Genomic DNA, 461,373 nt, shown 5'->3' on the forward strand with positions numbered 1-461,373 from the left:
TCAATGAATATTCGTCAAAATTCGATATTTTACACGGAAATGTGAAGAAAAACTAACGTTTTTAAGAAAAAAACGAATATTTTTTATAAATTAACAAGGATATTGCAGTTTTTCGCAGAAATAGTTAAAGTATAAAAAATTCTGTCATCTAAGTGAGGTGAGCATATTGAGTGTAATAAATTGTGAAGAAGTGAAACGAGATGAGTTTCATACAGAAAAGTACTATGAAAGTTATAACATCTTTGGCGCACATGTTGTGACGGAAGATGAGATTCAAGGGGTACGATTTACAGTGTGGGCTCCTCATGCGAAAGCAATGAGTGTTGTTGGAGATTTTAATGAGTGGGATTATGAGCAACATAAAATGCTACAAGTGACAGAAGAAGGCATTTGGTCCTTGTTTATACCGCATATTGAAGAAGGAGAAATATATAAATATGCGATTGAAACGTTGGCTGGTGACGTCATTTTAAAGGCAGATCCGTATGCTGTATATGCAGAAGTAAGACCGAATACGGCATCTGTAGTTTTTGATATAAAGGGATATGAATGGAATGATAAAAACTGGACTCGTAAGAAAAAGAAAAAATCGATTTATAAAGAAGCGATGACAGTTTATGAATTGCATTTTGGTTCTTGGAAAAAGAAAGAAGATGGAACACTGTATTCTTACAGGGAAATGGTAGAAGAACTCATTCCATATGTGGTGGAACATCAATTTACACATATTGAAATTATGCCGCTTGTTGAGCATCCATATGATCGTTCTTGGGGATATCAAGGAACGGGATATTATGCAGCGACGAGTAGATTTGGTACACCGCATGATTTAATGTATTTTGTCGACGAATGTCATAAATATGGAATCGGTGTCATTTTAGATTGGGTGCCGGGGCATTTTTGTAAAGATGCTCACGGTTTATATTTGTTTGATGGCACACCGACCTATGAATATAAAGATAAAGATGTACAAGAAAATCCAGTATGGGGAACTGTCAATTTTGATTTAGGAAAGAGAGAGGTACGTAATTTCTTAATTTCAAATGCGTTATTTTGGATGAGATATTTCCATATTGATGGTTTCAGAGTAGATGCAGTTGCGAACATGTTGTACTGGAATAAAGAAGGACAAGAGCAAAGTAATGAGCATGCTGTTTCATTTTTAAGAGAGTTGAATGAAGCAGTGTTTGCAGAGGATGAAGATTTTCTTATGACGGCAGAAGATTCAACAGCTTGGCCACTTGTAACAACTCCAACGTATGAAGGTGGGCTTGGATTCAATTACAAATGGAACATGGGCTGGATGAATGACGTGCTGAAATATATGGAGTGTGCGCCTGAATATAGGAAACACATTCATGAGAAAATGACGTTTTCTTTGCTATATGCGTACTCTGAAAACTTCATATTACCGCTTTCTCATGATGAAGTCGTTCATGGGAAAAAGTCGTTATTAAATAAAATGCCAGGTGATTACTGGGATAAGTTTGCTCAGCTTCGTTTATTATATGGATATTTCTTTACTCACCCAGGAAAGAAATTACTTTTCATGGGAGGGGAATTCGGACAGTTTGATGAGTGGAAAGACCTTGAAGATTTAGATTGGAATTTACATGATTTTGAAATGCATCGTTATATGCATGATTACTTTAAAGAGCTCATAGCATTGTATAAGCGCTCAAAACCACTTTGGCAGCTTGATCATTCGCCTGAAGGTTTTCAGTGGATTGATGCTAATAATAACGAGCAAAGTATTTTCTCGTTTATCCGCCAAGGGGATAAACAAGAGGATGCGTTAGTTATCGTATGTAATTTTACGAAAGCTACATATGAAAACTATAAAGTAGGTGTACCAGATTTCGAGTATTATAACGAGATTTTAAACAGTGATGCACAGCAATATGGCGGTTCGGGGCAAGTGAATAAGAAACGTCTTAAGACGATTCTAGAACCGTACCATAATCAAGCAGCACATGTAGAGATTACAATTCCACCATTTGGCGTATCCATATTACGACCAGTGAAGACGAGAAAGGGGAGCAAAAAACAAGATGGCTCAAAAACAAAAGTGCGTAGCAATGTTACTAGCAGGGGGAAAAGGTAGTCGATTAAGTGCATTAACAAAAAATTTAGCCAAGCCAGCTGTTCCATTTGGTGGTAAATATCGCATTATTGATTTTACGCTAAGTAACTGCGCAAATTCTGGTATTGAAACGGTTGGGATTTTAACGCAATATCAACCACTAGAACTTCATAATTATATCGGAATCGGCAATGCATGGGATTTAGACCGAGTAAGCGGTGGAGTCACAGTATTACCTCCTTATGCGGAGTCTTCAGGTGTGAAGTGGTACACAGGTACGGCAAGTGCCATTTATCAAAACTTAAACTATTTAAGTCAATATGAACCAGAGTATGTTCTTATTTTATCAGGCGACCATATTTATAAAATGGATTACAGTAAGATGCTAGATTACCATATTGAGAAAGAATCGGACGTATCCATTTCTGTTATTGAAGTACCTTGGGATGAAGCGAGTCGCTTTGGCATTATGAATACAAATGAAGAAATGGAGATTGTTGAGTTTGAAGAGAAACCACAATTTCCAAGAAGTAATCTTGCATCAATGGGAATCTATATTTTTAATTGGTCAATTTTGAAAGAGTATTTAGAGATGGATGCAAGAAACCCTGAATCTAGTAACGATTTCGGAAAAGACGTACTTCCGCTTTTATTGGATGAAGGGAAGAAGTTAATGGCGTATCCGTTTGAAGGATATTGGAAAGATGTTGGAACGGTGAAGAGCTTATGGGAAGCGAATATGGATTTGCTTCGCGATGAAACATCACTGAATTTAAACGATCGTAATTGGCGTATTTACTCTGTCAATCCAAACGAACCGCCTCAATATATTGCTGAAAAGGCGAAAGTAGAAGAATCGCTTATTAACGAAGGATGCGTCATTGAAGGGGACGTGAAGCATTCTGTGTTATTCCAAGGAGTGACGGTGGAAGAAGGAAGTATGGTGATTGATTCTGTCGTTATGCCAGGGGCTAAGATTGGTAAAAATGTTGTGATTGAAAGAGCGATTGTTGGATCAGAAATGGTTATCGAAGATGGAACAATCATTCGTCCAGAAAAGAATGTTGACGATGTAGTATTAATTGCTGAAGGGAAATAGAAAAGGGGGATGAAATGAATGGGAGAAAAAATGTTAGGAATTATTAATGCAACGGGAAGTTTTCCTTCCTTAAAGAAAGTAACAGGGCATCGTTCACTAGCGGCGTTACCGTTTGGGGGCCGTTATCGACTCATTGATTTCATGCTTTCAAATATGGTGAATTCTAGTATTCATAGTGTGGCAGTTTTTACAAGCCATAAAAATCGTTCGTTAATGGACCATGTTGGTTCAGGAAAACAGTGGGATTTAGATAGAAAACGAGACGGACTATTTTTATTCCCGCCAAACTGCCAATGTGACCAAGATGAATTTGGGTCTTTTGCACACTTTAGAAGACATATTGATTATTTTCTAAGAAGCAGAGAAGAGTACGTTGTTATTACGAATAGCCATCTCGTAACAGCATTAAATTTTCAAGCGGTGTTAGAGCGACATATACATACGGCAGCTGATATTACAGAAGTTTGCCATGAAGGGGTTTCGCTTCAAACATACGTGTTAAAGAAACAATTATTGTTAGACTTATTTGAGTCATATAAAGGTGTGGAACAATACAGTTTATTTGATGTAGTGAGAGAAAAGCGCGGGAAATCATTACACATTGCTACATATGAACATACTGGATATGTAGCAATTATTGACTCGATTGAAAGTTACTATAAACATAGCTTAGAAATTTTGCAACCTGCTATTTGGAAGCAATTATTTAAGAAAGAAGCACCGATCTTTACGAAAGTAAAAGATGAGCCACCAACTCGTTATTTAAAGGGTGCAGTCGTGAAAAATACAATGATTGCAAATGGCAGTATTGTTGAAGGGGAAGTCGAAAACAGTGTTGTTTCCCGTTCGGTTAAAATTGGAAAAGGTTCAATTATTCGTAACAGTATTATTATGCAAAAGAGCCAAATTGGAGATAACTGTATAATAGACGGTGTTATTATTGATAAAGACGTGAAAATTGGCGACGGTGTCGTATTAAAAGGAAGCGCCGATGAGCCGTATGTTGTAGAAAAAGGAAGCGTACAAAACAGTACGATTAATAGTTATTCCTAAAGAATCAGTGGGGGCTTTTTCCTCCACTGATTAAAGTTTTAATTTAAATGAAAACTCGAAGGGAGGAAGCTGCAAGAGGAGTAATAAAAACTTTTCGCGCAGTGGGACAACAAGTGAATATTTTATTTGCAGTATCAGAATGTGTACCGTTTGTGAAATCGGGAGGATTAGCTGATGTAGCGGGTGCGCTCCCAAAAGAGCTAAAAAAATTAGGAGTGGACGTTCGTATTATACTTCCGAATTATAGTCTCATTCCGCAAAAGTTAAGAGATGGATGTACGTTACATAAAGTAATTAACGTCCCTCTTGGGTGGAGAAATCAATATTGTGGAATTTTAAAAGGTGAGCAAGACGGAATTACGTATTACTTAATAGATAATGAATATTATTTTAAGAGAGATTCTCTGTATGGTCATTACGATGACGGAGAGCGTTTTTCTTATTTCTCAAAAGCAGTGTTAGAGTGTATTCCGCACCTTGATTTTGAAGTGGATGTTCTTCATAGCCATGATTGGCATACGGCTATGGTTAATTTCTTACTTCGTGAAAAGTATCAAGATAACCCGTTATATGAGCGTATTAAAACGGTATATACGATTCATAACTTGCAGTTCCAAGGTGTATTTCCTCCTGAAGTGATGTACGACTTGTTAGAGCTTGGTGATGAATATTTTCATAGTGAGCAGCTAGAGTTTTATGGAAACGTAAACTTTATGAAAGGCGGTATTATTGCTTCAGATCAAATTACAGCGGTGAGCCCGACGTATAAAGAAGAAATTCAATATGAATTTTTCGGTGAGAAGTTAGATGGATTACTGCGAAAATATAATGATAAGCTTAGCGGCATTGTAAATGGTATTGATACGAGCGTATATAATCCAGAAACGGATTCGTATATTAAGGCCCAGTATGATGCAGAGTCATTATATGAAAAGAGTGAAAATAAACGCGCCTTGCAGCGTTATTTTGGTTTGCCAGAAAAAGAGGATACACCAATTATTTCAATGGTAACGAGATTAACGAAGCAAAAAGGTCTTGATTTAGTACGTACTGTATTCCGCGAAATAATGGAAGAAGATGTACAATGTATTATTTTAGGTTCAGGTGATTCGGAATATGAGCAATTCTTTGAGTGGATGGCATATGAGTATCCGGAGAAGGTAAAAGTTTATATCGGATTTAATGAAGAATTAGCTCACCAAGTGTATGCGGGAAGCGATTTGTTTTTAATGCCATCGCTGTTTGAACCGTGTGGACTTGGACAACTTATCGCATTAGCATACGGTACGATTCCAATTGTAAGAGAAACAGGTGGGTTAAACGATACGGTACATTCTTATGATGAAGAAACTGGAGAAGGAAATGGTTTCAGTTTCACGAATTTTAATGCACATGACATGCTGCATACGATTCATCGTGCAATTGAATTCTATCATGATAAACCAGTGTGGGAGCAGCTTGTAAAACAAGCGATGACTGAAGATTATAGCTGGGAGCAATCGGCTCTTGCTTATAAGGAATTGTATAAAAGTCTCATGGAATAACATGTAGGTGGTGAAAAAATGTTTACTCATGTTGAAAGTTTTAAATCAACTTTTCTAGAAAAGTTAGAGACGATGTATGGTAAAAGTTTTAAAGATTCTACAACTCGTGATCAATATAATACACTCGGCCATATGGTACGTGAGTATATGAATAGTCAATGGATTGCAACGAACGAGAGTTATCGATCCGGAGAGCAAAAGCAAATGTATTACTTGTCTATTGAGTTTTTGCTTGGACGTTTGCTTGGAAGTAACATCTTGAATTTAGGTATTCGAGATGTATGCGAGCAGGGGTTATCTGAACTAGGGATTTCGTTACAAGAGTTAGAAGAAGTGGAAGCAGATGCAGGCCTTGGTAATGGTGGGCTTGGACGCTTAGCAGCCTGTTTTCTCGATTCACTCGCATCTTTAAACTTACCAGGACACGGCTGTGGAATTCGTTATAAACATGGTTTGTTTGATCAGAAAATTGTTGATGGTTATCAAGTTGAATTTCCAGAACAGTGGCTTCTTCATGAAAACGTATGGGAAGTAAGAAGGTATGATCAAGCTGTAGAAGTAAGTTATTTCGGCAGTGTTGAACCGCTAGAAATTGACGGGCGTTTAGAGTTTAGGCATACAAATGCAGAAGTCATTATGGCCGTGCCATATGATGTGCCGGTAGTTGGCTATGAGACGAGTACTGTAAATACACTTAGACTTTGGAATGCTGAACCAGTTCCTTTCCCGCAAAACTGCAAAGATATTTTGAAATATAAGCGTGAAACAGAGGCTGTATCGGAGTTTTTATATCCAGATGATACGCATGATGAGGGAAAAATACTTCGTTTAAAACAACAGTATTTCCTCGTATCAGCAAGTTTGCAAAATATCGTTCGAATGCATAGAGAAAGATATGGTGACCTTCGTCAACTACATGAAAAAATTGCGATCCACATTAACGATACACATCCGGTTTTAGCAATTCCGGAACTGATGCGTATTTTACTAGACGAAGAAAAGTTAGCATGGGAAGAAGCTTGGCACATAACGACGCAGACGATTTCTTATACGAATCATACGACGTTATCAGAAGCGCTCGAAAAGTGGCCAATTCACATTTTTAAACCGTTATTACCGAGAATTTATATGATTATTGAAGAGATTAATGAACGTTTCTGTCATGAACTGTGGGAACAGTATCCGTATGAGTGGGATCGTATTGAAGCAATGGCGATTATTGCACATGACCTTGTGAAAATGGCTCATTTAGCGATTGTCGGTAGCCATAGCGTAAACGGTGTAGCAAAAATTCATACGGAAATATTAAAGCAGCGGGAAATGCGATTGTTTTATGAATTTTATCCAGATAAGTTTAATAATAAGACGAATGGAATTGCTCATAGGCGCTGGCTTATGAAAGCAAATCCACAGTTAACAAATCTCATTTCAGAGGCGATTGGAACGGAGTGGAAGAAAGAACCGATTAAGCTTCAAGAGCTACAATTAGTTCAATATGATGCGAGTTTCCAAGAGAAATTTGCAGAGGTAAAACAAGAGCGTAAAGAGATTTTAGCGGAGCGTATTCATAATACAATGGGGATTACCATTGATCCAAATTCTATTTTTGATGTGCAAGTGAAAAGATTACATGCTTATAAACGACAATTATTAAATGTTCTTCATATTTTATATTTGTATAACCGTTTGAAAGAGGATGCTAGTTTTACATTTTATCCGCGTACTTTTATTTTTGGAGCGAAAGCATCACCTGGCTATTATTACGCGAAAAAAATTATTAAATTAATAAATGAACTCGCAAGAAAAGTAAATAATGACCCGTATGTCAGTCAATATATGAAAGTTATCTTTCTAGAAAACTATCGAGTTTCTTTAGCTGAAGATATATTCCCAGCAGCGGATGTAAGTGAACAAATTTCAACGGCGAGTAAAGAAGCATCGGGAACAGGTAATATGAAATTTATGATGAATGGTGCGATTACACTCGGAACGCTAGACGGTGCTAACGTTGAAATAAAAGACCGGGTCGGTGAGGATAACTGTTTTATTTTCGGTTTAACGGCCGAAGAGGTTCTTCATTACTATCAAAATGGTGGGTATCGTGCAAGTGATTATTATCACCACAATAGGCACATTAAAAAAATAGTTGATCAATTAACAAATGGTTTCTTTGCACAATCGGGAGCTGAATTTGAAGCAATTTACGATTCTCTCGTTATTCAAAACGATGAATATTTCGTTCTGCGAGATTTTGGTCCGTATGCTGAAAGACAAGAAGCTGTTGGTAGAGCTTATGAGAACCGAACGAAGTGGCTAGAAATGTCTATTTTAAATATTGCACAGTCTGGTCATTTTGCGAGCGATCGAACGATTTTGCAGTACAGTAATGAAATTTGGGGTATCGGTAATGCAGTTAAACAGTTTTAAAGAGGTTGCTATATTGGGAGATATATTATCGATTTACCAACAAAATGGATATTAATAAATAAAACGAGCTTAATAAAATTAAGCTCGTTTTATTTATTTTGCTTAAGAAAGAAATGGAACAGTGGTATATATGATACCTGCCCCATCATACTCTCCTGTCGCAAAGTATGAAAATGTAAAGAAACCTGTAACCGTAAAAATTACAATAAGAAAAAGTGCGAAGATAAATTTTAACATGTAAGGTCCCCTCATCCAAAAATAACTTCATACATTATTATAGTATACGAATATTTTATTTCCAATTGTTTACTGGTTAAAAATGAGAAGTCAGACATGTTTTGTATGTTGTAATGGAATGATTATTTGTAATGGATTTTGTGTTTTTTGTAAATGTCATGTTGTGATGGACGTGTGCATACTCCCAATCATGATCATTAAAATTTATGTTTCGGGGAGGGAGAAGTGGGACGACATCGAACAAGTTGACGAAACGAAAGCTACTAGCTACTTGTAGTTTATAATAATTTCGAAAAGCGATATCTCCTACTTTTGGAGAAGCGAATGTATAAAGTCCATACTGTGCGAAGGCAGTATTTATACGTGCATCTAATATGTGTAATGTGGCAAGCGCGCCACCTAGACTATGCCCAGTAGCTAGCAGTTTTTTATGTGCTGGCAATGATACGAGCATATCCATAATAGAATCACGACAAGACTCATAAATAGAGAGAAAACCGTTATGGACATTTCCGCCATTTAAAGCATAAGGATAAGGTTTTTGATTGACGAGAGAATCAATAATCCAATCTGGATCTGTTTGAGTGCCTCTGAAGGCAACAATAATTGTATCCTCAGATTCTAATATAAATCCGAACCATTCTGTTGTTTGAATGGCCTTTCCTTGAAACCCTTGTACATATTGAAAACCATCTGGTATTTCGAAAATGCCATTTTGTTTATATTGTTCATACGTTAACTCACAACAAGAAGCTAACAGTATGGCAGTGTCTTTATCAAAGGATAAAGGAGTACGCATTAAGGAAGCCCTCCTTAAGAAAAAGTATAGTTTAATATATGCAGTGAGGAACTTGATTCATTCTTTTGGAGGTGGGGAATAGCTTGTATCGCTTATCTAAATCAGTGGAGGAAATTATAAGGTCAAAATAAAACAGTGCCTGATAAGGGCACTGTTTACTCTTTTTCATCTCAAGGAATCGGCTTTTTTAGTTATTCTTAATGAACTGACGCATGCGTTAGTTGCATAAGTAAGAGGTTTGAAAAAATAGCCTGTATATATTTGAACGATGAATAACTTACCTATTTTCTTGTGTTTGTTTACACTATATACAGAAAAATTTGAAAAACAAAACGTATTATTTATCTGTTTGTTTTTGCTTCTTTTTCAAATACTCCGTACGCAATTTTTCAAGTTGTTGCTTTTTATCAAATTTGGCAGGTTTCTGTTTTTCATGGAACTTTGCCACAGCTACCTGACTTTTGGAATCCAATTGATATTTTCCCACTTTGTTCACCTACTTTTCTTGTCTCTAAAGAGAATCTATTCAACAAATATAATATACCTTATTTTCCTGAAGTAAACCTTATTACTTTATTTTAACTGCTTTTTCTCGTTTGTAGACGTAAATTAAAACACCCTTTCACTGCATTACTGCAAGCAAGGGTGTTTTAATTTTATTATTTTATTAGTTGATGGCCATGCCTACATAAGGGCACAGTTTACTCTTTCCCATCTAATAAACGACCAAGTCCACCTAATACACTACCTTCGCCAGTACTTTGCGCTGCTGGGCTTGTAAGACGTGCTGCTAAGCGGCTAAGTGTTAAGGACTGAATCCAAACTGTTCCAGGACCTTCTAATGTTGCGAAGAATAAACCCTCGCCGCCAAATAGAGCTGTTTTTACTTTACCAACGAACTCGACATCATAGTTAATGTCTTTTGTCATAGCAACGAGACAACCTGTATCAATGCGAAGTTTCTCACCAGGTTTTAATTCACGTTTATATACAGTTCCACCTGCGTGCATGAAAGCAAGGCCATCACCTTCAAGTTTCTGCATGATGAAACCTTCACCACCGAAGAAACCAGTTCCTATTTTTTTCGTAAATTCAATTCCGATGGAAACACCTTTTGCGGCACAAAGAAAGGCATCTTTTTGACAAACTACTTTTCCTTGATACTCTGTTAAATCTACAGGAATAATTTTACCAGGATAAGGAGCAGCAAATGAGACGTGGCGCTTGCCGTGACCTGTATTTGTAAATACAGTCATAAACATACTTTCGCCTGTAACGAGACGTTTACCAGCGCCCATTAATTTTCCGAATAAACCTCCAGATGGGCCAGAACCATCACCGAAGATTGTTTCCATTTCTATGTAATCTTCCATCATCATCATTGCGCCAGCTTCTGCAATCACGCTCTCTTCTGGATCTAACTCAATTTCAACAAACTGCATATCATCGCCATATAACTTATACTCGATTTCGTGTGCTCTCATTTTTTTCACCTCGTATGTAATAGATACTTATATTGTACAGAATTTAATAGGATTAGAATACTTTAGTTTTGTTAATTTTCAAATAAAGTGGAACCAGCCAAAACTGATTATCAGCTCCCGCCAATCAAGCTGTCCACAAATGGCGGGATAATATATGAATATGGAAATTCAACATTATATTAAAATTATAAAAAAATGGTGGAATGAAAGTGTTCTCATTTGACGTTTTGGATATAGCGTGATATAGTGAAATCACTATTGAGCTACATAATGTGGTACGGAAATAAAGCACGTTGAATTAAAGGCTGTAAGCTTGTTATACATTCATGTCCTTTATATCCACCTTTTCATGTGGATTCATAGTTTCATTTTTATTTAGGAGGTACATGACATGCAAACAGGTAAAGTTAAATGGTTCAACAGCGAAAAAGGTTTCGGTTTCATCGAAGTTGAAGGTGGAGACGATGTATTCGTTCACTTCTCAGCTATCCAAGGTGACGGATTCAAAACTTTAGAAGAAGGTCAAGAAGTTTCTTTCGAAATCGTTGAAGGTAACCGTGGACCACAAGCTGCTAACGTTACAAAAAACTAATTAGCTAGCGATAAAAAGCATTCCGATTTTCGGAATGCTTTTTTTTATTCTTTGGAACTAGATTCATTTGAAGATAATTCACCTTTGAAGGTACGTTCTTCAAAATCATCAAGCATTTGTTCATATTCTTCATGCTCTTCTGTAGCGAAAACTTGTGGGTTTTTCCCGTACATATCCGTACCGATAAAGTTTTCAAAATCCTCCACGTAGCCTACGTTTTCTTCACTATTTACATACATGCCATTATAGTTTTTTGAATCTTGTCTTTCTAAATCAGACGGCGTTTCAGATGTTCCATAATTTGCGACATCTTGCCACGCATCTTCCGCATCGTACTCAACAGAATTGTCCTCATCATGCTTGTGGAAAGAAGGAGACAACACTTCTTCTTCAACTGGTCGTGTATTCATATTTAACTTATTTGTCGCGTGCTGGATGCATGTTGTAGCAGTCGGCATTGCTTCCAATCTTTCAAATGGAATCTCTTCGCCAGACACTTCGCAAATGCCGTACGTACCCGCTTCTATTTTTTGCAAGGCATGTTTCGTGTCCTCAAGCTGTTTATGCCAAAGTTCAATAAGCCCGAAGTCTTTTTCCCGTTCATATAGCTCTGTAGCCATATCACCTGGATGGTTGTCATAGCTAGACAGTTCTCCTACTGAGTCACGTTCAGAAGCACGATCTGTATTTTCATGAGTTTGTATCGTTTGCTCTAGTTCTTGTTTTTGTTTTTCTAAAATGGATTTAAATTGACCTACTTGTTGTGGAGTTAACATAGTCGTCCACCTTCCTACAATTCAGTTTCTTTACATAGTATGAGCGTTGAGAGTAGGAATTATGAGATGAATTTTAGATATGAAAAAGGAGCCGCATAAGCAGCTCCTTTTATAGAAAGTATCCAAGTAATAATCCGATTCCCATTAGGAAACCGAAGATTGTATTTGTTTTTGCTGTTGCAATCATCGCAGGTACCATTTCCATCGGAATGCTTTTGCCGATAAAGCCTTTCGTCGCTTTAAATGCTTTCGGCGCACTTAAAAATACGATAAGCATCCATGGTGATACGATGCCCACGATAATTAAAGCAATTGTCCAAATGTAGGAAACGATGAACATCGAAGCAAGTACACCAACCGCTCGCTCGCGTCCAACGAGAATTGCTAACGTTTTACGACCGTTTTCTTTATCGCCATCCAAGTCACGAATATTATTGGCTAGTAAAATGGCACCAATTAAAATGGAGCTTGGAATAGATAGTAAAATGACTTCTGATGTTACAGTTCCAGTTTGAATAAAGAATGAAATCCCAATAATAATGACACCCATAAATAATCCGGCTGTCAACTCTCCAAATGGTGTATATGCAATTGGAAGTGGGCCACCTGTATAAAGGTAAGCAACGGCCATACAAACAAGACCGATTGCAGCAAGCCACCAGCTAGAATTTATACAAATATAAACACCTAATAGTATTGCGATGCCGAAAAATCCAAATGCTAAGTTAAGCACTGTTTTTGGCTGAATGCCATCGCGAACGATAGCGCCGCCGATACCAACTGAACCTTCGTGATCGAGTCCTCTTTTATAATCAAAGTATTCATTAAACATGTTTGTTGCTGCTTGAATGAGAAGACAAGCAAGAAGCATCATAAGGAAAAGAGGAAGATGTATTTGATTTATACCTCCGACCTGCATCGAATATGCTGTTCCGATGAAAACAGGTACGAAAGCGGCTGTTAATGTATGGGGACGTAGTAAACTCCACCAGATGCGCCAGCCTGTTTGCTTACTTGGCTTTGGCGCCGTAGGAGAGGAATTCGTTTTGACGTTCATTTCCATGTTGAATCCTCCTTTGGTCACATATTGTACACAACTAAGTGTAGAAAAAGCATCATTTAGTGTCAACGTTTATTTTCTAGGAAGAGAAGGTGAATTTCTCAGAAATGCTAAACGTTGACAGGCCTTTCGTTTGAGGTGTATCTTAAAATCAAGCGTAATTATGACTATTTTTCGCCCATAGGGGGGAGACAATTGTGATTCAAACGAAACAAAAAGGCTTGCAAGAAGTTCTTATTGCAGCTATCAAGCGTGCAACTAACGAAAAAACATTGGTTAGTTTTGTAAAACAAATAGACTGGGTGGATCCGCTTCTGTTCTATGCAGCAGGAAAAAGGATTTCATTCGAAAATAGATGTTATTTTGCAGACCCGGCTCAGCATGTAATATTTGCAGGAATTGGCTCTGTTTTCACTATAGCAAATTCTTCTCATAAGCGCTTTCAAACCGCTCGCGACGAGTGGGAGAAAGTAAAAGAGAATGCATTTGTCCAAAGAGATGAATATGAATTTGGAACGGGTCCGCTTTTATTTGGTGGTTTTTCATTTGATCCAGAAAAAGAGAAAACGGACCTATGGAAAGAATTTAAAGATACGACATTTTCACTACCAGCATTTTTATTAACTGTAAAAAATGAAAAAGCATGGTTAACGATGAATACATTTGTTTCAGCAACAGATTGTGCAGAAACTCTTTCTAACGAAATGATTTCTTTAGAAGAGAAGATTTTGGGAGAGAGTAAATGTGCGCTAAACGGATCGAAATTGACTGTTATTTCTAAAGTAGAAGTGGATCCGAAAGGCTGGATGAAAGCAATTGAAAAAGTACAAGATGAGATGAAGCAGGGTAACGTGCAGAAGGTTGTATTGGCGAGGGAACTAAAAGTAGAGATGAATCATTCGATTGATTCTGCTCTTGTTTTAGAAGCACTTCGCATTGGTCAACCGGATTGTTACGTATTTTCTTTTGATTATAAAGGAGCATGCTTCTTAGGAGCGACGCCTGAGAGATTAATTCGCAAAGAAGATGAGAAATTTACATCGATGTGTCTTGCGGGTTCAATCGGTCATGGTCATTCTATAGAAGAAAGTAAGCGAAATAGTAATGCGCTTCTTCATGATGAAAAGAATTTAGCTGAACATGGGTATGTTGTTAACATGATCCGCTCGGTACTAAATGAACATTGCGAATACGTTAATATTCCGGAAAGCCCAGGTTTATTAACAACGAAAAACTTAATTCACTTATATACGCCTGTAGAAGCAAAAGGCGATGCGAGTCTTTTAACAATGGTAGAAGAATTACATCCAACACCAGCTCTTGGCGGGACACCTCGTTTGGAAGCGATGAAACTGATCCGTGATGTTGAATTGTTAGACAGAGGGTTGTATGGTGCACCGATTGGCTGGATAGATGATGAAGGAAATGGTGAATTTGCGGTTGCGCTGCGCTGCGGATTATTAAACGGCGAGAAAGCATCCTTATTTGCCGGTTGTGGTATTGTAATTGATTCAATCCCGCAGCTTGAATATGAAGAAACAAGTTTGAAGTTTAGACCGATGCTTGGTGCTTTGGAGGAATTAATGAAATGAACAATCATATAGAAGCATTATCATATTATTTAGGCGCGTTCGTGGATGAACTGACGCGTCTAGATGTATGTGATGTTGTCATTAGTCCAGGCTCACGGTCAACGCCGATTGCTTTACTAATGGAACAACACGAAGGAATGAACACATATTTACATGTGGATGAAAGATCAGCAGGATTTTTCGCGCTCGGTATTGCGAAAGCAAAAAAACGCCCAGTAGCATTATTATGTACGTCAGGAACAGCAGCAGCGAACTATTATCCAGCTGTATGTGAAGCTTTTCATTCAAGGATCCCACTTATCGTCTTAACAGCGGATAGACCGCATGAATTAAGAGATGTGGGTGCACCACAAGCAATGAATCAATTTAATTTATACGGTACTTTTGTGAAACAATTTACAGAGATGGCACTGCCAGAAGCAAGTGAAGCGATGTATCATTACGCTCGTATGACGACGCAGCGTATAGTAGCAAATGCTTGTTTAGCACCGCAGGGTCCTGTTCATCTTAATTTTCCAGTTCGCGAGCCACTTATCCCTGATTTCTCACTAGAAAGCTTATGGGATAAAGGACGTAGTGAATATACAGGAGTAGTTCAGCAAGGAAACGCGGTGATGCCGAGTGAATATGTAGATTCTCTTGTAGGGCGCCTTTCACATATGGAAAAGGGGCTTATTATTTGTGGAGATGATAGTCATGCAGAAATTGCAATGTTTGCAACGCAACTAGCTGAAAAAACTGGCTATCCTATATTAGCAGACCCACTTTCTAATATTCGTAGCGGACACCACGATAAAACGATGGTAATTGACTGTTATGATACATTTTTACGAAATGAAAAGTTAAAAGAAACATGGAAACCGGACGTTTTAATTCGCTTTGGTGGTATGCCTGTTTCTAAATCATTAACGCAGTTCATAAAAAAACAAACAAAAGCAGTTCATATCGTTGTCGATGAATCAGGACAATGGAGAGATCCAGCTCTTGTTGCGACAGAAGTTGTACAAGCAAGTGACATTGAATTCTGCAAGGCATTAATAGAAAAAATGCCAGTTATGAAAAAGAATGATTGGTCCCTAATGTGGCAACATATAAACGAAAAAACGAAGGAAACGCTTCGTGAAATGGAAACATATGAAACTGCATTTGAAGGAAAGGTTATTACAGATATTGTGCGCGTATTACCAGAAGACGCAACGTTATTTGCGAGCAATAGTATGCCAATTCGTGATACAGACTCATTCTTCTTCACATCGGATAAAAACATCCATGTGATGGCAAACCGTGGTGTAAATGGTATTGATGGAATCATTTCGACAGCTCTAGGAGCAAGCGTTATTTGCGATCCACTTGTATTAGTAATTGGTGATTTATCATTTTATCACGATTTAAACGGGCTGTTAGCAGCGAAATTACATGAATTAAACATAACAATTGTCGTTGTAAATAATGATGGTGGGGGTATTTTCTCATTCTTACCACAGTATGAGAAAAAGGAACATTTTGAATCATTATTTGGAACACCAATTGGACTTGATTATGAGCATGTTGTCAAAATGTACGGCGGTTCATTTAGCCGTGTAAATGGTTGGGAGCAATTCCGAGAAGAAGTTCGAAAAGGAACGACGACAGAAGGTTTACACGTTGTGGAAATTTGTACGAATCGTGATGAAAACTTAACATTGCACCGTACGTTATGGGCAAAAACACAGGACGTAATTACTACATCGTTGCAAGGTGAATCAAAATGAACGTAACGCTGCAAGGTGTATCGTATGAATATGAAGTAGTCGGAAGCGGGGAACCACTTCTACTTCTTCATGGTTTTACGGGAAGCATGGAAACGTGGCGTTCTTTTATCTCTTCATGGAGTGAGCAGTTTCAAGTTATTGTAGTTGATCTTGTTGGGCACGGAAAGACGGAGAGTCCTGAAGATGTTGCGCATTATGATATCCGAAATGTGGCATTGCAAATGAAAGAACTACTAGATTACCTTCATATTGAAAAAGTACATATACTTGGCTACTCAATGGGAGGAAGACTGGCGATTACGATGGCATGTCTATATCCAGATTATGTACACTCTCTTTTATTAGAAAATTGTACAGCTGGGCTCGAAGACGAAGCGGATAGAAAAGAACGTCGTGAAAAAGATGATCGACTTGCCGATAAAATTGAGCGAGAAGGCATAGAAATTTTTGTATCGATGTGGGAAAATATTCCGCTTTTTGAAACGCAAAAACGTTTAGCAAAAAACGTACAAGAAGCGGTGCGAAAAGAACGACTTGCTAACAACCCAAAAGGGCTCGCAAATAGCTTGCGCGGCATGGGAACTGGGGCTCAGCCTTCATGGTGGGATGAGCTGAAAAACTTAAAAATACCTGTTCTTTTAATGAACGGAGAATATGATGAAAAGTTCTTCCGCATATTAAAAAACATCGAAAACTGCGTGTCTGACGCGAAATTTGTCAAAATTGATGGTGCTGGCCATGCAATTCATGTGGAACAACCGGAAAAGTTTGATACAATAGTAAAGGGATTTCTAAAAACTATGCAGTGATACTTTTTTCAGCAAGAAGGAAGCCACGCTTATAGGTGAAATCAGAAATATACAAGGAGGTAGTTGTAATGGCTATTGAATGGGTAAAAGAAGGCAATTACGAAGATATTATTTATTCAACATACAATGGTATCGCAAAGATTTCGATTAACCGTCCTGAAGTACATAACGCATTCCGCCCAAAAACGGTAATGGAGTTAATCGACGCTTTTGCACAAGCTCGTGATGATGCAAATGTTGGCGTTATCATTTTAACAGGTGAAGGTGGACGTGCATTCTGTTCTGGCGGCGACCAAAAAGTTCGCGGTCATGGCGGATATGTAGGTGATGACCAAATCCCACGTCTAAACGTATTAGACTTACAACGTCTAATTCGCGCAATTCCTAAACCAGTTATCGCAATGGTAGCAGGTTATGCAATCGGTGGAGGACACGTACTTCATATCGTATGTGACTTAACAATCGCTGCAGACAACGCTGTATTCGGACAAACAGGTCCTAAAGTAGGAAGCTTTGACGGTGGATACGGAGCTGGTTACTTAGCTCGTATGGTAGGCCACAAGAAAGCTCGCGAAATTTGGTACCTATGCCGTCAATACAACGCTCAAGAAGCACTTGATATGGGCTTAGTAAACACTGTAGTACCATTAGAAGAGCTTGAAGCAGAAACAGTACAATGGGCACAAGAAATTTTAGCAAACAGCCCAATGGCACTTCGTTTCCTAAAAGCTGCATTCAACGCAGACACAGACGGTCTAGCTGGTATTCAACAACTAGCTGGAGATGCAACGTTACTGTACTACACAACTGACGAAGCAAAAGAAGGTCGCGACGCATTCAAAGAAAAACGCAGTCCGGACTTCGGTCAATTCCCTCGTTTCCCTTGATCAAACCAAAAGCGGAAGCGGCTTGCTTAGAACAAGAGGGCGTTGGAACTCCTGACGTAGAGGCGCTTTTTGCCTCGTAGGAAGGCGTGAAACGACCGACTGTTCTAGCCGCTGTAGCTGGATGAGACCAAAAGCGAAAGCAGCTCGTTCAGAATGTGAGGGGGATGGAGCTTCTGACGTAGAGGCGCTTTTTGCCTCGTAGGAAGAAGTGAAGCCACCGAGCATTCTAGCTGTTGTAGCTGGATGTTTTAAAAGCGGAGCCGACTGTTTAGCCTCGTAGGCTAAGGTTCTTTCGCACAGAAAGTGTTTTTTACTTTCTCGTGCGGAAGGTTCTTAGACGGAAGGGGCTAGGAGGCGCAGCTGGATAAGACCAAACCGGAAACAAAACAACTAAGAGACTTGATATCATATCAAGTCTCTTTCTTTCATGAAAGGAGAATGAATGATGAAGACGATGCCAAATTGGTTAATGCAACGTGCATTTTTAACACCAGATCGCACTGCAATTGAAATAGAGGAAGAGAAAGTTACTTTTATTGAGCTGCATGAAAAAGTAGTATCTGTTTGTGAACACCTCACGCATGTTGGAGTGGAGCGAGGGCAAAAGGTGGCTGTTCTGATGAAAAATGGTATGGAGATGATTACAGTTATTCACGCCCTATCTTATGTAGGTGCAGTAGCTGTGCTTTTAAATACGCGTCTTTCAAGAGAAGAGCTACTTTGGCAAATGGATGATGCTGAAGTTGTTTGTTTAGTAACGGATCAAGATTTTGATGCTAAAGATGTTCCTGTTTATTCATTAGCCGAAGTGAGGAATGGACCAAAAGAGGAAGCCTCTATACAAGAAGAGTTTTCTTTAGAAGAAGCGATGACAATTATTTATACGTCTGGGACGACAGGCAAACCGAAAGGCGTTATTTTAACGTACGGCAATCATTGGGCAAGCGCAGTCGGTTCGTCGTTTAATTTAGGACTTCGTGATGATGATTGTTGGTTAGCCTGCATGCCGATGTTCCATGTTGGCGGGCTATCTCTTTTAATGAAAAACATTATGTACGGCATGCGTATTTTACTTGTTCCGAAATATGATGCTGATTTTATTCATAAAGCACTTCAAACGAGAGGAGTAACAATTATTTCTGTCGTTTCTAAAATGTTAACTGATTTATTAGAGCGACTTGGGGCAGAGACATATCCATCTTCTTTACGATGCATGTTACTTGGCGGAGGACCAGCGCCAAAACCACTATTAGAAGCATGTGTAGAAAAAGGAATTCCTGTATATCAAACGTACGGTATGACAGAAACATCTTCGCAAATTTGTACGTTATCCGCAGATTACATGTTAACGAAAGTAGGATCAGCTGGAAAACCACTATTTCAGTGCCAACTTCGTATTGAAAAAGATGGCGTAGTAGTGCCACCATTTGCGGAAGGTGAGATTGTAGTAAAAGGACCGAACGTAACAGGCGGTTACTTTAACCGTGAAGATGCGACGCGAGAGACTATTCAAAACGGATGGCTTCATACTGGCGACCTCGGTTATTTAGACGAAGAAGGGTTTTTATACGTATTAGATCGCCGCAGTGATTTAATTATTTCTGGCGGAGAGAATATATACCCAGCTCAAATTGAAGAAGTGTTACTCTCCCATCCGGCAGTAGCGGAAGCTGGCGTTGTCGGTATGTCTGACGACAAATGGGGACAAGTACCAGCTGCTTTTGTTGTGAAAAGCGGGGCGGTAACAGAAGAAGAAATTCTTCATTTTTGCGAGGAGAAATTAGCGAAATATAAAGTGCCGAAGAAAGCATGTTTCTTAGAGGAATTACCACGTAACGCTTCGAAAAAATTGTTAAGACGAGAGTTAAGACAATTAGTGGAGGAGATGTAGGTGGAAATAAAAAAAGCGACACTGTATATAACGGAAATGCCACTCGTAATCCCGTTTGCTGCAAGCTACGGGACTTACGAAAAGCGTGAGAGTATCGTTATTGAATTAGAGGATACGGACGGGTACATTGGATTTGGGGAAGTCGTTGCATTCTCTGAACCGTGGTATACGGAAGAAACGGTGAAGACAGCGCTGCATGTACTGCAAGACTTTTTAATACCTGATTTATTAAAGGCTGAAATTTCTCATCCGAATGAGGTACCGGGTCTATTTCAACATATAAAAAGAAACCGAATGGCAAAAGCCGGAATAGAGGGGGCTGTTTGGGATTTATATGCGAAGCGTCAAAAGAAATCGTTAGCGACATTGCTTGGCGGAACGAAGTCTGAAATTGAAGTCGGCGTTGTAATTGGCCTTAATACGATTCCAGTTATGTTAAAACAAATCGAGAAGTACGCGGAAGAAGGATACGAGCGTTTTAAAGTGAAAATAAAGCCAGAGCATGATTACGAATTATTGAAAGAGATTCGTAAAGAGTTCCCAGGTATCCCGTTAATGGCTGATGCAAACTCAGCATATACATTAGGGGATACGGAGAGGCTGAAACGACTAGATGAATTCCAATTAATGATGATTGAACAACCGTTAGCGGATTACGATTTTCTTGATCACGCGGAATTGCAAAAGAAAATTGAAACGCCGATTTGTTTAGATGAAAGTATTCATAGTTTAGAAGATGCACGCGTTGCGATTACGCTTGGCAGCTGCCAAATTGTGAACATTAAACCAGGGCGAGTGGGCGGATTAACAGAATCAATCCAAATCCATAATTATTGTATGGAACATAACGTACCCGTTTGGTGCGGTGGTATGGTAGAGATGGGGATTTCACGAGCGCAAAATGTTGCTCTTGCGTCATTGCCTAACTTTACGATTCCAGGAGATATATCTGCTTCTAGTAGACATTGGGAGCAGGATATTATTTGGCCGGAAGTGATGCTTGAGGGCGGGAAAGTGATGGTGCCGCAAAGCGTTGATGCTGAGTATGAAGTAGATCGCGGAAGATTGGAAGAAATTACGAAGCAGCGGATTGTGTTTGAGCGGTAAATGGAAGTTTCATTAGGATGCCCGCAAATAGCGAGAGGATTTTGTCGTTCATTGTCGGTAAGTCGATATATTTCAATAATTGCTGATATAATTTGAGTTACGGTCGATATAATTGGAAAATCGCTGATATAATTTTATTTACCAAGGTTACTCTAACGAGTAGCCTTTTTGTATTGTACAAATTGGATAGACTAGTTTACAATCGAGCGTATAAAAATGGAATGAAAAAGGGGGAGTAAAATGAAGCGCATTTCAATTTTAATAGCGGATGATGAGGCAGAAATTGCTGATTTAATTGAGATACATTTAGAAAAAGAAGGGTACCACGTCGTGAAAGCAGCTGATGGAGAAGAGGCAATTCATATTATTGAAACGCAGCCAATCGACTTGGTAATTTTAGATATTATGATGCCGAAAATGGATGGGTATGAGGTGACGCGTCAAATTCGCACGAAACATCATATGCCGATTATTTTTTTAAGCGCGAAAACTTCGGACTTTGATAAGGTGACAGGTCTTGTACTAGGCGCGGATGATTATATGACGAAGCCTTTCACACCGATTGAATTAGTTGCACGTGTAAATGCACAACTGCGTAGGTTTTTTACGTTAAATCAACCGAAAGTAGCGGAGAGTAAATCTGCTTTAGAACTAGGCGGAGTCGTAATTAATCCCGAGCGTAGGACGGTTGATGTATATGGTGAGCAAATTGAATTAACGCCGAAAGAGTTTGATATTTTATATTTATTAGCGAGTCATCCGAAGAAAGTGTACAATGTAGAAAATATTTTTCAGCACGTATGGGCAGACGATTATTATGAAGGTGGAAATACAGTAATGGTACATATTCGTACGTTGCGGAAGAAACTTGGAGAAGATAAAAGAAAGGATAAATTAATAAAAACAGTGTGGGGAGTAGGTTATACTTTTAATGGCTAATATGATGAAAAGTTTTCGGTTTAAAATGATTGCCTTATTTGCGTTAAGTATGGTACTTGCAGCAACTGTAACTTATATAATTTATAAAGGATTGCAGCTGTATTATAAAACGATGGTTCGCTACGAAGAGCCTTTAGCACAATTTAGGTCAATGGTAAGGGAATTTGGAGACATTAATTTCTTTTTAATTTTCTTTATTCCGTTATCTATTATCTTTTTCTTCTTTTTGACAAAACCGTATTTAAAATACTTTGATGAAATTTCTAATGGGATTCATCATCTTGCGAACGGTAACTTTACGAATAAAGTTCAAGTTTCATCAAATGATGAGTTTGGAAATATCGCGCGTGAAATAAATGTTGCAAGTGAAAAGTTAAAAGAAGCTGTTGAAAGAGGAGACTTTGCTGAAAGTAGTAAAGATCAGCTTGTTGTGAATTTAGCTCATGATTTAAGAACACCATTAACATCCGTGTTAGGATATTTAGATTTAATTCTTAAAGATGAAAATTTAACAAAAGAACAAATTAAACATTTCTCCACAATTGCATATACAAAATCGCAAAGACTGGAAAGTTTAATTGATGAGCTATTTGAAATTACACGTATGAATTATGGCATGCTAAATCTGGATAAAAAGCCGATTGATATAAGTGAGTTGCTTATACAGTTAGAGGAGGAATTGTATCCGTTATTAGAAAAACATCATTTAGAAGCTAGATTGAATGTGGCTCCTCATTTACCGATGCACGGTGATGGAAAATTGTTAGCTAGAGTATTTGAAAACTTGTTAACAAATGCCGTTCGTTACGGCTATGATGGACAATTTGTTGATATGAATGGGTATGTTGATAATGGAGAAGTTGTCGTACAAATCATGAATTACGGAGATAGCATCCCGGAAGAAGATTTACCGTATCTTTTTGATATGTTCTATACAGGTGATAAAGCAAGAACTGAGAACCGTGGCGGGACAGGCCTTGGACTATTTATTGCGAAAAATATTGTCGAGCAACATAACGGTACGATTTCTGCTGAGAGCAATGTAGTTAGAACGATATTTGAAGTACGATTGCCAAAAGACGAGAATGTAACAATTTAATAAAAATTTAAACTTTACCCCACTTTTTATTTTAATAGTTTTTTCTATTCTATACGTAAGTTACGTTAAGGAGGAACTAGAAATGAAAAAGTGGGTATTTATTTCTTTTTTTATAGTATGCACAGTATGTGTAGGCGTTTATATATCACCGTTATTTCAAAAGGAAATCGACGTTAAAATTGTCGGGAAAGATGAGCTAGTAAAGGCGGCAAACACCGATGGGAAAGAGATTACGAAGGAACAAATTTATAAGGGCGATTTATTATTAGTTAACAGGGATTACCCAGTAAAAAAAGATAGTATTAGGTCTGATATTATAAATGTAAATCATAATAGTGAATTAGTGAGAGGCTATGTAATATTTGATAGAAATCTTCGTTTATCAAAGGATGTTGTGAAAAAGTTTTTGAACGTTGTCGATGCGGCTGGAAAAGAAAGTGTTAACCATTTTTTGATTAGTAGTGGCTATAGAGATTTCCAAGAGCAAAAACAGCTATATGAAAAAATGGGATCTGATTATGCACTTCCAGCAGGATACAGTGAACATAATTTAGGATTATCACTGGACATTGGGTCTACTCAAAAGAAAATGGAGAAAGCGCCTGAAGGAAAATGGATTGAAGAGAACGTATGGAAGCATGGCTTTGTATTACGTTATCCGAAAAATAAAAGTAACATTACTGGAATTCAATATGAGCCATGGCATATCCGTTATGTCGGCCTACCTCATAGCGCAATTATGCAAAAAAAGAATTTTACACTAGAGGAATATTTAGAGTTTCTAAAAGAGGAAAAAGAGGTTTCAACTGAAGTAGAAGGTAAGAAATATACTGTTTCTTATTATAAAGTTTCTGAGAATACGAAAGTGAACGTTCCAGCAAACAAGCAGTATGAAATTTCCGGGAACAATATGGATGGGGTTATTGTGACGGTTCAGGAATAGAGAAAGAGGTTGTTCCGTTTGGAGCAACCTCTTCGTATATATAAGAAAGGGATTGATGTTTTTTGTCGGTAAATCGATATTCTTTGTCGAATCGTTGATATATTGTGAGTTACGGTAGATATAATTGAAAAATCGTTGATATATTGTGAGTTACGGTAGATATAATTGAAAAATCGTTGATATATTGTAAGTTATGATAGATATATTCAAAAAATCGTTGATATAATTTCCTATACTATTAGCATTTTGGAGGAGCATCTTTTTATTCGCTTTTAAACATTATAACGTTATATTTACTTCTCCCTTTTTTTGTGTTACGCTAAACGTGTGAAAGAGATATAAAAATGAAACTTTAATGTAAGCGTATTCTTATGGCTTCTTATAGAAAAGGGTGGAAGTACAATGACAGAACGATTCGTACTACGTAATGTGAAACGTGTGAACGGGGAAGAGATTGACATTGTAATTGAAAATAATAAAATCGCACAGGTGACGAAAGCTGGTGCTGGTGAGGGTGGAAAGGTTCTTGATTGCTCTGGTACTTACGTATCGAGTGGCTGGATTGATTTACACGTTCATGCTTTTCCAGAGTTTGATCCGTATGGCGATGAAGTGGATGAAATTGGCGTTAAGCAAGGGGTAACGACAATTGTTGATGCGGGTAGCTGCGGAGCTGATCGCATTGCAGATTTAGTAAAAAGTAGAGAACAGGCAAAAACGAATTTATTTGCCTTTTTAAATATTTCTCGCATCGGTTTGAAACGAATTGATGAATTATCCAATATGGAATGGATAGATAAAGAGAAAGTGATAGAAGCAGTAGAAAAGTATAAAGATGTAATCGTTGGGTTAAAGGCGAGAATGAGTAAAAGCGTCGTTTGTGATAGTGGAATTGAACCGCTGCATGTAGCGCGCTCTTTATCCCGTGAAACATCATTACCGATTATGGTACATATCGGTTCAGCGCCTCCTCGCATTGAGGAAGTTGTACCTCTTTTAGAAAAAGATGATGTTATTACACATTACTTAAACGGGAAAGAAAATAATTTATTTGATGAAGAAGGCAAACCGCTACCTGTGTTACTAGATGCAGTGAATCGCGGCGTACATTTAGATGTTGGTCACGGTAATGCTAGTTTTTCTTTTAAAGTAGCAGAAGCAGCGAAGCGTCACGGTATTGCCTTTCATACAATTAGTACAGATATTTACCGAAAGAACCGTATACACGGTCCAGTGTATAGTATGGCTCATGTTCTTTCGAAATTCCTTTACTTAGGTTATCCGCTAGAAGAAGTGATTGATGCGGTTACGAAAAATGCGGCAGAGTGGCTTAAGAAACCAGAGCTTGGCCGTATTCAAGAAGGAGATATTGCAAACTTAACTTTATTTACGGTTAAAGATGAGAAGGTTACGTTAATTGATTCAGAAGGGGATCAGCGCATTGCTGAAAGAAGGATTGATACGAAAGGGGTTGTAATTAATGGGTCATTCATTGAATGCTAAGTACGGATTAAAAAGAGTAATTAATGCGAGCGGTAGAATGAGTATTTTAGGTGTATCTGCTCCTACAGATACGGTAATGGATGCGATGAAACATGGTGGACAAAATTATGTGGAAATTGCTGATTTAGTAGATAAAGCAGGAGACCATATTGCGAGAATTCTAGATTCAGAGGCAGCGGTCGTTGTGAATTCAGCATCGAGCGGAATTGCGCTTTCTATCGCTGGTATCGTTACAGAAGGAAATCGCCGTAAAAGTGAAAGACTTCATCAAGAAGTAATCGCGAAAAACGAAGTGATTATGTTAAAAGGTCATAACGTTCAATACGGTGCTCCTGTTGAAACGATGATTTACTTAGGCGGCGGTAAACTTGTAGAAGTTGGCTATGCAAATGAAGGGAAAGCAGAGCATATTGAAGATGCAATTGGTGAAAATACAGCAGCGATTCTGTATGTGAAATCACATCATGCAGTGCAAAAAAATATGATTTCTGTTGAAGAAGCATGGGAAGTTGCGCAGCGAAATAAAGTACCGCTTATCGTGGATGCAGCAGCTGAAGAAGACATTCAAAAATATGTGAAGTATTCAGATCTTGCTATTTATAGCGGTTCAAAGGCAATTGAAGGACCTACTTCTGGTATTGTGGGCGGTAAAAGAAAGTATATTGAATGGCTGAAAGTGCAATTACATTGTATCGGAAGAAGCATGAAAGTTGGGAAAGAAACAACTTTTGGTTTACTTCAAGCACTTGATGAGTACGGAGTAAAAGAAGATAAGAGCGAGCAAGAAAAAGAATTGCTACAAGTACTTATGCCGCTAAAAGAATTAAATGGTGTAAATGTAACGATCGTTCAAGATGAAGCTGGAAGAGCAATCTTTAGAGCACGTATTCATATTAACGAAAAAGAGTTAAATAAATCGGCAAAAGACGTTGTGGCTGCATTACGCGACGGGAAAATTGCAATTTACACACGTGATTACGGAGTAAGACAAGGGTTCTTTGATATCGATCCACGTCCACTTCAAGGTGATGACATACATGTAATTGAAGAAAAAATGAGAGAAATTGTAGGGGGAAACTAAAATGACAAACATTCAAAAACGTTTTTATAAAGGCCGCGTAGCATTAAATGTATTGGCAAACAATATAGAAAATGCGAAAGATATTTTTGAAGCAGCAGAAGGTTATGTAGTAGTGGGAGTGTTATCAAAAGACTATCCAACAGTAGAAGAAGCTGTTACAGCTATGAAAGCATATGGAAAAGAAATTGATGACGCTGTATCAATCGGACTAGGCGCAGGAGATAATCGCCAAGCGGCAGTTGTGGCTGAAATTGCGAAGCATTATCCTGGCAGTCATATTAACCAAGTGTTCCCTTCAGTTGGAGCGACACGTGCAAATCTTGGCGAAAAAGATAGCTGGATTAATAGTTTAGTATCGCCAACAGGAAAAGTAGGTTACGTAAATATTTCTACTGGCCCAATTAGTGCGGCTGGAGAAGAAAAAGCAATCGTTCCAATTAAAACAGCGATTGCACTTGTACGTGATATGGGCGGAAATTCATTGAAGTACTTCCCGATGAAAGGGCTAGCCCATGAAGAAGAATATCGCGCAGTTGCGAAAGCTTGTGCGGAAGAAGGATTCGCATTAGAGCCAACAGGCGGAATTGATAAAGAAAACTTCGAAACAATTGTACGTATTGCGCTTGAGGCAAATGTAGAGCAAGTTATCCCGCACGTGTACTCTTCTATTATTGATAAAGAAACTGGTAACACGAAAGTAGAAGATGTGCGTGAATTATTAGCAGTCGTGAAGAAGCTAGTTGATCAATATGCGTAAGAAAATTGCAGCGTTCGGCGAAGTAATGATGCGCCTGCAAGTACCTGGATATGAATTGTTGTCGCAAGCTAACACGTTAAATTACTCATTTTCAGGTACAGGTGTGAACGTTGTAGCGGCACTTTCTCACTTAGGGCATGAAGGGCTTCTTATTTCAACTTTACCGGAAAATTCGGTTGGAGATGCAGCTGTATCTTACATTCAAAAGTTAGGAATTCAAACTTCTCTTGTTTCAAGAGGTGGTAAATATGTAGGTATGTATTTTTTAGAAAATGGATTCGGTGCACGTGCAAGCCGCGTTACGTATTCGAATCGACTAGAAAGTAGCTTCAATACGGCGTCTGAAGAGATATACCAATTTGAAGAAATTGCTAAGGAAATTGATATCGTTCATTTTTGCGGTATTACACTTGCGATGAATGATACGGTGCGCCATCATATGAAGTCTTTAGCGAGAGCAGTTAAAGAAAACGGAGGAACCGTCGTTTTTGATTGTAATTATCGTCCATCACTTTGGGGAGAAGACGGATATGAACAGGCAAAACCGCATTATGAAGAAATGCTGGGACTTGCTGATATCGTTATGATGAACGAAAAAGATGCAATGTTTGTTTTAGGAATAAAAACCGAAGAAACGGAGCGAGAGGCGCAACTTGTTGATCTTATTCCAAAGGTAGCTGAAACGTATCATATCGCTACAATCGCTGGTACTCATCGCTCTATTAACAGTGATAATACACATTCGCTTCGCGGGTTTATATGTAAAGATGGAACGTTCACTTTTGCAAAAACACTTACGTTTTCTGTATATGATAGAATAGGTGCTGGAGATGCTTATACGAGCGGAATTATTCATGGCGAGATAAAGGAGTTCGCACCAGAGAAAGCTGTTTCATTTGCGTCAGCAGCTGGAATGCTAGCACATACAATCGTCGGTGATACGCCAATGTCATCAGAGAAGGATATACTTCGGGCAATGACGGCATCAGTAGGTGATGTAGAAAGGTAGTGGGTGTAACGGTGAACGTAACGAGAAAAAAAGGACCATTATATTTGCAAATAAAAAATATTATTCGTGATCGAATATTGCATGGTGTATATGCGATTCATACGAATATCCCTTCCGAACCGCAGTTAGAAGAAGAGTTCAAAGTGAGTAAAATTACAGTGCGAAATGCGATTAAAGAACTCGCTCAAGAAGGATATTTGGAAAAGAAAAGCGGTAAAGGAACGAAAGTCATCCGCAATACTTCTGCGACAAAACTGTCAAAGGGTAAGAAATTTACTGAAGTGTTAGTGGAAGAAGGATATAAAGTACAGAAGAAATTGCTAAAAGCAGAAATTGTGCAGAATGAAGAAGGAACAGTGCCATTTCGATTATTCGGTAAGGAGAGTTTTCGTATTGAACGTTTATATACGTTAAATGATGCACCGTACATTCATTATACGCACTATTTCTCAGCAGGAATGGCAAGTTCAGATTTATCGGATTTTGACTTGCAATCGCTTTATGATTTAGTTGAAGACCGAGGTATTCATTTAGAAAACTTCAGAGATGAATTCGCTGTTGGACTCGCGCCTAGTTTCGTTGCAGAAGCGCTAGGTGAAAAAGAGGGGACAGCGCTATTAAAACGCATGCGTTATTCTTACGATGAAGTTGGCGAAGTAATTGAATATAGCGAAGGCTACTACAATACAGAAATGCAGCATTATGTAGTGAATTATGACGTATAAAAAAGAGGGGATTTTCCCTCTTTTTTTATAAAGTAAGGAGAATGGGAGATGGATATATACTTATTAATCGTCACGTTACTTGCAATTGCGATTGTTATTTTAGGGGTATCATGGTGGAAATGGCATGCATTTATTAGTTTAACAGTTGCGAGTTTGTTTTTAGCTATCATGTCTGGACTGAACTTAACGAAAATAGTGACTGCCTATGAAACTGGTGTTGGTAGTGTACTAGGGCATTTAGTTGGTATTTTAGCTCTCGGAACAATTTTAGGGAAAATGATGTCCGATTCAGGGGCCGGCATGCAAGTGGCAGATTTCTTTATTCGATTTTTCGGTGTAAAGAAACTACCTTGGGCTATGTTATTTGCAGGATTTGTTATAGGGATTCCAGTGTTTTTTGAAGTGGGGATCGTCATTTTATTACCACTTGTTATTTCCATTCGAAAAACGACGAAGCAAAATATATTATTAATTGCGTTACCTGTCATTGCAGGATTATCTATTGTTCACGGGCTCGTGCCTCCGCATCCAGGGGCGATGACAGCAATCGGTATTTATAACGCGAACTTAGGAAAGGTACTTTTATATTCATTAATTATCGCGTTACCAACAGCCATTATCGCAGGACCGATATTTGCAAAGTGGGTACATAAAAGGGTTATACCTGAAAATGAACCAGAGCTTATTCGAGTTACGACTGTCTCAACTGATTTGCCAAGTCGTAAAGTTTCATTCTTTATTATTTTACTACCAGTTGTATTGATGATTTTATCAGTAGTTGCACCATATATTTCATTACCGAAAAAATTAACTGAATTTTTCGTGTTTATAGGAAGTCCAGTAATCGCCTTACTTATTTCATGTTTCGCAGCATTTTATTTACTTGGTATCAAACAAGGTATTAATAAAAAGATGATTAAAAAATTAACAGATGAAAGTTTATTGCCTGTCGGTTCTATTATTTTAATAATTGGTGCAGGCGGTGGATTTAAACAAATATTAATTGAAAGCGGCGTTGGAACAGCTATTGCACAAATGGCAGAACATATTTCGTTATCACCAATCGTATTAGCTTTCATGGTAGCTGGTTTAATTCGAATTGCAACAGGTTCAGCTACAGTAGCATTAACGACAGCAGCAGGGATTGTTTCACCAGTTATTCAGCACATGTCTGGTGTGAATTTAGAGCTTCTCGTTATTGCAACCGGTGCAGGTTCATTAATGTTTTCTCACGTAAATGATGCAGGGTTCTGGCTTGTAAAAGAGTATTTAGGTTTGACGGTGAAGGAAACGTTTAAAACGTGGACGGTACTCGAGACATTGTTATCATTTATTGCATTTGGTTTTGCTCTTTTGTTGAATATGTTTCTTTAGGAGAGGAGATCAGATTTAAACGAATAAAACCTACAGAGGAAATGTAATTTCTCTGTAGGTTTTATTCGTTTTTTGTGCTTTCTATTACTTAATGGAACGGACATACTGATCTTCTCCATCGTCTTTGACAAAGACTCCTAGCTCATTCAAATCTTTGCGTAAATGCTTCTTTTTTTTAGAGTTTCCTTCTCGAAGGGCATTGCGTCTTTCATACAAAATAGTATTTATGCTTTTATTAAATCGCTCATCCTCTAATTTCCATAAGCTATACTCATGTTTATAAGGATCTTGTTCCACCCAGGGGAAGCCGTGCATTAAGAAAGTATCTTTAATTTTGCTTGGGGTAATGTCAGATGTTTCACGTAACCATTCTCGGTCTTCTTGATCAATGATAACCACTTGACGCTTATCTACAAAAACGGCTTTTACATTTAATCTGGTGATTTGTTTCTTTTGATCGTCCTTATTCACGTGAATGCTTTCCGAAGTAATGTTCATTTTTAAAGCTTCACTATAAATAATTAAAGAAAATAAAATTCCTGCAATAACACCAATTAGCATGAGGATAATAGGAAGCCAGAAGGGATTAATAAAATTTAAAAGTTCTATAATTTTTGAATCAGAAAAGAGAGGAATCTTTTTTATAATCTCTATTAATTTAGGTGAAAAATATCCAATAATTCCTAAAAGGATTGGGCTTACTATAGCAAGTAATTTTTCTAAAAAACCTAATCCAATGACAGATGCCTTTTTCATGTGTAGTTCATCCTTTCATATATATTTTTTTAATCAAGGCATGTTTTAAACAGTGAGTTTCTTCACCATTTTTATGAGCTCATCTGAGTAATTTTCTATGGATATAGATGAATTTGCCTTCAGCATTCTTTCTTCGATTGCTCCTAAAATAAATGAAGCTAATGTGTCGGTTTGGAAAGAATCGGAAAACACGCCATTTTGTTGACCAGTCTTCAAAATATCTAATAACATCGTTCTAAGAGCATCCTCCTCTTCGTCGTCTTCGATTCTGTAATAAGGAACGTTCTCTTCATTTCTTGCATTAAAGACAATCTCAATTAAGGCAATATTATTTTTGTAATGAGTTTCTTGATAAGCCAAATGCGCTTCAATAAAAGCCTCTAGTTTATTTATTTCAGATTGAGCTAATAGCACTCGATTACTAATAAATTCATGTTGCTTGGCAACTAAAAATTGTAATGTGCGATTCATAAGGTAAAGCTTATCATTAAAATGATAAGAAATAAGTCCGGTACTAATCTTAGCCTTTTTTGCTACCTTCGTTAAGCTTAAGTTGTTATATCCAACCTCTTCTAATGTATCAATACATGCAAGAATAATTTGTTCACGCCTAGCCTCTGCAATAAAAGAATCAGTCACGCTATTCAACTCCTAATTTATATGATTTGAATGTATAATCAAAAAATTGATTGGTCATTCAATTAAATATTAGTAAGAAATTAAGAGTATGTCAAATGTTTTATGCTTACATCTGGATAAGGCTCATTCGCTTTTTAATAAAGCCCAATTCCTAAAACAAGCCCGTTTTTAGGTAAGCCAAGCTTCTTATTCGCCCTGAAAACATAATATAAATGGAATCCCCTCATTTAGAGCAAGGTGAACTTGTTATGAATGATACTAAAGGAGGAATAGGGTAATGAGCGAAAAGTGTGAACACAGACATGATGATTGTAACCGCAGACATGGTTGCGGAGGCGGTTTTGCGCTTCTAATCGTATTGTTTATTTTATTAATTATCATCGGTGCTAGCTGCTTCGGCGGAGGCGGCGGTTGTGGTTATGGTGGTTACGGCGGTTATGCTGGCGGCTACGGCGGATATTGCTGCTAATTATTAAAAACTATTGAAAATAGCCTTGTGCATATTGCACAAGGCTATTTTATTCATATTTTTATATGCTGTGATAATTTATTAATGTAAAGAGAACGGATTAAGAAGAAGAAAATGATCTCGATAATCCCGAAAAAGGTGAGTACGATACATGTCTCTTTTAATAAGGAGAAAGAAAACATGCTTTGTAAAAACTTAACTGCAAATAATGTGTGAACACCAGCAACGACATAAGGAACGAAAAATAAAATTCCTAATTGAATCGTTGCAGAGCGAAACATTTCTGATTCAGTTAAGCCAAGCTTTGTAATCGTAATATACTTTTGTCTTTCAGTTGTTAAGTCATTATACATACGGAAATATAAAACACTAGCTGCTCCGATAAAGAAAATAAAGCCGAGAAATGCCCAAATAAAGAATTGAGCGACTGCATTTCCTTTACTATGAACGAGTTCATCCGTAGCTGTATAAATATAAAATGGTTTAATGAAATCTTCTTCATTTTTATGTGCTTCATACAAGGTTTCTGCATCATGATTTAAGCTTTTTAATATATTTTTTGTTGGGACAATTGCATTTTCCCAATTTTCCACGAAGTAGTTATAGACTGTAATTGTTTCAATATGAGGAATCATATTTTCAATTACTTCATCTTGCATCACAATTAAGTGAGGTAATGCAAAGGGAGGCTCAATTCCTCTATTAATAAAACCTTTAATTTGAAATTCCTTTTTATTAGAGCCAAGTGTAATCGTGTTCTGCTTCGCAAATGGGTTAGACACGAGATTTAATAACACTGGTGAATAGCGAGAAATATTATAAACTTGTGAAGAATCGAGAGTGATTTTTGGTCTGTTTAATTGCTGTGCTATTGCGTTATAATCACTCATTTTCATAATGGCAATTGATTCTTTTGAAGCTGTATCTTTTAAAACGGTAAATTTATATTTGTCATATTGAAAATTAGCATTTGTAAGTTCAGTTTCAATCGTAGTAATATGCTTTTGTTCAAATGCATTAACACCTTCTGATGTATAGGTGAATGGTATTGGATATCGTTCTAGTATGGGTGCTTTCGTATTATTGTTTGCAGCAAATAACCCGATAATAATTGTAAATGCAAGTGCAGATAGCATAGAAACAATAAAGAGTACATTAATATTACTGCGTGTACGAGAAACTAAATCTGAAATCCATAACATATTTATTTGTTTTAAATAAAACTTTCTTCGTTTCTTTAAAATATAGATAAAGAGAAGAAATGTTTGTGAAAAAAATAAATACGTCCCAACTACTACAAGCGGTAAAATAGATAGCATAATTAAGAATACAGATCCATTTTGTGCATTTTTTTCCGTTATGTAGCCTTGCGGATAACCAGCAATATAATAGCATAGTCCTAAACAAGTTAAAGCAAATAGTGAAATCAGTATAGATGGTTTTTTTTCGCTCTTCTCTTTGTTAACGCCCTTAATAAGCTTCGTTGTTTTTCGAGTACGAATAAACATTGGTGTAAATGTAGAAACGATTAAAAATAAGATGATAAACGTTACGGTTGTAACGATAATCGCTTCTGTTGGCCAATATAAATAGAGACCTTTCGCGTTTGTTAATTTCGAAGTGACTAATAAGAAAAAGTTAGAAAATACAAGTCCACCTTGAATGCCGATAAAGATAGACAATATCCCGATTATCATATTTTCAGTAAATAACAGTCTCTTTAATTGTCTCTGTGAGATACCGAGAATGGTGAGTATCCCGAATTGCTGCTTCCGTACATTTAAAAATGTTCCAATTGAATATAAGAGAAAGAAGAACGAGAACATAACAATCACAAGCTGTGCTGTACTAGCTAAGTTCATTAGAGGATCACGTTCTTGGAAACTTTGTACACTTTGTAACCGCGGGTGATACGCGTATACAGTAAATGAAAAGAAAACCATGATAGAAAACGCACTACTTACAAAGTAGGCGAAATATGCTTTCGAATTACGTGAGACATTTTTAAATGCGAATTGCCAAAATGTCATCCACGTCTTCCTCCTAATAATGCTAAAACATCTAATATTTCTTGATAAAATTTCTCACGGTACAATCCGCGGTGTAGTTCATTGTAAAGCTCTCCATCTTTAATGAAAATAACACGGTTACAATAACTTGCTGCAAACGGATCATGGGTAACCATTAAAATCGTTGCATCTTCTTCTTTATTTAATTTCGTAAATAGCTCCATTACGTCAATTGCCGCTTTTGAATCTAAGTTTCCTGTCGGTTCATCGGCAAGTAGAAGTGAAGGATGATGAATGACAGCACGTGCTACTGCGGTACGCTGTGCTTGTCCCCCGGAAACTTCAAAAATACGCTTGTCCAAAATATGATCAATTCCAAGCTTTTTTGAAATGTTATCAAGCTTTTCATCCATTTCTTTTAATGGAACATTATCTAATGTTAAAGGTAGTACGATATTTTCACCGATTGTTAGTGTATCTAGTAGGTTAAAGTTTTGGAAAACAAATCCTAACTCTTGGCGGCGGAAAATAGCTAACTTCTCTCTACGAAATGTGTGCGGTTTTTTTCCGTTAATCACGACATCACCAGAAGTCGGAGAATCGATTGTAGAGATAACGTTTAAAAATGTAGATTTCCCGCTACCAGATGGTCCCATAATGGCAACGAATTCACCTTTATCCACGTGTAAATTTATATTTTTTAAAGCAGTATGAGGGACTTTTCCCTCATATACTTTTGAGACGTTTTTTATGTGTAATACTTCTTCCATAGTAATCACCTTTCTACTTTTTAAAACTTAATGTGTTGTGATAATTTTTGCATATAAAAGGAACGAATTAAAAGGAAAAATAAAATTTCAACTGTTCCAAAAATCATAAGTACGACTGTAATTTCAGCGAAGAACGAGAGATGTAATATTTCTTGTAGCATCTTTGTCGCAAACATCGTATGGATTGATGCCATAATGTAAGGCACGAAGAAAAGAATCGCAAGCTGAATTGTCGCTGAACGTTTCATTTCAGTCTCAGTTAAGCCAATTTTCGTAATCGTTATATATTTTTCTTGCTCATTTGTTAAATCTGTATACATTCGGAAGTAAAGAACACTACCAGCACCGATAAAGAAAATAACACCTAAGAAAGTACCAATTAAGAAGAATGAGGCAACATTTAGTTTTTTCTTATATAGAGAATCGCTCGCTTCACTTGCATGGAAAGGTGGGTGCTCTGCTTGAATAGCTGCATTATCGTTATGGATTTTTGTTATAAACGATGAACCGATATTATGTGCTTTTTCCCAATCTGTAACTTTGAAGTTATATACACTCATTTGTTTGGAAACTGTGGATAAGGCTTCTACATTTTCATCAGATAGTATGAGTAATTGGTATATTAAGCTGTTTGGGAATGGGCTATAACTTTTATATTCTTTCACTTGTAGTTGTAAATTGTTTTGAGTAAGTGTAAGAGTATTTTTCTTTTCTTCATTGTGAAGTGTTCCAATAACTTGATCATCTAAGTCTTTCATAAGAATATAAGATTCATTCTTATTTACCGTGAGTTTTTCCAAATTTAATGCTTTAGCAAGTACATTATAGTCACTTTGTTTAATTGCGTAATAGAGCTGCGTGTTATCTTCAGCTGAAGATACCTCATATATATCCGTTTTAAATTTTGTATAAGTAAAGTGCCCTTCATTAAATTTCTGCTCTAACCAGTTTAAATGTTCATCAGCTAATGTATTTTCAGTATGCGATAAATACGTAAACGGGAAAGGGTTTTGTCTAATTGCATCAAACTTTGTAAATTTCCCAAAACCGTATAAGAATGTAATCATTGTAAAAGCGAGTGTTGATAGCATCGCTACAATAAAGAGCATGTTAATGTTTGTCCGAATGCGCGCTGCTAAATCCGAAATCCAAAGCATATTAATTCGTTTCATATAAAACGTTCTTCGCGTTTTTAAAATACGAATAAGTAAAAAACTAATTTGTGAAAAGAAAAAGTATGTTCCAGCTGCAATAAGCGATGGGATGACAAATATACTAGAGACGGCGTATAAAAGCCCAATGATGTCACCTAGCGACATAAAATACAACGGATTTGCGGCTAACGCATATCCACATATTAAACACGTCGCACCAAATAGAGAGATGAGCACGGATGCTTTTCTTTCTTTTTGTTGTGTTCCTTCTTTTAAAAGACGTACGGCTTTTCTCGTACGAATGAGCATCGGTGTAAAAGATGATACGAGAATGAAGAGCCCAAGAAAGATGATGATAGTTAAAACGATAGCACTTGTAGGCGGATATAAATATAAACCAGGTACGTGTGTAATTTTGGCGGTAACTAATAAAAAGAACTGTGAAAAGACAACTCCAAGTTGAATGCCAAAAAATATAGAAAGAGCACCAATTAACATATTTTCTATAAATATGAGTCGCTTTAATTGTTTTTGAGATATGCCAAGTACTGTTAAAATCCCGAACTGTTTTTTTCGTACTTTTAAAAAGGTCCCGATTGAATACAGTAAAAAGAAAAATGAAAAGAACACAATGACAACTTCTGAAATTGTCATTAATATGTTCAGAGAATAATTCACGTCTGTCATATGCAATTTAGGATGAAATAAATAAACTGCAAATGAGAAAAAGATTGCGATGGAGAACGCACTGCTTACAAAATAGGCGAAATAAGCTCTGGCGTTCCGCGTCACGTTTTTAAATGCAAACTGCCAAAATGTCATTTGCCTAGCCTCCTAGTAGGATGAAGAGGAAAAGGATATAAGAAATACCCTTTCCCCCTACTAAATACATGCATAAAATTTAACCATTTGTATACTCTGATAACTTTTGCATGTAAAAGGAACGAATGAATAAGAAAAAGACGATTTCAACTACGCCAAAAATAATAAGAACAGCTGAAATTTCTTTGAATAGTGATAAGGCAATTACGTCTTGAAGCATTTTTGTTGCGAACATTGTATGAATGGACGCCATAACGTACGGAACGAAAAATAAAATGCTAAGTTGAATGGTTGCAGATCTTTTCATCTCTGCACCTGTTACCCCAATTTTTGAAATTGCTACATACTTTTCTTGTTCGTTCGTTAAATCTGTATACATTCGGAAGTAAAGAACGCTCCCTGCTCCAATAAAGAAAATGACACCTAAGAATGTCCCGATTAGGAAGTACGCGGCACTACCAGATGTGATTCTGTATAATGAACCTGCTGATTCATAGGAGCGAATAAGAGGGCCTTCGTATTGGAATTTCTGTCGATCTCTTTGTATTTTTTTCATAAAATCATCAGCAATTTCATAAGTCTTTTCCCAATTTTGTACGTTATAATTGTACGCTGTTACGTGTTTTGTTGTATTTGGTAAGTTGTTTACAACAGCGTCAGGTAAAATTAAAGTTTGGTATGAAAAGTTAGATGGAATGGCCCCTACTTGTTCATAGCCCTTTACTTGTAATTGCGTATTTGTACTAGAAAGTGTAATAGACTTTCTATTGTAGCTTGGCTCAAATTCGCTGAATAAGGTTACATAAGCGCTACCTGTTAAGACATATGCTTCATTATCTTTCATGAATAGTTGTTTCATTTGCAGGGAAGCTGCGAGTTTATTATAGTCACTTTGTTTTATTGCGTATATGTCATTATAAGCTGTTATGCCTTCATCTTCTTTCAGTGGTGTTTCATATAAATCAGCTTTTATTTTTTTATAAGAGAAATTCTCTTTTCGTAATTGTTGTTCAAGCCAATTTAAATGATCATTCACAAAAGGATTTGCGTCATAAGAAAAATAAGAGAATGGAAAAGGTGAACTTCGCGTAACCTCTAGCTTTGTAAAGTTTCCGACTCCATATAGAAACGTAATCATTGTGAAAGCAATTGTAGATAGCATCGCTACAATAAACAGCATATTAATATTCGTTCGGATGCGGCTTGCTAAATCCGAAATCCACAGCATATTAATCCGTTTCATATAAAACTTTCTTCTTTTCTTTAAAATATAAATAAGTAAGAAACTAATTTGAGAAAAGAAAAAATATGTTCCGATTGTAACGAGCGTTGGAATGACGAAAATACTTGAAACCATATATATAACGCCTACTTGCGAGTTTATTGAGAAGAAATATTTAGGGTTTCCAGCTAAAATATAACCACCTAATAAACAGATAGCACCAAATAGAGAGATAAATATGGATGGTTTTCTTTCCTTTTGTTTCCTACCATTAGTTTTTAAAAGGTTTACTGTCTTTTTCGTACGAATTAGCATGGGTGTAAATGAAGATACAACGATAAAGAGACCAAGAAACACAATCATTGTTAAAATGAAAGCATTCGTAGGGATATATAAATATATCCCTGGTAGATGTGTAATTTTCGCTGTTACTAATAAGAAAAACTGCGAGAAGACAAGTCCAAACTGCATGCCGAAAAAGATAGATAAAATACCAATTAACATATTTTCAGTGAAAATGAGCCGATGTAATTGCTTTTTTGATATACCTAAAACGGTTAACACACCAAATTGCTTTTTCCGAACTTTTAAAAACGATCCGATTGAATAAAGTAGAAAGAAGAACGAGAACAAGACAATGATAACTTCTGAAAATATCATTAATCCTGAAATTTCAGAGGTCATGTCAAAGTTTTGTAATTTCGGATGGAATAAGTAAACAGCAAACGAAAAGAACACAGCAATGGAAAAGGAGCTACTTACAAAGTAAGCAAAATAAGCTCTTGAGTTGCGCGTGACGTTTTTAAATGCAAATTGCCAAAATGTCATAGATTATACCTCCGGCTAGAAGATATAGAAGTAGTTGTATTGCAAAAAATGTATGAGAGTGAGTTCTCATACATTTTGCTTGCATATGTTACGATCATGCTTCGGTCACCTTCTCCGTATGTTCTGCTTGATTATTTGCAGCGTTGTGGAAGATGATTTTAATCGTCGTTCCTTTACCAACTTCAGAATCTAGTTTGACAGAGTGACCTAAATAATCACAAATTTTACTTACAATATAAAGGCCCATACCAGTAGATTCTCCGAATGCGCGACCGTTTTTCCCAGTGTAAAATGGTTCAAATACTCTTCGAATATCTTCTTGTGGAATACCAACACCTTCATCGCGAACTTCTAAAATAATATCTTTTCCGTTTCGGTAAGCAGATAAGAATACTTTCTTTCCGCGTTCCCCAGAGTAACGAACAGCATTTGTCATTAACTGATAGATGATAAATTTTAGCCATTTCGCATCAGAAGCAACTTTTAAATCAGAATGGACTTCTAAAACAGGGAAGACACCATTACGAATGAATAGTTCTTTTAATCCGTTAATATTTTTTGTTACCGTATCTTTTAATGAAATCGTCTCGACATGGAAATCTTCATGGAAGTTATTTAACCTAGCCATGTATAAAGCCATATCAAGTCCTTGGTTTAGACGCTCTAATTCTTTTTTAAACTTTGGAATTAAATGCTCGTCTTCCATTTCTAGCACCATAAGCTGCATAACAGAAACAGGTGTCTTCATTTGATGTACCCAATGGTTAATGAATAATTGATGTTCTTGTTGTTTTACTTCATACGATTGTAGTTCTTTTTGGAATAGACGGTACTGCGTACGTACGAGTTCATTGACACCGTGAGGCATCGGAGCAGTTGCTCTTTCAATAAACGCATCTTCCATTTTTTCTGGTTGCTCACTTAATCTATGGTACATTCTACGATTGCGAACGTAACGATAAGCGAGGAAACAAATAAATAAGTATAAACTTAAAACGACGAAGTAAAATTTATTATTTTGAAATCCGTCTACTGCATCATAAAGAACGAAAATGATACCGAAGTTTAATACGTACAGTAGAAAAAATGCAAAATGATCACGTAAAAATAGCTTCATGCTTATTCACTCCAAGTTGCGTTAAAGCGATATCCAAGTCCACGTACTGTTTCAATAGAGTTCTCAATGCCAAGCTCATTAAACTTTTTACGAAGACGTGTAATGTTTACGTTTAATGTATTTTCCTCAACGAAACTTTCGTCATCCCAAAGCGCAGCTAATAAATCTTCACGGCTCGCTGTACGAGGGAATTTAGATAATAACATTTCTGCTAAAATTGCCTCTTTCTTCGTTAAAAGAACTTGTTCAGATCCAAAATGAATTTCTGGACGTTCAGGGAATAGTTTTAAACCTTCAACTTCAACGATACGTTCAGAAATATTTGGTGCATAATCACCGTAAATACGGCGTAATTGTCCTTTAATTTTTGCCATTACAACGTCGTAGTGGAATGGTTTTGTAATGTAATCATCCGCACCGCTTTCAATTGCCATAATTTGTTCCATCTCACCAGCACGCGCTGAAATGAAAATAATTGGACAAGTAGATTCATGACGAATTTGACGGCACCAGTAGAAACCATCGAATTTCGGTAAGTTTACATCAAGTAAAACAAGATGTGGTTTCACTGCGTTAAACGATTCCATAATATCATCGAAATTCTCCGCTACCACAGCCTCATAACCGTACTTCTGAATGTGAGATTGCAGTAATGATGAAATATTTGGATCGTCTTCAACGATTAAAATTTTATACATATGTATATTCCTCCTCAAAAAAACAATTGTAGCTATAGTGTATCATGTGTTTCAAGTCTTTTCATTATGTTGAAAGATAAGCTAGTAAACAGTATAGGTTAAAAGTGAGAAAAGTAAAAAGGGCGCTGGATGAAATTGACAAATAACGGTAATTGGTTTAATATTTAGATAAATATCTAAATGTCTAATTATCGAAAGGAAGAAAGACATTGAATCAAGCATTCAAAGCATTAGCAGATCCAACAAGGCGAAAAATTTTAGACTTATTAAAAGAAGGCGATCTAACCGCTGGTGAGATTGCTGAACATTTCAATATGACAAAACCAAGTATTTCACACCACTTAAATGCACTTAAAAATGCTGAACTTATTCAAGATGAAAAGAAAGGGCAATTCGTTATGTACTCTTTAAACACAACGGTCTTTCAAGATTTATTGACTTGGGTGTTTACATTTACGAATAAGGGGGAAGAGGGGAAATGAAAAAGCATATATTTCCGTTATTGTTAATTGCTTTAACGATTATTGCATGGTGCACTGCATGGCCGTATTTACCAGGGGAAGTTCCGAGTCATTGGAACATTGATGGCGAAGTAAATGGGCATATGTCAAAAATAGGAATGATGATTTTTGATGTAGCAATTATGTTTTTTATATATGCATTAGTAACTGTATTGCCTAAGATAGATCCAAGGTACGAGAACTATAAAAAATTTCCTAAAGCACTTGGAAGGATTAATGGAGCAATTTTATTTTTCTTATTTACTATTAATATGATGACACTAGCAAATGCTTTAGGGTATAACGTTCCAATTGGAATTGCTGTGAACATAATGGTAGGTATCCTTTTTGTAGTACTCGGCAATTATATGCAGCAATGTAAACCGAACTTCTTCATGGGAATTAAAACACCGTGGACGTTAAGTAGTGAGGAAGTGTGGAGAAAAACACATCGGTTAGGATCAAAGATTATGATGATTGGCGGTATTGTAATTATGATTTCGGCATTTCTACCGGGAATGTGGAAAATTATTAGTTTGTTAAGTGTTGTTGCTGTATTGGTTGTTGGTACGATGGTATATTCATATGTTGCTTATAAAAAAGAACTAAAAATGTAAACAAAGCTGCTTTTCCTTTCATGGAAAAGCAGCTTTATTTTTTATTTCTTCAAAACCGGTATCCAAATTTCACTTTTAAAGTTTGGAGAAGATATATCTTTCTGTTCATTCCACAATATTTCCGGTCCTTCCGCTAGTTCATAGTTCGAAGAAGGGAACCATTCAGAATAAATACGCCCCCACACATTTTGTAATGCATCAGGAAATAGACCGACAGCTTCAAATATAGCCCATGTTGAAGCTGCGACTTCAAGTTGCGCGAATTGCTCTGGACAATCCTTTGTTGTGGCTACTCCAATATAGTGATCAAGTTCTCCTTTTTCCTCCATTCTTCCTTCAGAAAAATTAGTAGAAGCACTAATAATTCCAGTAGGTTCAATGTTCGAAAGGGATTTTAATGTTTGAATAGACTCTGGGTTTAAACTTTTCCACATAGAAGCAATTTCTTCATTTACACCGTTAAAAACGATTGGTACTCGTTTTGTAATACCTATAATTCGAAATGGCTCTTTTTCTTCAATTCGATAATTCATTTCATTTCCTCCTTGAATGGATAATTGGAAGGTCATTGGTGAATAAGCCTTCAAAGAATGGCTACTATTTCGGGCTTCTGAAGGTGTTATACCGTGCAAGTTTTGAAATGCACGAGCGAATGAATCTGGTGAGTTGTATCCATATTTTATAGCGATATCAATGACTTTTACATTGCTGTTTTTTAGTTCAAAGGCAGCGAGAGTAAGACGTCTACAGCGAATATAATCAGATAGTGATATACCTGCTAAAAACGAAAACATTCTTTTAAAGTGATACTCAGAACAAAGAGCTAGCCTCGCAACTTCTTTAAAATCAATTTCATTCGTAAGGTTATCTTCAATATAGCGCATTGCAGCATTCATATTTTTAAGTGAATCCATATTATGACCTCCTCTGTACATAGAATAGCAGGAACGAAATAGCTCCATCCGACATTTCGTGCACAACTTTGTAGGTGCATTTTTTACCTTACAAAATTGTAATGTTCCTGTAAGGAGAATGAATGGATGGTATGATATCCCAATGTTATAGTAACAAAGTACTTTAATTCATTACGTTAACTTTTTGATTTCTTTACTTATGTGCCTTACATAACTGTCATGTTTGTGTAAGAAACATCGATAGTGGCAAGAGTAGAGAGTGTATATAGTTGAAAATAGAGAATAGAAGAAATGAGGGATGTCGAGATGAAAACAGTATTAGAAGCAAAAAATATTGAAAAAGTATATGACACGGGTGGTAATAAATTTGCAGCGTTAAAAGGTATTAACTTACAAGTAAAAGAAGGTGAGTTCGTTGGAATTATGGGACCTTCTGGTTCTGGTAAGACGACTTTACTAAATGTTCTTTCTACAATTGATAATGCGACGAACGGTGAAATTTTAATTGATGGAAAAGATATTGTGAAAATGAATGATGATAAGTTAGCGTTATTCCGCCGCGATCATTTAGGCTTCATTTTCCAAGATTATAACTTATTAGATACGTTAACAGTGAAAGAGAATATTGCTTTACCACTTGCGTTATCAAAGGTGAAAGCGAGTGAGATTGATCGCCGCGTTCTTGAAATCTCAAAGAAATTTGGCATTGATCATATTTTAAGTCAGTTCCCATATCAAGTATCTGGTGGACAGAAGCAGCGCTGCGCAGCATCACGTGCAATCGTTACGAATCCAAGTATGATTTTCGGGGATGAGCCAACTGGAGCGCTTGATTCTAAATCTGCAACAGATTTACTTGAAAGTATGAAGTCATTAAATGAATATGATAACTCAACAATTTTAATGGTAACGCATGATGCATTTGCAGCAAGTTATTGTAAACGAGTTATTTTCATTAAAGATGGTGAACTATATAAAGAATTGCACCGTGGTGAATCAACGCGTAAACAGTTCTTCCAAAAAATTGTTGACGTAATGTCTTCTATTTCTGGAGGTATGGCTGATGACCTTATCTAGCATTGCCCTCCGCAACATACAGCGGAACTTTAAAGACTACTTTGTATATTTCGCATCTATGATTTTTAGTATCGTTATTTATTTTACATTTAAAGCACTGCAATATAATTCACAAATGGAAAAAGCAGCAGAAGCTTCTAAAAAGATTAGCGGAGCGTTCCAAGTTTCCAGTGTGATGCTTATCATTTTCGTAGCAGTGTTCATTATATATTCGAACGGATTCTTTACACGTAAACGTAAAAAAGAAGTTGGCTTGTATTCGTTATTAGGTATTCGTAAAAGACAAATTGGTAAAATGCTCTTTTATGAAAATATGTTAATGGGATTAATGTCATTAGTAATCGGGATTGCGATTGGTAGTGTCCTTTCGAAATTATTCCTTGAGTTATTAGTAAATATGATGGGATTAAATTTAAATGTTCATTTTGAAGTACCGATGGCTGCTATTATTGATACAGCAATTATTTTCTTTGTGATTATTTTATATACATCACTTCAAGGATATCGTTTAATTTATCGCTTTAAGTTAATTGAACTTTTCCGTGCAGAACGTGAAGGAGAAGCAATGCCAAAAGGATCTGTCATCATGGCATTAATTTCAGTTTTCTTGATCGGTTCAGGTTATTTTTTAGCGCTAATGTACATGAAAGCAGTTATGTATGCAGACTTTATGGTCGTTGCATTATATATTTTATTAGCGACAGTAGCAGGGACTTATTTACTGTTCATGTTCTTCACAGTATTTGTATTGAAACGTGCAAGAAATAATAAGTCAGCATTTTATAATGGTATGAATATGGTAACGACATCGCAGTTACTATATCGTATTAAAGGAAATGCGAAATCATTGGCGACAATCGCTATTTTAAGTGCAGTTACATTAACAGCGGTTGGTACGTCAGTTACGATGTATTACAATACATTTACGCAATCAAAAGTTGCTGCGCCGTATAGTTATTCCTATGAGAAAAAAGATGCAGCATTAGATAAAAAAGTAAATGAAATACTTGCTGGAGAGAAGAATAATCACCCAGTCACATATGAATCAGAAGTTGAAATGATTCCTGTGAAAGGAACATTTAAAGGTGAAAGAGCTGATCAAGTTCTGAACACACACTATAATGTTACGAATCAGTACCAGCTTATTTCTCAATCAAGCTTTAATAAACATGTGAAACATTTAGATGTAGAACCTGTAAATTTGAGTGCGAATGAAGCTTTCGTATATGATAGCTTATATATTGAGAAACTTGATTTTGGTCCTCTTTATACAGGAAATACAGCTGTATTCCCTGTTGGAAATGAGTCAAAAGAATTAAAAATTAAAGGTGTAAATAATAGAAGCCTTACAAATTTAAATGAACTATTTGTAATCGTTCCTGATAAAACATATGAGCAAGTGAAACAAGTAAACGAAACGCGTACTGTAAAAAATATTGATGTAAAAGGTGAGCGAAATAGTAAAGAGTTAACAGCAAAATTAGCAAGCATTATGCCAGCTGGAGAATCAGAAGTTTTAAAACCATTTAACGATTTCTATACAGGATTCCAAATGGGGCTTGAAACGACAGGCTTAATGATGTTTATTGGGTTATTCTTAGGATTAGTATTCCTATTAGCAACAGGCTCAATCATTTACTTTAAACAATTAACAGAAGCAAGTGCTGACCGTGATCGTTACATTGTCCTTCATAAAGTTGGTGTAACGAAGCAAGAAATGAAGAAAGCTATCGCAAAACAAGTAAGCTTTATCTTCGCTATTCCGTTAGTAATCGGTATTTTACACAGTTTATTTGCACTAAAAGGTTTATCAAATATATTACCATTTGAAATTATGATTCCTCTTCTCATTAGTATTGGAGTATACGGTGTCATCTATATTGGATATTACTTCTTAACGGTTCGTTCTTATTATAAGATCGTGAGTGCGAAGTAATAAGGGGCAGCTATCGCTACACGCGATAGCTGTTTTTTTTATTCTTCATAAAATCTTAAGAAACTTCCTCAATTTTTATTAAGAAACGATAGTTATACTTAGACACAAGTTAAAAACTATCGAACGAATGAGGAGAGGTTTACATGCAGCTCATTACATTTTTACATGAATTTATAAAGCATCCAAAACATACTGGTGCAATTGCGCCAAGTTCAAAAATATTAGCAAAGAAAATGGTCGATGTAATTGATTTTAATAAAGCGAAATGTATTGTAGAGTTAGGGCCTGGCACAGGGGTTTTTACGAAAGAGATTATGAAGAGAAAAAAGAAGGAAACGATATTTCTTCTTATTGAAATTAATGAAGTATTTTTCAAAGAATTAAAAAGAAAGTTTAAAGATGAGCAGAATGTCATTGTTGTACACGGTTCAGCTGAAAATATAAAGAAGTATATGGAGGAGCTCAATATAGAATGCATTGATTACGTTTTATCAGGGTTGCCTTTCACTTCTTTACCAGAAGAAGTTTCAAAGCGCATTTTAAATAATGCGATGGAAGCGATACATGAGAATGGTGAGTTCATTACATTTCAATATTCACTTGTGAAAAAAGGGTTTATACAGCATTTCTTCCCTGAAATTACACTAGAAAAAGTATGGCTCAATTTCCCGCCAGCCTACGTCTTTAGTTGCAAAAAAGAACTAAGGAGAGCATATGCATAATGGAATTACATGAATTATTATCTTATATTGAACAATACGGTTATTGGGCTTTATTTTTCTGTTTATGGTTAGGGATTATCGGTATGCCAATTCCAGATGAAATGATTGTTATGAGTGGTGGTTTCGTATCTTCAGTAGGTATATTAAGTGTTGTTCCTTCATTCGTATTAACATATTTAGGTGTTGTATCAGGGCTTTCTTTAGGATATATATTAGGGAAGGTTTTTGGAACGAAGGTACTCCATAAATTAATGAAAAAGAAAAAAGCGAAGTATTTGATGAAATCACAAGAAATGGTTGATAAATACGGACAGTACGCGTTAGTTACAAGCTATTTCATACCAGTTGTAAGACATATCGTACCGTATTTAGTTGGGATGAATAACATGTCATTTCGGATATATGCTTTGTATTCCTATACGACAGGATTTGTTTGGACACTCGTTTATTTTGTGCTCGGTTCTTTATTTGGACAACATATTGAAAGGATTGTAGCAGCTGCGATAGAGTATGGTTTGTATTTTGGCGGGAGTATTGCATTGATTGTGAGTGTGTTTTATTTTTACAGACAAAAAAGAAATACAGTGATGAGTAAATAAAGGAGGCGGCAGCCTCCTTTTATTATTAATATGGCTTTATTTATCGAAGTGCTGATGCAAAGCCCTGTGACATTAAGAAAAAGTTAAGAAACCGCACGAGTTTTTATTAAGAAATGCTCTCTATACTTAGAAAGGTCTTATAGAAAAACATAATGAAAGGCGGAATATAGATGAAAAGATTTATTTTAGGATCATTACTTGTCATCATAGCAGGAGCGGCATATTTGTTAAATGGGAGTGCTACAGTAGATTCCATGAATCCGTTTCTTAAATTAGAATATCGTTATGCGGTAATTGATAACGATGGAAAAGATTTAGGTGGAAATAAAGGCCGTGCATACACAGTGAACACATATGATAAGGATGGAAACGAAAAAGAGATAACAATTGATGGAGTGGATACATTGCAAAAAGGTTCCTACTGGCATGTAATTACGAGAGGAAAGTCTGTGCACGATAAGGTACAAATAGAAGAAGAAATAATTCCTGATGGCGCGAAGGTGAAGTTAGGATTGTAAGTATAAACCCGGTTCTAGATGAGAGAATCGGGTTTGTTATTTTATGGTAAAATGATAAAGGGGGAGGGCGAGAGGTATGCTACTCATTGTTAGCCTTATATTAATTGGGATTATGTGCAGTATGAGAATAGTATCCTTACATATGATAGAGCGACAAATGATAGAAGAGCGATATGTATATTGCCCAAAATGTGATGCGAAAATTAGAAAAGGGAATTCGGCTCCTTTTTGTTCGAAATGTAATTTAATATTTTAACTATATTAAATCCAAAATCAATTCTTATGATTTTGGATTTTTCTTTTTAAGAAAATATTAAGAAACCCCATTACTATTTGTTAAGAAAATGTATCTATACTGAATTCTGTTGCTTAAAGAGAACATCACGAATTATAACAGGAGGTACAAATAGATGAAAACAATGTTAGAAGCGAAAGGGATTTCGAAAATATATGATACGGGCGGGAATACGTTTGAAGCGTTGAAAGATATTCAACTGCAAGTGAAAGAAGGAGAGTTTGTCGGTATTATGGGACCGTCTGGTTCTGGTAAGACGACACTTTTGAATGTTCTTTCTACTATTGATACGGCTTCAAAAGGTGAGATTTTAATTGATGGAAAAGATATTGTGAAGATGAATGATGATGAATTGGCACTTTTTCGCCGTAATCATTTAGGATTTATTTTTCAAGATTATAACTTATTAGATACGTTAACAGTGCGAGAAAATATTGCATTGCCACTTGCTTTATCAAAGGTGAAGGCGAGAGAAGTAGAATCTCGCGTTGAGGAGATTGCAAAGAAGTTTGGGATAGATCATATTTTAAATCAGTATCCGTATGAAGCTTCAGGCGGACAAAAACAACGCTGCGCGGCATCAAGAGCGATTGTAACAAATCCAAGTATGATTTTTGGAGATGAGCCAACTGGTGCGCTTGATTCAAAGTCAGCGACGGATTTATTAGAAAGTATGAAGACATTAAATGAAAAAGATCTTGTAACGATTTTAATGGTAACGCATGATGCGTTTGCGGCAAGTTATTGTAAACGAGTTGTATTTATTAAAGATGGAAAGTTATATAAAGAATTACATCGCAAAGAGATGACAAGAAAACAGTTCTTCCAACAAATTATTGATATGATGTCTTCAATCTCTGGGGGTGCGACAAATGAGCTTATCTAGCATCGCCCTTCGTAATATAAAACGAAATTTTAAAGATTATTTTATATACTTTGCTTCCATGATTTTTAGCATCGTCATTTATTTTACGTTTAAGGCGCTTCAATACAATTCACAAATAAGTGAAGCTGGAGATAACATCGGCCGAGGATTCCAGCTTGCGAGTGTAATGCTTATTATTTTCGTTGCAATATTTATTATATATTCGAATGATTTCTTTACACGAAAGCGTAAGAAAGAAATAGGTGTTTATTCTTTACTTGGTATTCGAAAAAAAGAAATAGGTAAAATGCTTTTTTATGAAAACATGTTAATGGGTTTATTATCATTAGTAATCGGAATTGTAATTGGTAGTTTACTTTCAAAAGGATTCCTAAAGCTACTTTTAAATATGTTAGAGCTACATGTAAATGTTCATTTTGAAGTACCAGTTGGAGCGGTTATAGATACAACAGTTATTTTTTGTCTCATCATTTTATACACATCGTTTAAAGGATACCGCGTTATTTATCAATTTAAGTTAATCGAGCTATTCCGTGCAGATAACGAAGGCGAAGTCATGCCAAAAGGTTCGAAAATAATGGCTTTCATTTCTTTATTATTAATTGGATCAGGTTATTTCTTGTCAGTAACGGCTATAAAAAATGTGAGCGGTGATAACTTTATGCCCCTTGCACTTTACATTTTATTAGCGACAGTACTTGGAACGTATTTATTATTTATGTTCTTTACCGTTTTTGTATTAAAAAGAGTGCGAAATAAAAAATCCGCATTTTATAACGGAATGAAAATGGTTACGACGTCTCAGTTACTATACCGCATTAAAGGAAATGCAAAATCGTTAGCAACAATTGCCGTATTAAGCGCAGTAACGTTAACGGCGGTTGGAACTTCTGTAACGATGTATTACAACACATATATGCAGGCGAAGAAATATCATCCAGTTAGTTATTCTTATGAAAAGAAAGATATGGAATTAGATCGTAAAGTAAATGAGATTTTAAAAGAAGGACAGAATGAAGTCATTCATCAATATGAATTAGAGACGGTAAAAGTAGTAGGAGAATACGGTGATGGCACTTCATTACAATCAAGAACAACAGAACTTATCGCACAATCATCATTTAATACAATCGCAAAATATTTAAATGAAGAAACTTTAGATTTAAAGAAGAACGAATTGTATGCATTTGATGGCATGTACAGTGAAGGTAAGAGAGATAGTGGCGTATATAAAAATCGAAAAGCTACATTCCCAATTGAAGAAGTAGCACCAGTACAAGTGAAAGATGTACAAGCAAAAAACATTACAAACTTATATGAACTTCTAGTTGTCGTTCCGGATGAAGTGTATGAGCAAGCAAAGAAGACAATTGGCTCTCATACTGTGAAAAATATTGATGTGAAAGACGAAAGAAATAGTAAAGTGTTAACGGAGAAATTAAAGAAAGTAATATCGGAAGAAGATGCAGAAGGAAGAGAGCAATTCAGTGACTTCTATACAATATTCCGCAGCGGTATTGAAACGTCAGGGTTAATGATGTTTAGTGGTATATTCTTAGGACTTGTATTTTTACTTGCAACAGGCTCTATTATTTATTTCAAACAATTAACAGAAGCACATGCAGATCGTGAACGTTACATCGTTCTTCGAAAACTCGGTGTCACGAAAACAGAAATGAAAAAAGCCATTGCGAAGCAAATGAGATTTATCTTCTTTATTCCTTTAGTAGTTGGTATATTACACACTTTATTTGCGCTCAAAGGATTAGCGACAGTTATTCCGTATGAAATTGCAGTTCCGTTACTAATTAGCATCGGGGTGTATAGTGTTATTTATATTGGTTATTATTGCTTAACAGTTCGTTCTTATTTCAGGATTGTTAGTAAATGAAAATAAGGTATACAGTTTTTGAAAAAGCGAAAGAGAGCATAGTGAAAATTATGTTCTCTTTCGCTTTTTTTAGTTAAAATGAGGTGTGCATGAAAATGGTATTTAAATGGAGTGTTACATTTGGAAATTCTTATCATAGCAGGATGTTTATTAATTGGTATCACTTTAATCAGTTTCAGTATTTATCGATTTGTAAAAGAATTAAAAGAAAAAAATTCAAAGAGAGAGAAATGGAAAGTAGTAGCTGGAAATTTGATAGAGTTATTTAGTGATCCATTGCACGGAGCGCCATTCTATTTTTTAACTGGGGGTCTCTTTTTGGTAATCGGACTGTTATTTCTTTCTATGGGAATGGGCTGGCTTGAAATTGATTAAGGCGTATTAACAAAGATATTTCATAGTTGTATTGCGAAGAGGAGAGAGCAAATGCCGGTTATAAGAGATATACAATTGAGTTTTCTAAAAGTAAAAGAGCATACCAGAAACATAGAGGCATTACAGTTAACATCTACAAGCAACTACGATGAAGACATCTCTTTTGGTAAAGAGACGAGCAGTATTACTTCTTTATATTGTCGACATATGCCAAAGTTAAGAATGGATTATGAGAAAGGGATTTTGATTCATTGTGTGGATGATATTTCATTACTCGATGAGTGGGAGAAGAAATATAGAATTTTCCCTGAATATATGAATGTTTTTGTGGAGTATGAGAGTGTGAAGGGTTTTCCATATTTATCAGATAGAGAGAAAAAAGAATTAGCCCTTCAAATCGTTCATGTTGAAATGAAGCGTTTAGCTGTGAAATATGATTGGGATATAGAAGAGTTAGAAAAAGTGAAGAATAAGATACTAGAATTGAATTATAGAAACGAGTTCGTATATATAAAAAAGAGTAGTCCGAATAAAAAATACGTATGTAGTATAACATGTCAGCATGAAGTGGCTTATGCTGACGTGTACTTAGAAATAAGAGAGTATAGAACGAGGCGGTTAATCAAAAAGGAAAAGCTTATTAGAGAAGAAGATATGTATAAGATGTTTCATCATGTTAGTGAAGTGGCTTGGAAGTTAAATCATAAAGTGCTACTGATGAATGATAAAGGAAAAACTGTATGGATGTTAACCTTTTTAGAGAAAGATATCCCAGCTAATTTAGTTTGGAAGATTGAAAGAATAGATTGAAAATAGATGAGAATTGGAGTGCATATGATGGAGACACAAATCGTTATTGGAGTACCTGGTTTATGGAAAGATAGAACAGAATTAATACAAGAAGTTGTGAGTAAAAGTAACTATATATTAGCGGGAAATGTTATGCACCATAAGGAGAAAGAGATTGGCTTTGAAATTGATATATATGAACAAGACCCTTCTTTGAGAGAGGCTTTCTTCTATGCAGGTGGTGAGCGTTTTGATGAAGAATTGCTTCAGGAGTTGGAGAAGCATACTTATATAGTGTATGTTATTGCCAAAGTTGACGATAAAGAGAGATTACAAGAAGTAATTGATGTAGGAATGGAACTTTTAAATGCAGGGGGACTTGCTTTAAAAGTTGAAACAGCAGGTGTGGCTTATTCGAAAGAAGAATGGCAAGAGCTTGCAGAGAATAAGGAAATATTCCCGATGTATTCGCACCTTGTAACTTTAGTTGGAGATGAAGAGGACGGTTACTATTCATGTGGAATGCAAGCATTTAATCTACCAGACGTTGTTTTAGACGGAGGGATAGATCCGGAAGTAGCTGTAGATTTATTAAATGATTTTAACCTACATAATATATTGGAAAAACCTAATTTGAAAGATGGAGATACAATTAGTTTCACAGAAGATGCTCCAGTGTATCTTTTATCTCATTATATAGATAAGCGTTATGAACAAGAGGATCCATTTTATAATCCGTGTGGGGTATGGAAGTTAGAGAGTGCTTCGGCAAAGAAATCTATCTTTCAAAAATTGGGGAGTGTGCTAAAAGGATGGAAAAATACATAAAAGAACAGAGGAGTATATGTGATAAATATAAAGCGGAGTATGTAGAATCTCCGAATGACTTGAAATTAGGAATAGCGCAAAATGTGAAAGATGGTATCGCTCCGATTAATGGGTTACGAATGCCTATAGAAAACGGAACGACAGGTTGGTACATTTGGGCTGGTGAAGAAATGGGGACAGAAGAAGATTTCTTTCTTCCTTTACACGTTCAACATATTGATGAATGGGCACCTGAAATAAAGAAGTATTTAGGGTTACCACCTGGTTGGAGATTTTTAATTGCTGGAGATTACGAGGACGTGTGGTATGATCCGAATTTGTTTGATGAAGATTTAGAAGAGGATGCAGATGAATGGGAAGAAAATATGCTACAAGAGTATGGATGGTACATGCATAGCATATTAGCAGAAGATATTGATGGCATCCATGCTAATTATCATACACATGGTCTAAGAGATAACTTTAATCATCAAGATTTACAAATAGCATTAAATATGGATCCTGAAGTCGCGCATAGTGTTTTTTGTACCATAATAGAAGAAATAAAGAGCGGAAAAAAGTTTGAACAAGGGATTGAGTATACGAATATTATTGAAGGATATCCCATTATTATGAAGTCTTTCGTAGAGATGGATCGAGAAGTTTTGAGGGTTTTATTACCTGATGAAAGAGGGATTCTTCCTACGAGGCCAGAGTGTGATGAATGTTATAAGACTCAATTGGATGATATTGAGGAGAGTTGATAAAAAAGAGCTTGAAACTATTCAAGCTCTTTTTTTATGACTATTTATGTCCTAAAATATGTTCAATCTCATGCAAACTTAATTTACTTGCCTTAGCAATCGTTTCAAGTGGTATACCAAGATCATACATATTTTTAATCATTTGAATTTTCCCCTGTTGAATGCCTTTTTCAATACCTTTTTCAATGCCTTTTTTAATTCCTTGTTCCATTCCTCTTTTAATTCCTTCTGTCTCTGCATGGGCGAATTTAGCTGCTTCATCCATTAAAACTTTCTCCCTTGCGTCATAGGCTTGTCGGAAAGAAGAATCCTGACTCATACGTTCCCATTTATTTATTGCTTTTTGTAAAATAGGGTCTTGGTTCATAGCAATATCCTCCAATAGTTTAGTTAAGTGCTCATCCTCATTTGCTGAAAGCAATAAAAGCCAACGAACAAATGGATCTTTCCACGGATTTACTTTTTCTTCATGCCATTGTTCAGTTAACTTTGGAATTTCTATAATGTGGATTTCTATGTCTTCACTCAGGATTTTTTTTTGTTGTGTATTCCATAATACGCTCGTTGTATGGAAGGCTGGGTGTTCCGAAAACATTGCGAAGTTTAGTAAGTTTATGGTGATGGTTTTGTGAAGTGCACTGTAGGGCATCCCTTTTTGTAGTTGAGATGTGTATAGCCTTCCCCAATAATATAAACTGCGTTTAACCATATCGTGATTATTATTGAGTTGTATTTCTACATTAACTTTTGTTCCTGTGTCTAATGTCGCTGAAATGTCTAAAGTAGATAACTTATCCTCTTCATATTCCCTGTGTAAATGTGGATCTTCTAGTTGTAGAGAAGCAATGGGCGACTCTAAAGACTCTTGTAACATAGCATTTAAAAATGCAATTAGAATATCTTCGCTACCATTCGTACCAAACAATTGTTTAAATGCAAAATCAATGCGTAAATTAACTAACTGTTGGTTGAACAAAGTTTGTCCTCTCCCTTATATGAAGGTACTTCTTTCCTTCATTGTACATAAAAAGAACTAGAGTATGCAAACAAGCCATTCTTCTATTTTTTAGTAGTTTTATTAGAATGTCACAGGTAAGTATGGTTATGTTATACTCTAGTGAAATTAAAAAAATATTTTTGTTTATATCGGGGTGAAGATGATACATATGCAAAAGATATTTTAAAACTATTAGATAAAAAGCAAAGTAACTATGAATTTCCTGCCTTTGATAATGAATATATGGATATTTCGCAAGTGAAATTCTCTCTTTTCTTTAAAGATACTAAGGATTGGTTAATGGTGTTTCAACTTGTTGGTGTAGGTTCATTAGGTGTATGTAATGATATTCAAGTATATGGAGATAGAATTACTCATTCAATGGGTGATGATTGCATTTTACAATTAAATGATGGCAATTATGAGTTATTTAATGATGAAGGTGAATTTATGCCGAATATTTATAACGGCAGTTTAAAAATTCGTGAGCAGCATTTTGAATATGAATTTACAGAAGAGGATTATATAAATAATGGAATAGAAGTACAAACGACAGAGCATTATCCAACATACTTTATGCGTATGCTTGCTACTAATGAAGAAGTTAGAACATTATTATGGTGGAGTAAAGAAGAGATTTTAGAAGAGTTCGGTTTAGAAGGTAATTGGGAACTAGCGTATGAAACGGAAGAATGGAAACATGTTGAAGACGAAAAAGTAAGTGAAAATGAATTCTTCCAATCAGTAGCCGCTGCAATAGAGAAGAAAGATCCACGTATTATTGTGAAGAAGGATTCTAACACGCATTGGAGAAATTGGGTAGCGTTTGATTGTGACTGAAAAGGATAGGAGAAAGAATAATAAATGAAAAGAAGAAGAAAATCCGGAGAAAAAGTACAAATGCATCGTTTTGCACTACCTCTATGCTACGGAAGTGAAGCACCATATTATTATTACGAGGTAGCGCCCCATGAAAGAGAGGAACGCTTCCATTTAACATCAGAACTTTGCGTAATGGACGATGAGCATTACTTTATTAGAGGTTGTTTAGAGATTCCTATCATTGACTACCACGAAAACTTCATATGGACTGTTTGGGTATCACTTAGTAAAGAAAGTTATGATGAAGTATTAGAAAAGTGGGATGAGAGAGGCCGAGAAAATAGTGATCCTTATTTTGGGTGGTTATCTGTAGAAATGCCAGTTTATCCAGAAACATTAAATTTAAAAACAAATGTACATATAAGAGAAGTTGGAACGGCACCGTATGTTGAATTAGAGCCAACCGAGCATCCTTTAGCAATCGAACAAAGAAATGGAATTACTTTAGAGAGAGTTAAAGAAATACAAGAAATGATTCAAAGACATAGCTAGATTAGAAGAGAAAAAACGAGTGCTAGCACTCGTTTTTTTCTTTACACAACCGCAGGATTATAAATCATCGTAAAGTGTCCTGGTAATAATTCAATGTGACAAGGTGTATGAAGCGAACTTTCTCCATCTGTATCTACTTCTTTTTCTTCTTTCGTTTCAATATGAATGGATTTTGCTTTTACGTGGAAGATGTCATTTTCATTTGAATCCTCGAATAGTTTCTTTCCGATGTAATCTTTAAATGCTTGAATACCTGTTGATTTGACTACGAAAATATCAAGTGTTCCGTCATCACATTTTACGTTCGGAATAAAGGATGGAATACCACCAAGATATTCACCATTTCCAACCATGACAAGGACAGCTTCGTCTTCATATACTTGTCCGTCATAAGTAATTTTTACTGGGAATGTTTCAGCATTTTTTACAGTTCGAATTGTGCTTAAATAGTAACCGATTTTACCAAGCTTTGCTTTTTCATCTGCATCGATATTGTTTGATACTTCAGATACGAGACCAATCCCCCAGAAGTTTAAGAAATGTTGTCCATTTGCTTTTGCAACGTCAACTGGTTTTATATGTTCTTCTGTAATAAGTTTTGCCGCTTCTGCAATGTTTTGCGGAACGCCAAGTGTGCGAGAGAAGTCGTTGCAAGTTCCGCCTGGAATGATTGCAAGTGTAGGTCTAGTTTCAAGAGGTGCTAAGCCATTTGTGCATTCAAATACAGTGCCGTCACCACCAAAGACGATAATTAAATCTACTTTACTAGCAAACTCTTGGCAATATTTTGTTGCATCACCTTGCTTTTTCGTATGAAGGATATGTAAGTCAGGAAAAGCTGCGGCAAGAGGTGGTACGATTTTCGTTAAATTTGTATGTAAGTCACCTTGTCCAGCTTTCGGATTTACGATGAGGAGTACTTTTTCAAATTTTGTCTTTGTCATTTTTTTCTCTCCCTTTGTCTTTTACGAATTGTGATAGAAAATAAACTTCCACCAGTAATTGATGAAAGTTTATTTTATTATATTATTCCGTTACAACTGAAGCGATAAATGGTAAGTTACGATATTTTTCCGCACAGTCGATACCGTATCCAACGATAAATTCGTCTGGAATTTGGAAGCCAACATACTCAGCTGTTAAGTCTACTTTACGACGTTCTGGCTTATCAAGTAATGTACAGAACTTGAGTGCCTTTGGTTTATGCATAAAGAAGTGGTCTTTTAGAAAATGAAGTGTTAAACCAGAATCGATAATATCTTCTACAACAATTACGTTTTTCCCAGTAATGTTTACGTCGATATCTTTTAGTAGTTTCACTTTTCCTGTTGTTTCTGTTTGATTTCCGTAGCTAGATGCAGAAATAAAGTCAATTGTTACATCATTTTTGATGTGACGAATTAAATCAGCAGCAAATACGAATGAACCTTTTAATACTGCGATAACTACGATTTCTTCTCCTTCAAAGTCACGTTCGATTTGAAGTGCTAATTCTTTAACTTTTGCTTGTAATTGTTCTTCAGAAATTAAAGTGTCTTTTATTTCAATATTCATTGTAATCCTCCTACAGTGTAAAACTTGCGAACATTTCGACTGTAAAGGATAGAATAGAAAAAGTCAAAGGAGATAGTAATTTTTTACAAAGATAACGACAAAATCATCTGATGATATGATATACTAATTATATTAAGAAAACGCTTCCATAAAGGGTGAATATGATGAAGAAGAAACAGTACACAAGTGTAACATTTATAAAAGCATTACTTTTAACAATTGTTCTTGGCCTGTTGGCTTACGTAATTGATGTACCTGCGATTCGTATTTCATTAATTGGAATGACTTTAGTGTTAGGAGCAATTTCGCACGGTATGATGTCGCAGCTAAAAGAAGCTGGACTTGATGATATGAGAGATCATATAGATAAAAAGTAAGAAACCTTCATTATATAGAGTGAAGGTTTTTTTGTTTCTTACAAAAATGTAAGGTAGTTGTAAGGCAAATCGATAGTTGCATAATAGCATTTTGGATAAACTATGGGTGTAAGGTAAAAGGCAAGCATATTTTAGGTAAATTAAGTTTTAGGCACTCTATATGTGAAAAAGGAGTAGGAGGGCATGGAGAAACGCTGGACGACCTTTTCTTTTTTAGCGACTAGTAACACCGTAATGCTAGATGGAAAAATGGATTTTTTGCACTTGTTTGATCGTGAAGATGATCATTCTTCTTCTAAATTTACAATGAAATGGAATAAATGGAGCGAGAGTTGTAGGTTTGAAGAAGAGGCCCCTAACGAAGAGCAAAAGATTATTTTAACAAACCCTATTAAAGCGTGGGTTGTTCAACGTCGTAAGTGTAACGTCAAAAATCACTTCAAGAAAACTGAGCCGAGACAATTAGTTATCGCTCCAACCCGTTCTACTTCCAAATCACGCGAAAGTAACATGTAAATAATTGAGACACACACCCGAAAAAAACATCGTACATATTGCGATGTTTTTTTCTTTTTCTATAATGAAATCTTTAAATGAAATATATTTCATCTGCATCTTATATTTATATCTCTTGTTTATTCTAGTGATACATCCGATGCGAAGTGATGTAAAACGTATAAAAGGAGAGAAATAAAATGAAAAAGAAACTATTACCAATTTGTGCAATGGCACTTTTAACAGTAGGATATTCTTCAGTAGCGAGTGCAGATACTGGAACAGTAACAAAGGAAGAAGCACAAGTGCAACAAGATAAAGCTAAAAAAGAAGAAGCAATTAAGGAACAGCAAAAGAGTGATGAGGAGAAAAAGCAAGCAGCGCAAGTACAAGAAAAAAGTGATATGGCTAAAAAAGAGGAAGCAATAAAAGTTGAGAAAAAAAGTGAAGAAGAGAAAAAGAGAATAGCGCAAGAACAGTTAAAAAACGATATGGCAAAAAAAGAAGCAGCGATAAAAGCCGAGCAAAAGAATGAAGTAGCTAAAAAAGAAGTAGCAAAGCCAGTTGTACAAGGTGAAAAATTACCAAATACAGCATCAAATAATGTAGCAATGATGGGATTAAGTGCATGTCTTGTAGCGGTAGGTACATTATTTGGTTTGAATCGTCGCAATAAGATTAAAGCGTAAATAAAATATTTTCCTATAAAGAATGGGATAATTTCATATATTAAAAATGGTAGGTTACTCCTACCATTTTTGGCATGGAGGAATGAAGAATGAAGTTACTCAATTATATCGGTATCATATTGATGGCTATAGGGCTATTCATGGGATCCTATTATGCTGTGGAATGGTATAAAGGAAGAAGCTCTGCCGGGCAATTAACTGCAGAAGAAATAAAGAGTCTTAAAAATATACAAGATACTCAACTTTCTCGTGAAACACCTGTAACTTCTCAAGTGCCTTCTTCTCAAACAGAACATAAAGAAGGAGAAAAGGTAGCGATGTTAAACATACCAAAAATAAAGAAGAAGTTTTCTATATATTGGGGAGCGGATGATACGACTTTGAAAAAAGGAGTGGGTATGTTCGTTAGTGATTTAACGACAACTCCATCTGGAGGGGGACATACTGTACTAAGTGGACATCGAGATACTGTATTTACAGATTTAGGAGAGTTGAAAGAAAAGGATACCCTTGTTTTAGAGTATGATAATAAAACGTACACATATGAAATTCAAAAGACATGGATTACTCATGCGGATGATCGTACTGTTATTATAAAAAAAGAAGAACCGATATTAACACTGACAACTTGTTACCCATTTAATTATATAGGGAATGCACCAGATAGATATATTATCGAGGCGAAGTTAACTGGCAGTTATTCAAAGTGAAATTATAGTTTCTGAAAGCGGGAGGGGGATATATAAATTATGTCAAAAAATATTTTAATTGTTGAAGATGAAGACATATTACGTGAAATATTAAAAGATTATTTTTTAAGTGAGCAATATGTAGTGTTTGAAGCGAGGGACGGGAAAGAGGCTTTAGTTGTATTTGAAGAAGAAGAGGTTGATTTAGTTATTTTAGATATTATGTTGCCAGAACTCGATGGATGGTCTGTTTGCCGAAGAATTCGAAAGACGTCCGAGGTGCCTATTATTATGCTGACGGCGCGCGTAGATGAAGACGATACGTTACTTGGTTTTGAACTTGGGGCAGATGACTATGTGACGAAGCCGTATAGTCCGCCAATTTTATTAGCAAGAGCGAAAAGGTTATTAGAAAGCAGAAAAGTGACAAAGCAACTTTTAGAGAATGAAGATGATACATTATCAATCCACGGTATTCACGTTCATTTTCCGTCTCGCACTGTTACGGTAGATAGAACCGATATTAATTTAACGCATACAGAATTTGAAATATTAGCGTATTTCATGAAAAATCAAGGAATTGTTTTAACGCGAGAGCAACTCATTTCAAGAATTTGGGGATATGAATTTGCTGGCGATGATCGAACGGTGAATAGCCATATTCGTAATTTAAGAAATAAATTAGGAGAGAAAGAAAAGTATATTACAACTGTAGTACGAACTGGTTATAAATTTGAGGGGAATATATGAGAAAAGGGATTGTTCTAAAATTATTTACTCTTACAACAGCATTATGCATGTTAATTTTAGCGACGATATTTATTGGACAAACGATATTTTTTAAACAATATTATGCGAATCGAAAAGTGGAAGATATTAAAGTGAATTTAAATTCCTTTGAGAAGAACTATTTAAATCATGCAGGAAATGCAGAAGAAATTCAGAAACTAGAGCAAGACTTTTTAAGAGAAAATAATACGTGGATTACGACATTAGATAAGAACGGGAATTTAAAACATGCAGATGATTTTTATTTTGAGGTAACGATAGATCGTAGGCAACAAAAGAGCTTTGGACAACAAATATTTAAAATTCCTTTAGGCAATCTCGTCAATATAGAGGAGATTGATAATAAATTATCGGAGCATTTTTTAGGGCAAGAAATTTATTTTTCTGGAGTGAGAAAAGAAGATAGTTTTATTCCATTCTCTTTTTCTTTATCTAAGCAGAATTTAAGCGGATCTAATAAACCGTTAGAAAAAGCATTTAATGAGAAAATGAGTAAATTAAATGAGGAGAAAAAGAAAGCAGCTGTGGAACAACTTGGTAAGGAAAAGAAGCCGGCTGTTCGGGAGCAAGCTGCTCAAGAACCAGATGTTTACATAGGAGGGCGTGTTACGAAAGTACAGTTTCCAGATGTAAAAGGCCCCGTAAATCCAATTTATAAAAACACTTTATTTTTGGATAGTATAAAAGAATTTCAAACGGATGTGTTACTAAAAGAGAGTAATCAAATAGAGTATTCAACAAAGACAATGGACTACGAAAAGAATGATATAAAATATAAATTATTAATGAAACCAATAAAAGAAAAAGACGGATCGGTAACATATATTTATGCGATGGCTTCTTTACAGCCGGTAGATGAAGCTGTACAAATGGTGCAAGATTATTATATCTATATCATTGCATTTGTAGTCGTTCTTATTTTTTTAGCTTCGTTCTATTACTCAAAACAAATTGCAAAGCCATTATTGAAAATAAATGATACAACAAAGAAAATAGCGCATTTAGACTTCACAGAAAAAATACCGATTACTTCGAAAGATGAAATTGGAGATTTATCGAAAAATATTAATGTGCTATCAAATAAACTCCATTCGCATATTGGACAGTTAGAAGAAGATATTGAAAAGGAAAGAAAGTTAGAAAAGACGCGAAAAGAATTCATTTCTGGTGTTTCACATGAATTAAAAACACCGCTAAGTATTATGAAAAGCTGTATTTCTATTTTAAAAGATGGGGTAGCTGAACATAAAAAAGAGTATTATTTTCAGGCAATGGAGAGAGAAGTAGACAAAATGGATACGTTAATTTTGGATATGCTTGAGTTAGCTAAATTTGAATCTGGTACATATAAAATGAAAAAAGATTCGTTTTATATTGATACAGTAATTGAAGGTATATGTGAACATCTATCTGTGGAAATAGAGAAAAAAGAACTTCATATTCATAAAAATATAAGTTCATTTGAAGTGATTGCAAATCAAGGCCGGATTGAACAAGTCATCGTGAACTTCATTACGAATGCTATACGATATACACCAAATAAAGAGGATATTATTATTTCTACAATAGATGAGAAGAATCGTATAAAAGTGTGCATTGAAAATAAAGGTACTCATATTGAAGAAGAGCAATTAGATAAAATTTGGGATCGTTTTTATCGCGTGGATACAGCTCGTCAGCGTTCACAAGGTGGGACGGGGCTTGGGCTTGCTATTTCAAAGAATATTTTAGAACTACATGATGCTGAATATGGGGCAGAAAATACAGAAGATGGTGTATTATTTTATTTCTATTTACCGAAAAAAGCGTAGACAATATGATCTATGCTTTTTTAATTTATTTTCATATTATCTTTACCTAATCTTTATTTTTAATCAGTATAATTTGTTTAGAATATGAGGTTATGTAAGGAGTCGATGAACCGTGCATAGCAATTGGCTAAGTATAATGGTATTTATTTTCTTTTGCGCATTTATTGTATTTTTAATTGATATTACGATATGAAAAAAGAGCGCTCATTAAGCGCCCTTTTTTTGTGTATTCATTTGATAAGCACTGATGCTTTTGAATAATCGTGGTGAAGTGATAAATAAAAATATAAGTAAAACGGTACATAAAATAAAAGAACCAAGCATTGTACTTCCATTTACGATTAATGAATATAACACAGCTGATTGACCTTTCGGCGCATATTGTCCCCAGAAAATAATGCCGGCAATAAAGTGGCAGAAATAGCGAGCAAAGCTACCGATAAATGTAGCAAGGATAATATAAGCAAGGACTTTCTTACCCTGATTTTGTTTTGATGAATGTTTGTCTTTACGGTTACCTAAATTTGATTGTTCTAAGCTATTTTCATTGGATGTTAAAAGTGCTTTTTGAATTGGACGATAGAATAAGCCAGCAAATCCGATAAAAGCAAAGGCAATGAAGTACTCAATGAATGCTTGAACAGGTGTTAAAATATAAGCATCTCCCACGACAATTTGTAATAGTCCCCAAACTAAACCGCCTAAGAAAGCTGATTTAAAGCCCCAGCGGTAAGCAATAATAAAAATAGGAATCATAGCGAATGAGATAGAACCGCCTGTTGGAAGTTTAAGTGATAATGGTAAAATATCGATAATCATGGCGAAGGCTGCAAGAATAGCAGATTCGATCATCGCTTGTAAATTGGTGTTACGCATGTTGTCTCCCCCTAAATCCAAGTTGTACAAAAAAGAATAGATATCATAGGAGGATACGAAATACGTAAATAAAAATGAGGTATGTATTTCGGACGTTTGCACAATCCCTGCGTTAGCATTAACTAACAGGTTCGAAGGGTCGGAACGAAGTGTTCCCTCTCAGCGGCATGGCTCCCCCAGTGATAACGAAATTCTTTATTTGTTATTGTTTATTGTAAGCGAAATGGATGAGAATGGCAAACGAATACAGTATGACAATAATTGAAATAGAATTGTAGCGAAATGTTAATAAATATGAAGCAAAAGGGTATAGTACAAGAGAAATTGGGTGTGGTATAATTTTTTTGAAAATAATTATCATTCTCTTCTGAGGGGGAAGGTTATGAGCTTAGTAGATATTAAAATTGGAGAGAAAGTGTTAGTAAAAAGTATTCAGTCTTTAGATCAGCTATTAAAGCGTAGACTAGCTGCTTTCGGTCTTGCTGAAGGAAGCGAACTTCGCCTGAAACAGAAAGCGATGTTCAAAGGTCCTTGTACATTGGAGTGTCGTGGACAGTTAATTAGTATTCGTCATTGTGACGCGAAAATGATAAAGGTGGAATTAGCGTGAATAAGGTAGCTTTGCTAGGGAATCCGAATACAGGGAAGACATCATTATTTAATGCACTTACTGGTTCTTATGAATACGTAGGAAACTGGAGCGGTGTAACAGTAGAAAAAAAGGTTGGTAAATTAAAAGATAGACAAGGAACATTAATTGATTTACCAGGTGTTTATGATTTAAATCCAGTTTCACGTGATGAAGGTGTTGTAACAAACTTTCTATTAACAGAAGAATTTAATCATATGTTAAATATCGTAGATTCCTCGCAGTTTGAAAGAAATATGCATTTAACGTTGCAGTTACTTGAATTTGGTAAGCCAGTCTCAATTGGTTTAAACATGGTTGATGTGGCGAAGCAAAGAGGAATTGTCATTGATGTAAAACGATTATCAGAGCTATTAGGTGTAACAGTCGTTCCTGTTGTTGCAAGAAGTGGAAAAGGCTGTGAAGAACTGCTTACGACTCTTAAAGAAAATGACAAAAAAGAGAAAAAGCCATTCCTTATTTCATATGGTGTACAAATGGATGAAGGAATTGGAGAAGTAATTGCTCTTTTAGAGACAGCGAATTACGAGCATCCGAGATGGTTAGCACTTCAATTTTTAAGCAATAACGAAGTAGTAGAAAAAGAAATGAAAGCATTACCAATTTATAAGGAACTCATAGCCATTCGATCTCGCTTAGAAGGAAGACTTGATTGTACGTTAGAAGAGCACATTTACAAAACTCGTGAAGCGTATATTGAAAAGTTAAAAACAAATGTTATGAAGCATGAGAAAGAAGGAAAAATTCCTTTTTCAGAAAAAATTGATAGATTAATTACACATAAAATTTTAGGACTTCCAATCTTTTTAGCAGTTATGTTTTTTATTTTTCAGGTTACGTTTACGTGGATTGGTACACCTTTATCGGATATGTTAGATGAGTTTTTTGGTGGCCAGCTTACGGATTGGGTGACGGCTGGACTTACAAGTATTGGAGCTTCTGATTTTATTCAAGCACTAGTTACAGAAGGTATTATTGCCGGTGTTGGTGCTGTATTAGTATTCGTACCACAAATCTTTGCACTATTCTTTTTTATTTCATTATTAGAAGACTCAGGGTATATGGCGCGAATTGCAGTTGTTATGGATAGAATTATGGAGTTTTTCGGCTTAAACGGAAAAGCTTTTATTCCGATGATTATCGGTTTTGGATGTAACGTTCCAGGTATCATGGCTGCGAGAACGATTGAACAGGAAAAAGAACGTTTACTTACCATTTTAGTAACACCATTTATGTCTTGTTCAGCACGATTACCTGTATATGCATTATTTGCGGGCGTATTTTTCCCGCATAGTCAGGCGACTGTTGTATTTTCTTTATATGTTGCAGGGATTGTTCTTGCGTTATTAGTTACAAAAATTATGTCTCTTACAATTTTGAAAGCGGAAAAGTCTATTTTCGTAATTGAATTACCGCCTTACCGTGTGCCACAAGCAAAAACATTATGGCTAAGCACGTGGGAGAAAGGAAAAGGATTTGTTCGTAAAGCTGGTACATTCATCTTTGGTGGTTCGGTTGTCATTTGGTTATTAAACTATGCAGGTCCATCAGGATTTGGCGTTGATATGGGAGACAGTTACTTAGCGATGATTGGTGGATTTATCGCACCACTATTTGCACCGCTCGGCTTCGGAACGTGGCAAGCTGCAGCATCCCTTTTAACAGGATTTTTAGCGAAGGAAGTTGTCGTTTCTACAATGGCAATTATTTATGCAGTTAAAGAAGATGTGCTTGGAAATGTAATGGGAGCACATTATACAGCATTATCAGCTTATGCATTTATGTTCTTTATTTTATTATATGTTCCGTGTTTAGCGACGGTAGCTGTTATTAAACGTGAAACAGGATCAGCGAAGTGGACGATTTTCTCAGTCGTTTATCCACTCGTAGTTGCTTATGTATTAACGCTCATTATATACCAAGTTGGATCCTTACTCGGATTCTAGAAGGAGATGTATTGTGATGATGGTCAATATTATAATTGGAGCTATCATTTTTGGTTATGCAGCATATACGTTAGTTAATTTTGTAAAGAGAAGTAAAAAAGGAAAATGCGCGGCATGTTCTTTAAATAAGTCATGTCAGTCGCAAACTTGTAGCCCGGATATGGAGCAAATTGCTCATAATAAATAGAAAAAAGCTTTGCGAATTTCGCAAAGCTTTTTTGTTTTACTTTTTAATTTTTACAAGTTGAGAAGCTTCTACGCCTTTGTAACCAGGGAATTCTTTACTTGGGTCTTTATCAAATTTTAATACACCTACAGATTTTTCATCACCTTTTACATTGCTGTAAGTTGCGTCATCGACAATCGCATACATATCTGTATATGCACGACCACTTCCGATAATTGTGTTGCCTTCATATTTTAATTTTGCCCCATCAAGTGCAGCATTTTCTACTTTTTCTTTTGCAAATAATACACCTTGTTCTGTTGTTACAGCTGGTAATTTATCAAGTGGTTTCGTGTTGTCTTTTTCATCAACTTTGCTAAGTAACTCTTTTTTCACTAGTTCTTCACCAGTTTTCTTATCCATTACAAGAACTTTTTTACCATCTAATGTTGTCATTTTCATTTTATAGAAGTCTTTTTCTTTCACTTCTTTTTTGTTTTTATCTGTAATTTGCTGAACTTGTTCTTCTGATCCGTACAGTACAAAGCCGTTCGCTTTCTCTCCTAATAAAGAACAACCTGATAATGCTCCAAGTGAAATTGCTGCTGCTAATCCGATTCCTACTAATTTTTTCATGATGATTTCTCCTTTTATATGTTTTATAGTAAATACAATTTTTGTATTAGTGCTTACATGTGAAGAAGCTTGTTTGTTGCTTCTGGTATTAGTGTATAAGAAATATCGGAATGCAACTATCGAGTTAGCTTACAGTAACATTACACTTATGTAATTTAGTGAAATTGCACAAAAGTAAGTTAATTTCAAAGAGGGATAATGAGAATATATTAGAAATACAATATTGTATATAGAATGTCATATTATAATGGATGTATTTTGGAAATAACATGTAAGGACATATTAGTTTTGTTATAATAAACACATAGGCTGTAAAATGAATATTCTTTACTGTAAAGGGAGATTTTTCAGTTTTCCAAGTAGTGAATTTGAAATATGAGGTATATCATAGGAGGAATTTAGATGTCTGTATTTAAACGATTAAGAGATTTAACAATGTCAAATGTGTATTCGTTAATTGAAAAAGCGGAAGATCCAGTTAAGATGACTGATCAATATTTACGCGATATGCAAGCCGATGTACAAGAGGCTGAGAAAAGTGTAGCAGCTCAAATCGCACTTGAGAAGAAATTCAAAATATTATTTGAAGAGCAAGAAGCACTTGTGAAAAAACGTGAAGAGCAGGCTCATACGGCTGTTCAAGCTAATAACTTAGATCTTGCGCGTCGTGCATTAGAAGAAAAACAAAATGCAGAGCAAAAAATGAATGAGTATAAAGCAAGCTACGAGCAAAATAAAGCTGCTGCTGATAACCTGCGCCTAAAGCTAGAAGAAATGCGTAAGCAATTAAATGAGCTGAAAAATAAACGTGAAACACTTGTAGCACGTGTAAATGCTGCGAAAGCACAGAAAAATATTAATCAGGCGATGTCTGGATTTGATTCAAATTCAGCAAAAGCTGGTTTAAGCCGTATGGAAGAGAAAGCCCTTCAATTAGAGGCTGAAGCGGAAGCAAGCGGTGAAGTTTATAAGAAAGAAAAATCATTAGATGATGAATTCGCAAGCTTAAACAAAAATTCTGCTGTTGACGATGAATTAGCTCGTATTATGAAGCAGTATGAGAAATAATATAGAATAAAGACAAATGAACCGACATGTCTAAATATATTCATGTCGGTTTTCTATTATATTTTAGAGGAGGTTTTGCAATGACATGGATGAATGTAGTTGCCATGCTTGTATGGACTGGAGCGAGTGCAGTACTTTTATTTGCAATTATGTGGGTTGATTCAATTTTTACAAAATACAATGATTTAAAAGAAATCAAAAATGGAAATACAGCTGTAACAACTCGTTTTATTATGAAATTATTTGCACAAGGGTACATTTTATCTCAATCGATAACGAAAGCAAATGATTTATGGCAAGCACTTCTTGCATCAGCAGTTTCTTTCGTTATTTTATTAGTGGTAGAAATGTTTATCGAATTCGTATTAAAGAAAATGTCTGGTCTTGATTTAGAAGAAGGTACGAAAGAAGGTAGCGTTGCACATGCGATGTTAGCCGGATCATTACATATTGTTGGTGCACTAATTTTAGGTGCTTGTTTATAAAGAGAAAAGGAGGGGTAGATCATGAGTTTATTTAAACGAATTAAAAATATAATGAAAAGCCCAGAGCCACCGAAGCCGGAAAAGAGTCTTTTAACGTTAGCTCCTGGCGATATGATTGAAGTTTCATTAGTTATGTATGAATTAATTGGGAAAACGAGTATGCATTCGCGTAAGGAAATTGTTTTGACATTGCAAGATGGAAAAGATATTCGTTATTTAAAAATTGAAGACCGAGAAAATACGTATTACAAATTATATACTCCAATTGATGGTCGCTTAGATTCAATTGATGAAATTCCGACGACAATTGAAATGGATGATACCGAGTATCATATGGAAGAACAATATAACGGACGTGTTGTTGTGATGGGAAAAACTCCATTCTCAGCTTCAGAAGAACAGTATATATGGGAATTCCAATCAGATAATCGAAAATTATTGCGTATTGAATGGCAAAATGGTCGCACAATGATGTATGAGGGAGAAGCAATCATTCCTGCTGATGTACAAATTATAAGAGCAACGTAAGGGGGCGTAATCATGTCAAACCGATTGTTTACCATGATTAAATCGTTTGTGATCCCTATACTTGCTATCGTTATATTACTTGTTGTTGCTGGTTATGCCTTATCAGGTTGTCAAGGCGGGCAGACAAAGTCGATTCAAGACCGTTATCCACTTGAATCTGTTGCCAAGGAAGGTAAACAAGAATCTTACGTGTATAGGGCCGCCAATCGGTCAGTTCCTGAAGTCGCAAAGGAACTCATTAATGAAAGAGAACCGCAGCAAGCGTCTAAAGAAGACGAAAATCAAATGTTCCTCGTTTATTCTGATAAGATTTATAACCTGCAAAAGGATAAAGAGAAACCATCTGATACGTTAATTGAAATAAGTAATAAAGAATTTGTCCGTCAAAATTACCAACCGTCCTTCTTGCAAGGATATATTATGGGTAGCATATTAAACGATATATTCGGCTCACGAAAATCATCATACGGTGATTATCGAGGATATAACGATAGACAAAATCATAAACCAGTTATTCCAGAGAGACCACCTACAAAAGAAGAAAAGAAAACCCCACCTCCAATTACGAAGGAAGGGAAAGGGTCTATCATTAAGCGAGGCGATAATGTAGATTCGAAACCATCAGTAGGTGATAAGGGAAGTATTACTGAAAAAGGAAGTAATACGACGCCCCCACCTTCTACTGGAAGCAAGGGTAAAATTACAAAAACACCAGGCGGTTCAAGCGGATCAGATGTGAAGCCAAAATCATCTATTAAAACGCCGCCAAGGAATACATCTCCTCCGAAAACGAGGGTCGGTGGTTCAGGAAAAATTACGAAGAGAAGATAGTGTAGAGACCGAAAAGTGGAATTTGCTTTTTGGTCTTTTTTTGTTATGGGAATTAATTCCTCTCATGTGGTACGATTTAGGCATAAGGGAGGAAGTAAAAATATATCAGCGATTATTGAAATATATCGACTTACCGACAAAAACTGACAACGATAGCAACTTAATAATAAAAAGAGGGTGTGCCAAAATTTTGGCACACCCTCTTTTTCATAACGATTAATGAATATCACGTTTCTTAAAGTTACCGCCTTTTACTTCTGCTACGTCATAAACTGTAATAAAGGCGTGTGGATCGATTTCATTAATAAGTTCTTTCATTTTACTTTCTTCTAAACGGTTAATTACACATGAAATTTCTTTAAACTTCTCTCTTGAATAACCACCGTATACTTCGTTATATGTTGCACTTCGGCCTAAACGATCGCGAATTGTTTCTACCATTAATTCAGGCTCTTTTGTAATAATTTTAAATGCTTTTGAACCACTTAAACCAACTTCAACGATATGAATCACTTTCGAAGCGATAAAGTAAGCAATTGCCGAAAGGATAGCTCCTTGCAGGCCGAATACCGTTGATACGAAAATAAATACGAACATGTTTAAGAATAAAATAAGGTCACTCGTTCCAAATGGTAACTTACGAGAAAGCAATACAGCAAGCATATCGATTCCATCTAATGCCCCACCGTTACGTAATGCTAGTCCCATACCAAAACCGATGATAATACCACCAACAACTGTAACTAATAATGTATCGCCTTCAATAATAGCTGGTATTCCGTGCATGACAACGGTACCTACTGCTAATGAAGCAATTCCGATAATAGAATAAATCGCAAAGCTTTTACCGATTTGCTTATACCCTAACCAAACGAAAGGAATGTTAATAACTGCGATTAGAGCTCCTAATGGCAATCCAAATAATCTTGAACTAACGATACTTAAACCAGTTACACCACCGTCTGATACGTTATTTGGAATTAATACTGCTTCTAATCCGTACGCTGTGATAAATGCCCCAATAATAATCATCAAAGCTTTTGAAGCAATTCTTAGCTTATTGGGCTTGTTTTTGATAATTTTCTCCATGTAATTTCCTCGTTTCAAACTAGTTTCTTATTTGTTACGTAATTCACACCTAAATTTTATTTTAACATTTAATTTGAAAAAATTCTCCTTTAATGGATGTATGCAGGGAATATTATCACCATATTATCTTTAAAATATTTTTGAAATCAGTATAAGAAATCCCATCCTTTCAAAGGATGGGATGCTATTAAGAAAATATAAAACTAAGTACTGATACGAATAAAGCGAAACCTAAAATAGTTCCACATATTTTCATATGGCGCTTGCGTCCCATTACGACAATCGCAACATATTCACGAATCATTGCATTAGGCCAATAATAAAAGGCTGTCTTTGATCCAATTCCTTGGCTATTAAGACCAGCTTGTCTTGCATATATACCAGCGCGGAAAAGGTGGAAATTATTCGTTGTAAAAATACTTTTATACTTACCGTCTGGTTTTAAAGAATCCATAATTTCTTTAGAGAACAACATATTTTGATATGTGTTTACAGAGCGATTTTCTTGCACTGTATGTTCAAGCGGAATTCCTTTTTCAACAGCGTACTTTTGCATCGCTTCTGCTTCAGGAAGGCCTTCATCTGGACCTTGTCCACCAGAGAAAATAATTGTTGGTGGCGTATTCACAGCGGCTTGTTTCCAGTAAAAGTCGATTGCTTTACTAATACGACTTGCCAGTAAAGGTGGTACTTTATCATTAATTAAGCCGCTACCGAGAACGATGATGAAATCTTGATTACGCCTTGGTCTGTTGAATTGATATAGAAAATAAGCGCTTAAGAAGTTAGATAAGTGTATAAAGAAATATACGCTTATAAGAGAAATACCAGCAAAAATAGGCTGGAAATGTGATGAGACCAAACTTGCTGGATTTATGATAGGGAGTAACATACAGAATAACATCCCTAAAGCAGCAATTAAAGTTAAAGAGTTTGTGAAGCGTCTTCCTTCTCGCTTCATTAAAATTCTAGCATTCAGAAATAGTCCAAACATTAAAGCGATAGTACCGAAAGTAAGCATAAAGAGGAGTGCTAAAAAAGGTAAAAATATAATGTAGCGCAGGACAACACTATCTGAGTTCCAAGATACAATCACGCAAAAAATAAGGAAAAAACAGATAAAAGTATTAAATAAAAACCCATTTATTATTTTTCGTGGATCTTTTAAATAGGAGATAAGAAAAATAATAAACAATATAAGAGGAATAATTCCGAAATACATCATAAATATAGTACACCTCAACTTGTATAAGAATTTGACATACCTTTTATATTACATGATTTTATAAGTGAAAATGAAAGAAAAGGATTTTGAATTTTCTCAATAAAATATATAGATACGTATGTTACAATATATTCAAAGCGATATATTAAAAGTAAAATGGTTGAAAAGGCACTCAGTAGAGTGCTTTTTCTTTGTATGCAATTGTGCATATTATATTTTTTTCAAATGAAGAGGATTACAATATAAGTTGTAGACAGACTTTATAAAGCAGAATTTCATACAAACATTTCCCTCTACTTTTTGTATCTAACAATCGTATAACAATAAATAATTCTGTTTTATAGTGTCTGTTTTTGAAAGGTGTCTTTTTGAAGGCACCTTTTTTTATTAGTATAGATAGTTTACACTGTTAGCATAGTGTAAACTATCTATACTAAACATTAGCAATCTTCCGTATAAATATTATCAATTTACTATATATTCCAGTGGTGTTAACCTACATATGAAAGGCTTTCTTTTTCAAAATATTACCCCTAATAAAATTTTGAAGAAGTCAACTGTCTCCAAACTTGTCTTTATGCTTAAAGAAAAAGCACTCAAATTGAGTGCTTTTTCTTATTGAAACATGCTATTTTTCTAGGCGATTTTCATAAAATAAAAGTAAAGAAATGAAAGTGGGTGACAAAATGCCGGCAGTTGTGGAAGGTGTTATTATTGAAAACTGCAATGGAACAATTAATGTAGGTGACAAATATAACGTACAGCCGATTGAAAAGACGAAGGCTTATAATGGATCGGGATCATCAAATACAGGAATGAAAGTACAAACGTTTAGCGGGATTAGTACAGCTGATGTATGGGATAATGATGCGAATGATCAGGGGATACAGTTTACTTTATAGTACAGTATGTAAAATTGCATAAAATGATGAAGTTGCCCTATGATACAATCTAGCTGTGAGCTGTTAATGATTCTTCTGTAGTATAGTTGTTAGATTAGAAATATAACATCTTATCGAAAATCATACGTATAAAAAAGACACTTCAAATGAAGTGTCTTTTTTTACCTTAGTGATACCCTTTAGCAGAGTCTTTATGAATTTTATTTTTAAATATACTGTAGCTCCAAAGCTGATATCCAATAACGATTGGTACCATGACCATTGCAACGAAGAACATAATTTTTAAGTTTAATTGACTACCAGCTGCGTTGTATAACGTTGTACTGTATGCATCGTTAATACGAGATGGTAACATTCTTGGGAACATACCTGCAAAGCCAGTTGTCATAAACATTGCGATTGTTAGGCAAACGAATGTGAATGCAAGGCCAATTTTATGTTTGTACACCATAATTAGTGCGAGTACACTCATTAGCATTGCAAGTACTGGAAGAATGAATAGTACCGGATATTCCGTAAAGTTTTGGAATAAGTTTGTTCGATTAGCAGTCGCTACATAGAAAATAGCTAAAATGATAGCAGCTGCCATTGAAAACGGTCTTGCGATTTTATAAGCACGGTCGGATACTTCACCAGTCGTTTTAATCATGACCCAAAGGGCACCGGATACGACAAATATAGCAGTGAAGAAAAGACCACCTAATATACCGTAATGGTTTAGTAAGCTAAGTAAATTTCCTTCATAGCCATTTTTTCCGATTTGTAGTCCGTAATACAAGTTAGCAAATGTAACACCGAATAAAAAGGCGATTAAGAAACTGCCAATTGCAAATGCCCATTTACAAGTTTTTTGCCAAATTGGTGAATCATCTTTATGCATGAATTCCAGTCCAGCGGCACGAGCAAATAGTGCAAGTAATACTAAGAATAACGGTGTATATAAATAACTAAACATATTAGCATATGTGACTGGGAAGGCAGCAAATGTTGCGCCACCAGCTGTAATTAACCATACTTCATTACCGCCCCAGAACGGGCCAATTGCTTCTTGTAATTGATTTCGTTCTTGTCGATCTTTCGTAACGAAAGGAAAAATCATTCCGTTACCAAGTGCATACCCGTCAAGAATGAAGTAAACTGTCCAAATCACGCCCCATAAACCGAACCAGATGATTGCAAGCATATCATGAGACATGAGCCACACCTCCCTCAGTAGCAGGTTCTTCTAATGCGGCAGGTCCTTTTTTCGCGAACTTCAGCATTAAGTATACATCTGCGATTAAAAGTAAAGTGTAGAATAAAATTAAACTAATTAATGAGAACCAAATTTGCGGGACAGATATAGGCGATACAGATTCTGCTGTACGCATTAGTTTATATACTGTCCATGGTTGGCGACCTACTTCAGCGACAATCCATCCTGCGTTAATCGCAATATAAGGAAGTAAGACAGACCATATTGTAATTTTTAAATAACGTTTTGAGTTTTCTAGTTTTCCTTTTCGGTTTAAATAGAAGCCATACCAAGTTAATGCCATAAAGAACATACCGAGTGCAACCATTAAGCGGAAGCTATAATACACGAGGTTAACATTTGGACGTTCATCTTTCGGAATATCCTTTAAACCAACAATTTCGCCATCAAATGAGTTTGTATAGAAGAAGCTTCCGAGTTTTGGAATCGTAAGGAATTCAAAATTCTTCTCGTTTTTCACATCAGGAATTTGAACTATTGAGAAGCCTTGTCCTTTTCCGGTTTCCCAAACTGCTTCCATCGCAGCTCCTTTTGCGGGTTGATATTTAGCCGCTGATACACCAGATTGATGTCCCATAAACGGTGTAATTGTTGCGGCGAATAAGCCTAACATTAAGCCGAACTTAAATGATTTTTTGAAGAATTCAACTTCATTTTTACGTAATAAGTGATAGGCACTAATTGCCATAACGAAGAAAGCACCAACAATATAACAACCAACTACAGTATGGAAGAACATATTCCAAGCGTATGGATTCGTAACGAGTGCCCAGAAATCATTTAATTCAGCGCGGCCGTTACGTACTACGTAGCCAACAGGGTTTTGCATAAAGCCGTTTGCTGTAATAATCCAAAGGGCGGAAATATTTGTTCCAAGTGCAACCATCCACATGCAGAAGGCACGGAACTTTGGTGAAATTTTGTCTTTACCGAATAACCATATTCCCATGAAAGTAGATTCTAAGAAGAAGGCAACAAGTGCTTCGATTGCGAGAGGTGATCCGAAAATGTCTCCCATATATTTGGAGTACTCAGACCAGTTTGTTCCAAATTGGAATTCCATTGTAATCCCGGTTATAATCCCCATTACGAAGTTAATTGTAAATAATTTACCCCAGAAATTTGCCATTTTGCGGTATGTTGGATTCAATGTGCGGGCGTATTGAGTTTCCATACATGCCACCAAAATAACAAGTCCGATTGTCAAAGGTACAAATAAAAAGTGATAAAAAATAGTAATTGCAAATTGAAAACGACTCAGTAACAGAACGTCGGACATAATAAATATTCACTCCTTTTTTACATTATCTACAATCAGTTTATAGTGAAAATACGTTTAAAGTATGTGAAACTTGTTACAAAGCTGTGTGTATATTTTGAAAGAATTATGTCGATTATCTGAAAATATCTTATTTTTACTATAAAGCGATATCCTTTTTGAGTTTTTCATATTTTGGTACACTATTTATGTAGTGTAAATGAGAGAAAAGAGGGTTCCTTACTATGAAGTCATTAGAAGAGATTTTGCAGTACAATGAGAAATTTGTTGAAGAGAAAAAATACGAAGAGTATGAAACAGGAAAATTCCCGAATAAAAAAATGGTAATTATCTCTTGTATGGATACTCGTCTTGTTGAATTATTACCAAAAGCAATGAATATGCGTAACGGTGATGTGAAAATTATTAAGGTAGCAGGAGCTGTTATCTCACATCCATTCGGAAGTATTATGCGTAGTATTTTAGTTGCTGTATATGAACTTGGTGCTGATGAAGTTTGTGTAGTTGGTCACCACGATTGCGGTATGGCAAAAATTCAGGCAAGCAGTACAATTGAGAAGATGAAAGAGCGCGGTATAACAAATGAGAAATTAGATACACTCCGTTATTCTGGAATCGATTTAGAAAGATTCCTACAAGGGTTCTCTAGTGTAGAAGAAAGTGTAGAACATAGCGTATCGATACTTCGCAACCATCCGTTACTTCCAGAAGAAGTACCTGTTCACGGTCTTGTTATAGATCCTGATACAGGAAAATTAGATTTAGTTGTGAATGGTTACGACAATTAAGAATTTACTTTGTCATCCTTTTTATCTGGGACAGGATCAAATCCTCCCGGGTGGAAAGGGTGACATTTTAATATACGCTTACAAGTAAGCCAAAAACCTTTGAGTGCACCATGTTTTTGAAACGCCTCTAATCCGTAATGAGAACAAGTCGGATAAAAACGGCATGTTGGTGGTGTCATCGGAGAAATGAATTTTTGATAAAAGCGTATAATCCCAATAAAAATCTGTTTCATAACGGTCTCCTTTTCAGCATATTCTTAAAGTATTATAGCACGACTGTACATAATACTTTACTAATGTGCATTTCCGTTATATCATATTGGATATAACGGAATTAAATTAAAAGCGGGAGAGATGTTGTATGCCATCAGTAGAAAGCTTTGAATTAGATCATACGATTGTAAAGGCACCTTATGTAAGACATTGCGGAGTTCACAATGTAGGTAGTGACGGTATTGTAAATAAATTTGATATTCGTTTCTGCCAACCGAATAAACAAGCAATGAAACCAGATGTTATTCATACGTTAGAGCATTTATTAGCATTTAATTTACGTAAATATATTGATCGTTATCCGCATTTTGATATTATCGATATTTCACCGATGGGCTGCCAAACAGGATATTATCTTGTAGTAAGCGGAACACCGACAGTACGAGAAATCATTGATTTATTAGAACTAACATTAAAAGATGCGGTTCAAATTACAGAAATTCCAGCTGCAAATGAAACACAATGTGGTCAAGCGAAGCTTCACGACTTAGAAGGAGCACAACGCTTAATGAACTTCTGGTTAAGCCAAGATAAAGATGAACTTGAGAAAGTGTTTGGATAAAAAGGAAAACTGCCTGTGAAAGGGCAGTTTTTTTATTGTACTAAGAGCGAACATACTCTTCTTTTTTATGAAAATATATTACATACTCCAACATATAAAACAAAGGCAGAACCGAGAAAATAAACGAATGCTTTTGCTTTTTCCCGTTTCTTCATTTCATCAATTCCAAAAAGGATAAACATAATACTTAAAAGGATAAACACGTAAGGTAAAAGAATAGTGAAGTTTGCAAAGAAGCTAAATAGGGCGAGAGAAAGAGCGATAGTGGCGATTATGATTTGAATGTTTTTTAACATGGAATCCCCCTTAAGTAGAAAAAAATAGTTACTGAGAGAAAATAATTATAAATGCTAAATTGATCGAAATTTTATTCTACATGTAGCGAAAGAGTTTGATATTAAAAAGAAGAATATGAGACTAGAAACGAAAAAATACGGGATACTCATTAATTCCTAGAAGAATAAAGGAACAACTGAGAATAAATTGTACGTATGGGAGAAGTGAAAAATTATCGGTAAAATGGACATAAGTGCTTAGAGTGAGTAAGAGAAGCATGAAAAATGCTAAAAAAATCCGTAATATAGTTAGAGTTAGCATCGTATAGCCCCCTTTAGACCATTTACTAGAATATTTCTGTGAAACCAATAAATAAAGCAGCGGCTCCTGCTAGTAGAGCGAGCACACTACCTCCTGTTTGCTGTTTTAATATTTCCTCTAAACTTATGGTGAGGGCCATACCTCCTAAAAAGATGAACATATAAGGGATTATTTCTCTATTACCAGTAAAAAATCCATAGATTGCTATAGATAAGGCAATAAGTGATAAAGTAATCCGTCCCCATTTTAGCATAAAAGACCTCCTCTATTTTATGTAGGTAATAATGAGAACAATCCAAATGAAAGCACCGGCAATAATACAAATAAGTCCAGTTGCTGATTCCCTTTTCTTTATTTGTTCAAATGCGATGAGAAACATTAAAGCCCCTAATAGAAATTGTGAAAGAGGTAAAGAATTATTTTGACCTGTATATAATCCAATTGCCGACATAACGATCACAGTGAGTGCTACTATGATGCGAAGTATACGAAGCATATTAGGAATTCTCCTTATTCTTTTTTGTATAAGGATTGTCTTCTAGTTTATCGACGGAATGTTTATAAGCATAGCCTTTATTAATTGTCATGACGGAGAGTACGAGGATGATTAGGACGATGATAATACCGATAATTAATATTTTGAACATAAAATCCCTCCTTTTCTTTATTTTACATAATTTTGTAATTGATGAAAACAATAGAAAATAAAAGGATGAAAGAAGGGTGTTACATGGAGACGAAAAAAACATATTATATATCAATAGGAAACGGTCAAATTTCACAAGTGAAGACGGCGGATACGTATAATTTTGAGATTTCCGCAAATGATGAGGAAATTACGGAATTAAGAGAGCACTTTGATCAAGCGTATGTAGAAGATTTAGGGTCATTTGTACGCTCCCACGTTCCATTTGTTGAGTATCATCACGATTCAAATAATGACCGATATGATGAACAACTACAAAAAGCATATAAAATGATTTACGATTTAGGAAATCATGAGACGAAAGAATTAGTCGCGCAAATGGGAATAATCAATGGATTGTAATTGGATAATATTATGCAGAAAAGCGAGAATATGCTACAATTTGTGGTAGGAAAAACTTGTAACCATCAATAGGGGAGTAATGGCATGTACAAATTTAAAGATTATTACCACAACACTGTACAATTATCGTTTGAACGTTATCCATTTTCTCCTGAGCCAAAGCATGTTTGGGTTGTATGCCGGTACGGGGATCAATGGTTATTAACGCATCATTTACGTCGCGGTCTTGAATTTCCAGGTGGTAAAGTAGAACTAGGGGAAACACCGGAAGAAGCGGCAGTTCGAGAGGTTCATGAAGAAACCGGCGGCATAGTTTCTGATTTAACTTACTTAGGACAATACAAAGTATCTGGAAAAGACAAAATAATCATTAAAAACATTTATTTTGCAACAATTAGTGCGGTAGAAGAACATACGCATTACGAAGAAACGAAAGGGTCTGTTTTATTAAAAGACATTCCTGACAACATTAAAACGAATAGAAAATTTAGCTTTATAATGCGCGATGACGTATTAGCGCGTACGATGAAACATATAGAAGAAATCGGCTGTTTTACGAAGTAAAGTAGCCGGTTTCTTTTTTTGTATGTAAGAATAAATGTAAACATATCTTTACATTATTTTGGGGATATTATACAATTTTGTAAAGATATATTTACATTTTAGGAGGGGGAAGATGGATAAAAGAAAAGAAACGACTGTTACTGTTTCGATGGTTAAATTAAACTTTTCTTTATTTTTTATAATAATTGCTTTGTCGTTTGGAATTGGTTATTTGCATATATTTCTTTCAGGTGGGGTTCAAGTTGAAGTTACATTATTAACGATGTTTCTTTTTATTATCGCAATGATGGTTCTCGTTTGTATTCATGAAGCGATACATTTAATTGGCTTTCGCTATATCGGAGGTGTTCCGTGGAGTGAACTAAAATGGGGCGTTAATTGGAAATTAGGTGTTGCATATGCTCATTCTAAACAGGCGGTTACAGTAAAGCAAATGAAGAAAGTGTTAATGCTTCCGTTTTTACCAACTGGAATTTTGCCAATTGTATTGGGATTAGCTATGAATCTGGAGCCACTCTCATTTTTAGGAATTCTACTAACAGCAGGGTGTATCGGCGACATTGTCTTATATCAAAAAGTTTCAAAGTTTCCAGATGATGCGCTAGTAAAAGACCATCCGAGTAAACCGCAGTTTACAGTATATGAATAATAAGAGGAGGCATTTTTGAACAACTGCCTCCTCTTATTATTTTTTGTCGGTAAATCAATATATTGTGAAAATTGTTGATATAATTTAATTACTATTATTGTATTTTTATCTCCACCTCCACCTCTAAAAGCGAAAGCACCTCCAACAAATCATCTACGATACGTGAATGCTTAAAATCACCCCAAAACGAATCTTTTTTCCAAACACCAAGAATCCCTACTTGTTCAGAACCAAGCACATCGTTTTCTGGATGATCTCCAATATAAAGACATTCTTCTGCCTTCACATCTAGTCTTTGCAAAGCACGTTCGAAAATTTCAGGATGAGGTTTTTTAATTCCTTCAGCTTCCGAAACGAGAATGGTGTTTGTATACGTATGTATATGTAGTGCTCGAAGGTTGCTCATCTGAAATTCAGTAAAACCGTTTGTGATAATACCAATTTTAATGTTTCGCTGTTTTAACTGTTGAAGTAGTTCATGCGTGTTTTTGAAAGGAATACAATGATGTTGGAAGTTTGTAATATAGTCGTGTAGTAGTTGCTCTTGCGTTAAAGTAGTAATGTTGTATTCGGAAAGGAGAGTAGCATATACTTTATCCTTCCACGTATAGCCATTATTATCGAGTTCAAGAAATCGAGAACAATACTTTGATTTCTCTATACTCATCAAATGTGAGGAGAAGCGATTATATTGCTCACAAATAAATTGTTCTAAAGATTGGCGTCGATCTAATAGTGTTCCATCTAAGTCGAATAAGATTGCACGAATCATGAGAAGCCTCCTTGCAGTTTTTATAATTAATTATCGCATATTCGCAAAAAAATGATTATGATATTTTGTAGAATGGAATAATGGGGGATTGTATGAAGAAATTGTATGGCAAGTTAGTGTGTTGTATTATAGCAAGCGGTTTAGTTGCAGGATGCGATAGTGCTATCGAGGTTACAAAAGAAAAAGAAATTTGTAAAACAGAAGAAGAGTGCACGCAAATAGGAGATAAAACATTACAAAAAGTATATAAAAAGATAGAGGAACTTTCAGAACTTGAAAAAGTAGAGGATTATGACATAGAAGAGTATGAAAGTATGAATATGAAAGAGGCGGAACAGAAAAAAGAAGAGGATGACAATTACTTCTTTTTAGCTTCTTATTATATCGATGATGATGAAATTGTAGATCCTTATTTTGAGAGATTGGATCGTAAGAGATTGAATAAAGTTTTTGCAGATGACGAAGTAGCAAAAGATGATTTGTTAAGTCAGCGACAAGATAGAGAGTATCATGAAACTTTATGGGACATGTATCGCACTCTCGTCCCAGTGAAATATCGTGAGAATATAACAGGATTTGGTCTAATAACGGATGGTTATGATGGCGTTGTTGCCCATGTCATGCCAAGTATAGATGACCCGAGAGATTGGGTGCTTAGTTTAGACGTGCTTGATTCTGGGGTGAATATAGATGAAGTGATGAAAACATTAATTCATGAAACGGCTCACGTATTAACGATTGGACATAAACAAGTACCAGTGGATAGAAAGTATTTAGAGGCGTTTGATGAAGAGAAAGACATTTCATCATATCGAAATAAATGTAAAACGGTGTTCGTGAAAAATGGATGTGTGAGAAAAAGTTCGTATATTAACCAATTTTATAATGAATTTTGGAAACCAATTGAGCAAGAGTGGACAGAAAAGAAAGTAGAAGAAAGTGAAGAGGCACAAATTGAATTTTATAAAGAAAAGCATGATGATTTTGTATCGCTATATGGAACAACAAATGTAACGGAAGATATCGCAGATACATTTACAGCGTTCATTTTACAAGATTCAAAAAAAGTGAAAGAAGGAACAGAGTTAAAATATAAGAAAATTGCTTTCTTCTATCAGTTCCCTGAGCTTGTAAAAATGAGAGCGGAAGTGCTGTCAGGATTATATGATGTTTCGAAAACGATAGAACAACAAAGTGGAGACTAATGTGAGTTATGCTTTCGATATAGTTTCATTAAAGAAAAGCGTGAAGAATTTTTAATTCTTTGCGTTTTTTCTTATGTTGATAAAGTTGAAAATTCTGTATTTTTATCAAAAAGAAGAAGGAACTGGAGGCACAAAAGAGAATTAGTATAAAAATGTCACAATTTAGACACAATTATAATGCGCGTGTTGTAGGGACTATAAGTTTACTCTCGAGGAGGTAATGAAACGTATGAAAACGATTCTTGCTGTTGCTGGTCTCATTTGGGTAATGTCTCACGGTTTTCCGATTTTTGAAGGGGAGCAAATTCGTAGTGCTTTGAATGAAAAGTTTAATGATTATCATGTGATAGATCGAAAAGATAATGTCGTTACAGTACGTGTGAAAGACTGTTTCCATACAGTTACGGTTGCGGATGGAAACATTACAAATGAAACGAAAATGTGTGATAAAAGGTAAAAGAAAGAAGCTGACTATAGCGCACTGTTTTGAGTCAGCTTCTTTTTCTTTTTCCAATTAGAATTTTTTCAAATGCCTCAACAAATACATACATAAGAGTTGCAAGAACACATGTGAGTAGTACGCTAAGTAAGACGAGTGTGAAGTTAAAGACTTGGAATCCGTAGCTAATTAAGTAGCCAAGTCCTTGTTTGGAAACGAGAAGTTCTCCGAAAATAACACCAACCCAGGATAAACCAACATTTACTTTTAACGTTGAGATAATTGCTGGAAAGGATGCAGGGAGAACGACTTGCTTATAACATTGCCATTTATTTGCGCCAAATGTGTCCATCACTTTTATATAGTTAGAATCGACTTCTTGAAATGCACTGTAAATAACGAGAATGGTAATGATGATGGAAATGATTACTCCCATTGCGATAGAAGATGAAATGTTTGGACCGAAAATAACGATGATGATTGGACCGAGTGCAACTTTTGGCATTGCATTTAGGACGACGAGGTAAGGATCAAGTACGCGGGCTAGAAGTGGCATCCACCAAAGAAACGTGGCAATAATAGCACCGAGTACCGTTCCGAGAATGAAGCCTACTCCTGTTTCCAGCAATGTCGTCCATATGTGGACCCAAAGTGAACCGTCGATCCATTTCGTTAAGAAGAGATCCCAAATACTCGAAGGAGAGCTAAAGAGTAAAGGATCAATCCATTCTTTTTTGCTAGCTATTTCCCATAGTGCAAAGAAAAGAATAAGTAGTAAAAGCTGTAGTGAGCGAGCAATCCAAGCACGCCTGCGTTCTTTCTTTCGAAATTGTTCATGTAGTTGTTTTATATTATCCAAGTCGTTCCAGCTCCTTCCATATATCTTGAAAGAGGGCTGGGAAATCGTAGTGATGGCGTGCTTCTAACGGTGATAAAGAACGGATACTTTCCGGGACGATAAAGGTTTTCGCGATTTTTCCAGGATTCGCTTGAAGTAAATAAATACGATCACTCATCGCAATCGCCTCTTCAATATCGTGAGTAACAAGTAGTGATGTTTTCTTATATTTATTTAGTAAGTTGAAAACGAGTTCTTCTAGTTTTAATTTCGTTTGATAATCGAGTGCGGAGAATGGTTCATCTAGTAATAAAATTTTCGGATCAGTTGCTAACGTTCGAACGAGAGCGGCACGTTGACGCATACCACCGGATAGTTCACGAGGATATTGTCTTTCTACCCCATGTAGACCGACTTGCTTTAAAAGGTTTAAAGTATGTTCTTTCATTTGTTCATCATAAATCCTTCGAATATGAAGTCCAAGCATAATATTTTCTTCAATCGTTTTCCACGGGAATAAGTAATCTTGCTGCAACATATATCCCATAGATGATGTTTTCGTTGTAATTGGTTCACCATCTAAAAAGACAATACCATCAATTGGATCAAGTAATCCAGCAATGATTGAGAGGAGCGTTGTTTTACCGCAACCACTTGGGCCGAGTATAGAAATAAATTCGCCTTCTTCCACTTGTAAGCTCATATCTTCAAGAATAAGTTTGGCATTCTCTTTTGCAAAAAAGCAGTGAGAAACGTTACGTATTTGTAAAAAACTCATACACTTCGCCTCTATTTCTTAATAACGCTTTCGGCAATTTTTGTATTGACGAGCGCTTCATGTGGGACTTCTTTTTGTAATTCACCAGCGTCTTTCATAATCGTTTGGAGCTGTTTCCATTCTTCCGCATCTAGTAGTGGATTTGTCGCATAAGAATGTTGCTTTTTATACCGTTCAATTACTTTTACTGTAATGTCTTTTGAAGTGTCTTTAAATAGCGGGGAAACAGCATCAGCAATCTCTTCTGGACTATGTGTATCAACCCATTGCTGTGCTTTATAGAGCGCACGTGTGAACTTTTCAGCAGCAGCTTTATCTTTCTTTAAGAAACTTTCTTTTGCCATGAATGTTGTATAAGGAACAGTACCAGATTCATTTCCGAATGAAGCGACGATATAACCTTTACCTTCTTTTTCGAATATGCTTGCAGTCGGTTCAAAGAGCTGGACAAACTCTCCTGTACCAGATGCAAAGGCATTTGCAATATTAGCAAATTCGATATTTTGAATTAAGTTCGTATCTTTACGAGGATCAATGCCATTTTTCTTTAAAACGTATTCCCCAACCATTTGCGGCATGCCGCCTTTACGCTGTCCTAAAAATGTAACACCTTTTACGTCATTCCAATTAAAAGAGTCTAGTTTTTTACGTGAAACTAAAAATGTCCCATCTGTTTGTGTAAGCTGTGCAAAGTTAATGACAGGGTCTTTCGCTCCTTGTTGATGAACGTAAATAGACGTTTCAGAACCGACGAGAGCAATATCAATTCCGCCAGATAATAGGGCGGTCATCGTTTTATCGCCACCAGCTGTTGTTTGTAGGTCAATATTTAGTCCTTCATCTTTAAAAAATCCTTTTTCAATCCCAACATATAATGGGGCATAGAAGAGAGAATGGGTAACTTCGCCGACGCGAATGTTTTGAGTTTGTTCTTTCGTACCTTCTTTTTTACTACTACAAGCAGCAAAAGTAAAAACAGCTAGTAACATGATGCAAAAAATCGCGATTAATTTTTTCACTATATAACACCTCCTAGAAGTCACTCTACAAGCATGATATGTAGGTAATCGCCCATATGTGAGTGTAGATAGCAGGAATTTTTTTGGTGGTAAAGAAGTACAAATATAAGGGGTGATAAAATGGAGTACGAATACGATGATAGCGTACATTTACATCTTGATTATTTCGGGACAGAATGTGATATGGAATCGATTGCTTATAAGAGAAAGAATGAAGACGTATGGGATGTGTATTTTAATTTTGGAGTATACGGTATTCAGAAAGACGATGTAGAGTTAGGGAGATTTATGGACGAATATGCTGGTCATTACGTTTTTTCTGTACATGCTCGCGATCTTAGCTGGGAATTTGGAAGTGCCCAGTTTGAAGAGTGGGTTTTGAAAAATCGGATAGTAGAAAAAACGCTACAAAAATAGGAGGAATTTTGTGATTGGATTTCTCATCTTATTATTTATTTTTGTGGCCGGATTTTTTATCATGCAAATGCTTATTTACCGATTTGCAAAGAAAAACATCCATAAATATACAAAAATAAAATGGTTTCATATGTGGCTACATATGAATATGAAAAAAGGCCCGAGATTAGATTTTTTTGATTTTGTAGTTACAGTACTCGTATGTATCGTATGGAAAATATGGCTGCTTCCTTTTATATAATACACATGCTAATCATCTTCTCTTTCATCATAAAATAACGAAAAGAACCTGTCTTGTGGCGGGTTCTTTTCGTTATAGTAATAGTTGTTAAAAACGTACAACGCTTGTTTATTAATTCTTTCGTATTTTCATGTGGAATCTTTAATAGCATTAAGGATTTCTAAAAAATAGTTATTATATCATAAAGTGGAGTGCTAAAATTAAGCTTTTCAAGAATGAGTAATTTGTATGCCACAATTTAACTATTGATTAAGGAAGTATTAAGGAAATATATTTATAGTAGAAGCAAGTTTGCAGACGAAATATAGGATATATGTTATTTTAATACAAATAGTTTTTCGATGCGAGGTGAAATTAATACATAGAAAAGAGGGAATGAATTGAAGTATGGTTCTACACTTTTTCATCTTCCAAAAGAAATATATTAATTTCTAGCATTATAAGTAGTATGGTGACTTTATTAGTAATAACTATACTGTTTATGATTTTAAAGGTTTTCAATTTAGACATGATGAAAGATCATTTAAATCAAAAGCTTGTTTTAAGTGTTATGATGATTTTCGTATGGGGCATAACGTTTTATATTACGCATTTCAATAAAAAGAGATGTCTATACTTAGAGCATCCCTACGAGTGCATTTTATATTATTTTTGCTAGCTCATACAGTAGCGTTATTTTATATTGTCATGCAAGTTAATATGAGTTTCATAGAGGCAATGAATTGGATTTACTTTTATAATATGCAGTTTATATTAAGTTTTGTAGTAATTTATGCAATATATATTCTTGTATACAATTTAATAGGTAAGGTTTTTCTAAGTATGGTTTTAACGAGCTGTACGTTAGTCATTTTATGTATTGTGAATTATTTGAAGCTTATTTTCAGAGGTGATCCGTTATATCCTTCTGATTTTACACAAATTACGCATATGCAATCTGTTATACCGATGGTGATGGACTATTTTAGTTGGAGTTATATTTTTGTCATTATCTTAAGTATCGTAGCTTGTATTGTAGCAGGGATATATATGAGAAGGTATATTCAAAATGTAAAGATTCATCTAGGAATAAGAGCCTTATTAGTAGTAGGGTCTATTTTTGTTCTATATGCGTATGGTAATTTTGCGAATACATTTATGAATAAAGTATTTCAAAAATCAGGTGTAGATTTTGTTTTGTGGAATCAAAATGAGAACTATGCTTCAAATGGTTTTGTACTTGGGTTTATTAGCAATTTAGATACAACAGTTATGGAAAAACCAAAAAATTATTCTAAAGAAAATATGCTTCAAATAGCAAACGATATAAAAAAACAATATAGTGGAAATATAGGGAGCCAAAAGAAAAAAGAGAAACCGAATATTATTTTTGTAATGAGTGAATCGTTTTGGGATCCGACGAAAGTAACTAACCTTTCTTTTAGTGAAGATCCTGTACCAAATTTACATCATTATATAGAAAACTTTCCTGGTGGACAAACTATTTCTCCTACATTTGGGGGAAATACGGCGAACGTTGAATTTGAGGCATTAACAAGTTATTCAATGAGTTTGTTAAAGCCAGGTTCTATACCATATCAGCAGGTTATTACAAATAAGAAAGAAATTCCATCAATCCCTACGGCGTTGAAAAAAGAAGGTTATTATACAAGTGCAATTCATTCATTTGGTCGCACATTCTTTAAACGTGACGATGTATATAAGGTGTTAGGATTTGATAAGTTTAATGCAGAGGACACGATGGAAAATGTGGATATTGATGGAGATTATATTAGTGATTTAGCGATGAGTAAAGAGATAATTGCTGAGTTAGAGGAACAAAAACAACCTACATTTATTCATGCAGTTACGATGCAAAATCATTTTCCATTTACAGAGGGCCGATTTGGTGAAAACCTAATCGAAATTAGCGGTCTAGAAAATGAAGAATCAAAGGGAGAATTAGAGACGTATACAGAAGGATTAAGACGTTCAGATGAGGCTCTTCAATATTTAATAGAGCAACTAGATAATTTTGATAGACCTACATTATTAGTATTCTTTGGAGATCATCTTCCATCATTAGGAACAAATAAATCTTTTTATAAAGAAAATGAGTATATAACGAATGAAAAAACATCGAATGAACGTTTAGCGATGGCGCAAACGCCGCTATTAATGTATGCAAACTTTGATATGCCAAATGATAATTTAGGTTTAGTAAGCCCAATTCATTTTTCTAATCTTATTTTTGATTATGCAGGATTAAATAAATCCTTATTTTATCAATTTTTATCGGAACTTTACAAGGAAATACCAGTACTTAGAGATGAATTAAAAGTTGATAAAAATGGAGAAGTAATCAATGATTTAACAAAGAAACAAAAGAAATGTTAGAGCAATATAAAATGCTCCAATATGATTTACTCGTCGGAAATCAATATAGTAAAGATATCCTCTTTAAATAAAGAAACAAAAAGAACTTGTATAACGATACAAGTTCTTTTTTCATAGTATTTAACGGGGTAACCAGACAAGCTGGGTTTAGGGAGTATTACCTGTACATTTAGTATATATGAAAATGTAATCGTTTTATTTGTGTATTTGTGAGAAATATGTGAATTTTATGTTTTGTGAAAAATCGATTATATTAACTTTCGTTCTTGTATTGCAGTTGTTATGCATGTAAAAATTTTATCAGTTCTTTATTTAATTCATCCGCTTGATCGATTGGTGAACCATGACCACTATTTGTAAGAGCATGTAACTGAGAATTTTTAATTCGTTGTTGCGTAAGCTCAGCACTTTTGTAAGGAATTAGTTGGTCGTGAACGCCGTGGAAGATTTTTGTTGGGACGTTAATTTTATTTAAATCTTTCGTTACATCTTCATTTGCAGCTGCTTGTAAAATTTTTATAAGGGCATAAGAAGCGGACTGCATACCGAGATAAGAAAACCATTCAAGGGTTGCAGCCCCTAAGTTTCTATTAAAAAAGGATAAAGATACATCATTTAAAAATTTTGGTAAATTAGCATACATTTGATTAATGAGAGCATCTGCTTGTTCTTTCGGTACACCGTAAGGGGACTCTTGATTTTTAACGAAAGAGGGGGAGACAGCGTCAATTAATGCGAGCTTAGAAATGCGGCGCCCATTATAGCGAGACATATAGCGAATAGAAAGAGCACCACCAACTGAGAAACCGACTAATGTAGCGTTCTCTACTTGAAGTGCTTCCAGAACAATTGCGATATCATCGGCTAATCGATCATACGTGTAACCAGTCCATGGCTTATCAGATTGTCCATTCCCTCGTATATCCATGGCGATACAGCGAAAGCCATGCTCAGGTAAAACATTGAGTTGATATTGGTACATTTGATGATTTAAAGGCCATCCGTGAACGAAGAAAACAGTCTTACTACCTGGACCAGGATTAACGTCTTGCACAAAAATATGCACATCTTTCTCGACAGTAACAAACATAAATGTCCCCCTATTTTATGAATATACTCGATCCCAAAAGCGTTGTTTTGTCATAGCTTTAATAAATTTATTTGCTAGTCGCGTAGAGTCTTGTTCTATTAAAACACCAGGCTTTCCTTCGATATTTAAAGATTGAATAATAGAAGAGCCGTTTTGGAAGGAGCCAATCGGCTTAAAGTGATTATATGATTCTACGACAAATGAACTTGCGTTGTTAAGAAAATGATCATCCATCTTTCCGCCGATAAGAAGTAATCCATCATAAAAGAGTGGTGAGCCTGTTAAGAAAGTATCATTTACTTCCCACTGTCCATTTGGCGTTCCCTGCACTATGCCTAATCGTTCGGAAACGATCACTGGCAGTTAAAGAGTTTTCATCGTTTGAAATTTTAATACCTGTATTTGTTGTCATCTCCTTTCCTTCATTTTCACGCATGAAAGATTGGAGTTGTTCGGTCTTTTTATTTTTTTTGCCATCCATAAAAAACACCTCCCATAATATACGTATTATTGTTTATGTTTTTTATGCTTGTATATAGCATGAAGATATTGCATAGTTGGCATGATTTTCCTCAAATGTTCGATTTATCTTTGTTTGTCTATGAAAATCATTTATTATAATAAATGGTATTCTTCGAGATATTATTTTGAAGGGTGTTGAAGTGAAAGAAAGTTTTCTATCATATAAAGAAGAAGAAAGAAATGCAAAAATCCTTTTATGGGTGTTATATGTCATTGTTATTGTATATCAAATTTTCTATGCAATCGTATTAGAAGATAAATCAATAATGGATAAGGGATACAGCATAATATGGCAAGTTATTTGCGGAGTAGCAATACTGTGCGTGAATATATATTTAATGAAAAAAGAGAAGGCAAACCTTGTTAAATATGCATGGATATTTGCATACATAGGGATAGAACTCGCTAATATATTTTCGTATGTTTTTTATAATAAGGCGGCGTTTAATGCGACAAATATAATAGAAATTATTCTCATTTTCTTTGTACCTATATTTTTAAATAAAAATTCTATGTGTTTTTACTTTCCTCTATTGTAGGAAAATATTTAATTTATTTATTTGTATTAGAGGAAGTAAAAGCATTTATGTTCCTTATTATGTATACACTTATGTTAATAGCTGCATATATCATTTTAAACCGATTTTTACAATATCTTTCAGCTGTAAAGGAAAGTATTGCGATTGCTAGTGAATCACAGAAATTAGCAGTAATCGGAAAAATGGCAGCGACGGTTGGACATGAAATTAAAAATCCACTTGCTTCATTAAAAGGATTTACGCAATTACAACGAGAGAAGCATGAAGAGGATCCTATTTATAAACGTATGATTTTTGAAATAGAAAATATGAATAATATGATAAGTGAGTTAATGGAAGTTGCTACATGCAAACCTTCTATTTATAAGAAACATGATGTAGGAAAAATTGTATTACAAGTAATAACAAGTCTTCGTGAAAAAATAGATGAATTAAACATTCAGTTTATTTCTAATGTGGAAGAAAAAACAATAGAAGTTGAATGTGATGAACGAAAAATAAGAGGAGTCTTTTTATATACGATAAAAAATGCTTTAGAGGCAATGGGACAAGGTGGTATATTACATTTACAATTAGAAAATAAAGGGAAAGAATATGTAATGATCAGTGTGATCGATAATGGTCATGGTATTAAGCAAGAAAACTTACCCCGTGTTACAGAGGCCTTTTATACAACGAAACAAGATAAAATTGGTCTGGGACTGACGGTAGCGAATCGAATTGTCGCCGAGCACCTTGGTGAGTTGCATATTTCAAGTGAAAAAGATACTGGAACGAGAATAGACATCATTCTCCCAAGGAAGTGTGGAAATACTGAAATCCAAGTGGAAGAAAAGCTAGGAGTTACCATATGAATAAAGGCTATATATTTAAAAATGAAGAAATAAAGGCGCTGAAAGCATTTTTAAGTTTATTTTTTATTATATTTTTCGTATATGATCTTGCCTATGAATTTATCGTACCGTTAATCGGTGGAGAGCAAGAAGGTGTAGGAGAGTTTGAAGATGGTTTAGGTTTATGGCTTTACTTTTTGATGGTGGTATTGTTTTGCATTGGAATATACTTTATGAAATGGAAGAATGCTTTTGCGGTAAAGTATATTATTCTAATTGGCTATAATGTATTAGATTGTATCCATAACATTATGATTTATTATGGTAGCGATGCAGAATTTGACGGTGGAAATATAGTAGAAGGATTTTTTATTTTGTTTGCACCAATCTTTGTGAATAAAAGATATTTCTGGTTAGTTCCAGCGATACTTATCGGAAAGTATGCTCTTACAGGAATCATTATTCAATCTTCTCTCGTTTTAATCCCAATGGCATTATATAGCGTATTTACTATCATATGTTGGATTATATTTTTAAGGGTTCAGTCTTACGTTCGTACGCTTGAGATGATGGACAAAGAAATAAAACAGACAGAAAAACTAGCAGCTGTTGGAAAGATGGCAACGGTTATTGGTTATAAGATTAGAAGACCTTTAGCAAACTTAAAAAAACTTGTGAATAAACAAGCAGACAAGCATCCAGAGGATAAAATTTATAGTGATATTATGAAACAAGAAGTAGATCGGATTCATATAATTGCTACAGAACTTAGTGGATTTGAGAAATCTAAATCACTAGAATCAGAAACTCATAACATACAAGAAATTATTTCTTATGTTATTCGAGTTATGGAAAAGCCAGCTTTAAAACAAGGAGTTTACATACAAGGTATTTACAGTAAAGACTTACCATCAATTACATGTGATGAAAAACGATTAAAACAGGTCTTTTTTAATTTAATCAAAAATGCAATTGAAGCAATGTCAGTTGGCGGAACAATTACGATTAAAGTTACTGTAAAAGATGGAATCATCGTTCAAGTGAAAGATGAGGGATGCGGCATTCCGAAAGATAAAATTCCAAAATTAAATGAAGCCTTTTATACAACGAAAGAAACAGGAACTGGTCTAGGTTTAGTAGTTACAGAAAAAATTATTAAAGACCACAACGGTAAAATAAGTTTTGAAAGTGAAGTTGGGGTTGGAACGACGGTTGAAGTTATGTTACCACTGCATTAACTACAAAAAACATCACTTATTTGGAAGTGATGTTTTTTTATTTTATCTCGCTATTTGTGTATAGTAAAAATCTCATTTTATCGATAAAGAATGTATGATGTGTTTCTAGCATCAAAATGTTTTTTGAAAGTTTTCAATATGGATTTCCTAGAAAAAATTCAGATTATAAAAATTAATAGTTTTTTTCTAAAAAAACTATTTTCTTTTTTGGGTTTTAATGGTATATTCAAAACACGATAAATAAATACCTATATTTGGCACACTATTCGAAAGGATAGGTCGCAAAGCTAAGAGTCTAAAGTAATGAAAATTACTATGATAGTCTGGTTGCAGTTTGGATTTTCACACATAGTTGTATGTATGAAAATCGAAGAGGCAACCGGATTTTTTTATTGTCTCAAAAAGAAAAAATAAATGGGCACACTATTCGAAAGGATAGGTCGCAAAGCTAAGAGTCTAAGGTAATGAAAATTACTATGATAGTCTGGTTGCAGTTTGGATTTTCACACATGTTGTGATGTATGAAAATCGAAAAGGCAACCAGGCTTTTTATTTTCTAGGAATATACACTATGATTGTAAATTTAGCTAGAAAATAAATTTAATGTTTGAAATATTCGGTATATAGGAAGCGAGGGAGGGAAGTACATTGCAAAAACAAATAGGGAAATTTGGGCGTATACTTCTCGCTGGAGGAATATTATTTACACAAGTTGGTGTGCTAGACTACTCTGCAACGAAAGTTTATGCGGTTACAAACGACGAGCAAGGACGTTTTATCGTTCATATGGATAAACAAGAAATAAAAGTTGATGAAAATGTAGTATTAAAGATTACAAATACAAATAAACAAGATGCTAATATCGAGCTGAAATTATCTAATGAGCAGCTGTTTAATGAAGCAGAAACGAAAAAAATGAATGAAAACAATAAAGCGATTCAAAACATTTCAGTAACAGAAGATCACATTGTAAAAATTGAAAAGAATGAACAAAGTAATTCTATCGGTGACGTATATGTAGTCATTCAAATGAAAAAAGCTGGAGAGTACAAATTTGAACCGATAGTGAAGTTTGAAGGGAATGAAAAGAAAATTGAATCTCCTTCTCTGCATGTTGGAGAGAAAAAAGAGGCTTTACATGTAGCTATTTCTGATGAAAATCGAAAGGTTTCAGAGGAAGTTGTGAAAAAAGAAATCAGTGAAACAGTGAAAGTATCGGAAGAAAATAAAAAACAAAAAATAAATGCTACTAATGCTGAAATTCCAAAAGAAACGAAGACTTTAGCGAAAGAAAAGGTTAATGAAGAACTCGTATCAAAGGAAAATGAATTAAAAGAGAGCAATAAGGTCAACGAAAATAATCAGGAATTACCTGCTATTCAAGCTGAGAAGGTATTAAAGAGCCAATCTCTACTAGCTGCTAGTCCTGTTACAAGTATTCTTAAATATCCAAATGTAAAGGTAATAAATAATAGAACAGGTGAAGGGCCTTCTATCTCGGGTAAATATGCTTTTAGATTTGTTTGGAGCCCACAAGTAACATATGAGGTAAAGGGTAGTAGCGATGACAGAACTGGTCAAAGTCAATATACATTTAGAAATTCAAATAGAGAACAGTACGTATTAGTAAAAAAAGCTGGTGAATATCAAGGGAAATGGATTGATGTCCGTATTAATATTCACTCTATGACAGCTTCATCTGTAGATGTTAAAACACCAATAACTAAAGGTGATGCAAAAAACTTTTTACAATTATATGGGAACGGAAGGTCAGGACAAACTTATAATGCTTCCTTTGAATTTTATGAGCACGGAACAAGTAAAAAAGTACCATTAACGGCAATGTGGAATTTTAAAAGGATAAATAGTTATAAAAATGTTACGTTGCGTAATGATGGTAGTCATTTAACGAATTTATACGTGTATGATACGAGTTCAATTAGGTATCAAGATAAAGGGAATAATAAAATAGAGTTTTCTGGAACAGCAGGCCCAGTAGCTACTCCAGAAGCAGATATGACAATTACATTTGATAATTTAACAGAATTACCGCTAGAAGTTAGATTAAATGCTTCAGGTGTTAATGTAGCATACGACCAATTAGCGATCGCACAAATTGAAATTCCAGCTCCAAGTGTAATAGGAGATATTGTGGAAGATAATTCCCGTCAACTTTCTTATAAGGTATATCAAAATATGCCTGCTCAATCGAAAGATATTCACTATGCGAAATCTTTTGTATTAGAAAGTGAAGTGAATAAGGATTTTACTGTGAATGATGTTTCCATTCAAGATGTGGAGAGTGGAGATGATGTAAGTAGCTTCTTTGATATTAATAGGAAAAACAATAAAGTCACTGCAGTTGCGAAAGAAAATGCGCTAAAAACAGAAGAATTCAACGGGAAAATTTACGAGATGACAATTACAGGTTCTCCTGTAAAAGGTGCCGATGTAATGAAATATTACAAAGGTGGTTATCTTGAAATACCGGTGTCAGCTAAAAATTATTTAGATGGCGATAAGAATGGGCAAGATAGTAATCGAGATGGAATCGCAAAAATAAGGTATAAAGGTATTCCAATTGGGAAATCAGTCCCACAAAAAGTAGTGCAAGGAACAGATTTAACAAAAATGGATATTTCTAAATTTGTGACAGATTTATCTGTAGATACGAATTTGGATGTAGATAAACCAATATCAGTAGTGAAGTTAATTAATATTCCGGATACCAAAATAATAGGGAATCATACTGTAACGGTTGTAATTGAAACGAAGCAAGGTGTACAAGCGGAAATTCAAGTTCCAGTTACTGTTGTTGATGGAACTTTAAAGTTAGTAGACGTACCAAAAGAAATTACCTTTGGAGATTTAACAATTCCATCGAAAACAACGACATACGCACCGAAAGCGATCTCAAATCCTTTAAAGGTAACCGATGATCGTGTTAAAAAGCAAAAATGGAGTGTATATGTAAAGGAAATTACACCGTTAACTTCAGCACAAAATGACACATTGACAGGAGCATTGATTTACAAACGAAATGGAAAGGATACACCTTTAAGTACTTCTAGTATAGAAGCATTCTCGTATACTTCTAAAAACGACGAGGAGGTTTCACTAAATTGGAAGGAAAACGAGGGAATTCATTTACAAGTAAAACCAGGGCCGAATGTCAAAGCAAATACAAAATATTCCGGACAGCTAGAATGGACATTAACCGATGCTCCTCTCTAAAAATATATGAAATATATAAATTTTAGAAAGGAGAGAGTAATGAAAAAAATAGTTGGTATTATCGTTTCCACATTTATATGTGTGCCGTTTCTTATGGCAAATGTAGTAACGGCTACAAGTGCGAATTCAAAAGCAGGTATTACATTTTCGAATAGCTATACACCAAATACATCAACTGATCCGACAAAGATAAATCCAAAAAAAGAGACAGTTGATAAAAATAAAAATGGAGATAAATATTTACCGAAAACAGGAGGCCAGACACGGGACTTCAAACAATATATAGGATTGTTTTCTATTGTTTTATCTCTATATGTATTCAAAAGAATTAGGGGAAAGCAAGTGTATTCAAAATAAAAAATAGATGAAAACAGAGAAAAGGGGAAGGTACATATGAAACTAGCAAAATTAGCATTAATTGGTGCAGTATCATTAACATCAGTTGCAGCAGTAGGAACTTCAGCATTTGCGGAAGAGAAAGCAAATATGAAATCTAAAACAGATGTAACGTTTATTGAAGATACAAGCACAACAGATCCAAATAATCCAGAAAATCCAAATGAAAAAGTTACACCAGAGAACCCTGGTGACCATGAAAAAGGAACAAAAGGTCCATTAAGTATTAACTACGTTTCTAACTTACACTTCGGCGAGCAAGTTATCTCTGGTAATGATCAAACGTACTTTGCAAAATTGGACAAAGTGAAACAAGGGAGCAAAACAGTTGAAGTACCTAACTTCGTATCTGTAACAGATAACCGTGGTACAAATGCAGGATGGAAATTGAAAGTAAAGCAAAATGCACAATTTAAAAGTGGTAATAGTGAGTTAACAAATGCAGCTTTAAGCTTAAGTAACCCAGCTGTAAATTCTGTAACTGATGCACAATATGCACCTACCACATTTAAAGATAAAGTAACACTAGCTCCAGGTGGAGATGCGGTGGAAATTGCTACTGCCGCAAAGAATAAAGGTATGGGTGATTGGACGACTGCATTCGGTAAAGGAGCAGAACAAGGTAAGCAGAGTGTGAGCTTATTCGTGCCAGGTACGACAGCAAAAGAAAAAGGTGCGAAATATTCAGCTGAGCTAACTTGGACTTTAGAAGATACACCAAACTAAGGTTGTATAAGATTGAAAATTAAGAATGAATGAATTTTAAAAAATAAAGGAGTATAAAACTATGAAACTAGCAAAATTAGCATTAATTGGAGCGGTAACATTATCATCAGTATCAGTAGGGACGTCTGCATTTGCAGCTGAGAAAGATGGCGGGAAATTAGATTCAAAAGCATTCATTAAATTCGAGAAAAATACAGATAAAATTGATGTTGTTAATCCAGAGAATCCAGATGAAACTGTAGATCCAGTTGATCCAGATAAAAAAGGTACAGATGGTCCACTAAGTATTGATTATGTATCTAACTTCAACTTTAAAACACAAAAAGCATCAGGGAATAACGAAATCTATTTTGCAGAATTAGATAAAGTAAAGAAAAAAGTAGACGGTTCTGTAATTGACGTGCCAAACTACGTTCAAGTAACAGATAACCGTGGTACAAATGCAGGATGGCATTTAACAGTAAAACAAAATGGTCAATTCAAAACTGCAGATGATAAAGCGTTGGATGGCGCAGCATTAACATTAAAAAATTCAGCTTTGAAATCAAATGCAGGTAGCGACGCACCAACAGCAGAGCAATCTATCACATTAAATCCAAGTGGTGCAGCATCTGATTTAATCGATGCAAAAGAAAACCAAGGTATGGGTACGTGGGTAAATACGTTCGGTAAAGATGCAACAGAAGCGAAACAAAGCGTAGAGTTATCTGTACCAGGTAAAACGAAAAAAGAACAAACACAATACACAACTTCACTAACTTGGGAGCTAACAGACGCTCCTATGTAGGTAAGAGGAATTTTAAGATAAAAGAGGAAAATGAGAAGAGATAAGGGAATGGCTTTAACCTTATCTCTTTCTTGTCTATAAAATGGATATGAAGGGGACTACATAAGAGATGGTAAAAAAACTATTTACTAGCTTACTATTAATTACATTCTTCATGATAAACGCTTTTTCAGTATATGCAGCTGAAATGAAATTTGCTGTGACAGCAGTTATACCAGAAAATCAAATTGATAAAAATCAAACGTACTTTGATTTGAAAATGCAACCTGGACAAAAGCAAACAATTCAAGTCCAAATGAAAAATGATACGAATAAAGAAGTTGTGGTAGAATCGTTTGCTAATACAGCAATTACGAATAGCAATGGTATTACAGATTATAGTACAGTAGAACCAAAAACGGATTCTACTTTGAAATATCCGTTTTCTAAAATTGCTAAAATGCCAAAAGAAACGAAAGTCCCAGCTAACAGCATAGTGACAGTTGATATAAACTTGGAAATGCCAAGTGAGTCGTTTGATGGTGTTATTCTAGGTGGTTTATACTTTAAAGAAAAAGAAGATGAGAATGCAAAGAAAAAAGATGAAGGTGTGCAAATTGAAAATAAATATGCATACGCAATTGGTGTTGTTTTAAAAGAAACAGATGCTGAAGTAAAACCAGACATGAAATTAAACGAAGTAAAGCCAACACAAATTAACGGGCGTAACGTCGTTACTGCAAATTTACAAAACGTAAAGCCAGCAATGTTAAAAAATTTAAGTGTTGATGCAAAGATATATAAAGAAAAAGGTACGGACGTTTTATTTGAAGCGAAAAAAGAAAATTTAAGAATGGCGCCAAACTCAAACTTTGATTACGCTATTAGCTGGGAAAACAAAGCATTTGATCCAGGAACGTACCGAGTAGAAGTGAAAGCTACTGATGGCGATCAAAAATGGGAATGGACGAAAAAATTTACAATTGAAGGCAAGACAGCTGATAAGTTAAATGATACAGCGGTAGAAGCGAAAAAAGACTACACACTATATTACATTATCGGCGGAGTACTACTGTTAATTATATTATTAGTTCTTGTGTTCTTCTTAGGTAGACGTTCTAAAAAAGAGGACGATAACGAAAAATAATATATTGATAGTGTAAAAAGAAAATAATGGATGTTTTACTATGAAAAATATATAATGGCTTTGTCTGTTATTTGTTGTAGTTCATTTATATTTCTATTTGTTGACCCGAATTTCGGGTCTTTTTTTATGAAATGAATTGCTATATATCGGTAATTAGAAAAATAGAATATACAGCACTTGCAGTAATTCCAGGGGTAATATAAAGGGATATAGCATCTCCTCTTGCAACTGGGTTTCCAGTTGTAATACTAGTCCAAGTTACAGTAGCGGGACCTACTGCCGGAGTAGGATTAAATACTTGAATTTGTCCTGCTCCGCTATCCGTTGGTTTAATGGAAAATACCATAGTTCCGGTAATTTTGTCAGTAGTAGTTAAGGTAATAGTAGATAGGATGTAGCTAGAAGAAGGGGGTGTGAGGTTTGTTGGGACATTTCTGCAAATATTAATCGTATAAATAGCAGCAGGTAAATTATTTATATTTATAGACGCAGAAAAGCCGACAATACTACCGGCTCCAGCAGTGACATATGGAATAACATTGGAGTCAATTCCAGGAGAACCCGCTATACGTTGAAAACCAGCATTTGTTCCTTGAAAAACAATACTTTTTGCTGAAGCACTATCGGCAGATCCCGTAGGTCCAGTAATGCCCGTAGGCCCAGTGATGCCGGTAGGCCCGGTACTACCGGTAGGTCCACTTTCTACTAATACGATATAATCTGGAGATATATTAGGAAACCCTTGAGGTGCATCTTTTTTTACAACATAGCCACTGCCCGTATAAGTGACAACTTGTCCTTTTTTATAGTTGGGAGCCGCTGCTAGACTAAAGGTGGTAGTACTTTGGAAACCAGCTCCGGAAGGTCCAGCATTACCCGTAGGTCCGGTGTTCCCCATGGGTCCGGTGTTCCCCGTGGGTCCAGTGTTCCCCGTGGGTCCAGTGTTCCCCGTGGGTCCGGTGTTCCCCGTAGTTCCGGTGTTCCCCGTAGTTCCGGTGTTCCCCGTAGTTCCGGTGTTCCCCGTGGGTCCAGTGTTCCCCGTGGGTCCAGTGTTCCCCGTGGGTCCAGTGTTCCCCGTGGGTCCAGTGTTCCCCGTAGGTCCGGTGTTCCCCGTGGGTCCAGTATTTCCGTTAGAACCGCTGTTGCGTCTGCCATCGCAACTAAAAAAATTACGTGGGTACATATATGTTCTCCTTTCTATATTTTCAAAATCTAGTTTTTAAAATAGAACTAATATATATATATTATGAATTCTATAATTTTGTGTGGCAGATCGTCTTTTGTGTCTAGATTTCAAAAGATAGCGGGAGAAGAATTAAGTAGTGTTAGAGCCACCATTTTTCCTGAGGAAGTAAAATAACATCCACATCAAAATTCTCTTTAAACCAATCATACATCAATGTCTCTTTCACTAAATATTCAGAGGCAGAGTGTGCCACACCAATTAGAGACATATTCGTTTCTTTTACATAATCCATAATGAGCGAGTATTTATGTCTGCCGTAATCATTATCGATATGGCAATGGATTTCTCCTGTAATATATGCTTCAGCACCTTTTTCTTCTGCTTCCTTCATTAAAGATACGACATCGCCACATCCAGCGATAATTGCGATTTTTTTGATGGAATCATGTCGTTTACCTTCGAAGTCTGTGTAAGGAATCTGGAAGAGTTGTTTTAGATGTTTTTGGAGTGCTTCTGTTGATGTTTCATCTATTTCACAAATAAGGCCAACTGGTTCTTGTTCTGGACCTCCATATGCAAAGTCGTCCACTACAGTAGCGTTTAATGCTTTTGCAATTGAAATACTCGTTCCATGTGTTTGATGAAAATCCATTGGTACGTGACATGTATATATAGAAAGTTGTTTTTCTTTTATTCCTTGCAAATATTTTTCAGGAATTGGTAAGAAACCGCGGCCTGATCTTCCAAGCGGATCACCGCACTCCATTACAAGGGGATGATGCATAAAGAGTAAATCACCGGGTGTGGATTGTGAAATGAATGTTTCAAGAACGTCATCTGTAGGGAATACAGCTAAAAATACTTTGTTTACATTTTCAGATCCGTGCATCATAAGGCCGTTAAATAAATCTACAAAATTTGCTTCGAAAAATTGTTGCCAAGGAAATTTGATAGGATCATATACGGCTGGGATAAATCGACTAAAGGCACTATCTTTTCCGTATTTTTCAATTTGGAATAAGTGATCGAGTGATTGCTCTATTTTTTTTAAGGCTGGCATGTTTGATAATCCTCCTTAAGATGATTCTTGCTTTATGAGTTGTTTGTATTCTTCGTAGCAAAATAAGAAGCGGATAGGAAACAAATAAAACCTAGAATCCAGCTAATAGAAGGAGAATAGGGAAGTACATGCTGTAATAGCATTCCGCTAGAAATGAAGAAACTACTAAATACACCTAATAACATGGGATATCGTTGTAGTTTGAACACAGATAGTAAACATCCTTTCTCCTGCATGAACTACTCATAAAAGCTCGATTGCTGAAACTTTATCACATACATTGTATATTAGTCTTAATTTTCTGTATATAACTTTTAAGAAAAATGGTGATACAATATATGAATGATAAGAGAAGAGAGGATGAAGATTAACATATGTACGTTACTGTAACAGAAGCAGCATATAAAAAGATTATGGATACGATTCCAAGTGAAGCGAAATATATAAAGTTATTTTATGATAATGAAGGTTGCGGTTGTGTTATGAGCGGAATCATCGATTTAGTAGCTGTAGCAGAGAAAGATGAGCGCGATGTGGATATTGAATCAAGCACAATGAATTTTATCGCTGATCGTACAAAGCTTGTATTTATGGACGATAAGTTAACGGTTGATTGGCATGAAGGTGGAGGAACTTTTCAGTTGAAGAGCCCAAGCCAGTTTTATAATCCAAATATGAAATTACACGTTCGAGTATAGTAAAGGTGAGTCCAAAATGTATTTTGGACTCACTTTTTTTATTTTATAAGTTGATATATTGAAAAAATCGCTGATATAAATGGAGTTGCACCGATATAATTTCATTTACCAAAACGTTTCATATAATAAAAAGATTTTTCACATAATGAAATGTACATTTGATTGAATTTTCTGTATAATCTTCTTTGCGGAGGGGATACGCATGAGAAGATGGGGAATTGAGTTATTAATTTTAAGTGTTGTTATTATTTGGGGGATTAACTATACAATTGCGAAGTATGGACTTTTAGAATTTACAGCAATTGAGTTTACTGCACTTCGTATGATGGCGGCGGCACCGCTTCTGTTACTCCTTACCTTTTGTATTGAAAAGTCGGTTTATATGGAGCGAACGGATATACCTAGATTAATTATCGTTAGCGTTGTAGGTATTGTACTGTATCAAACGTTATTTATGGAAACTGTCAAATATACATCCGCTACAAATGCCTCTTTACTCATTTCTATTTCACCTATTTTTACAACTGCATTTGCGATTTTCTTGAAACAAGAAAAGTTTTCTTCTCGAAAGTTAATCGGTTCTATGACTGCCTTTGTTGGTGCAGCCTTAGTTTTAGTAGCAGGACATTCACTTACTAGTTCTTTTTATGGCAATGGAATTGGACTTATTACATCAATATGCTGGGGGCTTTATCCTGTTTTAGCAGGACCATTAATTAAAAAATATTCAGCATTACGTGTTACTGCATGGTCTGCATTAGTGGGTGCGATTCCGCTATTATTGTTAAGTGGTCCACATGTGTTTGTCATGCCATTTCACATTACTCACGGAATGACACTATTTGCTTTACTATATTCTATTTTCTTTGTAACAGTATTTGGTCTAGTAATGTGGTATGTTGGTGTTCAAAAAATTGGGGCGTCACATACGATGGTATATATGTATATAACGCCGCTTGTAGCGGTTCTATTTGCAGCTGTCTGGGCAAATGAATATGTATCGTTTCAACAAATCATCGGTGGAATTATCATTTTTGTCGGTCTATGGTTTGTGAAATCGGAGAAAGTAAAAGTTCATTCTATTGCAGAGGAACCTATATCAAAATAGGAAAACAGATCACCTATGATCTGCTTTCCTATTTTTTTATTTTTGGTAAGAAGATGAGAAACAAGATAGCAGTAATAAGTGGAATTAAGTTTAAAAATGGAATACGGAAGAGTGTAATAAGAATAATACCTGGAAGAAGAACACCGAGGACAGCGTAAAAAATGCTATGATTTTTCGTGTACCAATACAATGAAAGTCCAATAAGTGCAGGGATAATGAGGTGAATGAGAGCCATTAAAAAATAAATCATTAGACGCCCCCTTTATTTGTGTGCTTATTACATCATATCCGTATGTTCATAGATTGATATCATTTTTTTCATAAATGGACGAAAAAAGTTTGAAAAACCGTCACAAAATATGAGAATATGATGTTTGAAATCTTGTATAATATTATTTTCTAAAAACATTTAAACAACATAAACATACTGTTTATGTTGTTTTTAATTTGAATGAAATGAATGTAAGGAATATGAATTTGAAAGAAATTTTTTGTTGGATAGATAAGAACGAATGAAGAGAGGTACAGCATGATTAGTATGTCACTAAGATCATTTAAAATTCAATCGTATTATATACTAGGTATTCTTTTACTAGGCTGGATGATAACACCGTTTTCAGCACATTTTTTAGGTGCAGGAATTGGACTTATCGTAAGTATGTATTGCGTTTGGCTTTTAGGGAGAAGAATTGAGAAGCTTGGAGATAGTATCGTAAAGAAAACGAAAGCACCGACGCTTGGTATGTTTAATCGTTTTGCGGCTGCTATTTTGGGCGCTATTATTATGTACGAAATTGAGCACCATATGGTGATGTGGGCATTTGCAGTAGGGATTATGGGCGGTTATTTTTTAATCGTTGTGAACTTAGGTTACTATAGCATGAAAGATGAGAAAGAACTAACAAAGAGCTAAAAAGATAAAAGACTTCTTTTTAGATGGAATAGATGATCCAGTCACGAATAGAAGCGGTCAGGGCCTTTTTTAGCCCCATACGATGTGAAACCCGAGAGATGTAGTGAGTAGGGATATAATGTATATATTCGAAGCTGTAATTTTATAATCTAGGTCACAGATGAAGAGATTAGCGTTTCACTTTATATAAGATATAGAAAGAAGCTTACGTTTTCACGTAAGCTTCTTTTTTATGTAAGTGTGTGTAACCGTTAAGCCGCATTGGGTTTTGTCGGTGAGTACGCGAAACTTTACGGTTACACGACACTTATTCATATGAGTAAAGGGTTATTCCAACAGAAAGTTTTAATTTAAGCGATTGGACCGCCTAAGTTAATAATGTCTTCAGATACGCTGTCGAACTTTTTGAAGTTAGCTTTGAATTCATTTGCAAGTTCGATTGCTTTTGCTTTGTAAGCAGCTTTATCAGCCCAAGTTTGTTCAGGCATTAACACTTCGTCAGGTACACCTGGTACGTGAAGTGGAACTTCAAGACCGAAGATATCATGTTTAGCTGTTTCAGTTTTTGCAAGTTCACCGTTTAATGCAGCTTGAATCATTGCACGAGTGTAACCTAAGTTCATACGTTTACCAACGCCGTATTCGCCACCAGTCCAGCCAGTGTTTACTAAGAATACTTTCGCATCGTGTTTCTCGATTTTTTCACCAAGCATTTCAGCGTAGCGAGATGCATCAAGTGGTAAGAATGGTGAACCGAAGCAAGTTGAGAATGTAGCTTGCGGAGAAGTAACGCCGCGCTCTGTTCCTGCTAGTTTACTAGTGTAACCACTTAAGAAATGATACATAGCTTGCTCTTTTGATAACTTACTGATTGGAGGCAATACGCCAGATGCATCAGCAGTTAAGAAAATAATTGTATTTGGGTGTCCAGCAACACTTGGCAGTACGATATTGTCGATCGCATGCATAGGGTATGCAGCACGAGTATTTTCTGTTAAAGTAGTATCGTTGTAGTCGGCGATACGTGTTTGGTCATTAATGATAACGTTTTCTAAAACAGATCCAAATGTGATTGCATCGAAAATTTGTGGTTCTTTCTCGTGAGAAAGGTTTACACATTTCGCGTAGCAACCGCCTTCAATATTGAATACACCGTTATCAGACCAACCGTGCTCATCATCACCGATTAGTTTACGGTTTGGATCAGCAGATAATGTTGTTTTACCTGTTCCAGATAAACCGAAGAATAGTGCTACGTCGCCTTCTTCACCTACGTTTGCAGAGCAATGCATAGAAAGAATATCTTGTTCAGGTAATAAGAAGTTCATAATAGAGAAGATTGATTTTTTCATTTCTCCAGCGTATTCTGTACCACCAATTAGTACGATACGTTTTTCGAATGAAACCATAATGAATGCTTCAGAGTTTGTACCGTCAACAGCTGGATCAGCTTTGAAATTCGGTGCAGAAACAATTGTGAACTCTGATTCATGAGTTGTTAATTCTTCTTCAGTTGGACGAATGAATAATTGATGTACAAATAAATTGTGCCATGCATATTCGTTAATAACTTGAATTGGTAGGCGGTAATTGCGGTCAGCGCCTGCAAATCCTTTGAAGACGAATAACTCTTCTTTTTCTTTTAAGTATTCTAAAACTTTAGTATATAATTTATTAAAATGTTCTTCAGAAATCGGTTGGTTCACAGCTCCCCAAGCAATTTTGTCAGCAACCGATGCTTCTTTCACAATAAATTTATCTTTAGGAGAACGTCCTGTATATTTTCCAGTTGAAGCAGAAACGGCACCAGTCGAAGTTAATTTCCCTTCATTTCGCATTAATACTTTTTCCACTAATTGCGGAACACTTAGTTGAATCTGTGCATTGCTTCCGTTCAATAATTCGTGTAAACCAATTTGGACATTCACAGTACTCATATTTATATACCATCCTTTTCATTTAATGAAATATTTCTCGTAATCCCCAACAAGAGTATAACACAATTATATAAATAATGTATACTATTTATTTCTTTTTGTTTGTGTGAATGCATTATTTCCCTATTAATATTTCATTTCAGGCGTATTGAGAAAAACTTTCAGGAAAATGTGAATATTAATTGACAAATGAATATCATTTCTTTAGTATAGGTTGGGACGGATACTCTCTTATCCCGAGCTGGCGGAGGGACAGGCCCGATGAAGCCCAGCAACCTCACTTGTAGTGGTAAATACAGGTGAATAGGTGCTAAAACCTGTGCGAGGCTACAGGTCTCGAACGATAAGAGCGAAGGGCAAAAAGCAGTATGCAAGTAGCAAATTAAACCTTTCCTCTATGTAAAGTAGGAAAGGTTTTTCTGTATGCTTGTGTGGGAGAATAAATGTATGTCGCAGTTTGTGGCAAATTAAGGATGAGTTCCGTACAATATATACAATTACTGTAGGGAGGTTTACCACATGACAAAAAAACGTCATCTGTTCACATCTGAGTCTGTAACTGAAGGACATCCAGATAAAATTTGTGACCAAATTTCTGATTCAATTTTAGATGCGATCTTATCAAAAGACGCAAATGCACGTGTAGCTTGTGAAACAACTGTAACAACTGGTTTAGTATTGGTAGCGGGGGAAATTACGACTTCTACTTACGTAGATATTCCAAAAATCGTTCGTGAAACAATTCAAGGCATTGGTTACACACGCGCAAAATACGGATTCGATGCAGAAACTTGTGCAGTTTTAACATCTATCGATGAGCAATCTGCTGACATCGCTATGGGTGTTGACCAAGCGCTAGAAGCACGCGAAGGTCAAATGACTGACGCTGAGATTGAGGCAATTGGTGCGGGAGACCAAGGTTTAATGTTTGGTTTCGCATGTAATGAAACACAAGAGTTAATGCCACTTCCAATCTCGCTTGCTCACAAATTAGCTCGCCGTTTAACTGAAGTACGTAAAGATGATACATTATCATACTTACGTCCGGATGGAAAAACGCAAGTTACAGTTGAGTATGATGAAAATGGTAAACCAGTACGTGTTGATACTATCGTAATTTCTACACAACATCACCCAGATGTTACATGGGAAGAAATCGATCGCGACTTAAAAGAGCACGTAATTAAAGCTGTAGTACCAGCAGAATTAATGGATGGAGAAACGAAATTCTTCATTAATCCAACTGGCCGCTTCGTAATTGGTGGACCACAAGGTGATGCTGGTTTAACAGGACGTAAAATCATCGTTGATACTTACGGTGGATACGCTCGCCACGGTGGCGGTGCATTCTCTGGTAAAGATGCAACGAAAGTTGACCGTTCTGCAGCATATGCAGCTCGTTATGTTGCGAAAAACATCGTAGCAGCTGGTCTTGCTGAAAAAGCAGAAGTACAACTTGCATACGCAATCGGTGTAGCACAACCAGTATCAATTTCAGTTGATACATTCGGCACTGGTAAAGTATCTGAAGACGTACTAGTAGAGCTAGTTCGTAACAACTTCGATCTTCGCCCAGCTGGTATTATTAAAATGCTAGACTTACGTCGCCCAATTTACAAACAAACAGCAGCTTACGGCCACTTCGGACGTACTGATGTAGATCTATCATGGGAACGTACAGACAAAGCAGCAGCTTTAAAAGAGCAAGCTGGTCTATAATATATGAAAAAAAGCTTTGCGCGGTGAGCGCAAAGCTTTTTTTATTTATAATTACGTTGGAATAAAGCGAAGAGTTCAATGTCATGCCAATTGCCATTGCGGAATATAGCTTCTTTACAAGTTCCTTCATGTTGAAAACCGAGTGATTTATATAATTTAATTGCTCTATCGTTAAAAGAAAATACTCGTAAAGAAAGGCGATGTAAATTTAATTCTAAAAATGCATAATCCAATAATAAGGTGAAAGCTTCCTTCCCATAACCTTGCCCCCAGTAATCCTTGTTACCAATATCAATAATACATTCAGCGTTTCGATTATACGAATCAATATGAATTAAAGAAGTAATACCAATTGAAAGATGCGTAGATTTTTCTTCAATGATATAGCTCTTAGAGTCCGAAGAATGAATAAATTGCTGGCAAAGTTTTTCTGTGTCTTGAAGGGAATATTTATCAAGAGTGAGAGTAGTTGAACTCATAACGTCTATATCATTATGCCATTTATAATATGTTAGAATATCATCTTCGGAAAACTTTCGTAACTGGATACGGTTTGATTCAAACAATGTAAGTCCTCCTTTTGTATTTCCTTTTCACATGATTTACAAAGGATTGATTTCTTCTGGAACATATGTAATCAACCTTTCATTTGACGTGCTTTACCTGCGCAAAATGCACTACTTAGTAAAAATAGTGTCGCGAATATAATGCTTACTAATGTAGCGTATGGAATTGCGCCTTTTAAGGAAAAGCCGACAGTGATTGAAGCGATGAATAAGAGGATAAATGTTGTTGTTAATTTTTTATAAAGTTCCATACTATGTAGACCTCCAATTTATTTTTTAGTACAAGTTTTAAAATTGAATTCTATTATGTAGAAAATATAAAGAGTAGCTAAAGATGTGTAGTCTAGGAGTATAAGAAAGGGCACTTTCCTTTTTGTGGGTTAGTATACTTATATTGTATCATGGCGCATGATTGGCTTCATACATAATTGTGTAAAGGTATGTATGATAAAATGAAGAAAAGTCTTTAAGAAAGGAAAGATAAAAAATGAGTGTAACTGAACATAAAAAACAAGCTCCAAAAGAAGTGCGTTGCAAGATCGTGACGATTTCCGATACACGTACGGAAGAAACAGATAAGAGCGGACAACTATTACATGAATTGTTAAAAGAAGCGGGACATAAAGTAACTTCTTATGAAATTGTAAAAGATGATAAAGAAAGTATTCAGCAAGCAGTGTTAGCTGGTTATCATAAGGAAGATGTAGATGTTGTATTAACAAATGGCGGTACTGGTATTACGAAACGCGATGTCACAATTGAAGCAGTATCAGCGTTATTAGATAAAGAAATTGTTGGATTTGGTGAGCTGTTCCGTATGATTAGTTATTTAGAAGATATCGGAAGCAGCGCAATGTTAAGTAGAGCGATCGGTGGTACAATTGGGCGCAAAGTAGTCTTCTCGATGCCAGGGTCTAGCGGAGCGGTTCGCCTTGCGATGAATAAATTAATTTTACCGGAATTAGGTCATATTACATTTGAGCTGCATCGCCAATGAGTAAGTATGCTGGAATTGTATTAGCAGGTGGTATGTCGAGTAGATTCGGTGAGCCGAAAGCGTTAGCAATTTGGAAGGGAACTACTTTTGTTGAGCATATTGTGAAAGTGATGGGAAATACTTTGCAAGACATTGTAGTAATTAGCCATACTGATATAAAAGAGCGAGTAGAGCAATTCGTACAAGTACCTGTTATAGAAGACATTCCGCACTATAAAGGGAATGGACCGCTGGCCGGCATTGTATCAGGAATGGAATACATAGAAGCAGATTGGTACGCTATTATGCCTTGCGATGCACCAAACGTGTCGCATGAATGGTTTACCATTTTACTAGAGCAAACGAACAATGAATATGATGCGGTTGTACCTATTATTAATGGAAGAAAACAACCGCTACTTGCGGCGTATCATAACCGCGTGAAAGAAAAGATTTATGCTTTACTTCAGGAAGAAAAAAGAAGTATGGGGCAGCTTTTATCACAATGTAATGTGAAGTATGTTTCTGGAGAAGATGTACAAGCGAATGCGGATTGGTTTATAAATGTAAATACGAAAGAAGAATATGTGCAGGCTCAAAAAGACCTTTCAAATGAATGAAAGGTTTTTTTGATATACAGAATTGGGGAACAATTGCTGTATAAAGGTATGTGAGTGAGTTGATTTTAAGGGGAATTCTTAAAATCATTATACAGTTAAAACACTGTATAACCATATATTAATTTTTATGGGTTTTTATTACAAGTCTGTTTAGTTATGTTTATTTTTGATATAATTAATATAGAAATAAAACAATGCTTAACCTTATGTATCATTTATTAAACTAAAATTTATGACCATGTAATAAACTCCCTTCGTTTTTTGAAGGGAGTTTTTCTATTTAAGCAAGCAACTCTGATGCGTTATGCTGAAGGACTTCTTCATATTGGTTAAGCAAGCCACGAAAGACCTCATCCCAGCTCTTTGATTTCGCAAAAGAGGAAGATTCTATTCCCATCTGCTCAAGTTTTTCTTCATTTTGTAATAAAAAATAAATGGATGATAGAAATGCATCTTCATTTTTAGGCGGACAAAGAACTCCCGTTTTTCCATCTGTAATAATATTTTTAACCCCGCCACTATTTGCACCAATAACAGGTGTACCGCATGCGAGTGATTCAAGTACGACATTTCCGAATGTTTCAGTAGCTGATGGAAACACCATTATGTTAGAACAAGCATATGCTTCAGCTAAATCCCCGCCTTGTAAATAGCCAGTAAAAGTGATATTTGTTTTCGGAACAGCTTCACGTAAACTTGTTGCTAGAGGACCGTCTCCTGCGATGAGCCAATGAATATCGTTTCGAGTATGTGCTGTTTTAACGATAAGGTGTTGCAGCGTATCAATATCTTTTTCAGGAGCAATTCGTCCAACATAGGAAAGGACATACTTCGCTGTAATATTATATTTTTTTCGGAATAGGTCTGTATTGTAAGCTGGATGAAAGAGTGTGCAATCTACACCACGTCCCCATATAGAGAGGGTCTGAAAGCCTTTATTTTTTAATTGATGTAATGTTTCAAAGGAAGGTACAAAATTTTTTTGCATATGACTATGAAACCATTTTAAATAGTTCCAAAGCATATTGGAGAGGAATTCGATTTTGTAATAACGTAAATAGGCATCGAAATCAGTATGATAAGAACCGACAACTGGGATGTTTAACTTTTTTGCATAATACAATCCACAAAGTCCCATGTTGAAAGGTGTGGCAATGTGAATAATGTCAGGTTTAAAGGAAAGTAGTTCCCGTTTAATACGCGGAGTAGGAAAAGAAAAACGACATTCTGGATATAATATTGTTAACGGGATACTTCTCATCTTATTCACATTCGCTACAAAATTATCTTCAGCTGTATGCTGAGGGGCGAAAACAGAATAGGCGATCTGTTCTTTCTGAAAATATCGTGTTAATCGCTCTAACGTTTTCGCAACCCCGTTAACTTGTGGCGTAAAAGTATCGGTAAAAATGGCGACTCTCATCATATCACTCCTTTATGTGAAAAGTGGGATGAATTGATAAAAAGAGATGATGCCAGAGCAAGTGCCAAGGCACATACCGACGAATACATCTGACGGATAGTGAAGTCCTAAATAAATACGTGAAATACCGACGCATAATGCTAACGGTAATAGGAAAGCAAGTAAGCTTGGATTATAGCAAATAAATGGAATGAAGACAGAGAAAACGGCTGTTGTATGACCAGACGGGAAAGAGTGGTCTTTTAATGGATGGACTGGATATTTTGCATCCTGAATTGTTAAATAAGGACGTTTTCGTGGATACCATCTTTTTAATATTTGTACAGGAATATGGCTAATTGCTAAAGAAATAGCAGTTGCAATTGCTGCTTGATGTAAAGTACCTTTTGCAAAAATTAAAAAGAAAAGTGTGAGTGCGATGGAGAAAGTCGCGCCACCGATATGAGTAATATTGCTGAAAAAGATATTTAATGTTTTTTGATCAAAGTAGCGATTAATTCCTTTGAAAATGTAACATTCTATTTTATATAATCCACTGACCTTCATGAAAATTCTCCTCCCTCATTTACATATATATGGAGATATTAGCTTTTATTTTAATAAGATTTTGTTGAGGGAGTAATAATGTTTTGTAAAGAAAAAGTTAGTTTTTATATAAAAAAAGCTGCCAATCTTATGGCAGCGGAAATTTACTTCTGTAATGATTTATAATATTGACCTTTTTCAACGTATTGCGTGCGAATACGCTCCATATCTTTACGGTCTTCTGCTGTTAATTCACGAATGACTTTCGCGGGACGACCGAAAGCTAACGTGTTTGGTGGAATTTTCTTTCCTTGTGAAACGAGGCTTCCAGCGCCGATAAAAGCTCCTTCGCCAATTTCAGCACCATCTAATATAATGGATCCCATTCCAATTAAAGCATCTTTTTTAATATGACAACTATGTAAAATAACTTGATGTCCAACTGTAACATCATCTTCTAAGATAAGAGGATACTGAGGGCTTTGGTGGAGTGTACATTGGTCTTGTACATTTACTCGGTCTCCAATGATCGTTGGTGACACATCACCACGGATGACTGTATTAAACCAAATACTTGATTCCTCGCCAACGTAAACATCGCCTGTAATCGTAACATAGTCAGCGATAAAAGCACTACTCGCAATTTTCGGTTTTTTTTCTTTGTAAGGATATATCATGTAAAGTCTTCCTTTCCTAGAGACTAGTTTTAGTGTATCAAATTATGAGAAAGAGTGAAATGGAGGAGAGCCGTATGTGGAATTATGAAGCGGAGGAAGCAAAGGCTGTCATTGTTATTGTGCACGGCGCAATGGAATATCACGGACGTTACGAAGCCGTTGCGGAAATGTGGAATCATATCGGCTACCACGTCGTGATGGGGGATCTTCCGTCACATGGAACGACTTCAAGAAATAGAGGACATATTGATTCATTTGATGAATACATAGAGGAAGTTAAACTATGGGTGAAAGAAGCAAGAAAGTATAGGTTACCTATTTTTCTATTCGGTCATAGTATGGGTGGTCTTATTGTCATTCGTATGATGCAAGAAACGAAGAGAGAAGATGTAGAGGGTATTATTTTGAGTTCGCCTTGTTTAGGGGTAGTGACTGGACCCTCTGCTCCGCTTCAATTTGCTTCAAAAATATTAAATGTTGTGGCTCCAAAATTGCAATTTGCAACGAATCTTACGGTGGAAATGTCAACACGTAACCACGAAGTGAGAGATGCAATGGAGAATGATTCTTTGTTCTTGCGCAAAGTATCAGTACGTTGGTATAGTGAATTGATTAAGTCTATCGAAATTGCTCATAAAAAAATAGATGATTTTCCAGATGTTCCGCTCTTGCTAATGCAAGCTTGTGAGGATAAACTTGTAGATAAAACACGTGTCCGCACTTGGTTTGATAATGTTAAAATAAGTGATAAGGCTTTTAAAGAATGGCCGAATTGTTATCACGAGTTATTAAATGAGTATGAGCGTGATGAAATTTTGAGTTATATTCAGTCATTTACTGAAATGCATGTCAATAATATAGTAAAAACAAACAAATAAATCATTATTTGTACATTTAATAGAGGAGATGAAGGAAGAAGTGAACGTACCGAGTAATCCCATAACGCTCATGGCGAAAGTATACCGTGATGTGTTTCCGGTTGTACACCATGAGCTAGCGATGTGGAAAGAGCGTGCCTACCATATTCCGAATGATGAGCTTCATAGTCAGGCAATCGCAAGTATTGAGCATAAAACGTTTCATTGTGAGGGCGGTGGCATTTTAGCTCTGCTAGCAAATGAACACCGAGAAGAATGTATTCGTTTTATCGTAGCGTATCAAACGATCAGCGACTATTTAGATAATTTATGTGATCGCAGTACATCACTTGATCCAAATGATTTTGCCGCACTGCATGAATCGATGTTAATGGCATTATCACCTGAAGTAGAAGGTGGCGGTAATTATTATCGTTATCGTGATGATCAAGATGATGGTGGTTATTTAGATGAACTTGTTGAAACATGCCAAGATGTTTTAAAGAAAACGAAGCACTATGACAAAATTGCTCCTGTTCTTCATGAACTTGCTTGTTATTATTGTGATTTGCAAATTCATAAACACGTGAAATTAGAAGAAAGAGAGCCGCGCTTGAAAAATTGGTTTGAAGCACATAAAGAAAACTTACCTGAGATGAGTTGGTTTGAATTTTCAGCATGTGCCGGTTCTACACTTGGAATTTTCTGTCTTGTAGCATATGCATTTCATGATGAGTTACATGATGAAGATATTGCGAAAATTAGACAAGGGTACTTCCCTTACGTACAAGGACTTCATATTTTGCTTGATTATTTCATTGATCAAGAAGAAGACCGTATAGGCGGAGATTTGAATTTCTGTAGTTATTATGAAAACGAGCAAGCGATATTAGATCGGATGAAACACTTTGTAGAAGAAGCGGAGAAGAGCATTGGTGATTTGCCTCATGCGAAGTTTCATCGCCTTATAAGCCGAGGGTTACTTGGTATTTATTTATCAGATCAAAAAGTATCAGCACAAAAGAATATGCACAAAATGGCACGGCGCATTGTAAAGTACGGAGGCCTCACTTCACGATTCTTCTATTGGAACGGGAAGATGTACCGAAAGAAAACAGCGCAGTGATGAAGAAAACCACTCATGTAGAGTGGTTTTCTTTTCATTATGATCGTATTTTTAAAAATACATATATAAGAAGTTCAATTGCAAAAATAACTAAAACAGATAGTCCAAATAAAGGCATGACAGCGCCTAGTATCACCATCATGATAAAGAAAACGAATATACTTTTCTTATCTCTTTGTTTTGGAGGTGCTGCTAATTTTCCTTTCGGCTTTCTTGCTAACCACATTTTTATTCCGTAATAAATGAGAAGTAGTAGAGATAATGTCGTTAGTAAGCATAATATTTTATTTGGCCATCCGAATAAATGTCCTTCATGAAGCGGGATACCGTAAGTGAACCATTGTGCAAGTAATCCATAATCACGATAGTCCGTTTTTGAAATGAGCTCCCCGCTATATTGGTCAAAGTAAGCTGTTATCTCTTCATTTGGTGCAACATGCATACCTGTAATACCAGAACCGCTCGATTTCGAAACAGTGAATACACCTTTCGGATCAGCTGGTAGTGAAATAACATATGGCTTCTTTATTTCAATTCCTTTTTGTAATTCATCGACAGAAATTGCTTTCGGTTCATTTGAATTTGATTCAGGCGGAGCTTCTTTTCTTGTTGCCCACGGCAATTCTTTTACCTTTGATTCAGGCGGAGCCATGTACAATTTTGGATATCCGAGTGATTCATTTGACGATGCGATTTTATAAATTTGGTTCCCCATAAATCCTGACCATGGCAATCCAGATGCGACTAGCAGAAAGAGAGGAATTGTAAATATAATACCGATAATAGAATGACGTCTTTTTGCTTTTTCTCGCTTATTGGATGCCGGTGTGTTTTTGAATTGTCGTATACTCATGTACAATCCGGTTACGATTAAAAAGATTGTCCAGCATGCCGCGAGTTCTACAGTATAGTTTACGACAGTGCCACCAACTAAAAGAGAACTATGTAATTCCCTCATTATATTGGCAAATGTTTCACTTGCGTTTTGATCCCCAACAATTTGATTATTACTATCTAAATACACATATTTTTGTTGCCCAGTATACTCATTTGCAATCGTAAGTCTCGTATTATAATCCCCATTAAACTCACTAATTTTCGCCACGCTATAATGTGGATATTTTTTCTCTGTTAAGGAAATAGAATCAGACATCGAAATAGATTCTGTTTGAGCACTCTTCCCAAAATATAAATCTTTATAGATGAAATCTTCAACTTCCTCCCGAAATAAATACCCAATTCCGCTCAGTGACAACGTAATAAGAAGTGGCGTAATAAAAAGCCCAGCATAAAAATGCCAACGCCAAAAAATGTAATGAAGCGAACGATTTACTTTCATACTTTCAGTTCCCCTAACCTTCCCTATATGAATAACTACTTATTTAATATAGCGAGATTAAGTGTGATTACTTTGAAAGAATTGTGAAGAAAGTTAAAAGTTTTTAGGATGATTTTCATAAAACATAAAACACATTTCAAAAGGGATGTTTTCTATGTTTATGAAGATTTCTTTGTATTTGATAGATACATCCTAACAACCGCATTAGCAAGACATTGAGAGGAATCAACAAAATCCTCACTCGCCACCACATTCAAATCAGTACATGCGATAATGGCGGTATCAACTTCCTCTCTCAATTGTAAAACGAGCGCATTCCACAATTCGTGAGCTTTTTCAATCTCTCCAGATTTAATACAAGTAATAATTTGATTAATCATTTCCTGCCATGTTTCATGATGAATGTATTCTATATTCCGCTTTGCAATCCCATCTTGGTAAATATCAGCTTGAACAGTTGCTTCCGTTGCGAGAAGAGCGACTCTTTTTGCAGTTTCAGGAATCGCTTGTAACGTTTCATCAACTATATGCAAAATAGGAATAGAAAGAGAGTCCTGTAATTCTTCAAAATAAAGATGCGCCGTATTGCACGGCATAGCGATAAAGCTTGCGCCAGTACTCTCGAGTTTTTGTGCCCCTTCAATAATCGCTTTTTTCATCGCTTCGTGATCAATAGGGCGATCCATATAAAACGGTGTTGGGCACGAGTAAATCATCATATGAGGAAAGTCCATATCATGCTTTGCTCCGTATATTGTTTGGCACTCTGCTACAACTGTATCGATGAATGGTCCAGTTGATTTTGGCCCCATTCCTGCTAGTATTCCGATCATTATTTCGTCTCCTTTAAGAATGTTTACATCCATTATATAGGAGAATAACAAAAAGACGTGCAATGAGTGCACGTCTTTTTTTGTTATGTTTTGTCGAACAATCGATATATCCGAGAAATCGTTGATATATTGTAAGTTATGATAGATATATCGAAAAAATCGTTGATATATCCCGAGTTACGATAGATATAATTGAAAAATCGTTGATATATTACCCCGCATTAACGGGCAGTAAAACTCCCACCTTAAAATTCGCCTGGAGCAAAGAGGTTAGGTGGGAGATAAACTGCCCATAAATGCCCGATTGGTTCAACTAATAATCAGTGGGGATGCCCCCACTGATTAAAGTTTCACTTTATCGCTTCTCAATCGCCACAATAAATGGTGGGTTATTTTGCTGGTTAATGAAGCCGTAGCGCAGTACGTGTGCTTGTTTTTGGTCTAATTCTTCGGCAAATTTGAGAACAGCGTCCCGTTCTACTTGTCCTTCTGGGTGTCCGTGGTAAATAACAAGGACGATGATACCTTCAGGTGCCATTACTTCTAATAATTGTTCGATCGCTGAGATTGTTGAGTTCGGTTTTGTAACGATATGCTTGTCTCCGCCTGGAAGGTAACCTAAGTTGAAAATTGCGCCTGTTACTTTTCCTTTTGCATCTTCTGGTAATATGGATAGAAGTGTATCGTGACTATCGTGAACTAAAACAGTACGTTCGAAAAGTTCTTTTTCTTTTAGACGAGTTGTTGAGCTTTCAATTGCCTCTTTTTGAATATCAAATCCAAATACTTTTCCGTTATCTCCAACGATTTCAGCTAGGAAGCAAGTGTCATGGCCGTTTCCTAAAGTTGCATCTACAGCGTAATCGCCTTCTTTTACTGCCGTTTGCAGAAGCGAGCGAGCAAACGGTAATACACGTTCTAATTTCATTTTTGTTTCTCCTCATTTGCATATTTTCCTTGCCAGCTTCCGCGGCGTACAAATTCTGCATCAATGGAATTTAATACTTCCCATTTATTTAAGCTCCACATTGGACCAATCATTAAATCAGGCGGACCGTCACCTGTGATACGGTGCACAATTACGTCTTCTGGAATCATTTCAAGTTGGTCAACAACGAGACTTACGTAATCCTCAAGAGAAAGGAACTCGAGTTGTCCTTTTTCATATTGCTTCACCATTGGCGTTCCTTTTAATAAGTGAAGTAAGTGGATTTTAATTCCTTGTACATCAAGCTTCGCTACTTCACGAGCTGTTTCCATCATCATGTCGTAATCTTCAAGTGGAAGGCCGTTAATAATATGAGAACAAACTTTAATGCCGTGCTTACGTAATTTATTTACACCTTCAACGTAAGAAGGATAATCGTGAGCACGATTAATAAGATTTGCAGTACGTTCATGGACGGTTTGTAGTCCGAGTTCAACCCAAAGGTAAGTGCGTTTATTTAAGTCCGCTAAATATTCAACAACATCGTCCGGTAAACAATCTGGACGAGTCGCAATAGAAAGACCGACAACGTCTTTTTCTGCTAGAAGCGGTTCGAATTTTTCTTTTAACACTTCAAGTGGTGCATGTGTATTTGTGTACGCCTGGAAATAAGCGATACATTTTCCATCTTTCCACTTTGAGCGCATTTTTTCTTTCATTTCATGATATTGCGTTATAACATCATCGCGGCGATCGCCAGCGAAGTCACCAGATCCAGCAGCACTGCAAAATGTACAACCGCCATAAGCAACTGTACCGTCACGGTTCGGGCAATCGAAGCCAGCATCTAATGAAACTTTAAAGATTTTTTCACCAAATTCATTTCGTAAATGATAATTCCATGTATGATAACGTTTATTGTCGTTTGTATATGGAAAAGGGTTTTGAACCTTCATTACTTTCCCTCCTAAGCCGAGTCAAAATGAAACAAAATCCATTATAACATACTCATAAGGTTCAGATGGAAGGGACACACTAAAGGGGAATTGAAGCAAGGAGGGACAATTATGGCAGAGCGTCAATCACTTGAATCGTATATTACACAAGCGGAACAAGCGGTGGAATATGCGAAAGAACAATTAGACCAAGGTATGAGACAAGAGCATTATAATACGATGGAGTATTCGGATGCGCAGTTGCAATTAGAACAAGCGTATAACGATTTACAAACGATGCAACAACATGCGAATGATGAGCAACGTGAGCAGTTAAATAGAGCACGTATGGCAATTCGCCAATTGCAACATCAAATGATTATTACACCGCACTAATAAGGAGTGAATGTAATGGCGAAACGTTCAGATCAAAATAACCCAGAACAAAAAACGCAAAATGGACATAACGCTGAGTTTTCGAATGAACTTGATCCGATTGTTCAAGTAAAACAGCGTAATAGTAAAAAAGGACAACCTCAAAAATCGAAACAATCAGAGTAGACCAGGTCGCAATATGACCTGGTTTTATTTTGCTATATGACAATAATGTAAGATTCCTGTAAGGTTTGCCGATAGTTGCAATTGTCCTTTTCCAGTAGAGTAAGGGAGGATTAAATTTTGGACAAGGAGCTGCTTTATGGGGAACAATATTACAAACAAGCGAATTGATGAGTTAGATTACATTCGTGGCTTCGCATTACTGGGGATTATTTTAGTAAATATTTTAGCACTACTTAATATTAAAACTCCAGATCCTAATACAGTAGATGCTAGCTATCAAAGATTTTTATACTTATTTGTAGAAGGTCGTTTCTTCTCGATTTTCTCATTCTTATTTGGAGTGGGATTCTATATCTTCATTACAAGAGCGATTGCGAAAGGGAAAAATGGATATGTTCTATTTTTCCGCCGCGTAGTTGCATTATTTATATTTGGTTTGATTCATTACATGTTTCAGCCTGGAGAAGCGTTGACGTTATATGCAATTTGCGGATTAATCGTTTTACCGTTTTATAAAGCGAAAAAACAAGTGAACTTAGTAATTGGTCTTATTTTGACAATAGCCTTTAGTGTAATGGGTGTTAAAGAACTATTACCACTTGGTTTAATTTTATTAGGTCTTGCTGCAGGACAATATCGTGTATTTGAAAATCTTTCAAAAAACATAAAGCAAGTCGCTATTTTTACAGGCATTATGTTTGTTTTAAGTGTGGCAGCTGTATGGTATCAATATGGACACGTGCCTGCTGGCCCATTTGTAAATATGATATTGATGAATGAAGACGGAACGATGGATGCTGCAGGCCAATTTTTAAAAATTGGTGTTACAGTGGGACCAATTATTTCAGCTTTCTATGTCGGAGCATTAATTTTATTACTTCAATTAAAACCAGTTCAAACATTGTTAGCGCCACTGAAATACTACGGTCGTATGGCGTTAACGAATTATATTGGACAAACTGCAATGATTTTAATTGCCGGTAGCGTATTTAACTTTGCAGGAAACTTGACATACATGCAGACGTTATATGTATGTATCGCAATTTATGCAATTCAAATTGTGTTTAGTGTAATTTGGATGAAAATCTTTAAAATGGGTCCATTAGAATGGATTTGGCGAGTTGTTACGTATTGGACGGTAACACCTTTAAAGAAATAAAGAGAGAAGTGGGCTGTTCCTTTTTGTGGAACAGCCCATTTTTATTTTCATCTTTTTCGGAAAGTTGATATTCCTTCGCGAATCGCCGATATATATTGGAAATCGCTAATAAAATTTCATTTATCAACGAACCTTACACACTTATCTTTTTTATATTACAAAAGTGTAAGGTAAATGTAATGTTAACAAATAGCAGTTCACCTCCAAAAGGCGCAAAATAGGTAATGGAAAAACAAGCGTAGGAGGATATATATGACGAAACCAGTTGTAGACGTGAAAAACGTTCAAAAAGTGTACGGTAAAAAAGGTGAGAACCAATCACACGCGTTAAAAGGTGTGTCATTCTCAATTCAAGAGGGTGAGTTTGTTGGAATTATGGGACCATCTGGTTCTGGTAAAACGACATTATTAAATGTAATTTCAACATTAGATAAAGCAACGGGCGGCGTTGTTGAAATTGCGGGTACGGATATTACAAAAATGAAGCAAGGTGAGCTTTCTGATTTCCGTTCACAAAAATTAGGATTCATCTTCCAAGATTTTAATTTGTTAGAAAACTTATCTATTTATGAAAACATTGCACTTCCACTTTCCTTGCAAGGTGTTCCATCACGTAACATTGGACCAAAAGTCGAGAAAGTAGCGGATATGTTAGGGATTACAGAAATACTTCAAAAGTACCCATCTGAAGTATCTGGTGGGCAAAAGCAACGTTCGGCAGCAGCGCGTGCTTTAGTGCATGAGCCGGCAATTATTTTAGGGGACGAGCCAACAGGAGCGCTTGATTCTAAAAATGCAACGAGTTTACTTGATGCGATGACAAACTTAAATAAAGATCAAGGCGTATCTATTATGATGGTTACACATGATCCGTACAGTGCAAGTTACTGTCAGCGTATTTTATTCATTCAAGATGGTGAGCTATATAAAGAAATTCACCGCGGCGGTACACGTGAAGAGTTTTATAAAGAAATTTTAGATGTGCTTGCGGACTTAGGCACACAAAAAGCGTAAGAAAGGAGGTTCTAGAGCATGTTATTCAAACTTTCCATGTCAGGGCTAAAGAGTAAGCTAAAAGATTATATCGTCTTACTTGTTGGTCTTGTCATGTCGATCTCAATTTTTTATATGTTTCAAACGTTAGCACTAAATGAATCATTTCTTGAATCTAATTCAGTGATTAAATCAATCGGATTTGTATTCCAAGCAGGTTCATTTTTATTAGCAATCATAACGTTCTTCTATATTTTATATGCGAACTCTTTCTTACTATCTCTTCGTCAAAAAGAGTTTGGTATGTATATGATGTTAGGAGCAAAAAAGCATAAAGTTACATTACTTATGTTTATTGAGACAATTGTATTAGGCGCCGCGTCTCTTGCAATTGGAATTGCAGTTGGTGTAGGACTTGCAGAAGGTATCGGTCAATTATTAATGAAACAATTAGAATTTGCTGGTGAAGGCTATAAAGCATTTTACCTCCCATCTATGACTGTTACTTGCATCTTCTTCTTTGCATTATTTGTACTATCAGCAATTATGAACAGTATTAAATTATCACGTATTTCTGTATTGCAACTTGTACATGCAGATGCACAAACAGAACGTGTTGCAGTAAAAGGGAAAATGACAGGTTTAGTTGCCTTCCTTGCGGTTATTTTATTAGGAATTGGCTATGCATCAATGATTTATATGGAAAAATTAAGAGAGATGGGAATCCTTATTGCATTAATTACAACAACAGCTGGTACTTACATGTTATTTGGATCACTTCTTCCAGTTATTATTAAAAAGTTAAAAAGTAATAAAAAGCGTAGTGAAAAAGGACTTAACGCTTTTACATTTGCACAATTAAATTTCCGTATTAATAGCTTAACGAAAGTACTTGCAACAGTAGCGATGTTAGTTGCTCTTGGAGCTGGTGCAATTTCAGGGGGGATGGCGTTTAAAAATAACGTTATAAAAATGGTTGATGGTTTAGTAATCTATGATTCAGTAGTTCATAATCCGACAGCTGAAGAAAAGAAAATTTTAAACGGTATTACATTTAAAGAGAAAAGCGAATATCGTTACAAAGTAGATGATAAATACGTTTACTATGTAAAAGAAGATTTAGAGAAAAATCGTCCTTTAGTAAAAGATATGGAAAATATGAAGTCGATGAAGGATTTAGTAAATACGAAGAAGGCTTCACAGGAATTACCAGTAGGTGCAGTTTCTAGAGAAATGAATGAAAAAGATGCGAACGCTAAAGAACTTCCAGAAGAATGGGTAGATGCTTTTAGCACAATTCATCCATATTATATATACGAAGATCATGCAATTAAAATTGTAGATCAAAAAATGTACGATGGGATAAGTGGTAAAGAAGGTATAGCATTTATCGGAAAAGCAGATGATTTCTTAACATATACAAAAGAATGGAAAAAACTTGACGAGTTGCAATTAGATAAATATAAAAATGTAACAGCTGAAAGAATGAACAGTAAATATCAATCTTACGACATGTTCTATGGTGTTGCGAGCGGAACAGTGTTTATGGGCTTCTTCCTTGGAATTGCTTTCTTAGCAATGATGGCAAGTTGTTTAATGTTCAAAATTCTTTCTGGTGCATCAAAAGATATTACACGTTATCAAATGCTTCGTAAAATCGGGGTGCGCCGTGAATTATTAACAAAATCAATTTATAAAGAGTTATTCTTAGTATTCCTATTCCCAGCAATTGTAGGTATTGCTCACGTATTAGTTGGTATGAATATTTTCGGATTTATTTTACTTGATCCGTACTTCCGTATTTGGGTACCAATCGTAATTTTCGTAGTTATTTACACGATTTATTACCTTATTACAGTTCAATTGTATAAAGGAATTGTTCTTCCGAAAGAAGATTAATAATAAAAACCGAGCAAAAACGCTCGGTTTTTATTATTTTCAGAAAAAACGCTTTAATGTTACTGAAATGTATAATATAATGTAAGTAAGTAACGTAATATAAAAGTAGAAGTAGCTGTATAAGGAAAGGAGGAATCCAATCTGTAGAAAGAAGCTAAGCTTTTATCCCCACATTTTTTACCGCAACGTATTTATACAATCGTAAGTTTCCACATTGAAAGTTTTCAGAACCACCTGAGTATATTGTGAAAATAATGGATAACACATGGAAATCTCATAGCATGATAAGGTAAAATGGACAACATAATGAGAAAATTACCGTTCATAAGATGAGGAGAATACATGTATGGAAGTTGTAGAGGCATTAAAAGATATAAGCCAAATTGAGGCTATGAAAAAATATTTAAAAGAGCACTCCCAGCGAGATTATCTTTTATTTGTTATTGGAATTAACACAGGATTAAAAATTACAGAATTACTTAGCATGAAATTTGAAGATGTATTAAATGAAGATGGGACTGTTAAAGAGTTTTATACTCTTCCTGTGAAAGATGAAAAATTTAAACAAGATATTTATTTAAATACAAAAGTAAAAGAAGCGCTTTTAGATTACGTACAATCTATTGGCGTTAAAAGAGAAAATTACGTATTTCAATCTAATAAAACGCCAAATTCAATTACGCGCCAACAAGCGTATCGTGTAATTCATAATGCTGCAGAAGCAGTTGGAGTTGTTGGTAAGATCGGAACGAATTCAATGCGAAAAACGTTCGGATTTCATGCGTACAAAAGAGGGATAGCGATTGCGCTGTTACAAAAACATTTTCATCACGCGACTCCATCAGAGACGCTAAAGTATTTAGGTATTTCAAAGGATGAGACCTTTAAAACGGAGATTGATGTCGATTTATAAAAGCCGTAACTAAAAGAATTAGGAGGCGGAAAATATGAATATTAGAGAGAGTGAACTGCCGGGTATTGGATGTAAGTTTGAAGTGATTACAAAAGGTAATGAAAAGATGGTTATCGTTATTCATGATGATGGCCGAAGAGAAATGTACCATTTTGATGCTGATCATGAGGAGAGTATTTCAAGCGTCTCTCTTCGTGATTCCGAAGCGAGACAAATTGCAGCTATATTGGGCGGAATGGTATATAGACCACAAGCTTTAGATACGATTGAAATGGCCTTTGAAGGATTATCAATTGAGTGGTTTAAGGTGGAAAATAATGCACCAGTCGTACAAAAAACAATTGGTAGTTTACATGTCCGAAACACATATAACGTAACGATTATTGCCATTTTGAAAAAGAATATGAAGAAGTTCTTTAATCCAGGCCCAGATTCTATCATTGAAGCTGGCGATATGCTCGTACTATCAGGTGAAAGACATGAAGTAAAAAGAATTATTAATGAGTTGCTTTCAGTAGGAGGGGATTCATAATCGATGGATACTTTAATCTTTGAAGTTGGGACTGCGTTAGTATTAGTCGCTTTTGCAGCTATTCTCGCTGCAAAGTTAAAGTTCTCGATTATTCCGTTTCTCATTATACTCGGTATGCTAGTGGGGCCACATGCGCCAGATTTAGGGCTTATCGATTTAAGATTTATTGAAAGCGGAGAAGTTATTTCCTTCCTCGGCCGTGTTGGCGTTATATTCCTCTTATTCTATTTAGGCTTAGAATTCTCAATTAAAAAATTAATTAAATCAGGAAAATCAATTGCTTTTGGGGGAACTGTTCATATATCGCTTAATTTTATATTAGGTTTACTTTACGGATATATAATGGGTTTCCCCTTATTAGAAACATTAATTATTGCTGGGATTATAACAATTTCATCGAGTGCAATTGTTGCGAAAGTAATTGTTGATTTAAGAAGATCTGGTAATAAAGAGACGGAGCTAATTTTAGGAATCATTATGTTTGATGATATCTTTTTAGCCGTATATTTATCAGTCGTTTCAGGATTAGTACTCGGAGGGGCAACGTCACTTGTAGGAGCTCTTACATCTATTTTAATCGCAGTAGGGTATATGCTACTATTCTTTGTAGTTGCTAGAAAAGCTACACGATTTTTAAATAAAATGTTAGATATTTCGTCCAATGAAATTTTTATTATCGTAATATTCGCTATTTTGTTCTTTGTAGCAGGATTTTCAGAAACGATTCATGTCGCGGAGGCGATTGGAGCATTATTATTGGGGCTCGTCTTTTCTGAAACAGAGCATAGTGATCGAATTGAACAGCTCGTTGTTCCGTTTCGTGATTTCTTTGGAGCTATATTCTTTTTCAGCTTCGGTTTAAGTATAGACCCATTTTCACTTGGAGGAGCAGTGTGGTTGGCATTAGGAGCAGTTTTCATTACTCTTATCGGTAATTTTACTGCTGGAATGGTTGCGGGGCGTAAAGCTGGGTTATCGCATAAGGCTTCTACGAATATCGGTTTAACACTTGTATCACGCGGAGAATTTTCCATTATCGTCGCGAATATTGGAATTGCGGGCGGCTTAATGGCAACTATTAAACCATTCTCAGCTTTGTATGTTTTAATATTAGCATCGTTAGGACCTTTGTTAACGAAAGAATCTGGGAGAATATATTCCTTATTAGATAAAATATTTAAATGGAGCGCTAAAGAAAGTGCGAAGCGAGAAAAGGAAGTTGGATAGTATAAAGAGGCTGCATGAAGTTCATACAGCCTCTTTATACATTGTTACTGTTGTAATTTTTTGTCGGTAAGTCGATATATTTTAATAATCGCTGATATAATCCAAGAAGCAATCAGTATAATTTCATTTACCGTCGAACCATTATCTGAATTTCATCAACTATTAATCAGTTGCCTTCCTATTTAAAAACGACTACAATTTTACTGTTATATATATGAACGAAAAAAATAGAATAGGAGGGGAAACTATGCCAAGGAAAGTATGGCTATTAGTAGCTGGGATGATTATTAATGTCACGGGTGCTTCTTTTTTATGGCCTTTTAATACAATTTATTTGCATGATCACCTAGGAAAATCTTTATCTGTGGCCGGAATGGTATTAATGATCAATTCGCTTACTGGTGTAATCGGAAACTTGCTCGGCGGTGTTTTATTTGATAAATGGGGCGGTTATAAATCAACTTTAGTAGGGATTGTGATTACACTTGTATCGATTTTAGGTCTTGTGTTCTTCCACGGTTGGCCGTTATATGTTGTATGGCTAGCGTTAATCGGCTTCGGTTCTGGAATGGTCTTCCCATCGATGTATGCGATGGTTGGTACGGTTTGGCCAGAAGGCGGAAGACGGGCATTTAATGCGATGTACGTTGGACAAAATGTTGGTATTGCGATCGGAACAGCATGTGGTGGATTAGTTGCATCGTATCGTTTTGATTATATTTTCTTAGCGAATTTTATTTTATACTTTGTTTTCTTTTTAATTGCTTTTATTGGATTCCGCGGTATGGAAGACAAGAAAGAGCCAGGAGTGCAAAAAGAAGTCGAAACGAAAAAAGGGTGGTCACTTACACCTGGATTTAAAGCACTTCTTATCGTGTGTGTAGCATATGCTTTATGCTGGGTTACATACGTACAGTGGCAAGGAGCGATTGCAACACATATGCAAGAATTGAATATTAGCCTTCGTCACTATAGTTTACTATGGACGATAAACGGAGCGATGATTGTTTGTGCGCAACCACTTGTTAGTATGCTAATTCGTTGGATGAAGCGTTCTTTAAAACAACAAATTATGATTGGAATCTTCATTTTTGCGGCGTCATTCATTGTGTTAAGTCAAGCGCAGCAATTTACGATGTTCCTCGTTGCGATGGTAACATTAACAATTGGTGAGTTATTTGTATGGCCTGCGGTTCCAACGATTGCAAATATACTTGCACCAAAAGATAAATTAGGATTTTATCAAGGTGTCGTAAATAGTGCGGCGACTGTAGGGAAAATGTTCGGACCGGTCGTTGGCGGAGCAATTGTGGATTTATACAATATGGAAGTATTGTTTATAGCAATCATGGTAATGCTTGTAGTAGCGCTTATAGCAACGAGCATTTATGATAAACGAGTAAAAGTAGAAGAAACAGTTGAAGAAAAAATTGCAGTTTAGTTTGACGGAACATGTAACATGTTTTAGAATATATTTAAATAAAACAACCTTTAGAACAAGGGAGATAGCTCGGCTGTCTTAAGATGAATTCGTTAGTTATTAAGAGTAACGATTAACCGAGAAATCCTCGCTTTAAGTAAGCTCTTAAGAGATACTAGGTGAAGGATAGTTCACTTAACTTATATGTGTAATAACAGTGAGAAGGAGTAGTAGTAATAGAAGCTGGTTTAGAGAGTTGACGGTCGGTGCAAGTCAATCCACGTTTCGTTATGAACTCGCCTTTGAGTTGCAGTTGTGAAACTAATAGTAGCAATTGCCGTTAATCCACGTTACGGATCTAAGCGAATGTATATTTGTACATTAATTTAGGGTGGTACCGCGGGAATCTATAACCTCTCGTCCCTTTCTAGGGATGAGAGGTTTTTTGTATTTTGGGCGGTGAAAATAAATAGAATTTCAAGGAGGGTATCTCATGAGCTTTAATCATCAAGAAATTGAGAAGAAGTGGCAAGGGTACTGGGAAGAGAATAAAACATTCCGTACGCCAGATGAGACAGAAAAACCAAAATTTTATGCACTAGATATGTTCCCATATCCATCAGGTGCAGGCTTACACGTAGGACATCCAGAAGGTTATACAGCGACAGATATTTTATCTCGTATGAAGCGTATGCAAGGATATAACGTTCTGCATCCAATGGGATGGGATGCATTTGGTCTTCCAGCAGAGCAATATGCACTTGATACTGGAAACAGCCCAGCTGAATTTACAGAGCATAATATTAATACGTTCCGTAACCAAATTAAATCATTAGGTTTCTCTTACGATTGGGACCGTGAAGTAAATACAACAGATCCAAACTACTATAAGTGGACGCAATGGATCTTCCTAAAACTATTTGAAAAAGGCTTAGCTTACGTTGATGAAGTACCTGTAAACTGGTGCCCAGCACTTGGTACAGTACTTGCAAACGAAGAAATCATTGACGGTAAGAGTGAGCGTGGTGGACATCCAGTTGAGCGTCGTCCGATGAGACAGTGGATGTTAAAAATTACAGCTTACGGAGATCGTCTATTAGAAGATCTAGATGAGCTTGATTGGCCTGAAAGCTTAAAAGATATGCAACGTAACTGGATCGGTCGTTCTGAAGGTGCAGAAGTACACTTCAACATCGATGGTACAGACGAGAAATTCACAGTTTTCACAACGCGCCCTGATACATTATTTGGTGCAACATACTGTGTACTAGCTCCAGAACATGCACTTGTTGCAGAAATTACAACAGCAGAACAAAAAGAAGCGGTAGAAGCTTACATTAACGCTGTAAAAATGAAGAGTGACCTAGAGCGTACAGAACTTGCGAAAGAGAAAACTGGTGTATTCACTGGTGCTTACGCAGTTAACCCAGTAAACGGTGAGAAATTACCAATCTGGATCGCTGACTATGTTCTTGCAACTTACGGAACAGGTGCTGTAATGGCAGTTCCAGCTCACGATGAGCGTGACTATGAATTCGCATCAGTATTTAATCTTCCAATGAAGGAAGTTGTAAAAGGCGGAGATATTACGAAAGAAGTGTACACAGGTGATGGTGCACACGTAAACTCAGCATTCCTTGATGGATTAAATAAAGAAGAAGCAATCGCAAAAATGATTGAATGGCTTGAAGCAACGAGCGCAGGAAATCAAAAAGTAACGTACCGTCTACGTGACTGGTTATTCAGCCGTCAACGTTACTGGGGTGAACCAATTCCAGTAATTCACTGGGAAGATGGTACAATGACAGCTGTGAAAGAAGAGGAATTACCATTAGTTCTTCCGAAAACAGAAAACATCCGTCCTTCAGGTACAGGTGAATCACCACTTGCTAACATTGACGAGTGGGTAAATGTTGTTGATCCTGAGACTGGTAAAAAAGGTCGTCGTGAAACGAACACAATGCCGCAATGGGCTGGTAGCTGCTGGTACTACCTACGTTACATCGATCCAAACAATAGCGAAGCACTTGTAGATCCTGAAAAAGTAAAACAATGGCTTCCAGTTGATATTTATATCGGTGGTGCAGAACATGCTGTACTTCACTTACTATATGCTCGTTTCTGGCATAAAGTATTATACGATATCGGTGTAGTTCCAACGAAAGAGCCATTCCAACAATTATTCAACCAAGGTATGATTCTAGGTGAAAACAACGAGAAAATGAGTAAATCAAAAGGTAACGTTGTAAATCCTGATGATATCGTAGCAAGCCACGGTGCAGATACACTTCGTCTATACGAAATGTTCATGGGGCCATTAGATGCTTCAATTGCTTGGTCTGAAAATGGTCTTGACGGAGCTCGTCGTTTCCTAGACCGCGTATGGCGTCTATTCGTTCAAGATAACGGTGAATTAAGTGAGAAAATTACTGACGCACCAAATAAAGAGCTTGAAAAAGCTTACCATCAAACAGTGAAGAAAGTAACAGAAGACTATGCAGAGCTTCGCTTCAACACAGCGATTTCTCAAATGATGGTATTCATCAACGATGCATACAAAGCTGAAACACTTCCAAGAGAATATGTAGAAGGTTTCGTAAAAATGATTGCACCAGTTGCACCTCATATCGGGGAAGAGCTATGGAGCAAACTTGGATACAATGAAACAATCACATATGCAAGCTGGCCAACATTTGATGAGTCTAAACTTGTAGAAGATGAAGTTGAAATTGTTGTTCAAGTTATGGGTAAAGTTCGCGCAAAACTAACAATGAGTAAAGACGCATCAAAAGAAGAAATGGAACAACTTGCACTTGAAGCAATTCAAGACCAAATTGAAGGGAAAACAGTTCGTAAAGTAATTGTTGTTCCTGGAAAACTTGTTAATGTTGTTGCAAATTAATTTATTCTAAATAAAAGCTCAGAGTATGTATACTCTGAGCTTTTTTGTGTAGAAAATAATCTCTGGATCACCCTAGTCTAAGTTTTCAATTATTCCAATACGTACAAATAAAAGAGCGGAATTCCAATACAGACAAACACCTATTTTTCTATAGGAAATATGATAAAAAAGGTAGGCTAAATTGAGTAGAAGAGGTGAAAGGAATGAAAGGGATGGACAATAATGCACCACATGGCTTTTTCGGAGGTGGATCGGATAGTTATGAACAAATGATGTTAATGGGAGGCGGACAACAAGGATATGGCGGAATTCCGAGCTGGATGGGTGGAACACCTGGAGGATTTTCCACATCAGTAGCTGGAGCACAAACTGGAATTCCAACATTAACAGGAGGATTTCCATCATCAGTAGCTGGAGTGCAAACAGGAATCCCAACATTTGTAGGCGGAGCAGCGGGAGGAGTACCAGTAGGCGTACCAACTACATTCCCATCTTTCGTTGGAGGAGTAGGTGGTTATCCACAAGGTTTTTACGGTCACCATGGCCACCACGACGGTCATCATGGACACCATCATCAAGGTCACCATGGCCATCATGGACATCATCACCACCAAGGACACCATGGCCATCATGGACACCATCACCACCAAGGACACCATGGCCATCATGGACACCATCACCACCAAGGTCACCACGGTCATCATGGACATCATCAACAACAAGTACATCACCACGGCCATCAAGGCCACCACGGTCACCAAGGTCAACATGGTCATCAAGGTTACCAAGGCCAACAACACCAACAACACCAACAGTATCAACAACAACAATCTTCTCCTTGGACAGGTGGAATTGGAGCAGGGGCAGCAGGGGCAGCGGCAGGAGCAGCTAGTATTAGTGGAGCAGCAGGACACGCGGGGCACGTGGGTCATTAATGAGCTACAGAAAAAAAGACATAATAAAAAACTGCTAGGAAATCCTAGCAGTTTTTTTCAGCTTCTTGGCGCTGACGTTCGATTTCAGCACGAAGTTGTGGCTCTGGTGCTTGCCAGCCTTCTGGTTTTAAAATTTTGCCGTCGCCTTCGCGGAAGCGAGGTTTTCCATCAGGGAATAGCTTTGCCATGTTTGCGTTATTTACAATTTCAAATCCTTTATCAGGACGTACGCCCATTTCTGCAAACGTGCCGAATGCAAAGTAAATAAGGTCAATCAGTGCATCGTATTGATCTTCAACAGTCGTTGCCTCTAGAAATTCTTCTAGTTCTTCCTGCATAAAACTCGCACGGATTTTTGCACGCTCTTCTGTTAATTTTGTTGGAGTATTTGTCACAGGATGTCCGAATACTTCATGCATTTTCGCAACAAGTTCGTATCCTTTATCTAAACCTTTTTCGTTTGTCATGTTGTTTCATCCTTTCTTACGTTATGCCGAAGTTTATTGTAACATAAGGTGATTATGAAATGAAAAGAACATCTTATCGAAATAAGATGTTCGCTCGTTATTCTTCTTTTTTTATTAAAAGGGATGAAATAAGATCGATGCCAAAAATACCGACCAGTAACATTGGTATAACGACAAGCAAGTAACGTGTGAAGGAAACATTTTTTAAGTATGTATGAGCAAATAAAAAGACGCCGAGAAATAAAATACCATTTAAAATAGGCTTTACTAATTTTTTAGACATAAGCTCCCCCATAAATATCTTCTCTCTCTATTTGATAATAAAAAAACTCCTCTCTCCGTTGTATCATGCTAGAGAGAGGAGTTCAATCATTTCTCATTCAATGACACCAGAATTTGTAATATTTACGGTGTATTTTATATGAACCGGAACATCTTTATACATTTGTCTCCATTCTTCTAATTTGAATGGGCGATAATGTTGTTTATACTTTGCACCTAGCCCGAGAGGATCGACGCCTAAAGATTTAAGTTGCTTAATTAACTTAGTAGCTTGTTTATCTAATTGTTTTTGGATATCTTTTTCAATGTTTTGTGTGTTCTTGTTATTTTCTAAGTTAATTTGTTTTGATAGTTCTTGAATACGTGCATCAAGACGAACGTGAATGAAAAAAGAAGGCTTTCCGTTTTTAATTTTTATATCGTAAGTTGGAACAGAACGAATATTATTAATCATTACGTACGCAGAATCTGTTTTAAATTCATGTGAATCTAATTTATGTTTCTCTAATAGTCCTTTAAATATGAACATATCTTTTTCCGCAATTTTACCGATATATTTATCTTTTTTAAAAAGGCCAATTCCGGTAATTTTTATTTTATCACCATGCTTCTTTAGAATGGGAATATAGTAGTCTTTTCCTTCTTGATAATAGCGAAATGCTCCTATATGTAGATTATCCGCTGGTAAAGGTCCGGTCTCCATGTTATGTTCTAGCAATTTTTTTATATAAATTGCAACGTTGTATGAAGTCGAATATTTGCCTTTTAAAAGTTCAGTACCATTCCCATCTAATAAAGCAGCATATAAAGCGTTCCCTATATTCACATCTCGAAGTAATGTATCGAATGAAGTAGACATTCCTGTTTTGGCAAGTCTTATTGTATATAGAGCGACACGCATTTGTCCGCTAGCAAATGGTTGAGAAGACTCTAAAGATGTGTCTGCTTTTACTTGTTTTACCGCATTTGCACTGCCTTCAAAAACTTGAACTTTATTTCCTTTTTTCTGAATGGGACAAACGAATGTCACTTTTACTTTATTATCTTTTGCGACATCAAAAACGCTTCCTTGAATAAGTTGTACATCATCGATAATATTTTTTTGTAAACATCCAGTTAGACTGAATAATGTTATACAAGAAATAAGTATTAATTTGCTTGTGCTTTTGATTTTTTCCATTTTCTTTTCACCCACACAATAATAAATAGAATTGGGATGTATACATAAATGAGCCAAAAACTAACTTTTGATACATTACTAATAAAGTTATTAATATCGTGTCTGTTTGTTAAAAGTTGCGAAACAATGAGAGTGATAAAGATAAAAGCAATTAAAACACCCCTTTGTTTTACACGGAATATTTCATGAGTTCCTCTCATTGACGCCCATAAAGGGAGGATAAAACTTGAAATAATAACGAGTGCATAAGCGGAAATTGCAAGATATTCGAGTCTTTCTATGAATGGCAATTGAATGACTTGGGTCATAGAAAGTTGGGGCCATATCGTTTTTAACAATTGTTTTTCACTAAAAAATGCAAAGGCTAAAAGGGTGCTAAATAGATATAGAAGATTTGAAAATAGTGCCCCGTATTGAGCAAATTTATGAGATTGCATAGGTTTTTTCACAAATGGATACACCATGAGGTAAATCTCAAAACCGGTCATACTGTAGATTGACAGTTGAGCGGATTTTAAAATGTCTGAAAAAGAATGTGTGAATATAGGTAGTAAATTATCCCAATGTGAATATTTCAAAACGAATAAGCTTAGAAATAAATATCCTAATGTACCACCAACAGAGATGACGCAAATACCGGTAATTACACGAAATCCAGAAGAAATAATGTAATAACTAACTAAGCATAAAAAGAGTGTTAACATAAAGGTGGAAGCGGTAGGAAACATCCATACTTGAATAATTTCAACGTATGTTCGAATGACCGAAATACTGACGATTAAAAAATAAGCCATAAAGATGATGCTAATGCCATTTCCTAGCCATTTTCCAAATGTTTGCCGATGTAAATCAACTAAATTCCCATTTGTTTCTTTTAATAAGACATACATCATCCATATAAGAATATGGATGAAAATTCCTGTGATTATAACCCCCATCCAGCCGTCGTATCCAGCAGCTTTTGCGATAATTCGAGCGAATCCAAGAACTCCAGCACCAAACTGTGCACCGTGAATTAAGAAGAAAACAAAGATAGGAGATATTTGATATTTTTCTTGAACTTTACTCATCAATGCACCTCGTTTCTTAATCATCAAAATCCGATCTATGTTTTGTTGAAATTCCTTTCGCAGCTTTTTTTACATGTTGTGGTCTTGCTTGCACATCTCTTGTATCAATCATTGTTAATGGAAAACGGATCCAAGAATCTTTAACTGATTGTTGCCTTGTCGGGTAAAACAAAGCGTACGGCTTACGTAAGGAAGTAAGTCTAAATAGATGAGTAAATAAAAAGATAAATCCAAGAGAAATACCGAACAATCCACCTATTTCTGCAAATATGAGAAACGGGAAGCGTAGTAATCGAACGGCATTACCCATTTTATAAATAGGTGTAATAAAGGAAGCGAGTGCTGATAGTGCAACGATAATTAATAAAATGTTACTCGTTAACCCAGCTTGTACAGATGCTTGCCCGATTACGATACCGCCTACAATACCAAGTGTTTGCCCGACTTTCATCGGTAACCTTGCGCCGGCTTCTCTTAATAAATCAATTGCAAGTTCTAAAAAGAGCGCTTCAATTAAAGGTGGGAATGGTACTTGTGCCCTTGATAAAATTAAAGTTTCAAGTAAATCACTTGGAATAAGTTCATAATGATAATTTAAAACTGCAACGTATAACGGTGTAGCGCAAATTGAAAATAGAACGGCAATTAATCTTAAAATCCTTGAAAATGTAGCGTACATCCAGGAGACGTTATAGTCTTCTGGTGAAATGAAAAAATCGAAATAGGATACAGGTGTTAGTAAAACACTTGGAGAACCATCAACGAAAATAGCGATTTTTCCATCAATTAGTGCTTTTGTAACTCTATCAGTGCGTTCTGTATTGATATAGAGAGGGAAAATCGATTTTTCACCCATCAATTCTTGTATATAAGCACTATCATTAATTTGATCATATTCAAGAGCGCGTAATGATTCCTCGAGAAAATCTACATTATCTTTTTCAGCGAGGTTGTCTAAATACATCATGACAACTTTTGTTTTGGAAAACTCGCCGATAATCATTTCTTTTGTTTGTAAATCTAAAACAGGAAGACGTTTTCGAACTAAATTAATGTTTGTATCAATATCTTCTACGAAACCTTCTTGCGGACCAATAACAGTTGATTCGTTTAAAGGAGGGGTTGGTGCACGATAATTATCAATTGCAATGTTTGCAAGCATACATTTTTGATCTTGCTGATTCAATTGAATAATCGCATGCCCCTTTAAAACCATATCCTCAATTTTTTGTAAGTCGTTCGTAATTGTAATGCCGCTCATTGGAATATGTTCTTTCAGCTCTTCTAGTGAAGCATTAGGTCGTTCCAAAAGAGTAGGCATTAAATATTTTTGTAATTTCTCTCCATCAAGCGAAGGACGATAGTAAGAAATCCAATAAGGCATCGTTTCATCGTCGGATGTATGATAATTCACAAAATCACTAGATTTTTTCAGCTTCTCTATTAAATTTTGTAAAGAATGGATACGGTCTTTTTCTGGTTTCGTAAAATCATAAATACTATTACCTTTAGAGTGTTGTTGCTTACTTTGAGAAGGTTCATCTTGCTTAGCGTTTTGTTGTTTATCTTGAGACGAATCACCTTGTTTAGCACCTTGTTGTTTATCTTGAGAGGAATCCTCTTGTTTAGTACTTTGTTGCTTATCTTGAGAGGAATCATCCTGCTTAGAGTTTTGTTGCTTATCCTGAGAAGAGTCATCTTGTTTAGAGTTTTGTTGCTTATCCTGAGAAGGTTCATCTTGTTTAGCGCTTTGTTGCTTATCCTGAGAGGAATCCTCTTGTTTAGGACTTTGTTGCTTATCCTGAGAAGAATCTTTTTGTTTAGGACTTTGTTGCTTATCCTGAGAGGAATCCTCTTGTTTAGTACTTTGTTGCTTATCCTGAGAGGAATCCTCTTGTTTAGTACTTTGTTGCTTATCCTGAGAGGAATCCTCTTGTTTAGGACTTTGTTGCTTATCCTGAGAAGAATCTTTTTGTTTAGTACTTTGTTGCTTATCCTGAGAAGAATCTTTTTGTTCGTGATTTTTACCTTTATTATGTTTCATACTTCTAGTCTGTTCTTTGTTATCATCCTCTTCATTGTTAGAATGCTGCTCCTGATTATCTGTTTCGTTTGCTTCTGGTTTATTTGATTTTTTTTTCTTACGTAACCAATTCCAAATCATGTGTATACCCTCTTTAATCTTGTAATATAGTGCTATTTTGTGGCTAATTTTGTATATTATTCATTTATTTATGAAAAGAAGAAGGAGATTAGTTTGCATGGAAAAAAATCTTTAGTAAGCAGTTCATACTATAACGGGAAGAGGGAGAATCTGTGCAAATTGTAAAAAAGGAGAAGTTTGTTTTAAAAGGGTTTACGTTTGAAAATGGCAGGGAAATTCCTGTTCAAATGGGATACGAGACATATGGTACGTTAAATAGAGAAAGGTCAAATGTGATTTTGGTTTGTCATTATTTTAGTGCAACAAGTCATGCGGCAGGAAAATATAAAGTGCATGATGAGGAGTCTGGTTGGTGGGATGGGCTCATTGGACCTGGAAAAGCAATTGATACAAATAAGTATTTTGTTATATGTACAGATAATCTTTGTAATGTGCAGGTGAGAAATCCATATGTGATTACAACAGGACCGAAATCGATTAATCCAGAAACTGGAGAAGAATATGCTATGGATTTTCCGGTTTTTACATTTCTTGATGTAGCTCGTATGCAATATGAGTTAATAAAAGGTATGGGAATTTCAAGGTTACATGCTGTAATTGGACCGTCGGCAGGGGGAATGATTGCACAACAATGGGCGGTTCACTATCCACATATGGTAGAGCGGATGATTGGCGTTATTACGAACCCACAAAATCCAATTATTACGTCAGTAAACGTAGCGCAAAATGCGATTGAAGCAATTCAACTGGATCCAAGTTGGAAAGGTGGAAAATATGGAGAAGAGCAGCCGATAAAGGGGCTTCATTTAGCAAATAGAATGATGTTTATGAACGCGTTTGATGAGCATTTTTATGAAATGGCATTTCCTCGTAATAGTATAGAGATAGAACCTTATGAAAAGTTTTCTACACTAACATCATTTGAAAAAGAGATAAATAAAGCGACATATAGAAGTATAGAGTTAGTAGATGCAAATTCATGGATGTATACTGCAAAGGCAGTTTTATTGCATGATATTGCACATGGTTTTTCTTCATTAGAAGAATCTCTTTCTAACATAGAAGCGAATGTACTTATGATTCCATGTAAACAAGATTTGCTTCAGCCGTCTCGTTACAACTATAAAATGGTAGATATTTTGCAAAAACAAGGGAAGTATGCGGAAGTGTATGAGATAGAAAGTATAAATGGGCATATGGCGGGAGCATTTGATATTCATTTATTTGAAAAGAAAGTTTATGAATTTTTAAATCGGAAAGTATCTAGTTTTGTTTAGAAGACAAATGATGGGGAAAAGGTGCAATGTTTGTAGTAGGCACCTTTTTTTACATGATTTGTAGACGGAAAATATATGTGGCAATTGCTATACCGAAGAATGCGATACTAAGCAATAGAAATAAGAATGACATTTCTTGGGGTGATTTTATTTTTTTAGTATTTTTCATACTAAGAGTAATAATTGCAGCGATTAAGAAAATGATGCCCATTATGAAAAGGGAAAGTGTCATTTTCATTGGCTCCTTTCATAAGACAAGTATATTGAGGATACAATGCAAGAGTTATGTTTGTAAAGAATAAGTTTTGCGAGAAAATTGAGAAATAGTTTTTCGATTCTTTGCGTTCTTTCTTTTGCGTGCTAAAATTGGTAGAGAATGTTTGTGAAAAAGAAACTAAAGGTTTTATTGTATATAAGGAGGAACTACATATGACAGAAGTTAAAACAATTACTACAGAAGAGGTACAAGAGCGTTTAGAAAATGGAGAAACGTTATTTTTAGTAGACGTAAGAGAAGATGAAGAAGTAGCGGCAGGAAAGATTCCAGAAGCTGTACATATTAAAATGGGCGATATCCCACATAAAGTAGATTTCTTTAATAAAGAGAATGAATATATCTTTATTTGTCGTTCAGGAATGCGCAGTGAAAATGTATGTCATTATTTAAATGAGCAAGGATTTAAAACAGTGAATATGGTTGGCGGTATGCTTCAATATGAAGGTGAAACGAAATAGTTAATAGTTAAAAACTTGAAACGAGTCTGTTTCAAGTTTTTTTCTTTTGCATACAGTATAAAAAGGAGGAGGGGTAAATGGGGATTAATTTGCGTAAAGTAAAAATTATGAATAATACAGGAGCTGTTAATGTCGGTGACTGTTATGATATCTCGCCTTTAGCTGTAGCAAAAGTATATGCAGGTGCTGGAGGGTCGAGTGCGGCTGTTTTTTTAAATGGGAAAAGACAGCCAGAAGCAGTCATTAGAACATCAGTGTTTCTTCCGCCGTTAGCAACAAGTACACGTACATTAGGTTCATAGAGGAAAGGTAGAGTGTAATTATGCCTGCTCATATAAAAGAATTTGTTATTGTGAATAACACTGGGAATATATTTACCGGTGATAATTTGAGTGATACTTCATTTACTGCTTCGAAATCATATAGTGGTTCAATGGGGTGCACTTGGGTTGATGTTGTTACAGTAATAGGGACGGAGACGAAGCTTTGTTTACAGCCAGGTGATTCGGTGACGACAACATATACAAGAGGCACTCCTGCTGGTACTGTAACAGGAACAAATATGGGGCAAAGTGTAAATACATCGGGTATAGCACAAGCTGTCCCTAATACAGATAATATGGATTCAATTGCAGGACTCCCTTAAGGAATTAAGGGAGTTTTTATTATTTAAAATAAAAATAGTCTTGGAAATTATTTTTGTAAATAGATTAAGAAGAGGCTTATTTATTATGAAAAAGACGGTTTGTAGGTGGTGAAAGTGTGAAGAATCGTGATAATAATCGGAAGCAAAATTCGTTAAGCTCTAATTTTAGAATTCCACCAGAACTTATTGGGCCTACTTTCCCCCCTGTTCCAACTGGATTTACAGGTATAGGGATTACTGGTCCAACCGGTCCACAAGGCCCAACAGGACCTCAAGGACCAAGAGGATTACAAGGTCCGATGGGGGAGATGGGCCCGACAGGACCTCAAGGTGTGCAAGGGATACAAGGATCAGTTGGTCCAATAGGTGCAACTGGACCAGAAGGACAGCAGGGGCCACAAGGATTGAGAGGACCACAAGGAGAAACTGGAGCGACAGGACCGGGGGGTGTGCAAGGGCTACAAGGTCCGATTGGTCCAACGGGAGCGACTGGGGCACAAGGTATACAAGGGATACAGGGATTACAGGGGCCAATTGGAGCGACGGGACCTGAGGGATCTCAAGGAATTCAAGGCGTCCAAGGGTTACCGGGTGCAACTGGTCCACAAGGAATACAAGGAGCACAAGGGATACAAGGAACACCAGGACCGAGTGGAAATACAGGTGCAACCGGAGCGACTGGAGCAACTGGTCAGGGGATAACAGGCCCGACTGGAATAACAGGTCCAACTGGAATAACTGGACCATCTGGAGGACCTCCTGGTCCGACGGGGCCGACTGGTGCGACAGGTCCAGGTGGTGGACCGAGTGGAAGTACAGGTGCGACTGGAGCAACGGGGAATACTGGGGCTACAGGAAGTACAGGGGTAACAGGAGCAACGGGAAGTACAGGTCCGACTGGAAGTACGGGAGCACAGGGCTTGCAAGGAATCCAAGGGATTCAAGGACCAATTGGGCCAACAGGTCCAGAAGGTTCGCAGGGTATTCAAGGTATTCCTGGTCCGACGGGAGTCACTGGTGAACAAGGAATACAAGGAGTTCAAGGTATTCAAGGGGCAACGGGAGCAACAGGAGATCAAGGTCCACAAGGTATACAGGGGGTTATAGGGCCACAAGGGGTAACAGGGGCCACAGGAGATCAAGGTCCACAAGGTATACAAGGAGTACCAGGGCCATCAGGAGAAACAGGGCCACAGGGAGTTCAAGGGATACAAGGTCCGATGGGTGATATAGGACCAACAGGTCCAGAAGGCCCAGAGGGACTGCAGGGCCCGCAAGGAATACAAGGTGTGCCAGGGCCAGTTGGAGCGACGGGTCCAGAGGGTCCACAGGGGATACAAGGCATTCAAGGACCGGTAGGAGCAACAGGCCCACAAGGCCCACAAGGAATTCAGGGAATACAAGGTGTGCAAGGGATAACGGGAGCAACAGGAGTACAAGGAGCAACTGGAATTCAAGGGATACAAGGGGAAATAGGAGCAACGGGTCCAGAGGGGCCACAAGGAGTGCAAGGTGCTCAAGGGGCGATTGGTCCAACCGGTCCGATGGGGCCACAAGGAGTGCAAGGAGTACAAGGAATTCAAGGAGCGACGGGTGCACAAGGAGTGCAAGGTCCACAAGGAATTCAAGGAATCCAAGGCCCGACGGGGGCAACAGGAGATATGGGAGCAACTGGGGCGACAGGGGAAGGCACTACAGGCCCAACAGGAGTAACTGGTCCAACAGGGGTAACAGGCCCGTCTGGAGGACCAGCAGGACCGACCGGCCCAACGGGGCCATCAGGTCCGGCGGGAGTAACTGGTCCATCTGGTGGACCACCTGGCCCGACAGGAGCAACCGGGGCGACAGGAGTAACAGGAGATACTGGGGCGACAGGCTCAACTGGAGTGACAGGAGCGACAGGAGAAACGGGAGCAACCGGAGTGACGGGTTTACAGGGTCCGCAAGGAATCCAAGGTGTGCAGGGAGAGATAGGTCCAACAGGGCCACAAGGTGTTCAAGGTCCCCAAGGAATTCAAGGAGTAACGGGGGCCACAGGAGATCAAGGTCCGCAAGGGATTCAAGGCCCACAAGGCGACATAGGTCCAACTGGCCCACAAGGAATTCAAGGCCCACAAGGTTCTCAAGGAATCCAAGGAGCGACAGGGGGAACAGGAGCACAAGGCCCACAGGGAATACAAGGTCCGCAAGGTGACATAGGTCCGACTGGGTCACAAGGTCCAACTGGAATCCAAGGGATACAAGGAGAGATAGGTCCAACCGGCCCAGAAGGCCCAGAGGGACTGCAGGGCCCGCAAGGAATACAAGGTGTTCAAGGGCCAGTTGGAGCAACGGGTCCAGAGGGTCCTCAGGGAATACAAGGCATTCAAGGAGTGCAAGGAGCAACCGGCCCACAAGGTCCACAAGGAATACAGGGAATACAAGGTGTGCAAGGGATAACGGGAGCAACTGGAGCACAAGGAGCAACTGGAATTCAAGGGATACAAGGGGAAATAGGAGCAACCGGTCCAGAGGGGCCCCAAGGAGTGCAAGGAATACAAGGGGCGATTGGTCCAACAGGTCCGATGGGCGCACAAGGAGTGCAGGGAATACAAGGGATTCAAGGAGCAACAGGTGCACAAGGAGTGCAAGGACCACAAGGAATTCAAGGAGTGCAAGGTCCGACGGGAGCAACAGGAGATACGGGGGCAACCGGAGCGACGGGAGAAGGAACTACCGGTCCAACAGGAGTAACCGGTCCAACAGGGGTGACTGGCCCGTCAGGAGGACCAGCAGGACCGACCGGCCCAACGGGGCCATCAGGTCCGGCAGGAGTGACAGGTCCATCAGGTGGACCACCTGGCCCGACAGGAGCAACAGGTGCGACAGGAGTAACAGGAGATACCGGGGCGACAGGCTCAACTGGAGTGACAGGAGCAACAGGAGCAACGGGAGCAACCGGAGTGACGGGTTTACAGGGCCCGCAAGGAATCCAAGGTGTTCAAGGAGAGATAGGTCCAACCGGTCCACAGGGTATTCAAGGTCCCCAAGGAATCCAAGGAGTAACGGGGGCAACCGGAGCACAAGGTCCCCAAGGAATTCAAGGCCCACAAGGCGACATAGGTCCAACCGGCTCCCAAGGAATTCAAGGTCCACAAGGTCCTCAAGGAATCCAAGGAGCGACAGGGGCAACCGGGGCACAAGGCCCACAGGGAATCCAAGGTCCGCAAGGAGAGATAGGTCCGACCGGCCCACAAGGCCCACAAGGAATTCAAGGCCCGCAAGGAATTCAAGGTCCAACGGGAGCTACAGGAGCAACTGGAGCGACAGGTCCACAAGGGATTCAAGGTCCCCAAGGAATTCAAGGCCCGCAAGGAATTCAAGGTCCAACGGGAGTTACAGGAGCAACCGGAGCGACAGGTCCACAAGGAATTCAAGGCCCACAAGGAATTCAAGGCCCGCAAGGAATTCAAGGTCCAACGGGAGCTACAGGAGCAACCGGAGCGACAGGTCCACAAGGGATTCAAGGTCCCCAAGGAATTCAAGGCCCGCAAGGAATCCAAGGTCCAACGGGGGCTACAGGAGCAACCGGTTCACAAGGTCCAACTGGAGATACAGGTCCAACCGGAGCTGGAGCCACTGGAGCGACCGGGGCGACTGGAGTTAGTACAACTGCAACGTATGCGTTTGCGAATAATACATCAGGAACCGCTATTTCCGTTTTATTAGGGGGTACGAACGTACCGTTACCGAACAATCAAAATATTGGACCAGGAATAACCGTTAGTGGTGGAAATACTGTATTTACAGTTGCGAATGCAGGAAACTATTATATAGCCTATACAATTAATTTAACGGCAGGTTTACTTGTAAGTTCTCGTATAACTGTAAATGGCAGTCCGCTTGCGGGAACGATAAATGCCCCGACAGTGGCTACTGGTTCATTTAGTGCAACAATAATCGCTAACTTGCCTGCTGGAGCCGCTGTTAGCTTACAGTTATTTGGAGTAGTTGCAGTAGCTACATTATCTACAGCAACGCCAGGGGCTACCCTAACTATTATTAGATTAAGTTAATAAGCAGAAAACCTTGAAACTTTTATGTTTCAAGGTTTTTTTATCTTTGTATTTGTAAGTAAACCTCGTTAACCAGGGGAGTGGATCCCCTCTAATTATTTAAAGTTTCACATTATTCTCTTGAGCAAAAACATCGCAGTTCGAAAATATATTATAATAGAATGAAAAGAAAGAAATTTGGCAGAAAGGGAGGGTGGCGATGCAGGAGATGGTTAAAGATTTTTTTGGACGCCCACTTCAAGATTTACGTATATCTGTCATTGATCGTTGCAATTTTAGATGTACATATTGTATGCCAGCGGAAATATTTGGGTCAGATTATGCTTTTTTGAAAGATGAGTTTTTACTAACTTTTGATGAAATTGAGCGTTTGGCAAAATTATTTGTTAACATTGGTGTACGAAAAATTAGAATTACTGGCGGTGAGCCACTACTTCGTAAAGATTTAACAAAACTTATTGCACGTCTTGTGAAAATTGATGGGCTAATAGATATAGGGTTAACGACAAATGCCGTACATTTAACGAAACAAGCGAAGGCATTAAAAGAAGCTGGATTACATAGAGTGAATGTTAGTTTAGATGCAATAGATGACGACATATTTAAGAATATTAATGGTCGAAATATTAATACGAAACCGGTAATTAAGGGAATTATAGCAGCTAAAGAGGCGGGGCTGGAAGTAAAGGTAAATATGGTTGTGAAAAAAGGGATGAACGATCATCAAGTACTTCCGATGGCTGCGTATTTTAAAGAGCAAGGAATCACGCTTCGGTTTATTGAGTTTATGGATGTTGGTAGTACAAATGGGTGGAATTTTGATCAAGTCGTTACAAAACGAGAATTGATTGAGATGATTCATAAGATGGATCCACTTGAGCCAGCTGAAGCGCATTACTTTGGTGAAGTTGCGAAGCGATATCGGTACGTTGGAACAAATGTTGAAGTTGGTTTTATTACATCTGTTTCTGAGTCATTTTGTGTCTCTTGTACGAGGGCGAGAATTTCGGCAGATGGAAAGTTTTATACGTGCTTATTTGCGACAGAGGGTTTGGATGTAAGAGAACTTCTTAGAGGAAATCTTTCGGATGAGGAGTTATTAAGTGTTATACAAGATGTATGGATGAATAGAAAAGATAGGTATTCGGATGAACGAACAGAAGAAAGTGCAAAAAATCGTCCGAAAATCGAAATGTCTTATATAGGAGGATAAGAAAGGGGGCTATCGCATGCAGGAGCGATATTCAAGACAAATATTATTTTCTGGTGTTGGAGAAGAAGGACAGAGAAAAATAAGAGAGAAGCATGTGCTTATTATTGGTGCTGGTGCTCTCGGTGCGGCAAATGCAGAAGCGATTGTTAGAGCAGGTGTTGGAAAAGTAACGATTGCTGACCGTGATTATGTAGAATGGAGTAATTTACAAAGACAACAACTATATACAGAAGAAGATGCAAAGCAGTATAAACCGAAGGCGATAGCGGCTGCAGAACATTTAAAAGCGATTAATTCTGAGGTGGAAATAAATCCGGTTGTGACGGATGTAACGGTGCAAGAAATGGAAGAATTAGTGAATGATGTAGATTTAATATTAGATGCGACAGATAATTTTGAAACGCGTCTTCTTATTAATGATATTTCACAAAAGTATAATATTCCGTGGATATATGGTGGGTGTGTCGGAAGCTACGGAGTAACGTATACAATTTTACCAGGGAAAACACCGTGTTTTCGCTGTTTAATGGAGCATCCAGCGAGCGGTGCAACATGTGACACAGCTGGTATTATACAACCGGCAGTACAATTAGTAGTTGCGCATCAAATTACGGAAGCGCTGAAAATATTAGTAGAAGACTTTGGTGCGCTTCGTGAAACGATGTTATCGTTTGATCTTTGGAATAATCAACAGATGGCATTTAAAGTGAATAGGCAGAAAAAAGATACTTGTTTATCTTGCGGAAGGTTACGTACATATCCGAGTTTAACATTTGAAGGACAAACGAAAACAGAAGTGTTATGTGGGCGGAATACAGTACAAATTCGCCCGGGTGTGCGGAAGAATTTTAATTTAGAAGAAATTAAAAAACGCTTACAAAGAAGCGTAGAGATAAAGGCGACACCTTATTTATTATCATTTCCGGTAGAAGAATATCGTTTTGTTTTATTTACAGATGGCAGGGCGTTCATTCATGGGACGAATGATATGAATGTAGCGAAAAGTTTATATGCAAGATATATAGGTTGAACCTAAAGGAAACCCTTTAGGCTCAACGGAGAGAGGATTATGAATTTCTCGTATAATCTCCACTTTTTCCACCTGTTTTTTCAAGTAAGTACGTTTCACCGATAATCATACCTTTATCGACAGCTTTACACATATCATACACAGTAAGAGCGGTAGCGGAAGCAGCTGTTAAAGCTTCCATTTCAACACCGGTGCTACCTTCTGTTTTAACTTTTACTTCAATGAGTAAACGATATTGTTCTTCTGATTGTTTCCAATCGAAAGAAACGTCAACACCTTTTAATAATAAAGGGTGGCACATTGGGATAATATCAGAAGTACGTTTCGCAGCCATAATGCCTGCGATTTGCGCAACTGCTAATACGTCACCTTTCCCAATTTCATTGTGAGAGATTTTATCGTAAATTTCTTTCGTAACGACAATGCTAGAGCACGCAATTGCTGTTCGAACGGTTGCTTTTTTGTCGCTTATATCAACCATTTTTGCGCGTCCTTGGTCATTGAAATGTGTAAATGAAGACATGGAATTCCTCCTTGAAGTAATTTCTATTGAATATATAAAGTTTAATCGAGATAAAAAAAATTGCAAATATGAGGTGAGAAACGATGGTAGAAAAACGAATTCCAATTCAAGTTGCTGAGGCAGTAGAACGGGTAATGAAATATGCGAAGCATGGTGAAGTAGAAGAAATTTCTATTACGGAAAGTTACGGGAGAATTCTCGGGGAAGATGTTGTCTCAGATCATGACGTTCCTCATTTTGATCGTTCCCCTTACGATGGTTTCGCCATTCGAGCAGAAGATACGAAAGAAGCAACTCAAGAGAATCCAGTTGAATTTGAAGTAATAGGAGAAATCGGGGCGGGTTCCGTTTTTTTAGAGGAAGTAGGAGCTTTTGAAGCAATTCGCATTATGACAGGAGCAGCTATTCCAGAAGATTGCAATGCAGTCGTAATGCTAGAGCTGACAGAAGGGTTTGAGAAGAACGGGAAAACATATATGAAGTTAAAACGCCCTTTTAATAACGGTGACAATGTGTCGTTTAAAGGAGAAGATATAAAACAAAATCAAGTTCTCGTTAAGAAAGGTGTTGCAATTAATCCAGGTGTTGCGGCCTTACTAGCAACGTTTGGATATAGCACGGTGAAAGTTGTAAAACAGCCTGTTGTCGGTATTGTAACGACAGGAAGTGAATTATTAGAAGTACATGAGCCGTTAGAACCGGGGAAAATTAGAAATAGTAACTCGTATATGATCGCAGCTCAAATTATGAAAGCTGGCGGGAAAGTTCGTTATTATGGTCAACTCGCGGATGAGTTAGATGCATGTTTTACAGCTGTTCAATCAGCGATGGATGAGGTCGACATTTTAATTACAACAGGCGGTGTATCAGTAGGAGATTATGACTACTTACCAGCTATTTATGAAAGATTACAGGCAAATGTACTCTTTAATAAGATAGCCATGAGGCCCGGAAGTGTAACGACAGTAGCTGAAGTTGATGGAAAGTTACTCTTTGGTTTATCAGGAAATCCGTCTGCTTGTTATGTAGGCTTTGAATTATTTGTGCATCCAATTATAAAAACGTATTTGTATGCGAAGGAACCTCACGTATATAGAGCGGATGCTATTTTACAAAAAGATTTTCCGAAGCCAAATCCATTTACTCGTTTCGTAAGAGCGAACGTAACAATTGTGGATGGGGCGTTACAAGCGATGCCGGTTGGTTTAGATAAATCGAGTGCGGTATCTTCACTTGCAGATGCGAATGCTTTTATCGTGTTACCCGGAGGAACGAGAGGATTTGAGACCGGAATGAAAGTATCCGTATTATTGTTAGAGCACTCTGAGGGATGTGAGTGGCCATGGGCGAAGCCCCTTCAATCTTACAAATAGTAGGGTATCAAAATAGCGGAAAAACGACACTTGTAGAGAAAATTGTGCATGCATTAGCCGAAAGCGAAATGAAAGTTGCTACAATTAAACATCACGGGCACGGAGGTTTTCCAGAAGTAGCGCAAAAAGATAGCGAAAGACACCGTAAAGCTGGTGCTGTCGTAAGTAGTGTAGAAGGTGCTGGATTACTTTCACTTTCTTCACTAAGAAAGAAATGGTCCTTGCAAGAAATTATTCGCTTATATGAGTTTTTTAAAGTGGATACAATTTTAATAGAGGGCTATAAAAAAGAGAACTACCCGAAAGTAGTGTTACTTCGTTCTGCGGAAGATGCTGAGCTTTTACATAAAGTAGAAAATATAGTGGCGGTTATTACGTGGTATGATGTCCCAGTAAATATACGAGAAGAATATAAAGTATTTCATATAACAGAAGAAGAGTTGTACATAGACTGGTTTTTACAAACGGTTAGGAGTGCGAAATGACAAATACATATTATGAAGTAATTGATACAGAAATCTCGATTGAAGAGGTAACGAAGAAAGTAATTCGACGTGAATGCGGTGCTGTTACAACATTTATTGGAACGGTTAGAGAGTTTACGAAAGGGCGTCGTACATTATACTTAGAATATGTCGCTTATAAAACGATGGCAGAAAAGATGCTAGAGAAAATCGGATTAGAAGTGAAAGAGAAATGGCCAGGTACACACGTTGCGATTACACATCGCATCGGTACGTTGCAAATTTCTGATATAGCGGTTGTTGTTGCTGTTTCAACACCACACCGTAAAGCGGCTTATGAAGCGAACGAATATATTATGGAACGCATAAAACAAATTGTTCCGATTTGGAAAAAGGAGTTTTGGGAAGATGGTGACTCATGGATTGGTGATCAATTAGAAAAAACACCATATCCGGCGGGAGAGCCTGGGAAGGAGCTATAAGTATGATTCGAGTATTGTTATTTGCGCACTTGCAAGAAGAAGCAGGGACAAGTGAATTACAAATAGAGAAAGAAAATATTACGGTTGCACAGTTAAAAGATGTTGTTGCGAACGAATATAATGTACCAGTTTCAGAGCCAATTATGGTTGCGATTAATGAAGAATATGCAAATGAAGATGACAGGGTCCAATCTGGTGATGTTGTTGCACTAATCCCACCAGTGAGCGGTGGTTAATATTGGATTCATTAAAACGACTTTCCTATATAGGGAAAGTCGTTTTTTTATGGCAGTTTTGAGAACACTAATCTATAGAACAAGGAGGGAATTATGAAAAAAATATGTGTAGTTATGACAATGCTATGTGCGTCTTTTTTCTCTTCTCCAAGTGATTCTTTCGCGAAAGAATCAAGAGAACAGCTTTTAGAGAGTGCATTATCAAATAGGTACTATTCAGTTATTAGACAAGTGACAGAAGATCAATATGAATGTGCTTCAGTCATAAATATAAAGCGTCTCGGCAAGAAAGATGAATTTGTTCCTAGGTATGAAGTGAAGCTACAATTTCTTACATTTCAAGGAGCGCATAATCCCCCGAACGATAAAGTTACGCTTACTTTGGAAGACCATTTAGATCACGTAAAGATAAAGAAAGTGGAGCGAGAAAAGAATGTTTCTGACGCTATTGCAGAAAAAGTTTGTGAACGGGAAAAAGAAAAAATAAAAGCTCACTCTAATGACTTAGAGTGATAACCTATGCATTTAGTAAAGAAAGGTAATGAGTGATGGATATATTTTTAGCGATTTTACCAGCTATATTTTGGGGAAGTATTGTGCTATTTAACGTAAAACTGGGCGGGGGACCGTATAGTCAAACGCTCGGAACAACGTTTGGAGCACTTATTTTCTCAATTGTTGTTTATATTTTTATGAAGCCAGTATTAACACCTACCGTTATCGGAGTTGGAGTTGTGTCAGGTTTATTTTGGGCGCTTGGTCAGGCAAATCAATTGAAAAGTATTGATTTAATGGGTGTTTCGAGGACGATGCCAATTTCAACAGGACTTCAATTAGTCGCGACGACTTTATTTGGCGTTATCGTATTTCATGAATGGTCCACGACAATATCGGTCGTCCTTGGGATTTTAGCGCTCGTTTGTATTATTATCGGTGTTATTTTAACATCGCTTCAAAGTGAAGAAGAAAAGAATGCAGAGCAAGCAGCAAACTTTAAAAGAGGTATCGTAATTTTATTAATTTCAACAGTCGGCTATTTAGTTTACGTAGTAGTGATTAGACTATTTAACGTAGATGGTTGGTCAGCTTTGTTGCCACAAGCAGTTGGTATGGTGTTAGGTGGGATTTTGCTTACCTTTAAACATCATCCATTTAATAAATATGCAATCCGAAATATTATTCCAGGATTAATTTGGGCAGCTGGAAATATGTTTTTATTCATTTCGCAGCCGCGTGTTGGAGTCGCAACAAGTTTCTCGCTATCGCAAATGGGAATTATTATTTCCACGCTTGGTGGGATCCTTATATTAGGTGAAAAGAAAACGAAACGTCAATTAACGGGTATCGTTGTCGGTATTGTTTTTATTATCGCAGCCGGAATTATGTTAGGTATAGCCAAAAGTTAAAGGAGGTATGGAAATGTATAGTGATTTAGCAGGGAAAGTTGTCGTTATTACAGGATCAGCAACTGGTCTTGGAAGAGCGATGGGAGTGAGGTTTGCTAAGGAAAAAGCGAAAGTGGTTATTAATTATCGCTCACGAGAATCAGAAGCGAATGATGTGTTAGAAGAAATTAAAAAGGTAGGCGGCGAAGCGATTGCTGTAAAAGGTGATGTAACCGTCGAATCAGATGTTGTGAATCTCATTCAATCTGCTGTGAAAGAGTTTGGTACGCTTGACGTTATGATTAATAATGCAGGGATAGAAAACGCGGTACCGTCGCATGAAATGCCGCTTGAAGATTGGAATAGGGTAATTAATACAAATTTAACAGGTGCTTTTTTAGGAAGTCGTGAAGCGATTAAATATTTTGTAGAACATGATATTAAAGGTTCTGTCATTAATATGTCTAGTGTTCATGAGAAAATTCCGTGGCCACTATTTGTGCACTATGCAGCGAGTAAGGGTGGTATTAAACTGATGACAGAAACGTTAGCGCTAGAATATGCGCCAAAAGGTATTCGAGTAAATAATATAGGACCAGGTGCAATTAATACGCCGATTAATGCAGAAAAGTTTGCTGATCCTAAAAAACGTGCTGACGTAGAAAGTATGATACCGATGGGCTACATTGGAAACCCTGAAGAAATCGCAGCAGTAGCAACTTGGCTCGCTTCTTCAGAGGCGAGTTATGTAACTGGAATTACGCTATTTGCAGATGGTGGAATGACGTTATATCCATCGTTTCAAGCTGGGCGTGGGTAATATAAAAGGACGAAGAGATAAAACTCTTCGTCCTTTTTTACAAAAAAAATAGCGGCCAGCTATTTTAAATTTAGTGATTAATTGTATCTTGAAGAAATTCTGTTGCTTGATGTTCAGTAACATTTTGTACGAGCGCGACTTCGCTAATCATCATTTTTCGTGCATTATCTAGCATTTGTTTTTCGCTCGCATTTAATGCTCTCTCTTTATTGCGGCGAAGTAAATCCCGAACAACTTCTGCGCTATCTTGCAGATTGCCGTTTTTCATTTTTTCCATATTCATTGTATATCTTTGTTTCCATGAGAGTGATGGGTCTGACTCCCCGTTTTGAAATTCAAGAAGTATATCATCTAACGTACCTCGATCAACGATATAACGAATACCCGATTTTTTTAATTGATCCATAGGAAGCATTACTTGCATATCTTTACTAATGATGCGTATCACACAATATTGACGTGAAGTACCTAATATTTCTTTCTCTTCAATTGCTTCAATGATTCCTGCACCGTGCATTGGATAAACGATTTTATCACCAATTTGAAACAAATCATCCACCTCCATATGTGGTAACCACTTTTAATGATAGCATACGTATGTAAAAATGTCAAATTTTATATAATAACATAATATTTATATTCGAGTCAATAAGATAAAGTGCTTTTTTATGTTTTTTTTTGGGACCTTATTTATCGTGATTTTTTTAGAAAAATAGTACAGGTGAAGAAAGAAGGCATATCCACTTATTTTTAAGCATAAAATGTAAAAGCGCTAATACAATATACCTAAATCCGTTCTTTGCAAAGGAGGGAGAGAAGGTGGGGCGCACAATAAAAATTGATATTACAAATAAAGTTGTAGCTAAATTTAGACAAAATTATTTGGAATTATATACGAGTAAATTTATGATAGGTAAGTTTTATGTCTATACTGAAGATAAAGAATATGTGTTAGAAGACGGATATATATATGAGAATGGAAAGTTTTATCGCATCATAGATACGCACCGTGGCAATAATCAAGCGGCCGAGGGCTGCGATCTAGGACGGTGTTAACATGATTCGTGTGAAAGTATTTGATGAAAGTCACGAAAAAGACTTAGAAGACGCTGTGAATGTGTTTTTGAAAAAGATTGATGATAGCAACTTTGTAGATATTAAGTATCAAGTTGGTGTTTCTATTAACGACGATGAAAACCAAATTTATTGTTTTTCAGCAATGATCGTTTATAAAGCATAAAAAAGAGCTGGCTCACCCAGCTCTTTTTTATGTTTTATGTTGGGACAACATGTGTCGGTAATACGTTCATAATAGATTGGGTTGTGCCTAATTTCTTTGTCGTTAAAAGAGGCTCCCCTGTTTCATGGTTTTGGGCATCTTTACACATACCAAGGTGATAACGATCACCTAAAAATGGATCAATATAAAAACCGTTTTTGAATACTTTATCATTTGGATGTTTTTCATGGTGAATATCAGAGCAGTTAATGCAATAGAACATAGCGTTCAACCCCTTTTTATTTTGTTTGAAAAAAGTGAGTCGGTAGTCATTTCGCTCCTAAGGAAATGTTGAGGAGAAGAGAAATAACTACCTACTCAAATGGTGGGCATATTCCTTCTGATTTGTCATATCTCGCGTATTGTCCCTGAGGGAAGGAGGAGAGACGAAGTACGCATGATATAAGTAAGGCGCTTCTTTCAATATGAATGATGGAGTTTCATGTTGAGAGAAGTTTTTATTTTGTATTGCCTTTGTGAGTATATTATGAGGAAATGCTAAGAGGGTGTTTGTCCTGTTGAAAAAATGTTGAGAATTTCTCAACAGTAAAAGAATTAGCGTTGACATGAAACTAAAAGGTGTTATATTATCAAAGTATAACCAAAAGGTGTTATGTTGTAACGCCGAGTAAAGGAGAATGAAAATGGAACAACAAAATACATTAAATGATATTAAACAAACAATCGTTTTTAACGCGTCTATTCAAAAGGTATGGAGTGTAGTATCAACTGCAGAAGGGATTGCGTCATGGTTTATGCCAAATGATTTTGTATTAGAGGTAGGACATGAATTTCATGTGCAATCACCATTTGGGCCATCACCATGTAAAGTATTAGAAATTGATGAACCAAACCATTTATCTTTCTCATGGGATACAGATGGCTGGGTTGTTTCATTTGATTTGAAAGACTTAGGAGATAACAAAACAGAATTTACGTTAATTCACGGCGGCTGGAAACATCCTGATGAAATTCTTCCGAAAGCAAATGCGAAGAGCTCTATTATTCGCGATAGAATGAGCGGTGGTTGGGTAGCGATTGTAAATGAAAAACTGAAAAAGGTTGTCGAAGGCTAAGTGTCCTCGTCAGCAGCGAAATATGATGTATTTCAAGCAATTGCTGATCCAACCCGCCGAGAAGTAATACGGTTATTAAGTGACAAAGAGTTACCGATTTCCAAAATAACGGATCATTTTCCGATGAGTCGTACTGCGGTTGTAAAGCACCTTCATATTCTTTCAGAAGCGAATTTAGTAAGTGGAAGAAAAAGCGGAAGAGAGAAGATATATCGTTTGCATCCAGAACCATTAGAAGAATTACAACAATGGCTCTCGTATTATGAACGTTTTTGGGATAATAAATTATCCATGCTGAAACATATTGTGGAGAATGAAGAATAAAAAGGATGACCAAAATGGTCATCCTTTTTATTGTTGCTCACTTGTTTGTGTAGCTGGCTTTAATAAGAGCCAAGCGATAATTAATGTAAATACTGCTAATACGAAAGTGCTCATATAAATGACGTGTACGCTTGATGCTAATGCAGATTGCGATTCGGTTACTACGTTTGCTGTAGTACCGCCATGTCCACCAGATACAAGATCAAGATTTTTAATACCACGTGCGTGAATCATCGTATTGAAGATTGTACCGAATATTGCAGCACCTAAAGTTTGACTAAATGTATTAATAAATGTGTTTAAACCAACAGCTGTTCCGCGTGTATGAGCTGGTACGGCTGCTTGAATTGTTACCATATAAATCGGTGTCACAAGCCCCATTCCTAAGCCGAATAATCCGACTGCTACATAAATAAGGAACGATGGTGAATTTGTTGATAGTGTAAATAATAAGAACGTAGCGACTGATAAAATGCTAGCTCCAAGTAAAATGATTTGTTTCGTTTTTAATTTGCCTACTAAGTTACCAGAGAAAATAGCGCCAAATGTCCACATAACAGGAATTGGCATTAAAATAAGTCCAGCTTCTGTAGCGTTTTTCCCTAATACACCTTGGCTCCAAATTGGAAGGTACATTGTAATACTAATAATCATTGCGCCAGCAATAAGAGTTAATATATTTATCGTAGATAATGTACGGTTAGAGAAAAGTGCTAGCGGAATTAATGGTTCCGGAGATTTCTTCTCGATGAATAAGAAAATAATAAATGAAATAGCGGCAAAGATTAATAGGCCGATAATTGTCATGTCTCCCCAGTTTTGCTTACTGCTACCTGTTAATAATGCATATAGTAGAGCGATTGTACTTAATGAGAAGACTGTTGCACCAAGATAATCGATATGATGCTTAGCAGGTTTAATAGATTCTTTGTAGTAAATTGCAATCATTAAGCAAGCGATAATTCCGAATGGAACGTTTAGGAAGAAAATATAACGCCAAGAAAGGGAATCAACTAAAAATCCACCTACTAACGGTCCGATAACACCGGATACACCCCAAACGGCACTCATCCAACCTTGTGCTTTCGCGCGGTCTTTCGCTTCGCTATATAAGTCTCCAATAATCGTCATTGTGATTGGCATAACAGCACCAGCACCGATACCTTGAAGCGCGCGGAAGAAGATTAATTGTTCCATCGATGTAACGACTCCGCAAAGTGCAGAACCGACTAAAAAGATTGTAGCTCCGATCAGTAAAACTTTTTTACGGCCAAATAAATCAGCGAGCTTTCCGTATATTGGAGTCGAAACAGCTGTTGCAAGCATATAAATTGCATATACCCAACTAACAAGTTCGACGCCTGACAAATCACTCGTTATACGAGGGATTGCTGTACTAACAATCGTTCCTTCTACCGCAGAAAGAAACGTCATTAACATTAAAGACATCATGACTTTTTTTCTCATTTGTTTTCCCCTTACCCTTTTTAAATATTCAACAATATAAAATATAAAGGTACTAAGGTATATAAAGCAACAAAAAAGCAATGGAAAGTTACATGGAGCAGATGTTTGTCGCTTCTTGTCGGTAAGTCGATATATTTGAGAAATCGCCGATAATGATTTCATGGCAATATAAAAAAAGAAACAGGAATCCCTGTTTCTTTTTTTAATATTGCATTTTCGCGTTTTCTCCAGCAGTCGTTCCAGCAATTCTACCAGTAACAAGGGCTGATGTAATATTATAGCCACCAGTATAACCGTGGATATCAAGAACTTCTCCGCAGAAATATAAGCCGTTCGTAAATTTAGAAGACATTTCTTTCGGATTAATTTCTTTCACGGATACACCTCCGCCAGTAACGAATGCTTTTTCAATTGACTGCGTACCATTTACATTCACAGTAAACTCTTTAAAGTCTTTCACAAGTGCACGAATCTTTTCGTGAGAAACTTGTCCAGCTTGTTCACTACCGTCAATTTCATTTTTTTCTAATAAGAATAGGAAGTAACGTTCAGGGACATAACCTTTTAAAACGTTTTTAATTCCTTTTTTCGGATCTTCTTTCATTTGTTTCAGCATGCGCTGAAATAGTTGCTCACTATTTTCCTCTGGCAATGCATCAATACTCATTTGTATTGTATTCGTTTTAAACTTTTTCAGTGCTTTCACGACGAATTGGCTACAGCGAAGAGCAGCAGGTCCAGATAGGCCGAAATGAGTGAAGAGCATGTCCATTTTGTGAGAAATGATAGCTTTTCCTTTCGGGTTTAATACACTTAAGTTTATATCACGTAAAGCAAGACCTTGTAATGAGCGGTCACGTATAAACGGCTCGTTTGAAAGGATAGGTACTTCTGTTGGGAATAATTCTGTGATTGTATGACCCGCTTTTTCAGCCCAAGCATATCCGTCTCCAGTAGATCCAGTTTGAGGAACTGATTTTCCGCCAACAGCGATAACGACGTGATTTGTTTCTAACACTTCGCCTGTTTGCAGTATAACTGCTTTTGTTTGACCATTTTCATATTCAATCGTTTCAACAGGCGTATTTGTACGAATTTTTACACCTAAGTCTTTTAATCGTGTTAAAAGTGCGTCTACAACAGATTGTGCTTTGTTTGACACAGGGAACATGCGACCGTGGTCTTCTTCTTTCAATTTAACACCGAGATTTTCGAAGAATGTAATAATATCTTCATTATTAAAAATAGAAAAAGCGCTGTATAAGAAGCGACCGTTTCCTGGTATATGTTTAACAATTTCATCAAGTGGTAGACGGTTCGTTACGTTACAGCGTCCGCCACCAGAAATTGCAAGTTTACGCCCAAGTTTATTTCCTTTATCAAGAAGTAAGACATTTGCGCCTTCTTCTGCAGCACCAATTGCAGCCATTAGCCCAGAAGGACCGCCGCCGATGACAATAACATCATAATGCATAATATATCGACCTCATTTTCTACATTTCCTGCCTAAAAGAATAGCATGTTTTCCCTTAAAAGAAAAATAGAGTGAAGTACTGCTTAATGAGAGAATTGTGGTACAATACAAAAGTTAGAGTTCAGCACTATCCTGCCATTTGTAGGCGATAAGACTAAAACCTCAAGATTTAGGAGAAGTAAATAGGGAGTCTGTTAGCCTGTAAATGCTCGAATGGTTCAACTAATAAGGAGTAGGAGAGAAGTCTCCAACTAATTATAGTTTCACTTTATGTAGATGTAGGAGGATTTTTGTATGTCCGATTCGAAATTTCTGCGCGGAACGCTTATTGTTACGCTAGGGACATTTTTAGTAAAGTTCTTAGGCATGATTTACGTCTTTCCGTTTCATGCATTAGTAGGAACAGAAGGCGGAACGCTCTATACATATGGATACATTCCATATACGATCTTTTTAAGTATCGCAACGGCAGGTGTGCCACTTGCTGTTTCAAAATTTGTTTCCAAATATAATGCGCTTGGCGATTATAAAACGAGCCGGAGAATGTTCCGCTCGGGAATGGTTATGATGATAGTAACAGGAGTTCTTTCGTTCCTAGTACTGTATATGACGGCGCCATTGTTTGCAGAAGCGATGCTTGGTAAACAAAGTATACACAATAATGTAGGAGAAGTTACGACGATCATTCGTCTTGTAAGTTTCGCGCTTATTGTTGTACCAGCAGCGAGTTTAATTCGTGGTTATTTCCAAGGTCACCAGTCTATGGGACCAACTACCGTTTCACAAATTATTGAACAAATTATTCGTATCGTCTTTTTATTAGCAGGTAGTTTTATCGTTATTAAAGTACTTGGCGGTACAGTTGCAACAGCAGTTGGAGTAGCGACATTTGCTGCGTTCGTTTCAGCGGTTGGAGCACTCGGTGTGTTAATTTGGTACTGGCTAAAACGTAAAAAATATTTGGATCAATATTTAATTGAACAAACTGTACCAGAATCAACAGTAAGCACCGTTCAATTGTTTAAAGAGTTATTTGCATATGCGATTCCTTACGTTGTAATTGGGTTAACAATTCCTTTATATCAACAAATTGATACATTGACATTTAACTCAATTATGCAGGCGATTGGTCAAGGTGATATCGCAGAGCGAGCTCTCGGTATTTTCACAATGTGGACGCATAAGTTAATTATGATTCCTGTATCACTTGCAACAGCGTTTAGTTTAACGCTTGTACCAGCAATCACAAAATCATTTACTGAAAAACAATACCGCTATTTGAAATTACAAATTACACAAACATTCCAGGCAAATATGTTTTTAACATTGCCAGCAGTTGTCGGTATTTCTTCACTTGCATATCCAATTTATACTGCGTTTTACGATTCAGATCCACTAGGTGGACAAGTATTAATGTGGTATGCACCAGTTGCGTTGTTATTCGCTTTATTTACAGTAACAGCAGCAATCCTGCAAGGTATTAACCAGCAGAAGCATGCGATTATTGCGCTTATAATGGGCGTTATTTTGAAATTTGTATGTAACGTAATCTTTATTCGTTATTTCGGTACAGTAGGAGCAATTCTAGCGACAGCAGTTGGTTTCTTAGCTTCTGTTTGGTACACAAATCAACAAATTAAAAAATACGCACACTATTCATTCGGTGTTGTATATAAAAGAACATTCCAAATTGCAGTACTGACACTTATAATGGTCGTTGCTGTAAAACTATCACAATGGATTCTATCCTTCATGATTTCGCCTGATGGCCGTATTGGTGCTCTTATAACAGTTGCGATTTGTGCAGGTATTGGCGGTCTTGTTTACGGATTGTTAGCAATTCGCACAGGAGTACTTGAAAGAGTATTTGGTGGAGAAGCATTAGATAAAATTCAACGTAAACTTGGTAGTAGATTTAAAATAAAGTTGAAATCAAGAGGGGCGTAATTACGTCCCCTTTTCTATGATAAATAAAGAAGGTGAAAAACGTGAGATTAGATAAATTATTAGCAAATATGGGATATGGAAGTAGAAAAGAAGTAAAGAAATTATTGAAAGATGGCGTTGTGAAAATTGATGGAACGCCAGTAAAAGATGCGAAAGTTCATGTAAATGTAGAAGAGCAAGAAGTTATGATTCACGGTGAAGTTGTGGAATACAAAGAATTTGTTTACTTAATGATGCATAAACCACAAGGTGTTATTTCAGCGACGGAAGATGATAATCATGAAACAGTAATAGATTTATTAGAATTAGAAGATGCAATCTTTGATCCGTTCCCAGTTGGACGACTTGATATCGATACGGAAGGCTTCTTATTGATAACAAATGATGGGAAGTTATCACATCAATTATTATCTCCGAAAAAGCATGTGCCGAAAAAATATTATGCACACGTTGCAGGAGTAGTAACAGAAGAGGATGTAAAAGAATTTGCTAAAGGTGTTATTTTAGACGATGGCTATGAAACAAAGCCAGGTGCACTTACAATATTGAAAAGCGATGATATTTCTGAAATTGAGCTTGTGATTACGGAAGGGAAATTCCATCAAGTGAAGCGTATGTTTGAAGCGGTAGGAAAAAAAGTAGTCTACCTAAAGAGAACAGAGATGGGTCCGTTAGTATTAGATGAAGAACTAGAACTTGGACAATACCGAGAGCTAACAGATGAAGAAGTAGAAATGTTAAAAACATATCAAGTAGATACTGAAAAGTAGTACCTTTATAGGCGCAGAAAAGACCCCTTTCTAATTATTAGAAAGGGGTATGTATTTATTTACCATACAATTATTTTTCGTTATGAGGTCATTCTCACTTTCTTTCCTGTTGTTGTCCACTTACCGCGGCAAGGGCTATACACGAGTTCATTAAACTGCAACACATTTAGATCACGTTGTATCGTTCGCGGTGTGATCCCGAACTCATCTACAAGGTCTTTCGTCGTTACCGTTCCGTTTTCATTGATGTACATATAAATTGATTTAATGCGTGTTAGCATACGAGTAGTTGTAGGTTTCAAGAGAAAACCACTCCTCTACTAGTTTTTTTGACCCCATTCAGGAAAGAAGGTCGTTACTACCATTGTACTCTACATGATAAAATTCATGCTTTAATCTACTTAAATTTTACAGAAATTTAACAAATATTCATATAGAAAAATATTGGTAGTTGACATTGTATATATGGTCAGTCAACTAACACATAAAATTCTACGTAAAACGCCAAATTCCTGCAAATTTTTTTGAAAAAACAAAAGAAAAACTAATAAGAAATATCTGAAATATTACAATTGTTCGGTATTTAGTTTTCGTGTATGGCATAAGAGATTTCTGTTTGTTATGATGAAAGAAACAATATAGTGAAGGATGGATGCGTGATGTCAGCGATTAATTGGACAGAAGAAGTTGCAAAACGAAAAGATGATTTAATTCGTGATACACAACAATTTTTACAAATTAAAAGTGTATGGGAAGAAGAATCTGCGAAAGAGGGCGCACCATTCGGTGAAGGTGTAGAAAAAGCTCTATCTTTCATGTTACATAAAGGAGAAGCTGAAGGTTTTGCTTCTAAAAATTTAGAAGGATATGCAGGTCATCTTGAAATGGGACAAGGAGAAGAATTAGTAGGTATTCTTTGTCACGTTGACGTTGTACCAGAAGGAGATGGCTGGACGACTCCCGCATATAGTGCGGATATTCGCGAGGGAAAGATTTTTGCACGTGGTGCAATTGACGATAAAGGCCCAACGATGGCAGCATATTATGCAATGAAAATTGTGAAAGAATTAGGCTTACCTCTTTCAAAACGTGTTCGTATGATTATAGGAACAGATGAGGAAAGCAATTGGAAATGTGTAGATCACTACTTTAAAAATGAAGAAATGCCAACAATTGGTTTTGCACCGGATGCAGACTTTCCAATTATTAATGCAGAAAAAGGAATTTCTGATATACAAGTTGTGCAAAATGGTAGTGAAGAGAAAAAAGGTGCATATGAACTTGTTTCATTTGATTCAGGGCGCCGTTTAAATATGGTTCCTGATTTTGCAGAAGCAGTTATCACAGGAGAAGATGTAAATGCACTTACAGTAGCATATGAAGAGTATTTACAAACTGCTAAAAAAATAGGGAAATCGACTATAGAAGGAAATACAGTGACGTTGCAAATAGAAGGAATTTCAGCGCACGGATCTACTCCTGAAAAAGGAGAAAATGCAGGTTTATTATTAGCAAACTTCTTAACTACAGTTTCACTTGATGGAAAAGCAACTGCATTTGCGACATTTGCAACAGAAACATTTACTGGTGATATTTTTGGTGAAAAAGCTACTATTGCTTACAAAGATGAAATTAGCGGTCCGTTAACAGTGAATGTCGGTCGCATTTCTTATACGAAAGAAAACGGTGGTAACTTAGGGCTAAACGTACGTTACCCAGTTACAACTAACTTTGAAGAAACAATTGTGAAGTTGAAAGAATATGTTGGTACGCATGGTTTTGAAGTGGCTGACTATTCTAATTCTCGCCCACATCACGTCGATAAAGATCACGTATTAATCCGTACGTTACAACGTGTGTATGAAGAACAAACAGGTGAAAAAGCAGAACTATTAGCAATCGGCGGCGGTACTTATGCTCGTTCATTAAAAGCTGGTGTGGCATTTGGCCCGCTATTCCCTGGAAAAGAAGAACTTGCACATCAAAAAGATGAGTATATCGAAATTGAAGACTTATTGAAAGCAACAGCAATTTACGCGCAAGCAATTCATGAATTAGCGAAGTAATGGATATATAAATAATGTCCGCTCTCTATTTTGGAGAGCGGCTTCTTTTTACCTGAATGAGATAAGAAAGAAAAGCAACAATAGAAAAGAAGGAGAAGATGTACATGGAACTGCATTATTTTGTCGCAATTACGTTACCGAATCATATAAAAGAAATGCTGTCTAACTATAAAGAGGATATGCAAGAGGAATTACAATTTCGTTCATGGGTACATAAAGAAGACTATCATATTACCCTTTCATTTTTAGGGAGTGCAACGGGGGAACAATTAGAGGGAATAAAGAATGGATTAAAAACAATTGCAGAAACAAAAGAACTATCGTTCACATTACAAGGTTTTTCAACGTTTGGTAGGGAAGATCAGCCTCGTATTTTTTGGGCGAAGGTAAGTGAGAATCACGATTTGTTTCAGTTGCAAAAGCAAATACATGCCATTTGTGAAGAAAATGGATTTTCTCTAGAAACACGCCCATATCACCCGCATATTACCGTTGCTCGTAAATGGATAGGAGAAGAAAAGTTTCGTTTAGAAAGTATAAAAGAAGTGCCTGAAATATCATTTCAAGCAGATACAATTACTTTATACGAATCCCACGTGAAAGAAACCCCGAAGTATAAATCGATTGCTGAAATAAAATTACAAAAATAGAATGTTGAAAACGTTTTTTATGCAGGTGAATATACTATAGAGAAGAATGGAGTTACTGTATAGAGTCTTGTTGATAAGAAAAGCCTTATCATTTGCAGCTCATTTTATCTCGCCTAATTGGTGAAGGCTAATAATAAGTGAGGATGGAGAAATTTTCTCGCTCATTAAAGTTTCACTTTATTTTAACTTTGAGAATGATGGTGATTTTTTTATGTTGAAAGTAAAACGTCCATTTGATGCCTATTTAGATGAAATGAATAAAATTACAATTTTGCTCCCACATGCGTATGGAACAAGTCGGACATTTCGTTTGCAAGAAGGAAGTAATGTGAAAGATTTACCGATTGCTCATACGATTGCGCTTCCAGATGCAACGAAGTATGAGTGCTTTATAGAAGAGCCGCTAGATGTGGGGAAGTATTATACAGTACGAGATGAACGGAATGAAGAAACTGATTTACAAATAGGTGCTGTTATTCGAACAAAAAGTTTCGATGAAAAGTATTATTACGAAGGTACAGATTTAGGTGCTGTTTATCAAAAAGAAGAAACGACATTTAAAGTATGGGCCCCAACTGCAAGGCTTGCGAAAGTAAGAATTTATAAGAGCGATAAAGAATATACCGATCATGAAATGTACAGGGGAGAAAACGGAGTTTGGATTCAAACATTACAAGGTGATTTAGACGGAGCACGCTATACATTTCTTGTTTGTATTAATTTAATATGGAACGAAGCTGTGGATCCTTATGCAAAGTCGGTGACGGTAAATGGAAAACATGGTGTTGTTATCAATTTAGAAAAAACGAATGTAACAAGACGAGAGGGATTACCAACATTACAATCAATGACAGATGCCATATTGTATGAACTGCATATTCGTGATGCGACTATACATCCAAATAGTGGAGTAATTCAAAAGGGAACATATAAAGGATTGATGGAAGAGGGAACAACAGGACGGAATGGGACATTAACAGGGTTGTCCCATATAAAAGATTTAGGTGTTACACATGTTGAACTATTACCTTTATATTGTTTCGGTGGTGTAGATGAGGCGAATCCTTCGTCCGCCTATAATTGGGGATATAATCCATTATATTACAATGCACCAACAGGATATTATGCTACAAACCCCTCTGATCCGTATAACAGGATAGTTGAGTGCAAACAACTAATTGAAACATTTCATCAACAAGGTATTAGGGTGATTATAGATGTTGTCTATAATCATGTTTATGAAAGAGAGCTATCATCATTTGAAAAGCTTGTTCCAGGATACTATTTTCGTCATGGTGAAGATGGTATGCCTTCTAATGGGACGGGAGTCGGAAATGATATAGCGTCCGAACGGAAAATGATGAGGAAATTCATTGTAGAGTCTATTTTATATTGGCTTACTGAATACAATGTCGATGGATTCCGATTCGACTTAATGGGAATTTTAGATGTTGATACAATGAATATGATAGAAAAAGAAGTGCGAAACATAAAACGAGATGCTTTGTTATTAGGAGAAGGATGGGATTTACAAACACCGCTTCCTGCCAAAGAAAAAGCAACGTTAAATAATGCGAAGAAAATGCCACATATCGCGCAGTTTAATGATCAATTTCGTGATGGGATAAAAGGGAGTACATTTCATATAAATAAGCGTGGTTTTGCATTTGGTGGGCATGTAGACTGTAATCATTTGCAGTATATTGCAGCAGGAAGTCTTTTAAGTATGAAAGAAACAGGCCTGTTTCTAGAGCCAGCGCAAAGCATTAACTATGTAGAATGTCATGATAATATGACGATGTGGGATAAACTAGTGCGCAGTAATGAAGAATCAGAAACGATTTTGAAAAAACGTCACCTGTTAGCGAGCGCAATGGTTATTCTTTCACAAGGCATTCCTTTCTTACACGCAGGGCAAGAGTTTTATCGTACGAAGAAAGGAAATGAAAATAGTTATAATGCAAATGATGAGATCAATCAATTAGATTGGGATCAAAAAGAGAAAGAGATAGAGACTGTTAACTATATAAAAGGTTTAATTGCGATTCGTAAAGAGCACGGGGCATTCCGATTACAAAGCGCAGACCTTATAAAACAACATATGACTTTTTTACAAACATCTACAGAAGTACTTGCATATCACCTAGAGCATGCAGAAACGTTTGGGCCATGGAAAGAGATTATCGTCTTATTTAATAGCGGTTTAGAAGCTAAAACTGTGCAACTTCCGAAAGAAGCAACGTGGCATGTGTTAGTAAACGAAAACGAAGCGAAAATAGAGCCAATTTCTTCATTTAGAGGAAAGGAACTTAAGCTCGCTCCAATTAGCACGTATATATTGACGATAATGTGACAAATCGCTACTTGACGATGAGAATGTAATAAATGTAGAATTGACAAAGGTGACGATTTTGATAAGTTGTCATTCTATGACAGGTTTTGTAAAATAAAATAGAGGATTTTTGGCTTAGGCTAATTTTTCTTTTCATTTACAGTAAAATATATGAATCCACAACATGTGTAGAAATGTTGCGGTTTTTCTTTTCATAACTATAAAAGATAAGGATTTGTTAACGGGTAATGAATATGGAATGGTTGGAACAATTATTAGGAAAAGAGTGGAGTCTTGTACCGGCTGGTGGAGTAACGGGCGATGCATATATTGCGCAAAACGGACAACAGAAGTTATTTTTAAAGCGGAATACATCGCCCTTTTTAGCGGTATTGTCAGCAGAAGGAATTGTTCCAAAATTACTTTGGACAAGAAGGGTAACGAATGGTGATGTAATTTCTGCTCAAAAATGGCTTCCGGGACAGAAGCTAGAGCCAGAGGATATGAAACTAGAACGTGTTGCGAAACTTTTGAAGAAAATACACTCCTCTAAAGCGCTTGTACAGATGATTCAAAGACTTGGGAAGCAGCCGCTTCACGCACAAGAGTTATTACAACAACTGCAACTCGTTTTAAGAGGAGATATAAGGGATGATGAAACAATTCAGCAAGGCCTTCAATATTTAATGGATTCATTAAAAGCTATTGAATACAATGAATTCGTTGTATGCCATTGTGATGTAAATCATAACAACTGGCTATTGTCGGATGAAGATGAATTGTTTTTAATTGATTGGGATGGAGCTGTAATTGCTGACCCAGCTCTAGACCTCGGTATGTTATTATATTGGTACATTCCGCGCCAGGAATGGAGTGAATGGCTCGGTTACTATGATATTGAAATGGATGAATCGCTGCTTAGGCGTATGAGATGGTATGTGATAGCACAAACGATTTTGTCTATTCAATGGCATACAACAAAAAAACAGCAAGCAGAAGCTGAATATTGGCATCAATATTTACAGCAACTACTTGCTTCAGAATGATACTTAAGAAAAATTGTCCATTCCAGCAATCCACTGAGTAAGTTGTTCTTGATTATTGGAAATATGGTTGTCCAAATTAGAGGAAGATTTACCCGATTGACTATAAGAATATACATCGTTTAGCATTGTTTTAGCGTCACTACTTATATTATCGTTTGCGAGTAACGATTGAATGAGGCGCTCTAATTGCTCGCATTCTGAAACTGTCCCGCAGCAATCACTTTGGTGGTTGACTAAAATATCTTTCAGCACTTCTAATTGATGTTGTTGATTAATTGGCATGAACGGATCATCCTTTCGATTGTTTTTCTCTTCAAATGTAAGAGAAAAAGCTGTTTCGTCATGGAATGTTTAATGCTGTATGTAGTTTTTATCAAAATGGTACATCTTATACTTGAAAGAAACGGACCGAGTGCTCGTACGTACTTGGTTTTTTGTTTGGTAGATTGATTAAAAAAGAAAGAAGGAATTATTCCTTTAAAATAGCTATGTAAAGAGAGGGAAACATCTATGCGTTTAAGACATAAACCGTATGCAATGGATCGAATTAATGAATATTCACATATCGTAATCGGAAACCCAGAGGAGCGCGCTGGTAGCTGGAAAGAAGTATTTGGAAACGAACAACCAATTCACATTGAAGTAGGTACAGGTCGTGGCCGCTTCATGTATGATATGGCGAAAGCGAATCCACATATTAATTATATTGGAATTGAAAAATTCACAAGTGTTGTTGTAGATGCACTTGATAAATTAATTGAAGAAGAATTACCAAACTTAAAGTTAATTAATAAAGATGCTGAAGATTTAACAGTTTTCTTTGCGAAAGGTGAAATTGATCGCGTTTATTTAAACTTCTCAGATCCATGGCCAAAGAAACGTCATACGAAGCGTCGTTTAACGTATAAAACATTTTTACGTAATTACGAAGAAGTGTTAGTAGAAGGCGGAGAAATTCATTTCAAAACAGATAACCAAGGTTTATTTGAATATTCTCTTATGAGTATGGCTGAGTATGGTATGTTACTAACGTACTTAAGCTTAGATCTTCATAACAGCGACTTTGAAGGTAACATCATGACTGAATACGAAGAGAAATTCTCTAGTAAAGGTCATCGTATTTACCGAGTTGAAGCAAAATATCGTACAGAGCCTATGCAGTAATGCGTAGGTTTTTTTACACCTAAAATAATCAGAATTTTATGTTAAGATTAATTAAAAAGGGGGATGTGTAATGGAACAGTTACAAATTGGAGATATAAAAGTAACGTGGTTAAAAGGCGGGAATACACATTTAGATGGAGGAGCAATGTTTGGAGTCGTGCCGAAAGTACTTTGGTCACGTAAATATAAACATAATGACACAAATCATATTTATTTACGAACAGATCCGTTACTTTTGCAAACGAAAGACGGAAATATGCTCATTGATTCCGGGATAGGAAACGGTAAGTTGAATGAGAAGATGAAACGCAATCAAGGTGTAACAGAAGAATCATCGGTTTATGAATCATTAGAAAAATTAGGATTAAAGCCTGAAGATATCGACTACGTCTTGATGACACATCTTCATTTTGATCATGCATCTGGTCTAACAAAATGGGAAGATGATCACCTTGTACCGGCATTTCCACATGCGAAAGTTTACGTAAGTGAAACAGAATGGAATGAAATGAGAAGTCCAAATATTAGATCACGTAATACATATTGGAAGGAAAATTGGGAGCCAATTGTAGATCAAGTTGTTACGTTCCAGCAAGAAATAGAAATTACAGATGAAATCAAGATGGCACATACGGGTGGGCATAGTGATGGACATGCAGTCATCATTTTGGAGAGTCAAGGGGAAACGATGCTACATTTAGCAGATCTCTTGCCGACGCACGCGCATCAAAATGTATTATGGGTAATGGCATACGATGATTATCCGATGACCTCGATTGAAAATAAACAAAAATGGATGAAGTATGGTGCTGAAAAAGAGGCATGGTTTACGTTTTACCATGACGCATATTATCGCGCTGTGAAGTGGAATGAGGAAGGTCGTATCGTAGAAAAAATAGAACGGAAAACGAGTATAGAAGCATAAAAATAGGAGGTTGTTCCATCATATTTATTGGAGCAGCTTCTTTTTTATTATAGAATTTTGCCGGTAAGTCGATATATTTAAAAAATCGCTGATATAATTTTAATCAATACCCGCAATTTCAAAAAAATAAGAGGTTCACCTAATGGGAACCCTCCGTTTTATGCTGCTATAACCTCTAAAACAGTACCTGTTTTAGCATCAACTAAAAATTCAAATCGTTCTTGTATATCATCTAACATTGTTGTAAGACCGCCGCGATAAACTTCATATGCGACATCATATTTTTCAAATGTCTCTGGAACCATATGTACCCAAGAGCCAGTAATTTCACCTTTATGACTTAATGCTTGTTTCACCATTTTCAATGCTTTTTCTGAAGAAATATGGGATTGTTCTTGTACTTTGTTTGCAACGAGATAACCAGCTGCGAACCCAACGCCAAGACCTGCTACTAAACCTTTCCAGCTCATATATTCACCTCAATTCTATAAAATAAAAATAGTGTACCGATAATAATTATAAAGCAAATACAGCTAAAAAAGAAGAAACTAGAAACATTTCGAAAATTTCGTTACAATAAAAGAGGTATTCTACTAAGGTTTGAAAGAAGGGGACTTCGTGAATAAAGAGACATTACAATTATTTCGTACGTTAACAGAATTACAAGGTGCATCAGGTTTTGAACATGATGTACGCCGTTTTATGAAACAAGAATTAAGCAAATATGCAGATGAAATTGTACAAGACGGTTTAGGTAGCGTATTTGGTCTGAAAAAAGGGGACGAAACTGGCCCACGTGTTCTTGTAGCAGGTCATATGGATGAAGTAGGTTTCATGGTTACGCAAATTACGAAAAACGGAATGCTTCGTTTTCAAACGTTAGGCGGCTGGTGGAGCCAAGTACTATTAGCTCAGCGTGTACAAGTTATGACGAAGAATGGTCCTGTTATTGGGGTTGTTGGTTCTATTCCTCCTCATTTATTAAGTGACGCGCAACGTGCAAAACCGATGGATATAAAAAATATGTTAATTGATATAGGTGCAGATAGTTATGAAGATGCGATTGAAATTGGTGTAAAACCAGGACAACAAATCGTGCCGATCTGCCCGTTTACACCGATGGCAAATGAGAAGAAAATTATGGCGAAAGCTTGGGACAACCGTTACGGATGTGGTCTTGCAATCGAATTGTTAAAAGAATTAAAAGACGAAACATTACCAAATACATTATATTCTGGTGCTACTGTACAAGAAGAAGTAGGTCTTCGCGGAGCGCAAACCGCTGCAAATATGATTCAACCAGACATTTTCTATGCGCTTGATGCAAGTCCAGCAAACGATGCATCTGGTGACAAAACACAGTTCGGTCAATTAGGAAAAGGTGCTCTTCTTCGTATTTACGATCGCACGATGGTAACACATAGAGGAATACGCGAATTCATTTTAGATACAGCAGAAACAAACAACATTCCGTACCAATACTTTATTTCACAAGGTGGTACAGATGCGGGCCGTGTACATACAAGTAACTCTGGTATCCCATCAGCAGTAATTGGTGTTTGTGCGCGCTACGTTCATACACATGCTTCAATTTTACATGTTGATGATTATGCAGCGGCGAAAGAATTAATTACGAAGCTTGTAAGAACAACAGATAAAACGACGTTAGAGACAATTAAGAATAACGTGTAGAGAGGAAGAAGGGCTGAAGAGCCTTTCTTTTTTTAGATTGAATAGATGACCCAGCGATGAGTGGGAGCGGTCAGTGCCTGATTGGTGCTCGAATGGTGTATTAAGACCCTGGATAGGAAAAGAGAGGAAGGCTGTTTTTGTTTTTGAAGACGGTAATATTGTTAGAAAACCCTTCTTTTTTAGCTTGAATAGATGACCCATCCATGAGTGGGAATGGTCAGTGCTTAATTGGTGTTCGAATGATGTATGAAGACCCCAAGTAGGAAGTGAGAGGAAGGCTGTTTTTGTTTTTGAAGACGGTAATGTTGCTAGAAAAAACCTTCTTTTTTAGGCTGAATAGATGACTTGGTGATATGTGGTAGTGGTTGATGCTTAATTCGTATCTGATAGGGATATTAGAATAGAATGATGAATTTTTATAGAGGTGAACGAAATGAAAGTAGTAGTAGGATCAAAGAATAAAACGAAGGTTGGCGCTGTGGAGAAGGTTTGGAAAGATGCTGAAATTACATCTCTTTCTGTTCCGTCAGGAGTATCAGCTCAGCCTTTCTCAGATGAAGAGACGATGCAAGGAGCGATTAATAGAGCGAAGCGAGCGCTAGAGGAAGGAGAAGCTCCAATTGGTATTGGGCTAGAAGGCGGCGTAATGAAAACGGAGCACGGTTTATTTATGTGTAACTGGGGCGCGCTAGCAACAATGGATGGGAAAGTATTTGTGGCCGGAGGAGCGCGTATTACGTTACCAGACGATTTTTTAGCACCTCTTGAAGATGGTAAGGAATTAAGCGAAGTGATGGAAGAGTTTGTGCAGCGAAAAGATATTCGTAGTCACGAAGGTGCTATCGGTATTTTTACAGATGATTATGTCGACCGCACGGAATTATTTGTACACGTTGTTAAGTTGTTAGTTGGGCAATATAAGTATGACAAAAAGCAAGCATAAACCTTGCACCGTGCGCGATGTATGGTAGTATAAAAGAAAGATTATAACATGAAAAATGCACCCGTTAGAGGAGGAAATATAGATGAAGTCATTAGAAAGCATGGAGCAATTCCAACAGTTAAAAAATGAAGAGAATGTAGTCTTTATGTTCTCAGCAGAATGGTGCCCAGACTGCCGCTTTGTAGATCCATTTATGCCAGAAGTAGAAGAGAAATATAGTGATTTCTCATTTTACTATGTAGATCGTGATGAGTTTATTGATCTATGTGTAAAATTAGACGTATTTGGCATTCCGAGCTTTGTAGCGTACAATAAAGGTGAAGAAACTGGTCGCTATGTAAACAAAGATCGTAAAACACAAGAACAAATCGAAGAGTTCATTGAAGGTTTAAAATAAGGCAATTTGCCAATTGAATTGTAAAACAACCTCTACCTTCGCGGGGGAGGTTATTTTTTTGGAAGGGAGGAAAAAAGAGATGAAGATGACAAGTAAAAAGATGAAAGATGAGTTAATAAAGAAATTATCTCGCCCAGAATGGGACTTTCAGTATGATAGTGAGAAAGAAGTTTTACGTATTGAACAAAAAGACTCCAAAAAAGGTATTAACGTATCGCTTCCAGGAGTTGTGGCAAAATGGGAAGTGAACAAGGAAAAGGCAATTGAAGAAGTTGCTTATTACGTACAAGAAGCGCTAATTGCGATGCATAAAGAAGAAAATAGCGAAGCGAAAATTTTACCTGTTATTCGCTCTACTTCTTTCCCGAAACAAGCAGAAGAAGGAAATCCGTTTATTATGACGGATCATACGGCGGAAACACGTATTTACTACGCGCTAGATTCGAATAAAACGTATCGACTAATTGATGAGCGTCTATTACAAAAATTAGAACTTACAGAACAGCAAGTGCGTGAAATGGCATTATTCAACGCACGCTCATTAGGTTATGAATTTAAACAAGACACAGTAGCGGGTAATACATTCTACTTTTTAAACACAAATGATGGGTATGACGCGACTCGTATTTTAAACGAATCGTTACTACAATCGATGCGTGAAAAGATTTCTGGTGACATGGTTGTTGCTGTTCCTCACCAAGATGTATTAATTATTGCTGATATCGTCAACGAAATCGGTTATGATATTATTGCACAAATGACAATGAAATTTTTTGCCGAAGGGCATGTTCCGATTACATCACTTTCATTCGTATATGAAGATGGAGAATTTGAACCAATCTTTATTTTAGCGAAAAATCGGAAGAAGACAGATGGAAAAGAGAAAGGATGAACGAAGTGAACGTTTTTTACAACCTTGAAGGAATTGGTGACACTTTAATTGTTGCCTTACAAGATATTACTTTAGAGAACCGTACTTTTGATCGCAAAGGAGATGTTGCACGCGTATATGATCGTGAAAGCAATGTAACAGCAGGATTCAACATCTTTAATGCATCTTCTTACTTAGAAGTAAAAGAAACAGGCAACCTTACATTAACGAAAGAGCTTGTAGAGAAAATCAACGAAATTTTAGCGAAGAATGGCTTTGAAGAAACAGTAGAAGCAGATCTTTCTCCGAAATTTGTTGTAGGCTATGTAGCTGAAAAAGAAAAGCATCCAAATGCTGACAAGCTAAACATCTGTAAAGTAGAAATCGGTACAGAAACATTACAAATCGTATGTGGTGCACCAAACGTTGATGCAGGACAAAAAGTTGTCGTTGCAAAAATTGGTGCTGTAATGCCAAGTGGTATGTTAATTAAACCAGCAGAACTTCGCGGTGTTCCTTCTTCTGGAATGATCTGCTCTGCACGTGAATTAGAGCTTCCAGATGCTCCACAAGAAAAAGGTATTCTTGTATTAGAAGATAGCTTTGAAGTTGGACAAGAGTTTAAATTTTAATTGATATAAGAAAAGAGAGGTTGTCCTTTTGGGCAGCCTCTCTTTTTTTACATTCTTTGTCGGTAAATCGAAATTTCGTGTTGAATCGTTGATATATTGAGAGTTGTGATAGATATATTTGAAAAATCGTTGATATATGTAGAGTTACGATAGATATATTTGAAAAATCGTTGATATATGTAGAGTTACGATAGATATATTTGAAAAATTGTTGATATATTGAGAGTTTTGACAGATATATTCAAAAAATCATTCATATTATAAGGATGTCACCTTTTTCACAAAATCTATATTGTATTTTATAAACAATCTAGTTAAAATTTAGAAAAATAGAAGGGGATAGACTTATGAAACAACAACCAAAAATCGCAGAACTTCTGAAACGAATTGAAACTTCAAAACAGCAAGATATCGAGTTAGGTTCTTATGAAATCTATTTGTTTAGTGAAATTGAATTAGAAAAAGGACAAATCGGCTATCGATATGATAAACATAAAAATTCATTAATAAGTGAAGAAAACGGAAAATGGAAAGAAGAATGGATTGTTATCGGATATGAAACAGATATGGGGGACCCAGTTTTCGTAAATGTGTCTGATGATGCGTATTTCGTTTATACTGCAGAGCGTGGTACAGAAGCGTGGCAACCCGTTCATATTGGAAATATGGATGAGATTATAAAACAATTATAAAAAACTTTGAGACCGGTGCAAAGTGATGGGAGAAAAACATGAAGTATATAAAAATAATGAGCATGATTGCATTCATTGGCATATATATGGGAGGTTGTTCACAAGAACAACCGAAAAAAGAGACAACATCTTCTATAAAAGAAACAAGCGAAAATAAAAAGGTAGACGCACCGGTAGAAAAGCAGCAAGAAGAACAAGAAAAGAAAGAAGAACCGCAAGCAGTTCAAACAAATGAGCAAGTGGAGCAAAAGCAGGAGGAAGTGCCGGCCGAAGAAAAGAAAGAGGAATCTACGCTAGCGCAGCCAGCAGAGCAACCAGTGCAAAATAATGAACAAAAAGTAGAGAGTAATGAAAAACAAGGAAAGTTTCTCGTTGTTATTGATCCGGGACACCAACAAAAAGCAAATTTAAATTTAGAGCCGATTGGGCCAGGAGCAACGACGCAAAAATATAAAGTGACAGATGGTACAACTGGTGTTGTGACGAAAAAAAGAGAGGCTGTTCTTGTATTAGAAATGGCTTTCGTATTAAAAGAAAAGTTAGAAGCAAAGGGAATGCAAGTATTGATGACGAGAACGTCACAAGATGTTGATATAAGCAATAAAGAACGTGCGACATTGGCGAATGATCATAAGGCGAATTTATTTTTACGTCTTCATGCAGATGGTTCTGAAAATCCGAATCAAAGTGGATTCGCTGTATTGACGCCGGCAGAAGGAAGTCCGTATACGAAAGAGATTTATGCGGAAAGTCTTCAAATCTCTCAAACGATAGTAAAAAAAATGAGAGAAAATCAGCAAGTGAAAGTAAATGGAATTAAATTCAGGGATGACCTTTCGGGATTCAATTGGTCCAAAGTACCTGGCGTACTATTAGAACTTGGGTTTATGTCAAACCATGAAGAAGATAAAAAATTATCTGACCCGCAGTATGTAAATTCTTTATTGCAAAGTGTAACGGATAGTGTAGATGAATATCGGAAGAGTAAAGCTTAAACGCAGTCTTACATGTAAGACTGCGTTTTTCCATATGAAAACACTCGTAAATTAGAATATTATGGATAAATATGACATGCTTAATTTTACCTGCACTTTTTGCCGAATGCTGATACAATAAAGGATGTTACTATTTAGTAGAAAGAGTGGTAAGCATGTTAGATTGGATGAAAAAGCTGTTTAACAAAGAGGAAGAACAAACAGCGATGAATAAAGAAGTACCAAAGCAAATTGAAAGTCAGCCGAAAATTCCTCGTGTAAACCACTACACTGAAGCAAGAGAAGCACAAATGGCAAGTAGGAATGCAGGTAAATGCCGTTTTCCTTTAGTACCGGATAATGGGTTCGATGAAGAGGATGAAAGCGAAGTAAATCGCTTTGAAGAACAACCTGTTCAAGGAGTAGCATATGAAGAACCGACTGCCCAAAGAGGAATAAAGGTGGAAAGAAGCAGACGACCGTATGTGGAAAAGGTTGTTTCTACATATGAAGAACCGGAAGTGCAATATGAACCGGTGCGGGAGTCTGTCGTTAAAAAGGCATCTGCACCTTCGCAAGAGAGTAACCGTAGACCATTTCGTCCAACAGAAATGATTTCGCCAATTTATGGATATAATCGTCCTTCAGTAGAGAAAAAGGAAGAAAAGCAGGAGGAAGTAAAGGAAAGAGAAGACCTTGAAATATCTGTAGAGGGTAAATCAGTCGTTGATGCATGGTTAGAGAAAAAAGGATATAAATTATCTGATTTCTCAGAAGGACAAGCACCAACTTCTTCTAGTCATAGAGCTGCTAACCAGCAAGGAGAGCAACAATATGAAGAGAATAAAAAGGAAGAAAAGTCAGTAGTTGATCAATGGCTAGAGAAAAACGGTTATGAAATCGAACGCCAAGTGCCTTTAGTAGAAGAAAAAGAAGTGATTCAAGAAATGAGTACACCGCAGGAAGTTTCAGCGGATGAATTACTTCATAAAACAGTAGCTGAGCAGATGGAAAGTGCTAAGCTAGAAAAAGATGTAGTGGTGTTAAACGAAAACAATCTACAAGAAGAATTAGTAGCTTCTAAAGTAGAGCACGAGGATACAATATTATCAGAAGAAATTAAACGTAACACAGAAATAAAACAACCTACTATTGAAGTAGAAAAGCAAGCTCCAGAAGAATCAGTGATTGTCAAAGCAGAAGAAAAACTTGAAGAAACAATCATTGTGGAAATACCAGAAGAAGTGTCAAAAGTAGAAGTAATTGCAGAAACGGAAGAGCTTGAAGAAGTAGTTATGGAAACAGAGGCACCTGAAGAAGTGGAAGTAATTGCGGAAGCAAAAGAGCTAGAAGAAGTGGAAGTAATTGCAGAAACGGAAGAGTCAGAAGAAGTGGAAGTAATTGCGGAAGCAGAAGAGTCAGAAGAAGCTGAAGTAATTGCAGAAACAGAAGAGTCAGAAGAAGTGGAAGTAATTGCAGAAACGGAAGAGTCAGAAGAAGTGGAAGTAATTGCGGAAGCAGAAGAGTCAGAAGAAGCTGAAGTAATTACAGAAACAGAAGAGTCAGAAGAAGTGGAAGTAATTGCGGAAGCGAAAGAGTCAGAAGAAGTGGAAGTAATTGCAGAAACGGAAGAGTCAGAAGAAGTGGAAGTAATTGCGGAAGCAGAAGAGTCAGAAGAAGCTGAAGTAATTACAGAAACAGAAGAGTCAGAAGAAGTGGAAGTAATTGCGGAAGCGAAAGAGTCAGAAGAAGTGGAAGTAATTGCGGAAGCGAAAGAGTCAGAAGAAGTGGAAGTAATTGCGGAAGCGAAAGAGTCAGAAGAAGTGGAAGTAATTGCAGAAACAGAAGAGTCAGAAGAAGTGGAAGTAATTGCAGAAACAGAAGAGTCAGAAGAAGTGGAAGTAATTGCGGAAGCAGAAGAAACAGAAGTGATTGCAGAAACAAAAGCGCCTGTAGTAGAGACATTTGTAGCACTTGAGGAAATTCAGCAAGAAGATGAAGCAATTGAACAAAAGAGTGAATTCATACATGTTGCTGAGGCTGATGAACAAACGAAGAAAGATGTTCAAAGCTTTGCGAATGTTTTAATTGCAGAAACAGAGGAAAATAGACGAATTGTAGAAGAAGCGCAGGTCGCAGAAGAGCAACGAGTTGTAGAAGAAGCGCCAGTCGTAGAAGAGCAACGAGTTGTAGAAGAAACACCAATCGCAGAAGAGCAACCAGTTGTACAAAAAGAAGAACCAAAACGTGAGAAAAAACGCCATGTACCATTTAATGTTGTTATGTTGAAACAAGATAGAACACGATTAATGGAAAGACATGCAGCTAGAGCAAATGCAATGCAGCCTTCTGCTAATGTACGAGTAGAGAATAAGCCAGTACAACAAGAGGTAGCAGAACCACAAGTGGAAGAACGCCCAGTGCAGCAAGTAGTAGCAGAACCACAAGTGGAAGAACGCCCAGTGCAGCAAGTAGTAGCAGAACCACAAGTGGAAGAAAACCCAATGCAGCAGGTGGTAGTAGAACCACAAGTGGAAGAACGTCCAGTGCAGCAGGTGGTAGTAGAACCACAAGTGGAAGAGCGCCCAGTGCAGCAGGTGGTAGTAGAACCACAAGTGGAAGAGCGCCCAGTGCAGCAAGTAGCAGAACCACAAGTGGAAGAGCAACCAATGCAGCAAGTAGTGGTAGAGCAAGTACAAAAGCCAATTTCAAGTACGGAAGTACAAGAGAAAGCATATGTTGTAAATCAAAGAGAGAACGATATGCGAAATGTATTGCATACACCACCGACATATACTGTTCCACCATTAGCGCTGTTGTCGATTCCACAGCAATCAGCGTTAGATAATACAGAATGGTTAGAGGAGCAGAAAGAATTATTAGATACAACGTTTAATAATTTTCACGTTGGCGCACATGTTATTAATGTATCGCAAGGGCCAGCGGTAACTCGTTTTGAAGTACAGCCAGACCCAGGTGTGAAAGTAAATAAAATTACAAACTTAAGTGATGATATTAAGTTAAGTTTAGCTGCGAAAGATATTCGTATTGAAGCGCCGATTCCAGGGAAGAGTGCAATTGGAATTGAAGTTCCAAATAAAGAAAGCAAGCCAGTATTTCTTCGCGAAATTTTAAGAAGTCCTGTATTCACAAAGAGTGAATCACCGCTTACTGTTGCGCTTGGACTTGATATTTCAGGGGACCCAATTGTAACGGATATTCGAAAAATGCCGCACGGACTTATTGCGGGTGCAACGGGTTCAGGTAAAAGTGTGTGTATTAACGCGATTTTAACGAGTATTTTATATAAAGCGAAACCACATGAAGTGAAGTTAATGTTAATTGATCCGAAGATGGTTGAGCTTGCACCATACAATTCTGTTCCGCATCTTGTAGCACCTGTTATTACGGATGTAAAAGCAGCGACAGCTGCATTAAAATGGGCAGTTGAGGAAATGGAACGCCGTTATGAATTGTTTGCACACGCAGGTGCTCGTGATTTAACTCGCTACAATACGATTGTAAGTGAGCGAGAAATTCCAGGAGAGACATTACCTTATATCGTTATTGTCATTGACGAGTTAGCCGATTTAATGATGGTAGCACCTGGTGATGTTGAGGAAGCGATTTGTCGTATTGCGCAAAAAGCACGTGCTTGTGGTATTCATTTATTAGTAGCGACGCAGCGTCCATCTGTAGATGTTATTACAGGTTTAATTAAGTCAAACATTCCAACGCGTATTGCGTTTACTGTATCATCTCAAGTTGATTCGCGTACGATTATTGATATTGGGGGCGCGGAGAAATTACTTGGCCGTGGTGATATGTTATTCTTAGGGAACGGTACATCTAAACCAGTTCGTGTACAAGGTGTATACGTATCGGATGATGAGATTGAAAAAACAGTTGATCATGTGAAAAAGCAAATGAAGCCGAATTACTTATTTAAGCAAGAGGATTTATTAGCGAAAACAGAACAAGCTGAGTCGGAAGACGAATTGTTCCTTGATGCATGTCAATTTGTTGTAGAACAAGGGGGAGCGTCCACATCTTCTGTACAGCGAAAATTCCGCATCGGTTATAATCGCGCGGCACGTCTCATTGAAGAGATGGAATCGCAAGGAATTATTTCTGAAGGTAGAGGAACGAAACCGAGAGATGTCCTTATTTCTGAGGATGAATTTGCCGCTATGCAGGAAACAAATGTATAGTAAACGGTTTTGCTGTATACTAAGAGAAAATGTTGGATAGTAAAGTAGGGAGTAAAGCGACATGAAAGAAATTGAATTAAAATTAAAAGGTGAAATAAATAGACTAACAAATAAAACATTTAAATTTGACGAACGTGTTGGAGAAGGTTGGTTCTCTGCCGTTTACTTTTTAAAAACTAGAGAAATCATCGAAGAATTTCGCCCGAAAAGTGTTGTAACGATGCAATTTTTCCAAAAGGAAAATGCAGTTCTTTGCGGAACGGATGAAGTAATTGCATTGCTACAAACATTCGCTAAAAATCCTGAGGAACTTGAAATTAACTCTTTAAAAGATGGCGATAAAATTAGTCCATTTGAAACAGTGTTAACAATTCATGGTCCTTATGAAAATTTCGGATTTTTAGAAGGTGTCATTGATGGGATTTTAGCTCGTCGTACATCGGTTGCGACAAACGTATATAACGTTGTCCAAGCTGCGCGTAGCGTAGATAAAGAAAAACCAGTTATTTTCATGGGAGACCGTGATGATCATTATACACAACAAGCTGGTGACGGTTATGCAGCATACATCGGAGGTATGAGCGCACAAGCGACGCATGCGATGAATGAATGGTGGGGCAAAAGTGGTATGGGGACGATGCCTCACGCATTAATTCAAATGTTTAATGGTGATGTTGTGGAAGCGGCAAAAGCATATCATAAGAAATTCCCAGAAGATGAATTAGTTGTATTAATTGATTACAACAATGATGTCATTACAGATGCACTTCGCGTAGCGCGTGAATTTGGATCAACATTAAAAGGTGTACGTGTAGATACGTCCCGCACGATGATTGATCAATACTTTATTCGCCACCCAGAAGTACTTGGAACATTCGATCCACGTGGTGTAAACCCATCGCTTGTATTCGCACTTCGTAAAGCACTTGATGAAGAAGGATTCCAGCATGTAGACATCGTTGTAACTGGTGGATTTGATGAGAAGCGTATTCGTGAATTTGAAGCTCAAAACGTACCTGTTGACATATACGGGGTAGGAAGTAGCTTATTAAAAATGAATATTGGCTTTACTGGTGATAATGTAGAACTAAATGGGAAACCAGAAGCAAAAGCTGGTCGTAAATATCGTCCAAACCCACGTTTAGAGCGTGTTCAATTAGAAAAAAGAGAAGAGATGTAAAAGAGAGAAAAACTGATAGGTGATTGACCCTATCAGTTTTTCTGTTATCATAGTATAGCGGCTTCTTTTTTGCTATAATGGACTTATTATGGACATATAAAGAAGTACGTACGAGTTTATCCTGATAAGTGAAGGGAAAGAATAACTTCACTACATCAAAAATGTATGATGATTACCAAAATAAGAAAAGATTCATATACTGTCTTATAGATAGGCCGTTGTATTAGTTCGAAATGTTGGAGGTTCTTTAAGATGACAGTTTACCATTTTGTAGGAATTAAAGGAACAGGAATGAGTTCATTAGCGCAAATTCTTCATGATATGAAGCATACTGTTCAAGGGTCTGATTATGAAAAGCGTTTCTTTACACAAACAGCGTTGGAAAAGCGTAGTATCTCGATCCTTCCTTTTGATAAGAATAATGTAGAAGAAGGACAAGTGATTATTGCAGGAAATGCATTTCCTGATACGCATGAAGAAATCGTAGCAGCAAAAGAATTAAACATCCCAGTCCATCGTTACCATCATTTCTTAGGTGACCTGATGAGCCAATACACAAGTGTTGCTGTAACTGGTGCACACGGAAAAACATCAACAACAGGTTTGTTAGCCCATGTAATGCAAGGTGCACACCCAACATCTTACCTTATTGGAGATGGAACAGGGCATGGGGTAGAAAATAGTAAGTATTTTGTATTTGAAGCTTGTGAGTATCGTCGTCATTTCTTGTCTTATAATCCAGACTATGCAATTATGACGAATATTGATTTTGATCATCCAGATTATTTTGCAGACATCAATGATGTATTCAGTGCATTCCAAGAGATGGCATTGCAAGTGAAAAAAGGCATTATTGCATGTGGAGATGATGAAGAACTTCAAAAAATTCAAGCGAAAGTACCTGTTATTTTCTATGGATTTGGAGAAGATAATGATTTCCAAGCACGCAACATTCAAAAGAGAACAGATGGTACGATATTTGATGTATTCGTTCGTAACACGTACTATGATACGTTCAAAATTACAGGATACGGCAATCACAGCGTATTAAATGCGTTAGCAGTAATCGCGCTTTGCCATTATGAAAATGTTGATGTAGAAGCAGTAAAACATCAATTAACAACTTTTGAAGGCGTAAAACGTCGCTTTAATGAAAAGCCGATGGGAGAGCAAGTAATCATCGATGACTACGCACACCATCCGACAGAGATTAATGCAACGATTGAAGCTGCTCGTCAAAAACATCCAGAGCGTGAAATTGTCGCTGTATTCCAGCCACATACATTCTCACGTACAGAAAAGTTCTTAGATGAGTTCGCAGAAAGCCTAAGCAAAGCTGACCAAGTATACTTATGTGATATTTTCGGATCAGCACGTGAAAACAAAGGTGAATTAACAATCGAAGATCTGCAAAAGCGTATTGACGGTGCAGAATTAATTACAGATACAACAACGGATGTATTAAAGAAACATAAAAACGGCGTTCTAATTTTCATGGGCGCAGGTGACATCCAAAAATTCGAAGCGGCTTACGTAAAAGAAGTTCAAGTTGCAGAGAAATAATAGAAAAGACGCATAGCTTGGCTGTGCGTCTTTTTTATGTTGTCGTGGTTGTGAATTAATGTTGAAACGTCGATATATATGGAGTTGTGTTCGATATGTTTCAAAAATCGTTGATATATTGGTACGCGTTTTGAAATATAAATGTTAGAATAATAAGAAAACTAAAAAGGGGATTAAAAAACATGTTCACACTCCGAGTAGATGACGAAATCGAACTACAATTACTAGAAAAACATCATAAAGAGGAATTATATCAATTATTAGATCAAAACCGTAATCATTTACGGAAATGGCTCCCTTGGGTAGATGGGACAAAATCTGCTGATGCTTATGATGAAATTTTTCCGATGTGGTTAAAGAAGTTTGCAGAGGGAGACGGTTTTGAAAGTGGTATACGTTACAAAGGAAAGCTCGTTGGGATGGTAGGCATTCATCCAGTGAGCTGGGGGAAGAAAGCGACGAGTCTTGGGTATTATCTTGCAGAAGATGCTGGAGGGAAAGGTATTATGACGCGTAGCGTAAAGGCTGTACTTCACTATGCATTTGAAAATTTAAAGCTGAATAAAATTGAAATTCGGTGTGGTGTTGGAAATGCGAAAAGCCGCGCAATTCCAGAACGTTTAGGATTTAAGTTAGATGGTATTTTACGAGATGAAGAATGGCTATATGATCATTTTCATGATATCGCTGTATATAGTTTACTAGCTTCAGAATGGAAAGAGATTCGATGAACGAGAAGATTCGTATTGTTCCATATGAAAGTACGTTTCAAGAGGAAGTAGTAGATCTTATCGTTCATATTCAGCAAAAAGAGTATAATGTTTCAATTACGAAAGAAGAGCAACCTGATTTACTTGAAATAGAAACATTCTATCAAAAGGATCACGGAAACTTTTGGGTAGCAATTTATGATGGTAAAGTAGTTGGAACAGTAGCTTTATTAGATATTGAGAATCATCAAGTAGCGCTAAGAAAAATGTTCGTACAAAAAGAGTTTCGCGGAAAAGAATGGGGCGCATCACATATGTTGCTTCAAACAGCAATTTCATGGGCTGAGGATAAAAAATTGAAAGATATTTACTTAGGAACAACAGTAAAATTTTTAGCGGCACATCGTTTTTATGAAAAGAATGGTTTTCAAAGTGTGAGTATAGACGAGTTGCCGAAAAACTTTCCGGTGCTACAGGTAGATAAGAAATTTTATAGGTACATTGTGTAAAAGGTCATTTAGAAATGGCCTTTTTCTATGAACCAAAATGGAAATAGTGGTATAATTTGGATTAGGGGGTGTAGGTATGAACTTTCCAATTCAAAGAAGTAAGTCAGTAGTCATTTTCGTTTGCCTTACGTTAGTTTTTATGTTTATATATCCAATTGTCATGCTTTTCACTAATAAAGCGCATTGGATGTCAGCGTTGATTGGGATGGGTTTATGCTTCATTGTAAATGTACCACTCGTTTGGGAAGTATTTATTAAAAAACATAAAGTAGAAAATGGCGTATTAAAGTACGGTATTTTAAATGATGATATTGTATTAAAAGATGTGAGAATTATACGTCAGGTCGGAAAGTCTCTTGAAATTACGACGAATGCATATAAAGTACATATGGTTGCGATGCCGCAAGATATGAATGAATTTTTGGCGCTTATCGAAAAAGAAAATCCACATGTGAAAATAGAAATGGTGGGTAAGAAATGAAATACGTAAAACCTTTGTTTTGCTTAGAAATATTACTGGTGCTTGCTATTTGCACTAGAGTATATATGAAATGGGATTTGCCCTTATATATACCAATATTAATAAGTACTATTGCAGTGGCGCTTTTATATTATTTTCATTTTCAGCAAACAAAAAGTGAGAAAAGTAGCACTATGTAGTTAGGGGGATTAGAAATGAAAAAAGCCCTTATGTTATTTTTACTTCTGTTAACTGCATCCTTTCTTTTAATAGGGTGTAGTGCGAAGAAGGAAAAGGCTGATATGAACTTAGAAAAGGCACAAAAAGTTGAAATTGAATCACTTACTGATTCAAGTGAGAAAAAAGTAATTACCGATAAGAAAAAAATTGAAAAGCTGTTTGAAGTCATGAAAATGGATAAGTGGAAAATGCAATCGGCTCCTTTAGATACTCCGCAAGGGAAAACATTTACAATGTATCAAGAGGATACACCGAAATTATTGGATTCGAGTAAAGATAAAAAAGAGTTACATGAAATTGGTACGATGACAGTATATAAAGATGTCCCTTATGTCGAAGTTGAAATGAAAAATAAGAAAATGAGTTTTAAAGTGCCAGAAGATGTGGCGAAAGAGTTATTAAAGTATTAATAAAAAAAAACGCTCGGAAAAATCCCGAGCGTTTTTTTTATTATTTTAAGTTCTCTGGGTTTAAAGCTTCTAATTCAGGTACAACGAAGCGCCCGTCTTTACGGATTAGTACGTCGTCAAAGTAAATTTCGCCGCCGCCGTATTCAGGGCGTTGGATACATACTAAGTCCCAATGGATGTTCGAGTTGTTACCGTTCCATGCATCGTCGTAAGCTTGTCCAGGAGTGAAGTGGAAGCTGCCATCGATTTTTTCATCGAATAGGATGTCTCCCATTGGATGTAAGATGTATGGGTTTACGCCGATTGCGAACTCACCAACGTAGCGTGCGCCTTCGTCTGTATCGAAGATTTTGTTAATGCGTTCTGAATCGTTTGCAGTTGCTTCAACGATTTGGCCGTTCTCGAACTTAAGTTGTACATTTTCAAATGTATAACCGTTGTAAGGAGATGGTGTGTTGTAAGAAACTGTACCGTTAACAGAATCACGAACTGGTGCAGAGTATACTTCACCGTCTGGAATGTTTAAATGACCGGAGCATTTAATTGCTGGAATGTCTTTAATAGAGAATGTTAAGTCAGTTCCAGGACCAGTTAAACGAACTTTATCTGTTTTATTCATTAATGTAACAAGGCTGTCCATCGCCTTATCCATTTTACCGTAGTCTAAGTTACATACTTCAAAGTAGAAGTCTTCGAAAGCTTCTGTACTCATTTTAGCAAGCTGTGCCATAGAAGCATTTGGGTAGCGAAGAACAACCCAGCGTGTTTTTGGAACGCGAATGTCTCTATGAACTTTTTTACCAACTGTTTGGCCATGAACTTTCATACGCTCACTTGGAACGTCAGCTTGTTCATTAATATTATCGCCAGAGCGAAGGCCGATATAAGCGTCCATGTCTTTCATTACGCTTGCTTCATATGCAGCGATTTGTTCGAAATGTTCTTCAGTAGCACCCATTAATAAAGAGCGATCTACTTGATGATCTTTTAAAGAGACGAATGGGAAACCACCAGCTGCATATGCTTCTTTTACAAGTGCAGTTACAAGTTCTTTTTGTAAGCCAAAGTTTTCAATTAATACTTTTTCACCTTTTTGTAAGCGGATAGAGTAGTTAATTAAATTGTATGCTAACTTTTCAATACGTGGATCTTTCATATGTAAAGCCTCCCTACTAATTATGTATCCTCTCCTATTGTAACCTACTTAGTGGAATTTGTTGAATGATTTATGTTACAGTTAACGAATAAGTATGAAAATTCTAATGATGAGATAGGGATTAGAATGAAACGGAAAATGATTGTATAATAGGGGAAAGTATGAAAAAGATAAAGGAAGTGATGAAATGCAAGTTCTTTTATATGTAAGTGCGGCTATTATCGCGGTTGCTTTCGCAGTATTAGTAGTGTATGTATGTAGAACGTTGTTATCGGTTCAGAAGACGTTAGAAAACGTTGCAAGCACGTTAGAAGGTTTAGAAAAACAAATGCAAGGAATTAGCGTAGAGACAGAGCAATTATTACATAAAACGAATGCGTTAGCTGATGATATTCAACAGAAGTCACAGTCATTAAATAAAGTGGTAGCGGGTGTAGATGGGATTGGAACGACAATCCAATCTTTAAATACGAAGCTTCGTAATGTATCAGACTCTGTAACGGACGAAATTGAAAATAACGCTGATAAAGTAGCGCAAGTTGTACAGTGGAGCAGTGCGGCGATTGAAGTATACAATCATTACCGTGCGTCGAGACAAGAGAAGAAGGTTGAAAAAGAAGAGCGTAAATTAGAAAGAATTGAGAAAAAAGCTGAAAAGAAAGAGAAACGCTCTAGATTTCGTATGAGAGGTGAATCGTGATGAATATGACAAAACTTGAAACAATTGAAGAGCTTGAAGTCTTAGTAGAAAAGAACGAGCCGTATGTTCTTTTTAAACACAGTACGACATGCCCAATTAGTCACGGTGCATACACAGAATTTCAAGCGTATTGCAGCGAAGAAAGAGAAGTACCAGCGTATTACTTATACGTACAAGATGCGAGAGATGTGTCAAATCGTGTTGCAGAACAATACAGTATTAGACATGAATCACCGCAAGTGTTATACATAAAAGATGGGATGGTAGTATGGAATACATCTCATTGGAATATTAAAAAAGATGCTTTAGAAGAGAATATAAAGTAAAAAGAAGCAAGCTAAAGGTGCTTGCTTCTTTTTTTTTGTTTTTGTTGAAATATATTTAGTGGTACACTATTAATAGTTCAAACTAAATAACTAGATTGTTGAAAGTAGGTTTTAAGTAATGAAGAAAATGGCATTATCCTTCGCAGTCGTAAGTTTATTACTGGGAGCTTGTAGTAACAATAGTAATACGATTAGTAAGAAGGATGAAGTTATACAAAAAGATACAAAAGAAAAAAGTATGATTCCGAGAACTGCTGTTTCTAAAGATTATTATAGAACTGTTATTCCTTTAAAAGAACAAAAGGTTATTAATACAGCTAATATAAAAACAAATTCTAAATTAGATTTAGCAGAGTATGAAAATGGTTTAATAAATATTGCAACGCAGCAATTTGATACAGAGAGTCACGTACTGCAATTAAACCAGTATATTCCAGAGAAACTAATTGATGAACTAGTTGCGAAAGTAGAAGCGCCAGTTTTGACAAATATTATAGAACAAGATTATTTCGGAAAACAGAATTCAAATGAATTAAGTTTATCTGGTGTTATGATTGGCTTAGCTATGTCTTCAAGTGTATCGAATGAAGAGGCTATGTCTAAAGGGACTGAAGTTGCTAAACAACTTATTGAAGCTATTAACAAAAATGATAAATATAACAAATCTCCAATTACGTTTGCTATCTTTAAGCAAGAAAGTACAAGTTCTTTAAAAAATGGTACGTATATTGCTAGTGCTACTGTTCAAAAGAATGATACGAACCTTGGAAATTGGAGTACGATCGATGAAAAGTCGTATTCATATCCTTCTGATGAATTTACACAAGCACATGGAGAAGATAATACAAAAATAAATAACTTTGCTAAGGAAATAAAAGGTTTTTCTAATGGAGATTTTATTCCAGTCAACGCTAAAGTTTCTTATAAGAAAGATCAAATGGATACATTAAATATGAATATTGTTATTAAATATAACGGTAAAACAGAATTAATGGCTCTTACCCAATTGGCTGCTCAAGGCATGTTAGACAAATTGCCTAAAGATGCGAAAGTACAATTACAGATCAAGTCCGAGAGTAAAATTGAGGCCGTTATTATAAAAGAGAAAAACAGTGATAAACCGTTTGTTTCCTTCTTGTAAAAAAAGACAGTATGTAAACTGTCTTTTTTTTATTTTAAATGAAAATATATAATGTTTTTTGATAGTAATTCCTTGCTGTATATCGTGTGACAATCGTATATGTATCAGCTATAATAAATTATCTTAAAAAAGTAACATATAGGAATTTGAAAGAGGTGGCTTTCTTATGGCATCACAACAATTAGGTCGTTTACGTTCTGAAATTGATCAACTTAATTTACAAATATTAGAGTTACTAAACGAAAGAGGTCGTCTCGTACAAGAAGTTGGTAATTTAAAAGAAGTACAAGGTGTGAAACGTTTTGATCCTGTACGTGAAAGAAATATGCTGGATTTAATTGCAGAGAATAATAATGGTCCATTTGAAACTTTGACTTTACAACATATTTTCAAACAAATTTTTCAAGCTGGTTTAGAATTACAAGAAGACGATCATCGTAAAGCATTACTTGTTTCTCGTAAGAAAAAAACAGAAGATACGATTGTTGAAATTAATGGTGAAAAAATTGGTGACGGAAATCAGCATTTTATTATGGGACCGTGTGCAGTGGAAAGTTATGAACAAGTACGTCAAGTTGCTGAAGCAATGAAAGGGCAAGGTCTGAAATTAATGCGTGGTGGTGCGTTTAAACCACGTACTTCACCGTATGATTTTCAAGGTCTTGGATTAGAGGGATTACAAATTTTGCGCCAGGTAGCAGATGAATATGATTTGGCTGTTATTAGTGAAATTTTAAATCCGAATGATATTGAGATGTCATTAGATTACGTTGATGTTATTCAAATTGGCGCTCGCAATATGCAAAACTTTGATTTGCTAAGGGCAGCTGGTGCTGTGAATAAACCAGTATTATTAAAACGTGGTCTATCAGCAACGATTGAAGAATTCATTAATGCGGCAGAATATATTATGGCAAAAGGAAATGGGAACATTATTTTATGTGAACGAGGTATTCGCACGTATGAAAGAGCGACGCGTAATACGCTTGATATTTCCGCTGTGCCGATTTTAAAGAAAGAAACACATTTACCTGTCGTTGTCGATGTAACGCATTCTACAGGGCGACGTGACCTTCTCTTACCAACTGCAAAAGCAGCGATGGCAATTGGTGCAGACGCAATTATGGCTGAAGTACATCCAGATCCAGCTGTAGCTTTATCTGATGCAGCGCAACAAATGAATATACCGCAGTTCAATGATTTTATGAATGAATTAAAATCATTTGGAAGTAAATTATAAAAACTTTTAATGAGCTGTTCCAAAAAGGCATTTTGGAACAGCTTTCTCCTATTGGATAGCGACTGTCATTGTCGATTTTTGTTGGTAAGTTGATATATTAAAAAAATCGCTGATATAATTAGAGTTGCGGTCGATATATTTGGAAAATCGCTGATATATTTCGAGTTACAGTCGATATATTCGAAAAATCGCCGATATAAATTTCATTTACTATCGTACTGCTTAAAATAAGATTTCTACTAAGGAAACATCTATTTTTTTACAAAAAATGCCCTTTTTTCATAAAAAATACGAAAATACGAGAAAAGAAGCGAATTTTTTCGAAACTTTTGCGGGAAAATATTGTATGAGCCTGCGTTTTTATCGTATCATTAGTAAAAGGAAGAACTCGGGACGATTGGTGGCATCTGCAAATAGAGTTGATGTCTTTTTTTCATTCAAGTAACCGATACATAAAAATAGATAACAAAAATAGAAGGAGTGTACGATGAGATGAACGTAACAATATATGATGTAGCGCGTGAAGCGAACGTTTCAATGGCTACCGTATCACGCGTTGTGAACGGTAACCCAAATGTAAAGCCTACAACAAGAAAGAAAGTATTAGAAGCAATTGATCGTTTAGGATACCGCCCAAATGCGGTAGCACGTGGACTAGCAAGTAAGAAGACAACTACAGTAGGTGTTATTATTCCTGATATCTCAAATACGTTTTATGCAGAACTAGCTCGTGGAATTGAAGATATCGCAACAATGTACAAATATAACATCATTTTAAGTAACTCTGACCAAAACAAAGAGAAAGAGTTCCATTTATTAAATACGATGCTTGGAAAACAAGTGGACGGAATTGTTTTCATGGGTGAAGATATTACAGACATTCACATTGAAGAATTTAAAAAATCTCCAGTACCAATTGTATTAGCAGCATCATTTGATGAGCAAAATGAAACGCCATCAGTCAATATTGATTATACACAAGCAGCTTATGATGCAATGAAGCACTTTATCGAGCAAGGACATAAACGTATCGGTTTCGTCTCTGGTCCTTTCATTGATAAAGCGGGAAGCGCGAAGAAGTTACAAGGTTACAAAAAAGCTTTAGAAGAAGCAGGTATTTCATATGATGAAAATCTTGTAATCGATGGAGATTACACATATGACTCAGGTATCGAAGCATTCGAAAAGCTTTGGAGCAATGATGAAAAGCCAACAGCAATCTTCGTATCTTCTGATGAAATGGCACTAGGTGTAATCCATGCAGCACAAGACGCTGGATTAAACGTACCAACTGACGTAGAAGTACTTGGTTTCGATAATACACGCCTTGCATTAATGGTTCGTCCGCAGCTTTCAACAGTTGTTCAACCGATGTATGATATCGGTGCAGTAGCAATGCGTCTATTAACAAAGTATATGAACAAAGAAAAAGTGGAAGATCACACTGTTATCTTACCTCACCGTATCCAATTTAGAGATTCAACGAAGTAAGTATAAAAAAGCTCACAGCGATTGCTGTGAGCTTTTATTCGTATTCAGGATAGTATTTTTGTACGACTGCATTTACCATTTCGTCTTTCTTAACGTGTAAAAATCTTGCATACAATTCTTTTCCGGTTTCAAATGGGGTATCGTCTAATTCAAACACATGCAATAGTTTTCGAAACGTCCATGTTATTTGCTGGCCGTACTTATTATCGTACGTATGCTCAGACTGTATAGCGATTTGTTCGCCTAGTGCATGAGCTTTTTCCAAACTGTTTGCTTTAACAAGAATAATACTTTCTTCAAAAAGTGTATCGTGATTCTCTTCATAATACTCATCAATTTTCGTAGAATCAGTCTCACCAGAATGAACAGACTCAAATAATAATTTTACAGCGTACAGATTATGCTGCATGTTTCACTTTATAAATAATACTTGCGACAAGCGAAGCAGGTATTGTAAATACGTTACTTTGATAATGGTAATGTACTTGGGATTCTTCATAAGACATGTTGTCATATAGTTCGTTTTGTGAGACACTCATTTTTTTCTGTTTTTCTTTGAGCATTTTAATGTAGTTGTACTGTATTGGGACGAGAATGATAAAATAAGCTAATACGATTAGTGAAATCCAAATCATTATGAACACTCCCTTATAAAGAATATTTCTATATAACAATTATATCAATAAAAGAAAAATAACCATTTTTTTGTTGGAGCTAATTTTCTTCTAAAAATGCAAACAGTTCCTTTTGGTTTTTAAATTGTGATTAATACATGTTCGAGCAACATATTTCAATCCTTGTAATAATGCATCTACGTGAAAAGTATCATAATGAATTATATTTCCCTCTACCATCGGTTCGTCTTTTTGTAAGTTAATTGATATTTTTAGTACAGTTATATTACTTTGTAAATTTACAACTTCGATGTAAAAAAACTGTTTGTCTAAGTCAATCGTAACATAATCGAATCGTTCGGATAGCTCTAATTTATATGTAGTAGTATATTCCAAATGAAAGCCTCCTTATTGTATAAGTGTATGTTATAATGCCTTCGCTATAGATGGGGCTATTCCTTGTTATATGTCACATAAGTGCAAATTTAACTATTATAGGGCAATGTCATGTATAATAGAAAGAAAAGGCTTGTGAGGGGGGAAAAGAGATGATCGTTCTTTGGATAATTACGCTTTGTATGACTGCTATTTTTGCATATATGACGTTAAAACAAAATGGTTTAAAGCGATTTGTTCCAGGAAGTATTCTTGCAGGAATTGCCCTTATCACGTATGTAATTTCTATTTTTATTGAAAGTGTATCAGTAGATATGAGCACAAGTTTAATGTTTATTGGTATTACACTATTTGCAGGTAGCATTATGGTACTTATGGTTGCTGGTATTATTTTATTTATTCATATGAATTCGGAAACGTTATAGCATATAGAAAAGGCATGTCCTGAGGGGACATGCCTTTTTATCCGTTCAATTATGCTCTATCTTTAGAAGAGTTTTGCTGTTTTAGTAAGTCGCGAATTTCGCCAAGAAGTTCTTCTTCTTTTGTTGGTTCTGGAAGTTCTTCCTCTTTTTCTTCTTCTCTTTTAGATGTTAGTTTGTTGAAAACTTTAACAAACATAAAGATAGCAGCTGCAATAATTAAGAAATCAAAAATAGTTTGGATGAAGTTACCATACATAATAGATGATTTACCGAATGTAATTTTTAAATCTGTAAAGTCAACGCCACCTAATACCATACCAAGTAATGGTGTGATGATATCTTTTACTAAAGAACTAACGATTTTACCGAATGCAGCACCGATTACAACCCCGACAGCTAAATCGATTACATTCCCTTTGAAAGCGAATTTTTTAAACTCGTTCCACATGTGTTAATCCCATCCTTTCCACGATTCATTATGAAATTTATAATTCCTATCAACATATTCTATAGAAATTCACGAGAGAAATAAAGAGGGAATGGGAATGAAAGTAAATTCTGAAAAATGTATCCGTTTTAATTTTTGTTTACATCATCTAGTAAAGATTGTAGCATTTGCTGCGTTTTTAATCCTTCTAATCCATCTACAACGGGCTTTGTATCGCCTTGTACACACTCAATAAAATGATGAACAGCATCTTCAAAACCACGTTGTTTTAACGTCGTATCCCATGATGGGGAACCACTTTGTGAAACTGAGTTTTCCTGTTCAATTTCAAATGTATTCATATTTCTTACGCGAATGATTTTCCCTGGCGTTACAAGTTCAATTTGTTCTAAATTTGTACCGGCATGGCGATGCATTGCAGTAGAAAGTAACAGTCCACTTGGAGTTGTATATGTATGATGTCCGTAAAGAAGTTCATTCTTTTCATTGATTTGCATCATATTGTGAACGACGTTAAGGTCATCATTAGCTAACCAGCGAGCAGTATCTACAATGTGTAAATAATCATCTAACATAGTAAAGTCGTACGTATATGGCCCGACTTTATTTGTGCGATGCTTTTCAATTCGAATCCATGAAATATTATGAGCTTGTTCTTTTGCGGCAACATACATAGGAACGAATCTGCGATTAAATCCGACCATTAATTTTCGGTTATACTTCTCGCTTAACTCGACTAGTTGCTCAGCTTGTTCCACTGTAGCTGCTAGCGGTTTATCAACATAAACGTCGATCCCTTTTTTTAGAAGTTCAGAAACGATTTCATAATGCGATGCAGTTGAACTATGAACGAAGATTGCATCGCATTCCGAAGCTAACATTTCAATAGAATGAAAGTCTTGAATTCGGTATTGCTGGCAAACTTGTTTTCTTTTCTCTGCGTTAGGTGTAAACGCCCCTACAAAATTCCAATCAGTTTCTTTTGTAAGTGTTGGAAGATAGGCCTTTTGCGCAATACTTCCAAGTCCAATCATCCCAATTTTAGGTTTGTTCATGTTTATTCCCACCCTATTAATATTAATGTAACGGCTTAAATGTAGCATAGGGTGGGGGAGGAAGGCAAAAATTAGCTTTTTACTTACGGCCTTCTAACAAAATCTTCTCTATCTCCTCAAAGTGATGAGCGCGAGCATGCTCTAGCGGGGTAACACCATCATTGTCTGGAATATTTACATCTGCACCGTGCTCAATAAGAAGGCAAATGACTTGTTGCTGTGTTTCGTTTCCGTTACTTAGTACGATGGCTTCCATTAAAGCTGTCCATCCCAGGTTATTTACATGATTTACATCAATATTTGTTCGAGTGAGGAGTTCTTTTATGACGTCAATATAGCCATGTTCTGAAGCTGGGATAAGAGCTGTTCCGCCGTAACGATTTGTAATCGTAGGATCTGCACCAGCATCAATTGTTAGTTTTAAAATGTCTAAGTAACCTTCCGCACCGGCGTATAGAAAGGGATTATTTTTCATGTCATCTTGAATATTTACGTCCGCACCGGCTTTGATAAGCGCCTTTGCGGTTTTTACATCATTTTTGTATGTAGCAATCATAAGCGGAGTGCGTCCTTGACTATCCGTCGCATTTATATTTGCGCCTTGTTTTAGTAAAGATATAACAGTATTCGTTTCATTTTTTTCAGTAGCTGCTAGTAGTGCAGTCTCCATGTTTGCCATCTCCTTTTTTACTTCTTGTTCTTGCGAGCATCCTTGTAAAAAAATTACGCAACATATCATACTGAATGTTTTTTTGAACATGGAATTTCAACCTCCTAATTTCAACTGTAAAATAGGAACATTAAATTTTTATAAACTGACGCTAAAATTACTATAAAATCGCTTGAGTAATTGAACATATATTTTTATGCTTATAAATAATAAGGTTTGATAAAGTGAAACTTTAATCAGTGGGGGTTTTGTTCATCCCCCACTGATTATTAGTTGAACCAATCGGGCTTTTATGGGCAGTTGATCCCCCACTTAACTTCTTTGCTTTCTCTGAATTTTGAGGTCGGGATCTTACTGCCCGTTAATGCGGGGTAAAGTGAGGATTTAAGATATGTCTATTAAAACAAGGTTTTTATTTTCTTATATTGCTGTTATCCTCGTTTCCATTACGCTTATATTAGTCGCGGGATTTTTAATCGTTTTTTCGATAACAGGTGACTTGGAAGCAGTGAAAAATTTCTATAAAAGTTCTTACATTCAAAAGCCGCTTACACCAGAAGAAGAGAATGCCTATCTTGAGTTGAAGTCAGCAGCTAAACAGCATCAATCTCAATTGTTAGATGAGTCGTTTGTCTCAGCAATAGAAAAAGAGGGTGTGAAAATAGTAGTAAGAAAAGGAGAAACACTTTCATATGCTTCAAACGTATTTGAAAGTGTATCTTTAAAAGAAGCCCTTCCGAAATTTGAATCAGCAAATATTAATAGTCGTGGTACAACGGAACTAGGCGATACATTTTATCGATATGTAAAGTTTGATTTTTATTTTCCTCAGGAAGAAGAGGGAAGTATATTTGTATTAAAAAAGCAAAGTTCATTTGTAGATCTTACACAAAAATTATTTCCAATCTTATTTGTATCTCTCTTACTACTAGCCATTTTACTCATTGGATTATTAAGTTACCTCGTTTCAAGAAGTGTAATAAAACCAATTTTTGTATTGAAAGGCGCAACGGAGAAAATTAAAGAAGGAAATTTAGATTTTCAAATACCAGTTACATCACACGATGAAATAGGGCAATTAAATCAAGGATTTGAGGAAATGAGGAAGAGATTAAAAGAATCGATAGAGATGCAAACACAGTATGAAGAAAATCGAAAAGAGCTTATTTCAAACATCTCTCATGATTTAAAAACACCGATTACATCAATTATCGGATATGTAGAAGGAATAAAGGACGGAGTAGCAAATACGCCAGAAAAAATGGATAAGTATTTAACAACTATCCATACGAAGGCAAAACATATGGACACACTCATTGATGAACTCTTTTTGTTTTCGAAGCTCGATTTGAATCGAGTTCCCTTTCAGTTTGAAACGGTTGAATTAAATATGTTTATGCAAGAGTTAATCGAAGAGATGCAAATGGATTTAAGTAAAGAAGGTATAGAAGTTAACTTGCAATTACATGCATCACCACTATATGTAACGGCTGATTGCGAAAAGATAAATAGAGTTATATCAAATTTAATTCATAATAGTGTGAAATACATGGATAAAGAAGAGAAGAAAATTACTGTAACAGTATCGAGTAATAATAATAAAGTTATTGTGAAAGTGATGGACAATGGATCAGGTATAGAATCTGATACGCTACCTTATATCTTTGAACGTTTTTATCGTGCAGAACAATCGCGGAATTCTAGCACAGGTGGAAGTGGACTTGGTTTAGCAATAGCGAAGCAAATTGTTGAAGAACATGGCGGGAAAATTTGGGCGGAAAGCGAGCTTGGTAAAGGCACAAGCATTTTCTTCTCATTGGAAAAAGTAGAGGAATGTGGTGAGTAAATTGAAAAGAATTTTACTAATAGAAGATGAAGTAAGTATTGCAGAATTACAGCGAGATTATTTAGAAATTAATGATTTCCAAGTTGATGTAGAGCATTCAGGAGAAATAGGTTTACAAACAGCCTTGCAAGAAGACTATGATTTAATTATTTTAGATATTATGCTTCCGAAAATGAACGGATTCGAAATTTGTAAACAAATACGTGCTGTAAAAGATATTCCGATTCTACTTGTTTCAGCAAAAAAAGAAGATATAGATAAAATTCGCGGACTCGGATTAGGAGCGGATGATTATATAACGAAGCCGTTTAGCCCGAGTGAATTAGTCGCAAGAGTAAAAGCACATATTTCTCGTTATGAAAGATTATCAGGAAATGTAAGTAAGCAATGTGATACGCTATACATCCACGGAATTTCTATCGATCAACGGGCGAGAAAAGTTTTTATAAACAATGAAGAAGTGGCATTTACAACGAAGGAATTTGATTTATTAACATTCTTTGTAACACATCCAAACCAAGTATTAAATAAAGAACAGTTATTTGAACGCATTTGGGGACTAGACTCAGCTGGTGATTTAGCTACTGTTGTTGTTCACATTAGAAAACTACGTGAAAAAATTGAAAGAGATCCTGCTCACCCGCAATATATTGAAACAGTGTGGGGAGCTGGTTATCGTTTTAATGTGTAATATACCTGCCGAGTAATTGGCAGGTTTTTTGTATGTTATTCGAATGAAAAGGAAGAAATAGGTAATTTGTGTTAAAATGTAAAGAGAAACAAAACCGAGGAGAGCATAGGGAGCGAGCTATATGTTGGGGGATATATTAAAAGATAATAAATCAAATAAGACTTTAAAGATTGGAACTAATATCGTACTTATCTTATTGATTATTGGTGCAATACAAATGTTTTATGATGAAGATTCTACGAATGATCATTTCGGTTGGTTCTTTTTTGCGATCTTTTGGGTAATTAAAAGCATTTCTAGCTCTAAGGTAAGTTTAAAAGATAGAGATAAAAAGTCGGTATTACTTGATGTGGGTTTAGTGGTTATTTCTTTTGTTTTTTTAGTTGTTTTTAGTGTGAAATATTTCTTTTTGTCAGTGTTTAGTTTTTATTGATAATAATGGTAATAACGATTTATAAAATGTTTGAGTAGTAGAAGTAAACTGAGCAGCTTCTTCTAAAAAAGGATAATGGTTGCTGTTTTCGAATGGAATGAAGATAGAATTACGTATCCCATCATGTATCTCGATAGAATATTGAATTGGGCACTGTACATCATATCTTCCGCATATAATAAGTGTCTTTGTTTGGATGGAAGGTAAATTCTCTCTTAAATCAAATGAAGGATATTCATTGGCGAAAGCATTCATCCGGCTAATGGACATTGTTTTATTGATTGGTTTACAAAAATAAGAGTTGTAGTTTTCTGGTTTATACAATGATAATTTTGTTCTCTTAGTAGATAGTTCTTTCCGTTCTTCATTTGTAAGGTGAGGGCTTTTTAAGTTTTCGATGAGTTTTTGCATATAATGAAACTGTGGATGTGCTGGGTGATAAATGCAGAATGGTGTTTCGGTATAGTTACTTGCTGCAGCTCCTGCTACGACTAATGATTGTAAGGAATGTGGATATGTAATTGCATATAAAAGTCCAAGCATACCACCTGTTGAATGGCCAGCGAAATGCCATGTTGGAAGTTGTAATGCTTCTCGTATGGCTTCCAAGTCGTGGATTGTTTCAATCATGCTTAATTCTTTTTCTGAATTGGCTTTTAACGAGTTACCAGCGTCTCGTAAATTAATGAGAAATACACGATGCGTAGCAGTAAAAACATCCGCAAAGTAATCACCAGTTTCATTAAATTGTGAATAGTGATGTGTAATACAAAGCGATTCGCCATCTCCTTTTGTAAAGAGTTCAAATGTACCACGTTTCGTGTGGATCATTTGTCGTTTCCACATAATATCACTACCTTTTCTCATAAAAGTTGGGACAGGCTGTTATGAAATGAAAATATATCGGCGCATTTCGAAATATATCAGCGATTATTAAAATATATCGACTTACCGACAGAAACCGACAATAAATAAAAGGAGGCTATTCAAAAACGAGCCTCCTTTTCGTTTAGTACAAAGATTTTGTCATATTATTCCGAATAATTTCAAGGGATTTCGCTACAGTTAATGCGTTTTTTTCTTCAATTTCTGGTTTACGGGGGATAGGTTTATACATGTTGTCTGGATCTTCCCATGTGAGGGGAAGTTCTGTTTCTGCTTGTCCTTTCCAAGCTTCAATCCATTCTGGAGGGAGATAACCTGAGATGTTTTGGATGTTGTTCATTTCGAGCCAAATGAGTGCCCAAGCTCTTGGAACGACGCGCCAGTGATCATAGCCACCGCCACCGACAGCGATCCAGCGACCGTCGCAATATTCATTTGCAATTTCACGAGCGAGCTTCGGTATTTCACGGTAAATATTCATTGTCGCACAAAGATGTGTAAGTGGGTCATAATAATGTGCGTCAGCACCATTTTGCGTTAAAATAATATCCGGTTTAAAGTACGCTGCAACTTCTTTTACAACAGTTCGATATGATTTTAAGAACGATTCATCTTCTGTAAAAGCATCGAGTGGAACGTTAAAAGAATAACTATAGCCATTACCTTGTCCGCGTTCATTTACAGCGCCAGTTCCGGGAAATAAATAGCGACCAGTTTCATGTAATGAAATTGTGCATACGTTAGGGTCATCATAAAACGACCACTGTACGCCATCACCGTGATGAGCATCTGTATCAATATATAAGACGCGTAAACCGTATTTCTTTTGAATATATTTCATTGCGATAGAACTGTCGTTATAAATACAAAAGCCAGATGCTTTGCCGCGAAAGCCGTGATGTAAGCCGCCGCCCAAATTAAGTGCGTGCTTTACTTTCCCAGAAAGAACAGCATCGACAGCTGTTAATGTACCACCAACGAGCAATGCGCTTGCTTCGTGCATATTTGGGAACATCGGTGTATCTTCTGTTCCGAGTCCATATGTCATTGCAATTGATTTTTCTAACTTTCCTTCTCCAGCACGTTTTACCGCATTTATGTACTCCTCTGTATGAACGTAGGCGATTTCTTCATCTGTAGCCGTCCGTGGTGAGATGATTTGAGAGGGAGAGATGAAACCGCCCTTTTGTAATAAATCATACGTAAGTGTGACGCGCAGTTGGTTAAAAGGATGATCAGGGCTAAATGAATAGCCCCGGAAGTCATCCGAATAAATAAACGCGCTACTCATGCCTGCATCCCCATGATGTTTGGCCATAATACGCGGTAGCCTTCTGCTTCAAGTGCATCAATCACTTTTAGAGGATTCATCGTTTGAATGCGGAAAACGAGTACTTTATCATTCTCATCTTTTGCTGGATAGACGAGAACGCTCACGATATTTATTTGTAAATCACTAAAAATAGCAACGACTTTTCCAAGAATACCAGGTTCGTTTTTTACTTGAATTTCAATTTGCGAACTTGGTTGATGTGCTCCTGTTAATTTTACTAACGTGTGTAATACTGTAGATTCAGAAATGATTCCAACTAACTTCCCGGCCTTTGTAACAGGAAGACAGCCAATTTTATTTTCAAAAAATAAAGTAGCAATTTCCTCAACGAAATCGAGAGGATGGCAAGTCATAACAGGATGTTTCATAATAAGTTCGAGCGGTTGCTGTAGCATATCGAGTGAAACTTGTTCATCTAGAATAGACGGACTTGCATCTCTTACATCCCGATCAGAAATAATGCCTACGACGTGATTATTTTGATCGACAATTGGAATGTGCCGAATGCCTTTCGTGCGTATCGTTCGGATTGCTGTTTCGATTGTATCGTTTGGATGTAATGTAACTACATTTTGATTCATAATTTCTTCTACAATCATTCCAGTTGCCCCCTTTATTAATACATAAAACGATTGTGAAAACGTAGACGATCAAAAGCTTGAATAGAATCCGTATCAACGCGTTTACCGATGCGGACCATTAAACAGTTGGCAGGATGTGAACAAATTTCAGGATCGTCTGTAGCCATCCATTGTAACCCGCCAGCATTCATCATCTTCTCCATTACTTTTCGGTATTCCCACACATTCAATCCTGTTTGTTTCAAATCCCAGTGCCAATAATATTCAGTCGTCAATATAATGTAATCTTCCATATAATCGTCCATCATAGAAACCTCTAGTAAGTTCTTTCCGACAGAACTCCCGCGGAAGGCTGGGACTACTTCAATTGCCCCAAGCTCAATTAAGTTTTCCATTTTTCCTTCTGACCATCGTTCAAGTGGATCAGGATACAAGTATGTAACATATCCAACAATTGTTTGGTCATGTCTAGCAATAATGAGACGAGCTTCTGGTAATTTAGAAATTTCGACAATTGCTTTATATTGTTGCTCGGCAGGACGAAACGCAATTAAGTCTGGATGAAACTCATACATTTCTAAGTTATGTGTAGAGACAGGACCTTCAATAATTAAAGTGCCTTTCGCTGTTTTTAAGTTTCTAGCATTATATATTTTTTTATGAATCAATGTATTGCTCACCACCTTGAGGGTTTGTGAATCTATTAATATCGTACTTTATAATATATGCGATGTGAATCGAAATTTGTCATTAAAAATTTGTCTAAAAATCAACAAATATACTGAAAATTTTAAATAATGTCATTATAATAGATAATAGAATACATAGGAGGGGGATGTAAAGTATGAAAGTAGAAACGCTTCCTGTCATTAAAGGAGAAAATAATTTGCCGAATTATGATGAGGCATACGCGAATTTTAACTGGGAAGAGGTTAATAAAAACTTTACTTGGAATGAAACAGGCCGAGTAAATATGGCGTATGAGGCAATTGATAAGCATGCGAAATCCGATCGAAAGAATAAAGTAGCTCTTTATTATCAAGATGGATCGCGAAAAGAGAAATATACATTTAAGGAAATGAAGGATTTTTCTAATAAAGCAGGAAACGTCCTTAAGAATTATGGCGATGTAGAAAAAGGCGATCGCGTTTTTATTTTTATGCCACGTTCTCCAGAGTTATATTTCGCACTTTTAGGTGCAGTGAAATTAGGAGCAATTGTTGGACCGCTATTTGAAGCATTTATGGAAGGCGCAGTTCGCGATCGCTTAGAAGATAGCGAAGCAAAGGTGTTAATTACAACGCCTGAATTATTAGAGCGCGTACCATTAAATGATTTACCGGCTTTAAAAACAGTTTTCCTTGTTGGAGATAATGTAGAAGAAGGCGGTAAAACGGTAGCGTTCAATCCGTTATTTGAACAAGCTTCAAAAGAATTACATATTGAATGGTTAGGCCGTGAAGACGGTTTGATTCTACATTACACGTCTGGTTCTACTGGTAAGCCAAAAGGTGTGCTTCATGCGCAAAACGCAATGGTTCAGCACTATCAAACGGCGAAGTGGGTATTAGATTTAAAAGAAGACGATGTATATTGGTGTACTGCTGACCCGGGCTGGGTAACTGGAACAGCTTACGGTATTTTCGCACCGTGGTTAGTTGGAGCGTCAAATGTTATTTTAGGTGGACGCTTTAGTCCAGAAGCTTGGTATGAAGCACTGCAAGATTACGGTGTGACGGTTTGGTACAGCGCACCAACAGCATTCCGTATGTTAATGGGAGCTGGACAAGACGCAATTAAAAAATATGACTTATCACAAGTTCGTCACGTATTAAGCGTTGGTGAGCCGTTAAATCCAGAAGTAATTCGCTGGGGTATGAATGCATTTGGACTTCGTATTCATGATACGTGGTGGATGACAGAAACAGGTGGACAAGTAATTTGTAACTACCCTTGTATGGAAATCCGTCCAGGTTCCATGGGTAAACCAATTCCAGGTGTGAAAGCAGCGATTGTTGATAATGAAGGAAATGAAGTGCCTCCTTACACAATGGGTAACTTAGCAATTGCGAAAGGTTGGCCATCTATGATGCGCGGGATCTGGAATAACCAGCAAAAATATGAATCTTATTTCATGCCGGGAGATTGGTACGTATCAGGTGACTCTGCTTATATGGATGAAGATGGATACTTCTGGTTCCAAGGACGTATTGACGATGTAATTATGACGTCAGGTGAGCGCGTTGGTCCGTTTGAAGTAGAAAGTAAATTAATCGAGCATGCTGCTGTTGCAGAAGCTGGTGTAATTGGTATTCCTGATCCGGTGCGCGGCGAAATTATTAAAGCATTTATCGCACTTCGAGCAGGATACGAACCATCTGATGAATTAAAAGAAGAAATTCGTCAATTTGTAAAGAAAGGCCTAGCAGCTCATGCAGCGCCACGACAAATTGAATTTAGAGATAAATTACCGAAAACGAGAAGTGGTAAAATTATGCGCCGCGTATTAAAAGCGTGGGAGCTGAATTTACCAACAGGTGACTTATCAACGATGGAAGATTAAGAGGGAAAGGTCTGAACGAAAAATGTTCAGGCCTTTCTTTTTTATGATATCATGAACTTGTATATATAAGTTAAAGGGGATAGTATGATGAAAACAGAAAAGGAAAAGATGATACTAGGAGAAATGTACATACCGGCTGATCCAGTTTTAGTACAAGAAAGAGAGCAAGCACGTATATTAACGAGAAAATTAAATGATACGCCAGAAGAGCAATTGAAAGAGCGTAGCGAAATCGTAAAAGAATTATTTGGAACGACAGGAGATAATATTCATCTTGAATCTTCTTTTAGATGTGATTACGGCTATAACATTCATGTCGGTGAAAATTTTTACGCGAACTTTGACTGTACGATTTTAGACGTATGCCCGGTAACAATCGGAGTGAACTGTATGTTAGCTCCAGGTGTTCACATTTATACAGCAACGCACCCGCTTGATCCAGTAGAGCGTATAAGCGGATCAGAATACGGAAAACCAGTTACAATTGGCGATAACGTATGGATTGGCGGAAGAGCAATTATTAATCCAGGTGTAACAATTGGAGACAATGCGGTAATCGCATCTGGTGCTGTCGTAACGAAAGATGTGCCTAATAATGTAGTAGTTGGCGGGAATCCTGCAAAGATTATAAAAAAACTAAAATAATATTTGAACGAAGTGCCTTCCTCGTCTGTATACATTTATAAAAGAATAGATGAGGGAGGCTTTTATATGTCTAATAAATTACTTCTTGCGACGTTGTAAAGGATTGACAAGAAGGGAAACCTGACCTCTATTTGACACGCCTATATAAATGATGGTATAAAGAAAAGTATATGAATAATTGAGCGTGGAAAGGGAGAAGTAGTGATCATTTCCCTGTTTTAGAGAGCTGATGGCCGGTGAAAATCAGCACATAGATGATCGCGAATTACGCCCCTAGAGCATCTTTTTTCGATTGAATTGTATTCAAAAGGGAAAAGACGGTGCTAAGCCGTTATGTAAATAAGGTGGTAGGCTTTTTTTTGCTTGCAACTAGGGTGGTAACGCGATAATCAAAATCGTCCCTTATTTGAAGGGGCGATTTTTTTATGTTTTCAACCTTCACGCCAGTAATGAACTTAAAGGAGAGTATGTAGGATATGGGTATTTTACAAGATCTTGAATTTCGCGGTCTAATTAATCAGCAAACAGATGCTGAGGGCCTTGAGCAATTATTAGAAAAAGAAAGCGTTAAATTATACTGTGGTTTTGACCCGACAGCGGATAGCTTACACATCGGTCATATGTTACCAGTATTAATGTTACGTCGTTTCCAATTAGCTGGTCACCAACCAATCGCACTTGTTGGCGGTGGTACTGGTATGATCGGTGACCCAAGTGGTAAAAAAGCAGAGCGTACATTAAATACGAAAGATACAGTTGCTTACTACACAGAAAGCATTAAAAACCAACTTTCAAACTTCTTAGAGTTCGAAAACGTGGACAACCCAGCAACAATGGCTAACAACTACGACTGGCTTGGTAACTTAGATGTCATTTCATTCTTACGCGATATCGGTAAAAACTTCGGTTTAAACTATATGTTAGCAAAAGATACAGTAGCATCTCGTTTAGAAACTGGTATTTCATTTACTGAGTTTAGTTATATGATTTTACAATCATACGACTTCCTAAACTTATACCAACACCATAAGTGCCGCCTACAAATCGGTGGTAGTGACCAATGGGGTAACATTACAGCTGGTCTTGAATTAATCCGTAAATCAGAAGAAGATGCGAAAGCATTCGGTTTAACAATTCCACTAGTTACTAAATCTGACGGTACGAAGTTTGGTAAAACAGAAGGCGGCGCAATTTGGTTAGACCCAGAGAAAACAACTCCTTACGAGTTCTACCAATTCTGGATTAACACAGATGACCGCGACGTTGTTAAATACTTAAAATACTTCACATTCTTATCTCATGAAGAAATTCTTGAGCTTGAAAAACAAGTAGCTGAAGCGCCAGAAAAACGTGCAGCACAAAAGGCATTAGGTTCTGAAATGACAAAACTTGTTCACGGCGAAGAAGCATTAGAGCAAGCGATTAAAATTTCAGCTGCATTATTCAGCGGTTCTGTAGCAGAACTAACTGCAAGCGAAATCGAGCAAGGATTCAAAGACGTACCATCTGTAGAACGTACTGCAGAAGATACAGTATTAATCGACTTACTTGTAGAAAGCAAAATCTCTCCATCAAAACGTCAAGCACGTGAAGATGTAACGAACGGCGCAATCTACGTAAACGGTGAGCGTACACAAGCGTTAGACTACGTTGTAACAGAAAACGACCGCATCGAAGGTAAATTCACAATCATTCGCCGCGGTAAGAAGAAATATTTCTTAATTCGTTACTAATCCGAAACGAATATAAACAAATAGTACCCCGAATTGTAGGCTGAAAAGTTTATGATTCGGGGTTTTTATGTATGGATTTAAAACGCCACATCTTTTCTTTTGAATAGAATATAAAGAATTAATATGAGCATATAAAGTAAACTCACTAGCATAACGATAAATGCTGTTGGATAAAATTTTGCTGCATATATAAAGAAGTCGATTTGATAAATATCTTCGTAATTTGAAACGGTACCTTTAAAGTAATTCGTAAATTTAGCGCTATATTTCCATTCATCAGGATCATCTATTAAATTACTTCCCTGATACCAATTAATAAGTGCGGAAGTAATAAATAGCATAAATGAACTTCCGAGTTGAACCATTTGATTTATTGTCAAAAAGAATCCACCTCCCATTTTATGGTTATTATAGCGTGCATTCATATGCTTGTAACCATTTTGTTGTAATCTCCTTTTCGAGTTCATACGGAAATCACATGTAAGCGGTATGATAAATATATAACAACTAGAAAGGAGTGGTAAAACAAAATGTCACTAGAAGCGCTCATTATTTTTTCTTTGCTAAATGCGGGTCAGCTTGCAGAGAATTCGAAGGTGGATGTACATAAAGAGCAGAAAGATGCTTATGTATATGTTCAGAAAGAGGAAAATAAATAATTTTATTTTATATATAAACGAAAAAAGCCAATCCACAGGATTGGCTTTTTGTCATTAACGAGAGTAGAACTCTACGATTAATGCTTCGTTGATTTCAGCTGGTAACTCAGCACGCTCAGCGTGACGAGTGTAAGTAGCTTCTAATTTGTCAGCATCGAAAGTTAAGTATTCTGGTACGAAGTTGTTAACTTCGATCGCTTCTTTAACAACAACAAGGTTGTTAGATTTTTCGCGAACGCTGATAGTTTGACCAGGTTTTACACGGTAAGATGGGATATCTACGCGAGCGCCATCAACCATGATGTGACCGTGGTTTACTAATTGGCGAGCTGCACGACGAGTGCGAGCTAAGCCCATACGGTAAACTAAGTTGTCAAGACGAGCTTCAAGAAGGATCATGAAGTTTTCGCCGTGCTTACCAGGCATTTTACCTGCTTGGTCAAATGTGCGACGGAATTGACGCTCAGTCATGCCGTACATGTGACGAAGTTTTTGTTTCTCTTGTAATTGTAAACCGTATTCTGAAAGTTTCTTACGTTGGTTAGGACCGTGAGGACCTGGTGCGTAAGGGCGTTTTTCTAATTCTTTTCCTGTGCCGCTTAGAGAGATTCCAAGACGACGAGACAGTTTCCAAGCTGGACCTGTATAACGAGCCATAGTTGACTCCTCCTTTAAAAATGTTTTTATTTACGTAAAATAAAAACAGACGTAATCGATATTTACGGGCATTTTGTTTTCATGTACCTTCGCTCCAGCAGCAGGGAGTTACGAGATACACCTCCGTAGAGGAACAAAATACAAACGATAAACTCACATTACAAGGCTGCCTTTTTATTTTACACAAACGCTATTATATCTTTTACCCAGAGTTTCGTCAAGCGAGTACGTTTTTGTTTTATGCATAAAAATTTTGGAAATTAATATAAGAAGGAATTTAAAACAATATAGAAGAAGAGATAGAAACACAAATAAAACGCTTACATAAAATGAAGGAAAACGTTCATCAAATTTTTATGGATGAATATGCGGCAATAAAAACATAAGGGGGATGTTTTTATGAAAAAGAAGCATATGGAGACAGCGTTAATTCATCACGGTTATACACCTGAGGAACATAAAGGAAGTTTAACACCACCTTTATTTCAAACTTCTACATTTACATTTGAGACTGCGCAGCAAGGAGAGGCGAGTTTTGCGGGAGTGGATCCATCTTATATTTACTCACGGCTTGGAAATCCAACTGTGAAATTATTTGAAGAACGTATGGCGGTGTTAGAAGGAGGAGAAGAGGCACTTGCCTTCGGATCTGGTATGGCAGCTATTTCAGCGACTTTAATCGGTTTTTTAAAGGCTGGAGATCATATTATTTGTTCAAATGGATTATACGGATGCACGTACGGTTTTTTAGAAGTGTTAGAAGAAAAATTTATGATTACGCATTCGTTTTGTGATATGGAGACAGAGGTTGATATTGAAAATAAAATTCGCCCAAATACAAAGCTTATTTTCGTTGAAACACCAATTAATCCGACAATGAAATTAATTGATTTAAAACAAGTGATTCGGGTTGCGAAGCGAAAAGGTTTACTTGTTATTGTTGATAATACATTTTGTTCACCTTATTTACAAAGACCGCTTGAGCTTGGCTGTGATGCTGTTGTGCATAGTGCGACAAAATATATTGGTGGTCATGGCGACGTTGTGGCGGGTGTAACGATTTGTAAAACGAAAGCATTAGCTGAAAAGATTCGCCCGATGCGAAAGGATATCGGCGGTATTATGGCACCGTTTGATGCATGGTTATTATTACGCGGGTTAAAGACGTTAGCAGTAAGAATGGATCGTCATTGTGATAATGCAGAAAAAATTGTATCGTTCTTAAGAAAACATGATGCGGTAGAAGATGTTTGGTATCCAGAAGGAGAGTTAGCATCTCGTCAAATGAAACGCGGGGGCGGTGTTATTTCTTTTTCAGTAAAAGGCGGAAAAGAAGAGACGCAAGCGCTTATTAATGATCTTCACTTTATTACAATTGCGGTGAGTTTAGGAGATACAGAAACGTTAATTCAGCATCCAGCAACGATGACGCACGCTGCGATTCCAGCTGAACTAAGAAAAGAAATGGGCATTTTCGATAATTTAATACGCTTATCAGTCGGTTTAGAATCGTGGGAGGATATCGTTTCTGATTTAGAGCAGGCATTAAAGAAAATATCTACTGTAAATCAATGAAAAAAGAGTGAGCTATCGGTTTTGTACAGGGCGTACTAAATCGATAACTCGCTCTTTTCTTTTTACATATGTTTTAGGAGTGTTTCCACAAACTTTTCTAAATAGCGCTGATCTACTTCATCAAAACGATTCTTTTCAGGACTATCAATGTCAAGTACACCAATGACAGCTCCTTCTTTCACAATCGGTACAACGATTTCTGAATTAGAAGCACTATCGCAAGCGATGTGACCTGGGAATTGGTGAACGTCTGCTACAAGCTGTGTTGTTTTCGTTTCAGCTGCTACGCCGCAAACGCCTCGTCCAAATGGAATGCGTACGCAAGCAGGCATTCCTTGGAACGGTCCAAGGACAAGCTGATTTCCTTCTGTTACGTAAAAGCCAACCCAATTAACGCGATCTAAAAATTGGTTTAATAATGCGGACGCATTTGATAAGTTTGCGACTACGTTTGATTCGCCAGTTAATAACGCATCCAGTTGTTTAATTACTGTCTCATATTGCTGCACGCGAGATCCTGCATAACTTTCTTTAGTAAACATGGAAACAGCTCCTTTTTTATCGAGATGTGTAAAATATTAGCAAAATACGATGTATTTCACATGACTTTGTCGATAGAAAATTAAAGGAATTTGTCTTAAAAGTCAAGAAATTTAAACTATAGCTGTTCAGTGAGGGGAAGTGAGCGCATGAAGCAGACGAAACAAAAAGTAATTGATGCGGCAATATCGTTGTTTAATACGAAAGGTTATGATGGAACGTCGGTGCGAGACATTGCAAAGCGAGCGGATGTGAATGTAGCGAATATTTCATATTATTTTGCTGGGAAGCAAGGTTTATTAGAACAGCTTATTACTGATTTTTTAGAAGGATATATTCATGTGATTGAAATGTCGTTTGAACAGAGAGAGTATTTGTCGGCTAAAGATGTAATGGTGCAAATGGTGCGCGGGATTTTACGATATCAATTTGAAAATAGAGAACTAACACGTTTCTTCTACCGAGAGCTTTCGCTTGATACGACATTAATTCGTGAAGTGATGACCGTTTATTTTTCTAAAGAAAGATATTATATAGAACAAATGATTAGACAAGGACAAATGAAACAAGAATTTCAGAAAGTATCATTTACAATGTTTATGACGCAATTAAAAGGTATGATAAGTATGCCGTTTTTATATCCACAATATATATCAGAAGTACTCCATTCTTTCCCGTCTGAGACATTTTTCATAGAAATGTATACGAAAGAGATTGAGCAATGGATGGAACAAGCATTATGTAAAGCGAATATGTACCATGAATGGCCAAGAGCTGTTCATATGTGAAGAATCCCCACCTAACGAACTGAGGTGGGGATTTTTATGTTTACTTTTCTTTGCCATAAATTGTTACATAATAGCGCGATAATTGTTAATGCAGCCCCAGCGATTTCAATTTTATCGACTGTATAACCTCGAAAGATAGAACCAATGAGTGCAAGGATAGGAACTAAATTCATAAATAATATGCCGTTAATAGATGAAATATAGCGATTTCCCATATTCCAGCAAAATACAGCGATAACGCCTGCGATAATCGACATATAAAAGAGCTCAGAACGAACGCTCACAACTGTACGCAGTGACGGCATAGTAACTATATTTGTGTACGTTAAGAAAGTAACAATAACGATGAGTGAAATGGAGCCAAATAAACAAGTTAATGTCGTGTACCTAAGTGGTGACCAAGATTGAAAACGAGCACCCCCGTTTGTATAAATGACCCAGCAAGTAACGCCGCATAGCATCAATATATTTGTTGATAAGTGGCTTGCAGCTCCAAATAGTAATTCAATATTTCCTTTTGAAATGACAAGCATAACGCCAAGTAATGCAACGAACATACAAAGGAATGTATAGTTTTGTGGGCGGCGATTTTGGGTTATCCATTGCAGTGATAAGGCAATCAGTGGCATAAGGGATTGAATCATAGCTGCATGGATTGCTCCGGAAGGTCCGGCAAGTTGCTGTCCGTAGAAAACGAGAAAACCATACCCCGCGAAACCGACTGTCCCGTAAAAGAATAGAGAAAGTGTTCTTTTTTCTAAGCGGAGTGAAGTCTTTCCTTCAGTAATTAATAGCAAAATAAGAAAAATAATAGCTGCTGATCCATAGCGAATCGTTGTGAAGAAGAATGGATCGATAAATTGCAGAGCATTTGCCATTACAGGAAACATAAATCCCCAGGCAGTGACAGCGAGTAAGCATAGAAAGGATCCGAGTAGCATTTGTTTTTTGTTCAAGAGTATCTTTCCCCTTTACATTTCGTTATAGTAAGTTGATGAAATAAGTATAAAGAGTAATTGTTTATAGGAGGAAATATCGATTTCTTATAACGGTTATAACTTTTTGTTAGAGGTGTGTACGATGGATTTGGAGGCAGTACGATCGTTTATTGAAGTGAAGCATACGCGAAGTTTATCAAAGGCAAGTAAGATTTTACATATATCGCAACCAGCGCTTAGTAAACAAATTCAAAAGTTAGAAGCGGATTTAGAGGTTACGTTACTTAAACGTTCTGCGCAAGGAGTAGAGTTAACGGAGGCAGGAGAGTTATTTATAAAAAGAATGTTACCGATTTTGGAGCAAATAAATGAAGTGAAAACAGAAATGAGGGGGTATCAAGAGAACCGGAAGTTTTCAATTGGTATACTACCGAGTTTAGCGGAGCATTACATATCAGAATGTAAAAATATATTAGGTGATGAGTTCGAAGTGGAATGGCAAATCGGGCATACGGAAGTATTAAGAGATTTATTTAAAGCGCGGGAGATTGACGCGATGTTCATCGATTCAGTAGTAGAAGGTGCTACGTATATAAAAGAAGTGCAACAAGAGAAAATTGTTTGTGCCGTTTCAAATAATCATCCGTACAAAGAGAAGATAGTCATTCAAATAGAAGAGCTGCACAATGAAAAATTAATTGTATATCCAGAAATATGTGATGTAAGGAAAATGATTATGAACATGTTTCATGAAATAGGTGTAAAACCAACTATAGCTGTGGAAACATCTTACGCAGAACCGATGCTTGCAATGGTAAAAGCTGGCCTTGGTATCACGTTACTTCCAGAAAGGGCAGTAGAGCAGTCTGTAAGGCAAGGAAATGTACATGTAATTTCTGTTGAACCACCACTCATGCGGAAAATTTATTTCGTATCCCATACGAAAGATTGTTTGTTATTACAATCATTTGAGGATAGGGAGTGAGGTAGGCGGAATATTGAGAAAGATTACAATCACATTGAAAGAAACATGAAATTTTAAAAAAAACTAGGTCAAAAACAAACCATTACATGGTATGATTAGTACATTGTTAGTTGTTAAATATAGGGGAATTCCCTTTTTATACATAATGCCTTCCATTTCATAAACGGAACGGACAAAAAAAGAGATATAACTAGGAGGCTTTTTTGCATGGATTCTATCCTGACGATCGTTATCATTGTAGTAAGCTCTATTCTAGTGCTGCTCATGATAGAGCTTGTGATAAGAAATCGTTCATATAAAGATATTGAAGCACTGGAGCAGTGGAAACAAGAGATAAAAGATAAACCTGTGGCAGATGAACTAAAACGGGTAAAAGATTTAAACATGACGGGTCAAACAGAAGAACTGTTTGGTAAATGGCGTGAAGAATGGGATGAAATTGTATCAACAACCCTTCCGAAAGCTGACAAAGATTTAACGCAAGCGCGAAAATTCGCCTCGCAATTCTCCTTCCGAAAAGCAAAGCATGCGATGAACGAATCCATAAGTGGTTTAGATGACGCTGATAATCGTATTACTGACATTTTAAATGAATTACAGCAATTGTTAGAAAGCCATGAGAAAAATAGCTCGGAAATTGAAGGGTTACGTGATACATATCGTAGTATGAAAAAGAGTGTTCTTGCTCATAGACATATGTATGGAGCAGCAGAGCAGAAAATCGAAGAGATGCTAGACGCTGAATCTGAGAAATTTAAAACCTTTGAAGAAGCAACAAACAATGGCGACTATTTAAAAGCGAGAGAAATTGTTATTAGTTTGGAAGAAGGTTTAGCAGATTTAGAAATCATTATTCACCAAATTCCAGATTTATTGGTAGAGTGTCAAGCGACGTTACCAGTTCAGCTGGAAGATTTATTACACGGACATAATGATATGGTAAGACAAGGTTATGTATTAGATTATTTGGAAGTCCCTAAAGAAGTTCGCGATATGACGAAACAACTACAAACATGTTTAATGGATATACAGGAGCTTCATATAACAGAAGCGGCTGAAAAAGTAGAAAATTTAAAAACACGTTTAGATGGCTTCTACGATCAATTGGAACAAGAAGTACATGCGAGACATTATGTGGAGCAAAAAACACTTTCTGTTTACGATGACTTAGAAGAAATGCGTATCGAAACGATTGAAACGAAAACAGAAACACAACTTGTGAAACAAAGCTATCAGTTACAAGATAAAGACATTGAGTCTCAAAAAGTAATTGAAAAGCAAATGCACATTTTAACGAAACGTTTTGAAATGCTACAATTACGCGTTGCAGAACAAGATATTGCCTTCTCTATTATTCGTGAGGAACTAGAAGAGGTTTATGAGCAATGTGAAACGTTAAAAGTACTTCATGCAGAATATAAAGAAATGTTGCAAGCGATGCGCAAAGAAGAATTTGAAGCACGTGAGAAGTTACAAGAAATGCGAAATACTATTTTCGAAACGAAACGCTTTATGCAAAAGTCGAATTTGCCAGGTCTTCCAGAGAGTATTATGGAAGATTTAAAAAGAGGGCAAATGGCAATGCAAGCTGTATATGAACAATTAGAAGTGAAGCCGTTAAATATGAACGCTGTAAATAGCAGTTTAGAAGAAGCATACACAACTGTGAACGGTGTGGCTGAAATGACAGAAGAGTTAATTGGACAAGCATATTTAGTGGAAAAATTAATTCAGTACGGTAACCGTTACCGTAGTCATGATGAAAACCTAGCAGAAAGTTTAAATTATGCTGAGAAATTATTCCGTGAATATCAATATGATGCAGCTTTAGAACAAGCGGCTTCAGTATTAGAGCAACTTGAACCTGGCGTTGTTCAAAAAATAGCTGAATATGTAGACAATGAACAAACCCTTTCATAAAAGGGTTTGTTTTTTTGTGTAATTTTGCAGACGATGTTGCTATAATGAATAGCGGAATACAGCAAGGTTATTCGTTTCAAAATAAAGTGAAACTGTAATCAGTAGGAGGATTCATCCCTATTGATTACTAGCCTTCACCAATCGGGCATTTACGGACAGCCCGACTCCTACCTAACTTCTTTGCTCTAACTGGATTTTGAGGTGAGAGTCTTATTGCCCGTTCATGCGGGATAAAGTGAAACTGTAATAGGAGGGCATCCTCGACAATTATTAGCCTTCACCAATCGAGATAAAACGGAACCTTTGCGTAGTCTTAGCGTAATGACACGTATTTATGATATGATTATACGATGTGATAGCGCTGAAAGGGGAAGAACGATGATCTATTTTGATAATAGTGCGACGACGAAGCCATATCCAGAAGCTCTTCAATCGTACGTGACGGTTGCTGGGAAATATTTTGGTAATCCTTCTTCTATTCATTCGCTTGGAGGAGAGGCAGAGCGTCTATTAACACAATCAAGAACGATTGCAGCGCAGCTTCTTCGTGTTAAACCTTCTGAAATTATTTTCACATCAGGTGGAACAGAAGGGAATAACCTTGCGATTAAAGGGATAGCGATGAGGAATCGTTCGCGCGGCAAACATATCATTACAACAAATATTGAACACGCGTCTGTGTTTGAGGCATATAAGCAATTAGAAGAACTCGGGTTTGATGTAACATATTTACCGGTTAACGAGCATGGTGTTGTGTCGGTAGAAGATGTGAAACGAGCACTTCGTGAAGATACGATTCTTGTGTCAATTATTCATGTGAACAACGAAACTGGAGCAATTCAGCCCGTTGCTGAAATTGGAACGTTATTATCGAATCATCCGAAAATAAGATTCCATGTAGATCATGTACAAGGGATAGGGAAAGTACCGCTTGATTTATATGCTTCTCATATTGATCTTTGCTCAATATCTGGACATAAATTCCACAGTGTAAAAGGAACGGGTCTTCTTTATGTACGCGATGGCGTAAGATTAGATCCGATTTTATCAGGTGGTCAACAAGAGCTTAAGTATCGCTCTGGTACAGAGAATTTACCTGGCATTGTAGCGATGGTGAAAGCACTTCGCATGACAATGGAACAAGTGAAAGAAAAGGTAGCTCATTTGCAAAGTTTACAAGCAGAGCTTGTTCGTTTCTTTAAAGAAATGGAAGATGTAACGATTAACACGTCGCTTGCATATGCAGCACCGCACATTTTAAATGTATCATTTGTTGGTTTAAAACCAGAAGTAGTCGTTCATGCTTTAGAAGAACACGGTGTATATGTGTCAACGAAATCTGCTTGTTCTTCAAAAGCAAATGAAGTGAGCAGAGTGTTAGTGTCAATGGGAGTGCCGCATGCAGCAGCTGCAAGCGCTATTCGTATTAGTTTGGCACCAGAAAACACAATGGAAGAAGTAAAAAAATTTGAAGGTATTGTAAAAGAGACGATGCCAAAATTATATGAAGTGATGAGGTAAAGAAATTATGTTGAAATATGAATATATTTTAGTGCGTTACGGAGAGATGACGACAAAAGGTAAGAACCGTTCTAAGTTTGTAAGCACATTAAAAGATAACGTGAAGTTCAAACTGAAAAAATTCCCAAATATTAAAATCGATGCAACACACGATCGTATGTACATCCAGTTAAATGGTGAAGATCATGAAGCAGTCTCTGAAAGATTGAAGGATGTATTTGGTATTCATAAGTTTAACTTAGCGATGAAAGTACCATCAGAATTAGAAGACATTAAAAAAGGTGCATTAGCAGCTTTCTTACAAGTAAAAGGTGATGTGAAAACATTTAAAATTACTGTACACCGTTCTTATAAGCATTTCCCAATGAGAACGATGGAATTATTACCTGAGATTGGCGGACACATTCTAGAAAACACAGAGGATATTACAGTAGATGTTCATAATCCAGATGTAAATGTACGCGTAGAGATCCGCAGTGGCTATAGCTATATCATGTGCGATGAGCGTATGGGAGCTGGCGGTTTACCAGTTGGCGTTGGCGGAAAAGTAATGGTACTTCTTTCTGGTGGTATTGATAGCCCAGTAGCAGCTTACTTAACGATGAAACGCGGCGTATCTGTGGAAGCAGTTCACTTCCATAGTCCACCTTTCACAAGTGAGCGTGCAAAACAAAAAGTAATCGATTTAGCGCAAGAGTTAACGAAGTATTGTAAACGAGTAACGCTTCACCTTGTTCCGTTTACAGAAGTGCAAAAAACGATTAATAAAGAAATCCCATCTAGCTATTCAATGACGGTTATGCGCCGTATGATGATGCGTATTACAGAACGTATTGCTGAGGAGCGTAACGCACTTGCAATTACGACTGGTGAAAGTCTTGGACAAGTAGCAAGCCAAACGTTAGATAGTATGCATACGATTAACGAAGTAACAAACTACCCAGTTATTCGTCCGCTTATTACGATGGATAAATTAGAGATTATTAAAATCGCTGAAGAAATCGGCACGTATGATATTTCAATTCGTCCATATGAAGATTGCTGTACTGTATTCACACCAGCAAGCCCAGCGACGAAGCCGAAACGTGAAAAAGCAAATCGTTTTGAAGCGAAATACGATTTCACACCATTAATCGATGAAGCTGTAGCGAACAAAGAAACAATGGTATTACAAACGGTAGAAGTAGTGGCGGAAGAAGAAAAATTTGAAGAACTTTTCTAAAACCATAAATTACCATATCTAAAACGTGTATGAAGTCATGTTATTTATCACACTCTATACTCACAAGGAGGTGATATAACATGTCACGTAGCACAAATAAATTAGCGGTTCCTGGTGCTGAATCAGCATTAGACCAAATGAAATACGAAATCGCTCAAGAGTTTGGTGTTCAACTTGGAGCTGATGCAACAGCTCGCGCTAACGGTTCTGTTGGTGGTGAAATCACTAAACGTCTAGTTTCACTAGCTGAGCAACAATTAGGCGGTTACCAAAAATAATCCCATATGATGGCTTAGAAAGAGCGGGTTCTCCCGCTCTTTCTTTTTTTGTGTTGTGTCGCTATTTGTCGGTAAGTCGATGTAATTTCGTTTACTAATTCGACAGAACTGAAAAATTTGTCAAAAGAAGAGGGTTCAAAATTAACTGAAAATTCTTTATTATATAAAGGAGGCATAAAGAAAAGGGAGGATATTTTATGAAGCGAGAAGAATTGTTGGCGCCACCGTCTTATAATTTAGTTTCTGAAATAGAGAAATATACAGGTGATAAAGGGAAGTTAGCTTTAATTTGGCAAGATGATAAAGGGAATCGAAGGGAAGTTACATACGCTGAATTAATGCAAGGTGCGAATAAAATTGGAAACGCTTTTATAAAAAGTGGTTTGCAAAAAGGGGACAAGCTTCTCATTATGATGCCGCGTTTAATTGAAGCGTACATGACGTATATTGCTGCTATTAAAGCAGGATTTGTCGTAATTCCAAGCTCGGAAATGTTACGTAAAAAAGATATAGAATATCGAATTGGACATGGAGAAGTAAAAGCGATAGTAAGCTATGAGCCGTATATTAGGCAGTTTGATGATATAGAAGCGATGGAATCTCTTCGGAAATTTGTCCTGAGCGAGCAGTCAGTAGATGGATGGGTTAATTTAAAAACAGCGTTAGAAACAGAGAGTGACATGTTAGAAATGGCGAAGACAGATAAAGAAGATATGGTCTTTTTATCTTACACGTCAGGAACGACAGGAAATCCAAAAGGTGTCGTTCATACACATGCGTGGGCATACGCTCATTTACGTACGAGCGCTCCAAATTGGCTCGGAATTGAAGAGAATGATATTGTATGGGCAACAGCTAGTCCAGGCTGGCAAAAGTGGATTTGGAGCCCGTTTTTAGCAACTTTAGGATCAGGGGCAACAGGGTTTGTATATCACGGTAAGTTTGAACCGAAAACGTACCTAAACTTATTAGACGATAATAAGGTGAATGTACTTTGTTGTACACCGACTGAGTATAGATTAATGGCAAAGGTAGAAGATTTAAGCCAGTACAATTTAGAGGCATTACATAGCGCTGTATCGGCAGGTGAGCCGTTAAATAGAGAAGTCATTGAAACGTTCAAAAAGCACTTTCATATTACAGTGAGAGACGGCTATGGGCAAACGGAAAATACATTACTTGTTGGTGTAATGAAAGGGATGGATATTAGACCAGGATCAATGGGGAAACCAACGCCAGGTAACCACGTCGATATCGTAAATGAGGAAGGTACTCCAGTTAAAGTAGGCGAAGTTGGTGATATTGCAGTTCACATTGAAACGCCGGCCCTCTTTAAACAATATTACAAAGACGATGAACGTACAGCGATGCAATTCCGCGGTGATTATTATATTACAGGTGATAAAGCGAAGAAAGATGAAGACGGCTACTTCTGGTTTGAAGGGCGCGGCGATGATATCATTATTAGCTCTGGTTATACAATCGGGCCGTTTGAAGTAGAGGATGCACTTGTAAAACATCCTTATGTAAGAGAATGTGCAGTTGTCGCAAGTCCTGATGAAATTCGTGGAAGTGTCGTGAAGGCATTTATCGTATTAAGAGAGAATATAGAAAAGAACGAAGAAACATTAATTCCAACACTCCAACAACACGTCAAAGAACTCACTGCACCATATAAATACCCTCGCAAAATTGAATTTGTAGATGAACTACCAAAAACGATTTCTGGAAAAATTCGCCGTATTGAACTTAGAAAACAAGAGATGGAGATTCCGTCAAAATAATTTTGAAAACAGTGAAGTAAATAGTTGAATGAAATGCAAAACAATGATAATATAAAAACGAACACAAGTTCGATTTTATAAACTTAAAAAAGAGGTGTCCGTATGATTTTAGGTATTAATCCGTACTTAGTTTTAGATGGTAGTGGGCAAGAAGCTGTACAGTTTTATAAAGAGGCTTTAGATGCAAAAGTAGAAGTTATGCAAACTTTTGGTGACATGCCTGAAAATCCAGAATACCCGATTCCAGCTGAAGCGAAAGAGCGCGTTTTACACGCTACTTTAAAAGTTGGTAATACGGATCTTATGATTTCTGATACATTCCCAGGTCAAGGGCATACAATCGGATCTCAAGTAACAATCGCAATTCAAATTAGTAATGCAGAAAAAGCAAAAGAAGTATTCGATAAGTTACAAGAAGGTGGAGAAGTTATCATGCCACTTCAAGAAACATTCTGGAGCCCAGCATACGGACAAGTAAAAGATAAATTTAATATTGAATGGCAAGTTACAACATCTACTACTGAACAAAAGTAATTTTTAGAAAAGCACCATGTTTTGAAATGGTGCTTTTTTTTATACAATAAAAAATAAAGGAGATGGGATATATGGGAGAAATTTGGTATGGCGGCACCATTTACACAATGAGAGAAGAAAATGAAAAAGTAGAAGCTGTTTACATTGAAAACGGTACGATCGTTGATATTGGAAGTAAAGAAGAGTTAGAAAACCAATATGCCGCGGTTACATTGCACGATTTAAAAGGCAAAACGATGATTCCAGGTCTCGTTGATAGCCACATGCACCTTATTGGGCATGGGGAGAGATTGCTTCGTTTAGATTTATCAAATTGCACATCTTATGGTGAAGTGCTTACTCTTGTTCAGAAGCGAGTGGAAGAAGCTCCAAAGGGCTCTTGGATTATTGGAGAAGGATGGAATGAAAATAACTTTACAGATACGAAAGATGTTCACGCGCGTGATTTAGATGAAATTTCGAAAGAACATCCCATTTTACTAAAGAGAGTTTGTCGTCACGTTACATGGGTGAATGCATACATACTGCAAGAAGCGAATATAACAGAAAAGGCAGAAGATCCAAAAGGCGGGAAAATTGGTAGGGATTCATCAAATAAGTTAACAGGGCTTTTATATGAACAAGGGCAAGAATTAATTAAACATGTTCAGCCAGAAATTGATGAAGCTTATTTACAAAGAGCTCTGCAAACAGCGATTAAAGATTGCTGGAAATACGGACTTGTTGGCGGGCATACGGAAGATTTAAATTATTATGGTGGTTTTAGAAAAACATATAATGCGTTTTCTCACGTTATAAAAGAAATGCCATTTAAAGCCCATTTGCTCGTTCACCATGAAGTAGCACATGAACGAAAAGAATATGAAAATGAACATTGTATTGAATTTGGAGCAATGAAAATTTTCTCTGACGGTTCTTTTGGCGGAAGAACAGCATTATTAAGTGAACCGTATGAAGATGCGAAGGAAACAAATGGAGTTGCGATTTTCTCACGTGAAGAACTTGCGGAATTAGTAAAGAAAGCACGAGATCTACATATGCCAGTTGCGATTCATACTATCGGTGACTTATCGCTTGAATATGTCATTGATGCACTCGAATTATATCCACCAGCAGAAGGGGTGCGTGACCGCATTATTCATTGTCAGCTTGCTCGTGAAGAGTTGATAGAAAGAATGAAAAACTTGCAAGCCATTATCGATATACAGCCAGTCTTTCTTTCATCAGATTTTCCGTCAGTCATTGAAAAACTAGGCGAGCACCGTCTTCGTTATGCGTACGCTTGGAAGACGTTACTGGAGGCAGGATTACACTGCAACGGTGGCTCAGATGCTCCCATTGAACAAGTAAATCCGTTTCTAGGCATATATAGCGCTGTTACACGTAGAAGTTTTATTGACGGTATATGCTATATGCCTGAGGAAAGATTAACGGTATATGAGGCTGTTTCTTTATTTACAACAGGAAGTGCCTATGCAATCGGAAAAGAAGCGAAGCGAGGGCAAATTACAAAAGGATATGAAGCAGATTTTACAATATTAGACCGCAATATTTTTGAAATTGAGGCAGAAGAAATAAAAGAAGTACAAGCAGAAATGACCGTAATAGATGGCCAAGTTGTCTATAGAAAAGATGCGTAAAAATATATGAGCGGTTTTCGGAATATATCGAATTACCGACAAAAACTGACAAGAATAACGGCCGGATAGTAAGAGAGTATTGTTCGCGTCAATCGGGGTAAATAAATAACCGCAGAATTATGGAATTCCATAATTCTGCGGTTATTTTAATCTTATAAAAACGTTCTCTGTACTTTTTCCCAGAAAGAATTGTTTTTTAATTTAACTGTTTTAATTTGTTTATCGCTTAAGCGTACAACAGCTTTTTCCACTTGTTTAATGCTAAGCGCTTCGTTATCCATGCCGATAACAGGATAATCGTTACCGTCTGGTCTTAGTTTTAAAGTTAATGTACGTTCGTGATTTAAAATGAAAGGTGAACCGAGCGTACGGTAAGTGTTGTTGTTTAAAGATGCTAGTTCGCTTACTTGGAAACATGGGATAAGCGGGTCAACAACTGCACCATGCAATGATTTATTGTAAGCAGTACTTCCTGTTGGGGTAGAAACAACTAAACCGTCGCCTCTAAATGTTTCGAAATATAAATCATCAACATGAACATCTACAACGAATGTTTTAATAATGCTAGAACGTAATGAGAACTCATTTAAACAATGGAAAGATGTACTGCCATCTACATCTACCTGAATTGTTGGATATTTTCGCACTTCAATTTCATTTTTTGTAATTTCTTGAAGGGCTGTATCAACGTGATCAATATGGAAATCGCAGTAGAACGAAATTTCATCTTTCGTAGAAATCCCTGCATATAAGCAATCTTCCCTAAAACCAGTTTTACGAACGGCTTGTAAGAAGGTTGCATCATCTCCAACACTGACGATAGCGTTTGCATTTTTTGGATGATCTAATATGGTAAATCCATTCTCTTCTAAAATACGATAGATTGGTTTCATTTTTTCAACGAGCGTTGCTTTGTCATCACCATAAAAGAAAAATAAATTGCGACGATCTGCCATTATGTATCCCTCCACTGCAGTTAAATTTTCTGTTTTTCGTGCTACATATCATTAGAGTCCGTTCCCTGATGATATGTTCAAATAATATATTTCGATATAAATTGTCAAAATACCTTTTTATTTTTAGAAAAATTTTTATATTCAATCTTATAAAACTCTGTTTAACGATGAATAAACTTGTCGATAATGGGTACGGAGTGAAAGGATGATACGTATGAAGTGGCTCGTAATTGGAATAATAATTCTTCTTCTTTTTATTTTGTTTATACTATTGTCGAAAATAAAGCTTAAGGTGACATTTTTATATTCAGAAATGGAAAAGCAATGTTTGCTTCAAGTGAAAATATGGATGATTCGATATACATTTGATGTGTTGGAAAGAATTGAAAAACAGCAGAAAAAGACAGGACAGAAAATCGAAAAAGCTGAAGAGGACGGCGGACTCGATAATAAAATTATGGCGCAACTTGACAGCATTGGTGAACTGATAAAAAAGCTTCAAGAAGTTCATACTATTGTTAAAGATTTTCTCAAACGAGTGAAAATCAATGGTTGGAAATGGCATACACAAATTGGAGCAGGCGATGCAGCTAGTACTGGAATTGTCACTGGATATGCATGGGGGACAAAAGGTATGGCTGCTGGAGTTGTCGGACAATATATGCATATTGTCGACGTACCAGAATTTGAAATTACCCCAGTTTTTCAAGGGAAAGGATTTGCATCAAGATGCGAGTTAACAGCATCTTTTCGTATATTCCGCGCTATAAAAACTGGCGTCAAATTACTCGTATTTATGAGAAGACAAAGATCTGGTATGACAGAAAAATCTGTTCAAGCATAGGGGGGATATAGAATGGACCATCCAATTCAAGGTTTAATGACAACAGCAATGCAGCATTTAAAACAAATGACTGATGTAAATACAATTGTTGGTGACCCAATTAAAGCGGCAGATGGAAGCGTAATTCTTACAGTTTCGAAAGTAAGTTTCGGATTTGCTGCTGGTGGAAGTGAATTTGGTAAAGTAGAACATTCAGGCCGTCATCCATTTGGCGGGGGAAGTGGTGGAGGAGTTTCTATTAATCCTGTTGCCTTTCTTGTTATAAATGGAGATGGTGTGAAAGTATTGCACTTAGATAAACAAACACACGTCATCGATAAAATAATTGAATTAGCGCCACAAGCTGTTGATAAAGTGAAAGAAATGATGGATAAACGAAAAGAAGATGATCCTGAATTTCAAATTTAGAAGGTGACTTTATAAAAAAGAAGGGAGAAATAGATGCCCTTCTTTTTGTTATTTTATATGGAAAAATATTCCCTTTTACGCAGTGGGTTTATGTATAATGAAACATATGAAACATTGCAGAGGGGTGGGGCTGAAGTATGAAAGAAATTGTTGTGTCGAAAGCATTGTTTTCTAAATATAAAACGATTTCGGATGCTGTGAAAGGTGCTTCATCAGGGACTACAATCGTAGTAAAACCCGGTGTGTATCGAGAGAATATATATATTGATAAAGACATTAATATTATTAGTGAAGGAGATAAGCAAAGTACTGTCATTGAAGCGTTTGAAAAAGCAATTTGCATTGATAATGGTGGTAAAGTGTTTATAAAGGGCATTCAAGTTAAGAGACTTGGATCAGAAGATAATGCATTAATCGATTGTAAATTTGGGGCTCTCCAGATACAGGAGTGTGATATTTATCCTGGGAATGGTTCTGGGGTAGCGGTAAAAAAACAAGGGATATTATCTATGCACTCTTGCCAAATAACGGGTGGATATACAAATGCAATCTATTTTGGTGAAGGAAGTCAAGGAACGATAGAAAATTGTGAGATTTATCGGATGAAGGGAGAAACGTACCCTTCTATATTTATAGAGAAAAGTAGTCCGAATATAAAAAATTGTCGTATTCATAGTAGTCCGAGTAATGCAATCTGTATTAAAAATGGAGGAAAGCCGAGTATAGAGAATTGTGACTTATCTCATATGCAAGGTTCCGTTATATATATTTCGAATAGCGATCCTATGATAAAAAAATGCAATATACATGATGGAGAAAGCAATGGGATTTATATGGAGGAAAGCCAGCCTATAATCGAAAGTTGTGAGGTATTTAACTTTAAAATTGGCATGGTGTATATACACAGAAGTAAGCCAACGATAAGGCAGTGTAGAGTGTTTGATGGCAAGACGAATGCGATAACATTCAAAGAGCAGAGTGCAGGGTTAGTTGAGGAGTGTGAAATATTTAATTTATTAGGTGAAACATATCCAGCTATTTGGATTGAGGATAGTCAACCTGTATGGAAAAAATGTAAAGTTAGTTATACTGCGGATAATGCTTATAATATAAATAATAATAGCAATCCAACCATTGAAAATTGTGAAATATATAAAGCGGGAAACAATGCTTTTAAAATTATAGGAGCAACAGCTCATATTCAGCGCTGTAAAATATATGAGGGGCAAAAATCTGCTTTTTCTATACAAGAAGATAGTAGTCCAGTAGTTGAGGAATGTGAAATTTTTGACTTTAAACATCAACTTGTAGCAGTATATGCTGGTAATCCTACATTTAGAAAGTGTAAATTATATGATGGACAAATGAATGCAGTATTATTTGAGAAAAATGGTGGCGGTTTGTTTGAAGACTGCGAATTGTATCAGTTTTCTGCTGAGAAATATCCTGTTATATTTGTAAATCAAGGTCAGCCAACAGTAAGAAAATGTAAAATGCATAATGGCACTAGTAATGCTATTTATTTAAAGAATGATAGTAAAATGATATTGGACGATTGTGAAATATTTCAATTTCAAAATGAAAGCTCTCCAGTGATTTATTGTATGCAAAGTTATTTGAAATCAACAAATTGTAAAATACATGAAGGTAACAATAATGCTGTTTATGCAAGAAGCGATAGCGAGTGTATACTCGATAATTGCGAAATAGGTCATTTCCATAATGATGGGCGTCCAATGATTTGGGCGAATGAAAGTAGGATAACACTGACACAATGTGATTTACATAATGGAAAAAGTGGAGCTGTAGTGGTCAATCAAAATAGCTTTGCTGTAATTGAGGATTGTAAGTTAACAGAATTTAAACAAGATTGTGTAAGGGTTTCTGAAAGAAGTGAAGCGTTGCTACAACGAAATCAAATATACAACGCTTTAGGAGGGATTGGAATTGTAAGCGAAAGTAAATTGAGAGTTATAGATTGTGGGATATATGATTGCGGTGGCACCGCTTTATGGCTCAATAATGGGCAGGCTACAATCGAGAAAATTTATATTCGAAATTGTAAAGGAAATGCACTGAATTTGAAAAATAACAGTAGTATCATGTTTTATAACAGTAGTATTTCTCAATTTGAATATCCGATGGTTTATAGTGAAGAGAGTCAATTGGATGTTAAGAGAAGTAACTTTAATTTTGGTGAAAGTCAGATTTTTTTAATTGAAAAAGAAAGTGAATTTTGGATAAATCAATGTGAAATATCTCAAGCGAAAGAATCACCGGCGATTGACATCTATTCTAATGTAAAAGGGACGATTCAAAATTGTAATATTTCTGAAGCTCTTATAGGTATTAGAGTTGCTTCTGAAAGTAAGGTTAATCTCACAGATATAAAGTGTTTTGATATAGACAAAGTGGCTTATCAAATTGAGGATAACAGTTCAACTGTATTAGAAAATTGTAAAGCATATATAGAGGTTAGCCAGCAAAAAATAAAATCCAATGGAGAGAATAAACAAGAGGACAAGCAAGAGGTAGAAGATGTAGAGAAAGTGAAAGTGCAGGAAGAAGATATTGACATAGACGCTATTATGATGGAGTTAAATCGTTTTGTTGGAATGGCCAGTGTTAAGGAGCAAATCGAACAGTTAATAAACTATGTGGAAATTAGTCGTTATCGTAAAGCTGCCGGACTTGATTCAGGAGATGAAATAAAGCCGAAACATACTGTTTTTTATGGGAATCCTGGGACAGGAAAAACTACGATTGCTCGTTTACTTGGCAAAGTGTATAAAGCGCTCGGATTGCTTGAAAAAGGGCATATTGTAGAAGTCAAGCGTGAAGATTTAGTTGGTTCGTATATTGGACATTCTGAAGAGAAGACAAAGGGATATATTGAGGAAGCAATGGGTGGCGTTTTATTTATTGATGAAGCTTATTCGTTGAGTGTAGAAGATAGTGGCCGTGACTTTGGTAACCAAGTTATTGATGTTTTATTAGCAGCCCTTGAGAATCATCGTGGAGAATTTTTATGTGTAGTTGCTGGTTACGAAAAAGAGATGGAGCGCTTTATTGCTTCAAATCCAGGGTTGAAAAGTCGCTTTGTATCTTATATGAAATTCGAGGATTATACACCAGATGAGTTGATGGAAATTGGAAATAGGTTGTTAGAAGATAAACAGTACGAGTTAACACCAGAAGCGCAAGAATATGTGTATGAACAGTTTGTAGGGTTGTATAGAAAACGCGATGAACATTTTGGGAATGCACGGATGGTTCGAGAACAGGTGGATAAATGGAAAGTGTTACACTCTGATCGAATTAGAGCGTTACCGAGAAGTGAGTGGAGGAAGAGAGAAGTACTAACGACCATTCATTTAGAAGATGTTGAAAAAGTGTTCCAGCAAAAAGGGGAGAAAAAAGTAGCTGTTCCAATTAACGAGAAGTTATTACAAGAACAAATGGATCGCCTAAATGATTTGATTGGTTTAACGAAGGTAAAAGAAGAGATCCAAAGATTAATCCAGCTTGTTTCTTATTATCAGGAAGAGGGTAAGGATATAAGTGAACTTTCAATGCACATTTCATTAATTGGTAATCCCGGGACAGGAAAGACTGAGGTTGCTCGAATTATTGCGAAGGTATATGAAGCGCTTGGGATTTTAGAACGTGGTGATTGTATTGAAGTGGACCGTAAAGGGTTAGTTGATAAATTTCAAGGTGGTACAGAAGAGAAAACAGCGAATGTATTACAACAGGCAATGGGTGGTACGCTGTTTATTGATGAAGCATATACGTTGACGAATAAAGGGAGCAATGATGTAGGACATATAGCGGTGGAATTATTATTAAAACAAATGGAAGATAGACGCGGTGAATTTATTGTGTTAGTTGCAGGATATGAAGATGAGATGGAAGAATTCCTTGATAGCAATAAAGGGCTACGCCGTCGTTTTGATTATCGTCTTGTATTTGAAGACTACACACCAGAAGAAATGATACGGATCGCGGGTTATTACATGATGAAAAAGCAGTATCATATGTCAGATGAGGCGAGAAATATGCTTGTTGACTATTTTACTTATCTATATGAAAATCGTGATAAAACATATGGAAATGCAGGTTTAGCTCGTAAAATTATTGAACAAGCAATGAAAAATCTAGATTATCGTATTGCGACTTTACCAGTAGAGCATCGTATAGAAAAACAAAAATATATGATTGATGTGGAAGATATACAAGCACTTTTACAGCAGCAAGAGCACTAGGAAAAAGTAATTTTAAAAAAATATATAAATTGAGTGGGTTTTATTTGTGTTTTAGGAGCATTATGACTATCATTAACACTATACATACTTTGTTTTATTAAAAGGAGGATTTTCAAGTGGCAAACGTAACTTTTAAAGGTAATCCAATGACTTTAGTTGGAACAGAAGTTAAAGTTGGCGATCAAGCGCCAAACTTCCAAGTATTAGCAAACGACTTATCTCCAGTAAGTTTAGAAACATACAAAGGCGAAGTGAAATTAATTAGTGTTGTACCTTCAATCGACACAGGTGTGTGTGATGCACAAACACGTCGTTTTAACCAAGATGCAGCAGGTATTGAAAACGCGAAAGTATTAACAATTAGCGCTGATTTACCATTCGCTCAAAAACGCTGGTGTGCAGCAAACGGTTTAGAAAACGTTGTAACACTTTCTGACCACCGCGACCTTTCATTCGGTGAAGCTTACGGCTTAGTAATGAAAGAGCTTCGTTTACTTGCTCGTGCAGTATTCGTAGTAGATAGCAATGACAAAGTAGTTTACGTAGAATACGTAAGCGAAGGTACAAGCCATCCAAACTATGAAGCAGCATTAGAAGCAGCTAAATCTGCGAAGTAATGTGAAGAGAATGACCTCTTATAAAGAGGTCGTTTTTTCTCATATATTGCTCTGTAACAGCATCGATATATGAGAAAAAACGTTATATCATATATAACTAAAGGGGAGCTCTTTACAGGAGGTCGCTTTTTCTTTTTGGAAAAAATCACTTTGTGGTATGATATAAGTTATGTGTAAAAAAGAGAAGGAGGAATGTACGTGAGTCAGACAGTAGAAACATTATTTTCTATTTTTGATTCTTCTGCGGTAGTTTTACGTAAAGAATTAGATGTAACATATTTAGAGGCGCTTGTAGAGACAGGTGATAACTTGTTTGAGGGAGCGATTTTACAAGAGGAATTATCCGAATCAGCAATTGAAAGGCTGAATCGTGAATATAGTACGTTTAATGAAGAAACATATAAAGGTGAAGAAATTCGTAAAGCATTTCAGTTAGCCATCTTAAAAGGAATGAAAGAAGGCGTACAAGCGAATCACGAAATGACACCTGATGCAGTTGGAATGTTCATGAGTTACTTATTCCATAAATTTATGCAAGGTCAAAACGAGATCACAGTTTTAGATCCTGCAATTGGAACAGGTAACTTAATGACTACAGTGTTTAATAGCGCCAAAGAAGGACTAACAATGAGTGGATTTGGTGTAGAAGTGGATGAAGTGCTAATTAAACTTGCTTTAGTAAATGCAAATTTACAAAAGCATGCAATCGAATTCTTCCATCAAGATGGACTAGCACCACTTTATATCGATCCAGTTGATGCAGTCGTTTCAGACTTACCGGTTGGTTATTATCCAAACGAAATCGGTGCAAGTGAATATAAATTAAAAGCAGATGAAGGAATGTCGTATGCCCATCACTTATTTATTGAACAAAGTGTGAAACATACGAAAGAGGGCGGTTACTTATTCTTCTTAGTACCAAACTTCATTTTTGAAAGTGACCAAGCACCAAAATTACATGCATTTATTAAAGAAACATGCTTTATTCAAGGGTTATTACAGCTTCCTGTTTCCATGTTTAAAAACGAGAAAAATGCAAAAAGTATATTTGTTCTCCAAAAGAAAGGCGCTAATGTAACAATGCCAAAACAGGCGTTATTAGTGGAGTTGCCTAAATTCTCTAACATGAAGGCGATGGAAGACATTATGGATCAATTAAATACTTGGTTTGCAACACATAAATAAAGCTGGGTATATGTAACAGCATTAGTGATTCATGTAGTACAGTTTTATATAATATGTCATATTTTTAAATATATACAAGATTTAACTGAATTTTTTTGAAATCTGTAATATATATTTTTTCTTGGTGTTACAATTTTTTCACTTGAAATATATGTCGGACGATGTTTAAATTAAAATCGTGAGTATAAAATTTGCTAATGATGAAACGTTTTCATATTTGGTGAATTTGATCAGATAAAATCGAGCGGTTTGTGGAAACATCCACACAACTACCAAGAGAAAAAGGGGCGAAAGACTAGATGTCAAAAATCATCGCGATTAACGCAGGAAGCTCTTCCTTAAAATTCCAATTATTTGAAATGCCAAGTGAAACAGTATTAACAAAAGGTTTAGTAGAACGTATCGGTTTAGAAGATAGTATCTTCACTATTACTGTAGATGGCGAAAAACAAAAAGAAATTACAAACATTCCAGATCACGCAGTAGCAGTTAATATGCTTCTTAAAAAGTTAACTGAAAACGGAATCGTTAAATCTCTAGATGAGATTGGCGGTATCGGTCACCGTGTTGTTCACGGCGGCGAAAAATTTGCTGACTCTGTTTTAATTACTGATGAAGTATTAGCTGATATCGAAGAATTAAGCGATTTAGCACCACTTCATAACCCAGCAAACGTTGTTGGTATTAAAGCATTCCAAGAAGTATTACCAAACGTACCAGCAGTAGCAGTATTCGATACAGCATTCCACCAAACAATGCCGGAATCTGCATTCCTATACAGCTTACCATATGAGTACTATGAAAAATTCGGCATCCGTAAATACGGTTTCCACGGAACTTCTCATAAATATGTAACTGAGCGTGCGGCTGAATTATTAGGTCGTCCAATTGAAAGCTTAAGCTTACTTTCTTGTCACTTAGGTAACGGTGCAAGTATCGCAGCAGTAGAAGGCGGTAAATCTATCGATACTTCTATGGGCTTCACACCACTTGCTGGTGTAACAATGGGTACACGTTCTGGTAACCTTGACCCTGCATTAATTCCATACATCATGGAAAAAACAGGCCAAACAGTAGAAGAAGTAGTTAACGTATTAAACAAGAAGAGTGGTATGTTAGGTCTTACTGGTTACTCTAGTGACCTACGTGACATCATTGCGAAAGAAGAAGAAGGCGACCACCGTGCGAAAGTAGCACTTGATGTATTCGTAAGCCGTATCCACAAATACATCGGTTCTTACACTGCTCGTATGAAAGGTGTAGACGCAATCATCTTCACAGCTGGTGTAGGTGAAAACAGTGCGATTATTCGTGAGCGTGTATTAGAAGGCCTTGAGTACATGGGCGTATACTTCGATGCAAAACGTAATAACGTATTCGGTGAAGAAGCATTCATCAGCTTCCCACACTCTCCAGTAAAAATTATCGTAATTCCAACTGACGAAGAAGTTATGATTGCTCGTGACGTACTACGTCTTGGAGATATTGGTTAATATATGAAAAGAAAGACGAGATCCTATAGGATTTCGTCTTTTTTCTTTTGGATGTATTTTAAAACTCCATCTGGATATAATATTTTTTCTTTCTGAATGAATGCCGTAATAGGAATCCATTTCGCATACGCTACTGTTTCTTCATCTTGTATATTTAATATTTTCATTTCATATAGTGACGTGTCTAATAAACGCAAAGAATATAGTTGAATGATTTCATGACCAATGTCTCCATCGAGATGAAAGACATTTTCTAAACACCCTAAATAATTGGTGATTTCTATCTCCGTATGAAGCTCTTCTTTAAACTCCCGAATAACAGTATGTGCTGATTTTTCGCCAAGTTCAATTGAACCGCCAAGAGGACGATAATATATTTCGCCTTCTGTATAATATTCTTGTACGAGAAGGCGATCTTGATGTACAGCAAGACCGAAAGCTTTTGCACGTGGATACATATAGAATCACTCCTTATTTGTTTTGTATAAGGACGATTATAATCTATGGTGTGATAAAAGTATCGTGTATTTAAGTGTGCGGTCTAACTGTAATTCCATCAAATAAGTCTTTCCAAAATGCTTCATTGTATTGGTATACATCCATAATAGGACATTTCATAACGCAAATACGTTGTAATCCCCAATCTTCTTGGGTGATAGTTGGTATATCGGCAGGAATTAGTAACAGGACAGAGAATGTATGTGTAACGATTTGAGATAAAATTTGTTCTAGGGAACATGCTTCTTCATATGTTCCTCCAGTTCGAATAAATAATATGGATTCTGCCGTTTCAATTGTAGCTAGAAAACGATTAATACGATGTTCATAGTTTAACTTAATTTCTGTATAAGAAGGCCAAGAAGTTGGTGTGTTTACATCTGTTTTAAAGTCATGACAGGAGTCAATTTCATAAAGGTTGTCCCTTAATCTTAATTTTGCATCATCATCCCAAAATGAGATGAAGGATAAATTTTCGAAATTTAAAAAGCGGTCAAATCGATTTTGTAATAATACATTCACTTTTTCTAATGAGGGGCTTAGCATAAAATCAATAACGCCAAAAAATGGTGATAATTCTAATTGATATAATGCCCAAGCGGGCCAGCAGTTTTGTCCTAAGCTGAATACCGCATTATATTCTTTTTTTATATCGGATAGATTCATGTGATTTATCTCATCCTTTTTGTTAATATTTTATGCCATTCAAAAATGGTATGTGAATAAAGATAGACAAGCATATTTGCAAAGAATAAGCAGAAATATGTTACAATAGAAAAAAATCGAACGAGGTGGTTGTTACGATGCGATCGAAGCGAGAACAAGCCATTTTAGACAATATAAAAGAATGGGAAGCGCAATTAGTTGAGCAAGAAGCGACCGATTTTCAAAAAGTGTTTGATAAATGGTTACATGCTACAGTTGCGAAATTACCTGAGAAAAAGCGAAAAGAATTCTTCACGAAAGCAGATGGATGGCTCTTTCATTTGCATGCATTTATTCAAAGTTCACAAGCACAGTTAGATGCACGTAATCGGATTTTAGGAACATCAAGGTTATTTGATGAATCGATTGAACAGCTTGAAGATTTGAAAGCATTATCTATTGATCAATTAACATACATAGCAGAGCAGCAAACAGCACGTCATCGTCTATATTCATTTGTACAAGGTGGGGCAACAGGTGCTGGAGGTTTATTATTATTAACGGCGGATTTTCCGGTTATGATTGCATTAAATGTGAAGGCAGTCCAACTTATTGCAACATCATTTGGACATGATGTGAACAAGCCGTATGAAATGATGCTTGCGTTAAAGGTGTTTCATGCGTCATTACTACCAGGAAGACTTCAGCAATATGCATGGTACAATTTATTGCAAGAGCTGGAGCAAGAAGATTCGTTCTTTTACGAAGGAGACGAAGCAGTGCTACAAACAGCTTCTACTGAGGTTGTGTTAAAACAAATTTTGAAGACATTTTCGATTTATGCTCTTCGTCGTAAATTATTCCAAGGTATACCGGTAATTGGAATGGCAATTGGATCTACAGTGAATTATCGTTTAACAAGAAACGTTACTGAATTTGCAAATAGATTTTATCAAGTGCGCCATATAGTCGAGAAAGAAAAAAGAGCATAAAAAAAGCGAGAGGCCGAAGCCTTTCGCTTTTTTAATTCGTTGCATGTTTTTTGGACATTGGAACAGATACTGGCTGCTTTTCTGCTGTTTTTTCTGTTTTTGGATAATAAATTAAATCCAATGTTTTTGCCTGTACGGCAATCGAAAGAATAGTAAAAGCAATTTCTGTCCAATTTAAATAATATAATGAAAGCGCAAGAACAATCGCGTCAAAGACGAAGAAAATTTGCCCAATTGTAAAACGAGTTCGTTTACTTAATACAATTGTTAAAATATCGTCTCCACCGGTTGCACCGCCAAATCGTAATATAAAACCGAGTCCAATACCAGCTAACGCACCGCCAACTACTGCAGCTATAAATAAGTTATTTGATAAATCTACCGTAAATGGAGAATAATTTTCCATAAAGGAATAAAATACTCCGAATGAAATTGAACCTAGGAATGAATAACCAACCATTTTTCTACCTAAAAATGAAGCGCACAGTAAAATAATTGGGATATCCATTAATACAGTTGAAATAGATGGTGAAATATCATAAAAGTTTTGAATGAATAGTGCAATTCCTACAAATCCACCTTCTGTTAAGTGGTTTTGGAAGTGAATGTGATATAGCGCTGCTGCTAAAATAAATGAACCGATTAAAACCATAAAAATTTCTTTAATAATTTGCCGACTTTGGATGTTCCTCATCGTTATTCCTTCTTTCCGTAGTTAGTAGTCCTTTTTGTGTTGTAAACTAACTACGAGCTCACATGTAGCTTTCAGTTAGTTTACGAAAAAACTAACTACGCTATATGTCGCTGAAGAAATAACGAATAATCCTCTCGTCCATCAATTCTCCCTACCTTCGTTTTAGTTTAAGTCTTAAAACGACTAAACAAAACGTGGAGTAGGATTCGTCATTTAGCAATCCTGCTCTTCTTTGTTTTGTTTAGTTAGTAACAATTAAGTCCTAAACAAAACGCTATGTGTAAGAAGAGTCTTTTTTTTGCCAAATTATCCTTCGGGCAATCATAATTTCCCCACTCTCGTATTTTTTTCGCTAGACTAAAGTATCTGAGCTGAAAAATACGCTACGTGTATGATTCGTCAATACGATGCCACATGCTCCTTCGAGCGATCATGATATCAAAATCCCTTCCTTCAAGATTTATACTATTATATCATACTTTTAAAAAATGTATGCGGATGGAAACCGACAATAAACGGAGGGAATCTACAAAAAATGTTATGTTTAAATATTTTTGTAGAAAAGCCTAAGTTATTTCGGAGGATTGGACAGTTTATAACGGTTTGTCCAATAAGTAAGAAAAAAAGGGTTTTATTCCGTTGTGTTCTTTTCATCACTTTTATCTTTAAAAAACGCATCCCAACTAATCACACTTAAAAAAGTTAAAGTGATAATAACGAAAGCACGCATAATTTTTAAACCTCCTTTTGTACATAGTATATGAATCATTCGATTCAGAATGTGTCATTTTTTTACAAGTCTTAACTATTATGAGAGTATATTAATATAGATAGATGAAGGGGAGAGTGAAGGTATGCTAAAAGACATGTTCAAAAGAAAAGAATTAATATGCATTTCATGTCAGAAAAAAATTCAATATGAAGAAGAGCTTGTTGCTTTTGTAAAGTTGCCGAAAGAAGTATATTAGTTGGTCCATTCGATGTATGTTTGGCGAAAACAGCACAAGAAATATATTGTAAATCATGTTATGACAAAAAAAGCATGACCCAAAGTTATTGAGGGGCATGCTTTTTTCATTGGTGTGCTTTCCCCTCAGATACATTTTGAGTGAGTCGATACCAAAGCCAAAGGTCATTAATGATGGAAGCAAGATCGGCAATTTCTGAATTTAGTTTACAAGAAACTTCGAAGTCTTCTTCGTTATTTAAATAATGTTGTTTTGTATTAATATAGTGCTCAAGTTCTTTTATACGATCAGGAATTTTCCCGCGAACTTGTTCCCATTTTAGTAAAATAGCATGTTGCATTTTTTCGGGGATTTCTTCCCAGTCTTCTTGTAAATGTGGAATTTCAATTCCTAGATGTTCATCGTATAAGAAATACTTTTCCATAAGTTCACCCCCGTTTTCCTGCTTATATTGTACATAAAAACAGAAAGAAGTTCGACGAAATTGTTTGAAAAAATTTGAAAATGACTCTTGATACATTTTGTGAAAGGTGGTAAAGTGTGAATTATTATAAAAGAAAATGAATATTTATTCTTTAGGGGGATGCAAAATGGAGAAGAAAAAAGTTGTATTAGCATATTCCGGAGGTCTTGATACTTCCGTTGCAATTAAATGGTTACAAGAGAAGAATTATGATATTATCGCGCTTTGTTTAGACTTAGGGGAAGGTAAAGACTTAGCATTTGTAAAAGAAAAGGCACTTTCAGTAGGTGCAATTAAATCATATATGATTGATGTTCAAGAAGAATTTGCAAACGAATATGCATTGATGGCGATGCAAGCACACACATTATACGAAGGGAAATACCCTCTTGTCTCTGCATTATCTCGTCCGCTTATTGCGAAGAAATTAGTAGAAATCGCAGAACAAGAAGGCGCAACTGCAGTTGCACACGGATGTACAGGGAAAGGAAATGATCAAGTTCGTTTTGAAGTTTCTATTCAAGCATTAAATCCTTACTTAGAAGTGATTGCACCTGTACGTGAATGGAAGTGGTCACGTGAAGAAGAAATTGCATATGCAAAAGAAAACGATGTACCAATTCCGATTAATTTAGATAGCCCGTTTTCAATCGATCAAAACTTATGGGGACGCAGCAACGAATGTGGAATTTTAGAAGATCCATGGGCAGCGCCGCCAGAAGATGCATATGAGATGACATTGGCATTAGAAGATACACCGAATAAACCAGAGTTTGTAGAAATCGGATTTGAAGCAGGCGTACCGACTACTTTAAATGGCACTGCATATTCACTTGCAGAATTAATTAAAACGTTAAATGCGCTTGCTGGAAAACACGGCGTTGGACGTATTGATCACGTAGAAAATCGTCTTGTCGGTATTAAATCTCGTGAAGTATACGAATGCCCAGCAGCAATGACGTTAATCACTGCGCATAAAGAGTTGGAAGATTTAACACACGTAAAAGAAGTAGCACATTTTAAACCAGTGATTGAACAGAAAATAACAGAACTTATTTATAATGGTTTATGGTTCTCACCTTTAAAACAAGCGCTTCATGCATTTTTACAAGAAACGCAAAAGAATGTAACAGGTACAGTGCGTGTGAAATTATTTAAAGGTCATGCGATTGTAGAAGGACGTAAATCTGAATACTCTTTATACGATGAAAAATTAGCAACATATACTGCTCAAGATGAATTTAATCATGATGCAGCAGTTGGATTCATTTCATTATTCGGTTTACCGACGAAAGTATACAGCCAAGTGAATCAAAAGAAGGTGGAAGCGTGAGCAAACTTTGGGGCGGACGTTTTACAGAAGAAGCGGAAGCGTGGGTTGAAGAGTTCGGAGCATCCATCTCCTTCGATCAACAATTAGTAAATCAAGATATAAAAGGAAGTATTGCGCACGTCACGATGCTAGCAAAGCAGGGCATCGTGACGAAAGAAGAAGCAGAGAAAATAAAGATAGGTCTTCAATATTTATTGAAAGAAGCAAAAGAGAATAAGCTACAATTTTCAGTAGAAGCAGAAGATATTCATTTAAACATCGAAAAAATGTTAATTGAACAAATTGGCGAAGTAGGAGGAAAACTTCACACTGGCCGAAGTCGTAATGATCAAGTAGCGACAGATATGCATTTGTATTTAAAAGAAAAGGTAGAACATATTATAAAAGCTACAAAACAATTGCAAACTGTTCTTGTTCAACAAGCAGAAAATAATATTGAAACCATTATGCCGGGCTATACGCACTTGCAGCGTGCCCAGCCGATTTCATTTGCTCATCATATTCTCGCTTACTTTTGGATGTTAGAGCGTGATGTGAATCGTTATGAAGATTCGTTAAAACGTATTAACATTTCGCCATTAGGAGCAGGAGCGTTAGCTGGAACGACATTCCCCATTGACCGAGAGTATAGTGCGGAGCTTCTTGGATTTAATGGAATCTATGAAAATAGTTTAGATGCAGTAAGCGATCGTGATTTCATACTGGAGTTCCTAAGTAACTCCTCTATGCTTATGATGCACTTATCACGCTTTTGCGAAGAACTTATTTTATGGAGTAGCCAAGAGTTTCAATTTATTGAAATGAGCGATCAATATGCAACGGGAAGCAGCATTATGCCGCAAAAGAAAAACCCGGATATGGCGGAACTAATCCGTGGTAAAACAGGCAGAGTATACGGTAATTTATTCAGTTTACTCACAGTAATGAAAGGATTACCGCTCGCTTACAATAAAGACTTACAAGAAGATAAAGAAGGAATGTTTGATACAGTTAAAACAGTAGAAGGATGCCTTCATATTATGGCGGGCATGCTTGAAACGATGACTGTAAACAAAGAAAAAATGGGGCAAGCTGTGACGCAAGATTTCTCCAACGCAACAGAAATTGCTGACTATTTAGCGAACAAAGGACTACCATTCCGTCAAGCTCATGAAATTGTTGGAAAGTTAGTGCTATATTGCACACAAAAAGGAATTTATTTATTAGATGTCTCTCTTGAAACATATAAAGAAATGAGCTCCTTATTTGAAGAAGATTTGTATGAAGTGCTGTCACCATATGCAGCTGTAAAGCGTCGTAACAGTGCTGGCGGGACTGGGTTTGAACAAATCAAAAACGCTTTGGAGAAGGCGAAGGGGTTAACGAAAGAAGTTATTAAGAATTGAGTTGGGAAGTACGCCAGTCTAGTAAAGTCTGGCGTACTTTATTTTTTACTAGCATTTAAGTTACAATGTAGTAAAAAATAACAATTTAGGGGAAGTCTATGAAAAAAATAGTGTTGATCATTGTACTGTTAATTAGCTTAATTGCAAATGCTAAAGTGTTTCTTTTGGACAAATATATGTATGTTGGTGAAAAAGAAAAGCGAGAAGAAGCGGTTATCGCAACGATGTGGCATTTACAAGATAAAGGATATAAAGAAAGTGATATTTTATATATAAAACCGGCCTTTTATAGCAAAATGGATTCTTATGGTATGAATGTACAGTTTAAAGATGAACCAAATGAATCATATACATATAGAGTTTTAAAAGATGCGAAAACAAATAAACTAACTGTACACCAAGATAGCAATGAGTCTGGTGGTATGGGCGGGAAACATCAAGAGCTTAAATAAAGAAAGAAAACGACTGATGGCATTCGCCTGCAGTCGTTTTCTTTTAATCATACTTATGTCGATCTTCCGTAATTCGAATATACTCAATATCCATCAAATCACGAAGTAATGCACCATTACTTAGTTCAACGCCGTGCTTCTCTTTAAAATGAGTGCGAATCGTATCTAGCATTTCAATTTCTTTGCCGTTCACATCTAAAATAATGCGTTCAGAATCATCCATATAGCATCCTCCTTTTTTACACATATATATTTTGTCCGTCTATTTCTAAAAAATGTATGTTAACGTAATGTTAGGAAATAAGAAAGGGATGGAAAATGAGACGTATTTATTTTATAGGGCTAATTTTGTACACATTCATTGTATTACATGTTGCATTCCCAAATATCTTTTCATTTGAGGATTTAGAAACAGTACACGTTGCGATATTTATTTTTGCTCTATTTGTAGTAGATTGCTTTATTTCTATATGGCTTTCGAAAAGAAAAGATATACAAGGCAAAAAAGAAATGGAACGGAAAAAGAGAAAACGTTCCTTTTGGATGATGACATACTGTTTGTCTTTAGTGCTTACTGCTGCTTTTTTTAGTGAACATATTCCATTAGAAAGAGTAAATATTGGATTTGGAGCATTCGTATTCGCATACTATTTTTTTATGCACTTTCTTCCTTATATGAAAGAAAAGCGAGGAGAAGAGGAAAATCCGCTTGTAGAAGAAGAGAAAGAACAAGAGCATAAGAGAATAGAAGCGGATATAAAGAAACTTGGAGAACAAAAGTGGTATTTAAAATCAAAAATCATATACGTTCTTTGCTTTATTACGCCGCCAATTGGTTATTTGTATGTTTTCTTATTTCGTAAAAAAATGACAGAAGGTGCAAGGCGAACGTACTTAACGGTTGCGACGATTATGATGGCATTATGGTCTTTGAAGTTTCTTCCGCCTTATGTGTTGGCAATTACCGTTGTTGTCGTAGCATGTCTTTTGTTTATAGTGAAGTTTATAAAATGAAAAACACCAAGCCTATGTGGACTTGGTGTTTTATCTATAAATTAAAGCTCACCTTGCTCTTCATCACCACGAACAACAAGGACATCGCATTTCGCATAGCGAATAATATGTTCAGAGACGCTACCAATTAGGAAACGCTCAACAGCATTTAAACCAGTCGCACCACACATAATTAAATCTACTTTATGGTTTGGAGCGATTTCTTTTGAAATTTTTGATTTAGGATTACCGAATTCTAATACAGTTTCAATTTTTTCAAGACCAGCTTCAAGCGCAGTTTTTTTGTAGTCTTCTAATAGGTCTTCTGCAAATAGATTTGCACGTTCCGCAATTGCACGGCTATAAGCTTCTACTGCTGAGTATGCTTTTACATCAACGATATGAGCAATTGTTAATGTTGCATTGTTGCGCTTTGCGACTTGAATTGCTTTTTTAAAGGCTTTTTCTGCTTCTTTAGAACCATCCACCGCGATTAAAATATTTGTATATGTATTATTCATAGTAAATTCCTCCCAATCTGTTTTATAACTGTTTACAACTTAATTATAAAACAAATTTTGGTAACGTGCTTGCCAGAAACGTTACAGAATTTTGAAAACTCTGTTTCAATTCATTTTAGTTGTAATTGGAGCGAGAACTTGTTACATATGAAGTATAGCAATTTAAAAGGGGGCAGTTTTGTGAGACATGCGCTCATTACAGCCGGTACGAAAGGTTTAGGAAAGCAAGTAACAGAAAAGTTATTGGCTAAAGGCTATTCAGTAACAGTAACGTACCATAGCGATATCACGGCTATGGAAACGATGAAAGAAACATATAAAGATGTGGAAGAGCGTCTACAATTCGTGCAAGCGGATGTCACGAAAAAGGAAGATTTACATAAAATAGTAGAAGAAGCGATGAGCCGTTTTGGCAAAATTGACTTTTTAATTAATAATGCTGGTCCATATGTATTTGAACGAAAAAAGTTAGTTGATTATGAAGAAGATGAATGGAATGAAATGATTCAGGGAAATTTAACAGCGGTATTTCATTTATTAAAACTTGTCGTTCCGGTCATGAGAAAACAGAACTTTGGCCGTATTATTAATTACGGATTTCAAGGGGCGGATAGTGCACCGGGATGGATTTATCGTTCAGCTTTTGCCGCAGCGAAAGTAGGACTTGTTTCATTAACGAAAACAGTTGCTTATGAAGAAGCGGAGTATGGTATCACTGCGAACATGGTATGTCCTGGTGATATTATTGGCGATATGAAAGAGGCAACTATTCAAGAAGCACGTCAGCTGAAAGAGCATAACACACCGATTGGTAGATCTGGAACAGGTGAAGATATTGCAAGAACCATTTCGTTTTTATGTGAGGACGATTCCGATATGATTACCGGTACAATTATTGAAGTGACTGGTGCAGTGGATGTTATTCATAGACATCGATAGAATAAAATAAGATGAAGTTTCGAATAATTGGACAGTTTATCCATTGTGCTGAGAGGTGCGGATAATACTGTCCTTTAATATAAAATTAAATCTATCGGAAAACTCGTGTTATTTTTTTGTCAAATATTGAGATATTATGTTAAAATATAAGAGCGTAGAAAGCGCTTTAAAAAATGATTCAGGGGTCATTTCATAACTCAAGGGGGAACTAATCATGCGTATCGGTATTCCAACAGAAATTAAAAACAATGAAAACCGTGTGGCAATGACGCCAGCGGGAGCAGTACATTTAGTACAAAATGGTCACGAAGTTTTTGTTCAAAAAGGAGCAGGTTTAGGATCTGGCTTTACAGATGAAGAATACGTACAAGCTGGTGCGAAACTTGTAGAAACTGCTGAAGAAGCATGGAATCAAGATATGGTTATGAAGGTAAAAGAGCCAGTAGCAAGTGAATACGGCTATTTCCGTGAAGGCTTAATCTTATTCACATACTTACACTTAGCTCCAGAACCAGAATTAACGAAAGCATTAATCGATAACAAAGTTGCATCAATCGCATACGAAACAGTACAATTAGACAATCGTTCTTTACCATTACTTGCACCTATGAGTGAAGTGGCTGGTCGTATGTCTGCACAAATCGGTGCACAATTCCTTGAGAAAAACAAAGGCGGTAAAGGTATTTTACTTGCAGGCGTTCCAGGGGTAAAACGCGGCAAAGTAACAATCATTGGCGGTGGTCAAGCTGGTACAAACGCAGCTAAGATTGCAGTAGGTTTAGGTGCAGATGTAACAATCATTGACTTAAGTGCAGAACGTCTTCGTCAATTAGATGATATTTTCGGTAACCAAGTAAAAACATTAATGTCTAATCCATACAACATTGCAGAAGCTGTTAAAGAATCTGACCTTGTTATTGGAGCAGTATTAATTCCGGGTGCAAAAGCGCCAAAACTTGTAACTGAAGAAATGATTCAATCAATGGAACCAGGTTCTGTCGTTGTAGATATCGCGATTGACCAAGGTGGTATTTTCGAAACAACTGATCGTATTACAACTCATGACAACCCAACTTACGAAAAACATGGCGTTGTTCATTATGCAGTTGCTAATATGCCAGGTGCAGTTCCACGTACGTCAACTCTTGCATTAACAAACGTAACAGTACCATATGCAGTACAAATTGCTAACAAGGGCTACAAAGAAGCTTGCTTAGGCAACACTGCATTATTAAAAGGTATTAACACATTAGATGGTTATGTAACATTCGAAGCAGTTGCGGAAGCTCACGGCTTACAATACGCTGATGCAAAAGAGCTTCTTGAAAAAGCTCCTGCTTTATCATAATAGAAATACATTTGAGACCTTCCTTTTCGTGAGGAGGGTCTTTTTTATATGGAGAAATAACATGTGAATAATTGTTATTTATTGGTGTAAATCGATTTTTATTATGATAATTTAGAATTATATAATAAAAAGAGGGGATTCGATGGGGAGCAAAAAGAGGAAGAAAAAACAGGCAAAGAGACAAAGGTATATAAAGAACAAAAAGGAACAGAACATACCTTTTTCACAAAAAGTAGTCATTACGATAGAGAAAACATTTCGGTATATTTGTATGGCTCTGTATGTAATTTTGTGTATGTATTCATTTGGAGTGTTTTACAGTTTTGGGATAACTCCCAATATTATTGAGAGCATTCTAGAATTTATACTTGTTGTAATAGAATTAGCCTTATTCGTTATACTCGTTGCTACAGTATGGCCTAGTCATGAAAGTAAAAAAGATAGAAAAAGAAGCAAAAAATCTTCATACGCTTCAAGCTCATCAAGTGGATTCGGTGACTACAGTAGCAATGACTGTAGTAGCTCAAGTGATGGTGGAGGAGATTGCGGAGGTGGTGGAGATTAAGTTAGTTTTTTAGAAGAACGACTAATGAAAGGATGGGACGAAAGATGGAGACTGTGAACTTAATAGAATTAACAAAGGATATTAAAGATCAACATAAAAACTTCGTCGTTTCAAATATAAACAGTCATTGCTTACGAATCGCTGTATTTACTGGTGAATATGATTGGCACTATCATTCTAATTCGGATGAATTATTTATTGTGTTAGAGGGAGAATTACTTATTGATTTTGAAGATGGAGAAACAGCGGTTTTAAAGCCAAATGATTCAATCTTAATTCCAGCATGTAAGATTCATAGAACGAGAGCATTAAAGAGAACTGTAAATCTTTGTTTTGAACATATAGAGGCGGATACGATTAAAGTGGAGCAATTATGAAAAAATTATCCGTAGCCGAGTATAGAAAAATCCTTCCGATTTTAGAAAGTCATACAAAAACGACGACGTTTGCTTATGCGGTATGTGATCAAGTGATAGATGGTGAGGTTTTTGCAAACGAGAAATTAACAGCAGGATTAATTATTACAGCTAACGGTATCTATTATTTATTTGGTGATACTGATGATCAAAATTATAACGAAGAGTTATTTTCATATTTAAAAACAGCTATTGAGAAAACAGAGAAGAGATTTACACTCTTTACTTCAAGTGAAGATTGGGAAATGATGTTAGAAGAGCGTTTTAGTAATACACTTCGGAACATCCCGCGAATGAAATTTCAAAGAGTAACCTTTGAGGAGAGAAAACGAGATTGTAACAAAAATACATATGAAGTGAAGCGTATTGATAGAAGAGATATAGAGCGAAGCAGTGAATTTACAGAGGAGTACTACAAAGAATATTGGGGATCAAAAGAAACGTTTTTAAACGGTGGTTTTGGATTTTGTATAGAACTAGAAGGAATGATTGTAGCGGAATGTGTTTCAATATTTAGTGGGAACGGATTTGCTGAAATTGATATTGTGACGCATAAAGCATATCAAGGGAAAGGATTAGCCCAAGCTGTTGCAGCAAGGTTTATTGAACATTGCATACAAAATGATATTATACCGTGCTGGGATTGTTATGTAGACAATATTCCTTCGCAAAAATTAGCTAGTAAATTAAGTTTTTATCATCCAATAGAATATAGATTGTTTGTACGTAAGAAAACGGGGGAATAAAAATGAATGTGGAGTTAACGAGATTTAAAGTGAAACAAGATAAAAGTCATCGTGTAGATGAATGGATGCAGCTTCTGAATGACAATATGAAAGAAGTACTTTTGACATTAAACGACGAAAAGATGTACGTTGAGACAATTTTCCGGGAAATAAGAGATGGAGAAGAGTACTTATATTGGTATTCTGTGCAAGGAGAAGCTGGGGCTCTTGTCGAAAATTCTCATTATGAAATTGATAAAAAGCACTTGGAATTTTGGTATGAGTGTATTGATGAAGAAGCACCCTCTGTTGATATGAAAACAGAAGTCGTTATGATTCAAGATGTTGTGAAGGACGCGATGAAATAATAGAATAGTATTTCAGAGAAGCGCATCAAAATGGATGTGCTTTTTATTATGAAACAATTTATAAAAGCTGCATTTGGATGTCTTTAAGTGAAAATAAAGAGGGATACTGAGAATATTTTAGGATAAACTATAAAGTGAAACTTTAATCAGTGTGGGGTTCATCCCCCATCTAACTTCTTGCTTCCGCTGAATTTTGATGTGAGGTCTTACTGCCCGTTAATGCGGGATAAAGAAATAAAAAACACCAAACCAAAAGACCTACCAATATACGGTGTAGTCGTAACAGGCAAAACAGAGGATTTACAAAGTTTACAAGGAGCACCATATATTAAGGCTGCTGTAAGAGGTGTAACAGTTGAGAAATATTGATTACAAGCAATTAATGTGAATAATCAGAAAATTTATGTTATAATATGGGAAAAGGAGGTTTATATGAGGCAAATACATGGAGCAATTTATATTTACATAACAATGTTTTTCGTGGCGGTATCCTATGGATTGGGGCACGTGTATTCGCATCCTATACTAACTTTTTTAAGCGGAGCATGTATGGCGTTTGCGCTTCTTGTCCACCTTTTCTCAGTTTGGATCGTGAAATTTCAATTAAATATTAGTGAAATAGAAGAAGGCACTTTTTGAGTGGCCTTCTTTTTTTAATAATATTTTGGAAGTTCTTGTAGCAATTTTTCAATTTCGCATTCTGTTTCTTCGCATATAGAAAGCTTGCGCAGTCTGAAAAATAAGCTGCGTAAGAAAGATTTTATATTTCCGTATAGAAACTCGTATGATTCAATATGTAATGTTTGTTTTTGAACGGGTAATTGAGCTACTAAATCACGAAGGGCTAATATGAGTGCTTCTTCCTTTAAGCCATTTTGTAGCATTGCGACAATCGGATAAACGATACGTTCATCTTCTTCATATTTGTAATAGATGGAATGAACACAAACTTTGTTTAATAAAGTTTGTAATATTTCTTCGTAATATAAAGTTTCCAGTTTAGGACTATTCACAAGCGCCTCAAATGTATCAGAAGCATGAGCGATACTATGTGCCCAGCCGTGTTTTTGCACATATCCCCGGAAATCATGTTCGTTGTTCATATATAGAATTAGTTGATCTTTTACATTTGAAATATCAGTCTGTGATAAGAAATTATGATTTGTATCAGCATCAATAATGAGGGCAATTAATAATGTTGTAAATGCTCGGGTAAATACCGCATCTTCATCATCTGAATGAATCTTATACAATAAATATTTTTCACCGATGCTTTCTAATAATAGTTTCTGTAATTGTGTGTGTGAAAGGTATTCCTTCTTGATGAGATGAAAAAAAGTAGAGTAGATGAGTTTGTCCCTTAAATAGCTATCAGTATCGCCAATTTGCTCAAGCATATTGGAACTTAAAGAATCAATGTTAAGTGTGTTATCCAGTATGTAATTATTATTACGAATTTCTTCTAACTGTTGTTGTAACATATAAACCCCCTATTTTAGAAAATTCTGTATTTTAATAGTATAATAGAAGGAAGAAATAGACAATAAATAAGTGCATTTGAATGGAGGGGCATGATGAAGAGAGCGTTATTCTTTTTCATTAGTATTTTCTTTTTAGGAAGCTGCTCGATTTGGTATTTTACTTTTTCTAGCGAGAGCAAAAGTTGGACTGGACAATATAAAGGGCATATTAAGGATGACAGTGAAGATGGAATGTTTACGTTTCAATATAAGGGTGGGGATGGAAAGACAGAATTTAAAAACTTAGAGATTGCTGTTAATGGAGCCTTTAGTACAATGACACAAACGTCAGAAGTTCATAGAGGAGCAAAGGTTGAAATGAAGTCTTCTTGTGTAAGTTGCGCGCCTATCTCTAAAGATGAACCTATAGAAGTTGTGATTAAATGGGATGATAAGTATGAGGAGAAGATGGTGTTAAATTTGAAATAGCCTAGAGTAAGGAGTTAAAAATGAATAGGCATATGAAAATTGTTATGTTTTTAAGTGTATTTCTAGTCGTATTATCAGCGTGTGATACAAAACAAGTAGAGCAAGTAACGGTAAAAGAAGTACCTAAAGAAGGGTATATCATATTAAGAAATGACACGATGTTTTTTGCCGATGATAAAACGATTGAAACAAAAGTAGAGTTGCAACATTATATAGAACAACAAATGAATAAAGAGCATCCAGCACATATAGTCTTGAGCTTTAAGGACAAAGACGCATATAAACAGTTAAAAACAGGGGATAAAATAAAAGTATGGTTTTCTCAAATACTTGAAAGTTATCCAGCAAAAATGATTGTAGAGAAATTTGAAATAGTAGGGAAATAGAAAAAGGCAGCACTCCCGCTGCCTTTTTCTATTATTTTACAAATTGTAACTCTTTCGGGAATTTCGTTAAAATTTCTGATCCGTCTTTTGTGATGTAAATATCATCTTCAATACGAACGCCACCTACGTTTGGTACGTAAATACCAGGTTCGATTGTGAAGACCATACCTTCTTTTAATGGAGACTCGTTACCAGCTTTTACATCTGGATATTCGTGTACGCTAATTCCAAGTCCATGACCAAGTCGGTGTGGGAAGAAGTCTCCGTAACCTGCATCTGCAATAACAGAACGAGCAGCGTTGTCGATTGCGCCAAGTGTAACACCTGGTTTACATGCTTCAACTGCTTGTAGTTGTCCAGCAAGTACGGTGTTGTAAATACGAGTTTGTTCTTCAGAAATCTCGCCGAATGCCACTGTACGTGTAATATCAGAGCAATAACCGTCAATGATTACGCCTAAATCAAATAGTACGAAATCACCGCGTTTCATTTTGTTTGCGCCAGGAATACCGTGTGGAAGAGCTGAGTTCGCACCTGCTAATACCATCGTATCAAATGACATTTTATGTATGCCTTTTGTTTTTAATTCGTGTTCAATAATTGCTAATACTTCTAGTTCACTACGATCTTCTTTAATTGCATTTACACCAACTTCAACAGCATAGTCCGCCATTTTAGCTGCTTCGCGTAAAATAGAAAGTTCTTTTTCATCTTTAATTAAACGAAGTTCGCGAACTTTCTCCTCAGCTGATTTGAAAGCTGCATTTGGGAATAATTTCGTTAATTCTTCGTAGCGCTCTACGTTTAAATGTTCTTTTTCAATTGCAACTGCATTTGCATTGATGCCGCGGTCTTTAATTGCTTTTGCAATCATATCCCATGGTCTGTCAGTATCAGTAAATCCGATAATTTCATGTGCCCAGCCAGCGTTACGTGCTTGACCTTCTTCCATTTTAGGGCAAATTAAAATAGGTTCTTTTTCTTGGAATACAAACATACCAAGTAATCTTTCGTGTGGTTCACAGTGGAAGTTTGTCATGTAGAAGACGTTTGGTGTAGAAGTTAAGAACGCAGCTTCTACGTTTTTTTCTTTTAGCCATTGCATTAAATTTTCTAATCTAGCATTCATCGATTGGCACCCCCGAGATATTTAATTACAAATATAACTTTAACTCGGAAGAAAGCGTTATGACAAGTAAATAGATGTTAGAAAAGACAGGGAATTGAAAAATCATGTAGAATACAAAGTGAGAGTGTGAACAGGGGAGGAATGTAATAATGAAAGTATCTTATCATGGACATTCAGTTGTGAAAATTGAGGCGAATGAAAAAGTTATTTTAATTGACCCGTTTTTAACAGGTAATCCGAAAACAGATTTAAAAGCTGAAGATGTAAAAGTGGATGCAATTCTTTTATCGCATGGACACGGTGATCATGTTGGAGATACAGTAGAACTTGCGAAGAAAAATAATGCAGTTGTTGTAGCGCCATTTGAACTAGCAACATTTTTAAGTTGGCAAGGTGTAAATACACACCCGATGCATATTGGTGGTTCACATGAATTTGACTTCGGAAAAGTGAAGTTTACACAAGCATTCCACGGCTCTAGTTATATTGATGAAGAAAATAAGACGATTACATATACAGGTATGCCAGCAGGTATTTTATTTACAGCAGAAGAGAAAACTGTATACCACGCAGGAGATACTGCACTATTCTCTGATATGAAGTTAATTGGGGAATTAAATAAAGTTGATCTAGCATTTTTACCAATTGGTGATAATTTCACAATGGGACCAGAAGATGCTGTACTAGCGGCAAAATGGATTAATGCGAAAACTGTTGTACCGATGCATTACAATACGTTCCCAGTTATTGAACAAGATCCATATCAATTTGTAGAAAAGCTACAAAATTGTACAGGGAAAGTATTAGAAGCTGGAGAAAGTATTACACTATAGAAAAGAAACCCTTCATTTGAAAAGAAAAGTGAAGGGTTTTTTACGTGTGTAGGACAGCTTTTAATGCTTGTATTTGTTTTGGTGATTCTTCTCTTTTGGTACGTGGTTGTTCAGGTGTTTCATTCAATTCCATTGCAACTTTTTTCCCATCTACGAAAGCTAAAAATACAGCACCTACAACCTCTAAAAGTTTTTTCATCATGTGTTCGCTCCTTTGTTTTATTTCTTGTCTTAATTGTATAGGCAATTAAGTGGGCGAACTATCGAATGAGATGACAATAGCATTACATTGTTGTAATAGAATGACTGGTGGAATGTAAGCGTCATTTTGTTATAAAAAAAATAGTACAGGTATGCAAAGAGAGAGTGTAACAGTTTTGAAAATATAGTATACTGAAAGTACAACACATGAAGAATTTAGGGAAAAGAAAGTATGGTGAAACCATTTGGCTACCAAGCATAACCAAATTTTAGAACATATTAATAGCCTGCCAGTAGGCCATAAAATTTCTGTAAGACAAATTGCGAAAGATTTGAGTGTAAGTGAAGGGACCGCTTACCGTGCAATTAAAGATGCAGAAAATAAAGGATATGTTAGTACAATTGAACGTGTCGGAACAATTCGAATTGAACAAAAGAAGAAAGAGAATATCGAAAAACTGACATATGCAGAAGTCGTTAACATTGTCGACGGTCAAGTACTTGGAGGCAGAGAAGGACTACATAAAACATTAAATAAATTCGTAATCGGAGCTATGAAATTAGAAGCGATGATGCGCTATACAGAAGCTGGGAATTTACTCATTATTGGTAACCGTACCAATGCACATGAATTAGCGCTAGAAACTGGAGCGGCTGTATTAATTACGGGCGGATTTGATACGGAAGATCATGTGAAGAAATTAGCAGACGAATTAAAGCTGCCGATCATTTCAAGTAGCTACGATACATTTACGGTCGCAACGTTAATTAATCGTGCAATTTATGACCAACTTATTAAGAAAGAAATTGTACTCGTTGAAGATATTTTAACGCCAATTGAAGAAACGTTATATTTAAAGCCGAGTGATACAGTACAGCAATGGCATGCATATAACGAAGAGACAATGCACGGAAGATATCCAATTGTCGATGAAAGTAACAAAGTACTAGGAATCGTAACTTCAAAAGATATGATCGGAGTAGCGAAAGAAACACCAATTGATAAAGTAATGACAAAACATCCAATTACAGTGAACGGTAAAATGTCTGTCGCAGCTGCGGCACGTATGATGGTGTGGGAAGGAATTGAATTACTTCCTGTCGTTGAGGAAGGAAACAAACTGCAAGGTATTATTAGCCGTCAAGATGTACTTCAGGCACTGCAAATGATTCAACGTCAGCCACAAGTTGGAGAAACCATTGATGATATTGTAACGAATCAATTTATGACACCAAAAGAAGCGAAGAATGAGCATCTATATCAATTTTCGGTGACGCCGCAAATGACGAACTCAATCGGGACGTTATCGTACGGTGTATTTGCAACAATTGTGACAGAAGCGACAAATCGCGTCATTCGTGCGCAAAAGAAAAGTGATTTAATTGTTGAAAACTTAACGATTTATTTCGTAAAGCCGGTTCAAATTGATAATGTTGTATCTGTTCATCCGAAAGTATTAGAAATTGGACGTAAATTTGGTAAGGTCGATGTAGAGGTGCATCATGAAGGTAATGTTGTTGGAAAAGCATTACTTATGGTTCAGTTAATCGATAAATAAAAAGATGGAACAAATCGTTTTGATTTGTTCCATCTTTTTTTGTTGTTTTAAATTTGAAAGGTATGATTTTAGATGGGAGTTTTGGTGAAATATGTATGGGATGGAGTGGAAAAGTAATGTGAGAAAAGACGGAATAATAATTCAATTCAGTTGTATATTGTGTTATGATTATATTGTAAGAAAATGGAATTTCGAGAGGTGGTATACATTATGTCGTCAGCCGTACTCTTTTTTGGTAGTATCGCACTATTTTACTTTCTTGTAATGATACCGATTCAATATTTATATTTACAAGGTTTACATGAAAAAAAGGAAAAGACAGGATTATCTCAGCGAGAGCTATATGAAAAAATGTCTTTTGGAGAAGAACAATTACATTTTCACGTACAAGGGAACCCATTTAATATACCATCTGCGTTTGTTGCGTATATGATTTTGAAAGTTAAGGGACGTAAAAAAGCATCACAATATTGATGCTTTTTTACGTTGCTTCATAGACTTCAGCTTCTTTAACTGCTAATGGCAAGAAATGTTTGTATTGGCGAAACCCGTTAAATACACTTGCACTACCAAATAGAACGAATAAAACACCAACGATAATACGAGCGGTTGAAAGTTCTAAAAAGAATTGGTTTATCCCGAAAAATAAAACGAATGAACCGAGTGCCATTGCGGATTTTCCTGAGAGCCAACCTTTCTCCATTGGGCGGTTTGTACGAAAGTATTTTGTTTTGTAAAAGAGGTACAACATAAATGAGACGATAATACAGAAGACTAATACTGGCATAATGAACACTCCCATCGCTTTGTGAAAAATAATAGAAAAGAAAAAGAAATATCTAAACTTTCTAACTTTTATTATAAAGCAATTGTTCGCATGTATGAAATACTTTCCGTTATAATGAGGATAAAGTGAAGAAGTTGATTAAAAAGGAGATTATACATATGCATGAGCAAATTTTAGGAGCAATTAAAGAGTTTGATACAATTATTATTCATCGCCACGTGCGTCCGGATCCAGATGCGTTAGGTTCACAGGGGGGTCTTGGTACAATTCTACAAGAATCGTTTCCAGAGAAAAATATTTATACGGTTGGGTACAATGAGCCGTCACTAGCATACTTACGAGTAATGGATGATATTGAAGATAGTGTATACGAAAATGCGCTTGTTATTGTTTGTGATACTGCGAATCAAGAACGTGTTGACGATCAACGCTATACAAAAGGGAAGATGTTAATTAAAATTGATCATCATCCAAATGAAGATCCATATGGAGATATTACGTGGGTAGATACGACAGCGAGTTCTACAAGTGAAATGATTTATGAGTTTTATAACTATGGAAAAGATAAAGGATTAAAAATAACAAAAGAAGCAGCCCGCCTTATTTTAGCAGGAATTGTTGGAGATACAGGTCGTTTCTTATTCCCGAATACGACAGCAAAAACACTTCGTTACGTAAGTGAGCTTGTTGACATGGGTGTGAAATTCACAGATTTATACAATGAGATGTATAAGACAAAAGAAAAAATTGCTCGTTTAAACGGTTATATTTTACAAAACTTTACGATGGTAGAAGAAGGAGCAGCTTACATTAAATTAACGAAAGAAGTATTAGAAGAGTTTGATGTACTTCCTTCTGAAGCATCTGGTGTTGTTGGAGCGCTTGGCAATATTGATGGATTAAAGGCGTGGGTTCTATTTTTAGAGGAAGACGACGTAATTCGTGTTCGTCTTCGTTCAAAAGGACCAGTTATAAACAAATTAGCAATGCAATATAACGGCGGGGGGCATCCGATGGCTTCTGGTGCGAAGGCATCTTCTTGGGAAGAAGCGGATCGTCTTTTTGCTGATTTACGTGAGATTTGTAAATAAGAGACTATATGTTAGAACGAAAAGAAGGAGCGGCGCTAAAGCCCTCCTTCTTTATTTTTCTTTCTCTATAGTAATGCTAATTTCAAGCACTGTATCAAAAGATATTGTATCGACTTTAAAACGGTATAGCCGATCGTAATGTTTGTACGTTTTATTTTCGATTACCTTTTTAAGTAGGTCTTTATTTTTTGCGATACTTTGAATGTTTTTCGTTAAAAGATGTTGGAGGTCATTATGAATAGATGTAGTCATATTTTCGAGTGTGAGATTGTCTAAATCGTATTTTTCTCGATTAATAAGTTTTATTTTAATCTCTTGAATGGTTAAGAGCCGTTTATTTTCAGTGTTCAATTTTTCTTGATCTTCGAGAAGGACGTGGAGCTTTGCTTCTTGTTTTTCTATAATTTCTCTTTGTTCTGCTATTTTACTAGCTTGTTCTTCTTGAAAAACACCGTATATGTACAAAAAAATAAACCAGCTCAACACGCCTCCAACAGCAGCCCCAGCTAATACTAAGTACCATCTTTTTGCTGTATTGGCACTTGGTACTCTCATACATGTTCCTGCGTTAGCCATTTAATAATAATGAGACCTGTTTGCATACCACCAGTTGCGAAAAAAATAAGGAGAATTTGCTTTACGATATCTTTCATATCTCCGCCAAAGAAACTTCTTTCAAAGCTATAAAAGGTATCGAATGTTCCGCCGATTGCTGCAACGAGTGCCCAAATTCTTAAATTTTGGGCGAATTGATTAATGTAAGTTAGAGCTGGTTTTCCGATAAGAAACGCACCAAATCCACCAATTAATGAACCGCCAAGTATAACCCCAAAGGCAATAAAATAACTAATAATAAGCAGAGAGAAAAAAGTATGTTCTCTTACATCCATCGTCATTCCCCTTTCTTCTTCATATATATGGACAAAGTATAAGAAGTATGTTTTGATTTCCGCTTTCCTCATCACCTATAATAAAAGTAGTCAAATAGGTAAAGAGAGGGTACAACAGTGAAGTTTGTGCATTTACAATGTCAAACCGTTTTTAGTTTATTAAAAAGTGCTTGTAAAATTGATGAGCTTGTAGTCAGGGCGAAAGAACTCGGTTTTTCATCGCTGGCTATTACGGATGAAAATGTTATGTATGGCGTTATTCCGTTTTATAAAGCATGTAAGAAACATGGTATACAGCCCGTTATTGGATTAACCGCTTCTATTTTTAGTGAAGAAGAAGAAAGGTCTTATCCGCTTGTATTACTTGCTGAGAATGAAATAGGCTACCAAAATTTATTAAAGATTTCTAGCAGTATTATGACAAAGTCCAAAGAAGGTATTCCTAAGAAGTGGCTTGCGCATTATGCGAAAGGATTAATTGCAATTTCACCAGGTAAAGATGGCGAAATTGAGCAATTATTACTAGAAGACAATGAGAGTCAGGCTGAAGAAGTAGCTCGCACGTATCAAAATATGTTTGGCCATTTTTATATGAGTTTGCAGCATCATGCGATTCAAGATGAGTTGCTTTTACAAGAGAAACTACCTGAATTTATTAGTAGGGTTAATATTCCAGTCGTTGCAACAAACGATGTGCGCTATATCAATCAAAGTGACGCGCTTGTTCACGAATGTTTACTATCTGTTGAAAGTGGAACGAAAATGACTGATCCAGATAGGCCGAGGCTGAAAACAGATCAGTATTATTTAAAGTCATCGGATGAAATGGAAGCACTATTTTCCCATGCGCCGGAAGCAATCCAAAATACAATAAAAATTGCAGAGCGTTGCCAAGTAGAAATACCGTTCCATGTAAATCAACTTCCGAAGTTTCCTGTTCCGTCTAATGAAACGAGTGATATATACTTGCGTCGTGTTTGTGAAGAAGGTTTGCGGAAACGATATGGTGAACCGAAAGAAGTGCATATAAAGCGTTTGGATCATGAATTAAATGTTATTTCTCGTATGGGATTTAGTGATTATTTCCTCATCGTATGGGATTTTATGAAGTATGCACATGAAAATCATATTCTAACAGGACCAGGTCGTGGATCGGCAGCTGGTTCACTCGTTTCATACGTATTAGAAATTACAGATATTGATCCAATTGAATACGATCTATTATTTGAAAGGTTTTTAAATCCTGAACGTGTGACGCTTCCCGATATTGATATTGATTTTCCAGACGTAAGACGTGATGAGATGATTCGCTATGTGAAAGATAAATACGGTCAGCTCCGTGTTGCGCAAATTGTAACGTTTGGTACGCTTGCAGCAAAAGCGGCAATTAGAGACATTGCCCGCGTAATGGGGCTTCCGCCGCGAGATATTGATATATTTTCAAAACTTATTCCATCAAAGCTTGGTATAACGTTAAAAGATGCATATGAAGAATCACAATCACTTCGTGAGTTTATACAAGGGAATCTTCTGCATGAGCGTGTATTTGAAATCGCAAAACGTGTAGAAGGTTTACCACGTCATACGTCTATTCATGCGGCTGGTGTTATTATGAGTCAAGAACCGCTAACAGGAAGTGTAGCAATTCAAGAAGGACATAACGATGTTTATGTTACGCAATATCCAGCCGATGCGCTAGAAGAACTTGGTTTGCTTAAGATGGACTTTTTAGGATTACGTAATTTAACGTTACTTGAAAATATTATAAAATTTATCGCGAACAAAACAGGGAAAGAAATCGATATAAGAAACTTACCTCTTCAAGACGAAAAGACGTTCCAATTATTAGGGAGAGGGGATACAACAGGTGTATTCCAGCTTGAGTCGGGTGGTATGCGAAATGTACTTCGCGGGTTAAAACCGAATGAGTTTGAAGATATCGTAGCTGTTAACTCGTTATATAGACCAGGACCGATGGAACAGATACCGACTTTTATTGAATCGAAACATGGAAAAAGAAAAATTGAATATTTACATCCGGATTTAAAGCCAATTTTAGAAAGAACATACGGCGTCATTGTATACCAAGAACAAATTATGCAAATTGCATCGAAGTTAGCTGGTTTTTCGCTCGGAGAAGCAGATTTACTGCGCCGTGCGGTGAGTAAAAAAAATCGTGATATTTTAGATCAGGAACGTAAGCATTTCGTCCAAGGATGTTTGCGAAATGGTTATGATGAGACATCCGCAGAGAAAATTTACGATTTAATTGTAAGATTTGCGAATTACGGTTTTAACCGAAGTCACGCTGTAGCTTACAGTATGATCGGATATCAGCTTGCCTATTTGAAAGCGAATTATACGCTGGAATTTATGACGGCATTATTATCAAGCGCAATTGGAAATGAAGATAAGATTGTACAGTATATACGAGAAACGAAGCGGAAAGGTTTTCACGTTTTGCCACCGTCTCTTCAGAGGAGTGGCTACAACTTCCAAATAGAAGGGAATGCGATACGTTACAGTTTACTTTCGATCCGAAATATTGGAATGGCTACAGTGACGGCATTATTAGAAGAACGAGAGAAAAAAATGTTCGAAGATTTATTTGAATTTTGTCTTCGTATGCCGTCAAAGTTCGTAACGGAGCGTAATTTAGAAGCTTTCGTCTGGTCGGGATGTTTTGACGATTTTGGTGTTTCGAGAACGAATTTATGGAAAAGTATTAAAGGGGCGTTAGAGTACGCGAATCTCGCACGTGATTTAGGAGATGCTGTTCCAAAATCAAAATATGTACAAGGAGAAGAGTTATCTTTTATTGAACAACTAAACAAAGAGAAGGAAGCGCTTGGCTTTTATTTATCAAGTTATCCGACAGCGCAATATGTGAAGTTAGCAAAAGAATTAGAAATTCCATCTCTCGCTCAGGCGATGCGACACAAGAAAAAAGTACAAAGAGCTATTGTATATATAACAAGTGTGAGAGTGATTCGTACGAAAAAGTTTCAAAAGATGGCATTTATTACATTCTGTGATCAAAATGATGAAATGGAAGCGGTCCTCTTCCCGGAAACGTATATACATTTCTCGGATAAGTTGCAAGAAGGAGCAATTGTTTTAGTTGACGGTACGATTGAGCTAAGAAATCATAAGCTGCAATGGATTGTAAATGGACTATATCCGCTAGAGGAAATGGATGTTTATGAAGAAAAGAAAGATGCATCTGTTTACGTGAAATTGCCGTCTCAGTATGAGAAAAAGCTTTTAAATCAGGTTACGAAAATATTGTTCGACTATTCAGGTTTTGCGAAAGTACTAATTTATTATGAAAAGGAACATAAAATGGTACAATTATCTCGGAGTTTATCGATTCATCCAAGTGAAGAATGTTTAGGAGCACTTCGTGAAATTGTCGGGGAAGAAAATGTAGTTGTGAAAATATAATGGACAATTTCCCTACACTTCGATTATTATAGTAGTAGTGTTCGTGGTCAGACCACTTGGAGAAATTGATATCAGCAAGAATAATTTGAGGAGAGTGGATAGTTTGTCAACACTTCGTGAAGAAGCACTTCACATGCATAAAGTGCATCAAGGAAAATTAGAAACTGTATCAAAAGTAAAAGTAGAAAATGCAAAAGATTTAAGTCTTGCATATTCTCCAGGGGTTGCAGAACCTTGTAAAGAAATTTATGACGATAAAAGTAAGGTATATGAATATACGATGAAGGGAAATATGGTAGCAGTTGTGACAGATGGAACAGCTGTACTTGGTCTTGGTAACATTGGACCTGAAGCATCTCTTCCAGTAATGGAAGGTAAAGCTGTATTATTCAAGAGCTTTGCTGGTGTAGATGCATTCCCAATTGCCTTAAATACAAACGATGTAGATAAAATTGTTGAAACTGTAAAATTAATGGAGCCAACTTTTGGCGGCGTTAACTTAGAAGATATCGCAGCACCAAACTGCTTCATTATTGAAGAGCGTTTGAAAAAAGAAACAAATATTCCTATCTTCCATGATGATCAACACGGAACAGCTATTGTAACAGTAGCAGGTCTTGTAAATGCACTGAAATTAGTTGGAAAGAAAATGTCTGACATTAAAGTTGTCGCAAATGGCGCAGGTGCAGCAGGTATTGCAATTATTAAACTTTTATATCGCTATGGTGTACGCGACATTATTATGTGTGACCGTAAAGGCGCAATCTATGATGGTCGTCCTACAGGTATGAATCCGGTGAAGGATGAAGTTGCAAAATATACAAATAAGAATCGTATAGAAGGTTCTTTAGCTGATGTTGTACAAGGTGCGGACGTATTCATTGGTGTATCTGCAGAAGGTGCATTAACAGAAGAGATGGTTCGTACAATGAATGACGATGCGATTATTTTTGCAATGGCGAATCCAGTTCCAGAAATTATGCCAGAATTGGCAAAAGCAGCGGGCGCAGCTGTTGTTGGAACAGGTCGTTCTGACTTCCCGAACCAAGTAAATAATGTACTGGCGTTCCCTGGTATTTTCCGCGGTGCACTTGACGTACATGCGACACAAATTAACGAAGAAATGAAGATGGCAGCTGTACAGGCTATTGCTGAGCTTGTAGCAGAAGATGAGTTAAATGCAGACTATATCATTCCGGCACCATTTGACGCGCGTGTAGCGCCTCAAGTAGCGGCTTACGTTGCAAAAGCAGCAATGGAGACAGGAGTAGCTCGCCGTCAAGTAGATCCAAATGAGATCGCTGAAAAAACAAAACAATTAGCGCTGATTGGTAAAGAATAAGCGAGGAATTTCCATTGACATCATCAAATACAAAAGTATATCTCGAAATTGTAAAAAAAATCCGTTCCATTATGGAAGAGGATGGTTTGGTGGCGGGGGATCGTTTGCCGTCTGAGCGTGAGTTAAGTTCACGCTTAAACGTAGGACGTTCCTCTGTAAGAGAAGCATTGCGTGCTTTAGAACTGGTAGGATTGATTGAAACGAGACGTGGTGAAGGGACGTTTATTCGAAACTTTTATGATAACGGTCTTGTACAATTAATTGCCCCGTTCTTATTGCAAGATGAGAAAACAATTCGTGATTTATTACAAACGAAACGATTACTTGAGAAAGATATGATTCGAATTGTATGTAATTTACCGAAAGAAACGTTTTCTAAAGTACTAAGTAGATTACACCAAGTACTTGAAGGAAATGAAAGCTCAGTCCCAACGCTTCATCAAACGTTCTTTAAAACACTTATTGAACAAGTCGATAATTATTTACTATATCGCATTTGGATGATCGTAAATGATTACGTAGCAACTCTTTCTTGTAAAGTTTCAAGAGATTCTATCGATATGTATAGAAAGCTTTATGCTACTTTGGAAGAAAAACAAGAAAATGATGCACTAAAAATTTACGATGAATTAGTAGAGAATATACAGTTTCACTCGTAATGTATAAAATTTGTCGAAATGACCATGACACGTTATGACAAACATTCTACCGCTTAGCGGTTAAAGTTAAACGTAAAGAGTGAGGTTATTAGACAGATTGAGAAGATAAGGCTAACATCAAACTTTGGTGTTAGCCCCATTTTCTTCTTACGCTAACCTTAGCTCTCAACGAAGGGGGTCAAATTGTGCTAAGAGATTTATTCGTGAAAAAGAAAAAGTACGCTGCAATACCTTCAGAACAAGTACGAAAAGATGTACCAGATGGCGTTATGACAAAATGTCCGGAATGTAAAAAAATCATGTATACGAAAGAACTTCTAAAAAATTTAAAAGTATGTGTGAATTGTGGATATCATCATCCTATGAATGCATGGGAACGTCTTGATAGTATATTGGACGAAGGGTCATTCCGTGAGTATGACAAAGAAATGGTTTCATTAAATCCACTCGAGTTTCCAGGTTATGAAGAGAAACTAGAGAGCGATCGTAAGAAGACTGAATTGAACGAAGCGGTTGTAACTGGTGAAGGAACAATTGATGACATGCTTGTTGTTGTTGCAGTAATGGATTCTCGTTTTCGAATGGGGAGCATGGGCTCTGTAGTAGGAGAAAAAATCGCCCGTGCGGTTGAAAAGGCGTACGACTTACAAGTTCCATTTATTATCTTTACTGCTTCGGGTGGTGCCCGTATGCAAGAAGGTATATTAAGTTTAATGCAAATGGCAAAAACAAGCGTAGCTTTGAAAAAGCATAGTAATGCAGGAGGATTATTTATTTCTGTTATGACTCACCCAACGACGGGCGGGGTTTCAGCGAGTTTCGCTTCACTTGGTGATTATAATCTTGCAGAACCAGGTGCACTTATCGGATTTGCTGGTAGACGTGTAATTGAACAAACGGTGCGTGAGAAACTACCAGAAGATTTCCAAACGGCAGAATTCTTACTAGATCATGGTCAATTAGATGCGGTGGTGCATCGTGATGATATGAGAGAATCACTTCGCAAGATTTTAGAAGTTCATCAAGGAGGGGAAATGGCTGTATGGCAGAGCTAGAATTTGAAAAACCAGTTGTTGAGCTAAGAAATAAGATTCGTGAACTGAAAGACTATACGAAAAATAGCCAGATGGACTTCAGTGAGGAGATTCGTATTTTGGAAGAAAAGCTAGAAAATTTAGAGGAAGATATATACGGCAATCTGAAAGTATGGGACCGTGTTCAAATTGCTCGTCATGCAGAACGACCGACAACGCTCGATTATATTGAGCACTTATTTACTGATTTTTTCGAATGTCATGGAGATCGTCTATTTGGCGATGATGCAGCGATTGTCGGCGGCATTGCGAAATATAAAGGGATGCCTGTAACTGTAATTGGGCATCAGCGCGGAAAAGATACGAAAGAAAATATTCGCCGTAACTTTGGAATGCCTCATCCAGAAGGATATCGAAAAGCATTACGTTTAATGAAGCAGGCGGAAAAGTTCAATCGTCCTATTATTTGTTTTATTGATACGAAAGGAGCTTATCCTGGTAAAGCTGCTGAAGAACGTGGTCAAAGTGAAGCTATCGCCCGCAATTTATTTGAAATGGCAGGTTTAACGGTACCTGTTATTTGTATCGTTATCGGCGAAGGTGGTAGTGGTGGTGCGCTAGGCCTTGGAGTTGGAGATTACATTCATATGCTAGAAAATTCCACTTATTCTGTTATTACACCAGAGGGTGCAGCGGCAATTCTTTGGAAAGATGCAGGAAAAGCAAAGGAAGCTGCAGAGGCAATGAAAATTACAGCAGCAGATTTGAAAGAATTAGGTGTGATTGACGAAATTATTCCAGAAGCAAGAGGCGGAGCTCACCGTAATATTTTGAAACAGTCAGAAAATATAGACTTAATGATTCGAAAAACTTTTGAACAATTAAACGGAATTTCGAAAGATGAATTAATCGAAAAACGTTATGAAAAATATATGAAAATTGGGCAAGTTTCGTTTTCAAACGCTTCCATTTGGATAAAATAAGAAAAGCGTGCGTTCCACTTCGCGAATGCACGTTTTTATTATGAAAAGACACATCTTCTCCATTGTATTTTTATATTTTTTCGTGTTATTTTATTATAAGGCAAATAATCTTTATGAGGTGAGTACAAATGAAACGTATTGGTGTATTAACAAGTGGTGGAGATTCACCTGGTATGAATGCTGCCATTCGTGCAGTTGTTCGTAAAGCGATTTTCCATGATATTGAAGTATATGGTATTTACCATGGATACGCTGGATTAATTTCTGGTCACATTGAAAAATTAGAACTTGGTTCTGTTGGCGATATTATCCACCGCGGTGGTACAAAATTATATACAGCAAGATGTCCTGAGTTTAAAGATCCAGAAGTACGACTAAAAGGTATCGAGCAATTAAAGAAACACGGTATCGAAGGACTTGTTGTTATTGGTGGAGATGGTTCTTACCAAGGCGCTAAAAAATTAACTGAACAAGGATTCCCATGTGTTGGTGTACCAGGTACAATCGACAATGATATCCCTGGAACAGACTTCACAATTGGTTTCGATACAGCTTTAAACACTGTTATTGATGCAATTGATAAAATTCGTGACACAGCTACATCTCATGAACGTACATATGTTATCGAAGTAATGGGACGTCACGCTGGTGATATCGCATTATGGGCTGGTTTAGCTGATGGTGCGGAAACGATCTTAATTCCAGAAGAAGAGTATGACATGGATGATGTTATCGCTCGTCTGAAGCGTGGTAGTGAACGTGGTAAAAAACACAGTATTATCGTTGTAGCTGAAGGTGTTGGAAGTGCAATTGACATCGGTAAGCACATTGAAGAAGCAACAAACTTTGATACTCGTGTAACTGTATTAGGTCACGTACAACGTGGTGGATCACCAAGTGCACAAGACCGTGTATTAGCAAGTCGTCTTGGCGCAAGAGCAGTTGAATTATTAATTGCTGGTAAAGGCGGACGTTGTGTAGGTATTCAAGATAACAAACTTGTTGATCATGACATTATCGAAGCGTTAGCTCAAAAGCATACAATCGATAAAGACATGTATCAATTATCTAAAGAATTATCCATCTAATCGGCGTAATGTCAGATATTTGGGAACGGTTTCATAATTTTCGGAGGTGCAATATGCGTAAAACTAAAATTGTATGTACTATAGGTCCTGCTAGTGAAAGTATTGAAAAATTAGAGCAATTAATCGAAGCAGGTATGAACGTTGCTCGTTTAAACTTCTCTCATGGTAGCCATGAAGAGCACGGAGCTCGTATTAAAAACATTCGTGAAGCTTCAAAGAAAACTGGTAAAACAGTTGGTATCTTACTTGATACAAAAGGTCCAGAAATCCGTACTCACGACTTCGTAGACGGACAAGCTGAGCTTGTAACAGGTGCAGAAGTAGTTCTTTCTACTGAGCAAGTATTAGGTACTGCAGAGAAGTTCTCTGTATCTTATGCTGGTCTTTATGACGATGTAGACCCAGGTTCTCGTATTCTAATCGATGACGGTCTTATCGAACTAGAAGTAATCGAAAAAGCTGATGGAAACATCCGTACAAAAGTTCTTAACAGCGGAACTGTAAAAAATAAAAAAGGTGTTAACGTACCAAACGTAAGCATTAAGCTTCCTGGTATCACTGAAAAAGACGTAAAAGATATCATCTTCGGTATCGAGCAAAAAGTTGATTTCATTGCAGCTTCATTCGTACGTAAAGCGTCTGACGTATTAGAAATCCGTGAATTATTAGAAGAGCATAACGCTCAATACATCCAAATCGTACCAAAAATCGAAAACCAAGAAGGTATCGACAACATCGATTCAATCTTAGAAGTTTCTGACGGTTTAATGGTAGCTCGTGGTGACATGGGTGTAGAAATTCCACCAGAAGAAGTACCGTTAGTACAAAAACGTCTAATTAAAAAATGTAACGTGTTAGGTAAACCAGTTATTACTGCAACACAAATGTTAGATTCTATGCAACGTAACCCACGTCCAACTCGTGCGGAAGCAAGTGACGTAGCTAACGCAATCTTCGATGGTACAGATGCAATCATGCTTTCAGGTGAAACAGCTGCTGGACAATACCCAGTAGAAGCAGTAACAATGATGGCTAACATTGCGGTACGTGTTGAAAAATCATTACAATATGAAGATATGTTCAAAAAACGTATTAAAGAGTTCACTCCAACAATTACAGATGCAATTAGCCAATCTGTTGCACATACAGCACTTGCTCTTGATGTAGCTGCAATCGTAGCTCCAACAGAAAGTGGATATACTGCGAAAATGATCTCTAAATACCGTCCAAAATCTCCAATCGTAGCTGTAACATCTGACGAGCAAGTAGGACGTCGTCTTGCACTTGTTTGGGGTGTACAAGCATTTATGGCTGAGAAGCGCGCAGCTTCAACTGACGAAATGTTAGATACAGCAATTCAAACAGGTATGGATGCAGGCCTAATCGGACTTGGAGATACTGTAGTGATTACTGCTGGTGTTCCAGTTGCTGAAACTGGTACAACAAACTTAATGAAAATCCACGTTGTTGGTGAAGAAATTGCTAAAGGACAAGGAATCGGTCGTAAAGCTGCAAAAGGTAAAGTAGTTGTAGCAAAAACAGCTGCTGAAGCTGTAGCGAACGTAAACGAAGGTGATATCCTTGTTACAACAAGCACTGATAAAGATATGATTCCTGCAATCGAAAAAGCTGCAGCTTTAGTTGTAGAAGAAGGTGGCTTAACAAGCCATGCAGCTGTTGTAGGTGTATCAATCGGTATTCCTGTTATCGTTGGTGTAAACGGCGTAACAGCAACTTTAAAAAATGGCCAAGAAGTAACAGTTGATGCAGCACGCGGAATTGTTTATAATGGACATGCGGAAGTGCTATAAGTAATACGGAGAGAAGGATCGGAGTCCTTCTCTTTTTTTTACACAAAAACGAGATAAAATTAGCTTAAAGCGCCTAGAATTGCTTTTAAAAGCTGTTTGTTATGGGTTTTAATATGAAAGGGTATCTATATTTCATATGATGTATATAGGCATTGTGAGGGCGTTAAAAGTGAGATGTGAGAGAGGTGTAGAACTATGAAGTGGTTACTATTCTTGTTTATTTTAATACCGGCGATTGAGATTACGGTCTTAATTGGATCAAGTCATGTAATAGGTTTATGGTCTACGTTCGCTATGATTGTATTTACAGGTGTTGTAGGTGTGTATTTGGCGAAAAGACAAGGGTTTAAAGTGCTTGGAGAGATTCAATCTAAGTTGAATAGAGGGGAAATGCCAGGTGAGGCGGTACTAGATGGTATTTTTGTATTTGTAGGAGGTATTCTCTTAGTGCTTCCTGGGTATGTGACAGATATGCTAGGGTTTATCTGCGTGATCCCTATTACGAGAGCTTTATTGAAGCCGCTTGTTATGAAGTGGATGGAATGGAAATTTAGAAAGAATTCTACTATTATTATTCAGAAATAGCACTTAGATTGTAGAAATCTAAGTGCTATTTTTTTGTCTTGTAAAAGGAGAGGAACTTGCTGATTGAAGCTTTGTTTTACCGCGCTATTTGTGGGGGGGGATTTCTATCTCAAAGCTGGGCTGCTCGTAAGTGTCTGATGTGGGGTGAATGATGAGTGGGGATGAACAAAACGTTCGCTTATTATATTTGCTATATAATTTTCGTTTGAACTCTTGTGTGTACTTCGATTAAACTTGTGATTTTTTAGTGCTATTAATTTAGATGAATAAGATGGAGGGAAACACTGCTAAATTAAAGTTTTGCTTTCTTATATAGAGGAACGATTGGTGTAAAAAATTCATATAAAAAGGCGGAGATTGTTAGTTGAAGTCTTATTTTATGCTATTTTGTATATTTATTCATTTACATAAAAAGTAATAAATGTAAATGATAATTATAAAATAAATAGAATAAATATGTAAAAACACCACGGAATATGCGTTTTTCATGCAAAAAAACAAGAGAATTATCTTTTTTGAGTGCAATTCTCTTGTTTTATGTAATAAGTATGAAAAATAAGTACAAGGAATAATCAGTGGGAATTTCCCACTGATTACAGGTAAGTTTTTTGTTGTGTATGAATTAGAAACTATTATTTTGAAGGTGAACCTTTAATATATTTCCACAAGTCATGGAAGACATTAGCTTTGTGTAATGTATTAAGTAGTACTAAGGTGACTGGGCCGATGATTAATCCTAAAAAGCCAAAAAGTTTAAAGCCGACAAATAGAGCGACGAGTGTTGCTAATGGATCGAGACCGATGTTAGATGAAAGTACTTTCGGCTCCATAATTTGTCTTTGGACAATCACGACGATGTATAAAATGAGAAGACCAATGGCGAATGCGGTATCGCCAGTGAAAAATACGTATATAACCCATGGAACAAAGACTGCGCCTGTTCCTAAATATGGTAGTAAATCTACAACCCCTGTAATAATCGCGATAGTAATGGCGTATGGTACGCGTAATATTAAAAGCCCGATTAGTACAATGACAGTTGTCATAGATACGAGTGTAAGTTGTGCTTTCACAAAACCAAACAAAGCTTTTCTTAAGTCGACAAAAATAGTTTTTCCATAGCCATGTACACGATTCGGTAGCAATTTTCTTGCTTTCTGAGCAAGACGGTGCCAATCGTAACTAATGAAGAAAGTGGCTAATAAAATGAATACAAGGACAGTTAAAGTTGTTGGCAGTGCACTAATGAAATTCGTTAACCCGCTTATAATGGCGGTTAAAAGTTCTTTCATTTGTGTTGTCGCTTCTGTTCCTAAGTTTTGAATGTTTTGTGTAATTGTATAGCGCTGTGGTTCTCCAAGATGATTAAATTTAGAGATTAAATCATCGTAGAGAGGCATAATATGATTAAGTGCAAATTGCTGAGCGAATGTAACGATATCTGGAAACTTTACTGTAACAAGTTGTAGTAAGTATGTTGTGGCAGATATTGCTTCAGTCACAAGATATGTAACAAGTCCAACGATAGCTCCAAATACGAGAATTAAGCTAACGAGTACTGCTAGTGCGCGAGGAAATTGTAGTTTTTGATTAAGGAAATTGACGACAGGATTAATCAAATAAGCAAATGCAAAAGCGATAATAAAAGGATAGATAAGCCCTGACATGTATAGTAATACATAGAACCCAGCTACCGTTGCTACAATGACAAATATGAGTCGCAATATCATATATAGTAAGTTTCGGTTCAAAGATGTATACCTCCCATTCCAATTTGGATTATCCTAATTCGTTCAACTTATAACGAGTGTGCCCCACTGATTAAAGTTTCACTTTATGTTATAGTGGAATGATGGATTTTTCCTGCTTTTTCAGTATGTGAGTGACTGTGAAAGCTTGGTGTTGATGCTTCTACTATATGGTAAAAACTTCATTTTCTCTTCTTTTTATTTTACCTGTTTCTAATTAGAAAAGAAAGAAGAGACGTCTGTTTTTTAAAATGTATACACGCTTAAATTTTTATGGTGAAAGTCTCAATTTATCATTTTAAAATACATAAAAAATGAAGTGATTCATGTTGAATAGGCATCGATATATCATGTATAACGATAGGTTTAAAGGTATTTTTGTTTGGAAATGAGTTCATTATTTTCAGAAAGGAAGTGCAAACATGATTAGTCAGTCAACGTTATTTTTATTCATACTACTTATTATAGGACTTATTGCGAAAAACCAATCGCTTACTGTGGCTATTGGTGTGTTATTTTTATTGAAGTTTACGTTTTTAGGAGATAAGGTCTTTCCTTATTTACAAACGAAAGGAATTAACCTAGGTGTAACGGTCATTACAATAGCGGTGCTCGTACCGATTGCGACGGGGGAAATAGGTTTTAAACAACTTGGAGAAGCGGCAAAATCTTATTATGCGTGGATTGCTTTAGCTTCAGGTGTAGCGGTCGCTTTGTTAGCGAAAGGCGGCGTACAATTGTTGACAACGGATCCCCACATTACAACTGCGCTTGTTTTTGGGACAATTATAGCGGTTGCGCTATTTAATGGGGTTGCTGTTGGTCCGTTAATTGGGGCTGGAATTGCCTATGCGGTTATGAGTATTATACAAATGTTTAAATAAGGAATTTTATAGTAATATAAAATTTTTGAATTCTTTCTGTTCACAAAAGTCAGATAATTGTTTATAATAGGATTAGAAACTTTGAAAAGTTACATAACAGCAGAGACTTTACACCAGATAAAATAAAAACAACATAAAACAATTTTATAATGATATTGTTTTATGTTGTTTTTATCATAAAACTCTTCGGAATGTATTTTCCTCACTAACTTGTTGTTTTGAGCGTGAGGATTCGGGGAGACATTCACGCTCATGCTTTCCATGTAAACAATGGACAATAAGAGGGGAACATCGCAACAAATTTGCATGATCGTGCATTTTGCTTGCCTAAAGAGTGAACGGGCGTTCATAATTCATAAGGGGAGCAAATAGATATAAGGAGCAAGGTTGGGAGAATTTTCAGGAAAAGGAGAGAATGTCATGACTGTTATTCGAGGTTTAGAAGGGGTAGTAGCAACAACATCATCTGTGAGCTCTATTATTGATGATACATTAACTTATGTTGGGTATAATATTGATGATTTAGCTGAGAATGCTACGTTTGAAGAAGTAGTGTACTTATTATGGCACCGCAAGCTTCCTAATGAAAAAGAACTAGCGGAATTTAATGAAATTGTATCAGAATACTATAAAGTTCCAGGTGAGATTTTAACATATTTGAAACAAGTAGATTTAAAAATTGCACATCCGATGTCTGTTTTACGAACTGCAATTTCCATGCTATCATTATACGATGAGAGCGCTGAAATTATGGACGAAAAGTCCAATTATTTGAAAGCGGTTAAATTACAGGCGCAAGTAGGAACTTTAGTTGCTGCTTACGCGAGAATCCGTAAAGGTTTAGATATTGTTGAGCCAAGAAAGGATTTATCATTAGCTGCAAACTTCTTGTACATGTTAAATGATCGCGAGCCAAATGAAGTTGAAATTGAAGCTTTTGATAAGGCGCTTGTACTTCATGCAGATCATGAGTTAAACGCTTCTACATTTACTGCACGTGTTTGCGTAGCTACACTTTCAGATGTATATTCTGGTATTACAGCAGCAATCGGTGCATTAAAAGGTCCTCTTCACGGTGGGGCAAATGAAAATGTAATGAAGATGTTAACTGAGATTGGTGAAGAAGAAAATGTAGAGTCATATATTCATAATGCTCTTCAAAATAAAGTGAAAATCATGGGCTTTGGCCACCGTGTGTATGAGCAGGGTGATCCACGTGCAAAACACTTACGTGAAATGTCTAAGAGATTATGCGTGCTTTTAGGAGAAGAGAAATGGTATAATATGTCTATCAAAATTGAAGACATTGTAACAAAAGAAAAAGGTCTTCCACCAAATGTTGATTTCTATTCAGCTTCTGTATACCATTGTTTAGGAATTGACCATGACTTATTTACACCTATTTTTGCAATTAGCCGTATGTCAGGCTGGTTAGCTCATATTCTAGAACAATATGAAAACAACCGTTTAATTCGTCCGCGTGCTGATTATAATGGACCAACGCATCAAGTGTATGTTCCAATTGCACAACGATAAGCGAATAACACTATTTTGATAGTGAAAATACGCTTTCAAAAGTCTGATTTTTTCGGAAAGATGTAATGATTAGAATATTTTAATTTGACTAACGGTTTGAACTGAGGGGTTATTCCCTCAGTTTCATACATATGAAATTTCAAACATGGGGGTTATCACATTGACGACAGGTGAAAAAATTACTGTAACTAATGGTGTTATGAATGTACCAAACAATCCGATTATTCCATTTATCGAGGGAGATGGAATTGGTCCTGATATTTGGGCAGCTGCATCTCGCGTACTAGAAGCAGCAGTTGAAAAAGCTTATGATGGTGAGAAGAAAATCGTTTGGAAAGAAGTGCTTGCAGGGGAAAAAGCATTCAACCAAACAGGCGAGTGGTTACCAGAAGAAACTTTAAACTTAATTCGTGAATATTTAATCGCGATTAAAGGTCCACTTACAACTCCAGTTGGCGGTGGTATTCGTTCTCTAAACGTAGCACTTCGTCAAGAATTAGATTTATATGTATGTCTACGTCCAGTTCGTTATTTTGAAGGTGTTCCTTCACCTGTAAAACGTCCGGAAGATACTGATATGGTTATTTTCCGTGAAAATACAGAAGACATTTATGCTGGAATTGAATATGCGCAAGGATCTCCAGAAGCAGAAAAAGTTCTTGCTTTCTTAAAAGAAGCAATGGGTGTTAATAAAATCCGCTTCCCAGAAACATCTGGTATTGGTATTAAGCCAATTTCAGAAGAAGGGACAAAGCGTCTTGTTCGTGCTGCAATTCAATATGCAATTAACGAAAAACGCTCTTCTGTTACATTAGTTCATAAAGGAAACATTATGAAATTTACAGAAGGTGCTTTCAAAAACTGGGGTTACGAAGTAGCGGAACAAGAATTCGGCGACAAAGTATTTACTTGGGCTGAATACGATCGTATCGTTGAAAAAGATGGTAAAGATGCAGCGAATAAAGCGATGGCAGACGCTGAAGTGGCTGGAAAAATCATCGTAAAAGATTCTATTGCAGACATCTTCTTACAACAAATTTTAACTCGTCCACGTGAGTTCGATGTTGTTGCAACAATGAACTTAAATGGTGACTATATCTCTGATGCACTTGCTGCACAAGTAGGTGGAATTGGTATTGCACCTGGTGCAAACATTAACTATGTGACTGGACATGCTATCTTTGAAGCTACACACGGTACAGCTCCAAAATATGCAGGTTTAGATAAAGTAAATCCATCTTCTGTTCTTCTTTCAGGTGTATTATTATTAGAACACTTAGGATGGAACGAAGCTGCGAAATTAGTAACTGCTTCTGTTGAGAAAACAATTGCTTCAAAAGTAGTAACTTATGATTTCGCACGCTTAATGGAAGGTGCAACAGAAGTGAAATGTTCTGAGTTCGCTAATGAACTTATTAAAAACATGGATGTAGCGATAATCAAAAACGCATAATTAAAGCGGGGGGTAAATTATGACAATCAAACGCAAGAAGGTTTCAGTCATCGGTGCAGGATTTACAGGAGCAACAACGGCATTCTTATTAGCACAAAAAGAACTTGCAGATGTTGTATTAGTGGACATTCCACAACTGGAAAATCCAACAAAAGGGAAAGCGTTAGATATGTTAGAAGCGAGCCCAGTACAAGGTTTTGATGCTAACATTATTGGAACATCTGATTACGCAGATACTGCTGATTCTGACGTTGTCGTTATTACAGCAGGTATTGCACGTAAGCCTGGTATGAGCCGTGATGACTTAGTAGCAACAAACTCTAAAATTATGAAAAGTATTACGCGCGACATTGCAAAATATTCACCAAATGCAATTATTGTTGTGTTAACAAATCCAGTTGATGCAATGACATATTCTGTATTTAAAGAAGCAGGATTCCCGAAAGAGCGTGTAATCGGCCAATCGGGTGTATTAGATACAGCTCGTTTCCGTACATTCATCGCACAAGAATTAAATCTTTCTGTAAAAGACATTACAGGATTTGTTCTTGGCGGACACGGTGACGACATGGTACCTCTTGTGCGTTATTCTTATGCAGGCGGTATTCCGTTAGAAACGTTAATTCCGAAAGAGCGTTTAGAAGCAATCGTAGAACGTACACGTAAAGGTGGCGGTGAGATTGTAGGCTTATTAGGAAACGGTAGTGCATATTACGCACCAGCAGCTTCTTTAGTTGAAATGACAGAAGCAATCTTAAAAGATCAACGCCGTATATTACCAGCTATTGCGTACCTTGAAGGTGAGTATGGTTATAGTGACCTTTACTTAGGGGTACCAGTAATTCTAGGTGGTAACGGAATTGAAAAAATTATTGAATTAGAACTTCTTGCAGATGAAAAAGAAGCGTTAGATCGCTCTGTAGAATCTGTACGTAATGTAATGAAAGTTCTTGTTTAATAATTGAATAGTAGTGAAAAAGATTCGGGATTCCGAATCTTTTTCTACTATTTACCGAATTGTTTTTTTGAAATAATATGAAAACGCTATCATTTGTAATATCCTATAATGAAACTGTAGATTTATACTATACATTGCCCTCATCATAGTAAATTTCGGATAAGGTATCGCTTTTAGTAGGATAATAAGGTGAAAAAATCGGAGGGGGTTGTAACATGTTAAAGAAAAAAGTTCAAATTGGTCGTAAAATGGATGAAATTACAGTAGGAGAGAAATTATCTATCACTGAAAAAATTGAGGATAAAGATTTGTTATTGTACTTAGGGTTAACGAATGATGCCAATCCATTATATATTCAGCATGATTACGCATCCCAAACTCCGTATGAAAAGCCGATTGTACCAAGCATTATGCTAACGGGAATGATTACAACGGCGGTTACGAAATATTTACCGGGTCCAGGAAGTCATATTACGAGAAAGGACCTTACATTCGTGAAACATGTTCACCATTATGAAACGTTACAAATCCACTTTGAAGTTGTGGCTGTTTCTGAGGAGGAACATACAATTGATATGCTTGTATCTGCTCATGATGAAAAAGGAGAAACTGTTGTGAAAGGTTCATTAACAGTAACGCCACCTTTTAAATCAGTTTCTATTATGGAAAAAGCATTAGATAATTTTTAAAAAGATGAAAATATGAATAGCGCTAGCATACCTTTAATAAGGATGCTAGCGCTATTTTTAGTTGAAGAACCCTTCTTTGAACCCTTCAGCAAATTCTGAGCACCCCGTTTTAATCGTATCCCAGCTCGGAGCGTTAAAAGTAAGGATACATGTGACTGCTAAAGATAGAATGGATAGTATTAGTCGCATAATAGACCTCTTTATATTATTAATTTATATATTAAGATTAATAATATAATTATCGGTAATTGAAGTCAATTAAAGGAGTGGTTTTTTAGGTGAGGTGGAAAAGAGAAGACGTGATCTTTGAAACGGTAAGAGAAGCTGAAGTGTGGGCAGACGGGGTTGCGAATGAAATGTACGGGAGAGTATTTGATGGATATGAAACACCAGATTATAAAATAGCGTATGCTCTTTCGTTTTTCCTAGCACAAAATCAAGATTTTATAGTTCATACGGAAGTGAGCTTTAAAGAAGAGAGAGCAATCTATAAAGTTTGGCAAAATCCTGTGTAGTTGCAGGTGAATCGTAATTACTTCTATTTTCTCAATTCTACACAAACGATATCCATGAATAGACAATTATATTGAGAGGGACCTTGTTTTCTAGTATGATGAGAATAACGGGGAAAATACTAGGATGAAGAAGGTTTCAAGTCTATAACTTGGAGGAAAAGAATGAACAATCGTATTTTAGTAGTTGATGATGAGGAATTTATCTTAACTTTAATCGAATTTAATTTACAACAAGCTGGGTTTGAAGTTATAACAGCGATGGATGGAGAAATGGCGCTTCAAAAAGCGACAACAGAACGCCCAGATTTAATTATATTAGATTTAATGCTTCCGAAAATGGATGGTATGGAAGTGTGTAAAGAATTACGATTGCAGCGCGTTATGACGCCGATTTTAATGTTAACGGCAAAAGATGATGAGTTTGATAAGGTGCTAGGCCTTGAACTTGGGGCGGATGATTATATGACAAAGCCATTTAGTCCAAGAGAAGTTGTTGCTCGTGTGAAGGCGATTTTGCGTCGTACGAAATTACAACAAGAAGAACAAGTTGCAGAAGCGCCAGATGAAGATAGCATCACAATTGCAGAACTTAAAATTTTACCGGAATTTTATGAGGCTTATTTCCAAGGAAGAAAGCTTGAATTAACACCAAAAGAATTTGAACTACTTGTGTATCTTGCGAAAAATAAAAGTCGCGTGTTGACACGTGATCAATTACTAAGTGCTGTATGGAATTACGATTTTGCTGGTGATACACGAATTGTTGATGTTCATATTAGCCATTTGCGCGATAAAATTGAACAAAATACGAAAAAACCGACGTACATTAAAACGATACGTGGTTTAGGATATAAATTAGAGGAGCCAAAAGGGAATGAATAAATTTCGTTCCAGGCTTCTTTTTACATTTGTTTCTCTTATTGTATTTATTTTAGTTGGACTAGGTTTATTACTAGAAACTGTGTTTGAAAACTACTATATAGATCATGCTAAAGAGAGAATGGTAAAAGAGACAGAGTATGTTGCGACGTTAGCAGAAGAGCAAGGTTTTGATAATGTCTTAAAAAACCCATACATATTTGAAAAGTTAGAAGAAAAAATACCAGCTTCTATCGTATTTTTGGATGAAAAAAAGAAAGTTCAATATAGAAAAGGACAAGAATTGGCATTTAGTCCAGAGACGATTAAAGAACTTTCTTCGGAAGTGGCAAAACAACGAAGTAAAGTGATTACGAAAGAAACGGATCGAAAGAATGAATTTTATCATGCGGTGTTCGTTCAAGATGTAGAAGGAAAACAAGGATACATTTTGGTGAAAAGTATAATTGATCCTTTAAGAGACGTACATCAAAAAACGTGGGGATTATTAATTATCGGATTTGTCATTGCTTGTCTCGTAGTTGTATTTTTAGGTATGAAAATTACAGGGCAATATATTAGGCCAATTGAATCGGTTACGAAAGTTGCAATTGAATTGGCAAAGGGCAATTATAAAGCACGTGCATACGAAAGTCATTCGGATGAAACTGGAATGCTGAGTAAAGCGATTAATATTTTAGCTCGAAATTTACAAGAGATGACACTTGAACAAGAAATGCAGCAAGATCGTCTGCATACGTTAATTGAAAATATGGGAAGCGGAATGATTTTAATTGATAGCCGAGGATATATAAACCTTGTAAACCGCTCTTATAAGGAAACTTTCCACGTAACAGATGAAGAATATTTAGATCGCTTATATTATGAATCGTTTCATCATACAGAAATTATTGAGCTTGTAGAAGAAATCTTTATGACAGAAGTGAAAGTGCGTAAACAAATGTTATTGCCACTTGGAATTGAACGGAAGCATTTCGAAGTATATGGAGCGCCGATTATCGGGACAAACCATGAATGGAAAGGGATTGTTCTCGTATTCCATGACATAACAGAGTTAAAGAAATTAGAACAAATGAGAAAAGACTTTTTAGCGAATGTTTCTCATGAATTAAAGACACCGATTACTTCTATTAAAGGTTTTTCAGAAACACTCTTAGACGGAGCGATGGATAATAAAAAATTCTGCGAACATTTCTTGCACATTATTTTAAAAGAAAGTGAGCGCATGCAAGGATTAATTGAAGATTTATTAGATTTGTCGAAGATCGAACAACAAGGATTTAAATTAAATATGGGAACCGTTGATATGAAGGGGCTGCTTGAAGATATTCATATGGTACTTGATAATAAAGCAGGAGAAAAAGAAATCTCTTTACAAGTTAATGTATTAAAACGTGCCTCTGTTATTGGAGATCCAAGTCGTTTGAAACAAATCTTTATTAATTTAATTAATAACGCAATCGTATATACACCGGCTGGAGGCGTTGTTTCAGTAGAGTTAGCGGAAGATAAATATAATGCTTATATAAAAGTATCGGATACTGGAATTGGTATTAGTAAAGAGGAAATTCCGCGTATTTTTGAACGTTTCTACCGGGTGGATAAAGCAAGAAGTAGAAATACTGGTGGTACCGGCCTTGGATTGTCGATCGTAAAGCATTTAGTTGAGGCGCATCAAGGTACGATTACAGTAGATAGTGAAGTTGGAGAAGGGACAACGTTTACAGTTGTTTTACCGAAATCAGCAACTGAAAAATAGGATGAAGGATGTTTACAATATATTAACAATGGCTTAATTAAATATTAATAAAGCTCTGTTAATATAATACATGAAAACCCCTTCATCCAAGGAGTAATTTTGGACGAGAATAGTTAAGCTGTTCTCGTCACTTCCCTTTATGCCAATATAAGTCTGTTTTATATATGAAAGAAAATAGCCGTTATTTTTCTTCTCTCTATTAGTCATGTTAATATAGAGAGAGGAAAGGAACGGTTTTTTTCTGTGAAAAAAATCATTTCAAATTTGTATGGGGAGGTTTCAATTTTGGAAAAAAAGGTCGTATTAGTAGATGGTAATAATATCGCGTATCGTGCTTTCTTTGCACTACCGCTTTTAAATAACGACAAAGGTATACATACGAACGCAATTTACGGTTTTACAATGATGTTAATGAGAATATTAGAGGAAGAAAAGCCAACTCATATGTTAGTGGCGTTTGATGCAGGCAAAACAACGTTCCGTCATAAAACGTATAGTGAGTATAAAGGAGGACGTCAAAAGACTCCACCTGAATTATCAGAGCAGTTCCCGTTTATTCGTGAGATGCTGGATGCGTTCAATGTACCGCGTTATGAATTAGAAAATTATGAAGCGGATGACATCATGGGAACGTTAGCGAAAGAAGCGAGTGAGCAAGGGGCGAGTGTAAAAGTTATTTCAGGAGATAAAGATTTACTTCAACTTGTTTCTGATAACACGCTTGTATGTATTCCGCGAAAAGGGATTACAGAAGTGGATGAATATACGAAAGAAGCTTTATTTGAAAAATACAGCTTATCACCAAAGCAAATTATCGATATGAAAGGTTTAATGGGAGACCAATCAGATAATATTCCGGGTGTACCAGGAGTTGGTGAAAAAACGGCGATTAAATTGTTAACACAGTTTGGAACGGTTGAAGAAGTGTATGAAAATCTAGATCAAGTAAGTGGGAAGAAATTAAAAGAAAAACTGGAAGAAAATAAAGAACAAGCTCTTATGAGTAAGGATCTTGCAACTATTATTACAGATGCGCCGATTACAGTTCATGTGGATGATATGGCGTATAAAGGATATGAAGCAAGTGATGTCATTCCAATGTTCGAGAGTTTAGGATTTACATCTCTTTTAAATAAATTAGGCGTTACGCCAGAAGAAACAGCTCCAGCTGAATTAGATGATATTACATTTGATATTGTGGAAGAAGTTACAGAAGAAATGCTTCAGCAAGATAGTGCGCTTATCGTTGAAGTACAAGAAGATAACTATCATAAAGCAGACATTCAAGGTTTCGGTATTCAAAATGAAAATGGATGTTACTTTATTCAGACAGACATTGCTCTTAAGTCAGATGCTTTTAAAGAGTGGCTTGCAGATGGAGAGATGAGAAAGCATACATTTGATGCGAAGCGTGCAATCGTTGCACTGAAATGGAATGGGATAGATATGCAAGGGATTGACTTTGATCTATTAATCGCTGCTTATTTACTTGACCCGGCTGATACAGATAAAGATTTCCGTACTGTAGCGAAAATGAAAGAAACGCATGCTGTGAAATCAGATGAAGAAGTTTACGGAAAAGGTGCGAAACGTGCTGTTCCAGAGTTAAAGGTAGTCGCGGAGCATGTGGCTCGTAAAGTGCATGTATTATATGATGTAAAGCAAACATTCGTTGAAGAGTTAAAGAAGAATGAGCAATATGAACTGTTTACAGAGTTAGAATTGCCGCTTGCACGTGTATTAGCTGATATGGAAGTAAAGGGTGTAAAAGTTGATACAGAGCGTCTTCGTAATATGGGAGAAGAACTTGCGGGTAGATTAAAGGAAATGGAACAGGAAATCTATAAGCTTGCGGGAACAGAGTTTAATATTAATTCACCGAAGCAGCTTGGTGTTATTCTGTTTGAGAACTTAAACTTACCGGTTATTAAAAAGACGAAAACAGGTTATTCTACGTCAGCTGATGTACTAGATAAGCTTATGAATCACCATGAAATTATTCCAAATATTTTACATTATCGTCAATTAGGGAAACTAAATTCAACTTACATTGAAGGTTTACTGAAAGTTGTACATGAAGATTCATCTAAAATTCATACTCGCTTTAATCAAGTGTTAACGCAAACAGGTCGATTAAGTTCAACGGATCCGAACTTGCAAAATATCCCGATTCGATTAGAAGAAGGAAGAAAGATTCGTCAGGCATTTGTTCCATCAGAAGAAGGATGGATTATGTATGCGGCTGATTATTCACAAATCGAACTGCGTGTATTAGCTCATATTGCAAATGATAAAGGGCTAGTTGAAGCGTTCCAACATGACATGGATATTCATACGAAAACAGCTATGGATGTATTTGGCGTTGAAAAAGATGAAGTAACTTCAAATATGAGACGACAAGCGAAAGCTGTTAACTTCGGAATTGTGTATGGTATTAGTGATTATGGTCTTTCACAAAACTTAGGAATTACAAGAAAAGCAGCAGCGGAATTTATTGAAAAGTATTTAGAAAGTTTCCCTGGTGTACAAGAATACATGGAGGACATCGTAAAAGATGCGAAACAAAAAGGATATGTAGCTACATTATTAAATCGTCGCCGTTATATTCCAGAAATTACGAGTCGTAATTTTAACTTGCGTAGCTTCGCTGAGCGTACAGCGATGAATACACCAATTCAAGGTACTGCAGCAGATATTATTAAAAAAGCGATGATTATTATGGCAGATCGTTTAGAAGAAGAAGGATTACAAGCGCGTCTTCTTCTGCAAGTACACGATGAATTAATATTTGAAGCACCAAAAGAAGAAATCGAAAAATTAGAGCAGCTTGTACCTGAAGTAATGGAACATGCGATTGAACTTGCAGTTCCGCTGAAAGTTGATTATTCTTACGGTCCAACTTGGTACGACGCAAAATAAGGAAGTGATGAAATGCCTGAATTACCAGAGGTTGAAAACGTCAGACGGACACTTGAAAATCTTGTAACAGGAAAAACGATTGAAGATGTTATTGTTACTTATCCAAAAATAGTGAAACGACCGGATGATGCAGAAATCTTTAAAGAAATGCTAAAAGGCGAGAAGATTGAAAATATAAAGCGAAGAGGAAAGTTTTTGCTTTTATATGTAACGAATTATGTCATTGTTTCACATTTGCGTATGGAAGGTAAGTTTTTATTACATCAAGAGGATGAGCCGATTGATAAACATACGCACGTCCGTTTCTTATTTACAGATGGAACGGAATTACATTATAAAGATGTGAGAAAGTTTGGTACGATGCATCTCTTTAAGAAAGGTGAAGAAATGAACCAAATGCCTCTTGCTGACTTAGGTCCGGAGCCATTTGATGCTGAAATGACACCGCAGTATTTACAAGAAAGATTACAAAAGACAAATCGTAAAATAAAAGTTGTGCTACTGGACCAGCGTCTTTTAGTAGGGCTTGGAAATATATATGTAGATGAAGTTTTATTCCGTTCTCAAATCCATCCAGAACGAGAAGCTTCGTCTTTAACAGTAGAAGAAATTGAGCGAATTTATGAGGCTACCGTTACAACGCTAGGCGAAGCAGTAAAGCGTGGCGGAAGTACAATTCGGACGTATATCAACTCACAAGGGCAAATTGGTTCGTTCCAAGAACTCCTAAATGTATATGGGAAAAAAGGAGAGCCGTGCGTAACTTGTGGTACGATATTAGAAAAAACAGTTGTTGGCGGGCGAGGAACGCATTACTGCCCAATTTGTCAGCCTAGAATATAGAAAAGAGATAACATCGGATAGGCATTTGTCATATACATACAGCAGAGCTATGTATAAGGGAGGAGCTTACCGATGTACCTTTATTTATCTCTTATTTTATTAGCTTTTACATTAAGCTTAGATAGCTGTAGTGTAGGGCTAACATATGGTTTAAGAAGCGTAAGAATTCCACTAAGATCAATTATAATTATCGGAATGTGTTCAGCGGCTGTTATGCTTGTTTCAATGGGAATTGGACATATGATCGCGAAAGTATTTTCACCTGTTATCGCAACGCGTATCGGTGGGCTTGTTCTTATTGGAATAGGGATTTGGGTATTATATCAATTTTTTCGAAGTGAGAGAAAAGAAGAACCGAAGCAAGAGGAGAAGGTCTGGAAATTAGAGATTGCCTCGCTAGGCCTAGTGATTCAAATTTTACGGAAACCGACTGTTGCAGATTTTGATAAATCAGGCACCATTTCTGCAGGAGAAGCATTACTTCTTGGTATAGCTCTTTCTGTAGATTCATTTGGTGCCGGAATTGGTGCATCTTTATTAGGGTATGCACCCGCTATGATGGCGATATTAGTTGCAGTTATGAGTTCTTTGTTTTTATTTATTGGAATGAAACTTGGAACGGTTTTATCAAATATGAAGTGGTTACAAAAATTTACATTCCTGCCTGGAGTATTACTCATCATTATTGGAATTTGGAAAATGTAAGTATGGGCGTGGAACATTAGTTTCGCGCCTTTTATTATGAGGAGGATTATTATGACAGTAGTAATTGGATTAACGGGAGGCATTGCAAGCGGAAAAAGTACAGTGTCTCAAATGTTTCGTGAACTGAGCATACCAGTTATTGATGCAGATATTATCGCAAGAGAAGTTGTAGAGCGAGGAAAACCAGCATATAACAAAATAGTAGAAGTATTTGGAACGGAAGTGTTACAAGAGGATGGAGAACTAGATCGTCCAAAACTAGGAAGTGTCGTTTTCTATAATGAAGAAAAACGATTGCAGTTAAATAAAATTGTTCATCCTGCAGTGCGTGAGGAAATGAATAGGCAAAAGGAAATGTACATAAAAGAAGGTATGCAAGCGGTTGTGTTAGATATTCCTCTCTTATTTGAAAGCAAATTAACAAGTCTCGTTGACCGCATTTTAGTTGTAGCGGTTAAGCCGCATACGCAATTAGAACGTTTAATGAAACGAAATAACTTTTTAGAAGAAGAAGCAACAGCTCGTATTCAATCTCAAATGCCGTTAGAAGAAAAAGTGAAAAATGCAGATGAAGTGATAAATAATGATGGCACAATTATGGGAACGAAAACACAATTGCAGGTAATTTTAAAAAAGTGGAACATTATTGACTAAAAAATTGTGAAATTAATGAAAATGCTTAGTGACATATCCCCTTTTTGTGTTATACTATTATTGGGATTGGAGATAAATAGTATAACGCATTCAAGGGGGATAACATATTATGACTCGTGTGGCAATTAATGGATTTGGACGTATTGGGAGAATGGTATTTCGTCAAGCAATAAAAGAAAGCGCATTCGAAATTGTAGCAATCAATGCAAGCTATCCATCTGAAACGTTAGCACACTTAATTAAATATGATACAGTTCATGGCAAGTTTGACGGAACAGTAGAAGCATTTGAAGATCACTTATTAGTTGATGGAAAAATGATTCGCCTTTTAAACAACCGCGATCCAAAGGAATTGCCTTGGACAGATTTAGGTGTTGAAGTTGTAATTGAAGCAACTGGTAAATTTAATTCGAAAGAAAAAGCAATTCTTCACGTTGAAGCTGGAGCGAAAAAAGTTATTTTAACAGCGCCTGGTAAAAATGAAGATGTAACAATTGTAGTTGGTGTGAACGAAGACCAATTAGATATTACAAAACATACTGTTATTTCAAATGCATCTTGTACAACAAATTGTTTAGCGCCTGTTGTGAAGGTGTTAGATGAGCAGTTTGGAATTGAAAACGGTTTAATGACGACAGTTCACGCTTATACAAATGACCAAAAAAATATTGATAACCCACATAAAGATTTAAGAAGAGCACGTGCTTGCGGACAATCAATCATTCCGACAACGACAGGTGCTGCGAAAGCGCTAGCAAAAGTTCTTCCACATTTAAACGGAAAACTTCATGGTATGGCACTTCGTGTACCAACACCAAACGTGTCTCTTGTTGATTTAGTAGTAGATGTAAAACGCGATGTGACAGTTGAAGCTATTAACGATGCATTCAAAACTGTTGCAAACGGTGCGTTAAAAGGTATTGTAGAATTCAGCGAAGAGCCTTTAGTATCTATCGACTTTAATACAAATACACACTCAGCTATTATCGATGGTTTATCTACAATGGTAATGGGTGATCGTAAAGTGAAAGTACTTGCTTGGTATGATAACGAGTGGGGCTACTCTCGTCGTGTTGTAGATCTTGTAACGTTAGTTGTTGAAGAGTTAGCGAAACAAGAAAATGTGCAACACATTTAAGTGAATAAGGGAGGAGAGGGCAAGGCGATATTTGCCCTCTTTTTTTAATTTTTTCTGAAAAGGAAAAAAATTATATAAGTATATTTTAAAAAGTGGACATACCACGAAACGTTGTGATTACTGCATTTGTGAATCGTTTATTTTTTTTAGGGAAAAGTAAAGAGGAAAATATGACAGAAAATCGAAAAAACTGTTGTTGCAAAATGAAAATAAACAAAGTATACTAACACTCGTAAACTTAAGAGCTGAGGTACGTAGTCACTACTTAAAGGGTTAGGACCTCTCTGGACTAACTTTCCCCCGTGGTAGTGGAGCAAGCCAAATTGCAAATTAGTTTTCAATTCGAACAGTTAGAATAAATTTACAAGGGGGAACTGTAGAATGGATACTATGGATACGATGGGTCGTCACGTGATCGCTGAACTTTGGGATTGCGATTTCGACAAGCTTAATGACATGCCGTATATTGAACAATTATTTGTGGATGCAGCACTAAGAGCTGGTGCTGAAGTGCGTGAGGTTGCTTTCCATAAATTTGCACCACAAGGTGTAAGTGGAGTAGTAATTATCTCAGAATCACATTTAACAATTCATAGCTTTCCGGAGCACGGTTACGCAAGTATTGATGTTTATACTTGTGGGGATCGTATTGATCCAAATGTTGCTGCAGAATATATTGCAGAAGGTTTAAACGCGAAAACGCGTGAGAGCATCGAGCTTCCTCGAGGCACTGGTAGCTTCGAAATTAAGCAGAGAGAAACAAAAGCTCTTTAAAAAAGAACATAATTGATTTAAAATGTAAAGAGGTGTATAATGCACCTCTTTTTTAGTTTATAAAAAAGGGAAAATATAACGTACTCGTTAGTTGAATAAATTGGACTCTTGCAAATGAGGTAGTGCCCTATATACCATCTTATTTTTAAGGATGAGATGATAAAGTGATGCGCTGGAACTTAAAGTGGTAAGAGAGTTAGAATGAGTTATATAATATTGTATATATATTTTAGGTGAAGTGAGTAGAGAAAAATAAAGAGTATAGTGTAAAGGAGTGAATGAATTGCGTTGTCCATCCTGTTCTCATAATGGTACAAGAGTGTTAGATTCGCGTCCGGTAGACGAGGGGCGCTCTATTCGAAGAAGGAGAGAGTGTGAAAGCTGCTTAAGTCGCTTTACGACCTTTGAAAGGGTAGAAGAGTCACCTCTTATCGTTGTAAAAAAAGAAGGCACACGAGAAGAGTTTAATAAAGAAAAGATTTTACGCGGTTTAATTAAAGCGTGTGAAAAAAGACCAGTATCTTTAAGACAATTAGAAGAAGTAACACAAAGCGTGGAACGTGAACTGCGTAATTTAGGTATATCAGAAGTGAAAAGTGATATGATTGGTGAAATTGTTATGGAAGAACTTCGCGATATTGATGATGTTGCTTACGTACGTTTTGCTTCTGTATATCGTCAATTTAAAGATTTAAATGTATTTATTGAAGAATTAAAAGATATACTGCAAAAAGAAAGAGAGTAGAAGTTGTATTTTATTCTCTTTACATACCGTAAGTAATAGGATAAGAGAGCTAGAAGCGCAAGCTAATAGCTCTTTTTCACTAAGAATTTATATAATGAAGATAGAAAGAATGAAGTAGAGGATAGATTGGATGAGAGAAAGGAAAAGCAAGAATGGAAAAACAGTCATGGATGGAGCTATTGCCGATTGATCGTTATAAAGTAAGTGCGAAAGGACTACTGCACAATTACGACCGAAAAGTGTTAACGATGTTGTATCAGCCGTTAATAGGTAGTAGAGCTTTTAGCTTATACATGACACTATGGGGAGAGCTTGAGCAAGATCGTGTATTTGGAAAAGAGAATACGCATCATTCCCTTATGGTGACTATGCAAATGCAACTTCCTGAAGTATATGAGGAACGAGTAAAGTTAGAGGCAATTGGGCTTTTGAAGGTATATATTAAGAAAGAAAAAGATATTCGAATGTTCATATATGAGTTGCAACCACCTTTATCTCCGAAGCAGTTTTTTGATGATATTGTTTTAAGTATCTTTTTATACAATCGATTGAGCAGGACAAAATATAATCAAGTAAAGCAATATTTCTTAGAAGAAGAATTTGATTTTGCTTCTTATGAAAATGTTACGCGTTCTTTCAATGATGTGTTTGGTTCGTTTAATCCAGGACAACTTGAGCATGCGCAAGAAGACCTTCGTATTCCAAAAACGACAACTATGCCAAGTAACGAGAAGGGAGACGCTCCGAAAGTTTGGAATGATTTCTTTGATTTCTCTTTATTTGTAGATGGATTGTCCGCTCTTGTTCCTAAAAAGGCGATTACAGATCAAGTGAGAGACTGCGTTATAACACTTGCTTACGTGTATGGTGTAGATGTGTTATCGATGCAAAATATCGTTCTTGGTGCAGTGACAGAGATGCAAACAATTGATATGGAAAGGCTTAGAAAAGGAGCGCGCGATTGGTATCAATTTGAAAATGGTCAAGCATTACCGGTATTAAGTGAAAGAGTACAGCCTCATGTTGCACGTACGATGAAAGAGAAAGAGCCTTCATCCCAAGAGGAGATGTTAATAAAGCAGCTAGAGGAAATCTCACCAAAACAACTATTGAAAGAGATTTCTGGTGGTGCAGAGGCAACGAAAGCGGACTTGCAGATCGTTGAAGATGTCATGATTAATCAAAAATTGACACCAGGAGTTGTGAATGTACTTATTTATTACGTTATGCTACGCTCAGATATGAAACTTGCGAAAACGTATGTCGAGAAGATTGCTGGGCATTGGGCACGTAAAAAGGTCGGTACAGTAGCGGACGCGATGGCGTTAGCGAAAGAAGAGAACCGTCAATATCAAGAGTGGGCTGAGACGAAGAAAAAAGGCCGTACGGCGAAGAAAACGGTGCGGAAAGAAATGGTGCCAGATTGGCTTAAGGAAGAAGAGCCGAAAGAACAAGAGAAAGAAACAGTGAAGAAAGATGTAAGTGTAGAAAAAGATGCAAGTACGCTAGAAGATGAACGAAAACGACTAGAAGAAGTGTTAAAAAAATATAAGCGTGATTAATAGAAGAGAATGAACGCTCTTTGAGGTGAGAAAATGGAGCATATTCAAAATTCATTTGCAAAATTAATGGAAAATGAAAACTTTAAAAATAGATATGAAGTATTAAAGGCAGAAGTAATGGCGCATCCGCGTGTGAAAGAATTTATAGATGAACATAAGGGTGAAGTAACGACTTCTATGATTGAGCGCAGTCTTGTGAAGTTATATGAATATATTGGACAAAGTGTAGGTTGCGTGGATTGTCCGGATTTAGGCTCATGTAAAAATATGCTACAAGGGTACGAGCCAAAGCTTGTTATTCAAGGGAAGATGATTGATATTCAATACGATCGCTGCGTTAGAAAAGTAGCGCATGACGAGAGAAAGAAATATGAAAAACTTGTTCAAAGTGTATATATGCCAACGGATATTTTACAGGCAACTATGGAAAACTTAGATCCTTCTGATTTAAATGCACGTATCGATGCGATTGGTGCAGCGAATGAATTTTTAAGTACATATGAACCAGGTAAAAAAGCACAAGGTTTATATTTGTACGGTAAATTTGGTGTAGGAAAAACGTATTTGTTAGGAGCAATAGCGAACGAGCTTGCTCGAAAGAAAATAAGTTCGATGCTCGTATACTTCCCGGAATTTTTACGTGAAATTAAAAGTTCAATTCAAGATAATTCGATTGGTGAGAAGATTGATGCGGTTAAACGCGTACAAGTTTTAATGTTAGATGATATCGGGGCAGAAGCGATGTCAAGCTTTGTCCGTGACGATGTACTCGGTGCAATCTTACAATTCCGTATGTTAGAAAACTTACCGACGTTCTTTACGTCTAATTTTGATTTTAAACAACTGGAACACCATTTAACGTATACGCAGCGTGGCGAGGCTGAAGAAATGAAGGCAGCACGTATTATGGAACGAATTAAATATTTAGCGAAACCAATTCCGATTGGTGGGAAAAACCGTCGTCATAAGTAAAAGAGCAAGCTGAGAAGCTTGCTCTTTTGTATTATAGTGATATTTTCTTTTCAAATATGAGGTCGAAATATTCAGGTTGTCCAGAACTGCCAAACGTAGGGGCAACAATCTGTACGAACCTCCAGCCATCTCTAGCATGTTCTTGAATAATTTCTTGGTAGTCTTCAGCTGGTTTTGAGCGAGTGAACCCCCAATGTAATTCGACTTTTACGAATTTATATTCAAACATTCAGATACCCCCTTTTATTGATAAGTAAAGTATACAATAAAAATTCATAGTAGCTTGTATCATTTTTTTCTCCCTCCCTTAATATATATAAAATTAGCAAGCCATATTGAGTGGATTTTCTAACGATAGGAAATGTGATTCTACTAAGAGTGAAATTCACGCGGGACGGACTCTTATAGGATTTGTAACGTATAGATACAGTCCTTTAGAGCGGGGATAAAAGGGGGGACAAAAGTGATTGAAATTTGCTTCGAAGAAAAAAATGATGCTATGCACGTATATAGACAATTGCTGAAAAGAGCGGAAGTGTTATATAAGGAAACGAGTGTGTATTTACAGGAACAAAAAGTGGTGATTCACATACCAGTACGTGAATCGAATTATATTGAAAAAATCTTATTGCCAGTAATGGTGTATTTCATTGTGAATGTGAAACAAAATGAGTGGATTTATACGATTTTAAAAGAAAAGTTTTTTTATGAAGAACAAGAAGAGTGTCATCAAATATTGCACATGGCACATGAGATTTTAAAGGGAAGAAGAAAAGGTGTAGCTCAGGATTTAACGCGTAACGCATTTGAGTCATATATTAAGTCTTCTTTAAATAATTGGCTTTGTGATCCGCTCTCATTCTCGTTTTCATCATATATCCGTTTTCGTCTTCGTACATATAGGGAAATGGTGGCTAAACTTGCGGAAGTGGCAATTGATGAATATAAGATGGAGCAAGAATACCAAATGTTCATTGAGACGCTTCGGCAACAAGTAAGTAGCCGTAAATCACGTTTGTCTTGCGTGCATCTTATTTTTGATGAAAGCTTTATCTTTTATGATGATAAAGGTAGACGTTTAAAACAGGAGAAGTTGGTCCAATATATAGATGAGGAATTATTAAAGCAAAATGATGTATATATTGATACGAAAGTAATTGCGCCGCTTCTTTCTATTTCGCCTAAAAAGATTTATTTATATACGAAAGAACAAGACCATAATATGATTATTACTTTGCGAAATGTGTTCCAAGAACGGGTCCAATTACATGGATTACATGATTTTGAGCGCAATGTGAAAAATTTAAAAAATAAAGGTAACGCCCTTGATTTTCTAAGTTTTTGAGCATATAATTACCTACATAAATGAAATATATTGAAATGTCATGATGAGGACATGAGTAGTTTTCTACGATTTTCAGAGAGGGAAGCCTTAGGGTGTGAGCTTCCTAGTACGGGATTATTACTTACCACCTCTAAACTTTAGCAGTGAACGGTTTTTCTAGTAATTGCTAACGGACAACACCGTTATGTTGAACTTGAGCAATTAACAATTATGTTAATTGGAACAAGGGTGGAACCACGAATTCAACACTCGTCCCTTTTTACGGGATGAGTGTTTTTTATTTTGAGAAAAAGAGGAGTGACCAGTGATGGCAGATGTAGTTAAAATTACTTTCCCTGATGGAGCTGTGAAGGAGTTTCCAAAAGGCGTAACAACTGAAGAAATCGCAGCTTCTATTAGCCCAGGCTTAAAGAAAAAAGCTGTAGCTGGAAAATTAAACGATGAGATGATCGATCTTGTTACACCAATCGAAGAAGATGGTGCAGTTTCTATCATTACATTAGATTCTGAAGATGGCCTATATATTTTACGCCATTCAACAGCCCACCTTTTAGCACAAGCGTTAAAACGTTTATATAAAGATGTTAAGGTTGAGCTCGGCATTGGTCCAGTAATTGAAAATGGCTTCTACTACGATATTGATATGGAAGAAGCAATTACAGTTGAAGACTTCAAGAAAATCGAAAAAGAAATGCAAAAAATCGTGAACGAGAACTTAGAAATCGTTCGTCATGAAGTACCACGTGCAGAAGCAATTCGTCGCTTTGAAGAAATCGGCGATGAGTTAAAATTAGATTTAATTAACGATCTTCCAGAAGATGCAGTTATTTCAATCTATGAGCAAGGCGAATTCTTCGACCTTTGTCGTGGTGTTCACCTTCCATCTACAGGGAAAATTAAAGTGTTTAAATTATTAAGCGTTGCAGGTGCTTACTGGCGCGGCGATAGCAATAATAAAATGCTACAACGTATTTACGGTACTGCATTCGTTAAAAAAGCGGAATTAGATGAGCACTTACGTATGCTTGAAGAAGCGAAAGAGCGCGATCACCGTAAATTAGGTAAAGAATTAAAACTATTTACTAATAGCCAAAAAGTAGGACAAGGTTTACCACTTTGGTTACCAAAGGGTGCAACAATTCGTCGTATTATCGAGCGTTATATCGTTGATAAAGAAGCAAGCTTAGGCTATGATCACGTATATACTCCAGTACTAGGAAGCAGAGAGCTTTATGAAACTTCTGGTCACTGGAACCACTACCGTGATGGCATGTTCCCATCAATGGAAATGGATAACGAAGAATTAGTTCTTCGTCCAATGAACTGTCCTCATCATATGATGGTTTATAAAAATGATATTCACAGCTACCGTGAATTACCAATCCGTATTGCGGAACTTGGAACAATGCACCGTTATGAAATGTCAGGTGCGTTATCTGGATTACAACGTGTACGCGGAATGACTTTAAACGATGCGCATATTTTCGTTCGTCCAGATCAAATTAAAGAAGAGTTAAAACGTGTTGTAAACTTAACTCTAGAAGTGTACAAAGATTTCGGTTTAGAGAACTACTCATTCCGTCTATCTTACCGCGACCCAGCAGATACTAAAAAGTATTATGCGGATGATGAGATGTGGGAAAAAGCACAAGGTATGTTAAAAGAAGCTATGGATGAAATGGGTCTTGATTACTATGAAGCTGAAGGTGAAGCGGCATTCTACGGTCCAAAACTTGACGTTCAAGTTCGTACTGCTCTTGGAAAAGACGAAACACTTTCAACTGTACAATTAGACTTCTTGCTTCCAGAACGCTTTGAATTATCATACGTTGGTGAAGACGGTAAACAACATCGTCCAGTTGTAATTCACCGTGGTGTTGTATCAACTATGGAACGTTTTGTAGCCTTCTTAATTGAAGAATACAAAGGTGCATTCCCAACATGGTTAGCTCCAGTTCAAGTACAAGTAATTCCAGTTTCTCCGCAAGTACATTTAGACTATGCGAAGAAAGTACAAGACGAATTGCGTCGTGCTGGTATCCGTGTTGAATTAGACACTCGTGAAGAGAAGATCGGTTACAAAATCCGTGAAGCACAAATGCAAAAAATTCCGTACATGCTTGTAGTAGGTGACAATGAAGTAACTGAAAACGGCGTAAACGTACGTAAATATGGTGAACAAAAATCAGAAACAATCGCATTAGATGCTTTTGTTGACATGATTAAAGTAGAAGGAAAACGATAAGAAAAAGCCGCGGTATACCGCGGCTTTTTTATGTAATATACTTGAGAAAAATTAGAAAAAATAACCATGTAACACTTATCATAAAAAAGTATTGCAAGTATGTTAGTTGTTTGTTACAATATTTCTTGTTGTTAGTAAAACACATCGCGTCTTCTTGACAGACGTCATGTCCTATGATAAACTCATCAAGGATAATAGAATATTGTTTTGTGGAACAAGTAGAAGCACCCGCTTCTCACCTGATGGACGCATTCGCAGTTAACAGGTAAATGTATTTCTTACTTAAGATTTTACAAGTGTGGGTGTCGTATGCCCGCACTTTTTTTGTTCGGGTTCTATGACTACAAAATATGTTCTGAGAAAACCTTGGAGGTGGCTTACTATTAGCAAGGATATGATGATTAACGAGCAAATTCGTGCACGTGAAGTACGTTTAGTTGGCGCAAATGGCGATCAACTTGGAATCAAGTCTCGTAATGACGCTTTAGACTTAGCTGCAAATCTTAATCTTGATTTAGTATTAGTTGCTCCAAATGCGAAACCGCCAGTATGCCGCATTATGGACTACGGTAAATTCCGCTTTGAGCAACAGAAGAAAGAAAAAGAGCAGCGCAAAAATCAAAAAGTAATTAGCATGAAAGAAGTTCGTTTAAGTCCAACAATTGATGAACACGACTTTAACACAAAACTTCGTAATGCTATCAAGTTTTTAGAGAAAGGCGACAAGGTTAAAGCATCAATTCGCTTTAAAGGACGTGCCATTACTCATAAAGAAATCGGTCAACGTGTTTTAGATCGCTTCTCAGAAGCTTGTGCTGAAGTTAGCACAGTTGAATCTAAGCCTAAAATGGAAGGACGCAGTATGTTCTTAGTTTTAGCACCGAAAAACGATAAGTAATAGATAGAGGAGGAAATACCTATGCCTAAACAAAAAACTCATCGCGGCGCTGCAAAGCGTTTCAAAAAGACTGGATCAGGTAAACTGAAACGTTCTCACGCTTACACAAGCCATTTATTCGCTAACAAATCTACAAAAGCTAAACGTAAACTACGTAAAGCTGGTGTAGTAAGCGCTGGTGACTTCAAACGCATTCGTCAAATGCTTGACAACTTAAAATAAGTTCGGCTGATATATAGAACAATTAGGAGGTAATATTATGCCAAGAGTAAAAGGTGGTACAGTTACTCGTCAACGTCGTAAAAAAGTAATTAAATTAGCAAAAGGTTACTACGGTTCAAAAAATACATTATTCAAGGTTGCTAACCAACAGGTTATGAAATCTCTAATGTATGCATTCCGTGACCGCCGTCAAAAGAAACGTGACTTCCGTAAATTATGGATTACACGTATCAACGCAGCAGCTCGTATGAATGGTCTTTCTTACAGCCGCTTAATGCACGGTCTTAAAAATGCTGGCATCGAAGTTAACCGTAAGATGCTTGCTGACTTAGCTGTTCATGACGAAAAAGCTTTCGCTGAATTAGCAACAGTTGCAAAAAACAACATTAACTAATTAATTAGTTGAAACCTTAGAAGAATTTTCTTCTAAGGTTTTTTATTTGTATTCAAATAGAAGTTAGAAGTGAAAGAAATTCTAAAGATTAACGGCTATGTTGTTATCAATATGACAAAATCAATATAAAAGTTATAGCAGTATAGAAGAATATACATATAAAGTCAGGAGAATACTCCTGGCTTTTTTCAATTCTGCTCGTTTGGAAAGAAGAGTATCTTTCCTAGCTGAAACGACACTGCTATAATGGAAAGATGATATGGAACTTTCATCAGATGAACAATTTAAGAGCGATGACTGAAACGTATTTGTAAATTAAGGACAAGCTATTTTATAAAGAGTTAGATAGCTGACTTATTCATAAGAACTGAAACATAATAATGAACTTTGAGATGAAACAACATTGTTGCGTAAAATGCGATGTTGGAGGAGGACAATAGAATGGACTTACTACAACTATTTAAATTACAAAAAGAATTAGATGACCGTATTGCAAAAGAACATGACTTACAACCGAAAAAATTGTTAAAAGAAAAAATGTTAGCTCTTCTTGTAGAAATTGGAGAACTTGCAAATGAAACACGTTGTTTTAAATATTGGAGCAACAAACCAGCATCAGAACGTGAAGTAATATTAGAAGAATACGTAGATGGTTTGCATTTTATTTTATCAATCGGAATTGATTTAGGTATTGATAAAAACTTCCTATTCTATAAATGTGCACAGACGAATAAAACACAAGTGGAAATTTTCTTAGACACATATGCGAAAGTAATTCGTTTTACAGATCAACCATCTATTACAAACTATATTGAATTATTTACGAGCTATCTTCGACTTGGACAAGCACTTGAATTTGAACAAGAAGAGATTGAAAAAGCATATTTAGATAAAAATGAAGTAAATCATCAGCGTCAAACACAAGGATACTAATTTAATTTTTGAATATTTCAATTTAATTATTGTATAATGAATTGACTGAAGAAAAAGGAGGGTGTTGGCAATGACAAAATTAGACGCGACATTGACAATGCTAAAAGAATTAACAGATGCACGTGGTATTGCTGGTAATGAGCGTGAACCACGTGAAGTAATGAAGAAATATATTGAGCCGTTTGCGGACGAACTTTCTACTGATAATTTAGGGAGTTTAGTTGCGAAAAAAGTAGGGGAAGAAAACGGCCCGAAAATTATGGTTGCAGGTCATTTAGATGAAGTTGGATTTATGATTACACAAATCGATGACAAAGGTTTCCTTCGCTTCCAAACGGTTGGTGGCTGGTGGTCACAAGTTATGCTTGCGCAACGCGTGACGATTGTAACGCGTAAAGGAGATGTAACAGGTGTAATTGGTTCAAAACCACCGCACATTTTACCTCCAGAAGCTCGTAAAAAGCCAGTTGAAATTAAAGACATGTTCATCGATATCGGTGCTTCTAGCCAAGAAGAAGCGATGGAGTGGGGCGTACGACCAGGAGATCAAGTTGTACCTTACTTTGAATTCCAAGTGATGAAGAATGAAAAAATGTTACTTGCAAAAGCATGGGATAACCGAATCGGTTGTGCAATTGCAATTGACGTATTAAAACAATTAAAAGATGAAAAGCATCCAAACGTTGTATATGGCGTTGGAACTGTACAAGAAGAAGTTGGTCTTCGTGGCGCAAAAACATCTGCGAATTATATTAAACCAGATATCGCGTTCGCAGTAGATGTTGGTATCGCTGGAGATACACCGGGTGTAACGTCAAAAGAAGCACAAAGTAAAATGGGCGATGGACCACAAATCATTTTATATGATGCTTCTGTTATTGGACATACAGGTTTACGTGATTTCGTAGTTGATGTTGCTGATGAATTACAAATCCCGTATCAATATGATTCAGTAGCAGGCGGAGGAACGGATGCGGGTGCGATTCACATTGCTGTAAATGGTATTCCTTCTATGGCAATTACAATTGCAACGCGCTATATCCATTCTCATGCGGCAATGTTACATCGTGATGATTATGAAAATGCAGTGAAGTTAATTGTAGAAGTTATTAAACGTCTTGATAAAGAGGCTGTACATAACATTACATTTAATTAATAGAAAAAGCGAAGGAGCTTCTCCTTCGCTTTTTTATGTTTTAAAAAGGCCTTTCTAATCCTGCAGCAGTATGAGCCCCTAAAATAATTAAACGAGTTAATTGCATCGCCATAAAATGCGGGGTATATATCATCCCTCTTTTTAGCCATGACATAATCATTCCTAGGTGGGCACCAGTAACATAACTAATGAGAATATCGCGTGGAACCATTAGTTTTTCATCGTTAGGTTGTGAAATAGAGAGGCTTAATGTTAAATGCGTTTGAATTGCTTTCATCATCTTATACGTATAGTTTCCAGCAGCTTTATCACCAAGCATGACGTTATAGAAGTTAGTGTTTTCTGCAATATGTTCGAACAAGGCCAAAAAACTTGGATGTGGCGAATCAAATGTTAGTTGGAAATCTTCTTTATTTCTATTTCTCGGTTTAATTACTTCAGTTAGCTTTTCTAACATTTCTTCAATGCTTTTGTCTAGTAAGTCATATTTATCGTGGTAATGGCTATAAAATGTAGCGCGGTTTACAGGAGCGCGTTCTGCGATATGTTGCACAGTTACATTTTCAAAGCCTTTTTCGCCTACTAAAGCGACAAAAGCATCCTGTATGAGTTGTCTCGTCCGTTTTACACGTGGATCATTTGTATTTTTAATAGACATTTTTATTTCCCCTCGTTTAATTTTCTATACTTAAACAACATATTGGTATTATATTGTTGTTTAAACGACATTTCATACGTGAATTGTCGGTTGTAGATTCAAAATAATTATTTATAATTATAAACGATAGTCCTTCAGAAATCAGCACCGCTCGCAGGTAGATAAATTTCGATTTACGCTGCAGATGGTGTGATTTTTTTGTTAAAAGGTTAATATAATTAACAATTAAACAATCTAAACAATAAGGACATAAATAGTTTAGAAAAAAATTATATGCGATATAAGGAGAGGAATGCAATGAATCAGTTTCGAAGAATGGTAATTATCAACATTATCACATTAATTGTACTAGTTGGCGGCGGTATTGGCGGTTATTACTATTACAATCAAACGGAAAATTACTTAAAAACAGACAATGCAAAGATTGATGGAAAGGTAATTCCGGTTGCTTCACCAGTAGCAGGTAAACTAACTGACTGGAAAGCTGAAGTAGGAAAAAATTATAATGAGAACGATAAATTAGGTACTGTTACTGTAGCGGCAGCTAATGGAGAACAAACAGTAGATGTAACAATTCCACAAAATGCAACAGTTGTACAATCAAACGCGACAACAAATGCTTTCGTTGGAGCGGGTAGCCCGATTGCTTATGCATTTGATATGAACAATTTATGGGTAACAGCAAACATTGAAGAAACAGATGTTGATGATGTTCAAAAAGGTCAAGATGTAGATGTGTATGTAGATGCATACCCAGATACAACGTTAACAGGAAAAGTAGAACAAGTTGGCTTAACAACAGCGAATACATTCTCTATGTTGCCATCAAGCAACGCAACAGCGAACTATACGAAAGTAACACAAGTAGTACCAGTTAAAATTTCTTTAGATCATAGCAAATCAGTAAATATTGTTCCTGGCATGAATGTGACAGTTCGTATTCATAAGTAAGGGGGAGATGAGATGTCCTCAATTGTAATTGCAGGATATGCACTATTTTGTATAATCGTCTTCTTCCTTGTAAATCGTCTTTTACGAAAGAAAAAAACGAAAATGGGAGAAGAACAAGTCCCAGCCGTAAGTAAAATAGAAGTAAGTAAAGTTGAAACAGAAGAGAAAGAAATTGAACGAAAGCAAGAATCGGAAATTTCTAATGTAGTTGAGTTAGAAACAGGAAAGCAAGAAGAAGTAAAACAAGAAAAAGAAGTGCCGAAAAAACAAATGTCTATGCCTGTAGAGAATGTGAACGTAAAAGCAGTTGTAGCTGTATTAATTCTAGGCATGTTCGTTTCTATTTTAAACCAAACAATCATTAATGTTGCATTACCTCCGTTAATGAATGAATTTAATGTATCAACTTCAACAGCACAATGGTTAATTACAGGCTTCATGCTTGTAAATGGTATTTTAGTACCGATTAGTGCCTTTTTAGTTTCACGATTTACGTATCGTAAATTATTCGTAGCAGCAATGTTATTCTTCACGGTAGGATCTATCATTTGTGCTACTTCAGGAAACTTTACAATGATGATGACAGGTCGCGTAATTCAAGCAGTTGGTGCGGGTATTTTAATGCCGGTTGGTATGAATATCTTCATGACGTTATTCCCGCCTCATAAACGCGGAGCGGCGATGGGATTACTAGGTGTAGCGATGATTTTAGCACCAGCTATCGGACCAACTGTAACAGGTTGGGTGATTGAAAACTATAGCTGGAACTTAATGTTCTATGCGATGTTTATTATTGGTTTAATTATTACGTTCCTATCTTTAAAATTCTTTACACTAGCTCAGCCGGTGTCTAAAACGAAATTAGATATATTCGGTGTGGTTAGTTCAAGTATTGGACTAGGAAGCTTATTGTACGGATTTAGTGAAGCTGGAAATAATAGTTGGACTAGTGCAGAAGTCATTATTTCACTTGTTATCGGTGTAATTGGTTTAGCGTTATTTATTTGGAGAGAGTTAACAACGGACAATAAAATGCTTGATTTACAAGTATTTAAATATCCAGTATTTACTTTTACTTTAGTAATTAATGCAATCGTTACGATGGCATTATTCGGAGGTATGTTATTGCTTCCAGTATATCTGCAAAACATTCGTGGCTTTACGCCAATTGAATCTGGTTTACTACTTCTTCCAGGATCATTAATTATGGGGATCATGGGACCAGTAGCGGGTAAATTATTCGATAAATATGGTATTCGTCCATTAGCGATAATTGGATTGGCAATTACGACGTATGCGACATATGAATTTACAAAATTATCGATGGATACGCCGTATAGCGTTATTATGACGGATTATATTATACGTTCAATTGGTATGTCATTCATTATGATGCCAATTATGACAGCTGGTATGAACGCGCTGCCGATGAAATTAATTTCTCACGGTACAGCAACGCAAAATACGTCAAGACAAGTAGCTGGTTCAATTGGAACAGCGATTTTAATTACACTTATGACGCAACAAACAACTGCCCACGTAGCAGATTACGGCAACATGTTAACAACATCAAACCCAATTTTAGTTGATAAAGTACACGGCATGGGTCAAAGCTTAGCGGCCTTAGCTGGATCAGCTCAAGCAGGAGACGCGATGAGCACACAACTATTATATGGACAAATTTCAAAACTATCTGCAATTAACGGTATTAACGATGCCTTCTTAATCGCAACGATACTTGCAGGTATCGCTTGGGTGTTATCGTTCTTCTTACAATCAGGCAATAAACCAAATAGAAAAGCAGGGAATTAATTTCCCTGCTTTTTTGTTTTCTTATACAAGGATTCAATTAGATATAGAATGAATCACCTGCAGACATGAGAACCCAGAAAATAACCCCCAGTAGTCCCGCAATAAAAATAATAAATCCTATGTTGTGTATACTTTTACATTGTGCTTGTAATCCATTTATCCTCGCTAATAAGACAATTAAAGAAATTAAAATTAGTATAAAGAAGTTGTTATAAAGAGTAAAGAGAGGTATCATCATGATACCTCTCTTTATCCTAAGAATGCTAACATATTATTGATAATATGAAATAACATAGCTGGAATAATGGATTTTGTTTTCAGGCGTAATATTTAAATATTACATATAAAGGTGTATTTTCCATAAAATAATAAAAGAGGTATCACCCTGTAGTGATGCCTCTTTCTCATTGATAACTATGTTCTGTCTTGTTATTCAATTTTGCTTGCTCTATTTGCAATTCACGCTCTACCAATCGATCTAATTGCTGAATTGCTTTAAGTGCTTTTTCATAAGAAATTGTTCGATAATGATGCGCTCCGCCCGGTTCTTCATCTGCTTCGTCTGCCCATTTAATAATATTTTGAAGAGATGTTCTTTCAATTTCTTGTTCCACTAAGAAAGAATCTGTATGAAGAAGAATTGCAATAGAAATTTCTTTTGCTAGTTTTGGATGTTCTCCTAATCTAATAAGTAATTTATGTGCTCTTTCAGCGCCTTTAATTGCATGGATATCATTCTTTTTATATAAGTCATAATCCCATTCGCCGCCTGTGTACCACGTATGATGTCCGATATCATGAAGGAAGCCAGCTTTTGTGGCAGCATCGACTGAGGCGTGATGCTTTTTGGCTAGGTGAAACGCATGGTAAGCGACAGCGATCGCGTGGACCATTCCAGAACGGTTTACGTATTTTTGTGTAATGTGGTGTTTAAAAATTTGTTCAAGCGTAATACGGTGCATAAAACATTCACTCCTTTTATCTTATGGTGTATATGAAGAAAAATCGATCGGTTTAAATGTATTTTGAACATTGTACTCCATCATAGTTCGTTAGTAAAGTAGAAATGTTTAGGAGAAGAAAAAATTTTTCTGCAAAAAAATCACCTTAGCTTATGCAAAGGTGATTTTCAAATTGCTTATTTTTTTAATCCTTGCTCTAGTGTTTCTAACATTTCGTGCTTTTCATTTTCATCAGCGTTTTTCCAAATGACTTCAAATAAAACGCCAAGACCTGGAAGCATTTTTTCTTCACCGCTTTGAATTGCATCGACGATTGTTTCTTGTAATTGATCTTGTGAATTTCCAGATACATTCGCTAATACGGCACCGCGTAAATTAAAACTCATTGCTTTCACCTCTTCTTCAGAATTGAAACTGACGTTAGTTTTTGTTCTTTTTTATGTAAATATGTATGAAAAATAGGCTATAATGATAAGACAAGAAGAGAGGGAAATACATATTATGAAAAACATTGATTCAGTACAAAATCCGCGTGTAAAGCAGTGGAAAAAGCTGCAAACGAAAAAAGAACGCGATAAAAAAGGTTTATTTTTTGTAGAAGGATTCCACTTAGTCGAGGAAGCTTTGAAGACAGGAATTGTAACAGAACTTATCGTTTCAGATCAGACAGACCTTCCGAAAGATTGGACAGTTAATGATGTGGAAATGTACATCGTACCTGAGGCGATTGTAAAAATACTTCGTGAAACAGAAACGACGCAAGGTGTATTTGCTGTTTGTGAGAAGCATGAGAAAGAAGTAGCTCTTACTGATGGGAAATTCCTTTTATTAGATGGCCTGCAAGACCCAGGTAATTTAGGAACAATTATTCGTACAGCTGATGCAGCTGGTATTCACGCCGTTGTGCTTGGAGAAGGTTGTGTTGATGTTTACAATAGTAAAGTACTCCGCTCTACACAAGGCTCTATTTTCCACTTACCAATTGTAAAAGGGAACTTAGAAGAATGGGTAGACAAGTTAAAAGAAAATAACGTTCCTGTATATGGAACAGCTCTTGAAAATGGAGTTCCGTATGGTGAAGTAACGCCGGCTGGCAGTTTTGCATTAATTGTAGGAAATGAAGGAAATGGCGTACGCCAAGAAATTCTTGCAAAAACGAATCAAAACTTGTATATTCCGATTTACGGCGGGGCAGAATCATTAAATGTTGCGGTTGCAGCAGGGATTTTAACGTATTATTTGCAAAGCCCGGTTGCGAACAAATAAAAAACTTCTTATAATAAGTTGAAGTACATTATATTAAAAGTTAAATAACGAAAAACGTTGATAGAGAAGAGTAGCTTACAAAATCGCCATATAGGGAGAGAATGTCGTAGACTGAAAGCATTCTTATGGTAGACGAAAGTGAATTCACCTCTGGAGTTGACGCCAGGACCATGTATATGTAAAGGCGTTCCGGTCAGAATTGATCGTTATAACTAATGAGTGGGCAGACATGTTCTGTCAATTTAGGGTGGTACCGCGAATTTACCTCGTCCCTTTTTGGGAGCGAGGTTTTTTTATTTTTAAAATTAGGAGGGTTCCAAAATGGAAGCACGTTTAAAAGAGCTAAAGCAAAAAGCGTTAGAGCTTATTGAAGAAGCGAAAGAGCTGAAAGGCTTAAACGACGTACGCGTAGCGTATTTAGGAAAAAAAGGTCCAATTACAGAAGTATTACGCGGCATGGGAAAATTATCAGCAGAAGAGCGTCCACGTATGGGAGCATTAGTAAATGAAGTACGTGAAGCGATTCAAACGCGTCTAGACGACAAAATTAGTAACTTAGAAAAAGCAGTAATTGAAGCGAAATTAGCTACTGAAACAATTGATGTTACATTGCCAGGTCGTCCTGTTGAAACAGGTTGTCACCATCCGTTAACGGCTGTTGTTGAGCAAATTGAAGATGTATTCATCGGTATGGGTTATGAAGTAGCTGAAGGAACAGAAGTAGAAAAAGACTACTACAACTTCGAAGCACTAAACTTACCGAAAGATCACCCAGCGCGTGATATGCAAGATACATTCTACATCACAGAAGAAACGTTACTACGTACACATACATCTTCTGTGCAAGCACGTACGATGGAAAATAATAAAGAAAAAGGCCCAATTAAAATTATTTGTCCTGGTAAAGTGTATCGCCGTGATGACGACGATGCGACGCATTCACATCAGTTCATGCAAATTGAAGGTCTTGTAATTGATAAAAACATTCGTATGAGTGACTTAAAAGGTACACTGCAAGTATTCGTGAAAAAGATGTTCGGTGAAGATCGTGAAATCCGTCTTCGTCCAAGTTTCTTCCCATTCACAGAGCCATCTGTAGAGATGGATATTTCTTGTATGATGTGTCATGGCAAAGGTTGCGGCACTTGTAAAGGAACTGGCTGGATTGAAATTCTAGGCGCAGGTATGGTTCACCCGAACGTACTTGAAATGGCTGGTTATGATTCAAAAGAATATCAAGGTTTCGCATTCGGTATGGGCGCAGAGCGTATCGCAATGTTGAAATACGGAGTAGATGACATTCGTCATTTCTATACAAATGATGTACGTTTCTTACAACAATTCAAACGAGCGTAAGGGAAGGAGAGGATAAGTATGTTCGTATCATATCGTTGGTTACAAGAGTATGTAGATATTAAAGATGTAACAGCACAAGAACTAGCAGACAAAATCACGAAAAGTGGTATTGAAGTAGAAGGCGTTGAAGTATTAAATAAAGGTGTAAAAGGTGTTGTAGTTGGTCACGTATTAGAATGTGAAAAACACCCAGAAGCTGATAAATTAAGCAAATGCTTAATCGATATCGGTGAAGAAGAGCCAGTTCAAATTATTTGTGGAGCTGCTAACATTGCAAAAGGTTTAAAAGTACCAGTTGCAAAAGTTGGAGCTGTACTTCCTGGTAACTTCAAAATCAAAAAAGCAAAACTACGCGGTGAAGCTTCTCACGGTATGGTTTGTGCTCTTCAAGAGCTTGGTATTGATGGAAAGTTAGTTTCAAAAGAATACGCAGATGGTATCTTCATCTTCCCAAGTGACGCTGAAGTTGGTGCAGATGCACTTGAAATTTTAAACTTACACGATGAAGTACTTGAGCTTGGCTTAACACCAAACCGTGCAGATTGCTTAAACATGTTAGGTGTTGCTTACGAAGTAGCTGCTATTTATGGCCGCGAAGTAAAACTTCCAGCTATCGACTTACAAGAAACAGCAGAAAAAACTTCTGATTATATTTCTGTAAGTGTAGAAGCGAAAGAAGAAAACCCATTATACATTGCAAAAATGGTTAAAAACGTAAAGATTGGTCCATCACCAATGTGGATGCAAACTCGTCTTATGGCAGCTGGCATTCGTCCAATTAGCAACGTAGTTGATATTACAAACTACATTTTAATGGAATACGGTCAACCGTTACATGCATTCGATTACGATAAATTAGGTTCAAAAGAAATCGTTGTTCGTCTTGCAAAAGAAGGCGAAAAAATTGAAACGTTAGATGATCAAGAGCGTACATTACAAAGCCACCACCTTGTAATTACAAACGGCACGAAAGCTTTAGCTGTTGCTGGTGTAATGGGCGGGGCGGATTCTGAAGTTACAAATGAGACAGTAAACGTTCTAATTGAGTCTGCATACTTTGCAGGTCAAACAGTACGTCGTACATCAAAAGACTTAGGTCTTCGTAGTGAATCAAGTGCACGTTTCGAAAAAGGAATCGACCCAACACGTACATTTGAAGCAATTCAACACGCAGCTGCTTTAATGGCGAAATATGCTGGCGGTGAAGCACTTGAAGGTGTAGTAGAAGCTGACAACTTACAAGTACAAGAGCGTACAGTATCTGTTACTGCTGAAAAAGTAAACCGTGTATTAGGTACAAATATTTCTGCGAGTGAAATGGGTACAATGTTCACAAACTTGAAATTCCCATTCACAGAAGTAGAAGGAACATTCCACGTGAATGTACCAGCACGTCGTCCTGATATTACAATTTCAGAAGACTTAGTAGAAGAAGTGGGCCGTCTATATGGTTATGACCACATTCCAGTTACATTACCTTCTGGAACGATGACTCGTGGTAAATTAACATCAGCACAAACGAAACGTCGTAAAGTACGCCGCTTCTTAGAGGGTGCTGGTTTATATGAAGCAATCACATATTCATTAACAAGCGCTGATAAAGCGAAACAATATATGGTTGAGCCAAATGAAAAGGCGCCTGTAGGTCTTGCACTTCCAATGAGTGAAGAACGTAGCCAACTTCGTTTAAGCTTAGTACCGCAATTACTAGAAGCAGTTTCATACAATGTCGCTCGTAAAAACGACAGCGTTGCTTTATACGAAGTAGGTTCTATCTTCTTACCGACAGAAGAAGGAGAACTTCCGAAAGAAGAACAACATCTTGCAGGTGTTATGACAGGTCTTGCTCTTCACCATGCATGGCAAGGTGAGAAGAAAGTAGTAGACTTCTTCGTTGTGAAAGGTGTACTAGAAGGACTATTCGACGTACTTGGCGTTGCAAACCAAATCACATATGCACCAGCAAAACGTGAAGGTATGCACCCAGGCCGTACAGCTGACATCGTATTAGATGGCGAAGTAATTGGTTTCATCGGTCAATTGCACCCAGAAGCAGAAAAACAATTAGATGTGAAAAATACATTCGTATTTGAATTATCTCTTGTAAAAGTATTCGGTGCAGACGCTGAAGAAACTTACTACGCAGCAATTCCACGTTTCCCATCTATGACACGTGACATGGCTGTTGTAGTAACAAAAGAAACAAAAGCTGGTGAAATGAAGCAAGTCATTGCTGAAGCTGGCGGAGAACTTCTGAAAGACGTAACACTATTCGACTTATACGAAGGTGAAAAAATGGAAGAAGGCAAGAAATCACTTGCATTCTCTATGACTTACTTCGATGCAGAACGTACATTAACAGACGAAGAAGTAACAGAAGCACATAACCGTGTACTAACAACGGTAGAAGAGAAATTCGGTGCGGAGTTACGTAAGTAATTAGAAAATTGCCGGATATATTCCGGCAATTTTTTTATTGGGTTAGTTGTCGGACACTGTCGGTAAGTCGATATATTACAAAAATCGCTCATATATTTTCCGACACCTTGCATCTTTCTCTCGAATGTAGTACATTAATTTTAGTTTAACAAAATGAAAGACGATGATAAGGAAAAGTAGTATATACTATAATCCAAAGCGAGTCAGGGACGGTGAGAGCCTGATGAGGCGGTATATGTGAAGAACACCTTGGAGTTGCTAACCGAAATTGAATCTTGTATTCAAGAGTAGACTTAGACGGGAATCCGGCCTGTTACAAACCGGGAAGTATGTATTACATACGAGTTAAAGTTGGTCTTTATGACAAATTGGGTGGTACCGCGAAGTTTAACCTTTCGTCCCTTTATGGATGAAAGGTTTTTTTGTATTTAAATATATGAGCAAAGGAGAATTTCACTATGGAAAACACATTAGTAAAAAGTCTGTATAGAGATACAGAAAAGTATGCAGATCAAACAGTACAAGTATCAGGGTGGATTCGTAACTTACGTGATTCAAAAGCATTTGGTTTCATCGAATTAAACGACGGTAGCTTCTTCAAAAGCGTTCAAATCGTTTTCGATACAGAATTAGAGAACTTCAAAGAAATTGCAAAACTTCCACTTAGCTCTTCAGTTAAAGTAGAAGGTAAAGTAATTGCAACGCCTGGAGCGAAGCAACCATTTGAAATTAAAGCAGAAAAAATTGATATCGAGGGCTTATCAGATTCTGATTACCCACTTCAAAAGAAACGTCATACATTTGAATACTTACGTACAATCGCTCACTTACGTCCAAGAACAAATGCATTCTCTGCAACGTTCCGCGTACGTTCTATCGCAGCATTTGCGATTCACCAATTCTTCCAAGAGCGTGGATTCGTACATGTTCATACACCTATCATCACTGGTAGTGATACAGAAGGTGCTGGCGAAATGTTCCGCGTAACAACGCAAGATTTAAATAACCTACCAAAAGGTGAAGACGGAAAAGTTGATGAGTCAAAAGACTTCTTCGGTAAAGAAACAAACTTAACAGTAAGTGGACAGCTGAACGCTGAAGCTTATGCATTAGCATTCCGTGATGTATACACATTCGGACCTACATTCCGTGCAGAAAACTCAAACACAACTCGCCACGCTGCTGAGTTCTGGATGGTTGAGCCTGAGATTGCATTCGCGGAACTAGGGGATGTAATGAACCTTACAGAAGATATGCTGAAATATGCAATGAAATACGTATTAGAGCATGCACCAGAAGAAATGGAATTCTTCAACAGCTTCGTTGATAAAACAGTTCTTGAGCGCATGAACAACGTAATTAACTCAGACTTCGGTCGCATCACTTATACAGAAGCAATTAAAGTACTTCAAGAATCAGGTGCTGACTTCAAATACCCAGTAGAATGGGGAATTGACTTACAAACAGAGCACGAAAGATACTTATCAGAAGAAATCTTCAAACGCCCTGTATTCGTAACTGACTATCCGAAAGACATTAAAGCATTCTACATGCGTTTGAATGAAGACGGTAAAACAGTAGCTGCTACTGACCTTCTAGTTCCTGGCATCGGCGAATTAATCGGCGGAAGTCAACGTGAAGAAAGAATGGACGTTTTAGTAGACAGAATTAAAGAATTAGGTATGAACGAAGAGGACTACTGGTGGTACTTAGAACTTAGAAAATACGGCGGTACAAAACACGCTGGATTCGGTCTAGGTTTCGAGCGCTTCCTAATGTACATCACTGGCATGGCTAACATCCGTGACGTAATTCCATTCCCAAGAACTCCAGGTTCTTCTGAATTCTAAAATATGAAAAAAGCGAGAGGATTTCCTCTCGCTTTTTATTTTGTATAGTTTATTCTCCTGTAGCAAAAAGTAACGCGAAGGGGTGAATATAAATGAGTAAAAAAGTGAAAAAAGATCATTCGAGATCGGGCCTAGGTTCTCCAGAAGTAGAAGGACAAGGAACGACAACACATGAAACAGGTTCACATAAAGTACCTTCATCAAATAAGAAGCAGAAACGAAGCTAACATAAAAAAGGAGAGTCTTGGCGACTCTCCTTTTTTCATGTATTACATCTTCTTATCGTTAATTTCTTTTGTAATCTTATTTATGTCTTTGCCTAATCGATCTAAATAGAAAAACCACAGTAAACTCATGAACACGTAATAGATGGCCATCACGCCAAGATTATCAGATATATTTTCGAATGTGGATTTAGTAGTGAAAAAAGCTCCTCAAATGGTAGAAATAGTGAAGTAAGAAAGTGGGCCTACGAGGTGTACGAAAACATATAATAGCTTTTTAACTTTTACAGCGTTCATATGAAAAACCTCCTTTTTCTAATCATACATTCAAGTTCCTCACAGAAGTGTTGTAGTTTTGCTGGATTATGTATTAACGAGCGAGCATCGTGTTTCCCGATAAATCTTCGAATCCGAAAGTTTAATAAGAAAGAGCGACCATAACGCTCTATTAAATCGTTGAACGCTCGTTGTTCACTTAGTAGCTGAATGTTTTCCCTAATTTCAAACTGTCTTTCGTGTGGATCGCCTAGTAAAATATTTAGAATCATTTGTAGAAGTAGCAATGGGGATCCCCTCCTATGTTAGAATAATCTGTATATTATAATTGTAACAAAACTATAAGGACAATAGTAGGGTGAAACAAAAAACAGGAGTTTGTAGGCTCCTGTTTTTGTCGATACTATCTTAATAAGCGAAGCGCCTTCTCCGTATTAGCGAAATGCAGTTTCACAAACTCAGGTAATCGTTCTTTACCAAGCTTTTGAATTAATTTAGCGGCGGCGATATCAACTTGTTTACCTGCACCTTTTGGAAGGGGCATACCAGCTTTTTTGCTTAGTTCGTTAAATTGTTTTACGAATGAGTAACGAGCTAAAATGGAGGCGGCGGCAACAGCTAAATGAACACTTTCACCTTTCGTAGCGAAGTAAACATTTTCACGCTGTACCTGTTTTTGTTTTGCTAAATATTTATAGTATGTATCAGGTTGTGTGAATTGATCGATTAAGACGCCTTCAGGTTTTGTAGGTGCCATTTTAGCCAATAAGTTTGTAATAGCTTTATTGTGTAGTAAAGCTTTTAACTTACCTTGGTTGTTTCCTTTATCAAATAGCTCGTTATATTTTTCGTTATGAAGGACAAGAGAGCTATAAGGAACAACGTGTAGAAGTTGTTTCGCAATGGCAGTAATTTGTTCGTCATTTAAGTTTTTAGAGTCTTTTACACCAAGTTCTTTTAGTAGTGGAATTTGCTTCGCATCCACATATACAGCAACGACTGTCATCGGCCCGAAGAAATCACCAGTACCCACTTCATCTGACCCTACGATAGACATTGTACCGATGGAAGCAGGCGGTGCATAACGGTGTGAATCGACAGCTTTTTTTACAGCTGTTTTTGGAGTTTGGAAGACAGTTTGCCAACGGGCAGCTTCTGCTTCAGCGCGGCCTCCTTGGAACATTACTTTTCCAGATTTATACGCTGTAATCGTGCAAGATGGTACCTTTGCCATGAAGATCCCGCCTTGCGGAGTTTTTGGGCTAAGCGAATGTTTATATTGTTGTTTCATGTCTTCAATTACTGTAGAATTTGTTTGAATTACGATAGAATTTGACATAATGGTCGCCCCTTTTTTTATATTGTTATTTTTATCATATCGGATTGTTCTTTCTGTTTCCATATTATGAAGGTTCATGGTATGATAAACTTTAGGATTCTGTACGTGATTGGAGGCCGGTGAGTTGTCACAACAAAAGGGAAAGAAAAGTCGAATTAATGTAGAAATCTATGGTCAGCAATATTCAGTTGTTGGCGATGAAAGTACAAGTCATATCCGCATGGTAGCAGCGATTGTGGATGATAAAATGCGCGAACTCAATGCCAAGAATCCTTCGCTTGACACGAGTAGACTAGCGGTATTGACGGCGGTAAACGTCATACACGATTACATAAAATTAAAAGAAGAACATGAGAAATTGAAAGAAAGTATGACAAAAAAAGGAATGGAATAACATGATTGATATTATTATCATTTTACTGCTTGTTATGGGATTTTTCCTCGGCTTACGCAGAGGGTTTATTCTGCAACTTGTAAAGTTAACAAGCTTTATTATCGCATACCTTGTTGCATACTGGTACTGTAAAGATTTAGCGCCAGCACTTGCGAAATTTATTCCGTATCCATTTGATAAAAACGTATCTGTTCCAGAATGGATTGATGCAAATAATATTGAGACAGTATTTTATCAAGCGCTTGCGTTTATCATATTGTTTATTATCACAAAAATTGCACTTTCATTACTTGGTAATTTGTTAAATATGTTTGCAGAAATACCGGTTTTAAAGCAAGTAAATGCGTTTGCGGGGGCAATCCTCGGATTTTTAGAAGTATATATTATTTTGTTTGTCTTAATTATCATTGGAAACATACTTCCGATTGAACAAGTACAAACACCATTACAAAAATCATCAATTAGCAAAATAATTGTAGACGATACACCGATTCTATCTGAAAAGGTGAAGGAACTATGGCAGACAGGTAGCAGAGTATAACTTCTCTTTTTTCGGAAAGAGAAGTTTTTTTCTATGAAAGAAAGGCGGGGCAATGATGAAAGTAAATAAAAAACAAGTGATCAAATTATTAGAGACAATCGGGCTTTTTATGGAACTAAAGGGTGCGAATCCATTTAAAATATCTGCATTTCGTAAAGCGGCAGCAGCATTAGAAAGTGACGATCGTAGTCTTTCTGAAATTGAAGATTTCACAAAGATTCCAGGAATCGGAAAAGGAACAGCAGCCGTTATACAAGAATATATAGAATTGGGAACATCTGAAGTATTACAAGAACTTGAAAAAGAAGTACCAAGTAGCTTATTGCCGTTATTAAAACTACCAGGTCTTGGTGGTAAAAAGGTGGCTAAGTTATATAAAGAGCTAGGCGTTATTGATATGGAGACGTTAAAAGCTGCTTGTGAGGAAAATAAAGTACAAGCTTTAGCTGGTTTCGGTAAGAAGACAGAAGAGAAAATATTAGAAGCAATCGATCAAGTAGGCTCTCGTCCAGAGCGTTTACCAATTGCGATGGTATTGCCTATTGCCGGGGAAATAGAGGAGAAATTGTCGAATATTGCTGAAGTAATTCGTTTCTCTCGCGCTGGTAGTTTGCGCCGTGTTCGTGAAACAGTGAAAGATTTAGATTTTATCATTGCAACGACAGAACCAGCAGCGGTACGTGAGCATTTACTACAATTTGATAATATGATTGAAGTAATAGCAAGTGGAGATACGAAAGTTTCTGTCCGTCTTCAATATGAATATGATATTTCAATTGATTTCCGTTTAGTAAAACCAGAAGAGTTTATTACAACTCTTCACCATTTCACAGGATCAAAAGATCATAACGTAAAAATGCGTCAAATCGCAAAAGATAAAGGCGAGAAAATTAGTGAGTACGGTGTAGAGAACTTGGAAACAGGTGAAGTGAAAACATTTGAGACTGAAGAAGACTTCTTTGCTCATTTCGGTTTGCCATTTATTCCGCCAGAAGTGCGTGAAGATGGAAAAGAAATTGAATTAATTAAAGAGTATCCGAACTTAATTCAGTTTTCCGATATACAAGGTGATTTACATATGCATACAACTTGGAGTGACGGTGCTTTTTCTATTGAAGAAATGGTACAAGCGTGCCGTGCTCGTGGATATAAGTTTATGGCGATTACTGATCACTCGCAATACTTAAAAGTGGCGAACGGTTTAACGAAAGAGCGTCTTCGTGAGCAAGCGAAAGAAATTGAACGTATGAATGAAAAGTATCCAGACATTACAATTTTACGCGGAATTGAAATGGACATTTTACCAGATGCCTCGCTTGATTTTGATGATGAAGTATTAGCAGAATTAGATTATGTCATTGGAGCGATTCACTCTAGCTTCTCACAAGACCGTGAAACGATTATGAAGCGTCTACGTACTGCACTTGAGAATAAACATGTCACAATGATTGCCCATCCTACAGGACGTCTTCTCGGGCGTCGTGAGGGTTATGATGTAGATACAGATTTATTAATTGAACTAGCAAAAGAGACAAATACAGTTTTAGAATTAAATGCGAATCCGAACCGTCTAGATTTAAGCGCGAAATTATTAAAACAAGCACAAGATGCTGGTGTGAAAGTAGCGATTAATACGGATGCTCATACGCTTGAAATGTTAGAAGATATGGAAACAGGTGTAGCAGCAGCACGTAAAGGTTGGATTCAAAAAGATAACGTGATTAACACGTGGGATATTGAACGTTTATTAGACTATATTAAACGTAATAAGTAATACAAGGGGGACCTGCAACATGTTAGAAAGAACGTTGCGTGTATTAGAATACAATAAAGTAAAAGAACAATTACTTGAACATACAGCATCTTCACTTGGTCGTGACAAAGTGAAGCATTTAGTGCCGAGCACTGATTTTGAAGAAATTGTAGAAATGCAAGATACAACGGATGAAGCAGCGAAAGTTATTCGTTTAAAAGGTAGTGCACCATTAGGTGGTATTACGGATATTCGCTCAAATGTGAAGCGTGCAAAAATTGGGAGTATGTTAAGTCCAAATGAATTACTTGATATTGCAAATACGATGTATGGTAGTCGTAATATGAAACGCTTCATTGAAGATATGGCTGATAACGGTGTCGAGCTTCCGATTTTAGAAACTCACGTCGCTCAAATTGTATCTTTATATGATTTAGAAAAGAAAATTACAAATTGCATCGGTGACGGCGGTGAAGTAGTCGATAGCGCAAGTGATAAACTGCGTGGTATTCGTACTCAAATTCGTACTGCGGAAAGTCGTATTCGTGAAAAGTTAGAAAATATGACGCGCTCTTCAAACGCGCAAAAGATGCTGTCTGATTCGATTGTAACGATTCGTAACGAACGTTACGTAATCCCAGTAAAACAAGAATATCGCGGCGTATATGGTGGTATTGTTCACGATCAATCGGCTTCTGGACAAACGTTATTTATTGAACCACAAGTAATTGTAGAATTAAATAATGCACTACAAGAAGCACGTGTGAAAGAAAAACAAGAAATTGAACGCATCTTATTGATGTTAACAGAAGAAGTAGCAGTAGAAGCCGATATCGTTTTATCAAACGTAGAAGTAGTTGCAAATCTTGATTTCATCTTTGCGAAAGCTTTTTATGCGAAACGAATTAAAGCAACGAAACCAATCGTAAATAACGAGCGTTATATGGATTTAAGACAAGCTCGCCATCCGCTAATCGATCCAGAAATAATCGTGCCAAATAACATTATGTTAGGTAAAGATTTCACGACAATTGTTATTACAGGACCGAATACAGGTGGTAAAACAGTTACGCTGAAAACAGTTGGTATTTGTGTGTTAATGGCGCAATCTGGCCTTCACATTCCAGTAATGGATGAGTCAGAGATTTGTGTATTCAAAAATATCTTTGCTGATATCGGTGATGAGCAATCGATTGAACAAAGTTTAAGTACGTTCTCCTCACATATGGTGAACATCGTTGATATTTTAGAAAAAGCTGATTTTGAAAGTTTAGTTTTATTCGATGAATTAGGTGCTGGAACAGACCCGCAAGAAGGGGCTGCACTTGCCATTTCAATTTTAGATGAAGTATGTAATCGCGGTGCTCGCGTTGTTGCAACGACGCATTATCCAGAATTAAAAGCATACGGATATAACCGTGAGCAAGTTATTAATGCGAGTGTTGAGTTTGATGTGAACACGTTAAGCCCAACGTATAAATTATTAATCGGTGTACCAGGACGTAGTAATGCCTTTGAAATTTCGAAACGTCTTGGATTATCTGATCGCGTTATTGACCAAGCACGTAACCACATTAGTACAGATACGAATAAAATTGAAAATATGATTGCGAAGTTAGAAGAAAGCCAGAAGAACGCAGAGCGTGACTGGAACGAAGCAGAAGCGCTTCGCAAACAATCTGAGAAACTTCATCGTGAGTTACAACGTCAAATTATTGAATTTAACGAAGATCGCGACGAACGATTATTAAAAGCGCAAAAAGAAGGGGAAGAAAAAGTCGAAGCTGCGAAGAAAGAAGCAGAAGGTATTATTCAAGAACTTCGTCAATTGCGTAAAGCACAGCTTGCAAATGTGAAAGACCACGAGCTAATTGAAGCGAAGAGTCGTCTAGAAGGCGCAGCGCCAGAGCTTGTTAAGAAACAAAAAGTAAATGTGAAAAACACTGCACCGAAACAACAGTTACGTGCAGGTGATGAAGTGAAAGTATTAACGTTCGGTCAAAAAGGTCAACTACTTGAAAAAGTAAGCGATACAGAGTGGAGCGTACAAATCGGTATTCTGAAGATGAAAGTGAAAGAATCTAATATGGAATACATTAACACACCGAAGCAAACAGAGAAAAAAGCAGTTGCAACGGTAAAAGGTAGAGACTATCATGTTTCATTAGAACTTGACCTTCGTGGTGAACGATTTGAAAATGCAATGGCGCGCGTTGAGAAATACTTAGACGATGCCCAGCTTGCAAGCTATCCTCGCGTATCAATTATTCACGGTAAAGGGACAGGAGCACTTCGCCAAGGTGTACAAGATTACTTGAAGAAGCATCGCGGTGTAAAAACCTTCCGTTACGGTGACATGGGCGAGGGAGGCCTAGGCGTAACAGTTGTCGAATTAAAATAGAAAACAACGAAACAAAGGGGAAACCATTATATGTTTATGGACAAACTTGCAAAAGTATTGTTAGCTTGTTGTGGAATATTTTTGGTGATTGGGGTTATTTATTTAGTTGTTTTTGCGAAGTGAAAAAGCGTCAATCGTGGCAGAATGATATTGCCATAGATTGACGCTTTTAATATATGTGAAAAGGAACAAAACATGAAAATCAACCAATACATAAGCGAAGCAAAATCATGCTCCAGACGTGAAACAGATCGCCTCATTAAAGCTGGACGCGTGGCTATTAACGGCGAAATATGTACGCACGGTGCACTCGTAAGCGATGGTGATAGGGTAACGATTGATGGGCAAGTTATTGTAAAAGAAGAGAAAGAAAAAGTGTATATCGCATTTCATAAACCAGTCGGAATTACTTGTACAGCAGCCGATCATATTGAAGATAATATTATTGATTATATCAATTACCCAGAGCGAATCTTTCCAGTTGGGCGATTAGATAAAGCATCGGAAGGACTTATTTTATTAACGAATGACGGCGGGATGGCCAATCAAATTTTACACGGTGATCATGAGCACGAGAAAGAATATGTTGTCACAGTCGATAAACCTTTTACGGACTGGTTTATTGATGAGATGTCCCGCGGTGTAAAGATTAAAGATGGAATGACGAAGCCGTGCAAAGTGACAAGAGTCGATCAATCAACATTTCGTATCGTTTTAACGCAAGGAATGAACAGGCAAATTCGTAGAATGAGTCGTGCTTTCGGATTTACTGTAATAAAGCTAAAGCGAGTACGCATTATGAATATAGAGCTAAATGAGCTTGAAGTTGGAAAGTGGCGGAGCGTTACAGCTGAAGAGTTAGAAATTTTAATAGGGCAGTTATAGGGAGGAAAAATTTTCTCCCTATATTTTTTTGTCAGAAAAAATAAAACTATTGATTTTTTAAAAAATAGCCCATATAATAAAAAACAACAAGTTTCGACAAGATATTTTATAAAAGTAATGATGAGGACATGAGTTGTATTTTACGATTCTCAGAGAGGGAAGCCTTAGGCTGTGAGCTTCCTAATACGAAAAGACAAGCTTACCACCTCTAAACTTCAAGAGTGAACTGCATACATGATGCATTGTAATTCTTGGCGGATAAAACCGTTATCAATTTACACGAGCTATAAAATGAGCTTATTTCGTTATAAATTCATTTTATTAGAATAAGGGTGGAACCACGATTTCAACACTCGTCCCTTTATTAGGGACGGGTGTTTTTTGCGTTCTTTTACGGGGAAGTATGCTTGAAAGAGGATATGTAACGGATTTTAATTCAGAATATTTTGTTAATTTATTATTTTAGGAGGTTAGTAGAAATGAAATCATCTTTAAAGTTTTCAGAGATGTTTGCAATAAGTTTAATGTTATTTGCACTGTTTTTTGGTGCGGGTAATATGATTTTTCCACCAGCATTAGGACAAGGCGCTGGAACAGACGTATGGATTGCGTTGTTTGGTTTTATCGTAACAGGCGTTGGACTACCTTTATTAGGAGTAATTGTTATAGCTTTAAAGGGAGATATTAATGAGCTAGCAGGACGTGTACATCCTATATTCGCACTTGTTTTTATCACTGCAATTTATTTATGTTTAGGCGTATTCGTAAGTGTGCCGCGTACAGGAACAGTAGCGTATGAGATGAGTGTTGCACCGTTTTTACCAAGTGAGATAGCTGGTCAGTCATATCCACTTGTTATCTTTACACTTATTTTCTTTGCAGTCACTTTCTATTTAGCTTTAAATCCTTCGAAATTAGTGGGTCGTATTGGTAAAGTGCTAACTCCAATATTATTAGCTGTTATTGCAATTATCGTAGGTAAAGCACTTATTACACCAATTGGAGAATTTGGTGCACCGACAGAAGCGTATAGTGCTCCTCTCTTTAAAGGATTTATTGATGGATATTTAACTTTAGATGGACTTGCAGCACTGGTATTCGGAAATGTTGTAATTCATGCGTTAAAAGAAAAAGGCATTACAAATAAAAACAGTATTGCAAAAGTAACAATCTTTGCAGGATTTATTGCAGCGCTTGGTCTACTACTTGTGTATTTAGCACTTGCTTATCTTGGAGCTTCTAGTGTGTCACTTGGAATGGGCGCAAACGGAGGAATTATTTTAACAAATGTCGTGAATCATTTATTTGGTAGCTACGGAACTTTATTACTAGGGATCGCAATTACAGCAGCATGTTTAACAACTTCTGTAGGTATTGTTGCAGCTTGTGGTGATTACTTCTCTTCCTTATTACCAAAGCTTTCTTATCAAAAAGTCGTTTTCATTTTCTGTGTATTAGCATTTATGGTAGCAAACCTTGGGTTAACTCAGTTAAATGCATTAGCATTACCAATCTTAATCGCAATTTATCCAATTGGAATCGTACTTATCGTATTATCACTTGTTGAAAACTACGTTCGTCTTCCATTAGCGATGTATGTGGGCGGGATTGTAGGAGCATTTGCAATAAGTTTCTTTGATGGGTTACACAATGCAAACCTTCAAATTGCAGCGCTAGCACCTATTTTAGATAAGATTCCATTATATAGTGTAGGAATTGGTTGGTTAGTTCCAGGTATAATCGGTATAGGATTTGGTTATATAGTTTCTAAGTTTCAAAAGCAGGAAATTGCTGTAGAAAAATAGAGAAAAGAGGCTTTCTATAATAGAAAGTCTCTTTTTTTGTAAAAAAAGCCGCATATAGAGAAATTTAGATATTAAAAATTTTATACGTAATATAGTTGACAAAAAAATTATGAGTAGGCTAAGATTGACTTAGTTGTGGAAATGTTGGAAGGGAAGTGAGGGAAACGGGGTTTCTATAACTATAGTGTTGTTATGGGAAGAGGTGAAAGAAGAGGAGAAGAGAAAGTTTATTTTTTTTGACTTACATTGAGAATGATAATCAATAAATACGTTTTATAATTTTTTCTCAGTTTCTATGCCTTCGTATAAGGAATAGGGTGAGATATTATTTTTAATATTAAATGAGAATGATAATCAATAATGCTTATGTTACATAAAAGAATGCTAATTAAATAATAGGTAGAAGAGATTATTTTTTTCTTATGAATTGAGAATAATTATCATTTTCGGAAAAAGTGAAATGAAAGATAACCAAGGAGGAAACAAAAAAAATGAAAAAGGTTTCTGTATTACCCGCTTTTATTATAACGTTCGTATGTATGCTAGCTTTTCTTGTAATGCCATACGGGAATGCTTCAGCAAAACTAGCTGATGGTACTTACGATATTAATTACGTAATTCAAAAAGCGGAAAATGATTCAGCTTCAATGGCAAATGACTATTTTGAAAAGCCGGCAAAATTAATAGTGAAAAACGGTGAGATGAGAGTACAAGTTCCGATGAATCATAGTGCTTGGATTACAGAATTTAAAGCACCAGAGAACGGAAATTTTGTTGATGCGAAAGTTGTTAATAAAGATGAATCGGCAGATAAAAGAACAGTAGAGTTTAAAGTAGATGATTTATCCAAACCGGCAGCTGTAAAAATTCATGTTGTTGTACCAAGTGCAAACTATGACCACCACTACACAATTCGTTTTGCTTTTGATGCAAATGTAAAAGCTGTAGGTGGCGATAATGGCGTAGCTGCTACAACAAAAAATAATGATCAAGCGAAAACAGATACACAAGTAAAAGAAGAGAAAACAAAAGTAGAGAGTAAGGAAACAGCTAAAGAAGTGAATAAAGAAACAAAAAATGAAAATGGAAAAGCTGAAAAAACAGATAACCCAAAAACAGGCGATGAAGCACGTATTGGATTGTTTGCAGCGTTAATTCTTATTTCAGGTGCTTTCTTAATTCGTAAAGTGAAATTGAGTAAATAAATCTTTTGAAGGGTGATGAATATATGTTTAAACAATTTAAAATGATTATTGCCGTATTTGCTGTTTTATTTACATTTATCGCAACACTAGGTTTACAAGATGCAAAGGCTGCTACAAAACTAGCTGATGGAAAATATAATATTGCTTTTACTGTATGGAAAGGCGATAAAGATGAATCGTCTAGAATGAATAGTTATTTTGAAAGCCCAGCAACATTAACAGTTAAAAATGGAAAACAATATGTTTCATTTAAAGTGAAAGATAGTGCTTCTATTAAAAGTTTCCAAGTAGAAAAAGATGGTCAATTTGTAGAAACAACCGTGTTAAGTGAAAACAAAAAAGATAATACTAGAGTTGTAGAATTTGAAGTTGCTGACTTGTCAAAAAAACTAAATGGCAAGGTGAAAATTAATATTCCAATTATTAATTATAATGCTTCGTATGATATTCGCTTTGTATTTGATGGGAACAGTATTAAATAATTTTCAAAAGGGAGAGTCGTTCCATTGAACAGGTATACAAAAATTATTGTTGCTATGTTTTTAATGATATTTACATTCGTATCAACATTACAACCACTTGCAGTTCAAGCAGCTACCAAGTTGGCTGACGGTGAATATTCAATTGGCTTCAAAGTTTTAAAAGATACATCAGATGAAGAATCGATGATGAATCAATATTCAGTAAGTCCGGGAACTTTAAAAGTGAAGGATGGGAAAAAGAAAGTATCCTTTACATTAACAAATAGTTCATGGATTACGAAATTTGAAACAGAAAAAGCAGGTAAGCTAGTTGCGACGAATGTAATTAGTGAAGATAAAGAAAAAGATACAAGAGTAGTAGAATTTGATGTAGAAGATGTAGAGAAGGTATTAAATGCAAAAGTAAAAGTAGATATTGATTTTTTAAATTATCATCATGAGTACGACGTTCGTATTGCATTTGATCAAAATAGCATTACACCAATTCATGTAGAAAAACCAAATGAAAAAGAGGACCCAGCTAATAAGCCAGATCCAAATGAAACTACCGATCCAGGTCAGAAGCCCGACCAAAAGCCTGACCCAGATCAACAACCAAATTCTAACACAATTACAGATGGTGCGTACAGCATTCCATTTAAAGTGTTAAAAGATCAAACAGATGAAGAATCTAAGATGAATAGTTACATGGTAAATCCAGGAGTATTAAAAGTAGAAAACGGTAAGAAAAAAGCAATTGTAACACTAAAAAGTAGCTCATTAATTAAAAATTTCCAAACGGAAAAAGATGGCGCATTTGTTGATGCAAAAGTAGTGAGTGAGGATAAGGAAAAAGATACAAGAGTAGTAGAGTTTGAAGTAAACGATTTATCTAAAAAACTAAATACAAAAGTATTTATCGAAATGGCATCAAGAAATTATAAGCAAATGCATGATGTACAACTTTTATTTGAACAAGATAAACTTGAACAAATTAAAAATGAAGAGAAAAAACCAGAAGCAGAAAAACCGGAAGCAGAAAAACCGGAAGCAGAAAAACCAGAAGTAGAAAAACCGGAAGCAGAAAAACCAGAAGTAGAAAAACCAGATGCTGAAACAATTAAAGATGGTGAATACAGCATCAATTTTAAGGCATTAAAAGATCAAACAGACGAAATTTCAATGATGAACACATATACAAAAAGTCCAGGTGTGCTAAAAGTAAAAGATGGTAAGAAGTATGTATCATTTACGTTAACGAACAGTTCTTGGATTACAAAATTTGAATTTGAGAAAAATAGTTCGTTTGTTGATGCAAATGTAATAAGTGAAGATAAAAAAAATGATACACGCGTAGTGGAAGTAGAAGTACCAGATTTATCGAAAAAGTTAAATGCAAAAGTAAAAGTAGATATCGATTCAATGAATTATCACCATTTTTACGATATTCAATTTGCATTTGATAAAGGTAGCATTAAGTCGTTAGATAACCAAGGTGAAAACAACAACCAAGGTGAAAACAACAACCAAGGTGGAAACAACAACCAAGGTGGAAACAACAACCAAGGTGAAAACAACAACCAAGGTGGAAACAACAACCAAGGTGAAAACAACAACCAAGGTGGAAACAACAACCAAGGTGAAAACAACAACCAAGGTGGAAACAACAATCAAGGTGGAAACAACAATCAAGGTGAAAACAACAACCAAGGTGGAAACAACAACCAAGGTGGAAATGATAACCAAGATAATAACACAACAATTGATCCAAAAGCTCTTAAAGATGGTGAATACAGAATTGGCTTTAAAGTGTTAAAAGATCAAACAGATGAAATCTCAATGATGAACACATACACAAAAAGCCCAGGTGTATTAAAAGTAAAAGATGGTAAGAAATACGTATCGTTTACATTAACAAATAGTACATGGATTACGAAATTTGAATTTGAGAAAAATGGTTCTTTCGTTAATGCAAAAGTGTTAAGTGAAAATAAAGAACAAAATACAAGAGTAGTAGAAGTAGAAGTAAACGATTTGTCTAAAAAATTAAATGCAAAAGTAAAAGTAGATATTGATTCAATGAATTATCACCATTTCTATGATGTTCAATTTGTATTTGATCAAGACAGTATTAAAGCCTTAGGGAACCAAGGCGGAAACGACAACCAAGGCGGAAACGACAACCAAGGCGGAAACGACAACCAAGGCGGAAACGACAACCAAGGCGGAAACAACAACCAAGGTGGAAATAATAACCCGAAAGTAATAGTTGATCCGAAAAATTTAGTAGATGGCCAATATGATATTACATTTAAAGTATTAAAAGATAAAGCAGATGAGATTTCAAAGATGAATGACTATGTTGTAAATCCAGCGAAATTAATCGTAAAAGATGGTAAAAAATATATTGAGATGACGCTGAAAAATAGTGCGTGGATTACGAAATTCCAAACGGAAAACAATGAACTATTCGCTGATGCGAAAGTAGTAAGCGAAGATAAAAATGTAAATACGCGAGTAGTACAGTTTGAAGTAGAAGATCTATTTAAAAAATTAAACGCAAAAGTAAAGGTAGACATCGATGAGATGAACTACCATCATTTCTACGATGTGCAAATTCAATTTGATACAAATAATATCGGCGCGTTAGGAACTCTTAAAGAGGAACCGAAAAATGAACCGAAAAATCCAGTGACTACACCGAAAGTAGATAATGTAAAAACAGTAGGTACTCCTGATTTTAACCGAAATGCAGATGGTCAGAAGAAAAAAGAAGATACAAAAAATGATTCGAAAAAAGAGAAAAACTCAAAAACTGCAGATACAGCACAACTTGGTTTATATATGGTGTTACTGCTAGGTTCACTTGCTTTACTAGTTCGTAAATATAGAGCAGGTAGATTGTAATTTTTGGAGTCTTGATGCATATTCGCGTGCATCAAGACTTGTTTCATATTGTATGGAAAGGAGTGGTGATTGAGAGTGAAGAAAATTGCAAGTGTACTAATGGCTATCATTTTGTTAATGAGTATAGCTGGGTGCTCATCACCAAAAAAAGAAACAGCAAAGCAGGTAAAGAGTGAGAGTAAAGAGCGCGTTGTTGCAACAACAGTGGCTGTTACTGAAATTATGGATGCGTTAGAAGTAGATTTAGTTGGCGTTCCAACAAGCTCTAAAACTTTACCGAAGCGATATAAAGGTTTACCTGAAGTTGGGAATCCAATGAGTCCAGATATGGAAAAGGTAAAGTCATTAAAGCCTTCAGAAGTGTTATCTGTGACAACACTTGAATATGAATTAAAGCCAGTTTTTGATGGTGTGGGTATGAAAGCAAACTTTTTAGATTTAACGAGTTTGAAAAATATGCAAAGTTCTATTAGCGATTTAGGTAAGAAATATGGGCGTGAAAAACAGGCCGAAGCAGTAGTAACTAAATTAGATAAAAAGGTTGCTAGCATTCAAAAAGAAGTAAAAGGAAAGAAAGAACCGACAGTGCTTATTTTATTAGGTGTGCCGGGAAGTTATTTAGTAGCAACAGAGCATTCTTATATTGGAGATTTAGTGAAACAACTAGGTGGTAAAAATATTGTGCAAGGTGAACAAGTAGAATATTTAGCTTCTAATACAGAGTATTTAAAGAAAGCTGATCCAGATATTATTTTACGAGCAGCTCATGGTATGCCTGATGAAGTTGTAAAAATGTTTGATAAAGAATTTAAAACAAATGATATTTGGAAACACTTTGCTGCGGTTAAAAATAACCGTGTTTACGATTTAGAAGAGCGTTTATTTGGAACGACAGGCAATTTAGCAGCAATTGAAGCGTTAGATGAATTGAAAAAAATGATGTATCCGTGATGCATTTTAATATAAAGGAAGAGTAGAATGAATAAAAAAACTTGGAGTTTCCTCATTGTTACTGCATTGCTTATTGTTATGACATCATTGTCAGCGATGAAAGGGAGTTTAGAAGTAGGTATTGTTGAACTTGTACAAGGGATATTTACAGGTGGAAATGAAGATGTTGAAGTCATTAAAGATTTACGTTTCCCGCGTATTATTATTGCGTTGTTCACTGGAGCGGCTCTCGCTGTTTCAGGTGTGCTTTTTCAAGCTGTTATGAAAAATCCACTCGCCGATGCTGGGGTAATCGGTATATCTTCAGGAGCAAGTTTTATGACACTCGTTATTATTACGTTGTTTCCGCAATTCTTTTTCTGGACACCCGTATTCGCCTTTTTAGGTGGTGCGCTTGCATGTTATCTCGTTTATTCGTTTTCATGGAAATCAGGATTAAGCCCGCTTCGCATTATTTTAATTGGTATTGCCATTAATGCAATGTTTACTGGATTAAATGAATCATTCGTTACGATTTGTGGGTATTTTATTAAGAGTATTAAGCAAACGACGACTTCTAATATAACAATGAAGACGTGGGGCGATGTAGAAATAATGGTGACTTATGGAACGATTGGTCTTATTCTTGCTCTGTTCGTAGGAGCTTGGTGTAACTTATTATCGCTACAAGATAAGACTGCGAAAAACTTAGGCTTGCACGTGACGAGAGTTCGTCTTATTATTTCTGCCATTGCAGTACTCTTAGCGGCAGTATCAACAGCGATTGCAGGTGTTATTGCTTTTGTAGGATTACTAGTTCCGCATATTTCAAGACAATTAGTCGGTTCAGACCATAAAGTATTAATTCCATTTTCTGCGCTTGCAGGGGCGTTATTAATTTTGACGGCAGATACAATTGGAAGGTTAATTGTGCCACCTAACGAAATTCCAGCAGCAACAATTATGGCGGTTATTGGTGGTCCATTCTTAATATTTTTGCTTAGAAAGAGTGATAAAGTTCATGGAAATTAAAAATGTAACCTTTTCATACGATAACGTAACAAATCGTTTAAAGTCTGTTAGTAGTGAAATAGAAATTGGGAAAATTACAACAATCATTGGACCGAATGGATGTGGGAAATCAACATTACTTAGTGTCATGTCTAGAAACCACGCTCCTAGCAGTGGAGAAGTAATACTTGATGGGAAAGCGATTGGTGAATATAAACCGAAAGAGTTTGCTAGAAAGCTAGCAGTTGTCCATCAACAAAATGAGGCTCCAGCAGATATTACAGTGGAAAAGCTAATAAGCTTCGGGCGTATGCCATATAAAAATATATTCTCTCCGCAAACAGATGAAGATAGAGAAGCGATTGAGCGTGCACTAGTATGTACGAATTTACAAAGTAAGCGTGATAAGCCAATTTATGCTTTATCTGGTGGAGAGAGGCAGCGAGTTTGGATCGCGATGACATTAGCTCAAAATACACCAATGCTCTTCTTAGATGAGCCGACCACATATTTAGATATTTACTATCAGTTAGAAATATTAGAGTTAGTGAAAGAGTTAAATGAAGTGCATGGACTAACGATTGTAATGGTATTACATGATATTAATCAAGCCATTCGTTATAGCGACCATATTATCGTTATGAAAGATGGAGAAATTATTACGAAAGGTATTCCTAATGATGTAATAACAGAAGAAATGGTTAAAGCAATATATCGTGTAGATGTCATTGTAAAGCAGGATGAAGATACCGGATTGTACATGGTACCTATGGGAATCTAAAGGCTGAGCATAATCCGTTTTGAGGTGATAATTTGAATAGTAAGAAAGGACGGAAAAAGAATTCTTTTTTTCAACGCATACTTACAATTGTGTTTTTAGGAATCTTTTTCTATTCAATGTATGAGTTGGGCGGGATTTTCATGGATTATTATGAAAATCGTAAAGTAATGGCTGAGGCACAACATATTTATAAAAGAAGTCCAATGGAAGAAAAATCAGAAAATGGAGAGGTACGTAAACAGTTTCAGGATCTCCAGAAAATTAATCCAGAGATAGTCGGATGGATTACGATGGATGATACACAAATTAATTATCCAATCGTTCAAGCAAAAGATAATGATTACTATTTATTTCGTAATTATAAAGGTGAAGATATGAGAGCGGGAAGCATTTTTATGGACCATCGTAATGATGTGAAATCTCAAAATCGAAATACGATTTTATATGGCCATCGTATGAAAGATGGTTCTATGTTTGGTAGTTTAAAAAAAATGTTGGATGAAGACTTTTTTATGTCTCATCGTAAATTATATTACGATACATTATTTGAAGGATACGACGTTGAAGTTTTTTCAGTATACACGACAACAACGGACTTTTATTACATTGAAACGGATTTTGGAAATGATGCAGCATATGCATCGTTCTTAAAGGAAATTCAAGAAAAATCACTGTACAAAACGGATACGGAATTGACGGCTAATGATGAAATCGTAACACTTTCTACTTGTGATTATGCTCTTGATCCAGAGGCTGGAAGGCTAGTTGTACACGCAAAATTAGTAAAAAGAAATTAAAGAAAAAAGTATAGAATATGAGAAGTGATAGATAACGCTTCTCATATTCTATACTTTAAAAAAGGACTGTTCTTACTGTGCTGCAGCCATTGGCATACGTACAACTTTTACATCATAGTAAGCAATTTTATTATCAAGAATATATTCTGGCATTCCGCCTTGATGTGAGTGAGCATCTTTAAATGCAGCGCTCTTTGTCCAACCTTGGAAATCTTCTTTTGCATTCCAGCGAGTGCTAATTGTTACTTCATCATAATCAACTGTATTTTGTGTTAAAAGAACTTCTAGACCTAAAAAGCCTGGCATCGTTTCAACTTTACCTACTTTATTAAAACGCTCAATTAATTTATGCCCATTTCCCTTTGTAATTTTAGCTGTATTTGTAACAATAATCATGTTTATTCCTCCTATAAATGTAGCTATATTTTCAAGAACTCATATACATCAAATGATAATGAAAATCATTATCATTGTCAATGGTAAATGTGAAATATATAAGTTTTTTTCTATTATTTTGGACAGTGAGATTTTCATTTCAAAACGTAGTAAATATGTGGCGGTTAAGTGCGAGAATGAGCTAGTTGTACTAGCAAAGCAATAATATGGTATAGTGAAACGAGGCTGTTTTTTCAGTCTCGTTTTTCAAATGCTTCCTGTAGAGAAAGCATGCAAATGGAAAGGAAGTTATTATATGCGATTAGAAGTAACTGTAAAAATAAAACCGAAATTTATAAAAGAAATTAAAAGTGGATATCCGCTTATTTTAAAAGATGCGATTCAAAATTTAAATGATGTTCGTGAAGAAGGAACAATCATCAAAGTAGTAGATGAGAAGAACAACTTTGTCGGAAAAGGTTATTATGGAAAGCAAAATAAAGGATACGGCTGGATTTTAACGAGAAAAGAGAGTGAACAAATTAATCAATCTTTCTTTGAAAGTAAAATCAAATCTGCCCTACATAAACGAAAGCAATTTTATAAATCAAGTGATACGACAGCATTCCGTGTGGTGAATGGTGAAGGTGATGGTCTTGGAGGACTAATTATCGATTATTATGATGGCTACTACGTAGTAAGTTGGTATAGTGAAGGGATTTACACTTTCAGAGATGAGATTATAGCCGCTCTTCAAAAAGTAGCAAACTTTAAAGGTATTTATGAGAAAAAGCGTTTTGATACGAAAGGGAAATATATTGAGGGTGATGATTTCGTAGCAGGAGAGCGCGGCGAGTTCCCACTTATCGTAAAAGAGAACGGTGTGAACTTTGCGGTTTATTTAAATGATGGGGCAATGGTTGGTGTATTTTTAGATCAACGTAACGTTCGAAAACAAATTCGTGATAAATATGCAAAGGGAAGAACAGTGTTAAATATGTTCTCTTATACAGGTGCTTTCTCTGTATTTGCAGCGCTTGGCGGAGCAAGTAAAACGACGAGTGTTGATCTTGCAAATCGTAGTTTAAGTAAAACGATTGAGCAGTTTAGTGTAAATGAAGTTGATTATGAAGCACAAGATATTATTGTAGAAGATGTATTTCTTTACTTCAAATATGCAGCTAAGAAAAAGATGAAATTTGATATGGTCGTACTTGATCCTCCAAGCTTCGCCCGCTCAAAAAAATATACATTTAGTGCAGCAAAAGATTATAAAAATTTATTAAAAGAAACAATTGCTATTACAGAAAATAACGGTATTATCGTTGCTTCTACAAATTGTAGCGCATTCGATATGAAAAAGTTTAAAGGCTTTATCGATACAGCCTTTAAAGAAATGAATGGCAAATATAAAATATTAGAAGAACATTCTTTACCAGAAGATTTCCGTACCATTGATCAATTTAAAGAAGGAGACTACTTAAAAGTAGTTTTCATCGAGAAAATTAAAGGTTAATAAAGAAAAGGAGCTCGAGTTTACTTGAGCTCCTTTTCTTATTGAACGATATTTTGTACTCTACCGACTTGTCCGTCCTGCAATCGCACTTTAATGCCATGCGGATGGGAAGGGGAGTTTGTTAAAATATCTTTTACAATTCCACGTGTTAATTTGCCTGTTCGTTGATCTTGTTTTAATACAATATCAACTTCAAGACCGGGCGCGATATTAGAACGTTTTTGTCCGTTCATTTACACACCTGTACGTCTACGTTGGTTGTTTGTTTTCTTTGTTTGTTGGTTTTGTAATTTTTTCGTTTCTTGGCTTTGATTTTTTGCATTTTGACCATTTCCATTTCCTTGCTTTTTCTTAGCAAGTTGTTCGCGCATTAAATCAGCTAAGCTTACTTTTTTGTTTTCTGACATGATAAGTCTCCTTTATATAAAGTTAATTATGAACAATCGTAGTGAATTTCATCATATCATTGTTAAGGAAGGAAGGGAAGTTGGTTTGAAAATTCATATAATTGTTTCCAGTCTGTAGTAGTTACGATACAATTGGATTGTTAACGTTTGTAAAAAGGGGATAGACATATGTCACATCATATTTTATTAGTTGAAGATGATATCTCAATTCAAGAGATGGTGGAAAAGTATTTAATAAAAGAGGGTTTTCAAGTAACAATTGCGTCTGATGGAGAGGAAGGCGTGAACACATATTTAAAAGGTTCATTTGATTTGATTATCCTTGACATTATGATGCCAAAGCTAGATGGCTTAGAAGTTGTACGAATCATTCGAGAAAAAAGTGCTGTTCCGATTTTAATGATGTCGGCAAAAGATACAGATGTTGATAAAGCTGTTGGATTAGGACTTGGAGCAGATGATTACATTTGTAAGCCGTTTTCTATGATTGAATTAGCTGCACGTGTAAAAGCGGGTATTCGGAGGTCTACGAAATATTCGGCTACAGAAACAACAGAAAAGATGATTCAAATTGGTGATTTAACAATTGATCCAATTAATTTTACAGTTGAAAAAAACGGGAAGTCTCTCAAACTTACTTTAAAAGAATTTGAGATTTTAAAGCTATTCGTAAAGAACCAAAATCGTGTATTTACGAAAGCGCAAATATATACGTTAGTTTGGAATGAAGAGTATTACGGTGACGATAACGTTATTAATGTTCATATGAGAAGATTGCGTGAGAAAATCGAAAGTGATCCATCTAATCCAGAATATATTAAAACGTTATGGGGCATCGGCTATAAGTTGGAAGTGATGTAATATGGTCAATTTGTTAATAGGTATTATTTTTATATTGTTATGTGTTATTTATATGCAATATAGAATGAGAAAAAATAGTAGTGAAAATTTACGATACACATATGAAAAATTAGAAAGTATTGTAAATGACAAAACAGGCGAGACGTTACTCGTTATGACAGATGATCTAGAATTGCAAAAATTATTAGTGGCAATTAATCAATTATTAGATGCAAAACAGAAAACGAATGCAGATCATGCAAAAGTAGAAATTTCGATGAGAAAAATGCTTTCAAATATTTCGCATGACTTGAAAACACCACTAACAGTTATTCTTGGATATACAGAAATGTTAAATAAGGATAAAACGATAAATAAAGAAGAACAACAAATATTACTTGAAAAAGTGCATACGAAAACACTAGAAGTGATGGAGTTAATTCATAAGTTTTTTGACTTGGCAAAATTAGAATCTGGTGACAAAGCAATTGAAATGACAAAAGTAAATATGAATGAAGTATGCCGCGAGAAGATTTTATCATTTTATGATTTAGTGACGACGAAAGGTTTTCAGGTTCATATTGATATACCAGAAAGAAATATATACGCACTTGGAAATGTAGAAGTATTAGGTAGGGTATTGAATAATTTAATATCAAATGCAATTACATATGGAGACGATGGAAAGGCACTCGGTATGACGTTAAGAGATGATGACACGGGCGTGTATATAGATGTATGGGATAAAGGAAAAGGGATTGATGAATCTCATATTGATAAAGTGTTTGAGCGTATGTACACACTTGAAGATTCAAGAAATAGATTGTACCAAGGAAGTGGTCTCGGATTAACGATTACGAAACGGCTTGTGGAAGCGATGGACGGGAAAATCCATCTTTCTAGTAAACCGTATGAAAAAACAATTTTTACAATTGTATTAACAAAGATACAGTTTTAGCTTGTAGAGCAGTAGATTCTACAAGCTTTTTTTCAGCGTAAGGAATTTGTAAGAAACGGGTAAGAAAAAAGAGATTTCCGTTGTCTATTATAGAAATATAGAGTATTGCGAAAGGGGAAAGTAACATGACATATATATTAAAAACAAATCAGTTAACGAAAGTGTTTAAAGGGAAAGAAGTTATTTCCGGTGTTAACATGCATGTGAAAAAAGGAGAAATTTACGGTTTTTTAGGACCAAACGGTGCTGGTAAAACAACGATTATGAAAATGATTACAAATTTAATAAAACCGACGAGTGGTGATATTGAAATCTTCGGTGAGAAATTAACAGATACATCTTATGAAGTATTAAAAAGAATGGGGACAATTATTGAATACCCAATCTTTTATGATAAATTAACGGCGAAAGAAAACTTAGACCTACATTGTGAATATATGGGCTACTACGATAAAAATGCAATTGACCATGCTTTACATTTAGTGAAACTACAAGGGATAGATAATAAAAAAGTAAAAGATTTTTCATTAGGAATGAAACAACGACTCGGTATTGCAAGAGCAATCGTGACAAAGCCAGAATTGCTCATTTTAGATGAACCCATTAACGGTTTAGATCCAATTGGTATTAAAGAGTTACGAGACTTATTTAAAATGCTCTGCAAAGAATATGGCATTACATTATTAGTTTCTAGTCATATTTTAGGTGAGATGGAACTAATGGCGGATACAATTGGTGTGATTCAAAATGGAAAACTAATAAAAGAAGTTTCAATGAAGAGTATTAACGGAAAACAAACAGAGTATATTGAAATCACTGTTCCTGATGTGAAACGTGCAACTTATATTTTAGAAGATAAACTTGGTATAAAAAACTACAAAATAATGAGTGGAAACATGATTCGGGTTTATGATACGTTAGCGTCTCAGCAGGCCATTTCAAAAGCACTTATTATGAACGATGTGGAAATTGAAAGTATTAATAAGAAACATAGTTCCTTAGAAGAATATTTCTTAAATGTAATGGATGGAGAAGGTATTCATGCTTAATGGACTGTGGCTGAACCTGGTAAGTGGATTTATCGTAATGCTAATAAGTGGAATTTTATATTATAGAAAACCAGGGCGGAAATGGTTGTTCAGTGTACTAGTGATAGGAATGTTAAGCTTCGTTACTGCTGGAATTAGAATGTTAGCAGCGTAGAGACAGGTATATAAAGAATGGAGGCGTAATTTATATGTTTAAATTAATGAAGCTCGAATGGAAGAAACATAAATTATCTAGTTACTTTAAAGGGGTAGCAATTTGTATTATAGCAATTTTCGCTGCAGTAAGCCTTATGGCGTGGGGATCTAAGGTAGAGGATGATTTGATGTTCTCTAGCTATATGGAATACATGTCTTTAGCAAATATTCTTATTAGAATTACATTTATTATTTTTGCATCGGTTATTTTATCACGTTTAGTGATTGATGAATACAAGAACAAAACAATACAGCTACTATTTATGTATCCACTGCAAAGGAAAATGCTAATGAGTGCGAAATTAACAATTGTTTTTTGTTTTTGTTTTGTGAGCACGATTATCGCTACTTTCATTATTAGTTTGCTCATATTCTGTATGAATCCAATAATGGGACTACTTGAAACGCCTGTTACGATGGGGGAAATAATAGCTATCGTTCCAGCTACTATTATAAGTGCATTTATGATATCTGGTATTAGTTTAATTCCTTTATTTTTTGGAATGAGAAAGAAATCAACACCGACAACGATTACTTCTGCAGTAATAATTGGGATGATGATGAACAGTAACGTTGGTCCTGGAAATGGTCAAGTAAGTATGTTTGATTTTATAGCTATCCCAATCGTGCTCTGTTTATTAGGAATTTTCATTAGCTATCTATCGTTTCGTAAAATTGACAAGATAGATGTGGCGTGAAGCAAGCTTAAAACAAAAACGAACTGGGGTATGAATAGTGAAAAAAATGATAGTAATTGCAATATTATTCATTACAATTGCTAGTGTAGTTTTTGGTATTAAGGTATTTCAGGGGAAAGATTTTAAGAAAGAAAAGTCTTTTGATATAAATAATATAAAAGCAATAGAAGTAGACAATGAAAATTGGAATCTTGAGTTTAAAAGTACAGACGCTAATAAAATAGTAATTTCTGCTCAAGGTGAACAAGCAGATAAAGAGATAGATCCTGTCAAAATAGAAAATGACGAAAATAAAATTATGATTAAGCAAAAACAAAAGGTGAACAAATTTTTTAATGGTTTTACGTTTAGGAAGAAGGATAGTATATGTATAGCTATTCCGAAGAAAGAAATAGATAAAATTGTATTAAATAATAAATCGGGTGATGTGAAAATAAACGATATAGTAGTAAAAAGCATCGTGATAAAAGGCAAATCTGGAGATGGAATGATTACAGGACTATCAGCCGAGAAAGGTGAATTCATATCGCAAAGTGGAGAGTTAGTTGTAAAAGATAGTTCAGTACAAGAATTAAATATAAAGTCTACGACTGGTGATAACTATATCACAAATGTAAGTAACTCAAATATGAACATCACTTCAACATCTGGGGAAGTATTACTGAAAGATATGACAGAAGGAAAATTATTATTTGTAGAAACAAAATCAGGGGATATTGGCGTACGGTATAAAGGTGTCCTGGCATCATTAAAGCTTATGGCTAAAAGTAATTCGGCTGACGTAATAGTAGATTTAAAAGGACTTAAGAAAGATAAAAGTACAGAAAAAATAAAAGTAGGAACGATTGGTGATGCAAAAAACAAAGTGGAGATTTTAAGTAAGACAGGGGTCATTTATATTGATTAAGTCTTAGGAGGAGGGAGGACTATCATGCTACGTCTTATGAAGCTAGAACTGAAGAAAATTAAACTTGGCTGGTACGTGAAGAGAGCAGTAATTGCAAATCTTGCTATACTGGCATTATTGATTTTTGTTAGCATCGTTTCTCAAATAGAGGGAGATCCAGAAATAAGAGATCCGCAGGCCATTTTGTTAATGGCTAGTTCAATAGTGAGAGCAACATTTATTATTTTTGGTGCTGTACTAATAGCTAAGTTAATAATTGATGAATATAAAAACAAAACAATATTATTGATGTTTTCTTATCCAATTAATCGAAAGAAAATAATGATTAGTAAGTTGGCTATTACAGCAATATTAACATTCATAACAGTTATTTTATCTAATATTTTTGTAGTGGGAATTTTCATTGGGATAGATAGTTATTTTTCGATTCTTCCTAATTCATTCGCAGTAGATCAATTGATTCAAGAAGGGATAAATCTCGTTCCTTTAGCCATTGCCACTGCGGGAATAAGCTTAATTCCTCTATACTTCGGAATGCGTAAACGTTCAGTGCCAACTACTATTGTTTCGTCTATTATCATTGTGCTAATCGCAATTAATAACCCACCAATATTTCCTATAGCGACCTTTCTTCCTCTTCAATTCGCATTTGCAGTGATTGGTGTGGCGATTGCTTATTATGGAATTAAAAATATTGAGAGGGAAGATGCAATATAAAGTTTCACATGAAACAAGTTACAGAAAAAGACAAGATGTGTAAACACCTTGTCTTTTTCTGTTGTTACATTTTAGGAGCTTCCATTCCAGCCGTAGCCCATTCTTCTTTTGCGGGACCATATACGCCAGGAACTGTTAAGCCGGCTTGTCGCATTAAAACCGTCATTTGCCCGCGGTGATGATTTTGATGATTAATAAGTGTCATTAAAAATATAGAATTCGGCATAGGGCGACCAAAGAAGTCATTAATAGTTGCTAAATCTTTATCCGTCCATTCGCTTTGAAGTGCTTCAACAAAAGCCGCGTTCACTTTACGGTACTCATCTGCAATTGTTTTTGCAGAAGTAGGAACAGGATAATCTTTCGTTTCGCCTTCAAACTTTAGCCCTGTGCCAGATAGTATAACAGGAATTGCCGTCACGATATGCCAAGCAACTCTTCCTAACGTCCAATGTCCAGGTGCAATTTCTTGTGATAAAGATGCATCGGTTAATGAATCAAGCATTTTCTGAGTAGACTCTGCTTCGTATGTCCATGATTGTAAAAAGCCTTCAATCGTTTGGTACATTATTGTTATCCCCCTCTACTTATGTTCATAGATTAAGTTCGAGAAGAAATGACAAGTTCCCTTTATGTTTTAATGATGGTATTTAAAATTTTATATATAAATTTTATGATATTATTGAGTGTATATAGAATTATATTAATTTAGGGGGATATTATGAAAAGATTGATTTTAGGAATCATAATTTTATTTTTAATGGTAGGATGTAGCAATGAAACCTATAAAAAAGCAATGGATCAAGGGAAATTGGCGTTAGCGAGTAAAGAATATGACACGGCAGTAGCATCATTTGAGCTAGCATTAGAAGAGAAAAAGGATGATAAAGAAGCAAAGGTATTAAAAGACCAAACTACTAAGATGATAAGTTCGATAAAAGAGAAATCGAGTGGAAATATAGAACAAGCAATAGGTTTGTTTCAAGAAGTAGAAAAGATGAAAGATGGTTCCGCAATCCTTCAAAGTCAAGCGAAAGAACAAAAAGATTCGCTCATAGAGCATAAAGAGTTAAAAGGTCAATATACAGGTCAATTGGAAAAGGCAGAGAAGTTAAAGAATGATAAAAAGTATGAAGAGGCTAAAGGGATAGTAAATAAAATTGTTAACGATACTGGCCAAAATCAACAATTTATTTCGGAAAATCAACGGGCCGAAGAGCTGAATAAGCAAATCGATGGCTTACTAACTCAACAAGCAGAAGTTAAGGAAAAAGAGGAAGAGTTAAAAAATGAAAAGAAAAAAGAGGCTGATATTGGAAAGTTAAAAGGGTCTTGGATGTCATCAGAAAGTACAGACAGGCCAGTTGGGTTGGAAATAGAATCTATTAATAGTGAGAAAACAGGCGGAGAATTTATGGAACATAATATTTTTGGGAAAGGGACTACTATAGGAGACTTTCGAATATTAAGTGTGGACCAAGGGATTATTTCTGTAGAGCTTGTATTTTTAGTGGGGGAAATAAAGCATAAGGCTGATTTGAAAATTGAGGAGAACACATTAACTGTATATCATGAGTTTATGGGGAGTACTGAATCTGTGAAATTAGTGAGATCAGAGTAATTTATCCGGCTATTCGTCGGACAGTAAAACTTCCACCTCAAGATTCGGCTGGAGCAAAGAAGTTAGGTGGGAGATTCACTGCTCATAAAAGCCCGATTGGTGTGGGCTAATAATTAGCGGGGATGAAGAAAACCCCCACTAAAGAAAGTTAATTAAAAAGGAGGCTTCTAACAAGAAGCCTCCTTTTTAATTAACTTTCTTCCCACTCTTCCTCATCAACCATAAGAAATAAGGTGCTCCAAGTACAGCGACGACAAGACCAGAAGGAATTTCTTTCGGATATGCAATTGTTCGGCCGAGTAAGTCAGCAATGGAAAGAAGAATTGCTCCAAACAGTGCTGAGCAAACGAATAGTCTTTGATGGTTCATACCAACAACAATTCTTGCTAAGTGAGGTGCGACAAGGCCTAAAAAGGCAATTGTACCGACAGCAGCGATATTTACTGATGCAAGTAGTGTCGCTAGCACAATTAGAGCAAGACGTGTTTTATTTACTGGTTGCCCAAGTCCAGTTGCTAAATCGTCTCCCAGTACGAGAACGTCAAGTTGTTTTATTAAGAAAAAGATAATGAATACAAGAATTAGAGATGGATATAGAATGATATTTTCTAAGTGATTCCACCCTCTTGCATACGTACTGCCAGATAACCATGTTAAAGCAGCGGCAACATTCAAATTGGCTCTAACGATAAAGATTTGAATAATTGCTGAGCCAAGCGCAGAAATACCAATCCCTATTAAAGCGAGAGCTGTTGGACTAAATCCTGATTTCCAAGAGAAGAAGAGGACAATTCCAACTGCAAGTAGTCCGCCAATAAATGCACCAATTGGTAGGAAGAAACCAGGAAGTGCAGGAAAGACATACATAATCGTTAAAGCACCGACACCAGCTCCCGATGAAATACCAATAATAGAAGGATCGGCAAGTGGGTTTCGTAATATACTTTGGAAAACAAGCCCACTTATTGCAAGGCATGCGCCAGCAATAGCAGCAACGAGCATTCTTGGTAAACGAAGATTCATCATCATATTTTTGTCAAATTGTGTTAATTGACCTGATATAACATTAGTAATACTTTCGATATAAGCGTTACTACCGATTGTAACACCAAGAGCAATCGTCACAATACAAAGTGTGATAGATATAATGATTACCTTTTTATAAGAGTAATAGCGGGAACTAGCTCCAGCTGCATTCGCACCGTTATCATTCATATATTGTTTCGACTTCATCATTCGATACACTAAGTAAATAAGCCAAGGAGATCCAATCATTGCTGTGACTGCCCCAACAGGAAGTTCTGCACCGGTTGGATCTATTAATCTACCGACAACATCTGCTCCAAGCAATAATACTGCCCCCCATAAGAAAGAAGAGAGAAGAAGAGTAAAGTGTTGACGGTATCCGATAAGGCGCATTAAATGAGGTGCAACTAAGCCGACAAAGCCAATTGGTCCAACAACAGTAACAATTACTGCTGTTAAAAAGATTGCAGCAATGAAGGCGATAAGACGTGTTACTGCTGTTTTTTCACCAAGAGAAATAGCAACATCATCACCAAGTAAGAGAATGTTGAGTTTACGAGACATAAATAGTAAAACTAGGAAAGAAATAATGATAAATGGAAAAGCAAATTGAACGCCATCCCAGTTATTTTGAATAAGAGAGCCAGCTCCCCATAAAAATAAACCAGCTGTTTCATTTTCATAGAAAAGCTGCATCGTTCCGGTAAAGGCAGAGAGCATTAATGTAACGACCATACCAGCTAATGCCATTCTAAGTGGGGTTCCCTTTTTTCCACCAGAAATACGGTATACAAATAAAGCAGTAATAGCACCACCGATAAATGTGAACAGAAGAGAATTAATTTGTAAATCTTTCGGTAAGAAAATTGTAGCCGCTACTAGAAAGAAATATGCGCCAGAGTGAATACCCATTGTACTGGATTCAGCAAGTGGATTTTTCGTTAACGTTTGTAAAATAACCCCTGATGCAGCAAGAGCGCCTCCAGCTAAAATGGCAATTACAGCTCTAGGTAATCGAAGCATGATTAAAGTTTGATGTTCTAGCGATTGGTTCGGTGAGATAAGAGCATCAATAATCATACTATAGGAAATGTTTGCTTGACCTTGTCCGATATGAATAAAGAAAAGGAGGAGCAAGAGAGCTGCTCCTCCTCCGAATACAAGACTTGCTCGAAGTGTATGTTGTAAGCTATTCATTGTGTAATCACTTCTTCGCTGTCATTACATCTGCTACTTGTGTTGCTAAAGATGTTGCAGACTCAGGACCACCGAAAATCCAAGTGTCGCCTTTTAATTTATACATTTTGTTTTCTTTTTTGAACTTTAATTCTTCCCAAGCAGGGTTGCCTTTTAGTTGCGTGTCAAAAATGTTATCTTCATCCGCTACAATGTAAATGAAGTTTGAATCTTGTACACTTTGTAATGATTCTACAGTTGTTTGTTTAAAACCATCTGGCTCAGATTTTCCTGCTTCAAAAGTATTTGTTAAACCTAATTTTTTTGTAACTTGTAAAGCTAAAGAATTGTCAGTTAAGATACGGAATGTTGGTACGTTTTTAGCAGTAAATGCTTGTGCCATTGCAATGTTTTTATCTTTTAAGTCTGCTTTCTCAATTTTTGCTTTTGCATCAGCGAATGCTTTATCCATATCAGCTAATACTTTTTTACCTTCTTCTTCTTTTCCAACTGCTTTTGCAATTTGTTTAAATGTTTCTGTCATTTCAGCAAAGTGATCGTTATTGCTTGTTGATGGATCAAACATAACTGTTGGTGCAATTTGCTCTAATTCATTTTTAATTGCTTTACCACGGAATGAAGCTGTAATAATTAAGTCTGGTTTTAAACGGCTAATTTCTTCTAAGTTTGGTTGTTGACGTGTCCCTACATCTACAACATCTTTACTCGGTTTTGTTTTTGTATTTACCCATTTATTATAATTCTTAATGTCTGCCATCCCTACTGGCTGAACACCAAGTGCTAATAAGTCTTCAGAATATACCCACTCAAGTACAACTACTTTTTTTGCTGGTTTATCTAACTTCGTTTCCCCTTCAGCGTGTTTAATTGTTATAGCTTGATTTTTATTGTCCGCTTTTGTTTCTTTTTTCTCCTCTTTTTGCTGTCCGCATCCAACAGCGAATAGAAGAACTACTATGAAAATACTGAGAATTTTCTTCATCTTCTGCCCCCAAATTAAGTGTTTTTTGTAACTAGTACCATAAGTGAAAATGGTTATCAATTACAACACCCAAATCATACTATGAGGATATTTTAAGTGTCAATATATTTTTAAAATTTTGACGAAAAATAACGAACTATACGGATTTTTATATATTATAGTCGCTATTTATGAAGAATAAGCCTCTTTACTAAAAATATTGCGAATGTGGAAAGTTTAAATGGGAAAGTGGCTGTGTACGATAGTGTAATGTGTATTGTTAATAGTCTGTGGAGATAAGGCGAAAGTACAAGCAAAAGGAGAGTGAATCGCATGTAATAATTACTAGAATGTATGGAGGAAATCTGTGTTTTATCCCCAACTAGGCAAAGTATTTCTTTGTTATTTAGATAGGTGTTTTTTAAGTCGGTGATTGCGCTAAAAAGATCGAATGTAAAGGAAGTGATCAACATGTCTTCATGGAGCAATAACGTAAATGGATATTGTGGGTGTAATAATCAAAATGGTGTACATGTTGATTCATGCTGTTTTAGTTGCGATGGGACAGTTCCTAAGGTTGGCCCAACCGGTCCGACGGGGGCAACAGGAGCAACAGGAGCAAAAGGCCCAACGGGGGCGACAGGAGTAACAGGCGACACAGGTCCAACGGGAGCGACAGGAATAACAGGGGCAACGGGACCAACAGGAGCGACAGGAATAACAGGAGCAACAGGAGCAACGGGTTCAACGGGGGCGACAGGGGTAACAGGCGACACAGGCCCAACAGGAGCAACAGGCCCAACAGGAATAACAGGGGCAACGGGTCCAACGGGGGCGACAGGAGTAACGGGAGCAACGGGTCCAACGGGAGCGACGGGTCCAACGGGAGCGACAGGTCCAACGGGAGCGACAGGCCCAACAGGAGCAACAGGCGATACAGGTCCAACAGGAGCAACAGGCACAAGTATAACGGCAACATACGCATTTGCAAATAATACGTCGGGTACAGCAATATCGGTACTACTAGGTGGAACAAATGTCCCACTTCCAAACAATCAGAATATCGGTCCAGGTATTACAGTGTCTGGGGGGAACACAGTATTTACGGCTGCAAATGCAGGGAATTATTATATTTCATATTCAATTAATATAACGGCTGCATTATTAGTTAGTTCACGAATTACAATTAATGGGGCACCGCTTGCTGGGACTATTAATTCTCCTGCATTAGCAACGACATCATTTAGTGCGACAATTATTACGACTCTTGCGGCGGGGAGTGCAATTAGTTTGCAATTATTTGGTTTGTTAGCTGTTGCGACATTATCAACAACTACCCCAGGAGCGGTATTAACAATTATAAGATTAAGTTAATGACAAACTCTCTTACTCTTTTAAGATTAAGAGAGTTTCTACATATAATAAGAAGTTAATGAAGTAAAGCATAGTTATATAAAAGTCAGAATATTATGATTGTAACGCTATGGTGACTATAATATAATGAAAATAACCATCATGAATGAACATTCATTTATTTTTTATGTATTTGAAGGGGGAATGAAGGTGGAAAAACCATGGTTGAAAAGTTATCCAGAGGAAATTCCGAGTACGGTTTCTTATGATATTCAGCCGCTTCATAGATATGTAGAACAGATGGCTTCTCGCTACCCAGAAAAGAAAGCGCTTCACTTTTTAGGGAAGGATATTACGTTTTCGGACTTCCATGATAAGGTGAAGCGGTTTGCAAATTATCTTCAAAAGCTCGGTGTGGAAAAGGGTGATCGAGTTGCTATTATGTTGCCGAATTGTCCGCAAGCTGTAATTGGTTATTACGGTACATTACTTGCGGGAGGTATCGTAGTACAAACCAATCCACTGTATACAGAAAGGGAATTAGAATATCAGCTTCATGACTCGGGAGCAAAAGTAATTCTTTGTCTCGATTTAGTGTTTCCAAGAGTAACGAATGTTCAATCTGCTACAAAAATTGAGCATATTATCGTAACTCGTATTGCAGACTTTTTACCATTCCCTAAAAATCTATTGTATCCATTTGTGCAGAAAAAACAGTCGAATTTAGTTGTGAAAGTATCAGAGAGTGAAACGATTCATCTTTGGAATTCAGTAGAAAAAGAAGTGAATACGAATGTTGAGGTGCCTTGTGATCCTGAAAATGATCTAGCTCTTTTACAGTACACAGGAGGAACAACCGGATTTCCGAAAGGAGTTATGTTAACGCATAAAAACCTCGTCTCTAACACGTTAATGGGAGTTCAATGGTTATATAATTGCAAAGAAGGAGAAGAAGTCGTTCTTGGGGTTCTTCCATTTTTCCATGTTTATGGTATGACAGCTGTTATGAATTTAAGTATTATGCAAGGATACAAAATGGTCCTTATTCCAAAGTTTGATATGAAAATGGTTTTTGAAGCGATTAAGAAGCATAAAGTGACATTGTTTCCAGGGGCACCAACTATTTATATCGCTCTTTTAAATAGTCCGCTTTTAAAAGAATACGATATTTCTTCTATTCGTGCTTGTATTAGTGGATCAGCACCACTGCCAGTAGAAGTACAGGAAAAGTTCGAAAAAGTTACAGGTGGTAAACTAGTAGAGGGATATGGTTTAACAGAATCCTCTCCGGTTACACATAGTAATTTTTTATGGGAAAAGCGAGTGCCAGGTAGCATCGGAGTTCCGTGGCCAGATACAGAAGCAATCATTATGTCGCTTGAAACTGGTGAGGCATTACCGCCAGGAGAAATAGGTGAAATTGTAGTGAAAGGCCCTCAAATTATGAAAGGATATTGGAATAAGCCAGAGGAAACAGCGGCTGTATTGCAAGATGGCTGGCTCCATACAGGTGATGTTGGCTACATGGATGAAGATGGATTCTTCTATGTAAAAGATCGCAAGAAAGATATGATTGTCGCGAGTGGATTTAATGTGTATCCTCGTGAAGTTGAAGAAGTATTATATGAGCATGAAAAAGTGCAAGAAGTAGTGACAATTGGAGTTCCAGATCCGTACCGAGGAGAGACGGTTAAAGCATTTGTTGTGTTAAAAGAAGGTACGGAGTGCTCTGAGGAAGAATTAAATCAGTTTGCACGTAAATATTTAGCGGCTTATAAAGTGCCGAAAGTATATGAGTTTAGAGATGAATTGCCAAAAACGACAGTAGGGAAAATTTTACGCCGTGTTCTAATAGATGAAGAGAAGAGAAAGAATGAGGATGAGCAAACGGGCTAAGGCCCTTTCTTTTTGAAAAAATAGGATTGACACTTTTCTAAATAGTCAGTATTATAAGAATATGAATGACTATTCATTCAGTCATCTTCTTGAAGGGGACAGTAAAGTGAAGAAAAATAGACCGAAATACAATCAAATTATTGATGCGGCAGTCATTGTGATTGCGGAGAATGGGTACCACCAAGCGCAAGTTTCTAAAATCGCAAAGCAAGCTGGGGTAGCTGATGGCACGATTTATTTATATTTTAAAAATAAAGAAGATATATTAATATCCTTATTCCAAGAGAAGATGGGAGAATTTGTCGAAACAATTCGTCAAAAAACAGCAGGAATTGAAAGCGCTGTATCGAAGTTATTCATGTTGGTAGAAACGCACTTCTTGCTGTTGTCGCAAAATGATCCTCTTGCTATCGTTACGCAATTAGAGCTAAGGCAGTCCAATCAAGACTTGCGCCTTAAAATAAATGAAGTATTAAAAGGCTACTTACAAGTTATGGATGAGATTTTAGAGACTGGTATAAAACAAGGTGAATTTCAAGCAGATTTAAATGTTCGCGTGGCAAGACAAATGATCTTTGGAACAGTAGATGAAGTTGTGACCAATTGGGTAATGAGCGATCATAAGTATGATCTGGTCGCACTTTCAAAAACGGTACACGGGCTACTTATTGCAGCTTGTGGTTATCGTCAATAATGGGAGGGATCATGTTGAAATTCCTATCTGTAAGAGTTGAAGATCATATCGCGGTGGCGACATTAAATCACGCACCAGCGAATGCGATGTCTTCACAAGTTATGCATGACGTTACTGAATTAATTGATCAAGTGGAAAAGGATGATAACATTCGTGTTGTTGTTATTCACGGTGAAGGACGTTTCTTCTCAGCAGGAGCAGATATTAAAGAATTTACATCTGTTACTGAAGCGAAGCAAGCAACAGAATTAGCACAGCTTGGACAAGTTACGTTTGAGCGTGTTGAAAAATGTTCAAAACCAGTTATTGCGGCAATTCATGGAGCGGCACTGGGCGGCGGCCTTGAGTTTGCTATGTCTTGCCACATGCGCTTTGCAACTGAAAGTGCAAAACTTGGTTTACCTGAATTAACACTTGGATTAATTCCTGGCTTTGCAGGTACACAGCGCTTACCACGTTATGTTGGGAAAGCGAAAGCTTGTGAAATGATGTTAACAAGTACACCAATTACTGGTGCAGAAGCATTAAAGTGGGGACTTGTTAACGGATTGTTCTCTGAAGAATCTCTTTTAGATGATACGCTTAAAGTTGCAAAACAAATTGCTGGAAAAAGTCCAGCAACAACTCGTGCTGTACTAGAGTTATTGCAAACGACAAAATCGTCTCATTACTATGAAGGTGTACAACGTGAATCACAAATTTTTGGTGAAGTATTTACGAGTGAAGATGGAAGAGAAGGTGTAGCTGCATTTTTAGAAAAGCGTAAACCTTCATTTAGTGGCAGGTAGTTCAATTATTTTTTTAATATAAATTAACAGAAAATTAAAATTGATAGAATCTTTCTGAAAAACAAGGGGGTAAATGGAATGAACATCTACGTACTCATGAAACGAACATTTGATACAGAAGAAAAAATCGTAATTAAAAACGGTGCAATTTACGATGGCGAAGCGGAATTCATCATCAACCCTTACGATGAATATGCAATTGAAGAAGCAATTCAAGTAAGAGACGCACAAGGTGGAGAAGTTACAGTTGTAACAGTCGGTGGCGAAGATAGTGAGAAAGAACTTCGTACTGCATTAGCAATGGGCTGTGATAAAGCGGTATTAATTAATATTGAAGATGATGTAGAAAATGGTGACCAGTTCACGACAGCAAAAGTGCTTGCTGAATATTTAAAAGATAAAGATGCAGATTTAATTTTAGGCGGAAACGTTGCAATTGATGGTGCATCTGGACAAGTAGGACCACGCGTAGCTGAAGCGTTAAATATTCCGTATGTAACGACAATTACAAAACTTGAAATTGACGGTACAAATGTGAAGATTGAGCGTGATGTTGAAGGTGATACAGAAGTGATTGCAACTTCATTACCAGTTTTAGTAACAGCACAGCAAGGTTTAAATGAACCGCGTTATCCATCGCTTCCAGGTATTATGAAAGCGAAGAAAAAGCCGCTAGAAGAATTAGAATTAGATGATTTAGATTTAGAAGAAGATGATGTGGAAGCAAAGACAAAAACAATTGAAATCTATTTGCCTCCTAAGAAAGATGCAGGAAAAGTGTTACAAGGCGAGCTGCAAGATCAAGTAAAAGAACTTGTATCGTTGCTCCATACAGAAGCGAAAGTAATCTAATAAAATACGAAATTATATATGCAGGAGGGAAAATCTATGGCTCGTAAAGTATTAGTAATGGGTGAAGTTCGTGATGGATCGCTACGTAACGTTTCTTTTGAAGCGGTAGCAGCAGCAAAAACAATTGCAGAAGGCGGTGAAGTAGTAGGTCTTCTAATTGGAGACAGCGTTGCCTCTTTTGCAAATGAATTGATTCATTACGGTGCAGATCGCGTTGTGACAGTTGAAAATGATAAATTAAAATCATATACATCTGATGGTTATGCACAAGCGTTTTTAGCTGTACATGCTGAAGAAAATCCAGAAGGTATCGTTTTTGGACATACAGCACTTGGTAAAGATTTATCACCAAAATTAGCAGCGAAGCTTGAAGCTGGTTTAGTTTCTGACGTAACTGCTTTAGAGGTTGAAGGTGGAAATGTTATCTTCACTCGTCCAATTTACTCTGGTAAAGCATTCGAGAAGAAGATTGTAACAGACGGCATCTTATTTGCGACAGTGCGTCCAAATAACATTGCAACTCTGGAAAAAGATGAGTCTCGCAGCGGTGACGTATCTTCTATTACAGTTGATGTGAAAGATTTACGTACAATCATTCAAGATGTTGTCCGTAAAACAGCAGAAGGTGTGGATCTTTCTGAAGCAAAAGTTATTATCGCTGGCGGACGTGGTGTGAAGAGTGAAGAAGGCTTTAAGCCATTAAAAGAGTTAGCAGACGTACTAGGCGGCGCTGTTGGGGCATCTCGTGGTGCTTGTGACGCTGAATACTGTGATTACTCATTACAAATTGGTCAAACTGGTAAAGTTGTTACGCCAGACTTATACATTGCATGTGGTATTTCTGGTGCGATTCAGCATTTAGCAGGTATGTCTAACTCAAAAATAATCGTTGCGATTAATAAAGATCCAGAAGCAAGTATCTTTAAAGTAGCTGACTATGGTATTGTCGGTGACTTATTCGAAGTTGTACCTCTTTTAACAGAAGAGTTTAAAAAGTTAAAAGTACATTCATGATTTAAGTACCCTTGAGTTCCAAGTGAAGTACCCCTATATATAGAAAAAGGTGAGAGATCCCCTGTCTCTCATCTTTTTAGTATTTAATCCGTATTTTTATATAGTATAAAGGAACATTTTTTTGTTACAATACATAACGATACATATTATTCGCCACGTATATAAGTTAATGATATACTCTTGGTAGAATATACTTGAAGGAGGAAATAAAATGGCAATTGTAAACGCAAATGACCAAAGCTTCGCAGCAGAAACTAGCGAAGGTGTTGTATTATTAGATTTCTGGGCACCTTGGTGTGGACCTTGTAAAATGATCGCTCCTGTATTAGAGGAAATTGATGCAGAACTAGGCGAAAAAGTAAAAGTAGTAAAAGTAGACGTTGATGAAAACCAAGAAACTGCTCGTCAATTCGAAGTAATGAGCATTCCAGCTCTTTTCGTATTAAAAGACGGTAAAGTAGTTGATCAAGCGTTAGGTTACAAACCGAAAGAAGCGTTAGTAGAATTAGTTTCTAAACACTTCTAAAATAAAAAAAGCTACCATTTGGTAGCTTTTTTTATTTTCTTTTTTACAGTCTTTCCGTTACAATAAAAGAACGTATGTTGGGTGTTTGGGCATAGTATGTTTTCAAGGGAAAATAAAAATGCTAAGTATGTAGAAATGGAGGGAGACGAGTGCACGAACATTTGAAAGAGAAGTTGGCTATTTTACCAGATCAACCTGGTTGTTATTTGATGAAAGATAAGCAAGGAACGGTTATATATGTCGGAAAGGCAAAAGTGCTTAAAAATCGTGTGCGCTCGTACTTTACTGGTTCACATGATGGGAAAACACTGCGGCTTGTAGGAGAAATTGTTGATTTTGAATATATTGTAACCTCTTCGAATTTAGAAGCACTTATTTTAGAGTTAAATCTAATTAAAAAATATGATCCGAAATATAATATTCAATTAAAAGATGATAAAACATATCCTTTTATTAAAATTACGGCGGAGAAGCAACCGCGCTTACTCATTACTCGAAACGTAAAAAAGGATAAAGGGAAATATTTTGGTCCTTATCCAAATGCACAATCTGCTCATGAAACGAAAAAACTGCTAGATCGTATGTATCCACTTCGGAAATGCACGAATATGCCAGATAAAGTTTGTTTGTATTATCATATGGGTCAATGTTTAGCGCCTTGTGTGAAAGAAGTGACGGAAGAACAAAATAAAGAAATCGTAGATGAAATTATTAAGTTTTTAAATGGTGGACATAAAGAAGTTCGTTCAGAACTAGAAATAAAAATGTATGAGGCCTCAGAGAAACTAGAGTTTGAACGTGCAAAAGAGTTGCGTGATCAAATTGCTCATATTGATGCGATTATGGAAAAACAAAAGATGATTATGAGTGACTTAGTGGATCGTGATGTGTTTGGATATGCAGTGGATAAAGGATGGATGTGTGTTCAAGTTTTCTTCGTTCGAAAAGGAAAGCTAATTGAACGTGATGTTTCTATGTTTCCAATTTACGATGAACCAGAAGAGGGTTTTTTAACGTTTATCGGCCAATTTTATGAAAACAGTAGTCATTTTAAGCCGAAGGAAATTGTCGTTCCAGGAAGTATAGACTCGGAATTAGTAGAGCGCTTTTTAGAAGTGGAAGCGACGCAGCCGAAACGTGGTAAGAAAAAAGACCTTGTAGAATTGGCAAATAAAAATGCGAAGATTGCTCTTGAAGAGAAGTTTTACTTAATTGAACGTGATGAAGAACGAACGATTAAAGCGGTAGATCATTTAGGGAAGCAGCTTGGGATTGAAACGCCGTATCGTATTGAAGCGTTTGATAACTCAAATATTCAAGGAACAAATCCCGTTTCTGCAATGATTGCTTTTATCGATGGGAAACCGGCGAAGAAAGAGTATCGAAAATATAAAATTAAAACGGTTCAAGGGCCAGATGATTATGAGTCTATGAGAGAAGTTGTGAGGCGCCGTTATACAAGGGCACTTAAAGAAAATTCACCTTTACCTGATTTGATTATTATTGATGGAGGAAAAGGCCATCTAGCGGCTGCAAGTGATATTTTAGAGAATGAGCTCGGATTATATATTCCGATGGCAGGTCTTGTAAAAGATGATAAACATAAAACCTCTCATTTAATTATTGGGGATCCACCGGAACCTGTGATGCTTGAGAGAAATAGCCAAGAATTTTATTTATTGCAGCGTATTCAAGATGAGGTGCATCGATTTGCGATTACATTCCATCGTCAATTACATGGGAAATCTGTCATTCAATCAGCATTGGATGATATTCCAGGAATCGGTGATAAACGGAAAAAGGTATTGTTAAAACATTTTGGTTCATTAAAGAAGATGAAAGAAGCTTCTATAGAGGAATTTGTCGAAGCGGGTATGCCGAAAAATGTCGCGGAGACGATTTATACGTATTTAACAGATAAGAAGACGTTGTAGTTTACAACGTCTTCTGTTTTTTGGTATAATTTCTGAAGATTTAAAATAAACTCATCTGAATGAAAATACAAAAAAGTCAACTAAACTGATATGTCTAGTTGACTGTAGGTAATGCTTACACTTCAATGAGATCTTTTATATCCCATTTTACAAGAAATGTAATAGAGTCAGAACGTTTTTTCTTTTCTTCGTATGACTCTGCAACGACGTTCCGTTGCTTTTGGATTTGTTCAGCGATGAATCCGGCTTCTAGTTGATAAGAAGAATGTCGTTTTTGTTTTTGACGTTCTGCGATGAGTGTGCCTTTAAGTTGGAACTGCATTTCACGACGCTTATGTTCAACAATGCTTAAAGTGCCCCAGCCAGCCTTTTCAAAGAACTGAATGACTTCTTCAATTGTTTCTAGCGGATATTTTCTTGCAAGGTTTCTACCAGACCAGTATAAAATACCATCTAAATCGTTGCCGATTAAATCAGGTAGTAATTCTTCACGTAGCAATTCATAAGCGAAGGCGTTCAATGAAACATCTTCTAAAGATGTTGTATCGATTGTATTTTTACTCACAATATTCCCCTCTTTCTATAGGGATTATTATATAACATTTCACATTTATAAAAACAGATTTTTCTTTAGGAAAATCTGAATATATAAGAAGAAAAAAAGAATTGGCAAATTATATGCAAATTATGTATACGTTTTCTTGACGCTTCGACAAAAATAGGAGTAAAATGAACTTGGTATCAAATTATGCTGAAATATTTCGAATAATTTTTTCAGTTTTTCTTATGCCAATAGTGAAAAAACATTATTGTCATAAACTAATCTGAAAACAGCAGTCAAACATTCAAGGGGGGTAATGGGGACATGAAAGGCCGCGAGTATACGTTTCGTAAGTGGCACTCATTAATGGGGGTCATCCCGGTTGGTGTCTTTTTGACGCAACATTTAATTGTAAACAACTTTGCAACACGAGGAGCAGAGGCTTTTAACAAAGCTGCAGGCTTTATGGAGCTCCTTCCATTCCGGTATGCGCTAGAAATTTTCATCATCTTTTTACCGATACTGTACCATGCTATATATGGCTTATATATTGCATTTACAGCTAAGAACAATGCGGTTTCTTACGGTTATTTCCGTAACTGGATGTTCGTCTTCCAAAGAATTTCAGGTATCGTTACGCTGATCTTCATTTCTTGGCACGTCTGGGAAACTCGTATTCAAGCAATGTTAGGTAAAGAGGTAAACTATGATATGATGGCAGATATTTTAAACAATCCAGCTATGTTTGCATTCTACTTAGTTGGTGTTGTTTCAACAATTTTCCACTTTGCAAATGGACTATGGACATTCTGCATCAGCTGGGGAATTACAGTATCTCCACGTTCACAAAGAATCTCTACTTATGTAACATTAGCTATTTTCTTAGGTTTATCTTATGTAGGTGTGAGTGCATTATTAGCGTTCATCGATCCACAGCTAGCAAACCAGTAAGGAGTGGGAGAGCATGAAAGGGAAACTTATAGTAGTCGGCGGTGGCTTGGCTGGCTTAATGGCAACGATTAAAGCGGCAGAAGCAGGAGTAAATGTTGAACTGTTTTCTTTAGTACCAGTAAAACGTTCACATTCTGTATGTGCTCAGGGCGGAATTAACGGTGCCGTAAATACGAAAGGTGAAGGGGATTCTCCATGGATCCACTTTGACGATACAATTTATGGTGGGGACTTCTTAGCGAACCAACCACCAGTTAAAGCAATGTGTGAAGCAGCACCTGGTATCATTCATTTAATGGACCGTATGGGTGTTATGTTCAACCGTACGGAAGAAGGACTTCTTGATTTCCGTCGATTTGGTGGAACGCAACATCACCGTACAGCATTTGCTGGTGCAACAACTGGACAGCAATTACTTTACGCATTAGATGAGCAAGTACGTCGTCACGAAGTAGCAGGACTTGTAACGAAATATGAAGGTTGGGATTTCTTACGAGCTGTTGTTGATGATGAAGGTGTGTGCCGAGGAATCGTTGCACAAGACTTACAAACTATGGAGATTAGAAGTTTCGGAGCAGATGCCGTGATTATGGCAACAGGGGGCCCTGGTATCATTTTCGGAAAATCAACAAACTCCATTATCAATACAGGTACAGCAGCTTCTGCTGTATATCAACAAGGCGCATATTATGCAAACGGTGAGTTCATTCAAATTCACCCAACGGCAATTCCTGGAGACGATAAATTACGTCTTATGAGTGAATCTGCACGTGGTGAAGGTGGACGTGTTTGGACATATAAAGATGGTAAACCATGGTACTTCTTAGAAGAAAAATATCCGGCTTACGGAAACCTTGTACCTCGTGACATCGCAACGCGTGAAATCTTTGATGTTTGCGTAGAGCAAAAACTAGGTATTAACGGTGAAAACATGGTGTACTTAGATCTTTCTCATAAAGATCCAAAAGAACTAGATATTAAACTAGGTGGAATTATTGAAATCTATGAGAAATTTACAGGGGATGATCCTCGTAAACTACCGATGAAAATCTTCCCAGCTGTTCACTATTCAATGGGCGGACTATGGGTTGATTATAAACAGATGACAAACATTCCAGGTTTATTTGCAGCAGGTGAGTGTGATTATTCTATGCACGGTGGTAACCGTCTTGGTGCGAACTCACTATTATCAGCAATTTATGGTGGTATGGTAGCAGGACCAAACGCAATTGAGTATATGAAAGGTCTTTCTAAATCATCTGATGCTGTTTCATCTACTGTATATGAGCAAAATGAATTAATCGAAACAGAGAAATTTAACAATATTTTAACGATGGATGGTAACGAAAATGCGTATGTTCTTCATAAAGAGCTTGGAGAATGGATGACAGATAACGTTACAGTAGTTCGTGAAAATAAAAAATTATTAGAAACAGATGCGAAAATTGAAGAATTAATGGCTCGTTACAAACGTATTAACATTAACGATACAGCAAGATGGAGTAACCAAGGTGCTTCATTTACACGCCAACTTGCAAATATGTTTGAGTTAGCACGTGTTATTACAATTGGCGCATATAACCGTAATGAGAGCCGTGGGGCGCATTACAAACCTGAATTCCCAAATCGTGATGATGCAAACTTCTTAAAAACTACGATGGCAAAATTTGAGGGAGAAGGAAATGCACCAGCATTCCATTACGAGGACGTTGATATTTCGTTAATTAAACCGCGTAAACGTGATTATTCTTCAAAACACGATGTAGCTGCTAAGGGTGAAGAGAAGGGGGATAAACAACATGTCTGAGAAAACAATCCGCCTCATCATTACGAGACAAGACGGGCCAGATGCGCAAGCGTTTGACCAAGAGTTTGAAATTCCATATCGTCCGAATATGAATATTATCTCAGCACTTATGGAAATCCGTCGTAATCCTGTTGATTCAAAAGGGAACCAAACAACTCCGATTGCCTGGGATATGAACTGCTTAGAGGAAGTATGTGGTGCATGTTCGATGGTGATTAACGGAAAACCACGTCAATCATGTACGGCACTTATTGATCAATTAGAGCAACCAATTCGCTTAAAACCGATGAAGACATTCCCGGTTGTACGTGACTTACAAGTTGATCGTAGTCGCATGTTTAATGCTCTAAAACGCGTTAAAGCGTGGATTCCAATTGATGGTACGTATGACCTAGGTCCAGGACCAAGAATGCCTGAGAAAAAGCGTCAATGGGCTTATGAGCTTTCAAAATGTATGACATGTGGTGTTTGCTTAGAATCATGTCCAAACGTAAACAGTAAGTCTGACTTTATTGGACCAGCACCGTTATCACAAGCTCGCTTATTCAACTCACATCCAACGGGTGAAATGCATAAAGCAGATCGCTTACGTGCAATTATGGGAGATGGAGGACTAGCAAACTGTGGTAACTCTCAAAACTGTGTGCAATCATGTCCGAAGGGTATTCCTTTAACAACTTCAATTGCGGCATTAAACCGTGATACAACAATTCAATCGTTCAAAGATTTCTTTGGTAGCGATAATAACTATTAATAAATATTGCCTCTTCATATCGAAGAGGCAATATTTATAACTATATTTTTCTGTTTATTCTGTTTATTTCAAGGTGAAAAGGAGAGATAACAATGAAGAGGATTTCTTATATTGAAGACTTTGAGCAATGGGAAAGTGGTTTTTCGTTTTACAACCCTGTAAAGGTTCGTTTTGGTGAAGTAGATATGTTTGGACATGTAAATAATGTCGTTGCTTTTACTTATTTTGAAGAAGCTCGTATTGCGTTGTTTAAAGAACTTGGATTTATGCAAGAGTGGACACATGCATCATCAGAAACGATGATCGTTGTTGCGGATTTACAATGTAATTTTATTAAGCAAATATATTTTGATGAACAGCTGAAGGTGTATGTAAAGGCAGGATCGGTCGGGAATTCTTCTTTAGATTTACATTATATGGTGAAGAATGCAGAAGGAGAGATTTGTTTAGTAGGTCGTGGAATGATGGTTCAAGCGTCGAAAAAAACAGGAAGAGGCGAACCATGGCCTGAAGAATGGAAGAAGAAATTACTACAATAATAGAGTGAAAGAAAAATAAGAGAGCAATTTGCTCTCTTATTTTTTGTCTTCCATCGCTTCTTCTAATGTTAAGTGATGTTTATATAGGTATGTAGCGTATGGATTACCAACGTAGCGTAAGTGCCATGGTTCATAGGCATATTCTGTTGTATCTGTTTTATCTTCTAAGTAACGAATGACAAAGCCGAATTCATGAGCATGTTCCGCGACCCATTTTCCTTCTGCTGTCTCTCCGAAGATAGGCTCTAATTGAAATTTAGCTGATTTTGAACTAATATCCATTGCTAAACCCGTTTGGTGTTCACTTGTACCAGGAATTGCGCTTACCGAATTAGCTTCGGCTTTTCCTTGACGTCTAACGTATGTATCATGCAACGATTTTTGGCGTTTGTATGAACGATAACCAGATACAGCTGTAAGATCAAGCCCTTCTTTTTTCGCAGCTTTGAACATGTTTTCAAGTGCCTCGGCAGCATCTTTGCGCAGCAATGTTTTTTCTTTATCTTTTGGACTAATAAATGGTACATTTGGTCTCGTTAAGTCTTCAGGAATGTATCCATCTGGTAGTTTTCGATGTTTATTAATTAAGACAAGATTAGATTTTGGATTTGTTACAACTGAAAAGTCATTGTCTATTTTCTTTGCATTATGATCAGCTTTTGGAAAAGCAGGAATCTCTTCTTTTTTATGGTTATTATGCTTTTGACTTTCGACAGCTTTTGCTTCATTATGTAGTGGTGTTTTAGAACCAAAGTAAGCGAAAGATGTGATCCCGATTACAATAGTAGTGGCAGAAATAATTATTATCTTTTTCATGATGCCTTGTAATCACAGTCCCTTCTTCATAAAATGTGTATTGTTTTTTTTATTATAAATCTAGTTTGTTGGAAAAGGAATATAAGAGTCATAACGTAATAGAAATGCAAAGAAAATGTCAGAAAATGTGTGAATTTGTAGTATTTTTTTATATAATTCATTTCTTATCTTTCATGATTTGCATTTTTTATGTAATATATATACATAAGAAGATGTAGCGATTATCGAGAATAAAGAACTTCTTGTATAGACTAGGAGTGAATGGGAATGGATTTTGCAACAATTATTGGACTTATTTTAGGATTTGTAGCAGTGGTAGTAGGGATGGTCGTCAAGGGCGCTGACGTAACAGCCTTATTAAATCCTGCCGCAGCATTAATTATTTTTATCGGTACATTTGCTGCAGTATGTATTGCATTTCCGATGAATCAACTAAAAAGGGTTCCAAAACTATTTAAAGTTCTTTTTGGTTCAAATAAAAAGGATTTAAGTTATGAACAGTTGCTAGAATTATTTGTTCATTGGACATCTGAAAGTAGAAAATACGGTATTTTGTCTTTAGAGCAACAATTAGACAAAATTCAAGATGAATTTCTTTTGCGCGGTATGAAATTTGTGATTGATGGCGTATCCGCAGAAGATTTAGAGCAGATTTTGGAATCTGAATTAGAAGCAATTGAAGAAAGACATGCAAAGGGAGCTGCTATTTTTTCACAAGCTGGTACGTATGCACCGACATTAGGAGTTTTAGGTGCTGTTATCGGTCTTGTAGCTGCGCTTGGTAACTTAACTGATATTGAAAAGTTAGGTCATGCTATTTCGGGTGCGTTTATTGCAACGATTTTTGGTATTTTTTCAGGTTATGTATTATGGCATCCATTTGCAAATAAGTTAAAGCAAAAATCTTCAGCTGAAATTGAGAAAAAACGTTTAATCATTGATTGTTTATTAATGTTACAAGAAGGTACATATCCGTTTATTATGAAGAACCGCATTTTAGGTGCACTTTCTGCAACTGAGCGTAAAAAGCTAGAAAAAGGGGCAGAAAAAAATGCGGAGTAAGAAAAATAGAAGAGGCAAAAAGAAAAAACATGATGAGCATATCGATGAAACGTGGTTAATCCCATATTCTGATATGTTAACGTTGTTATTTGCATTGTTTATCGTTTTATTCGCAATGAGTAGTATAGATGCTGCGAAGTTTAAACAGATGGCAGTTGCTTTTCGAAGTGAATTAGCTGGGGGAACAGGTAACAAAGAATTTTTAAGTGATCAAAAGCCAAATGATGAAAAAGAATTATCAGCAAGTAGCCTTGAGGCAGAACAAGCAAAAAAACAAGAAGAAGCTAGAGCTAAAGAAAAAAAAGAGATGGATGAATTGAAAGCATTACAAAAAAAGATTGATCAATATATTAATGAAAAACAATTATCTTCTTCTTTTCAAACTAAATTAACTGAAAAGGGATTAATGGTGACAATATTAGAAAATATACTGTTTGATTCGGGGAAAGCAGATGTGAAATTAGAATCTTTAGGGATTGCAAAAGAGATGTCTAGCTTACTTGTTTCAGCGTCACCTCGTGAAATTACAGTATCGGGTCATACGGATAATGTCCCTATTGCCAATGCGCAGTTTGCGTCGAATTGGGAATTAAGTACGCAGCGGGCAGTTAATTTTATGCAAGTATTACTGCAAAATAAAGAATTACAACCAGAAAAATTTAGTGCGATTGGATACGGAGAATACCGTTCAATTGCTCCAAACGATACACAAGAAGGAAAGGCAAAGAATAGACGTGTGGAAGTATTTATCTTGCCTTTAACAGAGAAAGTAAAATAAAAGAGGATGGCGAATGCCATCCTCTTTTATTTTACATCAAATGATTTTAAGTTGTCGCGACGGATTTTATCTTTTTCTGCATCTGATTTTTTGAAATCATAATCATATAAAGCGCCTTCCCAATCGCCATACATTGGATTCGGGAAAATAATGAATTTCTCACCAAATTGTGCTTTTGAATCTGCTACTGTTTGGTTACGATCTTTTACAGATTTTCCATCAAAACCTGTGAAATCAGATAAGTTATCACCGAAGAATAAGACAATATCATGGGTTTGAGAAACGAGTTCACGGCGTTTTTCTTTTCCTTTTTCTTTCGGATCTTGTAGTAATATATGTTCTTTCGTTGCTTGAGGAGCACCTACACGCTCAAGATTTTTAATTGTTGCATCTAGTTGATTCGTTTTACGATTTGAGATGTAGTAAATATCTACACCTTTAGACTCTGTATATTTTAAGAAATCAATTGCGCCTGGAAGGGCTTCAGCCTCAGCTTTGTTAATCCAATCATCCCATTTGTAAGGATAGCCTTTGCCTGTTTTTACGCTCATTGCCTGATGAGGACTGTTATCTAAAACAGTTTCGTCTAAATCAAGCACGATAGCAGGTTTTTTCTCTGTCCCTTTTGCAAGAATTGCATCAAGCTTTAATTGACCAATGTTGTACCCTTGGTAGTAAAGTGCTTTCGTTTCACCGGCTGTTTGATACCATAAATCAGCCATTAATTGTTGTTCTGTTAATTTTACTTTCTCTTCTTTCGCCACTGTTTTCTCTGGTGTTCCTGAACATGCTACAAGTGATGTAGATAGAACCGCTACAGATAATAAAGTGGTAATGCCCCTCTTCATCTTCATATGTATCCTCCTTGATGTTAGAAAATCATTTTATATTATATATTAAAATATAATATTTTTATATGAACATTTGCATATTGTCTTTTGTATATATAGTAGTATGTCCTATATTAGAAAGATGAGCAAAATAATAATAGCTGTTTTGACAAGTTTTATTGTCGTAATGACAATTATAATTGACAAAAAGAACTTTGTTATTTACAATTTTAACTAAATAGAACAAATGATGGATTCATGACGATGTTTACATATAAGAGGATGAAGCGTGGTGCTATATTTTGTCTTGAATAAACATAGTCTTTGAAAGAGAGTACGAATGATACTAAAGGGGAGGCTTTATACTTGAGTTTACAAATTCAAAACTTAACGAAACAATTTGGGGAATCAAAAGCAGTTAACGGTTTGCAAATTTCGTTACCAAAAGGTGAAGTACTAGGGTTACTTGGACGAAATGGTGCAGGGAAAACAACAACAATCAAAATGCTTCTCGGATTATTAACGCCTAATGAAGGTTCGATTACATGGGATGGAAAAGCATTTGGAAATAGTGGTGTAACAATTGGGTATTTACCAGAAGAAAGAGGTTTATATACAAAAAGTAGAGTAATAGATCAGCTGCGATATTTTGGTAGATTAGAAGGAATGTCGAAGAAAGAAGTGGATCACGCTATTGATCACTGGTTAGAGCGTTTAGCGATACCAGAATATAAATTTAAAACGGCTGGAGAGCTTTCAAAAGGGAATCAGCAAAAAATCCAATTAATTGCTGCTCTTCTTCATAATCCGGAACTTCTCATTTTAGATGAACCATTCAGCGGCCTTGATCCAGTTAATGCTGGGATGTTAGCTAGTATTATTGAAGAACAAGTACAGAGCGGAAAGACGATTATTTTATCAAGTCATCGTATGGAACAAGTAGAGGCTTTTTGCCAACATGTATGTATTTTGAAAAAAGGTGAAGCAGTCGTAAAAGGACAGCTAAGTGATATTAAGAAAGAATACGGTTTCCGTAATTTAACGATTGAAGATACAGTAGAGAATGAAAAGGGATTAGAAGCTATACATGTATCGTATGAAAAACAACAAGGCCTTCTTTATGTGAAAGTACAAGACGATGCGGAAGCTCTCAAGATTTTGCAACAGTTGCAAGAGCAAGGTGTTAGCTTACGACAATTCAAAATGTTAGAGCCGACGTTAAACGAAATCTTTGTAGAGAGGGCGAAATAACGATGCGTAAATTTTCTCACGTATTTTCATTTTATTTTAGGGAAGCGTTTTTATCTAAGAAATCATTAATTACGAGTGCGATTTTATTTTTAGTTGTGTTTGGGATTTTTGCATTTAATCATTTTACTTCAGGCGATGATAAAAATAAGGATAAAGATAAAATTGCAGTTGTAGTAGAGAGTTCCACATATAAAGTACAAAAAGATGAGCTAAATAAGCTATTGCCATCAGCAAAAATAACAATTGGTTCAAAGGATGATTTTGATAAACTGCATAAGCAAGTAGAAGAAGGCGATTTAGATGGTCTATTCCATGTGACGGAAAAGGGTGGGGCTCCATCGATTACATATATGTATAATGGATTTCCAAGCCAAGCAACTTCTGCAATTATGGCAGGATATTTAAAGCAACAATATACGATGGTGACGATTGCCAAAAATAATGTTTCACCAGAAATTGCACAGCAATTACAAACAGAAATTCAAGTAAAGCAAGAAGCGATAAAAGATCGTACATCTTCTTTCGGAATTGCCTATTTCTTTACATTTGCTTTATATATGTTTATTGTAGCGTTCGGAAATACAATCGCAATGAATATTGCATCTGAAAAGGCGTCACGTGTAATGGAAGTAATGCTTCCGAAAGTGAAGCCTCTTACGATGATGTATGCGAAAATTTTAGCGGTTGTTTCAACGGCGTTATTGCAACTTGTCGTATTGGCGTGTGGTTATCTTATTCCATATTTGTTAGGTTGGGTCGATTTAGAAAGTGCCTCACTATTTGGTATTCCAATTGACTTTACGAAATTAGATGCAAAAGTTATCAGCATGTTTCTTGTTTATTTCATTACGGGATATTTACTTTATGCGATGATGTATGCTGCTGCTGGAGCTGTCGTATCTAAGACGGAGGATTTACAAGCTGTATCTTTCCCGGTAATGATTTTAATTATGGCTGCATTCTTTATTAGTATTAAATCATTAAGTGATCCGAATAGTACTATCGTTGTTGTAAGTTCTTACGTTCCATTTTTTACACCGATGGTTACCTTCTCACGTATTGTAGCTGGTGAAGCAGGTATGCTAGAAATTACGATAACATTAGCAGTCTTATTGGCGACAATTGCAGTATTAAATGCTGTTACAAGCCGCATTTACGTAAACGGCGTAATGAATTACTCAGATAAAGTGAAATTTAAAGATTTAGCGAAATTTATAAAGCGTCAATAATGAGAGAAAAGCATGATTTCCTATTGAAATCATGCTTTTTCTTTATGTATAAATTAAAAATAGTATATAATAATAAGAGTCGTCTTTTAATAGAATGAATAAAAAGGAGGGTGTGCAGATGGGGATTAGTAGTCGTTTTACAGTAGGTGTTCATATGCTGACATTACTTGCGATAGATCGAAACTCTCGCTGTACCTCTGAATGGATTGCCGGTAGTGTGAATACAAATCCAGTTGTGATTCGTCGCATTACAGGAATGTTGAAGAGAGCAGGACTTGTTGATGTACAAGCTGGTAAAGGTGGTACGACACTTGCTCGAGATTTAGAAGAAATTACATTACTTGATGTATATAAAGCAGTGGAAGTTGTAGAAGAAGGACAACTATTTTCCTTCCATGAAAATCCCAACATTGAATGTCCAGTAGGAGCTAATATTCAATCAGTATTAGAAATTATTTTAATGCAAGCGCAAGAAGCGATGGAAAACGTACTTGCAAATGTAACGGTAGATCAATTAGTTACAAATTTAAAGTCTAAAATGAAAGAATAAAAAAAGCGAGCTTCCTCATAATGAGGGCTCGCATTTTTTTATTCAGAAATATTGAAAATTCTATTTTTCAGTATTTAAAATGAATTTACCTACGATAGCTGCGAAGATACCACCAAGAATTGGTGCTACGATGAATACCCATAGTTGAGAAAGTGCTTCTCCACCAACAAATAAAGCTGGTGCGATACTACGAGCTGGGTTAACAGATGTTCCAGTTAACGGAATTCCTAATAAGTGAATTAAAACTAATGTGAAACCAATTACTAGTCCAGCTAAAGAAGAACTTCCTTTTTTACCTGTTACAGCAACGATAACTAAAATAAATACGAAAGTTAAAATGAACTCAACTAAAAATGCTCCAGATAAACCAAGAGTTCCGAAACCATTTTGTCCTAAATTATCTAAAGGTGTTTTAGCAGATTTTAAAATTGTTACTAACGTTGCAGTTCCTAATAAACCACCTAAAATTTGAGCTAATACATAATAACAAAGTTCCATAGCGTTCATTCGTTTGTTGATGAACATAGCTACTGATACTGCTGGGTTAATGTGACATCCAGAAATTGTTCCGATGCTATATGCCATAGCTACAATAGATAAGCCGAAAGCCATAGCGATTCCTAATGTTCCAATTCCTTCAATTCCGCCGCCAGTGACAGCTACTCCAGTTCCGAATAATACAAGTACAAATGTACCAATAAATTCAGCGATTGCTTTTTTTAACATAATTTACCTCCTATTAATGCGCATGAAACGTATTATAACATAAGTTTTAGCATAAACAGCCAATGAAATACTATTCTGATAAGGCGAAATAGGGGGACAATAAAAAAGAGTATGGTTCATCTCTATAGAACCATACCCTTTTTTTATGCCGATTTTTTCTGTTTAACGACTGGAACAGAACGGTTTAAAATACTATTTGCAACCATTCCTAACATGATAATAATCATTCCGATGAGAGAAAGTCCTCCAGGGAGTGAACCATTTAAGAAAATGATTTCTCCAAGTACGGTAAAGACCATCGTTCCAGCTTGTGTTGCTTCAACAGCTCCAAGTAGAGCGAGGTTATCTTTTGCTAAGTCAGTAGCAAAGAAAAATGTCATCGTTGCAATAACGCCGGAACATAATGCTAACAAAAATCCTTGAAGCATTTGGTTGGATGTTGGAATGCCAGTAGTAGAAAATCCGTATATACCAAGCAAGATTGTTATAGGAAGACTTCCAATTGCCATTCCTAATACACGTTGGAACGTATCAAGGCGTCCACCAACAAGCTCCATCATTTTTCGGTTACCGAACGGATATAAGAAAGCGGCTAATACGACAGGTAAAAAACCTGAAATGAACTGAGTCATTGTAATATGGCCTGCGGCAGTTGCTTGCATACAAATTACACCAAGTAAAATAAATAATGCAACATATAAGCTACGAAGTGGAATTTTTCCGCGTACAAGTTTCGTACCTGATTTTGTTTCTATTTTCACGAAAAATAGTGGTGATAGTAGTAAACCAGCTAAAATCGTAACTTGCCAAGTTCCAGCAACGAGCCAAGCTGGAGAAAAGACAGCTGAGAAACTTAATAAAGAATAAAAACCAATACCGGCAACAGAACCCCATCCGATCCATGCCAATGGATGTTTTTTTAACTCTTCCCATAATCCCCTAAAGTTTTTGCGAAATAAAACGATAAGGAATAAAATAGGAAGAGCAAATAAAAAACGGAAGGAAGCTGTCCAAGCCCAGCTCGTTCCAGATACATTCATTGCTCTATTAATAATAAAGGTTGCAGAAAAAAAGGCCGATGATAAAAGACCTAATAAAATTGCGCGCATGAAGTATAGCACTCCTTTCGAAAATAAATAATTATGTATAGTATGATATACTTTAAATTGTTAAAAGTAAACTATTTTATACTTTGAGGTGGTTTTATATATGAAAGAAAATGAAGATATGCAAACGAAAGAAGTCATTCAACAAGTTGGACAGTTATTGAGACAAATTCGAAATGAACAGAAATTAAGTTTAGAAGAATTAGCCCATAAAACAGGAGTTAGTAAATTAACATTAGGAAAGATAGAAAGAGGGGAAACAAATCCGACACTAGCTGTCATTTGGAAAATAACGAAAGGGTTATCAATTCCTTTATCCAGATTAATGGTTGCTGGAGAACCTGTAGCTGTTGCGCGCTGTGGGGAAGGATTTGCAGTAGATGAAGGACAAGCGTGGCATTTAGAAACGATGTTCCGTTATACGAAAGAAACAGGGATGGAAATGCACCGTGCTTGTTTACGATCAAATAGTATATATGAGCCAGAAGCTCATCATGAAGGTGCGATTGAGCTTGTAACGGTAATGAAAGGGAAAGTGTCTATTCAAGTGGAGAATGATGTATACGAATTAAATGAGTTTGATTCCATTCAATTTGAAGCGAATAAGAAGCATATTTATAAAAATGAAGAAGAAGAAGTGGCGGTATTACATTTAACGATGAAATATTCTTCATGAAAAAATCACCTATAGGATTCTATAGGTGATTTGCTCTTCTTAAGTATGTGAAATGATGCCATTAGTACGAACGTGGCATAAGTAATAAACAAATGAAATAAACTAAAAATCCTGTCCCAAAACATAAAACAGCAATAACCCAAATGATACGAATAAGAGTAGAGCTAATATCAAAATATTCTCCTAAACCACCACATATACCAAATAGCATTTTATCAGTTTCGGATTTACATAACCTTTTTGACATATTCCAATCAACTCCTTTTTATATCAAACTGCATACTTTTATTCTATATGGAAATTTATGAGAAGACTATGGGGTTGTATTACATTTTTTTTGTGAGAAGTGATCGTATTAATTGTCTTAATTTTCAGTGGATATTAAACTTGTAGTTATGAGGTGATTTTTAATAAAGGGTGGGGAAATAGAGATGACAGTATATTGGTTGACTAACGTAATGCTTGAATCAGGATATACATATGAAGAAGAGAGAATTTCACAAACAGAAACAGAATTATGCAGTTTACTTATTGAAGATGGTCGAATTAAAAAAATTATAAAAGGGATTGTTCAAGAGGAAGATATAGTAACTTTTGATGCTAAGAACTTATTAATGTTGCCAGCTTTCAAAGAGATGCACATTCACATTGATAAAACATATTATAGTGGCCCATGGAAAGCTTGTATGCCAGCAGAAAGTATTTTTACACGTTTTAATGAAGAAGAAAAAATTTTACCAAAGCAATTAGCGACTGCTCAAAATAGAGCGGAAAATATGCTAGAGTTACTACTGCAAAATGGTGCAACGAATATTAGAACGCATTGTAATGTTGATCCAATTATTGGGCTTGGTAATTTGGAGGCGACGTTAGCGGCATTAGAAACATATAAAAATCGAGTATCTAGTAGAATTGTTGCGTTTCCGCAACATGGATTATTGCGCAGTAATTCTGTGCAACTCGTGAAAGATGCGATGCGTATGGGTGCCCATCTAGTCGGAGGAGTAGATCCAGCTACAGTGGATAATGACATTGAAAAGTCATTACATACAATTATGGATATCGCAGTCGAATTTAATGCGGATGTTGATATTCATTTGCACGATGCGAATAACCTTGGAACGTTTACGATGAAGAGATTGGCAAGTTTAACAGAAGAAGCAGGATGGCAAGGCCGTGTAACGATTAGTCATGCACTTGGACTTGGTGGTGTTACTGATAAAGAGGCTGAAGAAGTGGCAGAAAGACTCGCAAATGTAAATATTGATATTACTTCAACAGTGCCAATTGGTAAACAAGTAATCCCAATTCCGTTATTAGATAAAAAAGGTGTTAAGGTTTCATTAGGCAATGATAGCATTACAGATCATTGGTCACCGTTTGGAACAGGTGATATGCTTCAAAAGGCGAATCGATTAGCAGAGCGTTTTGGGTGGAGTGACGAAAGGTCTTTAGGAAAAGCACTCCGCTTTATTACAGGAGGAAAAGAAACGTTAAATAAGGAAGGGAAGCGAGTATGGCCGAATGTAGGGGATGAAGCGAGCTTTGTTTTGACGAATGCGACATGCGCTGCTGAAGCAGTAGCGCGTCAAACAGAAAAACGTTTAGTCGTGTATAAAGGAAATATTGTTGTTGGAAGTTTAAATGAGGTGGAATTAAATAATCTTGTGTAGAAGAATCGTTTAAATATTTTGAGGAGGGTTCTAATGGTGAGGATAGAACTCTTCTTTTTTATTCTTACAATATATTTTTATAGGAAAGCTAGAAGGGATGAAAAAATTGGACAATCAACATAACCAAAATCATATTATGGGAACTTTACAATGGTTTATATTTTTATTAGCAAATTCAATCGCACTACCAATTGTCGTTGGCGGATTATTTCATCTTACGACGGAAGAAATATTTTATTTAATGCAGCGTACGTTTTTTGTAGTTGGTATATCTTCTTTTTTACAAGGATGGCTTGGGCATAGACTACCAATTGCGGATGGGCCGGCTGGATCTTGGGTTGGTGTATTTACCGTACTTGCTTATGCAACGGCCGGACAAGATCAATTACATAGTACACTGCAAATTTTAGAATTAGGAATGATAATCTCCGGTATTATTTTAATAGGATTAGGAGTAACTGGTTTTATAGGACGTATTTTATTTTTATTTACGCCGCTTGTGACAGGGACGTTTTTACTTTTATTATGTTTACAATTAAGTGGTGTGTTTTTAAAAGGAATGTTAGGAATTACAGCTACTATTTCTCAAATCGACGGATTTACAGCAATGATCGCGTTTAGTATATTTCTGTTCGTTATTATACTATCTAATTTTGGAAAAGGCTTTGTCAAAAGTTATGCAGTTTTAATAGGATTAATTAGTGGGTGGATTATTTTTCTCATTGCAGGAAAAGTGACAATCCCATCTCAAGTAACTCATTTTGTGCAACTTCCACATATATTTGCTTGGGGACTTCCAAAATGGAATACAGGTATGGCTGTATCAAGTTTTGTTATGGTATGTATTTTAGTTTCGAATACGGTGGCAGCTATTATAGCAATTAATCAAGCAACTATTCATAAAGCGACTATTGAACAAAAACAGTTGAAAGATGGAACATGGGTTGGGGGGATTTCGCATATCATCTCTTCTGTATTTTCAACTGTAGGTGTCGTTCCGTTACCAGCAACGGCAGGATTTATACGTTTAACAAAACAAAAATATATCCGATCGTTCTTAATGGCATGTGCGTTACTAGTCGTAATGTCTCTTTTTCCAAGTATTATTCGTTACTTAGCATCTTTACCATCAGCTGTCGCATCGGCTGTTTTAATGGCTTCGTTCGTACAGTTAATTGGAATTGGATTTAATAATATAAAACAAGTGCCGATGAGTGAAAGGAATGTAACGATTTTAGGCGTTGCAGTATTATTTGGCAGCGGCGTTATGTTTTTACCGTCTGGAGCACTCCAATCCTTGCCGTCTGTTATGCAATATATATTCGGTAATGGCTTATTTGTAGGTACGGTTGTAAGTATATTGCTAGAACAAATATGGCGCGTTGGAAAGTAAGTGGATAAAAAGAGTGTACGCACTGTATAAAAGTCTAAAATAACATAGGAAATAAAGCCCATTTTCATTCACCACCTGCACATTTCGTTCATACAATATCTTGACTAAATAAACACCCAACTTACACATACACAGCTCTGGCTTAAGCAAGGAGGGTTATACCAGTTGAAGGAAAAAGCGTATCAATCTAAACCTTTACTCACAAAGAGAGAGAGAGAAGTATTTGAATTGCTGGTTCAAGATAAAACAACGAAGGAAATTGCAGGTGAACTTTTTATAAGTGAAAAGACAGTTCGCAACCACATCTCAAACGCAATGCAAAAGCTAGGGGTTAAAGGACGTTCACAAGCAGTTGTGGAGCTTCTTCGTATGGGAGAGCTCGAATTATAAGAAAGCAGCCGACTTTTATATAAAAGTCGGCTATTTTTTTGTTTGCTTCACTTGCTATATGAATGATAAAAACGTTTCATACATAAATAGGTAATAAGGAGGGGATATGTTGAAAAGGATACTGTTAGTTTCAACAAGTGCTCATGATATGAATGGACACCCGACTGGTTTGTGGCTTGAAGAGCTCGCAGCTCCTTATCATGTATTAAAAAAGGCTAAGTTTGATGTTGATATTGTGTCAATAAAAGGCGGGAGAGTACCTATAGATAGAGTGTCTATTCCGAATGGTATACCTCGCGAATTCAAGCATGTAGCTTCTTTATTGCAAAATACGAAGCCGATTTCAAATGTTCATTTTTCGGATTATGATGCGGTTTTATTTGGTGGTGGGCACGGGGCGATTGTAGATTTTCCAGGTAATCCATATGTAGCAAATTTGATTGAGAATATGTATAACAATAACCGGATTGTAGCGGCTGTTTGTCACGGAGTAAGCTCTTTAGTCGGTGTGAAAAATAAGGATGGCTCGTTTTTTGTTGCGGGTAAGCGTATAACAGGTTATACAAACGATGAAGAAAGAGCTGTACATTTAGAAAAGCGCGTTCCGTTTTTGCTAGAAAGTAAGTTGAAAGAAGAAGGAGCTTTGTTTTATGTAGCCCCCAATTTTACGCCGCATGTAGTAGTAGATGGTCATTTAATTACAGGACAAAATCCACAGTCTAGCGTGGAAATAGGTAAGGCTATAAAAAGGGCTGTAAATAAATTATAGAAAAAGTACCCGCTACTAACAAAGGTAGTGGGTATTTTTATCCCTCTATTTGCCGGGCAGTAGGACCCCCGATTGGTGAGAGCTAATAATCAGTGGGGATGAACGCCCCCCCACTGATTAAAGTTTCACTGTATTCTAAAATTCCCGCCTCGAAATTGGTTTGTAACCGTCCAGTTGGTAATAATTGATTATAGTTTTTTATGTATAGTATATGAAAATGTAATAAACTAAAAAGGCATAGTGAGTATAATAACTTCATTTATAATCATTCGTGAATTTGCTATACTATTTTGTATGGACAAAAGGGGAGGCTCTTTTAAATGAGAAAAGTCGCATGTGCAAATACTTATATTAATAAAATAAAGCCCATTATTAGAAAGACAAGTTTTAGCCAATTGAAAATAGATGAAATTGCGAAATATATGGATATTAGTAAAGCTACTTTATATAAACGTTTTTCTTCGAAAGATGAAATTATTGAGGCGGTAGTAGAGGATTTCATGAACTATCTACTCGAAGGTGATGCGGATAATCAAGATGAAAGTATGTCATTTACAGAACGTTTCCAAAAGACGTTTATCCATTCTTTAAAATGTGTGACATATATTTCGGATGTTTTTTTGCAAGATTTGAAAGAAGCATATCCGCATTTGTCGGATCAATTAGTCGCTGCCCAACAAAATCGTAACCATAATTTGCAAATGTTTTTTGAAGCGGGTATGGAACAAGGTTATTTTAATAAAATGAATGCACAATTATTTATGGTACAAGATGATGTGATGTTAAGACGTATTATAGATCATTCTTTTTGTATTCAGTACGATATTACGTTAAAGAAAGCGATACTTGATTTTTATCAATTAAAGAAGTATCAACTTTTTAAACCAGAGTATATAGAAGCAATTGATGATTCTGAAATTGAAAAAGAAGTTATTGCTATTTTGCAAATGATTTCGTAAAAAAGCAGATCTCCCTTAATAGAGGAGAATCTGCTTTTTTAGTACATATTATTTTTGCAACTGTTTTAATACTAATTCGGCTACTAGACCACCTGAAGCTGGGTTTTGACCAGTGATAACACGATTATCTTCTAGAGCATAAGCTTCCCACGGTTGCGCGGCTTTTTCGTAAAGTCCTCCATTTTTAATGAGTTCATCTTCTGTTAAAAATGGAACGAATTGATCTAATTCAGCTAATTTTTCTTCTTCATTTGAAAAACCTGTTACCTTCTTACCGCTAATTAAACGATCCCCATTGCTTAATGTAATATGAAATAAACCAGCAGCTCCATGACAAACCGAAGAAACAATTCCGCCGTTTTCATAAATATTGCGGCTAATATTTTGAAGTTCTTTATTTTCTGGGAAGTCCCAAATAACCCCGTGGCCACCTGCGTAATAAATAACAGCGTAGTCTTCTGGATTCACTTCACTTGGTTTCATTGTAGAACCGAGGCGATTCATAAACTCTTTCTTTTGATACCATTCCCAATCGATACTCTCCGCCATTGCTAAACTATGTGGATCAATTGGTGTATAACCGCCTTGTGGACTGACGTAATCAACTTCGTAACCAGCTTCTTCTACTTTTTTTACGAAATGTACAGCTTCACCAAGCCAAAGTCCGGTAGCCCTATTTAAATTTGGGTATTTTTCTACGCTTGTTAATACAACTAACATTTTTCTCTTCATCATAATCCTCCTATAATGTCTCTTCTATATAAAAGTTCTGTATGCGTTTCATTTTATTAAGTTAAAAAATGTAAATTTGAATAATCATGCCAGTCCTCCTTATATCGGCTTCGAAATTAGTGTATAATAACTTTTGAACAAAGTAAACTAAAAAGACTTAATTAGTTTACTTTGTATATTTTTCGTTGACAAACTGTAATGCTGAAACTATGATAGTTCCATGAATATCGAACAACATACGTGTTTCGTTTCGAATTCAATTTATCGCGCGATAAATTAGCAACTTTTACACATTTAATGAAGTTGTTTAGTGGTGATACAACATTTAAATAAGTTCATTTTTTTATCTATAGTTTGATAGTTTTAAAATTGCAATCAGGAGAGTGTTACACATGGGGAAAGATATAAGAAACCATTCGAAATGGTTTGTTTTTACATTATGTTTTATTGTTTTGTTAGGACCGATGAACGCTGTGTTATTTAATGTAGCGCTAGAGGATATTGCCAATGATTTATCAATTAGTCAATCGAAAGTAAGCTGGGTTGTAGTAGGGTATTCCTTAGTTGTCGGTATTGGTTCGATAATATATGGAAAGCTGGCTGATCGTTACAGTGTAAAAAGACTATTAATTATTTCTATTATCATATTTGTAGCTGGTTCTATTGTTGGATTTGTGAATCAATCTTATGAAATTATCATTTTCGCAAGGTTAGTGCAGGCGAGCGGCGGAGCAGCGTTTATTGCGCTTAGTATGATTGCGGTGGCGAAATTAGTTGCTCCAGCTAAAAAACCAGGTGCGTTAGCAATGATTAGTTCTTCTATTGCATTAGCGGTTGGTATTGGACCTTTAGTAGGTGGGGCAATTACAAATACGTTAGGGTGGCCGTATTTATTTTTATTTATGGTTATTTCAATGATTGGTATTTTCTTACTCGTAAAATTTATGCCAGAAGAGGTGCGACATACAGATGAAGTGTTTCGCTTTGATTTCATTGGAGCAGTTTTATTATTTGTATTGATTACGACCATTTTATTAGGAGTTAATATTAATAGTTGGCTTTTTGTGTTATCTGTTGTTTTTCTATTTTTATTTAAGGCTCATATGAAGAGAACGGAGTCGCCGTTTATTGATATTGAGTTATTTACAAATAAACCATTACTTCGTTTAATAGCGGTCGGATTTATCATTAATGTGGCGTTATGTGCTAGTTTATTATTATTACCATTACTGTTAGGAAGAGGACATGGATTGTCTCCATTCGTTATTGGAATTGTATTGTTTATTGCATCTCTCTTTGGTATTGTATCTAGTTTTATTACCGGAAAGATTATTCCTTCGTTTGGGAATGTGAAGATGATGTATGTAGCTTCTGTAGTTATGATCATTGGCTTTTTAATTTTAGGGATTATTCCGGACGGGAACTTACTCTTTATTTTATTTGCGGTTATTTTAACATTCATGAGTTATTCGGCAATTCAAGTATCATTAAACACATTTATCCCGAAAACATTAAATCCAGCTAAAGTTGGAGTCGGTCTTGGTTTATATAATTTAATTAACTTTTTCGGTATGGCATTTGGACCAGCTGTAGCGAGCAAAATTATGGAATCTACAAATAGTTATCGATTGAATTTTATTTTGATCGTCATTTTAATTGCTGCTCATTTCTTCTTATTAATGGGAATGTCTTCTTTTCAAAAAAAGATGGAGCAATGAATATGCACTTTATATAGAAGAAACCGACTTTCTTATAGAAGGTCGGTTATTTTTCTATCTTGCAAATTACGAAAAAAAGGAGCAAAATAAAAAAGGTCCTAGTCTATACATGGGAAAATGAAAATTTTCATACAGAAGCATTTGAAGTGAGCGAACTTAAAGTGTGTAAAATATAATGATAAACATAAAAGATGATGAATGAGAAAACGGGTGATGAAGTTGAATAGAGCAATCGGTGTTATCGATTCAGGAGTTGGCGGTTTAACAGTAGCGAAGGAATTAATTCGTCAGTTGCCGAAAGAGCGTATCATATATTTAGGAGATACAGCACGTTGTCCTTATGGTCCACGTTCTCGAGAAGAAGTACGTCAATTTACGTGGGAAATGACAGAGCATTTACTAGATTTGAATATTAAAATGTTAGTTATTGCGTGTAATACAGCAACTGCAGTTGTATTAGAAGAGATGCAAAAACAATTACCAATTCCAGTAGTAGGAGTTATTCACCCAGGATCACGTACAGCTTTAAAAGTGACAAACACGTATCACGTTGGGATTATTGGAACGATTGGAACGGTGAAAAGTGGTGCATACGAAGAGGCGTTAAAGTCTATTAATAACCGTGTTATGGTAGAAAGTTTAGCTTGTCCACCTTTCGTTGAACTTGTAGAGAGTGGGAATTTCGAAAGTGAAATGGCGTATGAAGTTGTAAGAGAAACGTTGCAACCACTGAAAAGTACCGATATTGATACACTTATATTAGGGTGTACACATTATCCGATTTTAGGACCTGTTATTAAAAAAGTAATGGGAGATAAAGTGCAACTAATTAGTTCTGGTGATGAAACAGCACGTGAAGTAAGTACAATCTTATATCATAGTAAAATGTTGAATGAAGGAGAAGAACAAAGCGATCATCTCTTCTTAACAACAGGAAAAATAGGCTTGTTTAAAGAAATTGCATCAAAATGGTTCGGTCAACCGATTGAAAATGTGAAGCATATTCATTTAGAAAAAGAATAATAGTAGAATTTATATAAGTGAGCTCCTGAGAAATCAGGAGTTTTTGTTTTATCTTGCTATTTGCTGGGGAGTAAGACCCCTACTGATTAAAGTTTCAATTTATAAGAGGCGCAGCTTGTTCTAAAACGTGAAACAGCTCGTATACATAATAGTACAAACTTAGATTTTAGGGGGGAATGGCATGCCTAAATCCACTTTTAAATGGGTTGTTGGTGCTACTGTGAGCGCTGTTTTACTAACAGGGTGTGGCTTTATAAATCAAGAGAAAGCAACTGAACAAATTGATCCGCCAAAACAAGTTACGTATACAGAGGGTGGGAAGAAAGAAGTAGCTAAAAAAGATAAGCAAGGGCAAATGGTAAACAGAGAACTATACCTTGTTGATAAAAATGGTTATGTTGTACCACAAACGTTAGCTATACCTACTCCGAAAGCAAATGAGACTGTGAAGCAAACGTTAGAATACCTTGTGAAAGATGGACCGGTAACGAATTTATTACCGAATGGGTTTCGTGCAGTCATTCCGGCGAATACAACGATGACTTTAGATTTGAAAAAGGACGGAACGGCAGTTATTGATTTCTCTAAAGAAATGAAAAACTATGCGAAAGAAGAAGAGCGTCAAATCGTTGAATCTATAGCTTGGACGTTGACGCAATTTACAGAGATAAAACAAGTGCAGTTCCAAATAAATGGTGAGAAATTGGCAAAGATGCCGGTTGGTGGTACACCGCTTGGTGAAGGAGTGAGCCGTGCAAATGGTATTAACTTCGATGATGAACAAGTAGCAGATGTAACAAATACAAAACCAGTCACACTGTATTTTATGGCGCAAAATAATAATAAACAGCAATACTACGTACCAGTCACACGCCGCGTTGCGGAAGGTAAAGAAAATGACTATGCAGCAATTATAGATGAACTTGTAAAAGGTCCGATCCATCAATCGCTCCTGAATGATTTTAATCCAGGCGTTAAGCTTATTACGAATCCGAAATTACAAGACGGAAATCTTACATTAAACTTTAATGAAAATATATTTGTAAACCCAGATAAAAATATGATCTCAAATTACGTATTGAAGTCGTTAGTTTTATCTTTAACAGAAAAGAAAGGTGTGAAAAATATTTCTATTGAAGTGAATGGAAAAGCAAATCTTATAGATGAAAAGGGCGGAAAGTTAATAAAACCTGTAGATCGTCCAGAAAACGTGAATACAGGTAGTTTTTAATCTTGAATAATTTGATATACTTAAGTAAGAAAGGAGAATTGCTTTTTGGGTTCTCCTTCTTTTATTGTATACATATCATACATTTAAATTTGGCTATACTAACGAGTAGTAATTAAGAGGAGGTTATTTTTATGCGAGTAGATGGTAGAGAGAAAACAGAATTACGCCATATACATATTCATACGAATTATTTAAAACATCCAGAGGGATCTGTATTAATTGAAGTTGGGGATACAAAGGTGATTTGCTCAGCAACAATTGAAGAGCGTGTACCACCGTTTATGCGTGGAGAAGGAAAAGGATGGGTAACAGCTGAATACGCGATGATTCCGCGTGCAACAGAACAACGTACGATTAGGGAGTCAAGCAAAGGGAAAGTAACAGGGCGTACAATGGAAATCCAGCGCTTAATTGGACGAGCATTACGTGCGGTAGTTGATTTAGAAGCGCTTGGCGAGAGAACAGTTTGGATTGACTGTGATGTCATCCAAGCAGATGGTGGAACGAGAACAGCTTCTATTACAGGTGCATACGTAGCGATGGTATTAGCGTTTGAGAAGTTGTTACAAGCAGAAAAAGTATCTAAAATTCCAGTAAAAGATTATTTAGCAGCAACGTCAGTAGGGATTGTTGAAGAGCAAGGTGTTGTTTTAGATTTAAACTATGCAGAAGATTCTAAAGCAGACGTTGATATGAATGTAATTATGACTGGAAAAGGTCAGTTTGTTGAAGTGCAAGGAACTGGAGAAGAAGCGACGTTTAGTAGAGCGCAGTTAAATGAATTACTTGATGCAGCAGAACAAGGCATTTTCCAACTGATTGATATGCAAAAAGAAGCGTTAGGTGACATCGTATCTCATATAGAGTAGAGGTGGAAAGTATGAAACAAGTTGTTGTAGCGACAAAAAATATGGGGAAAGTACGTGAATTTGCTGAGTTATTTGAGCGATTTGATTTAGAAGTGAAATCATTACACGATTTTCCTCATATTGAAGAAGTCGAAGAAACTGGTGAAACATTTGAAGAAAATGCGATCTTAAAAGCGGATAGTTTGAGTAGACAGTTGAATGCAATTGTAATTGCGGATGATTCAGGTCTTATTGTAGATGCGTTAAACGGGAAACCAGGCGTGTATTCAGCTCGTTTTGCTGGAGAGCCAAAAGATGATCAAGCGAATATTGATAAAGTTTTACAAGAATTAAATGAAATACCGTTTGATAAGCGTAAAGCTCGCTTCTACTGTGCATTAGCAGTAGCTTTCCCTGAAGGTGATAAAAAGCCTGTCATTGTAAACGGGACATGTGAAGGATTTATTTTAGAACAACGCCGCGGAGAAAATGGCTTTGGATACGATCCGATCTTTTATGTGGAAGAATACAAAAAAGCAATGGCGGAATTAAGTTCAGATGAAAAAAATGCTATTAGTCACCGCGGACGTGCTCTTCGTAAGCTAGAAGAAAAAATCCCTGAATGGTTTTTAGGAGAATAAGGGAGAGAGATTGATGAAGGCTTTAATCGTAAGCGATAGTCATAGCTCTGTGAAGGAATTACAGCAGTTAAAAGAGAAGTATGAAGGGAAAGTAGATATCATGATTCATTGCGGTGATTCAGAGCTAACGCCTGCTCATGAAGAGCTGCAAGGTTTCCATGTTGTAAAAGGAAATTGTGATTATGCTAACTTTCAAGATGAAATTGTAACTGATGTAGATGGAATTCGCTTCTTAGTTGTACATGGGCATCGACATAATGTAAAAATGACATTACAAACGCTAGCGTACCATGCTGAAGAAGTGGGAGCACAAGTTGCATGCTTCGGACATTCTCACGTATTAGGTGCGGAATTAATCGAGGGCGTTTTATTTATTAATCCAGGCAGTATTTTATTACCACGTCAGCGTGTAGAAAAGACATTTGCTTTATTAGAAATGGATGAAAATCAAATGGAAGTTCGTTTTGAAACGTTAGACGGACAACTAGTTGAACAGGCAGTTTTTAAAAGAGGATAAGAAAATTTATCCTCTTTTAAAAAAGGTGTTGACTTTATGTGTGGTTATACATATAATAAATATTGTCGATAGGGCAACGGCGCTAACGAAGAAAAGAAAATAACATATGCGGGTGTAGTTTAGTGGTAAAACAAGAGCCTTCCAAGCTCTGGTCGAGAGTTCGATTCTCTTCACCCGCTCCATGTCCCAGTAGCTCAGCCGGATAGAGCATACGCCTTCTAAGCGTACGGTCGGGAGTTCGAATCTCTCCTGGGACGCTAAAAAAACCTTGTTATCTTTTGATAACAAGGTTTTTTGTTTGGGTTATAAGTGTAGTTCATGCTTAATATTTGCGACCTTTCCTTTGATATTAAGCAGTTGCATATGTACTTTTTTTCTTAAATAAAAAGAGCGCCATTTATGCGCCCTATTCATCTTATTTAATTTAAAGAATTAATAGGTTTATGATGGAACTCAAATCCATATCCAGATTCTCTTAATTGTTTACTTGCAATATTATAAAATTCTTTACCATTCTAGTACGGTTGAGCAGCAGTTATCGGAACTTATCCCCGGCAGTGTGTTACAATTAATAGAAGCGGAAAATGAGAATCTCCAATTGACTGGACCTGTGATTGGTTAGATGGTTTAAGAAGGTCGTATAAAAAAGGGAGATGGCGCAAAGATGGCGAGATCAAATGAGAATGATTTAACGGAGAAATTGGCAGAAGGCCACCGAAAATATGGTGATGGCAATTTTACAGTACAGAACATCGGTGATGAAACTAACCCGAATTGGACTGTCGTAAAAAATGTGAGGAAGGGATCGGCAGGCATTCGCGAAGGAGAAGATATATTAAGACTGCGATCAAAATATATAAAATAGTACGGAAATGGGCGGAGCGGGAGTTCGAATCTCTCCTGTGACGCTAAGAAAACCTTGTTATCTTTTGATAACAAGGTTTTTTGTGTATTTGAAATTAGTTGTTAATAAACTTCTCAAATACAAAACCATAATCTTTCACATTATATTGTTTCTTCGTATCAACAAGCCAGTTAAAGGCAATCTCGTTCATTTCTTTAAATTGCTCTGCTAAATTTACTTGTGCGTTTGAAATGCGGCTAAAGGCATTAGATGCCATATCTAAACTTTTATGTGCATATTGTAATGTAATATCGTTGTCGTATGAAATTTCTTCGATTTTAAGTAAAGCCTTATATAAATCTTTTAATTCTTCAATATGTTTTTTATGAACATCAATTGAGTAATGTTCATCGCCCATTTGAAACTTAATTTCTACATCTAAATCAATCGTTCCTGCAGTTTCGAGTGCTACGTTTTTAATTTGATATTTACTATAACGAAAGCGGCGTAGTGTACGTTTTTTACTTGTTGCGCTTGTACCGTCTAAGTGAATTAACCCTTTGTTTGTGAAGCAATATTCATCTGATTTCGATTTAATTAGAAAGTAAATTTTCTCTCCATCTTCATGCATTACATAATCATCGGCATCGACCTTATCATAGTCTTTAGGTGTAATAACAGAACCTACATCGCTTAGTCCTAATACATCTGCGGCCATTTTTTTAAACATATATAATCCCCCTTGTAAATTAAATTCTTAATTGTATAAAAATATATTAACATGATTTTCATCCTTTGTTTTCTTGTAATACGAAAATATCTGAAGGTAAGTTAAGAAAAGTAATGAATAATTATTTTGATCCTAAATTATTTAGTAAATCTATTAGTTTAAGATTGGATTCTCCGAAAAATAACCAAGAGAAAAAAGTTAATTTTGCAAGTGATTATAGAGAAATTCCGTGAAAGCACCTCAAGCTATGTGAGGTGTTTTTCTATCCTCTTTTGAAATCTTACAATTCTGTAAGGTAACTGTAAGGTAGTTCGATGGTAACAAATTGCTAATCTTTTATAATGAAGATAACAACGATAAAACGAGGAGGCAGAAATGATGAAAGGATTAGTTGTAACGGGCTTAACGGTTGCTTTTGGATTTGTAGCATATGAGAAATTAACGTATGTAGTTGATGTTGTGAAACATTTGATTGCTTAGAGAAAACAGCCATGAGAGGGAAAGGGAATGAGTGAATGAATGGAATGGTTATTTGGAATTATAGGTACTTGTAGTGTAGTGTTATTGTTCTTTGTCCCAAGTGGTATACTTAGTTCGACAACAAGTTTGTTCTTCTTAAGTTTGTTTGCTTGTACGATGCTTATTATTATGTTTTTAATGAAGCGAAGTAAACCAATCTTCTATTTTAGCATGATTGTTATGGCAATTATTGTTCTCCAAATTATTACCCTTGTAATATACCCCACAATTATAAAAGCTTTCCATTAATGATGAATCCTCTGCGCTTGTTGCTGGGGATTTTTATTTGTACAATTTTAATTTTTAGTAGAGATTTATTCGTATTGGAATGTAAAAATTAAATATTTTTATATTTCAAACAAATAGTTTTGGGATGTTGTGTTCTCATTACGCATTTGATATATTTACTTTGAACATAATTAAAATCAAGAAAAAGAGGCGGACGTATGGATAAAAAAGAAAATACGGTCGTATTGTTTCCACAACTATCAGAGCGCTATATTGATGAAGGTTTTTTAGCGCTGAAAGAGCGGAAGTTCGAAGATGCATTGCGCTGCTTTGAAATATTACGTCAGTATAATGCGGAAACGGAACAAACGGAATTAGCTTCAGTTATTTGTTTACTCGAATTAAAACGTATGGAAGAAGCGAAAGACAAATGTGAACAGTTGCTTAAAACAGGAGTTGTCTTATTTGGTGATATTCTTGAAACGTACGTGACTATTTTAGTTCAAACAAATGATTATGAAGGTGTTATTGAAACTGTTGAAAAGGTTTTACAAACGAAAGATATAATGCCTGATCAAAAGGAAAAATTAGCGCAACTTGCTTTATTTGCAGAAGGTATGCTCAATGAGGGAGATGCATCGCTAGTCGATTCAAATTTTGAGTTGGATGAGTTTACTAATGAAATTTTTGGAGAAAACTTTGGACAGAAGCTAAGAGCGATTCAGCGACTTTCGTTAAAAGACTTAGATCTTGCATTACCTGTTTTAAAGAAATTTTTAATAGAAGAAGAGCAACACCCCTATTTGAAAACTTCTATTTTGTATAAAATGATAGAAAGTCAGGTAGAAGAGGAAATAGAGGTAGAAAAGTTTGGGAATACGATTAAGGTAATTCCAGCATTTACAGGTCATAATGAGGAGCAATCCAATAACATTATACATAAATTATCAAGTCGATTAGAGCAAAATTATCCCGATATATTTGAAGCAATGGTTACATATTGGAAAGAATTGCAAATTAGCGTTTTCCCATTTGCTCTATTAATGGATAAAGAAGAGATTTGGTCAGCTGTTTTAGAGAGAATTGGAAGAAAGCGTTTCGGATTGGCTATTGATGAAGAAGAGCTTATGGCAGCATACAATATCGAATTGGAAGAGTTTCATATTGCCTATCAATGGTTATTACGTGTTGAAAGAGAAGGATATTTGCCCGTATAATTATGAAAAAGAATCGTTCAGTTCTTGAAACGAGCATATTCTATGTTATAATGTAAGGGTTGCAAAAGGCAGAAAACTGCCTGTTTGTAAGAGAAGAGAAGTGTAATTCTCTTACTTAATATGTTTCATATTATTCTCGAACAAAATATACCGTAGTTGTCTTCTGGGCAATTAGTAGATTGGAACATTATATCTGAAAGCTTTTGCTAGAGGATTATTTGTGTATTTGTTATTTCAAAAAAGAGATAATGAAGATCTTAATCTATAGAGGTATGTGCATACATTATTATAGTTGGAGGGAAAGAATAAATGTCTACAAAATGGGAAAAATTAGAAGGTAACGTTGGCGTTTTAACAATCGAAGTTGATGCTAAAGAAGTAAACAACTCTATCGACGCTGCGTTCAAAAAAGTAGTAAAAACAATTAACGTACCAGGTTTCCGTAAAGGAAAAATGCCTCGTCCATTATTCGAACAACGCTTTGGTATTGAATCTTTATACCAAGATGCTTTAGATATCATTTTACCAAAAGCATACGGTGAAGCGATTGAAGAAGCTGGTATCTTCCCAGTTGATCATCCTGAAATCGACATCGAGAAGTTCGAAAAAAATGCTAACCTTATCTTCACTGCAAAAGTTACAGTGAAACCTGAAGTTAAATTAGGTGAGTACAAAGGTTTAGCAGTAGAAAAAGTTGAAACAACTGTAACTGACGAAGATGTAGAGAACGAATTAAAATCTTTACAAGAACGTCAAGCTGAACTAGTTGTTAAAGAAGAAGGAACTGTTGAAAACGGTGATACAGCTGTAATCGACTTCGAAGGTTTCGTTGATGGCGAAGCATTTGAAGGCGGAAAAGGCGAAAACTACTCTCTAGCAATCGGTTCTGGTACATTCATCCCAGGTTTCGAAGAGCAAGTAATCGGTCTTAAATCTGGTGAGTCTAAAGACGTTGAAGTATCATTCCCAGAAGAGTACCATGCTGCTGAATTAGCTGGCAAACCAGCAACATTCAAAGTAACAATTCACGAAATCAAAACAAAAGAACTTCCTGAGTTAAACGACGAGTTCGCTAAAGAAGCAGACGAAGCGGTTGCAACTCTTGATGAATTAAAAGCAAAACTTCGCACAAACTTAGAAGAAGGCAAAAAGCACGAAGCTGAGCACAAAGTACGTGACGAAGTAGTAGAATTAGCTGCTGCTAACGCTGAAATCGAAATTCCAGAAGCTATGATCAACACTGAGTTAGATCGTATGGTTCGTGAATTCGAGCAACGTTTAAGCCAACAAGGTATGAACCTTGAGCTTTACTACCAATTCACAGGTACTGATGCTGACAAATTAAAAGAGCAAATGAAAGAAGATGCACAAAAACGTGTAAGAATCAATCTTGTTCTTGAAGCTATCATTGAAGCTGAAAACATCGAAGTTACTGAAGAAGAAGTAACTGCAGAAGTTGAAAAAATGGCTGAAATGTACGGTATGCCAGTAGACGCTATCAAGCAAGCTCTTGGAAGCGTAGACGCTTTAGCTGAAGATCTTAAAGTTCGTAAAGCTGTAGACTTCTTAGTAGAAAACGCTGCATAATAAAATAACAAGGCACGATTAAAATCGTGCCTTGTTTTATAAATATAGAAATATATTTATAAAACTTTTCGATGGAGAAGGAAAAGTTCCTTTACAAGTCGAATATACATATTTCAAAAGTTTTAAAAATTTTTTATTTGTACATAACTAGTCATATTATTTGTATTTCTCGCCACGTAGTGACATAATATGTATTTACATACGATACATTTATCGTGTACATACGAAGGCAAGAGGTTAGCACTTTGTAAGGGGTGTGAAAATATGTTTAAATTTAATGATGAAAAAGGGCAATTAAAATGTTCTTTCTGTGGTAAAACACAAACGCAAGTTCGAAAGTTAGTGGCAGGTCCAGGTGTTTACATTTGTGACGAGTGTATCGAACTTTGTACTGAAATTGTACAAGAGGAGCTTGCGAAGGACGAAGAAGTAGAATTCAAAGATGTACCGAAACCGGTAGAAATTCGTGAAATCTTAGATGAGTATGTCATCGGGCAAGATAGCGCGAAAAAAGCACTAGCGGTAGCGGTATATAACCATTACAAACGCATTAATTCTAACAGCAAAATTGATGATGTAGAATTAGCGAAGAGTAATATCGCACTTATCGGGCCAACAGGTAGTGGTAAAACATTACTGGCACAAACTTTAGCGCGTATTTTAAATGTTCCATTTGCAATCGCGGACGCAACATCTTTAACAGAAGCTGGATATGTTGGGGAAGATGTAGAAAATATCTTACTAAAATTAATTCAAGCAGCTGATTATGATGTAGAGAAAGCGGAAAAAGGAATTATTTATATTGATGAGATTGATAAAGTGGCACGTAAGTCCGAAAATCCATCAATTACACGTGATGTATCTGGTGAAGGTGTGCAGCAGGCACTTCTGAAAATTTTAGAAGGTACTGTAGCAAGCGTTCCACCTCAAGGTGGTCGTAAGCATCCGCACCAAGAGTTTATTCAAATTGATACAACGAACATCTTATTCATTTGTGGTGGAGCGTTTGATGGCATTGAGCCGATTATTAAACGTCGCCTTGGTGAAAAAGTAATTGGATTTGGTTCTGAGAAGAAAAATGCTGATGTGAATGAGAAGCATGTTTTATCTCACGTATTACCAGAGGATCTTTTAAGATTTGGTTTAATTCCAGAGTTTATTGGTCGTCTTCCAGTTATTGCGAACCTAGAGCCACTTGATGAAGATGCTCTTGTTGATATTTTAACGAAACCGAAAAATGCACTTGTTAAGCAATTCCAAAAATTATTGGAGCTTGACGATGTTGAGTTAGAGTTTGAAGAAGGTGCACTAATCGAAATTGCGAAAAAAGCAATTGAACGTAAAACGGGTGCTCGTGGACTTCGTTCTATTATTGAAGGCTTAATGCTTGATGTAATGTTCGAACTTCCATCTCGTAAAGATATCGAGAAGTGTATTCTTACAAAAGAAACAGTAGCTGATAATGAGCCGCCAAAATTGGTGTTACAAGACGGTACTGTACTTGATACAAAAACATCTGCATAATGCGAAAGGGAAACAGCAATTTTTATAATTGCTGTTTTTCTTTATGTTTAGCTACGTTCCTCCGCGGAAATACTAAGAGATAAAATATTGCGGGAGGAAATAAATAATGAGCTGGACAAATATATTTTTAGTTGTTCAACTTGTTTTTGGTGTAATTGTCGGATTGTATTTCTGGCATTTACTTCGAAATCAACGAACACAAAAAGTTTCAATTGATCGAGAATCGAAAAAAGAATTAGAACAGCTTCGTAAAATGCGTGAGATTTCTTTAACAGAGCCGCTAGCAGAAAAGGTGCGTCCTACAACCTTTTTAGATATTGTAGGGCAAGAGGACGGAATTAAGTCGTTAAAAGCGGCTCTTTGTGGTCCGAATCCGCAACATGTAATCATATATGGCCCGCCAGGTGTTGGGAAAACAGCGGCAGCACGTCTTGTATTAGAAGAAGCGAAACGAAATCCTAAATCTCCATTTCGTACGAATGCAACATTTATTGAACTTGATGCGACAACAGCTCGGTTTGATGAACGTGGTATCGCAGACCCTTTAATAGGTTCGGTGCATGATCCGATTTATCAAGGTGCTGGGGCGATGGGGCAAGCAGGTATTCCGCAACCGAAAAAAGGTGCTGTAACAGATGCACATGGTGGTATTTTGTTTATTGATGAGATTGGCGAGCTCCATCCGATTCAAATGAACAAAATGTTAAAGGTGTTAGAAGATCGAAAAGTATTTTTAGAAAGTGCGTACTATAGTGAAGAAAATACGATGATCCCAACATATATACATGATATTTTCCAAAAAGGCTTACCGGCAGATTTTCGCTTAGTTGGAGCAACGACACGTTCGCCAGAGGAAATTCCTCCTGCTATTCGGTCACGTTGCTTAGAAGTATTTTTCCGTGAATTAGATACGGAAGAAATTCAAAAAGTAGCGAAAAATGCCGCGGAAAAAGTGGAAATGCAAATAGGTGAAAATGGTATTGAAATGATCGGGATGTATGCAAGGAATGGACGAGAAGCGATTAATCTCGTGCAAATCTCTGCTGGTATGGCGATAAATGAAGAACGTTCTTTCATTAAGGATGAAGATATAGAGTGGGTTGTTCACTCAAGTCAGCTTACACCGAAATATGAAAAGCGCATTTATCCGATTCCAAGGATTGGTCTTGTAAATGGTCTTGCTGTATACGGACCAAATACAGGTGCGTTATTAGAAATTGAAGTAACAGCAATCAAGGCGAAAGATAAAGGATCGGTAAATGTTACCGGAATTGTGGAAGAAGAAAGTATTGGTAGTCAAACGAAATCGATTCGTCGTAAAAGTATGGCGAAAGGCTCTGTTGATAATGTATTAACAGTACTTCGTTCTTTAGATGTGTTGCCAGAAGGATATGATATACATATTAATTTTCCAGGTGGTATCCCGATTGATGGCCCTTCTGCAGGAATCGCTATGGCAACAGGTGTATATTCTGCGGTACACCGCACATATGTAAATAATGAAGTAGCGATGACAGGGGAAATAAGTATACACGGAGAAGTAAAGCCTATTGGTGGCGTATACGCAAAAATAAAAGCTGCGAAAAAAGCGGGAGCTAAGAAAGTCATTATTCCTGCTGAAAATATGCAACCATTTTTGTATACGATCAAGGGAATTGAAATTATTCCTGTCCGTAAGTTAAAAGAAGTATTTGAGTTAACGTTTATGCAAGAAAATATGCATAGAGAGCTAGATGTACATACTAAGGTAGACGAAACTGATGCACAATCTATGTAAAAATAAACAATAATAAAATTTGCCAGACTTCGTTTAAGTTTGTATGCTTAATCGGAGTCTTTTTTCTTTTCGTGAGGTAGAAAAACAAGCTATTTACAATTGCGCGGAATCTCAGCAATTGCATCTAGGTGTATTGTAATATAAAATAGTTGAACAGGAGTTTAATTTATTATGGAGGTGCTATGTCTAGTATGAATACGAACGAAAGAATCGTGCCCCTCCTACCATTAAGAGGCGTTCTCGTATATCCAACGATGGTTTTGCATCTTGATGTAGGACGTGATAAATCGATACAAGCACTAGAGCAGGCGGCAATGGATGAAAATATCATCTTTTTAGCAATGCAAAAAGAAATGAATATCGATGATCCGAAAGAAGATGACATATATAGTGTAGGTACGGTGGCGAAAGTGAAGCAAATGTTAAAATTGCCGAACGGTACGCTTCGTGTCCTTGTGGAAGGTTTACATAGAGCAGAAGTAATAGAGTTTATCGAAGAAGAAAATGTAGTACAAGTGTCGATTAAAACGGTAACTGAAGAAGTAGAAGATGATTTAGAAGAGAAAGCTCTTATGCGTACGTTACTGGAGCATTTCGAACAATATATTAAAGTTTCGAAAAAAGTTTCAAATGAAACATTTGCAACGGTAGCTGATGTGGAAGAACCAGGGAGATTAGCTGATCTAATTGCTTCTCACTTGCCGATTAAAACGAAGCAGAAACAAGAGATTCTAGAGATTGTATCTGTAAAAGAACGATTACAAACACTTATTTCAATTATTCAAGATGAACAAGAGTTACTTAGCCTAGAAAAGAAAATTGGGCAAAAAGTGAAACGTTCCATGGAGCGCACGCAAAAAGAATATTTCTTACGTGAGCAAATGAAGGCGATTCAAACTGAACTTGGCGACAAAGAAGGCAAGGGCGGAGAAGTAGAAGAACTTCGTGAGAAAATTGAACAGTCAGGAATGCCGGAAGAAACAATGAAGGCTGCGCTGAAAGAATTAGATCGTTATGAAAAGTTACCAGCAAGTTCTGCGGAGAGTGGTGTTATTCGCAATTATATTGATTGGTTATTAGCGCTTCCGTGGACAGAGGCAACAGAAGATATAATTGATCTTGCTCATTCGGAAGAGATTTTAAATAACGATCATTACGGTCTTGAAAAAGTGAAAGAGCGTGTACTTGAATATTTAGCTGTACAGAAGTTAACGAATTCATTAAAAGGACCTATCCTTTGTTTAGTAGGCCCTCCTGGGGTCGGCAAAACTTCGTTAGCGCGTTCAATTGCAACATCATTGAATCGTAACTTCGTCCGTGTATCTCTTGGTGGTGTGCGTGATGAATCTGAAATTCGTGGTCACCGCCGTACATATGTTGGAGCAATGCCAGGACGCATTATTCAAGGTATGAAAAAGGCGAAAACAGTTAATCCAGTCTTCTTATTAGATGAGATTGATAAAATGTCTAACGATTTCCGTGGAGATCCATCAGCGGCATTACTTGAAGTATTAGATCCAGAACAAAACCATAACTTCAGTGATCATTACATTGAAGAACCATATGATCTATCAAAAGTTATGTTTGTAGCAACTGCTAATACACTTTCAAGTATTCCAGGTCCATTACTTGACCGTATGGAAATCATTTCGATTGCTGGCTATACAGAACTTGAAAAAGTACACATTGCTCGTGAGCATTTATTGCCGAAACAATTAAAAGAACATGGCTTACGAAAAGGTAATTTACAAGTGCGTGATGAAGCGCTGCTTGAGATTATTCGTTATTATACACGTGAGGCTGGTGTTCGTACGCTAGAGCGCCAAATTGCAAAAGTTTGCCGTAAAGTAGCGAAGATTATCGTTACAGCAGAACGTAAACGTATCGTTGTGACAGAGAAAAAGATTGTTGATTTACTTGGTAAACACATATTCCGTTATGGGCAAGCTGAAAAAACAGACCAAGTTGGTATGGCAACAGGTCTAGCTTACACAGCAGCAGGCGGCGATACACTCGCCATTGAAGTTTCTGTAGCGCCAGGAAAAGGGAAACTAATTTTAACAGGGAAACTTGGGGATGTTATGAAAGAATCAGCACAAGCTGCGTTTAGTTATATACGTTCTCGTGCAGAAGAGCTTCAGATCGATCCGAATTTCCATGAGAAAAATGATATTCATATTCACGTTCCAGAAGGAGCAGTTCCAAAAGACGGACCGTCAGCAGGTATTACGATGGCAACGGCACTTATTTCTGCGCTAACAGGTATTCCTGTAAGTAAAGAAGTCGGTATGACAGGTGAAATTACACTTCGTGGTCGTGTATTACCAATTGGTGGTTTAAAAGAAAAAACATTAAGTGCTCACCGCGCAGGCTTAACAAAAATTATTTTGCCAGCAGAAAACGAGAAAGATTTAGATGATATTCCAGAGAGCGTAAAAGAAAACCTTACGTTTGTGCTTGCATCTCATTTAGATGAAGTATTGGAGCACGCATTAGTAGGAGTGAAACAATGAAAGTAACAAAAGCAGATATTGTAATTAGTGCTGTTAAACCAGAACAATATCCAGACAGTGATTTACCAGAAATTGCATTAGCAGGTCGTTCAAATGTGGGGAAGTCTTCCTTTATTAATAAAATTTTAAATCGTAAAAAGTTAGTACGTATTTCTTCTAAACCAGGAAAAACGCAAACGCTGAACTTTTTCTTAATCAATGAGATGATGCACTTTGTTGACGTTCCAGGTTATGGATATGCGAAAGTATCTAAATCGGAGCGCGCTGCATGGGGGAAAATGATTGAAACGTACTTTACAACGCGTGAACAATTAGACGCAGCTGTATTAGTAGTTGATTTACGTCACCAACCAACAAGTGATGACGTGATGATGTATGATTTCTTAAAGCATTATGAAATCCCAACAATTATTATTGCGACGAAAGCCGATAAAATTCCGAAAGGGAAATGGCAAAAGCATTTAAAAGTTGTAAAAGAAACGCTTGCTGTTGAAATTGGCGATGAAATTGTTCTATTCTCTTCTGAAACAGGACTTGGAAAAGAAGAAGCGTGGAAAGCAATTCATAAATTTACAAAAACAAAAAACGCGTGACGAATGTCGCGCGTTTTTGTTTTGCTAAATTTTTTAGCGTACGTTTAATGTAACTTCAATATTTCCTCTTGTTGCTTTCGAGTAAGGACATACACCGTGAGCCGCTTCTACAAGTTCTTGTGCTTCGCTATGTGAAACGCCAGCCACATGTACATCAAGTACAGCAGATAGGCCGAAACCACCATCTGTATCTTTTCCGATAGAAACGTGAGCAGTTACTTCTGTACTTTCTACTTTCACACGTTTTGTACGAATGACAAGTTGTAATGCACTATCGAAACAAGCTGCATAACCAGCTGCAAATAGTTGTTCTGGATTTGTTGCTTCTCCGCCTGCACCACCTAGTGCTTTCGGCATTTTTACATCAAGATTTAATATGCCATCATCTGAAACTACTTTCCCATTTCTTCCACCTGTTGCTGTTACTGAAGCAGTATATAATTTATCCATATTTATTCCCCTTTTCCATCATTAATTGTTTTCATTGTGTCAATCAGTTTATTTAGTTGAATTAATAAAGAGCGATATTCTTGCTCTGCAATTCCTAAGTTTGTAGCCATCGTTGTCGGTAATGAACAAGCCTTTTCCTTTAAATCTTTGCCCTGTTCTGTTAATTCAATACAAACTTTTCGCTCGTCTTCTTTGGAACGAACACGTTTTACAAGTTTTAATGATTCCATACGTTTTAACATAGGTGTTAACGTACCAGAATCTAAAAATAGACGTTCTCCAATTTCTTTTACTGTTAGTCCATCTTGCTCCCATAGTACGAGTAAAGTAATGTACTGGGGATACGTAATACCCATTTCTTCTAAATAAGGTCGATAAAAACGAGTAACCTCTCTAGAGCAGGCGTAAATAGAAAAACAAAGTTGGTTATCTAGATGCAAAGAGTCTTCTGTCATAAATAACTCCCTTCTAATTAAGTTGTGCACAATTTAATTTTGTAAAACTAATATAACGAAAAAGAAATGCAATGTCAAATACATTGTATTGAGAAAGTCTTTGTTACATTTTGGAACAATCATACATATTTTCCTTCATGATGAAAGAAGATAGGGAAGATGATGTTATAATTTATATGGAATAGTTTCCATCACTTGATTATGAGGGCTTTTTTTGGTAACGTACAAATAGAGTTATTAATTTATAATCATTATAAAGTAGAATTTTTTTATTAGTGTTACTGAATCTCCTTTATTACATACGGAGAATAATTAAAAAATAATCGGTTGTTCACACGATTGTCAGATTCATAAGAGGAAAGTTGTATTATGATAGTAGATAAAGTGATAAAACGGGTGAAGGGGGACATGCTGCGTGCATATTCTTGTTGTTAGTGTAAATTATCGAACAGCCCCTGTAGAATTTCGTGAGAAACTCACATTTCAGGCAGCAGAACTAGAGCGAGCGATGACTACATTACAAAATCAAAAGAGCGTGTTAGAGAATGTCATTGTGTCAACTTGTAATCGCACTGAGATTTATGCTGTTGTCGATCAATTACACACGGGACGGTATTATATTAAGAAGTTTTTAGCTGATTGGTTTCAGCTTGAAATAGAAGAAGTCGCGCCATATTTAACTATTTTTGAACAAGATGGCGCAATAGATCATTTATTCCGCGTAACGTGCGGTTTAGATTCAATGGTAGTCGGAGAAACGCAGATTTTAGGTCAAATAAAAGATAGCTTTTTAGAAGCGCAACAAGTTAAAGCAACAGGCACAATTTTTAATGAATTGTTTAAGCAAGTCATTACATTAGCAAAACGTGCCCACTCAGAAACAACAATCGGGGAAAGTGCAATGTCTGTTAGTTATGCTGCTGTTGAGCTTGGAAAGAAAATATTTGGCGAGTTAACAGATTGTCATGTGCTTATTCTTGGTGCTGGTAAAATGGGCGAACTTGCACTACAAAACTTATATGGAAGTGGTGCTCGTAAAGTAACAGTTATGAATAGGACGCTTTCGAAAGCAGAAGTAATGGCTGAGAAATATATGGGACATGCAAAATCGTTAAGCGAATTACAATGTGCATTATTAGAAGCAGATATTTTAATTAGTTCAACTGGTGCATCTGAGTATGTCATTACGAAAGAGATGATGACAAAGGTGGAGAAAATGCGCTCTGGTCGTCCATTATTTATGGTTGACATTGCAGTGCCGCGTGATATTGATCCAGCGATTGATGAGCTAGAAGGTTCTTTCTTGTATGATATTGATGATTTACAAGGAGTAGTGGAGGCAAACCGTGCTGAGCGTTTGAAAGAGGCAGAGAAAATTCAATTTATGATTGAAGAGGAAATTGTTCTATTTAAAACGTGGTTAAGTACACTTGGTGTTGTTCCATTAATATCAGCTCTTCGTGATAAGGCACTTGCAATCCAAAGTGAAACGATGGTAAGCCTAGAGCGAAAAATACCAAACCTTAGTGATCGTGAGAAAAAAGTTATTAGTAAGCATACGAAAAGTATTATTAATCAATTATTAAAAGACCCAATTTTAGTAGCGAAAGAAATAGCTGCTGAAGAGGGAGCGAGCGAAAAATTAGCGTTATTTGCAAAGATTTTTGATTTAGAAACGGAAGAAGTAGAGAGTCGTGCGGAAGAAGTAGAACATAAAAGAGTGTGGACACCATCCGTTCCATCTTTATAATTTGGAAGGATGATCGGATGAGTTTTTTAAATAACAGTATTATTTATCATATTGCAATTATTTTATATGCTTGTAGCATTAGTTTATATTTTATAGATTATTTCCAAAGTAACCGAAAGGCGAACCGATTTGCTTTTTGGTTACTTGCGATTGTATGGGTCCTGCAGTCTATTTTTATGTTGCTTAGAGCTACAGATTCAGAAACGAATCCTATTTTAACTTTATTATCAGGGATTTATTTTTATGTTTGGTTATTGATTACGATGTCGTTAGTTATTAATCGATTTATGAGAATTGACTTTTTAGTCTTTTTTACAAATGTTGTAGCATTTGGCGTAAGCGCTTTTTCTATTTTTACACCGCTCGGAAAGATGTCGCCAGTACTTGCGGAACAATTAGTTTCAGAACTTGTATACGTGCATGTCGGTATGGCAATTATTTCTTACGCAACGTTTACTGTATCGTTCATTTTTTCTATTATGTATTTATTGCAATATCGCCTATTAAAAAAGAAAAAATGGAATGCGAGATTAAGAAGGTTAGGGAATTTACCGAAGCTAGAATCTATGTCTTACGGATTAAATTTATTTTCTGTTCCATTTTTCTTACTAGCAATTTTATTAGGATGTATATGGGGATATACAAAATTGGATAATTTCCATTGGTATGATACGAAAGTAATCGGATCTTTTGTCGTTCTATTTGTGTATTGCACAGGTTTATATTTACGAGCGGCAGATGTGTTGCAAGGTAAGAAAATTGTACAGTGGAATATCGGATCGTTTCTCGTAATGCTAGTAAACATTTTTCTATTAAGCAGTTTGTCCAATTTCCACTTTTGGTATTTATAATGAGGAGAGAGAATTATGCGCAAAATTATTGTAGGATCACGAAAGAGTAAACTAGCATTAACGCAAACAAACTGGTTTATTGATCAGTTAAAAGCCCTAGGTCTACCATATGAATTTGAAGTGAAAGAAATTGTCACAAAAGGTGATGTTATTTTAGATGTTACTCTTTCAAAAGTAGGCGGAAAAGGCTTGTTTGTGAAAGAGATTGAACATGCGCTACTTACGAAAGAAATCGATATGGCTGTACATAGTATGAAAGATATGCCAGCCGTACTTCCAGAAGGTTTAATGATTGGCTGTACACCAAAGCGTGTTGACCCTCGTGATGCTTTTATCTCAAAAAATGGAGCATCGTTTAAAGAGTTAGCGGAAGGTGCTATTTTAGGTACGAGTAGTTTAAGACGTAGTGCACAGCTACTCGCTGCGAGACCAGATTTACAAGTGAAGTGGATTCGCGGGAATATCGATACACGTTTACGTAAATTAAAAGAAGAAGATTACGATGCGATTATTTTAGCGACAGCTGGATTACAAAGAATGGGCTGGGATAATGATGTTATTACAGAACATTTAGATGATACGTTATGTGTACCTGCTGTAGGACAAGGTGCATTAGCGATTGAGTGTCGTGAGGATGATAAGGATTTATTGCAGTTGTTAGCGCATATTAATGATACGATAACAGAAAGAACAGTGGCAGCGGAGCGAGTATTTCTTCATAAACTTGAAGGTGGATGCCAAGTTCCAATTGCTGGATATGCAACCCTTACAGAAAACGATGCAATCGAATTAACAGCTCTTGTCGGCTCTATGGATGGCTCTGTTTTATTAAAAGAGACAGTAGTGGGTACTAACCCTGAGGAAGTAGGGTTAGAGGCCGCGGACCGTTTAATTAAACAAGGCGCCAAAGAACTCATTCTTGCTGCAAATAAGGAGCAACAATAAATATGAACGCTCTCGCTGGAAAAACGGTATTGATTACACGTGCCCAGCATCAAGCGAAACAAATGAGTGTAGCAGTGAAAGAAAAGAGCGGAATTCCATTGGAAATTCCGCTTTTGCGTATGGAAGGTATGTCTCATAGGCAAATTCAACATATTGAAGAGCAGCTACATTCATACGACTGGGTTATTTTTACGAGCAGAAATGGTGTAGCTTTTTTTCTAGATAGTCTAAAAAAGAAACTACCGTTAACCATTAGAATCGCTGCGGTAGGTGTGAAAACAAAATTAGAGTTAGAAAAAAGGGGCTATCAAGTTCATTTTGTTCCGACTTCATTTGTTGCAGAAGCATTTGCAGAAGAGTTTCTAAAAGAATTAAGTGGAAACGAACGTATTTTATTTCCGAAAGGGAATTTAGCAAGAGAGGTAATTCCGGTTGCACTTCGGGAAATTGGTGTTTCTCTAGATGAGCTAATCGTATACGGTACGAAAGTGAATATAGAAAAAAAGCAAGAACTTATAGCAGCATTGAAGTTAGGGAAAGTAGACATTATTACATTTACGAGCCCTTCAACTGTTACTAGTTTTGTTCGTTTACTTGAGGGTACAAACTGGAGAGAATGGACAAAAAAATGTACAATTGCTTGTATAGGACCTATTACGGAAAAAGAGGCAAGTCTTTATTTTCCGTCTGTTATTGTGCCGAAAGAGTACACTGTAGAAGCATTACTACAATATGTTTGTGAATCTATAAAATGAAAGAATGGGGATAGAAATCTATGAACTCTTTACAATTTAATCGTCATCGTCGTTTAAGACAAAGCGGGGGCATGCGTGCACTTGTGCGTGAAACGTTTTTACATACGGAAGATTTTATTTACCCTATTTTTGTATTAGAAGGTGAAAATGTTCGTAATGAAGTTCCTTCTATGCCGGGCGTATATCAAATGTCTTTAGATTTATTGCAAGCTGAAATGCAAGAAGTTGTTGATTTAGGTATTCGTTCTGTTATTGTATTTGGTTTACCTGCTGAAAAGGATGAAGTTGGATCATCAGCATATTGTGATCATGGAATTGTACAACGTGCTATTCAGCAAATTAAAGGTGATTTCCCTGAGCTAGTAGTAGTTGCAGATACATGTTTATGTCAATTTACAAGCCATGGTCATTGCGGTGTAATTGAAGATGGGATTATTTTAAATGACGAGTCTCTTGCAGTTCTTGCGAAAACAGCTGTAAGTCAAGCGAAAGCAGGAGCGGATATTATTGCGCCATCAAACATGATGGACGGCTTCGTAACAGCAATTCGTCATGCATTAGACGAAAATGGTTTTGGACACGTGCCAGTTATGTCGTACGCTGTGAAATATTCATCAGCATTTTATGGACCATTCCGTGATGCTGCGCACGGTGCACCGCAATTTGGTGACCGTAAAACATATCAAATGGATCCGGCAAACCGTATGGAAGCATTCCGTGAAGCAGAATCAGATGTAATGGAAGGTGCAGATTTCTTAATCGTAAAACCAGCTCTTTCTTACTTAGATATCGTTCGTGATGTGAAAAATAACTTTAATTTACCAGTTGTCGCTTATAATGTAAGTGGTGAATATTCGATGATTAAAGCGGCAGCGCAAAATGGTTGGATTAATGAAAAAGAAGTTGTTCTTGAAAAATTAATTAGTATGAAACGTGCAGGGGCAGATTTAATTATTACGTATCATGCAAAAGATGCAGCAAGATGGTTACAAGAAGGAGGCGCTAAATAATGAAAAAGTTTGATAAGTCAATTGCAGCGTTTGAAGAGGCGCAAGAATTAATGCCTGGTGGCGTAAATAGCCCGGTTCGTGCCTTTAAGTCTGTTGGGATGAATCCGTTGTTTATGGAGCGTGGAAAAGGCTCTAAAGTATATGATATCGATGGGAATGAATACATCGACTACGTATTATCATGGGGTCCTTTAATTCATGGTCATGCAAATGATCGTGTTGTAGAAGCGTTAAAATCTGTTGCTGAAAGAGGTACAAGCTTCGGTGCACCAACAGAAATTGAAAATAAATTAGCAAAACTTGTTATTGAGCGCGTGCCATCAATTGAGATTGTGCGTATGGTTAACTCTGGAACGGAAGCAACAATGAGTGCACTACGTTTAGCTCGTGGTTATACAGGTCGTAATAAAATCTTGAAATTTATTGGTTGTTACCACGGTCATGGTGATTCGTTATTAATTAAAGCTGGTTCTGGTGTGGCGACTTTAGGTTTACCAGATAGTCCTGGTGTACCAGAAGGTGTAGCGAAAAATACGATTACAGTAGCTTATAACGATTTAGAAAGCGTAAAATACGCGTTTGAACAATTCGGTGATGATATTGCTTGTGTAATTGTAGAACCAGTAGCAGGAAATATGGGGGTTGTTCCTCCGCAGCCTGGATTTTTAGAAGGTCTTCGTGAAGTAACAGAACAAAACGGTGCATTGCTTATTTTTGATGAAGTAATGACAGGGTTCCGAGTAGCTTATAATTGTGGCCAAGGTTATTATGGCGTAACGCCTGATTTAACATGCCTAGGTAAAGTAATCGGTGGTGGTTTACCGGTAGGAGCATACGGTGGTAAAGCGGAAATTATGCGCCAAGTTGCGCCAAGCGGACCGATTTACCAAGCTGGTACTTTATCAGGTAATCCACTTGCAATGGCGGCAGGTTATGAAACGTTAGTACAGTTAACGCCAGAATCATATGTAGAATTTGAGCGTAAAGCTGAAATGTTAGAAGCTGGATTACGTAAAGCAGCTGAAAAACATGGCATTCCGCATCATATTAACCGTGCAGGCTCTATGATTGGTATTTTCTTTACAGATGAACCCGTTATTAATTACGATGCAGCAAAATCTTCAAACTTAGAATTCTTTGCGGCTTACTATCGTGAAATGGTAGAACAAGGTGTATTCTTACCACCATCTCAATTCGAAGGTTTATTCTTATCGACAGCACATAGTGATGCAGATATTGAAGCGACGATTGCAGCAGCTGAAATTGCAATGTCAAAATTAAAATAATGTATTAGAGAAAAATCGCTCTCCATAAGGGGGGCGATTTTTTTTATTCATAAAGTAAGCTTCCCACACATAAATCTGTAATGACATATAGTTTGGGAGGGGGAAAAGAAGTGGCTACAGATCATTCGTTACGATTTTCATTAAAAGAATCTGTGTGGTTCCAAAAAGGACAGGAAGTCGAAGAACTTTTGTCAATTTCGTTAGATCCAGACGTTGAGATAGAAGAGCTTGATCATGAAGTAATCGTGAGAGGACAATTAGATTTAACGGGAGAGTATGTTGCACGAAAAGATGATTCCGCGTATTCATTAAGAGAACTATCGCCAGCAAAGTCAATTGATTATGTAGAAACAAGAGAAGATGGGGTTAATGAACTTGTTCATTCCTTTCCACTTGAAATATCAATTCCGAGAAATCGAGTGAAAGTAATTGAAGAGCTATATGTATCAATCGAGGAATTTGATTATGAATTAAAGGAAAATGGTTGCTTACAATTATTAGCGGATATATCTATTACCGGTTTGTGTGATGAAGAGAGAAGCGAGGATGAAGTTGAAGAGGAAGAAACGGTGTATGCTGAGTTAGAAGAAGATTCAGCGCAAGAGGATGAAAATAGACCGGCGCCGCATGTAGAAGAACCAGCATATAAGGAATCAGATGAGTGGGAAGATTACGCATTTGAACCGTTCCAATTAGAGGAAAGAAAAGAGCAGGAATTAGAAGAAGAGAAAATAGAAGAACATGAATTTGTGGAACGTGAAGAGGAGCAAGAAACAACGCCGCAATTTGAACTGTTCGGACGAAAAGATTTCAAGAAAGAAAAAGCGAAAAAGCAGGAAGAACAAGAAGAAGAGTACTCACAGCGAGATGAAAATGCGCTTTATTTAACAAAACTATTTACGAAAGAACCGGAAGAAGAATTTACAAAGTTAAGAATGTATTTCGTGCAAGAAGGGGATACAATTGAATCTATTGCAGACCGTTATGAAACGTCTGTACAAAATTTATACCGTGTCAATCAAACAGAAGATATATTTTTAAATACGGGGCAAATTATTTATATTCCCGTTTCAAGGGTAAAGGCGAAATAAGGAAGTGAGTGTTTTCACTCACTTCCTTTCTTAGAGGCTATGTTTTGAATAGAAAGGGTTATTCGTATGGATATTGAGTTGCGAAATCACTATGAACCTATCGTGAGGCAATATAGATTGGATACGCAGCATATGGAAGAGCACGGAAATGTAATGAAAATTTATACGAATCAAGGTCCATATGCACTCAAGAAAATAGAAGGCAGAAAGTTAGAGCGGAATAACTTTCTGCATCATATTCAATATTTGAAGGAGAAAGGTTTTTCAAATTATGTACCTATATATCATGCGACGGATGGAAGTTATATTTTAAGTGACGGGACGTATAATTATTATTTAATGCCTTGGTTAGAACGTGCAGAAGGAAACGGTGAGGACAATGATCAATACCATAAAATGTTTCAGACACTTGGAACGTTGCATCAAAAAACTGTGAAGGAAGAAACGTATACGGAAGAAGATTTAGAAAAACATTATACAAGTATATCCGATCGTTGGGAAAATGATGGTGAGATGTTAGAAGAGTTTCTCGTAGAATCTGAATCAAAATGGTATATGTCCCCGTTTGAATTGCAATATTGTACGTACTATCATCATGTAATGAGAGCGCGTGAATTTGCAACGAAGCAATTAAATGAGTGGAACGATGCGATGAAAGAAAAGGAGAAAACGCGTATTACTTTTGTGCATGGTAATGTGTCACTGAATCATTTTTTATTTGACTATGAACGGAATGGCTATTTTATTAGTTTAGAAAAATCGAAGTTTGCAACGCCTGTGCAAGATATAGTAGGTTTTTATTCACGGTCTTTAAACACATATCCAATCGCAAGAAGTGATCGGTTTGAATGGTTTCAAATGTATCAAAAAAATTTCCCTTTTACGAAAGAAGAGCAACTACTTATGTTTGCGTATATGACGTATCCATCGCAATTTATTCGGCAAATCCAGTCTTATAAGAAAAGAAGAGATAATCGTAACGAGGAAAATGAACTGCGCGGAGTAAAGAGTTTGCAACAATCGCATTGGCTCGTTAGCAATATAGAATATTTCCTGTCACAATTACAAGCTGCCCAGCAAGGGAACGGATAAAGTAAACATTCCCCGCTGATGATTAGCCTTCACTAATTGGGCGTTTACGGGCACCAGGGCTCCCATCTAACTTCTTTGCTTCAGCTGAGTTTTGAGGTGGAGGTCTTACTGCCCACAAATAGCGGGGTAAAGAAGATAAGTAGAGGATTCTACTTATCTTCTTTTTGGCACCAAAAGCTGTAGTTTTAAATTTATCTTGACGAATAAGGTTTCGTTTTTTACACTATTGTATATAATAATTAACAATCATATAAATGCCTTGAAGGGGAAGAGTATAACATGAAACGTCTTCAGAGAGGAGAATCATTAGCTGGGAGATTCTCTAGATAGTTATGTTAGAAGGTAGCCCTGGAGCATCTTTTCTGAACGGAACAGTTCTTATTAGGAAAAGACGGATTTGTCCGTTATCAAATTAAGAGTATAAGCAAATTATGAATTTGTTTGTAAATAAAGGTGGTACCGCGATGTCCCTCGTCCTTTTTGGATGAGGGACATTTTTTATTTTAAGGAGGGAAAATAATGTCAAACACGGAAAAGAATTTACCAACTAAATATGATCATATGTCCGTTGAAGAAGGCCTTTATCAATGGTGGCTTGAAGGCAAATATTTTGAAGCAACAGGAGACGAGAAGAAACAACCGTATACAATTGTAATTCCACCTCCGAACGTAACTGGTAAGTTACACTTAGGTCATGCTTGGGATACAACTCTTCAAGATATTTTAACTCGTACGAAGCGTATGCAAGGATACGATGTACTATGGCTTCCAGGAATGGACCATGCTGGTATCGCAACACAAGCGAAAGTAGAAGGAAAACTTCGTGAAGAAGGTATTTCACGTTACGATCTTGGCCGTGAAAAATTCCTTGAAAAAGCTTGGGAGTGGAAAGAAGAGTACGCTTCTCACATTCGTCAACAATGGGGGAAAGTTGGTTTAGGACTAGACTATTCTCGTGAACGCTTCACATTAGACAAAGGTTTATCAGATGCGGTTAATAAAGTATTCGTTCAATTATACGAAAAAGGCTTAATTTACCGTGGTGAATATATCATCAACTGGGATCCAGCAACACGTACAGCTCTTTCTGATATTGAAGTAATTCATAAAGAAGTTCAAGGTGCATTCTACCATATGAACTATCCGTTAACAGATGGTTCTGGTCACATTCGTCTTGCTACTACTCGTCCAGAAACGATGCTTGGTGATACAGCAGTAGCAGTTCATCCAGAAGACGATCGTTACAAACATTTAATCGGAAAAACAGTTACACTTCCAATCGTAGGCCGTGAGATTCCGATTATTGCTGATGAGTACGTAGAAAAAGATTTCGGAACGGGCGTTGTAAAAATTACACCAGCTCATGACCCGAATGACTTTGAAGTAGGTAACCGTCATGACTTACCACGCATCTTAGTAATGAACGAAGATGGATCGATGAACGAAAAAGCTGGTAAGTATAACGGTATGGATCGTTTCGAATGCCGTAAAGAATTAGTAAAAGACTTACAAGAAGCTGGCGTATTAGTAGAAATCGAGCCACATATGCATTCAGTAGGTCATAGTGAGCGTAGCGGTGCGGTTGTTGAGCCTTATTTATCAACACAGTGGTTCGTAAAAATGGCTCCACTTGCTGAAAAAGCAGTAGCGCTTCAACAAAAAGAAGAAGAAAAAGTAACGTTCGTACCAGAGCGTTTTGAAAACACATATTTACGTTGGATGGAAAATATTCATGACTGGTGTATTTCTCGTCAATTATGGTGGGGACACCGTATTCCAGCTTGGTACCATAAAGAAACTGGTGAAGTATACGTAGGTACAGAAGCACCAGCAGATATTGAAAACTGGAATCAAGATAACGATGTACTTGATACATGGTTCAGTTCAGCATTATGGCCATTCTCCACACTTGGTTGGCCAAATGAAGATTCAGCAGACTTCAAACGTTACTATTCAACAGATGCACTAGTAACGGGTTATGATATCATCTTCTTCTGGGTATCTCGTATGATTTTCCAAGGTTTAGAGTTTACAGGCGAGCGTCCATTTAAAGATGTATTAATTCACGGTTTAGTTCGTGACGAGCAAGGTCGTAAAATGAGTAAATCTCTTGGTAACGGTATTGATCCAATGGATGTTATCGAGAAGTACGGTGCAGATGCAATGCGTTTCTTCTTATCAACAGGAAGTGCACCAGGTCAAGATTTACGTTTCAGCATGGAAAAAGTAGAATCTACTTGGAACTTCATTAATAAAATTTGGAACGCATCACGTTTCGTATTAATGAACATGGATGATATGAAGTATGAAGAAATCGATTTAACTGGTGAAAAATCAGTTGCGGATAAGTGGATCTTAACTCGCTTAAACGAAACAATCGAAAGCGTAACACGTAACATGGATAAATATGAGTTCGGTGAAGCTGGTCGTTCATTATACAACTTCATTTGGGACGATTTCTGTGATTGGTATATTGAAATGGCGAAACTTCCACTATACGGTGAAGATGAAGCAGCTAAGAAAACAACTCGTTCTATTTTAGCTTACGTATTAGATCAAACAATGCGTCTATTACACCCATTCATGCCATTCGTAACAGAGAAAATTTGGCAACATTTACCGCATGAAGGCGAGTCTATTACAGTAGCTGCGTGGCCAACAGTTCGCGAAGATTTACAAGATACGGAGGCTGCGGCAGAAATGCACCTTCTAGTTGATATCATTCGCTCTGTTCGTAACATCCGTGCAGAAGTAAATACGCCAATGAGCAAAAAAGTTCAAATGCAAATTAAAGCAAAAGATGAGGCTGTACTTGCTCAACTTACGAAAAACAGCTCTTACATTGAGCGTTTCTGTAACCCAAGCGAATTAACAATTCAAACAGACTTACAAGCGCCAGAAAAGGCAATGACTGCAATCGTATCAGGTGCAGAGTTATTCTTACCGTTAGCTGATCTTATCAATCTTGATGAAGAGAGAGCTCGTCTTGAGAAAGAACTTGAGAAGTTCGATAAAGAAGTAGAACGTGTACAGAAGAAACTTTCTAACCAAGGTTTCGTAGCGAAAGCTCCTGCAGCGGTTATTGAAGGAGAGCGTGCGAAAGAGCAAGATTACCTAGAAAAACGCGAAGCAGTTCGTCAACGTCTAGCAGATCTTGAAAAGTAAAAATGTTTTTAGAGACTCACTATATTGGTGAGTCTCTTTTCTTTGCGTATAATAGAACTATGAAAGTTGTCTTTTGAAAGGGGAAAAATATACGTGATACATACATACGAAGAAGCGATAGGGTGGATCCATAGCCGATTGAAATTTGGAATTAAGCCAGGATTAGAAAGAATGAGATGGATGTTAGAAGAACTTGGAAATCCAGAGCGTCATATCAAATGTGTTCATCTTGCTGGTACAAATGGAAAAGGTTCAACGTTAACATATATGCGTTACATGTTAGAAGGCGCGAAATATAAGGTAGGAACGTTTACCTCTCCTTACATCGAATCATTTAATGAACGCATTAGTGTGAATGGAACACCAATTGCAGACGAAGAGATTACTGAACTTGTAAAGCTGGTAAAACCAGTCGTGGAAAAACTAGATGAAACGGATTTAGGGGAAGCGACAGAGTTTGAAATTATTACTGTTATGGCGATTTGCTATTTCGGCAAATTCAATTTCTGTGATGTTGTTTTATTTGAAACAGGGCTTGGTGGACGTTTTGATTCTACCAATGTTATACACCCTGTTCTCACGATTATTACGAATATCGGTCACGATCATATGCATATTTTAGGAAATACACTAGGAGAAATTGCATATGAAAAGGCGGGGATTATTAAGTCTGGCGTGCCGGTAATTACTGGTGTACAAGATGAAGAAGCTTTGCAAGTCATTCAAAATGTTGCAAAGGAAAATCATGCAAACTTATACGAGATGGGCAACCATTTTACAGCATTACATAAACAGTCTAGTGAAGATGGAGAACAGTTCGATTTCACTTGTCCTTTCGCCTCTTTTGAAGATGTGCGAATCACAATGAAAGGCAGCCACCAAGTAGGAAACGCAGCACTTGCGCTTATGGCAGTCATGTATGTAAAAACATACTTATCATTTTTAATTGAGGAAGAAGAAATAAGAACTGGATTACAGGAAGCGTATTGGGTGGGGCGCTTTGAAAAACTGCAAAGTAATCCAGATATTATTATAGATGGTGCTCATAATCCAGAAGGTATCGAAAGCCTTGTGAAAACAGTAGAAGCGCATTACAAAGATGAAAATGTAATAGTGTTATTTACTGCCCTTGGTGATAAACAATTACATAACATGGTAGGCCAATTAGAAACCATTGCAGATGAAATTATTTTTACAACATTCGCCTTTGATCGTGCTATTTCTGCTGATAAGCTTGCATCATATTCACAGAAAGAATCAAAATTAGTTTTTGAAAATTGGAAAGAGGCAATTGATACAAAAGTTGAAATGATAGCAGAAAATGATGTTTTTATCATAACAGGTTCTCTTTATTTCATTTCTGAAGTACGAAAATATATTTGTGAGAAAAACTAGATAGTCTTTGCTATCTAGTTTTTTTGTTCTACAAATGAAGTCAAATGCATACATATAAGATAAATATATAGGGTTATTTGGCGAATTCCTCTGACAAATATCTCGTTTTTTTATGAAATGAATATGATATGATGCGGACAACGATAAGAGGTGAGGTGTGAGTGTATGGACAAGCAATCACGAACGATCTCAGTGAAAGTGAATGGAACAGAAGCGAAGTATGAGGAAAAAAAGAAAGATGAATTTGAATGGATGGTAGTAGAAAGTGAACGACCGAAAAATGTTGTTCCGTTTCAAAAAGCGAAATCAATGTCTGTGGAAAAATACCGAAAGAAGTGGAGTAATACATTAATTGTAATCGTTGCAACTGCAATCATTATCGGTACGGCGTTTGGAATGGGGATGCTTCATTTACTTACTGGACAAGGAACGACAGGAGGAAGTGAAGTGACAGCTTCAAGGCCGACTGGAAATGGAGAATCAAAGGTGGGTGGAACGGCAGAACAAACACCAGCACCGAAAGAAGAAAAACAAAAAGCACAAGCAGGAACGTCATTGGATCCAATGAAATTATTTTTTGTTCAAGGGGGGCTTTATTCTTCTGAAGAAAAGGGACAGGCAGCTCTTGAAGAATGGAAAGGCAATGGGGGCATTGGTGCTTTAAGACCGAGCGGTGATAAGTATGCAATAGTTGTTGGTATTGCTAGCGATGAACAGTCTATAAATCAATTAATGACTAAGTATAAAAATGATGGTGTCTCCGTTTTAAAAAAGAACTGGGATATAACAGATAAAGCATTGCTGAAAGATGATAAAGAAGTAGGAACATTTTTAACAAAAGTGCAGCCATTATACACTCATTTAGCAAAATATGCTTCTAGCGTACAAGTTGGTGGAAAAAGCAGCGCAAAAGATATAGAAGTAATTGAAAAAGAATGGAAAAAGGTTGAAAAAGAAGGGAAAAGTATGAAACAAGAAGAAGCAAAGAAACTGTATATGTATACGTCGGTAGCTGTACAAACAGTAAAAGATGGGAAGATGGATAAGGAATCTTTGGCGAAATTAAATCAAGTTATTATTGATGGTTTACTCTCGTATGAAAAAATTGTTTCGTAGAAAGTGAAATGATAGGATAATAAAATGAGTAAGAAAGAAGTACATGTACTTCTTTCTTTTCTTTTGAATTTAGAGCAAAGTGCTTTCTCTATGACAGGAATATAATCGTATGCAATAAAGAAGTGTTATTTTAGTTAGAGAAATTAATATTTCTTTCATTTGTGGGCAAACTATTCCTTTGATACGATTAATATAAATTGTTCTGCTTCATGTGAGAAAGGAAGGAGAAAATATGAGAAAAATAATTTTAGCTTCAGGGTCACCTCGGAGGAAGGAATTGCTTGAGTTAGCTAGTGTGCCATTTGAAATCGTTGTAAGTGAAGTAGAGGAAACAATTGGTGCATATTCATCGCCTTCTGATATTGTAATGTCGCTTGCCTTGCAAAAAGCATCAGCGGTGGCAGAAAATAATAGTGATCACATTGTGTTAGGTGCAGATACAATTGTTACATATGAGTCGCGTATTCTTGGTAAGCCTTCTAATGAGGATGAGGCGAAAGAGATGTTGCAATTACTATCAGGGAAAACACATGAAGTGTATACAGGTGTTGCAATTATAGCAAAAGAAAAAACGGTTACTTTTTATGAGCGTACAGAAGTTACATTTTGGGAGTTAACAGAAGAGGAAATTGATACATACGTCGCGTCGAAAGAACCTTTTGATAAAGCCGGTAGTTATGGGATTCAAGGTAAAGGATCTATTTTCGTTCAAAATATTCAAGGGGACTACTATAGTGTAGTTGGCTTACCAATTGCACGTCTCGTTCGGGAATTAAAACAATTTGATATTGATGTAACCCATGCGTAAAATTGCATGGGGTTTTCTTTGAGAGAACAAATAAAGGGGTGGAGAGATGAACGGTATTCGTGATGTTGTAAGAGAAGAACAGCCACGGGAGCGTTTATTGTTAGAAGGTGCTGGAAGTTTATCAAATCGAGAGCTTCTCGCAGTGTTACTCAGAACAGGTTCTAAAGAAGAAACAGTTTTAAAGTTGTCAGATAAAATTTTACATCAATTTGATGGCTTACGTATGTTGAAAGATGCAACATTAGAAGAGCTAATTAGTATACATGGTATTGGGATTTCAAAGGCATCGCAACTTATGGCAGCCTTTGAACTAGGCAGAAGAATGGTACGTTTAGAATATCAAAATAGATATAGTATTCGAAGTCCAGAAGATTGTGCGAAATACATGATGGAAGAAATGCGTTTTTTACAACAAGAGCATTTTGTTTGTTTATATTTAAATACAAAAAATCAAGTTATACATAGGCAAACGATCTTTATTGGAAGTTTAAACACGTCAATTGTACACCCGAGGGAAGTTTTTAAAGAAGCCTTCCGTCGTGCAGCAGCCTCTATCATATGTCTTCATAACCATCCCTCAGGAGATCCCACGCCGAGCCGTGAAGATATTGCAGTAACAAAACGCTTAGTAGAATGCGGCCAGATTATCGGAATTGAAGTGCTTGATCATATTATAATAGGTGACCATAAATTCGTGAGTTTAAAGGAAAAAGGTCATATTTAAGACTATGCTTTTTACTTATTTTGTTTTATAATGTGATTTATGAGTTTTTTGTAGAAATTTATCTACAAAAAGGATAAAGATATAAAAAACGTACTGTTTTTATAATATAAAGTAAGAAAAAATGAGTCCGTGAAAACAAGAAAGGAAGATAAATAATATGTTTGGATTTGGTGGATTTACTCGCGATCTTGGAATAGACTTAGGAACTGCGAACACGCTTGTATATGTAAAAGGAAAAGGTGTAGTTTTACGTGAACCTTCAGTAGTTGCGTTACAAACTGATACGAAACAAATCGTTGCTGTAGGTAGCGATGCAAAACAAATGATTGGTCGTACACCAGGGAACGTTGTGGCACTTCGCCCGATGAAAGACGGTGTAATTGCTGATTATGAAACAACTGCAACAATGATGAAATATTACATTCAACAAGCTCAAAAATCAAACGGTTTCTTCTCACGTAAGCCGTATGTAATGGTATGTGTACCATCTGGTATTACAGCTGTAGAAAGACGTGCAGTAATCGATGCGACTCGTCAAGCGGGTGCTCGTGATGCTTATCCTATCGAAGAGCCATTTGCAGCAGCAATTGGTGCAAACTTACCTGTTTGGGAACCAACTGGTAGTATGGTTGTTGATATCGGTGGCGGTACAACAGAAGTTGCAATTATTTCTCTAGGTGGTATTGTAACAAGCCAGTCAGTCCGTGTTGCTGGTGATGATATGGACGATTCAATCATTCAGTACATTAAGAAAAGCTATAACTTAATGATCGGTGAAAGAACAGCTGAAGCATTAAAATTAGAAATTGGTTCTGCAGGCGAGCCAGAAGGTATCGAGCCTATGGAAATTCGCGGTCGTGATTTAGTAAGTGGTTTACCAAAAACAGTACTAATTCAGCCAGAAGAAATTGCAGATGCATTAAAAGATACAGTAGATGCGATTGTAGAATCAGTTAAAAATACGTTAGAAAAAACTCCACCTGAATTAGCGGCTGATATTATGGACCGCGGTATCGTATTAACAGGTGGCGGGGCATTACTACGTAATTTAGATAAAGTAATTAGTGAAGAAACGAAAATGCCAGTTCTTGTTGCAGAAGATCCATTAGATTGCGTAGCAATTGGAACAGGTAAAGCATTAGACAATATCGATCTTTTCAAAACTGCTGCTCGATAATATTGCAAAATAAAAATCAGTGAAATTAAGAGGGTGTGAACGTGCCACAGTTTTTCTTAAACAAAAGATTAATTGTTTTGTTGGTTAGTATTATTCTTCTCGTGGCATTGATTGGAATCTCATTGAAAGAACGGAACAGTTTAACATGGCCAGAGCAGTTTGTTAAAGATACTGTCGGTGTTGTAGAACGTGTATTCCAAAAGCCAGCGAAATACGTAGCTGGATTCTTCGAAAATGTAGAGGATGTAAAGCGCACGTATGAAGAGAATAAAGAATTAAAAGCAAAATTAGATAATTATGCAGGTCTATCAGGGAAAGTAAAACAATTAGAAGATGATAACAAGAAGTTACAAGAGCTAACTGGTAAAAAAGAGTTAAATAGCGGGTATACTGAAATTCCAGCTACTGTTGTTTCTCGTAATCCAGATAAATGGTACGATTTAATTGGAATTGATAAAGGGGCACAGCAAGGAATTAAAAAAGATATGGCTGTAGTAACTTCACAAGGGTTAGTTGGAAGAGTGAAAAGTGTATCTCAGTTTACATCATCAGTAGAATTACTAAGTTCTATGAGCCGAACAAATCGCGTTTCTGCTATTGTACAAGGGCAAGAGAAAATCTTTGGATTGATTGAAGGTTATGACAAAGAAAAGCAATTACTTCTTTTCACAAAGATTGGCTCTGATGCACCGGTAGAGAAAGATCAACTAGTTGTAACATCTGGACTGGGTGATATTTTCCCGAAAGGTCTTGTAATTGGAAAAATCGTTGAAGTTCAGCCGGATGCATATGGCTTAACAAAAACAGCTTATGTAAAACCTGCCGCTGATTTAAATGACGTAGAGCATATTACGGTTGCTAAACGTGCAACACCTTCAGCGCCATTAGAATAGGAGGAGAAGAAGAGATGATGAAGATATTAAAAAGAGCAGCTCTTCCTCTTTTGCTCCTTTTTGTGTTTCTATTTGAAAATATGTTTGCTACTGTTGTTCCAACGGATGTATTTTGGAAAGACAGCATAGCAGCACCGCATTTCTTTATAATCGTCTTATGTTTTATTACAGTGTATTATAGTCCGGTCCAAGGGATTTATTACGGACTATTATTTGGCTTCTTATTTGATACCGTATACACAGAACTTGTCGGGATATATATTTTTGCTTATCCGATTTTAGCTTATTTAGTATATAGTGTGATGAAAGTACTACAATTGAATTTATTTATTGTTGTTTCTATCATATTAGCTAGCGTTGTAGCACTAGAGTATTATGTGTATGGATTCTTAACTTTATTAGGACGTACTCATATGCCAGCGTATGTCTTTTTCACAGATCGTCTCCTTTCTACTTTATTGTTAAATGCTATTTTCTTATTGATAGTTTGTTTCCCACTGAGACGATATATAGTGCGTCTTTCAAAAGCGATGGAAGAAAAAGAAAAAAGGATTTTCTAATTTTATGTCGAATTGAATCGGTGGGGTGAACTTTAGTGGAAGAAAAAAAGCAACAAAATGTAACGATAAAAGGGACAAAAGATGGGATAACGCTTCATTTAGATGATTGTTGTTCATTCTCAGAGTTATTGATGGAATTAGACGAAAAACTTTCTACACATTACTACGATGGTGATGGGCGCTCTTTAATTGAAGTGCATGTGAAAGTAGGAAATCGTTATTTAACAGAAGTCCAACAAGAAGAGATTCGTACGTTAATTCGTAATAAAAAGAATCTTGTTGTGGATTCAATTGAAAGTGATGTTATCACTAAAGCAGAAGCAATAGCTTGGAAAGAAGAAACAGAAATTGTCCCTATTTCCAAAATTGTTCGCTCTGGACAAGTTTTACATGTAAAAGGAAATTTGTTGTTAATTGGAGATGTTAATCCAGGCGGAACGGTTATCGCTGGGGGGAATATTTTTGTCGTAGGATCATTAAGAGGAATTGCACATGCTGGGTATTATGGGGATTCGGATGCTGTAATCGCTGCATCTGTTATGAACCCGATGCAACTTCGAATTAGTGATGTGGCAATGCGGGCTCCGGAAGAGAAAGAAGACGGAGCGGAGGCGGCAGAATGTGCGTATATTAATGAGAACAATCACATTGTTGTCGATCGCCTGCAACTTCTCACTCATCTTAGACCTAATTTAACAAAGTTAGAAAGGGGAATTGTATAGCTGTGGGAGAGGCAATAGTAATTACATCTGGAAAAGGCGGAGTAGGTAAAACTACTACATCTGCGAACATTGGTACGGCCCTAGCGTTATCTGGAAAGAAAGTGTGCTTAATTGACACAGATATCGGTCTTCGAAATTTAGACGTAGTAATGGGGCTGGAAAATCGTATTGTATTTGATCTTGTTGATGTCGTTGAAGGGCGTTGCCGTTTACCTCAGGCTCTTATTAAAGACAAACGTTTTGATGATCTTTATTTATTACCTGCAGCACAAACGAGTGATAAATCAGCGGTAACACCTGAACAAATGGATGAATTAATACAAGTATTACGTCAAGATTATGATTACATATTAATCGATTGTCCTGCGGGGATTGAGCAGGGATTTAAAAATGCGGTAGCTGGTGCGGATAAAGCAATCGTTGTTACGACTCCAGAAGTATCCTCAATGCGCGATGCGGATCGTATTATTGGGCTTTTAGAAAAAGAGGATATTGAACCACCCAAACTTGTTATTAACCGTGTACGTAGTCATATGCTTCATGAACAGGATATGTTAGATGTTGATGAAATTGTACGTACATTGTCAATCGAGCTTCTTGGTGTTGTCGAAGATGACGATGAAGTTATTCGAGCTACAAATACAGGTGAACCTGTGGCGTTGCAACCAAGCGGAAAAGCAGCGTTGGCTTATCGTAATATTGCAAGACGCTTGTTAGGTGAGAATGTACCATTACAAGCATTTGAACAAGAAAAGGTATCGGTATTTGCAAAGGTGAAAAACTTCTTTGGAATCCGTTAAGAGCACTTCGCACATATGCGAGGTGCTTTCTTTTTTCTTCACACGAATATCTTTCTTTCTTAGCTCATACATATGTACAAACTGTATACAACTGTTTCTAATGAAATTAGCTTAACGAAAGAAAGGAGACAGTATGAAGAATAGACGCGTAGAAGAAATTAAAAAGCGGATTGCAAAAAGGAAGGCCGAGCAAGAAAGGATGGAGGAAGAGCAGTATTTTAACGGAGGGAATTTTGATAGTGAAGCAGTATTTATTGAAGATGGAGAAAAGGAAATGCATCCTTTATTTCGAAAGGAAGTCTTTTTCTTCAAAGTTTTATTATCAGCAATATTAGTTCTTTCGGTTGCTATTTTATATAAGAATGCTCCTTCTTCATTCAATGGAGCTAAAGCTGTTACAGAAAAAGTGATGAAAGAGGAATTTCAGTTTGCTACTGTAGCGAAATGGTACGAAAAGCAATTTGGAAAACCGCTTGTATTCTATTCGCCGAACGAGAAAAAAGAAGGAAGTATTCAGCAAAAAGATTATGCAATTCCTGCTTCTGGAAAGGTAATGCAAGGGTTTCAAAAAAATGGCCAAGGTGTATTTGTCCAAACAGCTACAAATGCAAAAGTGGAGTCAGTAAATGAAGGGTTAGTTGTTTTTGCAGGCAAGAAAGAGGAACTTGGAAATACAGTTCAAATTCAACATGCAGATGGTACGGAGTCATGGTATGCAAACTTAAACGATATGTCAGTGAAATTATATGATTACGTTTCAAAGAAACAAAAAATTGGAACGGTGAGTAATGATACAAATGATAAAAATGGAAAGTTTTATTTCGCGATAAAAAAGAATGAGAAATTTATTGATCCGATCCAGGTGATATCATTTGATTAAATATAGGGACGTTTTAACGAAAATTTCCGTGCATCCATTATTTTGGGTTATTATTCTCATTGGTATTTTTACTGCGCGTTTTAAAGAGTTACTACTGTTATTTTGTATTGTTCTTATTCATGAACTTGGGCATGCTTTTGCAGCAGCACACTATAATTGGCGTATAAAAAGAATTCAGCTTTTGCCGTTTGGTGGCGTTGCCGAGCTTGAGGAACATGGTAATAAGTCATTGAAAGAGGAACTTGTTGTCGTAATTGCAGGACCGATTCAACATGTTTGGATGATGCTGGTAGGTTATATGTTGTTCAAAGCTGGTTGGCTGAATGCAGATTTATATTATTTCTTCATGTGGAATAATATAATTATTTTAGCATTCAATTTACTTCCTATTTGGCCGTTAGATGGCGGGAAAGTATTGTTTAATGTATTATCATATCGTTTCCCTTATTTACAAGCACATGAAAAGATGATGCAATTGTCATGTGTTTTTTTTAGTGTAATATTAGGATGGCAGTTACTTTGGAATAGTAACAATATTATGATGTGGGTACTACTCATATTTTTAGCAGTGTCATTATATCAAGAGTGGAAACAAAGACGGTATGCATTTATGCGTTTTTTATTAGAACGTTATTATGGAAACAAAAGAGGAATCGAAAAGATTGCACCTATTGAAGTGCGAACGGAAGATCGTTTATATACGATCTTCACAAAATTTCGTAGAGGATATAAGCATTCTATTATCGTCCGTGGAAAATATAAAGAGCATTACACATTGGATGAAAATGAATTGCTCTATGCATATTTTACTGAAAAACGAACAACTTCATCAGTTGAAGAATTAATCGGTTAGTGTTGACGATAGCACTAACCTTTTATTATTGTAAAAGCAAAGAAGATTATAAAGTGAGGAAATAATTTTGAAAACGTTATATGTGAATTACGCTGGTTCGGAAAAGCGCGTTGCAATTGAAGAGAAGAAAAAGATTGTTGAGTTTTTATGGAAACGTAATGAAGAGCAAGAGATTGTTGGGCATATTTATGTTGGACGTGTCGTAAGAACAATTGCTGGAATGAATGCAGCTTTTGTAAACATCGGTTTAGAAAAACATGCTTACCTTTCATACGATGATGTACCATCTTCTTATCGTATACATGAAGGGCAAGCGATACTCGTACAAGTTGTGAAAGAGGCAATTGATACGAAAGGGCCTAAATTGACAGCGAATATAGAATTTACCGGGAAATATGTCGTTTATATGCCGTTTGATGAGATGCGCGCTGTTTCTCGAAAAATAAAAAATAATAAAAGAAGACAACAGTTACTCCAAATTGAAATAGAGGGAACGGGGGGGTACATTTTCCGTTCTGCTTCTGAAAAAGGAGCAATTGAAGAAATACAAGCTGAAATGCAAGGGTTACAACAGTTGTATGAAGAGTTAAAAAGAAAAGAGGGTCAAGGAAAGGTGCCGTTATTACTTCATCGACCGGCGACCTTTTTAGATCGTGTATTTCAAGAGAATCCAATTGAAACAATTGAAAAAGTAGTTGTAGATACAAGAAGTATAGTAAAGGAATTAGAAGACAAAGTTGGAAAAGAAAAAGTATCTTTTTATAATGAAAAGTCTTCGATGTTTAACTATTTTGGAATAGAGCGTGAGATTGAGAAAGCACTCCAAAAAATTGTTTGGCTTCCAAATGGTGCTTATTTAATTGTAGAACAAATGGAGACGATGACTGTAATTGATGTGAATACGGGCAAGTTTACGGGAAAACAAAATTTACAAGATACAGTACTTCGCACAAATGAGCTAGCCGCTGAAGAAATTGCACGCCAATTAAGACTTCGTGATATTGGTGGTATGATATTAATTGATTTTATTAATATGAAAAAAAGAGAAGATAAAGAAAAGGTAAGAGAATGTCTCATAGCTGCTATGCAAGGTGACCGAACATATACAAGGGTGCTCGGCTTTACGGAGCTAGGGATTTTGGAAATGACACGTAAACGTAAAAAGCATTCTTTACGGGACGTATTATTAAAAGAGTGTGTACCTTGCAAAGCGACGGGTTATATGATGTCGCATGAAACAATTGCGTATGAGTTAGAGAGAGAACTAATCACATATGGCAATATAGAAGATGAAGCAGTATTAATCGCTGCGCCTAAAGAACTGCAAAAACAGTTTTTGCAAAAAGGATTACAAAAAAATATTCCATTTGAAATTTATTTCAAAGATGATATTATCGAAAAGTATGCTATCGTTCGTTTTGGAAGTAAAAAAGAAATTGTAGAACGGAAAAAATAGTTAGCAGAACATTTATTGACAACCGTCTATGATTCATGATAACATCTTTATGTTATAGTTTATAGCACCTAAACGGCTATATGCTACAACCGCACAAGACAGGTTCCCTAAAGGCATTTATGTCTACCTCGTTTTTGGCGAGTCTTAGTAATTAAGAGGAGGTGCAAGTATGTACGCAATTATCGAAACAGGTGGAAAACAAATTAAAGTTGAAGCTGGTCAAGCAATCTACATTGAAAAATTAGATGTTGAAGCTGGTGAAACTGTTACTTTTGACAAAGTTCTTTTCGTTGGTGGCGAAAACGTTAAAGTTGGTAGCCCAGTTGTAGAAGGTGCAACAGTTACTGCGAAAGTTGAAAAACAAGGTCGCGCTAAGAAAATCATCGTTTTCAAATACAAAGCGAAAAAGAACAATCGTAAGAAACAAGGTCATCGTCAACCTTACACTAAGCTAGTTGTTGAAGCTATCAACGCTTAATTCTGGTTAACATGATTAAAATTACGATAAGTCGCACGAAATTAGGAAGTATCCAATCATTTAAAATGACTGGACATGCCGATTATGCGCCACATGGACAAGACCTTGTCTGTGCTGGAACTACAGCGGTTGTGTTTGGTTCTATAAATGCAGTGGAAGAACTTTGTAATGTGCAAGCAACTATTGAACTCGGAAGTGATGGCGGATTCTTAACGTATGAATTGCCTAATGATTTAGACGTTCATGCAGCAGAAAAAGCACAAACGCTTTTAGAAGGATTAGTTGTTTCGCTTAAGACGATCGAACTTGATTACGGAAAGTATATCCGTTTAATAGAAAAAGTGCAGGAGGTGTAACGTATGTTAAGATTAGATCTTCAGTTTTTCGCATCTAAGAAAGGTGTAGGTAGTACAAAGAACGGTCGTGACTCTCAGTCAAAACGTCTTGGTGCTAAACGCGCAGATGGTCAAACGGTTACAGGTGGTTCAATTCTTTACCGTCAACGCGGTACAAAAATTTATCCAGGTGTTAACGTTGGTCGTGGTGGCGATGACACTTTATACGCGAAAGTTGACGGCGTAGTACGCTTTGAGCGTCTTGGTCGTGACCGCAAACAAGTGAGCGTATATCCTGTTGCTCAAGAAGCATAAGAACTCACGGAAAACTCTAACCTGAGTGCAGGTTAGAGTTTTTCTATATTAAGGGGTATCTAAATGAATGAAAAATGGACAATTATAGATGCATTGCGCCATTCAAGACATGATTGGCTCAATCGTATGCAGATGGTGAAAGGAAACCTTTCCCTTGGAAAAGTGGAAGAAATTCATAGTCTCATCGATCGTTTTGTCCAAGAAGCGAGACAAGAATCCAATCTGATGGGGCTATCAATGCCTTTATTTTCAGAGTGGATTTTAACATATAATTGGAAACAGCAGCCGTGCTTATTGGAGTACGAAGTATTAGGGAAATTACATAACTTATCTCACTTAGATGAGACTGTATGTACATGGACGAATCAATTTTTCTCGATGCTTCAGCATAGTTTAGACGTATATGTTGAAAATTATGTTTGTATCACAATTGAATGTGACGCGGATAATGCTCGTTTCTTTTTTGATTTTCGTGGTAAGCTAACGAGTGTAGAAGAACTACAGAATTGGCTTGCGACCCAAAACAATAAATGGTATTCCATTTCTTATACAGTGCGAGACGAAGAAGTCTCAGTTATATTACAACCAATTGAAAAAAGTGTGGTGAAATAATGTTTGTAGATCAGGTCAAGATATATGTAAAAGGCGGCGACGGTGGTAATGGTATGGTTGCGTATCGTCGTGAGAAGTATGTACCAAAAGGTGGCCCAGCAGGTGGCGACGGAGGTAAAGGTGCAGATGTTGTTTTCGTAGTTGAGGAAGGCTTACGTACATTAATGGACTTCCGCTACCAACGTCATTTCAAAGCTGATCGCGGTCAGCACGGAATGAGTAAAGGTCAGCACGGACGTAAATCTGAAGATTTACTTGTAAAGGTTCCGCCAGGAACAGTAGTAAAAGATGAAAAAACTGGTCAAATTCTTGCCGATTTAGTAACGCATGGACAAACTGCTGTAATTGCAAAAGGTGGCCGTGGTGGCCGTGGTAACTCACGTTTCGCAACAGCTACGAACCCAGCGCCAGAAATCGCTGAGAACGGGGAACCAGGTCAAGAGCGTGATGTTATTCTAGAACTTAAAGTACTAGCAGACGTTGGACTTGTTGGATTCCCAAGTGTAGGTAAATCTACATTATTATCTGTTGTATCATCAGCGCGTCCGAAAATTGCAGAGTATCACTTCACAACAATCGTTCCGAATCTTGGTGTTGTTGAAACTGGTGATAACCGCAGCTTCGTTATGGCTGACCTTCCAGGACTAATTGAAGGCGCACATGCTGGCGTCGGACTTGGACACCAATTCTTACGTCATATTGAGCGTACACGTGTAATCGTGCATGTTATTGATATGTCTGGTTTAGAAGGCCGTGATCCATATGAAGATTACGTAACGATTAATAATGAATTGAAAGAATACAATCTTCGCTTAACTGAGCGTCCGCAAGTTGTTGTTGCAAACAAAATGGATATGCCAGATGCAGAAGAAAACTTACAAGCATTTAAAGAGAAAGTGGGAGACGAAGTAAAAATCTTCCCAATCTCAGCTGTAACAAGACAAGGTGTTCGTGACTTACTGTTTGAAGTAGCGAACTTAATAGAAACAACACCAGAATTCCCAATACATGAAGTTGCGGATGAGTCTGATACAAGTGTAATGTACAAATTTGATACTGAAGGTGTTAAATTTGAAATTACACGTGAAAGTGATGGCACGTTTGTTATCTCTGGTTACGATATCGAGAAAACATTCAAGATGACAGACTTCTCACGTGATGAATCTGTACGTCGTTTCGCTCGTCAAATGCGCGGAATGGGTATTGATGAAGCGCTTCGTGCACGTGGTGCAAAAGACGGAGATATTGTAAAAATTCTTGAATATGAATTTGAATTTATCGATTAAGACTGCCGAAATACGGCAGTCTTTTTTTATATCGTAAAAATCGGATTTATATAGGAAAAAATCCCCACTAATTAAATTTTCAATTTATAATAAAAAGGGAGTGGTTTTTAGAAGAATTTTTTATGGGGAGAAAACGAACATGTATAAAATATTAATTGTAGAAGATGATGAGAAAATCGCGGGAATATTAGAAGAGCATTTAGAAAGATATGGCTATCAATCATTTAGAGCAAGTGATTTACGTCAAATAAAAGATGAGTTTGTAAAAGTGAATCCTCATCTCGTGTTACTTGATATTAATTTACCGTACTTTGACGGTTTTTATTGGTGTCGTCAAATTCGTACTGTATCGAATGCGCCAATTATTTTTGTTTCTGCAAGAACAGGAGAAATGGACCAAGTAATGGCGATTGAAAATGGCGGCGATGATTATATTACGAAGCCATTCCATTTAGATATCGTAATGGCAAAGGTGAAGAGTGCGCTTCGCCGTGGTTACGGAGAGTATGCTTCTGCTGCTGAGAGTGATTGTTTAGGTGTAAATGGACTGTTGTTATTCCCGTCTCAGCATATTGTTGAGTGGCAAGGACAACAAACTGAACTGACAAAAAATGAGTTTTACTTATTAGAGTGTTTAATGAAACAGGTGAATCAATATGTAACGCGCGAAGAACTGTTAGAAGCTCTATGGGATGAAGTAGCATTTGTGGATGATAATACATTAACCGTAAATGTAAAACGTGTAAGGAAGAAACTAGAGGAGTTAGGCATTAAAAATGCAATTGTAACGAAACGTGGATATGGTTATGCGCTTCTTACGGAGTGGGGCGAAGGGCATGAAGGTTAAAAATTACCTCATGGACCGCTTTTCTTTAATTCTTTCTTATATTGTTAGCCTTTGTTTATTTGGGCTCGTTTTACAGTTGCAAAGTCTTTTAGAAAAGCGATCCATTGATTGGAGTACGTGGTTATATGGACTTTTATTAGGAACAGTTGTGTTTACTGTATACCTCATTTACGATTACCGAAAACGGAGTGTGTTTTTAAAGAGGATCGAAAAGTATGTTACTGGTGGAAATACATTACATGACTCTTTACTTATTGATGAATCTTATACATCAGAGCAAGAAATGGTCGTTGAATCTTTTACGTTATTAAGACAGCAATATATGAATGAAGTTCATAAACAGCATGCGAAAGAGCAACAGCAAATGATATTTATGAACCAATGGATTCACCAAATGAAAACACCAGTATCTGTTATTGAATTATTGCTGCAAAAGTTTGGCAAAGAGCATCGTGAGGCAAGAGCAACAGTTGAAAGTATTCGTGAAGAAAATAACCGTATACTAAATGGTTTAGATTTAGCGTTACATATGGCAAGACTAGAGCAGTTTGCGAAAGATTATAAGGTAGAAGTAGTAAATGTTATAGATGTCGTGCGAGGTATTATTAATGAAAATCGGAAATCCTTCATTCAATCGTCTGTATTTCCGAAAGTGATGTTTGAAGAAGATACTTGTATGGTTGCCTCTGATAGAAAATGGCTAAGTATTGCTATAGGTCAAATCGTTGTAAATGCAATTAAGTATACGAAAATTTCAGCGGCAGAGAAAAAGGAAATTCAATTTCAAATTGAAGAGAAAGACCAAAAGGTGTTATTACATATTAAGGACAATGGAATCGGTATTCCAGAGCAAGATGTAAAGCGCATATTTGATCCATTCTTTACGGGGGTAAATGGCCGTAAAACGAGAGAAGCGACTGGAATGGGGTTATATATTACGAAGGAAATTTGCGATAATTTACATCATGGAATGTATGTCCAATCGGCTGAAGGAGAAGGGACAACATTCACGTTCCAATTTGCAAAAGATGAAGAATATCATACATTGATGAGAAAAATGACAAAACTGTAAGATAACAAAACGTTTTGTAAGGGAAATCACTCGTTTCTTTTTCTTATTTTTCTTATAGTAAATGTAAGAAGAAAACACGTAGGGGGATTAGAAATGAGTGTTCTTGAAGTAAAAGGATTAACGAAGGTGTACCAATCAAAAGGTTCAGTAGCGACGACTGCTTTAAACGATATAAATTTTAAAATAGAAGAAGGCGAATTTGTAGGGATTATGGGTCCTTCAGGAAGCGGGAAAACGACGCTTTTAAATTTATTAGCAACAATTGATAAGCAAACTTCAGGTCATGTGCTTGTAAATGGTGAAGAAATTAATCAAATGCGTGCTGCAAAATTAGCGGAGTTTCGCCGTACACATTTAGGGTTCATCTTTCAAGATTTTAATTTACTTGATACGCTATCGATTAAAGAAAATATTATTTTACCTCTTGTAATGGCGAAGAAATCTGTAAATGAAATAGATGCAAAAGTGCTTGAGATTGCAAAGTTCTTAAATATTGAAGAAATATTAAATAAAAAAGTATACGAAGTATCTGGGGGACAACAACAACGTGCAGCAGCAGCGAGAGCAATCATTCATGAACCGACGTTAATTTTAGCAGATGAGCCAACTGGAAACTTAGACTCGAAGTCAGCGAAATCGCTAATGGGCGCTCTGCAAGATTTACACGAGCAAAAGAAAGTAACGATTGCAATGGTTACGCACGATCCAGTAGCGGCTAGTTATTGTGAACGTATCCTTTTCATACGCGATGGGGAAATTTTCTCGGAAATACATAAAGGAAGAACGAAACAAGCCTTTTTCCAAGAAATTCTGGACGTACTTGCGATGCTAGGAGGAGAATATCATGAACTTTCGCCAGCTCGCGCTTAATAACGTAAAAGGAAATTGGCGTAACTATAAAGCGTTTCTTATAAGTAGTTGTTTATCGATTGTCGTATTTTTCATGTATGCTTCTTTTATTTATCATCCAGATGTCGTAAGCGGTAATATTAGTATGAGAAAGATGATCACAAAAGGATTAGAATCGATGAATTATATTGTGGTCATCTTCTCGGCACTCTTTATTTTATATGCAAATTCAACGTTTTTACGAGCAAGAAAAAAAGAGTTTGGTCTACTAACATTAATAGGTGGAACGAAATCGCAGATCGGCCGAATGATTATATTAGAGCAACTGATGTTAGGTAGTATTGCAATTGTAATTGGTATTGGGGTTGGAATGCTTTGTTCAAAATTATTTTTCCAAGCGTTAAGCGTATTATTGAAAATAGATAAGACACTTCCACTTGTTTGGAATAGTAAAGCAGTTCTTATTACAGCTGGCGTATACTTTATCCTATTTTTAATCCTATCATTGTTTAGCGTTTGGACAGTAGGACGCTTGCAAATTATTGATTTATTAAGAGAAGCTAGAAAGCAAAAAGTAGAGCCGTTTGCATTTACATGGTTATGTGTAGTTGGTATAGGATGTATTATTGCTGCATATGTACTTAGCTTCCAAGTAACGTTTCTGAATTTCCTCATCCTCTTTTTACCGGTGGTAGGACTGACAATTGGCGGAACGTATTTATTATTTACACAAGGTAGTACAGTTGTATTAAAAGCATTACAAAAAAGAAAGCAATCTTTCTATACGTATCCAAATATGTTTGTTCTTAGCAATCTTATTTATAAAATGAAAGATAATGCTCGTTTTCTATTTGTAATTTCTATTATTACGGCGGTAGTATCTTCAGCAGTAGGTACACTGTACGTATATTTTGAAAATATGAGTGCGAAAACGGTAGAACTTACACCACATGCTATTTCATATGAGGAAAAGGGGTTAAATACGCATAATCTTATTAATGAAGAAAAGGTACAGGAGCTTGTGAAGAGACACGGGTTTGAAGATGCGCGAAAAGTAACCTACGTTAAACTACCGGCAACACAGAAAATAACGTTGTTTAATAGTGAACATGAAGTACCGATGACGATTATTTCAGAAAAAGAATATAATGCAGAAGTGCGCAAACAAAAGAGAGAGCAACCTACAGAAGTTCATAATGCACCAGGTAGTGCAACGATGGTTATGGTTGATATGTCAAATGAACTGATGAAGATAGATCGTACGAAACCGTATGAATTTACAATTAACGGGCAAAAGCAGTCTGTTCAATTAAATAATCCAACGCAGTATTCTGTTTTTAATGATAGTGAATATCTTATTGTAAATGATCAAGATTTTGAGAAATATGCAAAACTCGTACCAGATGAAGAAAAGACGAAATATTACGGTTATTATATCGAGGATTGGAAAAATACAGAAAATCTTGTATTAGATTTGAAAAATGAAATTGCACCAGAAAAGCAAGGAGAATTGAGAAATTCAGTGTTTGCGTATAAGGATATAAGAGAAGGTGGAGCAATTACAATGTTCATCGGTTTCTTCGTAGCGGTACTGTTCTTCTTCTTCGCTTGTAGTATGACATACTTTAAATGGTTTAACGATAAAGAACAAGATCGTATTCAATTTAAATCGTTAAAGAGAATCGGTATGACAGATAAAGAAATTCGCAAAATTGCGATTCGACAAATGGGAGTTATCTTCTTTATCCCAATTTTAATCGGTTCCATTCATAGTGGAGTTGCTCTTCATACGTTAGGGAAAATGCTTTATATTGATTTATGGAAATCAGGTGCGCTTGTAATTGGAGCATACATTTTAGCTTCTGCCATTTACTTTATGATCGCGCAAAGAGGATATTTAAAACACGTAAAAAGCTAGGGGAACCTCTAGCTTTTTGCCTATGCAGTAAGTTACAGGAGGACGATAGATGAACATTTGGCAACTAGCGCTGCAAAATATAAAAGGAAATTGGCGTAATTATAAAGTGTTTTTCTTAAGTAGTTGTTTTGCAATATTTGCTTCTTACGCATATATGTCTGTCATTGTGCATCCGTATATGCAAGAGACGATGTGGTATCAAAACGTACGTTGGGGACTTATCATATGTAATGTTATAATCATTTCTTTTTTCGTCATATTTATTTTGTACTCTACTTCTATTTTCATAGAAGCACGTAAGAAAGAATTAGGGTTATATATGTTAATGGGAGCAACGAAATCTAACGTAATAGGAATGATTATGACCGAACAAATTTTAATCGGGGTCTTCGCGAATATTTTCGGTATTGTGCTCGGTATGATATTTTTAAAACTCTTTTTTATGGTATTTAGTATGTTACTGGGGCTTCCGAAAGAACTCCCTGTGATATTTGACGTAAGGGCGATTGGTGTAACATTTATTACATATATGGTCGTTTTTATTTTGTTATCTTTTATAAGTGCTTTACGTATATGGAATATAAAAATCATTCGGTTATTGAAAGAATTTCGAACAGATAAAAAAGAGAAGAAAACATCAAAGTGGCTTTGTTTATTCGGTTTTGCTTGTTTAGTGGGCGGGTATGCGTTGGCGCTACAAGTGACGATGACTACGATAGCAATATACTTTTTCCCTGTGTCTATACTTGTCTTTTTTGGAACGTACTTTTCTTTTACACATGGAGCTACCCAAGTGTTAGAAATGATAAAGCGAAATAAAAAGATTATGTATACATATCCGTATTTATTTATAGTGAATCAATTGTCACATCGAATGAAGGAAAATAGTCGCTTTTTCTTTCTGATGTCTATGGCAACGACGTTTGTAGTTACAGCAACAGGTACGGTGTTCTTATATTTTTCTAGCATGCAAGATATGTGGCGAACTGGAGGGGTACACTCGTTTTCGTACATAGAAAAAGGTATTTCTACTCATGAAGTCTTTGAGGAAGGTGCGGTTGAAAAATTACTGCATCACTATGAGTATGATGATTTTCAATATATGAGTTTTGTTGGAGTTTATGCATCCTTTCAGTCTAATAAGGGAGAAACAACAATAGTACCGCTTATAAAAGAAAGTGAATATAACCAAGAAGCCAGGAAACAAAGACAGAAAACGTATCGTCCTAAAAAAGGTACAGTGACACTCGTTTATTATAATAAATACAATAATTCGAATGTATATAATCAAAAAGAGATTCAATTGCAAGTAATGAATCAACCATATCAATTCGTATTTAACGGTCAGAAAGAAGGGGTTCAATTTAACCATCACCCTTCGTACATTAATGGTCTGTTCTTCGTTATGAATGATGAAGATTTTGACAGTATAGCAAATCAGGTTCCTGATTCTGAAAAAATGATATATAGAGGCTACACATTATCAAATATCGAAAAGACGAAGAAATTAAATGAAGATTTACGGAGACATATAAAACAAGATAATAATAATGCATTTCGAAGCAATATGGAGTTGTATGTAAATATGAAAGAAGTCGGCGATATTACTCTATTTGTAGGCTCATTTATTAGTATATTATTCTTTCTCACTTCATGTAGTATCGTGTATTTTAAATGGTTCCATAATATTGCATCGGACCGAAAGCAGTATGGTGCACTCTCTAAACTTGGAATGACGAAGGAAGAAGTATGGAAAATTTCTCGTTGGCAATTATGTATGCTATTTTTTGCGCCAATTATAGTAGGGAGTATGCATAGTGCAGTTGCATTATATACGTTTCATAATACGCTTTTTATGGATGGATCATTAAGAAAAGTAGGTTTGTTCATTCTGTTTTATATCGCAGCATGTATCATTTATTTCTTCTTCGCTCAAAGAGAGTATAAGAAACATTTAGACTAGCGAATGCTAGTCTTTTTTAAATATTCGAAATTTACATAGAAGAATATAAAAAAGTATGGTATAACAGTAAGAAAACGAAAAAGAGGGGAAAAGACGATGATTCGAGTAGGATATTTAGGACCAGAAGCAACATTTACAAATATGGCGGTGAGTCGTTTTTTTCCGGAAGCAGAGCATGTACCGTATCGAACGATTCCAGATTGTATAGATGCAGCTGCAAACGAAAATGTAGATTTCGCAGTTGTACCGTTAGAAAATGCAATAGAAGGTTCAGTGAATATAACGGTTGATTACCTTGTACATGAGCAGCCGCTTTCCATTGTAGGAGAAATTACAGTACCAATTCAGCAGCATTTACTTGTACATCCGCAGTATGCAGAAGTGTGGGAAGAAGTATATGCAGTGCATTCTCATCCGCATGCCATTGCACAGTGCCATAAATTTTTAAATGAAGAATTAAAAGGAGTAACTGTTCGAGATATGACATCTACAAGTGCTGCTGCACAATATGTGAAAGAACATCCTGAAGAGAAAATTGCCGCTATTGCAAATGAAGCGGCTGCAGAAAAATACGGATTAACAATTGTGAGACGTAGTATTCATACGCATAAAAATAATCATACACGTTTCTTAGTACTCCATAAGAAAAAGAAAGCAGTACTCCCGAATAACGGAGAGAACCGCGGAGAGAAAACGACGCTTATGATAACGTTACCTGCAGATTATGCAGGTGCCCTATATCAAGTGTTATCAGCTTTCGCATGGAGAAAATTAAACTTATCAAAAATCGAATCGCGTCCGATGAAAACAGGTCTTGGAAATTACTTTTTCTTAATCGATGTCGATAAAGCATACGATGACGTATTATTGCCAGGCGTAACGATGGAACTTGAAGCACTCGGTTTTTCTGTTACTGTGCTGGGGAGTTATTCTTCTTATTGGTTGTAAGATGTAGATGGAATGTTGGTGTTTGTCTAATCGTCAATATCATTTCATTGCCTAATATATTTTTTAATAGATTAATAAAATCCCACCTGCAGAAGGTGGGTTCTTTATTTTAACTTCGCAAGACGATCTTCTAATTGACCACGCCAAATATCAGCTAGTTCTGGAACAGCAAGAATCTTCTCGATGCCATCTTTATCTTTTCTATTATGAAAATAAATTTCGTTAGAGAATAAAACAGAAACATTGCTTGATGGACGTTCTAGTAATGTAATTTTTGAATCTTTACGTACAGTACCTTCTTGAAGAACGCGGCATAGGTAGCCAGTAAATCCAGTTGCTACAATACGCGGCAGTATGCCAGGGATGCCAAGACGTTTTGAAATTGTGCTACAAGGTACGCGAGCTTGCGTTACTTGAATGATTGCTTCGCCTAGTTGATATGTATCTCCGATGCATACGTCATGCTCTAACATATTTGTTACGGTAATGTTTTCGCCAAATGCGGAAGCTGGAAGTGTTGTTTGAAATTCTTTTTCCCATAGTGCGTAATGCTCGTGTGAGTACACACAAACTGCGCGATCAGGTCCACCGTGGTGTTTTAAATCTGCTACATCATCACCAAGGAAGCCATCTTTTGATAGGAAAGCTTCTTCGGTAAGTTCTTTACATATACCTGTAATCATTTCTTTATCTTCGCCATATTTCATTTGTTTCGGTTTGCCAATGCTAAAGTGAACGAGTTCAATTCCCATATTTGATCTCCTTTACGATTGATTACAATATTATAGCATTAAAAAAGCACAGAGAATGATAAAAACTCTGTGCTTTACATTAATAAACGAGAAATCCTGCTTTATCTAACGCCTCACAAGCAGCATCTAATTTTTCTTTAGAATCTGCCTCGATTGTATGTAAGTGAATACCATCTGTTAGTTGTGAAAGATAGGAAGCATTTGTGTTTTCGATTTTTTGTAAATATTGCTCTACATCAAAGCGATTGCTTACCATAATGGAGGCTGTTAAGTCACCGTATACAGGATGCTCAACTTTTACGTCTTTAATCGTAACGCCATGGTCAACAAGCATTGTAAGTTCCTGACGTACTTCTGCTGGTTTATGTTGGCATACGATTACGCGTTCAAAAGTTTGTTGTTTCTCTTGTGGCTTTAAATATAAATAGCCTTGAGCAGTTGCAATAATTGGTTCGTTTCGTGCTTTAAGCAAGGAAATATCTTGCACGATAACTTGTCTACTTACGTTCGTCTTTTTCGATAGTTCATTCCCCGATAACGGTTCATTTGCAGCAAGAAGCCACTGGAGGATAAGTTGTCGTCTTTCTTCACCTAAAATCTTTTTTTGTTCATTTTGTTTCATTATGATTTAACACCTCTATAAAATTGATTTCCAATTGTGTGTAGTGCATGAATAGTAGTATCAATTTGATCTTTCGTTGTTTGTTGTCCGAAAGAGAAGCGGACATATTGTTTTGCCTCTTCATACGTTTTTCCAATTGCAAGCATAGTTTTCGAAGGTTCTTGTTTGCCGACTTGGCAAGCACTTCCGGTGGAAATGGCGATACCATGGCGATTACATTCTAGCATAGTATATTGACCTTCTATTCCTTTTATTGTAACCCCAACAATATGTGGTAAACAAGAAGTAGAATGACCTTCTACTGTAATTTCTAGTGGAAGTGTTTGTATTTGCTCTAAAAAGTAGGATCGTAACTCTTTAAAACGTAAACTTTCTTCCCATTGAGTTTTTAATATATTTTCAGCAGCTGTTAAAAAAGATGCGATGCCGGGAACGTTCACTGTACCTGGGCGAAATCCTTTTTCGTGAGAAGTTCCTGGAAATACTTGTTCCCAGCGAGTTTGCGGATTTATGTAGCAAGCGCCGACACCTTTTGGTCCGTATATTTTATGTGCTGAAACAGAAAGACTATCAACCCCCATCTCAAAAACATGGATAGGCAGTTTACCAAACGTTTGCACACAATCCGTATGAAATAAAACATTATATTTTTTTAAAAGTGCCCCGATTTCTGTAATGTTTTGAACGGTTCCGATTTCAGAGTTTCCATGCTGTATACTTGCTAGCACAGTATCTTCCGTAATAGCTGCCTCTAAATCTACTAAACAAATGAGTCCATTTTTATCAACAGGAATTTCAGTGATCGTATAGCCTTTTGATTTTAGAGATTGAAAATAACTTCGAATGGATGCATGTTCCATAGGTGTCGTAATAATATGCTTCTTATTTCGGGCATTTAGAAGTGATTGGATCGCAAGATAGTTCGATTCCGATCCACCACTTGTGAAAAATACTCCTTGTTCTTTTCCTCCAATCATTTCCGCAAATGTTTTTCGGCAAACTTGTAATAAAGAAGAAGCCGTTCCTCCAATATCATGTAAACTTTGTTCATTTCCGAAGTATTGCGATGCTGCTTTCATATATGTTTGTAACGCTTCCTCGCTCATAGGTGTAGTAGCTGCATAGTCAAGATATATCATCATGTAAGTTCCTCTCTCTAGTAAGAGTTACATTTCTTTTACTTTTTAAATGGTAGTGAAAATAAGAATTATAAAAAAACTCTTGTCATTATTTTAAAACTATGTAAATATAGGTGTCAAGACAGTTGAAAAGTGTAAAGTAGGAGGCAACAATTATGCCAAGCGCAGATGTCTTAATTATTGGAAGTGGCGTTGCGGCACTTCGTGTTGCAAAAGAGATTTGTCACGAAAAGAATGTGATTATTATCACAAAGGAGACGAAACGTAATAATAATACACATTTAGCTCAAGGTGGAATTGCCGCAGCGGTAGCTACATACGACAATCCTAATGATCATTTTGAAGATACGCTAGTAGCAGGGTGTCATTATAACAATGAAGAAGTGGTCCGTTATTTAGTCGAGGAAGGACCGAAAGAAATTAATAACCTTATTGAAAATGGAATGAAATTTGATGGAGATGAAACAGGTCCTCATCTTGGAAAAGAAGGAGCGCATCGAAAACGTCGTATTTTACATGCAGGTGGCGATGCAACAGGAAAGAATTTATTAGAGCATCTTATTCAAGAAGTAGCTCCATACGTTACGGTAGTGGAACAGGAAATGGTGCTCGATTTTATTATAGAAAAAGATAAATGTGTTGGGGCTTTAACTCGCAACAATAAAGGAGAATTGAAACGTTACAATGCAGATTATACGGTGTTAGCTTCAGGCGGTATTGGCGGTTTATACGCCTTTACTTCTAATGATGAGACGATTACAGGCGATGGACTTGCAATGGTGTACCGTGCAGGCGGAGAGCTTGTAGATTTAGAGTTTATACAATTTCATCCGACGATGTTATACGCGGGTGGGCGTTGTTCTGGTCTTGTGTCCGAAGCTGTTCGCGGAGAAGGAGCTGTCCTTGTAAATGGAAAAGGGCAGCGTTTTATGATGGATATACATTCCGAACAGGATTTAGCGCCTCGTGATGTAGTCGCAAGGGCTATTCATGAACAGCTACTTGCGGGTGAAAAAGTGTACTTAAACATCGAAATGATTCAAAACTTTGAACAACGCTTTCCGACCGTGTCATCGATATGTAAAACAAATGGAGTCGATATAAATAAAAAACTTATTCCAGTCGTGCCTGGTACTCATTTTCACATGGGCGGCGTGAAAACGAACTGTGATGGAGAGACGTCTATTCCGAACTTATACGCAGTCGGTGAAGTAGCTTGTAACGGGGTTCATGGTGCAAATAGATTAGCGAGTAATTCATTATTAGAAGGTCTTGTGTTTGGAAAAAGAATCGGACGACACATTTTATCTAGAGAGACAAAAGAAAAGGTGAACATGCTAGCCGAAAAGGAAGCAAAGTTTATCGTTCTGAATCATTTACCGACGAAAGAAGAAATACAAAAATGCATGATGAAATATGTTGGGATTGTGCGAACAGAGCAAAGTTTATCTTATGCGAAGAGATGGCTTAGTAAGTATGGTGTTCGAAATATGATATTACAACATGATGTTCTTACGAATGAAGAGATAACGCTTATTAATATGTTAACGGTTTGTGAGCTTATAGTTGTGTCAGCCTTGCAAAGAGAAGAAAGTATTGGCGGGCATTACCGGAGTGATTATCCAGATAGAAAAATAGGAAAGAAAGAGATTGTTCGAGTAAAGAGAAAACGACAACTTGTGTAATGAGGGGAAGAGGGGCTTTATGAACACGATAAAAGTTAAAGAAGCATTAAATCGATTTTTTTTAGAAGATATAGGGGAAAGAGATGTAACATCTCAGCTTATTTTTCCAGATAACTTGCTTTCGAAAGGAACATTTCTTGCGAAGGATACAGGGGTCTTTGCAGGACGTTTAGTAATTGAATCAGGATTTAAATTAATTGATGAGAGAATTGAAGTAGAGCTGCATAAAAAAGATGGGGACCTTGTAGAAAAAGGCGAAATCATTGCAACTGTGCAAGGTCCAATTGCATCGTTATTAACAGCAGAGCGCGTTATATTAAATGTTATTCAGCGTATGAGCGGAATAGCGACGATGACGCGTAAAGCGGTTCTTGCTTTAGATAGCAGTCATACTCGCATTTGTGATACGCGAAAAACGATGCCAGGACTACGTATGTTTGATAAGCATGCAGTCGTGTGCGGCGGTGGATTTAATCATCGCTTCGGTTTATATGATGGTGTCATGATTAAAGACAATCATATTGCGTTTGCTGGTTCTATTACAAAAGCTGTTACATCAGTGAAAGAGAAGTTAGGACATATGGTGAAAGTAGAAGTAGAAACAGAAAATGAGGAACAGGTGAGAGAGGCTGTTGCTGCTGGTGCTGATATTATTATGTTCGATAATCGTACGCCAGATGAAATCCGGGAGTTTTCAAAAATTGTACCAAGTGCTATCGTTACAGAAGCTTCAGGGGGCATCACAATTGAAGATTTACCGAAATACGGAAAAACAGGAGTAGATTATATTTCACTTGGAGCGTTAACACATTCAGTGAAAGCACTTGATATTAGTTTCAATATTGAAGGATAAGGAAAGTGGCTTAGAGGGGAGAAACGTATATGAGTATTTTAGAACAAGTACAGCCAATTGAAACGATGTTACCAGAGCGTTATTACACGATGTCAACGGAAGATATGGAAAAGCGTGTTCGTGAAATTAAAGAGAAAATGGGGAAAATGTTATTCATTCCAGGGCATCATTATCAAAAAGATGAAGTGGTACAATTTTCAGATGCAGCAGGGGATTCACTTCAGCTTGCACAAGTTGCAGCGAGCAATAAAGACGCAAAATATATTGTGTTTTGCGGGGTGCACTTTATGGCGGAAACAGCAGATATGTTAACGACAGATGATCAAGTTGTCATCTTACCAGATATGCGTGCAGGTTGTTCGATGGCGGATATGGCAGATATTGAACAAACAGAAAGAGCATGGAAAGAGCTCACGAAATTATTTGGAGATACGATGATTCCGTTAACATATGTGAACTCTACAGCTGCAATTAAAGCGTTTTGTGGTCGTAACGGAGGAGCAACAGTAACATCTTCTAATGCAAAGCAAATGGTATCTTGGGCGTTTACTCAAAAAGAACGTCTCGTCTTTTTACCAGACCAACATTTAGGGAGAAATACAGCGTACGATTTAGGTATCCCGTTAGATAAAATGGCAGTATGGGACCCACACACAGATTCATTAGAGTACGATGGGGATATAGAAGAAATTCAAGTAATTTTATGGAAAGGGCATTGTTCTGTTCATCAAAATTTTACAGTGAAGAACATTGAGAGCGTACGAAAAAATCATTCTGATATGAATATTATTGTACATCCAGAATGTTGCTATGAAGTTGTAGCTGCTTCAGATTATGCAGGCTCAACGAAATATATTATTGATATGATTGAATCAGCGCCATCTGGTAGCAAATGGGCGATTGGTACAGAAATGAATTTAGTGAACCGAATTATTCAGCAACATCCAGATAAAGAAATTGTTTCACTTAATCCATTTATGTGTCCGTGCTTAACGATGAACCGAATTGATCTGCCTCACTTATTATGGACACTTGAAACGATAGAAAGAGGAGAAGAAATTAACGTTATTAGCGTAGACAAACAAGTAACGGCAGAAGCGGTTCTTGCATTAAATCGTATGTTAGAGCGTGTGTAAAGCAACGGTATTCCTGTTGCTTTTTTTCATACATATAATCATAACGAGAACGAAATGGGCATACATTGTTTTGAAGAAATCATTGTGGTTCTTTATGCTTATTCCGCTTCGAATGATATTGAAAATCGAAGAAGTGATAAAAGTGAAAAGAAGTTAATGTTATTTAGAAAGAGTTACTTCATGAGATTTGTTACTTATAGATAAGTTATACAGGAGGGGGAAAATTTGAAAATTCATATCGTGCAAAAAGGGGATACCCTTTGGAAAATTGCGAAAAAGTACGGAGTGGATTTTGACACGTTGAAAAAAACAAATACACAACTTAGTAATCCAGATTTAATTATGCCAGGTATGAAAATTAAAGTGCCATCCAAGAGTGTTCACATGAAACAACAGGCTGGAGCAGGTTCAGCGCCTCCAAAGCAATACGTAAAAGAAGTGCAGCAAAAAGAATTTGCAGCAACACCAACTCCGCTTGGAATAGAAGATGAAGAAGAAGTTACGTATCAATCAGCACCAATTACACAGCAGCCAGCTATGCAACAAACACAAAAAGAAGTGCAAGTAAAACCGCAAAAGGAGATGCAGGTAAAGCCGCAAAAAGAAGTACAGGTAAAGCCGCAAAAAGAGGTACAGGTGAAACCGCAAAAAGAACAGCCAATTCAAAAAGAAAAACCAGTTGAAAAACCGTCTGTTATTCAAAAACCACCTGTGATAGAAAAACAAAAACCGGCGGAAAAAGAAAACACGAAGTTTTCGGTAAATGTATTACCGCAGCCGCCACAACCACCAATAAAACCGAAAAAAGAATATAAAATTTCAGATGTAATAAAAAAAGGAAGCGAGTTAATTGCTCCTCAAATTAGTAAAATGAAACCTAACAATATCATTTCTCCGCAAACGAAAAAAAACAATATAGTATCGCCGCAAGTGAAGAAAGAAAATGTAGGAAATATAGTATCGCCGCAAGTGAAGAAAGAAAATGTAGGAAATATAGTATCGCCGCAAGTGAAGAAAGAAAATGTAGGAAATATAGTATCGCCGCAAGTGAAAAAAGAAAATGTAGGAAATATAGTATCGCCGCAAGTGAAAAAAGAAAATGTAGGGAATATAGTGTCACCGCAAGTGAAAAAAGAAAATGTAGGGAATATAGTGTCACCGCAAGTGAAAAAAGAAAATGTAGGGAATATAGTGTCACCGCAAGTGAAAAAAGAAAACGTAGGGAATATAGTATCGCCAAATGTATCGAAAGAAAATGTAGTGATTCCACAAGTCATACCGCCAAATATTCAAATGCCAAATATTCAAATGCCAAATATTCAAATGCCAATCATGGATAACAACCAGCCACCGAATATAATGCCAATCATGGATAACAGCCAGCCACCGAATATAATGCCAATCATGGATAACAACCAGCCACCGAATATAATGCCAATTATGGATAACAACCAGCCGCCGAATATAATGCCGATTATGGATAACAATCAAATGCCGAATATGATGCCGATCATGGATAACAATCAAATGCCGAATATGATGCCGATTATGGATAACAATCAAATGCCGAATATGATGCCGATTATGGATAACAATCAAATGCCGAATATGATGCCGATTATGGATAACAATCAACCACCCAATATGATGCCCTATCAAATGCCGTATCAACAGCCCATGATGCCGCCGAATCCGTATTATCAACAACCAAATCCATATCAAATGCCATATCAGCAAGGAGCGCCGTTTGGACCGCAATATACGTCTATGCCCAACCAGAATATGATGCCAATGGATAATAATATGCCGCCGCTTGTGCAGGGTGAGGAAGATTGTGGATGCGGAGGAGAAAGTAGACTATATAGTCCACAACCAGGCGGTCCGCAATATGCGAATCCTTTATATTACCAACCAACTCAGTCTGCATATGCACCACAGCCAGGAACGATTTATTATCAACCAGATCCACCGAATGTATTTGGAGAGCCCGTTTCAGAAGAAGAGGACGAAGAAGAAGTTTAAAAAGGCGGGAGTATTCCCGCCTTTTTTACATTCCTGTTAATTAAGAAAATGAAGTTTTTTTATGAAGTGCTAGAAAATTCCCAGTGAAATATTAACAGTGTAAAAACCTTCTCGGTTACTCATCATAAGAGGGAGCTTTTCAGTAGAGAAGCTCATTCTAACAGAGGGGGTTTTTGTATTGAATACGAAAGTAAAAGTGATTGCTGCTTCTTTGTTAGTTACCAGTGCATTAGCTGCATGTGGTACACCGAAAGATAACAATGCAATGGATGGACGTAACTACAATTACGAGCGTACATCTTATAATGATACACACCAGTATCGTGATAATGTGACACGTAATGATCGTTATACAGATTATGTAACATATAGAAATGGTCGTAACGATACAGGATACAATTATTATCGAGATGTAAATTACAATGGACAAATTGCTAATCCGCATCCAACTCGTAATATTACAATGAACAATTCATACATTAACAATGATGGTAAAACAGCTGAAAGAATAACAAATCGTGTGAAACGTATGAATAACGTAGACCGTGTGTCTACAGTTGTATATGGAAACGATGTAGCGATTGCGGTAAAACCACGTAACACAGTGACAAATGAAACGGCGATGGCTAACGAAATTCGTCAAGCTGTTGCAAATGAAGTTGGAAACAGAAACGTATATGTTTCTGTAAGAAATGATATGTTTACTCGTGTCGATGCAATGAGTACGCGTCTACGTAACGGTACAGTTACAAACGATTTTAATCGTGACATAGTGAATATGTTCCGAGACATTCGTTACGGTTTAACTGGTACAGTGCGATAACAAAACAAAAGAGGAAGGGATAGCCCTTCCTCTTTATTCATCGTTGTCTTGTAAGCGACGTTTTTTAATAAAATAACTAACGGAATAAGAAACTAAAAAGCATATGAAAAGAATACTACCTGTTGAAATAGCTTCAAATAGAGGTCTTTCTGGACTGAAAATAATATAAATAATAGCCGTAACGATTCCTACAATAAGGGAGTGGAAGACAAGTTTGTAATAAGGAGTTAACTGTATTTCCTTTTCGCCTTCTTCTACATCGATTGAAACACTTAACTGTAAATAAGCAAGTAAAATACTTGTAAACATAAATAATAGCCACAATGGAGATTTCGTAATTTGATCAATGCCTTCAGTGAAACCGATATAGCCTAAAATTCCAACTACGCCAATGTATTGAAAAAGAAAGACAATACGTATGTTTTTTAACATTTGAAGAATGAGGCGTTCATCCTTTATTTTTTTCATAATATTCATCCCCTGCTTATTATGATTTCGCTGTCACATTAATTGTAACATATATATTGCAATTATCAATTTATAATTTACATAAAATAATTTGGATGAAAGAGGAAATAAAATATTTTTATAAACATGTTGCACTTATACTTTATTAATGTTATATTAGCAAAGCGATGAGCTAATTTACGTAAGACGAGAGATATGCTTAAGTGCTAAACACGCGAATGTGGTCGCCTGGTCTCTCGCCGTAAACGCATCAAGACGCCTGCTTTGCAGGCGTCTTTCATTTTATATAAAAGTAAATGATACATGCAGATGAGGTAAACCCTTATCTGCATTTTTTATTTTTCGAAAGAAATGTAATATGGATAAAACCCCCATTTCCGGAAAAACTACTAATGAAAGTATGATCTTGCCTAAAAGAGGTGAACGGAAATGAAATGGATACTGATTGCGATGCAAGCTTTCGTTATGATGTTTTGTTTCGTTTATGGAACGAATGTGAAGGCGGAAGGGCCAGTACCAGAAGTAACGAAAAAAGAACCTGAGGTTACAATTTTATTAGAGCGTATGTATGTTGATGGCGAAGTAAGCGAAGAAATACTTACAGAAAAAGTGACGGATTTAGAAAAGTTTTTACAGCAGTATAAAGAATGGCAGCTCGTTGATCGTGATGATGTACAAATTGTATTGCAAAAGAAAGTTGATGATATTTCTCCGTTATTGAAAACGAGCGGGTATTTTGGTGTTTCAGAGGAAGGGATATTACAAATTTTCAAAGGTGTACCGAAAAGTGATAATGCGATCCATTCTTTCTTTCAAATTGATATGAAAAAGCTTGAGAGCTATGAACGTGCGAAATTGAAACGTGGCATTCGTATTAAATCAAAAGAAGGTTTTGTGAAGACGATTGAAAAAATGAAGCAATACGCAGTTCAAAGTAAGAAAAAAAGCAGCTCATGGTGAGCTGCTTTTTTTTCTTATTTGTTTTTAGCTAAAATTTCTTTTGCGATTTCATCAATTAGCATATCTTTTCCGATTGGATTGAATGCTTTCGTATTGAAGACTTCATTTGATACTTCATATACGTGATTATTTTTAACTGCTTTATTGTCTTTCCAAACGGCACTGTTTTTGTAGTCTTCGTAAACTTTATCAGCTTCGCCGCCGAAGTTTACAATAAACATTTGGTCAGGCTGGAATGCAACTAGACCTTCTAGTGATACTTGCGCCATCGTTTGTTTTAAATCCGTACCTTTTGTTGCTGGAAGTTTTAAGTCATTAAAGATGATGTCACCGTATCCGAAGCTACCGTATACACGGAAGTTTTGTGGTGTAACTGCAACGAACATAAAGTTCTCATCTTTTGTTTTCTCTTTAATTTTTTTAGATAAAGAGTCTGCTTTCTTATCGTAGTCTGCAATCCATTTGTCTGCTTTCTTCTCTTCGTCAAATAGCTTACCTACTTCTTTAAACTTACCACGCCAGTCTTCTAAGTTTGTTTCTAGAACAACTGTAGGTGCAACCTTTTCTAGTTGATCATAAATTTTTAATTGACGGTTGTTTAAAATAATTAAGTCTGGTTTTAAAGCAGTAACAGCTTCTAAATCAACTTTAGGTGCCCAGTACCAACCTACTGCCTTTACTCCATCTAACTTGTCTGTTAAGTGATTTTGGATTTTATCTTTATATGTATTTGCTGTACCAACAGGTTTGTGTCCAAGAAGTAATAGTTCTTCTGTTGATCCAGATAAGTCAACAATTCTCTTTGGATTTACTGGAATTGTAGCTTCACCTTTAGCATGTTTTACAACTTTTGTTTTCGGTTGTTCTTTTGCCTTCGATTCTTCTTTTTGAGAAGAACAGCCAACGATAGAAAGAACAACGAGCATAATAGTAAATAAAATAAATAGCTTACGTTTCATCCTGATGTAACCCCTTTAATTAGTATTGATAATCATTATCGACTTCTGTATATTAAGGTGCTTTAACCTTTCTGTCAATGGAAAATAACAGAAGTTTCAAGTGGAGAACATTTGTTGGGGCAGTCTCGCTTTTCTATCATTAAATATGTTAAAATGGAATACATGATTTAAGAGGGAGAGATCGTATTTTGTTTGAATATGTTACAGGTTACGTGGAGTATGTAGGGCCGGAATATGTCGTAATTGATCATAATGGAATTGGTTATCAAATTTTCACACCAAATCCGTATGTATTTCAAAGAAGTAAGCAAGAAATCCGTGTCTATACATATCATTATGTGAGAGAAGATATTATGGCACTTTACGGGTTTAAAACACGTGAAGAGCGTTTATTATTTACAAAGTTGTTAGGCGTGTCTGGCATTGGGCCAAAAGGAGCTCTTGCAATTTTAGCTTCTGGTCAAACAGGACAGGTCGTTCAAGCGATTGAGCATGAAGATGAGAAGTTTTTAGTGAAATTCCCAGGCGTCGGAAAGAAAACAGCACGCCAAATGATTTTAGATTTAAAAGGAAAACTAGCAGATGTCGTACCAGATGCATTTGTTGATTTATTCTCAGACACAGAACGTTTTGATGAGAAGAAAGGTTCATCAGCTGAGCTTGATGAGGCACTGGAAGCTCTCCGCGCACTTGGATACGCAGAACGCGAAGTTTCTCGTGTTGTACCAGAGTTATTAAAAGAATCATTAACGACGGATCAGTATATTAAAAAGGCACTTAGTCTTTTACTAAATGGTAAGAGGTGAGTATAATGGACGAACGTCTCCTTTCAGGGGAATCTGCATATGAAGATGCGGATTTAGAATATTCATTACGGCCACAGACGCTCCGTCAGTATATTGGCCAAGATAAAGCAAAACATAATTTAGAAGTATTTATTGAAGCGGCGAAAATGCGTGAAGAAACGTTAGATCACGTGCTTTTATATGGACCACCAGGTCTTGGTAAAACGACGCTTGCGAATATTATTGCCAATGAGATGGGCGTTAATGTTAGAACAACTTCAGGTCCCGCAATTGAAAGACCAGGAGATTTAGCTGCTGTATTAACAGCGCTTCAGCCAGGGGATGTATTATTTATTGATGAAATTCATCGTTTGCATAGATCAATTGAAGAAGTATTGTATCCTGCGATGGAAGACTTTTGCCTTGATATTGTAATTGGAAAAGGGCCTTCAGCACGTTCTGTACGCCTAGATTTACCGCCATTTACATTAGTTGGAGCAACAACACGTGCTGGAGCATTATCGGCACCGCTTCGTGACCGCTTCGGTGTACTTTCAAGGTTAGAGTACTACACAGTAGATCAGCTTTCTGCGATTGTTGAACGTACAGCAGAAGTATTTGAAGTTGAAATCGATTCGTTAGCTGCATTAGAAATTGCAAGACGTGCTCGTGGTACACCTCGTATTGCGAATCGTCTTTTAAGACGTGTACGTGATTTCGCGCAAGTTCGTGGTAACGGAACGGTTACGATGGAAATTACACAAATGGCATTAGAATTGCTGCAAGTAGATAAATTAGGTCTAGATCATATTGATCATAAATTACTGCTTGGTATTATTGAGAAATTCCGTGGCGGTCCAGTTGGATTAGAAACGGTTTCAGCAACAATTGGAGAAGAATCTCATACGATTGAAGATGTGTATGAGCCGTATTTATTACAAATTGGCTTTTTACAACGAACGCCAAGGGGCCGAATTGTAACGCCGCTTGCGTATGAACATTTCGGAATGGAGATACCAAAAGTATGACGGAGATGCCAAAGCTGCTTATTACAGCCGGGATCTTACTCATCGTTGTTGGATTAGCTTGGAAGTTCATTGGAAGGCTTCCAGGCGATATTTTTGTGAAAAAAGGAAACGTTACCTTTTATTTTCCTATCATTACATGTATTGTGTTAAGTATTGTATTATCTTTTATTATGTATATAATAAATCGATTTAAATAAGAAATAGGTGGATATAGCTATGGATATAAATCTGTTTGATTTTCATTTACCAGAAGAACTTATTGCACAAGTCCCGTTAGAAGATCGTGAAACATCAAGATTAATGGTGTTAGACCGTGAAACAGGTGATATTGAGCATAAACATTTTACGGATATTCTTTCTTACTTACATGAGGGGGATTGCTTAGTTTTAAATGAAACGAAAGTTATGCCTGCTCGTTTGCACGGTGTGAAAGAAGATACAGGCGCGCACATTGAAGTACTTCTTTTAAAACAAGAAGAAGGTGATAAGTGGGAAACGCTTGTAAAGCCAGCGAAACGTGTAAAAGAAGGAACTGTTATTTCTTTTGGCGAAGGGAAATTAAAAGCAACTTGCACAGGAACTGCAGATCAAGGTGGACGCCAGCTTGAATTTTCATATGATGGCATCTTCTATGAAATTTTAGATGAACTTGGGGAAATGCCGCTTCCTCCATATATTAAAGAGACGCTGGAAGATCGCGATCGCTATCAAACAGTATATGCGAAAGAAATCGGTTCAGCAGCAGCGCCGACTGCGGGACTTCACTTTACAGAAGAGTTACTTGAGAAGTTAAAGCAAAAAGGCGTTCAGTTAGCATTCATTACACTTCACGTAGGACTTGGAACATTTAGACCAGTTTCTGCAGACACGATTGAAGAACACCATATGCACGCAGAATATTATCATATGTCTGAAGAGACAGCGGCATTATTAAATCGTGTGAAAGAGAATGGTGGACGTATTATTACTGTAGGTACGACATCAACTCGTACGTTAGAAACAATTGCAACAGATCATGACGGTAAGCTCTGCGCCGCTTCTGGATGGACAGATATTTTCATGTATCCGGGATATGAATTTAAAGCAATTGATGGTTTAATTACAAACTTCCATTTACCGAAATCAACATTAATTATGCTTGTAAGTGCATTTGCAAATAGAGATAATGTACTTCATGCTTATAATGAAGCAGTAAAAGAAAAATATCGTTTCTTTAGCTTCGGTGATGCAATGTTCGTTGCATCTCACGCTAAAATGAGAAACAAATAAAAGGAGTAAGTTATGACAGCAATTCGTTATGAATTTATTAAGACATGTAAACAAACGGGTGCCCGTTTAGGTCGTGTGCATACGCCGCACGGTTCATTTGATACACCAACATTTATGCCAGTTGGTACACTTGCAACAGTTAAGACAATGTCACCAGAAGAATTAAAAGCAATGGATTCTGGCATTATTTTAAGTAATACGTATCATTTATGGCTACGTCCAGGTCATGAAATTATTCGTGAAGCAGGCGGCTTGCATAAATTTATGAACTGGGATCGTGCAATCTTAACAGACTCTGGTGGTTTCCAAGTATTCAGTTTAAGTGACTTCCGTCGTATTGAAGAGGAAGGCGTTCACTTCCGTAATCACTTAAATGGAGATAAATTATTCTTATCACCAGAAAAAGCGATGGAAATCCAAAATGCATTAGGTTCAGATATTATGATGGCATTTGATGAGTGTCCACCATTCCCAGCTACTTTTGAATATATGAAGAAATCTGTAGAGCGTACGAGCCGCTGGGCAGAACGTTGCTTAAAAGCGCATGAACGTCCGCAAGATCAAGGTTTATTCGGTATTGTACAGGGCGGGGAGTACGAAGAGCTTCGTCGTCAAAGTGCGAAAGATCTTGTTTCAATGGACTTCCCTGGTTACGCTGTAGGTGGTTTATCTGTTGGTGAACCGAAAGATATTATGAACCGTGTTCTTGAGTTTACAACACCACTTCTTCCAGATAATAAGCCTCGTTACTTAATGGGTGTAGGTTCTCCTGACTCGTTAATCGATGGCGCAATTCGTGGTATTGATATGTTTGACTGTGTACTTCCAACTCGTATCGCTCGAAATGGTACATGTATGACAAGTGAAGGTCGCCTTGTTGTAAAAAATGCGAAATTCGCAAGAGACTTCGGTCCGCTTGATCCAAACTGTGATTGCTACACATGTAAAAACTACTCACGTGCGTACATTCGTCACTTAATGAAATGTGATGAAACGTTCGGAATTCGTTTAACGTCTTATCACAACCTTCATTTTCTGTTAAACTTAATGGAGCAGGTGAGACAAGCTATTCGTGAAGACCGTCTTGGCGATTTCCGCGAAGAGTTCTTTGAACAGTATGGCTTTAATAAACCGAATGCTAAAAACTTCTAATACATAATTTAAAAGGAGGAACAAAAGATGAATGCAGGTATGATGAATATCGTTATGATCGTTGCGATGTTTGCGATTTTCTATTTCTTATTAATTCGCCCGCAACAAAAACGTCAAAAAGCAGTTGCTCAAATGCAAAGTGAGTTAGCAAAAGGTGATGCTATCGTAACAATCGGTGGTTTACACGGTACAATCGAATCAGTAGATGAGACAAAAATCGTTATTAAATCTGGTGGTTCACACTTAACTTTCGATCGCAATGCGATTCGTGAAGTTGTGAAAAACTAATGTGGAAGGCCCTGCATGAAATGTGCAGGGCCTTTTTTAGTTACTTTGCTTTGACATATTTACACCGAAAATACCACCGAGTGTACTCGCCCCCATTAATGCTAATTGATATAGTAATTGTGAGTTCGATAAGGTTTGAGAAAAGCCTAAATAGTTAACTAGAAAGACGAGTATAGTGAACGTGAGCCCTGTTGTGAAACCTACTAGCCAACCTTTTCCTTGAGCCTTTTTGCCGGCAGTAAATCCAGACATAAGCATAGATAAAAGAGCGAGTATAAAAATAGTAACGGTTAATGTCCCTTCATTTATATTCGTAAACTTTAATAAAAGAGCCATAATCATACTAGTAATAGATGCGAGAATTAGTAGCGTAACAATACCGAAGCCAATTGCAGTTGATAATTTTTTCGTTCCATCCATTTATGCATTCCCCCTTTTTAATACAAGCATATTTTCCTTTTGCTCAAGTTAGACTAGTTTCTTTTTTATAGGGGAGTCTATACGTAAAAAAGGAGATGTAGAAATGGAATGGATATCGGTAATTGGACGGACAATGCTTTTGTATATCATCATCTTAATTATTTTTCGTCTTATGGGTAAACGTGAGATAGGAGAGCTAAGTGTATTAGATTTAGTCGTATTTATTATGCTTGGAGAAATGGCTGTAGTAGCAATTGAAAATACCGATAAATCACTTTTGCACCAATTAGTTCCGATGACTTTTCTTATGTGCATACAAATCATTTTGTCAGTCATTTCATTAAAGTTTCAACGATTTCGGCATTTAATAGAAGGTGAACCAGCAATTATTATTAATGCAGGAAAGATTGATGAAAAAAAGATGAGAAACCAACGATATAATATTGATGATTTAATGATGCAATTAAGGGAACAAGGAGTTGGAGATATTCGGGATGTAGAATATGCTATTTTGGAACCGTCTGGGAAGTTATCTGTCTTTCAAAAACAAAAAAATAAACAAGGTACATTGCAGTTTACGCTTCCTCTTATTATTGATGGAGAAATTCAATCTAGTCATTTACAAATGATTGAGCATACAGATGAATGGCTTATTGAGAAATTAAAAAACTTAGGTTATAACGATATAACACAAATTTTATACTGTAGTTTTCAAAATGGACAATTTTTTGTTGATGTAAAAGAAAATTAGAGACTTATCCTTTGGAAGAGTAAGGATGATTAGTATAACTAATAATCAGTGGAGATTACCCCACTGATTAAAGTTTCACCTTATTTCAAAAATGAAAGCTTACGAATGATAGGGAGACGACTTAACTCTTCTTTTCGAATGAGTTTGAAAGTGAAGAGAAGTACGATATAAACAATTGTTGTTAAAGTGATTTCCCATAATGTTTGTATGCCAAGGGAATGAGAGAAAATAATATATTTATGAAGATAAAAACCGAAGGCGCCTGCGATACCGATGGCAAGTCCGCCGAAAATATAGTCTTTTGCGTAAATGGTAAATGTAATCTTTTTTAAAACAGTAGCGTAGTGAAGAAATGTTACTGTTACAATATTTGCAGCAATAGCAAGTGCAACCCCCATCATTTGAAACTCTGGCCTTGATGCTAGTACAAAAATAACGATTAATTTCACGATGGCACCAATAAATGTATTCATCATTGCGGCTCTTGCTAAGTTTAAAGCTTGCAAAACAGAGGTAAGTGGACTTTGGAAATAATGAAATAAAAAGCAAGGCGCAAGAAGTTGAATGAATGCTGTTGCGCTGTCTGATCCATACATAAGAGTTAAAACGGGAGAAGCGAATACGTATAATATAACGACAGACCATCCGCCGGTAATTAATGAAATTCGAAGTGCTTGTTGTAAACGGTGCTCTACTAATTTATGTTGTCTTTTTGCCATTGCTTCACTAATAGAAGGAACGAGCGCTGTAGAGAGAGCGTATGTAATAAAGGCAGGTAGTGATAGGAGCGGGAATGCATAACCGTTTAATATACCGTATTGCTGGGTTGCAACAGAAGCAGCGACACCAGCGATTGCCAAGCTTTGCATAACGACAATAGGTTCAAAAAAATATGAAACGGAGCCGATTAAACGACTTCCTGTAGTTGGAAGGGCAATATCCATCAGAGAATAAAATGTCCCTTTGCTTTCCTTTACAGTAGTGAAAAATCCAGAGCGTATTGATAAATGTTTTTCTCGCTGAAATAACGTGAGTAAAAATAATAAGGATGCAACTTCACCGAGAACAGCTGATAACATAGCGCCGGCTGCAGCATATTCTATGCCGTAAGGTAAAAATAATTGAATGCATATAGCGATAATGGTAATGCGGACGACTTGTTCTAGAACTTGCGCATAAGCGCTAGGTTTCATGTTTTGTTTCCCTTGAAAGTAACCACGCAACACAGAAGAAACAGCAATAACAGGAACAACGGGCAAAATGGCCATTAATGGATAGTAGGTTCTTTCGTCGGTTAATAATGTTTTTGCTAAAATAGGTGTGAGGAACATAATTCCGATTGTTAAAATGATACTAATAACGGATGTAACAGCTAGTGATACGGTTAATATTTTTTTAACTCTTTGTTTATCGTTCACAGCTTCCGCTTCTGCTACAAATTTTGCGATTGCGACAGGAAGACCAATTTGTGTCAATGTAATTGCTAAAATGAATGTAGGAACGGCCATCATATAAAGACCAACGCCTTCTTCTCCTAAAATACGTGCCATTACTATGCGGTTGATAAAGCCGAGTATTTTTGTAATAAAGCCGGCTATCATTAAAATAAATGCGCCTTTTAAAAAGCTTTGTCTCGTCATGTTCTTCTCCTACCTTCTCAAAATCAATGGAATGATTTACAATAATTTATATGCACGTACGAGACAAGAATGACAAGCATTTAAGAGAGTGAAGTATGATAGTGCTCTTGAAAGTAGTTATTGCTGTCCATTAGAGCGGGATTAAAGCGACTTTTTCGTGCTGAAATAAGAAGGAGATGTTTATAGATGTTAGATAGAGAGGCTTTGGTAGAATCATACCGCGGACAGTTACAAGTCGTTTTAGAAAGTAAAGTAGAAGAGTTTCAAATGTTCGGTTACGACCGAGTGACAGATGATGACATTTGGAAGTTTCTTAAAGTGAAAAAGTGGAAGAAGATAGACAGCGATGTTAGATTGTATGAATTAGTTAATGACGTATTAACAGTAACAGCTAATGAATATATGACATATTTAACTGTTGAAGCTTACCAAGCGCCACTTTGGTCATTTGATGAGTACGAAAATAAATAACCGACTGCAATTGGTTTGTTCTTCCTTTTGCAGTATAATGATATGTATTGATAAAGAGGAAATAATTATGTCTAAGATTATATATAAAGGAGGTAGTGAAGAGGAAAATAAATGATGGAAGTGTAGGTAGTGTAAAAGCTTACCTATAGAGCTAGTGATGAACTAGCAAAAATTATAGAAAGGAAGTCTACTAACTAGGCGTATGCACACGTATAGCAGTGAATCGTAAGAGATTTATTGAAAGTGTTAGTAGCAGAAAGAGGGTACATATGGCAAAGCGTGGTACGAGAATTGCCGCCTTTTTCCTCATCGTCTTATTAATCGGTGGAGTAATTGGTGCGGCAGGAAAAGACATAGCAAAAGGAATTAGTCTAGGACTAGACCTTCGCGGTGGTTTTGAAATTCTGTATGAAGTAAAACCAGCCAAAAAAGGTGATAAAATCGATCGAGATGTACTTGTAAGTACAGTAGGTGCTCTTGAAAATCGTGTCAATGTTCTCGGTGTAAGTGAGCCGAACATTCAAATCGAAGGGCAAGATCGAATTCGTGTACAGCTTGCTGGTGTACAAGATCAGCAAAAAGCACGTGAAATGTTATCAACACAAGCGAAATTAACATTCCGTGATGTGGATGATAACCTTCTTATGGATGGAACGGATTTAAAAGGCGGCGGAGCGAAGCAAACATTTGATGAGCAAGGCCGTGCGAGCGTAGGTCTTACACTAAAAAGTGCTGAAAAATTCCGTGAAGTAACTGAAAAAATTTCTAAAATGCCACCACCAACGAATTTAATGGTAATTTGGCTTGACTTTGAAGAAGGAAAAGATTCGTATAAAGCAGAATCTGCAAAACCGAATCCGAAATTCTTATCAGCAGCAACAGTAAACCAAGTATTTAACCAAGCTGAAGTATCTATCGTAGGTGGAAACTTCACAGTTGAAAGTGCGAAACAACTTTCATCTTTATTAAATGCAGGTGCACTTCCTGTTGATTTAAAAGAAATGTATTCAACATCTGTTGGAGCGAAATTTGGTCAACAAGCGTTAGAGCAAACGATTTTCGCTAGTGCGATTGGTATCGCTCTTATTTTCTTATTTATGCTTGTATTCTACCGTTTACCAGGACTTGTAGCGGTTATTATGTTAGGGTTATACATTTTCGTCACATTACTTGTCTTTAACTGGATGCATGCAGTTCTTACGTTGCCAGGTATTGCAGCGTTAGTGCTCGGGGTAGGTATCGCAGTTGATGCAAATATTATTACGTACGAGAGACTGAAAGAAGAGCTGAAAATTGGTAAGTCAATGATGTCGGCATTCCGTGCTGGTAACCATCGTTCATTAGCAACAATTCTAGATGCAAACGTTACGACTCTTGCAGCAGCTGGTGTGTTATTCGTTTATGGTAATAGCTCTGTAAAAGGATTTGCAACAAGTTTAATCGTAAGTATTTTAGTTGGTTTTATTACGAACGTATTCGGTACTCGTTTCTTACTAGGTCTACTTGTAAAGAGCCGTTACTTTGATAAAAAACCAGGATATTTTGGTGTGAAACAAAAGGATATTATTCCATTAACAAAAGGTGTAGTACATCCGCCAACAAGATTTGATCGTATTAATTTCGTAAATATCGGTCATAAATTCCTTATCTTCTCGATTGTAGTTGTAATTGCGGGTGCAATTATCTTACCAATTTTCAAATTGAATCTTGGTATTGACTTTGCGAGTGGTACACGTATCGACTTGCAATCAAAACAAGCCGTTACTGTGTCTGATGTTCATAAAGATTTTAAAGAATTGAACATTGATGTGAAGGAAGAAAATATTGTACCGACTGGAGATGACAATAAAGGTTTCGCAGTTCGTACATTAGGTGTTTTATCAAAAGATGAAATTGCGAAAACAAAAACATTCTTCCACGATAAATATGGTACAGATCCAAACGTAAGTACAGTTTCACCGACAATCGGTAAAGAAATTGCACGAAATGCATTTATCGCAGTACTGATTGCTTCTGCGGTTATCATTTTATACGTAAGTATTCGTTTCCGATTTACGTATGCGTTATCTGCAGTACTTGCATTATTACATGACGCATTCGTTATGATTGTTATGTTTAGTATTTTCCAACTAGAGGTAGACTTAACGTTTATTGCTGCAGTACTAACAATCATCGGTTATTCTATTAATGACTCGATTGTTACATTTGATAGAAACCGTGAATTATACAAACAGAAAAAACGAGTGCGCGATATAAAAGATCTAGAAGAAATCGTAAATGCAAGTATTCGCCAAACGCTTGGTCGCTCGATTAACACCGTATTAACAGTGTTATTCCCAGTAATTGCACTGCTTATCTTCGGTAGTGAGTCACTACGTAACTTCTCGTTTGCGCTACTTGTTGGATTAATTGTAGGTACGTACTCTTCTGTTTTCGTTGCCTCTCAAATTTGGTTAATGCTTGAAAACCGTCGTTTGAAAAAGGGAAGAAACAAGAAGAAGGTTGAGAAAGTAGAATCTGAACCGCAAGTATAGAAAAGATGATGTCTCTTTATGAGGCATCTCTTTTTTCGTTTGTGGATACAATAAGATAGCAACTTTTTAACAGAAAGAAGATGGAAGAAAGTGGTGGTGTTATCGCTGTTTTTGTTAAAATAAAAAGATAGGTTAAGAAAAGAAGGGATTTTAATTATGGAAAAAGATGAACGTTTTAAACAGGCCGAGTTTGGTGCTATTGTCGGGATCGTTGGTAATATTATATTAGCGATTGTAAAGGCGGTAATTGGTTATATTGGGAACAGTAAAGCGCTATTAGCGGATGCCGTGCATTCTGCATCAGATGTAATAGGTTCGCTAGCTGTACTTTTTGGATTGCGAGCGGCAAAGCAGCCACCTGATGAGGATCATCCGTATGGTCATGGTAAAGCGGAATCGATTTCAGCGATTATTGTTGCGGTATTATTATTTATTGTGGGACTTGAAATCGCGATTTCGTCTATAAAAGCTTTTTCGCAAGAACTAGAACCGCCGAAAGGAATTACGATATTTGCTGTTGTTCTTTCAATCGTCGTGAAAGAAGGAATGTTTCAATATAAATTCCGATTAGGGAAAAGAGTAAACAGTGATGCAATTATTGCAAATGCATATGAGCACCGTTCGGATGTATTTTCTTCAATTGCAGCTTTAATCGGTATTTGTGCAGCTATAATAGGTGGTAAGCTTGGTATAGACTGGCTTGTATACGCTGATCCAATTGCGGGATTAGTTGTTTCACTTCTTGTTGTAAAAATGGCATGGAGCATTGGAGCGGAAGCAATTCATGCAACGCTTGACCATGTTCTTCATGAGGAGGATGTTATTCCGCTTAGAGAAGCAGTTCTTCAAGTAGATGGTGTGAAAAAAATTGGTTCTTTATATGCACGGGAGCATGGTCATTATGTTATTGTCGATATTAAAGTGTCCGTAGATCCATACATTACTGTAGAAGAAGGACACCGTATTGGAAAACATGTGAAAGAAATACTTATGAAACAAGATAATGTACAAAATGTATTCGTACATATAAATCCGTATTCTCCAAATTAAACATCATTAACATTTTGGTATATAGATATTGCATCGTAGTTTGCATTATATTGTCACCCCTTAATCTGTCTTGTATAATGAACAGGTTAAGGGGTGATTTCGTGTTACAACCGAAGACGCGTTGGAAAGAAAAAGAATATAATGACGAGCGAGTGAGTGAATTAGCAAGTAAATTACAGTTATCGCCACTTGTCGTTTCGTTATTCCTCGGTAGAGGACTCGATACAGAAGATAAGATTTTAGATTTTTTAAATACAGAAAATCAAGAATTTCATGATCCATTTTTATTAGAAGGAATGGATAGAACGGTAGAACGTGTAAATAAGGCGATTCAAAATGGAGAGCAAATATTAATATTTGGTGATTACGATGCGGACGGAGTAAGTAGTACGACAGTTTTATATCTTGCTCTTCAAGAATTAGGTGCAGAAGTAGAATTTTACATTCCAAATCGTTTTACAGAAGGGTATGGACCGAACGAAGAAGCATTTCGTTGGGCGCATAGCGCAGGGTTCTCGCTAATTATTACTGTCGATACTGGTATTGCAGCGGTACATGAAGCGAATGTAGCGAAAGAGCTTGGAATAGATCTAATTATTACAGATCACCATGAGCCACCGCCAGAATTGCCAGAAGCACTTGCGATTATACATCCGAAATTAGATGGCGGTGTATATCCGTTTCACTATTTAGCTGGTGTAGGTGTTGCGTTTAAAGTTGCGCATGCACTATTAGGCCGTGTACCAGAACATTTATTAGAGATCGCAGTAATTGGTACAGTAGCCGATTTAGTATCACTTCATGGTGAAAATAGGTTGCTAGTGAAACGCGGTTTAAAACATATGCGTATGACGAGAAATATTGGTTTGAAGGCATTGTTTAAAGTTGCTAACGTTTCGCAAAGTGAAATTACCGAAGAGAGTATTGGTTTCTCAATTGCACCTCGTATTAATGCGGTTGGGCGTTTAGAAGATGCTGCGCCGGCTGTACACCTTTTATTATCAGATGATCCAGAGGAAGCGAAAGAGCTAGCTGAAGAAATTGATGAGCTGAACAAACTGCGAAAAGATATTGTAAAGCAAATTACAGAAGAGGCTATCGCTGAAGTGGAAAATAACTTCCCACCAGAAGAAAATAAAGTATTAGTACTTGCGAAAGAAGGCTGGAACCCAGGGGTAATTGGAATTGTTGCTTCGAAATTAGTTGAACGTTTTTATCGTCCGACGATTGTATTAAGCATTGATCCTATAAAAGAAACAGCAAAAGGCTCAGCACGTAGTATTGCAGGATTTGATTTGTTTGCAAATTTATCAGATTGTAGAGAGTTATTACCACACTTCGGAGGGCATCCGATGGCAGCGGGAATGACGCTACATATGAATGATGTAGATGAATTACGTCGCCGCTTAAATGAACAAGCAGATGCAATTTTAACAGAAGAAGATTTTATTCCAATTACAGCAGTTGATGTTTTTTGTAAAGTAGAGGATGTAACGCTAGCGGCAATTGAAGATATGCAAAAACTAGCCCCGTTTGGTGTTGGAAATCCGAAACCACGTATTGCAGTAAAAGATGCAGAGTTAGAAAGCATTCGCGCAATCGGATCAGATGGCTCTCATTTAAAAATGGCTCTTCGTGATGGACAAGCAACACTGGATACAATTGGATTTGGCTTTGGTGCATATGCGAAAGAAATCTCTCCAGTTGCAAAAGTATCTGTAATAGGAGAAGCGTCTATTAATGAATGGAATAACTTTAAGAAGCCACAACTAATGGTACAAGATATTGCTGTAGAGGCGTGGCAATTATTTGATTGGCGTAGTATGCGTAATGCAGAAGCAAATTTAGCAGAACTTCCGAAAGAAAAAATAACAATGGTGTATTTTTCTGAAGAGGTATTGAATAAATTTTCTTTAGAGAGCTATAAAGAAAAGCTCATGCATGCTTCAGAAGTAACGCATTTAGATGATCAATATATCGTGTTACTTGATTTACCAAAAGGAACAGATGAATTACGTGAGCTATTTAAGGTAGGATTCCCAGCGCGAATTTATACGCTATTTTATCAAGAGAATAACCACTTATTTAGTACAGTTCCGACGAGAGAACACTTTAAATGGTACTATTCTTTCTTAAGCCAAAAAACACCATTTTCTTTAAGACAATATGGAGAACAACTATGTCGTCATAAAGGTTGGTCAAAAGATACAGTAAATTTCATGACACAGGTGTTTTTTGAGTTAGAATTTGTTACAATAAAAGATGGCGTCATTTTTATGGCAGACAAAAAACAAAAGCGTGATTTAATTGAATCGAACACATATCGTGAGAAAATGAACCACTTACAATTAGAAAAAGAATTGGTTTATAGCACATATCAGCAACTATATACATGGTTTGAAACGATTCGTAATCATAAAGAAGTAGAACAGTTAGGGTAAAGGATTTGTATTTACAAACCTTTTAGATCTGAGGAGGATTCAGAAATATGGATTTCAAGCAACATATCGCAATTGTACCGGATTATCCGAAAGAAGGTATTGTGTTTAAAGACATTACACCTTTAATGAATGACGGTAAAGCATACAAAGCAGCAACAGACGCAATCGTTGAGTACGCAAAAGAAAGAGATATCGATGTTGTAGTAGGACCAGAAGCTCGTGGTTTCATTATCGGTTGCCCAGTTTCTTATGCGTTAGAAGTAGGATTTGCGCCAGTTCGTAAATTAGGAAAATTACCACGTGAAGTAATTACAGTTGACTACGGTAAAGAATATGGTAAAGACGTTTTAACAATCCATAAAGATGCAATTAAGCCAGGTCAACGCGTATTAATTACAGATGATCTATTAGCTACAGGTGGAACAATCGAAGCGACAATTAAGTTAGTTGAAGAGCTAGGCGGAGTTGTAGCAGGAATTGCATTCTTAGTAGAACTTACTTACTTAGATGGTCGTAAAATGTTAGATGGTTACGATGTATTAGTATTAGAAAAATACTAATCACTATATAGGTAAAACTACGGTGATAAAAAGTACCCGTGAATCTCTTGGAGAGGAGCGGGTACTTTTGTATAATTGAACAAAAAATTATGGTGAAATGTCAGTAAAATCTTTTCCTTTTCACAATTCACAATCATTGGGTTATAATGATAGAATATAATTTATTCTATTAAATAAAGATAAAGTCAATTTTCAATAAAAGGTGATTCGATGGCAAATGAGCAGGTACTAACAGCTGAACAGGTACTCGAGAAAGCAAGTCAATATTTAGCGGATGAAGATATTGAGCTAGTGGCACGTGCCTATGAATATGCACGTGATGCGCATAGCGAACAATATAGAAAATCGGGTGAACCGTATATTATTCATCCGATTCAAGTTGCAGGTATTTTAGTTGATTTACACATGGATCCAGCTACGGTATCAGCAGGTTTCTTACATGATGTAGTGGAAGATACAGAGATTACGTTAGAAGATATTGAACGGGAATTTAACAAAGAAATTGCTATGCTTGTTGATGGCGTTACAAAGCTTGGGAAGATCAAATATAAATCTCACGAACAACAACAAGCAGAAAACCATCGCAAAATGTTTATTGCAATGGCTCAAGATATTCGAGTTATTTTAATTAAACTAGCTGATCGTCTTCATAACATGCGTACATTGAAACATTTGCCTCAAGAGAAGCAGCGTCGCATAGCGAATGAAACGTTAGAAATCTTTGCACCTTTGGCACATAGACTCGGAATTAGTACTATTAAATGGGAGCTAGAGGATACGTCACTTCGCTATTTAAATCCACAACAATATTATCGTATTGTAAATTTAATGAAGCGTAAACGTGCAGAACGTGAAGAATATTTAGACGAAGTAATGACTGGTATTCGTGAGAAATTAAAAGAAGTTGCAATTCAACCTGAGATTTCTGGAAGACCGAAACATATTTACAGTATTTATCGTAAAATGGCACTGCAAAATAAGCAGTTCAATGAAATTTATGATTTATTAGCTGTACGTGTCGTTGTAAATAGTATTAAAGATTGTTATGCGGTGCTTGGAATTATTCATACGTGCTGGAAGCCGATGCCAGGTCGTTTTAAAGATTATATTGCAATGCCAAAAGCAAATCTATATCAATCTCTTCATACGACTGTAATTGGACCGAAAGGTGATCCACTTGAAGTGCAAATTCGTACGAAAGAAATGCACGAAATTGCAGAATTCGGGATCGCGGCACACTGGGCATACAAAGAAGGAAAAACAGCAGAAACAACAGGTACATTAGAGAAGAAACTCACATGGTTCCGTCAAATATTAGAATGGCAAAATGAAGCTTCTAATGCAGAAGAATTTATGGAGTCATTAAAAATTGATTTATTCTCTGACATGGTATTCGTCTTTACACCGAAAGGCGATGTAATGGAATTACCACTTGGATCTGTTCCGATTGATTTCGCGTATCGTGTCCATTCGGAAATTGGGAATAAAACAATTGGTGCAAAAGTAAACGGGAAAATGGTGACGCTGGATTATAAATTAAAAACAGGCGACATCATTGAAATTTTAACGTCGAAACATTCATATGGCCCAAGCCAGGATTGGGTAAAACTTGCTCAAACATCTCATGCGAAAAATAAAATTCGTCAATTCTTTAAGAAACAACGTAGAGACGAAAATATTGAAAAAGGCCGTGAACTTGTTGAAAAGGAAGTACGTGGTCTAGAGTATGAGATGAAAGAAGTATTGGCGCCGGATAACTTAAAACGCGTCGCTGAGAAATTTAACTTTGCAAATGAAGAAGATATGTTTGCAGCAGTTGGATATAGCGGAATTACAGCTTCGCAAATTGTTACGCGACTAACGGACAAGTTCCGCAAACAACGCGAAGAAGAAGAAATTGTTGAAGTTAAAGAAGTCCGTAAACCGATGAAAATTCGAAAATGGGATTCTGGTGTAAAGGTAAGCGGTGCTGATAATTTATTAATCCGTTTATCGAAATGCTGTAACCCAGTTCCGGGCGATGATATCGTTGGGTATATTACGAAAGGCCGAGGTGTATCAATTCACCGCCGTGATTGTGTAAATGTTCATACAGAAGAAGCTGTAGAACGATTATTAGAGGTAGAGTGGGAAGGTAGCCCTGAAAAAGAAATTGAGTATAACGTTGATATTGAAATTTCAGGTTACGATCGCCGCGGTTTATTAAATGAAGTACTGCAAGCTGTTACAGAGACGAAAACATACATTTCAGCTGTTTCTGGTAGAAGTGACCGTAATAAGATGGCAACAATTAATATGTCAATCTCGATTCGTAACTTACAACACTTGAAAAAAGTAGTAGAACGCATTAAACGCGTTCCAGAAATTTATGCAGTACGACGCATGATGCATTAATAGGGAGTGTAGAAAGATGAGAGTTGTTTTACAACGATCAAAGAAAGCGTCTGTCACAGTAGACGGTGAGATCGTAGGACAAATTCCGTTCGGTTTAACATTACTAGTTGGCATTACGCACGAAGATACAGAAAAAGATGCAACTTACATTGCGGAAAAAATTGCAAACTTACGTATTTTTGAAGATGAGAGCGGAAAGATGAATCATTCTGTACTTGATGTAGAAGGACAAGTTCTATCTATTTCGCAATTCACATTATACGGAGATTGCCGCAAGGGCAGACGTCCAAACTTTATGGATGCTGCGAAACCTGATTATGCAGAGCGTTTATACGATTTCTTTAATGAAGAAGTTCGTAAACAAGGATTACATGTGGAAACAGGGAAGTTTGGAGCAATGATGGACGTTTCTTTAATCAATGATGGTCCGGTGACCTTAATTGTAGAAAGTAAATAGTGTTCATAAAAAAGAGAGGGTTATATAATCCTCTCTTTTTTATACATTGTTGTATGTTTTGTTCATTTATTTGGAATCAATAGCAGTTTCGGTTATGTATAACTCTCTCATCAATATGGAACAATAAAAAGTAAAACATCCATATTGAATGTGAGGGATATACGTATGCGTATGAATGAAAAAGGGCATTCTGTTACAAATGGTGCAAATCAACTGTTTAACGTGAATTTTCATGATTTTATTTCAAAAGAGCAAAACAATACTTCAATGGAGCTTGCTTCGGAGTTTGGGATTTCTCTTCAAGATGTAAAGCGTTTAAAGAAGCAGATTGAACGTTCTTAGAGCACTTGACAATCCTACTTAACAAACGTATAGTAATTTTATATTTACATATGAATATAACCGTTGATAGAGAAGAGTAAATGAGACACACATGGAAAGAGAAGGAATGTCTTAGGCTGAAAACATTTCTGCATGATGACTGATTGAATGACACTCTAGAGGTTTCAACTTGAACGGCATATATGCTTAGTAGGGATGAACGCATATTTAAGCGTTATTAAAAAAGTGGAAGCATACGTGCTTCAATTAGGGTGGCACCACGGGTATAATACTCTCGTCCCTACTGTTTAAACAGTAGAGGCGGGAGTTTTTTTATTTTTATTAAGATTAAAACAATTTGAGGAGGAACTGAATATGTCTATTCAAATCCCACGCGGAACGCAAGATATTCTTCCAGGCACTGTTGAGTTATGGCAGTATATCGAAGGGCAAGCACGCGAAATTTGCCGTCGTTACAATTATAAAGAAATTCGTACACCAATTTTTGAACACACTGAGCTATTTTTACGCGGTGTTGGTGATACGACAGATATCGTACAAAAAGAAATGTACTCATTCCAAGATCGTGGAGAGCGTAGCTTAACATTACGTCCAGAAGGTACTGCACCTGTTGTACGTTCTTACGTTGAAAATAAAATGTTTGGTGATGCGACACAACCAACGAAATTATACTATATCGGTCAAATGTTCCGTTATGAAAGACCACAAGCAGGTCGCTATCGTCAATTCGTACAATTCGGTATCGAAGCAATCGGCAGTAATGACCCTGCAATTGATGCAGAAGTAATTGCACTTGCTGTTGAATTTTACCGCGGCATGGGCTTAAAAAATATTAAAGTTGTATTAAACAGTTTAGGTGACGCAGCGAGCCGTCAAGCACACCGTGATGCATTAATCGCACACTTTGAGCCACGTATCGGCGAATTCTGTTCTGACTGTCAATCTCGCTTAGAAAAGAACCCACTTCGAATTTTAGACTGTAAGAAAGACCGTAACCATGAATTAATGGGAACAGCACCATCTATTACAGAATACTTAAACGAAGATTCAGCAGTATACTATGACAAAGTTCAAGAACTATTAACGATGATGGATGTTCCATTTGAAAAAGATCCGAACTTAGTGCGTGGTTTAGACTACTATCAACACACTGTTTTTGAAATTATGAGTGAGGCAGAAGGTTTCGGTGCGATCACTACATTAAGCGGTGGTGGCCGTTATAACGGACTTGTACAAGAAATCGGTGGACCAGAAATGCCAGGTATCGGTTTTGCAATGAGTATTGAACGTTTAATTATGGCGCTAAAAGCTGAAAACATTGAATTACCACTTGAACATAGCATTGATTGTTACGTTGTAGCGCTTGGCGAAAAAGCGAAAGACCATGCTGCAAAAGTTGCGTTCGATCTTCGTAAAGCTGGATTGTCAGTTGAAAAAGATTATTTAGATCGCAAAATGAAAGCACAATTTAAATCAGCAGATCGTCTAAAGGCGAAATTTGTAGCTGTATTAGGAGAAGATGAGCTAGATAAAGGTATCATTAACTTAAAAGATATGGCAACAGGTGAACAAGAAGAAGTAGCGTTAGATGTATTTGCTTCATACGTAGCAGAGAAATTAATATAGGGGGAACTTACAGTGGCTGAAAGAACACATGCATGTGGAAAAGTAACAGTAGAAGCTGTTGGACAAACAGTTCAATTAAAAGGTTGGGTACAAAAACGCCGTGACTTAGGTGGATTAATCTTTATCGATTTACGTGACCGTACAGGTATCGTACAAGTTGTATTTAACCCAGAAACATCAAAAGAAGCGTTAGAAGTAGCAGAAACAATTCGTAGCGAATACGTATTACACGTAGAAGGTACAGTTGTTGAACGTGGTGAAGGCGCAATTAATGACAATATGGCAACTGGTCGTATTGAAGTACAAGCAACAAAAGTAAATGTACTAAATGCAGCGAAAACAACGCCAATTATCATTGCTGATGATACAGATGCATCAGAAGATGTGCGTTTAAAATATCGTTATTTAGACTTACGTCGTCCTGTAATGTTCAACACATTCAAAATGCGTCACGATGTAACAAAAACAATTCGTAACTTCTTAGATACAGAAGAGTTCTTAGAAGTAGAAACACCAATTTTAACGAAAAGCACGCCAGAAGGAGCTCGTGACTATTTAGTGCCAAGTCGTGTACATGATGGTGAATTCTATGCATTACCACAGTCACCACAGTTATTTAAACAGCTTCTTATGGTCGGCGGATTTGAGCGTTACTATCAAGTAGCACGTTGTTTCCGTGATGAAGATTTACGTGCGGATCGTCAACCAGAATTCACGCAAATCGATATCGAAGCTTCATTCTTAACACAAGATGAAATTTTAGATATGATGGAGCGTATGATGACGAAAGTTATGAAGGATGCAAAAGGTGTAGAAGTGAGTGCACCATTCCCTCGTATGAAATATGCTGATGCAATGGCTCGCTACGGTTCTGATAAGCCAGATACACGCTTTGAAATGGAACTAACAGACTTATCTGAGTTTGCAGCAGATTGTGGCTTTAAAGTGTTTACAAGTGCTGTAGAAAGCGGCGGACAAGTAAAAGCAATTAATGCAAAAGGTGCTGCAAGTAAATATTCTCGTAAAGACATCGATGCATTAACTGAATTCGTGAAAGTATACGGTGCAAAAGGTCTAGCTTGGCTTAAAGTTGAAGAAGACGGCCTAAAAGGACCGATTGCGAAATTCTTCGGTGAAGAAGATGCAAATGTGTTAATGAGCACATTAGAAGCTACTGCTGGCGACTTATTACTATTCGTAGCAGATAAGAAGAGCGTTGTTGCAGATAGCTTAGGCGCACTTCGTTTACGTCTAGGTAAAGAGCTTGAGTTAATTGATGAAAGTAAATTTAACTTCCTATGGGTAACTGATTGGCCACTACTTGAGTACGATGAAGATGCAGATCGTTACTTCGCAGCTCACCACCCATTCACAATGCCATTCCGTGAAGACGTTGAGTTACTAGAAACAGCACCAGAAAAAGCACGTGCACAAGCATATGACCTTGTATTAAACGGTTATGAGCTTGGTGGTGGATCACTTCGTATTTACGAGCGTGACGTACAAGAAAAAATGTTCAAAGCACTTGGATTCTCACAAGAAGAAGCGCAAGAGCAATTCGGATTCTTATTAGAAGCATTCGAATACGGTACACCACCACACGGCGGAATCGCATTAGGTTTAGATCGTCTTGTTATGTTACTTGCAGGCCGTACGAACCTTCGTGATACAATTGCATTCCCGAAAACAGCAAGCGCAAGCTGCTTATTAACAGAAGCTCCAAGCCCAGTTGCAGAAGCGCAGCTTGAAGAACTGAACTTAAAATTAAGCTTGAAAGAAGAGAAGTAAGAATAGGGTCTAGATGGTTATACTATAACCGTCTAGACTTTTTTTGAGAGGTTGTTTAAAAAGTCCGGTTTAGATAACTGTTGCATCTCATCGTTGCTTCGCCAGTCCGGTGCTCGAGTAGTGTTTCTACACTGCGCTCCTCCTGGCTTCAGCGCCTCGATCTGCTCGGTTCTCTAAATCCTCCTTTTTAAACCTGTATTGAAAGGAAGTTTAAAAAGTCTGGTTCAGATAACTGTCGCATCTCATCGTTGCTTCGCCAGTCCGGTGCTCGAGTAGTGTTTCTACACTGCGCTCCTCCTGGCTTCAGCGCCTCGATCTGCTCGGTTCTCTAAATCCTCTTTTTTAAACGTGTATTTAGGAAGAAATAAAATTCTGGTCTATGTTTTCATTCTCGAAATATGTATTTTTAGGAATTCTATAACTTTTTCTATACAAATAGTCGGAAAAACGCTAGAATACATGGTAGACCATTTTTGTAATAGGAGTGTAGAGCTGAATGTTACATCAATTTTCACGTAATGAATTAGCCTTCGGTAAAGAAGGACTTGAAATATTAAAAAATAGTACAGTCGGTATTTTAGGAATTGGCGGTGTAGGTTCTTTTGCAGCTGAAGCGTTAGCACGTTCTGGCGTAGGACGTCTCGTATTAGTTGATAAAGACGTTGTAGATATTACAAACGTAAACCGTCAAATTCACGCTTTAGTATCTACTGTAGGACGTTCAAAAGTAGAATTAATGAAAGAGCGTATCGCGGACATTAACCCAGAGTGTGAAGTAATTGGACTAGAAATGTTTTATACAGATGAAACATATGAAGAGTTCTTTAAGTACGGTTTAGACTTTGTAGTGGATGCATCTGATACGATTACGTTCAAAATTCATTTAATTAAACAATGTTTACGTCGTAAAATTAAAATTATCTCAAGTATGGGTGCAGCGAATAAAATGGACCCAACTCGTTTCCGTATTGCGGACATCTCTAAAACACATACAGATCCAATTGCGAAAGTCATTCGTACGAAGCTTCGTAAAGAGGGTATTAAAAAAGGTGTAAAAGTTGTCTTCTCTGACGAAAACCCAATCGTAATTCGTGAAGAAGTACGTAAAGAAATTGTACCAGACGAGAATGCAAAAATTCGTAAGGCGAAATTACCGCCTTCATCAAATGCATTCGTACCATCTGTGGCAGGCTTAATTATGGCAAGTCACGTTGTACGTGAACGCATTAAAAATGTAGAAGTGAAACGTGTAGGGCAAGAATAAAATGAAAGCATATATCCATTTCGGATATATGCTTTTTTAGATGTGCTAAAGAAATAGGGGTATTTGCATTGCTACTAGTTCAAATGTAAGTAAGGTTAGTAAGTAAAAATCATATTTATCTGATTTATAGGCGGATGTCTTTTTTAGACTGTTAATGGTGAAAAGAGCTAAAGTCAGGACGAGAAGGCCAAGAGTTATTTTGAAGATTATTAATGAAATAGCAACCATCCCCCTTTAAAGGTATAGGTTTATAATAACATTTTAGTAAAAAATATCTAATCTGTTTTAGGAGTTTCCTTGTATGACAAGGAGGAATGTTATTGTCAATCTTTGTCGTTAAATCGATATCCTTTATTGAATCGTTGATATATTGTAAGTTGTGATAGATATATTTGAAAAATCGTTGATATATTGCAAGTTGTGATAGATATATTTGAAAAATCGTTGATATATTGCAAGTTGTGATAGATATATTCGAAAAACCGTTAATATAATTTCATTTACCGATATCTATATATGGTTCACCGAAAACAAACAGGGATGTCACTCAGTTAAAAAAGTGACATCCCTGTTTTTAATTCTCTGCAGAATAAATAATATCTAAATTCCCATTTTGATCGGTTTTGAAAATCGGGGCAATTTGCTCTTCTTGCTCTTCGACTGAAACAAGTTTTCGAGCGCGATCCATAATTCGAACAAGCATCGCGTAATCTTCTTCGATTGCTTGTTGTTTTTTTGTGAGTACCGCTAATTTCGTTTCAAGTTCATGATTCGTTTTTTGCAGAGAGGTGAGTTGAGCTTGTAATACATCATTTTCAGTTTGCAACTTTGCAAGTGAAGGATTGTTATGTTCTAAATTTTGTAAAAATGAAATGACATTTTGCATTGTAAGATCTTGTTTACTTGGCGTAATATCTTCTGAAAAATCGGCGTCAATTACGAGTTGTTTCGTTTTCGTGAACCGATTTTTTTCTATATTAGCTTCAGAACGTTTTAATTCTTTACGTTGTTTTTTTGCAAGCTGCACCGCATCTTCGTAATTCGGTCTTACTTCAGCATTCCATCTAAAGCCGCAAGCTGCTGAAGTCCGGTTCAACGCATCGCCAACTTCATCAAATGCTTTTATTTGTGTACTTCCGCTGCGAATATGTCGTAAAACAGTTTCTGCTAAAAGGAGATCATCTTCTTTTGTCCATGCATCTTGACGTGTTTTCATAAGCGAAGCCTCCATAATGGTGACGTTTTCGTTTATGTTACCCTTTATTTTTCGTTTTATTCGAAGTTTGTAATCTTTCATAAACAGTAGAAAGTGCTTGCTCAAATTTTCCTGTCGTTTTCGGTTTATAATATTGCTTGCTTTTTATTTTATCAGGTAAGTATTGTTGCCTTACCCAGCCGTTTGGATGGTCGTGCGGATATAAATATCCAATGCCTCTTCCAAGTGATTCTGCGCCTTTGTAATGACTATCTTTTAAATGGCTTGGAATGTCACCTGTTTGACCGTTGCGTAAATCGTGTAATGCAGCATCAAGTGCTTTATAAGCTGAATTTGATTTTGGTGATAAGCATAGCTCGATAACGGCATTTGCAAGTGGGATGCGTGCTTCTGGGAATCCAACTCGTTCAGCTGATTCAATTGCAGCTAGTGTACGTGGTCCAGCTTGTGGGCTAGCAAGTCCAATATCTTCATAAGCCATAATAAGAAGGCGTCTGCCAATGCTTTGTAAATCACCTGCTTCAATAAGGCGTGCTAAATAATGGAGTGCTGCATTTACATCACTTCCGCGCACTGATTTTTGAAATGCTGATAATACATCATAATGAGCATCGCCGCCTTTGTCGTGGACGAAGCTCTTCTTTTGTAAGCATTCTTCTGCAATCTCGAGTGTGATTTCAGCCGCTTGATCGTCTGTAGTAAAGCTAGATAATACAGCAAGCTCAAGTGCGTTATAAGCGGAACGCATATCACCACCAGAGGCGTTTGCAAAGTGATGTAGTGCTTCATCTGTTACCGTTACTGCATATTCTCCAAGCCCTTTTTCTTTATCTTCTAAAGCTCTTTTTAACCCAATTAAAATATCTTCTTCTGTTAGTGCGTGTAATTCGAAAATTTGACACCTGCTTCGAATAGCGGAGTTTATTGCATGGAATGGATTACTTGTCGTAGCACCAATTAAAGTAAGAAGTCCGCTTTCTAAGTGAGGTAATAGAAAGTCTTGCTTTGCTTTATCTAGACGGTGAACTTCATCTAAAATTAAAACGAGGTGTCGATGCATCTTCGCTTCTTGTACGACAACTTCCATATCTTTTTTATTGTGAGTAACAGCGTTCAATAGACGAAACGGGGTACCGGTACTTCCTGCAATTGCACTGGCAATGGATGTTTTTCCTGTACCTGGAGGACCGTATAAAATCATAGATTGAAAATGATTGGCTTGGACCATTCGCCATAAAATCTTTCCTTCACCAACTAAATGTTGTTGCCCAATAATTTCTTGAATATTTGTAGGGCGCATTCGATGTGCGAGTGGTTGTTTCATTTGGACCGTCTCCCTTAATATATAATCTCGTTCTATCGTATCATTTTTTTCTACGGAATTTGAAATAGGATGCTGTTTTATGGGAAAAATGAAGGTTAATATTTTCATTTTTCTTTCAATTGTAATAATTTCCGAGTTTTTCAATGTGATTTTATGTTATCATTTTGATACACAAGTTGAAATTTCTTATAATACTATATTATGCTATAATTTCATAGGATTTTAAATTGTGTTCTTTTTATAAATAAGATATAACCAATAGAAGTGAAAATTTGAAAAGAGGTGCAAAATAGATGAAGATTTCAACAAAAGGCCGCTATGGCTTAACAATTATGATTGATCTTGCAAAAAAGTTTGGTGAAGGTCCGATTTCATTAAAATCAATTGCGCAGGCGCATGACTTATCCGAGCATTACTTAGAGCAATTAATTTCACCACTTCGTAACGCTCGTCTTGTAAAGAGTACGCGCGGGGCATACGGCGGATATGTATTATCTGATCAACCGGCTAACATTACAGCTGGGGATGTAATCCGTGTATTAGAGGGACCGATTAGTGTTGTAGAAATGATAGAAGAAGAAGAGCCAGCACAGCGCCAGTTATGGATGCGTGTTCGTGATGCGGTGCAAGAAGTGTTAGATAGTACAACGTTAGAAGATTTAGTACGTTATGAGGAAGAAAATCACGGGGGCTATATGTTTTACATTTAATTCCTTGTGAAACGATTTGGAAAGAAGGAGATTTAATGGAACGCATTTACTTAGATCATGCTGCGACATCTCCGACTCACCCAGAAGTGGTCGAAAAGATGATTCCATATATGACAGAAATATTCGGGAACCCGTCTAGTATTCACTTTTATGGACGTCAAACTCGCCATGCAGTAGATGAGGCGAGACGAGTGTGTGCACGCAGCATTCATGCGAATCCGAATGAAATTATATTTACGAGCGGTGGTACAGAAGCTGATAATTTAGCGCTTATCGGTGTAGCACGTGCGAACCGTCATAAAGGTAACCACATAATAACGACGCAAATTGAACATCATGCGATTTTGCATACGTGCGAATTGTTAGAGCGTGAAGGGTTTGAAGTGACATATTTACCTGTCGATGAAACAGGGCTTATTCAAGTTTCTGACATACAAAAGGCATTAACAGAAGAGACGATTCTTGTATCTGTTATGTTTGGGAATAATGAAGTAGGGACAATGCAACCAATTGTGGAAATAGGAAAGTTGCTAAAAGATCATCAAGCTTATTTCCATACAGATGCGGTACAAGCTTACGGTTTAGTAGAAATTAATGTGAAAGAGTTTGGAATTGATTTATTATCAATTTCAGCTCATAAAATTAATGGGCCAAAAGGTGTAGGGTTCTTATACGCTGGTGCAAATGTGAAATTTGAACCGTTATTAATAGGCGGAGAGCAAGAAAGAAAACGCCGTGCTGGTACGGAAAATGTGCCTAGTATTGCTGGGCTTCAGCATGCAATTCTTATAGCTGAAAAAACTCGTGAGCAAAAAAATGCCCAATATGAAGAGTTTAAAGATATAATGGTATCTGTCTTCAAAAATGAAGGCATTACTTTCGAGGTAAACGGAAACTTAGAACATCGCTTACCGCATGTACTTAATGTAAGTTTTACAGGAATGAACATTGAACCATTTCTTGTGAACTTAGACCTTGCTGGCATTGCAGTATCAAGCGGTTCTGCTTGTACAGCTGGTTCGATTGATCCATCACATGTATTAGTAGCGATGTTTGGAAAAGACTCCGATCAAATACGTTCATCCGTACGCTTTAGTTTTGGACTTGGAAATACGAAAGAGCAAATTGAAAAAGCGGCGTACGAAACAGTGAAAATCGTGAAGCGATTAACACAAAATTAGCATGGGAGGTGACATGATGAACAAACTACCTCGCGAAACACGCGTTGTCATCGGAATGTCCGGTGGCGTCGATTCATCTGTAGCAGCACTTTTATTAAAAGAGCAAGGTTATGATGTAATCGGAATTTTTATGAAAAACTGGGATGATACAGATGAGAATGGTGTCTGCACAGCAACAGAAGATTACAATGATGTAATTGAAGTGTGTAACCAAATTGGTATTCCGTATTATGCAGTAAACTTTGAAAAACAATACTGGGATAAAGTATTTACGTACTTCTTAGATGAGTATCGAGCTGGTCGTACACCAAACCCAGATGTAATGTGTAATAAAGAAATTAAATTTAAAGCATTTTTAGAGCATGCAATTGCGCTTGGTGCGGATTATGTGGCAACAGGCCATTATGCACGCGTTGCTTATATGGACGGCGAATATAAAATGCTTCGCGGCGTTGATGACAATAAAGATCAAACATATTTCTTAAATCAATTAAGCCAAGAGCAATTATCAAAAACAATGTTCCCGTTAGGTGAATTAAAGAAACCGCAAATTCGTGAAATGGCGAAAGAAGCTGGCTTAGCGACAGCGGCGAAAAAAGATAGTACAGGTATTTGCTTCATTGGTGAGCGTAACTTTAAAGATTTCTTAAGTAACTACTTACCGGCACAACCAGGTGTAATGCAAACATTATCTGGTGAAGTGAAAGGGAAGCATGACGGTTTAATGTATTATACAATTGGACAACGTCATGGCCTTGGAATTGGTGGTAATGGTGATCCATGGTTTGCTGTTGGGAAAAATCTAAAAGAAAACATTTTATATGTTGATCAAGGATTCCATAACGAACTTCTATATGGTGATGAAGTTATTGCTACGAATGTAGGATGGGTAAGTAACAAAGAAAAAGAAACAGAATTTAAGTGCACGGCGAAATTCCGTTATCGTCAAGAAGACAATAAAGTAACGGTTCAAATCGTTGATGAAAATACAGTTCGTATTCTTTGTGATGAGCCAATTCGTGCAATTACACCAGGACAAGCAGTCGTTTTCTATGATGGAGATGAGTGCTTAGGCGGTGCTACAATTGATGAAGTATACCGTAGTGGTAAGAAATTGGATTATTTAGGATAAACGAGAAGCCTCTGCCGATTAGCGGTTAGAGGTTTCTTTTATATAAAGCGAATTTTCGTTCGCTTGGAAAATACATTCTTTGTTATAATTTGTTGTAGAGGTGAAGGACATGTCAAACAAACTTGAAACAGGTATTCAATATATGCAAGAAGGAAACTGGGAAGAAGCAGCTAAAAATTTTACAGAAGCAATCGAAGAAAATCCGAAAGATGCGCTTGGATACATTAATTTTGCAAATTTATTAGACGTATTAGGTGATAGCGAGCGAGCGATTTTATTTTATAAACGCGCACTAGAGTTAGATGATAAATCTGCAGCTGCCTATTATGGTTTAGGAAATGTATATTATGGCCAAGAGCAATTTACTGAGGCGAAAGCTGTATTTGAACAAGCAATGCAAGCTGGATTACAATCAGCTGATGTAACATTTATGTTAGGTATCACACATGTACAGCTTGGAAATGATCGTCTTGCACTACCATTCTTACAAAGAGCAACAGAATTAGATGAAAACGATGTAGAAGCTGTATTCCAGTGCGGACTTTGCTTCGCGCGATTAGAACATGTTCAAGAGGCGAAACCTTATTTTGAAAAGGTATTAGAAATGGATGAAGAGCATGCAGATGCGTATTACAATTTAGGTGTTGCGTACGTATTTGAGGAAAATAATGAGAAGGCTCTCGCTTTATTTAAGAAAGCAACTGAAATTCAGCCAGATCACTTTTTAGCGGGTAATGGCGTTCGTTTATTAGAGCAAGAAGCTGAATAAGATAAAAATATAGTTTAATGGGTAGTTATCCCTCATCTAAAAAGGTGGGGGATGTACTGCTCATTAAAGTGAAAATATCGGAAAGGAGAGGAAAGATGGGAAATCAACATGCAATGGATTTGTTTGAGGAAGAAAAAAAGTTTATAAAAGCGCAAGTTCTTCATACCATTTTCCACAACGAAGAAAACCTCTATTCCGTTGTCAGTATGAAAGTCATTGAAACGAATGAAACGTATGACGAAAAGAAAGTAATGATAAACGGTCATTTTCCCCGCATGCATGAAGATGAAGTGTTTACATTGACAGGTCATTTTAAGGACCATCCAAAGTATGGAAAACAATATATGGTTGAAACATTTAAAAAAGAATTGCCGCAAACAAAAGCAGGTATGGTGCAATATTTAGCGAGTGATTTATTTAAAGGGATAGGAAAACGTACAGCTGAAAAAATTGTGGACCATCTCGGAGAACATGCTATTTCTAAAATTATGGATGACCCTGAGGCGTTAAATGGTGTTGTTAATAAACAAAAGGCTCAGGAAATATATGAGACAATTGTTGAACATCAAGGATTAGAGAAAGTAATGAGCTTTTTAAATGGCTACGGTTTTGGAACGAAACTTTCTATTAAGATTTACCAGCAATATAAAGAGATGACATTAGAAGTGATTCGTAATAATCCGTATCAACTTATTGAAGAAGTGGACGGGATTGGTTTTGGAAGAGCGGATGATATAGGGCGTGCGTTAGGGATATCGGGTAATCATGACGACCGTGTACGAGCGGGATGTTTTTACACATTAGAGAATGTCTCATTACAACTTGGTCATGTTTATATGAGGAAAGATCAACTTGTAAGAGAAACGATGTCACTTTTAAACAATCAAGAAGGAAGAGTGACTGAGGAAGATATTATAGGTTGTATTGAAACGATGCAAAGTGAAGGGAAAGTCATCATAGAAGAAGAACGAGTGTATTTAGCGACGTTATTCTACTCTGAAAAAGGTGTTGTAAAGTCTATTCGCAGGCTTATGAATCAAGAAGAAACACCTTCATTTCCAGAAGCGGAAGTGTTAAAAACGTTAGGTGAAATTGAAGAACAACTGAACGTACAATATGCACCGTTTCAGCAAGAAGCAATTCAAACGGCACTTCATAAACCGATGATGTTATTGACAGGTGGACCAGGAACAGGGAAAACAACAGTTATTAAAGGGATTGTTGAAATGTATGCGTCACTTCACGGATTATCGTTAAATCCGAATGAATACAGTGATGATAATCCATTTCCAATACTATTAACAGCTCCAACAGGAAGAGCAGCGAAGCGGATGAGTGAATCGACAGGACTTCCAGCTTGCACAATTCACCGTTTACTTGGTTGGACGCCAGAAGGATCTTTCCAGCGTAATGAAACGGATCCTGTCCAAGGTAAGCTCCTTATTATCGATGAATTTTCAATGGTTGATATTTGGCTTGCAAATCAGCTATTTAAGTCGTTGCCGACGAATATTCAAGTTATCGTTGTAGGTGATGAAGATCAGTTGCCATCTGTAGGACCTGGACAAGTATTAAAAGATTTATTAAATGCAGGCGCAGTTCCGACAGTGAAGCTTACTGAAATTTATCGTCAAGCGGAAGGCTCATCAGTGATTCAACTTGCCCATGCGATAAAAAATGGAACTCTACCACCAGATTTAGCGCAAAACAAAAAAGATCGTTCGTTTATCAGCTGTACAGGGGCTCAAATTGTTGAGGTTGTGAAAAAAGTTTGCGAAAATGCTAAAACAAAAGGCTTTAGTGCAAGGGATGTTCAAGTATTAGCACCGATGTACCGCGGGCCTGCTGGTATTAATGTATTAAACGAAGCGCTGCAACAAGTATTTAATCCGAAGAGGGAAAAGAGTAAAGAAATCCAGTACGGTGATGTTGTGTACCGAAGAGGTGATAAAGTACTGCAACTCGTGAATCAGCCGGAGAGCCAAGTGTTTAATGGTGATATTGGGGAAATTGTTTCGGTGTTTTATGCAAAAGAAAACGTTGAGCAACAAGATATGATTATCGTTTCATTTGATGGAATTGAGGTAACGTATACGAAGCCCGATTTAAATCAAATTACGCATGCATATTGTTGTTCCATTCATAAATCACAAGGTAGTGAATTTCCGATTGTTATTATGCCAATCGTGAAAAGTTACAACCGTATGTTACGTCGTAATTTAATTTACACGGGTATTACAAGAAGTAAGAAGTTCCTTATTATTTGCGGGGAGGAAGCAGCTTTCCAATCTGGTGTAAATCGCCTTGACGATGCAATGCGTCAAACAACTTTAGCTAGTCGCTTGCAAGAATCACAAGGAGAAGTACAGATGGTCACAGTTAATGGCGAGGAAATGGACGTGGAAAACATTTCACCGTATGATTTCATGTAACAAGGTGAAATTATATAGTGAAACTTTCAAACGCATAGCGTTGAAAGGCTCCAGTAATGTATAAATGAATGCAGTTTGGACATAATGGCGAATAGAATCTGGGAGACTGTAAGGAGATGAAAGCCATATGTTCATTTGTCCAAATTGCAAAGGGAAAGACATTGGAAAAATAGGTGTCAACCAATTTTATTGCTGGAATTGTTATATCGAATTATCGGTTTCAAAGGGGAAAATCCATACACATCAAGTTGAGGAAGACGGTTCATTAAGCTCTCTTGATGATTTATTTGATGAGAATGAAAGAACGATCGGATAACGAAAAGGGGGATTTACTTTGAATCTACGCAATTCATTAATCGCATTAGGTGTTGGAGCTGCAGCATATCAATATGCTCGTAAACAAGATGTATTTTCAAAACGCAATATGAAAAAAGCACGTAAGATGATTAAGTCTTACTTATAATCATTTCGATAAATTGAAAAACTCCCTTGTAGACAAGGGAGTTTTTTTATGCACCCATATGCAAATAAAAAAGTCCGATCTCTGAGAAAAGATAAGATAGACCGTAGCAGCCAACGCCAAGTATTCCATACTGCCATAATTGCTTCGCTTTTTCTTTACGTGAGGAATGAATAAAGAACCCCTTCCAAATACCGAACCCGATACAAATCCATTCAAGAATCATAAAAAGTGCTGATAATCCAAGCATAAACAAAACCATAATTAGCCCTCCTGATTATATTAATTCATGCTGTATTCTCAGGGGTGGTTGTCCTTGTTATGTTATTTATATGTACGTCTTTAAAAAACAGTATGGTCCGTATGAAAAGATTTTAAAAGTTTCGCACATAACCTACCCCCTTTATTTTCAAAATAAAGGTGGAGGAGGTTTTTCATGTGAAGAATCTTAAAATCATTTGGATATATCGTTTAGGATTATTGTTACTTGTTTTTCTTTGTCTGCTCGTCTTTTTAAAAATTAAGCCGCTATGGGCACCGATTATTTTTGTATTTAAAGTAGCAATCACGCCGTTTCTTATCGCGTGTTTTATTGCGTATTTATTGCACCCTTTAATTGAAAAAATTCATAAGGAAGGGATGCCCCGTACACTTGCCATTTTGCTCATTTATATCCTTTTCTTTGGCGGAATTGGTTATGGGATTTATAAAGGAACACCAGTCGTTATTAAACAGTTACAAGAGATTAATGAACAATTTCCCCAGTTTACAAAGATGTACGATTCGTGGATGGATGGCGTTACAGAACAAACAGCGAATTTCCCTTCGTTCATTCATGAAAAGGTGAAACAACTTTTTGTGGGTGTGGAAACGAAGATTCAAGCGCTTTTAAATAAAGTGATGAGTACAGCTCGTGGTGTACTCGATTCATTGCTCATTATTTTCTTAATACCGTTCATTGTATTTTACATATTAAAAGATTATGGTGAGTTTTATCATATCTTTTGGAAACTAGTCCCAAGTAAATGGCGAGGTACGGGGCAAATGCTTGCGAAAGAAATTGATAAGTCACTTGGAAGCTATATTCGAGGACAGTTATTTGTTTGTTTAGTATTAGGGGGAGTATCAGCTCTTTCTTTTTGGTTTATCGGTATGAAATATCCATTATTGCTTGGCATTATTATTGGGGTAACGGATATAATCCCATACTTCGGTCCTATTTTAGGAGCGATCCCGACGTTAATGATTGCAGCAACAGTATCAACGAGTTTACTTATTAAGGCGGGGATCACGATTGCGATTTTGCAATTTGTGGAGAGTAACATTTTATCGCCTTACATCGTTGGTAAGTCACTTCGTATGCATCCCGTTATTATTATGCTTGCCTTACTAGTTGGGGGAGAGGTAGCTGGGATTGTAGGATTGCTAATATCGGTTCCGATTTTAGCAGTTATTCGCACTGTCATTGTTCATGTGAGACCGCTCTTGAAAAAAGAAGATGTGTAAGTATAGAAGCCCTCTATGTAAGAAATAGAGGGCTAATCATATATTTATTTAGAAAGTTGCTCGTGTATTTTTTGAATGAGGGAGCTCACATCATTTGTTTGAATATGTTTTATTTTTTTCCATTCGTTATCATACATAAATATAATTTGATTGTTGAAAAGACGCTTTTGTTCTTTTAGATTAGAAATTTTTGCGAAAGAGTACTCTTCAAATATTGGATTCTTACTTACATCTGGCCCATAAAAGAATAGTCTTTTGTTCGTTAAAATTAGCAATCCTGGCCTTGCGACGGAACGATAAATAAATATGTCTAATGAACATGCTGCGTAAAATAATATCGTTTCGTCAGTCGCTAATATGTTTTTAGCTTTGCTAAGTAAGGTTGTCATTGTGATCGCTCCTTTATTTTATTAACAATAATTTAATTATAGCAAAAAAAGTAATATTTAGAAATTTTTATAAATCATTCTTATAAGGAGATTCCGATTTGTTAATAAACGCATAATATATGAAAAGGCTGTTAAGAATGAATAGTAGAATACCTATGATAAATAAGCAATTAATACAATATAAATGATTATCTACATTGACAAACTTAAGAGAATTCTATTATATTTAGTCATATAATACATTAAATCAATGACGGAACAAGTACGTTACAGTCCATTTATAGAGAGAAGCTTCCATATGGCTGAAAGAAGCTTTAAATGAAGGGTAACAGAAAGCTAATCCTGAGAGCAGCTAATCACTGCCGTCTTGCCACGTTACGGCACCATGAGGTGATGAATTGATTGTTATTGTAATCAATTCATAATTAGGGTGGTATCGCGAGTTAACTCTCGTCCCTTTTATAGGGACGGGAGTTTTTTATATTTAAGGAGGAAAATACAATGAAACAACTAACAGGCGCACAAATTCGTCAAATGTTTTTAGACTTTTTCCAAGAAAAAGGACATGCAGTAGAACCTAGTGCATCACTAGTTCCACATGAAGATCCATCTCTTCTATGGATTAATAGTGGTGTAGCTACATTAAAAAAATATTTTGATGGACGTGTAATCCCACAAAATCCACGTATTACAAATGCTCAAAAATCAATTCGTACAAACGATATTGAAAACGTAGGGAAAACAGCTCGTCACCATACATTCTTTGAAATGTTAGGAAACTTCTCAATTGGTGATTACTTCAAAGAAGAAGCAATTACATGGGCTTGGGAATTCTTAACGAGCGACAAATGGATCGGATTCGATAAAGAATTACTATCAGTTACAATCCATCCAGAAGATGAAGAAGCATTCACAATTTGGAATGAGAAAATGGGCGTTCCAAAAGAGCGTATTATCCGCTTAGAAGAAAACTTCTGGGATATCGGTGAAGGGCCAAGTGGACCGAATACAGAGATTTTCTATGACCGCGGAGAAGCTTACGGTAATGACTTTAGTGACCCAGAATTATATCCAGGCGGAGAAAACGAGCGTTACTTAGAAGTATGGAACCTTGTATTCTCTCAATTTAACCATAATCCAGACGGTTCATATACACCACTTCCTAAGAAAAACATTGATACAGGGATGGGTCTAGAGCGTATGACATCTATCGTTCAAGATGTACCTACGAACTTTGATACAGACCTATTCATGCCGATGATTGGTGCAACAGAAACAATTTCTGGTGAAAAATATCGTAATGGCGATTTAGAAAAAGATATGGCATTCAAAGTAATTGCTGACCATATCCGTACAGTAACATTCGCTGTTGGTGACGGTGCTCTTCCATCTAACGAAGGCCGTGGTTATGTATTACGTCGTTTATTACGCCGCGCTGTTCGTTATTCGAAGAAATTAAACATCAACCGTCCATTTATGTTTGAATTAGTACCGGTTGTTGGAGAAGTAATGAAAGACTTCTATCCAGAAGTACTTGAAAAGAAAGATTTCATTGCGAAAGTTGTGAAGAACGAAGAAGAGCGTTTCCATGAAACACTTCATGATGGTGAAGCGATTTTAGCTGAAGTAATTGCAAAAGCAAAAGAAGAAAAAACAACTGTTATTTCTGGAGTAGATGCGTTCCGTCTATATGACACATACGGTTTCCCAATTGAATTAACAGAAGAATATGCAGAAGAAGCTGGCATGACAGTTGATCATGAAGGTTTTGAAAATGAAATGGAAAAACAACGTGAGCGTGCACGTGCTGCTCGTCAAGACGTTGATTCTATGCAAGTTCAAGGTGGTGTCCTTGGAGAAATTAAAGTAGCGAGCGAATTCGTTGGTTACGGTACAGTTGCAACAGAAAGTAACGTTGTTGCACTTGTGAAAAACGGCGAATACACAGACAGCTTACAAGCTGGTGAAGAAGGACAGTTAATTCTTGATGTAACACCATTCTATGCTGAGAGTGGTGGACAAATTGCAGACCGTGGTTACCTTCTTGCAGATGGTGTGAAAGTTCTTGTAAAAGACGTACAAAAAGCACCAAACGGCCAAAACTTGCATAAAGTTGTTGTTGAAGAAGGTACATTAACGAAAGATGCGGCTGTAAAAGCTATTATCGATACGAAAAACCGTAGTAGCGTTGTAAAAAATCATACAGCAACTCACTTACTACACCAAGCATTAAAAGACGTACTTGGAACACACGTTAACCAAGCAGGTTCTCTTGTAACTTCTGAACGTCTACGTTTTGACTTCTCTCATTTCGGTCAAGTACAAGCTGACGAATTAGAAAAAATTGAGCGTATGGTAAACGAAAAAATTTGGGAAAGTATTGATGTTGAGATTTCTCAAAAAGCAATCGAAGAAGCGAAAGAAATGGGCGCAATGGCATTATTCGGTGAAAAATACGGAGATGTTGTACGCGTTGTACAAGTTGGCGATTACAGCTTAGAGCTTTGTGGTGGTTGTCACGTTGATAATACAGCTTCTATCGGTATTTTCAAAATCGTTGCTGAGTCTGGTATTGGTGCAGGAACTCGTCGTATTGAAGCAGTAACTGGTAAGTCTGCATACGAATTAATGAACGATCAAGTAGGTTTATTAAAAGAAGCAGCAGGAAAAATGAAAACAAATCCGAAAGATATTTTAACAAGAGTTGATGGTCTATTTGCTGAAGTGAAACAACTGCAAAAAGAAAATGAATCTCTTGCTGCGAAATTAAGCAATATCGAAGCTGGAAACTTAACTGATTCTGTAATGACAGTTGATGGTGTGAATGTATTAGCAGCGAAAGTAAATGTTGCAGATATGAACAACTTACGTACGATGATGGATGATCTGAAAAATAAATTAGAATCAGCAGTTGTTGTATTAGCGTCTGTTAATGACGATAAAGTAAACATCCTAGCAGGTGTAACGAAAGACTTAATTAGCCAAGGTTACCATGCTGGTAAACTTGTGAAAGAAGTAGCTTCTCGTTGCGGCGGTGGCGGTGGTGGCCGTCCTGATATGGCACAAGCAGGCGGTAAAAACCCAGCTCAAGTCGAAGAAGCTTTAGCATTTGTACAAGAGTACGTTAAATCTGTTTCAAAATAAAGAGATAGTAGTGTACAATGGTAGGGAGAGGAGAAGTTCTTCTCCCTATACTTACTATATAAGTGAGGTGCTTGAAATGGACGGTTTTGATAAAACAATGAAGTTTAGCATTCAAGATGAAAAACAGAGTGTCCATGTAAATGATGTACTTTTAACTGTGTATGATGCACTTCAAGAAAAAGGCTATAATCCGATTAACCAAATCGTCGGTTATTTATTAAGTGGAGACCCAGCATACATACCTCGCCATAAAGATGCACGTAGCATCATTCGCAAGCTTGAACGTGATGAGTTAATTGAAGAGCTTGTGAAGTCTTACTTGAAACATCATCGTGAGGAGTAGTTTATGCGGATATTAGGTTTAGATGTAGGTACAAAAACAGTCGGAGTTGCAATTAGCGACGAGATGGGCTGGACAGCACAAGGATTAGAAACAATTAAGATTAACGAAGAACGAGGTCACTTTGGTTTTGATCGTATTTCTGAGTTAGTAAAGCAGTACAATGTGGACAAAATAGTAGTAGGTTTACCTAAAAATATGAATGGTACAATTGGCCCACGTGGTGAAGCGTGCCAACAATTTGCAGAAAACCTACGAGAGCTGTTACAATTAGACGTTGTAATGTGGGACGAGCGTTTGTCAACAATGGCAGCGGAACGTCTACTCATTTCAGCCGATGTAAGCCGTAAGAAGCGAAAGCAAGTAATTGATAAGATGGCTGCAGTCGTAATCTTACAAGGATTTTTAGATAGTAAATAAGAGGTGACCAAAATGGAAGAAAATCAAATTACAATTGTAGACGAAAAAGGTAACGAACATTTATGTGAAATTATTTTCACTTTTGACGCTGAAAAATTTGGCAAAAAATCATACGTAGTCTTCTCTCCAATCGGTGAAGTAGACGAAGATGGAGACCAAATTTATGATGCAATGGCTTATGAGCAAAATGAGGAAGAGGGCGGAACTTTACTTCCAATCGAATCTGAAGAAGAGTGGGAAATGGTACAAGAAATGTTCAACACTCTAGCTGATGAGCAAGAAGCTGAATAATAAGTACTGAAAAGATGGACGACATACAGTCCATCTTTTTTTTGTATTTATATGTAAAATGAAAGATTTTTTGTCGAAACTGTGTAAGTCTTTGTAGTATAATGAGACGGATTGTAGAAAAATAAAGTGTCAATTAAAAAAGATAAGTGAATTTGTTGCGTTTTTACATCGTGCTGTATAGAAAGGTGTACATACGGTCTACAATTAAGTAAGGAGGAAATGTTTTGATAGAGAATCAAGTGAAAAAGAAGCGTAGACGCATCTTTTTATTTTCGATTATTGCATTGCTTTTAGTTTGTGGTTCAGTCTATGCGTATATTTCATCTGCATTAGGACCAGTTGATAGCGGGAATAAAAAAGAGATTGAAGTAGAAATTCCGAAAGGATCATCTACAAGTAAAATTGGAGAAATTTTAGAAGAAAAAGGCGCTGTAAAAAACGGTACAGTTTTTAGTTTTTATACAAAGGCTAAATCGAAAAGTTTACAAGCAGGTACATATTTATTAAATCCTTCAATGAATGCTGAAGATGTGATCGAACAAATGTCATCTGGCAACGTGCATCGTCCAGCTCTTTATAAAGTGACGATTAAAGAAGGGGCGCAAGTAACTGAAATTGCAGAAACGATTGCGACAGAACTAAAGTGGAATAAAGATGATGTTACGCGTCAATTAAACGATAAAGCATTTATTCAAAAAATGCAGCAAAAGTATCCGAAGTTATTAACGGATAAAATCTTTGATAGTAATATTAAATACCCATTAGAAGGTTATTTATATCCTGCAACGTATTCGTTTTATAAGAAAGATACGACGTTAGAAGAAATTGTAATTCCAATGCTTGAGAAAACAAATGCAATCATTGTTCAAAATGAGGCGAAAATGAAAGCGAAGAATTGGGATGTTCATCAGCTTTTAACATTATCTTCACTTATTGAAGAAGAGGCAACTGGTTTTACAGATCGTCAAAAGATCTCTAGTGTCTTTTATAATCGTTTAACAAAAGGTATGCCACTTCAAACGGATCCAACGGTATTATATGCACTTGGAAAGCATAAACAACGTGTATTATACGAAGATTTAAAGGTCAACTCACCGTATAATACGTATGTTGTAAAAGGATTGCCGGTAGGGCCGATCGCAAACTCTGGTAAACATTCAGTGGAAGCTGCGTTAGAACCTGCGCAAACAGATTATTATTATTTCTTAGCTGCACCAAGTGGTGAAGTGTATTATGCGAAAACATTAGAAGAGCATAATGCATTAAAGCAAAAATACATTACGAAAAAACAGTGAAATGGGGAGGGATAGCGAAAAAAGTCGCACATCCCTCTTTTTTGTGGTAAAATATATCGGGTTAAAAACTGGCAGAAGAATCGTTTTTAATATCAAAACGGGACGTACAAGCTAAGGGTAAAGCTGGCTTGTATTTTTATTGCATTCTATGTGTGAAAAGACGTCATAGAGGCACTTCTCCATGTAAATAAGGAGGACCATTTATGGAGGATGCAGTTAACGAGTACCTATTATCATTTATTGATCCGAAAGATAAATTAATTCTTGAAATGGAAGAATATGCAACAGAAAATCATGTGCCGATTATGGATCGACTTGGAATGGAATTTATGCTGCAATTTTTACGTTTAATTGGACCGAAAAGCATTTTAGAACTTGGAACAGCAATCGGTTATTCTAGTATTCGTATGATGCAAGCTATTCCAAATTCACGTATTGTGACAGTTGAGCGCAATCGTGAGAGATATGAAAAAGCACTTGAATATATAGAACGTTCCCCAGTAACAGATCGTATTTCAGTTATTTACGGTGATGCGTTAG

Annotated in this window: 464 protein-coding genes, 2 tRNA genes, 11 pseudogenes, 4 riboswitches and 11 other annotated features (1 of these 492 running past the window's edge); of the genes and pseudogenes, 348 read left to right on the forward strand and 129 right to left on the reverse strand. The window is 36.5% G+C overall.

Going from position 1 to position 461,373, the window contains the following annotated elements:
* Window positions 1-166: 166 nt before the first annotated feature.
* From glgB to glgP, 5 genes are all read left to right on the forward strand, one after another.
* On the forward strand, window positions 167-2,104 hold the full coding sequence (glgB, locus tag IQ781_RS18630; RefSeq protein ID WP_000111405.1) for a 1,4-alpha-glucan branching protein GlgB: 1,938 nt from the start codon (window positions 167-169) through the stop codon (window positions 2,102-2,104).
* A complete protein-coding gene (gene glgC, locus IQ781_RS18635; protein ID WP_000057619.1) occupies window positions 2,052-3,182 on the forward strand; it encodes a glucose-1-phosphate adenylyltransferase in 1,131 nt (376 codons plus the stop codon). The genes glgB and glgC overlap by 53 nt, the downstream gene beginning before the upstream one ends.
* An 18-nt stretch (window positions 3,183-3,200) precedes the next feature.
* A complete protein-coding gene (gene glgD, locus IQ781_RS18640; RefSeq protein ID WP_242808147.1) occupies window positions 3,201-4,235 on the forward strand; it encodes a glucose-1-phosphate adenylyltransferase subunit GlgD in 1,035 nt (344 codons plus the stop codon).
* 113 nt (window positions 4,236-4,348) lie between these two features.
* A complete protein-coding gene (gene glgA / locus IQ781_RS18645; RefSeq protein WP_023901191.1) occupies window positions 4,349-5,779 on the forward strand; it encodes a glycogen synthase GlgA in 1,431 nt (476 codons plus the stop codon).
* Between the two features lie 18 nt (window positions 5,780-5,797).
* Window positions 5,798-8,206, forward strand: a complete 2,409-nt coding sequence (glgP, locus tag IQ781_RS18650; RefSeq protein WP_065212165.1) for a glycogen phosphorylase — start codon at window positions 5,798-5,800, stop codon at window positions 8,204-8,206.
* Between the two features lie 102 nt (window positions 8,207-8,308).
* Here glgP and IQ781_RS28185 read toward each other — a convergent pair whose 3' ends face one another.
* The 4 genes from IQ781_RS28185 to IQ781_RS18665 all read right to left on the reverse strand — a co-directional run bounded on the left by IQ781_RS28185 (window position 8,309) and on the right by IQ781_RS18665 (window position 10,726).
* On the reverse strand, window positions 8,309-8,443 hold the full coding sequence (locus IQ781_RS28185) for a hypothetical protein (RefSeq protein ID WP_000911075.1): 135 nt from the start codon (window positions 8,441-8,443) through the stop codon (window positions 8,309-8,311).
* A 76-nt stretch (window positions 8,444-8,519) separates the two neighbouring features.
* Complete coding sequence (locus IQ781_RS18655) at window positions 8,520-9,242, reverse strand: lipase family protein (RefSeq protein WP_001260111.1); 723 nt, start codon at window positions 9,240-9,242, stop codon at window positions 8,520-8,522.
* Between the two features lie 337 nt (window positions 9,243-9,579).
* Entirely contained in the window at window positions 9,580-9,729 is a 150-nt protein-coding gene (locus tag IQ781_RS18660; RefSeq protein ID WP_000521639.1) for a hypothetical protein, read from the reverse strand.
* A gap of 214 nt (window positions 9,730-9,943) precedes the next feature.
* Window positions 9,944-10,726 (reverse strand): TIGR00266 family protein, encoded by a 783-nt coding sequence (locus IQ781_RS18665; protein WP_001201257.1) that lies wholly within the window; start codon window positions 10,724-10,726, stop codon window positions 9,944-9,946.
* Between the two features lie 391 nt (window positions 10,727-11,117).
* Between IQ781_RS18665 and cspD the strand changes: the two genes are divergently transcribed.
* Complete coding sequence (gene cspD / locus IQ781_RS18670) at window positions 11,118-11,318, forward strand: cold-shock protein CspD (RefSeq protein WP_001193054.1); 201 nt, start codon at window positions 11,118-11,120, stop codon at window positions 11,316-11,318.
* 44 nt (window positions 11,319-11,362) lie between these two features.
* Here cspD and IQ781_RS18675 read toward each other — a convergent pair whose 3' ends face one another.
* Together IQ781_RS18675 and IQ781_RS18680 are read right to left on the reverse strand one after the other, a co-directional pair.
* The gene (locus tag IQ781_RS18675; protein ID WP_000957396.1) at window positions 11,363-12,094 is read right to left on the reverse strand and encodes a yteA family sporulation protein; all 732 of its coding nucleotides are present in this window, start codon (window positions 12,092-12,094) and stop codon (window positions 11,363-11,365) included.
* 109 nt (window positions 12,095-12,203) lie between these two features.
* Entirely contained in the window at window positions 12,204-13,157 is a 954-nt protein-coding gene (locus IQ781_RS18680) for a 1,4-dihydroxy-2-naphthoate polyprenyltransferase (protein ID WP_000425766.1), read from the reverse strand.
* Window positions 13,158-13,351: 194 nt separating this feature from the next.
* Here IQ781_RS18680 and IQ781_RS18685 point away from each other — a divergent pair, with 194 nt between their 5' ends.
* The 15 genes from IQ781_RS18685 (at window position 13,352) to gntP (ending at window position 30,621) form a co-directional block, all read left to right on the forward strand.
* Entirely contained in the window at window positions 13,352-14,746 is a 1,395-nt protein-coding gene (locus IQ781_RS18685; protein ID WP_000616738.1) for an isochorismate synthase, read from the forward strand.
* Complete coding sequence (gene menD / locus IQ781_RS18690; protein WP_001059189.1) at window positions 14,743-16,497, forward strand: 2-succinyl-5-enolpyruvyl-6-hydroxy-3-cyclohexene-1-carboxylic-acid synthase; 1,755 nt, start codon at window positions 14,743-14,745, stop codon at window positions 16,495-16,497. Before IQ781_RS18685 ends, menD begins: the two co-directional genes overlap by 4 nt.
* Window positions 16,494-17,306, forward strand: a complete 813-nt coding sequence (menH, locus tag IQ781_RS18695) for a 2-succinyl-6-hydroxy-2,4-cyclohexadiene-1-carboxylate synthase (RefSeq protein ID WP_001103356.1) — start codon at window positions 16,494-16,496, stop codon at window positions 17,304-17,306. Before menD ends, menH begins: the two co-directional genes overlap by 4 nt.
* 68 nt (window positions 17,307-17,374) lie before the next feature.
* Window positions 17,375-18,193 carry a 1,4-dihydroxy-2-naphthoyl-CoA synthase gene (gene menB, locus IQ781_RS18700; RefSeq protein WP_000963881.1) on the forward strand — a complete coding sequence of 273 codons (819 nt, stop codon included), beginning with the start codon at window positions 17,375-17,377 and terminating at the stop codon, window positions 18,191-18,193.
* A 445-nt stretch (window positions 18,194-18,638) separates the two neighbouring features.
* Window positions 18,639-20,084, forward strand: coding sequence for an o-succinylbenzoate--CoA ligase (locus IQ781_RS18705; RefSeq protein WP_050252102.1), 1,446 nt, complete (start codon window positions 18,639-18,641; stop codon window positions 20,082-20,084).
* A complete protein-coding gene (menC, locus tag IQ781_RS18710; protein WP_050252103.1) occupies window positions 20,085-21,191 on the forward strand; it encodes an o-succinylbenzoate synthase in 1,107 nt (368 codons plus the stop codon).
* Between the two features lie 240 nt (window positions 21,192-21,431).
* Window positions 21,432-22,130, forward strand: a complete 699-nt coding sequence (locus tag IQ781_RS18715; RefSeq protein ID WP_000822489.1) for a response regulator transcription factor — start codon at window positions 21,432-21,434, stop codon at window positions 22,128-22,130.
* Complete coding sequence (locus tag IQ781_RS18720; protein WP_000002604.1) at window positions 22,123-23,229, forward strand: sensor histidine kinase; 1,107 nt, start codon at window positions 22,123-22,125, stop codon at window positions 23,227-23,229. Before IQ781_RS18715 ends, IQ781_RS18720 begins: the two co-directional genes overlap by 8 nt.
* Before the next feature lie 82 nt (window positions 23,230-23,311).
* Window positions 23,312-24,172, forward strand: coding sequence for a M15 family metallopeptidase (locus IQ781_RS18725; protein ID WP_139846822.1), 861 nt, complete (start codon window positions 23,312-23,314; stop codon window positions 24,170-24,172).
* A gap of 402 nt (window positions 24,173-24,574) precedes the next feature.
* Window positions 24,575-25,675: an amidohydrolase/deacetylase family metallohydrolase gene (locus IQ781_RS18730; RefSeq protein WP_000139930.1), complete on the forward strand. Its 1,101-nt coding sequence runs from the start codon at window positions 24,575-24,577 to the stop codon at window positions 25,673-25,675.
* Entirely contained in the window at window positions 25,653-26,756 is a 1,104-nt protein-coding gene (locus IQ781_RS18735) for a DgaE family pyridoxal phosphate-dependent ammonia lyase (RefSeq protein ID WP_000510100.1), read from the forward strand. The genes IQ781_RS18730 and IQ781_RS18735 overlap by 23 nt, the downstream gene beginning before the upstream one ends.
* Window position 26,757: 1 nt before the next feature.
* Window positions 26,758-27,513: a 2-dehydro-3-deoxy-phosphogluconate aldolase gene (gene dagF / locus IQ781_RS18740; protein ID WP_000181907.1), complete on the forward strand. Its 756-nt coding sequence runs from the start codon at window positions 26,758-26,760 to the stop codon at window positions 27,511-27,513.
* Window positions 27,506-28,522 (forward strand): sugar kinase, encoded by a 1,017-nt coding sequence (locus tag IQ781_RS18745; RefSeq protein WP_001227516.1) that lies wholly within the window; start codon window positions 27,506-27,508, stop codon window positions 28,520-28,522. The genes dagF and IQ781_RS18745 overlap by 8 nt, the downstream gene beginning before the upstream one ends.
* Entirely contained in the window at window positions 28,522-29,247 is a 726-nt protein-coding gene (locus IQ781_RS18750) for a GntR family transcriptional regulator (protein ID WP_000539278.1), read from the forward strand. The genes IQ781_RS18745 and IQ781_RS18750 overlap by 1 nt, the downstream gene beginning before the upstream one ends.
* A gap of 48 nt (window positions 29,248-29,295) precedes the next feature.
* Window positions 29,296-30,621 (forward strand): gluconate permease GntP, encoded by a 1,326-nt coding sequence (gene gntP / locus IQ781_RS18755; protein ID WP_000356166.1) that lies wholly within the window; start codon window positions 29,296-29,298, stop codon window positions 30,619-30,621.
* A gap of 84 nt (window positions 30,622-30,705) precedes the next feature.
* Here gntP and IQ781_RS18760 read toward each other — a convergent pair whose 3' ends face one another.
* Both IQ781_RS18760 and IQ781_RS18765 read right to left on the reverse strand, forming a co-directional pair.
* Window positions 30,706-31,377 carry a YqeB family protein gene (locus IQ781_RS18760; protein WP_000710350.1) on the reverse strand — a complete coding sequence of 224 codons (672 nt, stop codon included), beginning with the start codon at window positions 31,375-31,377 and terminating at the stop codon, window positions 30,706-30,708.
* A gap of 45 nt (window positions 31,378-31,422) precedes the next feature.
* Window positions 31,423-32,016: a TetR/AcrR family transcriptional regulator gene (locus tag IQ781_RS18765; RefSeq protein WP_000132248.1), complete on the reverse strand. Its 594-nt coding sequence runs from the start codon at window positions 32,014-32,016 to the stop codon at window positions 31,423-31,425.
* A 277-nt stretch (window positions 32,017-32,293) separates the two neighbouring features.
* Here IQ781_RS18765 and IQ781_RS18770 point away from each other — a divergent pair, with 277 nt between their 5' ends.
* Window positions 32,294-32,485, forward strand: coding sequence for a YjcZ family sporulation protein (locus tag IQ781_RS18770; RefSeq protein WP_001290392.1), 192 nt, complete (start codon window positions 32,294-32,296; stop codon window positions 32,483-32,485).
* A gap of 53 nt (window positions 32,486-32,538) precedes the next feature.
* On the opposite strand, the gene IQ781_RS18775 is transcribed toward IQ781_RS18770, so the two are convergent.
* From IQ781_RS18775 to IQ781_RS18800, 6 genes are all read right to left on the reverse strand, one after another.
* Complete coding sequence (locus IQ781_RS18775) at window positions 32,539-34,515, reverse strand: FtsX-like permease family protein (protein ID WP_000144951.1); 1,977 nt, start codon at window positions 34,513-34,515, stop codon at window positions 32,539-32,541.
* A complete protein-coding gene (locus IQ781_RS18780; RefSeq protein WP_000393250.1) occupies window positions 34,512-35,264 on the reverse strand; it encodes an ABC transporter ATP-binding protein in 753 nt (250 codons plus the stop codon). The genes IQ781_RS18775 and IQ781_RS18780 overlap by 4 nt, the downstream gene beginning before the upstream one ends.
* A gap of 20 nt (window positions 35,265-35,284) precedes the next feature.
* Window positions 35,285-37,240, reverse strand: coding sequence for an ABC transporter permease (locus IQ781_RS18785; RefSeq protein ID WP_000145009.1), 1,956 nt, complete (start codon window positions 37,238-37,240; stop codon window positions 35,285-35,287).
* A gap of 79 nt (window positions 37,241-37,319) precedes the next feature.
* On the reverse strand, window positions 37,320-39,290 hold the full coding sequence (locus IQ781_RS18790; protein ID WP_063220428.1) for an FtsX-like permease family protein: 1,971 nt from the start codon (window positions 39,288-39,290) through the stop codon (window positions 37,320-37,322).
* A gap of 94 nt (window positions 39,291-39,384) precedes the next feature.
* A complete protein-coding gene (locus tag IQ781_RS18795; protein ID WP_000765341.1) occupies window positions 39,385-40,407 on the reverse strand; it encodes a sensor histidine kinase in 1,023 nt (340 codons plus the stop codon).
* Window positions 40,408-40,409: 2 nt separating this feature from the next.
* On the reverse strand, window positions 40,410-41,105 hold the full coding sequence (locus tag IQ781_RS18800; protein WP_000276738.1) for a response regulator transcription factor: 696 nt from the start codon (window positions 41,103-41,105) through the stop codon (window positions 40,410-40,412).
* Window positions 41,106-41,314: 209 nt separating this feature from the next.
* Here IQ781_RS18800 and IQ781_RS18805 point away from each other — a divergent pair, with 209 nt between their 5' ends.
* Together IQ781_RS18805 and IQ781_RS18810 are read left to right on the forward strand one after the other, a co-directional pair.
* Window positions 41,315-41,587, forward strand: coding sequence for an autorepressor SdpR family transcription factor (locus tag IQ781_RS18805; RefSeq protein ID WP_001070523.1), 273 nt, complete (start codon window positions 41,315-41,317; stop codon window positions 41,585-41,587).
* Window positions 41,584-42,222, forward strand: coding sequence for an SdpI family protein (locus IQ781_RS18810; RefSeq protein WP_065212175.1), 639 nt, complete (start codon window positions 41,584-41,586; stop codon window positions 42,220-42,222). Before IQ781_RS18805 ends, IQ781_RS18810 begins: the two co-directional genes overlap by 4 nt.
* Window positions 42,223-42,263: 41 nt before the next feature.
* On the opposite strand, the gene IQ781_RS18815 is transcribed toward IQ781_RS18810, so the two are convergent.
* Window positions 42,264-43,136 carry an AraC family transcriptional regulator gene (locus IQ781_RS18815; protein ID WP_000377716.1) on the reverse strand — a complete coding sequence of 291 codons (873 nt, stop codon included), beginning with the start codon at window positions 43,134-43,136 and terminating at the stop codon, window positions 42,264-42,266.
* 306 nt (window positions 43,137-43,442) lie between these two features.
* On the opposite strand from IQ781_RS18815, the gene IQ781_RS18820 reads away from it, so the two are divergent.
* The 12 genes from IQ781_RS18820 (at window position 43,443) to IQ781_RS18875 (ending at window position 53,795) form a co-directional block, all read left to right on the forward strand.
* Entirely contained in the window at window positions 43,443-44,213 is a 771-nt protein-coding gene (locus IQ781_RS18820; RefSeq protein ID WP_000859655.1) for an ABC transporter ATP-binding protein, read from the forward strand.
* A complete protein-coding gene (locus IQ781_RS18825) occupies window positions 44,200-46,149 on the forward strand; it encodes an ABC transporter permease (RefSeq protein WP_000176150.1) in 1,950 nt (649 codons plus the stop codon). The genes IQ781_RS18820 and IQ781_RS18825 overlap by 14 nt, the downstream gene beginning before the upstream one ends.
* A 143-nt stretch (window positions 46,150-46,292) precedes the next feature.
* Window positions 46,293-46,871, forward strand: coding sequence for a class I SAM-dependent methyltransferase (locus IQ781_RS18830; RefSeq protein WP_001176064.1), 579 nt, complete (start codon window positions 46,293-46,295; stop codon window positions 46,869-46,871).
* Window positions 46,871-47,470 carry a DedA family protein gene (locus tag IQ781_RS18835; protein ID WP_000418943.1) on the forward strand — a complete coding sequence of 200 codons (600 nt, stop codon included), beginning with the start codon at window positions 46,871-46,873 and terminating at the stop codon, window positions 47,468-47,470. Before IQ781_RS18830 ends, IQ781_RS18835 begins: the two co-directional genes overlap by 1 nt.
* A gap of 170 nt (window positions 47,471-47,640) precedes the next feature.
* The gene (locus IQ781_RS18840) at window positions 47,641-47,988 is read left to right on the forward strand and encodes a YxeA family protein (protein WP_000819387.1); all 348 of its coding nucleotides are present in this window, start codon (window positions 47,641-47,643) and stop codon (window positions 47,986-47,988) included.
* Window positions 47,989-48,064: 76 nt separating this feature from the next.
* Window positions 48,065-48,244 (forward strand): hypothetical protein, encoded by a 180-nt coding sequence (locus IQ781_RS18845; RefSeq protein ID WP_000924676.1) that lies wholly within the window; start codon window positions 48,065-48,067, stop codon window positions 48,242-48,244.
* Between the two features lie 154 nt (window positions 48,245-48,398).
* Window positions 48,399-49,169, forward strand: a complete 771-nt coding sequence (locus IQ781_RS18850; protein WP_000855634.1) for an ABC transporter ATP-binding protein — start codon at window positions 48,399-48,401, stop codon at window positions 49,167-49,169.
* Window positions 49,156-51,060, forward strand: a complete 1,905-nt coding sequence (locus IQ781_RS18855) for an ABC transporter permease (protein ID WP_000059435.1) — start codon at window positions 49,156-49,158, stop codon at window positions 51,058-51,060. Before IQ781_RS18850 ends, IQ781_RS18855 begins: the two co-directional genes overlap by 14 nt.
* Window positions 51,061-51,180: 120 nt before the next feature.
* Window positions 51,181-51,435, forward strand: coding sequence for a hypothetical protein (locus tag IQ781_RS18860; RefSeq protein ID WP_000404317.1), 255 nt, complete (start codon window positions 51,181-51,183; stop codon window positions 51,433-51,435).
* Between the two features lie 51 nt (window positions 51,436-51,486).
* On the forward strand, window positions 51,487-52,245 hold the full coding sequence (locus IQ781_RS18865) for a hypothetical protein (RefSeq protein ID WP_016125892.1): 759 nt from the start codon (window positions 51,487-51,489) through the stop codon (window positions 52,243-52,245).
* Window positions 52,246-52,272: 27 nt separating this feature from the next.
* Window positions 52,273-53,052 carry a DUF4261 domain-containing protein gene (locus IQ781_RS18870; protein ID WP_000449847.1) on the forward strand — a complete coding sequence of 260 codons (780 nt, stop codon included), beginning with the start codon at window positions 52,273-52,275 and terminating at the stop codon, window positions 53,050-53,052.
* Window positions 53,037-53,795 (forward strand): DUF4262 domain-containing protein, encoded by a 759-nt coding sequence (locus IQ781_RS18875; RefSeq protein WP_000417362.1) that lies wholly within the window; start codon window positions 53,037-53,039, stop codon window positions 53,793-53,795. Before IQ781_RS18870 ends, IQ781_RS18875 begins: the two co-directional genes overlap by 16 nt.
* A gap of 40 nt (window positions 53,796-53,835) precedes the next feature.
* Here the strand turns inward: IQ781_RS18875 and IQ781_RS18880 are convergent, their stop codons facing one another.
* Window positions 53,836-54,771: an Rpn family recombination-promoting nuclease/putative transposase gene (locus IQ781_RS18880; protein WP_139846823.1), complete on the reverse strand. Its 936-nt coding sequence runs from the start codon at window positions 54,769-54,771 to the stop codon at window positions 53,836-53,838.
* Window positions 54,772-54,912: 141 nt separating this feature from the next.
* On the opposite strand from IQ781_RS18880, the gene IQ781_RS18885 reads away from it, so the two are divergent.
* Together IQ781_RS18885 and IQ781_RS18890 are read left to right on the forward strand one after the other, a co-directional pair.
* Entirely contained in the window at window positions 54,913-55,632 is a 720-nt protein-coding gene (locus IQ781_RS18885; protein WP_242808148.1) for a DUF7003 family protein, read from the forward strand.
* 24 nt (window positions 55,633-55,656) lie between these two features.
* Window positions 55,657-56,166, forward strand: coding sequence for a DUF2199 domain-containing protein (locus tag IQ781_RS18890; protein WP_000830214.1), 510 nt, complete (start codon window positions 55,657-55,659; stop codon window positions 56,164-56,166).
* Between the two features lie 41 nt (window positions 56,167-56,207).
* On the opposite strand, the gene IQ781_RS18895 is transcribed toward IQ781_RS18890, so the two are convergent.
* Both IQ781_RS18895 and hpt read right to left on the reverse strand, forming a co-directional pair.
* Window positions 56,208-57,110, reverse strand: a complete 903-nt coding sequence (locus tag IQ781_RS18895) for a diacylglycerol/lipid kinase family protein (RefSeq protein ID WP_000167893.1) — start codon at window positions 57,108-57,110, stop codon at window positions 56,208-56,210.
* A gap of 82 nt (window positions 57,111-57,192) precedes the next feature.
* Window positions 57,193-57,720 carry a hypoxanthine phosphoribosyltransferase gene (gene hpt / locus IQ781_RS18900; RefSeq protein ID WP_001019295.1) on the reverse strand — a complete coding sequence of 176 codons (528 nt, stop codon included), beginning with the start codon at window positions 57,718-57,720 and terminating at the stop codon, window positions 57,193-57,195.
* A gap of 161 nt (window positions 57,721-57,881) precedes the next feature.
* On the opposite strand from hpt, the gene IQ781_RS18905 reads away from it, so the two are divergent.
* The 6 genes from IQ781_RS18905 (at window position 57,882) to IQ781_RS18930 (ending at window position 62,570) form a co-directional block, all read left to right on the forward strand.
* Window positions 57,882-58,097 (forward strand): hypothetical protein, encoded by a 216-nt coding sequence (locus IQ781_RS18905; RefSeq protein WP_002001286.1) that lies wholly within the window; start codon window positions 57,882-57,884, stop codon window positions 58,095-58,097.
* A 183-nt stretch (window positions 58,098-58,280) separates the two neighbouring features.
* A complete protein-coding gene (locus IQ781_RS18910; protein ID WP_000415614.1) occupies window positions 58,281-58,613 on the forward strand; it encodes a hypothetical protein in 333 nt (110 codons plus the stop codon).
* Between the two features lie 179 nt (window positions 58,614-58,792).
* On the forward strand, window positions 58,793-59,281 hold the full coding sequence (locus tag IQ781_RS18915) for an LPXTG cell wall anchor domain-containing protein (protein ID WP_050365530.1): 489 nt from the start codon (window positions 58,793-58,795) through the stop codon (window positions 59,279-59,281).
* A gap of 89 nt (window positions 59,282-59,370) precedes the next feature.
* A complete protein-coding gene (locus tag IQ781_RS18920) occupies window positions 59,371-59,991 on the forward strand; it encodes a class D sortase (RefSeq protein ID WP_000771595.1) in 621 nt (206 codons plus the stop codon).
* A gap of 39 nt (window positions 59,992-60,030) precedes the next feature.
* Window positions 60,031-60,720, forward strand: a complete 690-nt coding sequence (locus IQ781_RS18925; RefSeq protein ID WP_242808149.1) for a response regulator transcription factor — start codon at window positions 60,031-60,033, stop codon at window positions 60,718-60,720.
* Complete coding sequence (locus IQ781_RS18930) at window positions 60,717-62,570, forward strand: sensor histidine kinase (RefSeq protein ID WP_001225338.1); 1,854 nt, start codon at window positions 60,717-60,719, stop codon at window positions 62,568-62,570. Before IQ781_RS18925 ends, IQ781_RS18930 begins: the two co-directional genes overlap by 4 nt.
* 207 nt (window positions 62,571-62,777) lie before the next feature.
* Here the strand turns inward: IQ781_RS18930 and thiT are convergent, their stop codons facing one another.
* Entirely contained in the window at window positions 62,778-63,446 is a 669-nt protein-coding gene (gene thiT / locus IQ781_RS18935) for an energy-coupled thiamine transporter ThiT (RefSeq protein WP_001246587.1), read from the reverse strand.
* An 86-nt stretch (window positions 63,447-63,532) separates the two neighbouring features.
* Window positions 63,533-63,634, reverse strand: a riboswitch (TPP riboswitch).
* Window positions 63,635-63,828: 194 nt separating this feature from the next.
* Here thiT and IQ781_RS18940 point away from each other — a divergent pair.
* From IQ781_RS18940 to IQ781_RS18950, 3 genes are read left to right on the forward strand one after another with little or no spacing between them, the layout of a single operon-like run.
* Window positions 63,829-64,056 (forward strand): FeoA family protein, encoded by a 228-nt coding sequence (locus IQ781_RS18940; protein WP_000060512.1) that lies wholly within the window; start codon window positions 63,829-63,831, stop codon window positions 64,054-64,056.
* On the forward strand, window positions 64,053-66,041 hold the full coding sequence (gene feoB, locus IQ781_RS18945) for a ferrous iron transport protein B (RefSeq protein ID WP_001044840.1): 1,989 nt from the start codon (window positions 64,053-64,055) through the stop codon (window positions 66,039-66,041). The genes IQ781_RS18940 and feoB overlap by 4 nt, the downstream gene beginning before the upstream one ends.
* Before the next feature lie 16 nt (window positions 66,042-66,057).
* Complete coding sequence (locus tag IQ781_RS18950) at window positions 66,058-66,228, forward strand: FeoB-associated Cys-rich membrane protein (protein ID WP_000989598.1); 171 nt, start codon at window positions 66,058-66,060, stop codon at window positions 66,226-66,228.
* A 36-nt stretch (window positions 66,229-66,264) separates the two neighbouring features.
* On the opposite strand, the gene IQ781_RS18955 is transcribed toward IQ781_RS18950, so the two are convergent.
* Window positions 66,265-66,843, reverse strand: coding sequence for a lipoprotein BA_5634 family protein (locus tag IQ781_RS18955; protein ID WP_000737501.1), 579 nt, complete (start codon window positions 66,841-66,843; stop codon window positions 66,265-66,267).
* A gap of 402 nt (window positions 66,844-67,245) precedes the next feature.
* Between IQ781_RS18955 and IQ781_RS18960 the strand changes: the two genes are divergently transcribed.
* From IQ781_RS18960 to IQ781_RS18975, 4 genes are all read left to right on the forward strand, one after another.
* Window positions 67,246-67,911, forward strand: a complete 666-nt coding sequence (locus IQ781_RS18960; RefSeq protein ID WP_000110290.1) for a PspA/IM30 family protein — start codon at window positions 67,246-67,248, stop codon at window positions 67,909-67,911.
* Between the two features lie 80 nt (window positions 67,912-67,991).
* On the forward strand, window positions 67,992-68,396 hold the full coding sequence (locus IQ781_RS18965; protein ID WP_000220087.1) for a DUF350 domain-containing protein: 405 nt from the start codon (window positions 67,992-67,994) through the stop codon (window positions 68,394-68,396).
* Window positions 68,397-68,417: 21 nt separating this feature from the next.
* Window positions 68,418-68,924 carry a DUF4178 domain-containing protein gene (locus tag IQ781_RS18970; protein WP_000051745.1) on the forward strand — a complete coding sequence of 169 codons (507 nt, stop codon included), beginning with the start codon at window positions 68,418-68,420 and terminating at the stop codon, window positions 68,922-68,924.
* Between the two features lie 12 nt (window positions 68,925-68,936).
* Window positions 68,937-69,755 (forward strand): DUF4247 domain-containing protein, encoded by an 819-nt coding sequence (locus tag IQ781_RS18975; RefSeq protein ID WP_000071199.1) that lies wholly within the window; start codon window positions 68,937-68,939, stop codon window positions 69,753-69,755.
* 216 nt (window positions 69,756-69,971) lie between these two features.
* On the opposite strand, the gene IQ781_RS18980 is transcribed toward IQ781_RS18975, so the two are convergent.
* Together IQ781_RS18980 and IQ781_RS18985 are read right to left on the reverse strand one after the other, a co-directional pair.
* Entirely contained in the window at window positions 69,972-70,844 is an 873-nt protein-coding gene (locus IQ781_RS18980) for a YitT family protein (RefSeq protein ID WP_000411246.1), read from the reverse strand.
* Window positions 70,845-71,031: 187 nt separating this feature from the next.
* The gene (locus IQ781_RS18985; RefSeq protein WP_139846824.1) at window positions 71,032-72,069 is read right to left on the reverse strand and encodes a YdcF family protein; all 1,038 of its coding nucleotides are present in this window, start codon (window positions 72,067-72,069) and stop codon (window positions 71,032-71,034) included.
* A 668-nt stretch (window positions 72,070-72,737) separates the two neighbouring features.
* Here IQ781_RS18985 and IQ781_RS18990 point away from each other — a divergent pair.
* Window positions 72,738-72,971 carry a spore germination protein gene (locus tag IQ781_RS18990; protein ID WP_002001299.1) on the forward strand — a complete coding sequence of 78 codons (234 nt, stop codon included), beginning with the start codon at window positions 72,738-72,740 and terminating at the stop codon, window positions 72,969-72,971.
* Window positions 72,972-73,137: 166 nt separating this feature from the next.
* On the opposite strand, the gene cydB is transcribed toward IQ781_RS18990, so the two are convergent.
* Both cydB and cydA read right to left on the reverse strand, forming a co-directional pair.
* Complete coding sequence (gene cydB / locus IQ781_RS18995; RefSeq protein ID WP_000017662.1) at window positions 73,138-74,166, reverse strand: cytochrome d ubiquinol oxidase subunit II; 1,029 nt, start codon at window positions 74,164-74,166, stop codon at window positions 73,138-73,140.
* Complete coding sequence (gene cydA, locus IQ781_RS19000) at window positions 74,156-75,505, reverse strand: cytochrome ubiquinol oxidase subunit I (RefSeq protein ID WP_001286188.1); 1,350 nt, start codon at window positions 75,503-75,505, stop codon at window positions 74,156-74,158. Before cydA ends, cydB begins: the two co-directional genes overlap by 11 nt.
* A 224-nt stretch (window positions 75,506-75,729) precedes the next feature.
* Here cydA and IQ781_RS19005 point away from each other — a divergent pair, with 224 nt between their 5' ends.
* A complete protein-coding gene (locus tag IQ781_RS19005) occupies window positions 75,730-76,293 on the forward strand; it encodes a beta-class carbonic anhydrase (RefSeq protein ID WP_000838168.1) in 564 nt (187 codons plus the stop codon).
* On the opposite strand, the gene yidD is transcribed toward IQ781_RS19005, so the two are convergent.
* A complete protein-coding gene (yidD, locus tag IQ781_RS19010; RefSeq protein WP_000809334.1) occupies window positions 76,290-76,526 on the reverse strand; it encodes a membrane protein insertion efficiency factor YidD in 237 nt (78 codons plus the stop codon). The genes IQ781_RS19005 and yidD overlap by 4 nt on opposite strands.
* A gap of 128 nt (window positions 76,527-76,654) precedes the next feature.
* Here yidD and luxS point away from each other — a divergent pair, with 128 nt between their 5' ends.
* Entirely contained in the window at window positions 76,655-77,128 is a 474-nt protein-coding gene (gene luxS, locus IQ781_RS19015; RefSeq protein WP_001141371.1) for an S-ribosylhomocysteine lyase LuxS, read from the forward strand.
* Between the two features lie 65 nt (window positions 77,129-77,193).
* Here the strand turns inward: luxS and IQ781_RS19020 are convergent, their stop codons facing one another.
* From IQ781_RS19020 to ytzI, 4 genes are all read right to left on the reverse strand, one after another.
* Complete coding sequence (locus IQ781_RS19020; RefSeq protein ID WP_000916667.1) at window positions 77,194-77,424, reverse strand: YczI family protein; 231 nt, start codon at window positions 77,422-77,424, stop codon at window positions 77,194-77,196.
* A gap of 326 nt (window positions 77,425-77,750) precedes the next feature.
* Complete coding sequence (locus IQ781_RS19025; RefSeq protein ID WP_000922253.1) at window positions 77,751-77,978, reverse strand: DUF3953 domain-containing protein; 228 nt, start codon at window positions 77,976-77,978, stop codon at window positions 77,751-77,753.
* Between the two features lie 12 nt (window positions 77,979-77,990).
* The gene (locus IQ781_RS19030; protein WP_000944458.1) at window positions 77,991-78,221 is read right to left on the reverse strand and encodes a DUF3953 domain-containing protein; all 231 of its coding nucleotides are present in this window, start codon (window positions 78,219-78,221) and stop codon (window positions 77,991-77,993) included.
* A gap of 1 nt (window position 78,222) precedes the next feature.
* Complete coding sequence (ytzI, locus tag IQ781_RS19035; protein ID WP_000472794.1) at window positions 78,223-78,372, reverse strand: YtzI protein; 150 nt, start codon at window positions 78,370-78,372, stop codon at window positions 78,223-78,225.
* Window positions 78,373-78,455: 83 nt separating this feature from the next.
* Between ytzI and IQ781_RS19040 the strand changes: the two genes are divergently transcribed.
* From IQ781_RS19040 to IQ781_RS19050, 3 genes are all read left to right on the forward strand, one after another.
* The gene (locus IQ781_RS19040; protein ID WP_000448409.1) at window positions 78,456-78,773 is read left to right on the forward strand and encodes a hypothetical protein; all 318 of its coding nucleotides are present in this window, start codon (window positions 78,456-78,458) and stop codon (window positions 78,771-78,773) included.
* A gap of 84 nt (window positions 78,774-78,857) precedes the next feature.
* Window positions 78,858-79,337: an antimutator 8-oxo-(dGTP/GTP)ase gene (gene mutTA, locus IQ781_RS19045; protein WP_000276385.1), complete on the forward strand. Its 480-nt coding sequence runs from the start codon at window positions 78,858-78,860 to the stop codon at window positions 79,335-79,337.
* A 112-nt stretch (window positions 79,338-79,449) separates the two neighbouring features.
* Window positions 79,450-79,986 (forward strand): DUF3267 domain-containing protein, encoded by a 537-nt coding sequence (locus IQ781_RS19050; protein ID WP_000361293.1) that lies wholly within the window; start codon window positions 79,450-79,452, stop codon window positions 79,984-79,986.
* Between the two features lie 94 nt (window positions 79,987-80,080).
* Here the strand turns inward: IQ781_RS19050 and IQ781_RS19055 are convergent, their stop codons facing one another.
* Entirely contained in the window at window positions 80,081-80,758 is a 678-nt protein-coding gene (locus IQ781_RS19055) for an HAD family hydrolase (RefSeq protein WP_139846825.1), read from the reverse strand.
* Between the two features lie 92 nt (window positions 80,759-80,850).
* On the opposite strand from IQ781_RS19055, the gene IQ781_RS19060 reads away from it, so the two are divergent.
* Together IQ781_RS19060 and IQ781_RS19065 are read left to right on the forward strand one after the other, a co-directional pair.
* A complete protein-coding gene (locus IQ781_RS19060) occupies window positions 80,851-81,963 on the forward strand; it encodes a recombinase family protein (RefSeq protein WP_139846826.1) in 1,113 nt (370 codons plus the stop codon).
* Window positions 81,964-82,192: 229 nt separating this feature from the next.
* Entirely contained in the window at window positions 82,193-82,420 is a 228-nt protein-coding gene (locus tag IQ781_RS19065; RefSeq protein WP_000849112.1) for a hypothetical protein, read from the forward strand.
* Between the two features lie 34 nt (window positions 82,421-82,454).
* On the opposite strand, the gene IQ781_RS19070 is transcribed toward IQ781_RS19065, so the two are convergent.
* From IQ781_RS19070 to IQ781_RS19080, 3 genes are read right to left on the reverse strand one after another with little or no spacing between them, the layout of a single operon-like run.
* Window positions 82,455-83,261: an ABC transporter permease gene (locus tag IQ781_RS19070; RefSeq protein WP_000368771.1), complete on the reverse strand. Its 807-nt coding sequence runs from the start codon at window positions 83,259-83,261 to the stop codon at window positions 82,455-82,457.
* Window positions 83,254-84,018, reverse strand: coding sequence for an ABC transporter ATP-binding protein (locus IQ781_RS19075; protein ID WP_000009036.1), 765 nt, complete (start codon window positions 84,016-84,018; stop codon window positions 83,254-83,256). Before IQ781_RS19075 ends, IQ781_RS19070 begins: the two co-directional genes overlap by 8 nt.
* Before the next feature lie 11 nt (window positions 84,019-84,029).
* On the reverse strand, window positions 84,030-85,037 hold the full coding sequence (locus IQ781_RS19080; protein WP_000733143.1) for an ABC transporter substrate-binding protein: 1,008 nt from the start codon (window positions 85,035-85,037) through the stop codon (window positions 84,030-84,032).
* Window positions 85,038-85,157: 120 nt separating this feature from the next.
* On the opposite strand from IQ781_RS19080, the gene IQ781_RS19085 reads away from it, so the two are divergent.
* The 3 genes and pseudogenes from IQ781_RS19085 to IQ781_RS19095 all read left to right on the forward strand — a co-directional run bounded on the left by IQ781_RS19085 (window position 85,158) and on the right by IQ781_RS19095 (window position 88,142).
* On the forward strand, window positions 85,158-85,454 hold the full coding sequence (locus tag IQ781_RS19085) for a DUF3986 family protein (RefSeq protein WP_000455579.1): 297 nt from the start codon (window positions 85,158-85,160) through the stop codon (window positions 85,452-85,454).
* A gap of 10 nt (window positions 85,455-85,464) precedes the next feature.
* Window positions 85,465-85,695 (forward strand): hypothetical protein, encoded by a 231-nt coding sequence (locus IQ781_RS19090; protein WP_000578982.1) that lies wholly within the window; start codon window positions 85,465-85,467, stop codon window positions 85,693-85,695.
* Window positions 85,696-86,074: 379 nt separating this feature from the next.
* A pseudogene (locus tag IQ781_RS19095) lies at window positions 86,075-88,142 on the forward strand (LTA synthase family protein).
* Between the two features lie 209 nt (window positions 88,143-88,351).
* On the opposite strand, the gene IQ781_RS19100 reads toward IQ781_RS19095, so the two are convergent.
* The 3 genes and pseudogenes from IQ781_RS19100 to IQ781_RS19110 form a co-directional block, all read right to left on the reverse strand.
* Window positions 88,352-89,161 carry an alpha/beta fold hydrolase gene (locus IQ781_RS19100; RefSeq protein ID WP_000498278.1) on the reverse strand — a complete coding sequence of 270 codons (810 nt, stop codon included), beginning with the start codon at window positions 89,159-89,161 and terminating at the stop codon, window positions 88,352-88,354.
* Window positions 89,162-89,176: 15 nt separating this feature from the next.
* Window positions 89,177-89,521: pseudogene (locus IQ781_RS19105) on the reverse strand (catalase); the annotation flags it as partial.
* The gene (locus IQ781_RS19110; protein WP_000348759.1) at window positions 89,454-89,642 is read right to left on the reverse strand and encodes a hypothetical protein; all 189 of its coding nucleotides are present in this window, start codon (window positions 89,640-89,642) and stop codon (window positions 89,454-89,456) included. The pseudogene IQ781_RS19105 and the gene IQ781_RS19110, both read right to left, overlap by 68 nt.
* Before the next feature lie 181 nt (window positions 89,643-89,823).
* On the opposite strand from IQ781_RS19110, the pseudogene IQ781_RS19115 reads away from it, so the two are divergent.
* The 7 genes and pseudogenes from IQ781_RS19115 (at window position 89,824) to IQ781_RS19145 (ending at window position 98,562) form a co-directional block, all read left to right on the forward strand.
* Window positions 89,824-91,076: pseudogene (locus IQ781_RS19115) on the forward strand (ATP-binding protein).
* Window positions 91,073-92,293 (forward strand): ATP-binding protein, encoded by a 1,221-nt coding sequence (locus IQ781_RS19120; RefSeq protein ID WP_001032628.1) that lies wholly within the window; start codon window positions 91,073-91,075, stop codon window positions 92,291-92,293. Before IQ781_RS19115 ends, IQ781_RS19120 begins: the two are co-directional and overlap by 4 nt.
* 246 nt (window positions 92,294-92,539) lie before the next feature.
* Window positions 92,540-92,628: riboswitch (cyclic di-GMP riboswitch) on the forward strand.
* A gap of 72 nt (window positions 92,629-92,700) precedes the next feature.
* Window positions 92,701-92,789, forward strand: a riboswitch (cyclic di-GMP riboswitch).
* A gap of 152 nt (window positions 92,790-92,941) precedes the next feature.
* The gene (locus tag IQ781_RS19125; protein ID WP_139846828.1) at window positions 92,942-95,527 is read left to right on the forward strand and encodes a WxL domain-containing protein; all 2,586 of its coding nucleotides are present in this window, start codon (window positions 92,942-92,944) and stop codon (window positions 95,525-95,527) included.
* 39 nt (window positions 95,528-95,566) lie between these two features.
* Window positions 95,567-95,884 carry an EF2685/EF0750 family sortase-dependent surface protein gene (locus IQ781_RS19130; RefSeq protein ID WP_025710008.1) on the forward strand — a complete coding sequence of 106 codons (318 nt, stop codon included), beginning with the start codon at window positions 95,567-95,569 and terminating at the stop codon, window positions 95,882-95,884.
* Between the two features lie 36 nt (window positions 95,885-95,920).
* Window positions 95,921-96,649, forward strand: coding sequence for a WxL domain-containing protein (locus IQ781_RS19135; protein WP_139846829.1), 729 nt, complete (start codon window positions 95,921-95,923; stop codon window positions 96,647-96,649).
* A 61-nt stretch (window positions 96,650-96,710) separates the two neighbouring features.
* Entirely contained in the window at window positions 96,711-97,436 is a 726-nt protein-coding gene (locus tag IQ781_RS19140) for a WxL domain-containing protein (RefSeq protein WP_000761535.1), read from the forward strand.
* Window positions 97,437-97,545: 109 nt separating this feature from the next.
* The gene (locus IQ781_RS19145; protein ID WP_000239421.1) at window positions 97,546-98,562 is read left to right on the forward strand and encodes a WxLIP family cell surface protein; all 1,017 of its coding nucleotides are present in this window, start codon (window positions 97,546-97,548) and stop codon (window positions 98,560-98,562) included.
* Between the two features lie 139 nt (window positions 98,563-98,701).
* Here IQ781_RS19145 and IQ781_RS19150 read toward each other — a convergent pair whose 3' ends face one another.
* Window positions 98,702-99,745 (reverse strand): hypothetical protein, encoded by a 1,044-nt coding sequence (locus IQ781_RS19150; RefSeq protein WP_050228972.1) that lies wholly within the window; start codon window positions 99,743-99,745, stop codon window positions 98,702-98,704.
* Between the two features lie 142 nt (window positions 99,746-99,887).
* Window positions 99,888-100,808, reverse strand: a complete 921-nt coding sequence (locus IQ781_RS19155; RefSeq protein WP_050228971.1) for a Nif3-like dinuclear metal center hexameric protein — start codon at window positions 100,806-100,808, stop codon at window positions 99,888-99,890.
* Between the two features lie 374 nt (window positions 100,809-101,182).
* On the opposite strand from IQ781_RS19155, the gene IQ781_RS19160 reads away from it, so the two are divergent.
* Both IQ781_RS19160 and IQ781_RS19165 read left to right on the forward strand, forming a co-directional pair.
* On the forward strand, window positions 101,183-101,506 hold the full coding sequence (locus IQ781_RS19160; RefSeq protein WP_000289570.1) for an iron-sulfur cluster biosynthesis family protein: 324 nt from the start codon (window positions 101,183-101,185) through the stop codon (window positions 101,504-101,506).
* Window positions 101,507-101,708: 202 nt separating this feature from the next.
* A complete protein-coding gene (locus IQ781_RS19165) occupies window positions 101,709-102,614 on the forward strand; it encodes a DMT family transporter (RefSeq protein WP_001255410.1) in 906 nt (301 codons plus the stop codon).
* 28 nt (window positions 102,615-102,642) lie between these two features.
* On the opposite strand, the gene IQ781_RS19170 is transcribed toward IQ781_RS19165, so the two are convergent.
* Complete coding sequence (locus IQ781_RS19170; protein ID WP_000639042.1) at window positions 102,643-102,864, reverse strand: hypothetical protein; 222 nt, start codon at window positions 102,862-102,864, stop codon at window positions 102,643-102,645.
* A 279-nt stretch (window positions 102,865-103,143) separates the two neighbouring features.
* Here IQ781_RS19170 and IQ781_RS19175 point away from each other — a divergent pair, with 279 nt between their 5' ends.
* Window positions 103,144-103,527: an ATP synthase subunit I gene (locus tag IQ781_RS19175; protein ID WP_000624922.1), complete on the forward strand. Its 384-nt coding sequence runs from the start codon at window positions 103,144-103,146 to the stop codon at window positions 103,525-103,527.
* A 350-nt stretch (window positions 103,528-103,877) separates the two neighbouring features.
* On the opposite strand, the gene pckA is transcribed toward IQ781_RS19175, so the two are convergent.
* On the reverse strand, window positions 103,878-105,464 hold the full coding sequence (pckA, locus tag IQ781_RS19180) for a phosphoenolpyruvate carboxykinase (ATP) (protein ID WP_000108802.1): 1,587 nt from the start codon (window positions 105,462-105,464) through the stop codon (window positions 103,878-103,880).
* Window positions 105,465-105,692: 228 nt separating this feature from the next.
* A riboswitch (SAM riboswitch) is annotated at window positions 105,693-105,814 on the forward strand.
* Between the two features lie 169 nt (window positions 105,815-105,983).
* On the opposite strand from pckA, the gene metK reads away from it, so the two are divergent.
* Complete coding sequence (gene metK / locus IQ781_RS19185) at window positions 105,984-107,183, forward strand: methionine adenosyltransferase (protein WP_000163123.1); 1,200 nt, start codon at window positions 105,984-105,986, stop codon at window positions 107,181-107,183.
* Window positions 107,184-107,224: 41 nt separating this feature from the next.
* Here metK and IQ781_RS19190 read toward each other — a convergent pair whose 3' ends face one another.
* Together IQ781_RS19190 and IQ781_RS19195 are read right to left on the reverse strand one after the other, a co-directional pair.
* Window positions 107,225-107,749 (reverse strand): GNAT family N-acetyltransferase, encoded by a 525-nt coding sequence (locus IQ781_RS19190; RefSeq protein ID WP_000464126.1) that lies wholly within the window; start codon window positions 107,747-107,749, stop codon window positions 107,225-107,227.
* A gap of 71 nt (window positions 107,750-107,820) precedes the next feature.
* Window positions 107,821-108,000, reverse strand: a complete 180-nt coding sequence (locus IQ781_RS19195) for a hypothetical protein (protein WP_000424797.1) — start codon at window positions 107,998-108,000, stop codon at window positions 107,821-107,823.
* Between the two features lie 236 nt (window positions 108,001-108,236).
* On the opposite strand from IQ781_RS19195, the gene IQ781_RS19200 reads away from it, so the two are divergent.
* Window positions 108,237-108,746, forward strand: coding sequence for a MogA/MoaB family molybdenum cofactor biosynthesis protein (locus IQ781_RS19200; protein ID WP_000117124.1), 510 nt, complete (start codon window positions 108,237-108,239; stop codon window positions 108,744-108,746).
* On the forward strand, window positions 108,743-109,345 hold the full coding sequence (locus tag IQ781_RS19205) for a molybdenum cofactor guanylyltransferase (protein WP_000049596.1): 603 nt from the start codon (window positions 108,743-108,745) through the stop codon (window positions 109,343-109,345). Before IQ781_RS19200 ends, IQ781_RS19205 begins: the two co-directional genes overlap by 4 nt.
* A 280-nt stretch (window positions 109,346-109,625) precedes the next feature.
* Here the strand turns inward: IQ781_RS19205 and IQ781_RS19210 are convergent, their stop codons facing one another.
* From IQ781_RS19210 to IQ781_RS19220, 3 genes are all read right to left on the reverse strand, one after another.
* Window positions 109,626-110,768: a glycosyltransferase family 4 protein gene (locus IQ781_RS19210; protein ID WP_001261642.1), complete on the reverse strand. Its 1,143-nt coding sequence runs from the start codon at window positions 110,766-110,768 to the stop codon at window positions 109,626-109,628.
* Window positions 110,769-110,780: 12 nt separating this feature from the next.
* Window positions 110,781-111,314: a phosphatase PAP2 family protein gene (locus IQ781_RS19215; RefSeq protein WP_000868582.1), complete on the reverse strand. Its 534-nt coding sequence runs from the start codon at window positions 111,312-111,314 to the stop codon at window positions 110,781-110,783.
* Window positions 111,315-111,457: 143 nt separating this feature from the next.
* Window positions 111,458-111,970, reverse strand: a complete 513-nt coding sequence (locus IQ781_RS19220) for a gamma carbonic anhydrase (RefSeq protein WP_000640188.1) — start codon at window positions 111,968-111,970, stop codon at window positions 111,458-111,460.
* Window positions 111,971-112,044: 74 nt separating this feature from the next.
* Between IQ781_RS19220 and IQ781_RS19225 the strand changes: the two genes are divergently transcribed.
* Window positions 112,045-112,848 (forward strand): alpha/beta hydrolase, encoded by an 804-nt coding sequence (locus tag IQ781_RS19225; protein ID WP_000267421.1) that lies wholly within the window; start codon window positions 112,045-112,047, stop codon window positions 112,846-112,848.
* Between the two features lie 40 nt (window positions 112,849-112,888).
* Window positions 112,889-113,953, forward strand: coding sequence for a tetraprenyl-beta-curcumene synthase family protein (locus IQ781_RS19230; protein WP_001102461.1), 1,065 nt, complete (start codon window positions 112,889-112,891; stop codon window positions 113,951-113,953).
* A 37-nt stretch (window positions 113,954-113,990) separates the two neighbouring features.
* Here the strand turns inward: IQ781_RS19230 and IQ781_RS19235 are convergent, their stop codons facing one another.
* From IQ781_RS19235 to mnmL, 4 genes are all read right to left on the reverse strand, one after another.
* Window positions 113,991-115,292: a PepSY-associated TM helix domain-containing protein gene (locus IQ781_RS19235; protein ID WP_139846831.1), complete on the reverse strand. Its 1,302-nt coding sequence runs from the start codon at window positions 115,290-115,292 to the stop codon at window positions 113,991-113,993.
* Window positions 115,293-115,450: 158 nt separating this feature from the next.
* A complete protein-coding gene (locus tag IQ781_RS19240) occupies window positions 115,451-116,125 on the reverse strand; it encodes an aspartate/glutamate racemase family protein (RefSeq protein ID WP_050292832.1) in 675 nt (224 codons plus the stop codon).
* A 355-nt stretch (window positions 116,126-116,480) separates the two neighbouring features.
* Window positions 116,481-117,053, reverse strand: coding sequence for a tRNA 5-(aminomethyl)-2-thiouridylate-methyltransferase MnmM (gene mnmM / locus IQ781_RS19245; RefSeq protein ID WP_000764471.1), 573 nt, complete (start codon window positions 117,051-117,053; stop codon window positions 116,481-116,483).
* The gene (mnmL, locus tag IQ781_RS19250; RefSeq protein WP_000868031.1) at window positions 117,050-118,009 is read right to left on the reverse strand and encodes a tRNA modification radical SAM protein MnmL/YtqA; all 960 of its coding nucleotides are present in this window, start codon (window positions 118,007-118,009) and stop codon (window positions 117,050-117,052) included. The genes mnmM and mnmL overlap by 4 nt, the downstream gene beginning before the upstream one ends.
* Window positions 118,010-118,120: 111 nt before the next feature.
* On the opposite strand from mnmL, the gene IQ781_RS19255 reads away from it, so the two are divergent.
* The 11 genes from IQ781_RS19255 (at window position 118,121) to IQ781_RS19305 (ending at window position 130,529) form a co-directional block, all read left to right on the forward strand.
* On the forward strand, window positions 118,121-118,384 hold the full coding sequence (locus IQ781_RS19255) for a YtzC family protein (RefSeq protein ID WP_000840869.1): 264 nt from the start codon (window positions 118,121-118,123) through the stop codon (window positions 118,382-118,384).
* A 15-nt stretch (window positions 118,385-118,399) separates the two neighbouring features.
* The gene (locus IQ781_RS19260) at window positions 118,400-118,549 is read left to right on the forward strand and encodes a hypothetical protein (RefSeq protein WP_001129340.1); all 150 of its coding nucleotides are present in this window, start codon (window positions 118,400-118,402) and stop codon (window positions 118,547-118,549) included.
* A gap of 136 nt (window positions 118,550-118,685) precedes the next feature.
* Complete coding sequence (locus IQ781_RS19265; protein WP_079004438.1) at window positions 118,686-119,708, forward strand: DUF418 domain-containing protein; 1,023 nt, start codon at window positions 118,686-118,688, stop codon at window positions 119,706-119,708.
* 252 nt (window positions 119,709-119,960) lie between these two features.
* Window positions 119,961-120,722, forward strand: a complete 762-nt coding sequence (locus IQ781_RS19270) for an ABC transporter ATP-binding protein (protein ID WP_000165844.1) — start codon at window positions 119,961-119,963, stop codon at window positions 120,720-120,722.
* Window positions 120,723-120,740: 18 nt separating this feature from the next.
* Window positions 120,741-122,600, forward strand: coding sequence for an FtsX-like permease family protein (locus IQ781_RS19275; RefSeq protein WP_000897761.1), 1,860 nt, complete (start codon window positions 120,741-120,743; stop codon window positions 122,598-122,600).
* A 346-nt stretch (window positions 122,601-122,946) separates the two neighbouring features.
* On the forward strand, window positions 122,947-123,513 hold the full coding sequence (locus tag IQ781_RS19280) for a tyrosine-type recombinase/integrase (protein ID WP_000454210.1): 567 nt from the start codon (window positions 122,947-122,949) through the stop codon (window positions 123,511-123,513).
* 34 nt (window positions 123,514-123,547) lie between these two features.
* On the forward strand, window positions 123,548-124,045 hold the full coding sequence (locus IQ781_RS19285) for a cation:proton antiporter regulatory subunit (protein WP_001026053.1): 498 nt from the start codon (window positions 123,548-123,550) through the stop codon (window positions 124,043-124,045).
* A gap of 3 nt (window positions 124,046-124,048) precedes the next feature.
* The gene (locus IQ781_RS19290) at window positions 124,049-125,272 is read left to right on the forward strand and encodes a cation:proton antiporter (protein WP_000380179.1); all 1,224 of its coding nucleotides are present in this window, start codon (window positions 124,049-124,051) and stop codon (window positions 125,270-125,272) included.
* Between the two features lie 247 nt (window positions 125,273-125,519).
* Window positions 125,520-126,713, forward strand: a complete 1,194-nt coding sequence (locus IQ781_RS19295; protein WP_001137561.1) for an MDR family MFS transporter — start codon at window positions 125,520-125,522, stop codon at window positions 126,711-126,713.
* A gap of 187 nt (window positions 126,714-126,900) precedes the next feature.
* Window positions 126,901-127,120 (forward strand) — a binding site (T-box leader).
* A 65-nt stretch (window positions 127,121-127,185) separates the two neighbouring features.
* The gene (leuS, locus tag IQ781_RS19300) at window positions 127,186-129,594 is read left to right on the forward strand and encodes a leucine--tRNA ligase (RefSeq protein ID WP_000009461.1); all 2,409 of its coding nucleotides are present in this window, start codon (window positions 127,186-127,188) and stop codon (window positions 129,592-129,594) included.
* Window positions 129,595-129,797: 203 nt separating this feature from the next.
* Window positions 129,798-130,529 (forward strand): hypothetical protein, encoded by a 732-nt coding sequence (locus tag IQ781_RS19305; protein WP_242808150.1) that lies wholly within the window; start codon window positions 129,798-129,800, stop codon window positions 130,527-130,529.
* 44 nt (window positions 130,530-130,573) lie between these two features.
* On the opposite strand, the gene IQ781_RS19310 is transcribed toward IQ781_RS19305, so the two are convergent.
* From IQ781_RS19310 to IQ781_RS19330, 5 genes are all read right to left on the reverse strand, one after another.
* A complete protein-coding gene (locus IQ781_RS19310) occupies window positions 130,574-130,996 on the reverse strand; it encodes a pyrophosphohydrolase domain-containing protein (RefSeq protein ID WP_000180554.1) in 423 nt (140 codons plus the stop codon).
* A 97-nt stretch (window positions 130,997-131,093) separates the two neighbouring features.
* The gene (locus IQ781_RS19315) at window positions 131,094-131,279 is read right to left on the reverse strand and encodes a hypothetical protein (protein ID WP_000038781.1); all 186 of its coding nucleotides are present in this window, start codon (window positions 131,277-131,279) and stop codon (window positions 131,094-131,096) included.
* A 93-nt stretch (window positions 131,280-131,372) separates the two neighbouring features.
* Window positions 131,373-132,458, reverse strand: coding sequence for a spore germination protein GerHC (gerHC, locus tag IQ781_RS19320; RefSeq protein WP_060634658.1), 1,086 nt, complete (start codon window positions 132,456-132,458; stop codon window positions 131,373-131,375).
* Entirely contained in the window at window positions 132,428-133,528 is a 1,101-nt protein-coding gene (locus IQ781_RS19325) for a spore germination protein (RefSeq protein ID WP_000049052.1), read from the reverse strand. The genes gerHC and IQ781_RS19325 overlap by 31 nt, the downstream gene beginning before the upstream one ends.
* A 16-nt stretch (window positions 133,529-133,544) precedes the next feature.
* Window positions 133,545-135,692 carry a spore germination protein gene (locus IQ781_RS19330; RefSeq protein WP_242808151.1) on the reverse strand — a complete coding sequence of 716 codons (2,148 nt, stop codon included), beginning with the start codon at window positions 135,690-135,692 and terminating at the stop codon, window positions 133,545-133,547.
* Between the two features lie 152 nt (window positions 135,693-135,844).
* On the opposite strand from IQ781_RS19330, the gene IQ781_RS19335 reads away from it, so the two are divergent.
* Window positions 135,845-136,969: a homoserine O-acetyltransferase family protein gene (locus IQ781_RS19335; protein ID WP_050228912.1), complete on the forward strand. Its 1,125-nt coding sequence runs from the start codon at window positions 135,845-135,847 to the stop codon at window positions 136,967-136,969.
* A gap of 49 nt (window positions 136,970-137,018) precedes the next feature.
* On the opposite strand, the gene IQ781_RS19340 is transcribed toward IQ781_RS19335, so the two are convergent.
* The gene (locus tag IQ781_RS19340) at window positions 137,019-137,201 is read right to left on the reverse strand and encodes a hypothetical protein (protein WP_000175905.1); all 183 of its coding nucleotides are present in this window, start codon (window positions 137,199-137,201) and stop codon (window positions 137,019-137,021) included.
* 197 nt (window positions 137,202-137,398) lie between these two features.
* Here IQ781_RS19340 and IQ781_RS19345 point away from each other — a divergent pair, with 197 nt between their 5' ends.
* From IQ781_RS19345 to IQ781_RS19370, 6 genes are all read left to right on the forward strand, one after another.
* Window positions 137,399-137,704: a rhodanese-like domain-containing protein gene (locus IQ781_RS19345; protein WP_000141207.1), complete on the forward strand. Its 306-nt coding sequence runs from the start codon at window positions 137,399-137,401 to the stop codon at window positions 137,702-137,704.
* A 77-nt stretch (window positions 137,705-137,781) separates the two neighbouring features.
* Entirely contained in the window at window positions 137,782-138,006 is a 225-nt protein-coding gene (locus tag IQ781_RS19350; RefSeq protein ID WP_000512470.1) for a spore germination protein, read from the forward strand.
* A gap of 20 nt (window positions 138,007-138,026) precedes the next feature.
* Window positions 138,027-138,350 (forward strand): hypothetical protein, encoded by a 324-nt coding sequence (locus IQ781_RS19355; RefSeq protein ID WP_001110858.1) that lies wholly within the window; start codon window positions 138,027-138,029, stop codon window positions 138,348-138,350.
* Window positions 138,351-138,466: 116 nt separating this feature from the next.
* Window positions 138,467-142,405: a BclA-related collagen-like exosporium protein gene (locus IQ781_RS19360; protein WP_050228908.1), complete on the forward strand. Its 3,939-nt coding sequence runs from the start codon at window positions 138,467-138,469 to the stop codon at window positions 142,403-142,405.
* A gap of 199 nt (window positions 142,406-142,604) precedes the next feature.
* The gene (moaA, locus tag IQ781_RS19365; protein ID WP_001157119.1) at window positions 142,605-143,618 is read left to right on the forward strand and encodes a GTP 3',8-cyclase MoaA; all 1,014 of its coding nucleotides are present in this window, start codon (window positions 142,605-142,607) and stop codon (window positions 143,616-143,618) included.
* A 16-nt stretch (window positions 143,619-143,634) separates the two neighbouring features.
* Window positions 143,635-144,648 carry a molybdopterin-synthase adenylyltransferase MoeB gene (locus IQ781_RS19370; protein WP_001158098.1) on the forward strand — a complete coding sequence of 338 codons (1,014 nt, stop codon included), beginning with the start codon at window positions 143,635-143,637 and terminating at the stop codon, window positions 144,646-144,648.
* A 37-nt stretch (window positions 144,649-144,685) separates the two neighbouring features.
* Here the strand turns inward: IQ781_RS19370 and moaC are convergent, their stop codons facing one another.
* Window positions 144,686-145,171, reverse strand: a complete 486-nt coding sequence (moaC, locus tag IQ781_RS19375) for a cyclic pyranopterin monophosphate synthase MoaC (protein ID WP_000094146.1) — start codon at window positions 145,169-145,171, stop codon at window positions 144,686-144,688.
* A gap of 83 nt (window positions 145,172-145,254) precedes the next feature.
* Between moaC and moeA the strand changes: the two genes are divergently transcribed.
* The 7 genes from moeA to IQ781_RS19410 all read left to right on the forward strand — a co-directional run bounded on the left by moeA (window position 145,255) and on the right by IQ781_RS19410 (window position 149,931).
* Entirely contained in the window at window positions 145,255-146,544 is a 1,290-nt protein-coding gene (gene moeA / locus IQ781_RS19380; protein WP_000229690.1) for a molybdopterin molybdotransferase MoeA, read from the forward strand.
* Complete coding sequence (mobB, locus tag IQ781_RS19385) at window positions 146,514-147,029, forward strand: molybdopterin-guanine dinucleotide biosynthesis protein B (RefSeq protein ID WP_000503325.1); 516 nt, start codon at window positions 146,514-146,516, stop codon at window positions 147,027-147,029. The genes moeA and mobB overlap by 31 nt, the downstream gene beginning before the upstream one ends.
* A complete protein-coding gene (moaE, locus tag IQ781_RS19390) occupies window positions 147,026-147,490 on the forward strand; it encodes a molybdopterin synthase catalytic subunit MoaE (RefSeq protein WP_000185942.1) in 465 nt (154 codons plus the stop codon). Before mobB ends, moaE begins: the two co-directional genes overlap by 4 nt.
* 2 nt (window positions 147,491-147,492) lie before the next feature.
* A complete protein-coding gene (gene moaD / locus IQ781_RS19395; RefSeq protein WP_000621778.1) occupies window positions 147,493-147,726 on the forward strand; it encodes a molybdopterin converting factor subunit 1 in 234 nt (77 codons plus the stop codon).
* Between the two features lie 93 nt (window positions 147,727-147,819).
* Window positions 147,820-148,239: a DUF3888 domain-containing protein gene (locus IQ781_RS19400; protein ID WP_000717684.1), complete on the forward strand. Its 420-nt coding sequence runs from the start codon at window positions 147,820-147,822 to the stop codon at window positions 148,237-148,239.
* Window positions 148,240-148,274: 35 nt separating this feature from the next.
* On the forward strand, window positions 148,275-149,132 hold the full coding sequence (gene glcU, locus IQ781_RS19405; RefSeq protein WP_000350861.1) for a glucose uptake protein GlcU: 858 nt from the start codon (window positions 148,275-148,277) through the stop codon (window positions 149,130-149,132).
* A 13-nt stretch (window positions 149,133-149,145) separates the two neighbouring features.
* Window positions 149,146-149,931, forward strand: a complete 786-nt coding sequence (locus tag IQ781_RS19410) for a glucose 1-dehydrogenase (protein WP_000286674.1) — start codon at window positions 149,146-149,148, stop codon at window positions 149,929-149,931.
* A 70-nt stretch (window positions 149,932-150,001) separates the two neighbouring features.
* Here the strand turns inward: IQ781_RS19410 and IQ781_RS19415 are convergent, their stop codons facing one another.
* Window positions 150,002-150,496 carry a CarD family transcriptional regulator gene (locus IQ781_RS19415; RefSeq protein WP_000451442.1) on the reverse strand — a complete coding sequence of 165 codons (495 nt, stop codon included), beginning with the start codon at window positions 150,494-150,496 and terminating at the stop codon, window positions 150,002-150,004.
* Window positions 150,497-150,750: 254 nt separating this feature from the next.
* Here IQ781_RS19415 and IQ781_RS19420 point away from each other — a divergent pair, with 254 nt between their 5' ends.
* Window positions 150,751-150,987: a DUF2553 family protein gene (locus IQ781_RS19420; protein WP_000533806.1), complete on the forward strand. Its 237-nt coding sequence runs from the start codon at window positions 150,751-150,753 to the stop codon at window positions 150,985-150,987.
* A gap of 1 nt (window position 150,988) precedes the next feature.
* On the forward strand, window positions 150,989-151,171 hold the full coding sequence (locus IQ781_RS19425) for a sporulation protein Cse60 (protein ID WP_000621751.1): 183 nt from the start codon (window positions 150,989-150,991) through the stop codon (window positions 151,169-151,171).
* Window positions 151,172-151,205: 34 nt separating this feature from the next.
* Here the strand turns inward: IQ781_RS19425 and IQ781_RS19430 are convergent, their stop codons facing one another.
* Entirely contained in the window at window positions 151,206-151,433 is a 228-nt protein-coding gene (locus IQ781_RS19430; RefSeq protein ID WP_000498989.1) for a DUF3973 domain-containing protein, read from the reverse strand.
* A gap of 421 nt (window positions 151,434-151,854) precedes the next feature.
* On the opposite strand from IQ781_RS19430, the gene IQ781_RS19435 reads away from it, so the two are divergent.
* Together IQ781_RS19435 and IQ781_RS19440 are read left to right on the forward strand one after the other, a co-directional pair.
* Entirely contained in the window at window positions 151,855-152,286 is a 432-nt protein-coding gene (locus IQ781_RS19435) for an SRPBCC family protein (RefSeq protein WP_000437765.1), read from the forward strand.
* Complete coding sequence (locus tag IQ781_RS19440) at window positions 152,287-152,610, forward strand: ArsR/SmtB family transcription factor (RefSeq protein WP_000098837.1); 324 nt, start codon at window positions 152,287-152,289, stop codon at window positions 152,608-152,610.
* A 27-nt stretch (window positions 152,611-152,637) separates the two neighbouring features.
* Here IQ781_RS19440 and IQ781_RS19445 read toward each other — a convergent pair whose 3' ends face one another.
* Together IQ781_RS19445 and IQ781_RS19450 are read right to left on the reverse strand one after the other, a co-directional pair.
* Window positions 152,638-154,077, reverse strand: coding sequence for an MDR family MFS transporter (locus IQ781_RS19445; protein WP_001228021.1), 1,440 nt, complete (start codon window positions 154,075-154,077; stop codon window positions 152,638-152,640).
* Window positions 154,078-154,279: 202 nt separating this feature from the next.
* Entirely contained in the window at window positions 154,280-155,551 is a 1,272-nt protein-coding gene (locus tag IQ781_RS19450) for a BaiN/RdsA family NAD(P)/FAD-dependent oxidoreductase (RefSeq protein ID WP_000558859.1), read from the reverse strand.
* 294 nt (window positions 155,552-155,845) lie between these two features.
* Here IQ781_RS19450 and IQ781_RS19455 point away from each other — a divergent pair, with 294 nt between their 5' ends.
* On the forward strand, window positions 155,846-157,498 hold the full coding sequence (locus tag IQ781_RS19455; protein WP_001284028.1) for a putative polysaccharide biosynthesis protein: 1,653 nt from the start codon (window positions 155,846-155,848) through the stop codon (window positions 157,496-157,498).
* 41 nt (window positions 157,499-157,539) lie between these two features.
* Window positions 157,540-158,268, forward strand: a complete 729-nt coding sequence (locus tag IQ781_RS19460; protein WP_001234947.1) for a pseudouridine synthase — start codon at window positions 157,540-157,542, stop codon at window positions 158,266-158,268.
* 80 nt (window positions 158,269-158,348) lie between these two features.
* Here IQ781_RS19460 and IQ781_RS19465 read toward each other — a convergent pair whose 3' ends face one another.
* Window positions 158,349-158,570, reverse strand: a complete 222-nt coding sequence (locus IQ781_RS19465) for a DeoR family transcriptional regulator (protein ID WP_000805512.1) — start codon at window positions 158,568-158,570, stop codon at window positions 158,349-158,351.
* Window positions 158,571-158,927: 357 nt separating this feature from the next.
* On the opposite strand from IQ781_RS19465, the gene pepV reads away from it, so the two are divergent.
* The 4 genes from pepV (at window position 158,928) to IQ781_RS19485 (ending at window position 164,362) form a co-directional block, all read left to right on the forward strand.
* Window positions 158,928-160,334, forward strand: coding sequence for a dipeptidase PepV (gene pepV / locus IQ781_RS19470; RefSeq protein WP_074047743.1), 1,407 nt, complete (start codon window positions 158,928-158,930; stop codon window positions 160,332-160,334).
* Window positions 160,335-160,438: 104 nt separating this feature from the next.
* A complete protein-coding gene (gene thpR / locus IQ781_RS19475) occupies window positions 160,439-160,984 on the forward strand; it encodes an RNA 2',3'-cyclic phosphodiesterase (RefSeq protein WP_000418986.1) in 546 nt (181 codons plus the stop codon).
* A gap of 211 nt (window positions 160,985-161,195) precedes the next feature.
* Window positions 161,196-163,337, forward strand: coding sequence for a type I pullulanase (gene pulA / locus IQ781_RS19480; protein ID WP_139846834.1), 2,142 nt, complete (start codon window positions 161,196-161,198; stop codon window positions 163,335-163,337).
* Between the two features lie 227 nt (window positions 163,338-163,564).
* The gene (locus IQ781_RS19485; protein WP_001986674.1) at window positions 163,565-164,362 is read left to right on the forward strand and encodes a phosphotransferase family protein; all 798 of its coding nucleotides are present in this window, start codon (window positions 163,565-163,567) and stop codon (window positions 164,360-164,362) included.
* Window positions 164,363-164,365: 3 nt separating this feature from the next.
* Here IQ781_RS19485 and IQ781_RS19490 read toward each other — a convergent pair whose 3' ends face one another.
* On the reverse strand, window positions 164,366-164,644 hold the full coding sequence (locus IQ781_RS19490; protein ID WP_001122235.1) for a YtzH-like family protein: 279 nt from the start codon (window positions 164,642-164,644) through the stop codon (window positions 164,366-164,368).
* Between the two features lie 228 nt (window positions 164,645-164,872).
* Between IQ781_RS19490 and trmB the strand changes: the two genes are divergently transcribed.
* Together trmB and IQ781_RS19500 are read left to right on the forward strand one after the other, a co-directional pair.
* On the forward strand, window positions 164,873-165,526 hold the full coding sequence (gene trmB, locus IQ781_RS19495) for a tRNA (guanosine(46)-N7)-methyltransferase TrmB (RefSeq protein ID WP_001239385.1): 654 nt from the start codon (window positions 164,873-164,875) through the stop codon (window positions 165,524-165,526).
* 70 nt (window positions 165,527-165,596) lie between these two features.
* A complete protein-coding gene (locus tag IQ781_RS19500; protein WP_017674324.1) occupies window positions 165,597-166,451 on the forward strand; it encodes a YtnP family quorum-quenching lactonase in 855 nt (284 codons plus the stop codon).
* A gap of 158 nt (window positions 166,452-166,609) precedes the next feature.
* Here IQ781_RS19500 and IQ781_RS19505 read toward each other — a convergent pair whose 3' ends face one another.
* Window positions 166,610-166,921 (reverse strand): PepSY domain-containing protein, encoded by a 312-nt coding sequence (locus IQ781_RS19505; protein ID WP_000118541.1) that lies wholly within the window; start codon window positions 166,919-166,921, stop codon window positions 166,610-166,612.
* A 148-nt stretch (window positions 166,922-167,069) separates the two neighbouring features.
* Here IQ781_RS19505 and IQ781_RS19510 point away from each other — a divergent pair, with 148 nt between their 5' ends.
* The 15 genes from IQ781_RS19510 to IQ781_RS19580 all read left to right on the forward strand — a co-directional run bounded on the left by IQ781_RS19510 (window position 167,070) and on the right by IQ781_RS19580 (window position 181,935).
* Window positions 167,070-168,143, forward strand: a complete 1,074-nt coding sequence (locus IQ781_RS19510) for a M42 family metallopeptidase (RefSeq protein ID WP_065212205.1) — start codon at window positions 167,070-167,072, stop codon at window positions 168,141-168,143.
* 433 nt (window positions 168,144-168,576) lie between these two features.
* Window positions 168,577-169,086 carry a DUF84 family protein gene (locus IQ781_RS19515; RefSeq protein ID WP_000869940.1) on the forward strand — a complete coding sequence of 170 codons (510 nt, stop codon included), beginning with the start codon at window positions 168,577-168,579 and terminating at the stop codon, window positions 169,084-169,086.
* An 82-nt stretch (window positions 169,087-169,168) separates the two neighbouring features.
* The gene (locus tag IQ781_RS19520; protein ID WP_000838193.1) at window positions 169,169-169,483 is read left to right on the forward strand and encodes a thioredoxin family protein; all 315 of its coding nucleotides are present in this window, start codon (window positions 169,169-169,171) and stop codon (window positions 169,481-169,483) included.
* Window positions 169,484-169,562: 79 nt separating this feature from the next.
* Complete coding sequence (locus tag IQ781_RS19525) at window positions 169,563-170,375, forward strand: DUF1444 domain-containing protein (protein WP_139846835.1); 813 nt, start codon at window positions 169,563-169,565, stop codon at window positions 170,373-170,375.
* The gene (gene ytpR, locus IQ781_RS19530; protein ID WP_001006770.1) at window positions 170,372-170,986 is read left to right on the forward strand and encodes a YtpR family tRNA-binding protein; all 615 of its coding nucleotides are present in this window, start codon (window positions 170,372-170,374) and stop codon (window positions 170,984-170,986) included. The genes IQ781_RS19525 and ytpR overlap by 4 nt, the downstream gene beginning before the upstream one ends.
* Before the next feature lie 347 nt (window positions 170,987-171,333).
* Window positions 171,334-171,678 carry a hypothetical protein gene (locus IQ781_RS19535; protein WP_000813326.1) on the forward strand — a complete coding sequence of 115 codons (345 nt, stop codon included), beginning with the start codon at window positions 171,334-171,336 and terminating at the stop codon, window positions 171,676-171,678.
* A gap of 38 nt (window positions 171,679-171,716) precedes the next feature.
* Window positions 171,717-172,673, forward strand: a complete 957-nt coding sequence (locus IQ781_RS19540; protein ID WP_139846836.1) for an N-acetylmuramoyl-L-alanine amidase — start codon at window positions 171,717-171,719, stop codon at window positions 172,671-172,673.
* Between the two features lie 155 nt (window positions 172,674-172,828).
* Window positions 172,829-176,863 carry a DNA translocase FtsK gene (locus tag IQ781_RS19545; RefSeq protein WP_242808152.1) on the forward strand — a complete coding sequence of 1,345 codons (4,035 nt, stop codon included), beginning with the start codon at window positions 172,829-172,831 and terminating at the stop codon, window positions 176,861-176,863.
* A 61-nt stretch (window positions 176,864-176,924) separates the two neighbouring features.
* Window positions 176,925-178,043: a nicotinate phosphoribosyltransferase gene (locus IQ781_RS19550; RefSeq protein WP_000658370.1), complete on the forward strand. Its 1,119-nt coding sequence runs from the start codon at window positions 176,925-176,927 to the stop codon at window positions 178,041-178,043.
* A 252-nt stretch (window positions 178,044-178,295) separates the two neighbouring features.
* Window positions 178,296-179,606, forward strand: a complete 1,311-nt coding sequence (murC, locus tag IQ781_RS19555) for a UDP-N-acetylmuramate--L-alanine ligase (RefSeq protein WP_000219468.1) — start codon at window positions 178,296-178,298, stop codon at window positions 179,604-179,606.
* 182 nt (window positions 179,607-179,788) lie between these two features.
* Entirely contained in the window at window positions 179,789-180,337 is a 549-nt protein-coding gene (locus IQ781_RS19560) for a GNAT family N-acetyltransferase (protein ID WP_000494681.1), read from the forward strand.
* Window positions 180,334-180,825, forward strand: coding sequence for a GNAT family N-acetyltransferase (locus IQ781_RS19565; RefSeq protein ID WP_001003163.1), 492 nt, complete (start codon window positions 180,334-180,336; stop codon window positions 180,823-180,825). The genes IQ781_RS19560 and IQ781_RS19565 overlap by 4 nt, the downstream gene beginning before the upstream one ends.
* Window positions 180,826-180,901: 76 nt before the next feature.
* Window positions 180,902-181,306 (forward strand): PH domain-containing protein, encoded by a 405-nt coding sequence (locus tag IQ781_RS19570; protein ID WP_001010641.1) that lies wholly within the window; start codon window positions 180,902-180,904, stop codon window positions 181,304-181,306.
* Entirely contained in the window at window positions 181,303-181,485 is a 183-nt protein-coding gene (locus IQ781_RS19575) for a hypothetical protein (RefSeq protein ID WP_000878355.1), read from the forward strand. The genes IQ781_RS19570 and IQ781_RS19575 overlap by 4 nt, the downstream gene beginning before the upstream one ends.
* A gap of 15 nt (window positions 181,486-181,500) precedes the next feature.
* Entirely contained in the window at window positions 181,501-181,935 is a 435-nt protein-coding gene (locus IQ781_RS19580; protein ID WP_000709855.1) for a hypothetical protein, read from the forward strand.
* A gap of 40 nt (window positions 181,936-181,975) precedes the next feature.
* Here the strand turns inward: IQ781_RS19580 and IQ781_RS19585 are convergent, their stop codons facing one another.
* Entirely contained in the window at window positions 181,976-183,091 is a 1,116-nt protein-coding gene (locus tag IQ781_RS19585) for an aminopeptidase (RefSeq protein WP_000654729.1), read from the reverse strand.
* A 187-nt stretch (window positions 183,092-183,278) separates the two neighbouring features.
* Here IQ781_RS19585 and IQ781_RS19590 point away from each other — a divergent pair, with 187 nt between their 5' ends.
* The 5 genes from IQ781_RS19590 to ccpA all read left to right on the forward strand — a co-directional run bounded on the left by IQ781_RS19590 (window position 183,279) and on the right by ccpA (window position 187,989).
* Complete coding sequence (locus IQ781_RS19590) at window positions 183,279-183,791, forward strand: DUF948 domain-containing protein (protein WP_001197720.1); 513 nt, start codon at window positions 183,279-183,281, stop codon at window positions 183,789-183,791.
* Window positions 183,791-184,117 carry a bacillithiol system redox-active protein YtxJ gene (ytxJ, locus tag IQ781_RS19595; RefSeq protein ID WP_001057469.1) on the forward strand — a complete coding sequence of 109 codons (327 nt, stop codon included), beginning with the start codon at window positions 183,791-183,793 and terminating at the stop codon, window positions 184,115-184,117. The genes IQ781_RS19590 and ytxJ overlap by 1 nt, the downstream gene beginning before the upstream one ends.
* 118 nt (window positions 184,118-184,235) lie before the next feature.
* Complete coding sequence (locus IQ781_RS19600; protein ID WP_000738025.1) at window positions 184,236-185,258, forward strand: CamS family sex pheromone protein; 1,023 nt, start codon at window positions 184,236-184,238, stop codon at window positions 185,256-185,258.
* Between the two features lie 166 nt (window positions 185,259-185,424).
* A complete protein-coding gene (locus tag IQ781_RS19605) occupies window positions 185,425-186,498 on the forward strand; it encodes a bifunctional 3-deoxy-7-phosphoheptulonate synthase/chorismate mutase (protein WP_139846839.1) in 1,074 nt (357 codons plus the stop codon).
* Between the two features lie 492 nt (window positions 186,499-186,990).
* Window positions 186,991-187,989 carry a catabolite control protein A gene (gene ccpA, locus IQ781_RS19610; protein WP_001103297.1) on the forward strand — a complete coding sequence of 333 codons (999 nt, stop codon included), beginning with the start codon at window positions 186,991-186,993 and terminating at the stop codon, window positions 187,987-187,989.
* A 34-nt stretch (window positions 187,990-188,023) separates the two neighbouring features.
* Here the strand turns inward: ccpA and IQ781_RS19615 are convergent, their stop codons facing one another.
* From IQ781_RS19615 to dhp61, 3 genes and pseudogenes are all read right to left on the reverse strand, one after another.
* On the reverse strand, window positions 188,024-188,386 hold the full coding sequence (locus tag IQ781_RS19615; RefSeq protein ID WP_033693599.1) for a DUF4288 domain-containing protein: 363 nt from the start codon (window positions 188,384-188,386) through the stop codon (window positions 188,024-188,026).
* Window position 188,387: 1 nt separating this feature from the next.
* On the reverse strand, window positions 188,388-188,624 hold the full coding sequence (locus IQ781_RS19620) for a DUF3949 domain-containing protein (RefSeq protein ID WP_000637902.1): 237 nt from the start codon (window positions 188,622-188,624) through the stop codon (window positions 188,388-188,390).
* Window positions 188,625-188,703: 79 nt separating this feature from the next.
* Window positions 188,704-188,999: pseudogene (gene dhp61 / locus IQ781_RS19625) on the reverse strand (protein Dhp61).
* Window positions 189,000-189,151: 152 nt separating this feature from the next.
* Between dhp61 and IQ781_RS19630 the strand changes: the two are divergent.
* A complete protein-coding gene (locus IQ781_RS19630; protein WP_000636589.1) occupies window positions 189,152-189,424 on the forward strand; it encodes a DUF3917 domain-containing protein in 273 nt (90 codons plus the stop codon).
* Between the two features lie 49 nt (window positions 189,425-189,473).
* On the opposite strand, the gene mscL is transcribed toward IQ781_RS19630, so the two are convergent.
* From mscL to IQ781_RS19645, 3 genes are all read right to left on the reverse strand, one after another.
* Window positions 189,474-189,872, reverse strand: a complete 399-nt coding sequence (mscL, locus tag IQ781_RS19635) for a large-conductance mechanosensitive channel protein MscL (protein WP_000267003.1) — start codon at window positions 189,870-189,872, stop codon at window positions 189,474-189,476.
* 128 nt (window positions 189,873-190,000) lie between these two features.
* Window positions 190,001-190,927: a Gfo/Idh/MocA family protein gene (locus IQ781_RS19640; protein ID WP_139846840.1), complete on the reverse strand. Its 927-nt coding sequence runs from the start codon at window positions 190,925-190,927 to the stop codon at window positions 190,001-190,003.
* Window positions 190,928-191,006: 79 nt separating this feature from the next.
* Entirely contained in the window at window positions 191,007-191,687 is a 681-nt protein-coding gene (locus IQ781_RS19645; RefSeq protein ID WP_139846842.1) for an ankyrin repeat domain-containing protein, read from the reverse strand.
* A 301-nt stretch (window positions 191,688-191,988) separates the two neighbouring features.
* Here IQ781_RS19645 and IQ781_RS19650 point away from each other — a divergent pair, with 301 nt between their 5' ends.
* The 3 genes from IQ781_RS19650 to IQ781_RS19660 all read left to right on the forward strand — a co-directional run bounded on the left by IQ781_RS19650 (window position 191,989) and on the right by IQ781_RS19660 (window position 194,567).
* Window positions 191,989-193,443 carry a sensor histidine kinase gene (locus IQ781_RS19650; protein WP_000023870.1) on the forward strand — a complete coding sequence of 485 codons (1,455 nt, stop codon included), beginning with the start codon at window positions 191,989-191,991 and terminating at the stop codon, window positions 193,441-193,443.
* A 1-nt stretch (window position 193,444) separates the two neighbouring features.
* A complete protein-coding gene (locus IQ781_RS19655; RefSeq protein ID WP_139846865.1) occupies window positions 193,445-194,134 on the forward strand; it encodes a response regulator transcription factor in 690 nt (229 codons plus the stop codon).
* Between the two features lie 121 nt (window positions 194,135-194,255).
* Window positions 194,256-194,567: a hypothetical protein gene (locus tag IQ781_RS19660; protein WP_050228992.1), complete on the forward strand. Its 312-nt coding sequence runs from the start codon at window positions 194,256-194,258 to the stop codon at window positions 194,565-194,567.
* Here IQ781_RS19660 and IQ781_RS19665 read toward each other — a convergent pair.
* The 4 genes from IQ781_RS19665 to acuA all read right to left on the reverse strand — a co-directional run bounded on the left by IQ781_RS19665 (window position 194,547) and on the right by acuA (window position 198,034).
* Window positions 194,547-195,434 carry an alpha/beta fold hydrolase gene (locus tag IQ781_RS19665; RefSeq protein ID WP_002041890.1) on the reverse strand — a complete coding sequence of 296 codons (888 nt, stop codon included), beginning with the start codon at window positions 195,432-195,434 and terminating at the stop codon, window positions 194,547-194,549. The two genes, IQ781_RS19660 and IQ781_RS19665, sit on opposite strands and share 21 nt — an antisense overlap.
* Window positions 195,435-195,576: 142 nt before the next feature.
* The gene (acuC, locus tag IQ781_RS19670; RefSeq protein ID WP_000092832.1) at window positions 195,577-196,743 is read right to left on the reverse strand and encodes an acetoin utilization protein AcuC; all 1,167 of its coding nucleotides are present in this window, start codon (window positions 196,741-196,743) and stop codon (window positions 195,577-195,579) included.
* Window positions 196,740-197,384, reverse strand: a complete 645-nt coding sequence (locus IQ781_RS19675) for an acetoin utilization AcuB family protein (protein ID WP_000634583.1) — start codon at window positions 197,382-197,384, stop codon at window positions 196,740-196,742. The genes acuC and IQ781_RS19675 overlap by 4 nt, the downstream gene beginning before the upstream one ends.
* 17 nt (window positions 197,385-197,401) lie before the next feature.
* Window positions 197,402-198,034 (reverse strand): acetoin utilization protein acetyltransferase AcuA, encoded by a 633-nt coding sequence (gene acuA, locus IQ781_RS19680; protein ID WP_000581388.1) that lies wholly within the window; start codon window positions 198,032-198,034, stop codon window positions 197,402-197,404.
* Between the two features lie 176 nt (window positions 198,035-198,210).
* Here acuA and acsA point away from each other — a divergent pair, with 176 nt between their 5' ends.
* From acsA to tyrS, 3 genes are all read left to right on the forward strand, one after another.
* Window positions 198,211-199,929, forward strand: coding sequence for an acetate--CoA ligase (acsA, locus tag IQ781_RS19685; RefSeq protein ID WP_000862049.1), 1,719 nt, complete (start codon window positions 198,211-198,213; stop codon window positions 199,927-199,929).
* 84 nt (window positions 199,930-200,013) lie between these two features.
* A complete protein-coding gene (locus tag IQ781_RS19690) occupies window positions 200,014-200,574 on the forward strand; it encodes a maltose acetyltransferase domain-containing protein (protein WP_002026426.1) in 561 nt (186 codons plus the stop codon).
* A gap of 176 nt (window positions 200,575-200,750) precedes the next feature.
* Window positions 200,751-200,980: a binding site (T-box leader), on the forward strand.
* 70 nt (window positions 200,981-201,050) lie between these two features.
* Window positions 201,051-202,307, forward strand: coding sequence for a tyrosine--tRNA ligase (tyrS, locus tag IQ781_RS19695; protein ID WP_000512076.1), 1,257 nt, complete (start codon window positions 201,051-201,053; stop codon window positions 202,305-202,307).
* Between the two features lie 77 nt (window positions 202,308-202,384).
* Here tyrS and IQ781_RS19700 read toward each other — a convergent pair whose 3' ends face one another.
* Window positions 202,385-202,732: a YjdJ family protein gene (locus IQ781_RS19700; protein WP_000994182.1), complete on the reverse strand. Its 348-nt coding sequence runs from the start codon at window positions 202,730-202,732 to the stop codon at window positions 202,385-202,387.
* 105 nt (window positions 202,733-202,837) lie between these two features.
* On the opposite strand from IQ781_RS19700, the gene IQ781_RS19705 reads away from it, so the two are divergent.
* The gene (locus IQ781_RS19705; protein ID WP_000050944.1) at window positions 202,838-202,966 is read left to right on the forward strand and encodes a hypothetical protein; all 129 of its coding nucleotides are present in this window, start codon (window positions 202,838-202,840) and stop codon (window positions 202,964-202,966) included.
* A gap of 54 nt (window positions 202,967-203,020) precedes the next feature.
* On the opposite strand, the gene rpsD is transcribed toward IQ781_RS19705, so the two are convergent.
* The gene (rpsD, locus tag IQ781_RS19710) at window positions 203,021-203,623 is read right to left on the reverse strand and encodes a 30S ribosomal protein S4 (protein ID WP_000135311.1); all 603 of its coding nucleotides are present in this window, start codon (window positions 203,621-203,623) and stop codon (window positions 203,021-203,023) included.
* Window positions 203,624-204,022: 399 nt separating this feature from the next.
* Between rpsD and megL the strand changes: the two genes are divergently transcribed.
* Window positions 204,023-205,198, forward strand: a complete 1,176-nt coding sequence (megL, locus tag IQ781_RS19715; protein WP_016123449.1) for a methionine gamma-lyase — start codon at window positions 204,023-204,025, stop codon at window positions 205,196-205,198.
* A 62-nt stretch (window positions 205,199-205,260) separates the two neighbouring features.
* Here megL and IQ781_RS19720 read toward each other — a convergent pair whose 3' ends face one another.
* Entirely contained in the window at window positions 205,261-205,740 is a 480-nt protein-coding gene (locus tag IQ781_RS19720; protein ID WP_000494340.1) for a GAF domain-containing protein, read from the reverse strand.
* Window positions 205,741-205,887: 147 nt separating this feature from the next.
* Here IQ781_RS19720 and refZ point away from each other — a divergent pair, with 147 nt between their 5' ends.
* A complete protein-coding gene (gene refZ, locus IQ781_RS19725) occupies window positions 205,888-206,526 on the forward strand; it encodes a forespore capture DNA-binding protein RefZ (protein ID WP_000814923.1) in 639 nt (212 codons plus the stop codon).
* An 11-nt stretch (window positions 206,527-206,537) separates the two neighbouring features.
* Here refZ and IQ781_RS19730 read toward each other — a convergent pair whose 3' ends face one another.
* Window positions 206,538-207,482: a DMT family transporter gene (locus IQ781_RS19730; RefSeq protein WP_139846845.1), complete on the reverse strand. Its 945-nt coding sequence runs from the start codon at window positions 207,480-207,482 to the stop codon at window positions 206,538-206,540.
* 124 nt (window positions 207,483-207,606) lie between these two features.
* On the opposite strand from IQ781_RS19730, the gene IQ781_RS19735 reads away from it, so the two are divergent.
* The 8 genes from IQ781_RS19735 (at window position 207,607) to IQ781_RS19770 (ending at window position 217,348) form a co-directional block, all read left to right on the forward strand.
* Window positions 207,607-208,449 carry a LysR family transcriptional regulator gene (locus IQ781_RS19735; protein WP_071740844.1) on the forward strand — a complete coding sequence of 281 codons (843 nt, stop codon included), beginning with the start codon at window positions 207,607-207,609 and terminating at the stop codon, window positions 208,447-208,449.
* A 207-nt stretch (window positions 208,450-208,656) separates the two neighbouring features.
* A complete protein-coding gene (ezrA, locus tag IQ781_RS19740) occupies window positions 208,657-210,369 on the forward strand; it encodes a septation ring formation regulator EzrA (protein ID WP_139846847.1) in 1,713 nt (570 codons plus the stop codon).
* Between the two features lie 378 nt (window positions 210,370-210,747).
* A complete protein-coding gene (locus IQ781_RS19745; protein WP_139846849.1) occupies window positions 210,748-211,890 on the forward strand; it encodes a cysteine desulfurase family protein in 1,143 nt (380 codons plus the stop codon).
* 7 nt (window positions 211,891-211,897) lie between these two features.
* A complete protein-coding gene (gene thiI / locus IQ781_RS19750; RefSeq protein WP_000922341.1) occupies window positions 211,898-213,112 on the forward strand; it encodes a tRNA uracil 4-sulfurtransferase ThiI in 1,215 nt (404 codons plus the stop codon).
* A gap of 80 nt (window positions 213,113-213,192) precedes the next feature.
* Window positions 213,193-213,390 (forward strand): alpha/beta-type small acid-soluble spore protein, encoded by a 198-nt coding sequence (locus IQ781_RS19755; protein ID WP_000091640.1) that lies wholly within the window; start codon window positions 213,193-213,195, stop codon window positions 213,388-213,390.
* Between the two features lie 197 nt (window positions 213,391-213,587).
* Entirely contained in the window at window positions 213,588-215,174 is a 1,587-nt protein-coding gene (gene mbcS / locus IQ781_RS19760) for an acyl-CoA synthetase MbcS (protein WP_000817773.1), read from the forward strand.
* 102 nt (window positions 215,175-215,276) lie between these two features.
* Window positions 215,277-215,708: a VOC family protein gene (locus IQ781_RS19765; RefSeq protein WP_139846850.1), complete on the forward strand. Its 432-nt coding sequence runs from the start codon at window positions 215,277-215,279 to the stop codon at window positions 215,706-215,708.
* 71 nt (window positions 215,709-215,779) lie between these two features.
* Complete coding sequence (locus IQ781_RS19770; protein ID WP_139846852.1) at window positions 215,780-217,348, forward strand: amidohydrolase; 1,569 nt, start codon at window positions 215,780-215,782, stop codon at window positions 217,346-217,348.
* A gap of 152 nt (window positions 217,349-217,500) precedes the next feature.
* On the opposite strand, the gene IQ781_RS19775 is transcribed toward IQ781_RS19770, so the two are convergent.
* Window positions 217,501-218,304 carry an NAD kinase gene (locus IQ781_RS19775; protein WP_000785177.1) on the reverse strand — a complete coding sequence of 268 codons (804 nt, stop codon included), beginning with the start codon at window positions 218,302-218,304 and terminating at the stop codon, window positions 217,501-217,503.
* A 205-nt stretch (window positions 218,305-218,509) separates the two neighbouring features.
* Here IQ781_RS19775 and IQ781_RS19780 point away from each other — a divergent pair, with 205 nt between their 5' ends.
* From IQ781_RS19780 to ackA, 6 genes are all read left to right on the forward strand, one after another.
* Window positions 218,510-219,148 carry a DUF2953 domain-containing protein gene (locus IQ781_RS19780; RefSeq protein ID WP_002164419.1) on the forward strand — a complete coding sequence of 213 codons (639 nt, stop codon included), beginning with the start codon at window positions 218,510-218,512 and terminating at the stop codon, window positions 219,146-219,148.
* A 12-nt stretch (window positions 219,149-219,160) separates the two neighbouring features.
* Window positions 219,161-219,556, forward strand: a complete 396-nt coding sequence (gene ytfJ / locus IQ781_RS19785; protein WP_000350003.1) for a GerW family sporulation protein — start codon at window positions 219,161-219,163, stop codon at window positions 219,554-219,556.
* A 137-nt stretch (window positions 219,557-219,693) separates the two neighbouring features.
* Entirely contained in the window at window positions 219,694-223,821 is a 4,128-nt protein-coding gene (locus IQ781_RS19790) for a right-handed parallel beta-helix repeat-containing protein (protein WP_242808153.1), read from the forward strand.
* 116 nt (window positions 223,822-223,937) lie between these two features.
* Window positions 223,938-224,438, forward strand: a complete 501-nt coding sequence (gene tpx / locus IQ781_RS19795) for a thiol peroxidase (protein WP_000024529.1) — start codon at window positions 223,938-223,940, stop codon at window positions 224,436-224,438.
* Window positions 224,439-224,636: 198 nt separating this feature from the next.
* Complete coding sequence (locus tag IQ781_RS19800) at window positions 224,637-225,623, forward strand: class I SAM-dependent methyltransferase (RefSeq protein WP_000084367.1); 987 nt, start codon at window positions 224,637-224,639, stop codon at window positions 225,621-225,623.
* Window positions 225,624-225,922: 299 nt separating this feature from the next.
* Complete coding sequence (gene ackA, locus IQ781_RS19805; protein WP_000034575.1) at window positions 225,923-227,116, forward strand: acetate kinase; 1,194 nt, start codon at window positions 225,923-225,925, stop codon at window positions 227,114-227,116.
* Window positions 227,117-227,139: 23 nt separating this feature from the next.
* Here the strand turns inward: ackA and IQ781_RS19810 are convergent, their stop codons facing one another.
* Both IQ781_RS19810 and IQ781_RS19815 read right to left on the reverse strand, forming a co-directional pair.
* Window positions 227,140-227,574 carry an NUDIX hydrolase gene (locus tag IQ781_RS19810; protein WP_000283500.1) on the reverse strand — a complete coding sequence of 145 codons (435 nt, stop codon included), beginning with the start codon at window positions 227,572-227,574 and terminating at the stop codon, window positions 227,140-227,142.
* A gap of 70 nt (window positions 227,575-227,644) precedes the next feature.
* Window positions 227,645-228,280: a DUF1796 family putative cysteine peptidase gene (locus tag IQ781_RS19815; RefSeq protein WP_001053729.1), complete on the reverse strand. Its 636-nt coding sequence runs from the start codon at window positions 228,278-228,280 to the stop codon at window positions 227,645-227,647.
* A gap of 137 nt (window positions 228,281-228,417) precedes the next feature.
* Between IQ781_RS19815 and IQ781_RS19820 the strand changes: the two genes are divergently transcribed.
* Entirely contained in the window at window positions 228,418-229,251 is an 834-nt protein-coding gene (locus IQ781_RS19820; protein ID WP_001256850.1) for an EcsC family protein, read from the forward strand.
* 31 nt (window positions 229,252-229,282) lie between these two features.
* Here IQ781_RS19820 and IQ781_RS19825 read toward each other — a convergent pair whose 3' ends face one another.
* On the reverse strand, window positions 229,283-229,945 hold the full coding sequence (locus tag IQ781_RS19825; RefSeq protein WP_001244515.1) for a YitT family protein: 663 nt from the start codon (window positions 229,943-229,945) through the stop codon (window positions 229,283-229,285).
* Between the two features lie 854 nt (window positions 229,946-230,799).
* Here IQ781_RS19825 and IQ781_RS19830 point away from each other — a divergent pair.
* Window positions 230,800-231,005, forward strand: a pseudogene (locus IQ781_RS19830) (hypothetical protein).
* Between the two features lie 14 nt (window positions 231,006-231,019).
* Here the strand turns inward: IQ781_RS19830 and IQ781_RS19835 are convergent.
* A complete protein-coding gene (locus IQ781_RS19835; protein ID WP_000417218.1) occupies window positions 231,020-231,337 on the reverse strand; it encodes a hypothetical protein in 318 nt (105 codons plus the stop codon).
* Between the two features lie 166 nt (window positions 231,338-231,503).
* Here IQ781_RS19835 and IQ781_RS19840 point away from each other — a divergent pair, with 166 nt between their 5' ends.
* The 3 genes from IQ781_RS19840 (at window position 231,504) to IQ781_RS19850 (ending at window position 234,546) form a co-directional block, all read left to right on the forward strand.
* Window positions 231,504-232,709 carry an argininosuccinate synthase gene (locus tag IQ781_RS19840; RefSeq protein WP_000412315.1) on the forward strand — a complete coding sequence of 402 codons (1,206 nt, stop codon included), beginning with the start codon at window positions 231,504-231,506 and terminating at the stop codon, window positions 232,707-232,709.
* Window positions 232,706-234,094 (forward strand): argininosuccinate lyase, encoded by a 1,389-nt coding sequence (gene argH / locus IQ781_RS19845; protein ID WP_000041246.1) that lies wholly within the window; start codon window positions 232,706-232,708, stop codon window positions 234,092-234,094. The genes IQ781_RS19840 and argH overlap by 4 nt, the downstream gene beginning before the upstream one ends.
* A 98-nt stretch (window positions 234,095-234,192) precedes the next feature.
* Complete coding sequence (locus IQ781_RS19850) at window positions 234,193-234,546, forward strand: DUF3139 domain-containing protein (protein WP_000725032.1); 354 nt, start codon at window positions 234,193-234,195, stop codon at window positions 234,544-234,546.
* Window positions 234,547-234,589: 43 nt separating this feature from the next.
* Here the strand turns inward: IQ781_RS19850 and IQ781_RS19855 are convergent, their stop codons facing one another.
* Window positions 234,590-234,769, reverse strand: a complete 180-nt coding sequence (locus IQ781_RS19855; protein ID WP_000342760.1) for a hypothetical protein — start codon at window positions 234,767-234,769, stop codon at window positions 234,590-234,592.
* A 95-nt stretch (window positions 234,770-234,864) separates the two neighbouring features.
* On the opposite strand from IQ781_RS19855, the gene IQ781_RS19860 reads away from it, so the two are divergent.
* Window positions 234,865-235,560 (forward strand): hypothetical protein, encoded by a 696-nt coding sequence (locus tag IQ781_RS19860; protein WP_100651132.1) that lies wholly within the window; start codon window positions 234,865-234,867, stop codon window positions 235,558-235,560.
* 41 nt (window positions 235,561-235,601) lie between these two features.
* Here IQ781_RS19860 and IQ781_RS19865 read toward each other — a convergent pair whose 3' ends face one another.
* Window positions 235,602-236,060 (reverse strand): universal stress protein, encoded by a 459-nt coding sequence (locus IQ781_RS19865; RefSeq protein ID WP_001066673.1) that lies wholly within the window; start codon window positions 236,058-236,060, stop codon window positions 235,602-235,604.
* A 147-nt stretch (window positions 236,061-236,207) separates the two neighbouring features.
* Here IQ781_RS19865 and IQ781_RS19870 point away from each other — a divergent pair, with 147 nt between their 5' ends.
* The 8 genes and pseudogenes from IQ781_RS19870 (at window position 236,208) to IQ781_RS19905 (ending at window position 241,060) form a co-directional block, all read left to right on the forward strand.
* Window positions 236,208-236,999 (forward strand): SDR family oxidoreductase, encoded by a 792-nt coding sequence (locus tag IQ781_RS19870; RefSeq protein ID WP_002024902.1) that lies wholly within the window; start codon window positions 236,208-236,210, stop codon window positions 236,997-236,999.
* Between the two features lie 214 nt (window positions 237,000-237,213).
* Window positions 237,214-238,347: an alanine dehydrogenase gene (gene ald, locus IQ781_RS19875; RefSeq protein WP_001219403.1), complete on the forward strand. Its 1,134-nt coding sequence runs from the start codon at window positions 237,214-237,216 to the stop codon at window positions 238,345-238,347.
* 142 nt (window positions 238,348-238,489) lie between these two features.
* Window positions 238,490-238,912: a hypothetical protein gene (locus IQ781_RS19880; protein ID WP_242808154.1), complete on the forward strand. Its 423-nt coding sequence runs from the start codon at window positions 238,490-238,492 to the stop codon at window positions 238,910-238,912.
* 44 nt (window positions 238,913-238,956) lie between these two features.
* Entirely contained in the window at window positions 238,957-239,289 is a 333-nt protein-coding gene (locus IQ781_RS19885; RefSeq protein WP_000450925.1) for a cupin domain-containing protein, read from the forward strand.
* Window positions 239,286-240,074, forward strand: a complete 789-nt coding sequence (locus IQ781_RS19890) for a GNAT family N-acetyltransferase (RefSeq protein ID WP_139846856.1) — start codon at window positions 239,286-239,288, stop codon at window positions 240,072-240,074. Before IQ781_RS19885 ends, IQ781_RS19890 begins: the two co-directional genes overlap by 4 nt.
* Window positions 240,075-240,076: 2 nt before the next feature.
* Entirely contained in the window at window positions 240,077-240,421 is a 345-nt protein-coding gene (locus tag IQ781_RS19895; protein WP_063220476.1) for a DUF6176 family protein, read from the forward strand.
* 228 nt (window positions 240,422-240,649) lie between these two features.
* A pseudogene (locus tag IQ781_RS19900) lies at window positions 240,650-240,790 on the forward strand (anti sigma factor C-terminal domain-containing protein); the annotation flags it as partial.
* Between the two features lie 63 nt (window positions 240,791-240,853).
* Window positions 240,854-241,060, forward strand: a complete 207-nt coding sequence (locus IQ781_RS19905; protein WP_001248908.1) for a hypothetical protein — start codon at window positions 240,854-240,856, stop codon at window positions 241,058-241,060.
* A gap of 14 nt (window positions 241,061-241,074) precedes the next feature.
* On the opposite strand, the gene IQ781_RS19910 is transcribed toward IQ781_RS19905, so the two are convergent.
* Window positions 241,075-241,902 carry a DUF2785 domain-containing protein gene (locus tag IQ781_RS19910; RefSeq protein WP_000941475.1) on the reverse strand — a complete coding sequence of 276 codons (828 nt, stop codon included), beginning with the start codon at window positions 241,900-241,902 and terminating at the stop codon, window positions 241,075-241,077.
* A gap of 93 nt (window positions 241,903-241,995) precedes the next feature.
* Here IQ781_RS19910 and IQ781_RS19915 point away from each other — a divergent pair, with 93 nt between their 5' ends.
* Both IQ781_RS19915 and IQ781_RS19920 read left to right on the forward strand, forming a co-directional pair.
* A complete protein-coding gene (locus IQ781_RS19915; protein WP_139846858.1) occupies window positions 241,996-242,370 on the forward strand; it encodes a hypothetical protein in 375 nt (124 codons plus the stop codon).
* Between the two features lie 20 nt (window positions 242,371-242,390).
* Window positions 242,391-242,756: a DUF3221 domain-containing protein gene (locus IQ781_RS19920; protein ID WP_001079376.1), complete on the forward strand. Its 366-nt coding sequence runs from the start codon at window positions 242,391-242,393 to the stop codon at window positions 242,754-242,756.
* A gap of 31 nt (window positions 242,757-242,787) precedes the next feature.
* Here the strand turns inward: IQ781_RS19920 and pepQ are convergent, their stop codons facing one another.
* Entirely contained in the window at window positions 242,788-243,885 is a 1,098-nt protein-coding gene (pepQ, locus tag IQ781_RS19925; RefSeq protein ID WP_000994026.1) for a Xaa-Pro dipeptidase, read from the reverse strand.
* Between the two features lie 149 nt (window positions 243,886-244,034).
* Between pepQ and IQ781_RS19930 the strand changes: the two genes are divergently transcribed.
* Window positions 244,035-244,718, forward strand: a complete 684-nt coding sequence (locus tag IQ781_RS19930) for a metal-dependent hydrolase (protein WP_000868919.1) — start codon at window positions 244,035-244,037, stop codon at window positions 244,716-244,718.
* A gap of 40 nt (window positions 244,719-244,758) precedes the next feature.
* On the opposite strand, the gene IQ781_RS19935 is transcribed toward IQ781_RS19930, so the two are convergent.
* Window positions 244,759-244,920, reverse strand: coding sequence for a hypothetical protein (locus IQ781_RS19935; protein WP_000976303.1), 162 nt, complete (start codon window positions 244,918-244,920; stop codon window positions 244,759-244,761).
* 244 nt (window positions 244,921-245,164) lie between these two features.
* On the opposite strand from IQ781_RS19935, the gene IQ781_RS19940 reads away from it, so the two are divergent.
* Together IQ781_RS19940 and IQ781_RS19945 are read left to right on the forward strand one after the other, a co-directional pair.
* Window positions 245,165-246,478 carry a CBS domain-containing protein gene (locus IQ781_RS19940; RefSeq protein ID WP_000201572.1) on the forward strand — a complete coding sequence of 438 codons (1,314 nt, stop codon included), beginning with the start codon at window positions 245,165-245,167 and terminating at the stop codon, window positions 246,476-246,478.
* Between the two features lie 210 nt (window positions 246,479-246,688).
* Entirely contained in the window at window positions 246,689-246,952 is a 264-nt protein-coding gene (locus tag IQ781_RS19945) for a DUF3949 domain-containing protein (protein ID WP_000093045.1), read from the forward strand.
* Window positions 246,953-246,959: 7 nt separating this feature from the next.
* On the opposite strand, the gene IQ781_RS19950 is transcribed toward IQ781_RS19945, so the two are convergent.
* On the reverse strand, window positions 246,960-247,265 hold the full coding sequence (locus IQ781_RS19950) for a YtpI family protein (RefSeq protein WP_001144776.1): 306 nt from the start codon (window positions 247,263-247,265) through the stop codon (window positions 246,960-246,962).
* 158 nt (window positions 247,266-247,423) lie between these two features.
* Between IQ781_RS19950 and IQ781_RS19955 the strand changes: the two genes are divergently transcribed.
* Complete coding sequence (locus tag IQ781_RS19955; protein WP_000545136.1) at window positions 247,424-248,356, forward strand: DHH family phosphoesterase; 933 nt, start codon at window positions 247,424-247,426, stop codon at window positions 248,354-248,356.
* Between the two features lie 51 nt (window positions 248,357-248,407).
* Here the strand turns inward: IQ781_RS19955 and ytrI are convergent, their stop codons facing one another.
* Window positions 248,408-248,911, reverse strand: coding sequence for a sporulation membrane protein YtrI (ytrI, locus tag IQ781_RS19960; RefSeq protein ID WP_001265736.1), 504 nt, complete (start codon window positions 248,909-248,911; stop codon window positions 248,408-248,410).
* Window positions 248,908-249,321 (reverse strand): YtrH family sporulation protein, encoded by a 414-nt coding sequence (locus IQ781_RS19965; protein WP_002005839.1) that lies wholly within the window; start codon window positions 249,319-249,321, stop codon window positions 248,908-248,910. The genes ytrI and IQ781_RS19965 overlap by 4 nt, the downstream gene beginning before the upstream one ends.
* Before the next feature lie 42 nt (window positions 249,322-249,363).
* On the opposite strand from IQ781_RS19965, the gene dnaE reads away from it, so the two are divergent.
* The 8 genes from dnaE (at window position 249,364) to IQ781_RS20005 (ending at window position 260,192) form a co-directional block, all read left to right on the forward strand.
* On the forward strand, window positions 249,364-252,690 hold the full coding sequence (gene dnaE / locus IQ781_RS19970) for a DNA polymerase III subunit alpha (protein ID WP_000673728.1): 3,327 nt from the start codon (window positions 249,364-249,366) through the stop codon (window positions 252,688-252,690).
* Between the two features lie 133 nt (window positions 252,691-252,823).
* Entirely contained in the window at window positions 252,824-254,032 is a 1,209-nt protein-coding gene (ystJ, locus tag IQ781_RS19975) for an NADP-dependent malic enzyme (protein ID WP_161508111.1), read from the forward strand.
* Window positions 254,033-254,046: 14 nt separating this feature from the next.
* On the forward strand, window positions 254,047-254,691 hold the full coding sequence (locus tag IQ781_RS19980; protein ID WP_000204448.1) for a FadR/GntR family transcriptional regulator: 645 nt from the start codon (window positions 254,047-254,049) through the stop codon (window positions 254,689-254,691).
* Window positions 254,692-254,876: 185 nt separating this feature from the next.
* Window positions 254,877-255,746 carry an acetyl-CoA carboxylase, carboxyltransferase subunit beta gene (gene accD / locus IQ781_RS19985; protein WP_000942856.1) on the forward strand — a complete coding sequence of 290 codons (870 nt, stop codon included), beginning with the start codon at window positions 254,877-254,879 and terminating at the stop codon, window positions 255,744-255,746.
* Window positions 255,734-256,708: an acetyl-CoA carboxylase carboxyl transferase subunit alpha gene (gene accA, locus IQ781_RS19990; RefSeq protein WP_000818804.1), complete on the forward strand. Its 975-nt coding sequence runs from the start codon at window positions 255,734-255,736 to the stop codon at window positions 256,706-256,708. The genes accD and accA overlap by 13 nt, the downstream gene beginning before the upstream one ends.
* A gap of 128 nt (window positions 256,709-256,836) precedes the next feature.
* Complete coding sequence (gene pfkA, locus IQ781_RS19995) at window positions 256,837-257,796, forward strand: 6-phosphofructokinase (RefSeq protein WP_000821157.1); 960 nt, start codon at window positions 256,837-256,839, stop codon at window positions 257,794-257,796.
* A gap of 53 nt (window positions 257,797-257,849) precedes the next feature.
* Window positions 257,850-259,607 (forward strand): pyruvate kinase, encoded by a 1,758-nt coding sequence (gene pyk, locus IQ781_RS20000; protein WP_001232673.1) that lies wholly within the window; start codon window positions 257,850-257,852, stop codon window positions 259,605-259,607.
* A 195-nt stretch (window positions 259,608-259,802) separates the two neighbouring features.
* The gene (locus IQ781_RS20005; protein ID WP_000871628.1) at window positions 259,803-260,192 is read left to right on the forward strand and encodes an FxsA family protein; all 390 of its coding nucleotides are present in this window, start codon (window positions 259,803-259,805) and stop codon (window positions 260,190-260,192) included.
* A gap of 632 nt (window positions 260,193-260,824) precedes the next feature.
* On the opposite strand, the gene ytvI is transcribed toward IQ781_RS20005, so the two are convergent.
* Entirely contained in the window at window positions 260,825-261,943 is a 1,119-nt protein-coding gene (gene ytvI, locus IQ781_RS20010; protein WP_001081388.1) for a sporulation integral membrane protein YtvI, read from the reverse strand.
* A gap of 419 nt (window positions 261,944-262,362) precedes the next feature.
* Here ytvI and IQ781_RS20015 point away from each other — a divergent pair, with 419 nt between their 5' ends.
* The 17 genes from IQ781_RS20015 (at window position 262,363) to dnaI (ending at window position 280,925) form a co-directional block, all read left to right on the forward strand.
* Window positions 262,363-262,824, forward strand: coding sequence for a DUF441 domain-containing protein (locus tag IQ781_RS20015; protein ID WP_000625507.1), 462 nt, complete (start codon window positions 262,363-262,365; stop codon window positions 262,822-262,824).
* Window positions 262,825-263,211: 387 nt separating this feature from the next.
* The gene (gene citZ, locus IQ781_RS20020) at window positions 263,212-264,360 is read left to right on the forward strand and encodes a citrate synthase (RefSeq protein ID WP_000503652.1); all 1,149 of its coding nucleotides are present in this window, start codon (window positions 263,212-263,214) and stop codon (window positions 264,358-264,360) included.
* 160 nt (window positions 264,361-264,520) lie between these two features.
* Window positions 264,521-265,813 (forward strand): NADP-dependent isocitrate dehydrogenase, encoded by a 1,293-nt coding sequence (gene icd / locus IQ781_RS20025; RefSeq protein ID WP_000206898.1) that lies wholly within the window; start codon window positions 264,521-264,523, stop codon window positions 265,811-265,813.
* 19 nt (window positions 265,814-265,832) lie between these two features.
* Window positions 265,833-266,771 carry a malate dehydrogenase gene (gene mdh / locus IQ781_RS20030; protein ID WP_000153241.1) on the forward strand — a complete coding sequence of 313 codons (939 nt, stop codon included), beginning with the start codon at window positions 265,833-265,835 and terminating at the stop codon, window positions 266,769-266,771.
* A gap of 215 nt (window positions 266,772-266,986) precedes the next feature.
* Window positions 266,987-267,460: a MaoC family dehydratase gene (locus IQ781_RS20035; RefSeq protein ID WP_000914180.1), complete on the forward strand. Its 474-nt coding sequence runs from the start codon at window positions 266,987-266,989 to the stop codon at window positions 267,458-267,460.
* Window positions 267,461-267,738: 278 nt separating this feature from the next.
* A complete protein-coding gene (locus tag IQ781_RS20040) occupies window positions 267,739-267,975 on the forward strand; it encodes a hypothetical protein (protein WP_001267383.1) in 237 nt (78 codons plus the stop codon).
* 162 nt (window positions 267,976-268,137) lie between these two features.
* Window positions 268,138-268,857 carry a two-component system response regulator PhoP gene (gene phoP / locus IQ781_RS20045; RefSeq protein ID WP_001065220.1) on the forward strand — a complete coding sequence of 240 codons (720 nt, stop codon included), beginning with the start codon at window positions 268,138-268,140 and terminating at the stop codon, window positions 268,855-268,857.
* The gene (phoR, locus tag IQ781_RS20050) at window positions 268,850-270,613 is read left to right on the forward strand and encodes a sensory box histidine kinase PhoR (RefSeq protein WP_001032102.1); all 1,764 of its coding nucleotides are present in this window, start codon (window positions 268,850-268,852) and stop codon (window positions 270,611-270,613) included. Before phoP ends, phoR begins: the two co-directional genes overlap by 8 nt.
* 285 nt (window positions 270,614-270,898) lie before the next feature.
* Window positions 270,899-273,532 carry a DNA polymerase I gene (gene polA / locus IQ781_RS20055; protein ID WP_000412825.1) on the forward strand — a complete coding sequence of 878 codons (2,634 nt, stop codon included), beginning with the start codon at window positions 270,899-270,901 and terminating at the stop codon, window positions 273,530-273,532.
* A 12-nt stretch (window positions 273,533-273,544) separates the two neighbouring features.
* Complete coding sequence (mutM, locus tag IQ781_RS20060; RefSeq protein ID WP_001114478.1) at window positions 273,545-274,375, forward strand: DNA-formamidopyrimidine glycosylase; 831 nt, start codon at window positions 273,545-273,547, stop codon at window positions 274,373-274,375.
* A 72-nt stretch (window positions 274,376-274,447) separates the two neighbouring features.
* A complete protein-coding gene (gene ytaF / locus IQ781_RS20065; RefSeq protein ID WP_000281747.1) occupies window positions 274,448-275,080 on the forward strand; it encodes a sporulation membrane protein YtaF in 633 nt (210 codons plus the stop codon).
* A gap of 51 nt (window positions 275,081-275,131) precedes the next feature.
* Window positions 275,132-275,734, forward strand: a complete 603-nt coding sequence (gene coaE / locus IQ781_RS20070; RefSeq protein WP_000219314.1) for a dephospho-CoA kinase — start codon at window positions 275,132-275,134, stop codon at window positions 275,732-275,734.
* Between the two features lie 109 nt (window positions 275,735-275,843).
* A complete protein-coding gene (locus tag IQ781_RS20075) occupies window positions 275,844-276,872 on the forward strand; it encodes a glyceraldehyde-3-phosphate dehydrogenase (protein ID WP_000198974.1) in 1,029 nt (342 codons plus the stop codon).
* Between the two features lie 390 nt (window positions 276,873-277,262).
* Window positions 277,263-277,646, forward strand: coding sequence for an adenosylmethionine decarboxylase (gene speD / locus IQ781_RS20080; protein WP_002003660.1), 384 nt, complete (start codon window positions 277,263-277,265; stop codon window positions 277,644-277,646).
* Between the two features lie 283 nt (window positions 277,647-277,929).
* The gene (gene nrdR / locus IQ781_RS20085; RefSeq protein WP_001203687.1) at window positions 277,930-278,391 is read left to right on the forward strand and encodes a transcriptional regulator NrdR; all 462 of its coding nucleotides are present in this window, start codon (window positions 277,930-277,932) and stop codon (window positions 278,389-278,391) included.
* Window positions 278,392-278,543: 152 nt separating this feature from the next.
* Window positions 278,544-279,953 carry a replication initiation and membrane attachment family protein gene (locus tag IQ781_RS20090; protein WP_065381896.1) on the forward strand — a complete coding sequence of 470 codons (1,410 nt, stop codon included), beginning with the start codon at window positions 278,544-278,546 and terminating at the stop codon, window positions 279,951-279,953.
* Window positions 279,954-279,986: 33 nt separating this feature from the next.
* Window positions 279,987-280,925 (forward strand): primosomal protein DnaI, encoded by a 939-nt coding sequence (gene dnaI / locus IQ781_RS20095; RefSeq protein WP_000400104.1) that lies wholly within the window; start codon window positions 279,987-279,989, stop codon window positions 280,923-280,925.
* A 31-nt stretch (window positions 280,926-280,956) separates the two neighbouring features.
* Here dnaI and IQ781_RS20100 read toward each other — a convergent pair whose 3' ends face one another.
* Complete coding sequence (locus IQ781_RS20100) at window positions 280,957-281,154, reverse strand: DUF4177 domain-containing protein (protein WP_000464456.1); 198 nt, start codon at window positions 281,152-281,154, stop codon at window positions 280,957-280,959.
* A 234-nt stretch (window positions 281,155-281,388) separates the two neighbouring features.
* Here IQ781_RS20100 and ytxC point away from each other — a divergent pair, with 234 nt between their 5' ends.
* The 7 genes from ytxC to IQ781_RS20135 all read left to right on the forward strand — a co-directional run bounded on the left by ytxC (window position 281,389) and on the right by IQ781_RS20135 (window position 288,118).
* Window positions 281,389-282,270, forward strand: coding sequence for a putative sporulation protein YtxC (ytxC, locus tag IQ781_RS20105; RefSeq protein ID WP_000569629.1), 882 nt, complete (start codon window positions 281,389-281,391; stop codon window positions 282,268-282,270).
* Between the two features lie 31 nt (window positions 282,271-282,301).
* Window positions 282,302-282,530, forward strand: a binding site (T-box leader).
* A 47-nt stretch (window positions 282,531-282,577) separates the two neighbouring features.
* Window positions 282,578-284,515: a threonine--tRNA ligase gene (gene thrS, locus IQ781_RS20110; RefSeq protein WP_000786083.1), complete on the forward strand. Its 1,938-nt coding sequence runs from the start codon at window positions 282,578-282,580 to the stop codon at window positions 284,513-284,515.
* 210 nt (window positions 284,516-284,725) lie between these two features.
* Window positions 284,726-284,846, forward strand: a sequence feature (ribosomal protein L20 leader region).
* Between the two features lie 63 nt (window positions 284,847-284,909).
* On the forward strand, window positions 284,910-285,413 hold the full coding sequence (infC, locus tag IQ781_RS20115) for a translation initiation factor IF-3 (RefSeq protein WP_000973215.1): 504 nt from the start codon (window positions 284,910-284,912) through the stop codon (window positions 285,411-285,413).
* Between the two features lie 21 nt (window positions 285,414-285,434).
* The gene (gene rpmI / locus IQ781_RS20120) at window positions 285,435-285,635 is read left to right on the forward strand and encodes a 50S ribosomal protein L35 (protein WP_001125945.1); all 201 of its coding nucleotides are present in this window, start codon (window positions 285,435-285,437) and stop codon (window positions 285,633-285,635) included.
* 37 nt (window positions 285,636-285,672) lie between these two features.
* Window positions 285,673-286,029, forward strand: coding sequence for a 50S ribosomal protein L20 (rplT, locus tag IQ781_RS20125; protein ID WP_001138362.1), 357 nt, complete (start codon window positions 285,673-285,675; stop codon window positions 286,027-286,029).
* A 441-nt stretch (window positions 286,030-286,470) separates the two neighbouring features.
* The gene (locus IQ781_RS20130; RefSeq protein WP_000365050.1) at window positions 286,471-286,962 is read left to right on the forward strand and encodes a dUTP diphosphatase; all 492 of its coding nucleotides are present in this window, start codon (window positions 286,471-286,473) and stop codon (window positions 286,960-286,962) included.
* 70 nt (window positions 286,963-287,032) lie between these two features.
* Complete coding sequence (locus IQ781_RS20135; protein WP_000163555.1) at window positions 287,033-288,118, forward strand: M42 family metallopeptidase; 1,086 nt, start codon at window positions 287,033-287,035, stop codon at window positions 288,116-288,118.
* A gap of 40 nt (window positions 288,119-288,158) precedes the next feature.
* On the opposite strand, the gene IQ781_RS20140 is transcribed toward IQ781_RS20135, so the two are convergent.
* Window positions 288,159-288,776, reverse strand: a complete 618-nt coding sequence (locus tag IQ781_RS20140) for a TetR/AcrR family transcriptional regulator (protein ID WP_000023672.1) — start codon at window positions 288,774-288,776, stop codon at window positions 288,159-288,161.
* Window positions 288,777-289,073: 297 nt separating this feature from the next.
* Between IQ781_RS20140 and IQ781_RS20145 the strand changes: the two genes are divergently transcribed.
* Together IQ781_RS20145 and IQ781_RS20150 are read left to right on the forward strand one after the other, a co-directional pair.
* Window positions 289,074-289,727, forward strand: coding sequence for an HlyD family secretion protein (locus IQ781_RS20145; RefSeq protein ID WP_001071419.1), 654 nt, complete (start codon window positions 289,074-289,076; stop codon window positions 289,725-289,727).
* Between the two features lie 12 nt (window positions 289,728-289,739).
* The gene (locus IQ781_RS20150; protein ID WP_000095295.1) at window positions 289,740-291,539 is read left to right on the forward strand and encodes a DHA2 family efflux MFS transporter permease subunit; all 1,800 of its coding nucleotides are present in this window, start codon (window positions 289,740-289,742) and stop codon (window positions 291,537-291,539) included.
* A gap of 37 nt (window positions 291,540-291,576) precedes the next feature.
* On the opposite strand, the pseudogene IQ781_RS20155 reads toward IQ781_RS20150, so the two are convergent.
* The 4 genes and pseudogenes from IQ781_RS20155 to sspI all read right to left on the reverse strand — a co-directional run.
* Window positions 291,577-291,764, reverse strand: a pseudogene (locus IQ781_RS20155) (DNA-binding protein); the annotation flags it as partial.
* A 24-nt stretch (window positions 291,765-291,788) separates the two neighbouring features.
* A pseudogene (locus tag IQ781_RS20160) lies at window positions 291,789-291,869 on the reverse strand (CPBP family intramembrane glutamic endopeptidase); the annotation flags it as partial.
* 74 nt (window positions 291,870-291,943) lie between these two features.
* A complete protein-coding gene (locus tag IQ781_RS20165) occupies window positions 291,944-292,501 on the reverse strand; it encodes an HD domain-containing protein (protein WP_000554786.1) in 558 nt (185 codons plus the stop codon).
* A gap of 176 nt (window positions 292,502-292,677) precedes the next feature.
* Window positions 292,678-292,887 (reverse strand): small acid-soluble spore protein SspI, encoded by a 210-nt coding sequence (gene sspI, locus IQ781_RS20170; RefSeq protein WP_000009509.1) that lies wholly within the window; start codon window positions 292,885-292,887, stop codon window positions 292,678-292,680.
* Window positions 292,888-292,969: 82 nt separating this feature from the next.
* Between sspI and IQ781_RS20175 the strand changes: the two genes are divergently transcribed.
* From IQ781_RS20175 to IQ781_RS20195, 5 genes are all read left to right on the forward strand, one after another.
* On the forward strand, window positions 292,970-293,767 hold the full coding sequence (locus tag IQ781_RS20175) for a TrmH family RNA methyltransferase (protein WP_139846862.1): 798 nt from the start codon (window positions 292,970-292,972) through the stop codon (window positions 293,765-293,767).
* Between the two features lie 48 nt (window positions 293,768-293,815).
* Window positions 293,816-294,044 (forward strand) — a binding site (T-box leader).
* A gap of 44 nt (window positions 294,045-294,088) precedes the next feature.
* Window positions 294,089-295,123: a phenylalanine--tRNA ligase subunit alpha gene (gene pheS / locus IQ781_RS20180; protein WP_000388219.1), complete on the forward strand. Its 1,035-nt coding sequence runs from the start codon at window positions 294,089-294,091 to the stop codon at window positions 295,121-295,123.
* An 18-nt stretch (window positions 295,124-295,141) separates the two neighbouring features.
* A complete protein-coding gene (pheT, locus tag IQ781_RS20185) occupies window positions 295,142-297,562 on the forward strand; it encodes a phenylalanine--tRNA ligase subunit beta (RefSeq protein WP_000498186.1) in 2,421 nt (806 codons plus the stop codon).
* A gap of 154 nt (window positions 297,563-297,716) precedes the next feature.
* Window positions 297,717-297,968 (forward strand) — a binding site (T-box leader).
* 52 nt (window positions 297,969-298,020) lie between these two features.
* Window positions 298,021-299,412: an asparagine--tRNA ligase gene (gene asnS / locus IQ781_RS20190; protein ID WP_000432177.1), complete on the forward strand. Its 1,392-nt coding sequence runs from the start codon at window positions 298,021-298,023 to the stop codon at window positions 299,410-299,412.
* A 92-nt stretch (window positions 299,413-299,504) separates the two neighbouring features.
* Window positions 299,505-299,639 (forward strand): YuzL family protein, encoded by a 135-nt coding sequence (locus IQ781_RS20195; protein ID WP_000039588.1) that lies wholly within the window; start codon window positions 299,505-299,507, stop codon window positions 299,637-299,639.
* A 42-nt stretch (window positions 299,640-299,681) separates the two neighbouring features.
* Here the strand turns inward: IQ781_RS20195 and IQ781_RS20200 are convergent.
* From IQ781_RS20200 to rnhC, 3 genes and pseudogenes are all read right to left on the reverse strand, one after another.
* Window positions 299,682-299,933 (reverse strand): annotated as a pseudogene (locus tag IQ781_RS20200) (hypothetical protein).
* Window positions 299,930-300,199, reverse strand: a complete 270-nt coding sequence (locus IQ781_RS20205; protein WP_000925539.1) for a hypothetical protein — start codon at window positions 300,197-300,199, stop codon at window positions 299,930-299,932. Before IQ781_RS20205 ends, IQ781_RS20200 begins: the two are co-directional and overlap by 4 nt.
* Before the next feature lie 116 nt (window positions 300,200-300,315).
* Complete coding sequence (gene rnhC / locus IQ781_RS20210; protein ID WP_139846863.1) at window positions 300,316-301,251, reverse strand: ribonuclease HIII; 936 nt, start codon at window positions 301,249-301,251, stop codon at window positions 300,316-300,318.
* Window positions 301,252-301,375: 124 nt separating this feature from the next.
* Between rnhC and zapA the strand changes: the two genes are divergently transcribed.
* From zapA to srtB, 13 genes are all read left to right on the forward strand, one after another.
* The gene (gene zapA, locus IQ781_RS20215; RefSeq protein ID WP_000082701.1) at window positions 301,376-301,645 is read left to right on the forward strand and encodes a cell division protein ZapA; all 270 of its coding nucleotides are present in this window, start codon (window positions 301,376-301,378) and stop codon (window positions 301,643-301,645) included.
* Between the two features lies 1 nt (window position 301,646).
* Window positions 301,647-302,186, forward strand: coding sequence for a CvpA family protein (locus tag IQ781_RS20220; RefSeq protein ID WP_000565409.1), 540 nt, complete (start codon window positions 301,647-301,649; stop codon window positions 302,184-302,186).
* A 55-nt stretch (window positions 302,187-302,241) separates the two neighbouring features.
* On the forward strand, window positions 302,242-303,960 hold the full coding sequence (polX, locus tag IQ781_RS20225; protein ID WP_139846864.1) for a DNA polymerase/3'-5' exonuclease PolX: 1,719 nt from the start codon (window positions 302,242-302,244) through the stop codon (window positions 303,958-303,960).
* Window positions 303,961-303,979: 19 nt separating this feature from the next.
* The gene (locus IQ781_RS20230; protein ID WP_000893713.1) at window positions 303,980-306,340 is read left to right on the forward strand and encodes an endonuclease MutS2; all 2,361 of its coding nucleotides are present in this window, start codon (window positions 303,980-303,982) and stop codon (window positions 306,338-306,340) included.
* A 195-nt stretch (window positions 306,341-306,535) separates the two neighbouring features.
* Window positions 306,536-307,225 (forward strand): 23S rRNA pseudouridine(2604) synthase RluF, encoded by a 690-nt coding sequence (locus tag IQ781_RS20235; protein WP_016125939.1) that lies wholly within the window; start codon window positions 306,536-306,538, stop codon window positions 307,223-307,225.
* A gap of 108 nt (window positions 307,226-307,333) precedes the next feature.
* Window positions 307,334-307,589, forward strand: a binding site (T-box leader).
* Between the two features lie 115 nt (window positions 307,590-307,704).
* Entirely contained in the window at window positions 307,705-309,030 is a 1,326-nt protein-coding gene (brnQ6, locus tag IQ781_RS20240) for a branched-chain amino acid transport system II carrier protein BrnQ6 (protein ID WP_000842650.1), read from the forward strand.
* A gap of 491 nt (window positions 309,031-309,521) precedes the next feature.
* Window positions 309,522-310,235 (forward strand): heme uptake protein IsdC, encoded by a 714-nt coding sequence (isdC, locus tag IQ781_RS20245; RefSeq protein ID WP_048656156.1) that lies wholly within the window; start codon window positions 309,522-309,524, stop codon window positions 310,233-310,235.
* Window positions 310,236-310,258: 23 nt separating this feature from the next.
* On the forward strand, window positions 310,259-310,717 hold the full coding sequence (locus IQ781_RS20250) for an NEAT domain-containing protein (RefSeq protein WP_000476164.1): 459 nt from the start codon (window positions 310,259-310,261) through the stop codon (window positions 310,715-310,717).
* Window positions 310,718-310,741: 24 nt separating this feature from the next.
* Window positions 310,742-313,603: an NEAT domain-containing protein gene (locus tag IQ781_RS20255; RefSeq protein ID WP_242808155.1), complete on the forward strand. Its 2,862-nt coding sequence runs from the start codon at window positions 310,742-310,744 to the stop codon at window positions 313,601-313,603.
* Between the two features lie 69 nt (window positions 313,604-313,672).
* Window positions 313,673-314,554 (forward strand): heme ABC transporter substrate-binding protein IsdE, encoded by an 882-nt coding sequence (isdE, locus tag IQ781_RS20260; protein ID WP_002182955.1) that lies wholly within the window; start codon window positions 313,673-313,675, stop codon window positions 314,552-314,554.
* 27 nt (window positions 314,555-314,581) lie between these two features.
* The gene (locus IQ781_RS20265; RefSeq protein ID WP_001036848.1) at window positions 314,582-315,565 is read left to right on the forward strand and encodes a FecCD family ABC transporter permease; all 984 of its coding nucleotides are present in this window, start codon (window positions 314,582-314,584) and stop codon (window positions 315,563-315,565) included.
* Complete coding sequence (locus IQ781_RS20270) at window positions 315,555-316,325, forward strand: ABC transporter ATP-binding protein (protein WP_139847290.1); 771 nt, start codon at window positions 315,555-315,557, stop codon at window positions 316,323-316,325. The genes IQ781_RS20265 and IQ781_RS20270 overlap by 11 nt, the downstream gene beginning before the upstream one ends.
* Before the next feature lie 32 nt (window positions 316,326-316,357).
* Window positions 316,358-317,122, forward strand: coding sequence for a class B sortase (gene srtB / locus IQ781_RS20275; protein WP_001086126.1), 765 nt, complete (start codon window positions 316,358-316,360; stop codon window positions 317,120-317,122).
* Between the two features lie 72 nt (window positions 317,123-317,194).
* Here srtB and isdG read toward each other — a convergent pair whose 3' ends face one another.
* Window positions 317,195-317,518, reverse strand: coding sequence for a heme oxygenase (gene isdG, locus IQ781_RS20280; RefSeq protein WP_000587818.1), 324 nt, complete (start codon window positions 317,516-317,518; stop codon window positions 317,195-317,197).
* 295 nt (window positions 317,519-317,813) lie between these two features.
* On the opposite strand from isdG, the gene IQ781_RS20285 reads away from it, so the two are divergent.
* On the forward strand, window positions 317,814-319,013 hold the full coding sequence (locus IQ781_RS20285) for a class I SAM-dependent rRNA methyltransferase (RefSeq protein ID WP_001235507.1): 1,200 nt from the start codon (window positions 317,814-317,816) through the stop codon (window positions 319,011-319,013).
* Between the two features lie 38 nt (window positions 319,014-319,051).
* Here the strand turns inward: IQ781_RS20285 and IQ781_RS20290 are convergent, their stop codons facing one another.
* Window positions 319,052-319,246 (reverse strand): YwbE family protein, encoded by a 195-nt coding sequence (locus IQ781_RS20290; protein WP_001014310.1) that lies wholly within the window; start codon window positions 319,244-319,246, stop codon window positions 319,052-319,054.
* Complete coding sequence (locus IQ781_RS20295) at window positions 319,247-319,420, reverse strand: hypothetical protein (protein WP_001293578.1); 174 nt, start codon at window positions 319,418-319,420, stop codon at window positions 319,247-319,249.
* Between the two features lie 168 nt (window positions 319,421-319,588).
* Between IQ781_RS20295 and IQ781_RS20300 the strand changes: the two genes are divergently transcribed.
* The 7 genes from IQ781_RS20300 to IQ781_RS20330 all read left to right on the forward strand — a co-directional run bounded on the left by IQ781_RS20300 (window position 319,589) and on the right by IQ781_RS20330 (window position 324,784).
* The gene (locus IQ781_RS20300) at window positions 319,589-320,281 is read left to right on the forward strand and encodes a response regulator transcription factor (protein ID WP_000018035.1); all 693 of its coding nucleotides are present in this window, start codon (window positions 319,589-319,591) and stop codon (window positions 320,279-320,281) included.
* Window position 320,282: 1 nt separating this feature from the next.
* Window positions 320,283-321,218, forward strand: a complete 936-nt coding sequence (locus IQ781_RS20305) for a HAMP domain-containing histidine kinase (protein ID WP_000247675.1) — start codon at window positions 320,283-320,285, stop codon at window positions 321,216-321,218.
* A 125-nt stretch (window positions 321,219-321,343) separates the two neighbouring features.
* Complete coding sequence (locus tag IQ781_RS20310) at window positions 321,344-322,267, forward strand: ABC transporter ATP-binding protein (RefSeq protein WP_000221062.1); 924 nt, start codon at window positions 321,344-321,346, stop codon at window positions 322,265-322,267.
* A complete protein-coding gene (locus tag IQ781_RS20315; protein ID WP_000931815.1) occupies window positions 322,260-322,421 on the forward strand; it encodes a hypothetical protein in 162 nt (53 codons plus the stop codon). Before IQ781_RS20310 ends, IQ781_RS20315 begins: the two co-directional genes overlap by 8 nt.
* 34 nt (window positions 322,422-322,455) lie before the next feature.
* Window positions 322,456-323,160, forward strand: a complete 705-nt coding sequence (locus tag IQ781_RS20320) for an ABC transporter permease (RefSeq protein ID WP_000475536.1) — start codon at window positions 322,456-322,458, stop codon at window positions 323,158-323,160.
* Between the two features lie 37 nt (window positions 323,161-323,197).
* Window positions 323,198-324,067, forward strand: coding sequence for a DUF4097 family beta strand repeat-containing protein (locus IQ781_RS20325; protein ID WP_139847289.1), 870 nt, complete (start codon window positions 323,198-323,200; stop codon window positions 324,065-324,067).
* Window positions 324,068-324,091: 24 nt separating this feature from the next.
* Entirely contained in the window at window positions 324,092-324,784 is a 693-nt protein-coding gene (locus IQ781_RS20330) for an ABC transporter permease (protein WP_139847288.1), read from the forward strand.
* Between the two features lie 64 nt (window positions 324,785-324,848).
* On the opposite strand, the gene IQ781_RS20335 is transcribed toward IQ781_RS20330, so the two are convergent.
* Window positions 324,849-325,352, reverse strand: coding sequence for a DinB family protein (locus IQ781_RS20335; RefSeq protein ID WP_100650968.1), 504 nt, complete (start codon window positions 325,350-325,352; stop codon window positions 324,849-324,851).
* A 153-nt stretch (window positions 325,353-325,505) separates the two neighbouring features.
* On the opposite strand from IQ781_RS20335, the gene IQ781_RS20340 reads away from it, so the two are divergent.
* Window positions 325,506-326,405, forward strand: coding sequence for a tetratricopeptide repeat protein (locus IQ781_RS20340; RefSeq protein ID WP_242808156.1), 900 nt, complete (start codon window positions 325,506-325,508; stop codon window positions 326,403-326,405).
* 186 nt (window positions 326,406-326,591) lie between these two features.
* Here IQ781_RS20340 and fhuB read toward each other — a convergent pair whose 3' ends face one another.
* Window positions 326,592-328,628, reverse strand: a complete 2,037-nt coding sequence (gene fhuB / locus IQ781_RS20345) for a Fe(3+)-hydroxamate ABC transporter permease FhuB (RefSeq protein WP_001087088.1) — start codon at window positions 328,626-328,628, stop codon at window positions 326,592-326,594.
* Between the two features lie 7 nt (window positions 328,629-328,635).
* The gene (locus IQ781_RS20350) at window positions 328,636-329,610 is read right to left on the reverse strand and encodes an ABC transporter substrate-binding protein (protein ID WP_000722821.1); all 975 of its coding nucleotides are present in this window, start codon (window positions 329,608-329,610) and stop codon (window positions 328,636-328,638) included.
* A gap of 450 nt (window positions 329,611-330,060) precedes the next feature.
* Here IQ781_RS20350 and IQ781_RS20355 point away from each other — a divergent pair, with 450 nt between their 5' ends.
* The 8 genes from IQ781_RS20355 to uvrC all read left to right on the forward strand — a co-directional run bounded on the left by IQ781_RS20355 (window position 330,061) and on the right by uvrC (window position 338,646).
* The gene (locus tag IQ781_RS20355) at window positions 330,061-330,963 is read left to right on the forward strand and encodes a BclA C-terminal domain-containing protein (protein ID WP_050228919.1); all 903 of its coding nucleotides are present in this window, start codon (window positions 330,061-330,063) and stop codon (window positions 330,961-330,963) included.
* A 189-nt stretch (window positions 330,964-331,152) separates the two neighbouring features.
* Entirely contained in the window at window positions 331,153-332,838 is a 1,686-nt protein-coding gene (locus tag IQ781_RS20360; protein WP_000414746.1) for a long-chain-fatty-acid--CoA ligase, read from the forward strand.
* A gap of 106 nt (window positions 332,839-332,944) precedes the next feature.
* Window positions 332,945-333,532, forward strand: a complete 588-nt coding sequence (locus IQ781_RS20365) for a fatty acid metabolism transcriptional regulator FadR (RefSeq protein ID WP_000742223.1) — start codon at window positions 332,945-332,947, stop codon at window positions 333,530-333,532.
* Window positions 333,533-333,543: 11 nt separating this feature from the next.
* On the forward strand, window positions 333,544-334,320 hold the full coding sequence (locus tag IQ781_RS20370; RefSeq protein ID WP_000911292.1) for an enoyl-CoA hydratase: 777 nt from the start codon (window positions 333,544-333,546) through the stop codon (window positions 334,318-334,320).
* 78 nt (window positions 334,321-334,398) lie between these two features.
* Window positions 334,399-335,172, forward strand: a complete 774-nt coding sequence (etfB, locus tag IQ781_RS20375) for an electron transfer flavoprotein subunit beta (protein ID WP_001029028.1) — start codon at window positions 334,399-334,401, stop codon at window positions 335,170-335,172.
* 36 nt (window positions 335,173-335,208) lie between these two features.
* Window positions 335,209-336,186 carry an electron transfer flavoprotein subunit alpha gene (etfA, locus tag IQ781_RS20380; protein ID WP_000101945.1) on the forward strand — a complete coding sequence of 326 codons (978 nt, stop codon included), beginning with the start codon at window positions 335,209-335,211 and terminating at the stop codon, window positions 336,184-336,186.
* Window positions 336,187-336,397: 211 nt separating this feature from the next.
* Complete coding sequence (gene trxA / locus IQ781_RS20385) at window positions 336,398-336,712, forward strand: thioredoxin (RefSeq protein ID WP_001018943.1); 315 nt, start codon at window positions 336,398-336,400, stop codon at window positions 336,710-336,712.
* Window positions 336,713-336,861: 149 nt separating this feature from the next.
* Window positions 336,862-338,646 carry an excinuclease ABC subunit C gene (uvrC, locus tag IQ781_RS20390; RefSeq protein WP_000544296.1) on the forward strand — a complete coding sequence of 595 codons (1,785 nt, stop codon included), beginning with the start codon at window positions 336,862-336,864 and terminating at the stop codon, window positions 338,644-338,646.
* 115 nt (window positions 338,647-338,761) lie between these two features.
* On the opposite strand, the gene IQ781_RS20395 is transcribed toward uvrC, so the two are convergent.
* Window positions 338,762-339,211, reverse strand: a complete 450-nt coding sequence (locus IQ781_RS20395) for a YslB family protein (protein WP_000042226.1) — start codon at window positions 339,209-339,211, stop codon at window positions 338,762-338,764.
* Between the two features lie 300 nt (window positions 339,212-339,511).
* Between IQ781_RS20395 and sdhC the strand changes: the two genes are divergently transcribed.
* The 4 genes from sdhC to IQ781_RS20415 all read left to right on the forward strand — a co-directional run bounded on the left by sdhC (window position 339,512) and on the right by IQ781_RS20415 (window position 343,238).
* A complete protein-coding gene (sdhC, locus tag IQ781_RS20400; RefSeq protein ID WP_000678354.1) occupies window positions 339,512-340,138 on the forward strand; it encodes a succinate dehydrogenase cytochrome B558 in 627 nt (208 codons plus the stop codon).
* 13 nt (window positions 340,139-340,151) lie between these two features.
* Window positions 340,152-341,945, forward strand: coding sequence for a succinate dehydrogenase flavoprotein subunit (gene sdhA, locus IQ781_RS20405; protein ID WP_000676750.1), 1,794 nt, complete (start codon window positions 340,152-340,154; stop codon window positions 341,943-341,945).
* Entirely contained in the window at window positions 341,938-342,699 is a 762-nt protein-coding gene (gene sdhB, locus IQ781_RS20410; RefSeq protein WP_001291827.1) for a succinate dehydrogenase iron-sulfur subunit, read from the forward strand. The genes sdhA and sdhB overlap by 8 nt, the downstream gene beginning before the upstream one ends.
* 92 nt (window positions 342,700-342,791) lie before the next feature.
* Window positions 342,792-343,238 carry an acyl-CoA thioesterase gene (locus tag IQ781_RS20415; protein WP_000822735.1) on the forward strand — a complete coding sequence of 149 codons (447 nt, stop codon included), beginning with the start codon at window positions 342,792-342,794 and terminating at the stop codon, window positions 343,236-343,238.
* Window positions 343,239-343,274: 36 nt separating this feature from the next.
* On the opposite strand, the gene IQ781_RS20420 is transcribed toward IQ781_RS20415, so the two are convergent.
* Entirely contained in the window at window positions 343,275-344,054 is a 780-nt protein-coding gene (locus tag IQ781_RS20420; RefSeq protein WP_000720201.1) for a M15 family metallopeptidase, read from the reverse strand.
* Between the two features lie 267 nt (window positions 344,055-344,321).
* Here IQ781_RS20420 and motA point away from each other — a divergent pair, with 267 nt between their 5' ends.
* Entirely contained in the window at window positions 344,322-345,116 is a 795-nt protein-coding gene (motA, locus tag IQ781_RS20425) for a flagellar motor stator protein MotA (RefSeq protein ID WP_000344859.1), read from the forward strand.
* A complete protein-coding gene (gene motB, locus IQ781_RS20430; protein WP_001256734.1) occupies window positions 345,106-345,894 on the forward strand; it encodes a flagellar motor protein MotB in 789 nt (262 codons plus the stop codon). The genes motA and motB overlap by 11 nt, the downstream gene beginning before the upstream one ends.
* A 26-nt stretch (window positions 345,895-345,920) precedes the next feature.
* Here the strand turns inward: motB and IQ781_RS20435 are convergent, their stop codons facing one another.
* Window positions 345,921-346,748, reverse strand: a complete 828-nt coding sequence (locus IQ781_RS20435) for a 5'-nucleotidase, lipoprotein e(P4) family (RefSeq protein WP_000782767.1) — start codon at window positions 346,746-346,748, stop codon at window positions 345,921-345,923.
* A 342-nt stretch (window positions 346,749-347,090) separates the two neighbouring features.
* On the opposite strand from IQ781_RS20435, the gene IQ781_RS20440 reads away from it, so the two are divergent.
* The 3 genes from IQ781_RS20440 (at window position 347,091) to IQ781_RS20450 (ending at window position 349,754) form a co-directional block, all read left to right on the forward strand.
* On the forward strand, window positions 347,091-347,975 hold the full coding sequence (locus tag IQ781_RS20440; RefSeq protein ID WP_000058117.1) for an ABC transporter ATP-binding protein: 885 nt from the start codon (window positions 347,091-347,093) through the stop codon (window positions 347,973-347,975).
* Window positions 347,976-347,977: 2 nt separating this feature from the next.
* Window positions 347,978-349,204, forward strand: a complete 1,227-nt coding sequence (locus tag IQ781_RS20445) for an ABC transporter permease (protein WP_001224982.1) — start codon at window positions 347,978-347,980, stop codon at window positions 349,202-349,204.
* A 118-nt stretch (window positions 349,205-349,322) separates the two neighbouring features.
* A complete protein-coding gene (locus IQ781_RS20450; RefSeq protein ID WP_000512998.1) occupies window positions 349,323-349,754 on the forward strand; it encodes an Rrf2 family transcriptional regulator in 432 nt (143 codons plus the stop codon).
* Window positions 349,755-349,814: 60 nt separating this feature from the next.
* Here the strand turns inward: IQ781_RS20450 and IQ781_RS20455 are convergent, their stop codons facing one another.
* Both IQ781_RS20455 and IQ781_RS20460 read right to left on the reverse strand, forming a co-directional pair.
* On the reverse strand, window positions 349,815-350,480 hold the full coding sequence (locus IQ781_RS20455) for an aquaporin (protein WP_000913213.1): 666 nt from the start codon (window positions 350,478-350,480) through the stop codon (window positions 349,815-349,817).
* A 143-nt stretch (window positions 350,481-350,623) separates the two neighbouring features.
* Window positions 350,624-351,589, reverse strand: a complete 966-nt coding sequence (locus tag IQ781_RS20460; RefSeq protein WP_001201636.1) for a DMT family transporter — start codon at window positions 351,587-351,589, stop codon at window positions 350,624-350,626.
* Window positions 351,590-351,689: 100 nt separating this feature from the next.
* Between IQ781_RS20460 and IQ781_RS20465 the strand changes: the two genes are divergently transcribed.
* Window positions 351,690-352,262 carry a helix-turn-helix domain-containing protein gene (locus tag IQ781_RS20465; RefSeq protein WP_000661920.1) on the forward strand — a complete coding sequence of 191 codons (573 nt, stop codon included), beginning with the start codon at window positions 351,690-351,692 and terminating at the stop codon, window positions 352,260-352,262.
* Window positions 352,263-352,323: 61 nt separating this feature from the next.
* Here the strand turns inward: IQ781_RS20465 and IQ781_RS20470 are convergent, their stop codons facing one another.
* Window positions 352,324-352,509: a PspC domain-containing protein gene (locus IQ781_RS20470; protein ID WP_000044334.1), complete on the reverse strand. Its 186-nt coding sequence runs from the start codon at window positions 352,507-352,509 to the stop codon at window positions 352,324-352,326.
* A gap of 184 nt (window positions 352,510-352,693) precedes the next feature.
* Between IQ781_RS20470 and IQ781_RS20475 the strand changes: the two genes are divergently transcribed.
* The 5 genes from IQ781_RS20475 to IQ781_RS20495 all read left to right on the forward strand — a co-directional run bounded on the left by IQ781_RS20475 (window position 352,694) and on the right by IQ781_RS20495 (window position 357,446).
* Window positions 352,694-353,935: an amidohydrolase family protein gene (locus IQ781_RS20475; protein WP_000219564.1), complete on the forward strand. Its 1,242-nt coding sequence runs from the start codon at window positions 352,694-352,696 to the stop codon at window positions 353,933-353,935.
* Between the two features lie 97 nt (window positions 353,936-354,032).
* Window positions 354,033-355,328, forward strand: coding sequence for a purine/pyrimidine permease (locus IQ781_RS20480; RefSeq protein ID WP_000732140.1), 1,296 nt, complete (start codon window positions 354,033-354,035; stop codon window positions 355,326-355,328).
* A 165-nt stretch (window positions 355,329-355,493) separates the two neighbouring features.
* Complete coding sequence (gene gerE, locus IQ781_RS20485; RefSeq protein WP_000659484.1) at window positions 355,494-355,718, forward strand: spore germination transcription factor GerE; 225 nt, start codon at window positions 355,494-355,496, stop codon at window positions 355,716-355,718.
* 106 nt (window positions 355,719-355,824) lie between these two features.
* Window positions 355,825-356,487: a type 1 glutamine amidotransferase domain-containing protein gene (locus IQ781_RS20490; RefSeq protein WP_000919607.1), complete on the forward strand. Its 663-nt coding sequence runs from the start codon at window positions 355,825-355,827 to the stop codon at window positions 356,485-356,487.
* Window positions 356,488-356,807: 320 nt separating this feature from the next.
* Entirely contained in the window at window positions 356,808-357,446 is a 639-nt protein-coding gene (locus IQ781_RS20495) for a TetR/AcrR family transcriptional regulator (protein ID WP_001233006.1), read from the forward strand.
* A 48-nt stretch (window positions 357,447-357,494) separates the two neighbouring features.
* On the opposite strand, the gene IQ781_RS20500 is transcribed toward IQ781_RS20495, so the two are convergent.
* On the reverse strand, window positions 357,495-358,178 hold the full coding sequence (locus IQ781_RS20500) for a type 1 glutamine amidotransferase domain-containing protein (protein WP_000823847.1): 684 nt from the start codon (window positions 358,176-358,178) through the stop codon (window positions 357,495-357,497).
* A 392-nt stretch (window positions 358,179-358,570) separates the two neighbouring features.
* Between IQ781_RS20500 and IQ781_RS20505 the strand changes: the two genes are divergently transcribed.
* From IQ781_RS20505 to IQ781_RS20540, 8 genes are all read left to right on the forward strand, one after another.
* A complete protein-coding gene (locus IQ781_RS20505) occupies window positions 358,571-359,896 on the forward strand; it encodes an MFS transporter (RefSeq protein ID WP_063220486.1) in 1,326 nt (441 codons plus the stop codon).
* Between the two features lie 213 nt (window positions 359,897-360,109).
* Window positions 360,110-360,919, forward strand: a complete 810-nt coding sequence (racE, locus tag IQ781_RS20510; RefSeq protein ID WP_000774005.1) for a glutamate racemase — start codon at window positions 360,110-360,112, stop codon at window positions 360,917-360,919.
* A 181-nt stretch (window positions 360,920-361,100) separates the two neighbouring features.
* Entirely contained in the window at window positions 361,101-362,150 is a 1,050-nt protein-coding gene (gene gerM / locus IQ781_RS20515) for a spore germination protein GerM (protein WP_001126746.1), read from the forward strand.
* Window positions 362,151-362,281: 131 nt separating this feature from the next.
* Window positions 362,282-363,019: a ribonuclease PH gene (gene rph / locus IQ781_RS20520; protein WP_001261765.1), complete on the forward strand. Its 738-nt coding sequence runs from the start codon at window positions 362,282-362,284 to the stop codon at window positions 363,017-363,019.
* An 11-nt stretch (window positions 363,020-363,030) separates the two neighbouring features.
* Window positions 363,031-363,639, forward strand: coding sequence for an XTP/dITP diphosphatase (locus IQ781_RS20525; protein ID WP_000815939.1), 609 nt, complete (start codon window positions 363,031-363,033; stop codon window positions 363,637-363,639).
* Window positions 363,640-363,652: 13 nt separating this feature from the next.
* Window positions 363,653-364,156: a metallophosphoesterase gene (locus IQ781_RS20530; RefSeq protein ID WP_000645488.1), complete on the forward strand. Its 504-nt coding sequence runs from the start codon at window positions 363,653-363,655 to the stop codon at window positions 364,154-364,156.
* A 108-nt stretch (window positions 364,157-364,264) separates the two neighbouring features.
* Window positions 364,265-364,338: transfer RNA gene (locus IQ781_RS20535), tRNA-Gly, on the forward strand.
* A gap of 1 nt (window position 364,339) precedes the next feature.
* A tRNA-Arg gene (locus IQ781_RS20540) sits at window positions 364,340-364,413 on the forward strand.
* Between the two features lie 162 nt (window positions 364,414-364,575).
* Here IQ781_RS20540 and IQ781_RS28480 read toward each other — a convergent pair.
* A pseudogene (locus IQ781_RS28480) lies at window positions 364,576-364,668 on the reverse strand (DUF6572 domain-containing protein); the annotation flags it as partial.
* A gap of 152 nt (window positions 364,669-364,820) precedes the next feature.
* On the opposite strand from IQ781_RS28480, the gene IQ781_RS20545 reads away from it, so the two are divergent.
* Window positions 364,821-365,021, forward strand: a complete 201-nt coding sequence (locus IQ781_RS20545) for a hypothetical protein (RefSeq protein ID WP_000124460.1) — start codon at window positions 364,821-364,823, stop codon at window positions 365,019-365,021.
* Window positions 365,022-365,115: 94 nt separating this feature from the next.
* On the opposite strand, the gene IQ781_RS20550 is transcribed toward IQ781_RS20545, so the two are convergent.
* The gene (locus IQ781_RS20550) at window positions 365,116-365,730 is read right to left on the reverse strand and encodes a PH domain-containing protein (protein ID WP_000473863.1); all 615 of its coding nucleotides are present in this window, start codon (window positions 365,728-365,730) and stop codon (window positions 365,116-365,118) included.
* Window positions 365,731-366,249: 519 nt separating this feature from the next.
* Between IQ781_RS20550 and IQ781_RS20555 the strand changes: the two genes are divergently transcribed.
* The 7 genes from IQ781_RS20555 to ysxC all read left to right on the forward strand — a co-directional run bounded on the left by IQ781_RS20555 (window position 366,250) and on the right by ysxC (window position 375,688).
* Complete coding sequence (locus tag IQ781_RS20555; protein ID WP_001983650.1) at window positions 366,250-366,498, forward strand: hypothetical protein; 249 nt, start codon at window positions 366,250-366,252, stop codon at window positions 366,496-366,498.
* A gap of 197 nt (window positions 366,499-366,695) precedes the next feature.
* Window positions 366,696-367,694 (forward strand): hypothetical protein, encoded by a 999-nt coding sequence (locus IQ781_RS20560; RefSeq protein ID WP_000358277.1) that lies wholly within the window; start codon window positions 366,696-366,698, stop codon window positions 367,692-367,694.
* Window positions 367,695-368,003: 309 nt separating this feature from the next.
* Entirely contained in the window at window positions 368,004-369,281 is a 1,278-nt protein-coding gene (gene tig, locus IQ781_RS20565) for a trigger factor (RefSeq protein ID WP_000105215.1), read from the forward strand.
* A 264-nt stretch (window positions 369,282-369,545) separates the two neighbouring features.
* Entirely contained in the window at window positions 369,546-370,805 is a 1,260-nt protein-coding gene (gene clpX / locus IQ781_RS20570) for an ATP-dependent protease ATP-binding subunit ClpX (RefSeq protein WP_000472289.1), read from the forward strand.
* Window positions 370,806-370,911: 106 nt separating this feature from the next.
* A complete protein-coding gene (lonB, locus tag IQ781_RS20575) occupies window positions 370,912-372,582 on the forward strand; it encodes an ATP-dependent protease LonB (RefSeq protein WP_000119176.1) in 1,671 nt (556 codons plus the stop codon).
* A 182-nt stretch (window positions 372,583-372,764) separates the two neighbouring features.
* On the forward strand, window positions 372,765-375,095 hold the full coding sequence (lon, locus tag IQ781_RS20580; protein ID WP_000097289.1) for an endopeptidase La: 2,331 nt from the start codon (window positions 372,765-372,767) through the stop codon (window positions 375,093-375,095).
* On the forward strand, window positions 375,092-375,688 hold the full coding sequence (gene ysxC / locus IQ781_RS20585) for a ribosome biogenesis GTP-binding protein YsxC (RefSeq protein WP_000869116.1): 597 nt from the start codon (window positions 375,092-375,094) through the stop codon (window positions 375,686-375,688). Before lon ends, ysxC begins: the two co-directional genes overlap by 4 nt.
* A 33-nt stretch (window positions 375,689-375,721) precedes the next feature.
* Here ysxC and IQ781_RS20590 read toward each other — a convergent pair whose 3' ends face one another.
* Both IQ781_RS20590 and IQ781_RS20595 read right to left on the reverse strand, forming a co-directional pair.
* Window positions 375,722-376,138 carry an organic hydroperoxide resistance protein gene (locus IQ781_RS20590; RefSeq protein WP_000359781.1) on the reverse strand — a complete coding sequence of 139 codons (417 nt, stop codon included), beginning with the start codon at window positions 376,136-376,138 and terminating at the stop codon, window positions 375,722-375,724.
* Window positions 376,139-376,140: 2 nt separating this feature from the next.
* Complete coding sequence (locus IQ781_RS20595; protein ID WP_063220487.1) at window positions 376,141-376,593, reverse strand: MarR family winged helix-turn-helix transcriptional regulator; 453 nt, start codon at window positions 376,591-376,593, stop codon at window positions 376,141-376,143.
* 415 nt (window positions 376,594-377,008) lie between these two features.
* Here IQ781_RS20595 and hemA point away from each other — a divergent pair, with 415 nt between their 5' ends.
* The 32 genes from hemA to pheA all read left to right on the forward strand — a co-directional run bounded on the left by hemA (window position 377,009) and on the right by pheA (window position 410,545).
* Window positions 377,009-378,343, forward strand: a complete 1,335-nt coding sequence (gene hemA, locus IQ781_RS20600; protein ID WP_000547868.1) for a glutamyl-tRNA reductase — start codon at window positions 377,009-377,011, stop codon at window positions 378,341-378,343.
* A gap of 17 nt (window positions 378,344-378,360) precedes the next feature.
* Window positions 378,361-379,194, forward strand: coding sequence for a cytochrome c biogenesis protein (locus IQ781_RS20605; protein WP_000008991.1), 834 nt, complete (start codon window positions 378,361-378,363; stop codon window positions 379,192-379,194).
* 15 nt (window positions 379,195-379,209) lie between these two features.
* A complete protein-coding gene (hemC, locus tag IQ781_RS20610; RefSeq protein WP_001226407.1) occupies window positions 379,210-380,139 on the forward strand; it encodes a hydroxymethylbilane synthase in 930 nt (309 codons plus the stop codon).
* 2 nt (window positions 380,140-380,141) lie between these two features.
* Window positions 380,142-380,894 carry a uroporphyrinogen-III synthase gene (hemD, locus tag IQ781_RS20615; RefSeq protein WP_000992353.1) on the forward strand — a complete coding sequence of 251 codons (753 nt, stop codon included), beginning with the start codon at window positions 380,142-380,144 and terminating at the stop codon, window positions 380,892-380,894.
* Between the two features lie 20 nt (window positions 380,895-380,914).
* The gene (gene hemB / locus IQ781_RS20620; RefSeq protein WP_001087065.1) at window positions 380,915-381,904 is read left to right on the forward strand and encodes a porphobilinogen synthase; all 990 of its coding nucleotides are present in this window, start codon (window positions 380,915-380,917) and stop codon (window positions 381,902-381,904) included.
* A complete protein-coding gene (gene hemL / locus IQ781_RS20625) occupies window positions 381,904-383,190 on the forward strand; it encodes a glutamate-1-semialdehyde 2,1-aminomutase (RefSeq protein ID WP_063220488.1) in 1,287 nt (428 codons plus the stop codon). Before hemB ends, hemL begins: the two co-directional genes overlap by 1 nt.
* An 80-nt stretch (window positions 383,191-383,270) precedes the next feature.
* Window positions 383,271-384,281, forward strand: a complete 1,011-nt coding sequence (gene spoVID, locus IQ781_RS20630; RefSeq protein WP_002024850.1) for a stage VI sporulation protein D — start codon at window positions 383,271-383,273, stop codon at window positions 384,279-384,281.
* A 66-nt stretch (window positions 384,282-384,347) separates the two neighbouring features.
* Complete coding sequence (ysxE, locus tag IQ781_RS20635) at window positions 384,348-385,373, forward strand: spore coat protein YsxE (protein WP_000350658.1); 1,026 nt, start codon at window positions 384,348-384,350, stop codon at window positions 385,371-385,373.
* Between the two features lie 250 nt (window positions 385,374-385,623).
* Window positions 385,624-385,855, forward strand: a binding site (T-box leader).
* Window positions 385,856-385,892: 37 nt separating this feature from the next.
* A complete protein-coding gene (locus IQ781_RS20640) occupies window positions 385,893-388,538 on the forward strand; it encodes a valine--tRNA ligase (RefSeq protein WP_000072244.1) in 2,646 nt (881 codons plus the stop codon).
* A 93-nt stretch (window positions 388,539-388,631) separates the two neighbouring features.
* Window positions 388,632-389,933: a bifunctional folylpolyglutamate synthase/dihydrofolate synthase gene (locus IQ781_RS20645; RefSeq protein ID WP_139847183.1), complete on the forward strand. Its 1,302-nt coding sequence runs from the start codon at window positions 388,632-388,634 to the stop codon at window positions 389,931-389,933.
* Window positions 389,934-390,098: 165 nt separating this feature from the next.
* Window positions 390,099-391,049, forward strand: a complete 951-nt coding sequence (locus IQ781_RS20650) for a stage II sporulation protein B (protein WP_000361009.1) — start codon at window positions 390,099-390,101, stop codon at window positions 391,047-391,049.
* A gap of 232 nt (window positions 391,050-391,281) precedes the next feature.
* Window positions 391,282-391,857: a Maf family protein gene (locus tag IQ781_RS20655; protein WP_001226290.1), complete on the forward strand. Its 576-nt coding sequence runs from the start codon at window positions 391,282-391,284 to the stop codon at window positions 391,855-391,857.
* A 46-nt stretch (window positions 391,858-391,903) separates the two neighbouring features.
* Window positions 391,904-392,581: a RadC family protein gene (gene radC / locus IQ781_RS20660; RefSeq protein WP_001013390.1), complete on the forward strand. Its 678-nt coding sequence runs from the start codon at window positions 391,904-391,906 to the stop codon at window positions 392,579-392,581.
* A 157-nt stretch (window positions 392,582-392,738) separates the two neighbouring features.
* Complete coding sequence (gene mreB / locus IQ781_RS20665) at window positions 392,739-393,758, forward strand: cell shape-determining protein MreB (RefSeq protein WP_000466736.1); 1,020 nt, start codon at window positions 392,739-392,741, stop codon at window positions 393,756-393,758.
* Between the two features lie 41 nt (window positions 393,759-393,799).
* A complete protein-coding gene (mreC, locus tag IQ781_RS20670) occupies window positions 393,800-394,651 on the forward strand; it encodes a rod shape-determining protein MreC (RefSeq protein ID WP_001135488.1) in 852 nt (283 codons plus the stop codon).
* 14 nt (window positions 394,652-394,665) lie between these two features.
* On the forward strand, window positions 394,666-395,211 hold the full coding sequence (gene mreD, locus IQ781_RS20675; protein WP_000975766.1) for a rod shape-determining protein MreD: 546 nt from the start codon (window positions 394,666-394,668) through the stop codon (window positions 395,209-395,211).
* 35 nt (window positions 395,212-395,246) lie between these two features.
* Window positions 395,247-395,933 carry a septum site-determining protein MinC gene (minC, locus tag IQ781_RS20680; protein WP_000391521.1) on the forward strand — a complete coding sequence of 229 codons (687 nt, stop codon included), beginning with the start codon at window positions 395,247-395,249 and terminating at the stop codon, window positions 395,931-395,933.
* A gap of 2 nt (window positions 395,934-395,935) precedes the next feature.
* Window positions 395,936-396,733, forward strand: coding sequence for a septum site-determining protein MinD (gene minD, locus IQ781_RS20685; RefSeq protein WP_000503309.1), 798 nt, complete (start codon window positions 395,936-395,938; stop codon window positions 396,731-396,733).
* A gap of 133 nt (window positions 396,734-396,866) precedes the next feature.
* The gene (gene spoIVFA / locus IQ781_RS20690; RefSeq protein WP_000797471.1) at window positions 396,867-397,613 is read left to right on the forward strand and encodes a stage IV sporulation protein SpoIVFA; all 747 of its coding nucleotides are present in this window, start codon (window positions 396,867-396,869) and stop codon (window positions 397,611-397,613) included.
* Window positions 397,606-398,466 carry a stage IV sporulation intramembrane metalloprotease SpoIVFB gene (gene spoIVFB, locus IQ781_RS20695; RefSeq protein WP_139847184.1) on the forward strand — a complete coding sequence of 287 codons (861 nt, stop codon included), beginning with the start codon at window positions 397,606-397,608 and terminating at the stop codon, window positions 398,464-398,466. The genes spoIVFA and spoIVFB overlap by 8 nt, the downstream gene beginning before the upstream one ends.
* A gap of 67 nt (window positions 398,467-398,533) precedes the next feature.
* Window positions 398,534-399,922, forward strand: a complete 1,389-nt coding sequence (locus IQ781_RS20700; protein WP_139847185.1) for an Rne/Rng family ribonuclease — start codon at window positions 398,534-398,536, stop codon at window positions 399,920-399,922.
* 77 nt (window positions 399,923-399,999) lie between these two features.
* Window positions 400,000-400,077 (forward strand) — a sequence feature (ribosomal protein L21 leader region).
* Window positions 400,078-400,091: 14 nt separating this feature from the next.
* The gene (rplU, locus tag IQ781_RS20705) at window positions 400,092-400,400 is read left to right on the forward strand and encodes a 50S ribosomal protein L21 (RefSeq protein ID WP_000270907.1); all 309 of its coding nucleotides are present in this window, start codon (window positions 400,092-400,094) and stop codon (window positions 400,398-400,400) included.
* 11 nt (window positions 400,401-400,411) lie between these two features.
* A complete protein-coding gene (locus IQ781_RS20710; protein WP_001973720.1) occupies window positions 400,412-400,756 on the forward strand; it encodes a ribosomal-processing cysteine protease Prp in 345 nt (114 codons plus the stop codon).
* A 3-nt stretch (window positions 400,757-400,759) separates the two neighbouring features.
* Window positions 400,760-401,050, forward strand: a complete 291-nt coding sequence (gene rpmA / locus IQ781_RS20715; RefSeq protein ID WP_000944958.1) for a 50S ribosomal protein L27 — start codon at window positions 400,760-400,762, stop codon at window positions 401,048-401,050.
* 63 nt (window positions 401,051-401,113) lie between these two features.
* A complete protein-coding gene (locus IQ781_RS20720) occupies window positions 401,114-401,662 on the forward strand; it encodes a sporulation initiation phosphotransferase B (RefSeq protein WP_001003584.1) in 549 nt (182 codons plus the stop codon).
* On the forward strand, window positions 401,662-402,948 hold the full coding sequence (gene obgE, locus IQ781_RS20725) for a GTPase ObgE (RefSeq protein WP_000497128.1): 1,287 nt from the start codon (window positions 401,662-401,664) through the stop codon (window positions 402,946-402,948). Before IQ781_RS20720 ends, obgE begins: the two co-directional genes overlap by 1 nt.
* A gap of 139 nt (window positions 402,949-403,087) precedes the next feature.
* Window positions 403,088-403,795, forward strand: a complete 708-nt coding sequence (locus tag IQ781_RS20730; RefSeq protein ID WP_000276723.1) for a response regulator transcription factor — start codon at window positions 403,088-403,090, stop codon at window positions 403,793-403,795.
* Window positions 403,785-404,867 (forward strand): HAMP domain-containing histidine kinase, encoded by a 1,083-nt coding sequence (locus IQ781_RS20735; protein WP_000865411.1) that lies wholly within the window; start codon window positions 403,785-403,787, stop codon window positions 404,865-404,867. Before IQ781_RS20730 ends, IQ781_RS20735 begins: the two co-directional genes overlap by 11 nt.
* 93 nt (window positions 404,868-404,960) lie before the next feature.
* A complete protein-coding gene (locus IQ781_RS20740) occupies window positions 404,961-405,737 on the forward strand; it encodes an ABC transporter ATP-binding protein (protein ID WP_000114529.1) in 777 nt (258 codons plus the stop codon).
* Window positions 405,712-407,634: an ABC transporter permease gene (locus IQ781_RS20745; RefSeq protein WP_001011407.1), complete on the forward strand. Its 1,923-nt coding sequence runs from the start codon at window positions 405,712-405,714 to the stop codon at window positions 407,632-407,634. The genes IQ781_RS20740 and IQ781_RS20745 overlap by 26 nt, the downstream gene beginning before the upstream one ends.
* 49 nt (window positions 407,635-407,683) lie before the next feature.
* Window positions 407,684-409,597 (forward strand): ABC transporter permease, encoded by a 1,914-nt coding sequence (locus IQ781_RS20750; protein ID WP_001028679.1) that lies wholly within the window; start codon window positions 407,684-407,686, stop codon window positions 409,595-409,597.
* A 96-nt stretch (window positions 409,598-409,693) separates the two neighbouring features.
* On the forward strand, window positions 409,694-410,545 hold the full coding sequence (gene pheA / locus IQ781_RS20755) for a prephenate dehydratase (RefSeq protein WP_000621705.1): 852 nt from the start codon (window positions 409,694-409,696) through the stop codon (window positions 410,543-410,545).
* A 104-nt stretch (window positions 410,546-410,649) separates the two neighbouring features.
* Here pheA and IQ781_RS20760 read toward each other — a convergent pair whose 3' ends face one another.
* The 3 genes from IQ781_RS20760 to IQ781_RS20770 form a co-directional block, all read right to left on the reverse strand.
* Window positions 410,650-411,297 (reverse strand): MOSC domain-containing protein, encoded by a 648-nt coding sequence (locus IQ781_RS20760; protein WP_000510677.1) that lies wholly within the window; start codon window positions 411,295-411,297, stop codon window positions 410,650-410,652.
* A gap of 79 nt (window positions 411,298-411,376) precedes the next feature.
* The gene (locus IQ781_RS20765) at window positions 411,377-411,919 is read right to left on the reverse strand and encodes a transcription repressor NadR (RefSeq protein ID WP_000812275.1); all 543 of its coding nucleotides are present in this window, start codon (window positions 411,917-411,919) and stop codon (window positions 411,377-411,379) included.
* Entirely contained in the window at window positions 411,919-413,061 is a 1,143-nt protein-coding gene (locus tag IQ781_RS20770; RefSeq protein WP_000973778.1) for an IscS subfamily cysteine desulfurase, read from the reverse strand. The genes IQ781_RS20765 and IQ781_RS20770 overlap by 1 nt, the downstream gene beginning before the upstream one ends.
* A 152-nt stretch (window positions 413,062-413,213) precedes the next feature.
* Here IQ781_RS20770 and nadB point away from each other — a divergent pair, with 152 nt between their 5' ends.
* The 5 genes and pseudogenes from nadB (at window position 413,214) to IQ781_RS20795 (ending at window position 419,577) form a co-directional block, all read left to right on the forward strand.
* Window positions 413,214-414,743, forward strand: a complete 1,530-nt coding sequence (gene nadB, locus IQ781_RS20775; RefSeq protein ID WP_139847186.1) for an L-aspartate oxidase — start codon at window positions 413,214-413,216, stop codon at window positions 414,741-414,743.
* 19 nt (window positions 414,744-414,762) lie between these two features.
* The gene (nadC, locus tag IQ781_RS20780; RefSeq protein ID WP_001092226.1) at window positions 414,763-415,596 is read left to right on the forward strand and encodes a carboxylating nicotinate-nucleotide diphosphorylase; all 834 of its coding nucleotides are present in this window, start codon (window positions 414,763-414,765) and stop codon (window positions 415,594-415,596) included.
* Between the two features lie 29 nt (window positions 415,597-415,625).
* Window positions 415,626-416,732 carry a quinolinate synthase NadA gene (gene nadA, locus IQ781_RS20785; protein WP_000025339.1) on the forward strand — a complete coding sequence of 369 codons (1,107 nt, stop codon included), beginning with the start codon at window positions 415,626-415,628 and terminating at the stop codon, window positions 416,730-416,732.
* A gap of 225 nt (window positions 416,733-416,957) precedes the next feature.
* Window positions 416,958-417,114 (forward strand): annotated as a pseudogene (gene safA, locus IQ781_RS28485) (SafA/ExsA family spore coat assembly protein); the annotation flags it as partial.
* A gap of 1,818 nt (window positions 417,115-418,932) precedes the next feature.
* Window positions 418,933-419,577 (forward strand): YhcN/YlaJ family sporulation lipoprotein, encoded by a 645-nt coding sequence (locus tag IQ781_RS20795; protein WP_001093536.1) that lies wholly within the window; start codon window positions 418,933-418,935, stop codon window positions 419,575-419,577.
* 33 nt (window positions 419,578-419,610) lie between these two features.
* Here IQ781_RS20795 and IQ781_RS20800 read toward each other — a convergent pair whose 3' ends face one another.
* Window positions 419,611-420,045, reverse strand: coding sequence for a hypothetical protein (locus tag IQ781_RS20800; protein WP_000721223.1), 435 nt, complete (start codon window positions 420,043-420,045; stop codon window positions 419,611-419,613).
* A gap of 429 nt (window positions 420,046-420,474) precedes the next feature.
* On the opposite strand from IQ781_RS20800, the gene IQ781_RS20805 reads away from it, so the two are divergent.
* Entirely contained in the window at window positions 420,475-421,005 is a 531-nt protein-coding gene (locus IQ781_RS20805) for a BofC C-terminal domain-containing protein (RefSeq protein ID WP_000871192.1), read from the forward strand.
* A gap of 14 nt (window positions 421,006-421,019) precedes the next feature.
* Here the strand turns inward: IQ781_RS20805 and IQ781_RS20810 are convergent, their stop codons facing one another.
* Window positions 421,020-421,964 (reverse strand): iron-hydroxamate ABC transporter substrate-binding protein, encoded by a 945-nt coding sequence (locus IQ781_RS20810; RefSeq protein ID WP_000823606.1) that lies wholly within the window; start codon window positions 421,962-421,964, stop codon window positions 421,020-421,022.
* Between the two features lie 188 nt (window positions 421,965-422,152).
* Between IQ781_RS20810 and ruvA the strand changes: the two genes are divergently transcribed.
* From ruvA to yajC, 6 genes are read left to right on the forward strand one after another with little or no spacing between them, the layout of a single operon-like run.
* Complete coding sequence (ruvA, locus tag IQ781_RS20815) at window positions 422,153-422,770, forward strand: Holliday junction DNA helicase RuvA (protein WP_000464511.1); 618 nt, start codon at window positions 422,153-422,155, stop codon at window positions 422,768-422,770.
* 5 nt (window positions 422,771-422,775) lie between these two features.
* Window positions 422,776-423,777, forward strand: a complete 1,002-nt coding sequence (gene ruvB / locus IQ781_RS20820) for a Holliday junction branch migration DNA helicase RuvB (RefSeq protein WP_000344449.1) — start codon at window positions 422,776-422,778, stop codon at window positions 423,775-423,777.
* Window positions 423,774-423,974, forward strand: coding sequence for a DUF2905 domain-containing protein (locus IQ781_RS20825; protein WP_000138162.1), 201 nt, complete (start codon window positions 423,774-423,776; stop codon window positions 423,972-423,974). The genes ruvB and IQ781_RS20825 overlap by 4 nt, the downstream gene beginning before the upstream one ends.
* 19 nt (window positions 423,975-423,993) lie before the next feature.
* Window positions 423,994-425,046 (forward strand): tRNA preQ1(34) S-adenosylmethionine ribosyltransferase-isomerase QueA, encoded by a 1,053-nt coding sequence (gene queA / locus IQ781_RS20830; RefSeq protein ID WP_000354014.1) that lies wholly within the window; start codon window positions 423,994-423,996, stop codon window positions 425,044-425,046.
* Between the two features lie 12 nt (window positions 425,047-425,058).
* On the forward strand, window positions 425,059-426,198 hold the full coding sequence (gene tgt, locus IQ781_RS20835; protein ID WP_000125365.1) for a tRNA guanosine(34) transglycosylase Tgt: 1,140 nt from the start codon (window positions 425,059-425,061) through the stop codon (window positions 426,196-426,198).
* Between the two features lie 27 nt (window positions 426,199-426,225).
* A complete protein-coding gene (gene yajC, locus IQ781_RS20840; RefSeq protein WP_000991115.1) occupies window positions 426,226-426,486 on the forward strand; it encodes a preprotein translocase subunit YajC in 261 nt (86 codons plus the stop codon).
* A 36-nt stretch (window positions 426,487-426,522) separates the two neighbouring features.
* On the opposite strand, the gene IQ781_RS20845 is transcribed toward yajC, so the two are convergent.
* Window positions 426,523-426,906, reverse strand: a complete 384-nt coding sequence (locus tag IQ781_RS20845; RefSeq protein WP_000349148.1) for a TIGR04086 family membrane protein — start codon at window positions 426,904-426,906, stop codon at window positions 426,523-426,525.
* A 103-nt stretch (window positions 426,907-427,009) separates the two neighbouring features.
* On the opposite strand from IQ781_RS20845, the gene IQ781_RS20850 reads away from it, so the two are divergent.
* A complete protein-coding gene (locus tag IQ781_RS20850; protein WP_139847188.1) occupies window positions 427,010-427,657 on the forward strand; it encodes a DUF421 domain-containing protein in 648 nt (215 codons plus the stop codon).
* Window positions 427,658-427,737: 80 nt separating this feature from the next.
* Here the strand turns inward: IQ781_RS20850 and spoVB are convergent, their stop codons facing one another.
* On the reverse strand, window positions 427,738-429,297 hold the full coding sequence (gene spoVB / locus IQ781_RS20855) for a stage V sporulation protein B (RefSeq protein WP_000198301.1): 1,560 nt from the start codon (window positions 429,295-429,297) through the stop codon (window positions 427,738-427,740).
* A gap of 186 nt (window positions 429,298-429,483) precedes the next feature.
* Between spoVB and IQ781_RS20860 the strand changes: the two genes are divergently transcribed.
* From IQ781_RS20860 to IQ781_RS20910, 11 genes are all read left to right on the forward strand, one after another.
* On the forward strand, window positions 429,484-429,768 hold the full coding sequence (locus tag IQ781_RS20860) for a post-transcriptional regulator (RefSeq protein ID WP_000886980.1): 285 nt from the start codon (window positions 429,484-429,486) through the stop codon (window positions 429,766-429,768).
* A gap of 269 nt (window positions 429,769-430,037) precedes the next feature.
* A complete protein-coding gene (gene secDF / locus IQ781_RS20865; RefSeq protein ID WP_001119067.1) occupies window positions 430,038-432,302 on the forward strand; it encodes a protein translocase subunit SecDF in 2,265 nt (754 codons plus the stop codon).
* 156 nt (window positions 432,303-432,458) lie between these two features.
* Window positions 432,459-433,352 (forward strand): cation diffusion facilitator family transporter, encoded by an 894-nt coding sequence (locus tag IQ781_RS20870; RefSeq protein WP_000409743.1) that lies wholly within the window; start codon window positions 432,459-432,461, stop codon window positions 433,350-433,352.
* Window positions 433,353-433,453: 101 nt separating this feature from the next.
* Window positions 433,454-435,793 carry a single-stranded-DNA-specific exonuclease RecJ gene (gene recJ, locus IQ781_RS20875; RefSeq protein ID WP_000941229.1) on the forward strand — a complete coding sequence of 780 codons (2,340 nt, stop codon included), beginning with the start codon at window positions 433,454-433,456 and terminating at the stop codon, window positions 435,791-435,793.
* 47 nt (window positions 435,794-435,840) lie between these two features.
* Complete coding sequence (locus tag IQ781_RS20880; protein WP_000346215.1) at window positions 435,841-436,353, forward strand: adenine phosphoribosyltransferase; 513 nt, start codon at window positions 435,841-435,843, stop codon at window positions 436,351-436,353.
* 210 nt (window positions 436,354-436,563) lie between these two features.
* Window positions 436,564-438,747 (forward strand): GTP diphosphokinase, encoded by a 2,184-nt coding sequence (relA, locus tag IQ781_RS20885; protein WP_001262795.1) that lies wholly within the window; start codon window positions 436,564-436,566, stop codon window positions 438,745-438,747.
* A 16-nt stretch (window positions 438,748-438,763) separates the two neighbouring features.
* Complete coding sequence (locus IQ781_RS20890; RefSeq protein WP_001266965.1) at window positions 438,764-439,204, forward strand: D-tyrosyl-tRNA(Tyr) deacylase; 441 nt, start codon at window positions 438,764-438,766, stop codon at window positions 439,202-439,204.
* Between the two features lie 165 nt (window positions 439,205-439,369).
* Window positions 439,370-439,546 carry a hypothetical protein gene (locus IQ781_RS20895; RefSeq protein ID WP_001242605.1) on the forward strand — a complete coding sequence of 59 codons (177 nt, stop codon included), beginning with the start codon at window positions 439,370-439,372 and terminating at the stop codon, window positions 439,544-439,546.
* Window positions 439,547-439,600: 54 nt separating this feature from the next.
* Window positions 439,601-439,831 (forward strand) — a binding site (T-box leader).
* A 69-nt stretch (window positions 439,832-439,900) separates the two neighbouring features.
* The gene (gene hisS / locus IQ781_RS20900) at window positions 439,901-441,172 is read left to right on the forward strand and encodes a histidine--tRNA ligase (RefSeq protein WP_000027084.1); all 1,272 of its coding nucleotides are present in this window, start codon (window positions 439,901-439,903) and stop codon (window positions 441,170-441,172) included.
* A 12-nt stretch (window positions 441,173-441,184) separates the two neighbouring features.
* Window positions 441,185-442,960, forward strand: a complete 1,776-nt coding sequence (gene aspS, locus IQ781_RS20905; protein ID WP_000840891.1) for an aspartate--tRNA ligase — start codon at window positions 441,185-441,187, stop codon at window positions 442,958-442,960.
* Window positions 442,961-443,456: 496 nt separating this feature from the next.
* Window positions 443,457-444,224, forward strand: coding sequence for a tRNA threonylcarbamoyladenosine dehydratase (locus IQ781_RS20910; protein WP_000903179.1), 768 nt, complete (start codon window positions 443,457-443,459; stop codon window positions 444,222-444,224).
* Between the two features lie 574 nt (window positions 444,225-444,798).
* Here the strand turns inward: IQ781_RS20910 and IQ781_RS20915 are convergent.
* On the reverse strand, window positions 444,799-445,440 hold the full coding sequence (locus IQ781_RS20915; RefSeq protein ID WP_000857713.1) for an RsfA family transcriptional regulator: 642 nt from the start codon (window positions 445,438-445,440) through the stop codon (window positions 444,799-444,801).
* 37 nt (window positions 445,441-445,477) lie between these two features.
* Entirely contained in the window at window positions 445,478-446,764 is a 1,287-nt protein-coding gene (locus IQ781_RS20920) for a replication-associated recombination protein A (RefSeq protein WP_000812943.1), read from the reverse strand.
* A 293-nt stretch (window positions 446,765-447,057) separates the two neighbouring features.
* On the opposite strand from IQ781_RS20920, the gene cymR reads away from it, so the two are divergent.
* From cymR to IQ781_RS20955, 7 genes are all read left to right on the forward strand, one after another.
* Window positions 447,058-447,474 (forward strand): cysteine metabolism transcriptional regulator CymR, encoded by a 417-nt coding sequence (gene cymR / locus IQ781_RS20925; protein ID WP_000704116.1) that lies wholly within the window; start codon window positions 447,058-447,060, stop codon window positions 447,472-447,474.
* A 35-nt stretch (window positions 447,475-447,509) separates the two neighbouring features.
* Window positions 447,510-448,655: a cysteine desulfurase family protein gene (locus tag IQ781_RS20930; protein ID WP_000439881.1), complete on the forward strand. Its 1,146-nt coding sequence runs from the start codon at window positions 447,510-447,512 to the stop codon at window positions 448,653-448,655.
* A gap of 16 nt (window positions 448,656-448,671) precedes the next feature.
* The gene (mnmA, locus tag IQ781_RS20935; protein WP_139846657.1) at window positions 448,672-449,787 is read left to right on the forward strand and encodes a tRNA 2-thiouridine(34) synthase MnmA; all 1,116 of its coding nucleotides are present in this window, start codon (window positions 448,672-448,674) and stop codon (window positions 449,785-449,787) included.
* A 109-nt stretch (window positions 449,788-449,896) separates the two neighbouring features.
* Window positions 449,897-450,556 carry a tetratricopeptide repeat protein gene (locus IQ781_RS20940; protein ID WP_000066409.1) on the forward strand — a complete coding sequence of 220 codons (660 nt, stop codon included), beginning with the start codon at window positions 449,897-449,899 and terminating at the stop codon, window positions 450,554-450,556.
* 95 nt (window positions 450,557-450,651) lie between these two features.
* The gene (gene recD2, locus IQ781_RS20945; RefSeq protein ID WP_000528083.1) at window positions 450,652-452,988 is read left to right on the forward strand and encodes an SF1B family DNA helicase RecD2; all 2,337 of its coding nucleotides are present in this window, start codon (window positions 450,652-450,654) and stop codon (window positions 452,986-452,988) included.
* Window positions 452,989-453,115: 127 nt separating this feature from the next.
* A complete protein-coding gene (locus IQ781_RS20950) occupies window positions 453,116-453,304 on the forward strand; it encodes a hypothetical protein (RefSeq protein WP_000469281.1) in 189 nt (62 codons plus the stop codon).
* Between the two features lie 18 nt (window positions 453,305-453,322).
* Window positions 453,323-453,451 (forward strand): YrzQ family protein, encoded by a 129-nt coding sequence (locus tag IQ781_RS20955; RefSeq protein WP_001053553.1) that lies wholly within the window; start codon window positions 453,323-453,325, stop codon window positions 453,449-453,451.
* Between the two features lie 46 nt (window positions 453,452-453,497).
* Here IQ781_RS20955 and IQ781_RS20960 read toward each other — a convergent pair whose 3' ends face one another.
* Window positions 453,498-453,710 carry a hypothetical protein gene (locus IQ781_RS20960; protein WP_000242535.1) on the reverse strand — a complete coding sequence of 71 codons (213 nt, stop codon included), beginning with the start codon at window positions 453,708-453,710 and terminating at the stop codon, window positions 453,498-453,500.
* 176 nt (window positions 453,711-453,886) lie between these two features.
* Here IQ781_RS20960 and IQ781_RS20965 point away from each other — a divergent pair, with 176 nt between their 5' ends.
* Window positions 453,887-454,954, forward strand: coding sequence for an AI-2E family transporter (locus IQ781_RS20965; RefSeq protein ID WP_000793128.1), 1,068 nt, complete (start codon window positions 453,887-453,889; stop codon window positions 454,952-454,954).
* A gap of 44 nt (window positions 454,955-454,998) precedes the next feature.
* Here IQ781_RS20965 and IQ781_RS20970 read toward each other — a convergent pair whose 3' ends face one another.
* The gene (locus IQ781_RS20970) at window positions 454,999-455,343 is read right to left on the reverse strand and encodes a PH domain-containing protein (protein ID WP_000209577.1); all 345 of its coding nucleotides are present in this window, start codon (window positions 455,341-455,343) and stop codon (window positions 454,999-455,001) included.
* Window positions 455,344-455,584: 241 nt separating this feature from the next.
* Window positions 455,585-455,804, forward strand: a binding site (T-box leader).
* A gap of 40 nt (window positions 455,805-455,844) precedes the next feature.
* Here IQ781_RS20970 and alaS point away from each other — a divergent pair.
* From alaS to IQ781_RS21000, 6 genes are all read left to right on the forward strand, one after another.
* Complete coding sequence (gene alaS / locus IQ781_RS20975) at window positions 455,845-458,487, forward strand: alanine--tRNA ligase (RefSeq protein WP_000811825.1); 2,643 nt, start codon at window positions 455,845-455,847, stop codon at window positions 458,485-458,487.
* Window positions 458,488-458,563: 76 nt separating this feature from the next.
* Window positions 458,564-458,830 (forward strand): IreB family regulatory phosphoprotein, encoded by a 267-nt coding sequence (locus IQ781_RS20980; protein ID WP_000348590.1) that lies wholly within the window; start codon window positions 458,564-458,566, stop codon window positions 458,828-458,830.
* 3 nt (window positions 458,831-458,833) lie between these two features.
* Window positions 458,834-459,247 carry a Holliday junction resolvase RuvX gene (gene ruvX, locus IQ781_RS20985; RefSeq protein ID WP_001221193.1) on the forward strand — a complete coding sequence of 138 codons (414 nt, stop codon included), beginning with the start codon at window positions 458,834-458,836 and terminating at the stop codon, window positions 459,245-459,247.
* 12 nt (window positions 459,248-459,259) lie between these two features.
* A complete protein-coding gene (locus tag IQ781_RS20990) occupies window positions 459,260-459,538 on the forward strand; it encodes a DUF1292 domain-containing protein (RefSeq protein ID WP_000392247.1) in 279 nt (92 codons plus the stop codon).
* A 224-nt stretch (window positions 459,539-459,762) separates the two neighbouring features.
* Window positions 459,763-460,833, forward strand: a complete 1,071-nt coding sequence (mltG, locus tag IQ781_RS20995) for an endolytic transglycosylase MltG (RefSeq protein ID WP_000572139.1) — start codon at window positions 459,763-459,765, stop codon at window positions 460,831-460,833.
* Between the two features lie 203 nt (window positions 460,834-461,036).
* Window positions 461,037-461,373, forward strand: the 5' portion of a protein-coding gene (locus IQ781_RS21000) for an O-methyltransferase (protein ID WP_000389102.1). 305 nt of this gene lie beyond the right edge of the window; only the first 337 of its 642 coding nucleotides appear in the window; it begins with the start codon at window positions 461,037-461,039; the stop codon falls past the right edge of the window.

The sequence above is a fragment of the Bacillus sp. N447-1 genome (assembly GCF_022701035.1).
Lineage (GTDB): Bacteria > Bacillota > Bacilli > Bacillales > Bacillaceae_G > Bacillus_A > Bacillus_A cereus.

Coding starts and splice junctions, on each gene's coding strand:
- glgC (WP_000057619.1), top strand. CDS start 2,052: ATGGCTCAAAAACAAAAGTGCGTAGCAATGTTACTAGCAGGGGGAAAA.
- glgD (WP_242808147.1), top strand. CDS start 3,201: ATGGGAGAAAAAATGTTAGGAATTATTAATGCAACGGGAAGTTTTCCT.
- glgP (WP_065212165.1), top strand. CDS start 5,798: ATGTTTACTCATGTTGAAAGTTTTAAATCAACTTTTCTAGAAAAGTTA.
- IQ781_RS28185 (WP_000911075.1), bottom strand. CDS start 8,443: ATGTTAAAATTTATCTTCGCACTTTTTCTTATTGTAATTTTTACGGTT.
- IQ781_RS18655 (WP_001260111.1), bottom strand. CDS start 9,242: ATGCGTACTCCTTTATCCTTTGATAAAGACACTGCCATACTGTTAGCT.
- IQ781_RS18665 (WP_001201257.1), bottom strand. CDS start 10,726: ATGAGAGCACACGAAATCGAGTATAAGTTATATGGCGATGATATGCAG.
- cspD (WP_001193054.1), top strand. CDS start 11,118: ATGCAAACAGGTAAAGTTAAATGGTTCAACAGCGAAAAAGGTTTCGGT.
- IQ781_RS18675 (WP_000957396.1), bottom strand. CDS start 12,094: ATGTTAACTCCACAACAAGTAGGTCAATTTAAATCCATTTTAGAAAAA.
- IQ781_RS18680 (WP_000425766.1), bottom strand. CDS start 13,157: ATGGAAATGAACGTCAAAACGAATTCCTCTCCTACGGCGCCAAAGCCA.
- menD (WP_001059189.1), top strand. CDS start 14,743: ATGAACAATCATATAGAAGCATTATCATATTATTTAGGCGCGTTCGTG.
- menH (WP_001103356.1), top strand. CDS start 16,494: ATGAACGTAACGCTGCAAGGTGTATCGTATGAATATGAAGTAGTCGGA.
- menB (WP_000963881.1), top strand. CDS start 17,375: ATGGCTATTGAATGGGTAAAAGAAGGCAATTACGAAGATATTATTTAT.
- IQ781_RS18705 (WP_050252102.1), top strand. CDS start 18,639: ATGAAGACGATGCCAAATTGGTTAATGCAACGTGCATTTTTAACACCA.
- IQ781_RS18715 (WP_000822489.1), top strand. CDS start 21,432: ATGAAGCGCATTTCAATTTTAATAGCGGATGATGAGGCAGAAATTGCT.
- IQ781_RS18720 (WP_000002604.1), top strand. CDS start 22,123: ATGGCTAATATGATGAAAAGTTTTCGGTTTAAAATGATTGCCTTATTT.
- IQ781_RS18725 (WP_139846822.1), top strand. CDS start 23,312: ATGAAAAAGTGGGTATTTATTTCTTTTTTTATAGTATGCACAGTATGT.
- IQ781_RS18730 (WP_000139930.1), top strand. CDS start 24,575: ATGACAGAACGATTCGTACTACGTAATGTGAAACGTGTGAACGGGGAA.
- IQ781_RS18735 (WP_000510100.1), top strand. CDS start 25,653: ATGGGTCATTCATTGAATGCTAAGTACGGATTAAAAAGAGTAATTAAT.
- dagF (WP_000181907.1), top strand. CDS start 26,758: ATGACAAACATTCAAAAACGTTTTTATAAAGGCCGCGTAGCATTAAAT.
- IQ781_RS18745 (WP_001227516.1), top strand. CDS start 27,506: ATGCGTAAGAAAATTGCAGCGTTCGGCGAAGTAATGATGCGCCTGCAA.
- gntP (WP_000356166.1), top strand. CDS start 29,296: ATGGATATATACTTATTAATCGTCACGTTACTTGCAATTGCGATTGTT.
- IQ781_RS18760 (WP_000710350.1), bottom strand. CDS start 31,377: ATGAAAAAGGCATCTGTCATTGGATTAGGTTTTTTAGAAAAATTACTT.
- IQ781_RS18770 (WP_001290392.1), top strand. CDS start 32,294: ATGAGCGAAAAGTGTGAACACAGACATGATGATTGTAACCGCAGACAT.
- IQ781_RS18775 (WP_000144951.1), bottom strand. CDS start 34,515: ATGACATTTTGGCAATTCGCATTTAAAAATGTCTCACGTAATTCGAAA.
- IQ781_RS18780 (WP_000393250.1), bottom strand. CDS start 35,264: ATGGAAGAAGTATTACACATAAAAAACGTCTCAAAAGTATATGAGGGA.
- IQ781_RS18785 (WP_000145009.1), bottom strand. CDS start 37,240: ATGACATTTTGGCAGTTTGCATTTAAAAACGTGACGCGGAACGCCAGA.
- IQ781_RS18790 (WP_063220428.1), bottom strand. CDS start 39,290: ATGACATTTTGGCAATTTGCATTTAAAAACGTCACGCGCAACTCAAGA.
- IQ781_RS18795 (WP_000765341.1), bottom strand. CDS start 40,407: ATGAAGCTATTTTTACGTGATCATTTTGCATTTTTTCTACTGTACGTA.
- IQ781_RS18800 (WP_000276738.1), bottom strand. CDS start 41,105: ATGTATAAAATTTTAATCGTTGAAGACGATCCAAATATTTCATCATTA.
- IQ781_RS18810 (WP_065212175.1), top strand. CDS start 41,584: ATGAAAAAGCATATATTTCCGTTATTGTTAATTGCTTTAACGATTATT.
- IQ781_RS18815 (WP_000377716.1), bottom strand. CDS start 43,136: ATGGATTCACTTAAAAATATGAATGCTGCAATGCGCTATATTGAAGAT.
- IQ781_RS18820 (WP_000859655.1), top strand. CDS start 43,443: ATGAAAACAGTATTAGAAGCAAAAAATATTGAAAAAGTATATGACACG.
- IQ781_RS18825 (WP_000176150.1), top strand. CDS start 44,200: ATGACCTTATCTAGCATTGCCCTCCGCAACATACAGCGGAACTTTAAA.
- IQ781_RS18830 (WP_001176064.1), top strand. CDS start 46,293: ATGCAGCTCATTACATTTTTACATGAATTTATAAAGCATCCAAAACAT.
- IQ781_RS18835 (WP_000418943.1), top strand. CDS start 46,871: ATGGAATTACATGAATTATTATCTTATATTGAACAATACGGTTATTGG.
- IQ781_RS18840 (WP_000819387.1), top strand. CDS start 47,641: ATGAAAAGATTTATTTTAGGATCATTACTTGTCATCATAGCAGGAGCG.
- IQ781_RS18845 (WP_000924676.1), top strand. CDS start 48,065: ATGCTACTCATTGTTAGCCTTATATTAATTGGGATTATGTGCAGTATG.
- IQ781_RS18850 (WP_000855634.1), top strand. CDS start 48,399: ATGAAAACAATGTTAGAAGCGAAAGGGATTTCGAAAATATATGATACG.
- IQ781_RS18855 (WP_000059435.1), top strand. CDS start 49,156: ATGAGCTTATCTAGCATCGCCCTTCGTAATATAAAACGAAATTTTAAA.
- IQ781_RS18865 (WP_016125892.1), top strand. CDS start 51,487: ATGCCGGTTATAAGAGATATACAATTGAGTTTTCTAAAAGTAAAAGAG.
- IQ781_RS18870 (WP_000449847.1), top strand. CDS start 52,273: ATGGAGACACAAATCGTTATTGGAGTACCTGGTTTATGGAAAGATAGA.
- IQ781_RS18875 (WP_000417362.1), top strand. CDS start 53,037: ATGGAAAAATACATAAAAGAACAGAGGAGTATATGTGATAAATATAAA.
- IQ781_RS18890 (WP_000830214.1), top strand. CDS start 55,657: ATGAAAAGAAGAAGAAAATCCGGAGAAAAAGTACAAATGCATCGTTTT.
- IQ781_RS18895 (WP_000167893.1), bottom strand. CDS start 57,110: ATGACAAAGACAAAATTTGAAAAAGTACTCCTCATCGTAAATCCGAAA.
- hpt (WP_001019295.1), bottom strand. CDS start 57,720: ATGAATATTGAAATAAAAGACACTTTAATTTCTGAAGAACAATTACAA.
- IQ781_RS18905 (WP_002001286.1), top strand. CDS start 57,882: ATGATGAAGAAGAAACAGTACACAAGTGTAACATTTATAAAAGCATTA.
- IQ781_RS18910 (WP_000415614.1), top strand. CDS start 58,281: ATGGAGAAACGCTGGACGACCTTTTCTTTTTTAGCGACTAGTAACACC.
- IQ781_RS18915 (WP_050365530.1), top strand. CDS start 58,793: ATGAAAAAGAAACTATTACCAATTTGTGCAATGGCACTTTTAACAGTA.
- IQ781_RS18920 (WP_000771595.1), top strand. CDS start 59,371: ATGAAGTTACTCAATTATATCGGTATCATATTGATGGCTATAGGGCTA.
- IQ781_RS18925 (WP_242808149.1), top strand. CDS start 60,031: ATGTCAAAAAATATTTTAATTGTTGAAGATGAAGACATATTACGTGAA.
- IQ781_RS18930 (WP_001225338.1), top strand. CDS start 60,717: ATGAGAAAAGGGATTGTTCTAAAATTATTTACTCTTACAACAGCATTA.
- thiT (WP_001246587.1), bottom strand. CDS start 63,446: ATGCGTAACACCAATTTACAAGCGATGATCGAATCTGCTATTCTTGCA.
- IQ781_RS18940 (WP_000060512.1), top strand. CDS start 63,829: ATGAGCTTAGTAGATATTAAAATTGGAGAGAAAGTGTTAGTAAAAAGT.
- IQ781_RS18950 (WP_000989598.1), top strand. CDS start 66,058: ATGATGGTCAATATTATAATTGGAGCTATCATTTTTGGTTATGCAGCA.
- IQ781_RS18955 (WP_000737501.1), bottom strand. CDS start 66,843: ATGAAAAAATTAGTAGGAATCGGATTAGCAGCAGCAATTTCACTTGGA.
- IQ781_RS18960 (WP_000110290.1), top strand. CDS start 67,246: ATGTCTGTATTTAAACGATTAAGAGATTTAACAATGTCAAATGTGTAT.
- IQ781_RS18965 (WP_000220087.1), top strand. CDS start 67,992: ATGACATGGATGAATGTAGTTGCCATGCTTGTATGGACTGGAGCGAGT.
- IQ781_RS18970 (WP_000051745.1), top strand. CDS start 68,418: ATGAGTTTATTTAAACGAATTAAAAATATAATGAAAAGCCCAGAGCCA.
- IQ781_RS18975 (WP_000071199.1), top strand. CDS start 68,937: ATGTCAAACCGATTGTTTACCATGATTAAATCGTTTGTGATCCCTATA.
- IQ781_RS18980 (WP_000411246.1), bottom strand. CDS start 70,844: ATGGAGAAAATTATCAAAAACAAGCCCAATAAGCTAAGAATTGCTTCA.
- IQ781_RS18985 (WP_139846824.1), bottom strand. CDS start 72,069: ATGATGTATTTCGGAATTATTCCTCTTATATTGTTTATTATTTTTCTT.
- IQ781_RS18990 (WP_002001299.1), top strand. CDS start 72,738: ATGAAAGTGGGTGACAAAATGCCGGCAGTTGTGGAAGGTGTTATTATT.
- cydB (WP_000017662.1), bottom strand. CDS start 74,166: ATGTCTCATGATATGCTTGCAATCATCTGGTTCGGTTTATGGGGCGTG.
- cydA (WP_001286188.1), bottom strand. CDS start 75,505: ATGTCCGACGTTCTGTTACTGAGTCGTTTTCAATTTGCAATTACTATT.
- IQ781_RS19005 (WP_000838168.1), top strand. CDS start 75,730: ATGAAGTCATTAGAAGAGATTTTGCAGTACAATGAGAAATTTGTTGAA.
- yidD (WP_000809334.1), bottom strand. CDS start 76,526: ATGAAACAGATTTTTATTGGGATTATACGCTTTTATCAAAAATTCATT.
- luxS (WP_001141371.1), top strand. CDS start 76,655: ATGCCATCAGTAGAAAGCTTTGAATTAGATCATACGATTGTAAAGGCA.
- IQ781_RS19020 (WP_000916667.1), bottom strand. CDS start 77,424: ATGTTAAAAAACATTCAAATCATAATCGCCACTATCGCTCTTTCTCTC.
- IQ781_RS19025 (WP_000922253.1), bottom strand. CDS start 77,978: ATGCTAAAATGGGGACGGATTACTTTATCACTTATTGCCTTATCTATA.
- IQ781_RS19030 (WP_000944458.1), bottom strand. CDS start 78,221: ATGCTTCGTATACTTCGCATCATAGTAGCACTCACTGTGATCGTTATG.
- ytzI (WP_000472794.1), bottom strand. CDS start 78,372: ATGTTCAAAATATTAATTATCGGTATTATCATCGTCCTAATCATCCTC.
- IQ781_RS19040 (WP_000448409.1), top strand. CDS start 78,456: ATGGAGACGAAAAAAACATATTATATATCAATAGGAAACGGTCAAATT.
- mutTA (WP_000276385.1), top strand. CDS start 78,858: ATGTACAAATTTAAAGATTATTACCACAACACTGTACAATTATCGTTT.
- IQ781_RS19050 (WP_000361293.1), top strand. CDS start 79,450: ATGGATAAAAGAAAAGAAACGACTGTTACTGTTTCGATGGTTAAATTA.
- IQ781_RS19055 (WP_139846825.1), bottom strand. CDS start 80,758: ATGATTCGTGCAATCTTATTCGACTTAGATGGAACACTATTAGATCGA.
- IQ781_RS19060 (WP_139846826.1), top strand. CDS start 80,851: ATGAAGAAATTGTATGGCAAGTTAGTGTGTTGTATTATAGCAAGCGGT.
- IQ781_RS19065 (WP_000849112.1), top strand. CDS start 82,193: ATGAAAACGATTCTTGCTGTTGCTGGTCTCATTTGGGTAATGTCTCAC.
- IQ781_RS19075 (WP_000009036.1), bottom strand. CDS start 84,018: ATGAGTTTTTTACAAATACGTAACGTTTCTCACTGCTTTTTTGCAAAA.
- IQ781_RS19085 (WP_000455579.1), top strand. CDS start 85,158: ATGGAGTACGAATACGATGATAGCGTACATTTACATCTTGATTATTTC.
- IQ781_RS19100 (WP_000498278.1), bottom strand. CDS start 89,161: ATGTTTGTTACTGTCGAGAAAGATGTGCATATTTTTGTGCAAGACGTT.
- IQ781_RS19110 (WP_000348759.1), bottom strand. CDS start 89,642: ATGGATGGCAAAAAAAATAAAAAGACCGAACAACTCCAATCTTTCATG.
- IQ781_RS19120 (WP_001032628.1), top strand. CDS start 91,073: ATGAATAAAGGCTATATATTTAAAAATGAAGAAATAAAGGCGCTGAAA.
- IQ781_RS19130 (WP_025710008.1), top strand. CDS start 95,567: ATGAAAAAAATAGTTGGTATTATCGTTTCCACATTTATATGTGTGCCG.
- IQ781_RS19135 (WP_139846829.1), top strand. CDS start 95,921: ATGAAACTAGCAAAATTAGCATTAATTGGTGCAGTATCATTAACATCA.
- IQ781_RS19140 (WP_000761535.1), top strand. CDS start 96,711: ATGAAACTAGCAAAATTAGCATTAATTGGAGCGGTAACATTATCATCA.
- IQ781_RS19145 (WP_000239421.1), top strand. CDS start 97,546: ATGGTAAAAAAACTATTTACTAGCTTACTATTAATTACATTCTTCATG.
- IQ781_RS19150 (WP_050228972.1), bottom strand. CDS start 99,745: ATGTACCCACGTAATTTTTTTAGTTGCGATGGCAGACGCAACAGCGGT.
- IQ781_RS19155 (WP_050228971.1), bottom strand. CDS start 100,808: ATGCCAGCCTTAAAAAAAATAGAGCAATCACTCGATCACTTATTCCAA.
- IQ781_RS19160 (WP_000289570.1), top strand. CDS start 101,183: ATGTACGTTACTGTAACAGAAGCAGCATATAAAAAGATTATGGATACG.
- IQ781_RS19165 (WP_001255410.1), top strand. CDS start 101,709: ATGAGAAGATGGGGAATTGAGTTATTAATTTTAAGTGTTGTTATTATT.
- IQ781_RS19170 (WP_000639042.1), bottom strand. CDS start 102,864: ATGATTTATTTTTTAATGGCTCTCATTCACCTCATTATCCCTGCACTT.
- IQ781_RS19175 (WP_000624922.1), top strand. CDS start 103,144: ATGATTAGTATGTCACTAAGATCATTTAAAATTCAATCGTATTATATA.
- pckA (WP_000108802.1), bottom strand. CDS start 105,464: ATGAGTACTGTGAATGTCCAAATTGGTTTACACGAATTATTGAACGGA.
- metK (WP_000163123.1), top strand. CDS start 105,984: ATGACAAAAAAACGTCATCTGTTCACATCTGAGTCTGTAACTGAAGGA.
- IQ781_RS19195 (WP_000424797.1), bottom strand. CDS start 108,000: ATGGAACTTTATAAAAAATTAACAACAACATTTATCCTCTTATTCATC.
- IQ781_RS19200 (WP_000117124.1), top strand. CDS start 108,237: ATGAGTGTAACTGAACATAAAAAACAAGCTCCAAAAGAAGTGCGTTGC.
- IQ781_RS19205 (WP_000049596.1), top strand. CDS start 108,743: ATGAGTAAGTATGCTGGAATTGTATTAGCAGGTGGTATGTCGAGTAGA.
- IQ781_RS19210 (WP_001261642.1), bottom strand. CDS start 110,768: ATGAGAGTCGCCATTTTTACCGATACTTTTACGCCACAAGTTAACGGG.
- IQ781_RS19215 (WP_000868582.1), bottom strand. CDS start 111,314: ATGAAGGTCAGTGGATTATATAAAATAGAATGTTACATTTTCAAAGGA.
- IQ781_RS19220 (WP_000640188.1), bottom strand. CDS start 111,970: ATGATATATCCTTACAAAGAAAAAAAACCGAAAATTGCGAGTAGTGCT.
- IQ781_RS19225 (WP_000267421.1), top strand. CDS start 112,045: ATGTGGAATTATGAAGCGGAGGAAGCAAAGGCTGTCATTGTTATTGTG.
- IQ781_RS19235 (WP_139846831.1), bottom strand. CDS start 115,292: ATGAAAGTAAATCGTTCGCTTCATTACATTTTTTGGCGTTGGCATTTT.
- IQ781_RS19240 (WP_050292832.1), bottom strand. CDS start 116,125: ATGATCGGAATACTAGCAGGAATGGGGCCAAAATCAACTGGACCATTC.
- mnmM (WP_000764471.1), bottom strand. CDS start 117,053: ATGAAATTAGAACGTGTATTACCGTTTGCTCGCTCGCTTCTGCAAACG.
- mnmL (WP_000868031.1), bottom strand. CDS start 118,009: ATGAAGGTTCAAAACCCTTTTCCATATACAAACGACAATAAACGTTAT.
- IQ781_RS19255 (WP_000840869.1), top strand. CDS start 118,121: ATGGCAGAGCGTCAATCACTTGAATCGTATATTACACAAGCGGAACAA.
- IQ781_RS19260 (WP_001129340.1), top strand. CDS start 118,400: ATGGCGAAACGTTCAGATCAAAATAACCCAGAACAAAAAACGCAAAAT.
- IQ781_RS19265 (WP_079004438.1), top strand. CDS start 118,686: ATGGGGAACAATATTACAAACAAGCGAATTGATGAGTTAGATTACATT.
- IQ781_RS19270 (WP_000165844.1), top strand. CDS start 119,961: ATGACGAAACCAGTTGTAGACGTGAAAAACGTTCAAAAAGTGTACGGT.
- IQ781_RS19275 (WP_000897761.1), top strand. CDS start 120,741: ATGTTATTCAAACTTTCCATGTCAGGGCTAAAGAGTAAGCTAAAAGAT.
- IQ781_RS19280 (WP_000454210.1), top strand. CDS start 122,947: ATGGAAGTTGTAGAGGCATTAAAAGATATAAGCCAAATTGAGGCTATG.
- IQ781_RS19285 (WP_001026053.1), top strand. CDS start 123,548: ATGAATATTAGAGAGAGTGAACTGCCGGGTATTGGATGTAAGTTTGAA.
- IQ781_RS19290 (WP_000380179.1), top strand. CDS start 124,049: ATGGATACTTTAATCTTTGAAGTTGGGACTGCGTTAGTATTAGTCGCT.
- IQ781_RS19295 (WP_001137561.1), top strand. CDS start 125,520: ATGCCAAGGAAAGTATGGCTATTAGTAGCTGGGATGATTATTAATGTC.
- leuS (WP_000009461.1), top strand. CDS start 127,186: ATGAGCTTTAATCATCAAGAAATTGAGAAGAAGTGGCAAGGGTACTGG.
- IQ781_RS19305 (WP_242808150.1), top strand. CDS start 129,798: ATGAAAGGGATGGACAATAATGCACCACATGGCTTTTTCGGAGGTGGA.
- IQ781_RS19310 (WP_000180554.1), bottom strand. CDS start 130,996: ATGACAAACGAAAAAGGTTTAGATAAAGGATACGAACTTGTTGCGAAA.
- IQ781_RS19315 (WP_000038781.1), bottom strand. CDS start 131,279: ATGTCTAAAAAATTAGTAAAGCCTATTTTAAATGGTATTTTATTTCTC.
- gerHC (WP_060634658.1), bottom strand. CDS start 132,458: ATGGAAAAAATCAAAAGCACAAGCAAATTAATACTTATTTCTTGTATA.
- IQ781_RS19325 (WP_000049052.1), bottom strand. CDS start 133,528: ATGAGTAAAGTTCAAGAAAAATATCAAATATCTCCTATCTTTGTTTTC.
- IQ781_RS19330 (WP_242808151.1), bottom strand. CDS start 135,692: ATGATTTGGAATTGGTTACGTAAGAAAAAAAAATCAAATAAACCAGAA.
- IQ781_RS19340 (WP_000175905.1), bottom strand. CDS start 137,201: ATGACACTTTCCCTTTTCATAATGGGCATCATTTTCTTAATCGCTGCA.
- IQ781_RS19345 (WP_000141207.1), top strand. CDS start 137,399: ATGACAGAAGTTAAAACAATTACTACAGAAGAGGTACAAGAGCGTTTA.
- IQ781_RS19350 (WP_000512470.1), top strand. CDS start 137,782: ATGGGGATTAATTTGCGTAAAGTAAAAATTATGAATAATACAGGAGCT.
- IQ781_RS19355 (WP_001110858.1), top strand. CDS start 138,027: ATGCCTGCTCATATAAAAGAATTTGTTATTGTGAATAACACTGGGAAT.
- moaA (WP_001157119.1), top strand. CDS start 142,605: ATGCAGGAGATGGTTAAAGATTTTTTTGGACGCCCACTTCAAGATTTA.
- IQ781_RS19370 (WP_001158098.1), top strand. CDS start 143,635: ATGCAGGAGCGATATTCAAGACAAATATTATTTTCTGGTGTTGGAGAA.
- moaC (WP_000094146.1), bottom strand. CDS start 145,171: ATGTCTTCATTTACACATTTCAATGACCAAGGACGCGCAAAAATGGTT.
- moeA (WP_000229690.1), top strand. CDS start 145,255: ATGGTAGAAAAACGAATTCCAATTCAAGTTGCTGAGGCAGTAGAACGG.
- mobB (WP_000503325.1), top strand. CDS start 146,514: ATGGGCGAAGCCCCTTCAATCTTACAAATAGTAGGGTATCAAAATAGC.
- moaE (WP_000185942.1), top strand. CDS start 147,026: ATGACAAATACATATTATGAAGTAATTGATACAGAAATCTCGATTGAA.
- moaD (WP_000621778.1), top strand. CDS start 147,493: ATGATTCGAGTATTGTTATTTGCGCACTTGCAAGAAGAAGCAGGGACA.
- IQ781_RS19400 (WP_000717684.1), top strand. CDS start 147,820: ATGAAAAAAATATGTGTAGTTATGACAATGCTATGTGCGTCTTTTTTC.
- glcU (WP_000350861.1), top strand. CDS start 148,275: ATGGATATATTTTTAGCGATTTTACCAGCTATATTTTGGGGAAGTATT.
- IQ781_RS19410 (WP_000286674.1), top strand. CDS start 149,146: ATGTATAGTGATTTAGCAGGGAAAGTTGTCGTTATTACAGGATCAGCA.
- IQ781_RS19415 (WP_000451442.1), bottom strand. CDS start 150,496: ATGGAGGTGGATGATTTGTTTCAAATTGGTGATAAAATCGTTTATCCA.
- IQ781_RS19425 (WP_000621751.1), top strand. CDS start 150,989: ATGATTCGTGTGAAAGTATTTGATGAAAGTCACGAAAAAGACTTAGAA.
- IQ781_RS19430 (WP_000498989.1), bottom strand. CDS start 151,433: ATGTTCTATTGCATTAACTGCTCTGATATTCACCATGAAAAACATCCA.
- IQ781_RS19435 (WP_000437765.1), top strand. CDS start 151,855: ATGGAACAACAAAATACATTAAATGATATTAAACAAACAATCGTTTTT.
- IQ781_RS19445 (WP_001228021.1), bottom strand. CDS start 154,077: ATGAGAAAAAAAGTCATGATGTCTTTAATGTTAATGACGTTTCTTTCT.
- IQ781_RS19450 (WP_000558859.1), bottom strand. CDS start 155,551: ATGCATTATGATGTTATTGTCATCGGCGGCGGTCCTTCTGGGCTAATG.
- IQ781_RS19455 (WP_001284028.1), top strand. CDS start 155,846: ATGTCCGATTCGAAATTTCTGCGCGGAACGCTTATTGTTACGCTAGGG.
- pepV (WP_074047743.1), top strand. CDS start 158,928: ATGTCAGCGATTAATTGGACAGAAGAAGTTGCAAAACGAAAAGATGAT.
- thpR (WP_000418986.1), top strand. CDS start 160,439: ATGGAACTGCATTATTTTGTCGCAATTACGTTACCGAATCATATAAAA.
- pulA (WP_139846834.1), top strand. CDS start 161,196: ATGTTGAAAGTAAAACGTCCATTTGATGCCTATTTAGATGAAATGAAT.
- IQ781_RS19485 (WP_001986674.1), top strand. CDS start 163,565: ATGAATATGGAATGGTTGGAACAATTATTAGGAAAAGAGTGGAGTCTT.
- IQ781_RS19490 (WP_001122235.1), bottom strand. CDS start 164,644: ATGCCAATTAATCAACAACATCAATTAGAAGTGCTGAAAGATATTTTA.
- trmB (WP_001239385.1), top strand. CDS start 164,873: ATGCGTTTAAGACATAAACCGTATGCAATGGATCGAATTAATGAATAT.
- IQ781_RS19500 (WP_017674324.1), top strand. CDS start 165,597: ATGGAACAGTTACAAATTGGAGATATAAAAGTAACGTGGTTAAAAGGC.
- IQ781_RS19505 (WP_000118541.1), bottom strand. CDS start 166,921: ATGAGCTGGAAAGGTTTAGTAGCAGGTCTTGGCGTTGGGTTCGCAGCT.
- IQ781_RS19515 (WP_000869940.1), top strand. CDS start 168,577: ATGAAAGTAGTAGTAGGATCAAAGAATAAAACGAAGGTTGGCGCTGTG.
- IQ781_RS19520 (WP_000838193.1), top strand. CDS start 169,169: ATGAAGTCATTAGAAAGCATGGAGCAATTCCAACAGTTAAAAAATGAA.
- IQ781_RS19525 (WP_139846835.1), top strand. CDS start 169,563: ATGAAGATGACAAGTAAAAAGATGAAAGATGAGTTAATAAAGAAATTA.
- ytpR (WP_001006770.1), top strand. CDS start 170,372: ATGAACGAAGTGAACGTTTTTTACAACCTTGAAGGAATTGGTGACACT.
- IQ781_RS19535 (WP_000813326.1), top strand. CDS start 171,334: ATGAAACAACAACCAAAAATCGCAGAACTTCTGAAACGAATTGAAACT.
- IQ781_RS19540 (WP_139846836.1), top strand. CDS start 171,717: ATGAAGTATATAAAAATAATGAGCATGATTGCATTCATTGGCATATAT.
- IQ781_RS19545 (WP_242808152.1), top strand. CDS start 172,829: ATGTTAGATTGGATGAAAAAGCTGTTTAACAAAGAGGAAGAACAAACA.
- IQ781_RS19550 (WP_000658370.1), top strand. CDS start 176,925: ATGAAAGAAATTGAATTAAAATTAAAAGGTGAAATAAATAGACTAACA.
- murC (WP_000219468.1), top strand. CDS start 178,296: ATGACAGTTTACCATTTTGTAGGAATTAAAGGAACAGGAATGAGTTCA.
- IQ781_RS19560 (WP_000494681.1), top strand. CDS start 179,789: ATGTTCACACTCCGAGTAGATGACGAAATCGAACTACAATTACTAGAA.
- IQ781_RS19565 (WP_001003163.1), top strand. CDS start 180,334: ATGAACGAGAAGATTCGTATTGTTCCATATGAAAGTACGTTTCAAGAG.
- IQ781_RS19570 (WP_001010641.1), top strand. CDS start 180,902: ATGAACTTTCCAATTCAAAGAAGTAAGTCAGTAGTCATTTTCGTTTGC.
- IQ781_RS19575 (WP_000878355.1), top strand. CDS start 181,303: ATGAAATACGTAAAACCTTTGTTTTGCTTAGAAATATTACTGGTGCTT.
- IQ781_RS19580 (WP_000709855.1), top strand. CDS start 181,501: ATGAAAAAAGCCCTTATGTTATTTTTACTTCTGTTAACTGCATCCTTT.
- IQ781_RS19585 (WP_000654729.1), bottom strand. CDS start 183,091: ATGAAAGATCCACGTATTGAAAAGTTAGCATACAATTTAATTAACTAC.
- IQ781_RS19590 (WP_001197720.1), top strand. CDS start 183,279: ATGCAAGTTCTTTTATATGTAAGTGCGGCTATTATCGCGGTTGCTTTC.
- ytxJ (WP_001057469.1), top strand. CDS start 183,791: ATGAATATGACAAAACTTGAAACAATTGAAGAGCTTGAAGTCTTAGTA.
- IQ781_RS19600 (WP_000738025.1), top strand. CDS start 184,236: ATGAAGAAAATGGCATTATCCTTCGCAGTCGTAAGTTTATTACTGGGA.
- IQ781_RS19605 (WP_139846839.1), top strand. CDS start 185,425: ATGGCATCACAACAATTAGGTCGTTTACGTTCTGAAATTGATCAACTT.
- ccpA (WP_001103297.1), top strand. CDS start 186,991: ATGAACGTAACAATATATGATGTAGCGCGTGAAGCGAACGTTTCAATG.
- IQ781_RS19620 (WP_000637902.1), bottom strand. CDS start 188,624: ATGATTTGGATTTCACTAATCGTATTAGCTTATTTTATCATTCTCGTC.
- IQ781_RS19630 (WP_000636589.1), top strand. CDS start 189,152: ATGATCGTTCTTTGGATAATTACGCTTTGTATGACTGCTATTTTTGCA.
- mscL (WP_000267003.1), bottom strand. CDS start 189,872: ATGTGGAACGAGTTTAAAAAATTCGCTTTCAAAGGGAATGTAATCGAT.
- IQ781_RS19640 (WP_139846840.1), bottom strand. CDS start 190,927: ATGAACAAACCTAAAATTGGGATGATTGGACTTGGAAGTATTGCGCAA.
- IQ781_RS19645 (WP_139846842.1), bottom strand. CDS start 191,687: ATGTTCAAAAAAACATTCAGTATGATATGTTGCGTAATTTTTTTACAA.
- IQ781_RS19650 (WP_000023870.1), top strand. CDS start 191,989: ATGTCTATTAAAACAAGGTTTTTATTTTCTTATATTGCTGTTATCCTC.
- IQ781_RS19660 (WP_050228992.1), top strand. CDS start 194,256: ATGTTGGGGGATATATTAAAAGATAATAAATCAAATAAGACTTTAAAG.
- IQ781_RS19665 (WP_002041890.1), bottom strand. CDS start 195,434: ATGAGAAAAGGTAGTGATATTATGTGGAAACGACAAATGATCCACACG.
- acuC (WP_000092832.1), bottom strand. CDS start 196,743: ATGAGTAGCGCGTTTATTTATTCGGATGACTTCCGGGGCTATTCATTT.
- IQ781_RS19675 (WP_000634583.1), bottom strand. CDS start 197,384: ATGATTGTAGAAGAAATTATGAATCAAAATGTAGTTACATTACATCCA.
- acsA (WP_000862049.1), top strand. CDS start 198,211: ATGAAAGTAGAAACGCTTCCTGTCATTAAAGGAGAAAATAATTTGCCG.
- IQ781_RS19690 (WP_002026426.1), top strand. CDS start 200,014: ATGATGAAAACAGAAAAGGAAAAGATGATACTAGGAGAAATGTACATA.
- tyrS (WP_000512076.1), top strand. CDS start 201,051: ATGGGTATTTTACAAGATCTTGAATTTCGCGGTCTAATTAATCAGCAA.
- IQ781_RS19700 (WP_000994182.1), bottom strand. CDS start 202,732: ATGAATGCACGCTATAATAACCATAAAATGGGAGGTGGATTCTTTTTG.
- IQ781_RS19705 (WP_000050944.1), top strand. CDS start 202,838: ATGTCACTAGAAGCGCTCATTATTTTTTCTTTGCTAAATGCGGGTCAG.
- rpsD (WP_000135311.1), bottom strand. CDS start 203,623: ATGGCTCGTTATACAGGTCCAGCTTGGAAACTGTCTCGTCGTCTTGGA.
- megL (WP_016123449.1), top strand. CDS start 204,023: ATGAAAAAGAAGCATATGGAGACAGCGTTAATTCATCACGGTTATACA.
- IQ781_RS19720 (WP_000494340.1), bottom strand. CDS start 205,740: ATGTTTACTAAAGAAAGTTATGCAGGATCTCGCGTGCAGCAATATGAG.
- refZ (WP_000814923.1), top strand. CDS start 205,888: ATGAAGCAGACGAAACAAAAAGTAATTGATGCGGCAATATCGTTGTTT.
- IQ781_RS19735 (WP_071740844.1), top strand. CDS start 207,607: ATGGATTTGGAGGCAGTACGATCGTTTATTGAAGTGAAGCATACGCGA.
- ezrA (WP_139846847.1), top strand. CDS start 208,657: ATGGATTCTATCCTGACGATCGTTATCATTGTAGTAAGCTCTATTCTA.
- IQ781_RS19745 (WP_139846849.1), top strand. CDS start 210,748: ATGATCTATTTTGATAATAGTGCGACGACGAAGCCATATCCAGAAGCT.
- thiI (WP_000922341.1), top strand. CDS start 211,898: ATGTTGAAATATGAATATATTTTAGTGCGTTACGGAGAGATGACGACA.
- IQ781_RS19755 (WP_000091640.1), top strand. CDS start 213,193: ATGTCACGTAGCACAAATAAATTAGCGGTTCCTGGTGCTGAATCAGCA.
- mbcS (WP_000817773.1), top strand. CDS start 213,588: ATGAAGCGAGAAGAATTGTTGGCGCCACCGTCTTATAATTTAGTTTCT.
- IQ781_RS19765 (WP_139846850.1), top strand. CDS start 215,277: ATGATTTTAGGTATTAATCCGTACTTAGTTTTAGATGGTAGTGGGCAA.
- IQ781_RS19770 (WP_139846852.1), top strand. CDS start 215,780: ATGGGAGAAATTTGGTATGGCGGCACCATTTACACAATGAGAGAAGAA.
- IQ781_RS19775 (WP_000785177.1), bottom strand. CDS start 218,304: ATGGCAGATCGTCGCAATTTATTTTTCTTTTATGGTGATGACAAAGCA.
- IQ781_RS19780 (WP_002164419.1), top strand. CDS start 218,510: ATGATACGTATGAAGTGGCTCGTAATTGGAATAATAATTCTTCTTCTT.
- ytfJ (WP_000350003.1), top strand. CDS start 219,161: ATGGACCATCCAATTCAAGGTTTAATGACAACAGCAATGCAGCATTTA.
- IQ781_RS19790 (WP_242808153.1), top strand. CDS start 219,694: ATGAAAGAAATTGTTGTGTCGAAAGCATTGTTTTCTAAATATAAAACG.
- ackA (WP_000034575.1), top strand. CDS start 225,923: ATGTCAAAAATCATCGCGATTAACGCAGGAAGCTCTTCCTTAAAATTC.
- IQ781_RS19810 (WP_000283500.1), bottom strand. CDS start 227,574: ATGTATCCACGTGCAAAAGCTTTCGGTCTTGCTGTACATCAAGATCGC.
- IQ781_RS19815 (WP_001053729.1), bottom strand. CDS start 228,280: ATGAATCTATCCGATATAAAAAAAGAATATAATGCGGTATTCAGCTTA.
- IQ781_RS19820 (WP_001256850.1), top strand. CDS start 228,418: ATGCGATCGAAGCGAGAACAAGCCATTTTAGACAATATAAAAGAATGG.
- IQ781_RS19825 (WP_001244515.1), bottom strand. CDS start 229,945: ATGAGGAACATCCAAAGTCGGCAAATTATTAAAGAAATTTTTATGGTT.
- IQ781_RS19835 (WP_000417218.1), bottom strand. CDS start 231,337: ATGGAAAAGTATTTCTTATACGATGAACATCTAGGAATTGAAATTCCA.
- IQ781_RS19840 (WP_000412315.1), top strand. CDS start 231,504: ATGGAGAAGAAAAAAGTTGTATTAGCATATTCCGGAGGTCTTGATACT.
- IQ781_RS19850 (WP_000725032.1), top strand. CDS start 234,193: ATGAAAAAAATAGTGTTGATCATTGTACTGTTAATTAGCTTAATTGCA.
- IQ781_RS19855 (WP_000342760.1), bottom strand. CDS start 234,769: ATGGATGATTCTGAACGCATTATTTTAGATGTGAACGGCAAAGAAATT.
- IQ781_RS19860 (WP_100651132.1), top strand. CDS start 234,865: ATGAGACGTATTTATTTTATAGGGCTAATTTTGTACACATTCATTGTA.
- IQ781_RS19865 (WP_001066673.1), bottom strand. CDS start 236,060: ATGAATAATACATATACAAATATTTTAATCGCGGTGGATGGTTCTAAA.
- IQ781_RS19870 (WP_002024902.1), top strand. CDS start 236,208: ATGAAGTATAGCAATTTAAAAGGGGGCAGTTTTGTGAGACATGCGCTC.
- ald (WP_001219403.1), top strand. CDS start 237,214: ATGCGTATCGGTATTCCAACAGAAATTAAAAACAATGAAAACCGTGTG.
- IQ781_RS19880 (WP_242808154.1), top strand. CDS start 238,490: ATGGGGAGCAAAAAGAGGAAGAAAAAACAGGCAAAGAGACAAAGGTAT.
- IQ781_RS19885 (WP_000450925.1), top strand. CDS start 238,957: ATGGAGACTGTGAACTTAATAGAATTAACAAAGGATATTAAAGATCAA.
- IQ781_RS19890 (WP_139846856.1), top strand. CDS start 239,286: ATGAAAAAATTATCCGTAGCCGAGTATAGAAAAATCCTTCCGATTTTA.
- IQ781_RS19895 (WP_063220476.1), top strand. CDS start 240,077: ATGAATGTGGAGTTAACGAGATTTAAAGTGAAACAAGATAAAAGTCAT.
- IQ781_RS19905 (WP_001248908.1), top strand. CDS start 240,854: ATGAGGCAAATACATGGAGCAATTTATATTTACATAACAATGTTTTTC.
- IQ781_RS19910 (WP_000941475.1), bottom strand. CDS start 241,902: ATGTTACAACAACAGTTAGAAGAAATTCGTAATAATAATTACATACTG.
- IQ781_RS19915 (WP_139846858.1), top strand. CDS start 241,996: ATGAAGAGAGCGTTATTCTTTTTCATTAGTATTTTCTTTTTAGGAAGC.
- IQ781_RS19920 (WP_001079376.1), top strand. CDS start 242,391: ATGAATAGGCATATGAAAATTGTTATGTTTTTAAGTGTATTTCTAGTC.
- pepQ (WP_000994026.1), bottom strand. CDS start 243,885: ATGAATGCTAGATTAGAAAATTTAATGCAATGGCTAAAAGAAAAAAAC.
- IQ781_RS19930 (WP_000868919.1), top strand. CDS start 244,035: ATGAAAGTATCTTATCATGGACATTCAGTTGTGAAAATTGAGGCGAAT.
- IQ781_RS19935 (WP_000976303.1), bottom strand. CDS start 244,920: ATGATGAAAAAACTTTTAGAGGTTGTAGGTGCTGTATTTTTAGCTTTC.
- IQ781_RS19945 (WP_000093045.1), top strand. CDS start 246,689: ATGTCGTCAGCCGTACTCTTTTTTGGTAGTATCGCACTATTTTACTTT.
- IQ781_RS19950 (WP_001144776.1), bottom strand. CDS start 247,265: ATGCCAGTATTAGTCTTCTGTATTATCGTCTCATTTATGTTGTACCTC.
- IQ781_RS19955 (WP_000545136.1), top strand. CDS start 247,424: ATGCATGAGCAAATTTTAGGAGCAATTAAAGAGTTTGATACAATTATT.
- ytrI (WP_001265736.1), bottom strand. CDS start 248,911: ATGAGAGTACCAAGTGCCAATACAGCAAAAAGATGGTACTTAGTATTA.
- ystJ (WP_161508111.1), top strand. CDS start 252,824: ATGCATAAAGTGCATCAAGGAAAATTAGAAACTGTATCAAAAGTAAAA.
- accA (WP_000818804.1), top strand. CDS start 255,734: ATGGCAGAGCTAGAATTTGAAAAACCAGTTGTTGAGCTAAGAAATAAG.
- pfkA (WP_000821157.1), top strand. CDS start 256,837: ATGAAACGTATTGGTGTATTAACAAGTGGTGGAGATTCACCTGGTATG.
- pyk (WP_001232673.1), top strand. CDS start 257,850: ATGCGTAAAACTAAAATTGTATGTACTATAGGTCCTGCTAGTGAAAGT.
- IQ781_RS20005 (WP_000871628.1), top strand. CDS start 259,803: ATGAAGTGGTTACTATTCTTGTTTATTTTAATACCGGCGATTGAGATT.
- IQ781_RS20015 (WP_000625507.1), top strand. CDS start 262,363: ATGATTAGTCAGTCAACGTTATTTTTATTCATACTACTTATTATAGGA.
- mdh (WP_000153241.1), top strand. CDS start 265,833: ATGACAATCAAACGCAAGAAGGTTTCAGTCATCGGTGCAGGATTTACA.
- IQ781_RS20035 (WP_000914180.1), top strand. CDS start 266,987: ATGTTAAAGAAAAAAGTTCAAATTGGTCGTAAAATGGATGAAATTACA.
- phoP (WP_001065220.1), top strand. CDS start 268,138: ATGAACAATCGTATTTTAGTAGTTGATGATGAGGAATTTATCTTAACT.
- phoR (WP_001032102.1), top strand. CDS start 268,850: ATGAATAAATTTCGTTCCAGGCTTCTTTTTACATTTGTTTCTCTTATT.
- mutM (WP_001114478.1), top strand. CDS start 273,545: ATGCCTGAATTACCAGAGGTTGAAAACGTCAGACGGACACTTGAAAAT.
- ytaF (WP_000281747.1), top strand. CDS start 274,448: ATGTACCTTTATTTATCTCTTATTTTATTAGCTTTTACATTAAGCTTA.
- coaE (WP_000219314.1), top strand. CDS start 275,132: ATGACAGTAGTAATTGGATTAACGGGAGGCATTGCAAGCGGAAAAAGT.
- IQ781_RS20075 (WP_000198974.1), top strand. CDS start 275,844: ATGACTCGTGTGGCAATTAATGGATTTGGACGTATTGGGAGAATGGTA.
- speD (WP_002003660.1), top strand. CDS start 277,263: ATGGATACGATGGGTCGTCACGTGATCGCTGAACTTTGGGATTGCGAT.
- IQ781_RS20090 (WP_065381896.1), top strand. CDS start 278,544: ATGGAAAAACAGTCATGGATGGAGCTATTGCCGATTGATCGTTATAAA.
- dnaI (WP_000400104.1), top strand. CDS start 279,987: ATGGAGCATATTCAAAATTCATTTGCAAAATTAATGGAAAATGAAAAC.
- IQ781_RS20100 (WP_000464456.1), bottom strand. CDS start 281,154: ATGTTTGAATATAAATTCGTAAAAGTCGAATTACATTGGGGGTTCACT.
- thrS (WP_000786083.1), top strand. CDS start 282,578: ATGGCAGATGTAGTTAAAATTACTTTCCCTGATGGAGCTGTGAAGGAG.
- infC (WP_000973215.1), top strand. CDS start 284,910: ATGATGATTAACGAGCAAATTCGTGCACGTGAAGTACGTTTAGTTGGC.
- rpmI (WP_001125945.1), top strand. CDS start 285,435: ATGCCTAAACAAAAAACTCATCGCGGCGCTGCAAAGCGTTTCAAAAAG.
- rplT (WP_001138362.1), top strand. CDS start 285,673: ATGCCAAGAGTAAAAGGTGGTACAGTTACTCGTCAACGTCGTAAAAAA.
- IQ781_RS20130 (WP_000365050.1), top strand. CDS start 286,471: ATGGACTTACTACAACTATTTAAATTACAAAAAGAATTAGATGACCGT.
- IQ781_RS20135 (WP_000163555.1), top strand. CDS start 287,033: ATGACAAAATTAGACGCGACATTGACAATGCTAAAAGAATTAACAGAT.
- IQ781_RS20140 (WP_000023672.1), bottom strand. CDS start 288,776: ATGTCTATTAAAAATACAAATGATCCACGTGTAAAACGGACGAGACAA.
- IQ781_RS20145 (WP_001071419.1), top strand. CDS start 289,074: ATGAATCAGTTTCGAAGAATGGTAATTATCAACATTATCACATTAATT.
- IQ781_RS20150 (WP_000095295.1), top strand. CDS start 289,740: ATGTCCTCAATTGTAATTGCAGGATATGCACTATTTTGTATAATCGTC.
- IQ781_RS20165 (WP_000554786.1), bottom strand. CDS start 292,501: ATGCACCGTATTACGCTTGAACAAATTTTTAAACACCACATTACACAA.
- sspI (WP_000009509.1), bottom strand. CDS start 292,887: ATGAGTTTTAATTTACGCGGTGCCGTATTAGCGAATGTATCTGGAAAT.
- IQ781_RS20175 (WP_139846862.1), top strand. CDS start 292,970: ATGATAAGACAAGAAGAGAGGGAAATACATATTATGAAAAACATTGAT.
- pheS (WP_000388219.1), top strand. CDS start 294,089: ATGGAAGCACGTTTAAAAGAGCTAAAGCAAAAAGCGTTAGAGCTTATT.
- pheT (WP_000498186.1), top strand. CDS start 295,142: ATGTTCGTATCATATCGTTGGTTACAAGAGTATGTAGATATTAAAGAT.
- asnS (WP_000432177.1), top strand. CDS start 298,021: ATGGAAAACACATTAGTAAAAAGTCTGTATAGAGATACAGAAAAGTAT.
- IQ781_RS20195 (WP_000039588.1), top strand. CDS start 299,505: ATGAGTAAAAAAGTGAAAAAAGATCATTCGAGATCGGGCCTAGGTTCT.
- rnhC (WP_139846863.1), bottom strand. CDS start 301,251: ATGTCAAATTCTATCGTAATTCAAACAAATTCTACAGTAATTGAAGAC.
- IQ781_RS20220 (WP_000565409.1), top strand. CDS start 301,647: ATGATTGATATTATTATCATTTTACTGCTTGTTATGGGATTTTTCCTC.
- polX (WP_139846864.1), top strand. CDS start 302,242: ATGAAAGTAAATAAAAAACAAGTGATCAAATTATTAGAGACAATCGGG.
- IQ781_RS20230 (WP_000893713.1), top strand. CDS start 303,980: ATGTTAGAAAGAACGTTGCGTGTATTAGAATACAATAAAGTAAAAGAA.
- IQ781_RS20235 (WP_016125939.1), top strand. CDS start 306,536: ATGAAAATCAACCAATACATAAGCGAAGCAAAATCATGCTCCAGACGT.
- brnQ6 (WP_000842650.1), top strand. CDS start 307,705: ATGAAATCATCTTTAAAGTTTTCAGAGATGTTTGCAATAAGTTTAATG.
- isdC (WP_048656156.1), top strand. CDS start 309,522: ATGAAAAAGGTTTCTGTATTACCCGCTTTTATTATAACGTTCGTATGT.
- IQ781_RS20250 (WP_000476164.1), top strand. CDS start 310,259: ATGTTTAAACAATTTAAAATGATTATTGCCGTATTTGCTGTTTTATTT.
- IQ781_RS20265 (WP_001036848.1), top strand. CDS start 314,582: ATGAATAAAAAAACTTGGAGTTTCCTCATTGTTACTGCATTGCTTATT.
- IQ781_RS20270 (WP_139847290.1), top strand. CDS start 315,555: ATGGAAATTAAAAATGTAACCTTTTCATACGATAACGTAACAAATCGT.
- isdG (WP_000587818.1), bottom strand. CDS start 317,518: ATGATTATTGTTACAAATACAGCTAAAATTACAAAGGGAAATGGGCAT.
- IQ781_RS20285 (WP_001235507.1), top strand. CDS start 317,814: ATGCGATTAGAAGTAACTGTAAAAATAAAACCGAAATTTATAAAAGAA.
- IQ781_RS20290 (WP_001014310.1), bottom strand. CDS start 319,246: ATGAACGGACAAAAACGTTCTAATATCGCGCCCGGTCTTGAAGTTGAT.
- IQ781_RS20295 (WP_001293578.1), bottom strand. CDS start 319,420: ATGTCAGAAAACAAAAAAGTAAGCTTAGCTGATTTAATGCGCGAACAA.
- IQ781_RS20300 (WP_000018035.1), top strand. CDS start 319,589: ATGTCACATCATATTTTATTAGTTGAAGATGATATCTCAATTCAAGAG.
- IQ781_RS20305 (WP_000247675.1), top strand. CDS start 320,283: ATGGTCAATTTGTTAATAGGTATTATTTTTATATTGTTATGTGTTATT.
- IQ781_RS20310 (WP_000221062.1), top strand. CDS start 321,344: ATGACATATATATTAAAAACAAATCAGTTAACGAAAGTGTTTAAAGGG.
- IQ781_RS20315 (WP_000931815.1), top strand. CDS start 322,260: ATGCTTAATGGACTGTGGCTGAACCTGGTAAGTGGATTTATCGTAATG.
- IQ781_RS20320 (WP_000475536.1), top strand. CDS start 322,456: ATGTTTAAATTAATGAAGCTCGAATGGAAGAAACATAAATTATCTAGT.
- IQ781_RS20330 (WP_139847288.1), top strand. CDS start 324,092: ATGCTACGTCTTATGAAGCTAGAACTGAAGAAAATTAAACTTGGCTGG.
- IQ781_RS20335 (WP_100650968.1), bottom strand. CDS start 325,352: ATGTACCAAACGATTGAAGGCTTTTTACAATCATGGACATACGAAGCA.
- IQ781_RS20340 (WP_242808156.1), top strand. CDS start 325,506: ATGAAAAGATTGATTTTAGGAATCATAATTTTATTTTTAATGGTAGGA.
- fhuB (WP_001087088.1), bottom strand. CDS start 328,628: ATGAATAGCTTACAACATACACTTCGAGCAAGTCTTGTATTCGGAGGA.
- IQ781_RS20350 (WP_000722821.1), bottom strand. CDS start 329,610: ATGAAGAAAATTCTCAGTATTTTCATAGTAGTTCTTCTATTCGCTGTT.
- IQ781_RS20355 (WP_050228919.1), top strand. CDS start 330,061: ATGTCTTCATGGAGCAATAACGTAAATGGATATTGTGGGTGTAATAAT.
- IQ781_RS20370 (WP_000911292.1), top strand. CDS start 333,544: ATGTTGAAATTCCTATCTGTAAGAGTTGAAGATCATATCGCGGTGGCG.
- etfB (WP_001029028.1), top strand. CDS start 334,399: ATGAACATCTACGTACTCATGAAACGAACATTTGATACAGAAGAAAAA.
- etfA (WP_000101945.1), top strand. CDS start 335,209: ATGGCTCGTAAAGTATTAGTAATGGGTGAAGTTCGTGATGGATCGCTA.
- trxA (WP_001018943.1), top strand. CDS start 336,398: ATGGCAATTGTAAACGCAAATGACCAAAGCTTCGCAGCAGAAACTAGC.
- sdhC (WP_000678354.1), top strand. CDS start 339,512: ATGAAAGGCCGCGAGTATACGTTTCGTAAGTGGCACTCATTAATGGGG.
- sdhA (WP_000676750.1), top strand. CDS start 340,152: ATGAAAGGGAAACTTATAGTAGTCGGCGGTGGCTTGGCTGGCTTAATG.
- sdhB (WP_001291827.1), top strand. CDS start 341,938: ATGTCTGAGAAAACAATCCGCCTCATCATTACGAGACAAGACGGGCCA.
- IQ781_RS20415 (WP_000822735.1), top strand. CDS start 342,792: ATGAAGAGGATTTCTTATATTGAAGACTTTGAGCAATGGGAAAGTGGT.
- IQ781_RS20420 (WP_000720201.1), bottom strand. CDS start 344,054: ATGAAAAAGATAATAATTATTTCTGCCACTACTATTGTAATCGGGATC.
- motA (WP_000344859.1), top strand. CDS start 344,322: ATGGATTTTGCAACAATTATTGGACTTATTTTAGGATTTGTAGCAGTG.
- motB (WP_001256734.1), top strand. CDS start 345,106: ATGCGGAGTAAGAAAAATAGAAGAGGCAAAAAGAAAAAACATGATGAG.
- IQ781_RS20435 (WP_000782767.1), bottom strand. CDS start 346,748: ATGAAGATGAAGAGGGGCATTACCACTTTATTATCTGTAGCGGTTCTA.
- IQ781_RS20445 (WP_001224982.1), top strand. CDS start 347,978: ATGCGTAAATTTTCTCACGTATTTTCATTTTATTTTAGGGAAGCGTTT.
- IQ781_RS20450 (WP_000512998.1), top strand. CDS start 349,323: ATGGGGATTAGTAGTCGTTTTACAGTAGGTGTTCATATGCTGACATTA.
- IQ781_RS20455 (WP_000913213.1), bottom strand. CDS start 350,480: ATGTTAAAAAAAGCAATCGCTGAATTTATTGGTACATTTGTACTTGTA.
- IQ781_RS20460 (WP_001201636.1), bottom strand. CDS start 351,589: ATGCGCGCAATTTTATTAGGTCTTTTATCATCGGCCTTTTTTTCTGCA.
- IQ781_RS20465 (WP_000661920.1), top strand. CDS start 351,690: ATGAAAGAAAATGAAGATATGCAAACGAAAGAAGTCATTCAACAAGTT.
- IQ781_RS20470 (WP_000044334.1), bottom strand. CDS start 352,509: ATGTCAAAAAGGTTATGTAAATCCGAAACTGATAAAATGCTATTTGGT.
- IQ781_RS20475 (WP_000219564.1), top strand. CDS start 352,694: ATGACAGTATATTGGTTGACTAACGTAATGCTTGAATCAGGATATACA.
- IQ781_RS20480 (WP_000732140.1), top strand. CDS start 354,033: ATGAAAAAATTGGACAATCAACATAACCAAAATCATATTATGGGAACT.
- IQ781_RS20490 (WP_000919607.1), top strand. CDS start 355,825: ATGTTGAAAAGGATACTGTTAGTTTCAACAAGTGCTCATGATATGAAT.
- IQ781_RS20495 (WP_001233006.1), top strand. CDS start 356,808: ATGAGAAAAGTCGCATGTGCAAATACTTATATTAATAAAATAAAGCCC.
- IQ781_RS20500 (WP_000823847.1), bottom strand. CDS start 358,178: ATGAAGAGAAAAATGTTAGTTGTATTAACAAGCGTAGAAAAATACCCA.
- IQ781_RS20505 (WP_063220486.1), top strand. CDS start 358,571: ATGGGGAAAGATATAAGAAACCATTCGAAATGGTTTGTTTTTACATTA.
- racE (WP_000774005.1), top strand. CDS start 360,110: ATGAAGTTGAATAGAGCAATCGGTGTTATCGATTCAGGAGTTGGCGGT.
- gerM (WP_001126746.1), top strand. CDS start 361,101: ATGCCTAAATCCACTTTTAAATGGGTTGTTGGTGCTACTGTGAGCGCT.
- rph (WP_001261765.1), top strand. CDS start 362,282: ATGCGAGTAGATGGTAGAGAGAAAACAGAATTACGCCATATACATATT.
- IQ781_RS20525 (WP_000815939.1), top strand. CDS start 363,031: ATGAAACAAGTTGTTGTAGCGACAAAAAATATGGGGAAAGTACGTGAA.
- IQ781_RS20530 (WP_000645488.1), top strand. CDS start 363,653: ATGAAGGCTTTAATCGTAAGCGATAGTCATAGCTCTGTGAAGGAATTA.
- IQ781_RS20545 (WP_000124460.1), top strand. CDS start 364,821: ATGGCGAGATCAAATGAGAATGATTTAACGGAGAAATTGGCAGAAGGC.
- IQ781_RS20550 (WP_000473863.1), bottom strand. CDS start 365,730: ATGTTTAAAAAAATGGCCGCAGATGTATTAGGACTAAGCGATGTAGGT.
- IQ781_RS20555 (WP_001983650.1), top strand. CDS start 366,250: ATGGAATGGTTATTTGGAATTATAGGTACTTGTAGTGTAGTGTTATTG.
- IQ781_RS20560 (WP_000358277.1), top strand. CDS start 366,696: ATGGATAAAAAAGAAAATACGGTCGTATTGTTTCCACAACTATCAGAG.
- tig (WP_000105215.1), top strand. CDS start 368,004: ATGTCTACAAAATGGGAAAAATTAGAAGGTAACGTTGGCGTTTTAACA.
- clpX (WP_000472289.1), top strand. CDS start 369,546: ATGTTTAAATTTAATGATGAAAAAGGGCAATTAAAATGTTCTTTCTGT.
- lonB (WP_000119176.1), top strand. CDS start 370,912: ATGAGCTGGACAAATATATTTTTAGTTGTTCAACTTGTTTTTGGTGTA.
- lon (WP_000097289.1), top strand. CDS start 372,765: ATGTCTAGTATGAATACGAACGAAAGAATCGTGCCCCTCCTACCATTA.
- ysxC (WP_000869116.1), top strand. CDS start 375,092: ATGAAAGTAACAAAAGCAGATATTGTAATTAGTGCTGTTAAACCAGAA.
- IQ781_RS20590 (WP_000359781.1), bottom strand. CDS start 376,138: ATGGATAAATTATATACTGCTTCAGTAACAGCAACAGGTGGAAGAAAT.
- IQ781_RS20595 (WP_063220487.1), bottom strand. CDS start 376,593: ATGACAGAAGACTCTTTGCATCTAGATAACCAACTTTGTTTTTCTATT.
- IQ781_RS20605 (WP_000008991.1), top strand. CDS start 378,361: ATGAGTTTTTTAAATAACAGTATTATTTATCATATTGCAATTATTTTA.
- hemC (WP_001226407.1), top strand. CDS start 379,210: ATGCGCAAAATTATTGTAGGATCACGAAAGAGTAAACTAGCATTAACG.
- hemD (WP_000992353.1), top strand. CDS start 380,142: ATGAACGCTCTCGCTGGAAAAACGGTATTGATTACACGTGCCCAGCAT.
- hemB (WP_001087065.1), top strand. CDS start 380,915: ATGAACTCTTTACAATTTAATCGTCATCGTCGTTTAAGACAAAGCGGG.
- hemL (WP_063220488.1), top strand. CDS start 381,904: ATGAAAAAGTTTGATAAGTCAATTGCAGCGTTTGAAGAGGCGCAAGAA.
- spoVID (WP_002024850.1), top strand. CDS start 383,271: ATGACATATAGTTTGGGAGGGGGAAAAGAAGTGGCTACAGATCATTCG.
- ysxE (WP_000350658.1), top strand. CDS start 384,348: ATGGATATTGAGTTGCGAAATCACTATGAACCTATCGTGAGGCAATAT.
- IQ781_RS20640 (WP_000072244.1), top strand. CDS start 385,893: ATGTCAAACACGGAAAAGAATTTACCAACTAAATATGATCATATGTCC.
- IQ781_RS20650 (WP_000361009.1), top strand. CDS start 390,099: ATGGACAAGCAATCACGAACGATCTCAGTGAAAGTGAATGGAACAGAA.
- IQ781_RS20655 (WP_001226290.1), top strand. CDS start 391,282: ATGAGAAAAATAATTTTAGCTTCAGGGTCACCTCGGAGGAAGGAATTG.
- radC (WP_001013390.1), top strand. CDS start 391,904: ATGAACGGTATTCGTGATGTTGTAAGAGAAGAACAGCCACGGGAGCGT.
- mreB (WP_000466736.1), top strand. CDS start 392,739: ATGTTTGGATTTGGTGGATTTACTCGCGATCTTGGAATAGACTTAGGA.
- mreD (WP_000975766.1), top strand. CDS start 394,666: ATGATGAAGATATTAAAAAGAGCAGCTCTTCCTCTTTTGCTCCTTTTT.
- spoIVFA (WP_000797471.1), top strand. CDS start 396,867: ATGAAGAATAGACGCGTAGAAGAAATTAAAAAGCGGATTGCAAAAAGG.
- rplU (WP_000270907.1), top strand. CDS start 400,092: ATGTACGCAATTATCGAAACAGGTGGAAAACAAATTAAAGTTGAAGCT.
- IQ781_RS20710 (WP_001973720.1), top strand. CDS start 400,412: ATGATTAAAATTACGATAAGTCGCACGAAATTAGGAAGTATCCAATCA.
- rpmA (WP_000944958.1), top strand. CDS start 400,760: ATGTTAAGATTAGATCTTCAGTTTTTCGCATCTAAGAAAGGTGTAGGT.
- IQ781_RS20720 (WP_001003584.1), top strand. CDS start 401,114: ATGAATGAAAAATGGACAATTATAGATGCATTGCGCCATTCAAGACAT.
- obgE (WP_000497128.1), top strand. CDS start 401,662: ATGTTTGTAGATCAGGTCAAGATATATGTAAAAGGCGGCGACGGTGGT.
- IQ781_RS20730 (WP_000276723.1), top strand. CDS start 403,088: ATGTATAAAATATTAATTGTAGAAGATGATGAGAAAATCGCGGGAATA.
- IQ781_RS20735 (WP_000865411.1), top strand. CDS start 403,785: ATGAAGGTTAAAAATTACCTCATGGACCGCTTTTCTTTAATTCTTTCT.
- IQ781_RS20740 (WP_000114529.1), top strand. CDS start 404,961: ATGAGTGTTCTTGAAGTAAAAGGATTAACGAAGGTGTACCAATCAAAA.
- IQ781_RS20745 (WP_001011407.1), top strand. CDS start 405,712: ATGAACTTTCGCCAGCTCGCGCTTAATAACGTAAAAGGAAATTGGCGT.
- IQ781_RS20750 (WP_001028679.1), top strand. CDS start 407,684: ATGAACATTTGGCAACTAGCGCTGCAAAATATAAAAGGAAATTGGCGT.
- pheA (WP_000621705.1), top strand. CDS start 409,694: ATGATTCGAGTAGGATATTTAGGACCAGAAGCAACATTTACAAATATG.
- IQ781_RS20760 (WP_000510677.1), bottom strand. CDS start 411,297: ATGGGAATTGAACTCGTTCACTTTAGCATTGGCAAACCGAAACAAATG.
- IQ781_RS20765 (WP_000812275.1), bottom strand. CDS start 411,919: ATGAAACAAAATGAACAAAAAAAGATTTTAGGTGAAGAAAGACGACAA.
- IQ781_RS20770 (WP_000973778.1), bottom strand. CDS start 413,061: ATGATGATATATCTTGACTATGCAGCTACTACACCTATGAGCGAGGAA.
- nadB (WP_139847186.1), top strand. CDS start 413,214: ATGCCAAGCGCAGATGTCTTAATTATTGGAAGTGGCGTTGCGGCACTT.
- nadC (WP_001092226.1), top strand. CDS start 414,763: ATGAACACGATAAAAGTTAAAGAAGCATTAAATCGATTTTTTTTAGAA.
- nadA (WP_000025339.1), top strand. CDS start 415,626: ATGAGTATTTTAGAACAAGTACAGCCAATTGAAACGATGTTACCAGAG.
- IQ781_RS20800 (WP_000721223.1), bottom strand. CDS start 420,045: ATGAAAAAAATAAAGGATGAACGCCTCATTCTTCAAATGTTAAAAAAC.
- IQ781_RS20805 (WP_000871192.1), top strand. CDS start 420,475: ATGAAATGGATACTGATTGCGATGCAAGCTTTCGTTATGATGTTTTGT.
- IQ781_RS20810 (WP_000823606.1), bottom strand. CDS start 421,964: ATGAAACGTAAGCTATTTATTTTATTTACTATTATGCTCGTTGTTCTT.
- ruvB (WP_000344449.1), top strand. CDS start 422,776: ATGGACGAACGTCTCCTTTCAGGGGAATCTGCATATGAAGATGCGGAT.
- IQ781_RS20825 (WP_000138162.1), top strand. CDS start 423,774: ATGACGGAGATGCCAAAGCTGCTTATTACAGCCGGGATCTTACTCATC.
- queA (WP_000354014.1), top strand. CDS start 423,994: ATGGATATAAATCTGTTTGATTTTCATTTACCAGAAGAACTTATTGCA.
- tgt (WP_000125365.1), top strand. CDS start 425,059: ATGACAGCAATTCGTTATGAATTTATTAAGACATGTAAACAAACGGGT.
- yajC (WP_000991115.1), top strand. CDS start 426,226: ATGAATGCAGGTATGATGAATATCGTTATGATCGTTGCGATGTTTGCG.
- IQ781_RS20845 (WP_000349148.1), bottom strand. CDS start 426,906: ATGGATGGAACGAAAAAATTATCAACTGCAATTGGCTTCGGTATTGTT.
- IQ781_RS20850 (WP_139847188.1), top strand. CDS start 427,010: ATGGAATGGATATCGGTAATTGGACGGACAATGCTTTTGTATATCATC.
- spoVB (WP_000198301.1), bottom strand. CDS start 429,297: ATGACGAGACAAAGCTTTTTAAAAGGCGCATTTATTTTAATGATAGCC.
- IQ781_RS20860 (WP_000886980.1), top strand. CDS start 429,484: ATGTTAGATAGAGAGGCTTTGGTAGAATCATACCGCGGACAGTTACAA.
- secDF (WP_001119067.1), top strand. CDS start 430,038: ATGGCAAAGCGTGGTACGAGAATTGCCGCCTTTTTCCTCATCGTCTTA.
- IQ781_RS20870 (WP_000409743.1), top strand. CDS start 432,459: ATGGAAAAAGATGAACGTTTTAAACAGGCCGAGTTTGGTGCTATTGTC.
- IQ781_RS20880 (WP_000346215.1), top strand. CDS start 435,841: ATGGATTTCAAGCAACATATCGCAATTGTACCGGATTATCCGAAAGAA.
- relA (WP_001262795.1), top strand. CDS start 436,564: ATGGCAAATGAGCAGGTACTAACAGCTGAACAGGTACTCGAGAAAGCA.
- IQ781_RS20890 (WP_001266965.1), top strand. CDS start 438,764: ATGAGAGTTGTTTTACAACGATCAAAGAAAGCGTCTGTCACAGTAGAC.
- IQ781_RS20895 (WP_001242605.1), top strand. CDS start 439,370: ATGCGTATGAATGAAAAAGGGCATTCTGTTACAAATGGTGCAAATCAA.
- hisS (WP_000027084.1), top strand. CDS start 439,901: ATGTCTATTCAAATCCCACGCGGAACGCAAGATATTCTTCCAGGCACT.
- IQ781_RS20910 (WP_000903179.1), top strand. CDS start 443,457: ATGTTACATCAATTTTCACGTAATGAATTAGCCTTCGGTAAAGAAGGA.
- IQ781_RS20915 (WP_000857713.1), bottom strand. CDS start 445,440: ATGAAAACACGTCAAGATGCATGGACAAAAGAAGATGATCTCCTTTTA.
- IQ781_RS20920 (WP_000812943.1), bottom strand. CDS start 446,764: ATGAAACAACCACTCGCACATCGAATGCGCCCTACAAATATTCAAGAA.
- cymR (WP_000704116.1), top strand. CDS start 447,058: ATGAAGATTTCAACAAAAGGCCGCTATGGCTTAACAATTATGATTGAT.
- IQ781_RS20930 (WP_000439881.1), top strand. CDS start 447,510: ATGGAACGCATTTACTTAGATCATGCTGCGACATCTCCGACTCACCCA.
- mnmA (WP_139846657.1), top strand. CDS start 448,672: ATGAACAAACTACCTCGCGAAACACGCGTTGTCATCGGAATGTCCGGT.
- IQ781_RS20940 (WP_000066409.1), top strand. CDS start 449,897: ATGTCAAACAAACTTGAAACAGGTATTCAATATATGCAAGAAGGAAAC.
- recD2 (WP_000528083.1), top strand. CDS start 450,652: ATGGGAAATCAACATGCAATGGATTTGTTTGAGGAAGAAAAAAAGTTT.
- IQ781_RS20950 (WP_000469281.1), top strand. CDS start 453,116: ATGTTCATTTGTCCAAATTGCAAAGGGAAAGACATTGGAAAAATAGGT.
- IQ781_RS20960 (WP_000242535.1), bottom strand. CDS start 453,710: ATGGTTTTGTTTATGCTTGGATTATCAGCACTTTTTATGATTCTTGAA.
- IQ781_RS20970 (WP_000209577.1), bottom strand. CDS start 455,343: ATGACAACCTTACTTAGCAAAGCTAAAAACATATTAGCGACTGACGAA.
- alaS (WP_000811825.1), top strand. CDS start 455,845: ATGAAACAACTAACAGGCGCACAAATTCGTCAAATGTTTTTAGACTTT.
- IQ781_RS20980 (WP_000348590.1), top strand. CDS start 458,564: ATGGACGGTTTTGATAAAACAATGAAGTTTAGCATTCAAGATGAAAAA.
- ruvX (WP_001221193.1), top strand. CDS start 458,834: ATGCGGATATTAGGTTTAGATGTAGGTACAAAAACAGTCGGAGTTGCA.
- IQ781_RS20990 (WP_000392247.1), top strand. CDS start 459,260: ATGGAAGAAAATCAAATTACAATTGTAGACGAAAAAGGTAACGAACAT.